This is a genomic window from Ruegeria sp. HKCCA5463, from assembly GCF_013034175.1.
Classification (GTDB): Bacteria; Pseudomonadota; Alphaproteobacteria; order Rhodobacterales; family Rhodobacteraceae; genus Ruegeria.
Window position 1 is genome coordinate 1 of record NZ_WQFL01000005.1, and the last position, 352,483, is coordinate 352,483.

Here is a 352,483-nt window from a genome sequence, read left to right on the forward strand (position 1 = left end):
ATCAGTGGACGACTTTTGCTCCGCCCCATGGCAGGTTTTTACGCCGCCGTTGACACATGAGGCGTTGTGAGCGCCTCCAATGGATCGCATGGGTTATTCAAAACGCAGACACCTGCGATGAAATAGATGTTTGGAAAAACAAACGAAAAGGCCAAAGAAGCGTTCTCCTCTGGTATCAGGAAGATTTCCTCGTCGTCTTGAGGGTGAGAAACGGATACTACCTGCTAAAGTCAGGATACTGCATCGAGTATGAGAGCGCCCGGCGAAAAAAGCGCAAAGAGAGAGATGCCTATTTCCAGCGCATCACTTAAAACGGCAAAGGCCGTCGCACAAAGTGCAACGGCCCTCGTTTCTCTTTCCACACTTGGTAGATGAGATGACTGATATATGTGCTATAAGCGTGTGAATGTCAAGTTAAGGCTCCGCTCCAACCAGAAGTCGGTAAAGGCAAACGGTCTCTTCTTCTGACTTCGCCAGAACGCAGTCATGCACGACCCAACCGGCGATTCACAAGTGCTGAATGTTAGTCCATAATGATTTGCAGTCCCGGTGCAGTCCCGGGCAATCAACCAATGAGGTGCAGAAAGGGCTAAACCGTCAACGCATTGCTTTTCTTGAAGAAAAGTGGTGCCCGGGGGCGGAATCGAACCACCGACACGAGGATTTTCAATTTTCCTAAGTCTCTATTCAGGCTCTCTCAAGGTGGTTCAGGCCGTGTCAAAAAGCCTTTTCTTTGAGTGCCTTGCGGCTTTCAGACCTCGGCGAAGTCATTCAATCCATTTCATCCCAGCCCACCGTTATTTGCACCCATTGTGCACCCAAGCGCGCAGCTCGAGCTACCATTCTGGTCGGGAGACGCTTGCCCGTAACCTCGCGCGATTGGCAAAAGCACATCTACTTCGCAGTGGGCATTCTTCGCATTTCGGGTTCTTCGAACGACAAATCGAGGCAGCGAAATCCAGCGTTGCCCAGTTGGTTTCAACCGGATGTTCTCGAACTAGCCATCTCGCGGCTGACTGAAGCCAAGGATCGTGACGGATATCTGCTAGTTTTCTTGGTCTTAAAACACGTTCAATGACCCTCGCCATGTTAACGTCGACCAGTGGTCGCGCCTGACCATGCTGAAAGAGCAGTATCGCGTTTCCCACGTACTGCCCAACAGCTGGTACTTCCTTCAATTCTTCAGCGGTAGACGGAAAACGGCCAGCTCTTTCATCAGCATAGCTCGCAAGCGCTTTGAGTGATGCGGCTCTTCGCCTCCAGAGACCTAGTGGTTTCAAGAATTGTCCGAGGTCGTCTTCGGGGCAATTGGCGATGCTCTCCCACGATGGGTAACGGTTGAAGAATTTCTTGTAGATCGCAGAGACGGTTTGGCGGCGTGTTCGTTGCAGAAGCACCTCTACGCAAATGCGTTCATAGTCAGGTGCATCTTCGAGCCGCCATGCAAACCTCTCGCCGTCGATGGCGTACCACTCCAATAAGGTTTGCCTTAGCAGGGTCAGTTTTCGCTTCTCGCCGCCAGAGACCACAGAGGGTGGTTTGCAAGCTTGACCCTTTTGGATGTTCTTTTTTTGTTTCATTTTTCCTGTTGCCACGGAGCTTAACCGTAAATTAGGTATAACACGTCAAGTTCAGGCAGGTTTAGTCGTTCACAATCTGTCTCGAACTAGATATGCTACATCAACGCCCGAAACAGCTACATTTCCTGGATATGCTTGAAGCCGTGAACACAGTTGTCGATATCGACCCTCTTACCGATGAAAAAGCCGGCTCCAACCGTCGTCCTATGTACATGGTGGACATGTTCGCGGGCTGTGGCGGCTTGTCCATGGGCATGGAGAACGCGGACTTCGTTCCTGTCTTCGTAAACGAACTGAACCCCGACGCGATGGCGACGTACCTGAAGAACCGTCACCATTCCTTGGGAGGGCTGCATTTCTCGGCGAACGAGGACCTTCGGTGTAATGATGCCAACGACTTGCGCGGCCCGAGGCTTGAGCAACTGGTGTCTGATCTCAGGAACATTCCCGAGCTGGGACTGCAATTTGATTTGGGAGCGGGCGCCGAGTCAGGTGCTGGTTCCAATCTTGATGTTCTCGCGGGCGGTCCACCTTGCCAAGGTTATTCCGGCATCGGGATCAGACGCTCCTACGATGTGGACAAGGCCGACTTGCCGTCCAACCACTTGTTCGTTCGAATGGCGCACGTCATTCGCAAGCTTCGGCCACGAATATTCCTGTTCGAGAACGTGCAGGGCCTACTGAACGCGAAATGGACGCGAGGTGGTACCGACAGGATTTTCCCGGACGTGCTATCCGAGTTTCGTTCGATCCCCGGCTACACGGTTCGCTATTCTCTTGTGAAAGCTAAAGATTACGGTGTGCCACAGAACCGCCCTCGCGTTCTGCTTGTCGGCATACGCGACGACATCTTGGATTCTTGCGAATGGCTGGAGCCTCAGGCCCACAAGGAAGATGCCGTGAAATGTGGCTTCCTTCCCCAACCTACGGGGGGCTTTCCGGACCTTATCGACTTATTGGGTGACCTGATCGATGATAGCGTTGCCGATACCTTGCGCAGTGGTGAATTCGCTAAGGGGCCGTTCATTACGGACAGGTATCCTTCGAAGCCTAAGAACGAATTGCAGAGACGGCTTCGTACGGCCCCCCACTGGTTCCACAGCAAGACCGTGCCGTTGACCGAACAAGAATACAGTAAGCACAAGCCCAACATCGTCGCCAAGTTCCAGCACATGCTAGACAATAACGGTGAGATCCCTGACCAGTTCAAAACCAAGAAATTTTCGCAGCGCGTTCTTCGTGCACGTTGGGGCAACACCGAACCCAACATCACGGCGACTTCACTTGCCGATGACTACGTGCATTTCAGTCAGCCGCGCGCCCTGACGGTTCGCGAATGGGCACGTCTTCAGTTATTCCCAGACTGGTATCAATTCGCAGGTAAGCGAACCACGGGTGGTCTACGACGTGCCGGCAATCCGCGTGAGGGCTTGTTTGACCGCGAAGTCCCGAAATACACGCAGATCGGCAACGCGGTACCAGTTGGACTGGCCGAGGCCGTGGGTGAGCATTTCCGTAAGATTATCGGATCATACGAAGCAAACCCGCAATAGTTATCAAGCGAAACGTTTCTTAACGTGCTCTGCGAATTCCGATATAGTCCAAGTGTAATCCTCGAAGTAATTTAGGCGATCTAGAAGCTCGGTGCGTTTGTTCGCATTTCGAACCTCTTCTGCCGCACTGCGCAACCTTTCCTTTTCGCGTTCGATTTCACTGCGAAAACAAATCAAGTTCACCTTGTTGGATTTTTGACTTTCAACAATTTGAGCACCGATATCCTTTAATTTCTTCTTGCTTGCAGTCAGACCGTTCCCCGTAAAAACAAAAGGTTTGCCGCCTATCTTCAGTTCGCTCGAGGTTAGTCTAGTTCGGTCATTGCTGCTCATTTGAACCGCCATGAAAAGCTCGACCTTCTGATCCTGTTGATCAGGCACGCAAGGGAATACAAAATCGGTATCCGAACCAGATTTTGACTTGTACTGCTCCCGATAGTGTTCGTCTTTCATAAGTCCGGCAGCAGACAAAATCGCTCGAGCTATGTTTTCACCAGCTTCCCCCGCGTTGCTTTTGTTTGCTTGAGAAAGTGATTCATTGACGACCCTTGCAACCAAGGACTTGAGGCGATCTTTCGCGACGGGGGAAGCCTCTGAGCTCAACAAATGCTCAGCCACGGCTGCGATAGTTGGTTTACCAGCGTTCAACAGGCCATCATCAAGCTTGGCCAAATGGTCGTAATAGACAACACTCGAGTACTTGTTGTTAATCCTTAGAAAAGCTCTAGCCAGTTCGTCGATCTGGTCGTCCAAATCGGATAAGTCGTTCAATGATATGAACTTGTCCATCTCGAGTTGGATTTCGGACTTGCGTGCAGGTTCGCTTGACGCCTTGACACGTCGGACAAAGCCATCTGTTCCTTGCATCTCCTTCTTTAGTGATGGGTACAGCGCGTCTATGCAATCAACCCATTTGTCAGAAATTAGGTGGGAAAAATCAATCAAGTTAGCACCTTAGAAGCAAACGTTTCTTGATAGCTTCTGCCCTTGGAGAACGGATTGCAAGCTCTGTGCTGGATTGTTCTCAGCCACAGTCGGCGTACCGCTCCTTCCATCACTTCATTTCCTCCCCGTTTGCCCAAACGGGAAACAGTTGGGCGTTGATCAGAAGCCTTAATGTCTTTCCTCTTGATCAAGCATGTATTCCATTTCGAAATCATAGTCTGGCTCAGCAAGAGAGTGATCAATGTATCCGACGTCAACGGAACTTGGAGCGTCTAAGAGCTCTACATTGTCGATTTTATACACTACAGAGGCTTCGCCGTCTTCATCGTCCATGAAGTGACTGATCTCAAGCAGCAGGAAGGCGTCAAACTCAATTTCCTGCTCAACCGAGGTCGACCCCATAGGAACATAGTCCTTGTCGATGGAATCTCTGATCGAGAAACTAATTTCGGCGTAAACGTTGGCAGTAATGCATACTGGAACCCGGAAGGCAAAACCCTGTGTGCCGACACGAACAATGTCGATTTCGGTGCTGTCGTCATCCAATCCGGGAATCTCGAAATCGACAAGCGTTAGACTCGCGCCCTCATCCTCTCCCGGCATCGGCCCATCAAATTCTAGATAAGGGCATTCTGCGTCCACCGCGTATTCCACAAAAGACCTAAGTTTTGGTGCCAAATCAGGATCGCCTGCACCGACCAAGCTCAAAACGCTCTTGGCAAGAGGAATGGTTTCCTCTGCCAAATCATTCAGTATCTCAAGGGCTTCCCCAAGATCCTCAACAACATCAATATGCTCACTCTGTTCAGCGAAAGATTTCCAGTCCCCGTCATTGCTGACCGCAAGAATCCGTTTCTTCTTCTCAATCGCCCAGCGTTCCAACGTTAGAAGTGCGATGGCATCCGGGAACTCGCTCTTTTTGCCTTTGCTGGCAAATGGCGCATCATTCCTGAAGTATCGCTCTAACAGCGGCTTAACGTCTACCGTGTCCGCAGAAACAATCTCGGCACCTGTGTTTTTGGAAAAATCTGAGAGCTGATTTTTTGCGTGTTCTGAAGGCTTTGCCATGCCATCTCGGATGGCTTCCAGCGCGGCGCACTGTGGATCAGAGAGTTGGCCATTTGACCGACCTGCCCTGATCGCCTTGTTCAGAGCATCATGTGTCGCCTTTGCTTTTTCAGTTAGTGGTTTGTGGATTTCTCGAACAACGATTTCTGACAAAAGGAACTGGACGAGGCCGTCTTTAAATTGATCGAGTTGACCGAGCAGCCCAGTGTCTAATTCCAAATCGTTGGAATAGACCACCTGAGTATCAATCGTTAATGCATCGTATTTCATGGCCTACACCCAACCCGCTCTGAAGTCTTCATTGGCGTAGCAAGAAATCTTTGCCACGCGACCCCACCAAAGAGACCCATATGTAGGCAGCAACTAGCACTACCTCTCGCTCCCTTTCAAGTTGTACCCTGACACGCGGATTCTGGGTGTCTTACGATGTCTGCATGAAACAGATGCTGACAACCAAATCACTCGACGCGATGCCTCCGGCGACTACCAAACGGTACGAGGTTCGCGACCAGAAAGTAAACGGCCTGCATGTGCGTGTGTCGACCACAGGTGCCAAGGTGTTCTATACGATGGTGCGCCCGAACGGTTCACGCAGACGCCTCAAAATCGGCCCATATCCTGTGGTCTCCCTTGCCGACGCTAGACGTCGTGCAATGGAAATCGCCCGTGATGTCGAGTTGGGTGAGTTCGAGAAACCATCTGCGGTTTCCGAGGCACCCACCCCGACGCTGGGCGAGACAATCCCCAAGTTCATTGAGCTTCACGCCAGACCCAACACCAAGGACTGGAAACGCACCGAAAGCGTGCTGCACAAGTTCGACGATTTGAAGGATCGGCCCATCGACCAGATCAAGCGGCAGGATGTCAGCAAGGTGCTGGACAGCATCATCGCCAACGGGACGCCGACACGCGCAAATCGGGCGCTCTCAGCGATCAAAAAGCTCATGAACTGGTGCGTCATGCGTGGTGACATCGAAACATCGCCTGTGGCTCTCCTCAGGCCACCTACGCGCGAAATCCCTCGTGATCGTGTGCTGAGCGATCATGAAATTCGCACGATATGGCAGCACAGCGATGCCGAGGGATATCCTTTCGGTCCCTTCCTCAAATTGCTGATGATGACAGGGCAGCGACGAGCAGAAGTGTCTGACATGCGCTGGTCTGAACTCAATCTTGACGAGGGTATTTGGGAGCTTCCAGCGAGCCGGGTGAAAAACGCGCGCCTGCATATCGTGCCTCTGCCTGCACAGGCCGTGGAAATATTGCGTTCCCTTCACAGATTTCTTGATAGCGACTTCGTGTTCACAACGACTGGGCGTTCAGCGATATCTGGGTTCGGACGTCTCAAGGAACGTATCGAGGCTACGCTGCCCGAGAGCACACCTGATTGGCGCTTCCACGATTTCAGGCGCACAGCCTCCACAGGTATGGCAAAGATCGGCGTGGCACCCCACGTGATAGATGCTGTGACCAACCACAAATCAGGAGTCGTGTCCGGCGTCGGCGCAACCTACAATCGATATACGTACTTCAACGAGAAGCGTGAGGCATTGGAATTGTGGGCGAACGAGTTGACGAAAATCACGACGGAACTTTCGGAGACGAGTGCCGTGAGGAAGTCCGGGTAATTCTTGCACTTGAAGACGACCAAGTCTTTGCGACCTTTTGGAACAAGCTGCGCGACGAATGCCTCAAAGTTCGTAGAGGGATTGAGGCCTCCCCCAATGGTTTCCGTCTGGCTCCGTTCGACAAATCGCTGACACAACGAAAGTCATGGCTGCAACGCCAAGTGGTCAATCCAATTGAAACACTGCAAGCTGCATTGAGTGATGAGAATGCTCCTCATTTCGCGCATTGGGAGCGCTTTGGCGAAGATGCGCCGCACTCGGATGCAGCGCTTCTCGAAGCGCTCGCCATCTTGAAGGAAAGGGCAATTTCGCTTCAACGCGAATTTGAGGACGAAATCACGGGCGAAACTGCCGGGAAGATCACACACACACATGAAATCAGGCACTACGTGGTCTTCGTCTGTCTGTCGGAACTGCGTGAAAACTATCCAAACCTAAGGCTGTCACGGGGAAACTGGGACAAGGAGCTGGGCCAAAGCGTGGGTCCTGTCCCTGATTTCGTCAGGCGTGTTTTCTTTGAAACAACCGGCAATCACGAACAGCTTGATGGGCCTATACAAGCGAACGTTTAGCCCATCTGAAAACCAGAGTTCGAATTGAGTTGAGGGCTTCAGGAGCTTCGCTCGCAATACGATCCAACCTGATCCATCTTTTGTCTTGTCGGAGCGCTCCTTCGCAAATCGAAACATGCAGAAGGAAAGACAAAATGGATATCTCGAACGGACAAAAGGTCCTTGCTACACGCGCTGACTTGAGGCGCTTAGGCATCACCGTAAGCAACAGCACGCTTTTGCGTTGGGAAGCCCGTGGGCGTTTCCCTCGCCGGGCACGCCTCGCTGGCACCAGTGTGACGTGGTTCCTCCACGAGATCGAACAGTGGCTCGCTGAGCGCGCTGAAGAACGGTCCCGTCACCAATATGCTGAGTTCTAAGCATGGGGATCAATTTTCGCTGGGGCTACACCTACGAAGACCTCGTTCGCATGGGAATTTACTACGAATACCGTGAACTCATTGATCTTGGTGAACGTGGATTATTCCCGAAGCAACCCGTCCCGTTCGTGTGGGACGCGGACGAAATCGTAGACTGGCTGGCTCTCTATAGTTGGCGGTTACCTCCAAAGCCCAAAGAACACTGACATCAAAGGCTGGGCGATTAGCGCCCCGTCCTTCCCGTACAATTCGAAAGGAAACAACATGCGAAATCGCGTGAACCATACCGCTCGTCCTCGCAAAGGGCATCCCCATGCATTCAAGGATTATGATGATGATTGCGTCATCCACCAAAGCATGGTGGGCTTCTTGACCGACATCTGGAGAGGAGCGCCCAGCGACAGCTGCTTCTTCATCGCAACTTCGAACCCAGATGGTAACAAGTGGCGAGAGCATGTTGTCCATGGCGACAATGTGATCCCCGGCCTGAACAGGTTCTTTCACCAGCACTCCCGGTGGGACTATAACCTGTATTTCTGTCCCAACCCGTTTTTCAAAGACCGCAGGAAAAAGGAATTCGCACGCCCATCACGGCTCGGCTGGTGTGACATCGATGAAGCCGACCCTTATGCCTTTCAGCCAGAAGCCAGCCTTGTCTGGGAAACATCGCCGGGTCGTTTTCAGGGGGCTTGGCTATGGGACGGTTGGCACAGCCCCGAAGAAGCAGAAGGCTACTCTCGTTCCCTTGCTGATCGGCACGGTGGCGACAGCGGCTGGACGATCACCAAAATGCTTCGCATTCCCGGCTCTGTGAACCACAAGCCCCAGTATGACGAGCCTTTTGTCCGGTTGGTTCATCGCAACTGGAACAGGATCAGAGACCGTCCTCCGTTGCCGGAAATTGCCCGTGCGATGGCCTCTGGCGATTTCGTCAATCCAGATGCACACGATCCGAAAGAGGTATTCGAGAAGTACCGGAAACGGCTTCACGCGAAAGCTCGGACGCTGATCCGTCATACCCGCGCGACAGAAAAGGATCGCTCGTCCTGCATCCATCTGATCATTGCTTGCCTTCACGAAGTGGGTGCAACACCTGACGAGATTGGATGCATCCTTTGGCACAGCCCGTATTTCATCGAAAAGCACGGGTATCACCTTGACCGACTGGACGCCGAAGTAACGCGCGTGGTCTCGAAGCTGGAGGCCTCCCAATGAGTCGTAGGCAAGCAACGAAGTCACGGGTCGCGCGGTTCCCCAAGAAGAGGACGGATCGGCCCAAAGCGTCCAACAAGTTGACAACGTTCACAGCGAGCGACCTACAGGCCATGGAATTCCCACCCCTCGAATTTGTAGTCGAGGGACTGATAACCGAAGGCCTGACGTTGTTGGCTGGCAAGCCCAAGATGGGCAAGTCATGGATGGCGTTGGATTTGGCGATGTCCGTCGCCATTGGCTGTGAGGCGCTTTGTGACAGAGCCTGCAAGAAGGGTGCTACGCTCTATTGCGCCCTTGAAGACAATCCAAGACGCCTACGAAGGCGAATGATCCAAAACTACGGCGATCAGACCTCTTGGCCGGAGAATTTCCATTTTTCGGTTCAACTCAAGAAGCTGGACGATGGGGGCCTCGATCAGCTTGAGGATTTCATCGAAGAGCATCGCCCGAGCTTGATCATCATCGATACGTTGGTCTGCGTTCGGCCAAAGGTGAAAGGCAAAAATGAGTACGAGGCCGATTATGCAGCCCTGTCACCTCTTCAGAAACTCGCGGGCGAGCACGGCATCGCGATCATCGTTATCCACCATTTACGCAAGATGAGTGGCGAAGACCCCTTGGACATGGTGTCGGGAACCACAGGATTGACCGGGGCCGTCGATAACGTTCTCGTCCTTGATAGGAAAAGCGATGGCGTCACCCTGTATGGGCGAGGTCGGGAGATGGAAAATATCGACGTCGCCGTGGAACTCGACGATGGCCTATGGCGAGTTCTGGGCGATACTGACTCCGTGAGGATTTCGAGCGAGCGTAGGTCAATTATTGACGTGTTGCAAAATGCCGGTAAGCCGATGGGGCCGAAAGACATCGCCGATGCGTTGAAGTGGCCACAGGAGAATGTGCGCCAGCTACTTTTGAGCATGGCGACCAACGGCGAAGTCAAAAAGCCAAGGCGCGGTAAGTACGAATTGCCGTGAACCGAGCGAGCGCGATCACTTTGATCACGAAATCACTTCGGCGACCCTGATGTGATGATGTGATCGAAGTGATCAACCTTCAGCAAAAGCGCTAAACGGCTAGGGGCCGAAAATCTCAGAAGTATGCATGACCCCTTGTTTGCCCAAAGAGCGAACGCCATCAAAAAAAACGCCTCCTCCCATCCTCCTGTGGACACCTTTCGCCAATGCCTCAACAGACGCGGTCAGATGCGCCCAAGACCGACACGCGGACTATTGATCAGGCTGTTAGAGGTAAGGCGGACCTAAATATCCGAGTCTTTTCAATTGGTCCGCAAACGGGCTGGTCCGCAAAGCTACATTCGGGTGCCGAATGGGTGGGTTTACTCATTGGCTGGAGTGTCCGTGGTGCGATTTGCACAGCCTTTGCCTCAATTGAAAGCTTAACCCTGCACTGGCGCTCATCTTCGGCATGCGACCACGGCATGTTGGGTGCTGCTGGGGTGGCCCGACAGTTTAGGTTGAGTACTGGTCGCGTCAGTTTTGAACCCAACCCTTACGATGGAAATGACGCAAAACGATGCTGCGGTTGAACAGAGGAAAGCCGATCCACAGGCCGTTCAGGGTGAAAAAGGATAAGATCGCCCACCACCACATCCCTTTGAAGGCATAGTAAAATGGGCCGAACAGCAGGCACCACAGGCGATGCAAATTGCCGAGGATGACTTTCTCCTGTCCGTTGAAGCTCCAAGTTGCACGAATGACCATCGCGATCTCCTTTCACTAATTGCAGTCGCAACAGCGCAATAAGATTGGGCGGCACCAGTCGTCAGGGTATTTCCCAGTGGGTAACCTGTCTGAGCAGCGTACAGGGGCCAGCGTTAGGCTCGATGTGGCACCGGGCTGGATATGTCGCGAATGCCGGTTAAGCATCCTGCTGGCTCAATACAACGCGGCCACGCGCGCCTATCGCTTCATATGCCGGGGCTTGGTAAGGGTTGTCCCTGACATACCTGCTGACCTCGTCTTATCGATCTGCATCAGAAACCTAGGAGATCGACATGCCCGACATCATCACGCTGAAAGCCCTTTGCGAAGAACTTAAGATCGACCCACGCGAGGCGCGTGAAAAGCTACGCGCTGCTGCTGGCGACGCAAAAGCAAACCCTGAACTGGCGAAGGCCCGCAAACCACGCACACCGTGGCAATGGGTAATGGGGTCGGCAGCTGAGAAGGCTGCGAGAAGCATTCTCTCATAACAACCAACGGAGTGCTTTGTTGCCGCTACTCTCCGGCAACCAAGTGCTCCACATCAAAACCAAGAAGCCGTATCCCCCGAATTGAGCGATTGTTAAATGGTGGCCGCGTTGGGTCACCCCAACCGAGCAGCTCCATCACACAGGCTTCGCCAAAGCCATTTAGCTTATAGTTGCCATACACACAGTCGTAGGCACGATCGATTGCGTCGCCGGGGCCAGACAACAAATACTTCACCGTTCTCACAACTGCCTCACGCGTGTTGTTTGCTTGAAAATCGAGGCGCAAACGTTCGAGGCCGGTTAGGTCTTCACCCAGATCTTTTGATGCGAAGCGCAACCGTTCAAGAAAGGCGTGACACCCTGTCAAATAGTGGAACAGGTCATCATAGATGAGTTGCTCAAGTTCGGAGGGGTCACAAAGATAGGTTCGAATGTTCTCGATGTTCTCAATTTCCGATGACGCGTGATAGGCGTCACCTTTCACGGTGTCGTCAGTCGACTGCCAAACATCCACGTAATGCGCTATACGATTTGCCCGTTCTTCGGGATCACTTAACAAAGTGGTCTCACGCCATCCTTTTCCGCCACCCTGTGTGAGCCTCAACCAACCCAGAAAACGCCCCATTTCGATTTGAGGGTCCTGACCTGAATATTCTGGGCGCCCAAACCCGTGTTCTTTCGCGACGGCAAGAATCTCATTGTGAGCTGGAACCAGAAGCTCGTCATACTTGCGACGAAAGGTTTGGATGAACGAGCGCTCCTTCGACTTTTTCTCGCTGCCTACGACCACACTTGTTGGGGCCGCAGGTTTGACAAATTTGTGAATGAATTTTTCAAACGCATCCTCCCCCTGTGGCTTTTCTTTCGATTTGAACGCCTTGGTATACTCGCGTAGCACTCCCTCATTGAGGACGTCTGCATCATTCCATAAGTCATCGAAAATTTGAGGTAGGTCGTAGAATGCTTCATCACGGTCCTGTCTCAACAGAATGGACAGTTCTCGGTTCGCCTGTAGGCCACTTGTCGTGAGATTGGCTGATCCAACAAGGGCCACGTCATCGACGATGTATAGTTTGGTGTGGAACTTCGCATCGGTGAAGTATCTCACTTTCACCATCGGGTTTTGGAACGCAGTGTGTAGTGCGTCCGGTGTGGTGACTGGGGAAAACCTCACGATCAACCGAACCTCGCATCCTCTATTGGTCAAGGCTTCTATGGGGTCGGTCGTTGTGAAGAAGGGGGCAGCCAGCAGGCCGACACGCGGATTAGTTCCAGCCTCCAAAAAGAAATTGATTGTGAAACCAGAGGCGGACGTATTCCCGTACAGATTTCTTAGCGACAAAACCGGATTTCCACATAAGTTTTCTTTGTGCAGCTAGGCATTGCGGAATCCTTCGGGCGCACGAGCACTCAGCAAAGTGATCTCCTCGAGACGGTTCTGGCAAGCTTTCGTAGCTACAGGATCCCGCACTATTGTCTGGTCACTCATCTTCAATTCCAGACAACGTTTTTCGACTTGCAGATCATAGTAATCCTTTCTCGAAATGTTCGACAAATACTCCTCAGCATCAGCCCATCTACCCTCGACCACTGCATAGCGAGCCTGCATCTGAAATGCATCTGATTGCCTGTTAACAGCGTTGGCCATTTCAACAGTGGCAGGCAGCAACGAAGCGTCGCCATCCTCCAATCGAATGGCGCACTCCAGCAACTGACAACTAAGTTGATTGACCCTAGGTGCTTGGCGAGCAAGGGAAATTTGTTCCTTTGCCTTCACCAAGTTCATTTCTCGCAGAAACTTCCCTGCCTTAAACAGCGGAACTTCGCCGTATAAGTCATTTTCAGGCTTCAAAGTCGCCTCGAGTTGCTCAGCTTCCTTAAACAAGCGAAGGCCTCTCAAAGCTCTAATCTTCATAACCACTAGGCCAGATTCCCGGTTTATCTGATATTCCGGAAGCCGATTTAGGACTTCTAATGCATCCGAAAACTGCTGATTTCGAATAAGGGCACGGGTCAATAATCTGCTGGTTCGCAATCGGAAGTGCTTTAGTCTCAGCGCCTGACGAAGTTGAGTGATACTTGTATCCCAATCTCTTTTGACATGGAACGCATAGCTGCCTCTCAGATAATAAACGGCTGGCAACGCATTCCTTTCCATAATTTCGATGATGTCTTGAGGAAAAACGCCGGCTCGTATGGCGCTGTCTCCACCTGAGAAAAGGATCTGTTCTACAGCATCATCTGAAACATTCATTCCGAATGCCAATCTCGACAATTTGTAAACTGCTTCGAACATCTCCTTACTGTTCCCCTTGTGTGATTGAGCTCGATCGAACTGGCTTCTCACGATTTCGAGCAGAGACGAGCTTGTGAGCAGCAGCGACAATTCTTCAGGTATGTTGCCTGAAGTTTCGACAGCAGCGATGAGAAGAGCGCTGATCAATTGCGAGTCGACTACACCGCCCTCAATGTCAGCCTCAATGCTCGCTTTTATCTCGCCAAGCAACGGGGTGCTCAACCCTGCAAGATTGCGTCTGGCATACGAGGCCACCATGTCAGGGCAGCTATAATACTCATTGTCGACAGATTGTAGCAGTGAATAGTCAACTAAGTCCCAAATCTCTTCAGTCAAAACTCGTCGTTCAATTTCTAGGGTTCTAGCAATCATCTTGAAGGACAGCTTCGGAAAAACTCCCAGTAGCGCAACAATCTTTTTTTGGTCTTCGCTGAGGAAATCCCCATCTATCAGTTCGGAGAGAGACCGCTGCTGAAATGACGTTATTGGTTCGGGGTTGACCTCTAAGGTTGCGATATTCCGGCCACCATTTATCAAGACTGAAGCATGATGTGCCGTAGCTGGGTGACCGCCGACCAATTTGGCTATTGTTTCTGATTTTGCAGCATCGAACAGGCGTGGTTCCACAAGCTCACTTAGCAATACCTGAATGTCTGTGCTCGACAATCCGTCCACTGAAAACTGACGCAAATTCGCTCTCGTTGCCACTTCTTCATCAGGCAATCGACGTTCCGAGATGTAAATCATCCTAAGATTTGGATGCTCTAGTGAAGCTTGGACGAACTCATCAAACCATTCTTTGAGGTTGCGTGTTCTGTCCCTTAGTCCCCAACGAGACCTAACCAAAATTGGTTGATTTAGCTCTGCCCAGTGTAAGACCTGACGCAAGATCGTCTGTGCTTGTTCTTTTGGCCCGAGTTCCGAAAACACAGCAATTTGCTCCTGCATTTGCTCCTTTGTCATCAACCCGTCTAAGTCTTCCTTGAACGCCAAATAGAAATCCACCGCTTCGGCCATATCCGGCAAGTCGAATACCGGGCCAGCCTTTCTCAACGTCGGGAAGGATTTATTCAGTGAGCGCTTCGCTAAGGTAGTCCTTCCCATGCCCACCATTCCGGTGATAACCAAGTGCTGAACCGGTTGCCCGCGTTTCGGTACCGCTTGAAGCACTTCAAGGTGAATTTTGTTCAATAATTCTTCGCGGCCAACAAACGCGGGTTCCTTGCCAAGGCTAGAACTGATGACCTGTCGCTGCTGATACAGAATCGCCCTAACAATGTCCGAAACAGTGTAATCCTCAGACGTTGTCATTCGGCCTTTCATCCAATCAGGCAATGAACGGTAGGTCTCTCCTCCGATTGGGCAAACCAAGATAGCACTTTGCCTCGAGGCAACGGCCACTTCAGCTAGTTGTATTTCGTACTCTACCCAAGTGCCCTTTGTGTTGGGTGAGTGGAACAGGACAAATACGACGCCGTCGGCAACCCCTCGTTTCATCTCTTCGATGAACTGGGCTCCCGGAGCTATTGTTTTGACATCGTAAAAAGTGGCAGCGGCATCGAGTTGTTTGTAAACCCCATCGACAAAACTCTTGTCCAAACTGGAATGGGATAAAAAAATTGTACCTTGTGGATGCTGCATTTTGTTCTTTCAAATTTTGTGGTGCCTAACACGCTCAGATTGTGCCAGCAAAACCAGGGAGTAAAGTCGGAAACACGAATGATGTCCCAACAAAGCACACAGTATCGCCGACTTAAGCGATTTCGCAGTTGGACTAATGAGTTCTTGACGAGTGGAGCGAAACCAGAGCGTCAACGTGGCAAACATATGTGAAACATCTTTGAAATGTTGTCACAGGTTGCAAGGCGAGCGGGTTTAGATTCTGCTTGTGGCACCCATAGTGCACCCGTGGCACCAATACAGTCTTGGCCTGTTCGCTTGTTGGCGCCTTAAGTATCTGTATTTTCTCGGTAAACGTGGTGCCCGGGGGCGGAATCGAACCACCGACACGAGGATTTTCAATCCACTGCTCTACCCCTGAGCTACCCGGGCACGGGAACGACGTTCGTCGTTGGGTGGGGGCCTTCTATGACTTGCTACCAGCGGTGTCCAGAGGCTTTTTCACATTTTTTCAATGTGGTCGCTTTGGTGTAAAGTCCTGCGTGTCATCCTCGGCTTCAAGGTCCTCTTCGCGCTGCGACGGAACCGAGTAGGACCCGTTCAGCCACTTGGCCAAATCAATGTCCGCACACCGCCTGGAACAAAACGGACGAAACTTTTGTTCGGTCTCCGCACCGCAAATCGGGCAGCTCATTTCAGGATCTCCATCACGGGAACACGACCACGTTTTCGCTGCAACTCAAAATGGCCCAGCGGGGTCCAGCCTGCAAGAATCGTCTCGTCCGGGTCTGATCTGAACGCGGCACGCAAAGCGGATTCAAACCCGCGGCGATCCTTCTTTGGCATTGGAGCCAGGTCCAGCGTAATCTGCCCGGCCAGCCCACGTACGCGCAAAGCACGGGGCAGCATCTTGGCGCAGGCGAAATTGGCCTTGGTGCCCGCCGCGAGCGAGGTGTCCGCTCCGGTGTTCACATCCACGGCGACCAATGCGCGTGTGGGTTCGATGTAAAGATACCCTCCGCCCGGTAAAGGCTCGGACGCTCCACGCATCGTATCCAGCGCATCCAGAACGCCGTGGGTTTCGAACCCGCCCGCCTGGGTCACGACTTCGGCCGGGTCGGTCCAGTCGCGCCAGGCAAGGATATGGGGGCTGTCACCCTCGCTGAGAAGTTCAGGCTCGGTCCCGTCGTCATTCATCACCTGCTCGGCCTGCGTCAACATGGCCGAGATGTCTTCCGAGATCTCTTCGGCATCCGCACCCGCGCAGCAGGAGCGCAGGATCAATCCATAGGCGCTGTCACCCATCTGCTCGTGCGCGATTTCAAGCAGTTGATCTCGTGTGTCCTCGTCCTTGATACTGCGCGAAATGTTCAGGCCCGGAGCGTCCGGCGTAACAATCGCATAGCGGCTTTTGAAAAGGATGCGATTGCTCACCGGGATGGCTTTGCCGGGCTCGGCAAACCCGCTGACCTGTACCAACAACAGGGCGCCGGGACCCAAGCCCTTGACTTGTCGCAAGAACGCAGGGCCATCTGGCGTGTTCAGGAACATTCCGCCCTGCCCCTTGACCGGGCGGTCAGCGCGGGCGCGGTAGATGGTGCCGGGCGCGGGGGCGTCCGCGGCGATCAGGAAGTCATCCAGCTTGCCGTCGACCATCAGCGCAGCCGCTTCGCGGCCTTGGATGTGGTCCAGAACAATGGTGCGACCTTTCATGATGCCTCACGATACAGTGGATAGCCGATGCCTTGCAGCAAGGCTGCGGTCTCGGACAGGGGCAGGCCGACGATGCCGGTAAACGACCCAGAAATCCATGGAATGAAAGCCCCTGCGGGACCCTGAATCGCATAGGCGCCTGCCTTGCCGCGCCAGTCTCCGGTCGCCAGATAGGCGTTGATCTCGACGTCCGACAGGCGTTTGACCTTGACCTGCGAGACAACATCACGTTGCAGCACACGATCTCCGCGCCGGACCGCAACCGAGGTGATCACGCGGTGACGGCGACCGGACAGAGCGTGCAGAAATTCCGCTGCCTGCCCCGCATCCTCGGGCTTTCCCAGAATCCGGCGCCCCAAGGCCACGGTGGTATCTGCGCAGAGGGTAACGTCGTCTCTATCCGATTGAACCGCCTGCACTTTTTGGCGCGTGATGCGGTGACAATACGGAACCGGAAGCTCGCCCTTCAAGGGCGTTTCATCAATGTCAGGAGGGCAAATGGCATCGGGCTGCACGCCAAGCTGGGCCAGCAGGTCCAGCCGTCTTGGGCTGCCCGATCCGAGAATGAACGCCATTGCGGCAGGCGTTACTTGAAGCGGTAGTTGATCCGACCCTTGGTCAGATCATATGGGGTCATCTCGACCTGAACCTTGTCGCCGGCCAGAACACGGATGCGGTTCTTGCGCATCTTGCCTGCCGTATGTGCGATGATCTCATGGCCGTTTTCCAGCTCGACCCGAAACGTCGCATTAGGCAGGAGTTCCTTCACGACACCGGGAAATTCGAGCGTATCTTCCTTGGCCATGTTGTCTCCATCATTACGTTGCACCCGCAGAATCTGCGGGGGTGTGCGCTTAAATGAGCCTATTTCGGCCTTATTTCAAGGGCGGAATCACCTAAAGAGCGGATATTGTGACCGATTCGACTCGGGCGGCCTGTTCCTCCCAATGGGTTCGGTTCAGCACGTGACCGTCTGCGCGGACCTCGGCGATGGCTGACAGGTCGACATCCGCATAGGTCCAGCCCGGCTGATTCAAAGTGCCTTCGGCCAGCACACCGGTGGCCGGAAACCCCTTGTCGGGCGGGCCAAAGACGCCTCCGGTCCCGGTGTTCATATCCACCGCCTCGGACCATTCGTTGTTCCCGACCAGCGAGGCCATGACTGTAACGCATTGATTTTCCAAAGCTCTTGACATTGCGCCAATCCGCACGCGCCAGTAACCCGAAAGCGCTTCGGTACAGGATGGCGCAAGAATCAGGTCTGCCTCGCTCAGCGCGCGGCCCAGCAACGGAAACTCGCTGTCATAACAGATCAACACACCGATCTTGCCCAGCGCGGTGTCGAAAAGCTTGAGCGGACCACCGGGGGCGATGTCCCAATCCTCGCGTTCGAACCGGGTCATAATCTGTTTGTCCTGATGGTCGAAACTGCCATCCGGCGCGTAGAAGGCGGCACGGTTCACCGGACGCCCGGTTCCATCAACAACCGGCGCGGACGCACCCAGAATGTAGGTTTTGTACGTCTTGGCGAGGCGGGTGTGCAGGTTTTGTACATCCACCATCCGGTCGGACACGGCCCGGATCGACCGCTCCAGATCGCCCGCCACGTCGGCCCCGTCCAGGGTCGACAGCTCCATCGCGCCGTATTCGGGAAAGACCAACAATTCGGCCCCCTGCCTTGCGGCCTGGGACACCCACCCCTCAAGCTTGTCTTCGTATTGTGCCCAGCTATCCAACCAGTCGAGATCATAGGCGGCAGTTGCGACTTTCATGGCAGCGTCCCCGTGCGGTCAAATTCGCATGACCTTAGTCGCGGACGCAGACCGGAGTACAGCCCAATTACCCTGCGGTCGTCGGATCGATGATCGTGGTCACTTCGGTGATCGTGTTGGCCGGGAACCCGCTGAGTTCCGCATGCTTGTGGATCGCGTCCTCGCTCTCGGCCAGATAGATGCAAAAGGTCTTGTCACCAGCAACATAGGAATGCTCCCACTGCACGCCGGGTATTTGCGCCAGCGCTTCGTTCGACTTCGCAGACGCGCCGCACAGTTCGTCACCGGACATGGAACCGACACCCGGAAGATCGCGTTCGATAACATAGCGTTTCATGGCAATTCCCCCACAGAAAACCCAACACTACCATGATTCGGGAGTTTTTTCTGCGTTTGGCGTTCAGAGATCCCGGATCCAGAACTGAAGGGGTTTTTTCGATTCGCCTTCTTCGCCAATATCTTTCCACGAAAACTGTGCGATCGCACCGGGCAAAGGCGTGTATCCCCGCGCGCGCCAGAAGGCATCCAGCGGGCGGTAATTGTCGGGCCGCATCGGATGATCTGCCGGGCGTTGCACGCCGCAGAACGCGCATTTGGTGAAACCCAGGCTGCGGGCGTGGGCTTCGCGGGCGTCGAAGAACCTGTGGCCGACACCCTGCCCGCGATAGTCGGGCAACAGCACCGATTCGGCGCAATAGAAGATGTCATGCAGGTCAAGCCCGGTGCCCTCGAAGGCCGCCGCGAAATCTTCGGCGTGGTCGATCAGAGGGGCGCCGGTTGACGCTCCGATCAGGCTGTCGTTGTCGAATGCGCCCACCACGATGGCCTTGTCGCTGTCGCGGTAGGATTGCAGGTATTTCCGTTCATATTCCAGGTCGCCATCGTAAAGATACGGCCAGGCGTGAAACACCTTGATGCGCAGCCGGGCGACGTCATCAAGGGCGGCTTCCAGTGCCGCTCCGGTCAGGGGGCGGACGGCGGTGACCTCAGCCATTCGAAACCTGCTTGGTCCAGTCCGCCAGGTTGTAGAAAGTGGTGACGCGGGTGATCTTGCCATCCTTCAGGTCGAAGAACGAGCCCGCAGGCAGGCGGTACGTCTGGCCATGCGCATCCGGCAGGCCGTCATCGGTTTCCAGATAGGTTCCGTTGACGATGAATTCGGCTGCTGCGCGGGTGCCGCCTTCGGCTTCGAACACGACGATGTCGGTCAGGTTTTCTTTGTAGCAGCGGTTCATATGCGCGCAGAACGCGGCGAATTTGTCCTTGCCAATGCGGATCTGGCCTTCGTTCACGTGATGGGCCACGTCATCGGACAGGCAAGCCAGCATGGCATCCACGTCACCGGCATTGAAGGCTTCGAAATAGGTTTTGACGGTCTGGTTCATGGTCACTCCGTAGGTTCGCCCCAGCGGTCTTTCAGATGTTTGATGATCTGATCGCGGGTCTGTCGGTAGTGATGTAGCTTTTCTTCGCGGGTCTCGCCCAACCCGGTAGGGTCCATTATTGGCCAATAATCGACATCGAGGTGAAAAACCCGGGTCAGTTCCAGCGCCCGGCGCTGACTGGCGGGCGAAAGCGCCACCACCAGATCGAACGAGCTGAGATCGTCGCCCCATTCCTGCATCTCGTCAAAGGACCGCGAGCGATGACGGGACAGTTCCACACCCACCTCGTGGCAGGCCGCGATGCAGAACCCGTCAATTTCCAGATCATTGTGCACGCCAGCGGACTGCACATAGGTGCCCGTGCCGTAAAACTTCTTCATCAGCCCCTCGGCCATCGGAGATCGAACCGAGTTGTGGTCGCAACAGAACAGGACCGACTGCGGCAGAGGCTTCACCCGTCAGCCCCCGAAATGCAGCACGCAGATCAGCGTGAACAGGCGCCGGGCCGTATCGGTATCCACTTCTGCCTTTCCCTCCAGCCGTTCCTGCAGCACGCGGCTGCCTTCGTTGTGGATGCCGCGGCGGGCCATGTCTATGGTCTCGATCTGGCTGGGAGGCAGCGATTTGACCGCGTCGAAATAGCTTTCGCAGATCTGGAAGTAATCCTTGACCACCTGCCGGAACGGGCCAAGCGACAGGTGAAATTCGGCGGCTTTTTCATTCTCTTCCGTCGCGATATCAAAGACCAGCCGTTTGTCGCGGATCGACAGTTGCACGTGGTAAGGCCCATCAGGAATGACGCGGTCATCCCGATTGGGCAGCGAAAAGCTGTTGTCTTCCAGCAGATCATAGATGGCAACCTTGCGTTCCTGCTCGATCTCGGGGGTCGGCGGCGGCAGGTTTCGGTCATCCAGTTCGATATGCGAAATGCGGGTCATCTTTACGGCTACAATCCTTTTGTCAGCACAGACCTATATCAACGGATTCCAGTCGGCAACGCAGAGAAGCGCCATATGTGTCCGGTCTTTGCGTCATTTCAGCCATTCAGGCGGTTCAGACGCGCCGTGACTGACAGGCCGTGCGCCTCGAGGCTTTCTGATTGCGCCAGCTGTTCAGCGGCGGGCCCGATGGCGCGCAGGGCCTCGGGGGTCATCTGGCTGAGCGTGGTGCGTTTGAGAAAATCCATCACGCTGAGCCCGGACGAGAACCGCGCGGACCGGGCCGTTGGAAGCACGTGGTTGGGGCCGCCGACATAATCGCCGATGGCTTCGGGCGTGTACTGGCCCAGAAAGATGGCCCCGGCGTGGATGGTTTTTTCGCTCAGCGCCACCGGGTCTGCGACGCAAAGCTCCAGATGTTCCGGGGCGATACGGTTCGACAGGATTGCAGCCTGGTTCAGATCACGGACGGTGATGATGGCGCCGAAGTCGCGCCAGCTGGCCCCGGCGATGGCGCGGCGCTGCAAGGTTTCGAGGCGTTTTTCGACCGCCTTCGCGACGCTTTGGCCAAAAGCGGCATCATCCGTGATCAGAATCGACTGCGCGCTTTCGTCGTGTTCGGCCTGGCTGAGCAGGTCCAGCGCGATCCAGTCGGGATCGTTGTCCTTGTCGGCGATGACCAGGATTTCCGATGGGCCCGCAATCATGTCGATGCCGACCTTGCCAAAGACACGGCGTTTGGCCGCCGCGACAAAGGCGTTGCCCGGGCCCGTGATCTTGTCGACCGGCGCGATGGTGTCGGTGCCGTAGGCCAGCGCCGCCACGGCCTGCGCGCCGCCGATGCGATAAACCTCGTCGACGCCCGACAGTTGCGCGGCCAGCAGAACCAGTGGATTCAACTGCCCGTCCGGCGTGGGCACAACGATGGCCAGCCGTTCAACCCCCGCCACCTTGGCCGGGATGGCATTCATCAGAACCGAAGACGGGTATGAAGCCAGCCCGCCCGGCACATAAAGCCCGGCGGCCGAGACCGCCGACCAGCGCCAGCCCAGTGTGGCCCCGGCCTCATCCGTCCAGCTTTGATCGCTGGGCATCTGACGTTCGTGATAGGCCCGGATGCGGGCGGCGGCCAGTTCCAGCGCCGCGCGGTCTTCGGCCACGACTTGCGCCACCGCGTCTGCGATCTCCTGCGCGCTGAAGGCCAGCGTTTCGGGTGTCAGCTCCAGCCGGTCGAATTTCGCGGTCAGTTCGATGACCGCCGCGTCGCCCCGGTTGCGGACATCGTCGATGATCTGCGCCACGACCGCGTCCACATCCGGACTGTCCTCGCGCTTGGCGGACAGCAGGGTTTGGAAGGCGGCTTCGAAATCGGGCGATGTGGCGTCGAGGAAAACGGGCATGGTCTGGCACTCCGGGCGTTGCGCCACGGGACATATCGCCCACGGGGCGCGGCCTCAACCCTCAGCCCTGGGGGTGCAGCGATTTGCGCATGGCAAAGCAGGACAGGTCCTGACGGTCACTGCATTGCCCGGTGACCTGCCAGCCGTGGCGCAGATAGAATTCCCGTGCGGTCTTCGTGCCGTCCAGATGCACCTCGGTACAGCCGCACGCGGCCAGCTGCCGTTCCAGCCGGTTGAGCAACGCGGCCCCCACCCCGCTGCCGACGTGATCCGGGTCAACATAGAGCAAGGTGATCTTGCCGGTTTCGAACAACCCACCGACCGCGGCCACCTGCCCTTCACGCTCGGCCAGCCAGATCTGTGATCCCGGCTTGAACCAGCCCCGGATGGTCGCCGGGTCTTTGTTCGCGGTCCATTGTTCCAGATGGTCGGGATCGTTGTTGTGATCGGCCACACAAAGCTGCGTGATCGACCGGATCAGCACGCGGCTGATGTCGAACACATCGAACACCGTCGCCGGACGCAGGGCAATACCCTCGGGCACATTTGAAAACGCCTGAGAAATGCCGCGCTTGTTCTGCATCTATTCGGGGTGCTGCGGCGCCCGGCCGGATGGGGCCCGATACGGGCGCGTGACGTCCTTGAGCGCGGCATCCAACGCCTCGACCTTCAGGCGGATCGCGCCGTCACCCGCCAGGGTCAGCAAGACCTGGCCCGCGCCATCCTCGCCGGGTTCGAACTCGACGGACAGCAGCGACATGACCATGTCCTTCTCGCTGCGATCAATGCCTTGGCTGGCCACGGACAGAACGGAATCGAAGACCAGCACCGACTGCACCCGTTCAAACGGGCGGTCACGGCGGGCGGCGGCATCCTTGTCTTCCCAGCGAAAGCGGTTCAGCAACAGGCCAAAGCGGCGGTGCGACGGTTGCCATTTCATCTCGGTCACGGGAAAAACCGCATCCTGCACGAGGGTCGAGATCACCTTCAGATCTTCTGCATCCTCAGCCCCCAAATTCAGCGGGGCTTCGCGCCCGTCTTCAAAACTTGCGTCCGTCATTCGCCTTTGATCCGTTCGATTTTTGCGCCCACGCCTTCCAGCTTGCGAACCACATGTTCATATCCGCGGTCCAAATGATAGACCCGGCTTACCGTTGTCTCACCTTCTGCCGCCAATCCGGCAAGGATCAGCGACACCGAAGCCCGCAGATCCGTCGCCATCACCGGGGCGCCTTTCAGGGTTTCGACACCCGTGACGGTGGCGGTGCCGCCGTGCACCTCGATATTTGCACCCATGCGCACAAGTTCCGGGGCATGCATAAAGCGGTTTTCGAAGATACGCTCTTCCAAAACCGAGGTGCCTTCGGCGGTGCACATCAGCGCCATCATCTGCGCCTGAAGGTCGGTCGGGAAGCCCGGGAAGGGTTCGGTCACCACATCCACAGCCTGCACACGGCCGTTCTTGCGCGCCACTTTCATGCCGTTTTGGGTTTCGGTGACACTGACCCCCGCCGCGTCAAGCTTGGCCGCGAAGGATTCAACCAGCGCCATGCGCCCGCCCAGCAGTTCGACCTCGCCGCCGCAAATCGCCGGGGCCAGCATATAGGTGCCCAGTTCGATCCGGTCGGTGACAACCTGATGGGTGGCACCGTGCAGCCGGTCGACACCCTGAATTTCTATGGTCGAGCTGCCCTCGCCCGAAATCTGCGCACCCATCTTGCGCAGGCATTCGACCAGATCGACGATCTCGGGCTCGCGCGCGGCGTTCTTGAGCACCGTGGTGCCCTTTGCCAGCGTCGCCGCCATGACGATGTTTTCGGTGGCTCCGACCGAGGCAAAGCGCATCTCGTGCACCGCCCCTTTCAGGCCGCCCGGAGCCTTGGCGTGCAGATAGCCGTCCTTCAGCTCGATCTCGGCGCCCAGCGCCTCGAGCCCTTCCACATGCAAGTCCATTGGACGGGCACCAATCGCGCAGCCACCGGGCAGAGAAACAACCGCCTGCCCGAACCGCGCCAGCAAGGGACCCAGCACCAGATTCGAGGCACGCATCTTGCGCACGATGTCATAATCCGCCGTTTGGCTGGTCAGACTGTGGCTCGACATCGCGATCACCTGACCATCTTGCAGCGACGACACCTCGGCCCCCAGCGATTGCAGCAAAGCGGTCATGGTCTTGATGTCGCTTAGGCGTGGTGCGTTGGTCAGCGTCAGCGGTTCTTCGCTCAGCAAGGTCGCAGGCATCAGCGTCAGACACGCGTTTTTGGCCCCCGCAATCGGTATCTGACCATTCAGCGGGCCGTTGCCCGTCACCAGAATCGAATCCATCTGCTCTTATCCCTTGTCCTTGTCGGCCTTGTCCCCAGAGGTCGCCCGCGCCTTGGCCTGCGCCTTGCGCCGGGCCATATTGGCCTTCAGCGCCGCTTTCAGCCGCTCTTCGCGCGCATCCCCGGATTTGCCTTGTTTTTTGGGTGAATTTTTATTCGTCATGATCTTTCTCTACAGGAGGTGAAAAAAACCGTCCAGACGCCCTTGCGCCGCGTTTCGTTTGAGTCTAATCACCCGCCCACAGCGCTGCTGTAGCTCAGAGGTAGAGCACTCCCTTGGTAAGGGAGAGGTCGAGAGTTCAATTCTCTCCAGCAGCACCATGATTTCCTCATATTCATCAAAAACTTACGCCAAACCAACGGCTTGCACTTGCAGACTCCTACACAGGAGCCCTACACAGTGACCCTTGCCATGCCTACACCAGTCAAAGACAAAAAAAGCGGAATCTACTACGTGAGGGTGCGCGTTCCGGCGGACCTGAAAGGAATCGTTGGCCGTGCCGAGGTGTCAAAGTCACTACGCACCAGAGACCCATCAGAGGCCAAAGAGAGATTTGCGGCTGAATACAGGAAAATTCAAAAGCGATGGGCGTCCTTTAGGGCAAAGCCTGAACCTCTCCCTTTGAAAAAGATCGTTGCTCTGTCTGGTCGCGTGTATTTCCACCTGATGGAAATGCTAGAAAATGAACCGGGTGAACCTGCGATATGGGAACAGGTTTTGCGCCTGAGCCAACAGGCGGAAGCTGTCGAAGGCGGTATGGAAAAATGGTACGGTGTGGTCGCTGACGAGATACTGGCGGAAGAAGGTATTGCTATAGACGAACCGACGCGTGCGCGATTGCTACGTGAAGTTCACCGGTCTTGGACGCAGGCGGCTAGCCAGCAGTTGAAGAGAGCGGAAGGCGATTTCACCCCAGACCCTCAGGCTACGCGCTTCCCTGAGTGGGAACCCACAGCCTCGCCAAAAGTGGCAATCGGATGCAATGGTTTTCGGGCATGGCACAGTCAGACCCGGAGCGCATCTTGTTGAATACATGCCGATCGGCAGTCACAACACTTGGTACGGGCTTTTATTCGTCAAAGGGCTGACGGGATTTACAGCGTTCCTTGTGCCTTTGTCAGTTCATTTCTGGGTCGTCACGCTGGACGCAATAAAGTGTGAACGTGGCAAGCTTCCGCTGGGACTACTACTTACCATTGTCCTCCTTACTTTTGGAGAAAACGTTGAGATTCAGACCTATTTGCTCTGGCCAAGCCTCCTAATGCTCGGATGCCATCTCAGAGAGGTCAAATCGGTAAATCGGGGAAACTGACATGTAGGCTGGTTTGTTGAAACGCAAGCGCGGTGTTTGCCGTTGCTTTTCAAGGGCGGATCCTTCGCCGCTTTTTTGGGGGCATTGTGACTCTGAACGGTGCGCGCTTCCGAACCCTGGAACCAGTGACCTGACCGTGCAACGCCCTTCACTCCGGCCTTGAGCGGCGCTAGTCTCTGCCCTGAACAACGCTGAAAGGAGCCACCCGATGTCCCTCTTCTCAAAACTCTTCGGCGGCGTTGAGAAGTCCAAGCCGGATCCGGTTTCTTACAAAGGGTTCGAGATATTCCCCGACCTGATGGCCGAGGGCAGCAAATTTCGCCTGATGGCCCGTATCGAAAAGACCATCGACGGAGATCGAAAGACTCATACGGTGATCAGGGCGGATGTCTTCGACAGTCGGGAACAGGCCGAAAGCTATAGTATAGCAAAGGCGAAACAGGTCATTGATGAGCAAGGCGACAGCATTTTCAGCTAGGGAGGTCCTAGCTTGAAGCCTGATCTACGAGCGGAACCGATGAGCATGCTTATGCGTATAATTCTGAATGCATTCCATAGGTTATCATTTGTCAAACTTTGTTCGGCGAAGAAGTCGTCGTGCAGCAGTTTATCTGCCCTGTTGTTGTGTTAGCTGCCGTCGCAAAGCGCATAAAGCGGGCAATCGCGTAAAACATTGGATTGCAGGTTTGTCCCCAGAGCGGGTGATTGGTCATATTTGTCAGGCTTTAGCTTCGAACCCATAGCCGATGCGTTGGGTGTCACTTTCCAGGAAAAATCGCTTTGCCGGAAATCCGCGCGGCACTTATTCGGGCAAGCCGGCCAGACGCAGAGACGCGCAGTCTTTCTCCAATCGTTCTGCATCAGAGAAAAGCTGAGTTTTTGCCCAGTCCGATATGGAAAACTGAGGACGGTATTTCATCACATTCCGCGCCTCATCGCGAGCGGCCTCAACGTTATCCGTTTCCATATGTACGATAACGAGGTCGAGATGCCCAAAGCCTTCAACTCTTTGACCATATTCGGTGAATGCCTTCTTGGCTTCCTCGTATTGACCGTCGAGCCGAAGTGCCAAACCCAATACGCCAGCATACCAGCCCGGATAGTGAGGGTTGAGAGTAATGGCTTGCCGCGCCACGCGGATCGCTTCTTTTGCCTGCCCATTGAATGCCAATGTAATCGACAGCCTTGCAGCCACATCAGCGTGGTTTGGATTTAGCTGCAGTGCCTTGTTGAACTTCCCGATAGCAGATTCCAGTTTACCGTCGATTGCATCCGCGAAACCCGCAATTGCGTGAGCCTCTGGGTTGTAGCTGTCTATCTCCAGAGCACGTCGAGTGCAGTCGCGGGCCTCTGCCAGCGCCGCATTTCGGTCTGCTACAAAACCGTGCCTTGCTTCGACAGTACAAATGAACCCCAAAGTACAATATGGCGCGGAGTAGCCTGGATCCAGGGAAATTGCCTGTTGAGCAAACCGACGAGCGTCAGCCTGTGCTTCCTTAGTTATTCTGCGCGAGGCTTCCACAGCTTGCAGCTGAGCAGTCCAGGCATCCAGATGTTTAGTACCCGAACCTCTGAAACGGGCCATCTCGCCCGCCAGTAATTCGACTTGAAGTTCAGTCGCAATTCTCAGGGCAATTTCATCCTGAACCTCGAATACGTCTTCTATCAGGCGATCAAACCGGTCTGCCCAAATGTGCATTCCGGACTTCGCATCGATGAGCTGCGCGGTAATTCGCACACGACTACCGCTTTGGCGGACACTTCCCTCGAGAACAAGATCGACGCCCTGCTCCAGTCCAACTTGTTTTACGTCTACCGAACGCCCCTTGTAGACGAACGTAGAGTTGCGCGCGACGACCAGTAAGTTCGGGAGTTTTGACAGAGTGGTAATTATCTCTTCGGTAATGCCATCTGCAAAGAATTCCTGATCGGGGTCAGAAGAAAGATTGTCAAAGGGTAGAACGCCGATCAGCAATGACTTCGAGTGACTGGCTGGCGTCACTCGCGGTGGGGCGGAGCCAGGTGGCGACCATTGGAATACTTCGACAGGTGACAGGGCATTCTTGAACTGCCGTTCGCCAGCGCGTTGAAATTGCTCGGCGAGCCTCTCATCAAGGCTGCGATGGACGACATCGGAAATCAACACAGCCTCTTCGTCGGAAGCCTCTTGTAGCCGCGAGGCTATATTGATCCCATCGCCGAAGATGTCATCTTCGTCAAATACGACATCTCCCAGATGAACGCCCACGCGCAGTTTAAGCGAGGACTGGGCTGACACTTGGCTTTGAAGATCGAGGGCGCACCGCACTGCATCCGAGACCGAACTAAACTCGACGATCCATCCATCGCCCATCCTCTTTACAATATTGCCGCGATGATCACTGACCAATGGATCGAATATCTTTCGACGCAGGACACGGAGTTCACTGAGAGTTCTGTTCTCATCCGCCTTTATTTGGCCCGAGTAGTTTACTACATCGGCCGAGAGTACTGCGGAAAGTCTGCGGTCTCCGTTCATGTCTATTCGTAACGCATAACGCGTTGCATGGAAAAGACATCTTGTTTTTAGAGACTCTGCACAAACGCCAACCGGCCACTTTGTGGGCAAACCTGTTCCAATCTATAATTTTCTGAACGGCCGCTGTTTGGAATAGTTTGTCGTAGTTGACTGAGCCTACCCAACTGATCTGGTCCATGGTTGCATTGAGGAATCTGGGGCATGGCATGTCCCGTCTTGATGCAATCAGGCAGATTGTCGGCGCTTAACAGCCCCACCACCGCTGAATCAACAAGAACAGTGGAATGGGTGTTGATCAATAGAAAGAACCGGAGCCGCTTAAGAATGAAATCGAACGGCTGAAACGCGCAGTTTCAAATCAGACCTTGGACAAACTGATCCTGACGGTGACGGCCATCCGTTGCTCGACGAGCGAAGAGAGAGGCTCCTGCAAAAACAATGGGAAGGTTTGCATCGACAAGATCGGGCGCGCCCTGCCAGGGGAACGAGGAAAAGAGTTGTCAAAGCCAACCTGCATCGATGGGTTCATCCGCGCCTGCAATCGAGAACGTCGCGAACTCAACGCATTTGGCAAGCCGGTCGGGAAGGAGTTTGAATTCGCAGCAGCAGAAGCCACCAAGCTGTTCAAGCGGCGTAGTGGAGGACTCATCAATCATTTTTTAGGTGTTTGAAGGACATTCAAATCTGGAGTTAAACGGATTTTCGTTTCTCTGGCTCGAAAAACCGCAAACAGTTTGAAACCGCAGCAAAAGCCTGCCTCTAATGCCTGCTCCTTGGATCCGGATCGTACAGAAAATACCCCTGTCACGCTCCACGCGTTGTGCCTGCTACAAAGGCCTGTCTTTCGGGAAGTTTTCGTTTTGGCTTATTTTTCATTGCGTTAAACTTGCCAAACAAACGAATTATACCTGCAAGTACATTTCTCGACCAACCAGATTCGTCTCTTTTTTGGTTTTCGTGCTAGAGTAATTTTCTGAACAAGTTCTACTCAACACTAACCTCCTCAGGTGGCCGCATGTCTGCGCATTGTCAAAGTATTCGGGATGAAATTGAGACGCTTGAGCAAAGTATTGAACTTCTCGATATTCAGATTCAAAACACTGTTGACCCAATACAAAAGTCTGCGCTTTTTCGATTTAGAAAGCAGTCGCTGTCACTGCTTCAGCGAAAAAGGGGGGCTCTTAAGGCGTGTGAAGAGAGCGGGCCCCCATTGCCGCAAGTTCCGGCGGATATGTCAGATTTCGGTTCTGAGGTGACTCAAGGTATCCCCGGTTACGAGCTTGTCGCGGGTAAAGATACTCTTGCAAGAATATTTGTTGGTCGCCGCCCACCCGTAGTTGTTATGGCATCAGAACTTTTGGATGACGCGGATTCTGACTATTCGTCTAAAGCCCTCGGATTTGATCTGAATTCCCTTCCAATCCATTCGTTGCCCTTCAATCCAGCCCGGATTGATTATGCCGAACTTGAGATTTCCGGCCCATCTGGGACAACAGTTATTCCAGGTGATATTGGTGATGGCGTATTCTCAAATGATACCAAGAGTTTCTCCGAAGACGACAATATCAACTTCTATATCCGCGGTCGGGAAATCTCAAAGCCTGGACGGTATCGTTTTACTGCACGGCTTTATCGCAACGGTACTCTTGTCGGCGAAAAGTCTCTTGGGCAACCACAGTTTCATCCGACGAAGGATCTGCGAATTCTTGTTGTCGTTGAGATCTTTCCCTTTCCTGCAGAGAAATGGGAAATTCTATTTCAGGCTCTGGAGGACTTGTCTCGAATTTTTCCTATTCGATCAGGTTTGGCGCCTCTGGATGGGGATCAGGAAGCCGGGCTGCGCTACCGAATTGAGCCGATACCAATTGATTTCGCGTGGCCTGATCGGACTCCCGTTGCGCAGCGCCTCGCCGCATTTAACCAGGAGCAGTCTGCTGCTGGCAGGCCGGATCGGGCCGAGCATGTCCTGACAATACGCACTCAACAACCCGGAGAAATGCCGCTTGGCGGAAGTGCCCAATCTGGACCAAACGGGAGCATCGCGGGTGTTACTCTGAATGTGGACCCTCCAATGGACAATTCGTTCGGCACCTTAGTTTCCCACGAAATTGCGCACAACTTCTTGACAGTGCCTCACGTTGGTGACGAGGGCGTAGCGCTCAATGAACCAGCTGCATTCGATTTAGTCGCTCGCAAATCAGTAGGGAATCCCAGGGCGTTAATGTACCGGATTTACAATTTAACTCCCAACGGAACTGCGTTTCTTGTTCCAGACTCTTGGCGCACCATCCGAGAACGCCTGCTTACTAGGTCCAGCACAGGCAATGACGAGTGATTTGACTTCGGGTATTTGGCGACCGTGAGTTTGATGTGATTTCCTTGTGTGCTGGTGGTTTGCCAAAGGATGAACTGCGTAGTTCTGCTATTCAAAACTGGGGTCTTTCGCTTTGAACCGAAAACCGGCCAAGAGATTTGGAGACTGCTTAACCGAAATCGAGAAAATCTGGGTCACGCCGGAGGCATACCGGACCCAGAGAGTTTGGGCGATAAAGACCTTGGTGATTAATGGAGAGGGCCTAAGCGACAGGCTGGCTGTCTAAACAATTCAATACTTCAAGTTCACATCACGCCTGAAATAGACCCGCGCTGCAAGCAAGCTAGAGGGGACAAGAGCAACGCGGGCCCCCCGAAGGGTGGTAGTAAAACGGATGTAGCGTTGTGGCCTGAACCGGCCCCGTGTCGTAGCGCCGCAGGCAAGAAAAAACCCGCGCTGCTGAGGGATAGGAGCAAGCGCGGGGCAAGTGTTCGGGGTGACAGGTTTACGCCGCTGCTGGCCGATCGGATCAATCTTGCAAACACTTTGCGCAGCACGACAGACCGGATCATTGGCATAGTACTTCCGTTTGCAAAGAATTGGAGCGACTTAGATGCAGGATTTTCTTGATGTTTTTTGGGTGGCCGCGTTTGTTTGTCTGCTCGCATTCGCCTTCATCGCGGTTTTTTTGTTCGGCTGTCCCTGAAACGCACAGGTTGCGAGCAATTGGTTGTGTTGGGTATTGTTGGCCTATGCTGCTGCACCGGTTCTTTCGAAAAGACTAACGGAGCGGAACGGCTTGAGATTCATGGTTGAAACAGGTCGCAGCTGTTAACGTTGTTTGGATTCACGGTAACGTTGATAGCGGCAGGTAGAGCGGCTTATTCGCTGTACATGCAGCGGCCCAAGCGACCGAAGACAACGCAGATAGATTAGTGTCGAACGATAAGGCGGACTGGAAAACCCTAGGAAGGCACAATACGACGTCCAGGAGTTTGCAACAGCGATGGATGGATTGCCTTGGTTGCAGTTGGCACCTTTCCTTAGGCTATCCCTACAGCGTTAGCGCTGCTTTAATAGGTTCATAATAAGGAGCAAAACATGATCGAGTTTAGCGTTATTGCGTTGTCGGGACTTTGCCTTCTTTTTGCGGCTCGTCAACTTGGTCTCGCAGAAGGCAAATGTGAAGCCGCACGCCGCCTTCGCTATACTTTAGTTGTCTTAATACTCTGGCCACCCGCGGCCACCCTGGCCCAATCACAGGAAGAAATCAGCGTAGCGAAAGCGACACTGTCTAGCCTACAGGGTATTTCTTTCAACAATAACACAGAGTATTGCGGCTACCTTGCATATGACCCAGCCGGGAAACTTGTTGCTACTCCTGCTCAACGTGGCGACAACAAAAGCTGCGTTTGGGATCAAGCAGAAAATGGTTTGGTGCTTGTTTTATCTTACCACACGCACGGGAGGTTCGACCCGGAATATAGTTCGGAAGTTCCAAGCGTTGCAGACATTGAGGCCGATGAAGACGAGGGCATCGACGGCTTTGTGTCAACTCCGGGTGGACGTTTGTGGTACGTCGATACGGAGCGAATGGAAGTGAGACAAATCTGCGATATCGGATGTCTGCCAAAAGACCCTGGTTTCGTTCCGGGTTTGGAAGGGGAAATCTCATCGGTTTACTCTTATGAAGATCTTCTCGAATACGAGAGTGACTAGTTTCGCGCAAAGACCCTGCCAGACCGTTACCTTGCTACGATACAGAAGACTACAAGTAAGAGGATCCGAGGAAGAGAGCGGTTGACACTCGCGTGAACGGTTCTTTTCCCCTCGGATTTTCCTGCGCTAATAACACTGGGTCTTCTTGCTCTTGCGAAGACTGAAGGCCAATCACCATCGTTGTGGAAACTGAAGCTATGTTGGCGTCCCACCCATCCGAAGTGCTGTGTGCAAGGCGGGATGAGCCACTAGCTGCCTTTACGACATTTTCTTCCATCCTCGCGCAGCAAGTCGCAGACGGCGCAGTTCGGACGTTCAGTTCCGCTGGATGAAAAGGGAAAACGCCGACAAAGTGAAATTTCGCAGCGGCTGGGTCAATCTCAGCAATGGTAATCTTCACAAAGTCTTGCCGCATGGATAATGGGCCGACAAAACTTGTGCTCATTCATAGATCGCCGCGAGTTATCCTTGGCTCTGTCCCGGCTCTTTCTTCTATCCGTTCTTCACCAGTTGTGGACGTTCACCAGTTGTCATTGTCCAATAGATTGCCAGATCGAGAGATCAGATCTGGTCGAGGAGCACGTCCGTGGATCTGTACAACGCTTTTTCTATACCGTCCGAGGCCTCTAAAGCTTGGAGGTGTACGTCTTGTAGCTTGCAGTTGTCGAGGAAAATCGCGTTGTCCAGCGCTACAGCCAAACCAGCAGCTTGATAATCCACACCGAGCACTACGCTACTGGATTCCTTAAGTGATCCATTTTGAATCATTTTTCCTTCCAATTGGTTTTGAAAACCCAAGTGGTGGTAATGATGGCAGGGCAACCTAAAGACAGAACATGAATTGCTTCTGAAATCAGATGTTGGACTTGAGAGATTTGGTAGCGGAGGAGGGACTTGAACCCCCGACACGCGGATTATGATTCCGCTGCTCTAACCAACTGAGCTACTCCGCCTTGAGTGAGAGGCGATTTAAGCGAGGGGCCCGGGAGGGTCAAGAGGGAAATCAACCAACCTCAAGATTTCTTTCACGCCTGCTCTGATGGCTTGTCCTGCAAGGAAGTCAGGGGGGATGTGGCCGCTTCGGTCATCCTGCGGATGAAGGCGGCGCAGATTTCGGGCTCTGTGATCGGAATCATGTGGCCGAACCCGTCCAGCTCTTCGTAACTCAGCCCGAATTCGGTCATTGTCGGCCCGTGCAGCGGCGGCGACAGTATCGCGTCCTGGCGGCCATACAAGATGCCCCCTGGGACGGTCAGATTCGGATAGCGCGCGACCTGCGCGTTGATACTGGCATCGACGCCGGCGACGTCCTGAGAGGCCGTGACAAAGGCGGAGGGCCGCAGGCCAAGCGCGCCACCTGCCCGGTCCAGAAAGTCATCAGGCGGGGTTTCCGGGTCAAACGCGGCACTTAACGTGTGCGGCGCGGTTTTGGACGCAAGGGGAACGGCGAGCGTGTTGCCGATCAGGCTGCGCATCCATTCGGAGCGGATCTCGAGCGGTTTGAAGATCGCCGGGGTTTCGGGCAGTTTATGCGTCAGCGGCGCCAGTAGCGCCAGACCGGCGACCCGGGCCGGGTGGTCCAGTGCCATCGCCAGTGAAACAGCGCCCCCCAGTGAATGGCCGACCAGAACGGCGCGGTCCACGCCTTTTTTGTCCAGAAACTCGGCAATCATGCCTGCCTGGTGGGGCAATTGCGCCAGCTCGGCCATATCGCGCGTTGAATACCCGCATCCCGGCCGGTCCAGCGCGATAACGTGGTAATCGTCGGCCAGAAGATCCACCAGCGCATAGGTAAAGTGCTGCAACTGCCCAGCCAGGCCGTGGATCATGACGATTGTCTGCGCCTCGGGGTTTCCCTTTTCCACATAGTGGATGCTGCCGCCATGAACGGGTGTGATCTGACCCAGCTGCGGCACGGTTTCAAGACCGCGGCGGGTAATCTTCCGTGTCCACAGGTTCATGACAAACAGGAAGGCGACAAAAACGGCGATTACGATCAGAACGGTTGTCATTCAGTTTTCTCCATTGCCAAGGGCGGCGGGTCTGTATTGCTCCAACCCTGATTGTGCCATGCGTTTCTGAAACTCGGCAACGGTGCCGGGCCACAAGGTCGTGTTTCGGCCTTCCGCATCCATATACCAGGATGTACAACCCCCGGCCTGCCAGACGCCGTCCGCGTGGCGGCTGTGCATTTCCCGCGTGAACGCCGCCTGTTTTGCGGCGTCAGGAGTGATTGCGGACAACCCTTCGCGCTGCATCTCGCTCAGGACCCGGCCGATATGGCCAACCTGGGCCTCGATCATCAGCACGACCGAGTTGTGCCCCAGCCCGGTATGCGGCCCCAGAAGCAGGAAGAAATTTGGAAAACCCGCAACTGCGGTACCCAGATGCGCGCACATGCCATCCGACCAGGCAGAGCGCAGCGTCAGCCCGTCCGTACCGGTAATGTCGAGACGCTCGACAACGTCGGTTACGTGAAACCCGGTGCCCCAGATCAAAACATCCGCCTTGGTCCGGGTGCCATCCGCCGCGATGACCGTGTCACCTTCGATTCGAGCGACGCCCTTCGGAACAACGCTGACATTGTCGCGGGCCAGGGTCGGGTACCAATCGTTCGAACTCAGGATACGTTTGCAGCCGATCCGATAGTCGGGGGTCAGAATCCGCCGTTCGGCCGGATCGGTGATGGCGCGCTCCAATGCCTTTCGCCACATGTTCAAGGCAAAATTCACCGCGCGTTCCTCACCACGAAACACGCGGTGGCGAAATTCGAAGATCATGAATATCAGCTTGCGCCGAATGCGGGGCAAAATGGGAAGCCAAGCGTAAAGGCTGCGCACCCAGGGCGCAATCGGACCGTCCGGGCGCGGCATCACGTAAGGCGCACTGCGCTGAAAGATCGTGACGTGGCCTGCAATCTTGGCGATCTCGGGTACAAACTGAACGGCGGATGCGCCGGTTCCAACGACCGCCACGCGCTTGCCGGTCAGATCGACATCGTGATTCCATTCGGCCGAGTGGAAACTGGGCCCCGAAAAACTGTCGGCGCCGGGGATATCCGGGATGCTGGGATAATGAAGTGCCCCAATGGCCGAAACCAGAAACCGCGCCGACCAGTACTGGCCATCCATCGTTTCAACTTGCCAGCGCGTTCCATCCCACCTGGCCGATTTCAGCTCCTGCCCGAAATGGCACAGGTCATACAACCCTTCCTGACGCGCGACATTTTGCAGATAAGCCTGAATTTCCGCGCCACCGGCATAGGCGCGGCTCCAATGCGGGTTGAGATGGGTCGCCATGGAATACAGATGCGACGGCACATCACAGGCGACACCGGGATAGGTATTTTCGCGCCATGTCCCCCCGATATCATCGGCCTTTTCCAAAATCGCGATATCCTTGATGCCGCGCTTGCGTGCCTCAAGCGCCATCGTCAGCCCGGCAAACCCGGCGCCGACGATCAGCATCTCTATTTTGTGGTGCATGAGTGAGTGCCTTCTGAAACAACCCTGCGTTTATCTGTTGCAGATGTATGCACTTGCCTGGCTGTGAAGTAGGTCACACAGGTAACAATGACCCGGCGTCTTTTCGTTACGCAGGGACAAAATTATTTGGAATGACCCGTGTCGCTTATTGCAAGCACATATCGCAATCAGAGAGGTGGTTGCGCCGCGAATCCGTCAGTTTGTTTCAAAATTGGAGGATTGCCCCTTGACCACTCGCACTGCCACGCGTTCCGGCGGACGTTCTGCCCGCCGAGCCCAACGCACCGCTCCAAATTTCGACATGCTGCCGGGCCTGACCCGAGGCATTCCCGTTTGCGAAGTCATGGACGCAACCCAGGTCGAACGCATCGACAATGCGGCGATGGACATTCTGGAAAACGTCGGCGTTCAGTTCCGCGACCCCATCGCGCTGGAAGACTGGAAAAAAGCCGGAGCCAAGGTTGACGGCGAACTGGTCTATCTGGACCGCAATATGGTGCGCGAGCTGATCTCGACCATTCCGGCGCAGTTCACCTATCATGCGCGCGATCCGAAAAAGAACCTTGCACTGGGCGGCAAGCACGCGATCTTCGTGCCGATGACCGGCGCGCCATTCCTGCGCGATCTGGACGATGTACGCCGAAACCCGACGCTGGATGATCTGGCGATGTTCCACAAGCTGTCGCACATGATGCCGGCGCTGCACAGCTCGGCCCATCACATTGTCGAGCCCTACGACCACCCGATCAGCCAGCGGCACCTGCGCATCACCTATTCGTCGATGAAATACTCGGACAAGACCTTCATGGGCATGACCACTTCGCCCAGGAATGCCGAGGATGTGATGGATATGTGCGATATCCTGTTCGGCGAAGGGTTCATTGACGATCATCCGGTCACCACCGGCAACTGCAACGGCAACAGCCCTCTGGTGTGGGACGAAACCATGCTGGGTGCGATGCGGGCCTTCTGCCGCCGCAATCAGCCGGTTCTGTGCTCGCCCTTTGTGCTGGGTGGCGCAAACACCCCGGCATCGGTGCCCGCGACCGTGGCGCAGCTGACCGCCGAGGCGCTTTCGGCGCTGGCCTATACGCAGGTGATCCGCAAGGGCTGTCCTGCGATCTGGGGGCATTACCTGTCGACCGTTTCGATGAAATCCGGCGCGCCGATGGCCGGCACGCCCGAGATCAGCCTTATGAACTTCATGATCGGCCAGATGGCGCGCTTTTACGACGTACCGTGGCGCACTTCGAACACTCTGGGTGGGGCCAAGACCTTTGATGCACAGGCCGGGTACGAATCCGCCACGACGCTCAGCGCGGTCATTCACGCCGGGGCCAATTACATCTGGCATTCGGCAGGCTGGAACGAGGCGGGCATGCATTGTTCGGTCGCCAAGTTCATCGTCGACGCCGAACAATGCGCGATGGCTTACCGGATGGCGGAAGGTCCAAAGTGGCACGATTTCGATCAGGCCCTGGCAGCGGTTCCGGATGTGGGGCCCGGCGGGCATTATCTGGGTCATCCGCACACGCAGGACAACTTTCAAACCGCGTTCTTTATGCCGGAGCTGTTCGACAACAACTCGATCGAACAATGGGTCGCCGAAGGCGAAGTTGAGATCACCGAACGCGCCCTGAAACATGCACAGAAACTATTGGCCGAATATGAAGAACCAAAGCTGGACGAGGCCAGGAACGAGGCCCTTCTTGACTATATCGCCCGCCGCGAAAGGGAAATCCCGGCGGCGGACGAGTTGAACCAAACATACTGATCCACACTCCCCGTACTTGCCCACCCGTCATCCGGGTGGGCCCTTTTTTCCGGTCAAGACACGTAAGCCAAGATGAAGATCGCCGAACTGCATATCTACAGCCACGACCTGCCGGTCAAAAACGGACCCTATACTATGGCCAACGCTCAGGTCTGGGCGCTGGATACCACGCTGGTCAAAATCGTGTCGGACAACGGTCTGATCGGCTGGGGCGAGACCTGCCCGGTTGGCCCGACCTATGCCGAGGCGCACGCCGCCGGGGCGCGCGCCGCTCTGGTCGAAATGGCCCCGGGCCTGATCGGAACAGAGGTCCTGCCTCTGGCCTTGCATCGCCGGATGGATGGGCTGTTGAACGGTCATGGCTATGCCAAGGCCGCCATCGACATTGCGGTGCACGACCTGCTTGGCAAACATTTGGGCGTTCCGGTTTCCGATTTGCTGGGCGGAGCGGTTTCGGGCAAGGTGCCGTCCTATTATGCCACGGGCGTCGGTGCACCCGACGACATCGCGAAACTGGCTGCCGAGAAAATGGCCGAAGGCTACCCGCGTCTGCAAATCAAGGTCGGAGGCCGCCCGGTCGAGATCGACATCGAAACCATTCGAAAGGTTTGGGACGTGGTCAAAGGATCGGGTATGCGTCTGGCCATCGACGGCAACCGGGGCTGGACAACACGAGACGCCCTGCGGGTCAGCCGCGAATGCCCCGAAATCCCCTTCATCATGGAACAGCCTTGCAACACAATCGAAGATCTCAGGAAGATCCGGCCTCAGGTCACGCATGGCATCTATATGGATGAAAACAGCACCAGCCTGAACACCGTGATCTCGGCTGCGGGCACCGGACTGGTCGACGGGTTCGGCATGAAGGTCACCCGCATCGGCGGCCTGCATCCGATGCGCGCCTTCCGCGACATCTGCGAGGCGAGCAACCTGCCCCATACCTGCGATGACAGCTGGGGCGGGGATATCATCGCCGCTGCATGTACCCATATCGGTGCAACCGTTCGGCCCGACCTGCTGGAAGGCGTCTGGCTGGCTGCGCCATATATCGAAGGCAACTACGATCCTGAAAACGGCATCCGGATCGAGGGCGGGCATATCGCGCTGCCAACCGGGCCGGGGCTGGGCGTGGTTCCTGATGAAAGCCTGCTCGGCACACCTGTCGCATCGTTCTGAAAAATGGATGACGTTATGGACCTGAAAGGAAAATCGGCTCTGGTCACTGGCGCGGCTGGCGGCATCGGGGCGTCAATCGTTCAACGCCTGCGCAACGCCGGGGCGCGGGTCGCCGTCGCCGACCGGGCTGTCGATGCCATCGAGGCCGAGGCACATCTGCCCGGTGATCTGCTTGTTCCCGAATATGCAGACCAGCTGCCCGGCGCAGCGGCGTCCGCATTGGGCGGGCTTGATATCGTGATCAACAATGCGGGCGTCATCACGCGCGGGTCGGTCACGGATACGACTGATGCGGATTGGTCTCTGTCATTGGGTGTCAATGTCGAAGCCCCGTTCCGCATTTGTCGTGCGGCAATTCCGATCATGGCGGACGCTGGCGGCGGGGCCATCGTCAACACCGCGTCCTGCTGGGGGCTGCGCCCCGGCCCCAATCATGCGGTCTATTGCATGACCAAGGCGGCCATCGCGTCCCTGACCCAGTGCATGGGCATGGATCACGCCCATCAGGGTATCCGCATCAACGCCGTTTGCCCGAACGAGGTGAATACCCCGATGCTGCGATCAGGCTTTGAAAAGCGCGGCTTTGACCCCGATACAGCCGTGGCCGAACTGGGCCGGACCGTGCCGCTGGGCCGGATCGCCGAGCCCGATGACATCGCCGATGTCATCATGTTCCTTGTCTCGGACGCGTCGCGTTATGTTTGCGGCACGCTCGTCGAGGTCAACGGAGGAAAACCGGTATCATGAAACGGTTCGACGGAAAGGTGGCACTGATCACTGGCGGGCGCAGCGGCATCGGCAAGGCCATTGCCCGGCGTTTGCACGACGAAGGCGCACGGGTCTTTACCGCCCAACGTGGTGAGGACACCGAATTTCACGGCATCGCTGCAGATTTCACCCTTCCCGACAGCCCGGCACAGGTGGTCGGCGAAGTGATCGCGAAAGCCGGGCGTCTGGACGTGCTGGTCAACAACGCGGGCATGATGCAGGAAGCCTCGGTCGAGGGAATGAGCCTTAAGGACTGGCATCTCAACCTGACGGTGAACCTGACCGCCCCGTTCCTGATGATCAAAGCCGCGCTGCCGCATCTGCGCGACACAAAGGGCGCAATCGTCAACACCGGATCCATCGAAGGCCTGGGCAGCAATCCCGGTCACGCCGCCTATTGCGCATCAAAGGCAGGGTTGCACGGCCTGACCCGCGCCGTAGCCGTGGATCACGGGGGCGAAGGTATCCGCTGCAACGCCGTAGCGCCCGGTTGGATCGATACCGAATTGAACGAGGATTTCATCGAGTCGATGCCCGACCCGTCCGCATTCCGTCGCGACATTGCCAAGATCCACCCGGTTGCCCGAACGGGACGGCCCGAAGAAGTTGCCGCGCTCGTCGCGTTTCTGGCGTCCGGGGATGCGGGTTTCATCACCGGGCAGGTCTATACGGTGGACGGTGGGCGCATGGCCAAGCTGAGCTTGCCCTGACGCCCACACGTCATTCCTTGCCGGACCGCCATTCTTTCCAGATCAGATAGCTGTTCGCCCCAAGCGAGGCGAAAGGCTCGGGCGGCAATCGCGGAAGGTCCGGCTGCGCCAGAAAGTGATCCGCGATCTCTGATCCGCCTTGCAGCGCCAGCTCTGCGATGCCCATGCCTTGCAGGGTGCCTCGGGCGATGCCCAGGCCGTTCTGACAGCAGGCCGAGAACACACCGTCTTCCAATTCGCCGAACGCTGCGGATCCGTTGCGGCTGAGGCATAGCATCCCGGCCCAGCGATGCTCCATCCGGACATCCGACAGATGCGGAAAGCGTTCCCGGAACTTCCGGTCATGCACCCAGCCGGCATTGCGCAATCGCATCCGGCTGGTTTCGATCGTCGGGTGAAAACTGGATCCGGTGCGGATCAAAATGCGATCCCCGTAGCTGCCCGAAATACGCCGGACCGAGGTGCCCATCGGATCCGCCGGGGTGACCGACCAGCGCGGTTGCCCGCCCAGTGTCTTGATCTGTGCCTCGGTCAGCGAGGTCGTGATCGAGGCGTAGAGGCAGATATGCATCAATTGCCGTTGGTAAAATCCGAAGCTTTCCAGATGGCCATTGTTGGCCAGAACGATCCGCCCGGTGCTGACTTTGGCCTTGGCGGTGTTGACCACCCAGCCCGCGCCCTGCTTTTCAAAGCTGACGACTGGTGAGTTCTCGAATACGTTAACTTGGCCAGCCAGTTGGCCCGACAACGCCCGTACATAGGCTGCGGGCTGGATCATCACCGTCCCCGGCGCAAACAGCCCCGAAACATAATGCGGGCTGCCCGTGATCTCTTGCATCTGCTTTTGGTCATACAGCGTGTGCGGCTCACCCAGTTTGGTCAGATGCTCAGCGAAGGCGCGGTTATGGGCGTCTCCTGCCCGTGTGGCGGCAGCATTGTATTTTCCGCAAGGGTCGAACATTTCCTGCGGCAGGTCGCAATCGGCGGCGACCTCGGTCGCGAAAGCGATGGCCTTGCGGTTCAGGGCAATGGCGGCGCGATCCGCTTCCAGCCCATCGCCTGCGTAATTGTCCGAGGCCAGATCATGCGGCAGGTCGATCATGAACCCCGAGTTCCGCCCCGCCGAGCCATCGGCAAATCGGCCCGCTTCCAGCACGGCGATCTTCAGCGAAGGGTCCAGTTGGTGCAATCGCCGCGCCACCGTCAGCCCGGCAAACCCTCCGCCGACAATGGTGATGTCGGCGGTCAGGTCCTGTTCGAGCACCGGCAGAGGCTCCTGGGGCGGCAGGATGGCATTCCACCCTGCCGGACCGGTCTGCCGCGGTAGTCTTTTGGCCTCGTATCGTGTCAATCCACGGCCTCGTCGGCATCGTCTGCAAGATCGATCCAGATAGTTTTCAGCTGGGTGTACTGATCATGCGCATGGATCGAGTTGTCGCGCCCGCCAAAGCCCGATTGCTTGAACCCGCCAAACGGCGTGGTGATGTCGCCTTCGCCAAAGCTGTTTACGGTCACGGTGCCCGCCCGGATGGCCCGCGCGCCGCGAATGGCCCGTTTGGCGTTGGCGGTGAAGATCGAGGCACACAAGCCATAGTCGGTGTCATTGGCTATCTTGATGGCCTCGTCAAAGCCCGACACTTCGATTACCGACAGGACCGGGCCGAAGATCTCCTCGCGCGCCAAAGTCGAGTCGTTGCCAGGCACTTCAACGACGGTGGCCTCGACAAAGCCTTTATCGGCCTTGCCACCGATCACCACCTTTTCAGCCTGATCGAGATATCCGCAGACCTTGTTATAATGCCCTTCGCTGACCAGCGCGCCCATGCGGGTTTCAGGATCCAGCGGGTCGCCGATGTTCCACTGTTTGGCGTGATGCGCGATGCGGTCCAGCAGTTCGGCTTTCACGTCTTTGTGCACGATCAGGCGCGACGAGGCCGAGCAGTTCTCGCCCATGTTCCAGAACGCACCGTTCACCACATGCGCCGCCACCCGGTCGAGGTTTTCGGCGTCGTCCATGACGATGGCAGGGTTCTTACCTCCCATCTCAAGCACCACTTCCTTGGCGTTGCTTTCCGCCGAATAGGTCAGGAACCGTTTGCCCGTCACCGTCGAGCCGGTGAAGGACACCATGTCGATATCCATGTGCCGCCCGATGGGTTCGCCCACATCGGCACCTCCACCCGGTACGATGTTCAGCACGCCACGGGGAAGACCAGCCTCCATCGCCAGTTCGGCCAGGCGCAGCGCGGTCAGCGAGGTTTCAGCCGCGGGCTTTACAACCACTGCACATCCCGCCGCCAAGGCAGGCCCGATCTTCCACGCCAGCATCAGCAGGGGGAAGTTCCACGGCAGAACCAGCCCCACTACGCCGATGGGCTCTCGCACGACCATGGCGATATGGTCGTCGCTGGCGGGTGAGACCTGATCGTAGATCTTGTCGATCGCTTCGGCATGCCATTTCAGACAATGGATGGTCTCGGGCACGTCCACGGTTTCGCAGTCATAGATGGTCTTGCCACTGTCGAGGCTTTCCATCACAGCCAGTTCGCGGGCATTGCGGGTCATCAGCTTGGCCAGCCGGATCAGCACGTCCTTGCGCTCGGACGGGTGCAGTTTCGACCAGCGGCCATCGTCGAAGGCCTCACGCGCCTTTTCGACCGCAAAATCCACATCCGCTGCGCCGCAGGATGCGATATCGGCAAGCTTGTCGCCGGTGGCCGGATTCACGCTTGCAAACGTCTCACCCGAGATCGCCGGGCGGAATGCCCCGTCGATGAACGCCCCGGTCGGCAGGGTCAGGCCTGCGGCGATGGATTTGTATTCGTCCTGTGTCAGCAGATCCATGTCTCTTACCCTTCCGCCACGATGTCGGCGATTGTCTTTTTCAGCACGCGCGTGACCTGTTCCAGCGCGCGTTTGTCGTCCTTGTTCAGGCCCTTCAGCGGAGGCCGCATAGCGCCGGCATCAATTCCGTTCATGGTGACGCCATGCTTGATGGTCTGGATGAACTTGCCACCCTGTTCCAGCACCCGCATCAGCGGCATCATCGCGGACATGATCCGGCGGCCTTTGGTGAAATTCCCTTCGACCACGCAGGCCTGATACAGAGCCACGTGTTCGGCAGGCAGGAAGTTCGACCCGCCGCACACCCAGAACGGCGCACCCCAGGCAAAGAATTCGAGCGCCTGATCGTCCATTCCGCAACCAAGCTGGATATGCGGATAGTCGCGGGCCAGCAAATGCACCCGGTTGATATCGCCCGAGCTTTCCTTGATGCCGCAGAAGTTGCGGCTGCGGCCCACACGGTCAAGGAACTCTTCGCCCATCATCGTACCGGTGCGGTGCGGGTAGTTGTACAGCATAACAGGCAGATCAGCGGCCTTGTCGATGGCCAGCGCATTCAGCGCGTTTTCCCGATCAGTCGGCACCGAATACGGCGGGCTGGCCAGCAGGATCGCATCGGCGCCGATTTCACGCGCGCCGGCGGCAAGGGCAATCGAATCCGGCGTCAGCATCGCGCCTGTGCCAACCACCAATGGCAACCGGCCCTTCAACTGCTCATGCGTGAACCGGGCCAGTTCCACACGTTCGTGGACGGTCTGGGCATAGTTCTCACCGGTCGAACCACCCGAGATCAGGCCATGCACGCCGTTTTCGATCAGGTATTCGATCACGTCGGACAAGGCGTCCCAATTCACGCTGCCATCGTCGTGATAAGGCGTGACCACAGGGGTATAGATCCCCTCAAACTTGAAAATCGGGTTCATTCCGTCCTCATGCAGGTTTCGAAAGGGGCGGGATTCCCATCGGGACATCCAGCGCGTCAGGCATCACGAACATCTCGATCTGATCGCGTGACAGGTTCCAGTGATCTTCGGCCAGCCTGGCCGCCGTCGCTTCATCGCGCGCCTCGATGGCTGCGATGATCGCATCATGCTGTTGGCTGGCCAGCGACAGGTTTTCCGACATTTCACCGGTCTGTGGCCGATAGAACGTCATGCCGATCCGAGCGTGATCGATCAGCAACCGGTTGAACGACGGCAGCAGGTAGACATTGCCGGACATTTCGCCGGTCACGTCATGAAAGCGGTTGTTGGCCAAGGCTCGGTCCTCGCCGGACCCAGACCGAAGGGCCGCCTTGAACGCCTGCTGGGCCTCTTTCAAATCATTGATCTGGGCGTTCGACGCATTCAAAGCCGCCAAACGCAGGATCGCTCCGTATACCATGGGCGCGGCAAGGAAGAAGTCGCGCAAGGTGGTGTAGGACATCTCGGAAACCCGGGCGCTGCGGTTTGTCCGCAGATCCAGATAGCCTTCGCCAGCCAACTGTCGAAACACTTCGCGCAGCGGCGTGCGCGACAAGCCGAATTCCTCTGACAAATGCGCCTCGTCCAGATCGGCGCCCGGGCGCAGGCGCAGCGTAAGGATGGACACTCTCAGGTGCTCTCTCAGCGCGCTTTTTCGAGACTTGGCTTCGTCTTTCATGCTTTGGCCTCATCCTTCTGTTCGGCGAACGCGGTCGAATCGCGTGCGGTCACGGTTTTGTATTCCATAAAAATACAACTTGTATACAATAAAAATTCGTGCAGCATAGAAGCCTGCGAAATAGACTCATGTTCTGGACTTTGTCCCAGCTTGCAAACGGTACTGCTCATGCCTCAAACGCGGCACATCACTTTCATCCTTGTCGAGGAGTTCTCGCACCTTGCGTTTTCATGCGCGGTCGAACCCTTGCGGATCGCCAATCTTGTGAGCGGCGAAGAACTGTACCGCTGGTCCTTTGTGTCCGAACATGGCGAGCAGGCCGTGTGCTCGAACGGATCCATCACGCTGGTGCATTCCGGCCTTCAGGGTCTGGCCAAATGTGATCAGCTGTTTGTCCTGTCGGGCATTCACATGCGTGACCACGTCACCCGCCCCCTGCTTGCAACCCTGCGCCGCGAACGCGCGCGCGGCACGAAAATCGGCGCCCTGTGCTCGGGGGCATGGGTGCTGGCCGAGGCTGGCTTTCTCGACGGAATGCAAGCGGCAATCCACTGGGAATATCACGACGCGTTCATGGAAGCCTTTCCCGAGGTCAACCTGGTACGCAGCGTGTTCGTCGCCGATGAAAAGCACATTACCGCATCTGGCGGAACGGCAACGGCGGATCTGATGCTGCACCTGATCGAACGCGATCACGGTGAAGAACTGGCCATCGATGTGGCGGATCAGATGGTCTACAATGCGGTACGCAATGCCACGGCCAAACAACGGGTTTCCCTGCAATCACGCAACGGAATGCGCAATGCGCACCTCGCCAAGGCGATCACCATCATGCAGGACAGTATCGAAACCCCGGTTTCCCCTTCGTTCATTGCAGACGAGCTTGGCATTTCCACCCGACAGCTTGAGCGGTTGTTTGGAAAATACCTCAACACGTCGCCCAAGAAATACTTCATGGAAATGCGGCTAGAACGCGCCCAGAAACTGTTGCTGCAGACCGAAGCATCCGTCACCGAGGTTGCCGTGGCCTGCGGCTTTGAAAACCCGGGCCATTTTTCGCGCGTCTACCGGTCAAGCTTTGGCGTCACCCCGCACGCGCAACGCAACAAGATCGACTGACAGTATCGGGTAGTGGACTTGTCGAAAACGATACGGCAGGGGATGCCGCGCTTTGTCGGCCCATGACGGGCCTGAACGGGCATCCCCCTAACCCTGCCGAGATACCCCCTCATTAAAACCGGACTAGTCAACAGATCGGCAGGATGATGTACCAATAGATTTGGATATTGGCATAAGTTTTGCGAGAACTTGTCATACATGCGATTCTTGTGCCCTTATTCGTTAATCTTTGCCTCAATTGGAGACTTTTGATTCAGCGAAGTCCGGCAACCTCAAAGGCCATAACCACTTGTAAAAATAAATAATTTGTGAGTTTCGCTCATTGCTGCATTCAAGGACCGCACTGAGGAGCAGTTTTCCGCCTTCAATCCAGCGTGTTCGTTTTCTGCGCAGCCCCAGGCATGGGCAAGGCAATCTTGGCTCAACTGCTTCGGTTGCGCGCTTCAATACGTCAAACGGGCGTTCAAGCACCATCTCTACGAAATTGCGTCATATCGAGACTGGGCGCGGCGCGCGTGATTTCATGGGTGCTGGTCGCCGCGCCTGACCCGACGCGAACGTTCAGCTTCTCTGTCCCGCTGAACCGCTGGAAATACGCAAATTCCATCGTGGTCAGCGCATCCATATCCTGACATTGAACAACGTAGTCAGCTTGGAATTCCGAATGTTCGCCCGTTGCAAATGACGTGCCCCCCTCGCCCGCGTTATCCTGCTGCCCCGGAATATCATGCGTCAGGATCACGTTTGCAGATGCGGTAAAGCACACGGCGTCGGGCGGGACGACAAACAGATCCAGTGGTTTGGACAGTTCGGAAATCGCGATGGCGACACGCGTACGATCGTCATCATTTGCCACCGGGGTCTCGAACCCGATTATGTCAATGCTTGGAACCCTGAGCGACAGCGCAAATTCCGTGTCCGTAAACACGATTTCCAATTGACCGGACCCATGTTGATGGGTGGGCGTGATCTGCGTCGCCTGAGCGGCAAGAGCTGCCGGAAAAAGAGACAACGCCAGAACAGAGCACTTCATTAACCAACAACCGCCTTAAACAGAATCACATTCGTGATTTTAGCGCGAATCACCCGCCACGCAATGTTAACCCTCGGATCGGAGCCCGCCAGATATGGGGAGCGCGTGGGCTTCAACAGCCTCTGCCTATATCCGACAATAAAACTCAGGTTGACATTGCTGACCAAATCACTCAGTTATTTCTTCGCGAAACCCGCGGGGCATCCCCGCGCGATCCGACAGTTCTGACAGGAAAGCACCGAAATCCTATGACCAAGTTATTCACCACTGCCAGCGCCCTGACATTTTGCATGGCAACCGCCGCAATCTCGGGTGATGCCCCCACCAAGGCAGATGTACTGAACACCTATGCCGATATTGCGGAAGCCAAATTTGAGGACAGCCTGATTTCAGCCAAGAAATTGCAGGATGCGGTCAACGCACTGATCGCCGATCCCTCGGACGCAACGTTGAACGCGGCGCGCGCGGCCTGGGTTGCTGCGCGTGTCCCCTATCAGCAGACGGAAGTCTATCGCTTCGGCAACGCCATCGTTGATGACTGGGAAGGCAAGGTGAACGCCTGGCCTTTGGACGAAGGTCTGATCGACTATGTCGACGCGGCCTATGGCGGCGCGACGGACGAAAACGAATTTGCCGTGCTGAACGTCATCGCCAACCCCAGCTTCCAACTGTCGGGCGAGACCATTGATGCCAGCGAAATCACCCCCGAACTGCTGAGCGACACCCTGCACGAAGCCGATGGTATCGAGGCGAATGTGGCAACCGGCTATCACGCCATCGAGTTCCTTCTGTGGGGTCAGGACATGAACGGCCATGGCGCCGGCGCCGGCAACCGCCCAGCGACCGATTATGCGCAGGGCGAGGACTGTACCGGCGGCCATTGCGACCGTCGCGCGCAATATCTGAGCGCTGCGACCGAACTGCTGGTCAGCGATCTGGCCTGGATGGCGGATCAGTGGAAAGACGGCGGAGCGGCGCGCGCAGCCCTTATGGAGAACGAAGCAGCAGGCATCAGCGCGATCCTGACCGGCATGGGCTCTCTCTCGTATGGTGAGCAAGCCGGCGAACGGATGCGCCTTGGCCTGATGCTGAACGATCCTGAAGAAGAACATGACTGCTTTTCTGACAACACCCACAACAGCCATTACTATGACGGGTTGGGCATCCAGAACGTCTATCTGGGCAGCTATACCCGCATTGATGGCACCCCGGTTTCGGGCGCATCTCTGGCCGATCTGGTCATCGCCACGGATCCGGCGCTGGATACCGAGATGAAAGCGAAACTGGCCGCCACCATGCAGGCCCTGGGCAAGATCAAGACAACGGCCGAGGCGGGATTTGCCTATGACCAGATGCTTGAGCGCGGCAACGAAGGCGGTGAGGCCCTGATCATGGGCGGCGTCAACGGCCTGATCGATCAGACCAAAACGATCGAACGCATCGTAACTGCGCTGGAACTGGACGGGGTTGCGTTTGAAGGGTCAGACAGCCTGGATAACCCGGACGCCGTCTTCCATTAATCTTCAAGCGGGCCGGAGAGGGTTTCTTTCCGGCCCCTGCAAACCTTACTGATCGTCTGACAAGGCGGCGAAACGAGCCAAGACCAATGATTGTCTGCCACTGCACCAACATATCCGATCACGACATCCGTGCCACCATCGACTGGATGCGCACGGCGGATCCGCGGACCATCATCACCCCCGGCAAAATCTACCATGCCCTTGGCAAATCGGCGGATTGTGGCGGGTGCATGCCGTTGTTCCTAGACACGATGCGGGCCAGCGGTAATCTGGAAGTCCCCATGCAACTCCGCACTTTGCGTGCCGGAGCAACACAGGAGAAGGCTGATGAAAGGCGATCCGAAGGTCATCGAATATCTGAACAGGTCTCTGCGGCATGAGCTGACTGCCGTCAGTCAATACTGGCTGCATTACCGCCTGCAAGAAGACTGGGGCCTTGGCCATATGGCCAAGAAAAGCCGCGAGGAAAGCATCGAAGAGATGGGCCACGCGGACAAGCTGATCGAACGGATCATCTTTTTGGAAGGTCACCCCAACCTTCAGAAACTGGACCCGTTGCGGATCGGTCAGACGCCGAAGGAAACGCTGGAATGCGACCTGGCGGCCGAGATCGACGCCAGGGCACTTTACAAGGAAGCGCGCGAATATTGTCGGGAGGCCGGCGACTTTGTCTCCATGTCGCTGTTCGAAGAGTTGATGTCCGATGAAGAGGGACATATCGACTTCCTCGAAACGCAGCTCGACCTGTATGAAAGGATCGGCGAAGCCAATTATGCGCAACTCAACGCATCGAAAATGGACGAAGGCGAATAGCCTTCTTGCCTTGTCGGGGGTCGCCCTGGCTGCCACCCCCTCCCTGTCAGCCGAGCTGCGGGACCTGCATCTGAAATTCACCCCCCGCACCGACGAGGAACGCGCCCGCATTGCGGCCGTGACCGCGCCCCCGCAGGATTATGGCGTGTCGCAGCCGTTCGAAGAGCTCTCTGCCGGGGCGGCGACTGTCCGGGTCCGCAACGACGCGGATGCGTTCTCGCAACCCTCGGGCAATCTGAGCTTCGAGCAGGAGCTGGATTTCAAGGTCGGCAACGGGTTGTTCAAGAAAATCTGGGTTTCATCACCATCATCCACCTTGGCCTCTGACGGGTTGGGGCCGCTGTACAACGCGCGATCCTGCCAGCGTTGCCATATCAAGGATGGGCGGGGGCACACACCCAACGGCCCTGATGACAACGCGGTCTCGATGTTCCTTCGGGTCTCGATCCCCGGTGCGCCGGAAGACGGGTATGCCGGGATCGAAGACTACATCGCCACCCGGCCCGAACCCAACTATGGCGGGCAGATGCAGGATTTCGCGCTTGCCGGACATCCGGCGGAATATCGGCTGGATATCTCTTACGAAGAAGTCCCCGTTGAACTTTCTGACGGCGAGACCGCGTCACTGCGCCGCCCGTCTTACAGGGCCGCTGACCTGGGCTATGGCCCGTTGCACCCGGATGCGATGCTGAGCCCGCGGGTCGCATCGCAGATGATCGGGCTTGGCCTGCTCGAGGCGATCCCGGTCGAAGACCTGCTGGCCCGGGCTGATCCCGACGACGTGGATGGGGATGGCATCTCGGGCCGTCCAAACATCGTCTGGTCTGTTGAATACGGCGCCCCGATGATGGGCCGGTTCGGGCACAAGGCAGGTATGCCGACGGTCATGGAGCAATCCGCCGCAGCCTTTGCCGGGGATATCGGTATTTCAAGCCCGCTTTACCCAGCACCTCAGGGGGACTGCACGGATTTGCAGGTGAACTGCGTCGAGGCCCCGCATGGCGACACCGATACCCGCGCGTTCGAGATCGATCAGCAGGGCATGGACCTGGTGGATTTCTACAGCCGCAATCTGGGCGTGCCCGGCCGCCGTGATGTCGACGACCCCGAGGTGTTGCGCGGCAAAGAGGTGTTTCACACGATCGGCTGCGCGTCCTGTCATACTCCGGCCCATGTCACCCACCGGCTGGAAGATCGGCCCGAGCACAGCTTTCAGCTGATCTGGCCCTATACCGACCTGCTGCTGCATGACATGGGCGAAGGTCTGGCGGATCACCGCCCCGAGGCCCGCGCGACGGGGCGCGAATGGCGGACGCCGCCTTTGTGGGGCATAGGTCTGACCGAACGCGTCTCGGGCCACACGCAGTTTCTGCATGACGGGCGGGCGCGCAATCTGCTCGAGGCGATCCTGTGGCACGGCGGCGAAGCCCAGGCCGCGCGCGATGCGGTTGTGTCGATGCCGAAAACTGACCGCGACGCCCTGATCCGTTTTCTGGAGAGCCTCTGACCCATGCGTATTCTTACCTTTGTTGCCGCGTTGATGATGCCGCTTGCCGCACAGGCGCAGGACCGCGCACCCATCCTGATGGACGTTGCCGAGACACATATCTTGCCCAGGTTCGACAAGCTGCCGGAAACGACCGGGGCTCTGGTCAGTGCTTCGCGGGTGGATTGCGATCCGACCTCACCTGCGTTGCGCGCGGCTTATGATGCGGCCTTCGACAGCTGGATTTCCGCCAATCACCTGCGGTTCGGTCCGACCGAGGTTGATGATCGTGCGTTTGCCATGGCGTTCTGGCCCGACACGAAAGGGTTCACCACCAAAGCCCTGTCCCAGCATATCGCAACCGAGGATGACGCCGTGCAAGACCCGGAAGCCTATGCCGAGACATCCATAGCCGGGCGCGGGTTCTTTGCGCTCGAACGGATGCTGTTCGATCCCGCCTTTGCAGAGCAGGGCAATGCAGATTACCGCTGCGCGCTGATTCAGGCGATCGCGGCGGATATTGATGCCAACGCGCGGGCGATGGCCGATGACTGGCAAAGCTATGCCCCCGGCCTGACCCGGCCCGGTGAAAACGGCCGCTACCGAACGCAGGACGAAGCGATGCAGGAACTGTTCAAGGCTTTGTCCACGGGTCTTGAATTCACGGCCGACACTCGGCTTGGTCGCCCGTTGGGCACGTTCGACCGCCCGCGCCCGAACCGCGCCGAAGCGTGGCGGTCGAAGCGATCCTTGCGCCATGTCGAACTTTCACTGGTGGCCCTTCGTGATCTTGCATCGCGGTTGGCCTTTGATCATCCCGATATCGCCGCGGATCTAGATGCTGCCTTTGCGCGCGCCATCGAGAATGCCCAGGCCATTGACGACCCGGCGCTGGCGGGCGTTTCGGATCCGCAGGCCCGGTTCCGTATCGAGGCCCTGCGACAGTCCATCCACGATATTCGCGCCATTGCGTCGATTGAACTTGGCCCGACCCTGGGCATCAGCGCAGGCTTCAATTCTCTGGACGGGGACTGACCCATGACATCGCGCCGCCGTTTTCTTGCAGGGCTGGCTGCAACCTCTCTGCCTCCGATCCATGGATGGGCCTCGGTGGGCAGGCCGGAGTTTCTGGCCGCAGCGCTGTTTCCGGATGGTTCGTATCGACTGGCCGGGCTGGATGCACAGGGAACCCTTCTGTTTTCCGTGCCCCTGCCCGCGCGCGGGCATGCGGCGGCGGCACATCCGGTCAAACCACAGGCCGTTGCCTTTGCGCGCCGTCCGGGCACCTTTGCCGTGGTGATTGATTGCGTGACGGGATCACCGATCGCGCGGCTGACGGCGCCGGAAGGTCGGCATTTCTATGGTCACGGTACTTTTTCAGCCGATGGCGCGATTTTCTTTGCCACCGAAAACGATTACGAGGCCGGAGAAGGTATCATAGGCGTCTGGGACGCCGAAACCTTTGCGCGCTCGGGTGAATTCCCGTCCGGCGGCGTCGGGCCGCATGACATGCGGTTGATGCCGGGTGGGAAAACGCTTGTGATTGCCAATGGCGGGATCGAAACCCATCCCGAAACCGGGCGCACGAAGCTGAACCTGCCGACGATGAAGCCCAACCTGACCTACCTTTCCATGTCGGGCCTGGTTCAGGAACAGGTGTCGCTGGCGCCTGCGCTCCATAAGAACTCGATCCGCCATCTGGCGGTCCGTCGCGACGGGCTGGTGGGCTTTGCGATGCAGTGGCAGGGCAGCAAGGCCGAACATCCGCCCTTGCTGGGCCTGCACCGTCAGGGGGAAACCCCGCACCTTCTGTCCGCCCCGGAGCAGGACCAAAGCACGCTACAGGGTTATGCGGGCAGCATCGCGTTCTCGGCGGATGGCGCAACCATTGCCATCACCTGTCCGCGCGGCAACGCGCTGCATCGGTTCGACGTGGCCAGTGGCACATTCAGGGATGCGTTCGAGCTTGAGGATGTCTGCGGGCTTGGATCCGGCCCGAACGGCTTGGTTTTCACCACCGGAACCGGTGTGTTCGGCGCGTTGACCACTGCGCACCCCAAGATCCGGACCCGCGCGAAGTGCCAGTGGGACAATCATCTGGTCCCGATCAACCCACCGGCATGAAATTCGGATTTTTCCGTCACATAGTTTACACTTGGAAGAATCAAACAGCTGCCGTATTGGCGGTCGCGAAACTGGCACCCCTACGTTAAGGACCGACTTGATTGAAACAGACGCCGGACGCACCGCATTCCATCTACGGGGTTGAGAAATGGGGCAAAGGCCTCATCGAGGTGACGGAGCAGGGCGAAATCGGTCTGCGCAATCCCTTGGCTCCCGAGGTTGGCGCGATCAGCCTGCCCGGTATTCTCAGCGATCTGGACGACCGCGGCATCAAGGCCCCGATGGTTCTGCGCGTGTCTTCCTATCTGGAACACGAGATCGCGCATCTGAACGAAAGCTTCCGCGAAGCTATCGCCCGCGTCGGTTACAGGGGCAGCTATCGCGGCGTGTTCCCGATCAAGGTGAACCAGCAAGCCCAGGTCGTCGACCGGATCGTCGAATTCGGCAAGAAGTACAACTATGGGCTCGAGGCCGGGTCCAAACCCGAACTGGTGATCGCGCTGGCACATCGGCTGGCCAGCGAAGCGCTGATCGTCTGCAACGGCGTCAAGGATGCCGAGTTCATCCAGCTGGCCATCCTGTCCCGCAAGATCGGGTTCAACACGGTGATCGTTCTGGAAAGCCCGAAAGAGGCTGACACGGTGATCGAGGTCTACAGGGAATTGGAGGTCGAACCGCTTATTGGCGTGCGGGTCAAACTCACCAACCAGATCAGCGGCAAATGGGAAGAAAGCTCGGGCGACCGTTCGGCTTTCGGTATGAACACCGATCAACTGGTGGCCACGGTGGACAAGCTGCGCGACGCGGGCCTTCTGCATTGCCTGAAGTTGCAGCACTCGCATCTGGGCTCTCAGGTGCAGGACGTCAACGACGTGCGCCGCGCGGTGGGCGAGGCCTGTCGCTATTACACCGAACTGACGCGCGAGGGCGTGCCGCTGACCCATCTGGACCTCGGTGGTGGCATGGGAGTGGACTATACCGGTGAAAAGAAGGCGGCTGAGAACTCGATCAACTACACGGTCGAGGAATACTGCGCCAACGTGGTGGAAACCGTGGCCTACGCGATGGACGAAGCCGAAATCGACCACCCGACGCTGGTCACCGAAAGCGGCCGTGCGGTGGTGGCGACGTCGTCGATGCTGGTGTTCAACGTGCTGGAAAGCACGCTCTATGATGCGCCCAACGGCCCCGAGGTTGAAGCCGACGATCACCACATGGTTTCAGACCTTGCCGCGGTGCACGGCTATCTCAGCAAAGACCGTCTTCAGGAATGCTGGAACGACGCCACCTTCTATCGCAACGAATTGCGCGCCCTGTTCCGCCGTGGATATGTAGACCTGCGCCAGATGGCCCGGGCCGAACGCATCTACCTGTCGCTGATGGCCCGCCTCAAGGCGCTGGCGGCCAGTGACGATCTGGAAACCGACGTGGACGACCAGCTTGAGAAAGTGGCCGATATCTACCACTGCAACTTTTCTCTGTTCCAGTCCTTGCCAGACGTCTGGGCCATTGACCAACTGCATCCGATCGTGCCCTTGCAGGGCCTGAACCAGACACCCGACCGCCGCGCAGTCCTGTCCGACATCACTTGCGACAGCGACGGCAAGATCGACCGGTTCATCCTGGCCGACGGTGTTTCACCCAGTCTGCCGGTGCATACCCTGCCCGAAGATGATGAATATTTCATGGGCGTCTTTTTCGTCGGCGCCTATCAGGAAACGCTGGGCGATCTGCATAACCTGTTCGGCGACACCAACGTCGTCACTATCGACCTGCGCGCTGACGGAGGGTTCGACCTGCTGCACGAACAAGAGGGCGACACGATCAGCCAGGTGCTGTCCTATGTCGAATTCGACCCCACCGACTGCGTCGCCGCCTTCCGCAAAATGGTGGACGAGGCGATCTCGACCGGTACTCTGAAAGCCAAGGACCGCAAAACCCTGATGAGCGCCTATCGCGACTCGATCAACGGCTACACCTATTACGAATAACCCCCTGTGAGAGGAGATTACCCCCATGGGTTCACTTAGTGGCAAAACACTGGTTGTCGGCGCGGGCGGCGTATCCCACGCCGCCGTGCACAAGATGGCGATGAATTCGGACATCTTTACTGAAATCACACTGGCCAGCCGGACCAAGTCAAAATGCGACACCATCGCCAAATCGGTGAAAGAGCGCGTAGGCGTTGACATCGCCACCGCCGAGCTTAACGCCTACAAGGTCGAAGACACGGTCAAGCTGATCAAGGAAACAGGCGCGGAAATCCTCGTGAACCTGGCCCTGCCCTATCAGGACCTGGTGCTGATGGACGCCTGCCTCGAGGCCGGGTGCCACTATCTCGACACTGCAAACTACGAGCCCGAGGACGAGGCCAAGTTCGAATACCACTGGCAATGGGCCTATCAGGGCAGGTTCAAACAGGCCGGCCTGACCGCGATCCTCGGCTCGGGCTTCGATCCGGGTGTTACATCCGTCTTCGCCAAGTGGCTCAAGAAACACAAGCTGGACACGATCCGCCAGATCGACGTTCTGGACGCCAATGGCGGCCAGAACGATCAGGAATTCGCCACCAATTTCAACCCGGAAATCAACCTGCGCGAAGTCCTGGCCGAAGTGCGCCACTGGGAGAACGGCGAATGGAAGCACTCTCCCGCCATGACCCACAAGGTCGAGTTCGACTTCCCCGCCATCGGCCCCAAGAACATGTACTTGATGTATCACGAGGAACTGGAATCGCTCAGCACCCATTTCCCCGAGATCGAGCGCGCCCGCTTCTGGATGACATTCGGCGATGCCTACATCACCCATGCCAAAGTGCTGGAAAACGTCGGCATGACCCGCATCGACCCGGTGATGCATGACGGCAAGGAAATCATCCCGATTCAGTTTTTGAAAACCCTGCTGCCCGATCCCGGCGATCTGGGCGCCGAAACCAAGGGCAAGGCCTGCATCGGCGACATCGCCACGGGTCAGGCCAAGGACGGCTCGGGCGAGAAGACCTACTACATCTACAACATCTGCGACCACGAGGAATGCTATGCCGAGGTCGGCAGCCAGGCCGTCAGCTACACCACCGGCGTCCCCGCCATGATCGGCGCGGCACAGGTGCTGAAAGGCAACTGGCGCGAACCGGGCGTGTGGAACATGGAACAGCTCGACCCGGATGATTTCATGGACATGCTGAACACCCACGGCCTGCCGTGGCAGGTCCACGAACTCGACGGGCCCGTCGAGTTCTGATCCCTCGGGGCGGTCCGCGCGACCGCCCTGCTTCATCTGGCTAAAAATATCCCGGGGGGTCCGGGGGCCAGGCCCCCCGGGGCTTTTCACAATCGGAGACGCCCGAAATGTCCGACATGATGACCACACAGGCCGGAGACGCCGGCGCCTTCCGCCACTTCGACCTGACACGCGTCCCCTCCCCCTGCTTCGTCGTCGACGAAAAGGCGGTGGAGCGAAATCTGGCGGTTCTGGCCGATATCGGTGAGCGCTCTGGCGCGCATGTCCTGTCGGCGCTCAAGGCCTTCTCGATGTTCGCTCTGGCCCCTCTAGTGCGACAGTATCTCGGCGGCACTTGCGCAAGCGGCATCTACGAGGCCCGGCTGGGCCGCGAGGAATATGGCGGCGAGGTCGCGACCTACTGCGCGGGCTACAAGGACGCCGACATCGACGAAATCCTTGCGCTGTCGGATCACATCATCTTCAACAGCCCCGGGCAGAAAGACCGCTTTCTTGCCAAGGCACAAGCCGCGGGGCGGCAGGTCGGGCTGCGCATCAACCCCGAGCATTCAGAAGGCGAGGTCGCGAAATACGACCCCTGCGCACCGTGTTCACGCCTCGGCACCCCGGTCAGCCAGCTGGACGCTAAGGCGCTGGAGGGCGTGGATGGCCTCCACATGCACACGCTCTGCGAACAGGGGTTCGAGCCTCTGGCGCGCACCTGGGCCGCTGTCGAACCGAAACTCGCCCCCTTCCTGAACGGCCTGAAATGGCTCAATTTCGGCGGCGGCCACCACATCACCCGCAGCGACTATGACCGCGACGGGCTGGTGGACTTCATCAAACACATCCGCGCCAAATACGGCGTCGAGGTCTATCTGGAACCCGGCGAGGCCGTGGCGTTGGATGCGGGCATCCTGGTGGGCGAAATCCTCGACCTGCCGCACAACGGCATGGATCTGGCGATCACCGATATCTCGGCCACCTGCCACATGCCCGACGTGATCGAGGCCCCCTATCGCCCCGCCCTGATGGACGAGGCCGAATCCGGCCACACCTATCGCCTGGGCGGCCCTTCTTGCCTGGCGGGCGACGTGATCGGCGACTACACTTGGGCCGAACCGCTGCGGATCGGGCAGCGCTTTGCCTTCCTCGATCAGGCGCATTACTCGATGGTCAAAACCAACACGTTCAACGGCGTGCCCCTGCCCACCATCGCCCTGTGGAACAGCAAAACCGATGAGCTGAAAATCATCAGGCAATTCGGCTACAGCGACTTCAAAGAGAGGCTTTCATGAGCATTTTCCTCGACAGCGAACTGACCGAGACCGAACGCAGCGAAGACGCCCGGTTTCGTGTGATCCCGGTGCCGCTGGAACGCACGGTCTCATACGGGTCTGGCACCGCCAAAGGCCCCGAAGCGATCATCGCGGCCAGCAATGAACTCGAACGCATCACGGGCCACGCCGAACCCTGCGTCGAAGGCATCTTTACCGAGCCCCCGCTGGATTGCGACGGCCCGCTGCCGGACGTTATGGAGCGCCTCGCCCAGCGCACCGAGGCCGCCATCCGCGCCGGCAAGGTGCCGGTCACGCTGGGTGGTGAACACTCGCTCAGCTATGGCGCGGTCATGGGTGTGACTCGCTCGCTAGGCCAGCCCCTCGGCGTCGTGCAGATCGACGCCCATGCCGATCTGCGCAACGCCTATCAGGGCGAAAAACACTCGCACGCCTCGGTGATGCATCTGCTGGCCGAGGAGGGTATCCCACTGGCCCAGTTCGGCGCGCGCGCCTTTTCCACCGAGGAAGCAAAAAGCCGCCTGAGGAACCGCGTCTTCCACGTGGATGCCGAAGAGTTGGTCACCGGCAACATCCATGCCGTCGACCTGCCCGAGGATTTCCCCGAACTGGTCTATGTCAGCTTTGACGTTGATGGGCTGGACCCGGCGCAGATGCCCGCGACCGGCACGCCCGTTCCGGGCGGGCTGGGATACTATCAGGCGCTTCGCCTCGTCGAACACGCCCTGAAGGGCCGCCGCTGCGTCGGCTTCGACGTGGTCGAACTGGCCCCCGACGGCAATGCCGCCTGGGATTTCACTGCGGCGCAGATCGTCTATCGCCTGATGGCGAGCTGCTAAACAGGCAGGCGGGCCGGGCTGGCCCGCCTGATCCGGTTCCTAGCCGGTTTTGCCGTCATCGGCGGTTTCGTTCAGCTCCATATGGCCTTCGCCCCTGTTCAGGACGCGGCGCAACATGGGTTCGAAGAACTCCAGCGGCTTGGTCGGATAATTCGGGTCGAACGCCTTCTGATCGTATTCATGGCAGAAATAGCGACAATCTTCCCAATAAGGACTGTCGCGATATTTGTCGCGCGCGTTGCGGTCGCCGCCCAGATGGTGGTTGTAGTAATATCCCTGAAACACGCAATGATGCTTGAGAATCCAATACGTCTTTTCGCTGACGTAAGGCTTCATCATCGCCGCTGACAGCTCTCCGTGATTGTAGGGTGACAGGATATCGCCGGTATCGTGGATCAGCGCCGCCACCACCAGTTCCTCATCCGCACCGTCCTCGTAAGCACGTGTCGCGGCTTGCAGGCTGTGCTGGTAGCGGTTCACCGGATAGGGCGTCCATTCTTCGTCCAACGAGCGGATGGCATCGAGGATGCGGTCTGGCAGGGCCGCATTATACGCCTCTTCGTACTCCATCACGGCGTCCCAGTCGGCCTTGGTGGCTGTCTCGAAACTGGTCCAGGTGGGTTTGTGGCTTTTGTCCAGCATGGCTGATCCTTTAGCATATGTCCTGAGCGAAAGCGTAGTTCGAAACCAAGCTCCAAAAAAATGAATTGATTTTATCACAATGATCAAAAAATACTTTCGACATGCAATTCAAAGCTTTGGAAACTTTTCTCTGCGTGGCCGAAGCCGGTGGCTTTCATGCCGCCGCTCGCAAGTTGAATGTGACGCAGACCGCTGTCAGCGCGCGTATTCGCCTGATCGAGGAGGAAACCGGCAGGGCGCTGTTCACGCGCGGTGCCGGCGGAACGGCGCTGACCGAGTTCGGCCAGCAGTTCAAACCCTATGCGGAACAGATGTTGTCCCTTTGGGGCTTTGCATCGCGCGACCTGCCGGTACAGGCACAGAACCGCCCGGCGCTGCGGTTGGGCGGCCAACTCAGCATCTGGGATCCGTTGCTGGTGGACCTGGCGGTTCGGTTTGAACAGCGCTTTGGCAAGTTGCTGTTGACGCTGAACTATGACCACGACCTGAACATGGTCGAAGCGGTGGCAACCCATGTGCTGGACGCGGCAATCACACATGAAAAGCCGGCGGACCGGCGTGTCACGTGGTACGCGCTTGAACCCGAGCTTTTGTCCCTGGTCCGGACGCCAAAGACTGACGGCACGGACGATGACATGATCTTCGTCAACCTTGAACTGGGCGAGGTCTATCAGGACCATGTCAGATCGGCTGCGCGACGGGCGTCGGGTCAGACAGTGTTTCTTGGCAATTGCATGATGGCGCTGCGATATGTTCTGCACCGAGGCGGAAACGGCTATTTCCCCGATTACGTCATTTCCGAACATCTGGCCTCGGGTGCTCTGGAGCGGGTCGAGGACAGTATCAGCTTGCCGCTGCCAATGTATCTGGTCACCCGCGGTGATCGCGAGGAATTTGACGACATTCACAGCTGTTTGGTGGATCTTCGCGGCTAGAACTCAGGCCGGCGTCGGCATGATCTGCGGCGCGCGCTGCCGTTTTCGCATCAGCGGCCGACCAGCAACAAGCAGGAAGAGGCCCGAGATCAGCACCCCTATGATTGCGGGAAGGTAAAGCAGAAACCATAGCTCCGGGTCATCGATCACCATCGGGGAAACAAACCCGCGCACACCTTCAAGCAGCACAAGGATGGTGAAGGCGCCCAATATCTGCGGCCACAATCCAAACCGGGAAAAACTGCCCAGCATCAGGGTGGAATACCCGGCCAGGGCCACGGCGATGCATATCGCGATCCACGAGAACCGCTGGTGCAGCTCTTCGATCAGCTTGCCTTGGCTGAACCCTTCCGTGGCTGAAACCTCATCCCGGTTGCGGATCAGGTCCGCCGTTGGAATAGCTTCGAGGCTGCGCCGGGCCATCGGATTTGTATTCGTCAGTTCCGAGATGTCGTAGGACGCGTCCTGGAACAGGGTCGATGACAACACTTTGCCTTCCTTGTTCAGGCGCAATGCAACCCCATCAACCATCACAAGGTGGATGCCGACATCATTGTTGACCAGATAGGCGGTTACGCTTGAATAGCTGACCGCGTTTTCAGGATCGCGGCGGTCAGACACGAACACTTCGTGGAGTGTGCCGTCCAGATCAATGCTGCCTATGTAAACCGTGACACCTTCGGCGGGGTGCAGAAACTCGCCTTCGTTCAGCAGTTGAGCCGTCACATCTCCGGCCACTTCGGCTTGCCGGATTTCCAGCTGTTCCACCGAGGCCGGGCGCAGGAACACGCTGATGATCGCCATCATCACCCCGGTAATCACACCGAACAGCAGCACCGCCCGGGCAAGCCGCCAAGGGCTGGATCCGGTGGCCAGCATAACCGTCAGCTCACTTTCGCGGCTCAGGCGATTTGTGGCATAGACGGCGGCGGCAAACACGGCCATGGGCATGACCGTGCGGATCAGGGTCGGCAAAGTCAGCGCGGTGAATTCCAGAAAGACCATTGCCGACTGCCCACCGCTGATGACCCTGTCAAACAGGCTGACAGACCGGGTGATCCAGAACACACCGACAAGCACCAAGGTGAAAAAGCCAAACAGAATCAGCAATTGCCGCAGGAAATATCCATCAAAACGCGACATGGGGCCTCGTGCGTGTGTTCGTTTGCAGCGGACACTAGGGCATTAAGCCGGCAGAGGAAACAGGCATTGGACGTCAGGATGCCCCTGTATGCAACCTTGGCGCATACCGGCTTCATCGCACATCCCCGTTTTGGCACCAGAAGGGCCGGGAGATTACGCTTTGTGAAAACGGCGGCTCATGGCACATTTTACGGATTGATTAGAATGGAGTTTGAATAATGGCACTGTTTTTTTCCCGCCGCACCTATAACGCGCAGAAGAAAAAGTTCACGTTTAAGCCGGCGGCAAAGACCAGATATGTTCACATCACCCAGCAAAGCCCCGGTGGAAAAATTCGTAAGGGAAGTATTGTCAAAAAAGCCAAATGGCTGGATCTCGTGCGACAGGAGGGCGGGGATTCGGCCGTCCTGATCTATGTTCACGGGTTCAACACCAGCCAGAAGGACATGCTGGACCGGCTGGGAAAAATAGAAACCAATCTCAGGGGCAACGGGTATCAGGGCGCGGTCGTTGCCTTTGACTGGCCCAGCGACGGATCGGTGCACACCTATGACTCGGACCGCTCCGATGCCAAGGCGGTGGCACCGCATCTGGTGGGGGACGGAATCTTGCCGCTGTTGGGAATGTCGCCGCGCCCCAAGGTGCATCTGATCGCTCATTCCATGGGAGCGTTGGTGGTACTGCGCGCATTCTCTGACTTCGGGGATTCGGCCGGGCCCGGCAACAAGATATGGTCGGCGGATCAGGTCATGTTCGCGTCAGCGGACATCGATTCAGAATGGCTGGAAAAGGGCGCATGGGGCGATCTGGTCCTGAAAAAACGGTGCAAGCGATTCACCAATTACTACAGCCGGAAAGACAAGGTGCTGGCCCTGGCCGGCGGGATTGTTCACGGCGGTCGGCGTCGCGCCGGTCGTGTCGGGATGCCGAAGCTGACCTCGAAAGGTCATTGGGATATTTTCTGTGACCACCAATATCAACGAGACGTCCCCAAAGGACAGCGCAAGATGATGAAGTCGCATCGCTGGTGGTTCGACAGCGGCGGGTTTTATGAGGACCTCGCCCTGACGATCGACGGCCATTCGGTAAAAACGATGCCGACCCGGCACAAGACAAATATCGGGGATCTGGCGCTGCTGGCCTGACCGTCCGGCCGCCACACGACTTTCTCTGGTGCAAAGCCCGATTTTGCGGGTTTTGCTCAAGCACCGGCTTTGGGCAGAATCTCTGCACGTTCTGATATCGTCAGTATGCGTTGCTGACCAGAAACGGAAAGGGCGCGCTCGACCTCAAGCGCGCCCCAGTCACAAGGGAGAAACTGAAAACCTGCGTTCTGTGCAGAACCTGAACGCCAACTCTTTGACATTCTCAGACAACCAGACTTTCCAACATCCGTCAGTGACGCTGTTCACACTCTGGGCCGGAATTTTTTGATGGCGTATAGGGTTTGGTTGCACTGCGGCTCACAAAGCCTGCGCGCGTTCTGATTTCCGGTTCGCCCCGGCCATAGCCGAAAGCCGCGGACGCTGTAAACGCGCCAAGCACGATTGCCGATTGGTGTTTTGATGCGGATGGCAGGGGCAGCAGGGTTCGAACCCGCGACCTACGGTTTTGGAGAACGCACGGAACACCATATTTCGTGCGTTCTGTACGTTCTGAACACTAAATCTGTTCGTTCTGTTCGTTGTGTCAGCACCGTTTGCGGACTAATTGCGGACTCGTTTGCAGACAAAACGCCCGTAGCGGGAGCGGATGACCGGTTGACACGATTCGGAACAAAAACAGAACATCTTGTCATGAAAAAGTGGCTTCACACGATTCCTCACGACCTAAAATGCAAGCTGGAAAGTTTGCGCGAGTATCGCAGCAAACCTTCGTTACAAGACGATTGGGCCGCCATCTTTGAATGGCTCAATGCGCACAATGTCCAGCCACCAGATCATGCGTTACCGACCGAACCAGAATTAAAAGGTCCGGTCGGCCACTGGTCACAGAAAACTCGTTACCCCCTCATCCCCAAAAATCCCGCATTGTTCGGAGGGAAACCAGTTGAACAACGCGGGTTGCAGTTTGGGGTACTTTAGTTACGACAGGGATCATGGGCTGGATCAAAGTTCCCCGCGTCACCTTAATCTGGGATGATAGGCAACGCGGGGATTTAGTCTGACCATGGGACTGCCCAGACTAAATGGGGCATGAGTGTTACGGGTCGTTTCGCTAGTTGGATCAATAGCCGGTACCCCGCCTCAGTTCAGCGGGTGTTTTTTTCTCTGGGCGCACCGAACATCAAAGCCAGTATCCATGACTTGGTTGATTACCTTGGGTGTTGATGAACCACGGTACGAACCTCAATTCGGATTAAAACCTCCGAGAGTAGCTAAGTAATTGATCTGTATATAATTAATTTGGCGGAAATTAAAAAACTATTGGCCGTGAATCGAAAGCAATTCGACCCCAAAACACCCTATTTGAACAACATACATCATCCGCTTCGTGGAAGGGTTTTGGGAACAATGGAACTAGTTGTCTTGGCCGTTGTTTTTGGCGGACTTTTGATTAAGGTCACTGGCTCAAGCCGCTCTATAGGTCGCTCCATAGGCCGTGCGGTAGGTCGCTCTCGTCGGAGAAGAACCTCCCTAAAGCCGGTAGTTCGACCTAACAATCGGCGATCAACGCTGAAGCCAGTTGTTCGACCCAACAATAGACGCCGCATCCACAAGCCAGAATACCCAATACCAGCAATGCCAAAGAGCATGATGCTGCAAGGGCGTGCTTATGTGATAGATGGAGACACTGTCCGAATAAATGGAACAAAAATTCGTTTGGCTGGAATCGATGCTCCGGAATTGGACATGCCTTACGGCCAAAAGTCCAAATGGGCGATGGTCGAAATTTGTAAGGGGCAGACCATTACCGCAGAACTTGATGGTGAAAGGTCTTACGACCGACTTGTGGGAACATGCTATCTACCAGACGGTCGAGACATTGGTGCAGAGTTAATTAAACAAGGGCTGGCTTTAGATTTGCCGGAGTTTTCTCGTGGTAAGTATCGCCATCTAGAGCCACCGGGAGTGCGGCGAAGGCTCGCTAACGGGCAGTTTGGGCATGCTTCTATCCGCATTCGACAGAGGACGACAATAAAGGTGAGCCGGAGCTGAGACTATTAGGCTCTGGACCTATTAACAGGTCGGAGCGTAAACGGCTGCTTTGATCCAAGAGCAGACATTGGTAGAAAACACGGCTATGACCGGGTTGCGGACGAAGCCGACATTCACTTTTCGAACTTCGCTGATGCAGCATCGGTTCGCACACGCGGTGCGTATTTCGCTGCATCGCAGCCGAAATCTTCATACCGGTCGTTCCGGAGTGCCCAATGAACCTGAACCGGGACCGTACATTTGCGGCAATCGGGATTTACGAACGCGGCGAAAGACTTTCCTAGCATTCAAGTCTCGGGCTTAGGTCATCGTTTTTGGAAACCTTGAAACAGGAACCCCACGCAGATCACGTATCCTTGACGGTCTGCAAAGCACCGACTTAACTGATGCTGTGTAGCTTCGTAGGTCTTCTGGAACTTTTGGTACTTGGGAATTAACAATGGACAATCAGGATTTTCCTGCGGTCTATCGGGCGGCGGATCAAGAAGCGGGTCGGACCCAATCGCTCTATTTTCTTATGCTCTGGGCCCAGTATCTGTGCTTGTTTTTGGCAAGCGCGCTGACATTGTTTGCAGGTTATCTTGATCAAACTCTGTTGTTGGTGGGGTACTTCTTTCTATTAGTCAGCGGGGCAGCAGCGGCTTTGGTCCTTGGTGCTGCAAAGCCAAATCAGAACTGGTATCGGTTTCGCGCTCTCGCCGAATCCTGCAAGACACTTTCTTGGCGCTATATGATGGGGGCGGCACCTTTTGCCCCTAACTTCCAAACCTCCGAAACGAGTGCGCTTTTTGCCAAGCGCCTGCATGAGCTGGTGACATTTCAGCCGCTCGACTCGGCGCGGTTGATCCGGATTGAGGATGCTGACGAACAGGCAACGCCCAGAATGCAGAAAATTCAAATCGAACCCTTTGAGAAGCGGAAAGCAATCTATCTAGAGCATAGAATCGAGAACCAGTTGAAATGGTACAAAGAGAAAGCAAAGGCGAACCAGCGGGCCTTTAAGAAGAGTCTGTTCGTGATTGTCTTCGTATACCTTACGGCGATGGGGGCAACAGCTCTCCAGTTCTATCAGCCGCTCGCAGAAGGTAAGGTGCTTTGGGTAGCCGAGCCCCTGCTTGTTCTTGTTGCATCTCTGCTTGGGTATGCACAGGCGAAACGATATTCTGAATTGTCAGCGTCCTATGCGTTGACGGCACTAGAAATCCAAAAACTGCGCACCGAGTTTTTGCCGATCAACGACGATGCAACTTTTAGATCTTACGTCAATATTGCCGAAGATGCTTTCTCACGCGAACATACCCAATGGATTGCAAGAGCTATCTAGCATTTGCCTTCTTCGGATATCTTCAAAACCGAATGAGCTGGCGGCATCTTCCCGACGGGTCCTTTGACACGGAAAGTGGCTATTGTAGCGTCATGACCTTGATCTGCTGATGCCCCTTCCCGAAAGCCGCGAAACTCCTTCCGTCCGGTGACCATGGGCTTCCATTCAACCGCTGCATATAACTCATTTCCAAATTACCTTCCGTCGAAAGAACCGGTTTTTCGGGCTTGAGAGAATTCCAGATAAAAAGACTATGATCGTGCGCCGTGGACAACAGGCGTTTCCCATCATGACTAAAATGGACGGAATCAATTACACCATGATGTCCCAACATCTGAACCGCGCTACCAGTTTCAAAATCCCAGAGAAAAATAGCCTGATCAGCGCCACCCATCGCAAGAAAACGGCCATCGGGGCTCCAATCTATGGCCGTTGCTGTGGTTTTTCGGGTCAATTCGGTTTTTTGTAGGCATTCTCGGGTCGCGGCATCAACGATCACAAAGCCATGCGGCTCCTCCGATCGCCAGCCATAGACGCAGGCATAGATGTCTCGCGTGGGATGCCAGGCCAACAACCTACCGTGGTCTTCGTCGCCAAGCTGAGGTCGCCAATCTTGCAGCGTGTATTGGTCTTGTTCATCCGAAGTTGGAATAGCCGACACAAAGGTGACATCTGAGAATGCTAGATATTTTCCAGAAGGTGAAAATTCCATCCGCGCTCTGTGATCCAATAGTTCTCCGGAAACCTTATAGCGCGAAACCGGAACACCCCCTTTCTTGCAAACAGTAACCTCATAGCGGTCGCTCGTTGTGTCCGGGATAGCCAAAAAGCGCTTGAGAAAATTCTTGCTCCGCGTCCCCGTGACCAACCCGGAATGGGCCCAATGATCGCCCGTCTTAGACACGGTTACACGCCCCCAATCTGGGTTGTGGTAAGTGTCTGTCTTGGTCGCCCAACTGTAGTTCTCTTTATTGCGGTCCAATCCTCTGCTCGTTCTCCGAAAGGTATTGCCCACAATCATCGTGTCACCGCCCGGATAGGATGCAAAATCAAATAGATAGCGCTCTCGCCATCGTGGAACGTTAAATCTCTCGGACACCCAACCATTGTCGAGATGAACGGAGAACAAACGCTGAGATCCACCTAAAAAGAGAGTGCGTTGATTGTGCCAGGTGAGGATTAGCGGAACCGACCATTCTCGACCGTTTTCGCCAATTTTCGCTTCTTCGATTTTCTTTGCATGCCCGGAACTAATCTGATCTTCCCAAGCTTCTCCCGCTATCGGGTCAGGCAGAATGGGCCCCGTCCACTTGACCTCCGTGGTGTAAGGATTCTCGACCTTTTTCAGCCTTGGGGCAGATGACCAGTTCTCGCCGTCGACCATGGCTTGTGCCAACAATTTGGCCTGCGCGGCAGCAAGACCGTCAACGGCATCGATCCAATGATGAACGGAGATGAAGTACTCAAGCCGCGTTGACGGCGCGACATCCTCTATCCGGACAGGATAGATTGCTTTGCCTTTGCTCGACGCCCGTTCCACCTCACGCAAAACGTTGTCCGAAAGGTTCGCCGCATCGCTCAACAAAAGGACAAAACAGCGGGACGCTTCGATACCGCGCATGATCTCTTCCGACCAGGCTGCACCGGGCTGCACGTCGCGCGGCGCTATCCAACAGGTCAGTCCAACCTGTTCAAGCTCAGCGACTAGGCTTTGTGCCCTAGCAGCGTCTTTGGAAGAATGGCTGACAAAACACGAAAACAATAGATGCCCCCCAATGAACCGCCTCAAATTACGCGTGTTATAAATCAAGACACCAAGACGATTATTCGACATCTATTGTCTTGCGACAAGTCGTTGTGGTTTTAAATTGAAAAATTGGCCGCCCAAAAGCGTTTGCCCTGTCTTGCGCCTTTTTGCTCGCTAAGACACTATTTTGCTGCGCATTGCATCTATGGCAGTTTCTCACGCCGTCACGCATCTAGGCATATTGCACAAGTGTAGCGGTTCTCTGTCAGCGTGCGCGTGCAGCGAAGTTTTTTGAATTCCGGTATGGGCTCGAAGTAGACATTCGCTGCACTCGGCCTGAACGACTGCTATGCGGACATAGCTGCCGTCCACTTGGCACAAGGCAATAACCGCTCGCAGTCCACAGAGGGCACCAAGATTTATTGCGCTAAGTAGGCTCGCGCACAAAACGCAAAGCTGGCCTCAGGCAATTTCTTTGAAATCACAATTGATTTTGCAGCGAATGGCTCGGCTAAAACACAAAAGATCCAGTGTCAAATTTTGATTCAGCTGCTTTTCTCAATAGTGTTGGAAAGCAGAAAATTATTGATCGCAAGTCGCCAATCATAAGGGTCAAGGTTGCAGAATGAAACTCTCGTATCTCCTTCACGGTCACGTAACCCATCAACTTTACTGGCGATCACATTGCGCTTCGCGGCAAGCGCTTCGTCCAGCACAAGTCCGTAGGCCTCCCAACGCGACGGAATCGCAACGATATCGACGGCTTGATAGGCCTCTGCAGGGTCCTCGGCGTGGCCCCGAAATTCTATGCGCGGGTCACCCTCTGCCAGTGTCTCAAGGTATAAACGCTGACTGCCTTCGCCAAAGATCAACAAACGCGCGCCCGGCGTTCGGGTTAACCGAAAGCCTTGGATCAGGATGTCGAAGCCTTTCTGCTGTTCGAGCCGCCCGATGGCACCAATTGTGGTCTTTGACTTGGGAGGCATCGTGTTGCGCGACAACTGCTCAAGATCAACGGTCGGAGGAATGACGGTCAGCTTTTCCGAGGCGGCCAGGCGTCTTTCCTTCATCCAGCCCGACTGCGAATGGCTGACCGCGACCACCTGATCGAAGAAGGAATAGATCACCCTCAGCATTGCAAAGAACCGACGTTTGTGTGGGACATTCAGAGTGGTGAATGCCCGGGTGTAACTGTGCTCGACATGGACCAGTCGAGCGTCCAGATGCATTGCGCGAAGCGCCGAGAACGCGGGTAAGCTTCTCCAACTTGGTACGACGTGGGACACGATGACATCCGCATTCAGTTTGCCCCAAGAAAATGCAGTCCGTTTGACCTTCAACACCTTTTGATCGACCGTTTCGGACAGATCTGATTGCGCCAAAAGATGGTCGAGCATCCGCATCACGCCGCCCGCTGTCGTGTCGTCCACCAGGTGGAGTATCTTTTTCTGTTCCATGATGACGCCTCTCTCAGATCGATTGCAGTTTGGATTTCATTTGTCCCAGCCGGGTGATCGGGCCGGGTCCAAACGTTTTCAACACAAGGGCTGCGGCGAAAGTGCTGAACGTTTTCATAGGTTCCTCAAACACCGGGCGGAGGCTTTCCTGGACGCAGCGTGCAAACAACTCCCAAGCTTTGTCCCGATCGAGGTTGGTGATAGCCCGCCGCGCCAGATAGCGCAGCTGATAAGCACGGGACGAGGGTTCGTGCTGGGCAAAGAATTCAGGGTTCAGCGGGCGCAGCTTCGCGACCATCCTCTCCCACGCCTCTAACTGGCGATCTAAAGCCGCCGAAAGCCCGCCTGCATTGATCCGGTAGTGGGTCAGCAGCGCCGGAACACCTTCGATCTGCCAATCGGTCTTCAACATCAGCCGCATCCAGCATTCGATATCTTCGGACTGCCGGAAGGTCTCATCGAAGACCCAATCCCGCTCGGTTTCAAAGCTCGGGCGGTAGGCCAAAGCCTCCAGCACTGTCTTTCGAATAACGGCCGCCGATCCGTTGCCGATCGGGTTGCGGTTCAGAACATGTGCTGCGGTCACATTCTTCAGGCGGGGTGCTTGTTTGATCCCCATCATGCACCCCGCTTCGTCGATCAAGGCACTGCCGGAGTAACTAACCCCCACGTCCGGTTCGGCCTTGAGATGGTGAACATGAGCCGCCAGCTTCTCGGGCATCCACAGATCGTCGGCGTCGCAAAAGCCGATTAATGTACCCCGCGCGGCAGCGATGCCAGTATTTCTTGCCCCCGCCAGCCCACGATTGGCTTGCCCGACAAGTCGTACGCGTGTGTCGCCTTGGTGCGCGCGAGCAATCTCGGAGGTCGCGTCCTGCGATCCATCGTCGACGATGATGATTTCGAAATCGTCATAGGTCTGCGCCTGCAGTGAGGCGAGCGTTTCGGCCAAGGTTGCTTCGGCATTGTAGGCGGGTACGACGATGGATGCCGTGGGCATGGTGATCTCCTTCGGAATTCTCATGAAAACAACGCGCGTTTGATTGCTTGCGGCAGGATTGGGGCCAGCGTGGCCCCTGCGGCGGTGGGCAGACCTCGGCGTAGGGGCAGCAGGAAACTGCGCGTATGCAGGCTCAAGCCTTTGCGTGTGTAAGACAGCGCCTGACCCTGATGCCCTAACCGCAGCGCCCGGCGTGCGAGATAGCGCAGGTAGACGGCCTCGGACGATCGGGACGGGAACACGCCATATGATGCGGCTGTTTTGACCGCGTAGGCCCGCCCAGCGCGCATTGCGTGCAAGTCCGACGACAAGCCCCTGACGCTGGTGCGATACCAGACCTGAAACTGATCGACCCCTTTGATGGTGAACCCTTCACCTGCGAGGCGGATCAGCAGTTCCAAGTCTTCGTTATGCACGGTTCTCGTGTCCAACCCGCCGACGGCGTTGAAGACCTCACGGCGGATCGAAAGATTGGACATGGTGCAGACCGGGTTCTCAGCCAACAGCTCCGGAATGGCCAGGGGTGCGTTAGGAACGGTCGAGCATGTCTGAGAATCTCCGGGTTGATGGGCGAAGAACCGGATCTGCCCAAAGACCGCATCCGTCGAGGCGGGTTGGAAGGCTTCGTCTAGCTGCGCCAGCTTATCCTTGTGCCACAGATCGTCCGCATCACAAAACGCCAGTATGTCCCCTTTGGCCAGCTCGGCCCCATAGTTGCGGGCGGCACTTGGGCCATCCAAGGGGCTGCTCGCGACCCGGATACGTTGGTCTTGCGCGATGTGATCCAGCACGACGGACAGGCACGCGTTTGAGGGACGGTCGCCGACGCAGATCGCCTCCCATTCTGTGAAGCTTTGTGCGCGAATGCTGCTCAGCGTGTCGGCAATTGTATCCACATCGGCGTGAAACGGCACAATGATGGTAAAGCGGGTCATTGGAAGCCGAACCTTTCTGTTGTTTTGTGATCCCGAGGCAGCAGCACCCAAGATGCCGTTAGCATCAGGACAGCACTGGTCAGCAGGTATCCGATCGCCACTGGCATAAGCCCGAATGGGGCCATGATCGCGGTGTTGAGGATCAGTGCGAAAGCCAAGACCGCGCTGACCCGCAACTCGGTAATCGCGCGGTTTTCGGACCGCAGCCAACCGGCCATGGCCGACCAGATGACGCTTGGCAATGCGGCAAGGCACAAGATCGAGACCACCGGCGAAATCTGCTGCCACTCGGCCCCCAGCAGCAGCGGCACATAGACCGGCGCAAGCGCAGCTTGCAGTAAAACCAGCGGGCTCAGCACCAGGAGGGACGTGCCGAGCCCTTGATGCAGCGCCTTGGTTTTGTTTGGGGCTGCGCAAAGATGTGGGAAAAGAACAACTGAAAAGGCCTGCGTGAACGATGTCGCCAAGCCGAGCCCAGCGTTGAACGCCATGAAGTAGATGCCAAGGCTCTCAGCCCCCAGCATCGCGCCGACGACAAGCTTGTCGGCCTGCAGGCGCAGAACTTTGACGATCTCGACCCCCAGAACGGCCCAACCGAAGCCAACAAAGGGGCGAAGGGCGGCAAACCCTTGTTTGGTGTCAGATGTCCAGGGACGCAGGCGGCGCATCAGGACCAACCAGATCGGAGCAGCCAGCAATCGGGGCAGCACCAAGGCCAGCGGAGAGGCCCAGAGCAGCGCCAGTAGCGCCGCCATGACATTCGCTCCAACCACCTGCCCTCCGGCAATGGCGGCGGTCTGTTGCAGCTTGCCCTCACGCATCGCAAGCGCGGCCTGTACCAGACCGGCAGGCATGAACAGGTACTCTCCGGCCAGAATGGCAAGAAGCAGCGCCAACGTCTCGTGCCCCATCGCGTAGAGAAACGCAGCGATAGCCAGTTGCAGCACAAACAGCGCCCCGCACCAGACCCAGAAAATACGATGCGCGGTGTTGCAGCGCTGTTGCAGCTCGGCCTGCGGGGCTAGGATAATCCTCTGCCCCACGCCGTTCTCGGTCAGCGCCTTTAAGATATCCCCGGCCGCTAGTGCAGCAGCAGCCAGACCGATCGCCTCGGGGCTGAGGTTGCGGGCCACGACGACAACGACCACAAGACGCGACGCCTTTGCAACCACTTCGGACGCAGCATAGGCCAGCAGATGCCGCAAGAAACTGGTATGTGCCAATCGCTGAGTCATGTCGCCAAATGTCCAAAACAGTGTCGGGATCAGTTCTAATTGGTGGCGGCATCCCTGTCCCAGACGCGGGAGGACAGCTGGGCGGACCATCGGGCGAGCGACCTATCCGAATGGGATAAACGGCAATCCCGATGCCGGTCTGACGCACATCAAGACACTGCTGTAGCTGTGGACGCAGTTCAGGAGAGTTCAAAATGACACGACATTTCAAAGTTTTGGTTTTAGGGGCCGTCAGCGCGATTGCTCTATCGGGTTGCAGCAGCATGAAGACCCCGCGCAACATCGAACCCGTCGCAAAAGGCGAAAGCTATCAGGCCCAGTACCGTGCCCCATCACGGCGCCGGGCAATTGCGCCCTTGCTGCAAGCGGAACACTTGAACGGGCGCGCCTGTATGCCTCCGACCGGGGATCAGGGCACAGACGCCTTTGCCAAATGGTCTAAACCCGCGCTTAGCCCTTTGCTGGGCGAGAAACTTTCGCGCAATGATATGGTGCAGATCACCATCGACGGGGATGAGCTTCTCAGCGACACCTATGTTGTGTCCCGCGATGGCGACCTGAAGCTGCCGTACCTGCCGCCGGTGCGCGCGCAGGGCAGAACGACCGAGCAGGTCGAGCGGGACGTGGCCCGGGTTCTGGTAGCCGCACAGTTCTACGACAGTACCCCGCGCGTCACGGCGCGCATCAGCGATTTCGCCTCGGTCACTGTCGGCGTGAAAGGCGCGGTGTTTGAACCCCATTCGGTCGAGATCGGAGGCATCCCCGGCGACGCACTGGATCGAGGGCGTCAGGGCGTGCTGGGTGCCTCGACCGAGGCGCGCAACCTCTCGGTCGCCATTCGCGCTTCCGGAGGTGTGCGCCCGGATGCGGATCTGTCAGCAGTTGAGCTGCACCGGCAGGGCACGATCTACCGGATGGACCTGCGCGGGGTGTTCGAAGGCTCGGATCCGACCGACATCATGCTGCTGACCGGGGATCAGATCGTGATCAACAGCCGAGGGTGTTTCCAGGATGATTTGATGCGTCCCAGCCCGATCAGCCCGCCCGGCGTAACGCTTTATATGTCCAACCTCACGCAACCTGCCACCGGCAACGCAGAGTCGGCCATTGGAAGAGACGTGCGTGAGGTACCCTATGGCACGCGCTACCTGCAGGCCGTAGTCGATACCAATTGCGTCGGTGGGGCCAAGACCACCAATGCCAATCGCAGCGCGGTCCTGTTCACCCGCAACCCGATGACCGGGAACTCGATCGTTATTGAACGCAATATCGAAAAGCTGCTGCGACGTGGGGATCGCGATGACTATGACCCCTATGTTCTGCCAGGAGATGCGATTGCGTGCTACGACAGTAAGGTTACCGGCCTGACCGAGGTCGCCCGCGCGGTTGGCATCGTCGGCGCAGCGGCGCTGCTGGCGCCCTAAGTCAATCCCAAGCGGGCGATGATTTCGCCCGCTCCCAAGCAGTGGAGACTGCAGCGAGTTTGTTCGTGATGTCTTTGTGTTCTTTGGCTGCAGTCTCTACCGCAACCAACGCCTCTCGAAACTCTTCCATGCCGAAGGTTGCTGCACTCCCAGCCAGTTTGTGACAGGCCTGAGCTATTTGATTTAAATCTGTCTGGTCAAATGCCCCGGTTTCTAGCTGTTCAACCAATTCATCCCCTTCGGCAATGAACTTGGCATGCAGGCGGGCAAAGACTTCAGGGCCGAGGCTGCCTTTCAACTCCGCTAACGGATCTGGCTGCGCATGCTCCGAAATCTGCCCGTCGGTGCGCGTGACCACCGAAAGCGCCCTGCGCAGGGCATTCAGCGAAATCGGTTTTCCAATGAAAGCCGTCATACCGGCGGCGCGAATGGTCTCAACCGCATCTGGCAGGACATTGGCCGACACAGCGATAATCGGCACATCGGTCGACTGCCCCTGACCTCCACGAATATGGCGTGCAGCGGTTGGTCCATCCATCACCGGCATGCTGATATCCATCAGGATCGCGTCGAACCGCTGACTGCTGGCCTTGTCGACGCCGACCTGCCCATTTTCCGCTGTCGTTACACAATGACCGTCCAGCGCCAGCATGTTGCAGATGACCTCGAGGTTGATCTCGTTGTCTTCGACCACCAACAAGTTCAGAGGGCGAACGGTCTCGGTATTGATCTGAGCAGCTTCTAGCAGTTGGTCGCGCGCCGACGGCTGCAACGGTATCCGCAGCCAGAAAACACTGCCTTCGCCCAATGTGCTTTCCGCCCCGACCTCACCGCCCATGGTCAGCGCGAACCTACGGGCAATTCCCAAGCCAAGCCCGGTTCCTCCGACCGTGCGACCGATAGAGGGATCGCTGGTGTAGAAGTCATCAAAAATGGCGTCGATCTCATCATCGGCGATGCCAGCCCCGGTATCGATCACACGCACTTCGTATACATGTGCCTTACCCTGATCTTCAGGTTCACATCTTTCGACCTCAATAGAAACACGGCCATTTTCGGTAAACTTGATCGCATTACCCACGAGGTTCAGCAGAATTTGCCGCAACCTTTGCGCATCAGTCGCGACATGCGGATAGGCTCCACCCACCCATTGCCAAGAGATTGAGTTGCCGCGCGAGGCCGCATTGCCGCTTTGACCATCCACTAGGTCCTGCAGCATCGCGTTCAGGTCGGTTGGCTCGTGCGCGACTGACAGCTTGCCGGCCTCGAACCGAGCAATATCCAGCACCGCATCCACATGGCTTTGCAGAACCTGGCCCGAGATCTCCATGTTGCGGACAAACTGAGACTGCTGTTTGGTCGTGCGCGTATTCTTGAGAAGGGTGAGGTTGCCCAGCAGCCCGTTCAACGGGGTTCTGATCTCATGGCTCATAACAGTCAGAAAATCCGACTTGGCCTTTTCCCCGGCAAGGGCACGGTCGCGGGCCGAGACAAGCTCTTTTTGATCCGCAACGCTTTGTGAGATATCGCGGACGAAACCGATGACGATTTCCTCATCCCCGGCCTGGGCGGATTGCAACGCGAGTTCAACGGGAAAGACATCCCCATTCTTGCGCATAGCCTCAAGTTGGACGCGACCCTTGCCAACGACGTGACGGTCGCCTCCGCTCTGCATCCGCTCCATGCCTTGGTTGTGGGCCTCGCGTAGATGCGAAGGCACAATCAATTCACCGATCGAATGCCCTTTGGCCTCTGCCTCGGAATACCCGAAAATCGATTGTGCAGCCGCGTTGAACTCCAGCACTGTGCCGGCGGCGTTCACCACGATCACGGCATCCAATGAGGTCGACAGGATTGTATTCATGCGTTGGTTTGCCTGCTGAATCGCCTGCCCCCGCCGATCAGCTTTGCGGTTGACCACCAAGAGGTAGGCGCTGACCGCAGTCAGCGTCAAAAACAACCCACCGGACAAAACGGCCAGTTGAAACAGGCTGAGCGCGGTTTCCTCACGGCGATGATCCGACTGGCTTGCAAAGTACGAGATCGCCGAGACCGAAAGCTCTCGCACCTTTGGAGCGATCCCCTGCGCGCCGTCATAGAGATCCGGCAGCCCCGCAATGAGCCCAGGATCCCTAGCGTCGATTGTAGGCACCGAGGCCTCCAGATAGGCGGAGACGTCACTCAGAGGTTCAGTGAATTTCGGGTCACTTCGCAGCGTTTCAAACAGACGCGAGGTGTCCAGAATATCGATACGGCTGTAAAAAAGATCGAAACGGCGGCGGATAAGGTCCAGGTTTTCGGTGCTTGCCTCTGCATCCGATACACCAGCCTCTAGCGCGTTGAGGTAGAACAGGAACTCGACCTCGACCTGCGTCAGCGTCCATTGCACGTTGTCTGTCCGGGCTGACTGCCGGTCGCGCAGATCGGATATCACCTTGACGGACAGCAACACGACCAAAGCTAGGGCACCCAGAACGGCGATGCCGATGAGCCCGAAAGCCCACCGGCGACGCGAGTGGTTTTGGAAATTTCTTGTCAATGTTTGGCCCGCATCGCCCACTTCATACTGTATAGTAACCCCACGCTATTTAACGATTTCCAACCTGTCGAGTTGCCAAATGCTGCGAGAGTAAATCACCTCGGTCTGGTACTTGGTGTCACTGTCGTATGGATATACGATCCATAGCGGACCTTTCTGCCGCCGTGACATCGCCGCACCGTCCATCTCATAGGCGACAATTGGGTCCTGTTCCGAGATCGAATCCACAGGGATCTCAACCGCGTAGTCGTTGATCGCCGTTGCCCGGATCGTCTCACCTTCTGCTCCGATCCGTTCCAGCAATACAGACAGGGGAACGCCGACAAAGCTGGTCTCGCCTTCAGTCCAGATCGTCGAGGTTTCAAAGCTGCGTTGCGGCAGCGCCTGCAACATTTCCATATCGAACTGCGCCGCCCCGTCGGGCCTGGTCTGCGCGATGTTGCCTGAAATGGTCAGAATTACCTCTCCTGACGGAGCCGCCAAGTCTTCGGCGTGCGCAGACGTCAGGCAAAAGGTGAACGCCGCTGTGAGGATCGCAAAAAACAGACGCATCTTAGTCTCCATTTCTTTGACCGTAAGAAACCAGAAAGAGGTCCACAGCGACAGATGGGCATGGGGATACGCACCTATCCGAACGGATAGGTGCCTCGGTCTCATGCAGCAGCAGACAGGAGGTTCATGCGCTGACGCAACATGGATTTGAACCCGTCCCGCAGCTCGGCACGTTCCAACGCAAAAACGGTGGTTGCCTCAAGGTATCCGGCGACCGATCCACAATCGAAACGCTCTCCCTGAAAGGCGAAGCCGTGGCATCCGGTCCTTTTGATATCGGCCGCGATCGCATCGGTCAGTTGGATTTCGTTGCCTGCGCCAGGTGCCAAACCTTCCAGCTGATCGAAGATCGACGGGTGAAGAAGATACCGCCCGACAATGCCAAACTCGGACGGTGCCTCATCGGCGGATGGCTTTTCAACCAACCCTTTGAGATGTTGCACCTGCCCTTTGCTATGCTCGATATCGACCACGCCGTAGGCACTGATCCGGTCGAATGGAACCTCTTCGGTCGCGATCATGTGGCTGCCTTCAAAGTTCTGGACCATTTGCACCAGGACCAGGCGCTGCGCGTGGATCACATCATCCGGCAGGATCACCGCGAAGGGTTCATCACCGACATAGTCTCGCGCCAGAGAGACTGCGTGGCCCAGACCACGCGGGCTCTCTTGTTGGATAAAGCTGTATGTCTCATCCTCAAGGTTCGTGCTGCGCAGACGGTTCAGCAGGGTGGTTTTGCCGCCATCCTTCAGTTTGCGCTCAAGCCCCGAGTTCCGCCCGAAATACGTCTCCAGCGCGGATTGGCCGGTTGAGGTGATGAAGATGAATTCATCAATCCCGGCGGCACGGGCCTCGTCCACTGCATATTGGATCAAAGGGCGGTCGATCAGCGGCAACATCTCCTTAGTCACCGATTTGGTGGCGGGCAGAAACCTTGTGCCCAGACCTGCGACCGGGAAAACAGCTTTGCGAATACGTGTCATATTAATGCTCCTAGGGTTGATTAGTAAGCGCCGCGCCCCGACACGACGGCACGTGCGGTCAATGCGATGAGGAAGAGGTTCAGAAGGGGCGAGCGGGAGCGAACATAGGCTGTATCCAGTTCGATCATGCGGTCGAAGCCGATGCCCGCGCGGCCCGAAACCTGCCACAGGCCAGTGATACCGGGACGAACCTGCAGGCGCTCCAGCGCTTGGTCAGGATATGCGGCAACCTCTTCGGGCAAAGCCGGGCGCGGTCCGACCAGCGACATATCCCCTTTCAGCACGTTGAAGATTTGCGGCAGTTCATCCAGAGAGAACCGACGCAGAACCTTCCCAACGCGAGTGATGCGTGGATCATTTTTGACTTTGAAGCACACGCCCTCACGATCCGAATGGTTGAGCAGATCCGCACGCCGCGCTTCTGCGTCTTGCGTCATCGAGCGGAACTTGTACATCGCGAAGGGCACCCCGTTTCGGCCGATACGTGTCTGCCGAAAAAAGGCGGGGCCGCGACTGTCCAATCGCACCAATGCGGCGATTGCGGCCATGGGCAGGGCCAGAAGAGACAGCGCGACCACCGCCAAAGTGAGGTCCAGCAGGCGACATGCTGAGACCTTAGGGACAGAATTCTGCGCGGCACGCCCGAGGAATTCGAAATTGCCCATTAGATATCTGCGGGCCATGCGGCGGGGCTCCATCGCCAACCGCCATGCCCACTCCATTCGGGCGTGCCGAACGATGCGCGGTGCCCGACGTACATTGCCGGCCAGGAAGTCGAACAAAGCCCCCACGCCCAGCACGATGCGAGGGTCAAGCCGGTGGCGGTTCCGCGTTATCCACAGCTCCTGCAGTGGGACGCCCATTGCGACCATCAGAATGTCTGCGCCAGATTGGTTGATATCGTCGATCGCCTCATCAACCCGCGCGGCCTCTTCAAATCCATCGCGCGTGCCAGCCACGGCCAAATCGGGGATCATGTGCTGCAACCGCGCCGCCGCTGCCTGAGCTGTTCCGGGACGTCCCCCCAACAGGTAGACCGACTGCCCAAGACGCGCGGCCCGTTTCAGCAGCTTGGGCACAAAATCAGTGCCGTTCAGATTCTCAGCCAGCTGGACACCTTGCAACTTTGCCGCGACCTCCACCCCAATTCCGTCAGGTAGGACCATATCTGCCCGGGCCAAAGCTGCTCGATATGTATGGTTGCGGGCCCTTATATTTGCGCAATGTGCATTCAGGAAAAACACAGTCCGGCGGGTCCCATCCAGCAGTTTTGAGATCACCTGTCCGGATCGGGCGTTCACAACTGGCAGACCCAAAATCTCAGGCTTTTCCAAAGTTGGTATGGGTGTTGGCTGCGCGCCTTTATGCATATCTTGGACTGACAGGAACTGCATGGAACTCTCCGATCAACGATGACAATCTGTGGCTTCAGACTGCCAATGAGACCCTGCAACCGATAGGCGAGCATCCGGAGAGGGATCGGAGAATAGGTCTATTCAAACGACCCCGCAGCACATAGCGTGGTGAAAACGGCCCGCTGAACTATCCGATTGGATATTCACCTGTCCGTCAGGAAGGCTTCATGCCATGGGTTCAATGTTTTACTAACGCATTTGGGTGTGTTTGGGGGCAGACGGAGATTTGAGATGAAAGTTCTTATTGCTGACGACCACGACCTTATTTTGGATACGCTCGTTGCCTTCATAGATGCAGCAGGCGGGATCGAGGTGGAGACCGCGCCGGATTTCCCAGCCGCGAAAACTTTGATTGAGAACGACGGAGCCTTTGATCTGGTTCTTCTGGACCTGAACATGCCCGGCATGAACGGGTTGGCCGGACTTGAAACCTGCATCGCTTTGGACGGTGCCCAGCATGTGGCCCTGTTTACCGGCGACACCTCGCGTGATCTGGCGCAACGCGCGCTAGAGCTTGGTGCAGCCGGTTTCGTCCCAAAAACTTTACCGGCTAAATCTCTGGTCAACGCGATCCGCTTTATGGCGATGGGGGAACAATACCTTCCTGCGGGTTTCATGAACGCAGAGCAGCCGGAAGACTCCCACCCCATGGCTCAAAAACTGACAGAGCGTGAGCGGCAAGTTCTGAAAGGGCTGACTGAGGGCAAATCCAACAAGGAAATCGCTCGTGATCTGGATCTGTCAGAGCCGACGATCAAACTGCATATGAAGACTTTGTACCGAAAAGTTGGTGTCAGCAATCGAACGCAGGCCGCACTGGCCGCGCGCGAGGCTGGGTTGTTCTAGGCCTAACTATCCGAAGGGATAGGGGACGCTCCCAATCCCCTCGGCCCCTAGCCTGCTGAGCGAATGATCAGCAATCAGATGCGGTGTATCACCCTTGTAAGAAAGGGTTTTTCCATGCCGCAACAGATTTCGAACTCCTCTGAGTCCACGCGCGACATGCAATTTCTGCATTGGGTGCGCATTTCCCGATCCAATTTCAGAACGCTCGGGTGGCGCCGCATCTTAAAGGGCGGGCACCTTAGCGACGTAGGCCGCCTGCCTCGTTACGTGGCATTATACCTTCTTGGGGCGAGTTGCATCTGGGCCCCGATCAGCGGCTATTTGGCGACCGCGCCTGTAAAATACACCTCTCACGCATCATTAATCCTGCCAGGATCTGGCGCTTCGGCATCGGTCAATCTGGCCAATATCGGTCAGGCATCATCATACGCGAATTCCGCCTTTGCCAACGGGTCAATCAGCCCGACCGAGACGTATAAACGTTTGTTGTCGGCCGACCGTATACTCGACGCGGCAGCCAAGACGGTAGAGGCTGACCGGGACGCGTTTGGAAAGCCGCGGGTGCAACTGGTCGATCAAACCAGCCTGATCCATATCGAGCTTCAAGCGGCCTCTCCGGCAGACGCTCAACAATATGGAGACGCCTTGGTGGCCGCCTTTTTCGCTGAGATTGACGCCCTGCGCGCCGATGAAATTGCCACCCGTGAGGCCAGCAATACCGGCGCGATCGAAGACTACACGAGCGCAATTCAGGCCACGCGGGCCGAGATCAAACAGCTGCAATCGCAAAGCGGTCTGATATCAGTCGCGCAATACCAAGAGCAGGTCGCCGCTAATGACCGTGCAAAGCAGGAGCTGCGAACGCAGGAGAGCGAGCTGGCACGCCAATCGGAACGTGTCGCCGCGCTTCAAGTCGCGTTGAATCTGCCCTCTGACGCAGCGGCGGCAACGCTGAAACTCTATGCTGATGCGCAGTACCTATCGTTGCTTGCGGATGTGTCGGTGGGGGCTGCAAAGCTGGCGCAAGCCGACGCGACCTACGGATCGCGCCACCCAATCTATGTGAATGCCCAAAACGAATATGAAGGGGCGCGTTCGGTTGCTTTAAAACGCGCGGCGCAGGTGACTGGTCTTGAGGTCGAGCAGCTCGGTGGACTGGATCGCGCGCCGGAAGGGCAACGGGCGCAGTTGCTCAGCGAGTTGGTGCGCGAAGATGCCTTGCGCGCCGGATTGGAAGAGCATGTCGCGACACAGCGCGCGCAAGTTCGTTTGGAAACCCTGCGCCTGTCAGACCTCGCCCCCATCGCCGCTGAATTGGAGGACCGGCAGAGAGATTTCGCCGTGGCAGAAGCCGTGTTCGCCTCTGCCATCGCGCGGTCCGAGTCGAAAAAGACCGATGTCTATGCCTCCTATCCCTTGATCCAAGTTCTGGAGAACCCGTCTCTGCCGACTCGCCCGTCTTCGCCGAACAAGAAGATCTCGATTGCCGCCGGGATCGTTGCAAGCCTTATGCTGCTGATGGGTTTGGTTCTGGCATGGATCCGAAACCCGCTGATCTCAAAGCTGCTGAAAGACCAGAAAGAGGCCGCAGTTTGACGCGTGTTGCCCCTCAAACGCCAGCCGAAAAGATCGTCTGGTGTACGCTGATCTGGACATGGCCGTTCTACGGGCTTGGCGCGCTGTATGTTGTCGGTCCAGTGCTAGGTTGGATGTTGGCTACGATAGCCGGGGTGTCACTTTATCTCGGCCCGGTGATCCGTTTGGATATGCGTGCAACGGGCCCTGTACCTGCTCTGGTCTGGATCTGGAGCGTTGGCATGCTGGTGATGCTGGCCTCACTTTGGGCAGGCCACGCGGACTGGAACCTTGGCACCACCAAAACGATCAAATCGAGTATCGGATGGGCAAAGGGTTGGGCGCTGATCCCGTTGTTTATCCTAGCAGGGGCGGTTTTGCCAATACGGCGCGAGGTTTTGGTTAGAGGGCAATGTGTAGTGGGCCTTTGGACCTTGTGCCTTCTGCCGTTGCTCATTGCCGCCCCCTATGCCGGTCTGCCGCATCTGCTGTTTACATCTCCCCTTAAAGCAGTGGGCGGCCCGGGACCTGAATATTTCTCGGTCTACCTGTATACAATCGACCCCGCCAGCGGCACGCCGCGGTGGCAGTTCTTTGCGCCCTGGTCGCCATTCGCAGCCTTGTTGGGTGTCTGCATGGTCCTATTTGCCCTGGAAGAAAAGCACGGCAGCTGGAAGGTCATCGGCTTGGCTGCCGGAGTTCTGATGATCCTTATGTCCAAGTCCCGAATGGGTATGGTCGGATTGGTGATCTGCTCGCTGTCACCCCGCCTCTTGCCAATTGTCGCCCGCAGCTTGGGGTGGATTCTATTGTCTGCAGTCACCACCACCGTAGCCGTTTGGGGCGCAGTCTTTGTCGAATTCGGCAACCGAGCCCTTTACAGGTTCAAATCCGCGCGCGCCGATAGTACCCGCGTACGCGAAACTCTGCAGCGTATAGCGTATGAGCGCTGGCAATCGGATGCGATGGTTTTCGGGCACGGCACAGTCAGACCCGGTGCGCATCTTGTTGAGTACATGCCGATCGGCAGCCATCACACCTGGTACGGATTGCTATTCGTGAAAGGGCTGACCGGATTTGCCGCGTTTCTCGTTCCCTTCCTCGGTCATTTAGCAATCGTCACCCTGGACGCCATAAAGTCGGAACGCGGGAGGCTGCCGCTCGGGCTGTTGCTCACAGTTCTCCTGCTGACCTTTGGAGAGAACGTTGAAATCCAAACCTATCTACTCTGGCCGACCTTACTGATGCTCGGATTGCATTTGCGAGAGGTCAAATCAGTGTGTCTGGGAAGCTGATACGCCGCTAGGATTGTTGCGACACCAGCGTAGTGTCAGACGTCGCTCTTTTGGGTTGGTTCTTCACTGCTGATAGGGACATTTTGACCTTATAAAGTGAGTACTTTCACATCGGGCAACCAACGAATTGACCGTGAAATGCTCTTCAGCCCGGCATTTAGTGGCACTAGTCGCCGACTAGAGCCGGCTGAAAGGAGCCGCCCGTTGTCTCTCTACTCAAAACTCTTCGGCGGCGTTGAGAAGTCCAAGCCGGACCCGCTCTCTTACAAAGGGTTCGAGATCTTCCCCGACCTGATGGCGGAAGGCAGCAAATACCGTCTGTTGGTCCGTTTGGAGAAGACCATCGACGGAGATCGAAAGACCCATACTTTGATCAGAGCGGATGTTTTTGAGACCCGGGATCAGGGCGAAAGCTTCAGCATCGCAAAGGCGAAACAGGTGATCGACGAGCAGGGCGAACGCATTTTCGATTAAGCAAACAGACAGCCTAATGTATGCGATGCAATCGACGGATGGTTCCGCAAAGTAGACATCCGCCCCGATCTGGCGAAAGAACGCTAAGCAGTCATTGGATGTCTTAGATACCCGATACATGCAGCTGCAATCTGGGTCCCAATTTCGTCTATTTTACAGCCTGTGCTACCCTGTTGCATTTATCGTATGCAATTGGGGGCTGAAGATATGTGGAACATGGAACAGTTTGTAGCGGACTGCCGGACCGCAGTAGATCAGGACGATTCTCACAAATCGGTGGCTGAGGTGGTGGACCGGGCGATGCGCGATCCCGCGGGCGTGACGCAAGCCTTGGGAGAGCCGACCGAAAGCGGTATTTTTCCCATTTACAAGTCAGGTGATCTGACAATCGTCAACGTCGTATGGAAGCCAGAAATGACCATAATGCCCCACAATCACGAAATGTGGGCCGTGATCGGTATTTATGGTGGTAGAGAAGATAACATTTTTTGGCGGCGCGTAGCAGATGACCCTAACGGGCGCATTGAAGCGGCGGGGGCTCGGGCATTGTCGACGGGTGAATATGCTCCGCTTGGTAAGGACCTCATTCACTCGGTTACAAACCCTATCCCTAAGTTGACCGGAGCAATCCATGTATACGGCGGGGATTTTTTTGAAGCTGAGCGAAGCGAATGGGATCCTGAAAACCTGACGGAACATGCCTATGACATATCGAAGGTTCGCGCGTTATTCGAGGACTAGTTTGCAGTTTGACAATCTACGCTGGCAATGCCTGAGGCATGTTCCGTCTATACGGCAGGCTTCGCCGATTGCCGATTTCTATCTCGTTGAATTGACACGGGGTGATGATCTCGGATTATGGACAGATGAGCAAATTACAACGCCCCCCGAAGCCTCGGCCACGCCCATTTCTTCCCAATCCGGACCGCTACGAGCAAATGGTCTATCGCCGTTGTGGGCAGTCTGGCATAAAGCTACCCGCGATAAGCCTTGGGCTATGGCACAACTTCGGTGGAGATACGCCACACCAGACAAAGCGCGATCTCTGCCGCACTGCTTTTGACTTGGGCATAACGCACTTTGATTTAGCAAATAACTATGGCCCACCGCCGGGATCGGCGGAAGAAGCATTCGGTGAAATTTTAAAAACTGATTTCGCAGGCTATCGGGACGAACTCATCATATCTACCAAGGCAGGGTACGATATGTGGCCGGGCCCCTATGGGGAGTGGGGATCACGAAAGTACCTTGTGGCCTCTTGTGATCAGTCGCTCAAGCGGATGGGGTTAGAATACGCAGATATCTTTTATTCCCACCGCTATGATCCAGATACCCCTCTGGAAGAAACTATGGGAGCTTTAGACTATATAGTGCGCTCTGGGCGCGCACTTTACGTCGGAATTTCAAGCTACAACTCGCAACGAACGCGCGAAGCGCTGGCCATCTTGAAAGACCTTGGCACGCCGTGCCTGATTCATCAGCCGTCGTATAACCTACTCAACCGTTGGGTTGAGCGGGACGGGCTGTTGGATACGCTTGACGAATTGAACGTGGGATCGATTGCGTTCACGCCACTTGCCCAGGGTATTTTGACATCGAAGTATCTGAACGGCATTCCCGAAGACAGTCGTGCGACCCAAGGCAAGTCTCTATTGGACGGCATGATCAATGAACGTTCATTGACGAGTGTCAGGGCTCTAAACGACATAGCGGCGTCACGCGGTCAATCATTAGCTCAGATGGCGCTTGCTTGGGTGCTGAGAGGGGACCGGATTACGACAGCCCTTATTGGCGCTTCGCGACCTGAGCAGATCGTGGATTGCGTAGGTGCGGTCCAGAATTTGGAATTTTCCGAAGCGGAACTCGCTAAGATTGATGAGGTCAGTTCGGAAGAGGAAATCAATCTCTGGGCGCGATCCTCGGAAATTGAGTAAGATTGTTGACCACTGATTTCTGGTGCTAGCAGGTCTTTCTGCTTAATCGCATGGCGTTTCTGCTTTGGGCTCACTGCCGTCATCTGAGGCTTTTCGTCGGATGACCGGTTCGCCGCTCTGAGCGGCCATCCGCGCTGATGTGGTTTAGGTGATGTCTTCGCATTGGCTTGTCTCTCACTTTTGCGCTTGGTCATCAGATCAACCCGTACTGTTTGGGCGTTGCGGGCCATTCATCTGGGTCCGTCTTGATCAGTTTGATGATGCCTTCCAGACCGGTCGGCCAGTTGTGGTATCGGTGATAGCCGTTGATCTTGGCCAGCGTGCGCAGTGCAGTGTGAACCTTATGGGCGGAATCGGGGTTGCCGTGACTGCCGATCATGAACGCTTGGTTCAGCCGGTCCTGATCAACGAAGGCTTTCAGGTTGTTCCTTAGCCAAAGTGTGTACGCGATCCGGTGAAGCGGGTCGTTCGGCCATTCGAGCGGCTTGCCCCCATTAGCGCGAACCATTTCTGTTTCGGTAATGTCCGATGGTAAATGAACCACATTACCCCCTGTTGATTGCGTCGTTCAGGAACGCTTCATAGCTGGTGACGTTTTCACCCCCTGGCTCTGGTTCTGCGGTCGATGGTGCTTTGGTCGCAGATGCCGCCAAGGCGATGCCATCCTTGGTGCGCAATCCCAGATCGCGGGCCAGTGCTTGCATCTGTCGGCTTAGTTCCTGCTGATGTGCATGGATCGGGCTTCGACCTGACGATCCGTTCACGTGCGTGACGATGGCGGGTGTCATCATGCACAAGATGCGGTTGTCGGCCATCTGCTGCGTCACGAACGCCAGTTCCATGATCATATTCAGATCGGCTGTCGTCCATTTGTCCGGTGCGGATCGGTACAGGTCGGCAAAGGTCTGTTTGCCCAGATCGTTCAACACTTCCAATCCGGCCACATCCGGCACGGCCACGCTGGCGGGTTCATCGGCCTGTGCGGCCTGTCGTAAGCCGGTCAGGCTGTCATTGCGTGTTTTGTGCTGTTTACGGGGCATTCGTGCAAATCCTGTCTGATTGCGCGCAAATCATCCTGAATCGCTGTATTTAGACGGTAGTATTGTGGCGTCAAATTGCCATTCGTTGCAAGATATTTGCGTGAACCCCGGTCAAATCTGAAATTAGCATGGAAAGTTTTGGACCCACGCCGGTGACGCACTCCCTAACTTTGTTTCCGACTACCCCGCCCCAGCTTGATCACGCGACCGACCATCAGCGATCCGTCATTGATCCGTTGACGATCAGTGATCAGTCATCATCGTTGCGTTGTGTGAAGATGGTGATGGGGATGGATGTTGGTGGTGGGGTGAGCACGGATGTGCTCAAGATCACAATCAATCAAAGAACGATCTTCACGTGTCGTTGTCTTCATCATCGTTGCCGTTGCAGACCGTTGACCATTCACTACCAACAGGAAATCCATCAGGTCCGATCTGTGGCGTATCCCGACGCCTACCCTTTTCCCGGTGCCGTGCGTTGTCACATGACCGGCACAGTGTCCGAAGGTTAGGTAGCCACAGGGCAAGGTCAGGGAACTGGTCGCGTGGTTTGACGTGATCCACTATTGCAGCACCAGAACGCCGAACGTCGGCACCGCAGTTCGTGCATCTGTAATTGTCACGACGTTTCGCCAACGTCCGTAGCTTCTTCCACTTTGGTGATGAATAGAACGGGTGCGTCTTCTTCTGTGCCATTGCTTATAGATTTCCAGCTAGATGATTTGGTGATTGATCGGCAGGACACCTAGGACACGTTTCGGAAACTTATTGGTCACCGGGGTATATAAGGGACTCTTTTTTCCTTACGCGTAGTAATTTCAGAAAGGTGTCCTAGGTGTCCTATTCAGGACGGTATCGGCAGTATTTTTAATTTTACGCCGCGAAAACCGCGCTGTGTTTGGGTTTTATTTTTACCAGAGGTAATTTTCAGCGGTTTGGTTTTCAGTGTTTTTAAAAAACCGTCCTGTGTCCAATCACCAACATCCCGCCCATCGATGTACGCTTTGAACACACCGAACAACATTTCACTGCTCATGAAGTCTTCCTGATCACCGGTCACGACCAATCGTTCTTCAACGAATTGACCAACTGGGTTCATCCTCATTTCCGCGTCGGCCTGCATCTGAGCGTTGATTTCTGTCACGGTGAAACGCTTCTGGCTACGAACACGCTACCAGCCTTCTACAGCCCAACGCAGGATCGCGGACCGTTCGGCCAGTAACGCGTCGAATAGTTCCGGGTCTTCCCGCCCATAGAACGAATTGGGGAAGGTCAGATAGATGAACCGGCTGGCCAGCACACCGTCAGGATCGCGCAGCAACGGAATGCTGTTGGACATAAGGATCAGGCGCACGGTCGTCTTGCCGGTCCACACGGGCTTGTTCTTGCGCTGCACGTCCACATCGTCTTCACCGGTCACGGTCAGGATCAATTCACCAATGGCACTGAAGTCCGAGTCCTTGCTCAAGCGCACGTCGGGTACCACCATCAGGCTTTTGCCCACCGCGCCTTCCATGACGAACTGATTGGCCAACAAGCTGGACCGGATCGAATAGACCAGATTGCCTTCCAGTGCCTTCAGCAACTTGATGTTGGTACCTTTGCCGGTTCGTTCGTTTCTCGCCAACGAACATGAACCCCTTCTGAAGCCACGTCGCACCGGACAGCAAGTATCCGTAAATCTCCTGCATCGACCCGATCTGATCGGGCGTGTCCAACGCTTCGTTAAAGAACGCTTCGGCCCGTGTCCCGGTCCAGACCGCATCGGCCTGCCAGTCAGCTTCGATCCATGTGTGATTGAAGAAGTCAGGCGTGTGCGCCACCAGCTTGCCGGTGTCCAGATCAAGGATGCCATTCTGAACGGATCGCCATGTTCCTGGCTCCGGTTTGTTCCATCCCGGTTCAATGGCTGCGGATCGCTTCGTGACCGCCCGCAGTGCCGCGACATAGTTCGACACCAGCACTTTGGTCGGGCTGACTTTGTGGCGTGTGATCCCGTCCTGCGTCTCTTTCTCGTAACAAACGATCTTGCTGAAGAAGTGGAATAGCACGTCTTTAATATCATCTTCGGCCATCACTTCCCAATGCGTGCCGATCCACCGATAGAAGTCGCCCCGCCAGTGGGTCAATGCGCGCCGGTCATTGTCCGTGAAGTACCCGGCAACGATCAGACGCGCTGTGTGTTCCAGATCATGGGGGTTGATGACAGTGCGGCAAGCCATGTCCACCTGACCGCCCGAAATCAGTTCGGCCACCTTGTCCACGACCGGGTCGATTTCGACCGGGACGACGCCCGGTGGCATCTGTCCAAATTCCGGCCCGCCTGCGGCCTGCATCATGGAACCGATCACGTCAGGCGGTGGTGTCATTTTGTAGACTGCACCACCATGGGCGTAAGAGTTGATCAAACCGGAATTGAAAACCATCGCCTTACCGCGACCGTCATCCGGGTCCATCGGATCGGCCAGTGACTTTTCGTGATAAAAAATCAGATCACGCATCACTTCACCGACCGTCTTTAGCCCAATCTCAGGATCATCGAACTTCAGAACGTGATCGACAGCCAAGACACCCTTGTCAGCCATGGCCAATTCGTTGCGGATCGTCTCAATCGACTTGCCGGTACGTTGCGCTTCATCTTGTGCAAAGGTGTTGCGAACGGCTTGCGCTTCATCGCTCACTTCCGCCTTCGATTGTCGGACCAGATTGTCGAATTGCGCTTGTTCTTCCGGTGTCAGGTCGGGCAACGCGATCCGTGTATCCAGCACCCCCACCCCCGGTGAAACGACAGCAGCACGGCTGGCTGCGTCCTGCACCAAGGGTTCAGCCACAAATGGCGCACCTTCAAAGATCGGGCGTTCCGGTGTTCCGACGGAACGGTCCACCAAAGACCGTTCCATCAACGCACCCCGACTGGCGACCCAATGCCAACCGAACCCAGCCAGGAACATGTGCTGGTGAAGGACTTTCAACGCTCTGTCTATGTCTGCGCTGTCCGCAACGGGCAGATACAAATGAAAGCCCCCATTGTGCGGGTAGGTTTCGCCGGTCTGGATGTTGCGCAATCCTGACGACGTGCTGTTGCGGAACACGTGACCGACTTGGGACGCGCCCGGAATATGGCCTAAAATTGCATCAACCGCCCGCACTGATTGCAGCTTTTGGCGCACTCGGTCCGGCATTCCTTTCTGGTCGAAGTCGATCAGCATCAAACCCGGCAAACCTTCGCGGTATCCTATGTGATCTTGTGACCGGGTGATGTGCGTGCCGGGTGGCATGGTCCGTGCAACCGCTTTGGTCACAAGTGGCCATAGCGTGTCGCCTGACGGGTCATTCGAGATAATCCCCAAGGTGATGCACTGGTTGGATGGCATCGTGTTTAATAGGTCTGCCAGATGGGTCAGTGTCGGCAATTGAATGGTCTGTGCTGTGCCGGTTTCCAAGGCGCATTGTTTGCTGTCGTTGTGCGGCTTCCCGCTGCCGTTCAAATAGATCGACTTCGACATGATGCCTTCGTCTTTGGTGACTAGGGTCAGGGCGAATCCTGTGGTATCGTTGGGCATCTTTAGTTGTCCTTCATCGAAGGGTTTCAGTTGGCCCGGTCCTGCCCCATGCGGTGACCGGGTCGTTTTATTTGAACGTTTGCCGCAGAACTTCAGCCGCCAGTTTACCGCCACCGAAATGGTCGCGGATCGTTGCGGCCAGCATCAGTAGCTTGGGGTCCATCGGGATTGATTGGGTCGATGGTGGCCGTGGTGGCACGGGCTCTGGTTCCGGCATCGGCTTGGCGTACTCATAGAAGCCGCCATAAGCCGGTCGATCCGTCTTGCGCACCACCGTGAAGCCAAGGTCTTTCAAAATGCGGGTCAGGCTCTGACTGACCGACATGTTCCATTCATCAGCCGGGCAGCCCATCTGGTCATACAGTTCCCGTGCGCAAACGACCGTCTTGCCGAGTGTGCGTTCGCGGACTTGGTACCGGTCAAACTCAATCATCAGCACATCCCCCGGTTCGTCATGGCCTGCGCGACCACATAGGGACACATCAACCAGCCCTGATGCACGGCAAATCCGCAGTGGAAATCATCCCACATGTGGCAGAACACAGACGCCTTCTTCATCATCTGGAACGACTGATAAGTGCGCATACCGGGCGCGACATTCTGGACAACGACCACCCAGACATTCCCCTCGGCCGGTTTCGGGGCGTCATCGTCCAACACGACGGCCATTTCGTCCTGGCTCATACGACGCAGGCGGAATTGTCGATCCGGGTGGCGTTGGAAGAACTTGCGATCCCCGGCTTGGAAATCTTGCTGGCGGCGGCGGGTTTGTGTATTACTCATTTCATACTCATGATGATGGTGGGTTGCCCGTCGGCAAAAACTGACAACCCGGTTTCAATCAGCACCCGGCCCATGTGGTCGGGTGTTCGCTTTAGTGGGTTTCGCCTTCGACCAGATCGGTAAGTGCGCTTTGGATCGGTCCAATGATTTCATCGATCATTTCCAGATGCAGGATCAATCGCGGGTAGCCGGTTTCGTCGGCAACCTTCTTCGCGCCTTCAATCGCGTCGTGAAGTTGTTGGCCGATGGCATCGATCTGTTCAGGGCTCATGCTGCCACCCGGTCAGCAAAGGTCCGAACCCACGGCCCATCACCCCATCCCATTCGGTAAGCCGTCGGCTCGTTCTCGGAACAGAAAGACCAGCGATACGGTCCGGCTTCCCAGATGACGCCCCATGCGGTCGGATCGTCCAACATGTCGTGCGTACCCGGCACGCAAAATGACAATTCAGTCGCCGGGTCTTGGCCGAACCAAGAGTCTTCCGGCTTGGCGTCATTGATGAATTTGAGCAAAGCGGCGTAAAAACCGATAGCGGCCTGCATAGCATCTGTGTACGCGTTCGGGTCAAAGTCGAACGGGCGTTCGATCAGAACGTCTTGCGGGCATCCGCCCTTCATAACGCAGTCGTAATAACGAATTTTCATGTGTCAGTTTCCTTCTGCTTCACGCGGCCAGTTCGCCGTTGGCCATCGCCGTAATGTCCCGGCCTTTCAGGCGGTACGTGCGCTGACCGGGCTGGCGAAAAGCGGGCAGGTATCCGTCACGGATCAGACGCCGGATCGAATGCGTAGCTTCGCCGGTCACTTCAGCCGCCACGCCGATGCTGTACGTCTTGTCAGGGTGAATATCGCTCAACTGCATTGCTTCAGTTCCTTTCCATCAGTGTCGATGGATCAACCGTCATTCAGCTATACTGTAACTGTCAATTACATTCTGTACGGTAACTAATTACGACCTACGGTCTTGCGACTCGTGTATCGTTACTGTACGTAGAATTAACTGATGGAACTGACATGACACACCCAGAAACATGGGCGGATCAGGCAATACCGGGGCTGTTTGCGCGAATCGCAACCGGTCAGATGGACCCTGATTCCGCGTTCGGCCCGCCCGGTCGGAACTTGGATGAACCGCTGAAAGACGCGCCGTTCATTCCCCAATTCAACGATTGGCCCGAAGTGACGAAGACCTGTCAGATGGTCGCCGCTTCGTTTCCAGAACTGGCCGCTGACGGTGGCGTGACCGATGCCGACCAGATTGTCCGGTACCGGGAATATGCAGACCGGATCACGCCAACCCTGATGAATGCCGTTATCCAAAGCCAGGAATTGCACCTGTCGGTCGATCCCAAAGACATGCTGTTTATCGCCACGCCTCTGACCGTGCGGGCGCATCTGGCCAATGAAATGCTGTCAGCCGTGCGTGACGGGTGGAAGTTCATGCAATGCGACCACTGTGGCGCGTGGCACCGCATCCGTCGCACCCGCCCCGTCAGCATGTGCAGCAACCGCTGCAAGACCGCTGCGCACCGCGCACGGCAAGCTGAGGAGGCAAACTGATGGCACTATTCAAAAAGAAGCCGACCCGACCTGATTACGTTTTTGTAGTAACGGGCCGCGAGTATGGTGAAGACGGGACGGTACATCATTGGGTTGCACAGGTCACAGATAATGAGAAGGCAGCAATTGAGTCCGGGAGACAGGTCGCGTGCATAATTGCCGACACAAAAGTGGTTGATATGCGACAGAACCCAGAATGGCCTGAAACTGTCGCCGTGTTTCTGCACAACGGTAAACACTATTCGTTTGTTGACAAAAAACCTTTGCAGGACTGGCCCATAAACGGTTGGGACTGGGTGTGGGAAAGGACCGACTAATGGCATCGATTAAGCAGAAGTCACCGGGCGTCTGGAAAGCCCGCTACCGTGCGCCCGACCCGGCCAAGGGTGGCGCAATGGTCGAACGGTCCTTCACCGTCAAGGCGGACAGCAAGCGCGAAGCGCAGGCCATCGCGGACGAAAGGGAACTGGACGAACGCCGGGTGCAAATCTCGGCAGATGCCACCAGCAGCGTGGCCGACTTTCTGGTGCATTGGGCAAACAACCGGCCCGACACCTACAAAGGCAAGCGGCCAGCACCCAAAACCATCGCGCGGGACAAACAGCATGTGGAAGTGATCAACCGCCATGTCGGGTCTGTGCGGATGCGTGAAGTATCGGCCAAGACCTTCGACAAGCTGGTGCAGGGTCTTCGGGCGGATGGTCTGGCACCGCGCACGATCAAAAACACAAGGGCTGTTCTGAAGAAGGCACTGCGGCAGGCATGGCGCGATGATGTGATCCGCGACGATCCATCTGCCAAGGCCATCGCGCCCCATGTGCCGCGCACTGAAGCGGCCTTCGCCACCTTCGAAGATGTGGATGCCATCACCGACCATCTGGAAGGCTGCATGGATCGTTTTGATCTGGCGGTCTATGTGCGCCTGCTGTTCTTCACCGGGTGCCGACCGGGTGAAGTGATCGCGATCACTTGGGATGACATTGACCTGAACGCCGGGACACTGAACATCAACAAAGTCGCGTCTGGAGCGGGTGACGATTACCTTGTCCGTCACGAAACCAAAACCGAAGGATCGACTGCGGTCCTGGCTCTGCCCGACCCGGCCATTGCCGATCTGGAAAGGCTGCGCAAAGCGTATCTGGCCGCGAAGGGTGACAAGGGTCTGGGGTGGAACCCGGAAGGCTATGTGTGGCCGGGTGCCGATGGTCTGTTGCCCATCAGGCCAACCAGCCTAGCCCGCAAGGTCCGAGTCGCAATTCGGGCCGTTGGCCTGTCTCTGACGCTCTATTCGTTCCGTCACGGTTCTGGCACTTACATGCTGGAACAGGGTGCTTCGATCAAAGAAGTTCAGGACCATCTTCGGCACTCAACTGCCCAGCTGACGACCGATACTTACCTGCATGTCACCGACCGACTCAAAGAACGTAAGGTGTCCATGTTCAACAAATTACGTTGATTTAATACTGTCGCTGTGGACCGATCTGCGGACTCGGCACCCACAGACAACGGCCCGAAAGTCGCTTAAACGTCTGTAATGTATGGAAGTTTAATGGCAGGGGCAGCAGGGTTCGAACCCGCGACCTACGGTTTTGGAGACCGTCGCTCTACCAACTGAGCTATACCCCTGTGGTGAGCCCCAGATATGACAGCCGCGCGGCGGACTCAAGAGGCTTTTTCGAATTCCACGCCACTATCTGGGCCGACAAACAAGTTGCGCAAAATGTGCAGTGCGCTAAGACAAGGTCCGGTCAGCAAAAGGAACCCCGTGTGAACCTCCGCAAGAAGATCGCAGACAGCGAAGCCGTGCTGAACTGGGTGGCCCGCCGGATTGCCACTTACATTCGATTGGTCAACCGAAACACACGCTGGCAGCGCATCGGATACGAAGAACTGGATCAGCTGGTCGAACAAGGTGAACCTGTCATCGTTGTGCTTTGGCACCAACGGTTGGCGCAGTCGCCCTATTTCTTCCCGCTGGACAAGGGGCGCATCTGTTCGATCACCTCCTCTGCCCGGGCGGGCAGCATGGTGGGCCGGGTACAAAAGCTGTTTGGCATGGACACGATCGCCATGGCCAGCAAGACACGCCACGTCGCCTTGTCACGTCAGGTTCTGGGCAAGATGAAGCAGGGTATCTCTATTGGTATCGCGGCAGACGGACCGCGCGGGCCGGAACGGGTTCTGTCGACGGTTCCGCTGGTATGGGCGCGCACCTCGGGCAAGCGCGTATTCGGTATCACCTTCTCCACGAAACATGGTCGCGAAGCGGGAACCTGGGATCACCTTCTGATGCCCCGCCCCTGGCGAAATGAAGGCGTGTTTCTGTGCCGGGAATGGACTGAAACGGTGCCCCGCAAGGCCAGCGAAGAGGAAATCGAGACCCTGCGCCTGAGCCTGGAGCAGCACATGAACGACATCACGGCAGAAGCTGACCGGATGGTCGGGCGCGAGCCCTGGTCACCTGACGCCTAACCGCCCCTGAGACGTTGCATCAGATAGACTTCGCTGCCTTCGGGAATCGGCTCGGTAAGCCCTGTGGCAATGACACGCCCGTCGATCGCGATGGAGACCCCCGCGTCAATGGGGGCCTGCAACTGCGGGTGGGCCCGGACCAGAGCCCGCAAAAGCTCTCCGGTGGTTTTGGCCTCGACCTCAACCACTTGCTGGCCCCCGGTCAGTGACCGGAGGCCGGACCAGAGGTGGACCTCAACCATTTTCCTTCAGGGCCGCCAGAATGCGCGGCGGAGACATCGGCAGTTGCTTCATCCGAACACCCGCCGCATTGGACACCGCATTGGCGATGGCGGCCAGGGGCGGCACGATGCCCGTCTCGCCCACGCCGCGCACCCCGAACGGGTGGCCCGGGTTGGGCACTTCGACGATCACCGTGTCAATCATCGGCAGGTCACTGGCAACGGGAATCCGGTAGTCAAGAAAGATCGAGTTCTGCAACCGGCCATCTTCGCCATAGATGTATTCCTCGTTCAGTGCCCAGCCGATGCCCTGCGCGGCGCCACCCTGATATTGCCCTTCCACATAGGTCGGGTGGATCGCCTTGCCGGCATCCTGAATGACCGTGTAGCGGGTGATCGATGTCTTGCCGGTTTCCGGATCGACCTCGGCATCGACGATATGGGTGCCAAAGGATACGCCCGCGCCTTCAGGGGTGGCTTCGAAATGGCCCGAAATCGGGCCTCCGGTCGATCCCATATCCGCCGTGATATCGGCCAGAGGCAGCGGGTCGAAATCCCCTGCATTGGGCCCCGAGGGCACCGCGCAGCCGTCTTCCCATTTCACCGCATCGACCGGGATGCCCCACTTGGCCGCCGCACGTTCGCACAGTTTCTCGACCGCGTGTCTTGCGGCCTTGATCGTCGCGAGGCCCGACGCGTAGGTCACGCGCGAACCATGGCTCACGTCGTTGTAACCCAGCGTCGCCGTGTCGGCGATGGTCACGCGGATGTTTTCATACGGAATGCCCAGAACCTCGGCCGCCATCAGAGCCATGGATGCGCGCGACCCGCCGATGTCGGGTGTTCCGACCATCAACTGCGCCGAACCATCCTCGGACAGTGCCAGTGAAACGCTGGTCTCGCCCCCGTGGTTGAACCAGAAACCGCAGGAAACCCCGCGCCCCTGCCCCGGCTTCAGCGGTGCCGAGTAATGGGGATGCGCTTTGGCAGCCTCAAGGGTTTCGACCAGACCGATGCGTTCGTAGGTCGGGCCATAGCTGGCCTTCGTGCCTTCATGCGCGGCATTTTTCAGACGCACATCAATAGGATCGAGGCCCAGCTTGTTGCAGAGCTCATCAATGACGGATTCAACGGCGAAGGCGCCCATGGGTGCACCCGGCGCGCGGTAGGCGGCCTGTTTCGGACGGTTCGACATCACGTCGTAACCGATCTGCTTGACGTTGGTCAGGTTGTAGGGCGCAAAGGCGCACATGGCCGTCATGTCGCCCGGGGCGCCGGGGAAGGCCCCGCCTTGCAGGCGGAAGACACCCTGCGCCGCCGTGATCGTGCCGTCTTTCTTCATGCCGATCTTCACGTCCATCGACGCAGAAGAGGTCGGCCCGGTGGCACGGAAAACCTCGGACCTGGTCATCACGATCTTGACCGGACGGTTGGCCTTGCGGCTGAGCGCCAGCGCGACGGGTTCGATGAAGACCGTGGTCTTTCCGCCAAAACCGCCGCCGATTTCAGACGCCGTGACGCGCAGCTGAGAGGTTTCGATTCCTAGCAGCGCCGCACAGGTCTTTTGCGCGATCCAGTGACCTTGGGTTGTACACCACAACTCGCCCTTGCCGTCATTGCCCAGCATGCCCAGGCAGGCATGCGGTTCGATATAGCCCTGATGGGTCGCCTCGGTGACAAAGCTGTCTTCGATAACCAGATCAGCCTCGGCAAAGCCCGCTTCGACGTCACCGTGACCGCTTTCGTGATAGCGCACGACGTTCGGGTGCATCCCTTCCGGCACCGAATAATCCGCAGCACCTTCCCGGATCACCGGCGCATCCGGGGCCATCGCTTTGTCCACATCGGTGACGTGCGGCAGCACCTCGTATTCGACCTCGATCAGTTTCAGCGCATCACGGGCCGCCAAGGCAGATGTAGCCGCCACCGCAGCAACCGCGTGCCCGTCATAGAGCACCTTTTCCCCCGCCATGACGTTTTCCAGCACATTCCAGAATTCGCCTTCGAGCCCGGACTTGAATGGGACATCGGCGAAATCGGCACGGGTCACGACGGCTTTGACATCTTTCGATGCCTCGGCTTTCGAGGTATCAATCCTGACGATCCGGGCATGGGCATGGGGTGAACGCAGAATCGCGCCGTGCAACATGCCCGGGGCCGAGATATCCGCACCGAACTTGGCCCGGCCCGTCACCTTGTCCAGACCGTCGGGGCGATCGGGGCGGGTGCCAACGAAGGTGAAATCAGTTTTGCGATCGTCCAGAGCCATTATGACGCCTCCCGCATCTCAGCGGCCGTGTCCATCACGGCGCGAATGATCTTGTCGTAGCCGGTGCAGCGGCACAGGTTGCCCGCCAGCCAATAGCGCGTTTCTTCCTCGGTCGGATTGGGGTTCTTCTCCAACAGCGACTTCGCCGCCACCAGAATGCCCGGGGTACAGATGCCGCATTGAAGCGCGGCATATTCGATCATCTTCTTCTGCAACGGGTGCAGGATGTCACCATCCGCAATCCCTTCGACGGTCTCGATCTGCTTGCCTTCGGCTTCGACACCCAGCATCAGGCACGAGCACACAAGGCGGCCATCGACGGTGACCGAACACGCGCCGCAATCACCAGTGCCGCAGCCCTCTTTGGCGCCGGTCAGGTTCAGCTTGTCGCGCAGACAGTCCAGCAGGGTTTCGCGCGGGTCGCACAGGTATTCGACTGCGTCCCCGTTCACGGTGGTGGATACGTGGAGCTTGCTCATGCGTTTTCTCCCTTCGCGCGGGCATAGGCGATCTTTGCGGCACGCTTGGCCAGAACGCCAGCGACTTCGGTACGGAACGCGATCGTACCTCGTTTGTCATCGATCGGATTGCAGGCGGCCGACGCGGCCGCGGCCAGTGCGTCAAGGGCGGCATCGTCCAAAGTGCTGCCGATGATCGCTTTGGCACAGTCTTCAACCAACAGAACGGTCGGTGCCACGGCACCCAGCGACACGCGCGCCTCGGTGATGACGTCACCATCCAGGCGGAGGTTCACACCAACGCCCACCACCGCAATGTCCATTTCGGTACGGGGGATGAAACGCAGATAGGCGTCGCCCCCATTATCGCCGCGTGCAGGGATGTTGATGGCCGAGATCAACTCGCCCTTCGCCAGCGAGGTCCTGCCGGGCCCGGTCGGGATGTCCTCAACCGCAACGTCACGCGTGCCATCGGGGCCGGTTACGGTGACGGTCACGCCTGCGGCCACCATGGCGGGCACGGAATCAGCCGCAGGTGAGCCATTGCACAGATTGCCCGTCAGCGTCGCGCGGCCCTGAACCTGAGTTGAACCGATCAGGTCCATCGCCTCGACCACACCGGGCCAGTCGCGGCCAAGCTCGGGGTGCTCGCTCATCTCGGCGCCGGTGACGGCCACGCCGATCGTCCAACTGCCGTCGGCATTGCGGGTGATGTCACGCACGCCGTCGATCTTCTTGATGTCGATCAGCGTATCGGGCGTCACCAGTTCCGAGCGCAGTTGTACCAATACATCCGTACCGCCCGCCAGAAAACGTGTGATGCCCGTCGCGTTCGCGGCCAGAGCCGAAGCTTCGGCAAAGCTGGCGGGGCTGTGATAATCCATGAAGCTACCTCGTACCTGTTGGTCAGGAATATCTGGGTTCGCGGCGACGTTAATTCACCCCTCGTCCGGCGTCCATGGGCCGAGCGACCAAAATTCAACTTCCAAATGTCGCTTTTGGACAGGGTTCAGAGATCGATCTCGATCACCCCATCAGGTTCCGCCGCGCGGCTTTGGCACAGGATCATGGCGCCTTCGCGCTGTTTGCGGGACAAAACGAAATCCCGATGCTCGACCTCGCCCGAAATGACACCGCATTTACAGACGCCGCAGATGCCGTCTGCGCATTTCACATCCACATGAAAACCGGCTTCGTTCAGAACTTGCGCCGCGTCCTTGTCTGCGGGCACGGGCAGTGTCCGGCCCGAACGCGCAAGCTTGAGTTCAAACGCGTGGTTTTCATATTCAGGCGTTTCAGGAACCGAGAAATATTCCAGATGACGTGCCACTTCGGGAAAGCCCTGCTGCTCGGCCGCCTGAATCACGCCGTTCATGTAACGATCCGGCCCGCAGGTATAGACATGCCATCCATCCCGGTAGCCGGACAGAATCACATTCAGGTCGGCGCGGGTGCCTTCATCCGAGAAATGGTAATGAACGCGATCCGCCCAGGGCATGGCGGCCAGATCATCCAGATACCCCGCCCCGCCCCGTGTGCTGGCCGAATAGTGCAATTCGAACTTGCGGCCCAGCGCATGCAGGCGATGGGCAAATGCGATCATCGGGGTGATTCCGATGCCGCCGCCCATGAGGAATGTTCTGGTTGCCGTTTCATCCAATTCAAAGTGGTTGATCGGTTTGGACACGAAAACCTTTCGGCCCTCGGTGAAGATGCGATGCAACAGCGCTGACCCGCCACGCCCGTCATCCTCGCGCAGCACGCCGATCTGATATTTCGTACGATCCGACGGGTCGCCCGACATGGAATATTGCCGCAGAAATTCCGGCGCGACCAGGACGTCCAGATGTGCGCCCGCTGTCCATCCCGGCAGGGGCGCACCGTCCAGCGATGCAAATTCGTATTTCGTGACATCCGTCGTCATCTTTTCAACCTTGGTCACGGCGACCCGCATCACAGGTGCATCACCGGCGATCTGATAGCGATGGATGATCGACATGTCCCCGCTTGCCTTGCGGGCCTTGTACTCGTCGGCCGTCACCATGGCCTCATAGGCTGCAATCCCGGCTTCTCGGTCCATTGCAAAGGGATAGGGCCAGGGGTGCGGAGCCAGATAAGCGGGATAGACGGCCAGGGTCTGATCCTCGTATTTCAGGTCCAGATCCTTTTGCAGATCGCGCCGGTTCAACGGGTGCGTCGTGGGGCGATAGGCGCCGTCGGGCTGCAACTCGATATCCCACCACCATTTCTTGATGTCGTTCAGCCCGCCATTGCCGACCGCATCGTCCAGCCTGGCCAGCGCGGGCGCGGCGGCGGGGATGTTCATCGCAGCCCACCGGAAGGGGCGCTCGGCGAAGATGCCTTCGAGGTTCCACGGGCAGGTCTTCATGCAGCGCCCGCACATCGCACCGCCCGGGGTCGTCACACGGTACGTGGCGCATTTCTGACTGTCGGATTTCCAGATTTCATAACCGTTGAACATCAGCTTCGGTCCCGCGGTGATTGCGCCCGAGGGACATTCGCGGGCGCATTTGTTGCAGGACTCGCAAAAGGTTTGCAGGCCGAAATCGATGGGTTTGTCATGCGTGATCGGCATGTCGGTCGTCACCACGCCTGATTTCAGGCGCGGGCCCAGATAGGGGTTCAGGATAACTTCTCCGATCCGGCTGACCTCGCCCAGACCGGACAGCAACAAAAGCGGCGGTTGCAGCACCTCGCCATCCATCACCGTATGCGCCTTGGCCTTGTAACCGAGGTTGCGGATCTGCTGGGCGATCACTCCGCCCAGCAGCGAAAAGCGCAGGTAGGCGCGCATGGATTGGGCGACACTGATCCAGTCGTCACCACTGGCACCTTCCATCGTTTCATAGCCCTGATCGATGATCATGCTGATGGCCTGATCATGAGGCGGCACGATTTCTTCGCCGGTGGCGTCATGAGAATACCACGCCCATTCTGGGCAGCGGCTGAGGCCCACTGCATCGACCCCAAGGAAATAGGTCGCCGCCTTGATGTTTGCCGCATTGCGTCGGGCATCGGTTGACTTGCGCAGGTCAGCGCTTTCACCGTCCTGCAACAGAACGAATGCACCCAGCGCGCGACGCTGGGCAAAACTGGGCGCGGCTTTGCGCACGTAGTACCCGCCTTTCGCGGCGTCCTGCAATGACTTGCCCATGTCGCCGAACTGGGCGCGGGCGAACATGTCGGCGCGCTTGGGAACGCGGGCAACATTCTCTTCGTCGATATAGGTTGTCGGGGTCTCGACCCGTTTGAGTTTTTCGAACGGATGGGCCCCGTCCACATAGCGTCGTTTGGCATATGGGTCACGGTTGAGGGCGTTCTTGGCAAATCCCGTGCCCAGCCACCATGCCGGGCCTTGGGTCCGAAACCACGGCTGTTGCGCCATGGGCCTGAGCGGCCGGTCATGCGCGACGGGCATCTCGGTCGTCACGGCTGCAAGGCCAAACCTGGTGCCCAGCCACGGCGCAACCAGCTTGCCGCCCTCGACCGAGGCCAGACCGGCGGCCACGGCCAGCTTGCCCAGATCGACTTCGGACGACATCACGCTGTGCGCGCGGGCGTCCAAACCCAGCAGTCGGATATAGTTGGCGATGACCACGGCATTTTCGGTTGCCAGCAGGCAGGCGCGATGATCCTGCGCGTCGATGATCCAGTCCGTACCGGGTTCGGAAGGGTCCGGATCGCGGTTATGTTCGTACAGAAAGACGATGGCGTGACGGTGGCCGCCAATCGGCTTGGGCGCGGCCTCCATACTGTCTTTCAGATCCGCCATGATGAGATCGATCCCAGAGGCCAGCGTCTTGGTCTGGCGCGTGCGCAGCGCATGGGCAAGCCGGTCGATATCGGGGTTGCGGCGTGGTTCGTCCAACAGCGCATCTGACGGCAACGGCCCGCAGCCCATCATCGACGCATCGTTGAAATACCCAAATGCCTTCAGATGGTTGGCGCGTTCCTGCGGATCTGATGGGATCTCAGATGCAATCGGGTTCACCAACCCGTCGCGAATTGCGTCCAGCATCGCCTGAAACTCGCCCATGGCGTTGACGATGCTGTCGGGCCGTTCCGGCCGGTGGAAACTCAGTTCGCCCATGGCGGGCACGGGCGACAAATCCGGCATGGTTTCTTGTCGGGTCAAACGCTCCAACGGGTATCGCCCCATGTGAACGGGCCGGTTCTTGTCCGAGAAAAAGCGGATTCCCATTATGCGCCTCCTGTTGCCACCCATCCCCTACCCCGTCATGGACAGCGAAACCATTCATGCATAATCATAAGCGATATGAAGAAAATCGATTTTACTGATCTAGACGGCAAGGTTCTGCGCACCTTTCTGACCATACTCGAGGAAAGCTCGGTCTCGAAAGCTGCGGATCGGCTGGGCGTTACGCAATCGGCCATCAGCCATACGCTGGCCAAGCTCCGGCTGGTGCTGGGCGATCCGTTGTTTGTCCGGTCCGGTCAGGGCCTGACCCCGACCGAGCGCGCCTTGTCCCTGAAGGAGCCCGCGCAAAAGGTGCTGGACGGAATGCGGACGCTGACCGAAGGGCGGCCGTTCGACCCACAGTCTGAACAGATCAGGATCCGCATCGCCACCAATGATATGCCGCGCGAGTTGATCTTTCCGCAGCTGCTTCGCGAAACACGTGCCGAAGGCGCAGGTCTGCGGCTGGAATTCATTCCTTCAGGCGTGCCCGACCCCGAGCTGCTGCGCAGTGACAGATGCCAGTTGATGCTGACCCCGTTGCCGCCGGACGGGCCGGACATCTTTCAAAAACGCCTGATGACCAGCCCGCTGATGCTGTTCTATGACGCCACGCAGCGCACGCCCCCGGACAGTTGGGACGCCTATTGCAACTGCGATCATGTCGAGGTGCGTTTTGCCGATGGTCGCAACGCCCGCGCCGTCATGCGTGGCGTTGATCAAAGCCAGATCAGGCCAGCGGTGGTGACCCTGCCGCATTTCAACGCCATCCCGGCCTTCATACAGGGCAGCGACCTGATCTCGACCGACACGGCGCTGATGAAACAGGGCCCGCTGGCCATGCTGGATTGCGCGCCACTGCCGTTCGAATGCGCGCCAGTGTCGATCTACATGGTCTGGCACCAGAGGTCGGCCAATGACCCGGCACATCGCTGGTTGCGGGCCCGGATCGAGGCAATCGCCGCATCCCTTCAAACCTGAGACAACAGCCAGTCTCGCATGATCTCGACCAGTTTCGGCTGGCGTGGCTTGCGGGGTGCAACCACATAGAAGCCCAGATCTTCAACCAGGACATCCGCAAGCGGCTGAACAAGACGGCCCGAGGTCACCTCGGGCGCGACGAGAGGCGCATTGGCCAGTGCTATACCCTGCCCCGAAACTGCCGCGTCGATCGCAAGACTGGTCTGGCTGAAGCTCATCATTCTGGGCTTTCCGCTTACCCCCACCCGTTCAAGAAACAAGGGCCACAATCCGTGGGTATCGTTCAGCAATACCTGCTTCATCAAGTCAGAAGGGGTGCTGACTTCCCTCGCCATGGCAGGGCTGCATACCGGGATGAATTCGGTCGAGAACAAGGGCACCGCTTCCAGTTCCGCCGCAAACGGCGCTCGACCCTGCCTGACAGCCAGATCGACGCCATCCGAACTGAAATCCGCCAGACGCTCGCGCGCATCCACCTGAACCGAGATGTCCGGATACAGGTCCGTGAAGCCCGACAAACGCGGCACCAACCATTTCGAGGCAAAGCTGGGCGTGACCGACAACGTGACCCGGCGGTCCGGAGACAGGTCTTCGACGGCCTCTTCGATCAACCTGAAGGCACGACGCAGCGGCGCGTGAAACCGCCGCCCGGATTCGGTCAGTCGCAACCCACGCGGCAGGCGATCGAACAGAACCTCGTCCAATCGTGCTTCAAGCCCGCGCACCTGCTGCGCGACGGCACCTTGTGTAACGCCGAGTTCCTCGGCGGCCAGTCGAAAGTTCAAGTGACGGCCAGAAGCCTCGAAAGCGCGCAAGGCGTTTAGGGGTGGAAGGGCGGTCATGCTGTTATCCTGTAGATTTTCTACAGAATAGAGGCAGCAGAACTGATTGGTCAAACCACTGTCCGACGGCCATCTTGGGATCAATTGAAAACGGAGATGTCAAATGGAAAAAGTAGCACTTATCACGGCGGGCGGCAGCGGCATGGGGGCGGATTCCGCCCGGAGGCTGGCGGCGGACGGGTTCAAGGTCGGCATTCTGTCCTCCTCGGGCAAAGGGGAAGCTTTGGCAAAGGAGCTGGGCGGCGTCGGCATTACCGGCTCGAACCAGTCCACCGAGGATTTGCAGAAACTTGTCGATGCCGCCATGGCCCATTGGGGGCGTATTGACGTTCTGGTCAATTCTGCCGGTCACGGTCCCCGCGCCCCGATCCTCGAGCTGACGGATGAGGATTGGCACACCGGCATGGATGTCTATTTCCTGAACGCGGTGCGCCCAACCCGGCTTGTGACCCCGATCATGCAGGCGCAGGGGGGAGGCTCGATCATCAACATCTCGACCTTTGCCGCGTTCGAGCCGGATCCGGTTTTCCCGACCTCGGGCGTGTTCCGCGCCGGGCTGGCCGCCTTCACCAAGCTGTACTCGGACAAATTTGCCGCCGCGAATATCCGCATGAACAACATTCTTCCGGGCTTCATTGACAGCCTGCCCGAGAAAGAAGAATTCCGCAGCCGCATTCCGATGGGTCGTTATGGGCGCAGCTACGACGAGATCGCCTCGGTCGTCGCTCTGCTCGCCTCGGAGGGCGGCGGTTACATCACCGGACAGAATATCCGGGTGGACGGCGGTATCACCCGGTCTGTCTGAGCTTAGAACCGCGCCTTTACAAGATGCGTCAGCGCCGCGCCGGATTCAAAAAAGGCGCGGCGCACGCGCGTCCAGTTTTCGCGGTGTTCCGACACGGCGGGAACCGGCAGAAGCGAGGGATCACCGGCCAGAAGGCTTTCGGCCATCATGCGGCCGAACACCGTGCCCGGGCCGATACCGCGACCGGAATACCCGTGTGCGGCCAAAGCGTTGGGGCCGATCTGCGTGATCTTTGGAATATGATCGGATGTCATTGCGATCCGCCCGTGCCACCCGTGTTCCAACGGCTGGTCGGCCAAGTGCGGATAGAGCTCGGCCAGCTTGCGCCGGACCCAACCGGAATGTGCAACCCGGCCGGCATGTCCCAGATCCCCCATGCCGCCAATGATCATCCGACCCGCCTGATCCAGCCGGAATGACGTCATGATCAGCCCGGTATCCCAGCACCCTTCTTTCCTTGGCAGGATACTGGCGCGCAAATTGTCGGTCAGCGGGGCCGTGGCGTACTGGAAATAGTAGACCGGCACATAGGCAGGCGCGGTATCCGGCAACGCAAGATGATAGGCATTCGTCGCCTGAATGACCGATCTTGCCCGAACCGTCCCGCCCGGTGTCACCAGAACCCAGTGCCCGCCCTCATATGTCATGGTCTGCACGGGGCTTTGCGTATGTATCCGCGCCCCGGCCTGTGACGCCGCGCGCGCCAAACCCACCGCATAGGCCAAAGGCTGAATGGTTCCTGCCCGTGGATCGAACAAGGCACCTTGAAAGGCCTGGCTGCCGGTGCGTTCACCGGCCTGATCCGCCGACAACAGCTCAACCGGCGCTCCGGTTTCGCTCAACTGCGCATGACGCGTTTTCAGGTCCTTCAAACCCGACGCGGAATGAGCGCAATGCAGGGTTCCGTTGCGCACGGGCTCACACGCAATGCCATATTCATCGATCCAGGCAAACACATCCGACGGCGCCTTGGCCAGCAAGTCGATCAAACGGTTCCCCGGTTCAGTACCGAGATGCGTGCGGATGTCGTCCGGCGGCAGCCACAGCCCCGCATTGACCAGACCGACATTGCGCCCCGAACCGCCAAACCCGATCTCCTGCGCCTCGAGCAGGCAGACCGACGCGCCGGCGCGGGCTGCGCTCAAAGCCGCTGAACAGCCGGTGTAGCCACCTCCGATGACAGCCAGATCAACCGCTGCGTCAGCAGTCAGGGGCGGTGCGGTGACTGTCTCGGTGCAAGTGGTCTGCCAAAGTGATAGTTCGGGATCGTTCACGTCGGGCCTCTGAGTCTTGTCGGCGGATCATCATACCGATACCCCCCCTTTGCAAGCCGCCTTTTGACCCGTGCTGCGACAACGAAACAGGCCCGGCAGGAACGGGCTTTGCCCGGGCCTGCCGGGCCCAACCGGAGGAGTCATTCCGTCAGGAATGATGACGACGGGCGGGAGAGCCCGCGTGGTGGGCTCAGACGTCGAGCGATCGCGCGATCAGTTCTTTCATGACCTCGTTGGTGCCGCCATAGATCATCTGTACCCTGGCATCCGCGTAAAGGCGCGCAATCGGGTATTCCATCATGAACCCGTAGCCGCCGAACAGTTGCAGGCATTCATGCATGATCTCATTCTGCACCTCAGAGCCCCAGTATTTGGCCATCGAGGCCGTGGCCGCGTCCAGTTCGCCTGCTTCCAGTTTCCCGATACAATCATTGATGAAACTGCGCAGAACCTCGGCCTTGGTCTTGCATTCCGCCAGTTTGAACCGGGTATTCTGAAAATCCATCACCCGCTGCCCAAAGGCTTTGCGTTCCTGCACGTATTTCACTGTTTCGGCGATGGCGAAATCGATCGCGCCCAGCGCCATGATCGCGATATTCAGCCGTTCCCACGGCAGCTGTTTCATCAGTTGATAGAAACCCTGCCCTTCCTCGGGTCCCAACAGGTTTGTCATCGGCACTTTGACATCTTCGAAAAACAACTCGGCAGTGTCATTGCCCTTCATGCCCAGTTTCTTGAGGTTCCGCCCCCGGCGAAAACCTTCACACCCGTCGGTTTCCACCACGATCAACGAAACGCCGCGTGCACCAGCGGTCTTGTCGGTCTTGGCGGCCACGATGATCAGATCCGCAGTCTGTCCGTTCGTGATGAAGATTTTAGACCCGTTCAACCGGTAGGAGTTGCCGTCCTTCTCGGCCGTCGTCCGCACCGCCTGCACGTCCGAACCGGTACTGGGTTCGGTCATTGCCAACGCGCCGACCAATTCACCCGACGCCAGTTTGGGCAACCACTTCTTCTTCTGATCTTCGCTGCCATAAGCGGTGAGATAGTGGGTCACGATCGACTGAATGCCATAGCCCCAACCCGCATCACCCCGCGCGCCCTGTTCGTAGGCCGTGATGGCGTCAAAGCCCATGCCGCCGCCGACGCCGCCATATTCTTCAGGGATCGCACCCGCCATCAGCCCGGTTTCGCCGGCCTTTCGCCAGAAATCGCGATCCACAACGCCGTTTTCAACCCAGGTTTCGATATTGGGCGACAGTTCGTCATCCATGAACCGACCCGCCATATCCGCGAACATGCGGTGTTCATCAGTGACCCATGCCGCAGTCGAAGTGAAAAGTGACATTGAACGCCCTCCAATCGGTCTTTCCGAGAAGGCTAGCGCCGTGTTCGGTTCACGCCAATCCTTGTGACGCCGCGTCCCTTTGAGGAACAACGCAACGTCTCGGCCTGCGATGTCAGAGAATACCTTTTGACTGGCGGGGTTAAGCCAGTGCTTTGGCCAAAAGGTGCTTGGCCGCATCCTTGGCGTCTTCCGCCGGATCGCAGTTCTTGAGCAGGACGGCGGAAACGATGGCTCCTTCCTGCAACAACACGATCTGACTCGCGAGCTTCCGAGGATCATGCGCGCCGGCCTGTTGGGCTATGGCCGCGAAGTGTTCCAGCAAAAGCTGTTTGTGTTCGGCGGCCTGTTCATGGATCGGGTGATCCTTGTCCTGATACTCGGCCCCGGCCTTGATGAACATGCAGCCCCGGAACCCGTCCTCTTCGAACCACTCTTTCAGGGCATCAAAACTGACGATGATCTGATCGGCCGGTGTCTCCGCCATCTCGTCGATGCGCTGAAAGAACCAGTTGCGAAAGTTCTCATCCCGCAAGCGCAGCGCGGCGATGATCAGGTCTTCCTTGGTGCGGAAATGTTTGTACATCGACGTCTTGGACACGCCCGTTTCCACAACCAGCTTGTCCATGCCGGTTGCGTGAAACCCGTCGCGGTAAAAGACCTTCAGGGCCTTGCTGACCAACTCATCCCGTTTGTTTGGGCGCATGATTCGGCTCCATGGTGTACCGTTCTGTACATATTATCATGGAACGTGAAGTACAATGACCTCAGTCCAAAGCATTGTTTTGAAATAGTTTTACCAGCCGCCTTGTCTCACCATGAAATTTCCACTTGCAAAAGTTTACAGATCGGTACACTTTGCCTGTAAGTTAACCGATCTGTACACCCGAGGATTTGACCGATGAAACGTCGCGCCAGCATTTTTCCACCTCAGTACGTCCCCTTCCTTCTGACCATGGCTCTTCTTGCCGCCTCCCTCACCTGAAAGCCTTTTGCGAAATGTCCAGACCCCCCTTGCCCCCCTTCACGTTGGAAACTGCCGCTCAAAAAGTGCGCGCGGCGGAAGATGCCTGGAACAGTCGCGATCCCGACCGCGTGACGCCCGCCTATACGGATGACAGTCAATGGCGGAATCGGGCTGAATTCCTGTCCGGCCACGCCGACATCCACGCCTTTCTGACCCGCAAATGGCGGAAGGAACTGGATTATCGTCTGATCAAGGAACTGTGGGCCTTTGCCGGAAATCGCATTGCCGTACGCTATGCCTATGAATGGCGCGACGACAGCGGTCAGTGGTTCCGATCCTATGGCAATGAAAACTGGGAATTCGCCGATGACGGGCGCATGTCACATCGCTATGCCTCGCTCAACGATCTTCCGATAGCCGAAGATGACAGGCTGTTCCATTGGCCCTTGGGCGAACGCCCTCATGACCTCCCCGGGTTGTCCGAACTGGGTCTTTGAAAGGATTTTCCAATGCCCCGCGCTTTTTCCGAACTGACCTTCACACCCGCTGTCCGCGCCCATCAAGAAAGGATGGGATCGGCCAGAACCTATGCCAAGTTCATTGCAGGTGGCCCGCGGCAAGGCCATCTGATCGGAGACCCCGAGAAAGAGTTCATTCAGGCGCGGGACGGGTTCTATCAATCCACCGTGTCCGAGACCGGCTGGCCCTATGTGCAGTATCGGGGCGGGCCGACAGGGTTTCTGAAGGTACTTGGCCCTCAGACCATCGGATATGCGGATTTTTCGGGCAATAAACAGTATATCTCGCGCGGGAATCTGGACGGCAATGATCGCATTGCAATGATCCTGATGGATTACGCCAACCGACGCCGTCTCAAGATCCTTGGGCGCGTAGAGTTCACGGAAGGCGAAACAGCGGCCGCCACCCTTTACCCGGAAGAGGCCGAGGGACCGGCCGAACGGGCCGTGATCATCCGCGTCGAGGCATTGGACTGGAACTGCCCAAGCCACATCACGCCGCGCTTCACCGAAGCAGAGTTGCGCCCTCATCTGAACAGGCTGGGGCAGCAGTTGGCAGAGTTGCAGGCGGAAAACCAAAGACTGAAACAACAATTGGCAAAGTCAGGTTGACGTTTCAGCCCTCACAGAATTTCCGGATATCAAGAATAGGGAGTGTCGCAATGGTTCGCTCGGTCTTTCACCTCTCGGCGGCTTGCCTTGCCGGTACTGCCCTGATCATTCTGATCATCATGTTCGGTTTTTTCGTCTCGCCCAGCGCCGTACGAACATCGCCGCCATCGGTATTCAGCAAGATTTTGTTCGAACATTTGCAGCAAGAGTGATGCCCGGGCGGCATTGCGACAGGTGCCCGGCAAGCGCAAATCTTTTCAAGCCAAAGCCATCAACTCGGCCCCACGGCGCGCATACGCTGAAAGACTGAACATCCTGGCCCAAACGCGACCCGGTTCCAGGTCTGCTCTCACCACACGAATGGTGAGAGCACGAAAAGTCAGGTCAGGCCGTGCTGCGCTTTTTCCGGCGGCCCATTACGAACAAGCCACTGATGCCGCCAAGAAGCAGCCAGCCAGCGGCGGGCAATGGCACAGGGGCAATCGTGTATTGGCCGTACAGGGTCGCGACGTTTTGCATGTTTTCCGTTGTGCTGAAGCCGTTTGAAATGGTGCCGCCACCGTTCTGAGAGAAACCGAGGACCGAGAACACGTAATTCTGCCCACCAAAGCTGAAGCTCTGTGAGCCCAGAGTATTGGTAATGGTCACGATGTCATCGCAAGGGGTGGAATCCGCCGGACAGTTGCTTGGACGATTCAATGTTTCGTTGTGCGTCAGCGCAAACGACGAAGACACCAGAGGGCCACCGCTGATCAGTATGTCGACAAGAAGGTCGACCGAGCTCAGCGTTGTTCCCGTGATCGGGAAATTCAGATGCGAGAACTGACCCAGAGCAAAAGCAGTTCCAGGCATCAGACCTGAAATTGGCGTGCCAGTTGGCGTGAAATCGTAACCACTCGAGCTGCTGCCACTTCCCCAGCGAAGAGAAATCGTAGAACCAGAGGTGCTTTCAGTAACGCCGGAACTTGGATTTACGTTTTGCCAAGAGGGCGAGATGCTGGAAATGGTCAGCGCCGACGCACCGCTTGCGGTCATCACACCTGCAACAGCGATCGCAGCTATGTTTCGTATGAATGTCATGTGCCCACCTTACGTATGAATACTCGTTACAAACCACTCTGGGAAAGAGTAGCACAACAGGATCATATTCCCAGCTCACGCGCCACATTGACGCCACGTTTTCACCTTAATCAAGGCGAATGACGCCCCAAAGAGCGTCAAAAAGGACACAATCATCTAGCCTGCGCCAATTGTCCAACTTTTGGAAACAGATACTTAGGATACAAGGCGCCAGCTCAACGATTGAACACACAAGTGGGCGCCGCGTGATGGTTCATCAACGGTCGGATCGTACCATTGCTTCGATACCGGCGGCGCAAAAGTCCACCAGACGGTCCATGCCTGATACGTCACCGCCCTGCGACAGGGCTTTGACCCGCCATCCACTGTTGAGATGGGCCAGCATCGCCGAGACCGAATAAACCTGGCCACTTGCCAAAACCGCAGGATCGACATCCGGGTAAAGCGTGGCGATCTCGGTGATGAACAGCTGGGCGGTAGGGTCGAAACATTCCGCTGCGATATCGCGCCACCTGGGGTCAACCGATACGTGGGCCACCAACCGCCCATATGCCATCCATCCGGGCCCACCCGTTTCTGCCAGGTCCACATAGGGTCGGATAAAGCTGTCCAGAATGCTGTGAAGCGTCAGCGGAGCGACGGCCTTGGCCCTGTTCAACGCGTCGATCCGAAGCTGCGCCAACGCGTCCGCGCGCCGCGCCACGGTTTTGTAAAACAACTCCTCCTTGCCACCACCATGATGGTGCACAAGACCAATCTGAACCCCCGCCAAGGCCGCGATATCCCGGATCGACGCACCCTCGAATCCCCGTTCGGCAAAGACGGTTTCAGCCGCATCCATGATCCGCGCCTTGGTTTCAAGCGATCGCTTGGACGGTGCTCTTTGCCTTGGTTTTTCTATGTTTTTTGGACTCATGAATATTATCTTGCCTTATTTTGGTCGTTCGTTCAAGTTAAGCATCACGAACTTCGGGAGGGTTCATGACACAGACGCGCAACGCATTCGCCTTGATCGGGGCGGGGCCGATGGGTTTGGCGGCAGCCAAGGTGCTCAAGGAACAGGGCATCGCCTTTCAGGGCTTCGAATTGCATTCGGATGTGGGCGGTCTGTGGGATATCGATGCCCCCAGATCAACCATGTATGAATCGGCGCATCTGATCTCTTCAAAGCGCATGACCGAATTCGAGGATTTCCCGATGGATGAGGCTGTGGCCGAGTACCCCTCGCATCGGGCGATGCGCGACTATTTCCGGTCCTTTGCCGATCGTTTCGGCCTGCGTGAAAGCTACTGGTTCAATGCAGAAGTCACCCGGATCACTCCGCTGGGCAAATCCGGTGACGGTTGGCGTGTTGGCTGGCGGGACGCCGAAGGTGAGCATCAGGCTGAATTCGCAGGGGTACTGATTGCAAACGGCACCTTGTCGGAACCGAATATGCCCAGCTTTCCTGGCACGTTTGACGGCGAGTTGATCCACGCCTCGCAATATCGGTACCCCAGTCAGTTCGACGGCAAGCGCGTGTTGGTCGTGGGCGCGGGCAATTCCGGCTGTGACATTGCGGTTGACGCAATCCATCACGCAGAACGCTGCGATCTGTCCATGCGGCGCGGCTATTACTTCGTGCCGAAATACGTTTTCGGCAAACCGGCCGACACGATGGGCGGCAAGATCCGCCTGCCGATGTGGTTGAAGCGCAAGCTGGACAGCCTCATCCTCAGTTGGTTTGTCGGTGATCCGCAGAAATACGGCTTTCCCAAGCCCGATTACCAGCTGTACGAAAGCCACCCGGTGGTCAATTCGCTGGTCCTGTATCACGCGGGCCATGGCGACCTGCGCATTCGCCCCGATATCGACCGCCTGGAAGGCAAAACCGTGCATTTCAAGGACGGCACGCGCGAAGAATATGACATGATTCTCGCCGCGACCGGATACAAGCTGCACTATCCGTTCATCGACCGGGCCCTGCTGAACTGGCAGGGCGATGCCCCACATCTGTACCTGAACGCGATGCACCCCGAACGGGACGATCTTTTTGTGCTGGGTATGGTCGAGGCCACGGGTCTGGGCTGGCAGGGCAGGCACGAGCAGGCCGAAATGGTGGCGCGCTATATCAAAGGCCTTCAAAAGGGCTGCCCGGTGGCGACCGATCTGAAGGCTGCAAAACAAAAAGACTATAAGCGCGCCACCGGAGGCATGAGCTATATCGATCTGCCGCGAATGGCTTACTACGTCGACAAGGCCACCTACAGAAAGGCTGTCACCGGGTGGATCGAACGGCTGCGGAAAGCCACGGTATGAGTGGTATCGACGAAATTACGCTGAATTTCAGCCCGGCCTCTCTGACGCTGTTGAATGCGATACTGGCGATCGTGATGTTCTCGATTGCGATCGATCTGACACCAAGGGATTTTGATCGCCTCAGACGCGCGCCGAAACCAGTGATCGTCGGGCTGGTATCCCAATTTCTGGTCCTGCCGGCGCTGACTTTTGCGCTTGTGTGGGTGACGGCCCCGCGACCGTCAATTGCGCTTGGGCTGATCCTTGTCGCAGCCTGTCCGGGGGGCAATATCTCGAACTTCATTACGCACCGCGCCGGTGGCAATGCGGCGCTGTCGGTGTCGATGACCGCCTTTGCCACCATTGGCGCGATTTTCATGACGCCCTTCAACATTGCGCTTTGGGGCGGGTTGTATCCGCCGACACGCGCGATCCTGCAACAGACCCAGATTGACCCGGTGCAAATCGCAATCCTTGTCGGGTTGATGCTGATCCTGCCTCTGGTCCTGGGCATCGCTCTGAACCAGCGCCGCCCGGCCCTGACCGCACGGATGCGTGCGCCGCTGCAATACCTGTCGATGGGTATTTTTGCGGCTTTCATCTTACTTGCCCTGGGCGCGAACTGGGGGTTCTTCCTCAGCTTTGCCGGGGCTGTTGCCGGGCTTGTGATCCTTCACAACGCCCTGGCGCTGGGGGGCGGTTGGGTTGTGGCCACTCTGACCCGGCTGTCCCCTTTCGATCGCCGTGCCATCACCATCGAAACCGGCATTCAGAATTCCGGCCTTGGGCTGGTGCTGATCTTTGCCTTTTTCCACGGGCTGGGCGGCATGGCCGTCGTGGCCGCATTCTGGGGCATCTGGCACGCGATCTCGGGGATTGCCCTGGCGTCGGTCATGGCCCGAACCGAGGCCGCGCGATGAGCCGTATCCTGATCACAGGCGCCGCCGGCATGGTCGGGCAGGCACTGTTGCCCGAACTTAAGGGGCACGATGTTTTTGCAACGGATATCAAACGCCCCGACAGCATGCCGGAAAACGTCCACTATCTGCCCTTGGATGTAACGACCGACGCGCCCGCGCGCGTGATCTCCAACGTGAAGCCTGAAGTCATAGTGCATCTGGCCTCCATCGTGACGCCTCCGCCAAAAATGGAACGGGCAGCGGCATATGCGGTTGATGTCGAGGGCACCCGCAAGGTGGTGAACGCGGCCCTTGCAAACGGAGTGCGAAGATTGGTGGTCACATCCTCGGGTGCGGCCTACGGCTATCACCCGGACAACCCCGTGCCCCTGCGCGAGGATGATCCGTTGCGCGGCAACCCAGAGTTCCCGTATTCCGATCACAAAAGGCAGGTCGAAGAGATGCTGGCCGAGGTTCGCAAAGCCGCCCCCGATCTGGAACAGGTCGTGCTGCGCGTGGGCACGGTTCTGGGGGCCGGGTCCGAAAACCAGATCACCGCCCTGTTTCACAAACCCCGCCTGCTGGCCGTGGTCGGCAGCGAAAGCCCGTTTGTGTTCATTTGGACGCATGATCTGGCACGCATCCTGAAGCGCGCGGCAACCGACGGGCCGGACGGCGTTTACAACGTCGCCGGGGACGGCGCGATGGGCGTGACCGATCTGGCGCGTGCGATGGGAAAACCGGTTCTGCGCCTGCCCGCTTGGGCGCTGAAATCGGCTTTGGCCGCTGCACGTCCGCTAGGTCTGTCCCGCTATGGGCCGGAACAGGTGCGATTTCTGCAATATCGACCGGTTCTGGACAACACCGCCCTGAAATCCGACTTCGGTTACACGCCGGAAAAAACCAGCGCCCAGGTATTCGCGCTCTGGCAAAAGCAGGCGGGGCTATGAAGACGGCTGTCATATCCGGCGGGGCGGGCGGTTTGGGGCGGGCCCTCAGCCATGCTCTGCAAAGTCGCGGGTGGCGGGTAGTGCTGCTGGATCTCGATGTTTCAGGTCTGGTCACCGGGCCGAACCAGTTGCCTGTTGGCTGCGATCTGACGGATCCCGACCAGCTTGCCATGGCAACTCAAAAGGTGATCGCGACCAGCGACAGTATCGATCTGGTCATCTACAACGCCGGCGTCACGCAAATCCGCGGCTTTGAAAAATCCGACGCGGCCAGCCACCGAACTCTGTTTGACATCAACTATTTTGCGGCCGTTGAAATGGCCCGCGCGTTCTTGCACCCGGTTCGGGCATCAAAGGGGACACATCTGGCCATCTCATCGGTGGCCGGGTTTGCACCGCTTTACCATCGGACGGCCTATGCTGCCTCGAAACACGCGCTGGAGGGGTTCTTCAAATCGCTGCGCTCGGAAGAAGCCCCTCATGGCGTTGAGGTTCTGATCGCTGCCCCGTCCTTTGTGGCCACCAACCCCGGCAACGCACAAGAGCAGGCGGATGGCACAGCGCGGCCCGGATCGGCGAAGGACGGGATGGACGAGATGAGCCCCGAGGCCGCCGCCGAAACGATCCTGCGCGGGTTGGACAAATCGCAGCCCATGATCCCGGTTGGCCGCGTGGCGCGCCTGTCCTGGTGGCTCGAGCGTCTGTCACCGCGCCTCTATCAGCGCATGATGGAACGAAACATGCGCGGCTCGGGGCATTAAAAAACTGCCCCAGGCCCTTGACCTTCCTGTCACTGGAACCCCCATCTGGTGAGTAAGGAAACTTCATGGGCGAGTCGCATGGCGCAAAAAGCACTGACAGAGCTGAAAATCACGGGCATGGGATGCGCATCCTGCGTGGGACGCGTTGAAGAGGCGCTGCGTGATGTGCCCGGGGTTGAAACGGCCTCGGTCAACTTTGCAACCAAGTCCGCACAGGTGGCTTTTGACGGGCCGGTTTCGGCGCTGACCAAGGCATTGGACGCGGCAGGGTATCCGGCCGAGACCAGCCGGGCGGATCTGATCATTGAAGGTATGAACTGCGCCTCGTGCGTGGCCAAGATCGAGCGCGCGCTGAAGGCCAGCCCCGGTGTGATCGAAGCGCAGGTCAATCTGGCGACACAAACTGCCGCGGTGACTTACGCTGCTGGGACAACGACGCCACAGGCGCTGGCACAGGTGGTCACCGACACCGGATACCCGGCGCGGCTTCAAGCCGCTTCGACACCCGAAGACCGCGCAGACACTGAAACAGCAGGGCTGACCCGGGCCACTCTGCTGGCGGCCGCTCTTGCCCTGCCCGTGTTCATACTTGAGATGGGCGGGCACATGATCCCCGCCTTCCACCATTGGGTACACGCCACCATCGGTACGCAGACCAGCCAGTTGATTCAGTTCGCCCTGACAACGGCCCTGCTGCTGGGACCCGGTCGTGTGTTCTATCGCAAGGGCATCCCGTCGTTGCTGAGGGGCACGCCGGATATGAACGCGCTGGTCGCGCTGGGAACCGGTGCGGCCTATCTGTATTCGGTCGTAGCCACATTTGCCCCCGGCGCGTTACCGGTCGGAACTGCCAACGTCTATTACGAGGCGGCGGCTGTGATTGTCGTTCTGATCCTTCTGGGCCGGCTGATGGAGGCGCGCGCCAAGGGCAAAACCGGGGCCGCGATTCGTAAACTGGCGGGCCTTCAGCCCAAAAGCGCGCGGGTCGAAATCGATGGCCGGATAGAAGACCGCCCTATCGCCGAGATTGCTGTGGGCGACATCCTGCACATCCGCCCGGGCGAACGTGTGCCGGTGGATGCCGAAGTGCTCGAGGGCACCTCTTACGTCGATGAAAGCATGATCACGGGCGAGCCGATACCCGTTGGAAAATCAGCTGGCGCGACTGTTGTCGGTGGCACCGTGAATGGCACCGGCGCCTTGCGGGTTCGGGCGACGCGCGTGGGGGGCGACACGGTGCTGGCTCAGGTCGTTCGCATGGTGCAGCAGGCGCAGGGGGCCAAGCTGCCGATCCAGGGTCTGGTCGATCGGATCACATATCGCTTTGTCCCGGCGGTCATCCTGGTCGCCGTGATCACCGTCGCGGCCTGGCTGATCTTCGGCCCAAGCCCCGCCCTGCCGCTGGCGCTTGTCGCCGGGGTTTCCGTGCTGATCATAGCCTGCCCCTGCGCCATGGGTCTGGCCACTCCTACCTCGATCATGGTCGGCACCGGGCGCGCGGCCGAACTGGGGGTGCTGTTCCGCAAGGGCGATGCCTTGCAGCAGCTTCAGCAGGCACGCGTCATCGCGCTGGACAAGACCGGGACCCTGACACTGGGCCGCCCGGAACTGGACAATGTTCTGACGGCGAACGGGTTTGACAGGGATGAGGTCGTGCGGCTGGCCGCCGCCCTCGAGGCGCGGTCGGAGCACCCGATAGCTTCGGCGATCACCCGGGCCGGGCCTGCGGCGCTGCCACAGGCGACGGACGTCCTGTCGCTTACCGGGCTTGGCATGCAGGGGCTGGTTGAAGGCCGCAACGTGTTGATCGGGTCGCACCGGCTTATGCAACAACGCGGGATCGACCTTGGCCCCCTGGCAAGCGAGGCAGAGGCCCGCGCCGCCGAAGGGGCTACACCATTGTTCGTCGCGTTGGATGGGCAGGCCGCAGCCACGTTGTCTGTGTCCGACCCGGTCAAACCCGGCACAGAAGAGGCGCTGGAGCGGCTCCACCAAATGGGTCTGACCGTGGCCATGGTCACCGGAGACAACGCGCGCACCGCGCAGGCCTTGGCTGATCGGCTGGGGATTGATCACGTCACCGCCGAAGTGCTGCCCGACGGCAAGGTGGATGCGATCACCGCCTTGCGGGACCAGTTCGGAACGCTGGCTTTCGTCGGCGACGGCATAAATGACGCCCCGGCGCTGGCAACGGCTGAAATCGGCATCGCCATCGGGACGGGCACCGATGTGGCCATCGAAACGGCTGATGTCGTTCTGATGTCCGGCGATCTGCGCGGGGTTGCAAATGCAACCGAGATCAGCCGCAGAACGATGCGGAACATACGCCAGAACCTGGGATGGGCATTCGGTTACAATGTCCTGCTGATCCCGGTCGCCGCTGGTGCGCTGTACCCGTTCGGAGGCCATCTGTTGTCTCCGGCACTGGCGGCGGGCGCAATGGCGCTTTCGAGCGTATTTGTCGTCTCGAACGCGCTGCGTCTGCGTCGCGTTCAAGCCAGCGTGCCGGAAACCCCGATCCCGCCCGCCAAGGAGGTGCACGCATGAATATCGGAGATGTGTCCGCCCGCACCGGCCTGCCTGCAAAGACGATCCGGTACTATGAAGACATCGACCTGATCAAACCGCTGCGCGACGACAACGGCTATCGCCGATTTCGCGATCAGGATGTGCACAAGCTGAACTTTCTGGGCCGGGCCCGGGCTCTGGGATTCACCATCGGGGATTGCCGGACATTGCTGGCGCTTTACGAGGATGAAACCCGCGCCAGTGCAGATGTGAAACAGGTCGCGCGGGATCATCTGGCGCAGATCGAAGCCAAGATCGCCGACCTGAACGCGATGCGCGAGACGCTGAGCCACCTGATCGACGCCTGCGCCGGGGATGACAGGCCGGATTGCCCGATCCTGCAGGATCTGGGCGGGAAGGGCTGACTTGGGGTTGCCCTTTGGGCGCAGCTTTGCTTTGTCTTCGCCAAACATTTCGGCCAGGCACGCACCGCTGAAGCCGACCGAACAGCGGAGAGGATCACAAAATGGCAAAAGTCGCGTTCCTTGGCTTGGGCGTCATGGGCTATCCCATGGCTGGGCATCTTCAGGCCTCAGGTCATGACGTCACCGTCTACAACCGCACGGCCGCCAAGGCCGAAGCCTGGGTAAAGCAGCATGGCGGATCGATGGCGGCCACCCCGAAAGACGCGGCTGAAGGCGCCGAATTTGTGATGGCCTGCGTCGGCAATGACGACGATCTGCGCATGGTTTGCACGGGCGAGGACGGCGCATTTCGCGGCATGTCCAACGGGGCTGTTTTCGTCGACCACACCACGGTTTCTGCAAAGGTCACACGGGAATTGTACGCTGCCGGCCAATCACAGGGTATCGCCTTCGTGGACGCGCCGATCTCGGGCGGCCAGGCAGGCGCCGAAAACGGTGTTCTGTCAATCATGTGCGGCGGAGATCAGGCGGCGTATGATGCGGCTGAACCGGTGATGCAGGTCTATGCTAAGATCTGCCGCCGGATCGGGGACAGCGGCGCGGGCCAGATGACCAAGATGTGCAACCAGATTGCCATCGCAGGGTTGGTTCAGGGCCTGAGCGAAGCATTGCACTTCGCCGAAAAGGCCGGGCTGGACGGAAGGGCCGTGGTCGAGGTGATCAGCCAGGGCGCGGCGGGCAGCTGGCAGATGGCAAACCGGTATGAGACCATGCTGGATGATCAGTTCGAACATGGCTTTGCCGTCGACTGGATGCGCAAGGATCTGGGTATCTGTCTGGATACCGCCAATGAAACCGGTGCGTCCCTGCCCGTCACCGCTCTGGTCGATCAGTTTTACAAGGATGTGCAGAAACTGGGCGGTGGCCGCTGGGACACCTCGTCTTTGATCAAGCGCCTGCGGGCCATGGGGTAACGCGGGGGGCTGTCTGCCCCCCCATCGCGCGAAGGCGCGATTCCCTCAGAGGATATTTTGGCCAGATGAAGAGGGCTCCGGCGCGTTCGGAGCGGAGACGGGAATGGACGATTTGAGTGCTTTTTGGACGGCCGCGCTGCGGCAGCTCTGGGGGCTGGACGCCCGTTTGACGCGGTTGGATGGTGAATATGATCTGAACTTTCGGGTGCACGCCACCAATGGTCAGGATTATGTGCTGAAGGCCATGCGGGCCGGATGCGATGCGGATCTGGTTGATCTGCAAATCAAGGCGCTGGCGCATATCGCTTCTGAGGCACCGGGATTGCCGTTTCCCAAGGTATTCCCTGATCTGACCGGCGAAATGTTGCCCGAGATTGCCGATTCTGAAGGACAGCGCAGGCTGGTTTGGCTGTTGGGGTGCCTGCCGGGCCAATGTTACGCGAAGGCCGCCCCAAAATCCGAAGAGCTGATCCTGAAACTGGGCCGCGTATTGGGGGCAACCGACCGGGCCCTGGAAGGGTTTGAGCATGAAGGGTTGCACCGGACCGGTTTCAAATGGGACCTGATGCAGGCGGGCTGGATTGCTGACAAGTTAAACGCGATCTCTGACCCCGCGCGGCGGGCGCTGCTGACGGAAATCTGTGAGGGGTTCGCAGCAATCGCGGATGTCCTTGCGGATCTTCCGAAACAGGCCATCCACAATGACGCCAATGACTACAACATTCTGGTCGAAGGGGAACTGAGCGAGCGGCGGCGGATCTCGGGCCTGATCGATCTGGGCGACATGTGCGCCGCGCCGCGCATCTGCGATCTGGCGATTGCCGGCGCGTATGTCGTGCTGGATCACCCCAAACCGGAACGGGCACTGGCTGCGTTGGTAAAGGGCTATCACGCGGCCAATCGGCTGCGGGCGGATGAGGTTGACCTGATCTGGCCGTTGCTGAGGATGCGGCTTGCCGTGTCGGTCGTCAACTCGACCCTGATGGCGGCCGAGAATCCGGATGATCCCTATGTGACGATCTCTCAGGCGCCCGCTTGGCGGTTCCTTGAGAACACGTCCATCAATGGCGGGCTGATGTCGGCGCGGTTGCGGACGGCTTGCGGCTTGCCCGTGGTTGATGGGGCTGAACGCATCCACGCCTATCTTCAGGAACACCGGGGACATTTTGCCGACATGTTCGGCCAGGACCTGGGCGATGTGCCCATGGGCTCGCTTTCGGTCGAAAACTGCGTCTGGCCGCAAGACCCATTCCACATGCCTTTGGCCGAGGCCGCGCGCGTTGGCGAGGAATACGGGCAGGACCTGTGGCTGGGTTACTATAACGAGCCCCGCCTGATCTATGCCGAGCCGGGGTTTCGCAAGGGCCCGTGGAAAGCCTCGGACCGGCGGACGGTTCATCTGGCCGTGGATGTGTTTGCGCCTGCCGGGACGGTTCTGCATGCACCGATAAGCGGCCGGGTCGAAGTGGTCGAAAACCGCGACCAGCACCTTGATTACGGCGGGGTGATCATCCTGCATCACGAAACGCCTGAAGGCGACCCGTTCTATACGCTCTATGGCCATCTGGATCCGGAATGCTGTGACCGGCTGAAACCCGGCGACCCGGTGGCACAGGGGGCCGCGTTTGCGCGGTTGGGCGATGCCGGCCAGAATGGCGGATGGGCCCCGCATGTGCATTTCCAGTTGGCCCTGACCACCGATGGCATGGAAGCGGACTGGCCCGGTGTGGGAGACCCGGACGAACTGGAGCTGTGGCACGCGGTCTGCCCGAACCCGGCGGCGTTGCTGAACCTACCGGATGACAAGGTGTTCTATCACCCCACTGACAAAGCGGAAATCCTGAACAAACGGCGGGCGCATTTCGGGGGCAACCTGTCCCTGACCTATGACGATCCGGTCATGCTGGTGCGCGGCTGGAAGCATCACCTGTTCGACGAATGGGGACGCCCCTATCTGGACGCCTACAACAACGTCCCGCATGTGGGACATGCCCATCCGCGCATTCAGGCCGTGGCTGCGGATCAGCTAAGGCGCATGAACTCGAACACCCGCTATCTGCATCCGGCACAGGTGGAATTTGCCGACAAGATCCTGTCGAAGATGCCGGATCACCTACAGGTCTGCTTTTTCGTCAACTCGGGAACCGAGGCCAACGAACTGGCCCTGCGACTGGCCCGCGCCCATACCGGCGCGAAGGGGATCGTGACGCCGGATCACGGCTATCACGGCAACACGAACGCTGCGGTGGCGATCTCGGCCTACAAGTTCAACAAACCGGGCGGCATCGGGAAAGCCGACTGGGTTGAACTGGTCGAGGTTGCCGATGACTATCGCGGGTCATTCAAGCGTGATGATGCGGACCGGGCGCAAAGATTTGCTGATCTTGTCGATCCGGCGATTGCCGCCCTCCGGGATCGGGGACAGGGCGTGGCCGGGTTCATCGCGGAAACCTTCCCGTCGGTCGGCGGCCAGATCATTCCACCCAAAGGCTATCTGCCTGCGGTTTACGAAAAAATACGTGCTGCGGGGGGTGTTTGCATCGCCGATGAGGTGCAGACAGGTCTGGGACGGCTGGGTGAGTATTACTTTGGCTTCGAACACCAGGGCGCGGTTCCGGATATCGTGGTGATGGGCAAGCCAATCGGAAACGGGCACCCGCTGGGCGTGTTGGTGACAACCACAGAGATCGCGGACAGCTTCAACAACGGGATCGAGTTCTTTTCGACCTTTGGCGGTTCAACCCTGTCCTGCCGGATCGGCAAAGAGGTGCTGGATATCGTCGATGACGAAGGGTTGCAGGACAATGCCCGCCGGATGGGGGATCGTCTGATGGCGGGGCTGCGCCAGATCGAAGCCGACTTTGGTTGCGTTGGCGACGTGCGGGGTATGGGGCTGTTTCTCGGCGTGGAACTGATCAACCCCGATGGAAGCGAAGGCACCGAGATTTGCAGCTATGTCAAAAACCGGATGCGCGATCACCGCATCCTGATCGGCAGCGAAGGGCCCAGGGACAACACCCTGAAAATCCGCCCGCCCCTGACCATCGAGGCCGAGGATGTTGACATGATCCTGTGGGCGCTGCGGGATGTGTTGTCCGAGGTGGGCGACTTTACCCCCGCCCCTGTTTGCGATCATGACCATCACCATGCCGGATGCGGGTGCTGCTGAACGAAAAAACCCCGGCGCATCGCCGGGGTTCAACCGTTTCACACACAGGGTCAGTGGAGCACGGCCGAGGGGGTCTGGTGGCCGGTGGTCGGCATTTTGAAACCTGCGGTCATACGTCTGAGAGTCAGCCCCAGTTCTTCCGACAGGGATGCCAGCGCGGGGGCAAAATCCGGACGTACGATCAAAGACGCCAGCATCATCGCATCTTCACGCGCCCCTTCGGACGCTGCCGCGATCATCTGTGCAAAGCAATTCTCATCCGCGCCAAGGCATGCACATCCAAGACCATGCCGGATCAGGGGGCGACGGCCATGGGCGGCGCATAGCGAGCACAAGCGATCCAAAGTCAGCATTGCCGCACGCCCGCAATCCGCGCCCAGCGCGACTTGGAAATCGCTGGCAGCGTCGGCACGACCGCCCTCGCCTTCGCTCCACATCCGCAGGTACATCACGGCACCCGCTTCGATGGGATCGAGATCGGCAAGGCGGCCAACCGCTGCGCCGCCGCGCTTTAAAGGCGCGCTCATTTCGTCAGGATCAGTTTGCCTGCACGGGTGATGCGCAGGGTATAGAGTTGATCGCCAAGTTCTATATGGGCCAGGTTGCCGCCCTTGGTCAGATCCTCGGCCTTGTGCGCGGGAAGCATCGAGACAGCGTAACCTTGGGTTGGGGTCGGGTTCTGTACGTTCATCGGGACATCTCCAGAGCGTTTCGGCATGGTGCCATATCTATCGCGTTTCAATTGATTTGGCTGACCCCGAAAGGGCTGGCTTTCTGTTCCTGTCGCTTAATCTGATTATTTTAGTAAGGATTGTCAAGCATCGTTTTGAAACAGGCGATTGCCCCCCGGTACAGGGCGGGTTAGGTCTTGGGTCGGGCGATGAAGGGCAAGCAAACATGACCGCAGCAGTTGTATTCGATCTTGACGGAACGCTGGTGGACAGCCTGGGCGATCTGGCGGCGGCGGCCAACCGCACGCTGAACGACGTTGGGCATGATCCATTGGCGACGGATATCATCAAAGGATTCGTTGGCAACGGTTTACCCAAGCTGGTCGAACGCATGATCCGGCATTGCGAGCTGCCGCTGGATCGCCACGCGGAACTGACCCAACTGACCCTCAAACACTACAATTCCGCGGCCAGCGAAACGACTGTTCCCTACCCCGGCATCCCAGAGGCATTGGCCAAATTGCAGCAAATGGGATGCGTTCTGGGCGTCTGCACCAACAAACCCGAAACACCGGCGCGGCATGTGCTGGAAGCACTGAACCTGTCCCGGTATTTCGACGCGGTTCTGGGTGGCGACAGCCTTTCGACGCGAAAACCGGACCCCAACCATCTGTTCGCAAGCTTCGATGCGCTTAGGGCGTCCGGCCCGCGTCTGTTCGTCGGCGACAGCGAAGTTGACGCGGAAACGGCTGCGCGTGCGAAGATCCCGTTTTTGCTGTTTACAGAAGGATACCGGAAAACACCGGTCGCCGAAATTCCACACACCGTGGCCTATGGCGCATCACAAGATTTGCCCGCCCTCGTCGCCGAATTGATCAAAAGCTGACGCCGGGCGCAAAGATCATCGCGCCCTTCGACGCCCGTAACGATCAGCATGGCCACTGACCCCGACTGCCATGCCCCCCAAAAGTTAAGAGGGGCCGGCCGAGGGGGTGTGGCCAGCCCCTCATCGGGGAAAGTTAATACCGTGTGTGTTTGTGTGGTAAGTACGGTAAGTTATGTTTACCCCTGTTTGTCGCGGCGCGAAATTGGGGGTTTCCCGTAGTTCCCCAAAAAACGCGATAAATAAGGGATAAATGGCGTTTTTCCGGCCCCGGTCATCTGCAAATTTTCGCATGCAAGACGGGCTTCTGGCCCGCAGCTTCGCAGGGATGATCTGCAAGCCGATTGCAAGCCAAGGGTAACCCTAGGAAAACCTGTCAGAAATCACGCGACCCTGAAATTACCTGAACAGAAAGGTGCTCTGTCAATTGACCGCATGAACCCGTCGGTTCAAATCCCGGACAGCCTGACAAATGCGTGTTTGTGATACTCAAAACCAAACGATCTGCGCCAAACGCGGCTGAATTCCGCGCCTCAACGCGAGATTCCTTGCCGACTCCGTCGACCCCGACTGCGCTTTCCGAATCTTCCCTACACCTGGCACGCGACGTTCAATCGGTTCTAGCAGCCTTCTGCGCGGCAGATGCGTGCGGGGTTGCGCTTAGGATATCAGGCTGTCGGGCACCAACACCCTGTTCATCACAACCCGACGAATCTGTCGGCCGTTTTCACAGCACCCTGCCGCGCCGGAAACCCGGTTATTGGTAATTCTTCGCCTTGGACATTTTGCCGATACCCGGATTGAACGCGTTGGTCGGGTCACAGCATTTGTAATGTGCCGCCAGGTCCGGCTTGGCCTTGTAAAGGTGCCCCACGTTATGTTCAGCAGGGTATTCCGCGCCGCGTTCGTCAAACAGTTTCAACATTGCGGCCTTCAGAGCTTTTGGGTCAGCCCCTTTTTTGACTATGTAGTCCTGATGCATCACGTGGCACATGAAGTGCCCGTAATAGAGTTTGTGAACCAACTGGTCTTCGATCTCAGGCGGCAGCTTCTCCAGCCAGTCCTGGTCGTTGCGGCGCAGTGCGACGTCAAGTGCGATGATATCTTCGACGTCGTCCGAATGGATCGCCATGTAACGTACCGCCGCGCCTGCCGCCGCAAAACGATGAAGGCCTGCGATCCTGGCCTCGCGCGCATCACATTCGAAAAATCCGCCATCCCGCCCACTCAGAAATCGCGGCAACCACTCAGCGGCCTCGGACACACCTTCATCCTTCATTTTCAGGATCAGGTGATGTTCGTACTTGTCGCGGAAGTCCGTCATCCGTTTGGGCAGGACACGGGGCCACAAAGCTATTGCTGCCTGCATGAAACGATCAGTGAAATTTCGCAAAAACGGAATGCGCCGCAGGCGTGCATCCACGGCGCCTTTCATCGCAAAGAACATCGGCAGACGGTCCGTGCCAAGCTTGTCGATCATCACGACCGTGTCCTTGCCATAGCGTGCTGCAATATCGAACGCTTCGCGATGCATGTATTCGGCCGAAACCGGCAGCGATTTGAACTCTGACAATATGTGGCGCCGCAGGTCCGCCAGATCGTCGGGATTGTTGGTGCCCACATAGAACACCTTCTCGACCTCGTTCTTGGGAAAGGTGTCAAGGCGCACGGCAAAAACGGCCAGCTTCCCGGCCGAGCCCGAAGATTCGAAAAGCTTGGCCTTGTCCGCATTGAACCGCGCAGGCGTTTCCGCATTCACGTCCCGCACGATCTGTGCGTAGTCGCTGGCCGACGCGCGTTTGTTGGTTGCCCCGGGATTGCGTTCGAACCTGCCTGCATCGAGGTTTGCAAGGATCTCTTCCGGCGTGCTGCCCAGATCGATGCCCAGATGGTTGACCAGTTCCAATTCACCCTGTTCGGTGATTTGGGCATAGACGGAAAGTTCCGTGTAAACCGGACCGCGCTCTACCAGAGAACCGCCGGAATTGTTGCATACCCCACCCACGATCGACGCGCCGATGCAGGACGAACCGATCACCGAATGCGGCTCGCGTCCGAACGGGGCCAACAGTTTTTCCAACGCAAAAAGCGTGGCGCCCGGAAAGCTGACGATCTGCTCTGCGTCGTTCAAGGGCACCAGAGTATCCATCCTACGCGTGTTGATCAGAACTACGTCACGGTCATAGGTGCCGGACGGCGTAGACCCTTCGGTCAGGCCAGTATTGGCCGCCTGCATGATGACGATCTTGTCGGCTGCAACGCAGGCTTGCAGGATCTTCCATTGCTCCAGCAGGGTCCCCGGCTGAACGACGCACAGCGCCTCACCCTCGCCCGAGCGGAAACCGCGCCGAAAGCGCTCTGTCGCGCGCTCTCCAATCAGCACGTGACGCGTACCGACGATAGAGCGGAAATGTTTGATCAACGCGTCATTGGTCATATCGGCCCCCGTTTCGGGTTAGGGATTGCGGAAACGAATATTTTCGCGGCTGAGCTGGCCAACACTGGTGACACCCATCAGCTTCATGTCGCGCTCGATCTCGGCACGCATCAGCCCAAGGGCCCGTTCGACCCCAGCCTGCCCCGCGGCAGCCAGAGGATACAGGTAGTGCCGCCCGATACCCACGGCTTTGGCCCCGATCGACAGCGCCTTAAGCACATGGGTGCCACGCTGAATGCCGCTGTCCATCATCACGTCCAGCTTGTCGCCGACGGCATCGACAATCTCGGCCAGTTGATCGAACGGCGTGCGCGATCCGTCCAGTTGGCGGCCACCGTGGTTCGACAGGATGATGCCGGTGCAACCGATCTCAGCCGCTCGTTTGGCATCCTCGACGGTCATGATCCCCTTCAGGCAGAACTGACCATCCCAGTCGCGCACCATCTGCGCCACGTCATCCCAGTTCATCGACGGATCGAGCATATCGGTGAAATACCCGCCGATCGAGCTGGCCCCACCGCCCATATCCACATGTTCTTCAAGCTGAGGCAGCCGGAACTTTTCATGGGTGACATAGTTGATGCCCCACATCGGCTTGATCGCAAACTGTATCATGCCGCCCAGCGTCAAGCGGAACGGGATCGAGAACCCCGTGCGCAGATCACGCTCGCGGTTGCCGCCGGTGATGCTGTCGACGGTCAGCATCATGACCTCGACACCGGCCTCTTTGGCACGCTGCATCATGGCGGCGTTCAACCCGCGATCCTTGTGAAAGTAGAATTGATAGACCTGCGGGTTCTTGTGTTTTTGGCGCAGCTCCTCCAGCGAGACGGTTCCCAGAGAGGAAACTCCGAACATGGTGCCGTATTTCTCGGCCGCCGCCGCGACGGCGCGCTCGCCCTGATGGTGGAACAGGCGTTGCAACGCGGTGGGTGAGCAATAGACCGGCATGTCCAGTTTCTGCCCCATCACAGTGACGGACATGTCCACGTCCGAAACCCCACGCAGGACCGAAGGCAACAGATCGCAGCGGTCGAACGCCTTGGTGTTTTCCCGGTACGTCACCTCATCATCCGCGCCACCGTCGATGTAATTGAAGATCGGCCCCGGCAGTCGTTGCTTGGCCAGCCGCCGGAAGTCGTGGAAGTTATGACATTGGCTCAGGCGCATCCGATAAGCTCCTTAGTAGGCGACCGACGGCAACCAGGTGGCAAGGGTCGGCCACAGAAACACTAGCGCCAATCCGGTCAATTGCAGCAGGACAAATGGGATGATGCCCTTGTAGATATGCGTCAGCTTGATCTCTGGTGGGCAAACACCTTTGAGATAGAACAAGGCAAAGCCAACGGGCGGCGTCAGGAAGCTGGTTTGCAGCGTCACCGCAACCAGGATCACGAACCACACCAGCGCCGGTTCATCCAGAACGCCAAAGCCGGGGATGTCGATGCCCAGACCGTTCACGATGGGGCGCATCAGGGGCAGCACGATCAGCGTGATCTCGATCCAGTCCAGTACGAAGCCCAGCAGGAAGACGATGAACAGGATGAACAGAATTGTCCCGTTGGCTCCAAAGCCGGTGGATTGCACCACGTGTTCGATCAGCTCATCCCCGCCCAACTCGCGCAGCACGTATGAGAACACGGTCGCACCGAGGAAGATCGCAAAAATGTAGGCGGTGGTGTTGAAGGTCGACACCAGCACGTTCCACAGCTTGGCAAAGGTCAGCTTGCGATAGCCCAGCGCCAGCAGGGTCGCACCCAAGGCACCGATGCCGGACGCTTCGGTTGGCGTGGTCAGACCGGCAAAGATCGACCCCAGCACGGCAAGGATCAGCATCAGCGTCGGGATGACGGCGATCAGCACGTCCTTCACGGCTGCCCAGTCGGGGGCTTTCGCGCCTTCGGGCACGGGGGCCGCGTCGCGTTTCACCAGAGCCAGAATAAAGATGTAGGTCAGATACAAGGCGCCGATGATCACGCCTGGGAAAACCGCGGCCATGAACAGGTCACCGACTGACAGGGCCATCTGGTCGGCCATGATCACCAACATGATTGAGGGTGGGATCAGAATGCCCAATGTCCCCGAGGCCGAAACCACGCCCGCCGCCAGTGTCGGCTGGTACTTCTGCTGCATCATCGACGGCAGCGACAGCACGCCCAGCAGTACAACCGAGGCACCAATGATGCCGGTCGAGGCCGCCAGAATGATCCCGATCAGGGTCACGGTGATGGCCAGTCCTCCGCGCACCGTCCCGAACAGGCGCTGCATCGAGGACATCAGACGCTCGGCCACTCCGGATTCGTCCAGCATCAGCCCCATGAAGATGAACATCGGCAGGGCAACCAGAACCGCGTTGGACATGGTCGCGTAGACCCGGTTCACCACCGCGCCCAAGGTCAGGTAATCAAGCCCGGTAAAGGTGCTTTCCAGCCCTGTCCACAGCATCAGATCGTTGTCGAACAGATAAGCCAGACCGCAATAGGCGACGCCGACACCGGCCAGCACCCACGCCACCGGGTAACCGGTGAACAAAAGCGCGATGAATGTCAGGAACATCGCGATGACCAGCTTTTCCTCGGTCGTTTCGACAAGGAAGGTCAAGCCCACGCAAACAGCGGCGAACACGGCCAGAACCAGCAGAATACGGCGCAGCGGCGCGCCTTCACGTTCCGAGGCCGGCCCGTAGAGCAGCGCGTGCCCGTCGTGGATCAGCCGCGCCAACGCCGCCAGAGCCAACAGCACAAAGCTGATCGGGATAACCGCCTTGAAAGCCCAGCGTGCAGGCAGGCCAGTTGGGCTGTCCGAGCGTTCGTTGACGCGGAAGCTTTCGTAGAAATAATCATAGCCCTGATCGACCATCAGATAGATGAACGGGGTCAGCAGGGTCAGGATGCCGATCACCTCGATGATCCGCTGCGCGCGGCGCGAAAGCTGCATATGCAGGACGTCCACACGCACATGGCTGTCGGTGATCAAGGCATACGAGATGCCGATCATCGTGACGATTCCATAGAAATGCCACTGGATCTCATCCAGTTTCGGGTAGTTCTGGCTGAACAGGTAGCGCAACGAGACCTGTGCGAAGATCGCGCCCATCAGCAGGACATTGGCCCACATGACGACATGACCCACAGCCTTGACCCCGGCGTCGATCGCGACGGCGATTTTCTGGCGGTCGGAATCGGGGTGTTCCAGGATGCCTTCATAGGCTTCGACCGGATCGTTGAGGTTCTTTTGGGTGGTCATGGTCATTCCTCGCTCAGCAACCCGGAATACGGGTAGTGAAAGGTTAGAAAGTCCGAAGATCGAAAAGCAGGAACCGGAGCGGCGGATCGGGCCGCCCCGGCAACGTCAGTGAGGGAGAGATTACTGACGTGGGAGGAAGGCGTTCGTCTTCCAGAGGTTATAGCCGTCACGGAATTCGTTCATGTCGGCCAGAACCTTAGCAAAGAAGGCATCATTGGCGGCTTCTTCTGCGGCAACCTCTTCCCAGGTCGCGCGGAAGGTATCCAGCATCTCGGGCGACCACTGCTTGATGGTGACGCCGTTGTTTTCAACGTTGTCGATCAGGGCCGCGTGCTGGATGGCTTCGCCTTCGGCAAAGCTGTCCGCCATCGAAGCCTTGCAGGCGCTTTCGATGATTGCCTTGTGCTGATCGCTGGTTTCGTTCCAGACGTCCTTGTTGATCAGCAGTTCAAACACGGTCGCCTGCTGATGCCAGCCAGGGAAATAGTTGAACTTGACCAGCTTGTGGAAGCCCAGGCGCGCGTCGATGGCAGGCATTGAAAACTCGGTCGCGTCAATCGCGCCTTTTTCCAATGCGGGGAATATCTCGCCACCTGGCAGCAGCGAGGTCGCCACACCCAGTTTCTGCATCACCTTGCCGCCCAGACCAAAGAAACGCATCTTCAGCCCGTTCAGGTCTTCGGGCGAATTGATCTCGGACGCGAACCAGCCCGAGGTTTCCGGCGCGATAATGGCGCAGGGCAGTACTTTGACGTTGTAACCGGCCTGATCATACATCTCCTGATACAGGGTCATGCCGTTGCCATAATACAGCCAAGCCATGTATTCGCCCGCCTCGGGGCCGAACGGAACGGCCGAGAACAGCGGCGCAGCCGGGATTTTACCGGCCCAGTAACCAGCCGTGGTGTAACCCGAGTTGATCTTGCCGGCGGACACAGCGTCCAGAATTTCAAAGGGCGGCACCAGTTTTCCCGGCTCGTACACCTTCATCTTCAACGTGCCACCGGACATCAGTTCCAGCTGATCAGCCACACGTGGAATAGGCGAACCCAGGCCCGGCAGTTCGGTCGAAAAGGCAATCGGTGTTTTCAGCAGCAGCTTGTCCGCCGCAACTGCGGGTGCCGCCAGCAGGCTGGCGGCCACGGCCAGGCTTGTCAGGGTCTTCTTCATGAAATCTCCTCCAGGGTTGGTCGGGTTTTCTCCGATCAGTGGCGCAGGCTCTTCCAGCGCCGCTCCGGTGGTAAACTAACTTTACCAGCTTAAACCAGTCAATAACTTTGTTTACCACTGGCGCTAACCGAAACTGGAATCTCGCCTTCTACAAGCCCTGCAAAATCCCGATATGACTGCATCAAAAACTAACAGATTCTCCAAAAATCATTCAGAAACAGACACGTAATTCACGTTCGGGAAGAACAGCCTCGCGCTTGAAATCTGAACGGATATGGTTATCTTTGTTTACCAGTTATTCTGGTTATTTCAGCGTCACACGGGGCAATATCTCATGAACACCACGGCGATTTTTGAACCGGTTGGACACGAATCGCTGGCTGATGCGGTGGTTTCACAGGTCGAGGACCTGATCGCTTCGGGCATCCTGAAGCAGGGCCGAAAACTGCCTTCCGAGCGCGATCTGGCCGAGATGTTGCGCGTGTCGCGCCCGAAGCTGCGCGAGGCCCTTCAGGTGCTGGAAGAACGCGGGCTGGTCACAACGCAACACGGTGAGGGAACATTCGTCGCGGCCCTGACCGGACAAGCCATGATGCCCGCGCTTCTTGCTTTGTACGAACGTCACGAGCCGGCTTTCTTCGACTATCTGGAGTATCGCCGCGAGCAGGAAGGTTTCGCGGCCCGGCTTGCCGCACGTCGCGCCACCAAGGCAGACAAGGAACGGATTTCCGAGATCCTTGATGAAAACGAGCGTGCCTGGCAGGAGCAGGACGCCAAGGCTTCGCAAGAGGCGGACTTTGCGCTGCATTCCGCGATTGTGGATGCCAGCCAGAACGCGACCCTGATCCACATGATGGCGTCGATCTACGAACTCACCCGCAAGGGCGTTTTCTACAATCGCGACTTCCTGCGCACGATTGACGGGACCGGCGAAAAGTTGCTGCAACAACATCTCGAACTTGGACGCGCGGTGATCGAAGGGGATGAGAAGCGGGCCGAAAAAGCGGCAAAGGACCACATCGACTTTGTTGAAGAATCTTTCAAACTCGGGATCGAGCAGCGGCGACGCGAAGCCATGGCCGAAAAGCGCCGGATACTGTCACGCTGACGGCTTTGCCTCCCATTTGCCCTTCTGATTACGGGGCCAAAGTCCCCGAGGTGGCCGCGAAAGGCACCTGTTTGGCGATTTGCGACCGGCGTCCAAACTTGCCCGATCCGGCTGTCAGATATCTTCTCCGGGCGGCTCCAGAAGGCCGCCTGGCTCCAACAAGGCCCGCTCGGACAGCCACGGGTTGAGCTCAAGCGCCTCGGACAGTGCTGCGCGCGCGTCTTCCAGGCGTCTCAACCCCAACAGGGACAAAGCCCGCCCACTCAGCGCACCGATATGGTTTGGCGACATTTCGATCGTGACATTCAGGTCGCGCAATGCCGCGTCAAAATCCTGCCTCAGATAGTTTACGAAAGCACGCTGATTGTAGCCTTCGGCGTAATCCGGGCAATATTCGACAAGTTGGTTGAAATCGTCCAATGCGCCCGACAAATCCCACGCCTCTCGTCGCGCCATTCCCCGATCCAGCAGGGTCTGCGATCGGGCATCCGGCGCGTCTGTCCAAAGTTCCCACATTTTATTCGAGATGACCCGGGCGTCGCTTTGCGATTGCGCCTTTTGGACCTGCTTGATCAGCGCATCCACCCCTTCGATATGATCCGGAGCCGTGGGGCATGTCTCGGCCATGGCCGAGCATGAACACGCGATCAAAAAAAACGTTGCGGCATAGGTTCGCATCACGAAACAAGGGTGGGCCATAATTCCACCGCGTCAAGGCTGATGTTCAAAACCGCCCAGCATACCGGTTTCCTTCACGGCCTCCATCGCAACAAAAGTTGAGGTATTGGCGACATGCGGCAGAGACGAGATCTTCTCGGCCAATACACGGCGGTATTCCGACATCGTGGCCGTGCGCACTTTCAGAAGATAGTCAAAATTGGACGCGATCATATGCGCCTGCTCGACCTCGGCGGTTTTGCGGACGGCTGCGTTGAACTCGGCCAGCGCCTTTTCGCGGGTATCGGTCAAACGCACCTCGACAAACGCGACGTGATCCAGGCCCAGCCGGATCGGATCCAGCATCGCCCGATAGCCCGTGATCACTCCGCTCGCCTCCAGCCGTTTGAGCCGCGCTTGCGTCGGAGATTTTGACAGCCCGATCTCGCGCGCAAGATCGGCCACCGAGATACGGCCGTCCTCGGCCAGAATCCTTAGAATCGACCGGTCAAACCGATCAAGATCAGGAAAACTCATTTGAACTGTCCGTTGCCAAAAATTCAGATCATTCTCCTTCAATAATATCAAACTCAGTCCGTTGTCCTGATTTTTTCGCATTATATTATCACAAAGACCGGAGGACATATGTCACACAGCCTGCGCACCCTCATCGATACTTCCACCTATGCCGATCAGTCGGCAGTTCTTGAGACACTGATCTCTCAGGCCAGCCTGACGGACACGGATCGCAGCGCCATCAGCGCCGCGGCTGCGCAGCTTGTGCGCGATATCCGGTCCAGCACTTCTCCGGGGCTGATGGAGGTGTTTCTGGCCGAATATGGCCTGTCCACCGACGAAGGCATCGCCCTGATGTGCCTGGCCGAGGCGTTGCTGCGTGTGCCGGATGCCGACACAATTGATGCGCTGATCGAAGACAAGATCGCGCCCTCCGATTGGGGCAAGCATCTGGGGCAATCCTCGTCCTCGCTGGTGAACGCCTCGACATGGGCGCTGATGTTGACCGGAAAGGTGCTGGACGAGGGCAAGGCGTCTCCGGTCGGGGCGCTGCGCGGTGCGATCAAGCGGTTGGGCGAGCCGGTGATCCGCACTGCCGTGGCACGCGCGATGAAAGAGATGGGCCGGCAGTTCGTTCTGGGGGAAACCATTCAGTCCGCCATGGACCGCGCACGCGGGATGGAGGAGAAAGGCTATACCTATTCCTACGACATGCTGGGCGAAGCGGCCCGAACCGAAGCGGACGCGGCGCGCTATCACCTGTCCTATTCCCGCGCCATCTCGGCCATTGCCGAGGCCTGCACCCATGACGACATCCGCGCCAACCCAGGCATTTCGGTAAAACTGTCCGCCCTGCACCCCCGTTATGAGCTGGCACAGGAACAGCGTGTGATGGACGAGCTGGTGCCGCGACTGCGGGCGCTGGCCCTGCTGGCCAAGGCGGCCGGAATGGGCCTGAACGTCGATGCAGAAGAGGCGGATCGCCTGTCGCTGTCGTTGCAGGTGATAGAGGCGGTGATGTCCGACCCGGCCCTTGCCGGCTGGCACGGGTTTGGCATCGTGGTTCAGGCCTATGGCCCGCGCGCAGGCCTGGTACTGGATACGCTGTATGGCATGGCCGAACGCCACGATCGCCAGATTATGGTGCGATTGGTCAAAGGCGCCTATTGGGATACCGAGATCAAACGCGCGCAGGTCGAGGGGGTGGATGGCTTTCCCGTCTTCACGCACAAGGCGGCAACCGACGTCTCCTATATCGCCAATGCACGCAAACTGCTGGGCATGACCGATCGGATCTATCCGCAATTTGCCACGCACAACGCGCACACGGTCAGCGCCATTCTTCACATGGCCAAGGATCAACCGTTCGAATTTCAGCGCCTGCACGGCATGGGCGAGACCTTGCATCAGATCGTGATGGACAAGCAGAACACCCGGTGCCGCATCTATGCACCGGTGGGGGCGCATCGCGACTTGCTGGCTTATCTGGTTCGGCGCTTGTTGGAGAACGGTGCGAATTCATCCTTCGTCAACCAGATTGTGGACGAGGATGTGCCACCGGAAGTGGTCGCCGCCGATCCGTTTGTTGCGATCCGGACCCCTCCGCCCGCACTGCCGACCGGGCCGGAATTGTTCCAGCCTGAAAGACCGAACTCCAAGGGTTTTGACCTGCATCACACACCAACCCTGGATCAGATTGATGCGGCACGGGATCAGTTCCGCGCCCATCACTGGTATGCGCAACCCTTGCTGGCCGATGCGGCCAAACCCGATGCGGATGAGCCGGTGATCAATCCGGCACGGCCGCAGGACAGGCCCGGCGCGGTGGCCCCAGCCAGCGCGGCGGATGTGGAAATGGCATTGGCCTCGGCCAACCCCTGGGATGCCCCCGCTGCCGAACGCGCCCGCATCCTCAATGCCGCAGCCGATCTTTACGAAGCCCATTATGGCGAGTTGTTTGCCCTGCTGGCGCGTGAGGCTGGGAAGTCGCTGCCCGATGCGGTGGCCGAACTGCGCGAGGCGGTGGATTTCCTGCGTTACTATGCAGCCAACATCCCCGATGCCGAACCCGCGGGGATTTTCACCTGCATCAGCCCGTGGAACTTCCCGCTGGCGATTTTCTCTGGGCAGATCTCTGCTGCGCTGGCAACCGGAAACGCGGTTCTGGCCAAGCCTGCGCCCCAGACGCCCCTGATCGCACATCGTGCCATTCAGCTTATGCACGAGGCGGGGGTGCCGCGCGACGTGCTGCAACTGTTGCCAGGCGGGCCTGCCGTGGGTGCGGCGCTGACGTCGGATCCACGCATCTCGGGCGTGGCCTTCACAGGGTCAACAGCCACCGCGCTGAAAATCCGCGCGGCGATGGCCGGATCCATGCGCCCCGGTACGCCGCTGATCGCGGAAACCGGCGGTCTGAATGCGATGATCGTCGACAGCACCGCCCTTCCCGAACAAGCCGTGCAATCGATCATCGAAAGCGCCTTTCAGTCGGCGGGCCAGCGCTGTTCCGCCCTGCGCTGCCTATATTTGCAGGAAGACATCGCCGATGACGTTCTGACCATGCTCAAAGGGGCGATGGATGCGCTGTCGGTCGGCGACCCCTGGCTTTTGTCGACGGATTGCGGACCGGTGATCGACGAACAGGCCCGTCAGGGCATCGCCGAGCATGTGACCAAGGCGCGCCACGAAGGGCGGGTGCTGAAAGAGCTTCCGTTGCCGCCCGAAGGTATCTTTGTTGCGCCGACACTGATCGAGATCCCTGGGATCGCCGCGCTGGAACGCGAGGTGTTCGGCCCGGTGCTGCACATCGCCCGGTTCAAGTCGCAAGAGATCGACAAGATCATCGCCGATATCAACGCCACCGGATACGGCCTGACCTTCGGCCTGCACACCCGCATCGACGACCGCGTGCAGCATGTGACCGAGGCGATCCATGCGGGCAACATCTATGTCAACCGCAACCAGATCGGCGCCATCGTCGGGTCTCAGCCCTTTGGTGGCGAAGGATTGTCAGGCACGGGCCCCAAGGCGGGCGGGCCGAACTACATGATCCGGTTCTGTGCACCCGACCGTCAAAGCACGGCGGATACATGGGGCGCCGTGGCTGATCTGCCTGCGGCGCAAGGTCAACCTGCGCCGGTCAAAACCCGGTCCCTGCCCGGCCCGACCGGTGAATCGAACCGCCTGAGCGAGTATCCCCGTCCGCCTCTTTTGTGCTTGGGACCCGGAGAGGCCGCAGCGCGTGCGCAGGCCGATGCTGTATATGCGCTGGGTGGCACCGCCATTCAGGCGACCGGGATGCTTGACCTGCACCGGTTGGAAAACCTGACCGGCATTTCGGGCGTGTTGTGGTGGGGAGATGACGAAACAGCGCGGCAGATCGAACACCATCTGGCGCGCCGCGACGGCCCGATTCTGCCGCTTTTACCCGGCAAGCCCGACCGCGCGCGTGTTCTGGGTGAACGCCATGTCTGCGTCGACACGACCGCGGCGGGCGGAAACGCCGCGTTGTTGGGAGGTGCGGCATAAGCTTGCCTTGACGCTGGGCGCACAAAAGCCCAGCGTCACGGCATGTTTCCGATCCGCGACCATAACCCCTCGGGGCGCACACCTTATGTTGTCTATGCCTTGCTGGCGGCCAATATCCTGATCTTCCTCAGCTATGTTGGGATCATGGATGATGGGCCGCGGATCGGCAGGCTGTTTTTCGACTACGCCATTATTCCGGCGCGGGTCAGCGACGGGTTCGGGCTGGAAACCCTCGTGACATCCATGTTCCTGCACGGGGGCTGGATGCACTTGGCGGGCAACATGCTGTTTCTGTGGATCTTCGGTGACAATCTGGAAGACGAGATGGGCCATCTGCCCTTCCTGCTGTTTTACATGGCGGCAGGAATCGGCGCGGGCCTGTTTCACGTCATCACCGGGCCCGAGTCCCAAGTTCCCACTGTTGGGGCCTCGGGCGCGATTGCGGGCGTGATGGGCGGGTATCTGTTGCTGTTCCCGAAAGCACGGGTGGATATCCTGCTGATCCTGATCGTCTATTTCAGGGTCTTTACCATTCCCGCCTTCATCATGCTGGGCGTCTGGCTGGCGATACAGTTCTTTGGCAGCGTCACCAGCAATCCGGACGAAGGCGGCATCGCCTATTGGGCCCATACCGGGGGGTTTGCCGTTGGCCTGATCCTGTGCATACCGCTGTGGCTGAGACGCGGCGGAATTCAGTTCTGGGATCGCACCCATGGACATCCGCCCCACCCGGAGGCGAAGTACAAGCTGTCACAATCCCGCATTCCGCGCGTTCCGCGCCGCTAAAGCTGGTTCAAAGGGCGCCTAGCCCCGGATCACCTTGGCGAACTGATCGAAGATCGGTTCGTTCGAACAGATCACTTCACCATCTTCCAGCACGTTGCCTTCAGGGTTCAGCGCCTGCACGAAACCGCCAGCCTCTTTGACGATGATCACACCGGCGGCCAGATCCCAAGCATTCAGGCGGCGTTCCCAAAAGCCTTCGTATCGGCCTGCGGCCACGTATGCCATATCCAGCGCGGCGGCGCCCCAACGACGCACACCGGCGCAGGCGGGCATCAGACGCGCCAGATCCTGCAAAGTCGCAGGCAGATCCGAGCGGCCACCAAAGGGCAAACCGGTCGCGAAGACCGATTCAATCATGCGATGACGGCCCGACACGCGAATACGGGTGTCGTTCATCCAGGCGCCCTCACCCTTTTCAGCAAAGAACATCTCGTCCTTGGCGGCGTCATAGATCACGCCGGCCACGATCTTGCCCTTGTGTTCCAGTGCTATGGAAATCGCCCAATGCGGCAGGCCGTGCAGGAAATTGGTGGTGCCGTCCAGCGGATCGACGATCCAGCGGCGGGTCGGATCCTCACCATCGATGGATCCGCCCTCTTCGGCCAGCCAGCCATAGGTCGGCCGTGCGCCCAGCAGCTCTTCTTTCAGGATGGCTTCGGCGGCGATGTCGGCCTTCGAGACGAAATCACCGGCACCTTTCATCGACACCTGCAGATTCTCGACTTCACGGAAATCCTTGACCAAAGAACGCCCCGCCTTGCGCGCGGCCTTGATCATGATGTTGAGATTTGCGCTGCCAACCATTGTCAAAAGGCTCCTGTCCGGTCAAACCGCGCGTATACTGCCGCAATGCGCCCTTGCCAAGAGGAATGATGCGCATAACAGACCCGCAGGAAACGCCGTTACTGGGATTGCAGCTTGCGCGCTTCTTCCCGGGCCAGTTTCACCAGTTCCTGCACAAAGGGTTTCTCCAGATCTTCCGACCGGACCGCGGCATAGAGACGCCGTGTAATGCCCTCTTTCGTCAAGGGTCGGGTGACGTAGTCCGAGTTGTATTTGACCTCGCGCACGACCCAATCCGGCAGCACTGAAATGCCCCGGTTCGATGCGACCAGCAGCAGAATGACGGCGGTCAGTTCCACCTGCCGGATCGTTGCAGGCTCAACCCGCGCCGGGATCAACAGCTGGCTGAACACATCCAGACGCGTGCGCTCCACCGGATAGGTGATCAGGGTCTGGCCGCGAAAATCCTCGGCCTCGACAAAGCCTTTCTTGGCCAGGGGATGGGTCGAAGCGGCCACAAACACCGCGTTATAATCGAAAAGTTCGACAAATTCGACGCCCGGCAGGTCTTCGGGATCGGACGAGACCACCAGATCGACCTCTTCTTTCTGCAAGGCCGGAAGCGCGTCGAAGGCCAGACCGGGGCGGATATCGACATCAACGTCGCCCCAGGACTTCCTGAAGGATTCGAGCACCGGGAACAGCCATTCGAAACAGGCGTGGCATTCGATGGCTATGTGCATCCGCCCTGTGCGCCCGTCCCGCAGCGAAGAAAATTCATTCTGGGCGGCTTCGACCTGCGGCAGGATCTGCTCGGCCAATCGCAACAGGCGCAAACCGGCAGCCGACAGTTTCATGGGTTTGGAGCGGCGCAGAAACAGCTCGACCCCGGCCTGATCCTCCAACCCTTTGATTTGATGGCTCAATGCGGACTGGGTGATGTTCAACTGATCCGCAGCGCGGGCCAGCCCGCCGCATTCATGGATCGCCTTGATGGTGCGCAGGTGCCGGAATTCAATATGCATTTCAAACAGCATTCATGTTGTTGTTGAGTAATATGAGTTTGTTTCACAATGCTCGCCATGGCACAAGAGGCACAGTTGATCCAGTGAGGCCACGATGTCCAAACCTGAAATTTCCTTCGAGTTCTTTCCGCCCAAAACTCTGGAAGCCTCATTCCGCCTTTGGGACACGGTCCAGACATTGGCCCCTTTGGATCCCCGCTTTGTTTCCGTCACCTACGGCGCTGGTGGCACGACGCGTGAACTGACACGCGACGCGGTTTCGACCCTGCACAAGTCATCGGGCCTGAACGTGGCCGCTCATCTGACCTGTGTCGATGCTTCGCGGCAGGAAACGCTGGAGATCGCAGACACCTTTGCCCGCGCCGGCGTGCAGGACATCGTCGCCCTGCGCGGCGACCCGCCGAAGGGTCAGGACAAGTTTGTGCCGCACCCCGACGGGTTTTCCAGTTCAGTCGAACTGATCGAGGCACTGGCCGAAACCGAAATGTTCAGCATTCGTGTCGGGGCCTATCCCGACACCCACCCCGAGGCCGCAAACATGGCTGCGGATGTGGACTGGCTGAAGGCCAAGCTGGACGCAGGCGCAGACGAAGCGCTGACGCAGTTCTTTTTCGAAGCCGAAACCTTTTTCCGGTTCCGCGATGCTTGCGTCAAGGCCGGCATCGACAAACCGATCGTGCCGGGCATCTTGCCGATCGAGAACTGGGCAGGTGCTCGCAACTTCGCCAAGCGCTGTGGCACGCATATTCCCCAGTGGGTCGAACAGGCGTTTGAAAAGGCGGTGCGCGATGGGCGTGAGGATCTGTTGGCCACGGCAATCTGCACAGAGCTGTGTTCAGACCTGATCGAAGGCGGCGTGGACAAGCTGCACTTCTATACCCTGAACCGTCCCGAACTGACGCGCGATGTCTGCTTTGCACTGGGCATTACACCGAGCGTTGAGTTGGAAAACGTCGCCTGACTTTCAAAAAACCCAATGATTCGCCCGGGTTACGTTTACACCCGGGCGTTTGTCGTTTCAGAACATGTGTACTGTTTCACAACCCCGCCCCTAAAACGGTGCCTTTGAGGGACAATTGAATCTCAGCATCGCGATTGTTGTCCCCAGCCCGGCAAATCATCCCTGAAATTTGACAAAACTATGACTGTGACCACACTGGTTCTGTGTAGTTTGTAAAGAGTGTTTTGAGTATGGAACCTGTCGATAAAGTGCGGGCGCGCGCGGATGCGTTGGCGGATCTGGGGTTGAGTCCCTGCGCCGGTTCCCAAGAGATCAGGGACGCCTGGAGGCAGATCGCATTCCATTCACATCCCGATCATACGGATGGGGACAGTTCCGGTTTTTCGCGCGCCAAAGCGGCTTATGATTTTCTGCGCAAGGAAGGGTTGGTTACAAAAGGTGGTGCCAGTTCCGGCCCTCCGCAACCGCGCCGCCCCCGTTTGAAAAAGCGCATCATCGAACTTCCGCTGGAAGATATCGCCGCCTGCAAGGCGATTCTGAATCCCGACCAGAGGTTGCCGCAAATGCACGATGAAGCCGATACTCAGGACACATCTGATGCATGTGTCTCGGATCACGTTCCCGACGCGGTCGGGTGTTACGGGCGGCATCTGACCTATTTTGTCACCACGCCCGTGCATCATGGGGCAAATCGCGTGGCCTTGCCAACGACCGTCCTGACCAACGCGCGTCACACCGAGGCTGAAATTCTGAGCTTCCAGTCAAAAGATACCGGCGCCGGAGAAGTCATCATCCCCGATACGATCCGCGAACGGAAGTTTCCGGGGGCCAAAAGTGTACGGATCAGGTTTGATGCCGATCAGGATATTCGGGATCAATTCTGGCTTGCGGGGTAACGGCCTCAGCCCGGCTTGACCAGCCGGGCTTGGTTCTTTTGATGCCGGATCAGTTTGAAACCGGGCCTTCCGACGTGAATTTCGGGATCACATTGGTCGAGGCGTCGCTTGGTTCGATACCGGGCCAGTTGCCTTCGGCAAGATTGATATTGCCTGGAATGTCTTCCTCGAAAAATCCGACAACCACGTCGGTGATGTTGAGATACAGCTTGTCATCCACGATCCGCCACAGGTTTGGATTTGCAGGAACCTTGCCACCACGCGACACGCCGTAAGCGCAGTGCCCATCATATTGCGGCGCGTAGTATGCTGGGTTTTCAAGGAATTTGTCGCGGTTTTCCTCGGTCGCAAATGCCCAGGTCGCACCGTTGTACTCGGCGGTGATGTTGGTATTTCCACGCACACCTTCGGGCTGCGACTGGCCAACTGGCATCTGATCCAGGCTGCGATAGGCAACGACATCATAACCCGAAACAGCAAAACCTGTGCCGTCGATATATTGAGGGCCGGCAAAAGCCGGAACCGCCAGAGCTATGGCCGTAGCGAGTGTCAATGCAAAGCGTTTCATGTCGTCTATCCTTTTCGGGTCAACTAAATCCGTGATGCCTTGCGGCAGGTCTGACAGGACAATATGCGATTCCCAAGCGGTGCGTAGTCCCCCTAACGCCGCTGTGACCCGACACGAGAAAACGTGAGAGTTTGGCGGCGGATTGTTACAGAATACGCCAGTTGAGTAGGGTTGGACTCGGCGGTTTGCAATATTAGCTGTATGGCAGCCCTGACATAGGCAAGAAAGGCAAGAGATGAGCGACCAACCCTCGTATACCCCTCCAACGGTCTGGACCTGGGACAGTAAAAGTGGCGGACAATTCGCCAACATCAACCGGCCGATCGCCGGCGCGACCCATGACAAGGACCTGCCGGTCGGACGGCATCCTCTTCAGCTGTACTCGCTCGCGACACCTAATGGCGTGAAAGTCACGGTGATGCTGGAAGAGCTGTTGGCACTTGGTCATGAAGGCGCTGAATACAACGCCTGGCTGATCAACATCGGAGAAGGCGACCAATTCAGCTCGGGCTTTGTCGAGGCCAACCCGAACTCGAAAATCCCCGCGCTTTGGGATCGGTCGGGCGACAAACCTGTTCGTGTTTTTGAAAGCGCCTCGATCCTGTTCCATCTGGCTGAAAAGTTCGGCGCGTTTCTGCCCGCATCCGGCCCGGAGCGGACCGAGGTGATGAACTGGGTGTTCTGGCAGATGGGCAGCGCGCCGTATCTGGGCGGTGGGTTCGGGCATTTCTACGCCTATGCACCCGAGAAATGGGAATACCCGATCAACCGTTTCGCCATGGAGACCAAGCGCCAACTGGATGTTTTGGATCGTGAACTGGCGGAAAAAACCTTCATCGCGGGCGAAAACTATTCCATCGCGGACATGGCGATTTGGCCCTGGTATGGCCAGTTGGTTCTGGGCCGCCTTTACAGCGCGGCAGAGTTCTTGGACGTGGAATCCTACAAGAACGTCATGCGATGGGCCAAGGCAATCGACGCGCGCCCTGCGGTTCAGCGTGGCCGCATGGTCAACCGCGCCTTTGGCGAGCCGCACACGCAGCTTCACGAACGCCACGACGCCAGCGATTTCGAAACCCGCACGCAGGACAAGCTGGAAGCGGCGGCGGAATAAACATATCCTAGGCGCAACGACACGCGGTGCAGCTTGTGCCGCGTGTTTGCGTTTGGATGGTTATTTCAGAATGGGTGGGTTGTCCGGATTGCTGCCGGGGGCTTCGCGGACCGCTCCGGCAATTTGCGGCTGGGGCAGATCAAACCGAAGGCCCACCTTGGCCAGAAGCGCGGCGGCGGCCTCGCTTGCGGTGAAAAACCCGACATCCATCGCGCCTGCCTCAATCCCGGAAAAGGTCAGCGCCTCGGACGCGGCCTTGGCCAAAGCGGGCTCGGCCCCTTCAATCGCATCGACAAATCCCAACAGATGGCCCTGCGCGCCCGATTTGGACTTGGTGGCAACCAAATAGGCTGCGCTGGCAAGTCCGCCCGCCGTCGCCAGTTTCGCATCCAGCGCGGTCAGCAGGTTCTGCGGCAGACCGGCAGGGGGCAAAAACTCGGCAAGCTCTTCCTCGACCTCTTGCGGGCTGTGTTGCAACGTTTCAGCCAACCATTCCAGGGCTTCCGCCGGGACCAGCATGGAAGATGGCGCAGTCTCCAGGTTCAGACCAAGCCCGATGCCCTGCCCCGACAGCATCCCCGAAAGCACCCGCCCCGACAGCGCCACATAAGGCACGGGCCGCTCGGCAAACTGCGCCAGCCGGTCCTCACGATCAAAGGCCAGAACAAAGCGCCCGTCAGCCACATCGAACAATTCGGGCGAGATATTCTCGTACCGCGCTTCTTCGGTCAGCATCAGAAACAGCTCGCTATCCGCAAGCCGTTCAAAGAAACGCAGACGGGCGGCATCACTTGTCGGGTCCGCCTGCATCGCGGCATGCGCAGTGTCCAACGCCGTGGATTCAGTCATTCAGCACCTCTTGGACCCGTGTACGCAAAACAGGCAGCAGTTCAGCCTCGAACCACGGGTTTTTCTTCAACCATGCCGTATTGCGCCAGGACGGGTGAGGCAAGGCAAAGACCCGCGGCGCATGGTCCCGCCAGTTGCGAACGGTGTCCGTCACCGACCCGCGCGCGCCAAGATGAAACTTGTGTGCATGACCTCCAACCAACACGGTCAGCGGCACACGCCCCAGGTCCTGCATCACCCGGTCGTGCCAGGTCTTGCGGCAAATCGCAGGTGGCGGAAGATCAGCATTGCGCGCATCATACCCAGGAAAGCAGAACGCCATCGGTACGATCGAAACACGGTCGCGATCGTAAAAAACCGACTCACCAATCCCCAGCCAGTGCCGCAGCCTGTCGCCGGACGGGTCGGTGAAGGGCCGCCCCGACTCGTGCACACGGGCGCCCGGTGCCTGCCCCGCGACAAGGATCGGTGTTCCGGGGCGGAACCAGACCACCGGGCGCGGCTCGTGTGCGGTTTCTGTTTGCGCGAACCTGTCGGCACACAAGCGGCAGGCGCGGATTTCCTGACGTAACGCGTTCATCTGATCCTGAAGGCCCCTGCCCATCCGGTCTGTTGTTGGCTGCCAAAACAGATAATAACGACCTGACGCGGCACCAAGTGACCGATAACCTTTTCTGCACCCAATCAGACATTCATGCGCGCAACCGGACCGCATTGATCATTTGTTTCATAATTCGACATAATGTAGCCAACATGGGACGGTAAAAAATACCCTTTCTGGCCGCCCGCAAGTGCGACAACACGAACGAAACGAGCAGCAGACCCCGAATGCTAGAATTCGACAACGTCAGCAAATCCTTCTGGACCGGAACGCGCCGCAAGGTGATTCTGGATCGGGTCTCGTTTCGGGTCGAACTGGGTACCTCACTGGGCGTTCTGGCCCCGAACGGAACCGGAAAAACCACGTTGATCAACATGATGGCCGGCCTGGAGAAACCCGACGAAGGCGTGGTCCGTCGCGAATGCCGGGTTTCTTTCCCCATGGGGTTCACCGGTGGCGTGTCGGGAAAACTGTCAGCGCTTGAGAACGCGCGCTACATCGCCAAGATCTACGGTATGGACCCCGACTATATCGAGGCCTACTGCAAATGGCTCTGCGGTCTGGGCGAATATTTCGACCAGCCCCTTGCCACTTACTCCTCTGGGATGAGGGCGCGTTTCACCTTTTCTTTGATGCTGGCGCTGGACTTTGACATGTATCTCATCGACGAAGGGATGCCGGCAACAACAGATGTCGAATTCAACGAAAAGGCAGGGGCGATCCTGAAGGAAAGGTTGCGCACGACGACTTTGGTGATCGTCTCGCACAGCCCGTCCGTGTTGGAGAAATTCGCCCAGAAAGCGGCCGTACTTCTGGACGGGCAATTGTATATGTTTGACTCCTTGGAAGAGGCAAAGCAGCTGTATGACTACGAAACCCAAGGTTAGAAAATACAACTGGCGCCGCAGACGCCAGGCGGAAAGCTCGGCCGAGGCGCGATCGGACGCCATCTCGCGTATTCGCAACGCGACGCAAGGCCCCGAGGCCGCCGGCGAAGCACAGCCCGGGACGCAGCTGGATGACATCAAGCGCGAAGGCCTGACGGGCCGTCAATTGCGTATCGCACGACGTCTGGCGCAGAAACATGGTCTGGCCGCGACGTCGGACTATGACGCGGTGCGATTGCTGCGCAAAAAGGGCATCGACCCCTTCCAGCGCACCAATCTTCTGGACCTTGCCGCCGCAAGGCCATCGGACGAGGGTGACAAACCCAAGGACAGGATCAACGTTCAACTGCCGCAGGCCATGGGTGCCGAGAAAACAAACCTGCCCGGGCCCGAGCTCAGCCCGGCTGAGCGGCGCAATTTTGAAATTGGCCAAATCCAAAAAGACATCGCCCGTCGTCGCAAGCGTAAATTGTTTGGACTGTTTGCGCGTCTGGCGGCCTTTGTGTTCCTGCCGACCTTCATTGTCGGCTTCTATTTCTACCGCATCGCCACGCCGATGTATGCCAGCGATTCCGAATTCCTGATCCTGCAAGCGGATGGCGGACCGGGCAATATCGGCGGTCTTCTTGCCGGTACGCAATTCGCCACCACGCAGGATTCGATCTCGGTTCAGTCCTTTCTGGAATCGAAAGAAGCTTTGCTGTTGCTGGACCGCGATGCCGGGTTTTCTGATGTCTTCAAGCAGGAATGGATCGACCCTATTCAAAGACTGGCACCGGACGCCTCGCTTGAAGACGCCTATAAGCTGTTCAAACGCATGATCACCATCGGCTATGACCCGACCGAAGGGGTCATTCGGATGGAGGTTGCCGCCCCCGACGCGCAGACATCGACCGAATTTTCCGAGCGCCTGATCTCTTATGCCGAAGACAGGGTGAATGCCTTGTCCGGAAAAAAACGTGAAGACCAGATGCGCGACGCGCTGCAAAGTTTCGAAGCGGCGCAGGAAGCGCGCAGGCAGGCTCAGGAAGAGTTGATCGAGCTTCAGCTTCAGGGCGCGGTTCTTGACCCCGAAAACGTCATTGCCAGCCTGCGAGCCCGCATCAACGAAATCGAAATACTGGTTCAGGACAAAGAGCTTGAGCTCGCCGCGCTTCAGGACAACCTGCGCCCGAACAAGGCAAAGGTTGATGGCGTCAAGGCAGATATCGCCCGCCTGGAAAAGGTTCTGAGAGAACTGAATGCCGAGATGCAGGATGCCTCGGACGGCGAAAACTCGCTGGCGCGGCTGAGCGTGCGTATCCAGATCGCGCAGGCGGACCTGGCGGCGCGTGACATGATGCTGCAAACGGCAATGCAGCAAATGGAAGCGACCCGGTCCGAAGCCAACCGGCAGGTGCGCTATCTGACCGTCTCGGTCAACCCCGTTCCCAGTCAGGAACCCAGTTATCCGCGCAAGTTCGAAAATACGATTTTGGCATTCCTGTTGTTTGCTGGTATCTACCTGATGATCTCGCTTACCGCGTCGGTCCTTCGTGAACAGGTATCCTCATAAAACTCATGAAACATGTTAAAATCTCCGACCTGACAGTCGGCAACGACCTTCCGCTGACCATCATAGCTGGGCCATGTCAGCTTGAAACGGCAGACCATGCGCAGATGATTGCGGGCAAGATGAAAGAAGCCTGCGACGCAGCCGGGGCGCAATACGTCTTCAAGGCGTCTTATGACAAGGCGAACCGAACATCCCTGTCGGGCAAGCGTGGCATGGGCATCGATGCGGGGCTGAACGTACTGGATGACATCCGCAAAACGATGGGTATCCCGGTTCTGACCGATGTTCATACCGAAGCGCAATGCGCCATCGCCGCCGAGGCGGTGGACGTTCTGCAAATTCCGGCATTCCTGTGCCGTCAGACCGACATGCTGCTGGCGGCCGGGAACACCGGCAAAGCGGTCAATGTGAAAAAGGGGCAATTCCTTGCACCTTGGGAAATGACCAACATCGTCGACAAAATCGAAAGCACCGGAAATCAGAATATCCTGCTGACCGAACGTGGCACCTCATTTGGCTACAACACGCTGGTTGCCGATATGCGTGCGCTGCCCCAAATGGCGAAGACCGGGTATCCGGTGGTGATGGACGCCACCCATTCCGTGCAGCAACCCGGAGGCAAGGGCGGGTCTTCGGGCGGACAACGCGAATTTGCACCCGTGATGGCCCGCGCCGCGGTTTCTCTGGGTGTTGGGGCCGTGTTCATTGAAACCCATCAGGATCCGGACTCGGCCCCATCGGACGGGCCAAATATGATCCCGCTCGACCAGATGCCCCTACTTGTTGACACATTGATGCGATTTGATGCGCTTGCTAAAGCGAATCCGATACAGATTTAAAGATTGAGATTTCTTATGATCAAACCCCTCACCGAGGTAACACCCAACAGCTGGAACTTTCTGCGCGACGCGATGATCACGCCCACCGGGTTCCGTGAATACGATGCCCGTTGGAAATATCCTGAAGAGATCAACCTGCCCGGCATGACCGCGCTTGGGCTGGGGCTTGGCACGCAGATGCACAGACGCGGGATCGAGCCTGTGATCGCAGTCGGCAACGACTATCGAGATTATTCATTGGCGATCAAGAATGCCCTGATGCTGGGCCTGATGCAGGCTGGTATCCGTGTCAAAGACATCGGCCCTGCGCTCAGCCCAATGGCCTATTTTGCGCAGTTCCATCTGGATGTGCCCGCAGTGGCCATGGTTACCGCCAGCCACAACCCGAACGGCTGGACCGGGGTCAAAATGGGTTTTGACCGCCCGCTGACCCATGGTCCGGATGAGATGTCGGAACTGCGTGACATCGTTCTGAACGGCGAGGGGGTCGCGCGCGAAGGCGGCTCGTACGAGTTCGTCGATGGCGTCAAAGAGGCCTATATCGACGACTTGGTCGGGGATTTCAAAATGTCCCGCCCGCTGAAAGTGGTCTGCGCAACAGGCAACGGCACGGCTTCGGCCTTTGCGCCCGAGATTTTCGAACGGATCGGGGTTGAAGTCGTGCCCAGCCATAACCAGCTGGACTTTACCTTCCCCAACTACAACCCGAACCCGGAAGCCATGGAGATGCTGCACGACATGGCCGCCACGGTGAAATCCAGCGGTGCCGACCTGGCGCTGGGGTTTGACGGTGACGGAGACCGCTGCGGCGTCGTCGATGATGAGGGTGAGGAGATCTTTGCCGACAAGGTTGGCGTGATCATGGCGCGTGATCTGGCCAAGCTTCACCCCGGATCGACCTTTGTTGCGGATGTGAAATCCACCGGTCTGTTTGCCAGCGACCCCGAGTTGCAGGCCCTGGGCGTCAAAGCCGATTACTGGAAGACCGGCCACAGCCACATGAAGCGCCGCGTCAAGGAAATCGGGGCACTGGCAGGGTTCGAAAAATCAGGCCACTACTTTTTGGCCGAACCGATCGGGCGTGGATACGACTGTGGAATGCGTGTCGCAGTCGAAATCTGCAAACTGATGGACCGCAACCCGGGCAAGAGCATGTCGGACCTGCGCAAGGCCCTGCCCAAGACCTGGTCTACCCCCACGATGTCACCACACGCCGCCGATACCGAGAAATATGATATCCTTCAGCGGCTGGTCGACAAGCTGGTCGCCAAGGGAGATGCGGGCGAAACACTCGCTGGCCGCGCAATCAAAGAAGTGGTCACGGTGAACGGCGCACGCGTGATTCTGGACAACGGAAGCTGGGGCCTGGTGCGGGCTTCGTCCAATACCCCCAATCTGGTCGTCGTCTGTGAAAGCAGCGAAAGCGAGGCTGAGATGCGCGCCATCTTCGCGGACATTGACGCCGTCATCCGAACCGAGCCCGGTGTCGGCGATTACGACCAAACCATCTGAACACAACTGCTTGGGGCATATCCCGATGCCCCAAGCACGATGGTTGCTCAGTCGCCGCCGAATAATTTGAGCAGACCTTTTTTTGCCTCTTCTTCAAGTTTATTCTTGATGGCGTCTTCGATCTGATCACTGTCGGTGATCGTCGTATCCAATTCGTTGCCGACCTTTTCAAAAACCTTCTGTTTGGCGTCGTCTTCCAGTTCCTTGACCTTCACATCCGCAGCAGCCTCGATCACCTTGGTCAGGTCCGGCTTGATCGCCGGATCGCTCCAGGGGCCTTTGATGTGAACGGGAACCGATATCCCCTGCCCGGAATTGGCGCGCAGCGCCACAGGCGTGAACAGATAGTCGATGTTGCGGGCCCCCAGATCCACGGTGCCAGTGCCATCTGCGCGGAAATTCTTCAGTGACATGAGCAGGTCGCTGTTCGTCAACACGCCCTGGTCGATGGTGAAACTGGCCGTCAGGCTGTTGAACACGGTGGTTCCGCCTGATCCGGTGCCCTGCCCCATCAATCGGTCCAGATCGAGCCCGGAAATCACTCCGGGACCGACATCCAGGTTTCCTTTGCCGCTGAGGGACCGCATGATCTGATCCTCGGACTGGCCGACGCCCAGAAACTCAAACGCTCCCGCAGCGGTTCCCGACAGGCGTTTGACCCCGGCCATCGTGGTCAGTGCCTGTTCCAGATCGATCCCGGTGGCGGTCACGTTGCCGCCGACAGACAGGCCGTTGCGGTTGTTGGCCACCACCTGACCGTGCAACTGACCCGCAAACAGCGTGGCCGGGTGCATTTCCAGAACGGCCCGCGACCGATCCAGCGACAGGGTCAGATCGCTTTTGCCGAACGTCATCCCGGGCACCGCGATCGAGTTCGCCGTCAGGCGGATCTTACCGTTCGCCAATGCCAGAGCAGACGCGTCGATAGGGTCCTTCGACCACCCCTCAGGTGCAGGAGCGTTTGCCTGAGACGTGCCGCCTGAGGCAGAAGCGGTTTCGGAAATCCGCGACAGCTCCAGATCACCGGCTTCCAGACGGGCCACGATACGCGGCGGGTCCGAAATGGTGATATCCGCCTCGCCCACGAACCGGTTGTCATCCAATTGCGCAACCATGTTCCGCATGGAAATCCGCCCGTCCTGCGTATACGTCATATGCGCTGAAATGTCGGCGGTCTTGCCCAATCCGGGCGGTACGGATGTGCCAGCCTGACCGAAGGCGGCAAGCATCCTTTCCGTGTCCCGCGTCACCACCTTGGTCGTTCCATCCATTTCGCCCGCAAGATTGACGCGCCCGTCAAATCCGATCTCTCCGCCCGGGGCCGTCAAAGCCAGTTCCAGATCAGTCACTGACCCGGCGGCAAATGCCGGTAAGTCCGGGATTTTCAGGTCAACCTGAACCGCCCCTCCGGGCACTGGCATGGCGGCCTCCATCACCAACGGGGCCGCCACCTCGGGCCAGCTTGCAGATAGTGTCACGCCCGAGAAATCCATCTGCGTCGAACCATTTTCCACGTAAATCAGCCGTGCATTTGTCAGCTCCAGCTGATCCAGCGTGACCTGCCCCGAGGGCTCAGCGGGTGTGGTGCCCCCGGTCGCGACCGCAGTTGTCGCGGTTGTCGGGGCGCTCAACTCCCAATTGCCGCGCCCATCTGATCGTTCCAACCGCAGCACGGGATTGTCTGCAAAAACTCGTTTGATCCGCAGATCCCCATTCAACAGCCCGGCAGCGTCCACTCCGACGGCCAGGCTATCCGCGCTGAGCATCGGCTCCGGTCCGGCCCAGCTTGCGTTGCCGAAACGCACCGGTCCGGTTTCCATCCCGACCACCGGCCAGAAGGAAATGCGCACATCACCGGTCAGCGTCAGATCACGCCCGGTCTGGGCCTTGACCTGCTCGGCCAGAATCGCGGCAAGCTTTTCCCCCGGCATCAGCAACAGTGCGCCAATGATCAACGCGATCACAGCGGCAACGATAAACAGGATGCGCATCAGCCATTTCATTTTCTGCTCTCCGCCTTTTGGCTTGTCATTGCCGTGATCATTCAAATCACGCATCACATTTGCAAGGGCAAGCTTTCCCGACTATATGCCGCGCATGACGACAAACCCGCCGAACCTCCGCCCCGACCTGGCACCTTCTGCCCGGATCACCGAGACACCCCAATCGAACCAGCCGACCATCGGCATGGTGTCGTTGGGCTGCCCGAAGGCGTTGGTCGACAGTGAACGCATTCTGACCCGGCTACGTGCCGAAGGATACGGCATTTCGCCAGATTATGCCGGGGCCGATGCTGTCATCGTGAACACCTGCGGGTTCCTCGACAGCGCCAAAGCGGAATCGCTGGACGCGATCGGAGAGGCGCTGGTGGAAAACGGCAAAGTCATCGTGACCGGCTGTCTGGGGGCCGAGCCGGATTACATTCGCGAACATCACCCCCGCATCATGGCTGTCACCGGCCCACACCAATACGAGCAGGTGCTGGATGCGGTGCATGCCGCCGTGCCCCCCGATCCTGATCCTTTCGTGGACCTGTTGCCCGCCAGCAGCGTGCAGTTGACGCCGCGCCATTACAGCTATCTGAAAATTTCCGAAGGCTGCAACCACAAGTGCAAGTTCTGCATCATCCCCGACATGCGCGGAAAATTGGCCAGCCGCCCGGCGCATGCGGTTCTGCGCGAGGCGGAAAAGCTGGTGCAAAACGGCGTGCGTGAGTTGCTGGTGATTTCGCAGGACACCTCGGCCTATGGCTTGGACCGGAAATACGACATCAACCCGTGGAAAGATGTTGAAGTGCGCAGCCATATCACCGATCTGGCGCGCGAGTTGGGGCAGCTCGATGCCTGGGTGCGGCTGCACTATGTGTATCCCTATCCGCATGTGCGAGACCTGATTCCGCTGATGGCGGATGCCGGGTGCAACGTGCTGCCTTATCTGGATATCCCGTTTCAACACGCCCACCCGGATGTGCTGAAACGCATGGCCCGCCCGGCCGCGTCGGCCAGAACGTTGGATGAAATCAAGGCCTGGCGCGCGATCTGCCCGGATATCACCCTGCGGTCGACCTTTATCGTCGGCTATCCGGGTGAGACGGAGTCGGAATTCCAGACCCTTCTGGACTGGATGGACGAGGCTCAACTGGATCGGGTCGGGTGTTTTCAGTATGAAAACGTCGATGGCGCGCGGTCAAATGACCTGCCCGATCACGTTCCGGCCGAAATCAAGCAGGAACGCTGGGATCGCTTCATGGAAAAGGCACAGGCGATCTCGGAGGCCAAGTTGCGAGCGAAGGTCGGGCAGACGCTTGAGGTGATCGTGGACGAGGTCGATGACGAGGCCGCCACCTGCCGCACCAAAGCAGACGCGCCCGAGATCGACGGCAATCTGTTCATCGATGAGGGGTTCGAAAACCTCAGGCCCGGTGACATCGTCACGGTCGAAGTGGACGAGGCCGGAGAATACGATTTGTGGGGCAAGCCTGTCTAAGGTCTGACACCGCGTCGAGCACACGGCATATGGGCAAAGCGTGAACCGAGTTTATTGGCCGAACACGCGGTCAGACCCGATCTTGGACTGAAAGCCAATCATGGAGGTTTTCATGTCCCGTATCTTCAAGCTTGGCCTGAATTGCGTGGTTTTCCTGATGGCCGCGCATTTCGTGGCCACTCCCGGGTACGCCCAGCCTACACAGGTCGGCTCTGCCGGATTCATTACGGTTGGCGGCAAACATCTAAGCTTTCACAAAAACGGCCGTCACAAGATAAACCGGTATTACGTGGCCCCGAAGGCCAAGTCATATGCCAAGCGGCCCAAGGCGCATATCAAAAAGCCGGCCCCGGGTTATCGATACACTGCCCCCAAACGGCGTGTCATCGGGCATATCCCCTACGGGTCGGTCAAACGACAGAAATTCAAGTCATTCAAGTTCAAGCATACCTACGGCTTCAAAAGGCACTAAACAGGGTTCACGCAACGCGAAGAACGCAACCTGTCCGATAGCCGCGAAATCGCAGGCAAGAAAAAAACCGCCACAACTGGTGACGGTTTTTCCTGAAAGCGTACAGGCGGTCCGGGTCAGGGCCGCCTGCGAATGGCTTACTGAGTGATAGGGTCACAAACCGTCTGGCCAGCCTCGGTTGTGGCCAATTGATAACCACCCGGACAGCTGGGTGTGCCGGCTTTGTCATAGCTGGGCTGAACGTAAACAGGTGTCGGTTCTTCCTGCTGCGCACAGGCAGTCAGGATCAGTGCAAATGCGCCAACGGCAGCGAGTTTCAGTTTCATGTCCGTCAATCCTTTATTACTTTTCTGATATTGCCCAGCTTTTCGGGGCCAAGTTAAGAATACGGGCTGAACGACAATCTGGCAACTGAATCGATCACGTCTTCGTGAGTCACAGCGAATCCATGCCAATCCAATGGCGCAATGATGTTCTTTGAGGCGTAAAACCTATCCTTCTGACTCCGGCGCCCTAAACTGTTGCAGCGAATTCAGCCAAAGACGGAGAAGCCATATGTCAAACGCGCCCATTGTTGCCCAGAAATCGCCATTTCCGGTCGAGGTCGTCGAAGGGAAAACCTATTTCTGGTGCGCCTGCGGCAAATCCAGCCGCCAGCCGTTTTGCGACGGATCGCACAAAGGCACCGGGTCAGAGCCCGTGAAATATACAGCGGAAAGCAGCAAAAAGGTCTTCTTTTGTGGCTGCAAACACAGTTCGAAACCGCCTTTGTGCGACGGAACGCACAACGGGCTTTGATCAGGTTTTCAACCCATTCAATATCTCGGCATTGGGGCAAAAATCCGGGGCAGTGGTCGCTGTGCCCTGTTGCCGGGCAAGCCAAAACTCGCATTGCACATCACATCCGGCAGCGCGGCACCGTGTGACAAGTTCAGCGTATTTTTCGGGTGAAAGACGTCCTTCGGCCATCGCTTCGGTCATTGAAATGCCCATGCAGCGCGACACCGAGCGTGTAAGCCAAAAGTGCTTTTCGATTTCCCCTAACGCGACCTGAGACATCAAGCGTTCTCCACCTGCTTGGTTTTGAGGGCGGCAAAGTATTTGCGATTCGGGCATGTCGACGGCGCCTGTTCAACCTGCTCGCGCCGTTCCAACCATTCCGGGCAGTCCTTGGCCCAGGAACAGCCGCGACACTGCTGCACGATTTCAGCCCATTCTTCCTGTTTCAGATGACCTTTCCGATAGGCCGCGGCCAAGTCGGTTCCGGTTGCTTGCCCCATACGCAACACCAAGCGCAGATGGGTCATGATTTCGCCCAGATGTGTCATGGCAGACCTTTGTGTCAAGGCAGGAGATTGTGAAGCAATTCCTGATTTCGGCAGTATTCGGGCGTACGCCGAGCAGATCCGGGATCGTTCAGCAAACTCTTGCAGTGATCCGGGTTCGGGCAGTCGGTACAGCGCAAAACAGCATCAGAGATCTGGTCCACGGAAACGGAACCATCAATGGCGGCTTCCTCAAGATCAATGTCCAGCATTCTGGCCATATCGTCCACCAATCCGGCATGCAGCCGCAGGGTCTCGTGGGTGGGCATGCTGTTTCCTTTCGCTTTCACGCTGTGTCCAAAGGGTAGCGCATCCGCGAAGGCAAACATTGACTCAGGTCAAGATTGGACGCCGATGTGATCCAGATAGGCCCGCGTGGCATCCTGAACACGGCGAAAGCGATCCCCGCCCAGTTTCTTGCCGCCATACCAGCGCGTCACGATAATTACGTGATTTTTCAGCCCGGCGCGTTCGATCATCCGAAGGATCACCATGCCCGCGCCGCTTTCCCCATCATCAGCTTTTAACGCGCCAGTCGGCAAGGCCGCGGCCCAGGTGTTGTGGGTGGCCTTGGCATAGCTCTTGTCGGATTTCAAATCGTTCAAAACGGCGTCGATTTCAGCCCGCGTCGTGACCTGCGCCCCAGACACCGCGTATTTCGAGCCGCGATCCGTCAGGACGACACCCAGGCATGTGAGCCGGCTCATTGGGACAAACCCAATTGCTCTGCTGTTTCCCGCACGATCTGCACACGTTGTGCATTTGGTGGGTGGGTTCCCAAAAACCTGTCACCGGGATCCGGGATGCGATCAAAGAACCTTGCCCCGACCAACGGATTGTATCCCGCATTATACGTGATGATGGTTCCCAACTGGTCTGCCTCCAGCTCAAAGTCTTTCACATAAGCCTGAACGCCGACCTGCGCGCCCAGCTTTTGCGCCTCTTCAATGGCGGCGGCGTCCCCGCCGCGCAACTCTGCCACCCGCCCGAACTCAGCCGCGCTGGCGCTGGCGATTTCACTCTGCCTGGCGATGTGCCCCAACACGTGGTGGGCTGCTTCATGCCCCATGACAAACGCCAGTTCATCCGCGTTCTGGGTGGATTCGATCATCGAGCGGGTGAAAATGATCACCGGCTGCTTGTTCTCATCCAGCGTCTGGAATGCATTGACCGAAGCCTGAGGGTTCAAGTCGACAAGAATCCGAAAGTCGCAATTCTGCCCGGTCGTCTGTTTCAGACACTGTCTGCGGGCTTCCGCCCCAACGGCCCGACTGACCTCTCGGAAGGTTTGCACCATCGGTTCGGCCTCTGGCTCATCCCCCCGCCATTCCTCGGCGGGTTGGACGCGCAAGGCCCCCTCTCCACATGCAGCAAGCAGCAGGGACAGCAAAAAAACAAACCATCTGTGCATGTCATATCCTTTGAGACCGAATGGCCGTGATTTCAACATAGTACGACCGTGCCGGCGAAACCACACCGCCGGTTCAACGAACGGCTTGCATTGCGCCCCGGCGGCTTGCACTCTGGCCTCATGTTTACGATTGAGCATGAATTCGACTCGACGGTCATTACGCTTGTGGACGAAGGCGAACAACCTTTGCAGGAAGATGTGGTGATCAACAATTTCGCGGAATGCGTCACGCTGGAACAACTTGATCCCCGCACCGATCAAATACAGAAGATCACGTTGTCGCCCGAGCAGGTGCGGGATCTGGCGGCCGCGCTGGATCTGCCCGAAGGTGTTTATCAAATTCGCGAAACCGGACCTCAGGCGTCATAGGAAAACAGCTTGATCCGTGCGGCTTGCCCCTGCTTCAGCATCAGGGTCGAGGGCGCGACGCCAAGACATTCTGCAAGCAGCAACTGCACGGCCCTGTTGGCCTTGCCGTTTTCCGGCGGGGCCGTAACGGATACCTTGATCTGACCGTCTTCGACGCTCACCCGATCGCGGGCCGCCTTGGGCGTCACCTTCAGTTTGAAAACGGCCCCGGCCTGCGCCATCGCGCTGAGATCCGGCAGATCGCGCAGTTTGGGTTTCGCCATTGTCTCCTCTTTTTTTCTCAAAGTCTTGCACGAAGCACGTCGTAATGAAATTGATCCACGCAATCCATTGGCGTGCCCTTGAAACGGACAGGATACCGACCAAGATACAGAGTCGTGATGTAAAGGAAGTTAACATATGTCCCTGAAAAACCCCGCCGCTCTGGAGTTTTTGCAGTCGCGCCGGTCCCGGCCGGCCAAGACACTGGTTGCTCCGGCCCCAACCCGGGAGGAGTTGCTGCCATTGCTGACGGCCGCCGCCCGCAGCCCCGATCACGGCAAACTGGAGCCCTGGCGATTCATCGTTCTGGAAAAGGGCGCGATGCCACGTCTGGCGACCCTGACCGAGGCCTGCGGGAAAAGGCTGAACAAAAGCCCGGAAGACATCGCCAAGGCGCGCAGCCAGTTCGATATGGGGCATCTGGCCGTCGCGGTCATCGAGGTTCGCAAGCAATCCGAAAAGATCCCGGCCATCGAACAATCCTACTCTGCCGGCGCGGTCTGTCTGGCGCTGCTGAATGCCGCCCTGGCTGCGGGCTGGGGCGCCAATTGGCTGTCGGGCTGGCAAACACATGATCGCGCGTTCTGTGTCGATGCTTTCGGGCTTGCCGAAAACGAACGCGTGGCCGGGTTGATTCATATCGCCACCGAGGGCGCGACCCCGCCGGAACGCCCCCGGCCCGATGTGGCCGCGTTGACAGAGTGGGTTTCGGAATGATCATCCTGAACGCCTTTTTCGGCGCACTTGGTCAGACCGGAGATCCCAAGTTCCGTGCCGTTTTGCTGCGCGGAGTGGGGTTGACCATTCTGCTGCTGGTTCTCGCCTGTGCAGGTGCGATCTGGTTGATCAACTGGTTGTCGGGCAGCGAAATCTCATTGCCGTTCGTGGGGGCTGTCCCGTGGCTGAACGACGTTCTGAACTATTCCGGTATCGTGCTCGTCCTGATCCTGCCCGTTTTTCTGATGGTGCCGGTCGCATCGGCCATCACCTCGATCTTTCTGGACGAGGTGGCACAGGCGGTTGAGGACAAACATTTTCCGGCGTTGCCGCCCGCCCGGCGTATCCCGGTCTCAGAGGCGGTAATGGACGGTCTCAGCTTTCTTGGTGTTCTGATTGTGGCAAACCTGCTGGCGCTGATCCTGTACGCAATTTTCACCCCGCTTGCGCCTTTCATCTTTTGGGCGATGAACGGGTTCTTGCTGGGGAGGGAATATTTCACCCTGGCTGCGATGCGAAGAATCGGGCGCGACGGGGCACGCAAGCTGCGGTCCAAACACTCGACAACGATCTGGGTGGCGGGCACCTTGATGGCCATTCCGCTTTCAGTGCCGCTGGTGAACCTGGTGATCCCGATCATCGGGGCCGCCACGTTCACCCATATCTATCACACCGTGTCGGGCCAAAAGGCCTGACGGGGATTATCTTGGCTCCAGTTGGTTCAGCCAGTCGAAATCCCGCACCGAGATCACGCCCGACAGGATGATCCCGGCGATGATCGCCCACAGAACCACAGAGATACCGGTGGTGATCCACATCTTTCTTTTCATGTGATGCACTTCCGGCGCGCCCGCATGCGTGCCGGGAACGATGTCACCCAGATCGCCCTGGGTTTTGATGCGAATGGGCAGCACCACCAACAACGTCATGAACCAGATGACGGCGAACAACACCAGCGCGGCAGTAATGGTCATTTCGGGCCCTCCGGGGCTGGGGGTTATACCTGCTCCAGCTCGACCAGGCAGCCGTTGAAATCCTTGGGGTGCAGAAACAGAACCGGTTTTCCATGCGCACCGATCTTGGGCTCACCTGATCCCAGAACGCGGGCTCCGGTCGCTTTCAGATGATCACGGGCCGCGATGATATCCTCGACCTCGTAACATACATGGTGGATACCGCCGGCCGGGTTCTTTTCCAAAAACCCGTTGATCGGGCTGTCATCACCCAGCGGATACAGAAGTTCGATCTTGGTGTTGGGCAGTTCGATGAACACGACCGTGACACCGTGATCCGGCTCGTCCTGCGGCGCGCCGACTTTGGCGCCCAGCGCGTTGCGGTATTGCTCGGACGCCGCCTCAAGATCCGGTACGGCGATGGCGACGTGGTTCAGACGTCCAATCATGTCTCACTCCTGCTGTCCTGCGTTGCATGGGTTATGGGGGCTGACCCGCCAAAGGACAAGTGCGCCAAATCGCGCGTTAACGTCGTGTTAGCCAGAAGTTCCTAGCGTGAAGCATCTGCTGCATAGGAGAGCTGCCATGGACGATTCGGGCCTACTTGCCACCACCACCGCCGCGCCCACCGCGACTCGACCCTTGCTGGGTCAGACCATACTGGTTGTCGAAGACAGCCGGTACGCTTGCGATGCCATCCGCCTGATGTGCCTGCACAGCGGCGCGCGCATTCGCCGTGCGGATTGCCTGAAATCGGCCCGAAGGCATCTACAGATCTATCGGCCTTCGGTCATCCTGGTCGATATGGGCCTGCCGGACGGATCCGGCGCCGACCTGATCGCCGAATTGGCCGAGGCCACGCCCCGTATCAGTGTCATCATGGGCCTGTCGGGCGATGACGGCAGCGAAGACATGGCTCTTGCGGCCGGAGCGGATGGGTTTTTGTCCAAGCCGCTAAAATCAATGTCTCATTTTCAGAAATCCATTCTGGAACGCCTGCCGGAGGATCGGCGGCCCAGCGGGCTTCATGCCGTGCGCGATGAAATCATCCGCCCGGACCCTTTGGCCTATCAGGACGACATGGCCCATATCGCCGATGTGCTCGCAGGTCCCAACGATCATCGTGCCTTGGACTACGCCGCTCAGTTCCTGCACGGCGTCGCGCGCGAGGCAAATGACAGGCCCTTGGCGGAAGCAGCGCGAAAGCTGGCATTGTCACGCGCGAACGGGACGCCGATCATGGCGCAGGCGGCGCAGGTTGCCGGGATGGTGCAGAACCGACTGGAACAGCGAGAGGCGATTTGAAATGGTGACAGCCTATTTCATCACTGCAACCCTTTTGTGCATCTGGCTGTACCGCCAAACACGGCAGGCCGCGCGTTCCATCCGCGTCAACCGAAACAATCTGAAAGACCCGCTGGACTGACACAGGCTGCCTGCGTGAAAAAAACCGCCCGCGATACGCGGGCGGATTTTTTTACTGGTCCTGAGGGATAATGCGAAGACCCAGCTCCATCAACTGATCCGAGGTCGGGTCCGAAGGTGCGTCCATCATCAGATCTTCGGCACGCTGGTTCATCGGGAACATCATGACTTCGCGGATATTGGCCTCATCTGCCAGCAACATCACGATCCGGTCGATACCAGCCGCGCATCCACCGTGTGGCGGGGCGCCGTAGTGGAAGGCATTGAACAGGGCACCAAAGCGGGATTTTACTTCATCCTCGCCATAGCCCGCCAGTTCAAAGGCCTTCAGCATGATTTCCGGCTTGTGGTTCCGGATCGCGCCTGAAACCAGCTCGTACCCGTTGCACGCCAGATCATACTGGTAGCCGCGCACATCCAGCGGGTTGCCCTGCAACGCCTCCATACCGCCCTGCGGCATCGAGAACGGGTTGTGCTCAAAGTCGATCGCGCCGGTTTCATCGTCTTGCTCATAGATCGGGAAATCGACGATCCAGGCAAAGGCAAAACGGTCTTTTTCGGTCAGGTTCAATTCCTCACCGATCACGTCACGCGCCTTACCGGCAACCTTTTCAAAGGCTTTTGGCTTACCGCCCAGGAAGAAGGCTGCATCGCCGACACCCAGACCCAGTTGCTGACGGATTGCCTCGGTGCGCTCGGGGCCGATGTTCTTGGCCAACGGACCCGCAGCATCCATCCCCTCACCTTGATCGCGCCAGAAGATATAGCCCATGCCCGGCAGACCCTCTTTCTGGGCAAAGGCGTTCATGCGGTCGCAGAACTTGCGGCTGCCGCCGCCCGGCGCGGGGATCGCGCGGATCTCGGTGCCTTCCTGTTCAAGCAGCTTGGCGAAGATCGCGAAACCGGAACCGCGGAAATGCTCGGACACCACCTGCATCTTGATGGGGTTCCGCAGGTCCGGCTTGTCGGTGCCGTACCACAGCGCCGCGTCCTTGTAGGAAATCTGCGGCCAGTCCTGATCAACCTTGCGACCGCCGCCAAATTCTTCGAACACGCCGGTCAGAACAGGTTGAATGACGTCGAACACGTCCTGCTGCTCGACAAAGGACATCTCGAGATCCAACTGGTAGAAGTCGGTGGGCGACCTGTCAGCCCGTGGATCTTCATCTCGGAAACAGGGCGCAATCTGGAAATACTTGTCGAAACCCGACACCATGATCAGCTGCTTGAACTGCTGCGGGGCTTGCGGCAACGCATAGAATTTGCCCGGATGCAGGCGCGAAGGCACCAGGAAGTCGCGCGCGCCTTCGGGCGACGAGGCGGTGATGATCGGCGTCTGATACTCGCGAAAACCCTGATCCCACATCCGTTTACGCATGGACGCAACCACGTCCGAGCGCAGGGTCATGTTCCGCTGCATCGCCTCGCGGCGCAGGTCCAGATAGCGATAGCGCAGGCGGGTTTCCTCGGGGTATTCCTGATCGCCGAAGACCATCAGCGGCAATTCGTCGGCGGCCCCCAGAACTTCCAGTTCGCGTACGTAAACCTCGATCTCGCCGGTGGGCAGTTTCGGGTTCACCAGGTCCGGGTCCCGGGCTTTGACGGTGCCGTCGATACGGATGCACCATTCGGACCGCACCTTTTCCAGCTCGGCAAAGGCGGCGCTGTCGCCGTCGCACAGGATCTGGGTTACGCCGAAATGGTCGCGAAGATCGATGAACAGCACGCCCCCATGATCTCGAACCCGATGCACCCAACCGGACAGGCGAACGGTTTCTCCAACATTGGCGGCGGTCAAGGCGGCGCAGGTGTGGCTGCGATAGGCGTGCATGGAATATCCCTTCGGGCGCAGAATTCGTCGCGCCGATACACCCTGTCAGCCCCGGAAAGTCAAGGCGGGTTGCCCCTTCAAAACGGCCTTTGCACATTGCCCGAGTAGAAATATACGCCCAGCCCCACCGCAAAAATGATATTGCCCGCAATCGCGTGCAGCAACACCGCATAGAAGAATGACCCACGCTGCCGGTAGGCCCATGTGAACAGCAGGCCGCCGGCGAATGTCATCAGCGCGACGATCCAGCTCCAGTACATAAGGTGTGCGAACGAGAATATGGCCGCGTTCAGCAGATAGGCCGCACGCCCATCCGGCAGGATCGCGTGATAGCGGCGAAAGAACAAAGGGCGAAACAGCAGTTCTTGTGGCAGCGCTGACAACAGTGGGTACCCGACCCAGATGAGCGCCAGCATTTCGGGGCGGTGCGTCAGCAGGAAGAACGCGGCTTCCGGGCGCGTGATCTGAATCAGCCCAACGCAAAAGGCAGAAACGATGGCAGAGAACAGAGCCAACTCGCGCAGGGTCCAGTTGGCCCAGCCGTAACGAAGCTCGGCCCATTGAAACCCGGGCGTCCGGTGCAGCAGCACGATACCAAGCCCGGTCAGTGCAAACAGGGCCGGAAACATCCAGTTCGGTGGAAAGAGAACAGCGATCAGCAACGGGAAGCCGATATAGAAAATGCAAAATTCCAGCCGCAGCCGTCGCAATGCAACCGGCGGTCCGACCATCGTGCTGTTTTTTGTCACCCGTCTTTCAGCTCCACCTCGATCAGTCCGCGCAGTGAATTTCCGATCCGCACAGTTTGCGCATTTTTCAGGTCGGTCAAGGTCAGCACGGCTTCGGCAACCGCTTTGTTTTCCAGCAGTTCTTCGCGCAGTATCCCCGGCAAGAGCCCACAGGACAAAGCGGGCGTCAGAACCCGACCATCAGGCATTTCCAGAAACAGGTTCGTGATGGTGCCTTCACAAAGCTCATCCAGTTCATTCAGAAACAACAGCTCGTCCACCCCCTCGGGCAGTGCGGCGCGCGAAGAGTCATAGAGCGCACGGCGCGTGGTCTTGTGACGCAACCAAAGGTCATTCGAAGCCAGACGCTGATCTGACAGAGCGACGCGCCAGATCCCGGGATTGTCCACCAGGTCGCCGGTTGTCAGATCGATCGAGCCCGACACATCCAGCGTAAGGCGGCAACGCAGCGGGGTGTCACACGCGGCGCTTTTCAGCCGGGCGGTCGCTTCATCGGGATTGAAAGGAATCTCGAACACCTTCGCAGTGCGGGCCATTCTTGCAAGATGGCGGTCAAGCCTGACAAAGCCCTGATCCGGCCGGAAGGCCAGTGTCTCGATCAGGCTGAAATCAGGTTCAGCTGGCGGGCGAAGCGGGCTTTCCATAACGCCTCCTCATACTCTGACGGGGCGGTGCTGTCCCAAACGACACCGCCGCCTACGTTCAGAGTGGCCTGATCATCCTCAAGCATCAAGGTGCGGATGGCCACGTTGAACTCGGACCGGCCATCCGGCGCGGCCCAACCAATCGTCCCGCAATAGATGTCGCGCGCCCATGGCTCCAGTTCCGTCAGAATTTCCATCGCGCGGATCTTGGGGGCTCCGGTGATCGACCCGCAGGGAAACAGTGCTGTCAGTATTTCACCCAACCCCACGCATTTGTGCAGCTGCGCCCGCACCAGCGAGACCATCTGATGTACGGTGGCATAGGTTTCCACCCGGAACAGGTCAGGCACATGAACGGATCCGGGCAGCGCGACGCGGCTGATATCGTTGCGCAGCAAATCAACAATCATCAGGTTCTCGGCCCGATTCTTTTCGTCCGCGCTCAGAAAAGCCCGGCGGCGCGCATCCTCATCCGGGTCTTCACTGCGCGGTTGCGTGCCCTTCATCGGCCGGGTTTCGATCCTCCCACCCTCATCGGTGCGGAAAAACAACTCCGGCGAGCGGCTGAGCAGATCGGGCAGCCCATCCTGCTGCACCAGTGCTCCGTGGCCCACCGGCTGCCCCGCCGCCAGCGCGGCATAGAGCGTTTCGCTGTTGCCCGAGACGGTCAGATCAATCGGAAAGGTCAGGTTGGCCTGATAGATGTCGCCGGCACCAATGGCGTCATGCACGGCGCTGAAGGCCTTGCCATATCGCGCTTCATCCCATCGCGGCCGGAATGCGCCCACTTCGCCCGCAGGCGACGGAAGGGCGACCCGATCCGGTGCATCATAGACCCCAAAGCACAACAAAGGCAGGCGTCGTTCTTCCGGCAAAAGACCATTGAGCCGGGGTTCAAGCGCATAGCCCAGCTCGTAACTGGCATACCCTGCCAGCCAGGCACCAGCTGCGCGCGCCTCGTCCAATGCCGCCAGAGCCTGGGGCACGTCCTCCGCCACATCCGCGCGGATCACCTGAGACGGACGCTGAAACTGGGTTCCTCGCCCGGCCGGTCCCTGATCGAAACGAATACGCACTTGCATCCTCATTTGCCGTGAGGGGCCATATAGAGAATACTCTGCCAAGTGAAAGAGGGGAAAGCGGCAATTTCGCCCCTGTTTCCGATACCTCTTGCACCTTTTTGCGCGGTCCCTATAACGCAGGACAATTTGGGCGCTGGGGCGGTGCCCTGACTCGCGGACAATCGAAGGAACAAGGCCATGCCGAGAAGAACCGACATCCAGTCGATCATGATCATTGGGGCGGGCCCCATTGTTATCGGTCAGGCCTGTGAATTCGACTATTCCGGTGCTCAGGCCTGCAAGGCCCTGCGAGAGGAAGGATACCGGGTCATTCTGGTGAACTCGAACCCGGCGACGATCATGACCGACCCCGGTCTGGCCGACGCCACCTATATCGAGCCGATCACACCCGAAGTGGTCGCCAAGATCATCGAGAAAGAACGCCCTGACGCCCTGTTGCCCACCATGGGCGGACAGACCGGCCTGAACACCTCGCTGGCACTGGAAGAAATGGGTGTGCTGGAAAAATTCGGCGTCGAGATGATCGGCGCCAAGCGCGATGCCATCGAAATGGCCGAAGACCGCGCCCTGTTCCGCGAGGCGATGGACCGGCTGGGCATCGAAAACCCCAAGGCCGAGATCGTTACGGCCCCCAAGGACGAGAGCGGCAAGAAAGACCTGGACGCCGGTGTGGCGCTGGCCCTTGAAACCCTTGAAACCGTGGGGCTTCCTGCAATCATCCGCCCGGCCTTTACACTGGGCGGCACCGGTGGCGGCGTGGCGTATAACCGTGAGGATTACATCCATATTTGCCGCTCGGGTATGGATGCCTCGCCCGTGGGTCAGATCCTGATCGACGAAAGCCTTCTGGGCTGGAAAGAATACGAAATGGAGGTGGTGCGCGACACTGCCGACAACGCCATCATCGTATGTTCCATCGAAAACGTCGATCCGATGGGCGTGCATACGGGTGACTCGATCACCGTGGCCCCTGCCCTTACGCTAACCGACAAAGAATACCAGATCATGCGCAATCACTCGATTGCCGTGCTGCGTGAAATCGGTGTCGAAACCGGCGGCTCAAACGTGCAATGGGCGATCAACCCGGTCGATGGCCGCATGGTCGTGATCGAGATGAACCCGCGCGTGTCGCGCTCGTCGGCGCTGGCATCCAAGGCCACCGGTTTCCCGATCGCAAAGATCGCTGCGAAACTGGCCGTGGGTTACACGCTGGATGAGCTGGACAACGACATCACCAAAGTCACCCCGGCCTCGTTCGAGCCGACCATCGACTATGTCGTGACAAAAATTCCGAAATTCGCCTTCGAGAAATTCCCCGGTTCCGAACCCTATCTGACCACCGCGATGAAGTCGGTGGGCGAGGCGATGTCGATTGGCCGTACGATCCACGAATCGATGCAAAAGGCACTGGCCTCGATGGAATCGGGCCTGACCGGCTTTGATGAGGTCGAAATCCCCGGCATGAACGTGGGCCTCTGGGACGAGGCCGACGACAAGGCCGCCGTGATCAAGGCGATCAGCCAGCAGACACCCGACCGCCTGCGCACCATTGCACAAGCGATGCGCCATGGCCTGAGCGATGACGAGATTTTCGGCGTCACCAAGTTCGACCCTTGGTTCCTGGCCCGTATCCGCGAGATCGTCGAGGCCGAACGTCAGCTCCGCAAGGACGGCCTGCCCGTCACCGAGGACGGCATCCGCAAGCTGAAAATGCTGGGATTCACCGATGCGCGTCTGGGCAAGCTGACGGGCCGTGATGAAGACAACGTCCGCCGAGCGCGCCGCAATCTGGGCGTTTCAGCGGTGTTCAAACGCATCGACACCTGCGCCGCCGAGTTCGAGGCGCAGACGCCTTACATGTATTCAACCTACGAAGCTCCGATGATGGGCGAGGTCGAATGCGAAGCGCGCCCGAGCGACAGGAAGAAGGTCGTCATTCTTGGCGGCGGCCCAAACCGCATCGGTCAGGGCATCGAGTTCGACTATTGCTGCTGCCACGCCTGCTTCGCGCTGACCGAAGCGGGTTATGAAACCATCATGATCAACTGCAACCCCGAGACGGTTTCGACCGATTATGACACTTCGGATCGCTTGTATTTCGAGCCGCTGACCTTTGAACACGTCATGGAAATCCTGACGAAGGAACGGGAAAACGGCACGCTGCACGGCGTCATTGTTCAGTTCGGTGGACAGACACCGCTGAAACTGGCCAACGCGCTCGAGGCCGAGGGCATCCCGATCCTGGGTACCACGCCCGACGCGATTGACCTGGCCGAAGACCGCGAGCGTTTTCAGGCGCTGGTCAATGAACTAGGGCTGAAACAGCCCAAGAACGGCATCGCCTCGACCGACACGCAGGCGTTGGAAATCGCCGAGGAAATCGGCTTTCCGCTGGTGATCCGCCCGTCCTACGTACTGGGTGGCCGCGCGATGGAGATCGTGCGCGACATGGACCAGCTGAAACGCTACATCAACGAGGCCGTGGTGGTCTCGGGCGACAGCCCCGTTCTGCTGGACAGCTATCTGGCTGGCGCGGTCGAGCTGGACGTGGACGCGCTGTGCGACGGCACCGATGTGCATGTGGCAGGCATCATGCAGCATATCGAAGAGGCCGGCGTGCACTCGGGCGATAGCGCCTGTTCGCTGCCGCCCTATTCGCTGTCGAAAGAGATCATCGCGCAGATCAAGGATCAGGCGTTCAAGCTGGCCAAGGCGCTGAACGTTGTCGGCCTGATGAATGTTCAGTTCGCGATCAAGGATGACGAGATCTACCTGATCGAGGTCAACCCGCGCGCTTCGCGCACCGTGCCGTTCGTGGCAAAGGCCACCGACAGTGCGATTGCGTCCATCGCCGCGCGTGTCATGGCAGGCGAAAAGCTGGCGAGCTTCCCGCAGCGTCCGCCCTACAAGACCGTGGACGACACCAAGATCGCAGATCAGATGACGCTGGCCGACCCGGACATGCCATGGTTCTCGGTGAAAGAGGCGGTCCTGCCCTTCGCCCGTTTTCCGGGCGTCGATACCATCCTGGGCCCGGAAATGCGCTCGACCGGCGAGGTCATGGGCTGGGACCGCGATTTCCCGCGCGCCTTCCTCAAGGCGCAGATGGGCGCGGGCATGGTGCTGCCGACTTCGGGCCGGGCCTTCATTTCGATCAAGGATGCCGACAAGGGCGCGGCGATGCTCGAGGCCGCACAAGTTCTGGTCGAACAAGGCTTCACGCTGGTCGCCACCCGCGGCACCCAAAGCTGGCTGGCGGAACAGGGTGTGCCATGCGACGTGGTCAACAAGGTCTATGAAGGCCGCCCAGACGTGGTCGACATGCTGAAAGACGGTCAGGTTCAACTGCTGATGAACACCACCGAAGGCGCGCAGGCGGTCGAGGACAGCAAGGCCATCCGGTCCATCGCGCTTTATGACAAGATCCCGTATTACACCACTGCCGCCGCAAGCCATGCTGCCGCTCTGGCGATCAAGGCGCAAGCCGAAGGGGATGTCGAGGTGAAGTCGTTACAGGGTTGATAAATTCAGAGAACTCGAGCTATCATTACTCCCTATTGAGTATCCAAGGCATCCATTTTTCGGATGCTTTGGTGAGGGGTTTTTGAGAGAGTTAACTTTGACCAATAGAATAAAGGGCTTAATGCATCCTAGAGCTGAGTTTCTCTCAGCAGTCGTCTTGCTGGTTTTTGTGCCTTTGATACCGCTAGGAATTGAATGGGTTTTCAAGCAGACGTTGGCGGCATCAACCGTGTTTTTGACTGCTGCGCTTTACACAATATCTCATGCTTTTAGTTCGCAGCGGTTCTGGGTGTTTCTGCTTGGAGTGCTGTTTGTTGCCGTACTGATGTTCTGTTTCGGACATGTCTCGGCAGCGGCGCAAAACTCCGCTCAATCAACTCTACTTGATCCGAGTACGTTTACATACGCAATGTATTATGTATCTTTTGCCGTTATGGCGTTTTTCGGGTATCTGCAAGCGCGCCAAAGGTGGGTAATGCATGTCTTAGAATTAGAACCATTTTGGGAATTTAGACATTATGATGATAATGGGGGAGGAGAGCAAAGATGAGCGTTTTAACAGCGTTACCGTTGCTTGAAGTAGCCAGTGCTGCATTTGGGCTCGGCGCGGCGGCTTTGTCATGGTCATTAGCCAACTCGTCGAAACGAAAACTGAGACGCAGCAGCGATCTTGCGGAGTATCTCAACTCTAAAGAAGCTTGGCGTAAATTCGAAAGAAATCGTCTAAGAGAGATATTATCTGACCATGAAGTTAGTGAGAACGAGTGGCAGGAGATATTAGATGAAATCGACTTGATAATCGACTCTGATACTAACAGTCGTGAAAGCGTAGAAAAACGCGCGAGATATAAGAACCGGTCAAACAAATCTAAACGAATGCTAGTATCGGACTTCTTGAAATCTGAAGCCGACAAATTGCTCGCATAGTTATTTGTTGGGCGTAACTTGTACCGAACGCCCAACTTTGAAATCTAACAGACAACTTACAAATGCTCACGCTTTGATTTCAAACGCGAGTTCATCCCGCGCAAAGAAGAGCAGGTAGAACACCGGCGCGGCGACCATTGTCAGGACGGTCGCAAAAGCCAGCCCGCCCATGATCGTCACCGCCATCGAGACGAAGAACGCATCGGTCAGCAGCGGCGCCATGCCCAGAATGGTCGTGATCGCAGCCAGCATCACCGGGCGCAAACGCGAGACCGAGGCTTCGACGATGGATTCGCGCAGGGGTTTGCCCGTGGCGCGAACCAGGTCGATCTCTTCCACCAGCACGATGCCGTTCTTGATCAGCATGCCCGACAGGCTGAGCAGGCCCAGAAGGGCTGTAAAGGTGAAGGGCAGCCCAGTTCCCAACAGGCCGATGACCACGCCGTTGACCGACATCGGAACCAGCAGCCAGATGATGATCGGCTGTCGGATCGCGTTGAACAGCAGGACCGAGATCAGCACCATGATCAGCAGGCTCAGCGGCAATTGTTTGCCCAGGCTTTCCTGCGCATCGCGCGAATTTTCGAACTCACCGCCCCACTCCATCTTGTAGCCCGGTGGCAGTTCGATGGCCTCGATGGCGTCCCGAACTTCGGCGTGTACCTGAGCCGCCGTCAGGTCGGGCGGGATGTCCGCGCCGACAGTGATGGTCAGTACACGATCGCGGCGATGAACCAGCGTATTGAGGGATTTGTACTCGAATCCATCGACCATCTGTTCGATTGGTACAAATTTCCCGGACTGGTCCGAATACACCACCTGATCGACGATGGAATAATCTCCGTCCGCCGGACGACGCAGGATGATAGGGATCAGGCGGTCACGTTCCCGCAGCACACCGCCCGTGATGCCATCGGTCGAAAATTGCAGCGTGGCCGCAATGTCTTCGCGCGTAACACCCGCGGTCTGGGCCCGTTCCGTGGCATAGATCGGCTGCACCGCCAGTTCCTGTTCGCGCCAGTCATGATGAACGAGCAGCGCGTTGGGCGACGCCGCCGCCATGCGCTGCACGGCCTCGTCCGCAAGTTGACGCAGAACCACCGGATCACTGCCCGAGAACCGGGCCTGAATCGGATCACCGCCACCGGGGCCAAACACCAGGCGCTTGGTTCCGAACTCGCCTTCGGGGAACTGGACCGACCCGAACGCTTCCAGATCCGCTTGCAAGGCCGGGATGTCATCCAGACTTTCCGTACGGATGATCATGTGACCATAGCTCGGGTTCGGTTTCTCTGCCGAATAGGTCAGCATGAACCGGGTTGCCCCCTGACCGACGAATGTCGTGACCGAAACCACGTCATCGCGTTGGGTCAGCCAATCTTCGAAAACCGCCATGTCCTGTGCCGTGCGGGCAATCGGCGTGCCCTGAGGCAACTTGTAATGCACAAAGAACAAAGGCGTGTTCGAGTTGGGGAAGAATTGTTGTTTCATCAACCCGAACCCGGCATAGCACGCAACGGTTACGCCGATGAGACCCGCAACAACCAGCCACCGGAAACGGAGCGCAAACCGCAGGATCGCGCCATATGTGCGGAACAGGATGCCCCCGTAGGCGTCGATCTCACCCTCCTTGCCCTGCTTGAAGAAATAGTGCCCAAGCAAAGGCGTGACCGTGATGGCAAGTATCCAGCTGAGCAGCAGCGAAATGCCGATCACCGCAAACAGGGAAAACAGAAACTCGCCCGTCGCATCCGGGCTGAGCCCGATCCCGGCAAAGGCCATGATGCCGATCACGGTGGCTCCAAGCAGGGGAATCTGGGTTTTTGACGCCACATCTTCAGCCGCATCGCGCGAAGGTTTTCCTCGCAACATCGCGATCTGCATCCCTTCGGCCACCACGATAGCATTGTCCACAAGCATACCCATGGCAATGATCAGCGCGCCTAGGGAAATCCGTTCCATCTCGATCGAGAACAGTGACATGAACAGAAGCGTGCCGACCACGGTCAGCAACAGGGTCGAACCGACGACGATGGCCGCGCGCCAGCCCATGAAGATTCCCAGTACGGCGACCACGATGGCCACTGACATGGCCAGATTCACCAGAAAGTCGTTCGAGGCCTGCTCGACCACCACATGTTGCTGATAGATCGGCAGAATATCGACACCGAAGGGGATATTCGCATCCAGCTCGGCGAATTTGGCGTCAGCCCGCTTGCCGACCTCGACGATGTTTTCCGTCGCCAGACCGGCGATGCCGAGGGTAAAGGCTTCGGTCCCGTTGTAGCGGATCATGATGTCCGGATCGTTCTGACGGGCGCGATAGACATCGGACATGTCGAACAGGTTGATCACCTGCCCTTGCGAGCCGACAGACAGGCCCGCAATGGCCGAGACACTGTCCGAACCCTCGGCCGTCAGAATGGTGGTACGGGCATCTTCAGACCGCAAAGACCCCGAGGAATTCACCGAATCCGCATTGGCTATGGCTTCGTTGATCGCTTGCAGCGGGACGTTCTGATTCACCGAGATCGCCAGATCGGGCTCTACAAAAATCGCCTCGTCCGGCAGGCCCTGAACCTCGACATCGGCGACGCCGTCCACGGTCAGCAGTTCGCGACGCAGAAACGTTGCCAGTTCATGCTTTTCGGCGTCCGAAAACCCTTCGGCAGTCACCGCATAGAACAGGCCGAACACATCACCGAACCCGTCATTCACATAGGGTTGGCTGACACCCGACGGAAGCCCGCGGGCGGCATCGCGCACCTTGGCCCGCAGGCGGGTCCAGATATCGGGCAGTTCGGTCCCGTCGTAGGTCGACTTGATTTCTACTTCGATCAGCGATTGTCCGGGTTGGTTGACCGAGGTGATGACGTCCACCTCGCCCATCTGCTGGATCGCGGATTCAAGGGGTTCGGACACTTCAAGCGCCACCTGTTCCGCCGTGGCACCGGGATATTGCGTGGCGATGACCGCGTTCTTGATGGTGAAAGCCGGGTCTTCCAAACGACCAAGCGACGTGAATCCCCAGATGCCACCGAAGAGGGCAATGAGGATGATCAGCCATGTGTAAAGCGGTCGATCAATCGAGGCGCGCGCGATGTTCATCTGTCTGCCCCTCAGTTCGCGAAGCCGGTGAACCGGCGCACGGGCTGACCGTCTGTCAGCACAGCACCGCCAGCCACAACAACTTCGTCACCGTCGGACAAGCCTTTCAGCACCCGAACATCGCCCGACTGCGTGGGTTCGATTGTCACCGGAACGCGGCGGACCGTGCCTTCATCCGCGCCAGCGGGAGAGAACACGATGACGCTCAGTTCACCTGTTGCATCCGCGATGACGGCCGTCGCCGGCACGACGATGCCTGTGCGCTCATCCTGGACCTTTACGTTGACGGTGACGGACGAGCCTGGAAGAATTTGCAGCCCCTCGGGCGGGGTCAGGCCGAACTGAATGCGGAAGGTCTGCCCGACGCTGGAAGTTTCAGCGTCGAATTCCCGGATTTCCAGCGGGAAGACTTCGTCACTTACGGGGAATTTGGCGGTGATGGTGATATCGTCGTTCTGGCCCGAGCGTTGAAACAGGATCTCGGGCACATCCACCTCGATGCGCAGTTCGGACATGTCGTGGATGCGGACGATCGGCGTGCCGGCCGATACGGTGGTGAAAGCCTCGACCGCGCGGCTGGAGACCAGCGCGTCAAATGGTGCGGTCAATGTCGCGTGTTCCAGTTCGTATTCGGCATCGCGCAGTGCGATCGCGGCCAGTTGCGCTTCGGTCTCTGCGTCATCGACCGCCACCTGGCTGGCCGTGGTGCCCCGCAAACGCGACAGGCGTGCGACGGTTCGGTCAGCCTGTTCCTTTTGCAGCTGCGCCCGTTCGAGCCGCAGTTCGAACGGCTCCTGATCCAGTCGCGCAATCAGGCCGCCTTTGGGGATGACAAACCCTTCGTTGACCGGCATTTCGACGATCTGACCGGCGACCTGAAAGGCAAGATCGACCGTCTGCCGCGCTGCAACACGACCGAAGAACTGGCGGGTGAAGCCGGGCGTTGTTTCGTGCACCTGCATCAGCTTGACCGGTTTCGGAGTATCTTGAGCGGCAATCGGAGTTGCCAAAACGGCCAGTGCAAGGCCCAGAGAGGTCAGGAGTTTCATTTCTTCAGTCCCTCGGGAATTCCCGTTTTCAAAACGTTGTCACGGATTTTGCGCGCCAGTCGCGCGAATTCGGCTGTTTCTTCGTCGTTCAGGCCCGAGGCCCTGTGAAACAGGTCTCCGGCCTCGGCCACAAGCATGTTGCGGGCTTCTTCGCCACGCTCGGTCAGCACCAGCAACCAGGCGCGGCGGTCTTCGGGGTCACGCTCGCGCGTGAGATAGCCAGCTTTTTCCAGCGAATCCGCCGTGGCGGTGATTGTGGACGGTACACTCAGCATATCCGCAGCCAGAACCCCCATGCGTTTCGGCTGATCCAGCTTGATCAGCATGTGGCATTCGGGGTGGCTCAGGTCGGTTTCGATGCTGTCGAATGTCTCTTCCAGTTTCCAGTACAGGGCATATACCCCCATGATCGCCTGAATCTCGGGGCTGAGGCGGCCAAGCCTGGTGCTGATATCGTCGGGCATCGGGGATCTCCGCGCGTTTGGAGGGGTCATATACTTCAGTTTCTGAACTATTCAAGATATGAAGCTATGGCTTTGCGCACATTCCCTTAGGTCAACATACCTTGATCAAATCACACCATGATTGCATTTTGGGCAAATCCGAAACATTCAGGGCTCGCCATGTATACCCCCGCCATCACCGGTACCGGTGTCTTTACGCCTCAGAACGTCATCACCAATGCCGAGCTTGTCGAAGCATTCAACGCTTATGCCGACAAACAGAACGCCAAGAATGCCGAAGCCATCGCCGCCGGACAGATGGAGCCGATGCAGCATTCATCGGAAGAGTTCATCGTCAAGGCATCGGGGATCGAAAACCGCTACGTGATGGACAAGAGCGGCGTGCTGGACCCGGACGTGATGCATCCACTGCTGCGGCAGCGCAGCGATGATGAACCCGGCATCATGACCGAAATGGCGGTGGATGCCTGCAACAAGGCGCTGGCACAGGCGGGGCGCACGGCGGCGGATGTTGATCTGGTAATCTGCGCGGCTTCGAACCACGAGCGCGCCTATCCGGCGATTGCGATCGAAATCCAGCAGGAACTGGGGATCAACGGGTTCGGCTTTGACATGAACGTCGCCTGTTCGTCAGCCACGTTCGGCATTCAGGCCGCGGCGGACATGGTGCGGTCGGGATCGGTGCGGGCGGCGTTGGTGGTGAACCCCGAAATCTGCTCGGGCCATCTGGAGTGGCGCGACCGCGATTGCCATTTCATCTTTGGCGATGTGGCGACGGCAACGCTGATCGAACGGATCGAAGATGCACAAGGGCCGCATTTCGAAATCCTATCGACACGCTGCGCCACTGCGTTTTCCAACAATATCCGCAACAACAACGGCTTTCTGCGCCGCTCGCGCCCTGATGGGCTGACTGACCGGCGCGACATGCAGTTCATGCAGAACGGTCGGAAAGTATTCAAGGAAGTACTGCCGATGGTCAGCAAGCATATCAGCGACCACATGGATGCCGAAGGGGTCGGAAACTCTGATCTGAAACGCCTGTGGCTGCATCAGGCCAACAAGACGATGAACGACTTCATCGGCAAGAAAGTTCTGGGCCGCGAACCCGAGCCGGGCGAGCAACCCAACATCCTTCAGGATTATGCCAACACGTCATCTGCGGGGTCGATCATCGCGTTTTCGAAGTATTCGGACGACTTGCAGGAGGGTAATCTGGGCCTGATCTGTTCTTTCGGCGCCGGGTATTCGGTCGGGTCGGTGATCGTGAAGCGCCACGCCTGACGGTTGATCTTGTCTGGCCTAGCCTGCCCCAGTCACTTGGAAGATCTGAAAGGCTGCACCTTCCGCAGCTTGTATCCGTCTGAGATAGGCCGGGATTTCACCCGCAATCAATCGCGGTTGCAAACCACGACCCTGTGACGCCCAGGACCAGAATTCGGCACGCGGCGCGGACATACAGAGCATGACGTAATCCACGTCCAGCTCGGTCAGACGTGATCCGACCTGGTCGGCGTCCGATCGGAACAGTTCGATCTGCGCCAGAATTCCAGCCTGATTCCGGTGATAATTGCCCGCCAGAACGGAATGGTCGGTATGGCGCAGCACGTTTGCGGCAAAGTCGAAATCAACAAGGACCCTGCCGGCTGGAAGATCACGCAGGGCCGCATAGGCTTCGGGCGTTTTGCAGGATGCCCCCGAACTCTGCTGTGACTGTCGGGCCGGCATCGCGGATGCGGCAAGGGACGGCCCGGCAAAACGCCCCAGCTGCTCATCGATGCTGGCGCCGGTTTTCGGCGAGATGCAGAGGATGAAAGCAACCATCGCAAACCCTGACAACGCGCGGCGACGGCTTGCATAAGAGCTGTACAGGACACGCAGGATCTGCGCCTGGACAGCCACCAGCGAAACACCCAGGAATGTCATCATTCTGGACTGATAGAGGAACACCACCAGGCCGGTCACGATCAGAGCCAGAAACAGGGCGTATTCCAGTCTGAAAGGCGATCTGACTGCAAAGATCAGGGCGGCTGCCATGCACAGGATCGACATCGCGATCAGGGCCAGCGCTTCGCCCCGGTGCAGTTGCAGAATGACGTTGATTTTCTGGGCTTCCGCCACCTGGCTCAACCAATAGTCGCGCATGTCCTGTGGCAGGGCTTCGATCGGGTTGCTGAGACAATGCGGGGCGAAGCCGTAAGCGCAGGCCAATGTCACCACTCCAATTGCAACACATGCGCCGATGCGGCCCCAAAGTGACCAGCCAGACCCGATCCATGCCGCAATGCAAAGCCCTGCCGCGGCAACGCTCGCCGGCAATGCCACGCTGAGAGTCAGGGCGTCACAGCTTGGGAACAGAAAGGCCTCGTGTCCCGTTGTTGCCAGGCTGGTCAGCACAAGCGTCAGGACCAGCCCGATACCAAACGCCATGGTCCGGCGACGGGTCGTTTCGCCGTTTACGATCCAGTCAATGGCAAAAAACACGGCGACAAGTGCGATCTGCAATATCGATTCGGTGCCTATCGACACCGAAAGCGCCAGGCAGGCACCCAGCAGCCATCCGGCATATGGTTTGTCCCTGCGCAAAGCAAACAGCATCAGCGCCGTGACGAACAAAAGAATCTGAGCATTGTGGTGATCAAACGAAAAATAGTCGAACTTCCTGGAGTGTTCGAGCGCAAGCACCCCCACAACCAGCGCCGAAACGGCGCCTTCCCGCGCGCCCAAAACACTGCCAGTCACCGCAAAGGCCCACAAGGTCAGACCCGCCAAAAGTGAGGGCCAGACAAATGCCGTCACCTGAAGGGCCATATCGGGCGGCAAAACCAACCCGAATGTTCCATAGAGCAAAGCAATCGGCGCGTCGATCAATCGGGACCAATGCATCAGCGTACCGCCCTCGGGGCCCAACCGATACTGATGGCTGTCGAACCAGCCCTGGCCCTGCAACAGATCCTGCACGACAACCCAGCGCATCACGTCATCAGAGCCTTCCTGATGACCACTTAAGGCCATTAACACCAGAAGTGCCGCATAGGCGCATACAAAAAATCGCAGAACCACCCGGTCTGCGAAAATACTGTATGTTCCCTGCGATTTCTGCATGGTCCTCTGCCCTTGACGTTCTTGCCCGCGCCGGACCTTACAGGACAGACGTGACTGAATTGAGGCAACAGGCACGGTCAGCGTTTTTGTCTTTTCGAGCATGAAAAGAGGTAGGCCGCACAGGCGAAAACTGGCCAGTCACGGGTGCAACGGTTCCCGACCCCGGCTAGCTGACGCTTTCTTCTTCCAGATGCAGCTTCATCTCGATCAGAACCTGTTGCAGCAAACTGGTTTCTTTCAGCAGCCGTTTGGCTTCGTTGACGGTGATGATTCCGTCTTCGATTGCGGCCTGATACTCGGTCATCAACATCGCAAACCGCTGGCTGAGCGCAATGACATCCGAATTGACACCACCGGTGCGGGGGGTGGAGGTGTTGCGGTCGCTATAGGACAAGGTGATGTTCTTCAGGTCCGCCAAAGCCGACGTCACATGCGGATACGTCGCCGCGTTCTCAAGGCGGGCCACCGCGTCCACAGGCATGAACCGGTCCTCGTGTTCAGCATTGTCGGAATAGTATCGTCCTAAAGTGGCCTTGGATTTCCCTGTAATTTCACACGCGGCTTCGATTCCAACATCCTTGACCAGCGCTTCTGTGTGTTTTTTCAGATAGGCCCCGATATCTGCCATTGTTTTACCTTTGTTACCTGCAAACGCCTGCCCGATGTCCAAACGGGGGAAAGCGTGGGTAAATTTCCCATAACTAAGTCATAATTGAAATGTCATACATTGGCTATCCCTCAGATATGGGGGGGATTTTGTGAGTGAGTGGCGGCAGTTCAAGCCGGTAACGAGTGATTGCAGGGTGATATTGTTAAACCTTGCTGCGTTTTGGCCACATGTTGGCCGACGGCGTCGCTGTTGCAGATGTGGGGGTTCCATCCCCTAGAGCGTAGCTCGGCCTCTGCGAACGCAACGGCGACGTCGCTCCATCAAAACGATTGATATCTTGTTCCTTTTCCCCAAGCGTTTTAGACCCGCGTCATGGCAAAGCTGTATTTCAACTATTCAACCATGAACGCGGGGAAATCGACCGTGTTGCTGCAAGCCTCGCACAACTATCGCGAGCGCGGGATGCAGACCTACCTGATGACCGCAGCCATTGACGGAAGGGCGGGTGCCGGACGGATCGAATCGCGCATCGGCATCTCGGAGGAGGCTGATACCTTCACGCCCGGCGACGACGTCTTTGCGATGATCCGAAATCGTTTGAACGAAGGTCCCGTAACCTGCGTGTTCATCGACGAGGCCCAGTTCCTGTCCGAAGCGCAGGTCTGGCAATTGGCGCGCGCCGTCGACGATCTGGACGTACCGGTGCTGGCCTACGGGCTGCGGGTGGATTTTCAGGGCAAGCTGTTTCCGGGATCAGCCGCGCTGCTGGCCCTGGCTGATGAGATGCGCGAGGTCCGCACCATCTGCAAATGCGGCCGCAAGGCCACGATGGTGATACGTCAGGACGAAAACGGCAACGCCATCACCGAAGGCGCCCAGGTGCAGATCGGTGGCAACGAGACCTATGTTTCGCTTTGCCGCAAACACTGGCGCGAGGCGGTGGGCGACTAGACCGGGTTGGGCAACGCCTCGCCCGCCACAAAGGCCGCCACGTTATCCAGTGCCATGTGCCCCATGCTGCTGCGTACCTCTTCGGTGGCCGTGCCCAGATGGGGCAGCAGGGTGACGTTTTCCATTTCACAAAGGGCCCGGGGCACTTCGGGTTCAAACTCGTAGACATCCAGCCCGGCCCCGGCAATCTGACCCGATTGCAGCGCCGCGATAAGGGCCGCTTCGTCCACGACCTCGCCTCGCGCGATATTGACCAGAATGGCCGAAGGATTCATCGCCTGAAGAACCTGCGCGTCGATCAGGTGTCGTGTTTCGGCACCGCCGGGAACGGCGAGCACAAGGAAATCGACCGGCGCGGCGAGTGATTCAAGGTCAGGTATGAACTCGGCCGGAAAGTCCAGTTGCTTGGCGCTGCGGGATTGATAGGCAACCTGCATTTCGAAACCGAAATGGCACCGGCGCGCGATGGCCTGCCCGATACGGCCCATCCCGACGATACCGACGCGTTTGCCCGTTACATGATGACCCAGCATCTGCGTGGGATGCCAGCCTTGCCATTGGCCCGCGCGGACCAGCCGTTCGCCTTCGCCCGCGCGTCGGGCCGTGCTCAACAACAGGGTCATGGCGATATCCGCCGTGGCGTCAGTGACTGCGCCGGGCGTGTTGGTCACCTCGACCGAGGCTGCGCGCGCGGCCTCGACATCGATGTGATTGTAGCCGACGCCGAAATTGGCCAGAAGCTTGCACCGAGGCGCGCCTGCATCCGCAAATATCCGAGCCGAAAACTGATCACCCAGCGTGGGCACGACCACGTCGAAATCCGTCAGCGCCGACAGCATTTCCTGCCGCGACATGGGCGCCGTATTGTCTCGAATCTTCACGTCAAACGCGTCGCGGGCGCGGGCCTCGACTGCCGGCGTCATCGGGCGTGTGATCAACAGTTTCATCAATGCATCCGCCCGCCTGTCGGAACTCGGCCGTCGGGACCGATCAGAACAATCTCGCCGTTTTCATCGGGCAGACCCAGCACCAGAACTTCGGACATGAATCTGCCGATCTGGCGAGGGGGGAAATTGACCACGGCCATGACCTGTTTGCCCACCAAGGTCGACGGATCATAGTGCGCGGTGATCTGGGCCGACGTCTTGCGCTCGCCGATCTCATCACCAAAGTCGATCCACATCTTGATCGCAGGTTTGCGGGCTTCGGGATAGGGTTCGGCGCGTATCACCTCGCCCACGCGGATATCGACCTTGAGAAAATCGTCGAAAGAAATCTCACTCACGTGACAGCTCCTTGGATCGGTCGGTTGCGGCCTTGACGGCGCGGTGCAGCAAGTCAGGGAAGCCGCGTTCTTCATGCATCAGCACCTCAAGCGCGGCCTGGGTCGTGCCGTTCGGCGATGTTACATTGATCCGCAGTTGAGACGGATCCTCGTCAGCGGCCATCGCCAGTGCGCCGGCCCCGGCCACCGTCGATTTGGCCAGTTTCATCGCAAGGTCATGCGGCAAGCCCTGCGCCTCGCCGGCTTTGGCAAGCGTTTCAATCAGATGGAACACATAGGCAGGACCGGATCCGCTGAGGCCAGTGACCGCATCCATCTGCGCCTCATCTTCAAGACGAACCGTCTCACCCACCGCCGACAGCAGATTTTCGGCCAGAGCCAGATCCTCGGCCGAGGCGTGGCTGTTGCCGATCAGCGCGGTGATGCCCTGACGGATGGCGGCGGGGGTGTTGGGCATGGCGCGAATGATCGGCGTATCGCTGCCCAGAACGGATTCGAACGTGGCAATCGAGGTGCCCGCCGCGACCGAAACAAACAGCGTGCTGCCACCGCCCAGCGCCTGAATGGCAGGCAAGGCCTCGCCCATCATCTGCGGCTTGACCGCGACCAACACCACGGCAGGGGCTTCGGGCAAGGGTGTGTTGATGTTGACGCCCTGCGCCTTCAGCCAGTCGGACGGGTGCGGATCGATCACCCAAACGGACGCTGGCGGGAGGCCGTGTTCCAGCCATCCCGCCAGCATTGCGGACCCCATCTTTCCGCACCCCAGAAGCACAAGCCCCTGTTCGGCCACACGCGTCATGTCCATTTGCCCCTCCCGCGTTACATGTCGGTTCGGGGCAAAGCTTTACGCCCGGCCGTAGGCCTCTGCAATGGCCACTTGCATGGCTTCTTCTGGCTCTCGATTGCCCCAGGTGACCAGTTGAATCGCCGGATAGTACCGTTCCGCGCTCATGACGGCAGCGGTGATCATCGTATCGATCTGTTCGGCGCTGGCTGTCTGCCCCCCGGCAAGGACCAACCCGTACCGGTACACCATCAGCTTCTGGTTCGCCCAATAGGTAAAGGCACCTGCCCAGCACTGATCATTCATCTTGTTGAGAAGCTCATAGAGCTGCATTTCCCGCTCGGCCGGTGGTTCCATTTCGAACGAACACACCATCCGCAGCGTTTCGTCATAGTTGGACCAGGCCAGAGTGATTGAATAGGTCCGCCACTGTCCTTCGACAGCCATGGCGATCTGATCGTCCCCAATGCGGTCAAAATCCCAGTCGTGATGTTCGGCCAGATGTTCAACAATGTCGATCGGATGAATGTCTTCTTCGAGATACTGCTCGGAAAGGGCCATAATGCCACCTCACTAATCTCTAGCATTTTGGGGCTGGCAGCGCCCCAGCGCTAGTTGCCTGCTCTACAAACCGGGCTTCCCCCATAGGCCTGTACTAAATATGGTGCGATGTGGCGTAGGTTCTGGCAACCCTATTTGTTGGGGATAACAGCAATAAGTTGTGGACAGAAGGCAACGGGGATCAAAATATTGGATGTCGGGTCAGCTTTGTCTTGATTTAATCCCGCGATGCTTCAAAATGCACGGCACCGCACAATCCCGGCTGGATTGCGCGGCGTAAGAGTTCGTCCAAAATTGTGAAAACAGGGAACGCCCGGGGCGTTACTTGTCCAGTTTCGCCTCGAGTGCGGCAATGCGGGCTTCGAGTGCGGCGTTTTCTTCGCGCGCTTTCTGTGCCATGGCGCGGACGGCGTCGAATTCTTCGCGGGTGACGAAATCGCGGTCGGCCAGCCAGCGGTCGATCATCGACTTCATCGCGTTCTCGGCCTCTTCCCGCGCGCCCTGCGCGACACCCATGGCGTTGGTCATCAGCTGGGACATGTCGTCCAGTATCTTGTTGCGGGTTTGCATATCACTACTCCGGTATCGCGGTTGATCTCTATATGGGGAAAGAATGCCGCAGGCTCAAGGTTGACTTGCCCTGCAAACCCCGGGCAATGAGACGCACATGCAGGCTGTTCTGAATTTTCCCGATCTGTCGCCCGAATTGTTCTCGATCTCGCTGTTCGGGATGGAGTTCGCGTTGAGGTGGTATGCGCTGGCCTATATCGCGGGCATCCTGATTGCGTGGCGGCTGGCAGTCATGGCGTTGCGCCGCCCTGCCCTGTGGCCTACGGACGGCCCGCCGATGAAACCGAACCAACTGGAGGATCTGGTCACCTGGATCATTCTGGGCGTGATCCTGGGCGGGCGGCTTGGCTTTGTGCTGTTTTACCAACCCGCCTATTACCTGTCGCATCCGCTTGAGATCGTAAAGGTCTGGCAAGGCGGCATGGCGTTTCACGGTGGTCTGCTGGGCGTGATCCTGGCCTCGTACCTGTTTGCTCGCCGCCATCGGATTCCGGCCCTGTCGCTGGGCGACCTGGTTGCCTACACCGTGCCACCCGGCCTGCTGTTGGGGCGGCTGGCCAATTTCGTCAATGCCGAGCTGTGGGGCCGCCCAAGCGAGCTGCCCTGGGCCGTCATCTTTCCCGGTTTTGCCGCGCAGGACTGCCCCGGCGTGGTTGCGGGAATGTGCGCCCGGCACCCCTCGCAGCTGTACGAAGCGGCGCTGGAAGGCGTGTTGCTGGGCGCGTTGTTGCTGTGGCTGGTCTATCGCCGGGGGGCCTTTCAGAAACCCGGCCTGATCATGGGCACGTTTCTGGCCGGTTACGGCGCATCGCGCTTTATTGTTGAATTTTTCCGCCAGCCGGATGCGCAGTTCGTGTCGCCCGGCAATCCGCTGGGGCTTGCATGGCATGTGGGCGGATATGGCCTGACCATGGGCCAGATCCTGTCATTGCCCATGATCGCGCTTGGCCTGTGGTTTGTCTTTCGCGCAGGGCGGGCAAAATGAGCCTGACCGATCGCCTGATCGCCCGCATCCGACAGGATGGACCGATGAGCGTGGCCGACTACATGGCCGAATGCCTTCTGCATCCCACGCTGGGCTATTACACGACGCGTGATCCGTTGGGGGCTGCCGGGGATTTCACCACGGCACCGGAAATCAGCCAGATGTTTGGCGAACTGATCGGGCTGTGCCTTGCGCAATGCTGGATGGATCAGGGCCGTCCTGCGCCATTCACCCTGTGCGAATTGGGGCCCGGGCGCGGCACTCTGATGAGTGACATATTGCGTGCCACCCGGGCCGTGCAAGGATTTCACGATGCTGCCCGGATCGTGCTGGTCGAGGCCTCGCCTGCCCTGAGGCAGGTGCAGGCGGACACCCTGAAGGATTACACACCGAACTGGGCCGACAGTGTCGCAGAGTTGCCGGACCAGCCCCTACTGCTGGTGGCGAACGAGTTCTTCGACGCGCTGCCTGTCCGGCAGTTCCTGCGCGACGGTGACGGCTGGAGCGAACGCCTGGTCGGCGAACGCGACGGCGAATTGCTGTTTGGGCGGGGGCCCAACGGGCCGCAGGTGGCGCTGGCGGACAGGCTTTCGGACACCAAGGATGGTGATCTGGTCGAGCTATGCGCCGCAGCGATCCCCATACTGACCGTGATTGCCGGTCGGATCGCCAGCCACGGAGGTGCCGCGCTGATCGTCGATTATGGCGACTGGCATTCGTTGGGCGATACACTGCAAGCCCTGCAAAACCACGAGCCCGCCGATCCGCTGGCGTCACCCGGTCAGGCCGACCTGACGGCACATGTGGATTTTGAGCCACTGGCCATTGCGACCCGCGCTTGTGGAGCCAGGCACACACGCCTGACACCGCAGGGCGTGTTTCTGGAACGGCTTGGCATAACCGCCCGGGCACAGGCTTTGTCCCGGTCGCTGAGCGGTTCCGAGCTGGATGCCCTGGCTGCCGCGCATCGCCGGTTGACGCATCCGGCCGAAATGGGAAATCTGTTCAAGGTGATGGGCCTCTATCCGGCCTATGCTGCACCACCGCCGGGATTAGAGCCATGACACTGGAAATTCTGACTTCGGACTTGCTTTCCCCATTTCGGCACGGGTTCTTCACCCGTCGCGGCGGGGCGTCCTCTGGTATCTTCGACGGGTTGAATTGCGGTTATGGATCGTCAGATCAAACCGAAATTGTCGCGCTGAACCGCCGGCGGGTTGCCGATGCGATGGGCGTTGCGCCCGAGGCGATGATCGGCGTGCATCAAGTTCATTCCCCAACAGTTCTGACGGTTGAACAGCCCCTGGAAGGTGAAAAACCGCGCGCGGACGCGGTCGTGACGGCGACACCCGGTCTGGCGCTGACGATTCTGACGGCAGATTGTCAGCCAGTTCTGTTTGCCGATCCCGCGGCCAATGTGATCGGAGCAGCCCATGCGGGCTGGCGCGGCGCGCTTGACGGTGTGCTGGAGGCGACGCTGGACGCCATGGAAGCGCTTGGCGCAACACGCCGGAATATCAACGCCGTCATCGGCCCCAGCATTTCGCAACGCGCCTACGAAGTGGGCCCCGAGTTTCTGGACGCATTTATCGCCGATTCTCCAGACAACACCCGGTTCTTTGCAAACGGACAGGATGACCGGCTGCAATTCGACCTGCCCGCCTTTGGCTTGCACCGATTGCGGCAGGCCGGTGTCGGGCAGGCGGAATGGACCCGGCACTGCACATTTTCCGACCCGGACCGGTTCTATTCCTACCGCCGCACAACACATGCAAACGAGGCCGATTACGGGCGGTTGATCTCGGTCATAAGATTGTGATTTTGGCCCAGATTTAGGCGTCGCGCCACTTTTCCGCCACATTTGTTGTGTTTACCGGACTCAGAATCGTAACGAGTTTTGCCAGCTATCAGATGGTCTTCTGACGTCCTTGTTTCGGACGCTGGCGTGTTGAGTGGAAGGATGGACCGACTATAAATTTCTTGTCTGCAAAACATCCCGGATAAGCCTTATCCATGCCGCAAACGTGCGTCACAAAAGGTTCATAACGGATGCGGGAAACAAACCCGTTCAGAGCAGGACCAGAAAATGAAAACCAAATCTCGCTTTCTCAAAGCCATGGTTGCCGCCACGCGGAGCCAGAAGCTGGAAATGCCGTGGAAGCGGGTATCAAGCCATTCTGTCAGGGTCGCCAGCCGCATCGCGGCACGACGCTGAGACAGAAACACCCTGAGGCCAAGCTGCCGGTCTCGATTGGGTGAACGCGCTTCGGGCTTGCTCCTGCCCGATGTGTGGTGCGTCGCGATCTGAGGGGGTCGAGACGGATTCAGGAGTTGTGTGTGTGCGGGCAATTTTCGCCCGTGAAGTACGAGTTTGTCTGGGGGGTCAATGTGTTGACCATTGGAAAGCGAGATTTTGTCGCAATGCGGGGTCCGACCGACCGCCGCCCAAGGGTCAACCATTTCTTTCAAGACAAAGAACCAGTTCGCCAGGTTGGCCTGTACGGGGATACGCCGCGCCTGACCGGACAATTTGAGGGGAAGGAATATTTATGACTATTCCTAGTTCACTGGCCCGCGCGGCCAGAAATGCGATCGAAACGACAGCCATGCTGCGGGAAGCACCGCGGCCGGTTGCGAAACCAAAGGCTCAGCTGCGCCGATATGAAGTCAGCAGCCTGTTGAAAAACGGAAACGTGGTTCAAACCAGACACATCGCGCCCGCTCTGCCAATGTTCGAAGACGCTTTTTGTGCCTTCACGCGCGGATCGCTGGTTGAAACGGAACATGGGCCCATGGCCATCGAAGACCTGATGCCGGGGGATACTGTCCTGACGCAGGATGGCGCGTCGGAAACCGTGCTTTGGAAGGGATCTGTCACTCTGATCCCGGGACGTCCGGATTCGCGGGGCCGCACGCGGCCGCTTACGCGCGTCACGGCAGATACATTCGGGATGCAAAAACCGATGTCGGGTGTAATCGCCGGGCCTGCGGCACGGATCGTGGGCACACCGACACATTTACGGCATTTGTACGGAAATGACCCGATTCTGACACCTGTATCCGAATTTCAGGATGGAACGGGCGTGATTGAAACAATGCCGCCGACGCCAGTTGAACTGTTTCACATTTGTCTGAAACGGCATTCCGTTATTCGGGTAGATGGTTTACAGTTCGAAACGTATCACCCAGGTGTGAACGCGGTCCGGATGATCAGCCACTCGTTGCGGTCGGTTTATCTGAACCTGTTTGCGCATATCGAGTCGCTCAACGATTTTGGTCCGCCGCTAATGCCGCGTGCCGGGGACGGAGAAATCGACGCGATGACAGCCTGAGTACGATAGCGATTACTGCATTATGGGGGGCATCATGCAGCTGTTACTAAGTTGGATTCTATCCTTGGCGGTGGCTGCCATGCTGCCACCGAACACCGCACCTGCAAAACGTCTGGGGGTTACGCCGTCCGGTTCATTCGTTCTTCCAGAACGTCGAACGGCACGCCTGGTTCGTCTTTTGCGCCGCGGATAACAAGCGAAGTCTTGACGCTGGCCACGTTTGGCGTGGTCAGCAGTTCACCGGTCAGAAACTGCTGAAAACTGCTTAGATCGGGTGCGACGCATTTCAGGATGAAGTCCACCTCGCCGTTCAGCATGTGGCATTCACGGACAAGCGGCCATTCGCGGCAGCGTTCTTCGAACGCGCGCAGTTCGGTCTCGGCCTGACTGTCAAGACCGACCATGGCGAACACCTGCACTTCGAATCCCAACTCACGAGAATTCACCTCGGCGTGGTAACCGGTGATATAGCCGGATTCTTCCAGTGTGCGCACCCGGCGCAGACAGGGCGGCGCCGAAATTCCGACCCGTTTGGCAAGTTCCACATTGGTCATACGACCGTCTGCCTGTAGTTCCGCCAGAATTTTGCGGTCGATGTCATCCAGCCGAGTCGTGACCATCAAATGCTCCTGATTATTGCGGTTCTTATATCAGCCCCCCACGCGCGCGCAATAATGTTTCGTACATGCGCAATTTTCTTTGTTTTCAAATCTCTCATTTCGCCCTGACCCTGCGCAAGGTGGCTTGAACGGCCTTGAACAGTAAGGGGCTTTAAGCCGGGTCTGTCGGTCGCTATATCGGGGCGACGGGCCAAAAGCCCAATTCAGGCAATTCGAGCGGAGTTACCATGGCCGACACACGACACACCAAGGTTCTGATCATCGGATCGGGGCCGGCAGGATACACTGCGGGCGTTTACGCAAGCCGCGCCATGCTGGAACCCATCCTGGTGCAGGGTATCGAGCCCGGCGGCCAGCTGACGACAACGACCGAGGTCGAGAACTGGCCCGGCGACACCGAGGTACAGGGCCCGGACCTGATGGTCCGGATGCAGGATCATGCCAAGGCCATGGGTTGCGAAGTGATCGGCGACATCATCAACGATCTGGACCTCAGCCAGCGCCCCTTCACCGCCAAGGGCGACAGCGGCACCACCTATACGGCGGACGCCGTCATTCTGGCGACCGGCGCGCGCGCCAAATGGCTGGGCCTGCCGTCGGAAGAAAAGTTCAAGGGCTTTGGCGTTTCAGCCTGCGCCACCTGCGACGGGTTCTTCTATCGCGGACAGGAAATCGTGGTGATCGGCGGCGGCAACACGGCCGTGGAAGAGGCCCTGTTCCTGACCAATTTCGCCAGCAAGGTGACTCTGATCCATCGCCGCGATGAGCTGCGCGCGGAAAAGATCCTGCAAGACCGGCTGATGAAGAACGACAAAATCGAGCCTCTGTGGTTCCACGAGTTGGAAGAAGTGATCGGCACCGACGCGCCGCTGGGCGTCGAGGGCGTTCGCGTCAAGCATGTCAAAACCGGAGAGATCACTGAAATCCCCTGTAAAGGCGTGTTTGTTGCCATCGGCCACGCGCCCGCGAACGAGCTGGTCAAGGACACGCTTGAAACGCATATGGGTGGCTATGTTGTCACCAAGCCGGGTAGCACGGAAACCTCGGTTCCGGGCGTGTTCGCAGCGGGCGATCTGACCGATCACGTCTATCGTCAGGCGGTCACAAGCGCCGGTATGGGCTGCATGGCGGCACTGGATGCCGAACGGTTCCTGGCGGAAAACGAATAACGCGAATTCTGAATTTTGCCGGCCTGCCCCGGTAATTCAGATCCGAAGGCCGTCAGCCCTTTCAGTACAGTGCCCCCGGGGTTTAAGGGGGCACTGCACAGCATACGCTGCTCTGCAATCACTGATCGGCAGCCGATGCCACCTGCCAATCCCTTGACCCCCAGCCGGCGGCGTATCAGGATTGCCGAGGGAAAAGCGAAAAACAGGTGAACATTTGAACAACGCTCTTTGGCGCGGCGGGTGGTCAACCCGACTCAGGATCGTCAGTGGTCTTGTGTTGTTTGTGTTCGCGTTCTTCCATTTCATAAATATTGGCTTGGGCCTGTTTCACACGGATTACCTGCACGGGATGCAGGATGGTCGAAAGGCCGTCACACGCCACGATGTCATGAGCGTGCTTTTTTATGCTGCCCTGCTCACGCATGCAGGTCTGGCCCTGACATCGATCGCGCAACGCAGAACCTTGCGCATGCCCTTCAGCACGGCATTGCAGGTCGTTCTGGGCTTGCTGATTCCGCTGCAACTGATCTCGCACATCGTGCAGACGCGGGTCGCGCACGAGATCTATGACGTCAATGACGAGATGGGATATATCATCATCCTGATGTGGCCCAGTATCGCCGTATGGATGCAAAGCGCCTTGTTGCTGATCGTTTGGATACACGGCTGCATCGGTTTGCATATGTGGTTGCGGCTGACCCGGTGGTGGTCGCGGGTCGTGCCCTATCTGATCGGCGTTGCGGTTTTTGTGCCATTATTCGCGTTGGCCGGATTGCTGACCGAAGGTCGACGCATATGGGCCGACTTTGCTGATGAATTCCTGCGCGAGCAATATATCGAGCACTACAATTGGCCATCGCCCGAGACCTTCCAGACCCTGTTCAGTGTAAAAGACTATGGCCTTTTGATCTTCTGGCTGGCTCTGGGGGCGACGGGTCTGGTTTACATCGGGCGCAAACTGTGGCGGCGCAGGCATTCGGTGCGCGTGAATTACGCCAAAGGGCCCGAGGTGGTCGCGGAAAAAGGCATGACGTTGCTTGAGATTTCGCAGGTGAATGGCGTGCCGCACGCCGCCCTGTGCGGTGGAAAGGGGCGCTGCACCACATGCCGGGTCATCGTAGAGGATGGCAGCGACGCCCTGCCGCCGCCCGGCGACGTCGAAGCACGCAGCCTTGCCGCTGTGGGCGCCTCGCCGCAGACGCGACTGGCCTGCCAGATACGCCCAACGGAACCCACCACCGTTTTTCGGGTTTTCAGGCCAGATGGCGGGCGCATACGCGGACATGCCAGCCAGGGTCAGGAACGTCAGTTGGCTGTTTTGTTTCTGGACATGCGCAGCTTTACCGCGCGCACGACCGGCCAATTGCCTTATGACATCGTGTTCCTGCTGAACCGGTTTTTCGATGCGGTCGTGCCAGCCATCACCAAGGAAGGCGGTGTCGTGGACAAATATATGGGAGACGGGCTGCTGGCCGTTTTTGAAAAGCCGAATGCAGCGGCGTCCGCCCGTGCCGGATTGCAAGCCGCCATCGACATCAGTCACGCCCTTGATGAATTCAACGCACAGCTCGAGGCCGAAGGAAGCCCCGGCATTCGCATCGGGATGGGTCTGCATCTTGGGGATCTGGTGGTGGGTGAGATCGGCGCCGCGGGCCACGCATCGAAAACCATAATCGGCGACGCCGTCAATGTCGCCAGTCGTCTGGAAAGCGAAACCAAGGCGCTGAAGGTCGAACTGCTGGTCTCGCAAGAGTTGCTGAAGGCCGCAGGTGTCGTCGTGCCCCAGAACGATATCAGATTGTTCCAGCTGCGCGGCGTGTCTGAACCGATTCCCGCCCTGCCCGTCACCCGTGCGTCCACACTTGAGCAGAACGCCACAGAACAGGAACAGAAATTCTCTGCATGAAGCAATAACCTCTGATCGCAAGGATCAGATCATCGATTTGACCCGTGAATTAGAAATTCCTTCCAATTCAAAAATATTCGGCGCATATCCTCCTTTGTTACATTCACGCCTGTGGACTTCGCCTGTCAGTCGGTGCAAACGCCTCGAAACCGCCTGATATCCACTGGCAAATCAACACTGCGACAAGAGAATTCCAATGACGATGTTAAGCAATCTGGCCCCGATCCCCGAACTGTATGTGTCATACGATTCGGCGCAGAAGCTGAAGGTGGAAGCGGCCGACCTGACCAGCTGGGATCTGAGCCCGCGTCAGATCTGCGACCTGGAACTTCTGATGAATGGCGGGTTCAACCCGCTCAAGGGATTTCTGAGCGAAGCGGATTACGACAATGTGGTCGAGAATATGCGCCTGGCCGATGGAACGCTTTGGCCAATGCCCATCACATTGGATGTCAGCGAAGACTTCGCGGATCAGATCGAACTTGGGCAGGATATCGCTCTGCGTGATCAGGAAGGCGTGATCTTGGGCACCATGACCGTGACCGACCGCTGGACTCCGGACAAGTCACGCGAGGCAGAGAAGGTCTTTGGTGCCGATGACGATGCCCACCCGGCAGTGAACTATCTGCACAACGTGGCCGGCAAGGTCTATCTGGGCGGACCGGTGGTCGGAATCCAACAACCCGTACATTACGATTTTCGTGGGCGCCGCGACACGCCGAATGAATTGCGCGCCTATTTCCGCAAGCTGGGCTGGCGCCGCATCGTGGCCTTCCAGACCCGCAACCCGCTGCACCGCGCGCATCAGGAGCTGACCTTCCGCGCCGCCAAAGAGGCACAGGCCAACCTGCTGATCCACCCGGTCGTGGGCATGACCAAACCGGGCGACGTCGATCATTTTACCCGCGTGCGCTGTTACGAGGCGGTGCTGGACAAGTACCCCGCCTCGACCACCTCTATGAGCTTGTTGAACCTGGCCATGCGCATGGCTGGCCCGCGCGAGGCCGTCTGGCACGGCCTGATCCGCGCCAACCACGGCTGCACCCACTTCATCGTCGGCCGCGACCACGCGGGCCCCGGCAAGAACAGCAAAGGTGAGGATTTCTACGGCCCCTACGATGCGCAGGATCTGTTCCGACAGTTCCAGGACGAAATCGGCGTTGAAATGGTGGACTTCAAGCACATGGTCTATGTGCAGGAACGCGCCCAGTACGAACCGAATGACGAGATTCTCGACAAGGACAACGTCACGATCCTGAACATCTCGGGCACCGAACTGCGCCGCCGCCTGCGTGAAGGGCTGGAAATCCCCGAGTGGTTCTCGTTCCCCGAAGTGGTCGAGGAACTGCGCCGCCGCTTCCCGCCGCGCTCCAAGCAGGGTTTCACCGTCTTCTTCACCGGCTTTTCGGGCTCGGGCAAGTCGACCATCGCAAACGCGCTGATGGTCAAGCTGATGGAGATGGGTGACCGCCCGGTGACGCTGCTGGATGGCGACATCGTGCGCAAGAATCTCAGCTCGGAACTGGGCTTCTCGAAGGAACACCGCGACCTGAACATCCGTCGCATCGGATATGTGGCGTCCGAGATCACCAAGAACGGCGGCATCGCCATCTGCGCCCCGATTGCGCCCTATGCCACCACACGCCGTGCCGTGCGGGAAGAGATCGAACAGTTCGGAGCCTTCTGCGAGGTGCATGTGGCCACCAGCATCGAGGAATGCGAACGCCGCGATCGCAAGGGTCTGTACAAGCTTGCGCGCGAGGGCAAGATCAAGGAGTTCACCGGCATCTCGGACCCTTACGATGTTCCGGAAAACCCCGAGCTGCGCGTCGAAACCGAAAATGTCGAGGTCGACAACTGCGCCCATCAGGTGCTGCTGAAACTGGAAAGCATGGGCCTGATCGCAGCAAACGGATAACGGTCTCATCAGACTTTGTTTGGCGGCCTCCGGTCATTCCGGGGGCCGTTCCTTTTTTTGGTCTTCGATTGACAATTGCCGCTGGTCCTGATGGTTTTCAGGACCTCAAGGCGGGTGTGAAACTGAGATGACGAACAGGTCTCCGACCATTGCCAGTTTCTGGTTTGGATCCGATCTGAGTTGGTTGGAGCAACTCTGCCTTCAGTCCTTTCTGGATCATGGCCACCGCTTCGTCCTGTATGTCGCGCACGAGGTAAAAGGCATTCCGGCAGGCGTCGAAACCCGCCCTGCCAGCGACGTTTTCTGGCCCCCGCCTTTTGTGGTCAAGGCCGAAGACAGACAGGGCGTTGCCGTCTTCTCGGATATTTTCCGGCTGCACCTGATGCGGCAAGGCGAGATGATCTGGGTCGATCTGGATGCCTATTGCGTACGGGCGTTTGAATTTTCGACGGATTTCGTGTTCGGTCGCTCCAGGCGGGGTGACTTCCCAACTGGTGTGCTGCGCCTGCCCACAAGATCGGCGACCCTGGAACAGATGCTGGAATTTGTCATGTCGTCTAACCCGTCCCAACCCTGGCGTGGACGCAGATTGCAGCGCCACAATCGGGAACGAACCGCCAGAGGGGAACGCTGGGGCATCGAAGCCCTGCCCTGGGCCAGTTCGGGGCCCAAAGCCTTTGGCCATTTCCTGCGCCGGACGGCAGAGGACCGCCATGCCATGGCTGCTGAAACCTTTTATCCGCTGGCCCAGGAGGAATTGTGGAAGCTCCATGATCCGCGCATCGCGACGAACGAAATCGAAACCGAAGCCGTGCATTCGGTACACATCTACGGCCATCAGAAGAAACTGATGGCCAACCGGATGGCCGGGCTGCCGGTTTCAGGGTCATATCTGGACAGGTTGTGTAAACGACACGGGATCGAACCAAGTACGGCCCCGATTCTGCGGTTGGCCTGGATGTAGCCTGTGGCATCCGGCCAGGGTTTCGCGGGTCAGCCCTTGGTCGGCTCCCGCCTAGTTTATTGGCATTTCCGGCAGGTCGACCTGCCCGCGCATCAGGATATGCCCTTGACCAGAAACCTTGATGCCCGTCATCGCATCAGACGGGCCGACACGCGTGACGATTGCCTTCCCGGGGCGGCCCATATCGTGACCCTGCTGGGCGATGAAGCTTTCCTTTTGCATCAAGCCATGTTTCCACAAATAGGCGGCCATCGCACCGGTGGCAGACCCGGTAAACGGATCTTCGGGCGGGCTGGGCGGTGCCATGAGAAGGCGCGAAAACGTATCCCCCTCATCGGTTGCCCCTTGCAGCGTGACAAGAAACGGCTCGGCCATGTCCGAGCCGGTATACCCTGCAGTTTCAGCCACTTTGCGCAACGGGCCTTCAACCAGTTGAGCGGCCCGCAAGGCCGCATGATCCCGCAGGACGGTGATGCAGAACGGCAAGCCGGTCGAAACCATTTGAGGCGGAGAAATGATGGCTTCCGGTGGCAGGCTGACCGCTTCCGCCACCAGTTCCGCTGGGACGCGCGTACCGAATTGCGGTGCGACCTGAGTCATTTCGATCTGATCCCCCTGCAAACGGATCGACACCAGGCCGGCACCGGTTTCCAGCGTCAGCCCGTCGCCCGAGATCATGCCGCGGGATCGCATCGCCGCGACGGTGGCGATAGTCGGATGCCCCGCAAAGGGAATTTCGCGGCTGGCCAGAAAGTAGCGGACGCGGATGTCGGCCACGTCGGACGGCCCGGTAAAGGTGCATTCGACCAGAGAGGTTTCGCGCACATAGGCCGTGCAGACCTCTTGCGTCAGGCGCGCACCTTCATGGACGACGGCACATCCGTTGCCACCGAAGGCGCGATCACTGAAGGCGTCCACCCAGTCAAAGTCAAACCAGCCCATGATGCCACTCCTGCTTTAGCATTTGTGGCACGATCACTGCATAGGCAGAAAATGTCACGTCTTTTCAGCAGAGTTTCAGGCCGCCTAGTGAACGGCCACCGGAGACAGGTCATGTTCGCGCGCCAGCAAGAAGGCCAGCTTGCGGTCAGCGACCAGCGCCAGTTGCTGCCCGTCGGAATCGTGAACGGCGTAAAGCTGATCCAGATCGCCGGCCTGTTCACGAACTTCCCGAGGCAATTCAGATACTTCAACCGTTTTGACATAGACAATACGGTTGCCCTGGGCGTTGATTTCAATCGGTGTATTCATTGCTCTTACCCCTTCCGTATGTTGATCGTCTGAACCACGGTTTCCGGCACGGCGCGGGTCAGATCCACATGCAGCAGACCGTTTTCCATGATCGCCTCGCCAACTTCGACGCCATCGGCCAGCACGAACATGCGCTGGAACTGACGCGCCGCAATGCCGCGATGCAGGAAGATGCGCCCTTCGCTGTCGTCGCGCTGACGGCCCCGGATCACCAACTGGCGATCCTCGATCGTGATTGACAGATCCTCTTCGGCAAACCCGGCCACCGCAAGAGTGATGCGATAGGAAAAATCCGAGGTCTGTTCGATGTTATAGGGCGGGTATCCCTCATTTCCGGCCTTTGCAGACCGTTCCAGAAGGCGTTCCAACTGCTCGAACCCCAAAAGATGCGGGTATGAGCCAAGAGTAAGTTTCGACACGTATTTTCGTCCTTCTTTGTAAAAGCGACGTGGTGTGCGGCCCCGTTCTGGCAACCGCCTGCAATAGAATATGGGAAGAAACCAGGATGTCCACAAGGTCTGGCGCGATAACGTCTGACACACTATCTTGTTGGCCAAGCACCACAACCAACTCGAGTCGCCAATGAACGCGCCTACGGATCTTTCGATGAAAACAGATGAAGTATTGCGTGTTGAGCTTGAGGTATTCCGCCGACAGCACCGCGATCTGGATGAGGCGATTCAGGCATTGCATGACAAGGGAACGGCCGATCAACTGACCTTGCGGCGCCTGAAAAAAGAGAAACTGCGTCTGAAAGACATCATCCGCCTGATCGAAGACCGCCTGACGCCCGATATCATCGCCTGAACGCCCTGTACCGCATTGCCAGTCAACCGGATTTGGCTATAGTGCGCGCTCTTTCTGAGCGCGGGGACGTATGCGGATGAGCGATGTGAAAGTAGGGATCATCATGGGCAGCCAGTCGGACTGGCCCACGATGAAGGAAGCCGCGGATATTCTGGACGAACTGGGCGTCGCCTACGAAGCGCGCATCGTATCGGCCCACCGCACGCCGGACCGGCTGTGGGACTATGGCAAGACCGCCGTTTCGCGTGGGTTGCAGGTGATCATTGCAGGTGCGGGCGGGGCAGCGCACCTTCCGGGCATGATGGCGTCGAAAACGCGGGTGCCTGTGATTGGCGTCCCGGTGCAGACCCGAGCCTTGTCGGGCGTGGATTCGCTGTATTCCATCGTGCAGATGCCCAAGGGGTTTCCGGTGGCGACCATGGCGATCGGGTCCGCCGGCGGGGCCAATGCCGGCCTGATGGCGGCGGGCATTCTTGCATTGCAGGATGATGCTTTGGCCGAAAGGCTGGACAGCTGGCGTGACGCGTTGTCAGCCTCGATCCCCCAGGAACCGCAGGGATGAGCCGGATCGGATTTATCGGCACCGGCCATATCGCCGCGCCGATTGCGCGGCTGATGGCCGCCAAGGGGCACCAGATCAGCGTGACCGAGCGCAACGCCAAGGTTTCAGCCGCATTGAAGGCGGAACTGGGCGTAACCGTAGCTGCGCCTCAGGCCGTGATTGACACCTCGGACATCGTGTTCCTGTGCCTGCGCCCGCATATCGCGGCCGACGTTCTGGACCCGCTGACATTCCGCGCCGATCAGCAGATCGTGTCGGTCATGGCGGCGGTTTCGGCCGAGCATCTGGCCGCGCTTTGCGCCCCGGCGTCGGATTTCGTGCAGACCATCCCGCTGGGCTTTCTGGAAACCGGCGGCTGCCCGATGGCGGCTTTTGGCAATGATCGCCTGCTGGCGGATCTGTTTGAACCGGAAAACCCCGTGGTCAAGGTTGCGGATGAAGCCGCGCTGAACGCGCATTTCGCCATTTGTGCCATGGTTCCCGGCATTCTGGACCTGATGGCCACCGGTGCCGAATGGCTGGGTGACGCAACCGGTGATGCGCACGGGGCCGAGTTCTATACAACGCAGTTGATGGCGGGTTTTCTGGCCTCGATGGAAAAAGGCGCCGCCGGACGGTTGGCGCAGGAGCGTGACGCCCTGGCGACCGAGGGCACGCTGAGCCTGCAAATGACGGACGCTCTGAAAGACGGGGGCGCGCACGAGGCGCTGCGGTCCGCGCTTGGGGCAATTGGCAAACGTTTGGAGAGTTGAAGATGGCGGAAATGCTCGCCCAAGGTGCAGTGATCGGGATTCTGGGGGGCGGTCAGCTGGGTCGGATGCTGTCCGTGGCAGCCGCCAGGCTGGGTTTTGTCAGCCATATCTACGAACCGGGTGCGAACCCACCGGCGGGGCAGGTTGCGGATCGCGTCACCACTGCGGCCTATGACGATGCAGATGCGCTGAAAGCCTTTGCTGACGCGGTGGATGTCATCACCTATGAGTTCGAAAACATCCCGACCGAAGCGCTGGACATTCTGGAAGCGCACCGCCCGATCCGCCCCGGGCGCGAAGCATTGCGGGTCAGCCAGGACAGGTTGACCGAGAAGACGTTTCTGCAAGAGCTGGGCCTGAAGACGGCCCCGTTTGCGGATATCGCCGACCTGAACAGCCTGAATACGGCGATCGAACAGATTGGGACACCCGCCATCCTGAAAACCCGTCGCTTCGGCTATGACGGCAAAGGGCAGGCCCGGCTGCGCAAGCCTGAGGATGCCGAGGCCGCTCTGGCCGATATGGCCGGGGCACCAGCCATTCTGGAAGGGTTTGTGGAATTCTCGCACGAGGTGTCGATCATCGCGGCCCGTGGTCTGGACGGTCAGGTCGCCTGTTTCGATCCGGGTGAGAATGTGCACCGCGATGGCATCCTGCGCACCACCACCATCCCTGCCCGCCTGTCCCCGGCCCAGCGCACAGACGCAATCCTGCTGGCGGCGAACATCCTGAACGCTCTCGAATATGTTGGTGTGATGGGCGTTGAGCTGTTCGTGACGCCCGGTGGCCTGATCGTGAATGAAATCGCTCCGCGGGTTCACAATTCGGGGCACTGGACGCAGAACGGCTGTGCTGTCGATCAGTTCGAACAGCATATCCGCGCCGTGGCGGGGTGGCCTTTGGGGGACGGGCAACGCCACTCCGACGTCGTGATGGAGAACCTGATCGGCGGCGACATGGACCGTGTACCTGAGCTGGCCCGCGAGCGGGATGTGGCGCTGCATCTCTATGGCAAGGCCGAGGTAAAGGCCGGGCGCAAGATGGGGCATTTCAACCGCATCAAACGTTGAGGGTGTCGCGGCGAGAGTATTTTGGAAAAGATGAAGGTTTTGCGGGGCCTATCCCAGAAACCGAGCGGCGATGTCGCCTGACATGTAACTGACGCGCCCACCGGCCAGGGTGGCCGCAACGCGATGGGTGCCCGCGTCCAGGATGACCAGATCCGCGCGTTTTCCCGGCACGAGCGTGCCCCTGTCCTGCATATCCAGCACCCGCGCGGGGCCGGACGAGACCAGTGCCCAGGCACCGGCCAGATCCAGCAGACCGGTTTTGGCCAGCATCAACGCCGCGCGGCGCGGGCTGGGATAGTGATAATCCGAGGCCAACGCATCACAGAGCCCCATGGCGATCAGTTCGACGGCGCTTGCGTTCCCCTTGTGTGATCCGCCCCGCACAACGTTGGGAGAGCCGAGGATAACGTGATCCCCGGCGGAACGCGCGGCTTCGGCGGCTTCAAGCGTTTCGGGGAATTCGGCAATGCGCACACCCCGGTCGCGCCACCATGCCCTTGTCTCGGCGGTCGCGTCATCATGGCTGCCCAAACGCACCCCCATTGAGACAAGTTCGGCGCTGAGTACTTCGACGGCAGCGGGAACCTCGTTCCTGCGGACATGCATATTGAGCAGCATCTCAAAATGCGCATCCGGATTGCGTCCGGCCTTCAACGCCTGCCCGGTCAGGCGCGGTGGCTTTTTGCCCTGCGCCAAACGATCATGCGGCAGGTGATCATTGAACACCACATAAGGCACCTGCCATTCGGCGATGCGATGGGCCAGACCCTCGTAATCCTCCAGCATGTTGGTCTCGAACCGCAATTGCGGGATCAGATCTGTGACGGCGCTGTTCTTGACCGCAGCGATGGCCCTAAACACCTGCGCGGCAAACTCGGGGCCACGCACGCCACCTTCCCAGCTGTAGAACTGGGCCAGAACGGCGGTGGTGATGCCATTGGCGGCCAGTTCGGCTTCGGCTGCCAGAATGCCTTCGCTCATTTGCTTCATTGCGCCCCGGCGCGGGGCGATGTGGCGTTCGAACCCGTCCCCGTGCAGGTCGACGATACCGGGCAGGACAAGATAACCGGTCAGGTCAACCCTGCGCCCGGTCCGATCTTGCTGAATGACGCCCTCCGCTATCGAGAGATCGCAGCGCGACAGACCATCCCCCGGCAAAAGAACCTCTGCGCCGGTCAAAGTCAGATCCAGAGAGGTCATCGTGTGGGCTCCGAGTCAGGTTCCGAGCAATCCTGCCCGATGCAGATCTCGTCGATTATCTCCATCACGCCGTCCAGCCAGGTGATCTGCCGATCGAATTGGCCGAATTCGATGAAATGCAGCGCCTGTGCCATAACGCGCGGGTTGTTCATCATGAAGGTGTGGGTCACCGGCAGAACAAGATGATCCTTCATCCCTTCGACCTTGGTGGTTTCAACCGAAACCTTACCGTCATCCGGCCCGTCGATCAGCGATGAAAACAGCGGGTTGAGCGAATTCTCACCCGCGATCACCCCCAGCTCAAAATCCACCGGCGGCAGGCGGCGCGGAATGCCTTCAGGACCTGTGCCCAATTGCAGGCCCGCCGGGCCGTTCAGATACCCGAACACTTCCCATGCGCTCAGCTCATCGACCAACTGGCTGCCCTGATTGGGCGGGCCGAGCATGACGACACGACCCAGGTTTTCGGGCCGATGGTCCTTGAGCCAATAGCGCAACAGGATACCGCCCATGGAATGCGCAACGACATTGGCTTTGTCATCGCCACATGCCGCAAGCGCGTCCGGTATGGTTTGCCATGCCAGTTCCGGAATACCGATTTCGGTCGATGGATACCCGTGGCGCACAACGGTATAGTCATGCGCCTTGAACAGCTGCTCCATCACGGTGAACGAGGCCTCGGTGCGCGCGAGACCGTGCAGAAGGATCACGCATTTCGCACTGGCTGCGGCAGGAACGAGGCAGAAGAGCAAGGCAATCAAAAGTTTCATAACCGCCAGATAAAGCCTATCAGCCTTTGATAAAAGCCCTAGCCCCGGTGACGTCGCAGCACGGCCAGCGCGATACCGCCCAAAACAAGCGTGGCGCCGATGATCAGCCGCACTCCGGCAATCTCGCCCAGAAAGGCGACACCGCCGAGAATTGCGATCACTGGCACGCTGAGTTGAACGACAGCCGCCACGGACGGGGCCAGTTGAGGCAAAACACGGTACCACAAAGCATAACCAAGCCCGGATGTTACCGCGCCGGACAGGACGGCCAGCAGATACCCCGCCCCGCTCATCTGCCAGGCGCTACCGCCGGCAAGCATCGCCAGGGCAGTCACCGGCAAAGCGACGATGAAATTGGCGGCCGTTCCCTCCAGCGGGTTTGTTTCTGATCGACCCGCTATCGAGTAAAGGGCCCAACCAATACCGGCGGCGGCCATCAAAGCCGCGCCAGCCAAGTCGACTTGAACGGCGCCAGTCGGCCACAGCACATAGGCAAGACCTGCAAGCGCAACCCCTGCCCCCGCCACCTGCCGGGCGGTCGGAGTCGCGCCCGTCAATGCGCCGACAGAAAACATCGTAATTTGCACCACGCCGAACAGAATCAATGCACCCAAGCCTGCATCCAGCGTCAGGTAGGCGATTGAAAATCCGATCATGTAGAGCGTCAACGACCCCGCGCCAATGATCCGCCTTCGATTGCGCAGCGGAAGGCGCCCTCCGCGTGCCAGCACAAGAGCGGCCAGGACCACGGCCCCCGCCAAAACCCGAACGATGGCAAATCCGGTTGGATCGCTGGCTCCGCTGTCGATGGCCAGCCGGTTCAGAATGGAGTTCGCCGCAAAGGCACACATGGTCAGGGCGGTGAGCAAAAACAATCTCATGTCATCCGCATAGCCGTTCGGGCGGGATTTGCACACTCACTTTCGCGAAGGTTGTGGGAACAGACATCCGGCGCCGGACAAAGCAGCGTCTAAACACGCCTTGAAAACAGAACTGTCAACACAAAACGGGGCCGCCCGAAGGCGACCCCGTTCTCAAGCTCCAATGCTCCCCCCTCGGCAGCTTGGCGATACCGCCAAGCGCCTGTCGGGTCGCCAGAATTCGCCAGAGGCGAATTCGGCGTGCTTACATCATGCCGCCCATGCCGCCCATGTCGGGCATGCCACCGGCAGGTGCCGCGCCTTCCTTGGCCGGCTTGTCGGCAACCATTGCTTCGGTGGTGACCAGCAGGCCAGCAACCGATGCAGCGTCTTCCAGAGCAGTCCGAACCACTTTGGCCGGGTCAATCACACCGAACGAGAACATGTCGCCATATTCTTCGGTCTGCGCGTTGAAGCCAAATGCTGCGTCCGACGATTCACGGACCTTGCCGGCCACAACCGCGCCGTCGACACCTGCGTTCTCAGCGATCTGGCGCAGCGGCGCCTCGATTGCCTTGCGAACGATGTTGATACCTGCGTCCTGATCGGCGTTTGCACCTTTCAGAGCTTCCAGTGCTTTACCGGCCTGGACCAGAGCAACACCACCGCCCACAACAACGCCTTCCTGAACGGCAGCGCGTGTTGCGTTCAGAGCATCGTCAACACGGTCCTTACGCTCTTTCACTTCGACTTCGGTCATGCCGCCGACGCGGATAACGGCAACACCGCCAGCCAGTTTGGCAACGCGCTCTTGCAGCTTCTCGCGGTCGTAGTCGCTGGTGGTTTCTTCGATCTGGGTGCGGATCTGAGCAACACGTGCTTCGATCTCGGCTTTCTCGCCAGCACCGTCGACGATGGTGGTTTCGTCTTTGGTGATTTCGATTTTCTTGGCGGTGCCCAGCATGTCCATGGTGACGGACTCGAGCTTCATGCCCAGATCTTCGCTGATAACCTGACCGCCGGTCAGGATTGCGATGTCCTGCAACATGGCCTTACGGCGATCGCCGAAGCCTGGTGCTTTGACAGCAGCAATTTTCAGGCCGCCGCGCAGTTTGTTGACAACCAGAGTTGCCAGCGCTTCGCCTTCAACGTCTTCCGCGATGATCAGCAGCGGCTTCTGCGACTGGATCACTTGTTCCAGCAGCGGAACCATCGGCTGCAGCGACGAGAGTTTCTTCTCGTGCAGCAGGATCATGCAGTCGTCGAGCTCTGCAATCATCTTGTCTGCGTTGGTGACGAAGTAAGGCGACAGGTAGCCGCGGTCGAACTGCATACCTTCGACAACGTCGGTCTCGGTTTCCAGACCTTTGTTTTCTTCGACGGTGATGACACCTTCGTTGCCAACCTTCTGCATCGCGTCTGCGATCTGCTGACCGATTTCGGCTTCGCCGTTGGCCGAGATGGTGCCAACCTGAGCAACTTCTGCCGAGTCTTTGACTTCGCGCGAGGCTTCTTTGATGCCTTCAACAACCTTGGCGGTTGCCAGGTCGATGCCGCGCTTCAGGTCCATTGGGTTCAGGCCAGCTGCAACCTGCTTCAGGCCTTCTTTTACGATCGCCTGTGCCAGAACGGTTGCGGTGGTGGTGCCGTCGCCGGCTTCGTCATTGGTGCGGCTGGCGACTTCTTTCACCATCTGCGCGCCCATGTTTTCGAACTTGTCTTCCAGTTCGATTTCCTTGGCAACCGAAACACCGTCCTTGGTGATGCGCGGTGCGCCGAAAGATTTGTCCAGAACCACGTTGCGGCCTTTGGGGCCCAGGGTCACTTTAACCGCGTCGGCCAGGATGTTCACACCCTTCAGCATACGGTTGCGGGCATCGGTGTCGAATTTGACGTCCTTTGCAGCCATGTCGTTTCTCCTTGAGAAATAAGTTTGAAATGAAGATCAGAGAAAGCGCGCGCTTACTCGATGATCCCCATGATGTCGCTTTCTTTCATCATCAGCAGCTCTTCGCCGTTGACGTTGACCTCGGTGCCCGACCATTTGCCGAACAGGATCTTGTCACCAGCTTTGACAGCCATTGCGATCAGTTCGCCGCTGTCCTTGCGCGCACCTTCGCCGGTTGCGACGACTTCGCCTTCGCTCGGCTTTTCTTTTGCGCTGTCAGGGATGATCAGGCCGCCTGCGGTTTTCTCTTCGCTCTCTACGCGGCGAACCAGCACACGGTCATGAAGCGGTTTCAATGCCATCTTTGTAGCTCCTTGGGCTCAAAGTTTATCTATCCTCCCCCCGCCTTCCGACGAGGCGTTAGCACTCGAGGTGTGTGAGTGATAACGACGCATAGCTAGGGAGTCTAAAAGTCCGAGTCAACAATTTGTGAGAGATTTTTTTGCAAAATGGATCAGTCAGCCTGTTCCCAGCTATAGGCCCAATGCTTCAACCCTTCTGCGCCCTCAGACGTAAGCCCATAGATGCCTTTTTCAACCTTCTCGAACCACCCGTAGTGGTTTTCCCGCATAAGCCGGGTGGCGACCGGGACCGCGACCGATCTGGCGACGTCCGCCCCCTTGGACGGGCCATTCTCGGCCAGATAGGCCGCACATTTCAGCGCATCCTGCCGATACGCCGTCACGATACCATGGCGCGTCGCGCCCCCGGCGTTCGGGTCGCCTTGCAGCCGGTCGAATTCGCGCAGCAACCGTGCGGCCCTGGCTTTGTTCTTACGGGGCGCGTAGGGGCCGGGATCGCACTGAACCTCGACCGTGCCATCAGCCCGCACGGTGATCAGGCCCAGGCCGAGCCTACGACACAGTGCCAGATTATCCTTGAGCGCCCGCCGGGCCGTTCGGCCCGTGGGTTTGCAGACGGCAACATAGACCAGATCGGTGAGTTTCAGCCGGGTGATCGCCTGATGAAACAGGGACAGCGTGAACCGCAGTTTCAGTTCGACAATCACCGGCGCATCCCCATCGCGCACCGCAACGATGTCGGCTGCGCCGACTTCACCCTTGACGGTGTATCCCTGACGCTCCAGCAGCGCCTTGACCGGGGGATAGAGATCCTGCTCGCGGTTCATGCCGCCATGCTACGCAGATTGCCGGAGAATACCAGACGGGCGGCTTGAACATCGGCAGGTGGCGTGGCTAAGTCTGGGTTCAACTTCTTGACACCATTTAGGCTGGCCCCATGCGTTTGCTCACTTTTCTTGCGTTCCTTCTGTTTCCGATCTCGGCTCAGGCCGCGTGCGAGGGGGTGGACCTGCGGCCACAACTGCCTGAGGAAACCCGGTCCAAATTGCAAAGTGCAGTGGCCCAGATCGCTTATCCTGAAGGCAATCACTGGATTGCACGCAAGGGCGACACGGTTTTGCACATCATCGGCACTTTGCACAGTTACGATCCGCGCATGGAAGACGTGATTGACCGCCTGTCGCCCGAACTCAGCAAAGCGGACGCCTTTTATTTCGAAGTCACTCAGCACGACATGGACGCCTTCGAAAAGACCATGGCCAACGACCTGAGTGCGGTAATGATTACCTCGGGCCCTACGTTGATCGATCTGATGGCAGAAGACGACTGGGATGCGCTGTCCGCAGCCCTGGCCCAGCGCGGCATCCCCGGCTGGATGGCTGCGAAGATGCGTCCGTGGTTCCTGACCATGATGCTGAGCATTCCGCCCTGCATGATCGAGGACCCGAATTCAACTTACGGAATGGACGCCCGCCTGAACGATCTGGCCGTTGAAAAAGGTATCCCGCAGCACTCGCTGGAACGAATCGAAGACCTGATGGCCATGTTCGACAGTTATCCGCTCGAGAAACAGGTCGAGTCGCTTGTGCGCCTGTCCGGGGCGATGCAGGGCAATGCGGACCAGTTGGCCACCATGGCCAACGCGTATCTGGAAGAAAAGCACGCCGAGATCATACAGCTTGCCCGCCTACAGGGGCTTGAGCAGTCGGGCTTGAGCCCCGAAGCCTTTGATGCGGAATGGCAAAATTTCGAGCAGCAGTTGCTGGTGCAGCGAAATGCCAACTGGATGGCGCAGATTCTGGACATCAGGGATCAGACAGTTGTAATTGCGGTCGGCGCGGGGCACCTGAGCGATGACTACGGCCTGCTGAACCAGCTGGAACAGGCTGGATACGTTCTGACACGCGCCAAATTCTGAACGGACCCAGCGGTTTTCAGACCAAGCGTCGCAGACAGTGCTCAGCGGCGTGACAACGGCTTTTAGCCGCCCTATAAGGCGCGCAAATTTCCATTCCGCAGGACACTGACATGAAGACGCTAGTATTTGGCCACAAATCCCCCGACACAGATTCCACAGGTTCGCCGATCCTGTGGTCGTGGTACCTGAACGAGGTCAAGGGTGAGCAGACCGAACCCGTGCTGCTGGGTGAACCCAACACCGAAGCAACATTCATGCTGGAAAACTGGGACCTGCCCAAGCCGCGGATCCTTGAGGACCTGCCCGCGGAAACTCCGGTGGTTATCGTCGACACCAACAACCCCGCCGAACTGCCGGCCAACATCAACGACGCGGACATCCGCGCCATCATCGACCATCACAAGCTGGTCGGTGGCCTGGAAACCAAAGGCCCGATCGACATCACCGTGCGCCCCCTGGCCTGCACCGCCACCATCATGGTTGATCTGATGGGTGAAGATGCGGCCAAGATGCCCGACGCCATCAAGGGCGCCGCGCTTACCTGCATTCTGTCGGATACTCTGGAATTCCGCTCTCCGACCACCACAGCGCATGACCGCGAGGTTGCAGAACGTCTGGCGGCCGAGCTCGAGCTGGACATTTCGGCATATGCGGCAGACATGTTCGCGGCGAAATCGGATGTCTCGTCCTTTTCGGACGCCGAGTTGATCCGCATGGACAGTAAAGAATACGAGGTCGACGGCACCAAATTCCGGGTCTCGGTTCTGGAAACCACCGCCCCCGGCGTCGTTCTGGACCGCAAGGCCAGCCTGGTGGACTCGATGGTGGACGTTGCCAAGGAAGACGGCGTCGATCAGGTGCTACTGTTCGTGGTTGATATCCTGAACGAAGAGGCCACGCTGCTGGTCCCCAATGATCTGGTCAAAACCGTGGCCGAGAAGAGCTTTGGCGCAACCGTGGACGGGGACGCCGTCGTTCTGCCCGGTATCATGAGCCGCAAAAAGCAGATCATTCCGAACCTGAAGGTCTGATCCTCAAGCGACCCAAATCTGAAGGCGTCCAATTCGGGCGCCTTTTTTCTTTGCTGACAGCCATTTGCGGACGCGTTGTCGGTTGTTAGTCTGACCGGGGGTCCAGAGCCTATCCCAGGTCAGGTAAATGCAATGGTCGTACGAAAACTAAGCACCACCCGCAGCATCCTTCTTTTTGAAGGTGCCGACAAGGCGGCGTATTGGCGACGCTTTGCAATGTTGCTGACACTGTCTGTCGTGATTGCCACCATGGGTTTGCTGCGCAACTCCGGCGCTGTCGTGATCGCGGCCATGCTTGTGGCGCCGCTGATGACCCCGATCCTCGGGGTGGCCGCCGCGATGGTCATGGGATGGCTGAAACGCGCGGTGACGCTGGCGCTTACGGTCTGCCTGGCTGCCATTGTCTGCGTGATGATGGCGTGGTTTCTGGTCTATGTCGCCGATGTTCCCCGTGGCATTTTGATCCCCGATCAGGTCCTGGCGCGCACCGATCCCGGCACCGAAGACCTGATCGTCGCGCTCGCTGCCGGTGTGGCCGGGGCCTATGTCCAGATCAACAAATCCGAATTGAGCCTTCTACCCGGCGCGGCCATCGGTGTTTCGCTTGTTCCCCCGCTGTCGGCCTCGGGCATTCTTTTATATTTTGACGAACCCGCCGAGGCCTATGAGGCAGGGCTGCTTTTCGCAACGAACCTTGGCGCGATCATTCTGTCAGCCTGCGCGGTTTATCTTGTCTATGCCGCGCGGTCCGTGGTTTTCAGCAAGGGAAAGCGCAAGCTGAACTTCACCGCCAGCGTCTTTGTCGCGATCGCGTTTCTGGTCGTCGTCGTCCTGCAACTTGGGAAGTCCACCTACAACCGTTATCTGGAGACGCGCACCGAGGCGCAACTGGCCGATGCCATTCGCGAATGGGCCGATCCGGTTTCCGTGGAAATCATCCGCATCGACGTCAACGCTCAGCGCAAGCGGGCCGAGGTTTGGCTGATCGTCGATCTGCCAGCCGAAGCGCAGTTCAAGGTTTCTTCCATTGCCGGTTTGCTGCCACCCAAGCTGCGTGAGACCCCTCTGGTCGGGGTGCTGGAGGAGGAGCTTGGACCCGGATACCTGGCCATTATCCGGTATCAGCCGCGTATCGGGGCCCAGATCATCCTGGGAACCGAAAACGTTCAGCAGGCCCCGGACGTCACTGAAATTACCGAAGACGAGTAGCAGTTTCACCCATTCCTTCGCGCAAACGGGAATGCGGGATGGTGTTCGGGCCCAAGCTTTGCCATAGCTGTCGGCAGCGCGATATCAGACCCAGAGGCCCCCATGACCCAGATCGTTTCCTCGCTTTCCGAGATCTCGGACCGTTACAAAGCATTGTTCGTCGACCTTTGGGGCTGTGTTCACAACGGCATCACGGCCTACCCCGAGGCCGTCGAAGCGCTGAAGGCCTATCGCGCCAAGGGTGGACTGGTGGTCTTGGTCACGAACTCTCCCAAACCCCGCGCCGGGGTGGCAGAGCAACTCGTGCAATTCAACGTCCCCACCGACGCGTATGACACCATCGCCACCAGCGGGGATTCCGCGCGATCTGCGATGTTCCGGGGTGCTGTGGGGCACAAGGTTTATTTCATGGGCGAGTGGCAGCGCGATGCGGGCTTTTTCGAACCGCTGAAACTGCTGGATCACCCCATCCATATCGAGCGTGTGCCGCTGAAGGAAGCCGAGGGTATTGTCTGCTGCGGCCCGTTCGACCCGATGGCCGACCCGGATGTGAACCGGCCGGATTTCCTGTACGCCAAGCAGATGGGGATGAAACTGCTTTGTGCGAACCCTGACATTGTGGTGGACCGCGGCGAGGTGCGCGAATGGTGTGCCGGTGCTTTGGCCAGGCTGTACACCGAAATGGGCGGCGAGAGCCTGTATTTCGGCAAACCGCATCCCCCGATCTATGATCTGGCCCGTCGCAGGTTGCAGGAACTGGGGTACGATATCCCCGACAGTGACATTCTGGTGATCGGCGACGGCCCCCACACGGACATTCTAGGCGGCATGGGAGAGGGCATTGATTCTCTGTTCATCTCGGGCGGATTGGCCGCGGCAGAAACTAAAACGTCGCATCATCCGCACCACGAATCCCTAACCGCCTATATTGAAAGGGAAAAGATCAATCCAACCTACACAATCGGGCGCTTGAGGTAGCAAGAAAAGACTTGATTTTCTGCAACTGCGAAGTAATAAAGTTGCCAACCTTGGCTAAATGATGGTTTTTTCTTTCACGGCCGACTTCGAGTGAGGGCAACATGTTGGACAATCTTCCGCGCGGAACGATCTGTATCGAAGACATCGAAATGGGAATGTCCCGCCACCTGCGCAAAGTGGTGACGGATGAAGATATCGAAATGTTCGCGCAGGTCTCGACCGACCGGAATCCGGTGCATCTGGACGACGACTATGCCCGCGATACGATCTTCGAAGGCCGTATTGCCCACGGAATGCTGACGGCGGGTCTGATCTCGGCCGTGATTGGTGAACAACTGCCGGGTCATGGTACTGTTTACATGGGTCAGTCACTGAAGTTCCTGGCGCCTGTGCGTCCGGGTGACATGGTCTATGCCGAGGTGAAGGTGATCGACATCGATTTTGCCAAGCGCCGCGTCAAGCTGGACTGCCATTGTTCGGTCGAGGGCAAGAAGGTCCTGATCGGCGAAGCCATGGTGCTTGCCCCGTCGCGCAAGTTCGACTGACTGGCAAACACAGTTTTGCAAAAGGCGCCGGAGCGGCGCCTTTTTTGTTTGGGCACTCAACTGCACACAAGGCCGTCAGGAAGAACGGGCTCGTTTTCGCCCTTTCAGCGAACCTGATTCCAGAATGATTTCCGACACCACGTGTTCACGCCTGTAGGCCATCACATGAACCCCGGAAACACCGGCGATGTCCCGGATCTGCTGGATCAGTTCGATACAGATCTTCTTGCCCTCTTCCGCGGGCTTTTCGGCCTTTTCCATCCGCTCGATGACATGATCCGGGATGTGAATTCCGGGCACATTGCTGCGCATCCAGCGTGCCGCGCGTGCCGAAGCGATGGGCCCCACACCGGCGATGATGAATACTTTTTTGTCCAGACCGGCATCCCGAACACGATCCATGAACCTTTCAAAGAGCGGAATGTCGTAGATATAGTTGGTCTGAATAAACTCGGCGCCCGCCTCAACCTTCTTTGCAAGACGTTCCGGGCGCCAGTCGTAGGGCGGTATACAGGGGTTTTCCGCCGCACCCAAAAACAGTTGAGGGGGGCGCGTGATCTTGCGGCCGGAAAGAAACTTTCCCTGATCGCGCATCGTTCGGATCGTCCGCAGCAAGGTCAGGGAATCAAAGTCGAACACCGGTTTTGCCCCCGGTTGATCCCCAACCCCGACACCGTCGCCCGTCAGGCACAGCACGTTGCTGACGCCCAGCGCCGCAGCCCCCAAAACATCCCCCTGAATGGCGATCCGGTTCCGGTCTCGACACGAAATCTGATAGACCGGAGAATACCCCGCGCGGGTCAACAACGCACAGATCCCTATCGAAGACATGTGGCAGTTGGCACCAGACGCATCGGTTGCATTGATCGCATCCGCCACTTCACCCAGCGGCTGCGCCGCCTGAAAAACATCCTCGGGGTCAGCGCTGTCTGGCGGGTTCAGTTCAGCGGTCACTGCAAAGCGGCCCGAACGCAGAACTCTTTCCAATCGACTGTGCGAAACATAGCCTTCGGGAACAGGCACATAGCCGATCGGCTCGACCTCGCTGCGATGGGCATCATTCATTTCTTCAGCTCCCGGTTCACCGCGTTGGGGGGTTCAGCAGCCAGAGGTGCCGCAGAGGGTTCGTTTTCGCGCGCCTCCGGGAACGCCTGCGCAAGCGTTTCGCGGGCAGCGTCCCGGGCCTCGCGTTCCTGTGCAGCGATCTCGCGGCTGACCCGCAGCCAGGACGATGACCCCTTCAACGTATGTTCCACGGGCGGAAGAACCTCTTTTATCTTGTCGCCCCCGTGTTGCATGCGGCTGGCCCCGTCCCAGGCCAAAGCCCAGACGCATTTCATATCGGGCTTCACCTCGCAGAACTCACCGGGACGTACGCCGCCGCATGGGCCGTTGCGCAGTTGCTTGGGGCAGTTCATCGGGCAAGACATACCCGTCGAAGACAAAACGCATTGTCCGCACATCTTGCAATCAAACAAAAGACTTTTGACGCCTTTTTCGACCAGCGCGATGGGGCGTTCAACGCGGTTGTAGCCGATCCTTGCAAAGACCGGATCCATCGCGACCATGCCCCGTTCGACACATTTATAAATCCACTCGAACGCACGGGCGTTGCGAATCGCGAACAGTCGCAATCGATACATGGTCTGCCTCCTGTGCTGGGTCTATTTGAACCTGGCCGGGCCATCGTCCGCCCCCCCAGCGTGGTCCGAGGGCCGGAAACCCAGTCTACACCCAGTATTTTTTTTGGATCAAGCAGTTGGCCGAATGTCGCGCAGCATTCCGGGGATGCCCTGTGTGCAATCAGGTCTGACAAATGGTTTTGGTGTGTTTCGCCAGGACCCGTGCCTTGAATTCAAACTGCCGCTTGAACAAATCGCAACGCAACGCTACGCAATCGCCTATGCACATCATCCGGGATTTCCAGTTTGTCGAGCCAGAAGATCGCGGCGCCAGCGTTGCGATCGGGAATTTTGATGGCGTCCATTTGGGGCACCAGTCGGTCATCGAACTGGCCCGCGACGCGGCCCCGGATGCGCCACTGGGGGTCATGACATTCGAGCCGCATCCACGTGAATACTTTGCGCCGGACTCTCCTCCGTTCCGCCTGATGCGCGGCAATGCGCGGGCGCATCGGCTTGAGAAGCTGGGTGTGGAGAAACTGTACGAGCTGCCGTTCAACGCGGCGCTGGCCGGGCTTTCCCCTGATGAATTCGCGCGCAACGTGATTTGTGACGGTCTGGGTCTGTCCCATGTCGTGGTCGGGGCCGATTTCTGTTTTGGCAAGGGCCGCAGTGGGACGGCTGACGATCTGGTTCGCTTCGGGCAAGAGATGGGATTTGGCGTGACGATTGCCCCTTTGATGCAGCGGTCGGAAAACGTGGTCTCGTCAACCGCCATCCGCACCGCATTGAGCGAGGGTCGCCCAAGGGATGCAGCCGCGATGCTGGGCCATTGGCACAGGATCGAAGGCGAGGTGATCGGCGGCGAGCAACGCGGGCGGGAACTGGGTTTCCCAACTGCGAACATGTCCATCGAAGGGCTCCACCCGCCGAAATTCGGTGTCTACGCGGTATTGGTCGACGTGCTGGATGGCCCGCATCAGGGTAGTTATCACGGCGCGGCCTCGGTTGGGGTGCGCCCGATGTTCCATGGCGAAGTGCCAAATATCGAAACCTTCCTGTTCGACTTTTCCGGCGACCTGTACGGGGCGACCTTGTCGGTGGGGCTGATCGAATTCCTGCGCCCTGAAATGACATTTGACGGGCTGGATGGTCTGATCGCGCAGATGAATGCCGATTGTGAACAGGCCCGGGACATTCTGGCCGCCCTATGAGCGCTGATCCGATTCAACGCACCGGCCTGCCCGCCCGGTTCTGGGAACGCAAACCCCTGCGCAAGATGAACCAGCGCGAATGGGAAGCTTTGTGCGACGGTTGCGGCAAATGTTGCCTGAACAAGTTGGAGGATGAGGACAGCGGCGAGGTTGCCCTGACCTGCGTCGCCTGCCGCCTGCTGGACGATGAAAGCTGCCGCTGCACGCAATATGACATCCGGCATCAATTCGTGCCTGAATGCATCGTCATGACACCCGACAATATTGACGAAAACGCCTATTGGTTGCCGCAAACCTGCGCGTATCGGCTGCTGTGGGAAGGCAAAACGCTTTACGACTGGCACCCTTTGATATCTGGTACGCCGGAAACCGTGCACGCCGCAGGCGTGTCGGTCCGAGGGCGCACGGTGTCCGAGTTCGAAACCCCCATGGAAGAGTGGGAAGACTACATTATCGAGGAGCCTAGCTGATGTATTTCGCATCTGACAATTCCGGGCCGGTTCACCCGCAGGTCATGGCCAAACTGGCCGAGGCCAATCAGGGCTACCAGATGGCCTATGGCGCCGACACGATGATGAACGAGGTGCGTGACCGCATTCGCAGCATCTTTGAAGCTCCGGGGGCGGCCGTCTATCTGGTGGCGACGGGGACAGCGGCAAATTCGCTGGCTCTTGCCACATTGTCCAACCCCTGGGAAACGATTTTCTGCTCTCCGGTTGCCCATATTCACGAAGACGAGTGCAACGCGCCCGAGTTTTACACCGGCGCCAAGCTGACCCTTGTTCCCGGCGGCGACAAGATGGCGCCGGACGCGCTGCGCGGGTCCATCCTGGGCGAAGAAACCCGTGGTGTTCACGGGCCGCAGCGCGGGCCGGTGTCGATCACCCAGGTCACCGAGCGCGGATCGGTCTATTCGCTGGAGGAGTTGCAGGCGCTGTGCGGGGTCGCAAGGGAATATGGCTTGCCGGTCCATCTGGATGGGGCCCGGTTCAGCAATGCCCTGGTGGCCCTGAATTGCTCTCCGGCTGACATGACATGGAAAGCCGGGGTGGACGCGGTCAGCTTCGGCGGCACCAAAAACGGCCTGATGGGCGTTGAAGCGGTGGTGTTCTTTGACGAGAGCAAGGCCTGGGAATTCGAGCTGCGGCGCAAACGCGGGGCGCATCTGTTTTCCAAGCATCGCTACCTGTCCGCTCAGATGGCGGCTTATCTTGAGGATGATCTGTGGCTGAAGCTGGCGCGTCAGGCCAACGCAAACTGTGCCCGGCTGGCCGACGGCCTGCGTGCAAAAGGGGCCGAGTTCCTGCACGAACCACAGGCCAATATGATCTTTGCCGCTTTTTCACGCGCGAAGCACAAACAGCTGCATGAGGCCGGGGCGGTCTACCACCTCTGGGGGGACGAGCTGGAAGGTGATGATGACGATGAAAGCCTGGCATGCCGACTGGTCTGCGACTGGTCGATCGGAACGGCCGAGATCGATCAGTTTCTCAGCCTGTTGTAACACCCGTTCCGCGGCCAGCTTTCCAGAGCTTTCGAAGCAGCGCGCTGGTTTCACGGGGGTGCGAAATGGGCAGCATATGCCCTGCGCCTTGCACCACGTCATGGCGTGCGGTCGGCAGACGGCGCTGCAATCCATCACAGATTGCGGGGATCGTCGGGTGGGTCTTTGATCCGCTCAGCAACAGGGTTGGCATCGATACGCGCTTGCATCTGTCGGGGTCAAGCAACCCGGCGCGGTCATCGTACAGAACGGGGTAAGACGCAGGAACAACATGAATTCCACGCATCATTCCGGCGCGCGTCCGCTCTGGCAGGTCCGGCCATTTTGGGCCGATACCGGTGCTCCACATCCGGTTGAACAACCGCGCGGCCAGCGCTTCGTCGCCTGCTTGGAACGCTGCTTCAATCGGTTGTGACTCTTGCCGGTGTTGATCGTACAAATGGGGGGCGTCCTGTTTTGCCACGGCAAAGAACACGGGCTCGATCAGGGTCAAGCTTCGAATACGGTCCGGGTGCTCCATGGCCAGTCTGAGCGCAACGATCGCCCCAAAGGAATGGCCGACCAGATCCGTGGGCTCGGTCAATTCGACCGCCGCCAGCCCTGTCACAGCGTCAAAGAAATCGCTTTGACCGTCCCAATCCGGACTGCGCCCATGAGACAGCATGTCCGGTGCAACAAGACACACGCTGCCATCCAATGCCTTGGCCAGGCCGGACCACGCGCCGGAATGTGCAATGGTGCAATGAAGGGCAAGCAATTTGCGCCCTCCGTCGCCCAATCGTCTCACGAAGCCGGACTGCATCGCCGTCGGGGCTGTCATCCATTCATCTCGGACAGATGCCGATCCAGATCGTCCAGGCGATCCTGCCCCCAGAACCTTTGACCATCCGGCGTGATGTAGAACGGCGCGCCGAACACGCCGCGATCCACGGCTTCTTCCAGATTGGCGGCATAGGTTTCGGCCCCGACCAGCAGACCGCTGTTGGCCAGTTCCGGGTCAAACCCGGCATTTGCCAGGCAGTCCCTGATCACATCATCCTGAGCGACGTCCTTTTCTTCGGCCCAGCAGGCGCGCAGGATCAACTGGCACAACTTGCCCACGTCGCCCGAACCATCCTTGATCGCGGCGATGATCGCATAGGAAGACGGCGCCATGTTGGTCGGCCAGTGCGCCGGTTGCAGGTTGAACTCCATCCCCAGTTTCTTCGATTGGCGCAGCAATTCCTGAGCGCGGTATTCGATGCGCGAGATATGACGGTCTTTTGGCGGCGTACCCCCGGTGCGTGCGAACAGCGCCATGACGTCCAGCGGTTTGTAGCTGATCGATGCACCATGTTTCGCCGTAATCTCTTCCAGCCGGTTCCCCGCAAGATAGCTGTAGGGCGAAATTGTCGCAAAAAAGTAGTCAATCTGGGTCATGTTCACTTTCTCCGCTGCGTTACCTTTGCGGGACGGTAAGGCCATGCTAAGCGGTGTCAACATCACGAATCTGTCACATTGCCATTGCTGCCCGGGGACCTCAGCCGATGCCGACACTTCACGAACCCAAGCTTATCGCTGGGAACGCCAACCTTCCACTTGCCGAAACCATCGCCCGCCGAATGAGCCTGTATCGCGGTGTCGACCAGGGATTGGTCGATGCACGCGTCGAACGGTTCAACGACGGCGAGATCTTCGTTGAAGTGTTCGAGAACGTACGCGGCGAGGATATGTTCATCATCCAGCCGACCTCGAACCCGGCCAACGACAACCTGATGGAGCTGCTGATCATCGCCGACGCACTGCGCCGTTCGTCTGCACAGCGGATCACGGCCGTGATCCCGTATTTCGGCTATGCCCGCCAGGATCGCCGCACCAAGGCCCGCACGCCCATCAGCGCCAAGCTGGTGGCCAATATGCTGACCGGCGCAGGGATCGAGCGGATTCTGACGATGGATCTTCATGCCGCGCAGATTCAGGGATTTTTCGATATGCCCGTCGACAATCTGTACGCCTCGCCGATCTTTGCGTTGGATGTCAAAAACCAGTTCAAGGACAATCTGGATGAGATCATGGTGGTTTCACCCGACGTGGGCGGCGTGGCGCGCGCGCGTGAATTGGCCAAGCGCATCAATGCCCCCTTGTCGATCGTTGACAAGCGGCGCGAGAAAGCAGGCGAAGTCGCGGAAATGACCGTTATCGGGGATGTGAAGGACAAGATCTGCCTGATCGTCGACGACATGTGTGACACCGCCGGAACGCTTTGCAAGGCCGCGCAGGTCCTGTTGGACAATGGCGCCAAGGAAGTTCATTCGTACATCACGCATGGCGTCATGAGCGGCCCTGCGGTCGAGCGAGTGACGAACTCGGTCATGAAGTCGCTGGTGCTGACCGACACGATCCAGCCGACCAAAGAGATTTTGAAGGCAAAGAATATCCGCATCGTTCCGACTGCGCCGATCTTCACCCAGGCGATCCTGAACATCTGGAACGGAACCAGTGTGTCTTCGCTGTTCGAAGACAAGACACTGACCCCGATCTACGAATCCATGTACCAGATGGATTGAGCTACAGGGGCGGCCGAACATGTCGCCCCCTGATATCTGAAATACCGATTGCGCGGATATCTGACCATGGGGCGCGATCGGCGATACAAGTGGAATCACCTCCATGACTGCCAACAAACGTATTGTTCTTTCCAGCGATCACGCGGCGATCGAGCTGCGCCAGTCCGTGGCCAACCACATCGCACAGCAAGGTTGGGACGTGGTTGATATCGGCCCGACAAGCCCGGAAAGCACCCATTACCCCAAGCACGGCAAGGCCGCGGCGCAGGCCGTTGCCTCGGGCGATTGCAGCTTGGGTATCATCCTCTGCGGCACTGGGCAGGGTATCATGATGGCTGCAAACAAAGTGCCCGGCATTCGCTGTGGCGTTTGTTCCGACGCATTCTCGGCCCGCATGATCCGCCAGCACAACAACGCCAACATGTTGTCGATTGGCGCGCGGGTTGTCGGTGAGGGTCTGGCGCTGGACATCGTTGACGCGTTTCTGGGTGCCGAATTCGAAGGCGGCCGCCACGCCACGCGCGTGGACATGATCGAAGCACAGGACGACTGAGCCCAATCAATCGTTCAAACGCCTGAAAACATGGCGAACCCGGATCAGGAAATATTCCAGTCGTCCGGGTGTGCCACCTCTCCTATCGCGGTCCAGCTGGCCCGGATGCGGGCAATCCGAGTGTCGGACCAGGTCCGGAATACTGCGTCGAATCCTTCGGTTGTGATATGTTCGGCCTGAACCTCTGCGCGCAGCGCCGAGGACGTGTCCACATCCCACAGAGAGATCCCGATCTGCACCACGGGCGGGGTTCGAAATGCTTCTGTGAACCGAATGGGGGTTCGGCGTTCGCGCGGCCCCTGCCCGGTCCACATTTCGCCGCCTTCGGCAAATTCCGAAAACAGGACATTCTCGCCCTGCGCAATTCCAATCGGATGGGTTAGGAACTTTTTCATCATATCATCATTATTCTTGAATTCCCGTAACTTACCCCGGCATTTCGGCAAAATCACGACAAAAAAACGGCCCCGCAATTGCGAGGCCGCTCTATTTTTTCACTGGCGGGCCCGTTACAGGCTCATATGTGTTCCAAGCGCTTCCATGTCGGCCAGCAGCTTGGCCGCGTCGTCGACGATGGTCTGATCATCGCCACCCTTGGCTGCCTCATGCGAGGCGCGGGCGTCTTCGATCAGCTCGTCCAGATGCGCGCGGGTCACTTCATCCACCGGGATGGCCTTTTCGGCCAGGACCGACAGGCTGTCGCCGTTGATCTGGGCAAACCCGCCGGTGACCAGGTATTCGCTGGACCCTTCGGGTGCCTCGACCTTGAGCAGACCGGGGCGCAGCGTGGTGATGGTGGGGGCATGATCGGGCATTGCCGTCATGTCCCCGTCCGCGCCGGGAATCTGGACCGCGCTCGCCTGAAGCGAAGCAAGGCTCCGCTCGGGGCTGACGAGGTCGAATTGCATCGTGTTTGCCATCAGGGATACTCCTTAGGCGGCTTCTGCGGCCATCTTCTCCGCTTTGGCGATCACTTCGTCGATGCCGCCAACCATCAGGAAGGCCGCTTCGGGCAGGTGATCGTATTCGCCGGCCACAACGGCCTTGAACGACGCGATGGTCACATCCAGAGGAACCTGAACGCCGGGCGAACCGGTGAATACCTCGGCCACGTCGAACGGCTGCGACAGGAAACGTTCGATCTTACGGGCACGGGCCACGGTCAGTTTGTCCTCTTCCGACAGTTCGTCCATGCCGAGGATGGCGATGATGTCCTGCAACGACTTGTAGCGCTGAAGGATCTGCTGAACGTCGGTCGCAACCTTGTAGTGCTCTTCTCCAACGATGGCCGGATCAAGCAGACGCGAGGTCGAGTCGAGCGGGTCAACGGCCGGATAGATACCCTTTTCCGAGATCGCACGGTTGAGGACGGTGGTCGCGTCCAGGTGCGCGAACGAGGTTGCCGGCGCAGGGTCGGTCAGGTCGTCCGCAGGCACGTAGATCGCCTGAACCGAAGTAATCGAGCCCGACTTGGTCGAGGTGATCCGTTCCTGCAAGGCGCCCATGTCGGTGGCCAGCGTCGGCTGGTAGCCCACTGCCGAAGGAATACGACCCAGCAGAGCCGACACCTCGGAACCCGCCTGCGTAAAGCGGAAGATGTTGTCGACGAAGAACAGAACGTCGGTACCGGACTGGTCGCGGAACTGTTCGGCCAAGGTCAGACCGGTCAGAGCAACACGTGCACGCGCACCCGGAGGCTCGTTCATCTGACCATAAACCAGCGCCACTTGGCTTTCCGACAGGTTATCGGGCTTGATCACGTTCGATTCGATCATCTCGTGGTACAGGTCGTTCCCTTCACGGGTCCGTTCACCAACACCCGCGAACACCGAGAAACCCGAGTGCACTTTTGCGATGTTGTTGATCAGTTCCATGATCAGAACGGTCTTGCCCACACCGGCGCCGCCGAACAGGCCGATCTTACCGCCCTTGGCGTAAGGGGCCAGCAGGTCAACAACCTTGATGCCGGTGACCAGGATTTCCGACTCGGTCGACTGTTCGTCGAACTCGGGCGCGGGCTGGTGGATGGCGCGGGTTTCGGATGCTTCGACCGGGCCTTTTTCGTCGATCGGTTCGCCGACCACGTTCAGGATGCGGCCCAGGGTGGCGTTGCCGACCGGAACCGAGATCGGTGCGCCGGTGTCGGTCACGGCCTCGCCGCGGACCAGACCTTCGGTCGCGTCCATCGCGATGGTGCGGACAGTATTTTCACCCAGGTGCTGAGCAACTTCCAACACCAGGCGCTTGCCGTTGTTGGTGGTTTCCAGCGCGTTCAGAATTTCAGGCAGCTGATCTTCGAAGTGCACGTCGACGACGGCCCCGATGATCTGTGTGACTTTGCCTTTTGCATTCGCCATGTTTCGTCTCCGGTTTTCTTACAGCGCTTCGGCGCCGGAAATAATTTCAATCAGCTCGTTGGTGATCACGGCCTGACGCGAGCGGTTGAACTGGATCGTCAGCTTGTCGATCATCTCACCCGCGTTGCGTGTCGCGTTGTCCATCGCGGACATCCGTGCACCCTGTTCAGACGCCCCGTTTTCGAGCAGAGCCGAGAAGATCGCAGTCGCAACCCCCTTGGGCAGCAGGTCGGCCAGAATGGCTTCTTCGCTGGGCTCGTAGTCGAAGATGGCACCGCTGTCGTCACCCGCCGCTTCGTCCTCGAACGAGGCAGGGATGATTTGCTGTGCCGTCGGGATCTGGGTCACGACGTTGACGAACTTCGAGTAGAAGATCGTGGCCACGTCGAACTCTCCCCCGTCGAAACGAGACAGGATGTCCTTCGCGATGTCCTGCGCGTTGGCATAGCCAAGACGCTTGACCTCGCTCAGGTCGATATGTCCAACGAACAGATCGCCAAAATCACGCTTGAGCGCGTCGCGGCCCTTCTTGCCGACAGTCAAAACCTTGACTGTCTTGCCTTTCAGGCGCAGCTCTTCCGCCTTTTGGCGGGCCAGCTTGGCGATGTTCGAGTTGAAGCCGCCGCAGAGGCCGCGTTCAGCTGTCATGACAACCAGCAGATGGACATCATCGCTGCCCGTACCACGGAGCAGCTTGGGGGCACTGTCGCTGCCCCCGACCGAAGCCGCCAGCCCTGCCATCACGGCATTGAACCGTTCGGCATACGGACGCGAGGCTTCGGCAGATTCCTGGGCGCGGCGCAGTTTTGCAGCCGCGACCATCTGCATGGCCTTGGTGATCTTGCGGGTCGATTTGACCGACTCGATCCTGTTTTTAAGGTCCTTAAGATTTGGCATATGCCCGCCTCTCCCTTAAGCGAAGGTTGCGGCGTATTCGTCCAGCGCAGCCTTGATCTTGTCGGAAGCGTCACCCTTGATCTTGGGGTCTTCGTCCGTGATCCACTGAAGCAGATCCGCGTGCTTGCCACGCAGGTGTGCCAGCAGGCCAGCTTCGTAACGGCCAACGTCGGACACATCGATCTTGTCGAGGTAACCGTTGGTACCTGCGAAGATGACGCAGACGATTTCAGCGTTGGTCAGCGGCGAGTACTGCGGCTGTTTCATCAGCTCGGTCAGACGCGCACCACGGTTCAGCAGCTGCTGGGTTGCGGCGTCGAGGTCGGAACCGAACTGCGCAAAAGCAGCCATTTCGCGGTACTGAGCCAGTTCCAGCTTAACCGGACCGGCAACCGACTTCATCGAGTTGGTCTGAGCCGAGGAGCCCACACGCGAAACCGACAGACCGGTGTTCACGGCGGGACGGATGCCCTGGTAGAACAGTTCGGTTTCAAGGAAGATCTGACCGTCAGTGATCGAGATCACGTTGGTCGGGATAAACGCCGAAACGTCACCACCTTGGGTTTCGATAACCGGCAGAGCGGTCAGCGAGCCGGCACCGAAGTCCTCGTTCAGCTTGGCCGAACGCTCCAGCAGGCGCGAGTGAAGGTAGAAAACGTCGCCAGGATAGGCTTCACGTCCGGGCGGGCGGCGCAGCAGCAGCGACATCTGACGATAGGACACAGCCTGCTTCGACAGGTCATCATAGATGATCAGTGCGTGGCGACCGTTGTCACGGAAGTATTCGGCCATCGCGGTCGCGGCGTAGGGTGCCAGGAACTGCATCGGTGCCGGGTCGGACGCGGTTGCAGCCACAACGATCGAGTATTCAATCGCACCGGATTCTTCCAGTTTCTTCACCAACTGCGCAACGGTCGAACGCTTTTGACCGATGGCTACGTAAACGCAGTACAGTTTCTTCGACTCGTCGTCGCCTGCTGCGTCGTTGTAGGTTTTCTGGTTCAGGATCGCGTCCAGAGCAACGGCGGTTTTACCGGTCTGACGGTCACCAATGATCAGCTCACGCTGACCACGGCCAATCGGGATCATCGCGTCAACCGATTTCAGGCCGGTTGCCATCGGCTCGTGAACCGACTTACGAGGAATGATGCCCGGCGCCTTAACGTCCGCGACGCCACGCTTGGTTGCGTTGATCGGGCCTTTGCCGTCCAGCGGGTTGCCCAGACCGTCCACAACGCGGCCCAGCAGCTCGTCACCGATCGGAACGTCCACGATCGAGTTGGTGCGCTTGACGGTGTCACCTTCTTTGATGTCACGGTCGGAACCGAAGATAACGACACCGACGTTGTCGCTTTCCAGGTTCAGCGCCATGCCCATGATGCCGCCGGGGAATTCGACCATCTCACCGGCTTGCACATTGTCCAGACCGTATACACGGGCAATCCCGTCACCGACGCTCAGCACGCGACCGATCTCGGCCACTTCGGCTTCCTGACCAAAATTCTTGATCTGGTCCTTCAGGATTGCAGAAATCTCTGCAGCTTGGATTCCCATTTATCCGACCTCTTTCATTGCATTCTGTAGGGAGTTCAGCTTCGAACGGATCGAACTGTCGATCATTTTCGAGCCCACTTTAACGACAAGACCGCCGATGAGGCTTTCATCCACGGTCGCATTGATTGTCACCGTCTTGCCCACACGCTCGGACAGCGTCTTGGACAGTTTTTCCATCTGGGTCTTGGTCAGTGCCTTGGCCGAGGCAACCTCGGCGGTCACTTCGCCGCGCTCTTCGGCCAGCATGTCGCGCAGAACCTTCAGCAGTTGCGGCACGACGAACAGGCGGCGCTTCTGCGCCATCAGACCCAGCGTGTTGCGCAGGATGGGGTTCAGACCCATCTTGTCTGCGATCGCAGTGATCGCGCCTTCCTGTTCAGCGCGGGAAACCAGCGGCGATGCGATCAGGTCGCGCAGCTCTGCACTGTCGTCCAGCGCGGCTGCCAGATCATTGATGCCGGATTCCAGACCTGCAAGGTCGTTGTTCTCTTTTGCGATCTCGAAGATCGCGGTGGCATAGCGCTCGGCGATGCCAGTGGAAATCGAAGCTGGTTCGGACACGTCCACCCTTCCGATATTTTGGGCCCCGAATTCGCGTGCGGCAGCTACCCCGGGGGCGTGAAGAAACCCCGGCCAGACGGTCGGGGATCAAAATCACCGGGGATGTAGCAGAGCCGAACCAACCAAGCAATACGCTATAGCGGTAACAGATTTATCCACAAATTGTTATTTTTCATTAACTTACGGCAAGTGCGACGGTTTGAACACATTGGCCCAGTTGAAAAATGTTACGAATATGCAGGTTTTTGCGATTCCTGTGACTTTTTTTCCTCAATTTTTCGCATGGAATTGCCCGGGGTCTCAGGCGGGCTTCAGCAAGCCGTCCAGCGCCTTGATCGGTTTTTTGACCGCGTCCTTGGTCACGCTGCCGCTTGGCGGGCGGATATGTTTGCTGACTTCGACCATCAGCACCCCACCCGCCATCACCGTCGGAATCCGCTGGCCGGTCTTTTCGATCAGGTTGCCGGATTTCAACCAGAATCGCCGGAACGACGGAGGCATATACAAGGCCGAGCAATGCACCTCGGGCAGAAAGTGATGCGCCTTGAGCTGGTTCTCCAGCTGAGTTGCCGAGTACGGGCGCCCGAACCCGAACGGGGTCTTGTCCGACCGTGACCACAGACCCGCCCGGTTGGGTACTATGAAGACGGCCCGGCCACCGGGGCCCAGCACGCGCCAGCATTCGTCAAGCAACTGGTTTGGCCGTTCCGACGTTTCCAGCCCATGCATCACCACAAGCTTGTCCACGTGGCCGGTCTCGATCGGCCAGAGGGTTTCTTCGGTCAGGACCGAAACGTTGGGCATGCCTGCCGGCCATGGCATCACGCCCTGTGGTCCCGGCATCAACCCGATGACCCGGCGCGCATCCGACAGGTAAGGGCGCAGCAAAGGCACCGCAAAACCGAATCCCGCCACTGTCTGGCCTTTTGCTTCGGGCCAAAGCTCGATCAGACGCCCGCGAATAGCCGCCTGCGCCGCACGCCCCAATGTGCTACGGTAATAGAAGTTCCTCAGATCCTGTACGTCAAGATGCATTGCGGACATCCGGTCAATCGGCTTAGCTGGGCGTAGTCTAGCAATGAAAGGGCAAAAGGCCATGCCTCTTGAAATCGTTACAATCCCATGCCTCAGCGACAATTACGCCTTTCTGGCGCATGACGCCGTCACTGGCCAGACCGCCCTGATCGACGCGCCCGAGGCCGCACCGGTCCTGAAGGCGCTGGATGACCGGGGGTGGACACTGTCACATGTGCTGTTGACCCATCATCACTGGGATCACGTGGACGGGCTTGCGGGTATATTGGCCAAACAGCGGGCAAAGGTCATCGGGGCCGCCGCTGACGCAAATCGCCTGCCGCCGCTGGATCAGCAAGTTACCGAGGGGGACAGTTTCGAGATCGGTGGCGAACCGGTTCAGGTTCTGGACGTTTCCGGGCATACGGATGGCCATATTGCGTTTTACATGCCGCAGAGTTCCGCCGTGTTCACCGCCGACAGCCTGATGGCGCTGGGTTGTGGGCGCCTGTTCGAGGGCACACCCGCGCAAATGTGGGTCTCTTTGAACAAGCTGGCCGCCCTGCCGGACGACACTTTGGTTTGTTCAGGGCACGAATATACACAATCCAACGCCAAATTCGCGATTACAGTCGATCCCGAAAACCAGGCCCTGGAAGATCGCATTGCAGATATCGACCGCGCGCGTGCGGCCGGAAAAGCCACTGTTCCTTCGACTCTGGCCCTTGAAAAGGCCACAAATCCGTTCCTGAGGGCCGCCGATCCGGCGATTCAGGCGAAATTGGGTATGGTGGGTGCTGACCCCGAGGCCGTTTTTGCCGAAATTCGGGCTAGAAAAGACCGGTTCTGATGCCTATTTGCTCCTCTTCAGGGCCACGGTCACAACAAATGTGACTGTCAAGTGAAAGAAAACCCTTGAAGCCGGGCCACGATCAACCAAACTCTAGTATTATGAGGACATGGTTGGGATGGGGTTCCGGCCAAGAAACCGCCCCCTTCTGACCCAAGACAGAGGAGCACCCGCGTGCCTTCATTCTCGAGCACATTGGAACAAGCCATCCACGCGGCCCTGGCGGCTGCGAATGAACGGCGCCATGAATTCGCAACGCTGGAGCATTTGCTGCTGGCCCTTCTGGAAGAACCCGATGCCGTTCGCGTCATGAAAGCGTGCAGTGTCGATCTGGACGAGTTGCGCAGCACTTTGGTGGAGTTCATCGACGAGGATCTTTCGAATCTGGTCACAGATATCGACGGATCCGAAGCCGTACCCACCGCAGCGTTCCAGCGCGTCATTCAGCGCGCCGCGATCCACGTGCAAAGCTCGGGCCGGACCGAAGTGACCGGCGCCAACGTTCTGGTCGCCATATTCGCCGAACGCGAAAGCAATGCCGCCTATTTCCTGCAAGAGCAGGACATGACCCGTTACGACGCGGTCAATTTCATCGCGCATGGCGTCGCCAAGGATCCTGCCTATGGCGAAAGCCGCTCGGTATCCGGTGCGGATCAGGTGGAAGAAGACGCCCAGACCGCATCCGGCGAAGCCGAACAGAAAGAAAGCGCGCTGGGAAAATACTGCGTGGATCTGAACGCCAAGGCTCGAGCTGGCGATGTCGATCCGCTGATCGGACGCTCGGATGAGGTGGAACGCTGCATCCAGGTGCTGTGCCGCCGCCGCAAGAACAACCCGCTGCTGGTGGGGGATCCGGGTGTGGGCAAGACCGCCATCGCAGAAGGCCTTGCGCACAAGATCGTCGGTGGCGAGGCCCCCGATGTGCTGGCCAATACCACGATCTATTCGTTGGACATGGGCGCGCTGTTGGCCGGAACCCGCTATCGCGGTGATTTCGAAGAACGTCTGAAAGCGGTTGTGACCGAACTGGAGGATCACCCGGACGCGGTGTTGTTCATCGACGAAATCCATACCGTGATCGGTGCCGGAGCGACCTCAGGCGGTGCGATGGATGCCTCGAACCTGCTGAAGCCTGCGCTTCAGGGCGGCAAACTGCGCACCATGGGCTCGACCACCTACAAAGAGTTCCGTCAGCACTTCGAAAAGGACCGAGCGCTGAGCCGCCGGTTCCAAAAGATCGACGTGAACGAGCCTTCGGTAGAAGACAGCGTAAAGATTTTGCGCGGGCTGAAGCCCTATTTCGAAGAGCATCATGACATCAAATACACCGCCGATGCGATCAAGACGGCGGTCGAGCTGTCGGCGCGTTACATCAACGACCGCAAGCTGCCCGACAAGGCCATCGATGTGATCGACGAGGCCGGCGCGGCGCAGCATCTGGTCGCGGAAAGCAAGCGGCGCAAGACCATTGGCGTCAAAGAGATCGAGGCGGTTGTCGCCAAGATCGCGCGTATTCCGCCCAAGAACGTCACCAAGGATGATGCGTTGGTGCTGAAAGACCTCGAAGCATCGCTGAAACGGGTGGTGTTTGGTCAGGATCTGGCAATCGAGGCGCTGTCCAGTGCGATCAAACTGGCCCGCGCCGGTCTGCGCGAACCTGAAAAACCCATCGGCAACTATCTGTTTGCCGGTCCGACGGGGGTTGGCAAGACCGAGGTGGCGAAACAGCTTGCAGATACCCTGGGTGTGGAACTGCTGCGTTTCGACATGTCGGAATACATGGAGAAACATGCGGTCAGCCGCCTGATCGGTGCCCCTCCGGGCTATGTCGGGTTTGATCAGGGTGGTCTGCTGACCGACGGTGTCGACCAGCATCCGCATTGCGTGTTGCTGCTGGACGAAATCGAAAAGGCCCACCCGGACGTGTTCAACATCCTGTTGCAGGTGATGGACCATGGCGAGCTGACCGATCATAATGGTCGCACGGTGAATTTCCGCAACGTGGTGCTGATCATGACCTCGAACGCGGGCGCGCAGGAACAGGCCAAGGCCGCCATCGGCTTCGGTCGCGATCGGCGCGAAGGCGAAGACACGGCCGCGATCGAGCGCATGTTCACACCGGAATTCCGCAACCGTCTGGATGCCGTGATCTCCTTCGCACCGCTGCCGAAAGAGGTCATTTTGCAGGTGGTCGAGAAATTCGTCCTACAGCTTGAGGCACAACTGCTGGATCGTGGCGTGACCATCGACCTGACCCCAAAAGCTGCTGAGTGGCTGGCCGACAAGGGATATGACGACAAGATGGGTGCACGCCCGCTGGGTCGCGTGATCCAGGAGCACATCAAGAAACCCCTGGCCGAAGAGCTGTTGTTCGGCAAGCTGGCCAAAGGCGGCGTGGTTCGTGTCTCGGTCAAGAAGGGCGAACTGGATCTTGAAATTCTTGGCCCGGACCAACGGCGCATTTCAGGAGACAAACCACCTCTGTTGACGGCAGACTGACCAAAATACAGACAACTCCTTCAAAGCCCGGCGATCCCCATCGCCGGGCTTTTTCTCTGCTGGCAGCATAAAGTGCGACGGAAAAAGACTTCTGCTGCGTGTCATCTTCAATGATGAACGCAAGACAGGGATCGACACGTGAGCAAAATTTCAATCCTCTGGGGCGCCGCCTTTGCCCTATCCGCCGTTGCCGCTGTGGCAACTGCACAGCACCGGTTTCGCTATCACGACGAAACGACCGCAGAACCGCTGAGGTTGGTGCCCGCAACCGAAAACCCCGGGAAAAGCAGCGCCTCGGTGAAAGAAAAAGGCGGAAAAATCAAAGTGACGGGCAATGGTATTCCTGATCATCTGGTTGGCCGGTTTCCAAACCAAGGCAATCCGCACCAGATCGAACAGCAGAAGGTCAGGTTGAAATTGCCTGCAAATCCAACGGCCAAAGGTGCAATCACACCGCTGCAAATGGGGTGGAACTTTGGCGTGTCACTCAACGGGGTTGTGTTCGACCCGCTGGCGGCCGAGTTCTGGCATGGCGACCCCGGATCCGGGTGGTCCTACAATGCTCTGGGTGGCGCTGTTTCCTTGGGATTGGACGCCAATTTTGCCCATGTACAGCCGAATGGAAAATATCACTATCACGGTGTACCGACAGGGTTGGTCAAGCTGCTTGGATGGTCACCGTCCGAGCATTCACCCTTGATCGGCTATGCCGCAGATGGTTTCCCGATATATGCCGTCACTGGCGTCGTAGGGGGCAAAGTGACCGAAATGACGTCGTCCTATCGTCTGAAACCCGGCAACCGGCCGGGTGGCGTTGCGCCGGGCGGGCGGCATGACGGCACCTTCAACGAGGACTACGTTTTTGTTCAGGGTCACGGCAATTTGGACCAATGCAACGGCGCCTTCACCGTTTCAGCAGAATACCCTTCAGGAACCTATGCGTATTTTCTGACCGAGGATTACCCCGTGGTACCCCGGTGTTTCATGGGCACTCCGGATCAAAGCTTTCGCTTTGGCAGACGGTAATCGGTTTGACCTCATCACGCAGATTACCCAGGCAAGAGGCAAGGGTTTTGCTATCTTTCCGTGAGTTTCAGCTCGATCCGGCGATTCTGCGCCCGCGCCTCGGGCGTGTCAGCCGGATTGACCGGCTGGAACTCACCAAACCCGTTTGCCGCCAGACGATTGGGCGGGATGCCCAGCGCGTCGACCATATAGCGCACAACAGACAACGCGCGACCCTGGCTGAGTTCCCAGTTGTCCCGGTATCGGCCCGAACCAGCCAGCGGAACGTTGTCGGTATGGCCGTCGACCCGGATCACCCAGTTCAGACCGGGCGGAATTTCAGCGGCGACACTGCGCAGGATGTTGGCAACTTTCGCAACCTCCTGCTGCCCTTCCGCGGACAGCACGGCTGATCCTGTCGGAAACAAAACCTCGGACGAAAAGACAAAACGGTCGCCTTCAATCCGCACACCTTCCTGATCGCCAAGGACATCCCGAAGACGTCCGAAAAATTCCGAACGATAGCGTTGCAGATCTTCCGCCTGCGCTGCCAGTTCCTCATTCTGACCGGCCAGTGCTTCGGCCTCGGCTTCGAGACGCAGGCGTTCGGCTTCTTCCAGCAGGCGGCGGCGGCGTTCTTCCGAAGCGGCACGGGCCAGCGCGGCATTCAGGTCCTGACCCAAAGTCTGGATTTGGATTTCGGCGGCCTCGTTGCGCTCTTCGAAATCATCCAACAGGGCCTGCAATGACCCCAACTGCCCGCGCAGGGCGGCAATCTGCTGGTTGAGAAGTGCCGCCTCACGCTGGGCCTCGGCTGAGATTTCTTTCTCTTCCGACAATGTCGATTCGGCCAGAGCCAGCAAGGCCTGCCTTTGTTCGGCCAAGGTGCGTTGTTCATCAGCATCCGCCTGCGCTTGCGTTTGCGCCTCCAGGGCGGTTTCAAGCTGGGCGCGCAATTCATCAGGATTCACGTCGCCGAATTGTCGCTCAAGCTCAGCCCGCGCGGCTTGCGCGGCGGCCAGAAGAGTCAGCGTGTCTTCGGCCTCTTTGCGTTGTGCCTCCAACGCGAGCGTCATGGCCGTCAGTTCGGCATCCGCATCCTGAAGACGGTTTCGCAATGCCTCGGCAGCAGCGGCTTCGACCAGGCGGGCGGCTTCTTCATCGCTCAGTTGCTGTTCAAGGGTGGCAATTTCCGCCGCGCGTTCCTTGCCGCTTTGCTCCAGATCCGCAACCATTGCTTCCAGCGCCTCGCGGCGGGCGGCTGCCAATCGGGCCGCTTCCGTCTGCGCATCGATTTCCTCGCGACTTTGTGCAAGGGCAAGGTTCAGCGCCTCTTGTTCCGTCAGCAATTGCTCGCGCTCAGTCTCAAGCGCTGCGATGTCGCCCAAAGCCTGCTCCTGCTCGGCAAGCAGCGCCGCAACCTGTGCTTCGAAATTCGTGATACGGGTCTGCGCCTGATCCAGCGCGGCGGCCTGACGGTCGCGTTCGGTGGTCAGTGAGGCGATCAGCGACTGCGCTTGCGCCAGATCGTCTTCGGCCTGCGACAGCGTCGTGTTCAACGCACCCAGCCTTGCCTGCAAGCGGCTGTTTTCACGCTCTTCCAAACCCAGTGCGCCCGCAAGCGCAGCAACTTCGTCTGCCAGTGTCGTCAGTTCGTCTTCCTGCCCCGAAATGGTCTCGCGCAGAACAAACTGAATCACCATGAAAATGGTCAGAACGAATGTCAGCACCATCAGCAGCCCGGTCATAGCGTCCACGAATCCGGGCCAGACCGAGCCCTGGAAGCGTTGACCGGTGCGGCGGGACAGCGCCATGGACTACTCTCCTTCCGGCGTGGAGCGTACCGCGCCTCGCGGCAGGGTCAGGGCCTTGACCAGCAGTTCGATATCCTTGCGGAATTCGTTCATGCTTTCCTGACGACCCGCCGAAATCTCTTCGAGAATGCGTAGCAACTGCACGTCCATCGAGCGCAGGCGCATCCGGCTTTCGGCATCGATGCCATCGCCTGCACCGTGTTCGCGCATGTGGTCAAGCAACGCATCCTGCCCCAGCGCGACACGCTCCAGAGCCGAAGTGACGCTTTCGGTATTGGCCTGGCGATTGTTCATCTCGGCAATCACATCGACCAGTTGCCCCAGCTTGGCCGAAACCTCAGCCCGCTCGCTTTCCTGAGCGGCAAACAGATCCTGCAACGCATCCATCTGTTCGGACATGGCATCCAGCACAGGTGTCAGTACGGCGATCTCTGCTCCACCCTCTTCACCACCGGCAAATCCGACGCGGGTGATCGAGGACAACCATTCTTCGAGCTCGCGATAAAAGCGGTTCTGCCCGTGCCCGGCAAACACTTCGAGCAAACCAACAATCAGCGATCCCGCCAAGCCCAGCAGAGAGGACCCGAACGCAACACCCATCCCCTGCAACTGCGCCTCGAGCCCCGTCATCAGGCGATTGAAGACGGCCAGCCCCTCTTCGCCTTCCTGCGGGTTCAGGCTGCGGATGGTGTCGACAATGGCTGGAACGGTTGTCGCCAGGCCAAAAAATGTACCCAGCAGACCCAGATAGATCAGAACGTTGGTTATATAACGCGTGATTTCCCGTTCTTCTTCGACACGCTCGGCCACGGAATCCAGAATGGACCGGGTAGAGGTGGAACTGATCTGTGAGCGCGCGCCTCGCTCGCGCAGCAGCGATGCCAAAGGCGCCAGCAACTGTGGTGTGCGCGCATCTTCGCGAACAACACCACCGACAAAGGCCTCGATCCAGCGCACGGACCCGATCAGCTGCGTAACCTGATAAAAACAGGCGAAGACGCCGATAAAGAACACAATCAGGATGAAGCCATTCAGATACGGATTGGCATAAAAAACCGGCAAAACGTATGGAAGCGCCAGAAACACCCCCAGCCCGGACAGGCCGATCGCCATCAACATCAACAGAATTTGTCGAATTGGATGCGAGAAATGGGGTCTCGCGCCCTGATGTGCCTGCGCCATGCGCGTGGTTCCCGGTATTTGCCTGCTTTGCGTCGAATCTAGCGGGATTCCGCGCGTGACGCCAAGAGTTTATGCGGTGATGTCGCGCACCCGTTGCGCCAACCACTCAAGATCATGGTCACGCAGCCCGATCTCGGCCAGATGTTCTACGGTGTTGTAAAGATATTCGTCATTCGGACCGCGCCCGCCAACCGCATGGGCGATGATCCGGGCCTGTTCCTCCAACGGCATCCCGCCGCAATACTGGACGTGGTCGGCATCGATCACATAGGTAACGGCATTGACGATTTCGCCGTTTTCCAGGTGCACATCCAGCATACGTTCAACATAGGCCGAGGAAATCAGCTCGCGCTCGCGCAGCTCGTGCAGCGTACGGTCTTCGTGACCCGCCTCGACCGCAAGGGCCAAACCGGTGCAACTTGCGTTCTCCTGTTCGTCCAGTGCCAGCACCAGGCCGGGTTTTTCTTCGGTCCCGCGATGGTGGATCGAGCTCATGCAGAAGGACCGGGAATAACCATGAAGTGTCGCGCGTTCACTGCGTGCCACCGGAAAGCCCGGATTCCACAGCAGCGATCCATATCCGAATACCCACATCGTCATTGCACTGGTCCTTGCCTGTTTCGGCCTATAAACATCAATTCCAAGGCGGGAAAAAGGGCCTTTCGAATGCGTCTGATACGAGTGTTGATTTTTGTTTCCCTGGCATGGAGCGCCTATTGGTTCGTGGCCGGATATGGCCTGCGCTCTGCGATCACTGGCTGGTTCGAACAGCAGGAGGCGCGCGGCTGGCAAGCGGATTTCTCGAATGTCGCGACAGCGGGCTATCCGACCCACCACATGACCCGTCTGAACAATCCGGCGCTGGCGGATCCGGTGAACGGCACGGCATGGAGCGCGGATTGGATCGAATTCAAAAGCCCCGCCATCTGGCCCGGTCGTCAGATATTGCGGTTCGCGGACACACCGCAACGCCTGTCATATTTCGACCAGACATCAACAATTGTGGCCGACGAATTGCTTGCCGAGCTGCAATTGCAGCCCGGCGTCTCGCTCGTGCTGGAGAAAATGGCTTTGACGGCCGGAGCCTGGTCGGTGACGGAAAACTCCACCAAGCTGGCCTCGGGCGACACGCTGAGCCTGATCATGGAACAAACGCCAATTTCAGAAGCCTATTCCATCACGGCCCGCGCGGATGGGTTTACACCGGGGGAAAAACTGCGGGCCCTGATGCATTCCGCAAGTTCGTTACCGCAGAGCTTTGAGACGCTGGAACTGGATATGGTCACCACTTTCGACAAGGTTTGGAGCCGGTCCGCCCTCGAAGACAGCCGTCCGCAGCCCGTGGCCATCGATTTGCGTCTGGCCGAGATCAAATGGGGTGAGCTGCGCCTGTTCGCGACAGGCGATCTGGATGTGGACGCCCAAGGTATCCCGACTGGAGAGATTGCCGTCAAAGCCGAAAACTGGCGGGATATGATCGCAATGGCAAACGCGGCGGGTGCCCTGCCCGATCAGGCCGTAGATCCCGTCACCCGAGGGCTGAACTTTCTGGCAGGGCTGGGCGGAAACCCCAACGCGCTGGATCTGCAACTGAATTTCCGCGATGGTTTCGTGGCGCTCGGGCCGCTGCCTTTGGGCCCTGCCCCGCGCCTGATCCTGCGTTAACGGCAGTAGGGTCCGCTGCGATAGCGGGCCGTATCAAGGTGGAAATGATCCTTGTGATAGCGATCGGAATTCGGCCCCAGCACGGTGCCAAACGGGCCGCACGCCCCGCGCCAGATCTTCTTGAGCTGTTTCTGAGACGGGTTCTTGCGCCACCCGTTCAGGACGGTCACCACCTCACCGTCAGCCATTTTGAAACCTGAGATATCGATCGCACGACCCTTGCCATGTTCGGATATCCGCGCGCCTTTACGGTTGTTGCGGGTTCGGCAGGCATAATGGGCGGCGATTTGCAGCTCGACCACGGGCCCGCGGCGTTTGAAGGTGGGTTTGACGGTCTTATCGACCCACTTGTTCAACGCAATGGCGGTGCCGCAATCCATCGTCGAGGGGCGGCTGAGCATCACACCCGAAACCGAGGTGATCTGCACCGCATCCTTGACACCGCAGGCTGAATTCTTGCTGCCCACACGGCCAACAGGTTTGCCTTGAATGGCAATATCCCCGCAAACAGACCCTTTGCGCAGCTTGCGCCTTTTGAACAACACCTGCTGTTCGACAGACTCGGGCCGCAAATAAGGCATCAAAGACGTGTCCGGCCCCAGAAGTGGCAGCTCCGACGGGCGCGCCGCCGCAGCCGTGACTTGCGGCGAAACCGGACGCGAAACCGGACGCAGGTTGGCAATGTCAGAAGGGGCAGGCGCGCTGACAGCCTGCTGAACAGTCAAAGGGCGCATGAGGGGCACCAAAGACTGGTCAAGGGGCGCGGCCTGAACCGGCGCGGCGCTCAAAGCCACGACCCCGATCAGAATATGCCCCCAGCGCAGTTTCATGAACTTGCCTTTCCCCGCCCAAAGTCCGGCGCATCCGTATCCTGCCCGGCATCGATGATGCCGCGACGAATAGCACGGGTGCGGGTGAAGTAGTCAAACAAATGATCGCCGTCGCCGGTGCGTATGGCGCGTTGCAGGGCAAAAAGCTCTTCGGTGAACCGGCCCAGGATTTCCAGCGTCGCATCCTTGTTGGACAGGAACACATCCCGCCACATGGTCGGGTCGGACGCGGCAATCCGGGTGAAGTCGCGGAAGCCGGCGGCCGAATATTTGATGACTTCGCTGTCGGTTACCCGTCGCAGATCGTCGGCCACGCCAACCATCGTGTAGGCAATCAGGTGCGGCGCATGGGACGTTACGGCGAGGACCAGATCGTGATGATCCGCATCCATCTCATCGACATTCGACCCCATACCCTCCCAAAGCGCGCGCAGGCGGGCAATGGCATCCGGGTCCGAACCCTCGACCGGGACCAACAGGCACCAGCGATTGTCAAAGAGTTCGGCAAACCCGGATTCAGGGCCGGAATGCTCGGTCCCTGCCAAAGGATGCGCGGGGACGAAATGCACACCGTCGGGGATATGCGGTTGCACCGCCCGAATGACGCCCCGCTTGACCGAACCCACATCCGAAACGGTGGCACCGGGTTTCAGCACGGATGCAATTTCTTCTGCAACTGCGCCCATAGCCCCCACAGGCACGCAGAGCACGACAAGATCGGCGCCTTCGGCCGCCTCGCGTGCCGTGTCGCAAACACGGTCACACAATCCGATCCTGCGCGCGGTTTCACGGGACTTTTCAGACCGGGCATAACCCGTCACTTCCCCGGCCAGCCCTGCACGTTTCATCGCCCAGAACATGGACGAAGCAATCAGGCCCAGCCCGATCAGCGCAACGCGGTCGTAAATCTGGCTCATGCTGCGCCCTCTTTGAATGCAGTGATCGCCGCAACCACACGGCGGCAGGCTTCTTCGTCGCCCACGGTGATCCGCAAGGCGTTCGGCAGGTTGTAGCCTGCAACCCGGCGGACAATCAAACCCTGCGTTTTCAGGTAGTCATCGCAAGCCTCGGCCTCGGCCTGATCGGCGAAACGCGCTAGGATGAAGTTGGTGCAGGACGGGTCCGACGGCACGCCTGTCTTGGCCAATTGATCGGCCAGCCACACACGAAGGCGCGCGTTTTCGGCCTGACAGAAGGTCAGGAATTCCACATCGTTTACCGCAGCTTCAGCCGCCGCCAATGCGGTCATTGACAGGTTGAAGGGCTGGCGCACCCGGTTCAGCACGTCGATGATCGGGCGGTGCGCATAGCCCCATCCGACACGCATTCCGCCCAGCCCGTACACCTTTGAGAAGGTGCGCGTCATGATTACATTCTCATGGGCGTCAACCAGCGACGCCCCGCCATCGAACCCATCGACAAACTCCGCATAAGCGCCATCAAGAACCATCAGGCAGGCGTCGGGCAGACCCAACGCCAGACGTTCCAGTTCGTCGTTCGGGATCATGGTCGAAGTTGGATTCCCGGGGTTGGTGACAAACACGATCCGCGTCTGCCCCGTCACCGCAGCGAGAATGGCATCCACATCCACCTTGCGGTCACGTTCGGCCACCATGACCGGCGTCGCGCCGGCCATGCGGGCGATGATCGGGTACATGGAAAACCCGTGCTCGGTATAGATCACCTCGTCCCCCGGCCCCGCGTAGGCCTGGGCGACGAGTTGCAATACCTCGTCGCTGCCGACACCGCAGATGATCCGCGCTGGGTCCAGCCCATGGCGTGCGCCGATGGCCGCGCGCAGGCTCGCGTGGTCGGTGCTGGGATAACGATGCAGAGTGGCCGCGCTATCGCGCACCGCCTCTATGGCCTTGGGACTGGGTCCAAACGGGTTCTCGTTCGAGCTCAGCTTGATCACATGCTCCACTCCCGCCACATGCGACTGGCCGCCCTGATACAGCGCGATGTCCATAATGCCGGGTTGTGGGGTGATCTTGGTCATGAGAGGCTCCGTTGAATGGGCCTCTCATACCTGTCTCAAAGGGTTGAGAAAAGCGGCAATTCCCTCATGCGGCCTTGAAGCGCGCTGTTGCCGGGTCAGCGTTGTAGTAAGGCGTGAATTCTTCGGTCCGGTGCGACAGGTCATTGACGCTGTCGATGATGAACTGAACCGTCTCTTCGCTCATCAGATATGAGAAATTCAGACGCACCCAGCCGGGTTTTTTCATTTCTTCCCCTGCGGACAAGGCAGCGTGCAGCGCCTCTGACGTTGCCTGATCGATCCCCAGCAAGCGGTGGGCGTAGGGTCCGGCACAGGCACAGCCGCCCCGCGCCTGAATGCCGTATATATCGCTGAGCATCCGCGTGAATAGCTGCTGATGCACGGGCTGGCCCGCAGTGTCGCGCACCAGGAAGGAAAAGATCGGCAGACGGTGCGCTTTCTCGACCCCAAGCAGGGTCAGGTTCGGGTTGTTTTTCCAGCCGTCCAGAGCCATTTGATTGTACTGCGCCTCACGCCGGGCGATTTCGTCCGTTCCGACGACATCCTTGACGATGAAGGCCAGCGCCGCACGAATGTCTCCGATCACGTTGGGCGTCCCGGCCTCTTCCCGGGTGGACAGATCGGTGCTGTAGTCATGCCGCCACGGTGAAACGAAACTTACGGTTCCGCCGCCGGGCCAGCTGGGGCAGGTCCGTTTCACGGCTGATTGGTTCACAACCAAAACGCCCGACGCGCCCGGGCCACCGGGAAACTTGTGCGGCGAAACCACGATCGCATCCTTTCGGGCCCCTTCGGGCCCCATGTCCATCGGCAGGTAGGGCCCACCACCGGCATAGTCCCAAACGGCCAAGGCACCATACGCCTTGAGCATCCGCGTGACCGGATCAGGATCGGTGACAATGCCCGTTACATTGGACGCGGCAGAAAACGATCCGACCACCAAATCGGCATCCAGATGGGCCTCCAGCGCGGCTTTCAGCGCATGCAGGTCCACACCACCGCCCTCGGCTTCGGGGATTTCGATGACACGTGCCTTGCTTTCGCGCCACGGCAGAATGTTTGAGTGATGCTCGTACGGGCCGATCAAGACAATCGGCTGGTCAGCCTCTGCCACCCCTAGCAGGCTGACCAACCGATTGAGCCCCGCAGTGGCGCCGGACCCGGTAAAGATCACCGCGTCCTCTTCCCGAGCACCAACAATGCGGGCTATTTCCGCCCGCGCTTCGCGGCGCAGACGTGTCATGTAGGACCCACAGTAGGAGGCCTCGGTGTGACTGTTTGCGTAAAACGGCAATACGTCCTGCGCCACAAAATCCTCGACCTGCCGCAACGCGCGGCCCGAAGCGACGTAATCCGCATAGACAAGCGGCACGTCTCCAAGCAGACCCGGGATCAGAACGTTCTCGCCGATCAGCCCATCGCGCAGATTTGAATTGTGAGCGGTGGAACAGAGTTCCGCACGAAATTTGGACAGGGTCATGACATTGGCTCCTTACTGCCATACCAATGTGATATTTCTGGCCCGAGGAAACTTCACATATCTTTGCGTGGATTTTAAAAAATTTGTGTCATATGATCAGTTATGACATCAAAAATAGATCAAATTGATACACGCATTCTGAAAGAGCTGCAAAAGGACGCCACCCTGTCACAGCGGGAATTGGCGGATCGGGTTGGCCTGTCCCAGAATGCCTGCTGGCGGCGCTTGAAGGCCCTGAACGAAAACGGTGTGCTGATCGGATCCACGGCCCGCATCGCACGAGAGGAACTGGGGTTGAGCCTTGTGGTCTTCGTCATGCTCCGCACCCGACACCACTCTGCCCAGTGGCTTCAGGCGTTTCGGAGCCATGTTCTGACAATCCCGGAAGTCGTGGATTTTCATCGGATCGGAGGGGACTACGACTATCAGCTGAAAGTCGTAACGCAGGACATGTCGTCATATGACAAGGTCTATCAACGATTGATCGAAAAGGTCGAGCTGGACAGCGTGACCTCGTATTTCGCGATGGAAGCGATCGCCGAAGGCAGGCCACTGCCGATCTGACACGCACTTCATTTGCCCAAAAACACCCTAAGGAGTCGCGGGCAATGTCGCGATGACGGCTTCGCCATGGACAAACCATAAAAAAAGACCGCGCCAAAAGCGCGGCCTTTCAGAATTCGATTGCGGCGAAGATCAGTTCTTCGCGTAGAATTCGACGACCAGGTTCGGTTCCATGACGACCGGGTAAGGCACATCGCTGAGGCCCGGCGCGCGCACGAACGTCGCGGTCATTTTCGAGTGGTCGGCGTCGATGTAGTCAGGAACGTCACGCTCGGCCAGCGCAACGGCTTCCAAGACTACTGCCAGTTGTTTGGATTTGTCACGCACCTCGATCACGTCACCCTCTTTGACGCGGTAGGACGGGATGTTGACACGCTTGCCGTTCACTTTGACGTGGCCGTGGTTCACGAACTGGCGTGCGGCAAAAACAGTTGCGACAAACTTGGCGCGGTAGACCACAGCGTCCAGGCGGCGCTCCAGCAGGCCGATCAGGTTCTCACCGGTGTCGCCCTTCACACGCTCGGCTTCGGCGTAGATGCGGCGGAACTGCTTCTCGGTCAGGTCGCCGTAATAGCCTTTCAGCTTCTGCTTGGCACGCAGTTGCAGACCGAAGTCCGACAGTTTGCCCTTGCGGCGCTGGCCGTGCTGGCCGGGGCCATATTCACGACGGTTGACCGGGGATTTCGGACGACCCCAGATGTTTTCGCCCATCCGGCGGTCGATTTTGTACTTGGCAGACGTGCGTTTGGTCACGGCTGATCTCCTTCGTTAGGTCGAAGCCCTGACGGGCCACTATGAAGGGCGTTGTCCTCTTGAGGTCTCCCCCATGACAGGCATCCCCTTGCGGGGGCCACCAACACCAATGAAGCCGCGCTTATATCCGCAATGCTGGCGGAGTCAACACAGCATTCCGCAAAGTTCAGAAAAACGATCAGGGCAGACAGCCAGCGGACCCGGCAGCGCGCCGAAACCGTCTGGCGGCGCCTTGAAATCCTAGTTTGAGGCCGGGAAAGAAACTACCGTCGCGCCGCTTTTCGCGGCGGGGTTTGGGATCATCGCAAGCTCGGTCACTTCGACAATCCAGAACTCTTCATCCCGTGGCGGGCAAGCGCCTTCGAACACGAGAGCCCGCGACGTATCGTTGCCATCGGCAACAAGCTTGGCAGAGAACTTCTGCGCACCATTGGTAAGGGTAAGGGTTCCGGCCACGTGGCCTGGAATGTCACGGACAATTGGAAAGTGGCTGTTCACCTGGCTGGCAGCGCCCCCGACATTTCCTATTTTTCCGATGCTTTGCTCGGCAGCCTCGCTCATGACGATTGCTTGACCACGCCATGACCATGCCGATCCGATCGCCAAACAGGAAAGAGGAGCATCTTCAAGCCCGTCAATTTCCGTCTGACACCAGGAAATAGCTATTTGACCGTTTGTTCCGGCTCTCATCTGCCCACTCGCACTTACAACACCCCAACACTTAATTTTATCCTTATCAGCACAAATTCCGGCGGAAAAGAGACAGAACTGCAGCAATCACAAGATTGTTGTTAATGTGACTCAATATTTGGCGCCATCCGTCAGGGGTGACGGCCCGTCGATGACGGTTGTGGTCAGCGATGGCCGAAACCGATGCCAGATATCAATTCCAGTTCATCGGAGAACGTGTGGAACGCTGTCCCGACAACTGCGGGTACAACGCTCAGAGCAACGGGGGCAGTGTTCCGGATTTCCGTCAGCCGCGCGCCCAAGAACGGTTTACTGAGCAAAGGCTCTCATCAAATCAGGCCGCAAAAACACGCGGGTCCTGAGCGTCAACGGGCTGAAGGGCCTTTTTTGAGGCAAATTTCAAATGGCGCAAGAAATTCATCCACGTCACCCTCGGGGTGCCGGGATCACCGGTGCGCTACTGCCAACGGAAGCCTGACTCCGACAGTTGTCTTTGAACCCGCCCGGGATAGTCGGATACGATTGCGTCCACGCCCAGATCGATCATCCTGCCGATATCTTCGTGTTCGTTGACTGTCCACACGACGACGCACAGGCCCAGTTCTTTTGCGCGCGTGACGTTTTCGGGCGTTACATCCGCAAAGTACGGGCACCAAAGCGAACCGCCGGCCTGCTTTACCAAGTTTGGAATTTCGTCGCGACGGCCACGAAAGTCCGGGCAAACGGATTTTGAGGAATCCTCGCCAACATCGTCGGCATTGTCCGGAAGTTGCGTCAGGTAGGATGAAGGCATATCCGGGGCTTGCCTCTGACACTCCGACAACAGGTTCCAATCAAAACTGTGAAGCACCGCACGCGAAGATAAACCCTTGCCGCGAACATCCCGAAGTACTCTGCGGACAAAGTTCTCTCGGTAAAGCGCATCATGGGCCAGGTCGGGGTCCGACTTCAGCTCGAGCATCAGATGGGCATCACCGTTTTTCGGGTCATCGACCAGATCGAGCAGATCCAACAGGCTTGGAACACGAACATCGTCTATTTGCGCCTGATCCGGGAAACGTTGGCCATAGGCGGAATGGCCGTCCAGACGCCCGATATCAAATTGTCGGATCTGTTCGTAAGTCAGCGAGGATACTTTCGGCTCTTCCCCGGTCAGAAACAGGCCATTGCCATCGCGGAAACTGGCCGAATGCAGGCGATGATTGTGCGTAATGACCGGCACATCATCGGCTGTCAGGACAACGTCAAATTCAAGAAGCGGGACGCCAATGGAAAGTGAAAAGTCGAAGCCGATCAAGCTGTTTTCAGGCAACACGCCCCGTGCCCCACGATGCCCCACGACCCGGATCAGGTTCTCCCCGCCGCGAAAGGCCTCAACCTGTTGAAACGCCATCAGCCTTCCAGCCTTTGGCCTGTCGCGTGGTCGAACAAATGCATGTTCTCCGGTGCCACCGAGAACCGCATAATCGGATGGCGTCCTTCGATCGGGTGGACACCGGGAAGGCTTGCCGTGATCGCGCTTTCAGAGCCCGACAGGTGACCGTGCAGCAACGTGTTGGCCCCAAGCGGTTCAGCCATCTGAATCGCGGCTCCAAGCGGGCCATTGTCATCCGACAACAGATGCTCTGGTCTTATGCCAAGCTTCACGGCGCAGTCCGGACCCCCTGAGGGGCCGACTTCGATTTCTCCGATCTTGACCGCCCCGTTTTCGCGCCGCGCTTCGAATATGTTCATTGCCGGGCTGCCGATGAATTGCGCGGCAAACAGCGTTTGTGGAGTTTCATAGACCTCGAGCGGCGTGCCGATCTGTTCGGCGATGCCGCCGTTCATCACGATCATCCTGTCCGCCATCGTCATTGCTTCGACCTGGTCATGCGTGACGTAAAGTGACGTGATCCCAAGTTTTTCCTGAAGTTCGCGTATTTCCAGACGCATCTGAACACGAAGCTTGGCATCGAGGTTCGAGAGCGGCTCGTCAAACAGGAAAACGGCGGGCTCGCGGACAATGGCCCGGCCCATCGCCACCCTCTGGCGCTGACCGCCGGACAACTGCCTGGGTTTGCGATCCAGCAAAGGTTCAAGCTGCAACAGCTTAGCCGCCTGGGTCACCTTTTGATCGATCTGAGCCTTGGGCAGCCCCGCGATCTTGAGGCCATACCCCATGTTCTGACGCACTGACATATGTGGGTAGAGCGCGTAGTTCTGGAACACCATGGCGATGTCGCGATCCATGGGCTCTTTGTCATTGGCGCGTTCACCGCCGATCCGGATCTCCCCGGACGTGACCGTTTCCAACCCCGCCACCATCCGCAACAATGTGGACTTGCCGCAGCCTGACGGGCCGACGATCACGATGAACTCTCCATCGGCGATATCGACATCAACGCCGTGGATCACATCCGTCGGGCCAAAGCTCTTTTTGACATTCTCTAGAGTAACTGTTGCCATTTCTTACTTCTCGCTATCGACAAGGCCACGGACAAAGAGCTTTTGCATCGACACCACCACGATGACCGGCGGGATCATGGCCAGAATGGACGTCGCCATGATCGTCGGCCAATGCGCAAAGTCGTCACCGGACGGGAACATCTGCTTGATACCCATCACGATGGTATTCATTTCGGGATCGGTCGTGATCAGCAGCGGCCAAAGATATTGGTTCCACCCATAGATGAACAGGATCACGAACAGTGCGGCGATGTTGGTCCGGCTCATGGGGACGACGATATCGATGAAAAACCGCATCGGTCGCGCGCCGTCGACCCGGGCTGCCTCGGCAAGCTCATCGGGGATGGTCAGAAAGAACTGACGGAACAGGAAGGTTGCCGTGGCCGAGGCGATCAGGGGAAAGATCAGCCCGTAATAGCTGTTGAGCATACCGAACCCAGCGACAACTTCGAACGTCGGAACGATGCGGACTTCGACCGGCAGCATCAGCGTCAGGAAGATCAGCCAGAAGAACGTCGTTCGTCCGGGAAAGCGGAAATAGACGATCGCGAAAGCCGACAGCAGTGAGATGATGATTTTGCCGACTGCAATTCCGATTGCCATCACCAGACTGTTGAACAGCATCGTGGCAACGGGCACATTTACCCCCGAGAAAAGCGCCGCCTTGTAGTTCACCCAGAACTGATCGCCGGGCACGACAGGCATCGGTGGCGAGACGATCTCGGCCTGGGTCACGGTCGAAGCCACGAAGGCAAGCCATATCGGGAAAAATATGATCAGGACACCGAGGATCATGAGGGCATGGGACAACCAGATGCCCGCGCCGCGTTTTTCGACCATTCCGTGTTGTTGGGCCGCCATCAGTAATGCACCCTCTTTTCCACGTATTTGAACTGGATGACCGTCAACAGGCCCACGACGATCAGCAAGATGACCGATTGCGCCGAAGACGAGCCGAGGTCCTGCCCCACAAATCCGTCCGAGAATACCTTGTAGACAAGGATTGTCGTCGACTGTTGCGGCCCGCCGCCGGTGATCGTGTGGATCACGCCAAAGGTTTCGAAGAAGGCGTAAACGACGTTCACCACCAGCAAGAAGAACGCCGTCGGCGACAGCAGCGGCAGCACGATCGTGAAGAATCGGCGCCAGAAATGCGCGCCGTCAATCGCCGCCGCCTCGATCACGGATCTTGGAACGGATTGCAGGGCAGCGAAAAAGAACAGGAAGTTATAGCTTATGCGCCCCCAGGCCGAAGCAACGACCACCAGCCCCATGGCTTCGGTGCCGTTCAGAACGTGGTTCCAGTCATATCCGAGCTGACCAAGATACCATGACACGACGCCGACGCGCGTGTTGAACATGAACAGCCACAGAACGCCCGCAACCGCAGGGGCAACAGCGTAGGGCCAGATCAGCAACGTCCGATAGACCCCGGACCCTTTGATCAATCGATCCGCAATGACCGCAAGAAACAAGGCAGGGATCATCGAGCACAACGTGACCAGCGTGGAAAACACCGCCGTCGTCACGAAAGAGGCGCGATAAAACTTGTCACTCAGCAGGAATTCAAAATTGCCGAGCCCCACGAACTGGGACGACAGCCCGAACGGGTCAGGTATGAACAGCGACTGCCATATGGCCTGACCGGCGGGGTAGAAAAAGAAAACAGCGGAAATGATGACCTGAGGGGCGATCAACGCCAATGGCAACAGCCAGCCGCGAAAGGTGACGCGTTTTTCCATCCTGAAAACCCACCGAAGAAAGAAAATGCGGGCCCTGAAAAGGCCCGCATGACGTTACGACTTATTGATTGGCGGATTCGAACCGGCGCAGCAACGCATCACCGCGTTCCTTCGCGCTGTCCATCGCTTCCTGAGCCGTTTTCTCAGCGGACCAGATCGCCTCAAGCTCTTCGTCGATGATGCCCCGGATCTGGTCGAACGATCCCAAGCGCAATCCTTTCGAATTTGCGGTCGGCTCTTTCGCGGTCATCTGGATCACTGCGACGTCGGTACCCGGGTTTTCGTCATAAAAACCAGCGGCACGCGTAACCTCACCCGCTTCTGTCGTGATCGGAAGGTAACCGGTGTTCTGGTGCCAGGCCGCTTGTACGTCAGGTGATGACAGGAAGCTCAGGAACTCTCCGACGCCCTTGTACTCTTCGGGCTCATGACCCTCCATTACCCAAAGAGACGCGCCACCGATGATGGTGTTTTGCGGCTCACTGGTGACGGATTCCCAATAGGGCAGCGGACGCACGTCGAAATCGAACTCGGCCTCTGCCTTGATGCCGGCGTATCCGGCCGAACTTTCGGTGAACAATGCGCACTCGCCTGACCGGAAGTTCGCACCACCTTCGTTTCTGCGGCCGGTATAGATGAACTTGCCGTCCTTGGCCCAGTCACCCATCGCGGTCAGATGTGCTACCTGCACCGGACCGTTCAGCAGCAGCTCGGTATCCAGACCGGCAAATCCGTTGTCCCGTGAGGCAAAGGGAACGTCGTGATAGGCTGAAAGGTTTTCAAGGTGAATCCAGCTTTGCCATGCTGTCACCAGCGGGCAATCCTCGCCACCTGCCTTCAGCTGCTCGAGCACTTCGCCGACTTTTTCCCAAGTGGACAGATCCGTGTCCGGATCAACGCCTGCTGCTTGCATGGCATCGCGGTTAACCCACAGGACCGGCGTCGAGGAGTTGAAGGGAAGCGACAGCATCTCTCCGTCAGTGGTTGTGTAGTAGCCTTTGACGGCGCCAATATACGCGTCGGGATCAAAAGACGCGCCGCTTTCGGCCATCACTTCATAGACCGGTTTGATCGCCCCTTTGGCTGACATCATTGTCGCCGTGCCGACTTCGAACACCATCAGGATATGTGGCTGTTCACCGGCCCGGAATGCTGCAATCCCGGCATTCAGGGTTTCCGAGTAGTTGCCCTTGTGGCTTTCGACCACGACGAACTCATCCTGACTGGCGTTGAATTCTTCAACCTGTCCTTTGACGAGTTCACCTAGGCGACCGGTGAAGGCATGCCAGAACTGGACTTCGGTTTGCGCCATTGCCGCCAAGGGGGACAAGGCCGTGGTGATGGCAAGAGCGCCAAGCAGATTCTTTTTCATGATTCCTCCCATGCATCAGGGTTGATGCTTCGTTGAATACCGACCGCAACGCGTAAACGGCACACATGACGATTTCACGACGTTAACGTCACAAAAATATAATTCAAGGCCTATCTACTTGGTGAAAAAATAACATAGTGTTATGAAATGGCGCAGCAGATCGGGATCAGCAATGAGTCAAATTCTGAGAGTTCGGCAGTTGGAGGCCCTGATGGCCGTGACCACCAATGGGTCTGTCACGGCCGCTGCGTCTGATCTGGGCGTGACCCAACCGGCTGTCAGCAGATTGCTGTCCGATCTTGAAAAGTCGCTCGGGTTTCAGCTTTTTGACCGTCGGGAAGGCCGATTAGTACCAACGCAGGAGGTTCGCTATCTCTTGCCCAGCGTCGAGCGCGTTCTCGAATTGATGAGACAAATTTCGGATGTCAGTCAGGATATCACACAACGCAAAGCAGGGCACATCCGTGTCGCTTGCCTGCCGGGATTTGCCACCAGCCATTTGCCCAAAGTCGTCGCCGGTTTCCTGAAGGATCGGCCCGGTGTCACCCTGACGATCGAACCAGACAGACCTGAACGCATTCTGGAATGGATGATCGGCGAGCAGTATGATTTCGGAATCACTGACAGCTTTCACGGTCATCCGGCGGTAGAAAGCAGGGACATCGACGTTCGCACGGTGTGCGTGTTCCCCACCGGGCACGAGCTGGAAGGCCTGTCTGAAATTACTCCGGCGGATCTCGCACATAGAAAAATCATCCACACCCGACGCGACAGCGATTTTTTCGGGCGGCTTTCGAAAGTTTTTCAACATGCCAATGTCGAATTGAACTCGCATATCGAGGTCAGGCAGTTCACGGCAGCATGTGAATTGGCGCTGGAAGGTGTCGGAGTCTCGGTCGTAAGCGAACTGGATGCCGTCCAATACACGTCGAGGGGATTGAGTTATCGGCCGTTCAAGCCGTCCTTGACGCATACCCTTTCGTTGGTGCGTCCAATTCTGAAGCAACCGTCATTGGTAACGCTGGAATTCATCGAACAGTTTCAGGAAAGCCTGAGCCCTTTCAAGGTCGGGTAGCCCCGCATTCGACCATGTTCTTGTGACACCGCAGGAACTGATCCGACAACAAGACCGGTGTCCCGGTGGAAAGTCGCATGTGATCTGCTCGTGCTCAGCGGGGTCTACAGCGAAACTCCCTGCACTGCCACCGGGACCCGGCTGATGTTGGCACGGCGCCGCAACAATTTACTGCGACGCCGTTCAACTTGGTGGTTCTTCAGATCGCGGCCTTTCGGCTTTCATCCAGGTAAATTTCACGAAGGCGTTTGGCAATCGGACCGGGTGTACCATCACCCAGCGTGACTCCGTCAATTTCCACCACCGGCATCACGAAAGCACTGGCCGAGGTCGTGAACGCCTCATCAGCCTCTTTGGCTTCGTCGATGGTAAACAGCCGCTCTTCAACTTCCATCTGTGCTTCGGCTGCCATGCGCAGCACGGCCTTGCGAGTGATCCCGTGCAGGATGTCGTTGGACAGCGGACGGGTCACGATCTTGCCGTTCTTGACGAAATAGGCGTTGTTGCTGGTGCCCTCGGTCACAAAGCCGTCCTCGACCAGCCATGCATCGTCGCAGCCCGCTTTCTTGGCCATCATCTTGCCCATCGAAGGGTAAAGCAGTTGCACGGTTTTGATGTCGCGGCGGCCCCAACGGATGTCCTCGATCGAGATGATCTTGGCACCTTTCCGTGCCGCCGGGCTGTCAGCCAACCCGGGCTTGTTCTGGGTGAACAGAACGAGGCTTGGCTTGGTATCGGCCGAAGGGAAGACAAAATCCCGGTCACCGTCGCTGCCGCGCGAAACCTGAAGGTAGACCAGGCCCTCTTCTATGCCGTTCAGATCAACCAGCTTGCGGTGGATTTCCAGCAGCTCTTCCTTGGTGCAGGGCTCGGCCATCTCCAGCTCGTCCAGAGACCGCTTCAGGCGCACCGCGTGGCCCTCGAAATCGATCAGCTTGCCATCCAGTACACTGGTCACTTCGTAAACCGCGTCTGCAAACAGGAAGCCACGGTCAAAGATGGATACCTTGGCCTCGGTCTCGGGCAGGTATTCGCCATTTACATAAACGGTTCGGGTCATGTTTGTCTCCTCAGCCCCAGAGCGCCGCTTCGGGCGGGTGAACTCCGGCGTCGTCAAAAATCAGCGGGGTGTCGCGGTCTTCGGCCAACAGAAGCGGTCCGTCAAGGTCCGTCACCATCGCACCCTGCGCCAACAGTGTCGCGGGCGCCATGGCAAGCGAACTGCCGACCATGCAGCCGACCATGATGCCATACCCTTCCGCGATTGCGGCTTTGCGCAGTTCAAGCGCCTCGGTCAGGCCACCGGTCTTGTCGAGTTTGATGTTGATGACATCGTATTTCCCCTTCAGCCCGGGCAGGCTGGCACGATCATGGCAGGACTCGTCGGCGCAAACGGGCACCGGGCGGTCCATTCCGATCAAAGCGTCGTCGTCACCAGCCGGCAATGGCTGCTCGACCAGTGTTACGCCCAAACGCACCAGATGCGGGGCGAGGTCGGCGTAAACCTCGGCCGACCAGCCTTCGTTCGCATCCACGATGATCCTGGCGTTCGGCGCACCGGCGCGGACGGCCTCGAGCCGGGGCATGTCATCTGGCGTGCCCAGCTTGATCTTCAGAAGCGGGCGGTGCGCGTTCTCGGCCGCCTGAGACTGCATTGCCTCCGGAGTATCCAGCGACAGAGTATAGGCCGTGATCTCGGGTCCGGGCACCGGCAGGCCCGCCAAATCCCAGGCGCGCTTACCCGCGCGCTTGCTTTCCAGATCCCACAAAGCACAATCCACGGCGTTCCGAGCGGCACCGGCAGGCAGCAGATCCATCAGCGACCGGCGGCTGAACTCAGCAGGCAGACCGGCGATCTCGGCCTCGACCGACTCGAGCGTTTCGTCATAACGCGCATAAGGAACGCATTCGCCCCAGCCCTGATGCTTTCCGTCCGACACCCGCACCGTCAGCACCTTTGCTTCGGTCCGTGACCCGCGCGAAATGGTAAACACCTGCGCCAACTGAAACACATCGCGAGAGACCTCTATCTGCACGCACCTGCTCCTTCATCTTTTCCCAAATACTCCCGCCAGAGGCGGAACCGGCCCGCCACCGGCGGGCCGGTTGGATCACATCGCGGCCAGCGCGTCCACCAACTTGCCCGAGCCGAACCGGAACGGATCGGTCGCCGGCAGCCCCATATCTGCTTCGATCTTGGCCAGATATGCTGTCGCGTCCTCTTCGGACATGTGCTGCGTGTTGACCGAAACGCCGACGACCTGACAATCGGGGTTCGCCACTTTGGCCAGCGCCAGCGCAGTGTCGCGCAGGGTTTCGAGCGTCGGCAGCTGATAGGTCGGCAAACCGCGCATGTGCGCGCGGGTCGGTTCATGACTCAGGATCAGCGCGTCAGGCTGGCCGCCGTGGATCAGCGCCATGGTCACGCCGGAATAGGACACATGGAACAGCGATCCCTGACCTTCGATCAGATCCCAGTGGTCGTCATCGTTGTCAGGTGTCAGCCATTCGATCGAGCCGGCCATGAAATCCGCAACAACGGCGTCCAGCGGCACGCCATCGCCGGTGATCAGAATGCCCGTTTGGCCGGTCGCGCGGAAGGTCGACTTCATACCACGCTTGCGCATTTCGGCATCCATCGCCATTGCAGTGTACATCTTGCCCACAGAGCAGTCGGTGCCGACGGCCAGACAACGTTTGCCCCTGCGCTTGATCCCGTTGGCGATCGGGTAATCGACCTCGGGTACACGCACGTCGTGCAGCTTTCGCCCCGTTGCTTCGGCCACCGCCACCAGATCGGGCTCGTCGCGCAACAGGTTGTGCAGGCCAGAGGCCAGGTCAAACCCTTCCTCAAGCGCCATGACCAGAACCTTTTTCCATTCCTGGCTGATGACGCCGCCACGGTTGGCCACGCCGATGACCAGCGTTTTGGCACCGGCCTCTTTCGCCTCTGTCAGGGTCATATCGGTCAGGCCCAGATCGGCCTTGCAGCCGTCCATACGGTATTGGCCGACGGCGTTTTCCGGGCGCCAATCCTTGATGCCCACAGCCACTTTGGCCGCCAATTGGTCGGGCGCATCGCCCAAAAACAGCAGGTACGGTGTCTCGATCATTGCGGTCACTCCTTTGATTCCGGCCTAAGCTAGTGAAGCGGCAAAACGAGCGTTTCGCGTTCTGCTCCGTCAAACACAGCTAACGCGCGATGTTCTTGCGCTCTTGCGCGGGATGACGCAAAATTCTTCGAATTTTTCAAATTGATTAATCTTTAATCACCACTCATCTTCTGCTGGAAATTTGCATTCTGCAACCGCATTGCCGCAGATGCACAATCTCCCTTGCGCCAAGTTGCGCAATTTAATACCTCATTGGGCGAGAAAATCGCAACTTCATTACCCACACGAGGTCCAGATGAGCTTTCGCATCCAACCCGCCGCGCCTGCACGACCCAATCGCTGTCAACTGTTTGGTCCGGGGTCGAATACCAAACTGTTCCCGAAAATGGCAGCTTCTGCTGCGGATGTGATCAACCTTGACCTTGAGGATTCGGTTGCGCCTTCGGACAAGGATGTAGCCCGCGCCAACGTCATCGAAGCGCTGAATACTGTTGATTGGGGCAATAAATACATGTCCGTTCGCATCAACGGATTGGATACCCCCTATTGGTATCGTGACGTTGTCGACGTGTTGGAGCAGGCAGGCGACCGTCTGGACCAGATCATGATTCCCAAAGTCGGTTGTGCATCAGATGTCTATGCCGTGGATGCCCTTGTCACCGCCATTGAACGCGCCAAGGGCCGGACCAAACCGATCAGCTTCGAGGTCATTATCGAATCCGCTGCCGGTATCGCGCATGTGGAAGAGATCGCAGCCTCCTCGCCCCGTTTGCAGGCCATGAGCCTTGGGGCTGCAGATTTTGCGGCCTCGATGGGGATGCAGACCACGGGCATCGGCGGCACACAGGAAAACTACTATATGCTGCGTGACGGCGAAAAACATTGGTCCGACCCGTGGCACTGGGCCCAAGCCGCCATCGTTGCAGCGTGCCGCACCCATGGGGTGCTGCCAGTGGATGGGCCATTCGGGGATTTCAGCGATGATGAAGGGTACATCGCTCAGGCGAAACGCTCGGCCACGCTGGGTATGGTCGGCAAATGGGCGATCCATCCCAAGCAGATTGCACTGGCCAATCAGGTCTTTACCCCGTCGGATGAGGCCGTTTCCGAGGCCCGCGAAATCCTGGCCGCAATGGAACAGGCCAAAGCAAACGGTGAGGGCGCAACCGTCTATAAAGGCCGCCTTGTCGACATCGCCTCAATCAAGCAGGCCGAAGTCATCGTGGCGCAGGCCGAACTGATTGTGGCGGGCAGCTAAGCCCCCAAAAAAAGGGCGCTCGATCGAGCGCCCTTTCATGAATTCTTCAACGGCCAAAAACGTCATTGGGCGTCCATGTGAAGCGTTCCCCCTTCTTTCCTGACTTCATCATCAGGCAAGAGGTTCCCAGTTTCTGGAAATAGACGATCTTCAGTGGATACCAACCCGCCTTGGGCACTTCCACTTCGGTGCGTTGATTGGCTTCACAGCCCTGAATGCCATTTACCCGGCCAATCTGCTGACCGCCAACCCAAGCCTCTATACCGTCATTCGACCACGTTTCCAGCTCGTAAACGCCAGGTGAGTCAAAGCGCATATAGCCTGTGACCTCGGCGGCAACGTTGTAGGCCTGGTCGAAGGTCAAGACATCCTCACCCTTGCTGGTGTCCCTGTAATCCAACCCGCGCAACGGTTTTCCGGGCTTCGCCTTAGACAGCATGCTTTTTGCCTGGCTCAGATCCCGGATCTTCTTGTGTTGATTGCCTGTACCTAAGTATTTGACATTCAAACCCGCCTTCGGAGACGGCTGTGGATTGGCAGGTTGCAGTTTCAGCGGGGCAGACAAAGCGGCCCCGGCAATGACCGACATGGCAACTGCGGTCGCCACTGTTCGAACGAGTTTCATCGTAATCTCCCTGTTTGCGTGCCGTTTTAGCTGGGCGTATCCCCTGGCAGCGTCATTACAAAGACACTAGGCCCTGAAAATTTGCGCTGCAAGAGAGTGTGGCTTCACATTTCCAGTGGCTACGCACGCAGATCCTTGGGTGACCCCATGACCACATAGGATGTGATCGACGTGACATGAGGCAACGTTCCCAGCACCTCGGTATGGAAGGTCTTGTAGGACGGCAGATCGGCGCATTCGACGCGCAGCAGGTATTCGATCGTACCGGTGATGTTGTGGCATTCGACCACTTCGGGGGCTTGTTGCAGGGCACGCTCAAACCCCTCCTGCGCCGCTTTCGTGTGTTCACCAAGACCGACCCCGATATAGGCGACAAAGCCGACACCCATCGCGGCCGGGTTCAGAACCGCACGATAACCGGTGATCACGCCGGCCTTTTCCAACTCTTGAACGCGACGCAGGCAGGCGGACGGAGACAGCCCGACCCGTTCGGCCAATTCCAGATTGCTGATGCGCCCATCGCGGGTCAGTTCCTGCAATATCTGGCGATTTATCTGATCATTCTTCATCATAAGTTGCAGAAATAGCGGAAACGCGCACGAAAAAGCAATTTCATTTGCTGCCGGTCAGACGATACTTCGCAGCATGACTTACGACATCCTTCTGGCGCTCATCGCTTTTGCCTTCGTGACATCCATTACGCCCGGGCCGAACAATCTGATGCTGATGGCATCGGGTGCGAATTTCGGCTTTCGGCGTTCGATCCCGCATATGCTGGGCATTGGCCTTGGCTTCACGCTCATGGTGCTGCTGGTCGGTGCAGGGCTGGTTCAGGTCTTTGACCGGTACCCGGTCAGCTATTCAGTGCTGAAGGTCGTGTCGGTGATCTATCTGCTCTATCTGGCATGGAAGATCGCGCATGCCGCGCCAGCCGCAGGCGATTTGGCAGCGGGGACACCCATGACGTTTCTGCAAGCCGCCGCCTTTCAGTGGGTGAACCCCAAAGCCTGGGCCATGGCCCTGACCGCCACAACCGCTTACACGCCCAGTCAGACCCTGCATGCGATTGCGCTTGTGGCGTTGGTTTTCGGGGCGGTCAACCTGCCCTCGGTGAGCACATGGACCTTTCTGGGGCAGCAGATGTCGCGGGTGCTGACGAACCCGCGCAGGCTGGTGGCGTTCAACTGGACAATGGCGGTGCTGCTTGTGGCCTCGCTCTATCCCGTTCTCTGGCCCAGTTGACCCAGACAGGTTTCGGCCAACACATTCTCGGGCGCGGTTTCGGGTGGGTACAGGGTCAGACGCCGCGTTAGATTGTCGTGGGTGCAGGTCAGAACGCGCAGCGCGGGGTCTTTCTTGGCGGCGGCCATCAGTATCCGTTTTTCCATTCGCCCATCTGAAATCGAACATCTTCACCACTCGGATCTTGCCGAGTTGCATCCGGAGCACCGTCAGGCCATATAGCAGGGAACTTTCGCGTTGAGAGGCGTCATGACCCAGTATCTGGATTTCGAAAAACCGCTGGCTGAAATTGAAGGCAAGGCTGAAGAGTTGCGTGCGTTGGCCCGAACCAACGAAGAGATGGACGTAACCGAAGAAGCCGCCGCGTTGGACGCCAAGGCCGCCAAGCTTCTGGATGAGCTTTACGCCGATCTGACCCCATGGCGGAAATGCCAGGTCGCCCGACACCCGGAACGCCCGCATTGCAGCGATTACGTCGATGCCCTGTTCACCGAATTCACCCCTTTGGCCGGAGATCGCAATTTTGCCGATGATCTGGCAGTGATCGGCGGGCTTGCACGTTTCAACGATCAACCCGTCATGGTGATCGGCCATGAAAAAGGCAGCGACACCAAATCGCGGATCGAACGCAATTTCGGCATGGCCCGCCCCGAAGGCTATCGCAAGGCAGTCCGCCTGATGGAGATGGCCGGTCGGTTTGGCCTACCGGTGATCACTCTGATCGATACCGCCGGCGCCTATCCCGGCAAAGGCGCCGAGGAACGCGGTCAATCCGAAGCGATTGCCCGCTCGACCCAAATGTGTCTGAAGATCGGCGTGCCCCTGGTGTCGGTCATCATCGGCGAAGGCGGCTCGGGCGGGGCCGTGGCCTTTGCCACCGCCAACCGCGTGGCAATGCTGGAACACTCGGTCTATTCGGTGATCTCGCCGGAAGGTTGCGCATCGATCCTTTGGAAAGATGCAGAAAAGATGCGTGAAGCGGCCGAGGCGCTGCGTCTGACCGCTCAGGATCTTCACAAGCTTGGCGTTTGCGACCGGATCATCCCTGAACCCAAGGGCGGCGCGCATCGCGATCGTCCGGCCGCTGTCGAGGCTGTACGCGCGGCTCTCACCGATATGCTGGCGGAACTGGACGGCAAAGACGCGGCGACCCTGATACAGGACCGCCGTCAAAAATTCCTCGACATCGGCTCGAAAGGGTTGGCGGCGTAACCGTCAGCCGCCCAACCTGCGCAACAACGCAACCGAGGGTTCTCCGGTGACCGCCAGGCCATTGGCGCTTTGATACGCGCTGATGGCAGACGTCGTGTTTTTGCCGATCACCCCGTCCGCGCCTTTCGTATCATACCCTTGGGATGTCAGCCGCCGTTGCAATTCCTTGCGGTCGTCCAATGTCAGACCGTTTGCATCTGGCCCGAACGAGGCCTGAAACGGCGCGCCACCGGCGATTCTGTCCGCCAGATGACCGACCCCGATCGCGTAACTGTCCGAATTGTTATAGCGCTTGATGACCTGAAAATTGCGGAAGACGGCAATGCGCGGCCCGGGTTTCTGTGGTTGCAGCACGGCGACCGGTGTACCGGAAACGGTTCCGACCTCGCCCCCCCAAGGCTGCCCCCGCACCCAGCCTGCGCGCGACAGGTAAGCAGCGGTCGAAGCCAGCGAATCCGTCGGATCGTCCGACCAGATATCGCGCCGCCCGTCGCCGGTGAAATCCACGGCATAGGCCAGGTAAGAGGTTGGAATGAACTGCGTGTGCCCCATCGCACCGGCCCAGCTGCCGGTCATCTTGTCAGGCGTGGTGTCGCCATTCTGAATGATCTTGAGCGCCGCGATCAACTGGCTTTCAAAGAACTGACCACGCCGCCCGTCATAGGCCAGCGTCGACAGGGCTGACACAACGGGCACATCGCCGCGACGCGCGCCATAGCGGCTTTCCAGCCCCCACACTGCAACGACGATTTCCTTGTCTACCCCGTACTGCGCCTCGATCTGCGACAGCGTCCCGTTGTATTGCCGCAGCATCTTCTGGCCGGTGCTGATCCGCTCGTCCGAGGCGGCAATGGCAAGGTAGTCTTCGAGCGAACGCTTGAACTCTACCTGATTGCGGTCACGCTCGATCACATCGGGCAGGTACCCTGCCCCCTGAAAAGCGCGATCAATCGTGGATTGTGAAATACCTTGCGATGCCGCCCTGCCCTTGAATCCGGCAACCCAGGCATCCCAACCCGCGTTGGGAACAGCCCGCATACGCGATGCAGGCGCGCTGGATGGCGCACCGCCACCCGTGCAGGCGGCCAACAATGTTGATCCAAGGCAAATGGAAAAAGTCCGTCGAGTGATCATGGCTGTGGTCTGCTCTTGTTTGTGATTTGCATCAAGAGTAACCCAGTCGGGTTGAACAGGCCAGAACGGTGAAACCTTGCGCAGTGGGCGCCGGAATGTCGGCGGGATGCCGCTCAGCTCACCAGCAAGCGCAATCCCTGCGTCACGTCCGAACGGACCGCCAGGCGCAAACCCGGTTCGTCCCCGGCCTTGAGGGCAGCAATGATCAGCTTGTGATAATGCGGTGGCTCAGTGCGCCTGAGACGCCCGTAAAGCGCCCTCATCGTCGGCCCGAGTTGCAGCCAGACCGTTTCGGCAATGGCCAGCATCGCGGGCGCCTGAGCCCGCAGGTAAAGGGTGCGGTGAAATTCCAGATTTGAACGGATGTACCCAACCGCGTCCCGCTTGGTCACCATCTCGGCAACGGTCATGTTGATGGTCTGCAACCGGTCGATAAGCGCAATATGCGCCCGGGGCAAAGCCCGGCTGGCCAGCTCGACTTCCAGCAACGCGCGCAACGCCGCCAATTCCTCAATCCGGTCGTTGGTCAATTCAGGTGTCGAGACCCGGCCGGAATTGGAAAGGAACAATGCCCCCTCGGCGGCCAGACGGCGCACGGCCTCTCGCGCCGGGGTCATCGAGACGCCGAATTCCTTGCCGATGCCACGCAAGGTCAGCGCCTGTCCCGGCGCCATCTCACCATGCATGATTCGAGACCTCAGGGCCCGATAAACCCGGTCATGAGTGGCAGTTTGGGTGTCAGACGGGCGTGTGCTCAACATCCGCTTATGTGATCACAAAACAGCGCAAGGTCAACTCGGCTTTGCGTCAAACCTGTAACGATGCAACTCTGCCCCATTGTCTCGCAACCAGCGGCGGGGTTGCTGACAGGGGCCGAAAATGCGTTCCACCTGTTCCCAGAACGCGGGCGAGTGGTTCATCTCGACAAGATGCGCCACTTCATGCGCGGCCACATAGTGCAGCACCTCGGACGGCGCGAGAATGAGCCGCCACGAGAACATCAATCCACCCTGCGAACTGCATGATCCCCAGCGTGACCGCGTGTCGCGCAGGCTGAGCGTGCTGTACGACCGCCCCAGCATTGCCGCGTAATCATCACACGCGCCAATCAATCGGTCCCGCGCCAATTCCTTCAGAAACCGGGCCAATCTGCGCGCCTCGGCCCCTTCGGGCACTGCGACCTCGTCCGCCATCAACTGAACACGCCGACCCTTGGCGGGCACGATTCGCCGAACAACGCCTTCAATCGGTATCTTCTGTCCGAACTGCACCACGGCCGTTTCCGGCCTGTCCTGCAAATGCTGGCGAATCCACTCTTCCTTGGTACGTGCGAAACTCAGCGCCTCGGATTCAGGCACACCGACCGGATAGGTCAGCGTAACCCGGCCGTCCAGCTGAGAAATTCGCAAACTTATGCGCCGCGCCCGGGCGGATTTGCGCAGCCTCAGCGGCACCGGCGGTGTCCCTGGCAATGCGTGCTCTCCCATATCGCGACCTCTCTTGCGCAAAGACTTTGACAGTGCCCTCTGCCTGTGGCAGGTGAGCTGAATCATTTAGACGACTCACCTGATATCAAGGGGATTTGACATGCCCAAGGAAGAATGGGGCGTAAAGCGCGTTTGCCCGACCACCGGTAAGCGATTCTACGACCTGAACAAGGACCCGATCATCAGCCCCTACACTGGCGAGATCGTGGAGCTTGAAACATCCAAAAGCCGCATGATCGCGGCGGATGCAGAAGATGCCGCCTCGGTCAAAGCGCGTGAAAACGCGTCGGATGGGGAGCTGGTACTGGATGACGACGACTCTGTCGACGTCGAACTGGATGATGATCTGCTGGATGACGATGATGACACCAGTGATGACGTTTCGCTGGATGATATCACCGACATGTCTTCGGAAGACGAAAACTGATCATGTCAAAGGCGACCACAGGGTCGCCTTTTTCGTTCCACGGACAGCTTAGTGCGGAAATTCGCGTTCGATTCCATTTTTGGACTTGCACTCGTCGTCACTGTCTCCTAAACGTCCGTCCACCGCATCAGCGGTACCTAGATGGGGCCTTAGCTCAGTTGGGAGAGCGCTTGCATGGCATGCAAGAGGTCAGGGGTTCGACTCCCCTAGGCTCCACCAAAACCCAACAGAACAACTAGATAGCAAGCATTAGAGCGGTGTGACACACAGGTGTGACACAAAATGAAGCTGCATGCGTATCTTTCACTGTCCCGACATGGCATCTACTACCTTCGTTGGCCACTGCCCGAGACAACTCCAAAACCCCGCACTAGACCAAGCACCACGCGTGGGACCCTTCGTATGACTTTGCGTACCCGACGCCCTAAAGGGGCTGGTACTCTGGCAGGGCGTCTTGCAGCGTGCGGCGACGCAATAAAAAAGCACAAATAACAGTCGGGCATGAACTATGCACAATGATGCCCGGGGTCTCAAGAGTGCTTTGGCAAGGACAAGGGCGCGCGGGATAAACTCGGCCCTTTCAGTGAGTCTCATAGGGAGCGCATGATTGATACCATCCGCTACTGCGAATTGGGCCATGAAGACTATGGTGAGAATGCAGCGCACAAAACCGCATCGCAGTCACGGTTTGCTTTTTTTGCATCGCAGACCACAATTGAGCGACCCTGTTTCGGGGCGATGAATTGTGTGGCGTTGTATCGTGCGCTTGCGTGCAGTAACGTCCGGCACCATGGTCATCCGGCGATATTCACTTGTTCTATTGGTTGGCGTTCTGGTCATCCTGACCGGCATTGGCGGTGTTGCGCACGCGCTGTCGAAGGGCTGCGCGGGCTTTCACTGTGAGCACCATACGCAACCTTCCGAACACTCAGCACCGGCAACGAGCGGAGACGTCTCGGCTTCAGGTCATCATCATGACCCGGAGAGTTCCGAAACCGGAAAGTGCAATCCCTTTATCTGCCAAGCCGTTGCATTGCCGTTCCAAGTCAGTGAAGTTGCCAAGGGTCGGCGTGATACTGACCCGGAGCTCCATGTTGGAACCCAAGTCAAGCTGAGTGAACCAGACGTCCTTTACAGGCCTCCTGACCTTTGAAGCAGCAAAAATCCCTGCGGATGTTAGCGACCAGCACGTGCGGCTGTTCGCGATGTGCCGCAGCGTTGCCAGCTTCCAAAATGTCAGGACCAATCCATGAAAAAAAGTCACTTGCTAATCGGCGCATGCGCTGTCGCTGCCGTCGCCGCCTTCGTAACTCTTCGCCCCGGCGCAATTGAAGAGACCACATCGCATGAAACACGCAAAGGCGACGCCATGGTCGCAATTCAGATGCCGGCCATCGAAGGCAATGCCGCAATCGGCCAGCGTGTTTTTGAGGTCTCGTGCGCGTCATGCCACGGCGCCAATGCGGTCGGCGTAGAGGGTGCGGGGCCGCCTCTGATCCACAAAATTTACGAACCCAGTCACCACGCTGATGAAGCCTTTCACAGGGCGGTTTCACAAGGTGTAAGAAGCCACCATTGGCAGTTTGGCGACATGCCCCCCGTGGAGGGCCTGACACGAGGTGACGTTGCCATGGTGATCGCCTACATTCGCGAAATCCAGCGCGCCAACGGAATAAACTGAGGGTAACCCAATGAAGAAGATCATGACATTCGCGCTTATGGTTGCGCTTGCCAACGGCGCACTGGCGCATTCCAAAATTGAAGAAACAACCCCTGCCAACGGCGCCACGATAACCACTGTGCCCGCTGAAATTGGTCTCAACTTCTCAAAAAACATCCGGCTGACACGGATAGAGATGGCCCATGAAGAACACTCGGCGGTAAGCTTGGATTTGGGCGACCAGACAAGTTTTGGTCAGGCATTCACGATCCCACTGCCGAGCAATGGAACGGGCACCTATGTCATCGAATGGCGGGGTTTGGGTGAAGACGGCCATGCGATGCAGGGCGAGTTTTCCTTTACCGTGGAATGAGCATGCCAGACATCTGGGCGATTGCTGCGATCCTCGCAAAGCTGGTGCTCTACATCGGCTTTGCGGGCTCTGCCGGGCTTGTGATTGTTGGATGCCTCTATTCCGGTCTTGTCGCGCCGGTGAACCTTGCGATGACGCGCCAGGCCAGGGCCTTGGCATGGCTTGCTCTTGTCGCGACAGCAGTTGGCTTCTTGCTTCGTGGAGCCGCCTTGACAGGCGGGGTTGACGGCATGGTCGATCCGAAGATGCTTGGCCTACTGTGGCAGACATCCGTGGGCGACACACTTGTTTACCGCCTTGCAGGCGTAGCGTTGATCCTTGTGGGGCTTTCCGTTCCTCGCTTTGGTCAGTGGATCGCGCTGTTGGGTGGCACGATCGCTTTATGGTCGTTTGCGCAGATCGGGCACGTGCCGGAACTGGAGAGCTTTTGTATCCAGCTCCTGCTCCTGCTGCACCTGTTGTGTGTAGCTTTCTGGGTGGGCATCTTCAGCCCGCTGCGGAATATGGCCCTTGCTCCTGAACACCTGAAGGATGCTGCTGAACTCGGTCATGTCTTTGGGCAAGCTGCCACTTGGCTTGTGCCGGCGTTGATCGTGGCGGGTCTTTGGATGGCCTGGTTGCTTGTCGGCAATCTCCAAGGGCTTCTGTTCACAAGCTACGGGCAGGCGTTGTTGCTCAAAGTGTTTTTTGTGGCGCTGCTGTTGTTTCTTGCCGCTGCAAACAAGCTCCGATTTGTTCCGGCCATGCAAGGTGGAGAGGTCAAGGCAGCGCAACGCCTCGCCCGCTCTATCGAGGTTGAGGCATTGATGGTGTTGGTGGTGCTGGCAACAACGGCAACACTCACGAGTGTTCTGACGCTTCCGAATTCGGGCCATTAGAGCGGGCCAGACACCGGTGCGCGCGCAGTGTGCAGCAATGGCAACAGCGGTGCACGATCCGATGCGAACAAGAAAGACAATCCCACTCAGGGCCCGCCGACCCTTGCCGCGGGGCCTAGCCATTGGGCTTTGGCAAACAGGGTTCAAACAGTGCCACCTGCGCGCCGGTCAACCGTAAGAAATCAAGCTTGTTCACCGCCTGTCTTTCGAACCATCAACACGCGACCTGCCGAATTCACTGGGGCCTGAACCCTGCAGCTGCCCCTCAAAACCTTAATGAAAGACAGGACATGCCACCATCAAGCTTTGCACAATCGGTATTGTCAATTTCAACGACCTCATAGCCTTCGCGGTCCAGCATCTCTGCGGTGCGTGGGAAACCAGCGGCCATCAGCACCAGATTGTTGAACCGGATCGCGTTTGCCGCCGCCTCCTCTCCGTCAGCAACATGCAGCACCCGGTAGCCTTCAAAGCAGCCCGAAGCGTCCAATCGCCGGGTCGCAAGAATTGTCTCGGCATCCATCAGAGAACAATCCGTTTTGAAGTGCAAAACGCCCTCGGGCGTGAACACTTCCCGCAGTTTGTGACCCCATTCCGAGGTGATTTTCGCCAGTTCCTCAACACCTTCCGCGTCAGTGCGGTCTGACCGGCCCACAAGAATTTCGCGGCCGGTTACAAGGATGTCTCCGCCCTCGATATGGCCGGGACCATTGATCTGTGTGACCGTTTCATAGCAGGCGCGCAGTGCCGGGGCGATCTCGGCCACTTCCCCCATTCGCGAAGGCGCGCCCGGCCGCATCAGCACAGCACCCTGCGGCAGACACAGGGCCGTATCTTCCACAAACTGCGCGTCAGGGAACGCATCCAGGGGATCAAGCTCGATCACCTCGGCCCCGGTGCTTTTCAGTGCTGCCACGTATGCCCCATGCGCGGCCGTCATCCCATCGAAATCCGGGTTTCCGATATCTTCTGCGCGCAATCCGTCAGCAATGGTCGGTGCCGGGCGGCGAGTGATGGCGCGGGAAAACTCAAAAGTTGGGTCTGACATGTTTCAATCTCTCTGAGGTTCGAATTTTCGGGCGGTGACTTCGATCATCGCGGGCCCGCCCAGGGCGGCAGTTTCGCCTAACGCTTGCGCAATGGCCTGCGGCTTATCGGGAACCCTGGTGTGCGGAATGCCAAAGGATCTGGCCGTTGCTGCAAAATCGGGGGGTGTGGGGTCACATCCAATGACCGTCACGCCTGCATCCTGCATCGATGTGGCGATTTCCCGGTACCCGTGATTGTTCCAGATCACGAACGTGACCGGCAGGTTTTCGTCTACCGCGGCCATTGCTTCCGGCATTGAAAACTGCGCCCCGCCATCGCCGGTGATGCATATTACCCGCGCCGTTGGATCGGCAATCGACGCACCGATGGCTGCGGGTATGCCATAGCCAAGCGCACCATACCCCGTTGCCGCATTGAACCAGCCACCAGCCCGGTCGTGGTCATAGTAAAGATTGCCGGCATAAATGGGCTGGGTGGAATCCCCGACCATCAGAGCATTCGGAGACGCCGAGCGCATTGCATTCAGTATCTCCACCTGTTGGCGATAATCCGGACCAATCTCCTGCCAGGCCGCATTGCGCGTTTTTCTGGCACAGTCCGCACCGTTGCTTTGCCGTGACCTCTGCGGCAGGACCTTACACAGCGCTGGCAAAACCAAGCCGACGTCACCTTGAATGGCAATCGCTGCCTCATGCCGTGAAAGCTGATCGCTGCACCGATCAACCCGTATCAGGTTTGGCAGTTTCGCAAACTGACCGGTGGCATACATGTCATAATCGGTTGGCCCCAGCTCGGTTCCCAAGGCCAGAACGCAATCGGCGCTTTCCAACAATGCGCGCACCGCGTTCAGGCTGGGGCTGGCCGGTACGGTCAGAGCATGTCCGTGCATCAGGCCGCGCGCGTTGACGGTTTGCACAACCGGAGCATCCAGAGCTTCGGCCAGTGCCTGCAATCCCGCCTCGGCACGTTTCGCGCCGCCGCCCGCCAAAATGACGACTTTCTTTGCCTCAGCCAGTTGCCCTGAAGCCTGCCTGATCAATGCCGGGCTGACCGGAGGATCAGGGTCAGGCGTCTCGACTGCTGTTTCCTGGTATTCCGCCGCTGCGACATCCAACGGAACCTCGATATGCGCCGGCCCGCGGCGACCATTGCTGAGGCCTTGAAAAACGCGGTCCAAAACCTGGGCCAGAGCACTGGGGCCGGTGACCTGTTCGGATACCAACGCAACCGTTTTCGCCAGCCCGATTTGGTCTGGCAATTCGTGCAGATGCCCCAAACCCTTGCCAAGCGATCCGGTTTTGTTGACGCCGGACACCACCAGCATCGGTATTGAATCGGCCCGCGCCTGCGCCATCGGCGTCAGCGTATTGGTCAATCCGGGGCCGGTGATCACAAAGGCAACACCCGGTTTACCCGACACACGGGCATAGCCATCGGCCATGAAACCCGCCCCCTGTTCGTGTCTGGGCGTCACATGTCGTATGCCCGAAGCGGCAAGCCCTCGATACAGTTCCACCGTGTGAACGCCCGGAATTCCGAAGACGCAGGTCACATCCCGCTGGCGCAGCCCGGCAACCAGAGCTTCGCCAATTGTCATACCGCTCATGCGACCTCGCGTGATTTGCTGTTGGCGTGTTCGATGATACGGGAAACTGCGGTACCAAAATCCGTGTCATTGATCGTCAAAGCAACCCGCACCCAGTCCTTCAGGCTGTCACCAAAGGCAGATCCCGGCATGGCGGCCACCCCGGCCTGAAGCAGATCCCAGGCATAGGCTTCGCCATCCAGCCCGGTGGCAGAGACATTGATGAGTGCGAACATTCCCGCCTCGGGCCGGTGAACTTTCAGATCCGTTTCGGCTTCAAGACGATCGGCCAACAGGGTCGCGCGACCAGAGAATCGGGCGGCCATACCGGGGGCAACCTCGGATCCGTCACGGATCGCCTTTTCGGTCATGTCCGCGATGAACGGTTGATTGCCAAAAAGCATGGTCTCGGAATAGGGCAGCAGCGCTTCGCAGAACGCGGCGGGCCCGACGCACCAGCCACTGCGGAATCCCGGAGCGGCATGAGACTTCGAGATGGATGATACGCCAATGACACGATCCGCCAGTTCCGGATCTGCCAATGGTGAAACAAATCGGGCACCGTCAAAGATCAGTTCTTCATAGACCTCGTCCGAGATGATCCACAAATCACGCGCAATCGCCAGCTGCCCGATCTCGGCAATGTCCGCGGCGGTCAGAATCGCGCCCGTCGGGTTATGCGGCGTTGTCAGAAGAATGGCGCGGCTGCGCGGAGTGATGCGGGCCGCGATATCTGCGGCCTGCATGCGAAACCCTTTCTCGGGCCGCAGCGGTACGGGCACCATCTCGGCCCCGGATGCACGAACAACACCTTCATAGGTCGCGTACATCGGATCGCCGACAAGAGCTTCGTCGCCCGCCTCGGCGACCCCGGCCATGGCTGCGAACAAGGCGGTTTGTGTGCCAGGAAAGCACAGAAAATTCCCGGGCTCGAAAGCCCGCCCGCGAGAGGCAGAATAGCGCGCAGCCAGCGCGTCAAGCAGCCCTGCTTCACCGCGCCCGTTGGAGTACCCTGTCCGCTGCGCCCGCAATGAGGCAACGGTGGCTTCGACCAGCGCATCCGGCACCGGCACGTCCGGTTCTCCTATCGTCATTTCGACGATGTCCGCTCCGGCCTTGATCAGGTCGCGGGCTTTCAGATGTACGCCCCATTTGGCACCACCCAAGCCCGCCAACCGTTCTGTCACCGATGTGGTCTTCATGACTGCTCCACCTCTTTGGTCAATGGAATCCCGACGATGGCGCTGACGGAATCCAAACCGATCCGCGCCAGTTGGCCTTCGCAAAACGCATCCGGAAGCGCGCCCCCTTCAAGCCACAGGCCATCGATCACCGCGTTGCATGCGATGGCCAGTTGCATTGCCTCTGACGCATCAACCGAACGCCCGGTTTCCTGCAATGCCGCGACGATCAGCTTCTCGAGGTGATCCCGGAAATAGTCATAGGTTCGCTGGTGAATGCGCTGCATTTTCGGGTCATGCTGCACTTTGTTCAGGAAACCCGCCCACAACGCCACGGCGCTTGGATCGACGATCGGCGGTCGCAGTGACGCGTCGACGAAGTTGGTCAACTTAGAAACCGCGCTTCCGGTTCCTGATGACGCCGCGGTCTGGTCCGTCAGCGTATTCATGTGGTGCTCATACGCCGCCTGAACCAGTTCGTCCTTGGATGAGAAATAGTGCCGGATCAAACCTTGGGTCACATTCGCGCGGGCTGCGATCTCGCGCACCGTGGCACCCCGAACGCCCATCTCGGCGATCAGGTCCAAAGTCGCCAGAATCAGCGCCTCGCGGCGAAACTCGGCAGACTCACGTTTGAATTTGCGGCTGTCGTCCTGCACGTCAGTGTCATCCATGGCACGGGATTATTATACACTTGCATAATTGCGAGATTCGGGGCTTACTGCAAGCTGAAATCAGAAGATTCTTGGATATGGACACAGCCAAAGCAGTTGCACCCGCACCCGAAACAACCACGCCTGACGAGGCGATCAAGGTTGAGGATCTGCACAAATCCTTTGGCACGCTGGAGGTTTTGAAAGGCGTATCCCTGACCGCAAACAAGGGGGATGTTGTTGCCATTATCGGGGGGTCAGGCTCTGGAAAATCCACCATGCTGCGCTGCATCAACTTTCTGGAAACGCCGAGTTCCGGAAAGATAACCATCGGCGGTGAACTGGTTGAAATGCACACCGATGGCAGCCCTTCCAACCGCCGCCAGATCGAACGTATCCGCACGCGTCTGGCCATGGTTTTCCAGCAGTTCAATCTGTGGACACACCGCGCGCTTCTGGAGAACGTGATCGAAGTGCCGGTGCATGTGCTCAAGGTGCCGAAGGCCCAGGCGATCGCACGGGCGCATGAATTGCTGACACGGGTGGGCCTTGGCGACAAGGCTGACACCTATCCAGCCTATCTTTCGGGTGGTCAGCAACAGCGCGCCGCCATTGCCCGGGCGCTTGCAGTCGATCCTTCGGTGATGCTTTTCGATGAACCCACATCAGCGCTTGATCCCGAGCTTGTTGGCGAAGTTCTGACCGTGATCCGCGATCTTGCCGCCGAAGGGCGCACAATGCTGCTTGTCACCCATGAAATGAAATTCGCACGCGAAGTCGCAGACCACGTTGTCTATCTCTTCGAGGGCCGCATCGAAGAGCAGGGCCCACCTGCCGAGGTCTTCGGAAACCCAAAATCAGAGCGCCTGAAGCAGTTCCTCAGCTCGGTCGCCTGAACCTAAAAAACAAAACAAAATGAACCAAAAGGGAGTATCAAAATGAACGTCAAGAAACTGCTCGTGTCCGGCCTTGCCGCCGCTGTCCTTTCGGCTGGTATCGCCAGTGCAGAAGAGGTCAAGATCGGCATCGCAGCCGAACCTTACCCGCCATTCGCGTCGCTGGACAGTTCAGGTAATTGGGTCGGCTGGGAAATCGATGTCATCAATGCGGTCTGCGCCGCTGCGGAACTTGACTGTGTCATCACGCCGGTCGCCTGGGATGGTATCATCCCGTCGCTGACCGGACAGCAGATCGACGCCATAATGGCGTCTATGTCGATCACCGAAGAGCGGCTGAAAACCATTGATTTCAGCGATCCTTACTACAACACACCTGCCGTCATTGTCGCGGACAAATCGATGGATATCGAAGCGACCCCCGATTCGCTGGCCGGTAAGGTTGTCGGCGTTCAGGCGTCGACCATCCACCAGGCTTATGCGCAGGAATATTTCAAGGATTCCGAACTGAAGGTTTATCAAACTCAGGATGAGGCCAACCAGGACCTGTTCGCAGGTCGTATTGACGCCACTCAGGCCGACAGTATCGCCATGGCGGACTTCGTGAACTCGGATGCCGGGGCATGCTGTGAAATCAAAGGCGCCGTCGCAGATGATCCGGCCATCCTGGGCCGGGGCGTTGGTGCCGGTGTTCGCAAGGGCGATGATGACCTGCTTGCAGCGCTGAACAAGGGCATCGCGGCAATTCTTGCCGATGGAACGCACGAGAAGATCACTTCGAACTATTTCTCGGCCAGCATCTACTAAGCGGCTGCCGTGACCGGACTGTTGGAATCGCTTGGACTGGCGCAGAGCGCAGAGCTTCTGTCGCTGTCGCCACCGGGTTGGGGGGGCAATCTGCTGCGCGGATTGTCCCACTCATTGCAGATCGCTTTTGGTGCATATGCGCTCGGCCTCGTGATCGGGTTGTTCGGAGCCTATGGCAAGCTTTACGGCGGGAAGGTCACGCGCGATCTTCTTGCCATCTACACGACCGTGATCCGGGCCGTGCCGGAACTGGTCCTGATCCTGATCCTGTATTACGTGGGATCTGACATCATCAACAAAATCTCCGCTGCAATGGGCGGAGGACGGGTCGAGGTCAATGGCGTCGCTGCGGGCATCTGGGTTCTGGGCGTCGTTCAGGGCGCATATGCAACCGAGATTCTGCGCGGAGCCATACAGGCGGTTCCACCCGGACAGATCGAGGCCGCCAAATCCTACGGGATGCCCGCCTTCATGACCATGCGCCGCGTGACGATCCCTGCCATGATGAGCTTTGCCGTACCCGGTCTGGCCAACTTGTGGCTGATCGCCACCAAGGACACCGCCCTGCTCGCGGTCGTGGGATTCAACGAACTGACACTGGAAACCCGGCAGGCCGCCAGCAGCACACGCGCCTATTTCACCTTCTTTTTGGCGGCGGGTTTTCTCTATCTCATGGTCACCCTGTTTTCGGGCGCCATCTTCGCGCGGATCGAAAAATGGGCGCGTCGCGGTCAACCTTCTCTGAAAGGAGGTGGCAGATGATCGATCTCAGGTCCTTGATGCAACCCCATCGCATCGTGATGATGCTGATCTTTGCCGGGATCGTGATCTGGTGTGCCATGTCTTTGCGATGGGACTGGTTGCCAAAATACGCACCGCTTGCGTTGCAGGGAATCTGGACCACGCTCTGGCTGCTTGTTGTCAGCGTCGTTCTCGGGTTTCTGCTGGCCGTACCACTCGGGTTGGCCCAGGCCGTTGGGCCCTGGTACCTTGCGGCTCCCGCCAAGGCGTTTTGCACAATCATTCGGGGCACACCCCTGCTTTTGCAGCTTTGGTTGCTGTATTATGGCCTCGGCTCATTGTTCCCTCAATTCCCCTGGATACGATCATCCGAGCTTTGGCCGTATCTGCGTCAGGCCTGGCCTTATGCGGTGCTGGCCTTGACGCTTTCTTATGCCGGCTATGAAGGTGAGGTCATGCGCGGAGCCTTCAAAGGCGTTGCCAAGGGCCAGCTGGAGGCCGCCAAATCGTTCGGCATGCCCAGGCTGACGATGTTCCGCCGCATCTGGCTGCCGCAGGCAATCCGCAACGTTCTGCCCACCCTGGGCGGTGAAACCATCCTCCAGTTGAAGGCGACGCCTTTGGTTGCCACGATTACGGTGGTTGATATCTATGCCGTTTCATCCCGAGTGCGGTCTGACACGTTCATCATCTACGAGCCGCTCATCCTGCTGGCCGTATTCTACATTCTCGTTGCCGGTATTATTGCCCTGATGTTCCACTGGCTGGAAGTGAAGGTGCTGGGAACCGGAAGCCGAAATGGGCCAGCCGGATAGTACAAGCCGGAAGTAAAGCGAGATCCACGGCCCCACTCCGGGCACAGATTTCGTCGGCGCGTTTTCAGGCCGATTGAAACCACGGGCCCACGATCAAGACGGTTGCCCGAAATGATTTAGGGAAGGTTCGGCTTGCAGGCCCCTGCGGCGAGGCACTGGCAGCCCAGGGCCAGAGCCTGACTTTCTTATCCATTGCACAACGACCTGGAACACCGCGGCGCAATCGTCTGGTCGGCGCAGTGGCGGATGTCACGAAGCATTGCAAACTTGCCCCCCTCGTCCTTTGGGGCCCGTTGCACAAGACGTGCATTCGGCACAGCCCCGACAGAACCTAATGTCGCAAACCCGTATTCAGATTTGAGCCGACGACCATCATTCTTTGGGGTGAAACACCTTTGATCGCGCGAATGGGCTGTATCTGCACTGAACGCAGGTCGTGGTGAGCCACGAACTGGTTATGCCCATCGGGTCTGTTTGCCAATCAGAATAACGCTCAGATCGCCAGATACTCCTCACGAAGACCGGTGTCCTCAAGCACTTCTTTTGCCGTTCCGTCGAACACGATGGTACCGGTGTCAAGAATGATCGCGCGGTCCGCCAGTTCCAAAGCGCGTACAGCGTTCTGTTCAACGATGATCGTGGTCATACCCTGCTGTTTGACATGTATGAGGGTTTTTTCGATTTCGTCGACGATGACAGGCGCCAAACCTTCATACGGCTCATCCAAAAGCAGCACCTTGATGTCCCTGGCAAGCGCTCTGGCGATTGACAGCATCTGCTGTTCGCCTCCCGACAATGTAATCCCCTCCTGCTTCCTGCGCTCACCGAGACGCGGGAACAACTCGTACAGCCGTTCGAGGGACCATCCGATCGGAGGCGCAATCTGTGCAAGCTGCAGGTTTTCTTCAACTGTCAGGCCGGGAATGATGCGCCTGTCTTCTGGTACAAGACCAAGGCCCACTGCCGCCGCTTCATAGCTTGTCATGTTGTGCAGCGGCTTGTGGTCCAACCAGATTTCGCCATGTCTAACTTCTGGATCTCCAACTCTCGCAATCGAACGCAGCGTCGAGGTTTTGCCCGCGCCGTTGCGTCCAAGAAGGGCAAGAATCTCGCCTTCATGTACGTTGAAGCTGACGCCCTGCACGATGTAGCTTTCTCCATAGTAGGAGTGCATATCCCAAACGGAAAGAAACGCAGGGGCGGTGCTGGCCAGATTGGCGTTTTTCGAAAAGTCAGGTTTCTCGTTCATAGCTTTTCCTTACGCAGCCTCGCCCAGATAGGCTTCGCGAACCTTGGGGTTTCCGCGGATGTTTTCAGGAGTATCTTCAACTAGGGGTGTCCCCTGGGCCAGAACAGTGATGCGTTCGGCAAGGCTGAAGACAACATGCATGTCATGCTCGATGATCGCGATGGTGATGTCGCGTTCATCCTTGATCTGTTTCAGCAGGTCGATCGTGTTGTTGGTATCCGCCCTCGCCATCCCCGCCGTCGGTTCGTCCAACAGCAACAACCGCGGGTTCTGACTGAGGCACATACCAATCTCAAGCCGCCGCTTGTCGCCGCGCGACAGCGAGGCCGCGTGCATCTCACGTTTGTCGGCCATGTTCATCTCTTCCAGCATCGCTTCGGCCTGTTCAACAACAGCCTTTTCGTTGGCGATGGTCTCGTAAGCGTGCATCCGGAACGCCCCATCCCGCATGGCGAAGATCGGAATCAACATGTTCTCCATCACCGTCAATTCACCAAAAATCTCGGGTGTCTGAAACACGCGGCTTATGCCCATCTGGTTGATCTGGAAGGGTTCAAGCCCCAAGACCGATGCGTTGTCGAACAATACGGACCCGGTATCTGGCATGAGCTTGCCAACCAGACAATTCAGCAAGGTCGACTTGCCCGCACCGTTGGGCCCGATGATTGCGTGAACCGAATTCTCCTCGACGCTGAGATTCACATCCGTGAGCGCCTTGAGACCGCCGAAGCGCTTGCTGACGTCTTTGACTCTTAGAATTGCCATGGCTCGCCCCTTATTCCGCCGGTTCCGTTTTGCCCGACGTCGCGTCGTCGGATTTTGATTTCTTGCGCTTGAGCCGGTTCAGCAAACGCTGACCACCTTCGACAAGACCACCCGGCAAGTAGATAACGACAAGCATGAAAAGAATGCCCAGCGTCAGATGCCAGCCCTTGCCGATGAACGGATGGATCAAGAAAACCACCGCGTCCTCCAGCCCGTCAGGCAGGAATGCAAACCAGCTGTGCAACACGTTGTCGTTGATCTTCGAGAAGATGTTTTCGAAGTACTTGATGAAGCCCGCACCCAGCACCGGCCCGATCAGTGTGCCGGTGCCGCCCAGGATCGTCATCAGAACGACCTCGCCCGATGCGGTCCACTGCATACGTTCGGCACCTGCCAGCGGGTCCATTGCGGCCATCAGCCCACCAGCTAGGCCGGCATACATGCCAGAGATGACAAAAGCTGCCAGCGTGTAGGGTTTCGAGTTCAGGCCGGTATAGTTCATCCGCTGCTGGTTTGATTTGACGGCCCGCAGCATCATCCCGAAAGGTGAACGGAAAATTCGGATGGACAGATAGAATACCACCATCATGATCACCGCACACAGATAGTATCCCGCGTTGAAATCAAAGCTCCATGCGCCCACGTCCAGCGTGTAGGTTGCGCGCATCGGCAACCCGAACAGATGCGGCAGGTCCGGCGAGTTCGCCCCTTGCAGAATCTGCGGATCATCCGCGTAAACCTGCAATCCCGTTTCCCCGTTCGTCAGGTTGAATTTGGGGTTGGACAACACCGAATAAGCCAACGCAAAGCTCATCTGGGCGAAAGCCAGCGTGAGGATCGAAAAATAGATGCCCGACCGGCGCAGGCTGACGAACCCGATCAGCAATGAGAATACCCCGGCGACCACAACGCTGAGTGCGATGGCCGGGATGATGTTGTAACTCAGCAGCTTGAACATCCATACGGCGGAATAGGATCCAACGCCCAGAAAGGCCGCGTGTCCGAATGAAAGGTATCCGGTAAGGCCGAACAGGATGTTGAAGCCGATGGCAAAGATGCCAAAGATGACAAAGCGCTGCATCAGATCCGGATAGCCCGCGTTGAACTGCGCCATGGCGCTGCCTTCCGGGAACGGATTCAGGATGAAGGGTGCCAGCATCGTAAGGATGCCGACGATGATCAGCAGGCTGGTATCTTTTTTGTTCAGTCCCAACATCGATTATTCCTCCATCACGCCTTTGCGTCCCATCAAACCGCGCGGGCGTGTGAGCAGCACAATAATGGCAACAAGGTAGATGATGATTTGGTTGATGCCCGGGATCGTCGTTGTGGCCCAGGTCGTAGAGGCGAAGCTTTCGAGAATGCCCAGCAGAAAGCCAGCCAGCACCGCGCCGGGAAGAGACCCCATGCCACCAACAACAACCACAACGAAGCTGAGGACCAGAAAATCCATCCCCATGTGATAGTTTGGTGGGTTGAGCGGCCCGTACATGACGCCCGCCAAACCGGCCACCGCGGCAGCGATACCGAACATGATCGTAAAGCGCCGGTCGATGTTGATCCCCAGCAAGCCCACAGTTTCGCGATCCGCCATGCCGGCGCGCACAACCATGCCGAAGGTGGTGAATTGCAGGAATGAGAAGACAGCACCGATAATGGCAACTGCAAAGCCAAAATAGACGAGGCGCCAGATCGGGTAGATGATCGCGTTGGGATCAAACCCGATCATGGTGCCAAGATCGATAGAGCCACTCAGCGCGTCGGGCGGCGGGGTCTGGATGGGGTTGGCACCAAAGAAATACTTTACGATTTCCTGCAACACGATCGCCAGGCCGAACGTGACAAGGATCTGGTCCGCGTGGGGGCGTTTGTAGAAATGCTTGATAAGCCCGCGTTCCATCACATAGCCAACCGCCAGCATGATCGGGATCGCAAACAGGATTGCCAATGGAACGGACCAGTCGATGATCGTCGCCCCGAACTCCGGGCCGAACCATGCCTCGACATAAGGTGTTTCCACCTTCAGCGGGTTGCCAAGAAAGTCGGTTTGGCTCTCGTCGATGGTTACAAAGCTCAGGTTCATGAGCTTTTGCAAAGTGACGGCACAGAACGCACCGATCATGAACAGGGCCCCATGGGCAAAGTTCACAACGCCGAGCGTCCCAAAAATAAGCGTCAGCCCCAGCGCAATCAGCGCATAAGCCGACCCTTTGTCCAGACCGTTCAGAATTTGCAATAGGATGGCGTCCATTGGCCCACCTCAGGGTTGGTCAGTGTGAATTGAGTGGCACAACAGGATCAACCCTGCTGTAGATGTCTGGCCACCGTTTTGGCGGCCAGACTTTGATACGCGGTCTTATGCGCCCGGGTTGCACTCACCCAATGCGCCACCGGCGAACATCGGATGCTCCGGATCGTACTCGACCTGCGCGCGTGGCGTGATCTCGACGATCTCCAGCGTGTCATAGGCGTTGGTCGGGTTCATGTTGCCACGCACGACCAGCACGTCCTTGAAGCACTGGTGATCCGCGCCGCGATACCAGGTCGGGCCGTTGCCCAGGCCGTCGAACTCGAAGTCTTCCAGCGCTTCAACAACACCGCATGGGTTGAACGTACCGGCACGCTCGCAAGCATCAGCATATAGCAGAACCTGTGCATAGCAGGTTTGCGCCGAGTTGGACGGCGGCTTGCCGTATTTCTCGCCGAAGGACTTCACGAAGGCCTTGGTGCCTTCATCCTGCAACTGCCAGTTCCAGTTCATCGAACCCAGCACGCCCTTGATGTTCTCGCCAGCACCGGCGGCCATCAGTTCCGAATACAGCGGCACGACGATCTTGAAGTCCTTGCCGTTGGCGACTTTGTCGAGCAGGCCGAACTGAATCGCGTTGGTCAGCGAGTTCACCATGTTGCCGCCATAGTGGTTCAGAACCAGAACGTCCGCGCCCGAGTTCAGAACCGGAGTGATGTAGGACGAGAAGTCTGTTGACGCGAGTGGCGTTTTGACGGTGTTGACCGTTTCCCATCCCAGGGCTTCGGTCGAGGCGACGATGGACTCTTCCTGAGTCCAGCCCCAGTTGTAGTCCGCCGTCAGGTGATAGGCGCGGCGGTCATTGCCCATCTCGGCAGCCAGCACCGGCGCAAGCGCAGCGCCCGACATGTAGGCGTTGAAGAAATGGCGGAATCCATTGGCCTTCTTGTCCTTGCCGGTCGTGTCGTTGGCATGGGTCAGACCCGCCATAAAGATCACACCCGCTTCCTGACATAGGCCCTGAACCGCAACGGCCACGCCCGAGGACGACCCGCCGTTGATCATGATCGCACCGTCTTTTTCGATCATCGACTTTGCGGACGCACGTGCGGCGTCTGACTTGGTCTGGGTGTCACCTGTGACGAACTCGACCTTCTTGCCGAGGATGCCATTGCCCTTCAGCGCCTTGGACGTGAAGGTGTTCAGGCAACCGCCGTCACCCTCTCCGTTCAGGTGTTCCACCGCCAGCTGTTGCGCCAGCAGCTCGTCATTGCCCTCTTCCGCATACGGACCGGTCTGGGGAACATTGAAGCCCAGGGTCACGGACCCTCCGGTTGGTTCGTTGGTGTAAGCGGCCGCCGACGAAGCCGTGAAGATCGTAGGCAGGGCCAGACCGGTACCTGCAACGGCACCAGACTTCAACACGCCGCGGCGTGTGACAGATTTGTTGGTCATTAATTCCTCCCATTTCCCTTTCTCTCGTCGTCTGGCTCCTCTTCCAGCAGACGAAAGCGCACTTATGTGCATTTCAATAATGGAAAGGCGGTGGAAAATTTCACAACAAATTACTGGATTTGAAACAAAATTTTGTAAACGTCTTGACGAAAATCAAGATCGGTTGAAAAGCTTTTTCGTTTGCTTACATTTAAACATATATTTTTCATATATTTAAATGTAAATATCGGTGACACATTTTGTCAGGCATGACACCAATATTCGTTGTCTGCGGCACCAAAAGCCGATTTGCAATACAAAGCCAGCATTTTCAGCACGCTGAATGGAAACAAGCTCTTCGCTCATCTGACGGTCCAGTTTGATTGTTGGCGCATGATCGTCCACGGGTTTGCCGGTATGATCGTGCCCGGTACGGGTGGGCGGCATCCCAGTGCGCCGAGCGGTCTTTCGTGCTCCGGTGTTCCGTCCGTTCCTCGATCAGGATCCGTTTGCCTAAGCCACCACCCTAATTTCGGATGCTGACGTCCGCTGTGACTTGTCAAGCCGGTGCGGGGCGCGACAGACCATTGGTCAGGGAACCAAAACCGCTGCCCCTTGCAATCGTCCGGCGCCCAGATCCGCGAGGGCTGTGTTGCCGTCCTTCAGTGAATATCTTTGGGTCCGTGTCTGGATGCCTGCGGCTTGAGCCATTGCAAAAAACTCCTCACCATCCTGACGCGTCAGGTTTGCGACAGACAGGATTTGACGTTCCCCCCAAAGATCGCTGTAGGGAAAGGAAGGAATATCGCTCATGTGAATTCCGCCGCAAACCACGCGGCCGCCCTTGCGGACAGATTGCAGCGCTTTGGGCACAAGGGCTCCGACAGGTGCGAATATGATTGCAGCATCCAGTTCCGCCGGTGGTCGTTCGTCGGACCCACCAGACCATACCGCGCCAAGGTCACGCGCAAAATCCTGCGCCTCGATATCGCCGGGCCGGGTCAGCGCATATACATTCCGGTCCTGCCAGACGGCCAGTTGTGCAAGGATATGCGCGGCAGCTCCGAAGCCATAAAAGCCGATATTCTTGGCATCCTGGGCCATTCGCAGACAGCGAAACCCGATAAGCCCGGCACATAACAACGGCGCCATTGCAACCGGATCGGCAATCTCTGGCAGGGCAAAGACATACCGTGCATCCGCAAGGCAAGCTTCGGCAAATCCTCCGTTTCGCGTGTATCCCGTGAACACCGGCGCGTCACACAGGTTTTCCTGTGCTCGATGGCAATACGGACATTTACCACAAGTGGACCCAAGCCAAGGCACGCCCACGCGCTGACCGGTTTCTAGCCCTGTTACGGCATCCCCCTTTCGAACGATCCGCCCAACGATTTCGTGGCCCGGAACCAGTGGAAGTTCAGGATGTTCGAGGTCACCATCGACGATGTGAAGATCCGTGCGGCAGACACCACAAGCCTCGATCTGGATCTCGATATCATGAGCGCCCGGCGCCGGAAGTTCGATGTCTTCCAGTTTCAGCGCGCGGCCGGCCTCGTTCAAAACCATTGCGCGGGTCATGGTCCAACTCTCCAGATACATCCGCCCGAAATCATCTGTTTATTGCCTCTTTTCGTTGCAAATTTCGGGCTCGGCCTTCGACAAAACCGTAAGTGTGGCACTAGGTTCCGACGACCTGAACGATAGCACACCTGCGCCGCAGCAAGGCTTGATCCATCGCAAAGTCCCAGATCCAACCCAGCGACCAAAATCTCAACTGCACCTGAAGGGATTGCGCAGGATGTCCAAGAGTGATTGACCGGGCACTGACGGGTCTGACCCTCGCCACCGGTTTCAGGTCTGATGAATGTAGCTGCCCGGCGCTTTGAGCAGGTTTTCAGCCCCCCTTCGCCGCCCGCCCATCGGCGGCGGCGCAGTTTCGCCCGATGAACGGTCTTTGATCCAATCCACCATCGCAGGCCACCAGGAACCTTGCTTTTCTTCGGCCGACTCAAACCACTCATCCGGCGAGGTATACAGCGCGTCCGCCGGCCTGTGGCCCAACCGATAGTGGCGGTGCTTGTGCCCCGGCTCGCTGAGGATACCGCCATTGTGACCACCGTTGGTCAGCACGAAGGTGAGGTCTCCGTCGGTAAACAGCCGAATTTTATACACTGATCGCCACGGGGCAATGTGGTCGGATTCCGTTCCGACCACAAACATGGGTACGCGTATGTCCTTGAGCGCAACAACCCGACCTTCGACAGAAAAGCGCCCAGCGCTCAGCCGGTTTTCCAAGAACAGACCCCGCAAATATTCGGAATGCATTCGCGCCGGCATCCGGGTCGTGTCATTGTTCCAGACGGTCAGATCCGTAGGCAGGTCGTCTTCACCCAGAAAATAGCGGCGCACAGCCCGGGCATAGATCAGATCTTCGGCGCGGATTGTCGTGAATGTTCGCGTCATCTGAGGGCGGTCAAGATAGCCCTGCAACCACATCAGATCTTCGACAAAAGCGACCTGGCTGTCATCGATAAACAGCAAAAGCTCACCGGCTTCGGCAAAATCAACCTGCGCCGCCATCAGCGTAACGCTTGCAAGCCGGTCATCGCCATCGCGTTGCATCACCGCAGCTGCAATCGCCAGAAGTGTGCCGCCGAGGCAATACCCATTGGCGTGAATCTTTTGACCCGGAACGATTTTCTCGATGGCCTCGATCGCGGCCATGACACCGTTCAGGCGATAATCCTCGAGGCTGAGATCCGCCTGATCAGCGGTGGGATTGACCCAGGAGATCATGAAAACGGTAAAGCCCTGCTCGACCAGATAACGCACCATGGAGTTTTCCGGAGAAAGGTCGAGCACATAGTATTTCATGATCCAGGCGGGCACGAAAAGGATCGGTTCCGCCTGTACGCGCTTGGTGCGTGGAGTGTATTGAATCAGCTCGAACAGCGCGTTGCGATAAACGACCCTGCCGGGGGTCGCGGCAATGTCTTTACCGATTTCATACCCCTGAGGGGCAGGTTCGTGCTGTTGCGTTATGGTATGGGCAACATCCTCAAGAAAGTGTGCGGCGCCCTCTATCAAATTGCGACCGCCGGTCTGGAACGTGCGATTGATGATTTCCGGGTTTGACCACGGGAAGTTCGAAGGAGAGACAAGATCAAGTGCCTGGCGAATCTGAAATTGCGCGCGTTCGGCGTCACGGGGGGCGATGCCCGGCATTTCGTCCGTTGCGGCCTGCCACCAATCCTGTGCGCTCAGAAAAGCCTGCTGCCAAAGGGAAAACGGCGCCTTCTGCCAGCCGGGCGCATTGAAACGGTGATCCTGCTTACGTGGCTGAAAAGGCGGAGTGGCCTTCGCGCCGGTCGCCATCTCGCTGGCATAGACCCAGAGTTTGGCCGCATCGCGTGCCGCGCGTTCTGTCAGTTCAAGCTGGCGTCCGGGTGAACGACCCAGGTGCAGGGCCCAATCCATCCAGGTGGCCATTATCGAATGCGGGGAAACACCGGCGGTGGCACGGGCAAGGGCCGCGCGCGTTGCGCGGTCAAGTTTCTCATAGGGGTGAGGCGGGGCATTCTCGTCGGTATCTGCCGCACAAACCCCGGCCTCGGCAGACAGCTTGTCAGGTGAGAGTTCGGTCATCTAGGTTCTCCGATCCGGGCAGAGTGCTAAAATGCTGCAAGCCTTAATCCATCTGTCCACCAAGCCCCGGACCGACCAGTCAACCGCCCATTTTGATTCGACGTACTTGATTGCAGCGCCGGACCTGGCGAGGCGTCCTGAAATGGCCGCAAGCGCTTGGGAACCCGTGTTGCCAGGCACCGTTCGCTATTTTGGCAACATAAAGAACTCTTCCAGCACAATCTTGCCATCCTCAACGGAATAAATGGCAATCTCGCTAAGGTTCATTCGTTGTCCGGTGTCTTTCTGCACGACCTCGGCATTGAAACGCACGCCAAAGCGATTGGGCGGATGAACAAAAGGACCATCTGCCGTAAGCGTTTGGATTTCATGCGTTTTCAGCCAATCTTCCCGCTTTGCTTTGATGGCGTCGCGACCCTTTGTAATCCGAAATTGCCGCACCGGAGGCACAACCGCCTCTATGGACTGAGCGTTTTCCGCGTACATCTCGTCAACACTTGCCAAGCCGTTGCGATCACGCATCGCCTGAACAAATGTCCGCCCAATTTCGACCAGTCTTTCCATGCAAGACCTCCTGATACATTGGTGACTGTATCCCGGCGGGCCGCATCCAACCTTGACAAAGATCAAAATGAGACGGTTCTGCAAAGATTGGCCCCTGCCCTGATACTTCCGGGTGCTGAAGAGCGGAATTGGTACGGGAAACCTATTTCTGCACGCCCCTTGTTTCAGACGGCAGCTCTCGGAAAAACAGCCTGTAGTCGCGCGCGAACTGGCCCATATGCCAAAATCCGAGCCGGTTTGCAGCATCGGTTATTCTTCCGCTGAAAGACCCTGAAAGAAGGTCCTCGCGAACACGGTTCAACCTGAGACGCATATAATACGACTTGGGGCTTTGTCCGAACTGTTCCTTGAACGCGCGATCCAGAGTTCGCCAAGACGCCCCGCTTTCTTTACAAATCTCTTCAATTGAAATCGGGTCTTCCAGATTGGCAACCATAAGATCGGTTGCGCGATCTAGGGCACGCCGCCTGGTGCCCGCCTGACTTCTGTCAAAATGCGCTTCGTCGTCGGTCAGGATAACCAAGACTTCAAGCATCAGGGCTTGCTCAGCCGCCTCAGACCACTGCGCATCAACACTGTTAAGAAGCCCGGCTACGCGACCCTCCAGGTTCGCCATGCTGGCCAAACCTGCTTTGGACCTCAGTCTGTGGGCGTCCGGGTTGTCGCGCGCCAAGTGAAATCCGCAGGACTCTGCAAAATTCTCCAATCTGTGCGTCTGGAAGGAAATGACATTTCCCGTGAAACCGGCCGTCGAAATACCGTCAAACCCATCACTGTCACCGAAGGACAGGAATGCGTTATCGGTTACGTCCTTTGCCTGCCATTTGTCGACCGCACCATTTGACGGAATCCCGAACGTCATCCAGCCCTTGGGCGAAACACCACGTTGATGAACGCGTTGGTTCATCGCGATGCTGAGAGCGGAGACCGATCGCCCTGAGCGCACCCTTATGGACGTCGACAACCGACCGGGATCGAGCTGTCGGAAGTCTATCTCCCACGGCGTAATTTCCCCGATTTTGTTGGGGTGTTCGAAATTCAGCACGGCTGTGGGCGTAACCCCGTCTGATACGGAAGGGACACCCTTTTGCGAATTTGGCGAATTCTTGATGTGGTCCATTCCCAGAGCCTGACACTTTACCGGTAATGTAGCGAATTCGAACCGCGGGGAGTCAAGTGTCGGCAAAAACTCCAAACCTCGCCACCATGGGCCGACCACGGCTTCCTGAGGCCGATGCCCGATCAGAGCGCGTGGTGACGTTTCTAACGCCACCAGAACACCAGCGGTTATCTGAGCTGGCGCATCAGTCAAACCAATCTCTTTCAGCAAAATGTCGCGACCTGATTGTTCAGGCGATGAACTTCAGGAGCACCAAAGGGGGAACGAAGAATGACTAATGTTGTCCAAAGGACTGGCATCGCAGCCTGTTTGCTAGCAGCGCTGAGCACCACACAATCGGCCGCACAACAAGACGCGATTGTGCATGACGGTGAATTTGCGTTCCTGCGCGCCCAATTTGGCGAGCAATGGGATGCGCAGGACGTCGAGATTGATGCGAGGCTGGCTGAACTTCGGGAAGCCAACGGCGGCAAACCCCCGAATTTCCTGTACATCCTCATCGATGACATCAGCTTTGGCCAGATGGGCGAACGCAAACTCAACTATGTGATGGGCATTGAAACCCCGAATATCAATGACTTTGCCAGCGAAGGCATGTCGTTGATGCGGATGTACACCGAGCCCTCATGTACACCCACTCGTACGGCCATGCTGACCGGGCGCCACCCGATCCGGGCCGGCGTGGAAGAGGTGAAAGTGGCTTTGGTGGGGGAAGGGCTTCCTGCCAGCGAAGTGACTCTGCCGGAAATCCTGAAACAGGCGGGCTACAACACCTCGCACGTCGGCAAATGGCATCAAGGCGATATCGAAGAGGCCTACCCACACAATCAGGGCTTTGACTGGGCGGCCTTCCCGCTGCATCAGCAGGTGCAGCTGAGCCTGATGACCCGCGAGGCGATGCAGGCGAACAACATGTTGGGGTACCACGCGTCGGGACAGAACAATGCCCTTCTGCTGGATGAGCGTTTCAAGCCCTATGGTTTGGTGACAGGTGTCGAAGCCGAGGCCGGAGGGCAAGCCCGCGAAGTCGAAATGGCCGCAGGTGAAGAATGGACCCAAGCCAAATACGAAGAGATGAACGAGCGCTACCAGACGCAGGCAATTGAACAGCTCGAGCGTGTCGCAGCCTTGGATGAGCCGTTTTTTCTGCAATACTGGCCGCTTTATCCGCTGAACTTTGTCTATCCCGATCAGGCGCTGTCACGTAACGGCGGCTTCCACGCGGACAAGTTGCAGCTTCTGGACGGTTGGATCGGCGAAGTTCTCGACGCGCTGGAGAAGACCGGCGAGGCGGACAATACCATCGTCATGATCATGGCCGACAACGGGTTGATGTACCATTACGAAGGAACATCCGGGCTGAACCAACTGATCTATCGCGGCGGCAAGACCCAACATCTCGAAGGGGGTGTGCGCACTGATGCATTCATTCGCTGGCCCGGTGTGATCGAGGCTGACAGCGCCGCCGGTGACATTTTTCATGTGTCGGATATCTACACGACGATGGCGCGTATCGCTGGCGCCACCGACTATATCCCGCGTGATCGGGTGATCGATGGGATCGATCAGACGGCCCTGCTGCTGGAAGGCGAAGGCAATGGGCGACGCGACTACGTGTATGTGTACGAGGGCCCGGTTCTTCGCTCGGTCGTGAAACAGGAGTTCAAGATGCACCTGCCTGCGCCGGGCGCGCCCGGAGCCGCCGCGCCAACGTACAACATCTATCGCGACCCGCGCGAACTGCATCCGCTGGTCGGGTACTCCCTCTGGGCCGGCGCATCGTTCCAGGACATGATCAAGCGACATCAGAAGATGATCGCCAAGTATCCGAACTCGGAAATCGGTAAAGACGTCCCCTATGGCGGCATCGAGAACCTGCGCCCCGAAAGCGAAAAAGCGCGGCAGGTCTTCATGAGCTGGCAAGAGTGAAGCCTGGATGGCACGCGGAACCTGCCCGCGCGCCAACGACAACCTATGCAGTCAAGACAACACTGGGCCACTCCCCAATGCTTGGACAAGATTCCGCGAGGCACAAGCCAATGGAATGCCGAGGAAGGTAATGTTCTAAGGCAATCTTTGAACGCATCGGCGCCAGTGTTTGCCCCGATATTGTTCAACCCGGTAGCAACTGGCTTTTTAGGCATTGACCGGATGTGGTTTTTTGCGGATCGTTTGACCGATGTGCCAACCGCATTCCAACCCAACTAATCACCGTGCACAAAAAACCTCTGCTTTGATTACTGACTACCTTAGCCGCCGCGGCTTTTTGAAAGCCTCCATGAGCGTGGCCGCATCGCCTGCTATGCTGGGCGCTGCCTGGAACAACGTCACAACCAAGGTTGAGGCCCGACAGTCCGAACCGGGGCTTGAATGACCTTTGATCGGGTACTCCTCACGGTTCTGCTGCCGTCGAGGAGACGGGATCGAAATCAAGGTCAGCGCTTTCAACAAAGATATTGATCCGAACGCGGCCCGTATCACGTCGCCCAGCATCGGTGCCACGGTGGCCGAGCAATACATCGTATCACGCTAGGACACGGTTTCGAAAACTGGTTGGGCGCAGCTGATCGAAGGCACAGATGACGAGTATACGGTCAAGGAATACCGCTACAGCTCGTCCCACATCGTTGTTGCCCCGAAAGGCCAGGGCGAGGCCTTCTGCGCGGGCACCATCTATTGGTTCCTATGTCTCAAGTGGAAGGACCGAACCACTCAGCAAATCACGCATAACGTTCTCAGGCGTAATACAGCCTGAACCTAAGCAATTGCAGATAGGCTGGCTTGGCTGATCCTTCCCTACCGGAAAGATCCCGCCGACGCTGTCTTGGCAAAGCTACAGCCTGTACGACATTCCATTCAACACTCTGACCTGCGCAGAGACACTGCCATTGTTTCGAAACCTGCTTTTCCCGCGATACAGGTCTCTGACAGTTTTGCCGCAAAGCAATCGCACAGGGTATTTGCCACAAAGAGCTGCCCTGCCGCATGCCGGAGGGTGGTTCAACGGCGGTCACTAGAAGACCAACACCTGATTGCAACACCTGTTCCACGCAACTTGCAGTTTGAAAATCTGATCATCCTCTCTGCAATCGGACCGTGATTTCGGACAGCCGGGACCAGGATTGGAACGTGATCGGCAAAGCAAGCGCGGCTTCAGCAAATTCCCATGAGTAGCTGACAATCGAAAAGATCATTCCAGGTGTCGCATCCAGGTTTTGCGTCGCGAACCACAGGTTGAACAGGATCAGACCAATCAGCAGAACGAAGATCACACCGTAAAGGTAGGCTTCGGTATCCGAGAGCTTGACTTCGAAACGACGCAGTTTCGTCAGGTGGACAAGCACCGGGCGGACGCGGCGCTGTTCCAGAATGCTGACCTGATGTTCCATCTGCTCATTCAGGGCACGGTTCCATTGCCAGAACGTCGAATGAAACAGGGCGTAGATGCATATCATTCCCACAAGCACCCCGCAGGCTGACAGAGCCAGCACCGGCGAGAAGTACAACAGCAATATTGCTGAGACGACGAACTGCATGATCCCTGAAATTGCCGAAGGCAGTATCTCTTCCAGAAAGTCGGCCAGTTCGCGCCCCATTCCGATCCGGGCGTTCAACGAAGAAATCGGCAGGTTTGAAAAACGCGCAGCAAGCGCCTTGCCCAGCTCGACGCGGATCGTTCCGTAGACGCGCGTATCGTATATCCGCCGGATCACGCCGATCAGCGTGAGGGCGACCATAAGAGCGCCCAGATGCACAAAGGGCTGAAACTGTCCGCGCAGCAATCCATCGATGGCAAAGCCGATGAACAGCGGGATCAACACGGTTAATGCAGTTTCCGACAGTATCAGAAACCAGGTGATCCCGACACGCCACCGAAACACGCTCAGCAACGTGCCTATAGTCAGTTTTCTATTCCTCAGCATGCGGCATCACGGATCATAGTGGACACGAACGCGGACATCGCCCGGCCAGACCGAGGCGGCCCTGAAATCAGGCAAGTCCTGAGGGTTCGGGGCGCCGGTTGAACCCAGCCCCTCCAAAAGTTTCGTCTCGGTCATGTTCAGGTCTTCGTCCTTGTTTTCGTCGTGAAACAGCAGCACAGCATAAGGGCCGGCCGTCAGGTCAGGAAACTCATGGCTGACACTGCCTTTGCGGGACGGAACCTGGGCGTAGTCAATCGCGCTCTGGACATCCAAACCGTCAAAGGCGCGCGCGTCGTCGAAAACAAGGATCACAATGTTTCCCTTGGCGTTGCGGATACCCTCCACAATCACGTTCAGACCATCAGAGGCGGCAGGCGTTGCAAGCGCCATCAGGGCGAATGCGGGGGCCAGAATGCTACGTGTCATAACTGTGTCCTTTCTCTGGAAGGGTGCGGCGGGACTGGCTTGAAGACGACAAGGACATCTTCGGCAATGGCGATCAGCACGGGCACCAGCAGCAGCATGAGGGCGGTGCCGAACAGTTCGCCAAAAGCCAGAGAGATGGCGGCAGGGATCAGATACTGCGCCTGTTCCGAGGTTTCCGTCAGCAAGGGCAGCAGGCCGATCACCGTCGTTGCGGTGGTCAGAAAGATCGCCTTGAAACGTCCGATGCCAGCGCTTGTCAGCGCCAGGTTCACGGGCTGGCCTTCCTCGCGCGCCTGATTGTATCGGGTGATCATGACCAGACTGTCGTTCACGATCACGCCGGTCAGCGCCAGCATGCCGAAGAACGAAAACAGCGACAGCGACACATCCATGATCAGGTGCCCGACCGCAGCCGCGATAAAACCGAAGGGCACGATGGCCAGAATGACGAAAGGTTGCCAATAGCTTTTCAACGGCACGGCCATCAACACATAGATCAAAACGGCGGCCAGCAGCAGCGCACGTTTCAAGCCACCGCTGATATCGGCCATCTCTTCTAGTTCACCGGCGGGCAGAACTTTGACGCTCGGGTACTTTTCGCGGAGTTTCGGGACCAACTGTTCGAACACCGCCTGACCAACCTCTTCGGGGGCAACACGGTCGCGGTCGATGGACGCGGCCACGATGTTCATGCGCTTGCCGTCGCGGCGATCGACGGTGTCAGAGGCGTAGGTGCCTTCGATTTCGGCAACCGTCTCAAGCGGCACCCAGGCACCGGATGCGCTGCGCAACTGGGTCTGCATCAGATCGGCGAGCGTATCGCGGTTTTCCCGCGCGTTCTGCACGACCACGCGGATTTCGGACCCGTCGCGCCGAACCTTGGTCACCTCGGCCCCGCCGAACCCATAACCAATCTGTCTGGCCAAAGCCTCGGCATTGAAGCCAAGGTGCCGCGCGTCCGGACGCAGGCGGAGTTTCAGTTCGGGCTGGCCGCCCGCCAGCCCATCCCGAACATTCGCCACGCCCTCAATGTTCGACAGGAAGTCTTTCATCTCGGCGCTGGCCTGTTGCAGCAGGTCTTCGTCTTTGGACGCCAACCGGGTGCGGAATCCTCCGGCGAGTGTTTCCGAGCCGGTGAACTCCAACTCGGTTGCACCTTCGACCGCACCAACCCGGTCGCGCCATTCGCGAACCACGGAAAGGATCGGAACATCCGGTCGTTCGGCCACCGGGATCATTTCAGCGTATATTTGCGCGTTTCCTGCGCCGTTGATGATGCTGAACACCGTCTGAACGGGCGGCGTGGCCATGCCCGCGCCCTCGGCAAGCTCGGCGTTCAGATCGCTCAACACAGTTTCAATCCGGTCCACGTTCGCGCGGGTCAGCGCAAAGGGCGCGCGGGCGTCCATTTCCAGGTTCATCGTGATGATCTGACCGGGCACTTCGGGAAAGAACACCGTTCTGACCTTGCCCTTGTACATCAAGCCAAGCCCCAGCGTCGCGGCGGCGACGAACAGGATCAGCACTGCATAGCGCTGCCGCACCGCGGCGACAAGCAAGGGCTGATAGATGCGATCCCGTACCCAGTCCAGGCCGCCCTGCGCAGTATCCTGTACGCGGCCCCAGAGGCGGGACAGCAGGTACCTGCGCTCTTGCCCCATCGAAACCTGCGCCAGATGGGCGGGCAGGATGAACTTGCTTTCGATGAGCGAAAAGACCAGCGTCAGGATCACGATCCCCGCGAACCCGGCCAGTACCTTGCCCAACGGGTTGTCGATCAACAACATCGGGAAGAACGCCGCGATTGTCGTCAGCACGCCGAAGACTGTTGCGACTGCCACGCGGTGCACGCCGCGTTCAGTGTCCTGAATCGGATCCTTGCCCTTTCGACGTTCCTCGAAAACGCTTTCTCCGACCACAACGGCATCATCGACCAGAATGCCCAGGGCGATGATCAGACCGAAGGTAGTGACATCATTGAGCGAATAGTCCACCCATTTTGAACCCGAAACGGCTATGGCCCCCATGACCGAAACCGGAATGCCCATGGCGACCCAGAAGGCCAGGCGCACGTTCAGAAACACCGACAGCATCAAGGTCACAAGGATCAGCCCCTGCACCCCGTTGGACCGCAACAGCGCCAGCCGGTCCGAGATATAGCCGGCGCTGTCGCCCCAGACATCGACCTGAACCTGCGACGGCAACTGGCGGCTGAACTCATCCACCGTGCGGCGCACAACGTCACTGATCGTCAGCAGGTTCTCTTTCTGCCCGACCAGAACCTCCATCCCGACGGTTGGTTTGCCGTTCAGCCGAAACAGGTACTCGCCGTCCTGAAACCCGTCTTCGATCTTGGCGATATCACCCAAGGGCACAAAAGACCCGTCGTCACGTTCAATGATCGGCAGGGCCGCGTATTCAGGAGCGTATTTTGCGCGATCATCGGCCCGCAGATAGATCGTGCCACCCTCGGTCCGCAAACGGCCTGCCTGAAATGTCACCGAGTTTTCCTCGATGGCGCGGGTCACATCCGCCACGGTCAGGCCATAGTGGCGCAGCAGCGCAGGGTCGATTTCGATGCGCAGTTCCCGCGGGATCAGACCCCAGATTTGCAGCCGCGACAATTCCGGTTGCGCCAGCAGCTCTTCTTTCAGGCGCTGCGCCAGGCTCTGCAATGTGGCCGGGTCTGTTTCGCCGTAAAGGTTCAGATAGAGCGCCGGAAAATCGAAACCCGACGCTTCGATCACAGGGCGGCGCGCGGTATCGGGCAGATCGGTCAACCCATCGATGCGAATGCGGACACGATCCAGAACGGCTTGCAGTTTCTGGCCACCCGCGCGGCGGACGGTCACGACACTCAGATCGTTTTGGGATCGCGAAGTCACACTGCGCACGCCCTCCAACCCTTCCAGCGCCTGCTCAACTTTGCGGGTCACCAATTCATCGACCTGTTCGGCAGTGGCGTCCGGGAACTCGATCGAAATCGTAACGCTTTCCGCAGGTATGCGAGGGAAGCCCTCGATCCGAATATTCAGCAGCGTCTGCACCCCAAGAAAGAGGATCAGCGCCATCATCAGATTGGCGGCGACAGGGTTGCGGATAAACCAGGATGTCAGGGCGTGCATGGCTCAACTCCCATCCGACAGCGGCGTGACGCGCTGACCCGGCAGAAACGAGGCCAAAGGTGTCTTGGCCACGCGCCATGGGCCGTTCCCGTCGGGGGCCTTTATTGTGAAAGCACCTTCGCTGCGGAACAGGATGTTCGGGCTGAACCTCTGAAGGTGGTCGTTTTCATCCACAAGCCAAATGTACCCCGCACGCGTCAGGGCGCTTTCCGGCATGGTCACGGTGTCAGCAATTCGCCGTCCTGGAATGTGCACCTTCAGAAAGTCTCCGGCGAGTATGCCGTCACCGGGGTTTGCGACATCCAAAAAGACGCGCACCTGTCGTGTGTCCTGATCCAGAAACCCGCCTCCACGCCGGACCCGAGCCTGCCCAAGGCTTTCGCCCGAACGGTGCGTCAGGTCAGCAGCAACGCCAGAGATCGGATGATCGAACAGCGCCCAATCCGCTTGGCTGAACCCGGCAACCAGTTCGAATTGCCGGTTGTCCGACAGGTGTATCAGGGGATCGCCCGGGTTGACCGCCTGGCCAAGGCTGGCAAAGCGACGGGTGACAAAGCCTGAAAACGGGGCAACAACTTCTGCGTCCTTCAGGTCATTTCTCGCCGCATTCAGGCGGGCCTGCGCCGCTGCAACGGTTTTTTCGGCGACGCGCAATTGCGGCAGGTTCACGGCCAGTTCGTTTGGCGGTTCCACCCCGTCTCGTTCGAACTGCCGTTTCGCGACGGTTACGTTGTTCTGCGCGCGCAACAGTGCAAGCTCTGCTCGCTCAAGCTCCATCTCAGCGGCTGCAACGGCGCTTTGATAAGGGGCATTTTCGATTGAAAACAAAGGGGCGCCCCGTTCCACCTGTGTCCCGGCCAAAGCACCGGCATGGACTGCGGTGATGCGCCCGGACACAGCAGATCGCAGCTCGGCATCCCAACGAGGCCGAACTTCGGCAAATGCAGAAACTCGCGCCTGCACGGTTTCCGGAACAACAGTTACGACAGAGACGGTCGGTGGCGGAGGTGAGATGTTTGTTGCCTGAACATCAACCGTATCTTCCGTGTCAAACAACAGGATGACGATCGCCACAAACAGCATCAGCGACAATCCAATCCAGAGCCAACGCTTGGCTGGTCTTCGCTGAGCTTTTGAGGTTTTGTCTGTCATTGTCCTGTTTTTCCTGAGCCGCCTGAACCATTGCGCCTTGTGGTGCACGATTGGATGTCATATACTATGAACGATCGTTCGTTCAATATGAAAAAGCAAAAATGTCTGAAGACACCAAAAAACCAGGGTCAGCCCGGGAAAAGGCTACAGCCAAGCGCCGCAACCAGATTTTGGAAGCCGCCGTCATGTGTTTTCTCGAGCGCGGCTATCATCAGACCGGCGTCCGCGATATCGCAGCGCGGGCGGGCGTCAGCCTTGGAAACCTCTACAACCATTTTCGCGGCAAGCATGATGTGCTTGTGGAAATCGCAATGCTCGAACGCCGCGAACTGGAGCCGTTTCTGAAAGTCCTGAATTCAAATGCACCCGCACCCAAAGTGTTGAAAAAGTTCATCCGGGCCTACGCCAACTATCTGGCTGCGCCGGAAAACGTCATCCTAACCTTGGAGATTTCGAGCGAAGCCGTTCGTCAACAGGATATCGCGCGACTGTTCGTCGAAAACCGAGCCAGACTGACGGAGGCGCTTGAAGAAGTAGTGAGACGCGGCGTGGAGGCAGGAGATCTGCGCGCTGTTCCGGATCCTCTACAGGCGTCGCAATTGGTGATAGAGGTTCTGGAAGGAAGCGCGTATCGCAGCGTTCTGTCGGAAACGCCCATGAGCAAAATCGCTGGAAGCATGGAGGATTTCATTCTGAGCTCTCTGCTGGCGCGTCGATGAAGCCTGTGTCACTTGTCTATTCGAGGCTGATGAAAGCCTGCGAACGGGAAGACGCACTGTGGCAATCGTGCGGATAGCTGAGTTCAGCTTTCCGCCCATCCTTCAGGAAAACGAAGCCTCCCCAAGTTACCTTTAACCCAATTTGGGAAATCGGCGAGATGCGCATATTTTTTCATCCAAGCCAATGGTTGCTGTCTAAAATTTAATCACATGTTGTGAAATTAAGCAGATTCCGACGCTGCAAGTTAGTGTTCCGATACTTCAACAGAGAAACAGGTAGCAGCAAAACGAAGCGCTGTAGGTGCCCTATTACACAAGTTGCAACCATATTACCCGCGCACAGCGCAGTACCACCGCGCGCAGCAGGCACCGTCAGCTTAAGCACCAAGCAATTGGGCAACAGGACCGTACTGAACAAGTTTCGCCAATCTGGGTCTTTCAAATGCCTATTCCCCAGAACCACGACACCTGAACTTGATGCGGTTCTGCTAAACTCGGCTGGCGGAGTGACAGGAGGAGATTGCTTTCGGTTTTCTTGCAAGGCAGCAAAAGGCACGGCGCTGACCTTGACTACGCAAGCTTGCGAGCGCGCTTACAAGGCCCAGCCCAAAGAATGGGGCCAGGTTACAAATCAATTGACGGTAGAGGCTGGAGCCCGGCTGAACTGGTTGCCGCAAGAGACCATTCTGTACAATGGCAGTGCGTTGGACCGGCGCCTCAGGATCGACCTGTCACCGGATGCCCAAATGCTGATGGTGGAACCGCTTGTTTTTGGACGCGTCGCCATGGGTGAAACGTTGACTGAAATCCGCTTGCGCGATCAGATCGAGATTTGGCGCGAAGGAACGCCGTTGTTTCTCGATGCGATTAGGTTCGCTGGAGATTGGCACACTCACTTGGCTAAGCGGCATATTGCAAACGGCGCAGGGGCGATGGCCCTGATCGTCTTAATGTCGAGTTCCGCCGAAGGTCATCTGGAACCTGTCAGGGAATTGCTACCGGACGCCGCCGGGGCAACTCTGATCCGGAAAGACCTACTGGTCATTCGCATTCTGGCCGGCGACAGCTTTGCACTGCGCCGCACATTGATGCCGGTTCTGCGCCGGCTGAACAACGACACATTGCCCCGATGCTGGATGCTCTGACATGAACCTAACCCCTCGTGAAAAAGACAAACTACTGGTGGCCATGGCCGCCGAGGTCGCTCGCAAACGGCTGGCGCGTGGCGTCAAGCTGAATCACCCCGAGGCCATTGCGTTGATTACCGATGCCGTGGTCGAAGGCGCGCGCGATGGCCGTTCGGTCGCCGACATGATGCAAGCTGGGGCTGAAGTGATCTCTCGGGAACACTGCATGGAAGGCGTGCCCGAGATGATCCACGAGGTGCAGGTCGAAGCCACTTTCCCGGATGGCACAAAACTTGTGACTGTCCACAACCCCATTCGCTAATTTCCAAAGGAGTCACCCATGATCCGCATGCTGTTTCCCGCTCTCATTCTGGCTGGTCCGGCCACGGCCCATTCGGATACCCATATTCACGCCCATGGCAGCGATTACACCGCGCTTGCAGCTGGGTTGGCTTTGATTGGGGTCATCGCCATAACCGTGATTTTGAAGCTGCAAAAATGATTCCGGGTGAGGTTATTCCTGCCGAAGGCTCACTGACGCTGAACGCGGGACGCAGTAGCCGTCTTGTTATTGTCGCCAATACCGGCGATCGACCAATACAGGTCGGCAGCCACTACCATTTTTCCGAAGCAAACTCGGCCCTGGATTTTGATCGGTATGCAGCTTTGGGTATGCGGCTGGACATCCCGGCGGGTACCGCGGTGCGATTTGAGCCAGGCCAAACTCGCGAAGTTATACTGGTGCCATTTGAAGGGCGCCGGCACATTTACGGTTTCAATATGCATATCATGGGGGCTCTGAAAGATGCCGGGCAAGATCAGTCGGAGTGACTATGCCTCCATGTTCGGCCCCACGGTCGGCGACAAAGTACGATTGGCAGATACCGATCTGATCATCGAGGTAGAAAAAGACCTTATCGTGGAGCGCGCAACAACTGCGCGTTTTAGTGAAACCGGCCACCGCGAAGATGTGTATGGTGAAGAGGTCAAGTTCGGTGGCGGCAAAGTCATTCGAGATGGGATGGGGCAGTCTCAGGCCACACGTGCCGAAGGTGCCGTGGACACTGTGATCACCAATGCTCTGATCGTGGATCACTCGGGTATCTACAAGGCGGATGTCGGTCTGAAGAACGGGCGCATCGCCAAGATCGGCAAAGCCGGAAATCCAGATACGCAACCCGGAGTAGGCATCATCATCGGTCCCGGCACAGAAGCCATCGCGGGCGAAGGTCGCATCCTGACGGCTGGCGGGTTCGACAGCCATATTCACTTCATCTGCCCGCAACAGATCGAGGACGCGCTGCATTCTGGCCTGACGACCATGCTTGGCGGTGGCACCGGCCCGGCACATGGCACTCTGGCTACCACATGTACCCCGGGCCCGTGGCATATCGGCCGGATGTTGCAGGCGGCGGATGCTTTTCCCATGAATCTTGCTATTGCAGGCAAGGGAAATGCTTCGCTTCCAGCTGCTTTGGAGGAGCAGGTCAAAGCCGGGGCTTGTGCCCTGAAACTGCACGAGGACTGGGGTACGACCCCGGCGGCCATCGATTGCTGCCTTTCGGTCGCTGACGCGATGGACGTTCAGGTGATGATCCACACTGACACGCTCAACGAATCCGGGTTTGTTGAAAATACGGTTGCAGCGATAAAGGGTCGGACTATCCACGCTTTCCACACTGAAGGCGCGGGCGGCGGCCACGCACCAGATATCATCAAAATCTGCGGAGAGGACCATGTCCTGCCCTCCTCTACCAACCCCACGCGGCCTTTTACGGTAAACACGGTCGAGGAACATCTGGACATGCTGATGGTCTGCCATCACCTCGACAAATCCATCCCCGAGGACGTGGCTTTTGCTGAAAGCCGCATCCGGCGTGAGACCATCGCGGCTGAAGATATCCTGCACGACATGGGCGCGTTCAGCATCATTGCGTCCGACAGTCAGGCTATGGGCCGCGTGGGCGAAGTGTTGATCCGGACGTGGCAAACCGCCGACAAAATGAAGAAACAGCGCGGGCGCCTTCCCGAGGAAACAGGCGAAAACGACAACCTGCGCGTCAGACGCTATATCGCCAAATACACGATCAACCCGGCCATTGCTCATGGCCTGAGCCGCGAGATTGGCAGTATCGAAGAAGGCAAACGTGCTGATCTTGTTCTATGGAACCCTGCCTTTTTTGGTGTGAAACCCGAGATGGTTTTGCTGGGCGGTACGATTGCTTGTGCCCAAATGGGTGACCCAAACGCGTCGATCCCCACACCGCAACCAGTCTATAGCCGCCCGATGTTCGGGGCCTATGGCCGCTCGGTCGAGCATTCGGCAATCACATTTGTCTCTGAGGCCGCACAGGCCGACAGGATTGGCGATACACTGGGCTTGGCGAAGCAGACCGTCGCTGTCCAAAACACACGAGAGATTGGCAAACAGGATCTTTTGCTCAACAACGCGACGCCGCATGTTGAAGTTGATCCGGAAACCTATGAGGTCCGGGCAGACGGTGAATTGCTGACCTGCCAACCGGCCGAAGTGCTGCCGATGGCACAGCGATATTTTATGTTCTGACTAAAAATTATGCTGCATTGCACCGTGCGCAAGGCAGAAATGACCAAACACCCACTTCAACGTGAGGCCGATATGACAGATATTAATGCTCAAGGGAGGACCAACGTTTACGAGGGTCCAAATGGCACACTCAGCAACACAATCACACGCAGGCTTTTCGCTGCCCGGTCTGATCGCGTCCATCGGATCATCAATCTACGGGGCTCTGATCAGTGTGGCCGAAGCTCAATCGCGCGTGCGGCAAGTCGAATTCCTGCAATCGCTCAGCGACGAAGAGTTGAAAAAACGGGGCCTATCACGCGAACGGATCGTGCATCGGGTGTTTTCGGATTCGATCTGGCTCTGACCATTTCTGCTCCAGAGGAGGCGACGGTATGACCGCCCTGCTCTGCACCGCACGCCGTTACTCGGATCACATGTACGACGACACTGCCGATTGCCTGTCGTTGACCTATGACGATCGGTTTTTGCGCCGAAAGGTTTTAACATGCGAAAGCGGCGAACAGATTCTGGTCGACCTGGCTCAGACAACCTCACTGGATCACGGTGGCGCGCTGATCCTGGACGATGGGCGCGCGGTTGAAATCCAAGCCGCGCCCGAAGCCTTGCTGGAAGTCTCGGCTCCGGATCTGACACGTATCGCATGGCATATCGGCAATCGCCACACGCCCTGCCAGATCGAAAAGGATCGTCTGTTGATCCAGGTCGATCATGTGATCCGAGACATGCTGTTGAAAATCGGGGCCACAGTACGTGAGGTGCACGAACCGTTCACCCCTGAAGGCGGGGCCTACGGCCACGGCAGGACACATGGCCACGCCCACTGAAGCTGATATCCTTACGCTGACCCAGTGGTTGTCTCCGGCATATCCTGTGGGAGGCTTTGCATATTCTCATGGGCTGGAAACCGCAATTGACGAGGGGGCTGTCGCCAGTTCACAAGACGCCGAAGCCTGGATTTCTGATGTGCAGGAACATGGGTCGGGATGGAATGACGCTCTGTTCGTAGTGTCCGCTTACAACGCGCAGGATAATGATGAGCTTATCAGCGTTGATACCAAGGCACGGGCGATCTGCGCGTCATCGGAAAGAAAAATGGAAACCGAATTGCTGGGGCAGGCATTCGGGACCGTCACAGGAGATGTCTGGGATTTAGACATCCAACAGCTTTCCTATCCAGTGTCGGTGGGCTATGCCGCGCATCTGCAGGGCCTTCCCATACTGTTAACGACAAAGCTGTATCTACAAGCATTTGCAAGCAACTTGGTCGCGTGCGCAACGCGCCTTGTGCCGCTGGGGCAAACCGACGCTCAAAAACTGATCCGTAATTTGACACCGCTATGTGCTCGTATCGCTGAACAAGCGCAAATGGCAGGCTTGGACGAATTGAGTTCGACTGCGTTCCTGACGGACATCGCGTCGATGAGACACGAAATACAATATTCAAGGATATTCCGAACATGAGCAGTATGAACGGCCCTCTTCGCGTTGGCATCGGTGGTCCGGTTGGAGCCGGAAAGACCACTTTGACCGCTGCCTTGTCTGAAGCCCTGCGCGATGCTTGTTCAGTGGGCGTCATCACCAATGATATTTACACTCAGGAAGACGCCGAAGCGCTGGTGCGCATGCAGGTCCTTCCCCAAGATCGGATTATCGGCGTCGAAACGGGCGGATGCCCACATACAGCAATCCGCGAGGATGCATCGATAAACCTTGCCGCTGTCGCTGAAATGCAGGAACGCCATCCAGATCTTGATATCGTTCTGATCGAAAGCGGTGGCGACAATCTGTCGGCTACTTTCAGCCCGGAACTCGCAGACCTTACAATCTATGTGATCGACGTCGCAGCAGGAGAGGAAATCCCGCGAAAAGGCGGACCGGCAATAACGAAATCCGACATCCTGGTCATAAACAAGACCGATCTGGCGCCGCATGTTGGCGCTTCACTGGAGGTCATGGATAGAGATGCAGCCAGAATGCGCAATGGACGGCCCTTTTTGTTCACGTCCCTTCGTCACAAAAAAGGGGTCGGCGCAATTGTCGACCTTTTAGTGAAGAAGGGGGGGTTAATGATTCCAGAAAGGAATTAACGCTCAGAACAAAGATGCCAATCTGTCGACACCTGCCATCGGCTCTGCCGTTCAGAGGCACCTAATTCATAGATTTTTCGTCATTCTGTTTTCGATTGGCGCACAGATTTTACCACGCGCGACTCCAAGCTTTTCCATCAATTCCGCACCTTTCGTGGCGGTATCTTTCAGTGCCGCTGAGAAATATTCACGCGAACCCTTCGGGGCGTTGGCTGCCACCCGCGACACCGCGTCCTTCGATAATAAATGCGTTTTCCTTCGCCTCACTCAGGACATGCGGGCTGCTAGCGGACCACCGACACATCTCTTTTTCGTTGCGCATCCCTGACAAGGGCAGCAAGCCGATAGAAACCGTGCGCCATTTTTGTGTAAGGCGTAAGAAGGAAGAACGCGAGGACCGACCCCAGATGGACGGCAAGCAGCGCAGGCATTACTGCGGATGAACCGAAAGCGTAAAGAACAAGCCCGCTCAACGCTACAAACCCAAGCAGTAATATAAATCCGATTTCTCCGCCCCAAGCTGAAACATCGCCGAGATTGCGGTCTGACTTCTGTTTCAGCCGGACCATCATGTAGCAGCCAACAGTGAGCAAAACGCCCCCTGTGACTCCAAACAGCTTCGGCAATGACCAGAACCCGTAAGGTGCGTGCAGATCGAACCCGTAATGCATGATCGTCGCCACCGAAGTCGAAGCAAAACACAGCAGAAACCCGTACATGATCGCATGATGCACGTGGCGGCGGGCCTGGCTAAAACGGTCTTCGTCCTCGAAATTGCAACCCTCCCCGTGGCCAGCAGCCAGGTCCTGCATTTTGGCCGTTCGGCTTAGCGCAGCTTTCAAGTCGCCCGGTTGGATCGGCTTGCCTCCAACTGCGTGCCAATAACGCCGCAAGCTGAGGCCAATGCTGAACAACGGCAGCAGGAATGCCGGAGCAAAAATCACTACCATCGCGTTGTGAGAGAGGACAGAGTAGAAGCCTTCGCCTCCGGTCGAGCCGATCGCGCGAATGGCCCAAAAAATAAGCGCGAAGCCGACGACCAGAGCCAGAGCGATCGCCCCACCGTGGCTATGGAAGCAGCGCGCCAGAGGTTGCGGCCAGGCGAAGCTTTCCCAACTGTCGCGCCGGACCTCGGCCAGAGCCTTCGGCAGGTTGAGGTCGAACTCATGCGGCGCCGTGTATTGGCAGGCATAGTAACATCCTCTGCAGTTATGGCAGAGATTGGCCAATTGCGTGATATCGCCGTCCGAGAATGCGCGTTCAGCGTGAAGCGACGGAAAGACCGAGCAATAGCCTTCGCAATACCGGCAGGCATTGCAGATCTCAGCCTGACGGCGGGCTTCCTGTATCAGTTCAGTTCGCATAAGAAGCGGCCTCTCGTCCTGCAATGCGTCCGAAGACGGTTCCGATGGTCATGCCGAACCCGGCCAGATAACCCTGCCCCAAAATCGACCCAGCCATGGTTTCGCCTGCCGCCCAGAGGTTCTGGATTTTGCCGTTTGCCATTGAACATTGCGCAGATTCATCCACCTTGAGCCCCAGATAGGTGAAGGTCACACCGGTGCGCAGTGAGTAGCCATAGTAAGGAGGTTCGGTGATCGGGCGCGCCCAATTGGTTTTGGGTGGGGTCAGGCCGGTAGTTGAAACTCCGTCCAATTCTGTTGGATGAAAGCCACTTGTGTCACCGCAGGCGGCATTGAATTCTGCGACGGTCGTGGTCAGCTTATCGGCGGGCAGGCCCATCGCTTTGGCCAGTTCCTCGAGCGTGTCCGCCTTTAACGGCGGAAAAACCGACGGCATGAACAGATTCAGCGATTTGGCATCAATGATCACATAGCCCACCTGATCCGGCTGGGCTGCGACTAGGCGACCCCAGATCGCGTAACGCTTTGGCCAGACGTCCTCGCCCTCGTCATAGAACCGCTCGGCATCTTTGTTGACAACAATTGAGAATGGAACGCAGTCCAGACGGGTGACGATGCCGCCATCGAATTTCGGAGCACGCCCGTCGACGGCAACGGCGTGGCATTGGGTCGGGTCTCCAACGCTCTCAACGCCTTGATCCAGAAGATCGGCCAGCACGACACCCCGGTTATAGGGCGTGCCCCGGATCAGGAAGTTGCGTGCCGCAGGTCCCCACGCACGCGTCAGCCAATCGGTGTCAGCCTGAAAGCCGCCCGAAGCGACGATGACCGCTTTGGGCGTTATGCGATGGGATTGGCCTTCGCAGGTGAAGTCTACCCACTCAATCCGGTCTCCGTTCAATTCGAGATGCGTGACGGCGGCTTCGTACAGGACTTCGACGCCCAGCTTCGCTGCTGTCCGGTAATAGGCATTTACCAGCGATTTACCGCCGCCCATAAAGAACGCATTCGTCCGCGCCAGCGATAGCGTCCCCGACAAAGAGGGCTGGAACCGAACCCCGTGCTCCTCCATCCAGGGAAGACATTCCTCGGACGTACGAATTGCGAGGCGCGCCAGATCTTTGTCGGTTTTGCCCCCGGTAACCTTGAGCAGATCTGACAGGTATTCGTCTTCGCTGTATTCCTCGACCAGCGGGCCCAACGGGCTGGAATGCATACAGCGAAAGTTTCGGGTGTGGCGAGAGTTTCCGCCACGATAGGGTTTTGGCGCCGCTTCGAGGATAAGAACGCGCGCGCCTGCTTCGGCGGCGGTCATCGCAGCGCACAGGGCGGCGTTACCTCCGCCAATCACAGCGATATCGTAGGCTTCCTTTTGGGTGGCCATGTGGTTTCCGCCTATTGAGTTTGGTCCGTTGTTCGGTCGCGCTCCTGCAAGGCGCGAATGCGCATGCGTTGTGCTGCGTGGATATGAGCGCGCATCTCTTTCTCAGCCGCCGCGCCATCCCGGGCTTTCAAGGCGGCCATGATAAGGCGATGTTCGGCTACTGCGACCTCGGCTCGGTCGCCGTCCAGCAATTGCGACGGACCCAGGATCAGCAACGCCTTTTGTAAAGACAACATGGATTTAGCCAGAAACCGGTTCTTGGCCGCATCCAGAAGCGTCGCATGGAAAATCCGATTGATCCGCGCGGCCTCCGGACCGGTGCCTGCCTCGGCCAGCCGGTCATTCAGCACATCCAGCTCATCCAGTTCGACATCGGACGCCGCCCTTGCCGCCAGACGGGCCGCAGTTCCCTCGAGCACAGCGCGCATCTCATAGAGCTCCATCACTTCGGCGTAATCCAGGCTGCGTACCGTCGCGCCTTGACGGGGGATATGTGTTACCAAGCCATCCGCTTCCAGCTGTCGGATCGCTTCGCGCACAGGCGTGCGGCTAACTCCCAACCTCTCGGACAACTCTATCTCGCGCAGGCGTTCGCCGGGCGGCAGGCTACCTTCGCGAATCTCATCCAGCAGGCGCTGATAGGCGGAATTGCCTTGTGGGCCAGGCTGTAACGGGTCGTCCTGCAGGGTCATCACGCGCTCACTTGTGTTATTGCGTCCACTTGTATACATTTGGATACACACTAAGTCAACCGCACCGGAATCTACATTTTGTCCACCCAGATCAACGCACCCTCCTCAGCGAAAAAACGTGCAGTGACCTTCGCGCTTGCAGTGTTGGGCACCGGAGCATTCTGGTTAATGAATTTGCCCCTGCCCTTCCTGTTCGGCCCAATGAGCGCCTGTCTGATTGCAGCCCTGGCGCATGCGCCGATGGAGGGATTCGGGCAGGTCTCGGTGGCGGCGCGCACTATCCTGGGCGTTGCCGTGGGAGCATCGATCACTCCGGCCCTGTTTGCCGAATTGCCGAAAATGGCCGCGTCGATTGCGCTGGTTCCGTTCTTTATCCTGCTGATCGCACTGGTCGGAGTGCCATTCTTCCGCAAGGTTTGGGGCTTCGATACTACAACCGCTTTTTATGCTGCCATGCCCGGCGGGTTGCAGGACATGATCATCTTCGGATCCGAGGCGGGTGCCAATCCGCGCACCTTGTCGCTGATCCACGGCACACGCGTGCTGATCATAGTGACGTTGGCCCCGCTATTCCTGACTGTTTTCTATGGCGCTGAACTGACCAACCCAATCGGTGAACCCGCACACGCCCTGCCGGTTCACGAACTGGCCCTGATGGTGTTGGCCGCCTTTATCGGCTGGAAGGGCGGCGAGCGCATCGGTCTCTTCGGCGCGTCGATCCTGGGACCGATGATCCTGACAGCTGCTTTGTCACTTGGGGACTTCATCCATACCCGCCCCCCGCGCGAGGCCATCCTGGCCGCGCAATTCTTCATCGGTTGCGGAATCGGAGTGAAGTTTGTCGGTGTCACCTGGGTGGAATTGCGCAAGGTCGTGGCAGCGGGTTGCGCCTATGTGGTTGTCCTGGCCGTGTTGGCGGCGGCCTTCACTGCTGTTGTCACCACGTTAGGGCTTGGCAAGCCGGTCGAGGCGTTTCTGGCCTTCGCGCCCGGCGGGCAGGCCGAGATGACAGTTCTGGCCATCGTTTCAGGCGCGGACCTGGGCTTTGTGATCACTCACCATCTGACAAGGATTGTGCTGGTGATCATCGGCGCGCCTATCGCCGCCAATCTTATTCTACGGTGGTCCAAACCTCGGGGTTGATCATGTGGATCGGCGCGCCGTCGGCGTAAGCATTTACTTGATCGAAGATATCGGCAAATTGCAGGTCGAACTCATCCTCGGTCACAAAACCAATATGCGGCGTCGCGAGCAGGTTGGGATGTGCCAGCAATGGATCGGTCGCGTCAGTCAGTGGCTCGGAATCGAATACATCAATCGCGGCTTTGCCGGGGCGACCGGCGTTGAGCGCTTCAAGCAAAGCGCCCGGAGCAATCAGCCCGGCCCGTGAAGTGTTCACGAAGATCGCCCCGGGCTGCATCTGCGCAAAATCCGATGCGGTAATGATCGCACGCGTGTCCGGTTTCAGGCGCACATGGATCGAAACAACGTCACTATCGGCAAAAAACGCCTCGCGGCTCGGCGCGACCCTAGCGCCATCCGCTTGCGCACGCGACCGACCTTCATCGGACGACCACCAAACGACATTCATTCCGAACGCCTCGGCATAACCCGCAACCGCACGCGCGATACGGCCGTAACCATAGAGCCCCAATTGACGACCGCGTAGCGTCTTGCCTACCCCTGCCTGCCAGTGCCCTGCCTTGACCGAGGCCATCTGAGCGGGCAAATCCCGCATCCCAGCCATGATCAGCGCCCATGTGAGTTCCGCCGCAGCATAAGACGGCGTGCCGCTATGCATATTCGAACACAGTAAAACACCCTGATCTGTACAGGCCGGCACATCAACATGGGGATAGACGCTGCGCTGGCTGATCAGCTGCAAATTCGGCAACTTTTCCAGCAAGGCACGCGTGACTTTGGTCCGCTCTCGGAACAGCACCAGCACTTGAGCCTCCTGCAAACGCTTGGCCAAGATGTCAAGATCCTCGACATGATCCGTCCACACCGTCACTTCATGATCGTTGAGCCTCTCAAAACATGGCAGCCCACGCAGCGTGTCGAACCAATCGTCCAGAATGTGTACTTTCATCGGTTTTCTATACTCTGCTCGGTGGTCAGTTTTCTGGGTGTCGGCACAAAATGCTGCACGTCAAGTGCTGCCAGCGCGTTTCGGACGCGTTCGCTTTGGTCCAACAGATGATTGAATTGCTCGTCGCATCCCGCGATTGGCGTGGGGTATTCGGCCATATCCCGCCGCAAGGCAGCTTGCGCCAACCGGAGCTCCTGACGCGCGATATCGAGGCATTCCGAGTAGTCGTCCATCGTAACCTTTCCTATTTGTATACAAAGGTATACCAATTTGAAAGTGCCTAATCAACTCCCTTTCCACACGGATTGTGGAACGTACACATGGCCGTCTGCCAACTTGCGCGCGGTACGAACCAAGCCTGCTGCGTTTACAGTGAACCCATTCTCAGTGGTGAAATCCACCAATACGTCGATCGTGCCCGAGGCATGTTCCAATATGACTTCAGCCGGGCTTGTCGTCGGGCGATCCAGCAAACCGTCCGCGACCGTGCCGGGCGTCAAAGCGCAGGACGCCATGCACTGCGCACCGGTAACCGCCATGGTCGGGTGGGTCTTCCACGGCATGAAATACCGCACCGCAAGCGTTCCGCCCACTTTCGCAGGAGCTACAAGGCCGAATTTGGGGGTCACGGATTTGGACACATCCCCCATCCCCATCCGTTCCCCGGCTTCGATCCGAACGGCTTCCATCCTGTCAAAAAAGGCGCGGTTGGCGTCCAGATCCTCGGCGCTTTCATAACCCGTCAGTCCGAAATCGGCGGCGCAGGCAATGGCCATTGGCATGGCGACGTCCATGCAAGTCAGTTCGATCCCCTGAACTGTGTCACGCAGGTTGCCGGTGGGCAGGAAAGCACCGGTTGCTGACCCAACCACCCCCATGAAACTCAGCTGCACCGGTGCAGACTGGCCGGGCACCCCGGCAATGCCTGTATCACCCTCATAGGTCAGCCTTCCCCCGGGTGTCTGAATCCGGGCCACTACACGGGCCCCGGTGTTGACCGCCCGGATGCGGATTTCGGTTTCATCGCCTTGGGGCTCAAACAACCCCATTTCGATTGCAGCGGGGGCGACACCGGACAGGATGTTGCCGCAAGTTGGTTTGAAGTCGACCAACTTATCCTCGACCGCAACCTGCGCGAAGAAATAGTCGATATCGGCCCAGTTATCCTTGCTGACCGACAGCATCGCGACCTTGGTCGTGACCGCCGCGCCACCGCCGATGCCATCAATGTTCAGCGATTGCCCGGCCCCGAGGGCAGCGATCAGCACTTTGGCCAAAGTGTCCAGATCCTCGGGCAAATCCGAGCGGCGGAAATACGGGCCCCGAGAGGTTCCGCCCCGCATGAATACATATGGGATTGCTGTTTGGGTCATCGGGTCCCCCCTGGCCAAGACTGAGTGGTGTTTCTTCTGCCCGGCCCGGTACACAGGCCGAGCGATGTCATCGGGCTGCTCATTTCAATGGCCAGGGCAAGCTGACCATGTCCTGCAACAGTCCAGGTGGGAAATCGCGGTTCAGAGCGCCCGCCATCAGGCACATAAAGCCAATACCGCAGGCGGTCAGGATCAGCGCCATCTGCCAGCTGGCCCCCGCCCGAATGCGGAAAAACGCGATCAGGAAACCCAGCAATGCAAGGATGAACCCCACCACCCATGTCGCCGCGATGAGACCGGCGAACCACGCCAGCGTGGACCACAAACCATGGGGGGCACTGGCGTCCTCACCCGCAATTTCCTTGTCTGCAAAGATCGCGTCGCCCTCGGGCCGCCGCATCATCTGGATCAGCAGGATCACGCAGCAGAACAAAGAGATGCAGCCGATCACCAGGGGGATGATTTTATCGGTCATGTTGTAGTCAGGGATCATGTTAGCATTGACCAAAGCCACGATCAGATAGGCCATGATCACCAGTAGAAAGACCAATGGCGCACGCTTTGTACCTGCCTGGACCTCACCCTCGGCCATGATCATCTTGGCTTGCCGGATTCCCAGAATAACCGAGGTAACCGTGACCACGATCAAGACAATGACGATGGGGCTGAAGACATATTCCATCCCTTCGCCAAAGCTCTTCCGGAAACGGAACGATGCAATCTGGAAGGCCTGATTGGTGAACTTTTCAACCGGGTTCGACAGAACAAAGCCGATCAGGAAAGCCGGGCGCGACCAGTCGAACCGACGCAGGAAGATGCCGATCAAACCAATCACAAACAAGGCCAGCAGGTCTTCGAAGTTCTGACCGGATTGGAAGGCTGCAAAGCTGATCAACATGAACAGGAACGGCGCCAGATAGGTAAAGCGGATCGTGGTCAGCTTGGCGATCCCGCCCGAGGCCGCGATGCACAGGATGGTGCCCACCACGTTGGCCAGCGCCAACAGCCAGACGATCGAATAGGTGATGTCGAGATTGTCCTGAAGCATGCTCGGACCGACTTCGATATCCCCCGACCCCAGCAACGCAACCGCACCAATGAAGATTGCCATCGAGCCCGAGCCTGGAATTCCGAACAGAAGCGTCGGCACCAGACCGCCGCCTTCCTTAGCGTTGTTCGAGCTTTCCGGGCCGATGACCCCGCGCACTTCGCCTTTGCCGAAATTACTTTTGTCCTTGGTGGTTTGAACCGAATGACCATAAGCGATCCAGTCAACGACCGAACCGCCGAGGCCCGGAATGACGCCGACGACGACCCCGATGATCGAACAGCGGACCGACAGCCAGATATTCGCAAACCAGTCTTTGACGCCGTCCAGCCATCCAGCACCTATCGAGGCGCCTTTCGCAATCGACCGATCCTGCCGCAGCAGCGAGACGATTTCGGGCACCGCAAAAATACCCAAACCGACAATGACAAGTTTCAAGCCATCAGTAAGATAGGGAATGTCATAGGTCGCCATCCGAAGCGATCCACCGGCATCGGCCTCGCCAATTGTGCCGACCATCAGGCCTAATCCAGCGGCAGCGACGCCCTTCAGTGGGATGCGTCCTGCCAAAATGGCGACCATCGACAGGCCAAGAATGGTGATCATCAGCATCTCGGGCAGTCCAAAGGCCAGAACGATTGGGCGCGCGATCAGAATGAACATTGTCAGAAAGGTCGCGCCGACCAGCCCTCCGAACAGGGACGAGGAAAAGGCCGCCGACAGCGCCCGCGCGGCCTCGCCCTTTTTGGCCATGGGGAAGCCATCCAGCACTGTGGCCTGCGATGCCGAACTGCCGGGGATGCCCATCAGGACCGATGCGAAAGTGTCAGAGGTCGGAACCACCGCCACCATCCCGATCATCAGGGCCAGACCCAGGATCGGGTCCATGCCGAACATGAAAGGGAGCAAGAGCGACAGGCCAGCAATTCCTCCAAGCCCCGGGAAAACACCCACGGCCAGCCCCATAACGACGCCGAGCACGAGATAGCCCAGAACGATGGGTTGCAGGATCAGACCCCACGCATCACCAAGCGCAGGTAGAGCGGTGGCGAAAACCTCCATAGCGGCCGCCTTTCATAAATTGTCTTGTATGTAGAAAAACGCGCGCCCTTCGTTGGGCGCGCGACGACGTGTCGGCTTAGTTCAACTCGACACCATAGGCTTCCTTCAGCCAGTTCAGGACATATTGCTTGGCATTGTCATCCACATTGGTCGCGGTTTGCAGCGCAGCTTTTGAGCCGTCGCCGACGAACACCGGATACTTGCCTACGCGTTTGGACGAAATGTCTGCAAAGTCACCACGCTCGGTTACAGCTTGGAACGCCGCGGTGTAGGCATCGACGACCTCTTGTGGCGTGTCACCGGGCAAGAAGGCCAGTTTCTGAACCGGGAAGCCCGCCACGAAGAAGGCTTTCCATGCGTCCCATGCTTCACCGCTGGTTTCACAGCCATCGGTCGCCTCGCAGACCTCTTTGAAAGTCGGGATATCCGGGAAAGTCGGATCGCGCACGATGTTGCCGTCTGCATCCAAGGCACCCCATGTCATCATCGGCACGGCCTGACCAGCCTCGACCAGCGGCGCCGAACCGCCCAGATAGCCCGAGGAGGTTTGATAATCGATGTTGGCCTCTCCACGTTCGAACATCAGGCGTCCGTCTCCACGGCCTTTGATGCCAAAGACAGGCTCAACATTCATACCCAACATCTGCCACGCCAGCAGCGGGACCAGATCCAGCCGGGTCGCGCCCTGCGAGCCGTAGATGAAGTTGGTGTCTTTCAGCGCGTTTGCGGAGCCATCAAACTTTGCGCCATCCTCAGCGTTCAGATAGGCGACGCCACCGGTTCCCGATGCCATAACCGGAATCCAGTCGTTATATTCATAACGCACGCGCGGATCGTTCAGCAGATACGGGAATTGAGTTGAACCCGAGGTGCCGAACAGCAGCGTACCGTCATCATGGCTTTGCTCCTGAAACCAGTTCGCACCCTTGGTCGAACCCGCGCCCGGCATAAATTTCACCACCACGGTCGGTTGACCCGGCAGCGCCTCGGACAGAAGCGGCGCAAAGAAGTTGGCCCATTTGGCAGACCCGCCGGTTTCCGAGAACGGGATGACCCATTCAATGGTCTTGCCCGAGAAATCGACCTCGGCTGCGGCGGGTGCTGCGATACCGGCGGCGGCGATCAGCCCCACGACGGCGCGACGGGTGAAGTTGGAAATGGCCATTGGTTCCTCCCTGTTGACCAGACAACCACGTCGGCGCCCTCCGCGCCACCGTGATCGCAAATAGAACTGTGGGGTTGATTCCCCCTCCCATCTGGCAATCATGGAGCGCCAACCTTGCGCGAAACTTGCAGGAGCCCGAATGCGGATCGTCATCGTCGAGGATAATGAGACCCTCGCCAACGCCATTGCCTATCGCCTGCGGGATCGGGGCCATGCTGCTGATGTACTGACAGACGGCGATGCAGCCGATCTGTATCTAGAGCAGGAAGGCGCGGACCTGATCGTTCTGGACATCAACCTTCCGGGTCGGTCAGGGCTTGAAATCTTGCGGTCGCTGCGCAACCGGGGTGACAGCGCCCCGGTTATTCTGCTGACCGCGCGCACCGAGACCAGTGACCGAGTGTCTGGTCTGGATATGGGCGCTGACGACTACCTGGTCAAACCTTTCGAGATGGACGAGCTCGAGGCGCGCATCCGCGCCCTGTCTCGTCGCAAGCAACTGGATTACGGCTCGCAAGAGACCATCGGAGAACTGGAATTTGACCGCACCGCGCGGCAGGTCAGCGTAAAGGGACAGGTGCTTGACGTGCCACGCCGAGAAATGGCTGTGCTTGAATGCCTGCTGGAACGGCGCGGCAGAATTGTCCCCAAGGGCCAGCTGACTGACTATGTCTACGGCGTTGGTGCGGATGTCGAAGACTCTGCCGTTGAACCTCATGTATCGCGATTGCGCAAACGCCTTCAGAACCTTGGCATTAGGATCAAGACAGCCCGCGGTCTTGGGTATCTGCTTGAGGTGCAGAAGTGATCAGGCATGGTTCGCTCCGGCTTAGGCTGTTCATTCTGATCCTGACACCCTTGGTGTTGCTCGCGATCCTGCTTGGATATTGGCGCTACACGGTTGCCCGGGAAACGGCGCAAGAGCTTTTTGACGACAGCCTGTTATCTGCTGGTCTGGCGATCTCGCGCGATGTGGCGGTGTCAGACGGCGATGCTTTATCGCCCACCACCCGCAGCTTAATCCGCGATGCATCGGGGGGAGAGATTTTTTACCACGTGACCGGACCCGGCGGTATCTACGTAACCGGTTACGCATATCCACCTGCCTCGGCAAACCCGACAAAGCAGGACGTTTACCAACCCCAGTTTTTCGAAGCGGTCTATCGTGACGAGCCGGTGCGCGTATTGAAAATGACCGAACGGGTCACTCTGGATAACCTTGTAGGAGATGCGACGGTCACCGCATGGCAACGCATCGCGGATCGCAACGCGTTTGCCAATGAATTGTCGATCCGAGCAGCTATACTGATGGGCATTCTAATGGCCACCCTTGGCTTTGTCGTCTGGTTCGGCGTTGCGCGCGGCCTGCGACCGTTGCTGGACTTGCAGGACGCCATTGACCTGCGTTCGCCCGACGACCTCAGCAAGATAAAACGCCCGGTCCCGACCGAAGTCCATGGCATTGTTCAGACCCTGAACCGGCTGTTTGGGCAGGTCGAAGACAGTATAAACGCCCATCAAGTGTTTATCTCAGAAGCCGCGCATCAACTGCGGAATCCAGCAGCCGCAGTCCAGTCCATGGCCGAGGCGCTGCGAGATGCAAAAACGGATGAAGACAGGGACAAACGCATTGTCGAGCTTGTGGCAGCAGCAAAGAACTCGGCCACTGTGGCGGAACAGCTGTTATCACTGGAACGGCTGCGGCAACCTACGCATCAGGATCAGATGGAAAAGATTGATTTCCGCTTGGTCGTGGAAGAAGCTTGTGCAGAGATGGGCGTACACATTCTGGCAAATGGGCTCGATTTTGAGGTCACGATGCCGGAGTCTGCAATCATGGTAACAGGGGATCGGGTATTTTTGACTGAGGCCATCAAAAACCTGCTGGACAATGCAGTTAAACATGGTGGCGCTAAGTTGAGCCGAATATCAATTGTGCTGCTCTGTGACGGAGGCAATGTCAAATTAACTGTGGCCGATGACGGAACTGGTCTTTCACCCGCCCAAAGCGAAGCAGCATTCAGTCGGTTTTCGCAGCTAGAGTACTCGGAGGGCAGCGGCCTTGGATTGTCAATTGTCTCAGCGGTGGCAAAACGCCATGGAGGAGTGGTTGAAATCAACCAAGTGGAAAAAGGAGCGAGCGTTACATTGGAGCTTCCCATAGCCCTTTAAGTCGTTTCCAGCTTTTGGGAGGCCGAAACCCTTTAAAATCAAAGGGTATTCTTTGCAGCTGCAGCGAACTGGTGCTTCGTTGCGCATTCCGGTTGTTGCCGGACTATGTTCTGAACGGCTGGCCTCGCAACCGTCGGCTAATTTTCTGCGTCATAACAAACCGCCAACGTCGATAAAACCGATGTTGGGTCAAGCGATCTATGGTTGAGTTGTGGCCGTTCGGTGGAGCGCGTACGAGAGACTGCCTGGCGGAACAAAGCAAGCGCTCTTCTGAGACGCCTGTGTTCTGCTTTCCGACATAAAGCCGTTCCTGACGACCACTTGAGTCTCACACCCGTTTTTTTCATGTATGTCCCCCGTCAGTGCAGATCAATGATGTCGCGTAGGCTGTTCAACGACCACATATAACGCCAGCAAGGTGTTTGATCCTGTACCAGTTGGCCCAACTTATCGAGTGTTGTCCGCGATGCGGATACCTGCAAATCTATCTATGTTGCCAGCCGGAGCCATTCATTGCCTTTGAGATACGCTGATATCTATCCGTCAGAACCGCTGTTGAACAGCGATGCGATGCAGCGCCCTTCGGCGGCTGATTTGATGTCAGTGCGGTATTTTCGGGCCGAACCTGATCGGATGCCCGAGGAAGTTTTTGCAGAACATCATGTCCTTCTGAACCTTCAGGAAAATGGGCATCGTGTTCAAAACTGGCGAGATGGGACACTGCGTGATTTCACCTTTCGCAAGGACGAAGTCATCGTGACCCCGGCAGGCATGCGGTCAGGTTGGCGGTGGTACGGACAGTCTGACGTGATCGTGATCACCTTGCATCCGGACAAAGTCCAGCGCTTTGCACAGTCGGAACTCGGTATGCTGTTGGCGCCGGAGCAGTTTCACGACCAGCCGCAGTTTTACGATCCTGACCTATGTGCTGCAGGCGTCATTTTGCGCGATGCGCTGGCAACGGACGATATGTCATCTGCGGTAATGTTCGAAGCCATGAGCCGGGTATTTCTGGTCAAGCTGCTGCAGAAATACGGCAAACGCCGCGCTGAAGAGGTCGAGCTGTCCGCGCGCTTTACCTCTCAGCACTATCAACGGGTGCTGGCCTACGTTCAGGACCGTTTGGATCAGACGATCACCGTCGATCAGATGGCGTCCGAGGCGGGCATGAGCCCCTCGCATTTCACGCGCAGTTTCAAACAGGTAGTAGGGCAGACCCCCCGCGCATTCCGCGCGGCGAATGCCGTCTGAAGCAGAATCTTTCAAAAACGCGGCAGTCCGGTGCAAGTATCCCTGCCGTCGACAGCGTATCTCAGGTGTCATCGGGCTTGTGCCCATCCAGACAGATTTTGGGAGATACGCCATGAACACCCTCGCTTTGAACACCGCCGCAGCGCTTATGGCGTCGACGGCCGCCGTCGCGCAGGTTGAAACCCGCCCCGTTACCTTCCAGAACGAAGGCGCCACCCTGTCCGGCACACTGTACCTGCCGGAAGAGCGCGGATCTGAACCGCTGCCGACGGTCGTCGTGACCGGGGCCTGGACCTCGGTTCAGGAACAGATGCCCGCCAACTATGCCCGCGAGATGGCCGAGCGCGGCTTTGCTGCCTTCACCTTTGATTTCCGCGGTTGGGGCAAATCGGGCGATCTGCCGAACAACGTGCGCTTCATCGAAAGCCCCGAGGCCAAGACATCGGACATCAAAGCTGCCCTCGCATTCGTCGCGACCCTGCCCGAAGTGGACGCCGATCACATCAACGGTCTGGGGATCTGCGCCTCGGCTGGCTACATGGTCGATGCGGTTTCCGGCAACCCGCTGGTTCAGCGGCTGGGCTTGGTTGCACCATGATTGCAGAATGAAGAGATCGTCGAGGCGGTTTGTGGCGGCGCAGACGGTGTTGCTGTGCTGATCGAGGTGTCCCACGCTGCCGAGGCCGCAGGGGGTCAGATCATTCCTGCCGCAGGCCCCGAAGGTGCCGAGGGCGTGCTGACCTATCACCCCGCCGACAATCCGCAGCGTTTGGACAAGCCACTGGCCATTGTGCACTCGGAAAGCGCGGCGATCCCACAAGGCGTACAGACCTTTCTTGCCGGTTTCGCAGGCGATGCGACCGCGCAATGGCTGGAGGATGTCACGCAGTTCGATTTCTACGACAACCCCGAGGATGTCACCCGCGCGGCCGATACCGTCGCTGACCACTTCCGCGCCGGTTCGAGCAACTAAGCCCTGTCTGGACACCGAGCAGTCGTTCGGCGTCCACCCTCATCTATTCGGAGCATCCCCATGCATAGAAAACTCACATCGACTCTTGCTGCCGTCTCCATGATCGGAACCGCAGCTTTCGCCGAACCACAGGCAGGCATCTCGACCGCAATCACCGATATCGCGGCAGGCGCAGACCGCCACGACTGGGCCCGCGTGCGCGACGCGTTTGCCGATACCGTCACGACGGATTACACCAGCCTCTGGGGCGGAGACCCGGTTACACAACCCGCTGATGAGCTTGTGGCGGGATGGTCCGCCTTTCTGCCCGGTTTCGACGCGACGCATCATATGGTGACCAATCACACGATCACCTCACTGTCCGATACATCCGCCACGGCACAGGCTGATTTCACAGCAACCCATCGCCTTGGTAAAGACTTGTGGGTGCTGGGTGGCCGCTATGACTATATCTTGGAGAAATCAGACGACCGTTGGGTCGTTACTTCGATGACAATGACGGCACTTTGGGAAACCGGAGATCGTGGTCTGGTGACCCTTGCCGGCCAGCGCGCTGCCGAGGCGAATTGAGGGAAGCAACATGACCAGTCAGCGCATCGCACTCGTGACCGGCGCCAATCGCGGTATTGGTAAAGAAGTGTCCCGTCAATTGGCCCGAGACCACGGGATGAAGGTTTTGATGGGTGCGCGCGATCTGTCAAAAGGGCAGGCTGCTGCGGATGAAATCGGATATGGGGCGGAAGCCTTGGAATTGGATGTCTCAAGTCCGGACTCTGTCGCTGCCGCCTTCTTTTTGATGGTTGAACCTAGCTACGGTCGTCTTGATGTTCTGGTGAACAATGCGGGTGTGGACTATGACACCGACCAACAGGTCCACCTCGCCGATCTGGATCGGGTTCGCCGCGCGTTTGATACGAACCTTTTCGGCCCTTGGGATACCACGATTGCGGCGGTGCCACTGTTGCAACGCGGCACGGATGCCCGGATCGTCAACGTCTCATCTGGCGCGGGGTCGCTGAACAGCATGTCCGCCGGCACACCCGGTTACGGCGTTTCTAAAGCGGCTTTGAATGCGCTAACCCTCAAGACCGCTGCCGCGTTGAAACCTCAGGGCATTCTCGTTAACGCCGTGTGCCCCGGTTGGGTTGCAACAGATTTGGGCGGCGGAGGACGTCCGATTTCTGAGGGTGCCAAGGGCGTTGTCTGGGCCGCGACCTTGCCGAAAGGCGGCCCGACCGGAGGGTTCTTTCGCGACGGCGTTGCAATTGATTGGTAGGTTTATCCGGGCGCCATAAAATCAATCAGCTTCCTCACCCGCGCGGGCAAAAGGCGACGACTGGGATAGACTGCGAACAAATCCCGCGTCAAAGGGATAGTGTCCGTGACCTCAAGCCGTTGCAGGTCTCCGTCCACCATATCCAAAGGCAGCATCGCGACACCCAGGTTGCGGCGGGCCGCCTGAGCAATGACATCAAGGTCCGTTAAACTGTGCGCGGTGTGCTTCGGTTGCAGAGTTTCCCCGCTCTCAAGCACCCAGGGCTGACCAGCTGTCAGGGCGGTCAAAGCAAGAAAGTCCGGTCTGGATATCGGCCCGTCCAACGCACGCTCCCGAATGAAGCCCTGTCCCGCACAAAAGCAATAGGGAACCGACCAGAGCCGTTTCGCGACAAGGCTGGAATCTGTCAACGGGCCGACCCTAAAAGCCAGGTCGATATTGTCGCGAAAGAAATCCAACATGATGTTGGTCGTGGTCACCTCAAGTGCCACATCCGGATTCTGCTCCGCAAAATCCAACAGCCGAGGGCCAATGGTCGTGCGCGCGGCCAACGGAGGCGCCGTGATGCGGATGCTCTGGCGTCTGGTATCGTCGGTAAAACCCGCGATACCCTGCAACGACTCAATCGGGTCCTGGCATCGATCCAGAAGGCGGCGGCCCTCTTCCGTCAGGCGAACCTGGCGGGTTGTCCGCTCGAACAGTTTGGTGCCCAGATGGCCTTCCAACTCTGCAATCCTTCGGCTGACCCGGCTGAGGGGTATACCCAGGCGGTCCGCAGCCCTGGAAAAGCTGAGATGGTTGGCGACGACAGTAAACAGGGCAAGGTCGTTGTAGATCATTATTCTAATTTTGGGATTATACCTTCCGATATCAACTATTATCTTCCGATGACGTGACCTCTACCTTCTGCGCAACAGAAGGAGACAGCTCATGCCTTTCGCCATTGATATCACCCAGACCGGCAAACCGGACGTTTTGCGCGAAACTGACAAGGCGACCCCGACCCCCGATGCCGGAGAAATCCTGATCCGCAACAAGGCCGGGGCGGTCAACTTTATCGACACGATCATCCGTCGCGGTGAGATGCCCGAGGGAATGATGCCCGATCTGCCTCATACACCCGGAGTTGAAGGGGCCGGATTGGTCGAGGTGCTGGGTGAGAGGGTCGAAGGCTTCTCTGTCGGAGACCGAGTGGCGTGGATGGGGCCGATTGGTGCCGGTGGGTACGGGACCCATTCGGTGATCGCAGCGCCCTATGTCACCCGGCTGGCCGAAACCGTGGACTTCGAAACCGCGGCCGCTATCCCTGTCAACGGGATGACCGCCTATCACATGCTGGTCAATTTGGGTGGCGCAATGGCAGGCAAATCCGTGCTGGTTCACGCGGCAGCCGGGGGCGTAGGGACTATGGCCCTACAGATCGCGAAGCATCTGGGCATGACGGTGATCGCCTCGACCAGCACCGACAAGGTTGGGTATGCCAAAGATCAAGGTGCCGATCACGTCATTGATTATCGCACTGAGAACGTCACCGAGCGGGTGATGGAAATCACCGGCGGGTGCGGCGTGGACCTGACACTGAACCCGATTTCCGGAGAGTCTCTGAAATCAGATCTCGATGTGCTGGCGCCTCTGGGTACCGCCGTTCTGTTCGGGTTTCTTGCCGGTCCGCCCGCAGGCAGTTTTGCCAAGGACTTGGCGAAGCACTTCCAGAAATCCGTCTCGGTCCGTGTCAGCGATATATACACCTTTTTCGTCAATCGCCCCGATCAGTTTAGCGCGGATATGGCCACAGTGTTTGATGTGCTTGAGACGGGAATTCTGCGCCCGCAGGTCACCGCCCTGCCCATCGCCCAAGCCGCCGAGGCGCACCGCCGACTGGAAGCCGGTGAAACCACCGGCAAGCTGGTGCTGAGTATCGACTGATCACTCCAACAAAAAAGGAGCCATAGAAATGAGCGCGGTTTTCGAAACCGCCCTGAAAGGCAAGCACATTGTCATTGTCGGCGGTAGCAGCGGTATGGGGAAGGCAACTGCAAAGATGGCCACCGCCCTCGGGGCAAAGATCACAATCGCAAGCCGCAGTGCTGCCAAGCTGCATGCGGCGGCAGACGAGATCGGCGGCGGGGTGCAGATCGCACAGGTCGATACAACCGATGAGACCGGCGTGAGATCATGGGCTGGTGTACTGGGCCCGGTGGATCACCTGGTGATCTCAGCCTCAAGTGCTGCGCATGGTGCGTTCGCCGATCTGCCCACAGACGATCTGCGCGCCATGTTCGAGGCCAAGTTTATCGGCCCCTATTTGGCTGCGCGCGAAGTGTTGCCCGTGTTGGTCAAAGGCGGCTCCATCACATTCTTTTCCGGTGTGCTCAGCCGTCGCCCATCCGCCGGGGCCACGGGCCTCGGCGCCGAAAATGCCGCGGTTGAGGCGTTGGCGAAGGGGTTGGCGCTGGAGCTGTCCGGACGGGCGCGGGTGAATTGCATCAGCCCCGGCATGGTCGCAACCGAAGCCTATGCCGCAATGTCGGAAGAGGCACGTGAAGGCATGTATGCGCAGGTTGGTGGCAGCCTGCCTGTGGGACGCGTCGGAGAGGCCGAGGACATCGCGCAAGCCGTGATTACGGCGATGACGAACAGGTTTTTAACCGGCTCCGTTCTGGATGTGGATGGTGGCCATCTTGTACGCGATTGACGCCTGACCCAAGTCTGGCGAAAAGAACACAGCCTGCCCAAAACAGCCTTTGGTCTGGCTTTGGTCAAAGCTGGCAAATCGTTTGAAGGCGGTGCGCAAGTTGGGCCGAACGCAAGCGCAGGCGCAATTTCTTAGGCTCCCGGCTCATTGAGTTACAGCTAAGACAGAACGGTTGCCGCGAGAGCGCTTGCTGAGAGGGAGATCTTCGGGCGTCTGTCATACCGAGTGGCGACACGGCACCAGTCCTTAAGGCGTCCGAACATGATTTCAATCCTATTTCGTCGTTTGTAGCGGCGCTTGTCCTACCGGGCAGGCTTGCCGCGTGATTTGCGGCCTGGCATGCAAGGCTTTAATCCCTTGTCTATCTGGGCTTCTCTGAACCCGTCGGCATCGTATCCGCGATCTCCCAACAGCCAGTCAGCCGATGGCAGACTGTTCACCAGAACCCTGGCGCCCGTGTAATCGCTCACTTGGCCAGCGGAGATTTGGCCAGCGGAGATAAAGAACCGAAGAAGGCGACCGACGCTGTCAGTGATGGCATGCAGTTTGGTGTTCATACCGCCCTTGGTGCGACCGATCAGTCTTCCAAGCCCCCCCTTTTCAGCCGCAGGCTGGAGGCCATGCGGTGTGCTTTGAGGTAGGTTGCGTCCACTGCCCGTCAGGGCAATGCGCAGCAATGTCCCGGGAGGGGATCATGAGGGTCTTGTGATCGGTTCCCTCCGCAGCGAGCCCCATCATGATCCGAGCGAACACACCCATATCGCTCCACCGCTTCCAACGGTTGTACAGCGTCTTTGGCGGCTCATATTCGCGAAATGCATCAGACCACCGCAACCCATTGCGATTGATAATAATAATCCCGCTCAGCAAACGCCGGTCATCCACTCGCGGCTTGCCATGGCTTTTCGGAAAGTAGGGCCGTAAACGCGCCATCTGTTCGTCAGTCAGCCAGAATAGGTTGCTCATGATACACCCCTGAAACTCAGGGGATTGAAGCACGCAGCCAAGGCGGCGACAACGAAATCAATGGGTCCTGACCTTAGAATGCACCCGTAAAGCATCGTCATTAACAATCCGAAGGGAGTTCGAATCTCTCATCACCCACCATCATTCCCCCAAAATTCCTGCTCGTTTCCGCGTCCGGGGCCAATCATCATTGATGCCGGTCCTGAACGTCTATCGCGAATAAAACCCTTCTCGCAGTTCCTGTCTGAGACGCAGACGCTCGGGGTATTCTTTCAGAAATTGTTCGGGGGGCTTGCCCTCCCAGACTTGCGCGTAAACCCGCATCTTGTTGCCGCCATAGATCTTTTCGAGGTCTTCATCGGAATACCCCCTTGCCCAGAGATCATCGGTGATTGCGGCAAGGATTTTGGCCAGCTCACCGTTGCCGGTCGCCCCTTTGTTGAACGCGTCGATCATATAGCCGCCATCATCATACATGCTTGCGTTTGCAGTCGCCCATTGCACGACGAGTTCGAGCGAGAACATGTCATCCGTTGCGATCCCAACGTGGTCGACCCCAACAAGTTGAACATAGTAGTCGATCATGTCGGCGGCTTGCTTGGGTGAGATATCTTCAGGCCAAACGCCGTCCATCATCCATTCAGTGAATGTCGGAGAAACATAGCCACCCGATTTGGCCGCACGCAGGGCCTCATCATCGGGAATGGCCCGATAACACCCGCGTGGCGTCGCACCGGGTTCGTTTGCGTAAAGCCCGGCAGGAACCGAATGCGTGTAAACATAAGGCACGCCGGGATAGTTTTCGTCCATGTAGTCCATGGCGTCGTTGGCCGTTTTGGAGCCCGTGTGGCTCAGGTCCAGAAGGATGCCGAAACGCACCATTTCATCGATCACCGACTTGCCCCAAGGGGTCAGACCGATATCGCGCCCGTTATAGGCCGCCAACTGCCCCGACCCGGTGCGGAAGATATCGTTGTAGGCTAGGATCATACTCTTGATCCCCATATCCTTAAGCAACGCCATCTTCCTCAGGTCGCCATCCAGAATCGTCGCCGTCTGGCTGTTCCAGATGACCGCCGTCTTGCCTTGAATATGGGCGGCTTCGATATCGCGGGTTTCATTCACGATCAGGTAATTCTCTGGCTGTTGCGCCATCGCCGACCGGAAGCGGTAGTGCTGATCAAGAAAAGTCTCAAAGGACATATCCGCTGCGGCCAGCGTCATCTCATGACCTGTTATTCCGTTGTCCCGAGCGCGCGCGAAGTAAGTGTGCAGCTGTTCGTCTTCAGTCCAGCCGGTGCCGTAGGGGCTGGCCAACATGCCAAGAACGATTGTGTCCTTCACAAACTGCTTCGCCTCATCTGACGCATCCCATGTCTTGCTTTCCTCGCTCGCGTGCAGCGCGGCACCGAATACGATTGCAATGGTGCTTGCGGCCAACAAAGTTTTCATGACTGAGCCTCCCAAATTGGCTTCGGGTGAATTGCTGCTTTCGAGCCGCATCAAAAAACGATCCGGGTTCGCAGGCTGAACAACGTGATACTATCCTGATTTGGGTTCAGCAGCGGATTGGAAATGAACTGTAGTGACGGCGTGATTTGCAGACCGGGTGAGATCGAAAAGCGATAGAATGCTTCCAGCGTGAACTGATCGCCGTCGATGTTTCTTGCTTCGGCCCAGTTCAGACCCAAACCGGCCAGATCGGTGTTTCGACCGTAATAGCCCAGCCCCGCAGAAACCGAACGATCATACAGCGCTGCCGTGCCTTTCGACGCCCCTGCCCGAAAGAACGGCATCCATTTGTTGTCGACAAACCAAGCCGCGGAAAACACGGCACCATAATCTTCTGCACGACTGCCATCGTCGGCCGCTTCTGCATGCCAGAGGGTCAAATGGACATTGTCGAAATAGATGCGATCAAAGCCCGAAGTGTAGCCAATCTCAAACGATTTGAAGAGATTGCCGTCGCTGAACACGTCAAGACTTGGATCAGACGGATCGGCGTTTGCGTCTGCAACGCTGGCAACGGCGTAGAAGTTTTCGCTCAGCTTTATCCCACCGGCAATGCCAATTCCCTGGTTGGGTGTGTTGATTGTCGGGTTGGTGTTGAACGACAGGTTTTGGAACCCGCTGTAGGGGCTGACCAATCCATAGATATCCACAAAGTCCGTCACATCAATCTGGCCGACTTGCAGCGTCCACGCGCCGTTCTCGGCCCTTTGGGTCCAAAACAGGTTGGTCAGCAACAAACCATTGTCGTTGAAGGCAGTCCCGGTGATCGACAATGCGCCTCCGTCCAGCCCAAGGAATTGCGGGGCAACATCGGTGTATCCGTGCCGATCTTCGATTTTGAATGTCAATGAACCCCGCTCGGTTGCCTGCCAACTGCCGTAGACGCGAGCGATTCCACTAGCGGCTTCACCAGTTCCCGAATCGGCGTTCGTGGATTGACCCAACGCCAGTTAATCCACGTTGAACCGAAATCCGCTCTCGGCCAGCCGGTCTTTCCACCGAAACCAACCCGGCGCGATGTTGCGCGGAAATCCGGAACGGTATTGCGGATCGGTCAGGCCATCGCCAGGTTTCAGCTCGGCCTCGACCGAAGAAGGCCCGGACAACCCCTGCGCAGACGCCGTACCCGCGCAGGCAATACTCAATGCGGCAACAAGGCGCCTTATCATTCCGACGCCTTTGCGCCGCCAGCTTTACGATTGCCAGCAGCTCGGACGCGATCGGCTGCACGCTGTCTCCATTCCAGACCGTCGGCCTTGGTTTCCAGCGTTTCAACGCTGTCCGTCTCCAATTTGAAGGTTGCATTCATCGGCACAAGCCCATCCACGACCATCATGTTCTGAACCGAGGGTTCAATCGTCAGCCTACCTGTGAGCCGAACGGGTTCATGGAAGTAACTGGGGGCCCAGTCGCCGTTCAACCGCACCCGGATCATCTGATTGGGCGGAGGCGGGGGCATGTGGCTGCACATCCCGCGTTCTGGCACCAAATATGCAACCGCTCGCCCGTCCGGATCTTTCGGCGCGGGAATGGCAAAGCCTGTCAGCGTAACACTCTGGCCATCAAGTTGCGGATTTCCGTTTGTTCCTGCCTTTCTTCGCCGCTCTTTCACATCCTCTCGCTGATCGAGCAGCCAGTCGACATCAACGCCACCCTCGGCCAAGGCGTCTTCAGTCTCGGTCAGAAGCTCTTGCCATTTCTGTCTTTCCTCAACGCTGCCGACATCCTGCTGCAACCTGCCGCGCAAGCGCACGACGAAGAGGACATCGTCAAACTGTTCAGGGCTCAGATCACGATAAGGGTCATCGAACACCTGCACCGACGGGTCCGGAAGGTCAGACCAGTCAAGCGTCGCATGGGGCGTTGCCATTGCGGAATGACCGCTCAGGACAAAGCCAGCGAAAACTGCGGCGCGAAACCAAGAGAACATCAAATCTCTCCAACCGTTATTTGGGTCAGTCCAGTGTGTTCTTGTATATCACACCGTCCTTCATAATCAGTCGGATCGTTTCCGGGCTTTCCGGCCTCGGGTCGGCGCCAAACCATTGATCCCCGGTTCCAACGACGGAAAAGTCTTCAAGTGGGTTTCCGTCGATCAGCAGGATATCAGCATAGGCCCCTTCCTCGATAACGCCCAGATTGCCCTCGGGATAGGGGTTCATGAACGGTCCGGACAAAGCGGCGATTTCACCGCCAGTAGATGTCATTGCGACCAACGATGCGTGAGAGCCAAAGAACTCATTATTGAGATGTTTTTCATAGGCAATTTGAATATTGCAGGCAGCTACAGAACCTACGCAATCCGTGTGAAACCCTCTTTTAGCTGGGCACTCATTCATGTTTTTTATGTAGTCGCCGAAAGCCTGCGTGGCGGACTGTGCCTTTCGTAAGCTGGCTGGGACATCTCGAATGGCAGGAATATCGAAGAGATTTGGATCAAATGCCGTGAGATTGGTTGTGATGTAGGCTCCTTTCTCTTCCATCAGCGCTGATATTTCACAATCAAACATGAACCCGTGTTCAATTGATCGCACACCAGCATTCAGTGCCGCCATGATCGTTTCCTTGCGGTAGGAATGGGCCATGACGTAGCTTTCGTATTCGTTGGCAACCTGCACGGCCGCTTCTAACTCTGCCGTCGATCCAGCCAATAACTGCCACGGGTCAAACACTGAAACTACACCGCCTGATTGCATGTACTTCAGTTGTGTTGCTCCCATCCGAAAGTTGTTACGAGCAAACTTGTACATTTCGGAGACACTGTCGACTTCTTGGGCCATATTCAGACGGCTGAAATTTGAAGACTGGCCAACAGGTGCTGTAAAGTTGGCGAAATCAGCATGGCCACCACGCGTACTTAGAAAAGCAGCCGCAGGGTAGAAACGCGGCCCGACAATAGTACCGGTGTCGATTGCGCGGCGAAGCCCTCCATTAGCGCCACCTGCATCTCTTACGGTGGTAAAGCCTTGCATTAAGTACATCTCAGCCATTTGAGTGCCGTGAATCGCGAGGTCTTCCCAAGTGCTGTTGGCTTCCATTGCGGGCAACGTGGGTCCTGGCAGCATCAGGTGTGCATGATTTTCGATGAAGCCGGGAGTCAGTGTCCGCCCTTCTCCGTCAATAACCGTAGCATTGGGGGCATCAATCACTTCAGTTGATACGGCCTTAATCAGGTTGCCCTCGACCAATACGCTGGCATTCTCGATACGTTGCTCATTCACGCCATCAAAGACGTGCACATTGGTGAACAGCGTTTGAGGATCTTCTTGATCCTGAGCCTGCGCAGCCACCGAAAAACCAAAAACTGCCGCGACCATTACCGCCGGGCAAAGGGATATTCGCATGTTGGTCATAGGTCTTCCCTTCACATTCACGTTTTACCGAACGTAGCCCGAAAACTCTTGGGCGGGTTGCCACTTTTGGATTAACATGTGCGAGTGTGACCGCAAAAAAGGCCACTGAACGAAACCATTGGTTTAAACAAGGGTGACGGGCGTGCCACTCAGCTCCACTTCTGAAGCGCATAGCGAAGGCTTTATCCGCCTCGCGCTGGCCGCCCCGTTTCTGCAATATCTCACCGACTGCAGGATCAATCCGCAACCGGCCTTGGATCAGGTCGGCTTGAAGGCCGACCTGCTGTCCGACCCATCTGTCTATGTCCACTCAGAACTGGTCTATGGTCTGTTGAATGCCTTCTCAGAGTTGTCAGGGGATCGATACCTTGGCCTGAATGTAGGAGAGACATTTGACCTGCAAGGATGGCCGCCATTCGCCCGGTCACTGCAATCCTCGAACACTCTGTTCGAGTTTTTTGCCCGGTTCGTAAGGCTTGTTCCACAAGAGTCCAACGCCGTCCGGCACAGTCTTGTCGTGGAAGCAGACAAAGCGATCTATCGGATCGCGCGGCAACAAGAACCAACCGTTCCGCCCGTTCAGGTTACCGGGTTTGGAGCTGCCATCTATGTGCGCCTGTTGCAAAGCGTGGTCGGAAATGCGTGGGATCCGTCCCGGGTGCGATGGGAAAGCAGATACATCCTTGGCTTGCCACGCGGTTACAAAGGTATCGAAGTCGGTCTTGGACCCAACCCCGGAATGCAGATCAGTTTTCCCGTGGAATGGTTATTTCTGCACCATGCGGCAGAGGAGTCCGAAGCGCCGCCAGCCACGATTCGACACAATGAAGACGTCACCGTAGTGGCCGCTTTGCGGTCTGTCTTGCGTGGAAAACTGGATGAGTCAGAGCTGGGGCCGGAGGTTGTGGCCGGATTGCTGGGTATCCAGCCCGAGCGGTTCCTGAAAGCACTTCAGAAACATCAGACAACACTTCCCCGAGAGGTAAGGCGTCTGCGGGTCGATGTCGCCAAGGAGCACCTCAGAGAAAGCAAAATGACAGTTGCCGAGATCGGCCTCATGCTTGGCTATTCCGACAAGTCCCACTTCACTCGGTTTTTTCGAAGCCAGACCGGTGTGACGCCAACAAAATTCCGCCTTGGATAGCAACCGCGCTGCGAATGGGCGGGTTGGCGTTCCACTGCCTCTCTCATGTATGTCCACCAAGGGATGGCCATGATTTGCGCCACGTTCATGGATCAATACCAAGGGTTGAAAAAGCAATTGCCCGATGGCCCTTTTGGCAACGCATGCGCCGTCACGCATGCCTGTTGCGGCTCGATCGGATGTGATCTTGAAAGCGGCAGGAAAGGATATGCCCTTGAACCGTTCCGCAGTTTGTGCAACTTCAAATCGCTGACAACACCAGGCATCTCTGGGAACCTGTGCGCTTGGCGGCAGCGCAAGACGGCGCTTGGGTGCATCTGCGGATTGGAAAATGCGCTTCTGTTTTGCTGAAGATGCCAGGAGTTCGAGTGTCTCTTCACCCACCTTTTTACCTTCTAAATCTCGACGCTCAAATACGGTTGAATCGTCGTGGCGGCGTTGCAACCGGTTGCAAGTTCAGGTCGATGATGCATAATGCTGGGGCAATGCCAAACTTACCTGTTTTCCTGCCTCGCTGTTATCGGAGTCCCGCAGCGTGAGTGTGACCCTGAAAGACGTGGCCGCCTTGGCTGGCGTTTCACGGTCCGCCGTTTCGCGCACCTTTACCGAAGGTGCCTCGGTTTCCGCAAAAACGCGCAGCAAGGTTGAAAAGGCCGCCCGTGAGCTGGGCTACAGCCCCAATGCTCTGGCTTCGTCGCTGACGACCGGGCGCACCAAGCTGATCGGGTTGATTTCGAACAACTTTCACAACCCGATCTTTCTGGAAGTCTTCGACCAGTTTACACGCGCCTTGCAGGAACGCGGCCTGCGCCCGCTGATCGTGAACCTGACGGACGAGACCGAGCCCGCCAATTCCGTACGCATGCTGCGGCAATACTCGGTGGATGCGGTGATCGTCGCCTCGTCGACCTTGCCGCCCAGCTTTGCCAAAGCGTTCCACGATGCGGGCGTACCGGTGGTGCACACGTTCGGCCGGTCTGCCACCTCGCCCGAGGTGCATGTGGTCGGGATCGACAATGTGGAATGTGGGCGCATGGCCGCGCGCGAGCTGGTCGGGCGGGGTTATGCCAGCGTGGGCTATCTGGGCGGGCCGCAGGATGCGACCTCGTCCCTGGACCGGCAACGGGGCTTTATCGAAGAAATGGCCAACCATCCGCAGATTCCCGTCAACCACTCCTTCGCCGGGGCTTATTCCTTCGAGGCCGGCCGGGCCGAGATGCTGCGCCTGCTGGCCGGTGACCCGGCGCAGGCCTATTTCTGCGGCGACGACATCCTGTCGATCGGGGCGCTGTCGGCGCTGGCTGATCACGGGCTGAAACCGGGCACCGATATCGGTATCATCGGCCTGAACGACATGGAAATGTCGCGCTGGGAATACATCAAACTGACCACCATCCATCAGCCGATCAAGCAGATCATCACCTCGTCCGTCGATCTGGTCGAAGAGATGCTGAAAACGCCCGACCGCTACCCCGAAGCGCGGATCTTCCCCTGCCGGGTGGTCGAGCGGGGCACGTTGCGGCCCCGCCCCTGATCAGCGGAACATCGGCGGGCGGGCCTCCTGCCAGGCACCATCTGCTTTGCCCGACGCAACAGCCGCGTGCACCGCTGCGATCGATCGCACGCCATCCGCTGCGTTGGGCAGGCCATCCCGGCTTTCACCGCGGATCGCATCCGCCAGATCGCAATAGATATTGGCAACGGCCAGCGGGAAGCCTTCGGGGTGCGCGATGGCGACCCGAGACAGGCGTTGCACTTCATCATGCAGCCCCCCCTCGCCCTTTTCGATGATCTGGGTGCGCCCTCCTACCGGGGTGTAGATCAACTGGTTGGGTTGCTCTGACGCCCAGCGCAACCCACCGGTTTCGCCAAAGACCTGTATGTCAAAGCCATGCTGGCGCCCGATCGCCACAGAAGATGTCCAAAGACGCCCGACCGTGCCGCCTTCCATACGGAAGTTGATCATTGCATCGTCTTCCAGTTCCCGGCTTGCGATCGTTGAGGCCAAATCAGCCGAAAGCGTCTTCACCTCGTCATCACAGATAAAACTGGCCATATGCAGGGCGTGGATACCGCAATCGGCGAACTGCCCGGAAACCCCTGCCATCGCAGGGTCATAGCGCCAGCGCACGCGCGGATTGTCCGCATCGGTGGCATCCCCATGATGGCCGTGGCTGAAATTGGTCACCACAAGACGCACCCGTCCGATCTCGCCCGAGCGCACCATAGCGCGGGCCTGCCGCACCATCGGATAGGCGGAATAGCAGTAGTTCACCGCGCAGATCTTTCCCGATGCTTCGGCGACGCGGACAATTTCCTCACCCTCTTCCACAGTCATGGTCATTGGTTTTTCACACAAGACATTGAAGCCCGCCTCAAGATAGGCCTTGGCGATCTCGAAATGTGTCGAATTCGGCGTGGCGATTGTCACCAGATCGATCCGGTCTTTACGGTCCTTCTCACCCGCCAGCATTTCTTGCCAGTCGCCATAGGCACGATCGGCGGCAACGCCCAATCGCTGCGCGTATTCCCGGCCCGCTTCGGGCCGGTGATCCAGCGCGCCAGCAGCAAATTCAAACAGCCCGTCAGCCTGTGCCCCCAAGCGGTGCGCGGGGCCAATCTGGCTGCCTTCACCACCACCGATCATGCCCCATCTCAACTTAGCCATGGTCATTGTCTCTCATTAGAACTTTTTTGTTTGAGCGATCAGAAATCGCGGATGTCTTTCCACTGCCGCTGCTCTGACGATGCCAAGGCGGCGGCAAGCACCCGGTTGACCTCATGCCCGTCGCGAAAGGTGGGCCAAGCGGCTCTTCCGGTGTGGATGGCCTGAAGAAAATCCTTGGCCTCGATAATGATCTGGTCTTGATAGCCTGTTCCGTGGCCCGGACCTTGGCAGAAGGGCTCGTAATCCGGATGCGCCGGGCTTGTCAGGATTTTTGTGAACCCACGGGACGCTTCGGGCCCTTCCCGCTTATACAGCCACAGCGCGTTCTGGTCCTCCTGGTCGAACCGGATGGCGCCCTTTGTTCCCGATATTTCATAAGCATAGCCCATTTTTCGCCCCGTCGCGACGCGGCTGAAATACAGGTTGCCCATAACGCCATTTTCAAAACGGCACATCATCTGGGCATGGTCGTCATTTGTCACCTCACCACCCGGTCGGGTTTTGTGAACCGTTTCAACATCCGCCATCACCTGTGCGATCGGACCAACCAGCGCCAATGCACCGTTGACCATATGCGGTGCCAGATCTCCGATGGTGCCATTGGCCATGCCCGTCGTACGCCAGGAGGCAGGAGCGTGCGGGTCGGCATAGAAATCCTCGGTGTGCTCCCCCCGGAACCAGGTGATATCCCCGATTTCACCATTGGCAATAAGCTGGCGGGTGTATTGCGTCGCAGGTGTGCGAACATAGTTGAACCCCACCATGTTGACCGCGCCAGACGCTTCGGCAGCAGCAACCATGGCCAGACTGTCGTCAAGGGATACGCCCAGTGGTTTTTCACACAAGACCGGTTTACCCAATTCAAACGCCGCTTCGGCAATCTGGCGATGTGTCGATTGAGGAGAGGCGATGACAATTGCCTGAACCCTGGGATCCTCAACCAATACCAGCCAATCATCAGTCGCTTTGTCAAATCCGTAGGCTGTCCTGTAACGTTCGGCGCTTTCAGGGCTGGACGCACAAATGACCTCGAGCCGGGGTCGCAATGCCGTGTTGAACACCGCACCGACCGCTGACATAGCCACGGAATGGGCCTTGCCCATATAGCCGCCGCCGACGATTCCAATTCCGATTTCAGGCATCTGCAACGGCTCCGAACATATCATTTGCAACCGGTTGCAAAATCAGTATCGTGTGAATCGATTCAACGCAAGGTCCAAACTTTGCCGACCCATTCTGCCGGAGGACAAAACTTGAGCGCTTTGATGGATGGTATCAAAGGAAACCGCTTCGCCGTTCTGGGTCGCGCAGGCATGGACCTGTTCGCTGACCCAATTGGCGTCAAAAGCGAGGAGGCCAGCACGTTTCATGCCGACCTTGGTGGTTCTTCTGCCAATATTTGTGCCGGGCTGGTCAAGTTGGGCAGCGAGGCGTCGCTGATCACGTCCGTCTCGGACGATGCGATTGGGCGGTTCTGTCTGAACCGGTTGCGGCATTACGGTGTGGACACATCCTATATCCGCGTTCTGGGCGGCGAATACCGCATGTCTCTGGCCGTGTACGAAAGCCGGATCGAGGACTTTCAGAATGTGATCTATCGCAACGGAGCCGTTGATTTCCAGGTCACCAAAGAGGATATGGACAGGGTCGATTATTCATCTTTCTCGGCAATCATCTCGGCTGGAACGGTCTTTGCGTCCGAACCGTCGCGCAGCGCCACATTCCGGGCCTTCGAGAACGCCCAAAGCGCAGGGCTGCCGATCATCTTCGACATCGATTACCGCCCATACAGCTGGCCCTCGGCCGAGGTGGCTGCCGAAGTTCTGTCGCGGGCTGGCGAAGCCAGCAACCTGATCGTCGGCAACGACGAAGAGTTCGGATTCATGGCCGGCGGCATCGAAAAGGGTTTTGCCAAAGCGCAGGAACTTGCCCAAAAACCGGGTCGGATCGTCATCTACAAGATGGGCGAAAAAGGTGCTATCACCTTTGTGGACGGGCAAGAGCTGCGAACCGGTATTTACCCGGTTACGGCCGTCAAACCCAACGGGGCTGGCGACAGTTTCATGGCCGGGCTGCTGGCCTCGATCGCCGCGGGGCACGATCTGAAAGACGCGGTCATGCGCGGTTCGGCCTGCGCGTCGATCGTGGTGTCGCATCCCGGTTGCGCACCCGCCATGCCAACGACACCAGAACTGGACGCGTTCCTCGCTTCGCATCCCGGCCCGACCACATAGGAGAGTACCATGCATATCGCGCCCTATGACAATCAGAACAAACCCATCGTAGACGCCGATGATCCGACGGTTCCGCTGAACTATTTCAACATCGTCAAACTGAAAAAGGGCGAGGCCTTCGAATACAAGGTCCCGGGTTACGAAACCTGCATCGTGCCCGCCACCGGCAGCGTCGACGTGGACGTCGAGGGCGTGCGCTTTGCCCATCTGGGCAACCGGGGCGAGGATGTCTGGGATGGCGAGCCCGAGGGCGCCTATGTCCCGTCGGGGGCACGGGCGCAGATGGTTTGCGTGTCAGAGACGGCCGAGGTGTTCGTGGCAGGCGCAAAGTATGACAAGGTGCTGGATCCGTTCGACGTGCGCGAGCATGACCTGGTGCAATATGGCAGCGACGACACCAAGACCCATCGCAAGATCAAGCATATCCTGGGCCAGAAGCAGCATGACAAGGTCGGCCGCCTGCTGGTCAGCGAGTTGTTCACCGTGGGTCAGGGCGGCTGGTCGGGCTTTCCCAGCCACAAGCACGACACCAACCGCCTGCCGGACGAGACCCGGCATGACGAAACCTACAATTTCCGCTTCAAACCCAACTGGGGCTCGGGCCTGCAGATGCTGCAGCGCGAGGACAACGAACCGGGCGATGCCTATCACATCGTCGATGGCTCCACGATCTGCATCGACAAGGGCTATCACCCTTGCTGCGTGCTGCCGGGATACGAGATGTATTACTTCACCATCCTCGGCGGGCTGACCCAGCGGTCGCTGGTGCAGTATTTCCAACCCACCCATGCCTATCAGATCGAAACGATCCCGGGTATCAAAGACATGATCGCCAAATTCAAATGACCCTCGCTACGCTCAAAGACGTCCTGCAACCCGCCTACGAACAGGGCTATGCCGTCGGCGGCCTGGTGACGCTGGGCTGGGAGGACATGCGCGCCTATGTCGCCGCCGCCGAGGCCGAGAACGCCCCGGTGATCCTGCAAGCCGGCCCCAGCTGCCGCGAGCACACCCCGCTGCCGATCCTGGGCAAGATGTTCCGGTATCTGGCCGAAAACGCCTCGGTGCCCGTGGTGGCGCATCTGGATCACGGCTATACCTTCGAGGATTGCAAGATCGCGCTGGACAGCGGGTTCACCTCGCTGATGTTCGACGGGTCGCGCAAGCCCTTGCAGCAGAACATCGATGAAACCGCCGCGATTGCCGAAATGGCCCATGCCGCCGGGATCTCGTGCGAGGGCGAGATCGGCTTCGTCGGGTATTCCGGCGGTGAAGGCTCAAACGGCACGGATCCCGAGGAAGCCGCGAAGTTTGCCCGCGACAGCGGCGTGGACGCGATGGCAATCTCGGTCGGAAACGTCCACCTTCAGCAGAACAAGGAAGGTGGTCTGGACGAAAACCGCATACGCCAGATCGACTCCATGACCGAGGTTCCACTGGTCATCCATGGCGGATCGGGTGTGCCGGTCGAACAGCGCGCGCGGCTGGCGCGTGAAACCGCGATCTGCAAATTCAACATCGGGACTGAGCTGCGCATGGCCTTCGGCGCCGCGCTGCGCGAGGCCGTGAACCGTGAGCCCGACCGGTTCGACCGGGTGACGATCCTGAAGGAAACCCACGATCCGGTCATGGCTGCCGCCCGCACCGTGATCCGCGCCTTTGGTGCGCCACCGCAGCGGTGACGCTCAGAGCGTGAATGCCGAACGGAAGGCGTTTAGCGCGTCTTCCGGGTCGCCTGCGGCGAAGGCTTCCATCCCGACCGGGACATGATAGCCCAGATCGTTCAGCGCACGCGCCACGGCGGCATAGTTGATCTCGCCAGTTCCGGGCTCGCACCGACCGGGATTGTCGGCCACCTGCACCTCTCCGATCCAGGGCAGGCATTTTTCACACCAGCGGATCAGATCCCCCTCGCCGATCTGGGTATGGTAGAGGTCGAGATTGATCCGCAACTGCGGACGATCAACCGACGAAACCAAGGCGAGCACGTCCGCCGTTGACCCGAACGGACAGCCAGGATGGTCCAGCAGGTTCAGGTTTTCAAGCGTGAACACCACATCTTCGGCCTGGGCCAGATCACAGATCCGGTTCAGGGTGTCCCTGGCCTTGAGCCACATCGGCCCTGTGACCTCGTCATGCTGCCAGATCGGTATGCCACCATCACCCAACCCGGTGCCGTGCAGATTCAGACGCGCAACGCCCAGACGCTTGCCGACCTGAATTGTTTCGGCGGCCGAGGCCAGCAGCATCTTGGCCCCGTCATCGTCGGCCAGCCGCCCCTGAAGATAGCCGTTCATGATGGTGAAACTGGCGCCGGTTGCGACCAGTCTGGGAATATCGAGCTCCGGCCAGTTCCACAGCCCGACGCCGAACCCCATCTCGGCCAGCCGGGCGGCACGCCAATCCATCGGCCTGTCCAGCCACAGCATCTCGGCACAGGCCGCAAGTTGAAACGGTTGAGGCATTGATTTCTCTTTCGGTATGGAAAGACTTAGATCGACCCGCCTTCGACCATGAAGTTCCCGGCACTGCACATGGCCGCGTCGTCCGAGGCCAGAAACAGCACCATCCGCGCCACATAGACCGGGTCGATCGGGTCGGGCAGGCACTGACGATCCACTTGCTTTGCCAGAGCCTCGGGGGTGACCCACAGATCTTTCTGGCGCTGGGTCATGATCCAGCCGGGCACGACCGTGTTGACGCGGATGCGGTGATCGCCCAGCTCGCGCGCCATGGTGCGGGTCAGTCCATGCACAGCGGATTTGGCGGTGGCATAGGCAGGGAAACCCGCCCCGGCCTGCCACCACGAATTCGACCCGATATTGATGATCGAACCTGCACCCTTGGCGATCATTCCAGGTGCCACCGACTGAAGGGCAAAGAACATGTGGCGGATATTGGTCGCCATACGCTCATCCCAATAGTCAGGCGTGACGTCGCGCCAGTCGTGCCGGTCATCCCGGGCCGCGTTGTTCACCAGCACATCCGCGTCGCCCAGCTCTTCCACCAATTGCCCTATTGCGGCGTTCATCTCGTCAATGTTGCGCAGATCGCATTGGGCGAATGCATGCTCTCCGTCCAGCTCGGAAAGCAAAGCAAGCCCGGCATCGGCGTTGAGGTCCAAAAACCCAACCTTTGCCCCCTGTTCGGCAAAGGCCCGAACGGTTTCCGCGCCAATTCCGCCGGCGCCTCCGGTGATGAAAACCGTCTTACCTGCAAGGCTTGGGTAATTGGCGAAAGTATGGCTCATCCGTCACGCTCCATGATCCATTCGACCTCGGGGGCCGGAACGAACCGCCATTTCCGCAGCGGTCCGGCCATGACGTTCAGATAGTACATCTCAAACCCATAGGGCGCACCGCAAGGGTGGTGGCCGCGCGGGACGATCACAACGTCGCCATCTGATACCGCCATCGTCTCATCCAACTGGCCGTCATCGGTGTAAACCCGCTGGATCCCAAACCCGTTCGACGGGTTCAGGCGGTGGTAGTAGGTCTCTTCCAGATAGGTGATGCGGGGATAGTCATCCTCGTCGTGGCGGTGGCTGGGATAGGACGACCAGTGGCCATTCGGCGTGAACACCTCGGTCACCAGCAGGCTGTCTGCGTAGTCCTCATTCTCCATGGCGATATTGTTGATGTATCGCGTATTTACCCCTTTGCCGCGTTCGGTCAGGGTTATGCCATCAGGTCCAATCCGACGCGCCGTATGACCGCCCTTACCCGGCGCCGAACAGATGGCCACAACGCAGTCGGTTTCCGCCACGGCCTCCCACTCGGTTCCATTGGGCAGATACAGGCAATGCGGCGGTGTTTTTTCGAATACACTCATCCGGTCACCCAGAACGCCCCAATCCTGCCTGGCCCCGGTGATCCGCGCCTTGCCTTCGACCATCACCAGAATGACTTCGCGATCTGCGGTCACTTCGTTTGCGCGATCCCCGGCCTTTAAATGATAAAGCCCGAAGCCCACATAATTCCATCCAGCGCTTGACGGAGTGATGTCATGTACCTTGCCGTGGGTTCCGATCGGTTTCTTCAGCAGGTCTGCCATTCTTGTTCTCCTTCTTGGGCGGCCCCCGAGTGCCCGCCTGTGTTGAATTCAGGCAGCTTGCCTTTGGTTCCGGGCCGATAGGGACTGGGCCAGCCGCGCCTGGGTCCATCCTTCCGCAACCGCGCGACGCAGAATATCCGCCTGGCTTTCCGGCGCATTGCCCCCGACCGGGGGGTCCGTGTCCAGATTGGTCGGGAAGGGATAGCCCTCTGCCGTGGCCGCTATGACCGCGTCCAGTTCTGCTACCGTCAGATCGCCCCGTTGTTTCAGAGCAATCAAAGATGGGAATACCGCCTCGGACATCGCCCGCCGATCCACCGACTCCATCGCGCGCCCGAAGGCGGATGAGATTTGCAGCAGGTTTGCCATGCGATTGATGTCGGCGCTGCTGTTCGCGCCCGCCGCATGGAACAGCGCCGGATTGAAGAACACCGCGTCCCCCTTTTCCAATGGCAACTGGATACAGCTGTCTTCGAAATGCGCCCGGTATGCTTCATCGTGGAACGCCAGATAGCCCGGCGGGTAGAGCTGCGAGAACGGCAACAACTTGGTCGGCCCGCTTTCCACCGGCATGTCACAATGCGCAACCGCCCCTTGCAGGGTCAGCGAGGCCGTCACCAGATGAGCCTGTGCGGGATACCTGGCCGCGCTTTCGGCGCTTTGAAACCCAAGGTGATAATCCCGATGCGCCTGTTGCGCCTTGCCACCGGGACGCACCTGATTGATCTGAGCGGTCACCTGATAGTTCGGGCCAAGCCATGCTTCACATGCCGCCGCAATCGCCGTGTTCCCGAAATAGAGCACAAAGCCCTCGGGGTCGCGCAGGCATTGCTTTTGCAGCGCGTTCCACACCCGGTCATTCGCGCCCGAGGCGGCAAAATGATCGCCCTCACCGGCGCCACCCTGGCGTTCTTCTTCGATGATTTCACGAAACACATCCGTCGCCCGATCAATGATCGACGTGTCGGGATACGCCCCTTTCAGGGCGATCACACCGGCGGATTTGCCCAGCACCCGGCCCCATTCTGCCAGCAAGGTCCTGCGCGTATCAGGCCGTTCCAAACCGGGGCTCAGTGCCTGCATATCATAGACGGGCACGTTCTTTTCGACCGAGGCGGCAAAAGGCACCGTCTCGGCGGAAAGAGTCTGAGAGGTCAACACCTTGAATTCATCCAGATCACAGGATTCCCGGTCGAAATAGCCGACATATCCAAGGTCCTGTTCTACCATGACGTGCTCCTCTCTGATGGCTTCGGTGTTGCCCCGTTGTGGTGGTGATCTATGAGGTGATCTTCAGCCCGGCCTTGCCGCAGACCTCGACGATGTGGTCATAGCCCATTTTCGAGTACTCATAGGGCGGCGCCTTAACCGGGTCCTGCTCTGCCTCGACCACGATCCAGCCGTTGTAATCCATTGCTTTCAGTGCATCGGCCACGGCCTGAAAGTCGATGCAACCGTCACCCGGCACGGTGAACGCGCCCGCGATCACCGCATCCAGAAAACTGCGATTGTTCTCACGCGTGTCCTGTACGATTTCAGGGCGGATATCCTTGAAATGCACGTGATGCACCCGATCGCCCCAACGGTTCAGCGTGGCCATCACATCGCCGCCACCAAACAGCAGATGGCCCGTATCGAAACACAGGCTCAATTCGGGGCCTGACCCCTCCATCAGCCAGTTCACCTCATCTTCGCTTTCGATGATCGTGCCCATGTGATGGTGATAGGCCATGGGCATGCCCTGATCCGCCATCCACTTGGCAAGTTCGGTCAGTTTGCCCGCATAGGCCAGAACCTCGTCCCTCGAAAGTTTGGGGCGATCATTGACAGGCGTTCCGATCTGTCCCTGAACGGTATTGGAACATTCGGCATAAACGATGCACGGGCTGTTCAGCGCAACGAATTGTTCGACCTGTTCGCGCACGACGGCGATCTCGGCGTGCAGGTCGTTGACCAGCGTACTGCCCGAGCACCACCCCCCGCACAGCGCGATGTCATTTGCGTCCAGATAGGCGCGCAACCCTTCGGTGTCGGCGGGCATCCTCTGGCCCCGTTCGACACCTGTATAGCCGATCTCGCGCGCTTCTTTCAGCGCCTGCTCCATCGTGTAAGCTGCGGTCAGGTCCGGCAGGTCGTCATTCTGCCAGGCAATCGGAGAGATGCCGATCTTCACGCTCATTTCGTGTTTCTTTCCTTGATAGCGGCTTCATAGGCCGCGCGTTTTTCATTCACTTCGGGGCGGGTGCTGACCTCGGGCACCGCCACTTCCCACCAGGTTCCGCCAAATTCGGTCGATGGATAGGGATCGGTGTCGATCACCACGACATAGGGGCCTTTGACCTCATCGCGTTTGGCCAGCGCGTCTTCGAGCTCGGCAATCGAACTGACCTTGACCGAAGTCGCCCCCATCGCTGCCGCATGGGCGGCAAAATCGATGGCTGATTTTGTCTCGTGCACAGTGTGGTCGAGAAGGTTGTTGAACTCGGCCCCGCCTGTCCCCATTTGCAGACGGTTGATGCACCCAAACCCGCGGTTGTCCGTGACAACAACGGTGAACGAAATCCCCATCATCGCCGCCGTCGCCATTTCCGAGTTGGCCATCATATAAGTGCCGTCACCGGTAAAGCAGATCACGTCGCGGTCGGGCTGGGCCATTTTGATGCCCATGGCGCCGGCGATCTCGTACCCCATGCAGCTGAAACCATATTCCATGTGATAGGCTCCGGGGCGTGGTGCCTTCCAAAGTTTGTGCAGCTCACCCGGCATCGTTCCAGCCGCGCACATCGCAACAGTGTTTTCCTTGGCGGCCCGCTGCACGGCGCCGATCACCTGCATATCCGTGGGCAGTGCATTGCTGTCCGCAGGGGCATCCGTCAGCGCATCAACTTTGCCGAACCAATCAGATTTCAATGCCGCAGGCAGATCCGGCGCGCGATGGCCGCCCAGCGCTTCGCTGAGCTCATCCAGACCAACCCGAGCGTCGGCCTGCAACGGCATCGCTCCGTGCTTTTCGGCGTCGTAGGCGGCGGTGTTCAAGCTGATCAACTCACGCTCGGGGTTCGCGAACAAACCCCATGACCCGGTGGTGAAGTCCTGAAACCGGGTGCCGACGCCCAGCACAAGATCCGCCTTTGCGCAAATGTCGTTGGCAGGTTCGCCCCCGGTCACACCAACAGGACCAAGGTTGAGCGGATGATCCCAGGCCAATGCGGACTTGCCGGCCTGTGTCTCGGCCACGGGGACGTTGTGTGCCTCGGCAAAACGCTGCAACGTGGCGGTTGCGTCCGAATAATGCACACCTCCGCCGGCAACGATAACGGGACGCTTGGCGGCCTTGATCGCGGCAACGGCGCGCGCCAGTTCCCCCTCATCCGGGCGAATGCGGCGCTGATACCAGACGCGCGCCTCAAAGAAGCTTTCGGGATAGTCATATGCTTCGGCCTGCACATCCTGACAAAAGGCCAGCGTCGCCGGGCCGCAATCCGCCGGGTCCGTCATCGTGCGGAAGGCGCGCGGCAGAGCCGTCAGCAGATGTTCCGGGCGGGTGATGCGGTCGAAATACCGGCTGACCGGTCTGAAACAATCATTCGCACTGATGGTTCCATCCGAGAACACTTCGGGTTGCTGCAAAACCGGATCAGGGCCGCGCGTCGCAAATACATCGCCAGGCAGCAACAAAACAGGCAGACGGTTCACGTGGGCCAGAGCAGCGGCCGTGACCATGTTGGTGGCCCCCGGTCCGATCGACGATGTCACCGCCATGGCGCGCCGCCGACCCAACTGCTTGGCATAAGCAATCGCGCTGTGTGCCATGGTCTGTTCGTTGTGACCGCGATAAGTGGGAAGACTGTCTTTCACCCCATGCAGCGCCTCGCCCAGACCTGCCACGTTGCCATGGCCGAAGATCGCCCAAACACCTGCGATGAACGGCTCTCCGGCCTCGTTCATCTGCGCCCCGAGATAGCGCACCAGAGCCTGCGCCGCGGTCAATCGGACTGTTTTGCTCATCATGATCCCTTTCAACTCGGATCCGCCATCGGCGGTCCGCGGGTTTTCTCATTTGCGAAGGTGTCAGGCCTTTTGCCAGAGCCTGAAATCAGAGTGGCGTCAGGTGCCACCGCCCGATGGATGCCCCCTTGGGGGCATCCGAGTGTTTTGCTTTAGACAGTACCGCCCAGCGATCCCTCAAGCTCGGCCATTTCCTGACCGCCGGCCATCAGGTCCTGCAACTCTTCGGGTGTGATTTCACCGCGTTTAGCAGTGCCCAGAGTTTTGCCGCGGTTCAATACGGTAAAACGATCACCCACCGCCAGCGCATGGCGCACGTTGTGGCTGATGAAAACCACGCCGACACCCTGGCTGCGCACCCGGTCGATCGTGGCAAGAACATTCGACGTCTGACGCACACCAAGCGCCGAGGTCGGTTCGTCGAGGATCAGGATCTTGGCGCCGAAATACACCGCCCGCGCGATGGCCACCGTCTGACGTTCGCCGCCGGACAATGTCCCAACCGCCTGATCCGGTGCGCGCAGATTGATGCCCATCTTGCGCATCTCTTCCATGCAGACTTCATTTGCATGATCCACATCGAACCGCTTGAGCAACCCTTTGCCCTTGGTGGGTTCGCGCCCCATGAAGAAATTGCGCGTCACGCTCATCAGTGGGATCATCGCAAGATCCTGAAACACGGTCGCGATGCCCGCTTCCATTGCATCGCGCGGCGTGTCGAAATGCAACGGCTGACCTTCGAACAAAATCTCGCCCTTGGTGGGTTTGTGCACCCCGGACATGGTCTTGATGAAGGTGGACTTACCCGCGCCGTTGTCGCCCAGCAGGCAATGGCATTCCCCGGGCTTAACGTCAAAGCTGACGCCAGCAAGTGCGATGATATTGCCAAAGTGCTTTTCGATGTCTTTCATCTGAACGATGGGCGCCTGGTCATCGACGGCATCGCCATGGTGGAACTTGGTGTCTTCGGTCATATCAGCGCTCCCCGGTTACGCGCTTGCGGATCGCGTTGTTGAACAGAACGGCAATCAACAGCATGGCACCCAGGAAGACCTGGAACCAATCCTGATCAAAGTCGGTATAGGTCAGTCCGATGACGACCATTCCAAAGATGATCGAGCCGAAGAAAGCCCCGATGGCCGAGCCGTATCCGCCGGTCAGCAGGCAGCCGCCGATCACCGCGGCAATGATCGCCTCGAATTCCTTCTGGAACCCCCGCCGCGCATCGGTCGAGCCCGCGTCCATGACGGTAATGATCGCCACAAGGGCGGCACAGCACGCCGTCAGCATGAACAGTGAAACCTTGACGCGGTTCACCGGAACACCCGAATTGGATGCAGCCGTGCTGTCTCCACCCGAGGCGAAAATCCAGTTCCCCACCGGGGTACGCAGCAGCACGTAGGTTGCCGCCAGTGTAATGACAATGAACCACAGGATTTCGACGGGAATTCCCGGGACCTTGGGCGCGCCGCTTTTGAATGTATCGATCATGCCGTTGGCGGCCAGCCATGCGAACAGGCTGCCGAATGCTTCGCCCGAAAAGAAGGGGGCCAGCCAGTCGTTTTCGACCGCGTCGCGCACACCGCGCAACTGGGTCGAACCGCCTGTCGCCATTTTCAGGCCCACCAGTGACAGGCCACGAAGGATGAACAGAAACGCCAGCGTTACAATGAACGAAGGCAGGCCCGAACGGATCACGATATTGCCGTTGACCGCACCGACACAGGCCGCAAATACGAATGTCATTGGGATGGCAAAGATCAGCGGCAGTTGCCAGGTCACGACGCAGACGCCGAAAAACAGCCCCGAAAACGCGACCATCGATCCGATCGACAGGTCGAACTCTCCACCGATCATCAGCAGTGCCGCACCGATCGCCAGGATACCCAACTGTGCCGCAGGAGTCATGAAGTTCATGACACCGGCCAGAGTGAACATCGATTCATCTGCGGTGATCGCAAAGAACACGAATACCAGAACCGCACCTGCAATGGCGCCCAGCTCGGGTCTTTTCATCAGTTTGGTCAGGAATGGTTCTTTCTTGACCCTTTCGTCCGACAGGACGGGCGCTGATTCACTCATGGTTTCCTCCCAATTCGGTGAGACCGGCGCGTTGGCGCCGATCCTGTTGTTTGTCGAGCCACGCCGAAATCAGCGGATACCTTGCGCGGACAGTTCGATGACCTGTGCGGCCTTGTCCTGAGTGATCAGGTTCGGACCCGAAGGCACGTCGCCGCCCGGCATCAGGCCGTATTTGGCGTGCAGACCCATGAAGTTCACCGACAGGTAGCCCTGAAGATACTGCTGCTGGTCAATGGCAAAGGCCGCGTCACCATCCACGATTGACTGGAGGAAGTTGGCCGACAGGTCGAACGAGGCAACATTCAAATCCCGCCCCGAGGCTTTGGCCGCGGCGACCGAAGGCTCGCCAGCCGAGCTTGCGCCCAGCGCCATAACGGTATCGACGCTTTCGTCAGAGGCCAGAGCGGCAGCAACCTTGGACTCGATCTCGGACGGATCGTTCGAGGTCGGCAGAACGGTTACTTTACCGCCAAACCCTTCGGTGAAGCCTTCACAGCGCAGGTCAAGTGACACGTTGCCGACCTCGTGGTTGACACAGATCGCACTGGTTCCACCCATCGAGGCCAGCTTTTCACCAGCCGCCTTGCCCGCATCATATTCGTCCTGACCCACATGCAGCAGAGCGCCCAGTTCCTTGGCCACTTCCGCGCCCGAGTTGATCGAGATCACCGGGATACCGGCGGCAACCGCACGTTCGATCGAGGGGCCAAGCGCATCGGCATCCGGGATCGAGACGATCAGCCCGTCAGGCTCCTGGTTCACGGCTGCGTCGATCAGCTGCGACATGGCAACCATGTCAAAGGTTTCAGGTGCACGATATTCCACGTTCACACCGACATCTTTTCCGGCCTGCTCAACGCCGTTTTTCACGACGTTCCAGAATGCGTCATTGGCCTGGCCATGCGACACGACCACGATTTCCTGCGCAAATGCAGGTGTGGCCAAGGCCAGTGCCCCCGCAGCAAGCGCGCCTTTAACGAATTTCTTCATTTCAGTTTCCTCCCAATGGTTCAGTCTGATCTTCTGTCGGGGTACCAGCCCCGATCATCCGGCTGTGCCGAATCTCAGTGGCTGCGGCGCTGGGCCGAGCTGCCGTTAGTTTGAAGAATTTCGATCATTTTGCAACCGGTTTCAAAATTTCTTCCATCCGAACCGGTGTTCCTGCCCGCGCCGACAGAGTTGCGGCCTCGGCCATCGCCAGCGCTGCAACACCGTCCTTCAGCGTGACCGGAACTTCGGACCCACTTTCAACAGCGTCGACAAATGCGGCCCATTCCACGCGGTATGCAGGCATGTAGCGTTCCAGGAAGAAATAGGTCGGCTTGGCACCCACGACACCGTCCGCGGTTGACTTTACAACAGTGTTTTCCAGCATGTTCTGAGCCTGTAGCATCCCCTCGGACCCCAGCAGTTCGACCCGCTGGTCATAGCCATAGGCCGCGCGCCGCGAATTCTTGATGACCGCGATGCGGCCATCCGCGTAAGTCATTGTAACTGCCGCTGTATCCACATCCCCCGCGGCGCCGATTTCAGCATCCACAAGCGAAGACCCAACCGCCGAGATTGTTTCGGGAACGTCCCCCATCAGGAAGTTCGCCATGTCAAAATCATGGATCATCATGTCCCGAAACAAGCCGCCAGACACCTTTACGTAGCTGACCGGTGGTGGCGCCGGGTCAAAAGATGTGATCGACAGGAGCTCTGCCTTACCGATCTCACCCGCATCCAGCCCCGCCTTCAAGGTCGCAAAATTGGGATCAAATCGCCGATTGAACCCTATCATGACCGGCTTGCCGCGTTCCGAGACCGTATTCAGACATTCCGTGGCGCGCTTCAGGTCCAAATCAACGGGCTTTTCACACAGAACGGCTTTTCCTGCACCTGTGGCTGCTTCAATCAGGTCAGAATGCGTATCTGTTGGAGTTGCAATCAGAACCGCGCCGATTTCCGGATCCGCAATGATCTCTTCGGAACTGCGCGCCGCGGCCCCATGATCGCTGGCAAGGCTGGCCGCGGCCTCGGGCAAGGCATCGGAAACAGCAATGAGTTTGCTGCCCGGATGCGATGCAATCGCCTGCGCATGAACACGCCCGATGCGCCCGGCACCCAACAATCCGACGTTCAACATACAGATCTCCCGAATCTTGTTGTTGCGCGCAACAATGATTCTATTTGCAACCGGTTGCAATATTTTTTTCACAACCTTGGCGCTTTTACGGCTCAGGCCCCAAATCATCCTGAAGAATTCGCGTTACGACCCCGGATCCCGATCTGCCAGCTGCAACTCACACGCTGAAATCCGCGCATTGGCCGTCCTACGGGAATCCCCCAATTTCGGAACATGGTGAATCAGGTTAATGTTTGGTTAAGGAACACACACTACCACTCTGTGACCCCTTAGAAGGGCTGGCATGACCCCCTCGTCCAGCCCTTCATACCTAACCCAACAACCGCGAAGAAACAGCCCGCATTGCGGCCTGACGTGTTCATCGAAATCGAAATTCGAGAATGGCGATCCCTGAAGGACTCGAACCCTCAACCTGCTGATTAGAAGTCAGCTGCTCTATCCAGTTGAGCTAAGGGACCGCTGCACCCTTCTTGCGGTTTTTACGAGCGGGGTTCAAGAGCCAAGCGCATGAATGCGCTGTTCGGATCGTCACTGTACCCAAAGATCGGTCCGCAATAGGAATAACCCAACGCTTCGTAAAGCTTGCGGGCGGCATCATACTCTGGAAGATGCTCTGCCCCGGTTTCCAAAACCAAAGCTTTTACGCCTTCTGCGCGCGCCAGATCGGCCAGATGAGTCATCATGACACGCGCAAGTCCGCGCCCCCGTGCCTGTGCGAGGATATGCACCGACTTCACCTCGGCCGTGCCATCGGGCAACAGCTTCAAGGCGCCGCAGCCCAACGCCTGCTGATCGTCGTAAATCGCACAGAATCGAATGCCCGGTCCGGCCAGTGATTCTGCGCTCATCGTATGGTTGCTTTCCGCAGGACCGGCCGATTCGCTGTGGGCGAAATGAGCTTCCACAATCGGACGCAACACGTCCGAGGTGGGGTCGGCCTCGCGAATTTCGATCATTCAGTGTGTCCAGGGGCCACGGCGGTCAGTGGCGAAGTTTTCTCCGTAACCGCGCGCGCGCAGGTTGGGTTTGCGCTTGTGCGGCTCGCTGACCTGCGCATCGATGCCATTGTCCCTGGCATAATCCATCGCCTCTTTCTTGGTGTCGAATTTCAGGCGTATCTGGGTTTGCGTGTCATTGGATGATGTCCAGCCCATCAGCGGATCAACCTCACGTGCCGAAGCGGGGGCATATTCCAGAACCCATTTGCGGGTCTTGGCCATCCCTGAAGTCATCGCATTCCTTGCAGGCTGGTAAATCCGTGCGCGCATGTCGCCTCTCCGTACTCACTTGGCTGGACCTGTTTATGCGTCAGAGTGCAGCCCGGGACAAGACAACAATTGTCGCGGATTGTCGAAGCAAGCCAATGACAGAAACTGTCATCAGGGCCAACTATGATCTTCGACAAATCAGCCGAAGGATAAGCAGATGATCCATAGTGAATGCATTCTGGGCGTCGACGCGAACCCCGGGAACAACCGGGCGATGCCCTCGACCGAAGCCCATACCGTAATCGCCGTCAAACCGATGGTGACGAAAGCTCTCGACGGCGAACTTGCCGCGTTGGCCGGCAAGGTTGGTTCGGATCACGATCCGGATGCGTATCTGCCCAGTGTTGAAACTTGGGGATTTGTACCGGATCAGCCCTTGCAGTTGGACAAAATAAGAACAAATGTAAGGGCCTGATCCGGAGCCTGCCCATGCCATACGCCCATTCCGACAAGACCCAAATGACAACCGAAGATGTTCGGGCCCGCCTGAAACTGGAAGGCGGCAAACGGTTTGTCATGCATACGGAGTTCGCCCCCGCAGGAGACCAGCCAACCGCGATCAAGGAACTTGCGGGCGGCATTCTGGATGGCGAGCGCGATCAGGTTCTGTTGGGGGCGACCGGTACGGGCAAAACCTTCACCATGGCCAAGGTGATCGAGGAAACCCAACGCCCCGCCATCATCCTGGCCCCCAACAAGACATTGGCGGCGCAGCTATATGGCGAGTTCAAAGGCTTCTTCCCGGAAAACGCGGTCGAATACTTCGTCTCCTACTACGACTACTACCAGCCAGAAGCCTATGTCGCGCGATCAGACACGTATATCGAGAAGGAATCGCAGATCAACGAACAGATCGACCGGATGCGCCACTCGGCCACGCGGGCGCTGCTGGAACGAGACGACGTGATAATCGTGGCCTCGGTCTCGTGCATCTATGGCATCGGCTCGGTCGAGACCTACGGGGCGATGACGCAGGATCTGAAGGTCGGACACGAATACGACCAGCGGCAGGTGATGGCCGATCTGGTGGCCCAGCAATACCGCCGCAACGATCAGGCATTTCAGCGCGGGTCATTCCGGGTGCGGGGCGACAGCCTTGAAATCTGGCCCGCCCACCTTGAGGATCGCGCCTGGAAATTCTCGTTCTTCGGTGAGGAACTGGAAAGCATCACCGAATTCGACCCGCTGACCGGCGAGCGCGCCGCGACAATGGAACAGGTGCGCGTCTATGCGAACTCGCACTATGTCACGCCGAAACCGACGATGCAGCAGGCCATCATCGGCATCAAAAAGGAACTGCGCCAGCGGCTGGATCAACTGGTGGGCGAGGGCAAGCTGCTCGAGGCGCAGCGGCTGGAACAGCGCACCAATTTCGATTTGGAGATGCTCGAGGCCACCGGCGTCTGCAACGGGATCGAGAACTACTCGCGCTATCTGACCGGCCGCGCGCCGGGCGAGCCGCCCCCGACCCTGTTCGAATTCATCCCCGACAATGCCATCGTTTTCGCCGATGAATCCCACGTCTCGGTGCCGCAGATCGGCGGCATGTATCGGGGCGACTATCGGCGGAAATTCACGCTGGCTGAACACGGCTTCCGCCTGCCGTCCTGCATGGACAACCGCCCCCTCAAGTTCGAGGAATGGGACGCCATGCGCCCGCAATCCATTTTCGTCAGCGCCACCCCGGCAAAGTGGGAGATCGAACAGACCGGCGGCGTCTTCACCGAACAGGTGATCCGCCCAACGGGCCTTTTGGACCCCGAGGTCGAAATCCGCCCCGTCGAGATGCAGGTCGACGACCTGCTGGACGAGGTGCGCAAGGTCGCGGCCAATGGCTTCCGCACGCTGGTCACCACGCTGACCAAACGCATGGCCGAGGACCTGACCGAATACCTGCACGAACAGGGCATCAAGGTCCGCTACATGCATTCCGACATCGACACGCTGGAACGGATCGAGATCCTGCGCGACCTGCGGCTGGGCGCATTCGACGTGCTGGTCGGCATCAACCTGCTGCGCGAAGGGTTGGACATCCCCGAATGCGGGCTGGTCGCCATTCTGGATGCGGATAAAGAGGGCTTCCTGCGCTCGGAAACCTCGCTGATCCAGACCATCGGCCGCGCCGCGCGGAACGCCGAAGGCCGCGTGATCATGTATGCCGACAAGATCACCGGCAGCATGGAGCGCGCGCTGGAGGAAACCAACCGCCGCCGCGCCAAGCAGATTGCCTATAACGAGGAACACGGCATCACCCCTGCAACGGTGAAGAAGAATGTCGAGGACGTTCTGGCCGGTCTCTACCAAGGCGACGTCGACATGAACCGCGTCACCGCCACCATCGACAAACCGATGCACGGCGCCAATCTCGAGGCTCATCTGGACGGGTTGCGCGACAAGATGCGCAAAGCCGCCGAGAACCTGGAATTCGAAGAAGCCGCCAACATCCGGGATGAGATCAAACGTCTGGAAGCGGTCGATCTCGCCGTCGCCGACGACCCCATGGCGCGCCAATGGGCCGTCGAGAAAGCCTCGGAAGACGCGGTGAAATCGCGCGGGCGGTCAACGGCTGGCAGGCCGGGGCAGCGGGGTGGGAATGTGAAGCGGAGGAAGCGGTAGATGGACAGTTTTGAAAGTTTGGTCCGTTTATTGTTGGATCGAGAGGGATACTGGACCCGCATTTCGCAAAAGGTGAATCTAACTAAAGACGAAAAAAAAAGGATTGGAAAACACTCTATCCCAAGGCCAGAGATTGACGTTATCGCCTTCAAACCCAGCGCGAACGAAGTCATCGCAATGGAAGTAAAGTCATTCCTAGACTCCCTGGGAGTACAGTTTGATGACTTGAAAGAAGTGCACGCTGTGCCTCAAGGCAGATACAAGCTATTCACTTGTGAGAATTACCGAGACATAGTGTTCTCCCGACTTAAGAACGATTTGATTGAGTCCGGTCTCGCCGATCACGAAACGAAAATAAAAATTGGACTGGCGGCAGGAAAAATTTACGCTAAAGACGTTGCCGATATTGCTGCCCTATTTGATGAACGCGATTGGCTACTTTGGGACCCCAGTCTTATTGCTCGAAAGTTGAAGGATCTTTCCACCATCGGGTACGAGAATGATCCCTACGTCCTAGCTTCAAAGCTCATTCACAGAAATCCTCTCACCGAGTAGCTCAAGGCAGCATAGATGTTTTCACTTTTCTTTTCTGAACCCGTCACAATGGTGGGTGAAGTACATCACCCCACATTGGCGTTGCCCAATTAAATATCCCACACTCCACCCTTGCACCCCTCCTCCCCCTCCTTCACGTTTGAAATCACAAATTGTGATTCCAAACGGTTGCCATGACGAACCCGAACACCCTGCCCTCCACGCATGAGGTCCAAAGCGCCATTCACAGGGTGCGCGGCATCCGCGTGGTGCTGGCCGAGGATCTGGCGCAGTTCTATGGAAAATCCGTCAGCGCCTTCAATCAGGCCGTATCGCGCAACACCGACCTGTTCGAAGGCTACCGCTTTCAGCTGACCGATGCCGAGGTCGGTGATTTGCAATCACAGAATGTGATCTCAAAACCCAAAGGCCGCGGCGGGCGGCGGGTCAATCCGTGGGTCTATACCGATTACGGCGTGGCCATCGCCTCGACCCTTTTCAAGGACCCGCGCGCGATCAAGATCACCCGCATGATCACCGAGGCGTTCGTTGACGGCGCCAACGCCGTGACCGAAACCCCGCGCAGCGCGCCCGAGATCCTGCCGCCCGAGGGCACCCCTGCTCCGCTGCTGCCCAATGGCGATCAGTTGAGGGCGCTGGCCGAAAACATCCTCGATTCCGGGCAGCAGAGCCTTGTCGATTATATCGCCAACCCCACCACCAAGCGCCAGCAGGCGGTGGCCGTGATCATGAAGACGCTGGCGGAAACCGCCGGCGAAGAGGTGCGCACCCAACAGGAACGTCTGCGCCTGAGCATCGCTGAACGGTTGGCCGCGGGCGATTATGCCGATGATGATGACCGCAAGGGGTTGCTGGAACTGCTGAATGCAATGAAAGGCTGAGGCAGCCCTTGCCCCGGACCTTTCGGCCGCTAGACTCCGCCCCATGCGCGTTGTCTTGTTATCACTGATCCTCGGCACACCCGCCGCCGCGTGGGAAGCAACGGTGGGCCAGATCTGCACCCTGTCACACATGACGGACACGGCAGAGATATTCCTGACCTATGACCCGGCAAAACCGCTCTATACCCTGTCCGTTACCCGCAAGACCGAAGATTGGACCAACACCCCATGGTTCGCGATGCGGTTCGAGGGGCCGAACCCCATCGAAATCGCCACTCCGCACCATGTCCTGTCTGACGGTGCATCATCGCTGACAGTCACCGATACCGGATTTGGAAACGTGCTGGACGGACTGGAATACAACCTGACCGCCTATGCGTTTACGCAGGACAGGGTGACCGAATTTCCCTTGGACGGTGCCGCGCCCCAGGTTCGCATTTTCCGCGAATGTGCCGGGGCCCAGCTGTCCTGACCGGGTCAGAAATCGAACAGATCTTCCAGAAAGCCGCCACGTTTCTTTTTCTTGCGATAGCCGTGATCTGCCCGGTCATCATAGCCGGATTGTGGCGGAGGCGGTGGAGCATAAGCTGTCGACCGCTCAATGATCTTGTCCAGTTCGCCCCGATCCAACCAGACACCTCGGCATTGCGGACAGTAGTCGATTTCAACCCCGTTTCGGTCCGTGATGACCAGTTGAGTTCCGTCAATCGGGCATTGCATCATACGATCTCCCATTTTGCTATCAGTATGAGATGGGGTTGATCCGCTGCATTGCCATCCCTCTGTGACATGACGCCCGTTCGCTTGGGTCAAGCGGGATGACACAGGCAACTGGCCCCGGCCCAAGCAGATTTTCTGGACTTCGCGATTACAACCGTCAGGGGCGCACGAACTTGGCCGTTCCAAGAGACCGCTGTTGCGGTTCGGGACTGTTGTGAACTTGCGGCGCAGTTGCCCGCGACGGGCTGGCAGCGCCACAGGCGACCCCGTCGCCATCCGGGTCATTGCGCTTGTGATAACCCGCCTGCCCCTCGTAAAACGGCCCCACCCCCAACGACTGCGTTGCATCACAACCTGCCAATGCGATCAGGTGGATCACCGCCTCTTTCCGCTCAAATTCGGACAGGCGCAGAAAAACACCCGTGGCGATCAGCACGGTGGTCAGCGGCAACAACAGAACCATGACCAGTATGCGTAGCGGAGACAGCGCATGCCTGCGCGTCGCCTCTGCGCGCCGGTGTCGTCTGGACGGCCGCGGCTTCGGATCAGGCGTATCCTGCGAGGGTTTCTTGAACAGCATCGTCTGATCTGTAACGTCGATTTGTGGCAAAGCCGAGGCAATCCGATATCGCTGAGGTAAAACAAATGGCACAATCCACTTCAGACACTTAAGGTGGCAGGGAACCTGTCATCTGCCCGATTTTTTGCTGCCGAACCGATATCGTGACCCAATCCGATCCTTATCACACGCCTGACGCAGCGGCGCGCTTGCAAGCACAGGACCTTCTCTTTCAGGCCAAATTTGCCGCACTGGCCTTTCTGCGCCCTGAAACCTGGTTGCCGTCTGTCTCGCGGATCGCGCTGGCCACGGATGAAGCAGGTTGCCCTGTCTCGCTGATTTCAACCCTTGCGGAATATACGCGCGCACTGAGCACTTGCCCCAACTGCGCCCTTCTGATCGGAGAGCCCGCAGACAAGGGCGACCCGCTGACCCATCCGCGCCTGACATTGCACGTGATCGCTCAGCTAGTTCACCGGGACATGGCAGGCTATGGTGACTTGCGCGACCGGTACTTGGCGCGACGGCCCAAAGCGAAACTCTATATCGATTTCAACGATTTCGGACTGGTCCGGTTCGCCATTCAGGACGGCCTTTTGAACGCCGGATTTGGCAAGGCCTATCGCCTTACCGCACAGGATTTCTAGCCATCAGCGGACCACATGCACGGCACATCCCGCATGACGAACGACATGAGACGCGGTAGAGCCCAGAAGCAGGTCCTGCATCCCCGGCCGGTGGGACGCAATTATGATCAGATCGGGCTTGTTCGCCTCGGCCCAATCCAGAATGGTCCGGCCGGAATGTCCCTCGATCACCAAACCCTTGGCATTCGGCAGCTGCGATGCCAGTTCATCCAGTTCTGTCTGAATCGCCTTACGCGCCTCTGTCAGATATTGGGACGGCATATACGAGATTGCATAGTTTGGAATATGCTCGACCACATGCAACAATGTCACCTGCGCGTCTGGCGTGGCCAGAATCTGGGCCAGCTTCAAAGGCCCAGATGTATCTCTTTCAGCATCGAACGAGATGGGGACCAGAATGTTGTGATACATGATGTGAGCCTCCATTTTTGCAGGCTAACTTTGAAACAGATATGAATTGCAGGCTTTGATTCAGGTCAGGAACTGCCGAATGTCTCAGCGACGTCATACATGACCGGCTCAAAGCTTTTGCAGAGTTCGTTGATCTTGCGGTTGCGATCGCGCATCTCCGGCGTGCGCAGCATGGCAAGGAAATCTTCGCGGCGTTCCCATTGCGAATAGTTTGCTATTCGGGTTTGTGCGTCATTGACGTGCAGCCCGGCGGAAACGAAACCTGGCTGCTTCGAAATGAACTCGGCATAGGCATCCGTCAGAGCTTCCAGAAGGTCCTGGCAGGTGCCAGGCGTCATTTCAAAGGTCGTGATAACTGTTTGAACACTGGCGTTTTTGGCGATTTTCAGCATCGGGATTCTCCACTTTCTGTCCCAAGCCTAACACATGAAAATGAAACGTAGCCTATTTCCTGCCGACCGTGCAAACCGGGTCAGTCATTTACGGTCAGATCAGAGTGAAATGGCCACCCTTTTCGGGGTGGCCAGACAGCCTTTTAACGTTCCATGCGCATCAGAACCGAGGCCGTACCTTTCACATGCTCTGGCCAACGCAACAGAAAAATGTCGCCTGTCGCCCCCTGTTCGACCTCAACATGAGGCGCACTGAAGACATGGTTGTTGAACACCCCTGAAAGCACACCGATCGTCGCAACCCCATCGCAGCCTCGTGCCTTGCCGTCGAAAGGCAACTGCCCGTTTGCCGAAACAGGCCAAAGATTGGACACCGAGTGCTGCGTATAGCGAACCCTCAACGGGTTTGCGGATTTCCTGGTTACGCCATGATACGTATTGTTCTGGAAAGTCACGTTCGTGTGCCTGTCTTTGTTCAAGTCGGCGAAGGTTGTATCTACACGTTCCGCTCGAAAGATCCCACCGCTCGTGGCACGAAACTTGTTGCCGGTCACGACCAGGCCATTGAGAAAATGCCCGGGCCCATAGGGGCGAATGACGATGAAACTAAACCAGGACGGGGCCTGACTAGAATAAAAGATGTTGTCCGTGATGCTCATCGCACTGAACGAAAAACCACTCGTGTATGTCGGCGACGGGTCGCGTTCATTCGTCCATTCGATGAAACAGTTGTCGACATAATTCTCGGCGATAGTGGAACTGTTGTAGGTGCCAATCATGATCAAACCGGCCGTACGCACACCTTGCGGGATGCTATCGCCCTGAAAGACATGGTTGCCCAGAATCATGTTGTTGTCACCGCCCAGAACAGCGAAATGTCTGAAACGCACGGCTCGGTTGTGACGCAGCTTCACATCGTTTGAATTGGTATTCAACGCAATGGAATACCGGTCCGTAACGACAAGGGCTTCTTCTGCTGACAGGAACTGGCAATTGTCGATCAGCATGCCCTTGCACCCCGTTCCGGTCGACGTGATCCCCCGGTCTTTCGGGCGGCTGACAAAACAGTCGTTCAACGAAAATGTACTGCCGGCGGCCGCCAAACGAATTCCGCTGCATCGGCTGTTGCATTGAAATTCGATCTGCTCCATGCCGAATTTTCGAAGCGTGCTGAAGCCGCTGAAATCCAGCAGGTACTTGAATGAATAGAACGAAAAGGACTGGGTCCCCGACGCCCCCACAAGGGGCGCGCTCAGTGTGATCTCACCCGCACCAACGTTCTTTGACCGTACATAGATTTCACGCCCGACGCCGCTGCCGGCAACGTAGGACCCGACGGGAATGTTGGCGACATTCGCGACATTGGTCAGACGCGTTTTGTCGGACGGGTCATAGGTCGCAGTCGAGGTGAACGTTTCCGTATCCCACGCCGAACTGCTTTTGACGTCAAACTGACCATTCCGGATCACGCGACGGGTTGAAAAACCACTCTGCTTGTTGGGAACCGCTGCTGCCATATCGATCGGCGCGGTGACGGAAATCTTGCGACCACCCAAATCCAGCGAGTCATGATCCGAATTGTTCAGAAGGGCCTGAAACGCTTTTTTGAATGCCAGTTCTTCGTCTCCGAAAGCCGAAATGTAAGCCGGCAGATGGAAATCCTTTGTCAGCAACAGCATCTTGTCATCCGGCATGGTAACTGTGCCTTCCAAGTCCATTTCGGAGGTCATACTGGTGTTTTCGGCCAGATGATAAGTCCCTTGCGGAACGTAAACTCGACGGCCACCCGCCGCCTGATCGGCCGCTTCAAACGCAGCTGAATCGTCCGTCACACCGTCGCCGATGGCCCCAAAGTCGCGCACATCCACAACACTGATCATCTCACGCAGGAAAACACCGGTGACATCCGTGATCTCCAGGTCGTCGACACGCACCAGCGCCCCATTCGCGCCCTCAATATCCAGACCGAAATGGCCATACAGAGCGGCCAGCCCCCAAGGCATGTCCACGCCGGGGCGTTTGCCGGTTCCGACAATCGCCGTTACTTCGTGCACGCTTCCATAGCCCGACAACTGTGTTGCGGGCCCCTGCTCCACGACACCTGCCACATGCGTGTCCCCTGCGCCCCCGGCCCAGGCCGCTATGCGCACCGACGGCAAAGGGCCGCTGATCGCCTTGACCCGCGCTTTGATCTGCAAATAGCAACCGGGCAAAATCGGCGTCTGGCCCATATACCGAAGCTGTTGGGTGGTTTGGACTTTCAGGATCTCCAGACAGCCACCAAAATCGGCATCCGCAGGCACGAAAACCCCCGTACCGGATCCGCCATATGTGGGCGAGCCAGGCGTTCCGTCCCCCGCAGACCAAACGGTCAGGCCATTCGCGAATTGAGGCGGCATGAAGACGATGCCGTCAGTGATTGCCTTGTTCATTGAAAACCCTTTCTAAATCGCGCCGCACCAATCTGGCGACGCGTCCAAACCCCGTGTCCAGGTCCGCCCCGAACGCGTCAGTCTGAATACCGAAAGAGAGTTAACCACGGCTCATATCACCGTAACGGTGGTGTTGCCTCAGGCCGCAGGGTCAGCGTTGCCCAACAATTGGACGCCGTTGATTTTCCAACCGTCCTCCAGAGGGATCATCTGATAGTCCAGTATGTGCACACGCCCGTTTGCGTCGGCGATCATCACCTTCTGCCACAGGGCTCCTGCAATTTCACGCAACTCCAGAAAACGTATGTCGGAAGGACGCCAGACCATCGGATACCCATTGCGTACCATTGCTCCGAAATTGTCGGGGTTCTGAAAAAGGCGCTGGATACTGGGGCTGGCAAAGGTGAAGGCCGTGGCAAAATCATCCGCCTTGAAGGCCTGTATCTGCGCGGAAATGTTTGCTTCGATCTCTGCGTTTTGCGCAAATGCGCCCGACCCCAGCCCAACACTCAGGGATACAGCAAGTAAAAATCGACGCATGGGGCCACCTCCTGCAAAAAAGAGTAGCCCCACACGGGATCAGGTCAAATCAGACCAACTCTCCGGCCAGCGCCTTGTCGATCAGGGCAATTGTTTCAGGCACACCGTACAGCGCGATAAAGCCGCCAAAACGCGGGCCCTGCGATGCACCCAGAAGCACTTCGTACAACGCCGTGAACCAACCGCGCATGGGGTCGAACCGCTCCCGCCCGATGGAATAGACCACTGATTGCAGCGCCTCGTCCTCGGTCGGGCCATCATAAGCCTCAAGCGCGGCTTTCAGCGCTTCCAGCGCCTCACGCTCCTGATCCGTGGGTGCGCGATGTTTGCGCGTTGGTTTGACGAAATCGTTGAAGTAGCGAACCGCAAAGCCCGCAGCCTGATCCAGATCGGGATGGCTTTCAGCTGTTGCTTCCGGCGCATAGCGGCGAATAAAGCCCCACAGCGTCTCCTTGTCTTCCGCGCCCGAGACCGACGCCAGGTTCAGCAACATCGCAAACGGTACGATCAGGGTCGATTCGGGAACGTCGCCACCGTGAATGTGCCAGACCGGATTGTTCAGCTGAGCTTTCAGGTCCTGCCCCGGATAGGCGCGCAACTGTTGATGATACTCGTCATAAGCCTTCGGGATCACGTCGAAGTGCATCCGCTTGGCTGTTTTGGGCTTTTGATACATGAAATACGCCAGGCTTTCGGTCGGCGCGTAGGTCAGCCATTCGTCGATCGACACGCCATTGCCGGACGATTTCGAGATCTTCTGGCCATTCTCATCCAGGAACAGCTCATAGGAAAAATGCTCGGGCGCACGGCCGCCCAATGCACGGCAGATCGCGTCATAGATCTTTTCGTTGGTAGCATGTTCCTTGCCGTACATCTCGAAATCGACGCCCAGCGCCGCCCAGCGCGCCCCGAAATCAGGCTTCCATTGCAATTTCACGTTGCCGCCAGTGACGGGCAAGGTCCATTCCTTGCCGTCCTCGTCATCGAATGTGACGGTATAGGTCTCCGCACACACTTTCTTCATCGGCACATACAGAACCCGCCCGGTTTCCGGAAGGATCGGCAGGAAAATCGAATAGGTCTGTTGGCGCTCTTCCCGAAGGCTTTTGAGCATGATGGCCATGATGTCGTCATAGCGCTCGACCGCGCGCTTCAGGATCTCGTCGAACTGGCCTGAACGATAGAAATCGCGTGCCGAATAGAACTCATAATCGAATCCGAAGGTATCGAGGAACCGGCGCAACATCGCGTTGTTGTGCTCGCCGAAGCTGGGGTATTCGCCAAATGGATCGGGAACCGAAGTCAACGGGCGCTGCAAATGTTCTTCAAGCGCCTCCGGGTTGGGCACGTTGCTGGGCACTTTGCGCATCCCGTCCAGATCGTCCGAAAAACAGATCAGCTTGGTCGGTATGTCCGAAAGCGCCTCGAACGCGCGCTTGACCATCGTGGTCCGCGCGACCTCGCCGAATGTTCCGATATGCGGCAAGCCAGACGGGCCGTAACCGGTTTCGAATAGCACATACCCCTTTTCCGGAGCGCCCTTCTGATAGCGTTTGAGCAACCGGCGCGCCTCTTCAAAAGGCCAGGCCTTGGACGACATCGCGGTTTCACGCAGTTCAGACATTTCAATGTGCTCCATCGGGGAAAGTGTCGCGGTCACCCCATGCAACCGGACCGGCCCCTCCTATTGTGCCAGTGCAGCATGAGTCAATAAAGCAGTGGCGCAATTCGCGACACACTGCGCCAAAAAACAGTCGCCCTCGGGCAGGTAGGGAAACGTTCCTTGGCCCGCAAACACTCTGCCCGGGATATCTGCGCTGCATTTTCACCGGCCAGCCTTGCTCAGGCCACATTGGTGGGCCGATTGTTCACCCGAAACAAAAAAGACACGGGCGCGGGCGCAAACTTGACCCGGTTGTTTCGCACGCTCACCGGGCAGTGTTAGACAAAGGCGACACGGGGGAGGTCCCCGGACCAGAGGAAACGGGATGCGACGCGAAACCACCAACCGTATACGCTTTGTACTCGAAGATATCGTGCCGCCTATCCTGCGTGACAGCGCCGCGTTTCATTGGCTGGCATGCAGGGTTTGGGGCGACCATATCACGCGCCTTGCCGAATTCCGTGAACGCGCAACCTATCTGACGGATGACGAATACGAAAAGCTCTACCGCGATCATCCGCGCGTGCATCAGGGCACCGACAATTCCGAAGCCTGCATCAAGCGGATTGCCACGGATATCGTCGGGCAGAGCATCTGCGATATCGGCTGCGGCACCGGAGTTCTTTTGCAACGCATAAAGGCCGCCCGGCCCGACATCACGCAACTGACAGGGGTGGATTTCGTCGTCGATGATGCGGCTGCCATCGACAATATCGACTATGTCGCAGCTCGGATCGAAGAACTGCCGTTTGAAGACAACAGCTTTGACACCGTAATCTGCACCCATGTGATCGAGCATCTTCTGGACTACCGGCAAGCGATCGCTGAACTGCGTCGTGTCGCGCGAAAACGCGTCATTATCGTCGTTCCGCGTGAACGCGAATGCAGGTTCACCTTCAATCCACATTTCAACTTTTTCCCATACACACACAGCTTTCTGCGTGCCGTGCATCCCAGCCCGGACATCCATGTCTGCGAAGATCTGGGGCGCGACATCTATTACTGTGAAGACCGCCCCGAGGAAAAACCGGAACCGGAACAACGAGGATGACCCCGCCCGCCCCCACGACACTGGTCTGGGCTGGTTTGCTGTGCACACCAGTTATGATCTCGGCCGGGCAAATCCTGTTCAAACTGGCAGGAAACCGGATTGATGGGCGCGAAGCCACCGGATTGGCGGGCCTCATCCAGACGCTTTTCGATCCTTTCCTTCTGACAGCCTTTGCCATCTATGGCTCGGCAACGGTGCTGTGGGTGTATGTCCTGCGGTATCTGACTCTGTCCCAGGCCTACCCTTTTATGGCCCTCAGTTTCGTTCTTGTGCCACTGGCCTCGCACGTCTTCTTCGGCGAAACACTTGGGCTGCGCTACTGGCTGGGGGCCGCGCTTTTGATTTCGGGAATGATGGTCATGAATACCTGATCGCGCGGGATGGATGAAACAAGGTGTTGAACCTGACCCGCTGCGCTCATATCGTGCGTCCTCGAACGACCCCAATCAGGACCATCCCATGACCGAGCAAGTGCCCCACCCGATGTCCCCGCAGGATTGCCTTGTGGCGATCATGGTTGCAGTCTCGGCCTCTGACGAAAACATCCGAACCGCCGAGCTGGTCAAGATCGAGGTTGCCGTGAACATGCTGCCGGTCTTTGCCGGGTATGACATCGATCGGACCCGTCGTGTATCACAGATTGTTTTTGACCTGTTCGAACAGGAAGACGGTTTGGATGCGCTGTTTGGCCTGATCCGCGAAAACCTGCCCGAGCGTCTGAACGAAACGGCCTATGCTCTGGCGTGCGATGTTGCGGCTGCCGACGGTGCGCTGGCCGAAACGGAACTGCGCCTGCTGGAAGAAATCCGGTACGAGCTGAATATCGACCGTCTGCATGCCGCCGCAATCGAACGCGGGGCGCGCGCGCGCCACACGGTCTGATCCGGGCAATCTACGGGTTTCAGCTTCCGTAGAGTGCGCCCCAACGTTCCAGCAAGGCCCGTTGCAGTTTCCGCGACCTGCGGTTCCAGCTTCGCGCGCCTTCAGGCCGTTCGCGTTGTGCGCGAGGAATCTTGGCGCGATGGGCCACGTCCGCCGTAAAAATGGCAAAGGCCAGATCGACCCCGTCCGCCGTTGTCAGGAAACCGCCCAACCCGGATACGAAGTTCAATGTGCCTGTCTTGGCATCGACCTTGATCGGGTGGTTCTTTACCGGCCGCCCATTTCGATCCGTCAAGGCAAAAGGCTTCATCAATGGGCGCAATACGCCCATTTTCCGGGCCGCGACAAGGGCCGCAACCAGATCCGCCGGCACCATACGCGAGGCATCGCCAAGACCGGAATGATCGACCATCGCGATCCCGTTCACGCCAAAGCTCTGAGACGCCCAACGGTTCATCTCGGCCGCCGACTCCGCCAGGTTGCGCGGGTCAACGCCCCGCGCTTTGGTTGCGGCCAGTCCGACCATCTCGGCCGTCAGGTTGGTTGAGTATTTCAGCATCCCGCGCAAAATACTGTCCAATGGATCGCTGCGATGCACGACGAGGTCGACACCTTTTGGCGCCTCTCGTGTCACCTGCACCCGATTCAGAACGATTCCATTGGATCGGGCCAAAGTACGAAACACATCACCCGCGTACAATGCGGGTTTGCGCACAGGCAGCCAGCGCGCCCCGCCATTGCCCAGCGCGCCCTTGGCCACGGTCCAGCGGTCCTGCCGCGCACTTGGCTGATAGGTATAGATAGGCAAGCTGCGGTTCTCGACCCGCATGGCTGCCACATCCACTGCCGGCACATATCGTGCGCTGCGTGCATCCATGGTCACATCGTAACCCTTACCGGCACGCTTCCACTCGAAATGGACCCGATTGAAATTCAACGATATCCCGCTTACCGCCGGGCTGTACCCCACATGATCCGGCTGACCGGGATCAATGCTGAACACGAAGGGCAGCGCCCCGTCATAGACCTTGAAGGCTCCTCGAACTTCGGTGATTCCGGCCTCGCGCAGGTTGGCCGCCATCGTGGCCAGCGCATCCGTATCCAACAGCGGGTCACCCCCGCCTGCCAGTATCAGATCGCCACGCAGAATCCCGTTTTCAATTGGCCCATCTGCGATCAAACGGGTTTCGAACCGGTGGTCGGGCCCCAGAACGTCCAGCGCGTAAAGCGCGGTCATCGCCTTGCCGACACTGGCCGGGGGCAAGCCCGCACCTTCACCAAAAACCTCCAGCGGCTTTCCGGTCGCCACATCCGCGACGGCGAAAACAACTTCGCCCGTCAACCCTGCGGCCGCAACCAAACGCTCGGCGCCACTCAACAGCGCCGCACGCGCGCGCGGCCTGAGCGAGACCAGCGGCGCCTGCGCCAGACCAGCTGCCGGGATCAGAGACGCCCCCAATCCTCCCAGAAACACACGACGTGAAAAACGACCAGCCATAGTTGGAATAAAATCCCACAGATCAAATGCGCGCAACCACTCGCTGCGATTATGCGTCGGGCAAGGCTATTCCGGCAACACTTCCGCGCGCCATTCGCCGCGCGTCCGAATTTCCGTGGAACTGACATCAACCATCGGCACATTCACGAAACACCAAGCCGGAGCTTGCGCCCGCCCCAAAAGATGCCGCGCCTGCCCGTCGATCCTGTACTTGGCATAGACCCGTGCCGCCCTGGACATCCGGGCGGATATCCGGTCGCCGGGCCGTGCGACTACACCAACAGGGACACTGTCCATGATCACCCGCCAGTCTTTCCAGCGGTGAAACTGCGCCAGATTGTCCGCCCCCATCAGCCAGACAAATCGGACCTGTGGATACAATCGCTGCAACGCTGTCAGAGTATCCGCAGTCGCGCGTGTACCTGTCAGCGCCTCGATGTCCGTCACCTCGACACGCGGATGCTGCATCACATTCCGCGCTGCCGCCATTCGCCTGTCCATGGGCGCGGGCCCGCGTTCCTTCAACGGATTGCCCGGCGATACCAGCCACCAAACCCGATCCAGCCCGAATGCCTTCATCGCCTCAAGCGTGACGTGCACATGGCCCTGATGCGGTGGATCAAACGACCCGCCGAACAGACCGACGACCTGTCCAGGTCGCGCATAGGGTATGCCGTACCGCTCCATACCCTGCTGATGTTCAGAACTGCGAGGCGTTGTCAATCAACAGGTTGCACCACATCACCCAGCTGAACCCGCCCGGGTCGCACGACGTCGGCGCACCATCCTCCGTGCCCACGCACGGAGGAATAGCCACCCTTGCCCAGCGCTTCTTCCATCCGGCTGCACGGCGCACAAATCACGGTGAGGCGCAAAATTGCCTCGCCCACCTGCACCTCGCGCCCTTTGAGCGCCGTTAGATTGATCCCCGAAACCACAAGGTTGCGCCGCGGGATTTCAGGCGCAACCGGCCCCTGCCCCAGATATGACCCAATCGCCGCCAGATGCTCCTGCTGGATCAAAGTCACCGCCCGCTTGCCAACGCAGGCGCGGTCACTGATCAGACCGGCCTCGGTAATCACGGATTCCTCGAGTGACACCATCTCGGCCCGGCGCTCTGGTCGCGCTCCGATCCAAGTCACGCAACCGGGCTGCGCCCAACCCGCAATCAATTCGGCCAGTTCCGACATAACTCCCCCATTTACAACGCACCCACACTATGCCGCCCGACCCAAAGACGAAATTCACAATACCACCAGCTTGCCCCGCCCGTCCCGCTCGGATATCCAGCGTTTCAACCCAATTTCCCGACCCAGAGGACGCGACATGGCCGCCTATCAATATGTCTACCACATGCAGGGTGTCTCCAAGACCTATCCCGGTGGCAAGAAGTGCTTTGAAAACATCCACCTCAGCTTTCTGCCCGGCGTGAAAATCGGTGTCGTCGGCGTCAACGGCGCCGGTAAATCGTCGCTGATGAAGATCATGGCCGGACTCGACACCGACTTCACCGGCGAGGCATGGGCCGCCGAGGGCGCCAAGGTCGGCTATCTGCCGCAGGAACCGCAACTGGATGAATCCCTGACCGTTCGCGAAAACGTCATGCTGGGCGTGGCCGGGAAAAAGGCCAAGGTCGACCGGTTCAACGAGATCGCGATGGAGATCGCCGAGAACTATTCGGACGAGCTGATGGAGGAAATGACCACCCTTCAGGACGCGATCGACGCGGAAAACCTGTGGGATCTGGACAGCCAGATCGATGTCTCGATGGAGGCGCTGCGCTGCCCGCCGGACGACGCCGACATCGCCAATCTTTCGGGCGGTGAAAAACGCCGCGTGGCGCTGTGCAAGCTGCTGCTGGAAGCGCCCGACATGCTGCTCCTGGACGAACCGACCAACCACCTGGACGCGGAAACCATCGCCTGGCTGCAACAGCACCTGATCGACTACAAAGGCACCATCCTGATCGTCACCCACGACCGTTATTTCCTGGATGACATCACCGGCTGGATTCTCGAATTGGACCGCGGTCGTGGCATTCCTTATGAAGGCAACTATTCCTCGTGGTTGGAGCAGAAAGCCAAGCGGCTTGAGCAAGAGGCCCGCGAAGACAAATCCAAGCAGAAGACGCTTCAGCGCGAACTGGAATGGATGCGTCAGGGTCAAAAGGCGCGTCAGGCCAAATCCAAAGCCCGGATCAACGCCTATAACGAGTTGGCGGAACAGTCCGAGCGCGAAAAGCTGACCCGCGCCCAGATCGTCATCCCCAACGGCCCGCGCCTTGGCAGCAAGGTGATCGAGGTCAGCGGGCTGGCCAAGCACATGGGCGACAAGCAACTGATCGAAAATCTCTCGTTCAGCCTGCCGCCCGGTGGCATCGTCGGCGTGATCGGCCCCAACGGCGCCGGTAAATCGACCCTGTTCAAAATGCTCACCGGCCATGAAAAGCCCGACGCCGGCACCATCGAATACGGCGACACGGTGCAGCTGTCCTATGTCGATCAGTCGCGCGACGACCTCAACGACAACGACACCGTGTGGGAGGCGATCACCGGCGGCGCCGAGATCATTCAACTGGGCGACGCGCAGGTCAATTCCCGCGCTTATTGCTCGTCCTTCAACTTCAAGGGCGGCGACCAGCAGAAAAAGGTCTCTCTGCTGTCAGGGGGTGAGCGTAACCGCGTCCACATGGCCCGCCTGCTGAAAGAGGGCGGCAACGTCCTGCTGCTCGACGAACCGACCAACGATCTGGACGTCGAAACCCTGCGCGCGCTGGAAGATGCCCTTGTCGATTTCGCCGGCTGCGCCGTGGTGATCTCGCACGACCGTTTCTTCCTCGACCGGATCTGTACGCATATTCTGGCCTTTGAAGGTGATGCCCATGTGGAATGGTTCGAGGGCAACTTCGAGGACTACGAAGAGGACAAAAAGCGCCGTTTGGGACCGGATGCGCTGGAGCCCAAGCGGTTGAAGCACAAAAAGTTTGCGCGGTAGACGCCCCAGAGCAATAAATTGATGACCAGAACAGGCCGCTCTTGGAATACCAAGCGGCCTGTTTTCTTACCGTTATTCTCAAAGCCAGGCAAATTTGATATTCTAATTGCAATTCCTTTGTTTGAGTATTGTTATGGCAGAACCCATCACCGCACTTGCTGCACCCCTGATGCCATTTCTGGACTATCTGCGGCCAAACAAATCACCCTATGTGCTGGTATCTGTCGCAATTCTGACGTGCTTGCTGTTACCTCAGAACACCCTGTTTGAGAGCCCATTTGGATGGATGTACCATATTCCAATTTACTGCGTGATTGCCTGTACGGTCGTGCTGTCCTTTTTGTACCGCCCACCCGAGGTTGTACGGCACAACGCCAAAGCATCCGGGCACTTGGTCACGACGACAAACCTGACCGAGGTGTCCGATGACAGCATGGTCGACATGGATCATCAGCTAAAGTTCTCTCGGTCGTTCTGTCTAATATGCGGGCTCGTTTCTCTCTACATTTTGTTCAAGTCCGAAAGCAGACCATTTTTTGAAATATTCACCGTGCTTTATTTTGTTATCGTTTTTCATATTGCGGTGTTCATGGGTTATCTTCTGTTTCGATCCCTGCGAGAAGAAAGCATAAACAAATTTGCGGTTTTTCAGATTGGTTTCATTACAGGAATAAGCCTACTCGGAACCGCACTGTCTTACGACCAAATCAACAAAAATGATTATTCCATTCTGTCGAATTGCACTCAAAACTCGCTGCTCATTCTGGACAACAACGAAAATATCGCAAGGTTCGAGGAAGAAAGGGGAATATTTCTGGACGGAATGCCTATTCCACCGGAAGACCAAGGCTTTCCCCCAGCCGAGACGGCATATACCAAATGCGATACACCGGAAACGGTCGTTTTTTCCGGTTACTTGTATGAGATTGACCCCAAGGACATCACCAAAAGAATCGATTGGAAAGCAACAAACACCATTATCTTCGCGATAGCCTGGCTTGCATTTATGTTGTTTTGGGTTCTTCGTTTGAAGAAATTCATTCGCGTGGTGTTCGTAGATTAAAAGGCGAAGAGGAATAACCTTCCAACCGATCTCTCGCAACGCTCAGGGCTGAAAACCTTTGGATGAACGCAACGGGGCGGCCTTCTTCGCCGACTGAAACCATCGCAAGATACCTGACAAAATCGACAAACGCAGATACGAACGTCAAAACAGCGTCAAGATTACGTGTCGTTTCCACGGTCACAGAAGAAGTTTGACACTCTCTCTTGTCACCCGGCCCCAACACTGCTAAACGCACCCAATCTTGCGGCCTCGGATTCGTTCCGGGGCCTTAGATATTTTGAACCGGGGACCTTCGGGGC

General features: G+C 58.2%; 358 protein-coding genes, 6 tRNA genes and 1 pseudogene. 161 read left to right on the forward strand and 204 right to left on the reverse strand.

Annotated elements, in window-relative coordinates:
* Nucleotides 1-836: 836 nt before the first annotated feature.
* A complete protein-coding gene (locus GOW09_RS11585; protein ID WP_171118490.1) occupies nucleotides 837-1,580 on the reverse strand; it encodes a hypothetical protein in 744 nt (247 codons plus the stop codon).
* 92 nt (nucleotides 1,581-1,672) lie between these two features.
* Here GOW09_RS11585 and GOW09_RS11590 point away from each other — a divergent pair, with 92 nt between their 5' ends.
* Nucleotides 1,673-3,133, forward strand: a complete 1,461-nt coding sequence (locus tag GOW09_RS11590; protein ID WP_217360271.1) for a DNA cytosine methyltransferase — start codon at nucleotides 1,673-1,675, stop codon at nucleotides 3,131-3,133.
* Between the two features lie 3 nt (nucleotides 3,134-3,136).
* Here GOW09_RS11590 and GOW09_RS11595 read toward each other — a convergent pair whose 3' ends face one another.
* Together GOW09_RS11595 and GOW09_RS11600 are read right to left on the reverse strand one after the other, a co-directional pair.
* Nucleotides 3,137-4,078, reverse strand: a complete 942-nt coding sequence (locus GOW09_RS11595) for a hypothetical protein (RefSeq protein ID WP_171118492.1) — start codon at nucleotides 4,076-4,078, stop codon at nucleotides 3,137-3,139.
* Between the two features lie 168 nt (nucleotides 4,079-4,246).
* On the reverse strand, nucleotides 4,247-5,416 hold the full coding sequence (locus GOW09_RS11600) for a PIN domain-containing protein (protein ID WP_171118494.1): 1,170 nt from the start codon (nucleotides 5,414-5,416) through the stop codon (nucleotides 4,247-4,249).
* Nucleotides 5,417-5,580: 164 nt separating this feature from the next.
* Here GOW09_RS11600 and GOW09_RS11605 point away from each other — a divergent pair, with 164 nt between their 5' ends.
* The 5 genes from GOW09_RS11605 to GOW09_RS11625 all read left to right on the forward strand — a co-directional run bounded on the left by GOW09_RS11605 (nucleotide 5,581) and on the right by GOW09_RS11625 (nucleotide 9,897).
* Nucleotides 5,581-6,774: a site-specific integrase gene (locus GOW09_RS11605; protein ID WP_171118495.1), complete on the forward strand. Its 1,194-nt coding sequence runs from the start codon at nucleotides 5,581-5,583 to the stop codon at nucleotides 6,772-6,774.
* Nucleotides 6,705-7,346 carry a hypothetical protein gene (locus GOW09_RS11610; RefSeq protein ID WP_171118497.1) on the forward strand — a complete coding sequence of 214 codons (642 nt, stop codon included), beginning with the start codon at nucleotides 6,705-6,707 and terminating at the stop codon, nucleotides 7,344-7,346. The genes GOW09_RS11605 and GOW09_RS11610 overlap by 70 nt, the downstream gene beginning before the upstream one ends.
* A gap of 134 nt (nucleotides 7,347-7,480) precedes the next feature.
* Nucleotides 7,481-7,705, forward strand: coding sequence for an AlpA family transcriptional regulator (locus GOW09_RS11615; protein WP_171118499.1), 225 nt, complete (start codon nucleotides 7,481-7,483; stop codon nucleotides 7,703-7,705).
* 264 nt (nucleotides 7,706-7,969) lie between these two features.
* A complete protein-coding gene (locus GOW09_RS11620) occupies nucleotides 7,970-8,920 on the forward strand; it encodes a DNA-primase RepB domain-containing protein (RefSeq protein WP_171118501.1) in 951 nt (316 codons plus the stop codon).
* On the forward strand, nucleotides 8,917-9,897 hold the full coding sequence (locus GOW09_RS11625) for an AAA family ATPase (protein ID WP_256368173.1): 981 nt from the start codon (nucleotides 8,917-8,919) through the stop codon (nucleotides 9,895-9,897). Before GOW09_RS11620 ends, GOW09_RS11625 begins: the two co-directional genes overlap by 4 nt.
* Before the next feature lie 516 nt (nucleotides 9,898-10,413).
* Here the strand turns inward: GOW09_RS11625 and GOW09_RS11630 are convergent.
* Nucleotides 10,414-10,644, reverse strand: coding sequence for a hypothetical protein (locus GOW09_RS11630; protein ID WP_171118505.1), 231 nt, complete (start codon nucleotides 10,642-10,644; stop codon nucleotides 10,414-10,416).
* A gap of 293 nt (nucleotides 10,645-10,937) precedes the next feature.
* Here GOW09_RS11630 and GOW09_RS11635 point away from each other — a divergent pair, with 293 nt between their 5' ends.
* Nucleotides 10,938-11,135 (forward strand): hypothetical protein, encoded by a 198-nt coding sequence (locus GOW09_RS11635; RefSeq protein ID WP_171118507.1) that lies wholly within the window; start codon nucleotides 10,938-10,940, stop codon nucleotides 11,133-11,135.
* A gap of 25 nt (nucleotides 11,136-11,160) precedes the next feature.
* On the opposite strand, the gene GOW09_RS11640 is transcribed toward GOW09_RS11635, so the two are convergent.
* The 18 genes from GOW09_RS11640 to GOW09_RS11725 all read right to left on the reverse strand — a co-directional run bounded on the left by GOW09_RS11640 (nucleotide 11,161) and on the right by GOW09_RS11725 (nucleotide 24,746).
* Nucleotides 11,161-12,477, reverse strand: coding sequence for a phospholipase D-like domain-containing protein (locus GOW09_RS11640; RefSeq protein ID WP_171118509.1), 1,317 nt, complete (start codon nucleotides 12,475-12,477; stop codon nucleotides 11,161-11,163).
* Nucleotides 12,478-12,510: 33 nt separating this feature from the next.
* Nucleotides 12,511-15,072 (reverse strand): toll/interleukin-1 receptor domain-containing protein, encoded by a 2,562-nt coding sequence (locus GOW09_RS11645; RefSeq protein ID WP_171118511.1) that lies wholly within the window; start codon nucleotides 15,070-15,072, stop codon nucleotides 12,511-12,513.
* Nucleotides 15,073-15,408: 336 nt separating this feature from the next.
* Nucleotides 15,409-15,483 (reverse strand) — tRNA-Phe (locus tag GOW09_RS11650).
* 79 nt (nucleotides 15,484-15,562) lie between these two features.
* Nucleotides 15,563-15,745 (reverse strand): DNA gyrase inhibitor YacG, encoded by a 183-nt coding sequence (locus GOW09_RS11655; protein ID WP_170346183.1) that lies wholly within the window; start codon nucleotides 15,743-15,745, stop codon nucleotides 15,563-15,565.
* Nucleotides 15,742-16,764, reverse strand: coding sequence for a ribonuclease E/G (locus GOW09_RS11660; RefSeq protein WP_171118513.1), 1,023 nt, complete (start codon nucleotides 16,762-16,764; stop codon nucleotides 15,742-15,744). Before GOW09_RS11660 ends, GOW09_RS11655 begins: the two co-directional genes overlap by 4 nt.
* A complete protein-coding gene (locus GOW09_RS11665; protein ID WP_171118515.1) occupies nucleotides 16,761-17,339 on the reverse strand; it encodes a nucleoside triphosphate pyrophosphatase in 579 nt (192 codons plus the stop codon). Before GOW09_RS11665 ends, GOW09_RS11660 begins: the two co-directional genes overlap by 4 nt.
* A gap of 11 nt (nucleotides 17,340-17,350) precedes the next feature.
* Nucleotides 17,351-17,569 (reverse strand): translation initiation factor IF-1, encoded by a 219-nt coding sequence (infA, locus tag GOW09_RS11670; protein ID WP_005978431.1) that lies wholly within the window; start codon nucleotides 17,567-17,569, stop codon nucleotides 17,351-17,353.
* A 91-nt stretch (nucleotides 17,570-17,660) separates the two neighbouring features.
* Nucleotides 17,661-18,536 carry a carbon-nitrogen hydrolase family protein gene (locus GOW09_RS11675; protein WP_171118516.1) on the reverse strand — a complete coding sequence of 292 codons (876 nt, stop codon included), beginning with the start codon at nucleotides 18,534-18,536 and terminating at the stop codon, nucleotides 17,661-17,663.
* 67 nt (nucleotides 18,537-18,603) lie between these two features.
* Entirely contained in the window at nucleotides 18,604-18,873 is a 270-nt protein-coding gene (locus tag GOW09_RS11680; protein ID WP_152458857.1) for a DUF4242 domain-containing protein, read from the reverse strand.
* 63 nt (nucleotides 18,874-18,936) lie between these two features.
* A complete protein-coding gene (locus GOW09_RS11685; RefSeq protein ID WP_171118519.1) occupies nucleotides 18,937-19,530 on the reverse strand; it encodes a GNAT family N-acetyltransferase in 594 nt (197 codons plus the stop codon).
* On the reverse strand, nucleotides 19,523-19,921 hold the full coding sequence (locus tag GOW09_RS11690; RefSeq protein ID WP_152458860.1) for a ketosteroid isomerase-related protein: 399 nt from the start codon (nucleotides 19,919-19,921) through the stop codon (nucleotides 19,523-19,525). The genes GOW09_RS11685 and GOW09_RS11690 overlap by 8 nt, the downstream gene beginning before the upstream one ends.
* 2 nt (nucleotides 19,922-19,923) lie before the next feature.
* The gene (locus tag GOW09_RS11695) at nucleotides 19,924-20,376 is read right to left on the reverse strand and encodes a low molecular weight phosphatase family protein (RefSeq protein WP_171118521.1); all 453 of its coding nucleotides are present in this window, start codon (nucleotides 20,374-20,376) and stop codon (nucleotides 19,924-19,926) included.
* A 3-nt stretch (nucleotides 20,377-20,379) separates the two neighbouring features.
* Nucleotides 20,380-20,859, reverse strand: coding sequence for a UPF0262 family protein (locus GOW09_RS11700; protein ID WP_152458863.1), 480 nt, complete (start codon nucleotides 20,857-20,859; stop codon nucleotides 20,380-20,382).
* 98 nt (nucleotides 20,860-20,957) lie between these two features.
* Entirely contained in the window at nucleotides 20,958-22,259 is a 1,302-nt protein-coding gene (gene hisD, locus GOW09_RS11705; protein ID WP_171118523.1) for a histidinol dehydrogenase, read from the reverse strand.
* Between the two features lie 61 nt (nucleotides 22,260-22,320).
* Complete coding sequence (locus GOW09_RS11710) at nucleotides 22,321-22,842, reverse strand: GNAT family N-acetyltransferase (protein ID WP_171118525.1); 522 nt, start codon at nucleotides 22,840-22,842, stop codon at nucleotides 22,321-22,323.
* On the reverse strand, nucleotides 22,843-23,319 hold the full coding sequence (locus GOW09_RS11715) for a DUF2948 family protein (RefSeq protein ID WP_171118527.1): 477 nt from the start codon (nucleotides 23,317-23,319) through the stop codon (nucleotides 22,843-22,845).
* On the reverse strand, nucleotides 23,316-24,584 hold the full coding sequence (gene murA / locus GOW09_RS11720) for a UDP-N-acetylglucosamine 1-carboxyvinyltransferase (protein WP_171118529.1): 1,269 nt from the start codon (nucleotides 24,582-24,584) through the stop codon (nucleotides 23,316-23,318). The genes GOW09_RS11715 and murA overlap by 4 nt, the downstream gene beginning before the upstream one ends.
* A gap of 6 nt (nucleotides 24,585-24,590) precedes the next feature.
* Complete coding sequence (locus GOW09_RS11725; protein WP_171118532.1) at nucleotides 24,591-24,746, reverse strand: hypothetical protein; 156 nt, start codon at nucleotides 24,744-24,746, stop codon at nucleotides 24,591-24,593.
* 83 nt (nucleotides 24,747-24,829) lie between these two features.
* Between GOW09_RS11725 and GOW09_RS11730 the strand changes: the two genes are divergently transcribed.
* The 3 genes from GOW09_RS11730 to GOW09_RS11740 all read left to right on the forward strand — a co-directional run bounded on the left by GOW09_RS11730 (nucleotide 24,830) and on the right by GOW09_RS11740 (nucleotide 26,374).
* A tRNA-Thr gene (locus GOW09_RS11730) sits at nucleotides 24,830-24,904 on the forward strand.
* A 79-nt stretch (nucleotides 24,905-24,983) separates the two neighbouring features.
* Nucleotides 24,984-25,613, forward strand: coding sequence for a DUF6538 domain-containing protein (locus tag GOW09_RS11735; RefSeq protein ID WP_171118534.1), 630 nt, complete (start codon nucleotides 24,984-24,986; stop codon nucleotides 25,611-25,613).
* 491 nt (nucleotides 25,614-26,104) lie between these two features.
* Nucleotides 26,105-26,374, forward strand: a complete 270-nt coding sequence (locus GOW09_RS11740) for an HlyU family transcriptional regulator (RefSeq protein WP_171118536.1) — start codon at nucleotides 26,105-26,107, stop codon at nucleotides 26,372-26,374.
* Nucleotides 26,375-26,698: 324 nt separating this feature from the next.
* On the opposite strand, the gene GOW09_RS11745 is transcribed toward GOW09_RS11740, so the two are convergent.
* The gene (locus GOW09_RS11745; protein WP_254442732.1) at nucleotides 26,699-28,414 is read right to left on the reverse strand and encodes an adenylate/guanylate cyclase domain-containing protein; all 1,716 of its coding nucleotides are present in this window, start codon (nucleotides 28,412-28,414) and stop codon (nucleotides 26,699-26,701) included.
* Between the two features lie 365 nt (nucleotides 28,415-28,779).
* On the opposite strand from GOW09_RS11745, the gene GOW09_RS11750 reads away from it, so the two are divergent.
* The 3 genes from GOW09_RS11750 to GOW09_RS11760 all read left to right on the forward strand — a co-directional run bounded on the left by GOW09_RS11750 (nucleotide 28,780) and on the right by GOW09_RS11760 (nucleotide 32,447).
* Nucleotides 28,780-29,085 carry a hypothetical protein gene (locus tag GOW09_RS11750; RefSeq protein ID WP_171118539.1) on the forward strand — a complete coding sequence of 102 codons (306 nt, stop codon included), beginning with the start codon at nucleotides 28,780-28,782 and terminating at the stop codon, nucleotides 29,083-29,085.
* Between the two features lie 344 nt (nucleotides 29,086-29,429).
* A complete protein-coding gene (locus tag GOW09_RS11755; protein WP_171118541.1) occupies nucleotides 29,430-30,749 on the forward strand; it encodes a hypothetical protein in 1,320 nt (439 codons plus the stop codon).
* Between the two features lie 1,080 nt (nucleotides 30,750-31,829).
* Nucleotides 31,830-32,447 (forward strand): DUF4329 domain-containing protein, encoded by a 618-nt coding sequence (locus tag GOW09_RS11760; protein ID WP_171118543.1) that lies wholly within the window; start codon nucleotides 31,830-31,832, stop codon nucleotides 32,445-32,447.
* A gap of 561 nt (nucleotides 32,448-33,008) precedes the next feature.
* On the opposite strand, the gene GOW09_RS11765 is transcribed toward GOW09_RS11760, so the two are convergent.
* The 4 genes from GOW09_RS11765 to GOW09_RS11780 form a co-directional block, all read right to left on the reverse strand.
* The gene (locus tag GOW09_RS11765; RefSeq protein ID WP_171228908.1) at nucleotides 33,009-33,227 is read right to left on the reverse strand and encodes a hypothetical protein; all 219 of its coding nucleotides are present in this window, start codon (nucleotides 33,225-33,227) and stop codon (nucleotides 33,009-33,011) included.
* Between the two features lie 96 nt (nucleotides 33,228-33,323).
* Nucleotides 33,324-33,400, reverse strand: a tRNA-Met gene (locus GOW09_RS11770).
* A gap of 72 nt (nucleotides 33,401-33,472) precedes the next feature.
* Entirely contained in the window at nucleotides 33,473-34,459 is a 987-nt protein-coding gene (locus GOW09_RS11775; protein ID WP_171118547.1) for an alpha/beta fold hydrolase, read from the reverse strand.
* On the reverse strand, nucleotides 34,460-35,932 hold the full coding sequence (locus tag GOW09_RS11780; RefSeq protein ID WP_171118549.1) for an NAD(P)/FAD-dependent oxidoreductase: 1,473 nt from the start codon (nucleotides 35,930-35,932) through the stop codon (nucleotides 34,460-34,462).
* Nucleotides 35,933-36,158: 226 nt separating this feature from the next.
* Between GOW09_RS11780 and GOW09_RS11785 the strand changes: the two genes are divergently transcribed.
* The 4 genes from GOW09_RS11785 (at nucleotide 36,159) to GOW09_RS11800 (ending at nucleotide 40,360) form a co-directional block, all read left to right on the forward strand.
* Nucleotides 36,159-37,706, forward strand: a complete 1,548-nt coding sequence (locus tag GOW09_RS11785; RefSeq protein ID WP_171118551.1) for a trimethylamine methyltransferase family protein — start codon at nucleotides 36,159-36,161, stop codon at nucleotides 37,704-37,706.
* 72 nt (nucleotides 37,707-37,778) lie between these two features.
* The gene (locus tag GOW09_RS11790) at nucleotides 37,779-38,882 is read left to right on the forward strand and encodes a mandelate racemase/muconate lactonizing enzyme family protein (RefSeq protein ID WP_171118553.1); all 1,104 of its coding nucleotides are present in this window, start codon (nucleotides 37,779-37,781) and stop codon (nucleotides 38,880-38,882) included.
* A gap of 15 nt (nucleotides 38,883-38,897) precedes the next feature.
* On the forward strand, nucleotides 38,898-39,629 hold the full coding sequence (locus GOW09_RS11795; protein ID WP_171118555.1) for an SDR family NAD(P)-dependent oxidoreductase: 732 nt from the start codon (nucleotides 38,898-38,900) through the stop codon (nucleotides 39,627-39,629).
* Complete coding sequence (locus GOW09_RS11800) at nucleotides 39,626-40,360, forward strand: SDR family NAD(P)-dependent oxidoreductase (RefSeq protein ID WP_171118557.1); 735 nt, start codon at nucleotides 39,626-39,628, stop codon at nucleotides 40,358-40,360. Before GOW09_RS11795 ends, GOW09_RS11800 begins: the two co-directional genes overlap by 4 nt.
* Before the next feature lie 10 nt (nucleotides 40,361-40,370).
* Here the strand turns inward: GOW09_RS11800 and GOW09_RS11805 are convergent, their stop codons facing one another.
* From GOW09_RS11805 to GOW09_RS22335, 5 genes are read right to left on the reverse strand one after another with little or no spacing between them, the layout of a single operon-like run.
* A complete protein-coding gene (locus GOW09_RS11805) occupies nucleotides 40,371-41,711 on the reverse strand; it encodes an FAD-binding oxidoreductase (protein WP_171118559.1) in 1,341 nt (446 codons plus the stop codon).
* On the reverse strand, nucleotides 41,708-43,204 hold the full coding sequence (locus tag GOW09_RS11810) for an aldehyde dehydrogenase (RefSeq protein ID WP_171118561.1): 1,497 nt from the start codon (nucleotides 43,202-43,204) through the stop codon (nucleotides 41,708-41,710). Before GOW09_RS11810 ends, GOW09_RS11805 begins: the two co-directional genes overlap by 4 nt.
* 5 nt (nucleotides 43,205-43,209) lie before the next feature.
* Nucleotides 43,210-44,127 carry a dihydrodipicolinate synthase family protein gene (locus GOW09_RS11815; protein WP_152458886.1) on the reverse strand — a complete coding sequence of 306 codons (918 nt, stop codon included), beginning with the start codon at nucleotides 44,125-44,127 and terminating at the stop codon, nucleotides 43,210-43,212.
* A gap of 7 nt (nucleotides 44,128-44,134) precedes the next feature.
* A complete protein-coding gene (locus GOW09_RS11820; RefSeq protein ID WP_171118563.1) occupies nucleotides 44,135-44,845 on the reverse strand; it encodes a GntR family transcriptional regulator in 711 nt (236 codons plus the stop codon).
* Nucleotides 44,842-45,015, reverse strand: a complete 174-nt coding sequence (locus tag GOW09_RS22335) for a hypothetical protein (RefSeq protein WP_171363854.1) — start codon at nucleotides 45,013-45,015, stop codon at nucleotides 44,842-44,844. Before GOW09_RS22335 ends, GOW09_RS11820 begins: the two co-directional genes overlap by 4 nt.
* On the opposite strand from GOW09_RS22335, the gene GOW09_RS11825 reads away from it, so the two are divergent.
* Nucleotides 45,014-45,964 carry a GlxA family transcriptional regulator gene (locus tag GOW09_RS11825; protein WP_171118565.1) on the forward strand — a complete coding sequence of 317 codons (951 nt, stop codon included), beginning with the start codon at nucleotides 45,014-45,016 and terminating at the stop codon, nucleotides 45,962-45,964. The genes GOW09_RS22335 and GOW09_RS11825 overlap by 2 nt on opposite strands.
* Nucleotides 45,965-46,427: 463 nt before the next feature.
* On the opposite strand, the gene GOW09_RS11830 is transcribed toward GOW09_RS11825, so the two are convergent.
* A complete protein-coding gene (locus GOW09_RS11830) occupies nucleotides 46,428-46,997 on the reverse strand; it encodes a DUF2796 domain-containing protein (RefSeq protein WP_171118567.1) in 570 nt (189 codons plus the stop codon).
* A 248-nt stretch (nucleotides 46,998-47,245) separates the two neighbouring features.
* Between GOW09_RS11830 and GOW09_RS11835 the strand changes: the two genes are divergently transcribed.
* From GOW09_RS11835 to speB, 10 genes are all read left to right on the forward strand, one after another.
* Nucleotides 47,246-48,517 carry an imelysin family protein gene (locus tag GOW09_RS11835; RefSeq protein WP_171118569.1) on the forward strand — a complete coding sequence of 424 codons (1,272 nt, stop codon included), beginning with the start codon at nucleotides 47,246-47,248 and terminating at the stop codon, nucleotides 48,515-48,517.
* Between the two features lie 86 nt (nucleotides 48,518-48,603).
* Nucleotides 48,604-48,897 (forward strand): bacterioferritin-associated ferredoxin, encoded by a 294-nt coding sequence (locus GOW09_RS11840; protein WP_152458891.1) that lies wholly within the window; start codon nucleotides 48,604-48,606, stop codon nucleotides 48,895-48,897.
* The gene (gene bfr / locus GOW09_RS11845; RefSeq protein WP_152458892.1) at nucleotides 48,845-49,330 is read left to right on the forward strand and encodes a bacterioferritin; all 486 of its coding nucleotides are present in this window, start codon (nucleotides 48,845-48,847) and stop codon (nucleotides 49,328-49,330) included. Before GOW09_RS11840 ends, bfr begins: the two co-directional genes overlap by 53 nt.
* The gene (locus tag GOW09_RS11850) at nucleotides 49,290-50,837 is read left to right on the forward strand and encodes a di-heme oxidoredictase family protein (RefSeq protein ID WP_171118571.1); all 1,548 of its coding nucleotides are present in this window, start codon (nucleotides 49,290-49,292) and stop codon (nucleotides 50,835-50,837) included. Before bfr ends, GOW09_RS11850 begins: the two co-directional genes overlap by 41 nt.
* Before the next feature lie 3 nt (nucleotides 50,838-50,840).
* A complete protein-coding gene (locus tag GOW09_RS11855; RefSeq protein WP_171118573.1) occupies nucleotides 50,841-51,851 on the forward strand; it encodes an imelysin family protein in 1,011 nt (336 codons plus the stop codon).
* A 3-nt stretch (nucleotides 51,852-51,854) separates the two neighbouring features.
* Nucleotides 51,855-52,940 carry a DUF1513 domain-containing protein gene (locus GOW09_RS11860; protein ID WP_171118575.1) on the forward strand — a complete coding sequence of 362 codons (1,086 nt, stop codon included), beginning with the start codon at nucleotides 51,855-51,857 and terminating at the stop codon, nucleotides 52,938-52,940.
* A gap of 101 nt (nucleotides 52,941-53,041) precedes the next feature.
* The gene (speA, locus tag GOW09_RS11865; protein WP_171118577.1) at nucleotides 53,042-54,931 is read left to right on the forward strand and encodes a biosynthetic arginine decarboxylase; all 1,890 of its coding nucleotides are present in this window, start codon (nucleotides 53,042-53,044) and stop codon (nucleotides 54,929-54,931) included.
* Nucleotides 54,932-54,956: 25 nt separating this feature from the next.
* Nucleotides 54,957-56,180: a saccharopine dehydrogenase family protein gene (locus GOW09_RS11870; protein WP_171118579.1), complete on the forward strand. Its 1,224-nt coding sequence runs from the start codon at nucleotides 54,957-54,959 to the stop codon at nucleotides 56,178-56,180.
* A gap of 107 nt (nucleotides 56,181-56,287) precedes the next feature.
* The gene (nspC, locus tag GOW09_RS11875) at nucleotides 56,288-57,457 is read left to right on the forward strand and encodes a carboxynorspermidine decarboxylase (protein WP_171118581.1); all 1,170 of its coding nucleotides are present in this window, start codon (nucleotides 56,288-56,290) and stop codon (nucleotides 57,455-57,457) included.
* The gene (speB, locus tag GOW09_RS11880) at nucleotides 57,454-58,296 is read left to right on the forward strand and encodes an agmatinase (protein WP_171118583.1); all 843 of its coding nucleotides are present in this window, start codon (nucleotides 57,454-57,456) and stop codon (nucleotides 58,294-58,296) included. The genes nspC and speB overlap by 4 nt, the downstream gene beginning before the upstream one ends.
* Before the next feature lie 39 nt (nucleotides 58,297-58,335).
* Here the strand turns inward: speB and GOW09_RS11885 are convergent, their stop codons facing one another.
* Nucleotides 58,336-58,938 (reverse strand): HD domain-containing protein, encoded by a 603-nt coding sequence (locus GOW09_RS11885; protein ID WP_152458899.1) that lies wholly within the window; start codon nucleotides 58,936-58,938, stop codon nucleotides 58,336-58,338.
* A 101-nt stretch (nucleotides 58,939-59,039) separates the two neighbouring features.
* Here GOW09_RS11885 and GOW09_RS11890 point away from each other — a divergent pair, with 101 nt between their 5' ends.
* Nucleotides 59,040-59,873 (forward strand): LysR family transcriptional regulator, encoded by an 834-nt coding sequence (locus GOW09_RS11890; RefSeq protein ID WP_171118584.1) that lies wholly within the window; start codon nucleotides 59,040-59,042, stop codon nucleotides 59,871-59,873.
* Between the two features lie 3 nt (nucleotides 59,874-59,876).
* Here GOW09_RS11890 and lptF read toward each other — a convergent pair whose 3' ends face one another.
* Complete coding sequence (lptF, locus tag GOW09_RS11895; protein WP_171118586.1) at nucleotides 59,877-61,016, reverse strand: LPS export ABC transporter permease LptF; 1,140 nt, start codon at nucleotides 61,014-61,016, stop codon at nucleotides 59,877-59,879.
* Between the two features lie 218 nt (nucleotides 61,017-61,234).
* Here lptF and GOW09_RS11900 point away from each other — a divergent pair, with 218 nt between their 5' ends.
* The 4 genes from GOW09_RS11900 (at nucleotide 61,235) to GOW09_RS11915 (ending at nucleotide 65,498) form a co-directional block, all read left to right on the forward strand.
* Nucleotides 61,235-62,161 carry an alpha/beta fold hydrolase gene (locus tag GOW09_RS11900; protein ID WP_152458902.1) on the forward strand — a complete coding sequence of 309 codons (927 nt, stop codon included), beginning with the start codon at nucleotides 61,235-61,237 and terminating at the stop codon, nucleotides 62,159-62,161.
* A gap of 651 nt (nucleotides 62,162-62,812) precedes the next feature.
* Nucleotides 62,813-63,100, forward strand: a complete 288-nt coding sequence (locus tag GOW09_RS11905) for a hypothetical protein (protein ID WP_217360272.1) — start codon at nucleotides 62,813-62,815, stop codon at nucleotides 63,098-63,100.
* Nucleotides 63,101-63,757: 657 nt separating this feature from the next.
* Nucleotides 63,758-64,174, forward strand: a complete 417-nt coding sequence (locus GOW09_RS11910; protein ID WP_171118590.1) for a thermonuclease family protein — start codon at nucleotides 63,758-63,760, stop codon at nucleotides 64,172-64,174.
* Nucleotides 64,175-64,613: 439 nt separating this feature from the next.
* Nucleotides 64,614-65,498, forward strand: coding sequence for a DUF4231 domain-containing protein (locus GOW09_RS11915; RefSeq protein WP_171118592.1), 885 nt, complete (start codon nucleotides 64,614-64,616; stop codon nucleotides 65,496-65,498).
* Nucleotides 65,499-65,577: 79 nt separating this feature from the next.
* Here the strand turns inward: GOW09_RS11915 and GOW09_RS11920 are convergent, their stop codons facing one another.
* The 5 genes from GOW09_RS11920 to GOW09_RS11940 form a co-directional block, all read right to left on the reverse strand.
* The gene (locus GOW09_RS11920; protein WP_171118595.1) at nucleotides 65,578-67,332 is read right to left on the reverse strand and encodes a toll/interleukin-1 receptor domain-containing protein; all 1,755 of its coding nucleotides are present in this window, start codon (nucleotides 67,330-67,332) and stop codon (nucleotides 65,578-65,580) included.
* Between the two features lie 458 nt (nucleotides 67,333-67,790).
* Nucleotides 67,791-68,702: a glycosyltransferase family 4 protein gene (locus GOW09_RS11925; RefSeq protein ID WP_171118597.1), complete on the reverse strand. Its 912-nt coding sequence runs from the start codon at nucleotides 68,700-68,702 to the stop codon at nucleotides 67,791-67,793.
* A gap of 13 nt (nucleotides 68,703-68,715) precedes the next feature.
* Nucleotides 68,716-69,702: a glycosyltransferase family 2 protein gene (locus tag GOW09_RS11930; RefSeq protein ID WP_171118599.1), complete on the reverse strand. Its 987-nt coding sequence runs from the start codon at nucleotides 69,700-69,702 to the stop codon at nucleotides 68,716-68,718.
* 20 nt (nucleotides 69,703-69,722) lie between these two features.
* Entirely contained in the window at nucleotides 69,723-70,637 is a 915-nt protein-coding gene (locus GOW09_RS11935; RefSeq protein WP_171118601.1) for a glycosyltransferase family A protein, read from the reverse strand.
* The gene (locus tag GOW09_RS11940; protein ID WP_171091466.1) at nucleotides 70,634-71,872 is read right to left on the reverse strand and encodes an oligosaccharide flippase family protein; all 1,239 of its coding nucleotides are present in this window, start codon (nucleotides 71,870-71,872) and stop codon (nucleotides 70,634-70,636) included. Before GOW09_RS11940 ends, GOW09_RS11935 begins: the two co-directional genes overlap by 4 nt.
* Nucleotides 71,873-72,066: 194 nt before the next feature.
* Here GOW09_RS11940 and GOW09_RS11945 point away from each other — a divergent pair, with 194 nt between their 5' ends.
* Nucleotides 72,067-73,296 carry a polysaccharide biosynthesis/export family protein gene (locus tag GOW09_RS11945; RefSeq protein WP_171091468.1) on the forward strand — a complete coding sequence of 410 codons (1,230 nt, stop codon included), beginning with the start codon at nucleotides 72,067-72,069 and terminating at the stop codon, nucleotides 73,294-73,296.
* 1 nt (nucleotide 73,297) lies between these two features.
* Here the strand turns inward: GOW09_RS11945 and GOW09_RS11950 are convergent, their stop codons facing one another.
* The 4 genes from GOW09_RS11950 to GOW09_RS11965 all read right to left on the reverse strand — a co-directional run bounded on the left by GOW09_RS11950 (nucleotide 73,298) and on the right by GOW09_RS11965 (nucleotide 78,536).
* On the reverse strand, nucleotides 73,298-75,835 hold the full coding sequence (locus tag GOW09_RS11950) for an ATP-binding protein (RefSeq protein ID WP_171118603.1): 2,538 nt from the start codon (nucleotides 75,833-75,835) through the stop codon (nucleotides 73,298-73,300).
* A gap of 45 nt (nucleotides 75,836-75,880) precedes the next feature.
* Nucleotides 75,881-76,387, reverse strand: a complete 507-nt coding sequence (locus GOW09_RS11955; RefSeq protein ID WP_171118605.1) for a molybdopterin-dependent oxidoreductase — start codon at nucleotides 76,385-76,387, stop codon at nucleotides 75,881-75,883.
* A gap of 101 nt (nucleotides 76,388-76,488) precedes the next feature.
* Nucleotides 76,489-77,370, reverse strand: a complete 882-nt coding sequence (locus GOW09_RS11960) for a UTP--glucose-1-phosphate uridylyltransferase (RefSeq protein ID WP_170636891.1) — start codon at nucleotides 77,368-77,370, stop codon at nucleotides 76,489-76,491.
* Between the two features lie 20 nt (nucleotides 77,371-77,390).
* Nucleotides 77,391-78,536, reverse strand: a complete 1,146-nt coding sequence (locus GOW09_RS11965; protein WP_371808047.1) for a sugar transferase — start codon at nucleotides 78,534-78,536, stop codon at nucleotides 77,391-77,393.
* A 480-nt stretch (nucleotides 78,537-79,016) separates the two neighbouring features.
* Between GOW09_RS11965 and GOW09_RS11970 the strand changes: the two genes are divergently transcribed.
* The 6 genes from GOW09_RS11970 to mgrA all read left to right on the forward strand — a co-directional run bounded on the left by GOW09_RS11970 (nucleotide 79,017) and on the right by mgrA (nucleotide 84,909).
* Nucleotides 79,017-79,631, forward strand: coding sequence for a response regulator transcription factor (locus tag GOW09_RS11970; protein WP_170752082.1), 615 nt, complete (start codon nucleotides 79,017-79,019; stop codon nucleotides 79,629-79,631).
* 321 nt (nucleotides 79,632-79,952) lie between these two features.
* Nucleotides 79,953-81,227 (forward strand): hypothetical protein, encoded by a 1,275-nt coding sequence (locus GOW09_RS11975; protein WP_254442733.1) that lies wholly within the window; start codon nucleotides 79,953-79,955, stop codon nucleotides 81,225-81,227.
* 221 nt (nucleotides 81,228-81,448) lie between these two features.
* A complete protein-coding gene (locus GOW09_RS11980) occupies nucleotides 81,449-82,501 on the forward strand; it encodes an O-antigen ligase domain-containing protein (protein WP_254442734.1) in 1,053 nt (350 codons plus the stop codon).
* Between the two features lie 204 nt (nucleotides 82,502-82,705).
* The gene (locus tag GOW09_RS11985) at nucleotides 82,706-82,975 is read left to right on the forward strand and encodes an HlyU family transcriptional regulator (protein ID WP_170636887.1); all 270 of its coding nucleotides are present in this window, start codon (nucleotides 82,706-82,708) and stop codon (nucleotides 82,973-82,975) included.
* Between the two features lie 216 nt (nucleotides 82,976-83,191).
* Nucleotides 83,192-83,716: a hypothetical protein gene (locus GOW09_RS11990; RefSeq protein WP_253284199.1), complete on the forward strand. Its 525-nt coding sequence runs from the start codon at nucleotides 83,192-83,194 to the stop codon at nucleotides 83,714-83,716.
* A gap of 125 nt (nucleotides 83,717-83,841) precedes the next feature.
* A complete protein-coding gene (gene mgrA / locus GOW09_RS11995; protein ID WP_170636885.1) occupies nucleotides 83,842-84,909 on the forward strand; it encodes an L-glyceraldehyde 3-phosphate reductase in 1,068 nt (355 codons plus the stop codon).
* A gap of 193 nt (nucleotides 84,910-85,102) precedes the next feature.
* On the opposite strand, the gene GOW09_RS12000 is transcribed toward mgrA, so the two are convergent.
* The 10 genes from GOW09_RS12000 to GOW09_RS12050 all read right to left on the reverse strand — a co-directional run bounded on the left by GOW09_RS12000 (nucleotide 85,103) and on the right by GOW09_RS12050 (nucleotide 91,157).
* Nucleotides 85,103-85,417, reverse strand: a complete 315-nt coding sequence (locus tag GOW09_RS12000) for a hypothetical protein (protein WP_171118614.1) — start codon at nucleotides 85,415-85,417, stop codon at nucleotides 85,103-85,105.
* A gap of 37 nt (nucleotides 85,418-85,454) precedes the next feature.
* On the reverse strand, nucleotides 85,455-85,949 hold the full coding sequence (locus tag GOW09_RS12005) for a hypothetical protein (RefSeq protein ID WP_171118616.1): 495 nt from the start codon (nucleotides 85,947-85,949) through the stop codon (nucleotides 85,455-85,457).
* Between the two features lie 354 nt (nucleotides 85,950-86,303).
* Complete coding sequence (locus tag GOW09_RS22860; protein WP_171091487.1) at nucleotides 86,304-86,645, reverse strand: HNH endonuclease; 342 nt, start codon at nucleotides 86,643-86,645, stop codon at nucleotides 86,304-86,306.
* Nucleotides 86,646-86,793: 148 nt separating this feature from the next.
* Entirely contained in the window at nucleotides 86,794-87,093 is a 300-nt protein-coding gene (locus tag GOW09_RS12015) for a hypothetical protein (RefSeq protein ID WP_171118619.1), read from the reverse strand.
* A gap of 27 nt (nucleotides 87,094-87,120) precedes the next feature.
* On the reverse strand, nucleotides 87,121-88,014 hold the full coding sequence (locus GOW09_RS22605) for a DUF5906 domain-containing protein (RefSeq protein ID WP_371808052.1): 894 nt from the start codon (nucleotides 88,012-88,014) through the stop codon (nucleotides 87,121-87,123).
* A 1,565-nt stretch (nucleotides 88,015-89,579) separates the two neighbouring features.
* Nucleotides 89,580-89,945 carry a hypothetical protein gene (locus GOW09_RS12030; RefSeq protein ID WP_171091491.1) on the reverse strand — a complete coding sequence of 122 codons (366 nt, stop codon included), beginning with the start codon at nucleotides 89,943-89,945 and terminating at the stop codon, nucleotides 89,580-89,582.
* Nucleotides 89,945-90,295 (reverse strand): hypothetical protein, encoded by a 351-nt coding sequence (locus GOW09_RS12035; protein WP_171091492.1) that lies wholly within the window; start codon nucleotides 90,293-90,295, stop codon nucleotides 89,945-89,947. The genes GOW09_RS12030 and GOW09_RS12035 overlap by 1 nt, the downstream gene beginning before the upstream one ends.
* Nucleotides 90,296-90,386: 91 nt before the next feature.
* Complete coding sequence (locus GOW09_RS12040; RefSeq protein WP_171091495.1) at nucleotides 90,387-90,566, reverse strand: hypothetical protein; 180 nt, start codon at nucleotides 90,564-90,566, stop codon at nucleotides 90,387-90,389.
* The gene (locus tag GOW09_RS12045) at nucleotides 90,563-90,940 is read right to left on the reverse strand and encodes a hypothetical protein (protein ID WP_171118625.1); all 378 of its coding nucleotides are present in this window, start codon (nucleotides 90,938-90,940) and stop codon (nucleotides 90,563-90,565) included. The genes GOW09_RS12040 and GOW09_RS12045 overlap by 4 nt, the downstream gene beginning before the upstream one ends.
* 19 nt (nucleotides 90,941-90,959) lie before the next feature.
* Complete coding sequence (locus GOW09_RS12050; RefSeq protein WP_171091499.1) at nucleotides 90,960-91,157, reverse strand: hypothetical protein; 198 nt, start codon at nucleotides 91,155-91,157, stop codon at nucleotides 90,960-90,962.
* Nucleotides 91,158-91,309: 152 nt separating this feature from the next.
* Between GOW09_RS12050 and GOW09_RS12055 the strand changes: the two genes are divergently transcribed.
* Genes GOW09_RS12055 through GOW09_RS12065 form a run of 3 tightly spaced genes read left to right on the forward strand, consistent with a single transcriptional unit; the run spans nucleotide 91,310 to nucleotide 93,311 of the window.
* The gene (locus tag GOW09_RS12055; RefSeq protein ID WP_171118627.1) at nucleotides 91,310-91,855 is read left to right on the forward strand and encodes a hypothetical protein; all 546 of its coding nucleotides are present in this window, start codon (nucleotides 91,310-91,312) and stop codon (nucleotides 91,853-91,855) included.
* Nucleotides 91,855-92,172 (forward strand): hypothetical protein, encoded by a 318-nt coding sequence (locus GOW09_RS12060; protein WP_171091503.1) that lies wholly within the window; start codon nucleotides 91,855-91,857, stop codon nucleotides 92,170-92,172. The genes GOW09_RS12055 and GOW09_RS12060 overlap by 1 nt, the downstream gene beginning before the upstream one ends.
* Nucleotides 92,172-93,311, forward strand: coding sequence for a site-specific integrase (locus tag GOW09_RS12065; protein ID WP_171118630.1), 1,140 nt, complete (start codon nucleotides 92,172-92,174; stop codon nucleotides 93,309-93,311). The genes GOW09_RS12060 and GOW09_RS12065 overlap by 1 nt, the downstream gene beginning before the upstream one ends.
* A 94-nt stretch (nucleotides 93,312-93,405) precedes the next feature.
* Here the strand turns inward: GOW09_RS12065 and GOW09_RS12070 are convergent.
* Nucleotides 93,406-93,481, reverse strand: a tRNA-Trp gene (locus GOW09_RS12070).
* 141 nt (nucleotides 93,482-93,622) lie between these two features.
* On the opposite strand from GOW09_RS12070, the gene GOW09_RS22610 reads away from it, so the two are divergent.
* Nucleotides 93,623-94,327, forward strand: a complete 705-nt coding sequence (locus GOW09_RS22610) for a lysophospholipid acyltransferase family protein (RefSeq protein ID WP_152458903.1) — start codon at nucleotides 93,623-93,625, stop codon at nucleotides 94,325-94,327.
* Here GOW09_RS22610 and GOW09_RS12080 read toward each other — a convergent pair.
* From GOW09_RS12080 to GOW09_RS12100, 5 genes are all read right to left on the reverse strand, one after another.
* Nucleotides 94,324-94,569 (reverse strand): MoaD/ThiS family protein, encoded by a 246-nt coding sequence (locus GOW09_RS12080; protein WP_152458904.1) that lies wholly within the window; start codon nucleotides 94,567-94,569, stop codon nucleotides 94,324-94,326. The two genes, GOW09_RS22610 and GOW09_RS12080, sit on opposite strands and share 4 nt — an antisense overlap.
* The gene (locus GOW09_RS12085) at nucleotides 94,562-96,817 is read right to left on the reverse strand and encodes a xanthine dehydrogenase family protein molybdopterin-binding subunit (protein ID WP_171118632.1); all 2,256 of its coding nucleotides are present in this window, start codon (nucleotides 96,815-96,817) and stop codon (nucleotides 94,562-94,564) included. The genes GOW09_RS12080 and GOW09_RS12085 overlap by 8 nt, the downstream gene beginning before the upstream one ends.
* Nucleotides 96,817-97,296: a (2Fe-2S)-binding protein gene (locus tag GOW09_RS12090; protein WP_152458906.1), complete on the reverse strand. Its 480-nt coding sequence runs from the start codon at nucleotides 97,294-97,296 to the stop codon at nucleotides 96,817-96,819. Before GOW09_RS12090 ends, GOW09_RS12085 begins: the two co-directional genes overlap by 1 nt.
* The gene (locus GOW09_RS12095) at nucleotides 97,293-98,159 is read right to left on the reverse strand and encodes a xanthine dehydrogenase family protein subunit M (protein ID WP_171118634.1); all 867 of its coding nucleotides are present in this window, start codon (nucleotides 98,157-98,159) and stop codon (nucleotides 97,293-97,295) included. Before GOW09_RS12095 ends, GOW09_RS12090 begins: the two co-directional genes overlap by 4 nt.
* Nucleotides 98,160-98,284: 125 nt before the next feature.
* Nucleotides 98,285-101,497, reverse strand: a complete 3,213-nt coding sequence (locus GOW09_RS12100; RefSeq protein WP_171118636.1) for a reductive dehalogenase — start codon at nucleotides 101,495-101,497, stop codon at nucleotides 98,285-98,287.
* A gap of 75 nt (nucleotides 101,498-101,572) precedes the next feature.
* On the opposite strand from GOW09_RS12100, the gene GOW09_RS12105 reads away from it, so the two are divergent.
* The gene (locus tag GOW09_RS12105) at nucleotides 101,573-102,475 is read left to right on the forward strand and encodes a LysR family transcriptional regulator (protein ID WP_171118638.1); all 903 of its coding nucleotides are present in this window, start codon (nucleotides 101,573-101,575) and stop codon (nucleotides 102,473-102,475) included.
* On the opposite strand, the gene GOW09_RS12110 is transcribed toward GOW09_RS12105, so the two are convergent.
* Nucleotides 102,466-103,317: a LysR substrate-binding domain-containing protein gene (locus tag GOW09_RS12110; protein ID WP_171118640.1), complete on the reverse strand. Its 852-nt coding sequence runs from the start codon at nucleotides 103,315-103,317 to the stop codon at nucleotides 102,466-102,468. The two genes, GOW09_RS12105 and GOW09_RS12110, sit on opposite strands and share 10 nt — an antisense overlap.
* A gap of 103 nt (nucleotides 103,318-103,420) precedes the next feature.
* Here GOW09_RS12110 and GOW09_RS12115 point away from each other — a divergent pair, with 103 nt between their 5' ends.
* Complete coding sequence (locus GOW09_RS12115; RefSeq protein WP_171118641.1) at nucleotides 103,421-104,122, forward strand: SDR family oxidoreductase; 702 nt, start codon at nucleotides 103,421-103,423, stop codon at nucleotides 104,120-104,122.
* A 2-nt stretch (nucleotides 104,123-104,124) separates the two neighbouring features.
* Here the strand turns inward: GOW09_RS12115 and GOW09_RS12120 are convergent, their stop codons facing one another.
* From GOW09_RS12120 to GOW09_RS12130, 3 genes are all read right to left on the reverse strand, one after another.
* Nucleotides 104,125-105,396 (reverse strand): FAD-binding oxidoreductase, encoded by a 1,272-nt coding sequence (locus GOW09_RS12120; RefSeq protein WP_171118643.1) that lies wholly within the window; start codon nucleotides 105,394-105,396, stop codon nucleotides 104,125-104,127.
* 190 nt (nucleotides 105,397-105,586) lie between these two features.
* Nucleotides 105,587-106,744, reverse strand: coding sequence for an acyl-CoA dehydrogenase family protein (locus GOW09_RS12125; RefSeq protein ID WP_171118646.1), 1,158 nt, complete (start codon nucleotides 106,742-106,744; stop codon nucleotides 105,587-105,589).
* Nucleotides 106,745-106,883: 139 nt separating this feature from the next.
* Entirely contained in the window at nucleotides 106,884-107,447 is a 564-nt protein-coding gene (locus GOW09_RS12130) for a TetR/AcrR family transcriptional regulator (protein ID WP_152458914.1), read from the reverse strand.
* A 293-nt stretch (nucleotides 107,448-107,740) separates the two neighbouring features.
* Here GOW09_RS12130 and GOW09_RS12135 point away from each other — a divergent pair, with 293 nt between their 5' ends.
* Genes GOW09_RS12135 through GOW09_RS12145 form a run of 3 tightly spaced genes read left to right on the forward strand, consistent with a single transcriptional unit; the run spans nucleotide 107,741 to nucleotide 109,050 of the window.
* On the forward strand, nucleotides 107,741-108,205 hold the full coding sequence (locus tag GOW09_RS12135; protein ID WP_171118648.1) for a nuclear transport factor 2 family protein: 465 nt from the start codon (nucleotides 107,741-107,743) through the stop codon (nucleotides 108,203-108,205).
* Nucleotides 108,206-108,217: 12 nt separating this feature from the next.
* The gene (locus tag GOW09_RS12140) at nucleotides 108,218-108,838 is read left to right on the forward strand and encodes a pyridoxamine 5'-phosphate oxidase family protein (protein ID WP_171118650.1); all 621 of its coding nucleotides are present in this window, start codon (nucleotides 108,218-108,220) and stop codon (nucleotides 108,836-108,838) included.
* A 50-nt stretch (nucleotides 108,839-108,888) separates the two neighbouring features.
* Nucleotides 108,889-109,050: a hypothetical protein gene (locus GOW09_RS12145; RefSeq protein WP_162896721.1), complete on the forward strand. Its 162-nt coding sequence runs from the start codon at nucleotides 108,889-108,891 to the stop codon at nucleotides 109,048-109,050.
* A gap of 172 nt (nucleotides 109,051-109,222) precedes the next feature.
* Here the strand turns inward: GOW09_RS12145 and GOW09_RS12150 are convergent, their stop codons facing one another.
* The gene (locus GOW09_RS12150; RefSeq protein WP_171118651.1) at nucleotides 109,223-109,918 is read right to left on the reverse strand and encodes a THxN family PEP-CTERM protein; all 696 of its coding nucleotides are present in this window, start codon (nucleotides 109,916-109,918) and stop codon (nucleotides 109,223-109,225) included.
* Nucleotides 109,919-110,174: 256 nt separating this feature from the next.
* Complete coding sequence (locus GOW09_RS12155) at nucleotides 110,175-110,834, reverse strand: TetR/AcrR family transcriptional regulator (RefSeq protein ID WP_171118653.1); 660 nt, start codon at nucleotides 110,832-110,834, stop codon at nucleotides 110,175-110,177.
* 65 nt (nucleotides 110,835-110,899) lie between these two features.
* On the opposite strand from GOW09_RS12155, the gene GOW09_RS12160 reads away from it, so the two are divergent.
* The 8 genes from GOW09_RS12160 to GOW09_RS12195 all read left to right on the forward strand — a co-directional run bounded on the left by GOW09_RS12160 (nucleotide 110,900) and on the right by GOW09_RS12195 (nucleotide 121,881).
* Nucleotides 110,900-112,216 carry an NAD(P)/FAD-dependent oxidoreductase gene (locus GOW09_RS12160; protein ID WP_171118655.1) on the forward strand — a complete coding sequence of 439 codons (1,317 nt, stop codon included), beginning with the start codon at nucleotides 110,900-110,902 and terminating at the stop codon, nucleotides 112,214-112,216.
* Nucleotides 112,213-113,115, forward strand: coding sequence for a bile acid:sodium symporter family protein (locus GOW09_RS12165; RefSeq protein ID WP_152458920.1), 903 nt, complete (start codon nucleotides 112,213-112,215; stop codon nucleotides 113,113-113,115). The genes GOW09_RS12160 and GOW09_RS12165 overlap by 4 nt, the downstream gene beginning before the upstream one ends.
* A complete protein-coding gene (locus GOW09_RS12170; RefSeq protein WP_171118657.1) occupies nucleotides 113,112-114,044 on the forward strand; it encodes an SDR family oxidoreductase in 933 nt (310 codons plus the stop codon). Before GOW09_RS12165 ends, GOW09_RS12170 begins: the two co-directional genes overlap by 4 nt.
* On the forward strand, nucleotides 114,041-114,805 hold the full coding sequence (locus tag GOW09_RS12175; RefSeq protein WP_171118659.1) for an SDR family oxidoreductase: 765 nt from the start codon (nucleotides 114,041-114,043) through the stop codon (nucleotides 114,803-114,805). The genes GOW09_RS12170 and GOW09_RS12175 overlap by 4 nt, the downstream gene beginning before the upstream one ends.
* A 78-nt stretch (nucleotides 114,806-114,883) precedes the next feature.
* On the forward strand, nucleotides 114,884-117,352 hold the full coding sequence (locus GOW09_RS12180) for a heavy metal translocating P-type ATPase (protein ID WP_171118661.1): 2,469 nt from the start codon (nucleotides 114,884-114,886) through the stop codon (nucleotides 117,350-117,352).
* Nucleotides 117,349-117,738 carry a Cu(I)-responsive transcriptional regulator gene (gene cueR, locus GOW09_RS12185; RefSeq protein ID WP_171118663.1) on the forward strand — a complete coding sequence of 130 codons (390 nt, stop codon included), beginning with the start codon at nucleotides 117,349-117,351 and terminating at the stop codon, nucleotides 117,736-117,738. Before GOW09_RS12180 ends, cueR begins: the two co-directional genes overlap by 4 nt.
* 101 nt (nucleotides 117,739-117,839) lie before the next feature.
* Complete coding sequence (locus GOW09_RS12190) at nucleotides 117,840-118,712, forward strand: NAD(P)-dependent oxidoreductase (RefSeq protein WP_171118665.1); 873 nt, start codon at nucleotides 117,840-117,842, stop codon at nucleotides 118,710-118,712.
* Nucleotides 118,713-118,815: 103 nt separating this feature from the next.
* Complete coding sequence (locus GOW09_RS12195) at nucleotides 118,816-121,881, forward strand: aminotransferase class III-fold pyridoxal phosphate-dependent enzyme (protein WP_171118668.1); 3,066 nt, start codon at nucleotides 118,816-118,818, stop codon at nucleotides 121,879-121,881.
* Between the two features lie 50 nt (nucleotides 121,882-121,931).
* Here GOW09_RS12195 and GOW09_RS12200 read toward each other — a convergent pair whose 3' ends face one another.
* Both GOW09_RS12200 and hemP read right to left on the reverse strand, forming a co-directional pair.
* Nucleotides 121,932-122,408, reverse strand: a complete 477-nt coding sequence (locus GOW09_RS12200; RefSeq protein ID WP_171118670.1) for a hypothetical protein — start codon at nucleotides 122,406-122,408, stop codon at nucleotides 121,932-121,934.
* Nucleotides 122,405-122,572 (reverse strand): hemin uptake protein HemP, encoded by a 168-nt coding sequence (hemP, locus tag GOW09_RS12205; protein ID WP_083445319.1) that lies wholly within the window; start codon nucleotides 122,570-122,572, stop codon nucleotides 122,405-122,407. Before hemP ends, GOW09_RS12200 begins: the two co-directional genes overlap by 4 nt.
* 206 nt (nucleotides 122,573-122,778) lie before the next feature.
* Between hemP and gph the strand changes: the two genes are divergently transcribed.
* The gene (gph, locus tag GOW09_RS12210; protein ID WP_171118672.1) at nucleotides 122,779-123,438 is read left to right on the forward strand and encodes a phosphoglycolate phosphatase; all 660 of its coding nucleotides are present in this window, start codon (nucleotides 122,779-122,781) and stop codon (nucleotides 123,436-123,438) included.
* Between the two features lie 754 nt (nucleotides 123,439-124,192).
* Here gph and dld read toward each other — a convergent pair.
* The 4 genes from dld to GOW09_RS12230 form a co-directional block, all read right to left on the reverse strand.
* The gene (dld, locus tag GOW09_RS12215) at nucleotides 124,193-125,872 is read right to left on the reverse strand and encodes a D-lactate dehydrogenase (protein ID WP_171118674.1); all 1,680 of its coding nucleotides are present in this window, start codon (nucleotides 125,870-125,872) and stop codon (nucleotides 124,193-124,195) included.
* 18 nt (nucleotides 125,873-125,890) lie between these two features.
* Nucleotides 125,891-127,042, reverse strand: coding sequence for an alpha-hydroxy acid oxidase (locus tag GOW09_RS12220; protein ID WP_171118676.1), 1,152 nt, complete (start codon nucleotides 127,040-127,042; stop codon nucleotides 125,891-125,893).
* Between the two features lie 12 nt (nucleotides 127,043-127,054).
* The gene (locus tag GOW09_RS12225) at nucleotides 127,055-129,118 is read right to left on the reverse strand and encodes a TRAP transporter large permease subunit (RefSeq protein ID WP_171118679.1); all 2,064 of its coding nucleotides are present in this window, start codon (nucleotides 129,116-129,118) and stop codon (nucleotides 127,055-127,057) included.
* Between the two features lie 120 nt (nucleotides 129,119-129,238).
* Complete coding sequence (locus GOW09_RS12230) at nucleotides 129,239-130,288, reverse strand: TRAP transporter substrate-binding protein (RefSeq protein ID WP_171118681.1); 1,050 nt, start codon at nucleotides 130,286-130,288, stop codon at nucleotides 129,239-129,241.
* A gap of 334 nt (nucleotides 130,289-130,622) precedes the next feature.
* On the opposite strand from GOW09_RS12230, the gene GOW09_RS12235 reads away from it, so the two are divergent.
* Nucleotides 130,623-131,396 (forward strand): FadR/GntR family transcriptional regulator, encoded by a 774-nt coding sequence (locus tag GOW09_RS12235; RefSeq protein WP_152458933.1) that lies wholly within the window; start codon nucleotides 130,623-130,625, stop codon nucleotides 131,394-131,396.
* A gap of 114 nt (nucleotides 131,397-131,510) precedes the next feature.
* On the opposite strand, the gene GOW09_RS12240 is transcribed toward GOW09_RS12235, so the two are convergent.
* Together GOW09_RS12240 and GOW09_RS12245 are read right to left on the reverse strand one after the other, a co-directional pair.
* A complete protein-coding gene (locus GOW09_RS12240; protein ID WP_224854600.1) occupies nucleotides 131,511-132,023 on the reverse strand; it encodes a hypothetical protein in 513 nt (170 codons plus the stop codon).
* An 84-nt stretch (nucleotides 132,024-132,107) separates the two neighbouring features.
* On the reverse strand, nucleotides 132,108-132,590 hold the full coding sequence (locus GOW09_RS12245) for an Lrp/AsnC family transcriptional regulator (protein ID WP_152458934.1): 483 nt from the start codon (nucleotides 132,588-132,590) through the stop codon (nucleotides 132,108-132,110).
* Between the two features lie 108 nt (nucleotides 132,591-132,698).
* Between GOW09_RS12245 and putA the strand changes: the two genes are divergently transcribed.
* Both putA and GOW09_RS12255 read left to right on the forward strand, forming a co-directional pair.
* On the forward strand, nucleotides 132,699-136,097 hold the full coding sequence (gene putA, locus GOW09_RS12250) for a bifunctional proline dehydrogenase/L-glutamate gamma-semialdehyde dehydrogenase PutA (RefSeq protein WP_171118683.1): 3,399 nt from the start codon (nucleotides 132,699-132,701) through the stop codon (nucleotides 136,095-136,097).
* 42 nt (nucleotides 136,098-136,139) lie between these two features.
* Nucleotides 136,140-136,883, forward strand: a complete 744-nt coding sequence (locus tag GOW09_RS12255; protein WP_171118685.1) for a rhomboid family intramembrane serine protease — start codon at nucleotides 136,140-136,142, stop codon at nucleotides 136,881-136,883.
* A gap of 18 nt (nucleotides 136,884-136,901) precedes the next feature.
* On the opposite strand, the gene GOW09_RS12260 is transcribed toward GOW09_RS12255, so the two are convergent.
* Both GOW09_RS12260 and GOW09_RS12265 read right to left on the reverse strand, forming a co-directional pair.
* The gene (locus GOW09_RS12260) at nucleotides 136,902-137,687 is read right to left on the reverse strand and encodes an inositol monophosphatase family protein (protein WP_171118687.1); all 786 of its coding nucleotides are present in this window, start codon (nucleotides 137,685-137,687) and stop codon (nucleotides 136,902-136,904) included.
* 98 nt (nucleotides 137,688-137,785) lie between these two features.
* The gene (locus tag GOW09_RS12265) at nucleotides 137,786-138,691 is read right to left on the reverse strand and encodes a LysR family transcriptional regulator (protein WP_171119037.1); all 906 of its coding nucleotides are present in this window, start codon (nucleotides 138,689-138,691) and stop codon (nucleotides 137,786-137,788) included.
* Between the two features lie 94 nt (nucleotides 138,692-138,785).
* Between GOW09_RS12265 and metF the strand changes: the two genes are divergently transcribed.
* The gene (gene metF, locus GOW09_RS12270; RefSeq protein ID WP_171118690.1) at nucleotides 138,786-139,652 is read left to right on the forward strand and encodes a methylenetetrahydrofolate reductase [NAD(P)H]; all 867 of its coding nucleotides are present in this window, start codon (nucleotides 138,786-138,788) and stop codon (nucleotides 139,650-139,652) included.
* Nucleotides 139,653-139,882: 230 nt separating this feature from the next.
* The gene (locus GOW09_RS12275; protein ID WP_152458939.1) at nucleotides 139,883-140,548 is read left to right on the forward strand and encodes a J domain-containing protein; all 666 of its coding nucleotides are present in this window, start codon (nucleotides 139,883-139,885) and stop codon (nucleotides 140,546-140,548) included.
* A gap of 49 nt (nucleotides 140,549-140,597) precedes the next feature.
* On the opposite strand, the gene GOW09_RS12280 is transcribed toward GOW09_RS12275, so the two are convergent.
* Nucleotides 140,598-141,116 carry a YHS domain-containing (seleno)protein gene (locus tag GOW09_RS12280; protein WP_171118692.1) on the reverse strand — a complete coding sequence of 173 codons (519 nt, stop codon included), beginning with the start codon at nucleotides 141,114-141,116 and terminating at the stop codon, nucleotides 140,598-140,600.
* A gap of 235 nt (nucleotides 141,117-141,351) precedes the next feature.
* Between GOW09_RS12280 and yghU the strand changes: the two genes are divergently transcribed.
* Nucleotides 141,352-142,230, forward strand: coding sequence for a glutathione-dependent disulfide-bond oxidoreductase (yghU, locus tag GOW09_RS12285; RefSeq protein ID WP_171118694.1), 879 nt, complete (start codon nucleotides 141,352-141,354; stop codon nucleotides 142,228-142,230).
* Nucleotides 142,231-142,290: 60 nt separating this feature from the next.
* Here the strand turns inward: yghU and GOW09_RS12290 are convergent, their stop codons facing one another.
* Nucleotides 142,291-143,079 (reverse strand): SseB family protein, encoded by a 789-nt coding sequence (locus tag GOW09_RS12290; RefSeq protein WP_171118696.1) that lies wholly within the window; start codon nucleotides 143,077-143,079, stop codon nucleotides 142,291-142,293.
* Complete coding sequence (locus tag GOW09_RS12295) at nucleotides 143,072-143,683, reverse strand: uracil-DNA glycosylase family protein (RefSeq protein ID WP_253283471.1); 612 nt, start codon at nucleotides 143,681-143,683, stop codon at nucleotides 143,072-143,074. The genes GOW09_RS12290 and GOW09_RS12295 overlap by 8 nt, the downstream gene beginning before the upstream one ends.
* 224 nt (nucleotides 143,684-143,907) lie before the next feature.
* Between GOW09_RS12295 and GOW09_RS12300 the strand changes: the two genes are divergently transcribed.
* From GOW09_RS12300 to GOW09_RS12315, 4 genes are read left to right on the forward strand one after another with little or no spacing between them, the layout of a single operon-like run.
* Nucleotides 143,908-144,567, forward strand: a complete 660-nt coding sequence (locus tag GOW09_RS12300; RefSeq protein WP_152458943.1) for an ABC transporter ATP-binding protein — start codon at nucleotides 143,908-143,910, stop codon at nucleotides 144,565-144,567.
* Entirely contained in the window at nucleotides 144,545-146,122 is a 1,578-nt protein-coding gene (locus GOW09_RS12305) for a capsule biosynthesis protein (protein ID WP_171118698.1), read from the forward strand. Before GOW09_RS12300 ends, GOW09_RS12305 begins: the two co-directional genes overlap by 23 nt.
* A 5-nt stretch (nucleotides 146,123-146,127) precedes the next feature.
* Nucleotides 146,128-146,961 (forward strand): 3-deoxy-8-phosphooctulonate synthase, encoded by an 834-nt coding sequence (gene kdsA, locus GOW09_RS12310; RefSeq protein ID WP_171118700.1) that lies wholly within the window; start codon nucleotides 146,128-146,130, stop codon nucleotides 146,959-146,961.
* Between the two features lie 15 nt (nucleotides 146,962-146,976).
* Nucleotides 146,977-148,473, forward strand: a complete 1,497-nt coding sequence (locus tag GOW09_RS12315; RefSeq protein ID WP_171118702.1) for a phosphomannomutase/phosphoglucomutase — start codon at nucleotides 146,977-146,979, stop codon at nucleotides 148,471-148,473.
* Nucleotides 148,474-148,520: 47 nt separating this feature from the next.
* Here GOW09_RS12315 and GOW09_RS12320 read toward each other — a convergent pair whose 3' ends face one another.
* On the reverse strand, nucleotides 148,521-150,530 hold the full coding sequence (locus GOW09_RS12320) for an AsmA family protein (protein ID WP_253284201.1): 2,010 nt from the start codon (nucleotides 150,528-150,530) through the stop codon (nucleotides 148,521-148,523).
* 40 nt (nucleotides 150,531-150,570) lie between these two features.
* Between GOW09_RS12320 and rimO the strand changes: the two genes are divergently transcribed.
* Nucleotides 150,571-151,959 carry a 30S ribosomal protein S12 methylthiotransferase RimO gene (gene rimO, locus GOW09_RS12325; protein WP_171118704.1) on the forward strand — a complete coding sequence of 463 codons (1,389 nt, stop codon included), beginning with the start codon at nucleotides 150,571-150,573 and terminating at the stop codon, nucleotides 151,957-151,959.
* A 112-nt stretch (nucleotides 151,960-152,071) separates the two neighbouring features.
* Nucleotides 152,072-152,431: a hypothetical protein gene (locus GOW09_RS12330; protein ID WP_171118706.1), complete on the forward strand. Its 360-nt coding sequence runs from the start codon at nucleotides 152,072-152,074 to the stop codon at nucleotides 152,429-152,431.
* Between the two features lie 137 nt (nucleotides 152,432-152,568).
* Here the strand turns inward: GOW09_RS12330 and GOW09_RS12335 are convergent, their stop codons facing one another.
* Nucleotides 152,569-152,757, reverse strand: coding sequence for a hypothetical protein (locus GOW09_RS12335; protein WP_050604769.1), 189 nt, complete (start codon nucleotides 152,755-152,757; stop codon nucleotides 152,569-152,571).
* 229 nt (nucleotides 152,758-152,986) lie between these two features.
* Here GOW09_RS12335 and GOW09_RS12340 point away from each other — a divergent pair, with 229 nt between their 5' ends.
* Complete coding sequence (locus GOW09_RS12340; RefSeq protein ID WP_171118708.1) at nucleotides 152,987-153,229, forward strand: CDGSH iron-sulfur domain-containing protein; 243 nt, start codon at nucleotides 152,987-152,989, stop codon at nucleotides 153,227-153,229.
* On the opposite strand, the gene GOW09_RS12345 is transcribed toward GOW09_RS12340, so the two are convergent.
* The 5 genes from GOW09_RS12345 to GOW09_RS12365 form a co-directional block, all read right to left on the reverse strand.
* Nucleotides 153,230-153,490, reverse strand: coding sequence for a DUF6455 family protein (locus tag GOW09_RS12345; protein ID WP_152458950.1), 261 nt, complete (start codon nucleotides 153,488-153,490; stop codon nucleotides 153,230-153,232).
* A complete protein-coding gene (locus GOW09_RS12350; protein ID WP_152458951.1) occupies nucleotides 153,490-153,759 on the reverse strand; it encodes a DUF6455 family protein in 270 nt (89 codons plus the stop codon). The genes GOW09_RS12345 and GOW09_RS12350 overlap by 1 nt, the downstream gene beginning before the upstream one ends.
* Before the next feature lie 14 nt (nucleotides 153,760-153,773).
* Nucleotides 153,774-154,025 (reverse strand): DUF6455 family protein, encoded by a 252-nt coding sequence (locus tag GOW09_RS12355; RefSeq protein ID WP_152458952.1) that lies wholly within the window; start codon nucleotides 154,023-154,025, stop codon nucleotides 153,774-153,776.
* Nucleotides 154,026-154,094: 69 nt separating this feature from the next.
* Nucleotides 154,095-154,463, reverse strand: a complete 369-nt coding sequence (locus GOW09_RS12360) for a YigZ family protein (RefSeq protein ID WP_171118710.1) — start codon at nucleotides 154,461-154,463, stop codon at nucleotides 154,095-154,097.
* The gene (locus GOW09_RS12365) at nucleotides 154,460-155,167 is read right to left on the reverse strand and encodes a M48 family metallopeptidase (RefSeq protein WP_171118712.1); all 708 of its coding nucleotides are present in this window, start codon (nucleotides 155,165-155,167) and stop codon (nucleotides 154,460-154,462) included. Before GOW09_RS12365 ends, GOW09_RS12360 begins: the two co-directional genes overlap by 4 nt.
* A gap of 120 nt (nucleotides 155,168-155,287) precedes the next feature.
* Here GOW09_RS12365 and GOW09_RS12370 point away from each other — a divergent pair, with 120 nt between their 5' ends.
* Nucleotides 155,288-155,536, forward strand: coding sequence for a hypothetical protein (locus tag GOW09_RS12370; RefSeq protein WP_171118715.1), 249 nt, complete (start codon nucleotides 155,288-155,290; stop codon nucleotides 155,534-155,536).
* Here GOW09_RS12370 and GOW09_RS12375 read toward each other — a convergent pair.
* Entirely contained in the window at nucleotides 155,524-155,799 is a 276-nt protein-coding gene (locus GOW09_RS12375; RefSeq protein WP_171118716.1) for a DUF167 domain-containing protein, read from the reverse strand. The genes GOW09_RS12370 and GOW09_RS12375 overlap by 13 nt on opposite strands.
* A gap of 136 nt (nucleotides 155,800-155,935) precedes the next feature.
* Here GOW09_RS12375 and GOW09_RS12380 point away from each other — a divergent pair, with 136 nt between their 5' ends.
* Together GOW09_RS12380 and GOW09_RS12385 are read left to right on the forward strand one after the other, a co-directional pair.
* Entirely contained in the window at nucleotides 155,936-156,514 is a 579-nt protein-coding gene (locus GOW09_RS12380) for a nitroreductase family protein (protein WP_170346088.1), read from the forward strand.
* Complete coding sequence (locus GOW09_RS12385; protein WP_171118718.1) at nucleotides 156,511-157,209, forward strand: EI24 domain-containing protein; 699 nt, start codon at nucleotides 156,511-156,513, stop codon at nucleotides 157,207-157,209. The genes GOW09_RS12380 and GOW09_RS12385 overlap by 4 nt, the downstream gene beginning before the upstream one ends.
* Nucleotides 157,210-157,215: 6 nt before the next feature.
* Here GOW09_RS12385 and GOW09_RS12390 read toward each other — a convergent pair whose 3' ends face one another.
* Nucleotides 157,216-157,488 carry a DUF1467 family protein gene (locus GOW09_RS12390; protein WP_117867937.1) on the reverse strand — a complete coding sequence of 91 codons (273 nt, stop codon included), beginning with the start codon at nucleotides 157,486-157,488 and terminating at the stop codon, nucleotides 157,216-157,218.
* 23 nt (nucleotides 157,489-157,511) lie between these two features.
* Complete coding sequence (gene mce, locus GOW09_RS12395; RefSeq protein WP_170346086.1) at nucleotides 157,512-157,916, reverse strand: methylmalonyl-CoA epimerase; 405 nt, start codon at nucleotides 157,914-157,916, stop codon at nucleotides 157,512-157,514.
* A gap of 136 nt (nucleotides 157,917-158,052) precedes the next feature.
* Between mce and GOW09_RS12400 the strand changes: the two genes are divergently transcribed.
* Nucleotides 158,053-158,772, forward strand: a complete 720-nt coding sequence (locus tag GOW09_RS12400; protein ID WP_171118721.1) for a response regulator — start codon at nucleotides 158,053-158,055, stop codon at nucleotides 158,770-158,772.
* Between the two features lie 172 nt (nucleotides 158,773-158,944).
* Here the strand turns inward: GOW09_RS12400 and aspS are convergent, their stop codons facing one another.
* The 4 genes from aspS to GOW09_RS12420 form a co-directional block, all read right to left on the reverse strand.
* Nucleotides 158,945-160,723 carry an aspartate--tRNA ligase gene (gene aspS, locus GOW09_RS12405; protein ID WP_171118723.1) on the reverse strand — a complete coding sequence of 593 codons (1,779 nt, stop codon included), beginning with the start codon at nucleotides 160,721-160,723 and terminating at the stop codon, nucleotides 158,945-158,947.
* A 77-nt stretch (nucleotides 160,724-160,800) separates the two neighbouring features.
* Nucleotides 160,801-161,472 (reverse strand): CPBP family intramembrane glutamic endopeptidase, encoded by a 672-nt coding sequence (locus GOW09_RS12410; RefSeq protein WP_371808048.1) that lies wholly within the window; start codon nucleotides 161,470-161,472, stop codon nucleotides 160,801-160,803.
* Complete coding sequence (locus GOW09_RS12415; protein WP_171118725.1) at nucleotides 161,469-162,116, reverse strand: aminotransferase class IV family protein; 648 nt, start codon at nucleotides 162,114-162,116, stop codon at nucleotides 161,469-161,471. The genes GOW09_RS12410 and GOW09_RS12415 overlap by 4 nt, the downstream gene beginning before the upstream one ends.
* Nucleotides 162,071-163,198: an aminodeoxychorismate synthase component I gene (locus GOW09_RS12420; RefSeq protein WP_171118726.1), complete on the reverse strand. Its 1,128-nt coding sequence runs from the start codon at nucleotides 163,196-163,198 to the stop codon at nucleotides 162,071-162,073. The genes GOW09_RS12415 and GOW09_RS12420 overlap by 46 nt, the downstream gene beginning before the upstream one ends.
* A 177-nt stretch (nucleotides 163,199-163,375) precedes the next feature.
* Between GOW09_RS12420 and carB the strand changes: the two genes are divergently transcribed.
* The 3 genes from carB to GOW09_RS12435 all read left to right on the forward strand — a co-directional run bounded on the left by carB (nucleotide 163,376) and on the right by GOW09_RS12435 (nucleotide 167,647).
* The gene (gene carB / locus GOW09_RS12425; RefSeq protein ID WP_171118736.1) at nucleotides 163,376-166,720 is read left to right on the forward strand and encodes a carbamoyl-phosphate synthase large subunit; all 3,345 of its coding nucleotides are present in this window, start codon (nucleotides 163,376-163,378) and stop codon (nucleotides 166,718-166,720) included.
* Nucleotides 166,721-166,802: 82 nt separating this feature from the next.
* Nucleotides 166,803-167,270 carry a hypothetical protein gene (locus tag GOW09_RS12430; protein ID WP_171118737.1) on the forward strand — a complete coding sequence of 156 codons (468 nt, stop codon included), beginning with the start codon at nucleotides 166,803-166,805 and terminating at the stop codon, nucleotides 167,268-167,270.
* On the forward strand, nucleotides 167,267-167,647 hold the full coding sequence (locus GOW09_RS12435; protein WP_171118739.1) for a hypothetical protein: 381 nt from the start codon (nucleotides 167,267-167,269) through the stop codon (nucleotides 167,645-167,647). The genes GOW09_RS12430 and GOW09_RS12435 overlap by 4 nt, the downstream gene beginning before the upstream one ends.
* Before the next feature lie 66 nt (nucleotides 167,648-167,713).
* Here GOW09_RS12435 and GOW09_RS12440 read toward each other — a convergent pair whose 3' ends face one another.
* The 3 genes from GOW09_RS12440 to GOW09_RS12450 are packed head-to-tail and all read right to left on the reverse strand — an operon-like array spanning nucleotide 167,714 to nucleotide 172,268.
* Entirely contained in the window at nucleotides 167,714-170,755 is a 3,042-nt protein-coding gene (locus GOW09_RS12440) for an efflux RND transporter permease subunit (protein WP_171118741.1), read from the reverse strand.
* Between the two features lie 11 nt (nucleotides 170,756-170,766).
* A complete protein-coding gene (locus GOW09_RS12445) occupies nucleotides 170,767-171,804 on the reverse strand; it encodes an efflux RND transporter periplasmic adaptor subunit (protein WP_171118743.1) in 1,038 nt (345 codons plus the stop codon).
* Nucleotides 171,801-172,268, reverse strand: a complete 468-nt coding sequence (locus GOW09_RS12450; protein ID WP_152458966.1) for a MarR family winged helix-turn-helix transcriptional regulator — start codon at nucleotides 172,266-172,268, stop codon at nucleotides 171,801-171,803. Before GOW09_RS12450 ends, GOW09_RS12445 begins: the two co-directional genes overlap by 4 nt.
* A gap of 159 nt (nucleotides 172,269-172,427) precedes the next feature.
* Between GOW09_RS12450 and GOW09_RS12455 the strand changes: the two genes are divergently transcribed.
* Nucleotides 172,428-173,552 (forward strand): beta-ketoacyl-ACP synthase III, encoded by a 1,125-nt coding sequence (locus GOW09_RS12455; RefSeq protein WP_171118746.1) that lies wholly within the window; start codon nucleotides 172,428-172,430, stop codon nucleotides 173,550-173,552.
* Nucleotides 173,553-173,570: 18 nt separating this feature from the next.
* Here the strand turns inward: GOW09_RS12455 and GOW09_RS12460 are convergent, their stop codons facing one another.
* Together GOW09_RS12460 and GOW09_RS12465 are read right to left on the reverse strand one after the other, a co-directional pair.
* The gene (locus tag GOW09_RS12460; protein ID WP_171118748.1) at nucleotides 173,571-175,373 is read right to left on the reverse strand and encodes a hypothetical protein; all 1,803 of its coding nucleotides are present in this window, start codon (nucleotides 175,371-175,373) and stop codon (nucleotides 173,571-173,573) included.
* A gap of 166 nt (nucleotides 175,374-175,539) precedes the next feature.
* The gene (locus GOW09_RS12465) at nucleotides 175,540-176,001 is read right to left on the reverse strand and encodes a hypothetical protein (RefSeq protein ID WP_152458969.1); all 462 of its coding nucleotides are present in this window, start codon (nucleotides 175,999-176,001) and stop codon (nucleotides 175,540-175,542) included.
* Between the two features lie 354 nt (nucleotides 176,002-176,355).
* On the opposite strand from GOW09_RS12465, the gene GOW09_RS12470 reads away from it, so the two are divergent.
* On the forward strand, nucleotides 176,356-176,934 hold the full coding sequence (locus GOW09_RS12470; protein ID WP_171118750.1) for a thymidine kinase: 579 nt from the start codon (nucleotides 176,356-176,358) through the stop codon (nucleotides 176,932-176,934).
* On the opposite strand, the gene GOW09_RS12475 is transcribed toward GOW09_RS12470, so the two are convergent.
* The 5 genes from GOW09_RS12475 to GOW09_RS12495 form a co-directional block, all read right to left on the reverse strand.
* Nucleotides 176,931-177,881 (reverse strand): D-glycerate dehydrogenase, encoded by a 951-nt coding sequence (locus tag GOW09_RS12475; RefSeq protein WP_171118752.1) that lies wholly within the window; start codon nucleotides 177,879-177,881, stop codon nucleotides 176,931-176,933. The two genes, GOW09_RS12470 and GOW09_RS12475, sit on opposite strands and share 4 nt — an antisense overlap.
* A complete protein-coding gene (locus GOW09_RS12480) occupies nucleotides 177,881-178,219 on the reverse strand; it encodes a tRNA-binding protein (protein ID WP_117867910.1) in 339 nt (112 codons plus the stop codon). Before GOW09_RS12480 ends, GOW09_RS12475 begins: the two co-directional genes overlap by 1 nt.
* On the reverse strand, nucleotides 178,212-179,027 hold the full coding sequence (proC, locus tag GOW09_RS12485; RefSeq protein ID WP_171118754.1) for a pyrroline-5-carboxylate reductase: 816 nt from the start codon (nucleotides 179,025-179,027) through the stop codon (nucleotides 178,212-178,214). Before proC ends, GOW09_RS12480 begins: the two co-directional genes overlap by 8 nt.
* A 39-nt stretch (nucleotides 179,028-179,066) precedes the next feature.
* On the reverse strand, nucleotides 179,067-179,567 hold the full coding sequence (locus tag GOW09_RS12490) for a YbjN domain-containing protein (protein ID WP_152458973.1): 501 nt from the start codon (nucleotides 179,565-179,567) through the stop codon (nucleotides 179,067-179,069).
* Between the two features lie 321 nt (nucleotides 179,568-179,888).
* The gene (locus GOW09_RS12495; protein ID WP_152458974.1) at nucleotides 179,889-180,137 is read right to left on the reverse strand and encodes an accessory factor UbiK family protein; all 249 of its coding nucleotides are present in this window, start codon (nucleotides 180,135-180,137) and stop codon (nucleotides 179,889-179,891) included.
* Nucleotides 180,138-180,234: 97 nt separating this feature from the next.
* Between GOW09_RS12495 and lgt the strand changes: the two genes are divergently transcribed.
* The 5 genes from lgt to GOW09_RS12515 all read left to right on the forward strand — a co-directional run bounded on the left by lgt (nucleotide 180,235) and on the right by GOW09_RS12515 (nucleotide 184,454).
* Nucleotides 180,235-181,122 carry a prolipoprotein diacylglyceryl transferase gene (gene lgt, locus GOW09_RS12500; protein ID WP_171118756.1) on the forward strand — a complete coding sequence of 296 codons (888 nt, stop codon included), beginning with the start codon at nucleotides 180,235-180,237 and terminating at the stop codon, nucleotides 181,120-181,122.
* Nucleotides 181,119-182,186: a class I SAM-dependent methyltransferase gene (locus GOW09_RS12505; RefSeq protein ID WP_171118759.1), complete on the forward strand. Its 1,068-nt coding sequence runs from the start codon at nucleotides 181,119-181,121 to the stop codon at nucleotides 182,184-182,186. Before lgt ends, GOW09_RS12505 begins: the two co-directional genes overlap by 4 nt.
* Nucleotides 182,183-182,941: a peptidoglycan editing factor PgeF gene (gene pgeF / locus GOW09_RS12510; protein WP_171118761.1), complete on the forward strand. Its 759-nt coding sequence runs from the start codon at nucleotides 182,183-182,185 to the stop codon at nucleotides 182,939-182,941. The genes GOW09_RS12505 and pgeF overlap by 4 nt, the downstream gene beginning before the upstream one ends.
* Before the next feature lie 267 nt (nucleotides 182,942-183,208).
* Nucleotides 183,209-183,337 carry a hypothetical protein gene (locus GOW09_RS22800; protein WP_256367481.1) on the forward strand — a complete coding sequence of 43 codons (129 nt, stop codon included), beginning with the start codon at nucleotides 183,209-183,211 and terminating at the stop codon, nucleotides 183,335-183,337.
* Between the two features lie 334 nt (nucleotides 183,338-183,671).
* Nucleotides 183,672-184,454: a Hint domain-containing protein gene (locus GOW09_RS12515; protein ID WP_171118763.1), complete on the forward strand. Its 783-nt coding sequence runs from the start codon at nucleotides 183,672-183,674 to the stop codon at nucleotides 184,452-184,454.
* Nucleotides 184,455-184,573: 119 nt separating this feature from the next.
* Here the strand turns inward: GOW09_RS12515 and GOW09_RS12520 are convergent, their stop codons facing one another.
* Entirely contained in the window at nucleotides 184,574-185,074 is a 501-nt protein-coding gene (locus tag GOW09_RS12520; protein WP_152458979.1) for an Lrp/AsnC family transcriptional regulator, read from the reverse strand.
* Nucleotides 185,075-185,301: 227 nt separating this feature from the next.
* Between GOW09_RS12520 and trxB the strand changes: the two genes are divergently transcribed.
* From trxB to GOW09_RS12540, 4 genes are all read left to right on the forward strand, one after another.
* Nucleotides 185,302-186,243: a thioredoxin-disulfide reductase gene (trxB, locus tag GOW09_RS12525; protein ID WP_171118765.1), complete on the forward strand. Its 942-nt coding sequence runs from the start codon at nucleotides 185,302-185,304 to the stop codon at nucleotides 186,241-186,243.
* A 214-nt stretch (nucleotides 186,244-186,457) separates the two neighbouring features.
* The gene (locus tag GOW09_RS12530; protein WP_171118766.1) at nucleotides 186,458-188,149 is read left to right on the forward strand and encodes an adenylate/guanylate cyclase domain-containing protein; all 1,692 of its coding nucleotides are present in this window, start codon (nucleotides 186,458-186,460) and stop codon (nucleotides 188,147-188,149) included.
* Between the two features lie 196 nt (nucleotides 188,150-188,345).
* Nucleotides 188,346-190,067 (forward strand): bifunctional sulfate adenylyltransferase/adenylylsulfate kinase, encoded by a 1,722-nt coding sequence (locus tag GOW09_RS12535; RefSeq protein WP_152458982.1) that lies wholly within the window; start codon nucleotides 188,346-188,348, stop codon nucleotides 190,065-190,067.
* A 127-nt stretch (nucleotides 190,068-190,194) separates the two neighbouring features.
* Nucleotides 190,195-191,031: a hypothetical protein gene (locus GOW09_RS12540; protein WP_171118768.1), complete on the forward strand. Its 837-nt coding sequence runs from the start codon at nucleotides 190,195-190,197 to the stop codon at nucleotides 191,029-191,031.
* 51 nt (nucleotides 191,032-191,082) lie between these two features.
* On the opposite strand, the gene GOW09_RS12545 is transcribed toward GOW09_RS12540, so the two are convergent.
* From GOW09_RS12545 to GOW09_RS12555, 3 genes are all read right to left on the reverse strand, one after another.
* Entirely contained in the window at nucleotides 191,083-191,973 is an 891-nt protein-coding gene (locus GOW09_RS12545) for a PhzF family phenazine biosynthesis protein (RefSeq protein WP_171118770.1), read from the reverse strand.
* Nucleotides 191,974-192,057: 84 nt separating this feature from the next.
* The gene (locus GOW09_RS12550; protein WP_171118771.1) at nucleotides 192,058-192,282 is read right to left on the reverse strand and encodes a DUF1150 family protein; all 225 of its coding nucleotides are present in this window, start codon (nucleotides 192,280-192,282) and stop codon (nucleotides 192,058-192,060) included.
* Nucleotides 192,283-192,287: 5 nt separating this feature from the next.
* Nucleotides 192,288-192,701, reverse strand: coding sequence for an Hsp20 family protein (locus tag GOW09_RS12555; RefSeq protein ID WP_058275530.1), 414 nt, complete (start codon nucleotides 192,699-192,701; stop codon nucleotides 192,288-192,290).
* Nucleotides 192,702-192,864: 163 nt separating this feature from the next.
* On the opposite strand from GOW09_RS12555, the gene GOW09_RS12560 reads away from it, so the two are divergent.
* From GOW09_RS12560 to GOW09_RS12575, 4 genes are all read left to right on the forward strand, one after another.
* The gene (locus GOW09_RS12560; RefSeq protein WP_152458986.1) at nucleotides 192,865-193,089 is read left to right on the forward strand and encodes a YdcH family protein; all 225 of its coding nucleotides are present in this window, start codon (nucleotides 192,865-192,867) and stop codon (nucleotides 193,087-193,089) included.
* 76 nt (nucleotides 193,090-193,165) lie between these two features.
* Nucleotides 193,166-193,651, forward strand: coding sequence for a 5-(carboxyamino)imidazole ribonucleotide mutase (gene purE / locus GOW09_RS12565; RefSeq protein ID WP_152458987.1), 486 nt, complete (start codon nucleotides 193,166-193,168; stop codon nucleotides 193,649-193,651).
* Complete coding sequence (locus GOW09_RS12570; protein ID WP_171118773.1) at nucleotides 193,648-194,403, forward strand: NAD(P)-binding domain-containing protein; 756 nt, start codon at nucleotides 193,648-193,650, stop codon at nucleotides 194,401-194,403. Before purE ends, GOW09_RS12570 begins: the two co-directional genes overlap by 4 nt.
* 2 nt (nucleotides 194,404-194,405) lie before the next feature.
* Nucleotides 194,406-195,473, forward strand: coding sequence for a 5-(carboxyamino)imidazole ribonucleotide synthase (locus GOW09_RS12575; protein ID WP_171118775.1), 1,068 nt, complete (start codon nucleotides 194,406-194,408; stop codon nucleotides 195,471-195,473).
* Between the two features lie 48 nt (nucleotides 195,474-195,521).
* On the opposite strand, the gene GOW09_RS12580 is transcribed toward GOW09_RS12575, so the two are convergent.
* The 6 genes from GOW09_RS12580 to GOW09_RS12605 all read right to left on the reverse strand — a co-directional run bounded on the left by GOW09_RS12580 (nucleotide 195,522) and on the right by GOW09_RS12605 (nucleotide 201,380).
* Nucleotides 195,522-196,673 (reverse strand): alpha-D-ribose 1-methylphosphonate 5-triphosphate diphosphatase, encoded by a 1,152-nt coding sequence (locus GOW09_RS12580; RefSeq protein ID WP_171118777.1) that lies wholly within the window; start codon nucleotides 196,671-196,673, stop codon nucleotides 195,522-195,524.
* The gene (locus GOW09_RS12585) at nucleotides 196,670-197,443 is read right to left on the reverse strand and encodes an alpha/beta fold hydrolase (RefSeq protein WP_171118780.1); all 774 of its coding nucleotides are present in this window, start codon (nucleotides 197,441-197,443) and stop codon (nucleotides 196,670-196,672) included. The genes GOW09_RS12580 and GOW09_RS12585 overlap by 4 nt, the downstream gene beginning before the upstream one ends.
* Nucleotides 197,444-197,481: 38 nt before the next feature.
* Nucleotides 197,482-198,324: a DMT family transporter gene (locus tag GOW09_RS12590; protein ID WP_171118782.1), complete on the reverse strand. Its 843-nt coding sequence runs from the start codon at nucleotides 198,322-198,324 to the stop codon at nucleotides 197,482-197,484.
* 244 nt (nucleotides 198,325-198,568) lie between these two features.
* Nucleotides 198,569-200,212: a chaperonin GroEL gene (gene groL, locus GOW09_RS12595; protein WP_152458993.1), complete on the reverse strand. Its 1,644-nt coding sequence runs from the start codon at nucleotides 200,210-200,212 to the stop codon at nucleotides 198,569-198,571.
* 53 nt (nucleotides 200,213-200,265) lie between these two features.
* Nucleotides 200,266-200,553 carry a co-chaperone GroES gene (gene groES, locus GOW09_RS12600; protein WP_152458994.1) on the reverse strand — a complete coding sequence of 96 codons (288 nt, stop codon included), beginning with the start codon at nucleotides 200,551-200,553 and terminating at the stop codon, nucleotides 200,266-200,268.
* Nucleotides 200,554-200,705: 152 nt separating this feature from the next.
* Nucleotides 200,706-201,380 carry a DUF2161 domain-containing phosphodiesterase gene (locus tag GOW09_RS12605; RefSeq protein WP_171118784.1) on the reverse strand — a complete coding sequence of 225 codons (675 nt, stop codon included), beginning with the start codon at nucleotides 201,378-201,380 and terminating at the stop codon, nucleotides 200,706-200,708.
* Between the two features lie 110 nt (nucleotides 201,381-201,490).
* Here GOW09_RS12605 and GOW09_RS12610 point away from each other — a divergent pair, with 110 nt between their 5' ends.
* The 5 genes from GOW09_RS12610 to GOW09_RS12630 all read left to right on the forward strand — a co-directional run bounded on the left by GOW09_RS12610 (nucleotide 201,491) and on the right by GOW09_RS12630 (nucleotide 206,234).
* Nucleotides 201,491-202,471: a TraB/GumN family protein gene (locus GOW09_RS12610; protein WP_171118786.1), complete on the forward strand. Its 981-nt coding sequence runs from the start codon at nucleotides 201,491-201,493 to the stop codon at nucleotides 202,469-202,471.
* 110 nt (nucleotides 202,472-202,581) lie between these two features.
* Nucleotides 202,582-203,502: a manganese-dependent inorganic pyrophosphatase gene (locus GOW09_RS12615; protein WP_171118788.1), complete on the forward strand. Its 921-nt coding sequence runs from the start codon at nucleotides 202,582-202,584 to the stop codon at nucleotides 203,500-203,502.
* 132 nt (nucleotides 203,503-203,634) lie between these two features.
* A complete protein-coding gene (locus GOW09_RS12620) occupies nucleotides 203,635-204,711 on the forward strand; it encodes a DUF389 domain-containing protein (RefSeq protein ID WP_152458998.1) in 1,077 nt (358 codons plus the stop codon).
* 102 nt (nucleotides 204,712-204,813) lie between these two features.
* Nucleotides 204,814-205,689 (forward strand): TIGR01459 family HAD-type hydrolase, encoded by an 876-nt coding sequence (locus GOW09_RS12625; protein ID WP_171118790.1) that lies wholly within the window; start codon nucleotides 204,814-204,816, stop codon nucleotides 205,687-205,689.
* A 101-nt stretch (nucleotides 205,690-205,790) separates the two neighbouring features.
* On the forward strand, nucleotides 205,791-206,234 hold the full coding sequence (locus GOW09_RS12630) for a MaoC family dehydratase (protein WP_117872517.1): 444 nt from the start codon (nucleotides 205,791-205,793) through the stop codon (nucleotides 206,232-206,234).
* 75 nt (nucleotides 206,235-206,309) lie between these two features.
* Here the strand turns inward: GOW09_RS12630 and GOW09_RS12635 are convergent, their stop codons facing one another.
* Nucleotides 206,310-207,299 carry a methylenetetrahydrofolate reductase gene (locus GOW09_RS12635; RefSeq protein ID WP_171118792.1) on the reverse strand — a complete coding sequence of 330 codons (990 nt, stop codon included), beginning with the start codon at nucleotides 207,297-207,299 and terminating at the stop codon, nucleotides 206,310-206,312.
* Nucleotides 207,296-207,877, reverse strand: a complete 582-nt coding sequence (locus GOW09_RS12640) for a methylenetetrahydrofolate reductase C-terminal domain-containing protein (protein ID WP_171118794.1) — start codon at nucleotides 207,875-207,877, stop codon at nucleotides 207,296-207,298. The genes GOW09_RS12635 and GOW09_RS12640 overlap by 4 nt, the downstream gene beginning before the upstream one ends.
* Nucleotides 207,878-208,137: 260 nt before the next feature.
* Between GOW09_RS12640 and GOW09_RS12645 the strand changes: the two genes are divergently transcribed.
* From GOW09_RS12645 to GOW09_RS12655, 3 genes are read left to right on the forward strand one after another with little or no spacing between them, the layout of a single operon-like run.
* Nucleotides 208,138-209,070: a bifunctional riboflavin kinase/FAD synthetase gene (locus GOW09_RS12645; protein WP_152459002.1), complete on the forward strand. Its 933-nt coding sequence runs from the start codon at nucleotides 208,138-208,140 to the stop codon at nucleotides 209,068-209,070.
* Nucleotides 209,067-209,540, forward strand: a complete 474-nt coding sequence (locus GOW09_RS12650; RefSeq protein ID WP_171118796.1) for a YcgN family cysteine cluster protein — start codon at nucleotides 209,067-209,069, stop codon at nucleotides 209,538-209,540. The genes GOW09_RS12645 and GOW09_RS12650 overlap by 4 nt, the downstream gene beginning before the upstream one ends.
* Nucleotides 209,540-210,574, forward strand: coding sequence for a low specificity L-threonine aldolase (locus GOW09_RS12655; protein ID WP_171118799.1), 1,035 nt, complete (start codon nucleotides 209,540-209,542; stop codon nucleotides 210,572-210,574). Before GOW09_RS12650 ends, GOW09_RS12655 begins: the two co-directional genes overlap by 1 nt.
* On the opposite strand, the gene GOW09_RS12660 is transcribed toward GOW09_RS12655, so the two are convergent.
* Complete coding sequence (locus tag GOW09_RS12660) at nucleotides 210,561-211,394, reverse strand: alpha/beta fold hydrolase (protein ID WP_171118802.1); 834 nt, start codon at nucleotides 211,392-211,394, stop codon at nucleotides 210,561-210,563. The genes GOW09_RS12655 and GOW09_RS12660 overlap by 14 nt on opposite strands.
* Nucleotides 211,391-211,993, reverse strand: a complete 603-nt coding sequence (locus tag GOW09_RS12665) for a 2-hydroxychromene-2-carboxylate isomerase (protein WP_171118804.1) — start codon at nucleotides 211,991-211,993, stop codon at nucleotides 211,391-211,393. Before GOW09_RS12665 ends, GOW09_RS12660 begins: the two co-directional genes overlap by 4 nt.
* Before the next feature lie 107 nt (nucleotides 211,994-212,100).
* Here GOW09_RS12665 and GOW09_RS12670 point away from each other — a divergent pair, with 107 nt between their 5' ends.
* A complete protein-coding gene (locus tag GOW09_RS12670) occupies nucleotides 212,101-213,120 on the forward strand; it encodes a ribose-phosphate pyrophosphokinase (RefSeq protein ID WP_152459007.1) in 1,020 nt (339 codons plus the stop codon).
* A 103-nt stretch (nucleotides 213,121-213,223) separates the two neighbouring features.
* Nucleotides 213,224-213,673: a ribose 5-phosphate isomerase B gene (rpiB, locus tag GOW09_RS12675; RefSeq protein ID WP_171118806.1), complete on the forward strand. Its 450-nt coding sequence runs from the start codon at nucleotides 213,224-213,226 to the stop codon at nucleotides 213,671-213,673.
* A gap of 44 nt (nucleotides 213,674-213,717) precedes the next feature.
* Here rpiB and GOW09_RS12680 read toward each other — a convergent pair whose 3' ends face one another.
* The 7 genes from GOW09_RS12680 to GOW09_RS12710 all read right to left on the reverse strand — a co-directional run bounded on the left by GOW09_RS12680 (nucleotide 213,718) and on the right by GOW09_RS12710 (nucleotide 220,077).
* A complete protein-coding gene (locus tag GOW09_RS12680; RefSeq protein ID WP_171118809.1) occupies nucleotides 213,718-214,068 on the reverse strand; it encodes an H-type lectin domain-containing protein in 351 nt (116 codons plus the stop codon).
* A gap of 114 nt (nucleotides 214,069-214,182) precedes the next feature.
* Nucleotides 214,183-214,593: a F0F1 ATP synthase subunit epsilon gene (locus GOW09_RS12685; protein WP_171118811.1), complete on the reverse strand. Its 411-nt coding sequence runs from the start codon at nucleotides 214,591-214,593 to the stop codon at nucleotides 214,183-214,185.
* Between the two features lie 12 nt (nucleotides 214,594-214,605).
* Nucleotides 214,606-216,030, reverse strand: coding sequence for a F0F1 ATP synthase subunit beta (atpD, locus tag GOW09_RS12690; RefSeq protein WP_171118813.1), 1,425 nt, complete (start codon nucleotides 216,028-216,030; stop codon nucleotides 214,606-214,608).
* A gap of 18 nt (nucleotides 216,031-216,048) precedes the next feature.
* Nucleotides 216,049-216,927 carry a F0F1 ATP synthase subunit gamma gene (locus tag GOW09_RS12695; protein WP_171118815.1) on the reverse strand — a complete coding sequence of 293 codons (879 nt, stop codon included), beginning with the start codon at nucleotides 216,925-216,927 and terminating at the stop codon, nucleotides 216,049-216,051.
* A gap of 15 nt (nucleotides 216,928-216,942) precedes the next feature.
* Nucleotides 216,943-218,481, reverse strand: coding sequence for a F0F1 ATP synthase subunit alpha (gene atpA, locus GOW09_RS12700; protein WP_152459013.1), 1,539 nt, complete (start codon nucleotides 218,479-218,481; stop codon nucleotides 216,943-216,945).
* Entirely contained in the window at nucleotides 218,482-219,042 is a 561-nt protein-coding gene (locus GOW09_RS12705; RefSeq protein ID WP_171118817.1) for a F0F1 ATP synthase subunit delta, read from the reverse strand.
* 300 nt (nucleotides 219,043-219,342) lie between these two features.
* On the reverse strand, nucleotides 219,343-220,077 hold the full coding sequence (locus tag GOW09_RS12710; protein WP_152459015.1) for a class I SAM-dependent methyltransferase: 735 nt from the start codon (nucleotides 220,075-220,077) through the stop codon (nucleotides 219,343-219,345).
* A gap of 61 nt (nucleotides 220,078-220,138) precedes the next feature.
* On the opposite strand from GOW09_RS12710, the gene gloB reads away from it, so the two are divergent.
* From gloB to GOW09_RS22620, 3 genes are all read left to right on the forward strand, one after another.
* Nucleotides 220,139-220,906 carry a hydroxyacylglutathione hydrolase gene (gene gloB / locus GOW09_RS12715; RefSeq protein ID WP_171118819.1) on the forward strand — a complete coding sequence of 256 codons (768 nt, stop codon included), beginning with the start codon at nucleotides 220,139-220,141 and terminating at the stop codon, nucleotides 220,904-220,906.
* 174 nt (nucleotides 220,907-221,080) lie between these two features.
* Nucleotides 221,081-223,405, forward strand: a complete 2,325-nt coding sequence (clpA, locus tag GOW09_RS12720) for an ATP-dependent Clp protease ATP-binding subunit ClpA (RefSeq protein WP_171118822.1) — start codon at nucleotides 221,081-221,083, stop codon at nucleotides 223,403-223,405.
* A gap of 138 nt (nucleotides 223,406-223,543) precedes the next feature.
* The gene (locus GOW09_RS22620; RefSeq protein ID WP_171118824.1) at nucleotides 223,544-224,431 is read left to right on the forward strand and encodes a YHYH protein; all 888 of its coding nucleotides are present in this window, start codon (nucleotides 223,544-223,546) and stop codon (nucleotides 224,429-224,431) included.
* A 50-nt stretch (nucleotides 224,432-224,481) separates the two neighbouring features.
* Here GOW09_RS22620 and GOW09_RS12730 read toward each other — a convergent pair whose 3' ends face one another.
* The 3 genes from GOW09_RS12730 to GOW09_RS12740 all read right to left on the reverse strand — a co-directional run bounded on the left by GOW09_RS12730 (nucleotide 224,482) and on the right by GOW09_RS12740 (nucleotide 228,006).
* A complete protein-coding gene (locus GOW09_RS12730) occupies nucleotides 224,482-226,224 on the reverse strand; it encodes a peptidoglycan -binding protein (RefSeq protein ID WP_171118826.1) in 1,743 nt (580 codons plus the stop codon).
* A gap of 3 nt (nucleotides 226,225-226,227) precedes the next feature.
* Nucleotides 226,228-227,406: a biopolymer transporter ExbB gene (locus tag GOW09_RS12735; protein ID WP_171118828.1), complete on the reverse strand. Its 1,179-nt coding sequence runs from the start codon at nucleotides 227,404-227,406 to the stop codon at nucleotides 226,228-226,230.
* A 69-nt stretch (nucleotides 227,407-227,475) separates the two neighbouring features.
* Complete coding sequence (locus GOW09_RS12740) at nucleotides 227,476-228,006, reverse strand: gamma-glutamylcyclotransferase (protein ID WP_152459021.1); 531 nt, start codon at nucleotides 228,004-228,006, stop codon at nucleotides 227,476-227,478.
* A 66-nt stretch (nucleotides 228,007-228,072) separates the two neighbouring features.
* Between GOW09_RS12740 and GOW09_RS12745 the strand changes: the two genes are divergently transcribed.
* Nucleotides 228,073-229,071: a DUF2125 domain-containing protein gene (locus tag GOW09_RS12745; RefSeq protein WP_171118830.1), complete on the forward strand. Its 999-nt coding sequence runs from the start codon at nucleotides 228,073-228,075 to the stop codon at nucleotides 229,069-229,071.
* Here the strand turns inward: GOW09_RS12745 and GOW09_RS12750 are convergent.
* From GOW09_RS12750 to GOW09_RS12765, 4 genes are all read right to left on the reverse strand, one after another.
* Nucleotides 229,068-229,901 (reverse strand): extensin family protein, encoded by an 834-nt coding sequence (locus GOW09_RS12750; protein WP_171118833.1) that lies wholly within the window; start codon nucleotides 229,899-229,901, stop codon nucleotides 229,068-229,070. The two genes, GOW09_RS12745 and GOW09_RS12750, sit on opposite strands and share 4 nt — an antisense overlap.
* Nucleotides 229,898-230,818 (reverse strand): prephenate/arogenate dehydrogenase family protein, encoded by a 921-nt coding sequence (locus GOW09_RS12755; protein ID WP_171118835.1) that lies wholly within the window; start codon nucleotides 230,816-230,818, stop codon nucleotides 229,898-229,900. Before GOW09_RS12755 ends, GOW09_RS12750 begins: the two co-directional genes overlap by 4 nt.
* Entirely contained in the window at nucleotides 230,815-231,900 is a 1,086-nt protein-coding gene (hisC, locus tag GOW09_RS12760) for a histidinol-phosphate transaminase (RefSeq protein ID WP_171118837.1), read from the reverse strand. The genes GOW09_RS12755 and hisC overlap by 4 nt, the downstream gene beginning before the upstream one ends.
* Nucleotides 231,901-231,964: 64 nt before the next feature.
* Nucleotides 231,965-233,380 (reverse strand): aminotransferase class V-fold PLP-dependent enzyme, encoded by a 1,416-nt coding sequence (locus GOW09_RS12765; protein ID WP_171118839.1) that lies wholly within the window; start codon nucleotides 233,378-233,380, stop codon nucleotides 231,965-231,967.
* A gap of 102 nt (nucleotides 233,381-233,482) precedes the next feature.
* On the opposite strand from GOW09_RS12765, the gene GOW09_RS12770 reads away from it, so the two are divergent.
* Nucleotides 233,483-233,944 carry an Lrp/AsnC family transcriptional regulator gene (locus GOW09_RS12770; protein WP_152459027.1) on the forward strand — a complete coding sequence of 154 codons (462 nt, stop codon included), beginning with the start codon at nucleotides 233,483-233,485 and terminating at the stop codon, nucleotides 233,942-233,944.
* A gap of 132 nt (nucleotides 233,945-234,076) precedes the next feature.
* Here GOW09_RS12770 and rpsD read toward each other — a convergent pair whose 3' ends face one another.
* The 7 genes from rpsD to ugpB form a co-directional block, all read right to left on the reverse strand.
* Nucleotides 234,077-234,697 carry a 30S ribosomal protein S4 gene (rpsD, locus tag GOW09_RS12775; protein WP_152459028.1) on the reverse strand — a complete coding sequence of 207 codons (621 nt, stop codon included), beginning with the start codon at nucleotides 234,695-234,697 and terminating at the stop codon, nucleotides 234,077-234,079.
* Nucleotides 234,698-234,937: 240 nt separating this feature from the next.
* The gene (locus GOW09_RS22340) at nucleotides 234,938-235,474 is read right to left on the reverse strand and encodes a hypothetical protein (protein ID WP_217360274.1); all 537 of its coding nucleotides are present in this window, start codon (nucleotides 235,472-235,474) and stop codon (nucleotides 234,938-234,940) included.
* 370 nt (nucleotides 235,475-235,844) lie between these two features.
* Nucleotides 235,845-236,780: a glycerophosphodiester phosphodiesterase family protein gene (locus GOW09_RS12785; RefSeq protein WP_253284202.1), complete on the reverse strand. Its 936-nt coding sequence runs from the start codon at nucleotides 236,778-236,780 to the stop codon at nucleotides 235,845-235,847.
* A complete protein-coding gene (gene ugpC, locus GOW09_RS12790; protein WP_171118844.1) occupies nucleotides 236,780-237,835 on the reverse strand; it encodes a sn-glycerol-3-phosphate ABC transporter ATP-binding protein UgpC in 1,056 nt (351 codons plus the stop codon). Before ugpC ends, GOW09_RS12785 begins: the two co-directional genes overlap by 1 nt.
* Nucleotides 237,836-237,838: 3 nt before the next feature.
* A complete protein-coding gene (gene ugpE, locus GOW09_RS12795; RefSeq protein ID WP_152459916.1) occupies nucleotides 237,839-238,675 on the reverse strand; it encodes a sn-glycerol-3-phosphate ABC transporter permease UgpE in 837 nt (278 codons plus the stop codon).
* Nucleotides 238,676-238,695: 20 nt separating this feature from the next.
* Nucleotides 238,696-239,577 carry a sn-glycerol-3-phosphate ABC transporter permease UgpA gene (ugpA, locus tag GOW09_RS12800; RefSeq protein ID WP_152459032.1) on the reverse strand — a complete coding sequence of 294 codons (882 nt, stop codon included), beginning with the start codon at nucleotides 239,575-239,577 and terminating at the stop codon, nucleotides 238,696-238,698.
* A gap of 61 nt (nucleotides 239,578-239,638) precedes the next feature.
* The gene (ugpB, locus tag GOW09_RS12805; protein ID WP_171118846.1) at nucleotides 239,639-240,949 is read right to left on the reverse strand and encodes a sn-glycerol-3-phosphate ABC transporter substrate-binding protein UgpB; all 1,311 of its coding nucleotides are present in this window, start codon (nucleotides 240,947-240,949) and stop codon (nucleotides 239,639-239,641) included.
* 172 nt (nucleotides 240,950-241,121) lie between these two features.
* On the opposite strand from ugpB, the gene GOW09_RS12810 reads away from it, so the two are divergent.
* Nucleotides 241,122-242,024 (forward strand): LysR substrate-binding domain-containing protein, encoded by a 903-nt coding sequence (locus GOW09_RS12810; RefSeq protein WP_171118848.1) that lies wholly within the window; start codon nucleotides 241,122-241,124, stop codon nucleotides 242,022-242,024.
* A gap of 199 nt (nucleotides 242,025-242,223) precedes the next feature.
* Here GOW09_RS12810 and GOW09_RS12815 read toward each other — a convergent pair whose 3' ends face one another.
* The 3 genes from GOW09_RS12815 to dgcN form a co-directional block, all read right to left on the reverse strand.
* On the reverse strand, nucleotides 242,224-243,084 hold the full coding sequence (locus tag GOW09_RS12815) for a D-amino-acid transaminase (RefSeq protein ID WP_152459035.1): 861 nt from the start codon (nucleotides 243,082-243,084) through the stop codon (nucleotides 242,224-242,226).
* Between the two features lie 10 nt (nucleotides 243,085-243,094).
* Nucleotides 243,095-244,060, reverse strand: coding sequence for an N-acetyl-D-Glu racemase DgcA (gene dgcA, locus GOW09_RS12820; protein ID WP_171118850.1), 966 nt, complete (start codon nucleotides 244,058-244,060; stop codon nucleotides 243,095-243,097).
* A gap of 75 nt (nucleotides 244,061-244,135) precedes the next feature.
* Nucleotides 244,136-245,137 carry an N-acetyltransferase DgcN gene (dgcN, locus tag GOW09_RS12825; protein WP_171118852.1) on the reverse strand — a complete coding sequence of 334 codons (1,002 nt, stop codon included), beginning with the start codon at nucleotides 245,135-245,137 and terminating at the stop codon, nucleotides 244,136-244,138.
* 295 nt (nucleotides 245,138-245,432) lie between these two features.
* Between dgcN and GOW09_RS12830 the strand changes: the two genes are divergently transcribed.
* Nucleotides 245,433-246,395, forward strand: a complete 963-nt coding sequence (locus GOW09_RS12830) for an L-malyl-CoA/beta-methylmalyl-CoA lyase (RefSeq protein WP_171118854.1) — start codon at nucleotides 245,433-245,435, stop codon at nucleotides 246,393-246,395.
* A 46-nt stretch (nucleotides 246,396-246,441) separates the two neighbouring features.
* Here GOW09_RS12830 and GOW09_RS12835 read toward each other — a convergent pair whose 3' ends face one another.
* Together GOW09_RS12835 and GOW09_RS12840 are read right to left on the reverse strand one after the other, a co-directional pair.
* Nucleotides 246,442-247,020, reverse strand: coding sequence for a PA14 domain-containing protein (locus GOW09_RS12835; RefSeq protein ID WP_152459039.1), 579 nt, complete (start codon nucleotides 247,018-247,020; stop codon nucleotides 246,442-246,444).
* Nucleotides 247,021-247,139: 119 nt separating this feature from the next.
* Nucleotides 247,140-247,592, reverse strand: a complete 453-nt coding sequence (locus tag GOW09_RS12840; protein WP_171118856.1) for an Lrp/AsnC family transcriptional regulator — start codon at nucleotides 247,590-247,592, stop codon at nucleotides 247,140-247,142.
* A 73-nt stretch (nucleotides 247,593-247,665) separates the two neighbouring features.
* On the opposite strand from GOW09_RS12840, the gene GOW09_RS12845 reads away from it, so the two are divergent.
* A complete protein-coding gene (locus GOW09_RS12845; RefSeq protein ID WP_171118858.1) occupies nucleotides 247,666-248,262 on the forward strand; it encodes a LysE family translocator in 597 nt (198 codons plus the stop codon).
* Here the strand turns inward: GOW09_RS12845 and GOW09_RS12850 are convergent.
* Nucleotides 248,238-248,390, reverse strand: coding sequence for a hypothetical protein (locus GOW09_RS12850; RefSeq protein WP_217360275.1), 153 nt, complete (start codon nucleotides 248,388-248,390; stop codon nucleotides 248,238-248,240). The two genes, GOW09_RS12845 and GOW09_RS12850, sit on opposite strands and share 25 nt — an antisense overlap.
* Before the next feature lie 121 nt (nucleotides 248,391-248,511).
* Here GOW09_RS12850 and GOW09_RS12855 point away from each other — a divergent pair, with 121 nt between their 5' ends.
* Nucleotides 248,512-249,474 carry an acetyl-CoA carboxylase carboxyltransferase subunit alpha gene (locus GOW09_RS12855; protein WP_152459042.1) on the forward strand — a complete coding sequence of 321 codons (963 nt, stop codon included), beginning with the start codon at nucleotides 248,512-248,514 and terminating at the stop codon, nucleotides 249,472-249,474.
* 3 nt (nucleotides 249,475-249,477) lie between these two features.
* Here the strand turns inward: GOW09_RS12855 and GOW09_RS12860 are convergent, their stop codons facing one another.
* The 3 genes from GOW09_RS12860 to GOW09_RS12870 all read right to left on the reverse strand — a co-directional run bounded on the left by GOW09_RS12860 (nucleotide 249,478) and on the right by GOW09_RS12870 (nucleotide 252,095).
* Nucleotides 249,478-250,608, reverse strand: coding sequence for a lytic murein transglycosylase (locus GOW09_RS12860; RefSeq protein WP_171118862.1), 1,131 nt, complete (start codon nucleotides 250,606-250,608; stop codon nucleotides 249,478-249,480).
* A gap of 113 nt (nucleotides 250,609-250,721) precedes the next feature.
* A complete protein-coding gene (locus GOW09_RS12865) occupies nucleotides 250,722-251,369 on the reverse strand; it encodes a GntR family transcriptional regulator (protein ID WP_170346010.1) in 648 nt (215 codons plus the stop codon).
* A 30-nt stretch (nucleotides 251,370-251,399) separates the two neighbouring features.
* Nucleotides 251,400-252,095, reverse strand: coding sequence for a M48 family metallopeptidase (locus GOW09_RS12870; RefSeq protein WP_253282570.1), 696 nt, complete (start codon nucleotides 252,093-252,095; stop codon nucleotides 251,400-251,402).
* A gap of 100 nt (nucleotides 252,096-252,195) precedes the next feature.
* Between GOW09_RS12870 and GOW09_RS12875 the strand changes: the two genes are divergently transcribed.
* The 5 genes from GOW09_RS12875 (at nucleotide 252,196) to GOW09_RS12895 (ending at nucleotide 255,433) form a co-directional block, all read left to right on the forward strand.
* On the forward strand, nucleotides 252,196-252,522 hold the full coding sequence (locus tag GOW09_RS12875; protein ID WP_171118864.1) for a TIGR02300 family protein: 327 nt from the start codon (nucleotides 252,196-252,198) through the stop codon (nucleotides 252,520-252,522).
* 143 nt (nucleotides 252,523-252,665) lie between these two features.
* A tRNA-Ala gene (locus GOW09_RS12880) sits at nucleotides 252,666-252,741 on the forward strand.
* A 1,030-nt stretch (nucleotides 252,742-253,771) separates the two neighbouring features.
* Nucleotides 253,772-254,203: a cytochrome c gene (locus GOW09_RS12885; RefSeq protein ID WP_171118866.1), complete on the forward strand. Its 432-nt coding sequence runs from the start codon at nucleotides 253,772-253,774 to the stop codon at nucleotides 254,201-254,203.
* A gap of 22 nt (nucleotides 254,204-254,225) precedes the next feature.
* Nucleotides 254,226-254,555, forward strand: a complete 330-nt coding sequence (locus tag GOW09_RS12890; protein ID WP_254442736.1) for a copper resistance CopC family protein — start codon at nucleotides 254,226-254,228, stop codon at nucleotides 254,553-254,555.
* Nucleotides 254,552-255,433, forward strand: a complete 882-nt coding sequence (locus GOW09_RS12895) for a copper resistance D family protein (RefSeq protein WP_254442737.1) — start codon at nucleotides 254,552-254,554, stop codon at nucleotides 255,431-255,433. The genes GOW09_RS12890 and GOW09_RS12895 overlap by 4 nt, the downstream gene beginning before the upstream one ends.
* Nucleotides 255,434-255,698: 265 nt before the next feature.
* Here GOW09_RS12895 and GOW09_RS12900 read toward each other — a convergent pair whose 3' ends face one another.
* The 4 genes from GOW09_RS12900 to GOW09_RS12915 are packed head-to-tail and all read right to left on the reverse strand — an operon-like array spanning nucleotide 255,699 to nucleotide 259,923.
* Nucleotides 255,699-256,481 (reverse strand): dimethylarginine dimethylaminohydrolase family protein, encoded by a 783-nt coding sequence (locus GOW09_RS12900; RefSeq protein WP_171118872.1) that lies wholly within the window; start codon nucleotides 256,479-256,481, stop codon nucleotides 255,699-255,701.
* Nucleotides 256,482-256,484: 3 nt separating this feature from the next.
* On the reverse strand, nucleotides 256,485-258,089 hold the full coding sequence (locus tag GOW09_RS12905) for a 5-guanidino-2-oxopentanoate decarboxylase (protein ID WP_171118874.1): 1,605 nt from the start codon (nucleotides 258,087-258,089) through the stop codon (nucleotides 256,485-256,487).
* A complete protein-coding gene (locus tag GOW09_RS12910; protein WP_171118876.1) occupies nucleotides 258,086-259,270 on the reverse strand; it encodes a pyridoxal phosphate-dependent aminotransferase in 1,185 nt (394 codons plus the stop codon). Before GOW09_RS12910 ends, GOW09_RS12905 begins: the two co-directional genes overlap by 4 nt.
* Nucleotides 259,267-259,923 (reverse strand): TetR/AcrR family transcriptional regulator, encoded by a 657-nt coding sequence (locus GOW09_RS12915; RefSeq protein WP_171118878.1) that lies wholly within the window; start codon nucleotides 259,921-259,923, stop codon nucleotides 259,267-259,269. Before GOW09_RS12915 ends, GOW09_RS12910 begins: the two co-directional genes overlap by 4 nt.
* A 77-nt stretch (nucleotides 259,924-260,000) precedes the next feature.
* Between GOW09_RS12915 and GOW09_RS12920 the strand changes: the two genes are divergently transcribed.
* From GOW09_RS12920 to GOW09_RS12935, 4 genes are read left to right on the forward strand one after another with little or no spacing between them, the layout of a single operon-like run.
* Nucleotides 260,001-260,798, forward strand: a complete 798-nt coding sequence (locus tag GOW09_RS12920) for an ABC transporter ATP-binding protein (RefSeq protein WP_171118880.1) — start codon at nucleotides 260,001-260,003, stop codon at nucleotides 260,796-260,798.
* 42 nt (nucleotides 260,799-260,840) lie between these two features.
* Entirely contained in the window at nucleotides 260,841-261,605 is a 765-nt protein-coding gene (locus tag GOW09_RS12925; RefSeq protein WP_171118883.1) for a transporter substrate-binding domain-containing protein, read from the forward strand.
* Nucleotides 261,606-261,614: 9 nt separating this feature from the next.
* Complete coding sequence (locus GOW09_RS12930; protein ID WP_152459071.1) at nucleotides 261,615-262,367, forward strand: ABC transporter permease; 753 nt, start codon at nucleotides 261,615-261,617, stop codon at nucleotides 262,365-262,367.
* Nucleotides 262,364-263,161 carry an ABC transporter permease gene (locus GOW09_RS12935; protein WP_171118885.1) on the forward strand — a complete coding sequence of 266 codons (798 nt, stop codon included), beginning with the start codon at nucleotides 262,364-262,366 and terminating at the stop codon, nucleotides 263,159-263,161. Before GOW09_RS12930 ends, GOW09_RS12935 begins: the two co-directional genes overlap by 4 nt.
* 493 nt (nucleotides 263,162-263,654) lie before the next feature.
* Here the strand turns inward: GOW09_RS12935 and GOW09_RS12940 are convergent, their stop codons facing one another.
* From GOW09_RS12940 to GOW09_RS12980, 9 genes are all read right to left on the reverse strand, one after another.
* Nucleotides 263,655-264,410 (reverse strand): ABC transporter ATP-binding protein, encoded by a 756-nt coding sequence (locus GOW09_RS12940; RefSeq protein ID WP_171118887.1) that lies wholly within the window; start codon nucleotides 264,408-264,410, stop codon nucleotides 263,655-263,657.
* Nucleotides 264,411-264,419: 9 nt separating this feature from the next.
* The gene (locus tag GOW09_RS12945; protein ID WP_170346000.1) at nucleotides 264,420-265,175 is read right to left on the reverse strand and encodes an ABC transporter ATP-binding protein; all 756 of its coding nucleotides are present in this window, start codon (nucleotides 265,173-265,175) and stop codon (nucleotides 264,420-264,422) included.
* 10 nt (nucleotides 265,176-265,185) lie between these two features.
* Nucleotides 265,186-266,391 (reverse strand): branched-chain amino acid ABC transporter permease, encoded by a 1,206-nt coding sequence (locus GOW09_RS12950; RefSeq protein ID WP_171118889.1) that lies wholly within the window; start codon nucleotides 266,389-266,391, stop codon nucleotides 265,186-265,188.
* 3 nt (nucleotides 266,392-266,394) lie between these two features.
* Nucleotides 266,395-267,426 carry a branched-chain amino acid ABC transporter permease gene (locus GOW09_RS12955; RefSeq protein ID WP_171118891.1) on the reverse strand — a complete coding sequence of 344 codons (1,032 nt, stop codon included), beginning with the start codon at nucleotides 267,424-267,426 and terminating at the stop codon, nucleotides 266,395-266,397.
* 105 nt (nucleotides 267,427-267,531) lie between these two features.
* The gene (locus GOW09_RS12960) at nucleotides 267,532-268,878 is read right to left on the reverse strand and encodes a substrate-binding protein (protein ID WP_152459077.1); all 1,347 of its coding nucleotides are present in this window, start codon (nucleotides 268,876-268,878) and stop codon (nucleotides 267,532-267,534) included.
* A gap of 570 nt (nucleotides 268,879-269,448) precedes the next feature.
* Nucleotides 269,449-270,435 carry a zinc-dependent alcohol dehydrogenase family protein gene (locus GOW09_RS12965; RefSeq protein ID WP_171118893.1) on the reverse strand — a complete coding sequence of 329 codons (987 nt, stop codon included), beginning with the start codon at nucleotides 270,433-270,435 and terminating at the stop codon, nucleotides 269,449-269,451.
* 273 nt (nucleotides 270,436-270,708) lie between these two features.
* On the reverse strand, nucleotides 270,709-272,502 hold the full coding sequence (locus tag GOW09_RS12970; RefSeq protein ID WP_171118895.1) for an alpha/beta hydrolase: 1,794 nt from the start codon (nucleotides 272,500-272,502) through the stop codon (nucleotides 270,709-270,711).
* Between the two features lie 186 nt (nucleotides 272,503-272,688).
* A complete protein-coding gene (locus GOW09_RS12975) occupies nucleotides 272,689-273,066 on the reverse strand; it encodes a nuclear transport factor 2 family protein (RefSeq protein ID WP_171118898.1) in 378 nt (125 codons plus the stop codon).
* 142 nt (nucleotides 273,067-273,208) lie between these two features.
* Complete coding sequence (locus GOW09_RS12980; protein ID WP_171118900.1) at nucleotides 273,209-273,739, reverse strand: helix-turn-helix domain-containing protein; 531 nt, start codon at nucleotides 273,737-273,739, stop codon at nucleotides 273,209-273,211.
* Between the two features lie 52 nt (nucleotides 273,740-273,791).
* On the opposite strand from GOW09_RS12980, the gene GOW09_RS22345 reads away from it, so the two are divergent.
* From GOW09_RS22345 to GOW09_RS22350, 4 genes are all read left to right on the forward strand, one after another.
* Entirely contained in the window at nucleotides 273,792-273,956 is a 165-nt protein-coding gene (locus GOW09_RS22345; protein ID WP_217360276.1) for a hypothetical protein, read from the forward strand.
* A gap of 500 nt (nucleotides 273,957-274,456) precedes the next feature.
* The gene (locus tag GOW09_RS12985; protein ID WP_171118902.1) at nucleotides 274,457-276,115 is read left to right on the forward strand and encodes a sulfatase-like hydrolase/transferase; all 1,659 of its coding nucleotides are present in this window, start codon (nucleotides 274,457-274,459) and stop codon (nucleotides 276,113-276,115) included.
* Between the two features lie 250 nt (nucleotides 276,116-276,365).
* Nucleotides 276,366-276,560 (forward strand): twin-arginine translocation signal domain-containing protein, encoded by a 195-nt coding sequence (locus GOW09_RS22625; RefSeq protein ID WP_253284203.1) that lies wholly within the window; start codon nucleotides 276,366-276,368, stop codon nucleotides 276,558-276,560.
* Nucleotides 276,561-276,563: 3 nt separating this feature from the next.
* A complete protein-coding gene (locus tag GOW09_RS22350; protein ID WP_217360277.1) occupies nucleotides 276,564-276,719 on the forward strand; it encodes a hypothetical protein in 156 nt (51 codons plus the stop codon).
* Nucleotides 276,720-277,260: 541 nt separating this feature from the next.
* On the opposite strand, the gene GOW09_RS12995 is transcribed toward GOW09_RS22350, so the two are convergent.
* Genes GOW09_RS12995 through GOW09_RS13010 form a run of 4 tightly spaced genes read right to left on the reverse strand, consistent with a single transcriptional unit; the run spans nucleotide 277,261 to nucleotide 282,812 of the window.
* Nucleotides 277,261-278,109, reverse strand: coding sequence for an ABC transporter six-transmembrane domain-containing protein (locus tag GOW09_RS12995; protein WP_171118906.1), 849 nt, complete (start codon nucleotides 278,107-278,109; stop codon nucleotides 277,261-277,263).
* A 6-nt stretch (nucleotides 278,110-278,115) separates the two neighbouring features.
* Entirely contained in the window at nucleotides 278,116-278,535 is a 420-nt protein-coding gene (locus GOW09_RS13000; protein ID WP_171118908.1) for a DUF2141 domain-containing protein, read from the reverse strand.
* The gene (locus tag GOW09_RS13005) at nucleotides 278,532-281,660 is read right to left on the reverse strand and encodes an efflux RND transporter permease subunit (protein ID WP_171118910.1); all 3,129 of its coding nucleotides are present in this window, start codon (nucleotides 281,658-281,660) and stop codon (nucleotides 278,532-278,534) included. Before GOW09_RS13005 ends, GOW09_RS13000 begins: the two co-directional genes overlap by 4 nt.
* Nucleotides 281,661-281,663: 3 nt before the next feature.
* Nucleotides 281,664-282,812: an efflux RND transporter periplasmic adaptor subunit gene (locus GOW09_RS13010; protein ID WP_171118912.1), complete on the reverse strand. Its 1,149-nt coding sequence runs from the start codon at nucleotides 282,810-282,812 to the stop codon at nucleotides 281,664-281,666.
* Nucleotides 282,813-282,913: 101 nt separating this feature from the next.
* Between GOW09_RS13010 and GOW09_RS13015 the strand changes: the two genes are divergently transcribed.
* The 10 genes from GOW09_RS13015 to ureG all read left to right on the forward strand — a co-directional run bounded on the left by GOW09_RS13015 (nucleotide 282,914) and on the right by ureG (nucleotide 289,314).
* Nucleotides 282,914-283,531, forward strand: coding sequence for a TetR/AcrR family transcriptional regulator (locus tag GOW09_RS13015; protein ID WP_171118914.1), 618 nt, complete (start codon nucleotides 282,914-282,916; stop codon nucleotides 283,529-283,531).
* Between the two features lie 248 nt (nucleotides 283,532-283,779).
* Nucleotides 283,780-284,676: an urease accessory protein UreD gene (locus GOW09_RS13020; protein ID WP_371808049.1), complete on the forward strand. Its 897-nt coding sequence runs from the start codon at nucleotides 283,780-283,782 to the stop codon at nucleotides 284,674-284,676.
* Between the two features lies 1 nt (nucleotide 284,677).
* On the forward strand, nucleotides 284,678-284,980 hold the full coding sequence (locus GOW09_RS13025) for an urease subunit gamma (RefSeq protein ID WP_152459090.1): 303 nt from the start codon (nucleotides 284,678-284,680) through the stop codon (nucleotides 284,978-284,980).
* 18 nt (nucleotides 284,981-284,998) lie between these two features.
* Entirely contained in the window at nucleotides 284,999-285,160 is a 162-nt protein-coding gene (locus GOW09_RS13030) for a hypothetical protein (RefSeq protein ID WP_171118916.1), read from the forward strand.
* Nucleotides 285,157-285,489, forward strand: a complete 333-nt coding sequence (locus tag GOW09_RS13035) for an urease subunit beta (protein WP_171118918.1) — start codon at nucleotides 285,157-285,159, stop codon at nucleotides 285,487-285,489. The genes GOW09_RS13030 and GOW09_RS13035 overlap by 4 nt, the downstream gene beginning before the upstream one ends.
* On the forward strand, nucleotides 285,464-287,224 hold the full coding sequence (gene ureC / locus GOW09_RS13040; protein WP_171118920.1) for an urease subunit alpha: 1,761 nt from the start codon (nucleotides 285,464-285,466) through the stop codon (nucleotides 287,222-287,224). Before GOW09_RS13035 ends, ureC begins: the two co-directional genes overlap by 26 nt.
* A gap of 121 nt (nucleotides 287,225-287,345) precedes the next feature.
* Nucleotides 287,346-287,570 (forward strand): DUF1127 domain-containing protein, encoded by a 225-nt coding sequence (locus GOW09_RS13045; RefSeq protein WP_171118922.1) that lies wholly within the window; start codon nucleotides 287,346-287,348, stop codon nucleotides 287,568-287,570.
* A gap of 28 nt (nucleotides 287,571-287,598) precedes the next feature.
* Entirely contained in the window at nucleotides 287,599-288,051 is a 453-nt protein-coding gene (gene ureE / locus GOW09_RS13050; RefSeq protein ID WP_171118924.1) for an urease accessory protein UreE, read from the forward strand.
* The gene (locus GOW09_RS13055) at nucleotides 288,035-288,688 is read left to right on the forward strand and encodes an urease accessory protein UreF (protein WP_171118926.1); all 654 of its coding nucleotides are present in this window, start codon (nucleotides 288,035-288,037) and stop codon (nucleotides 288,686-288,688) included. The genes ureE and GOW09_RS13055 overlap by 17 nt, the downstream gene beginning before the upstream one ends.
* Nucleotides 288,685-289,314 carry an urease accessory protein UreG gene (ureG, locus tag GOW09_RS13060; protein ID WP_171118928.1) on the forward strand — a complete coding sequence of 210 codons (630 nt, stop codon included), beginning with the start codon at nucleotides 288,685-288,687 and terminating at the stop codon, nucleotides 289,312-289,314. The genes GOW09_RS13055 and ureG overlap by 4 nt, the downstream gene beginning before the upstream one ends.
* Before the next feature lie 284 nt (nucleotides 289,315-289,598).
* Here ureG and tcuB read toward each other — a convergent pair whose 3' ends face one another.
* Genes tcuB through GOW09_RS13075 form a run of 3 tightly spaced genes read right to left on the reverse strand, consistent with a single transcriptional unit; the run spans nucleotide 289,599 to nucleotide 292,754 of the window.
* Nucleotides 289,599-290,678, reverse strand: a complete 1,080-nt coding sequence (tcuB, locus tag GOW09_RS13065; protein ID WP_171118930.1) for a tricarballylate utilization 4Fe-4S protein TcuB — start codon at nucleotides 290,676-290,678, stop codon at nucleotides 289,599-289,601.
* Entirely contained in the window at nucleotides 290,668-292,062 is a 1,395-nt protein-coding gene (gene tcuA / locus GOW09_RS13070) for an FAD-dependent tricarballylate dehydrogenase TcuA (RefSeq protein WP_171118932.1), read from the reverse strand. Before tcuA ends, tcuB begins: the two co-directional genes overlap by 11 nt.
* A gap of 11 nt (nucleotides 292,063-292,073) precedes the next feature.
* Nucleotides 292,074-292,754: a GntR family transcriptional regulator gene (locus GOW09_RS13075; RefSeq protein WP_171118934.1), complete on the reverse strand. Its 681-nt coding sequence runs from the start codon at nucleotides 292,752-292,754 to the stop codon at nucleotides 292,074-292,076.
* A gap of 168 nt (nucleotides 292,755-292,922) precedes the next feature.
* Between GOW09_RS13075 and GOW09_RS13080 the strand changes: the two genes are divergently transcribed.
* On the forward strand, nucleotides 292,923-293,897 hold the full coding sequence (locus GOW09_RS13080) for an AbrB family transcriptional regulator (RefSeq protein WP_253284204.1): 975 nt from the start codon (nucleotides 292,923-292,925) through the stop codon (nucleotides 293,895-293,897).
* Here GOW09_RS13080 and GOW09_RS13085 read toward each other — a convergent pair.
* From GOW09_RS13085 to GOW09_RS13105, 5 genes are all read right to left on the reverse strand, one after another.
* Nucleotides 293,866-294,846: a D-2-hydroxyacid dehydrogenase family protein gene (locus GOW09_RS13085; RefSeq protein WP_171118936.1), complete on the reverse strand. Its 981-nt coding sequence runs from the start codon at nucleotides 294,844-294,846 to the stop codon at nucleotides 293,866-293,868. The two genes, GOW09_RS13080 and GOW09_RS13085, sit on opposite strands and share 32 nt — an antisense overlap.
* A complete protein-coding gene (locus GOW09_RS13090) occupies nucleotides 294,843-295,079 on the reverse strand; it encodes a hypothetical protein (RefSeq protein WP_171118938.1) in 237 nt (78 codons plus the stop codon). Before GOW09_RS13090 ends, GOW09_RS13085 begins: the two co-directional genes overlap by 4 nt.
* A 51-nt stretch (nucleotides 295,080-295,130) precedes the next feature.
* Nucleotides 295,131-296,219: a 4-oxalomesaconate tautomerase gene (locus GOW09_RS13095; RefSeq protein ID WP_171118940.1), complete on the reverse strand. Its 1,089-nt coding sequence runs from the start codon at nucleotides 296,217-296,219 to the stop codon at nucleotides 295,131-295,133.
* A gap of 79 nt (nucleotides 296,220-296,298) precedes the next feature.
* Nucleotides 296,299-298,329: a tripartite tricarboxylate transporter permease gene (locus tag GOW09_RS13100; protein WP_171118943.1), complete on the reverse strand. Its 2,031-nt coding sequence runs from the start codon at nucleotides 298,327-298,329 to the stop codon at nucleotides 296,299-296,301.
* 76 nt (nucleotides 298,330-298,405) lie between these two features.
* Nucleotides 298,406-299,494: a tricarboxylate transporter gene (locus tag GOW09_RS13105; protein WP_171118945.1), complete on the reverse strand. Its 1,089-nt coding sequence runs from the start codon at nucleotides 299,492-299,494 to the stop codon at nucleotides 298,406-298,408.
* A gap of 139 nt (nucleotides 299,495-299,633) precedes the next feature.
* On the opposite strand from GOW09_RS13105, the gene GOW09_RS13110 reads away from it, so the two are divergent.
* The 7 genes from GOW09_RS13110 to GOW09_RS13135 all read left to right on the forward strand — a co-directional run bounded on the left by GOW09_RS13110 (nucleotide 299,634) and on the right by GOW09_RS13135 (nucleotide 305,166).
* Nucleotides 299,634-300,302, forward strand: a complete 669-nt coding sequence (locus GOW09_RS13110) for a response regulator transcription factor (protein WP_171118947.1) — start codon at nucleotides 299,634-299,636, stop codon at nucleotides 300,300-300,302.
* The gene (locus tag GOW09_RS13115) at nucleotides 300,299-301,666 is read left to right on the forward strand and encodes a sensor histidine kinase (protein WP_371808050.1); all 1,368 of its coding nucleotides are present in this window, start codon (nucleotides 300,299-300,301) and stop codon (nucleotides 301,664-301,666) included. The genes GOW09_RS13110 and GOW09_RS13115 overlap by 4 nt, the downstream gene beginning before the upstream one ends.
* A 519-nt stretch (nucleotides 301,667-302,185) precedes the next feature.
* A complete protein-coding gene (locus GOW09_RS13120) occupies nucleotides 302,186-302,917 on the forward strand; it encodes an AraC family transcriptional regulator (protein ID WP_254442738.1) in 732 nt (243 codons plus the stop codon).
* Nucleotides 302,918-303,029: 112 nt separating this feature from the next.
* Nucleotides 303,030-303,515, forward strand: coding sequence for an alpha/beta hydrolase (locus GOW09_RS22630; protein WP_254442739.1), 486 nt, complete (start codon nucleotides 303,030-303,032; stop codon nucleotides 303,513-303,515).
* Nucleotides 303,516-303,890 (forward strand): hypothetical protein, encoded by a 375-nt coding sequence (locus GOW09_RS22635; RefSeq protein WP_254442740.1) that lies wholly within the window; start codon nucleotides 303,516-303,518, stop codon nucleotides 303,888-303,890. It abuts the gene before it with no gap.
* Between the two features lie 60 nt (nucleotides 303,891-303,950).
* Nucleotides 303,951-304,460, forward strand: a complete 510-nt coding sequence (locus GOW09_RS13130) for a nuclear transport factor 2 family protein (protein WP_171118949.1) — start codon at nucleotides 303,951-303,953, stop codon at nucleotides 304,458-304,460.
* Between the two features lie 10 nt (nucleotides 304,461-304,470).
* Nucleotides 304,471-305,166 (forward strand): SDR family NAD(P)-dependent oxidoreductase, encoded by a 696-nt coding sequence (locus GOW09_RS13135; RefSeq protein ID WP_171118951.1) that lies wholly within the window; start codon nucleotides 304,471-304,473, stop codon nucleotides 305,164-305,166.
* A 2-nt stretch (nucleotides 305,167-305,168) separates the two neighbouring features.
* On the opposite strand, the gene GOW09_RS13140 is transcribed toward GOW09_RS13135, so the two are convergent.
* Complete coding sequence (locus GOW09_RS13140) at nucleotides 305,169-306,005, reverse strand: LysR family transcriptional regulator (RefSeq protein ID WP_171118953.1); 837 nt, start codon at nucleotides 306,003-306,005, stop codon at nucleotides 305,169-305,171.
* Nucleotides 306,006-306,096: 91 nt separating this feature from the next.
* On the opposite strand from GOW09_RS13140, the gene GOW09_RS13145 reads away from it, so the two are divergent.
* Complete coding sequence (locus GOW09_RS13145; RefSeq protein ID WP_171118955.1) at nucleotides 306,097-307,092, forward strand: zinc-binding dehydrogenase; 996 nt, start codon at nucleotides 306,097-306,099, stop codon at nucleotides 307,090-307,092.
* A gap of 28 nt (nucleotides 307,093-307,120) precedes the next feature.
* Complete coding sequence (locus GOW09_RS13150; RefSeq protein WP_171118958.1) at nucleotides 307,121-307,861, forward strand: SDR family oxidoreductase; 741 nt, start codon at nucleotides 307,121-307,123, stop codon at nucleotides 307,859-307,861.
* Between the two features lie 158 nt (nucleotides 307,862-308,019).
* Here the strand turns inward: GOW09_RS13150 and GOW09_RS13155 are convergent.
* The 6 genes and pseudogenes from GOW09_RS13155 to GOW09_RS13175 all read right to left on the reverse strand — a co-directional run bounded on the left by GOW09_RS13155 (nucleotide 308,020) and on the right by GOW09_RS13175 (nucleotide 313,692).
* Nucleotides 308,020-308,827: pseudogene (locus GOW09_RS13155) on the reverse strand (IS5 family transposase).
* Between the two features lie 210 nt (nucleotides 308,828-309,037).
* The gene (locus GOW09_RS13160) at nucleotides 309,038-310,279 is read right to left on the reverse strand and encodes a membrane dipeptidase (protein WP_171118960.1); all 1,242 of its coding nucleotides are present in this window, start codon (nucleotides 310,277-310,279) and stop codon (nucleotides 309,038-309,040) included.
* Nucleotides 310,280-310,329: 50 nt separating this feature from the next.
* Nucleotides 310,330-311,187, reverse strand: a complete 858-nt coding sequence (locus tag GOW09_RS13165) for a carbohydrate porin (protein ID WP_371808051.1) — start codon at nucleotides 311,185-311,187, stop codon at nucleotides 310,330-310,332.
* A 102-nt stretch (nucleotides 311,188-311,289) separates the two neighbouring features.
* A complete protein-coding gene (locus tag GOW09_RS22640) occupies nucleotides 311,290-311,508 on the reverse strand; it encodes a hypothetical protein (RefSeq protein WP_254442742.1) in 219 nt (72 codons plus the stop codon).
* Nucleotides 311,505-312,269, reverse strand: a complete 765-nt coding sequence (locus GOW09_RS13170) for a DUF3299 domain-containing protein (protein WP_171118962.1) — start codon at nucleotides 312,267-312,269, stop codon at nucleotides 311,505-311,507. The genes GOW09_RS22640 and GOW09_RS13170 overlap by 4 nt, the downstream gene beginning before the upstream one ends.
* A 25-nt stretch (nucleotides 312,270-312,294) precedes the next feature.
* Nucleotides 312,295-313,692 (reverse strand): amidohydrolase family protein, encoded by a 1,398-nt coding sequence (locus GOW09_RS13175; RefSeq protein ID WP_171118964.1) that lies wholly within the window; start codon nucleotides 313,690-313,692, stop codon nucleotides 312,295-312,297.
* A gap of 142 nt (nucleotides 313,693-313,834) precedes the next feature.
* Here GOW09_RS13175 and GOW09_RS13180 point away from each other — a divergent pair, with 142 nt between their 5' ends.
* Together GOW09_RS13180 and GOW09_RS13185 are read left to right on the forward strand one after the other, a co-directional pair.
* A complete protein-coding gene (locus GOW09_RS13180) occupies nucleotides 313,835-314,836 on the forward strand; it encodes an AraC family transcriptional regulator (RefSeq protein WP_171118966.1) in 1,002 nt (333 codons plus the stop codon).
* 535 nt (nucleotides 314,837-315,371) lie between these two features.
* A complete protein-coding gene (locus GOW09_RS13185; RefSeq protein ID WP_171118968.1) occupies nucleotides 315,372-316,370 on the forward strand; it encodes a LacI family DNA-binding transcriptional regulator in 999 nt (332 codons plus the stop codon).
* Here GOW09_RS13185 and GOW09_RS13190 read toward each other — a convergent pair whose 3' ends face one another.
* Nucleotides 316,371-317,504, reverse strand: a complete 1,134-nt coding sequence (locus GOW09_RS13190) for a Gfo/Idh/MocA family protein (protein WP_171118970.1) — start codon at nucleotides 317,502-317,504, stop codon at nucleotides 316,371-316,373.
* 38 nt (nucleotides 317,505-317,542) lie between these two features.
* Nucleotides 317,543-318,646, reverse strand: coding sequence for a Gfo/Idh/MocA family protein (locus GOW09_RS13195; RefSeq protein WP_171118972.1), 1,104 nt, complete (start codon nucleotides 318,644-318,646; stop codon nucleotides 317,543-317,545).
* Nucleotides 318,647-318,769: 123 nt separating this feature from the next.
* Between GOW09_RS13195 and GOW09_RS13200 the strand changes: the two genes are divergently transcribed.
* From GOW09_RS13200 to GOW09_RS13210, 3 genes are read left to right on the forward strand one after another with little or no spacing between them, the layout of a single operon-like run.
* A complete protein-coding gene (locus GOW09_RS13200; protein ID WP_171118974.1) occupies nucleotides 318,770-319,738 on the forward strand; it encodes a PfkB family carbohydrate kinase in 969 nt (322 codons plus the stop codon).
* Nucleotides 319,739-319,747: 9 nt separating this feature from the next.
* On the forward strand, nucleotides 319,748-320,584 hold the full coding sequence (locus GOW09_RS13205) for a 5-deoxy-glucuronate isomerase (RefSeq protein ID WP_171118976.1): 837 nt from the start codon (nucleotides 319,748-319,750) through the stop codon (nucleotides 320,582-320,584).
* Nucleotides 320,581-321,420 (forward strand): class II fructose-bisphosphate aldolase, encoded by an 840-nt coding sequence (locus GOW09_RS13210; RefSeq protein WP_171118978.1) that lies wholly within the window; start codon nucleotides 320,581-320,583, stop codon nucleotides 321,418-321,420. The genes GOW09_RS13205 and GOW09_RS13210 overlap by 4 nt, the downstream gene beginning before the upstream one ends.
* Before the next feature lie 3 nt (nucleotides 321,421-321,423).
* Here GOW09_RS13210 and GOW09_RS13215 read toward each other — a convergent pair whose 3' ends face one another.
* The 13 genes from GOW09_RS13215 to GOW09_RS13275 form a co-directional block, all read right to left on the reverse strand.
* Complete coding sequence (locus GOW09_RS13215) at nucleotides 321,424-322,203, reverse strand: TIM barrel protein (protein ID WP_171118980.1); 780 nt, start codon at nucleotides 322,201-322,203, stop codon at nucleotides 321,424-321,426.
* A 26-nt stretch (nucleotides 322,204-322,229) separates the two neighbouring features.
* Nucleotides 322,230-322,988, reverse strand: coding sequence for an SDR family NAD(P)-dependent oxidoreductase (locus tag GOW09_RS13220; protein ID WP_171118982.1), 759 nt, complete (start codon nucleotides 322,986-322,988; stop codon nucleotides 322,230-322,232).
* The gene (iolB, locus tag GOW09_RS13225) at nucleotides 322,985-323,791 is read right to left on the reverse strand and encodes a 5-deoxy-glucuronate isomerase (protein WP_171118984.1); all 807 of its coding nucleotides are present in this window, start codon (nucleotides 323,789-323,791) and stop codon (nucleotides 322,985-322,987) included. The genes GOW09_RS13220 and iolB overlap by 4 nt, the downstream gene beginning before the upstream one ends.
* Before the next feature lie 48 nt (nucleotides 323,792-323,839).
* Nucleotides 323,840-325,021, reverse strand: a complete 1,182-nt coding sequence (locus GOW09_RS13230; protein ID WP_171118986.1) for a phytanoyl-CoA dioxygenase family protein — start codon at nucleotides 325,019-325,021, stop codon at nucleotides 323,840-323,842.
* A 49-nt stretch (nucleotides 325,022-325,070) separates the two neighbouring features.
* Nucleotides 325,071-325,970, reverse strand: a complete 900-nt coding sequence (gene iolE / locus GOW09_RS13235) for a myo-inosose-2 dehydratase (protein ID WP_171118988.1) — start codon at nucleotides 325,968-325,970, stop codon at nucleotides 325,071-325,073.
* On the reverse strand, nucleotides 325,967-327,799 hold the full coding sequence (gene iolD / locus GOW09_RS13240; RefSeq protein WP_171118990.1) for a 3D-(3,5/4)-trihydroxycyclohexane-1,2-dione acylhydrolase (decyclizing): 1,833 nt from the start codon (nucleotides 327,797-327,799) through the stop codon (nucleotides 325,967-325,969). The genes iolE and iolD overlap by 4 nt, the downstream gene beginning before the upstream one ends.
* A gap of 152 nt (nucleotides 327,800-327,951) precedes the next feature.
* On the reverse strand, nucleotides 327,952-328,773 hold the full coding sequence (locus GOW09_RS13245) for an ATP-binding cassette domain-containing protein (RefSeq protein ID WP_152459131.1): 822 nt from the start codon (nucleotides 328,771-328,773) through the stop codon (nucleotides 327,952-327,954).
* A 1-nt stretch (nucleotide 328,774) separates the two neighbouring features.
* Nucleotides 328,775-329,881: an ABC transporter permease gene (locus tag GOW09_RS13250; RefSeq protein WP_171118992.1), complete on the reverse strand. Its 1,107-nt coding sequence runs from the start codon at nucleotides 329,879-329,881 to the stop codon at nucleotides 328,775-328,777.
* Nucleotides 329,882-329,950: 69 nt separating this feature from the next.
* Nucleotides 329,951-330,871, reverse strand: a complete 921-nt coding sequence (locus GOW09_RS13255) for a sugar ABC transporter substrate-binding protein (protein ID WP_171118994.1) — start codon at nucleotides 330,869-330,871, stop codon at nucleotides 329,951-329,953.
* A gap of 124 nt (nucleotides 330,872-330,995) precedes the next feature.
* A complete protein-coding gene (iolG, locus tag GOW09_RS13260; protein ID WP_171118997.1) occupies nucleotides 330,996-332,009 on the reverse strand; it encodes an inositol 2-dehydrogenase in 1,014 nt (337 codons plus the stop codon).
* A gap of 381 nt (nucleotides 332,010-332,390) precedes the next feature.
* Nucleotides 332,391-332,467, reverse strand: a tRNA-Arg gene (locus GOW09_RS13265).
* Nucleotides 332,468-332,488: 21 nt separating this feature from the next.
* On the reverse strand, nucleotides 332,489-332,965 hold the full coding sequence (locus tag GOW09_RS13270; RefSeq protein ID WP_171118999.1) for a GNAT family N-acetyltransferase: 477 nt from the start codon (nucleotides 332,963-332,965) through the stop codon (nucleotides 332,489-332,491).
* Nucleotides 332,966-333,277 carry an ETC complex I subunit gene (locus tag GOW09_RS13275; protein ID WP_152459136.1) on the reverse strand — a complete coding sequence of 104 codons (312 nt, stop codon included), beginning with the start codon at nucleotides 333,275-333,277 and terminating at the stop codon, nucleotides 332,966-332,968.
* 157 nt (nucleotides 333,278-333,434) lie between these two features.
* Between GOW09_RS13275 and GOW09_RS13280 the strand changes: the two genes are divergently transcribed.
* The 5 genes from GOW09_RS13280 (at nucleotide 333,435) to GOW09_RS13300 (ending at nucleotide 337,801) form a co-directional block, all read left to right on the forward strand.
* Entirely contained in the window at nucleotides 333,435-333,692 is a 258-nt protein-coding gene (locus tag GOW09_RS13280; protein ID WP_171119001.1) for a hypothetical protein, read from the forward strand.
* A gap of 14 nt (nucleotides 333,693-333,706) precedes the next feature.
* A complete protein-coding gene (uvrB, locus tag GOW09_RS13285; protein WP_305849005.1) occupies nucleotides 333,707-335,893 on the forward strand; it encodes an excinuclease ABC subunit UvrB in 2,187 nt (728 codons plus the stop codon).
* A complete protein-coding gene (locus GOW09_RS13290; RefSeq protein ID WP_171119003.1) occupies nucleotides 335,894-336,448 on the forward strand; it encodes a hypothetical protein in 555 nt (184 codons plus the stop codon). It begins immediately after the preceding gene.
* 173 nt (nucleotides 336,449-336,621) lie between these two features.
* Nucleotides 336,622-337,329 carry an ORF6N domain-containing protein gene (locus tag GOW09_RS13295; RefSeq protein ID WP_171119005.1) on the forward strand — a complete coding sequence of 236 codons (708 nt, stop codon included), beginning with the start codon at nucleotides 336,622-336,624 and terminating at the stop codon, nucleotides 337,327-337,329.
* 43 nt (nucleotides 337,330-337,372) lie between these two features.
* Nucleotides 337,373-337,801: an excinuclease ABC subunit B gene (locus GOW09_RS13300; protein ID WP_171119008.1), complete on the forward strand. Its 429-nt coding sequence runs from the start codon at nucleotides 337,373-337,375 to the stop codon at nucleotides 337,799-337,801.
* Nucleotides 337,802-337,806: 5 nt separating this feature from the next.
* On the opposite strand, the gene GOW09_RS13305 is transcribed toward GOW09_RS13300, so the two are convergent.
* Both GOW09_RS13305 and GOW09_RS13310 read right to left on the reverse strand, forming a co-directional pair.
* Nucleotides 337,807-338,049, reverse strand: coding sequence for a zf-TFIIB domain-containing protein (locus GOW09_RS13305; RefSeq protein ID WP_170347365.1), 243 nt, complete (start codon nucleotides 338,047-338,049; stop codon nucleotides 337,807-337,809).
* A 157-nt stretch (nucleotides 338,050-338,206) separates the two neighbouring features.
* Nucleotides 338,207-338,629 (reverse strand): excalibur calcium-binding domain-containing protein, encoded by a 423-nt coding sequence (locus GOW09_RS13310; RefSeq protein ID WP_171119055.1) that lies wholly within the window; start codon nucleotides 338,627-338,629, stop codon nucleotides 338,207-338,209.
* A gap of 143 nt (nucleotides 338,630-338,772) precedes the next feature.
* Here GOW09_RS13310 and GOW09_RS13315 point away from each other — a divergent pair, with 143 nt between their 5' ends.
* Nucleotides 338,773-339,255: a pyridoxamine 5-phosphate oxidase gene (locus GOW09_RS13315; RefSeq protein WP_171119010.1), complete on the forward strand. Its 483-nt coding sequence runs from the start codon at nucleotides 338,773-338,775 to the stop codon at nucleotides 339,253-339,255.
* 3 nt (nucleotides 339,256-339,258) lie between these two features.
* On the opposite strand, the gene GOW09_RS13320 is transcribed toward GOW09_RS13315, so the two are convergent.
* From GOW09_RS13320 to GOW09_RS13340, 5 genes are all read right to left on the reverse strand, one after another.
* Nucleotides 339,259-339,666 (reverse strand): universal stress protein, encoded by a 408-nt coding sequence (locus tag GOW09_RS13320; RefSeq protein ID WP_171119012.1) that lies wholly within the window; start codon nucleotides 339,664-339,666, stop codon nucleotides 339,259-339,261.
* 65 nt (nucleotides 339,667-339,731) lie between these two features.
* Entirely contained in the window at nucleotides 339,732-340,058 is a 327-nt protein-coding gene (locus GOW09_RS13325; RefSeq protein WP_152459145.1) for an antibiotic biosynthesis monooxygenase, read from the reverse strand.
* 143 nt (nucleotides 340,059-340,201) lie between these two features.
* Nucleotides 340,202-342,490, reverse strand: a complete 2,289-nt coding sequence (locus GOW09_RS13330; RefSeq protein ID WP_171119014.1) for a glycosyl hydrolase family 28-related protein — start codon at nucleotides 342,488-342,490, stop codon at nucleotides 340,202-340,204.
* Nucleotides 342,491-342,628: 138 nt separating this feature from the next.
* A complete protein-coding gene (locus tag GOW09_RS13335) occupies nucleotides 342,629-343,030 on the reverse strand; it encodes a DUF4864 domain-containing protein (RefSeq protein WP_171119016.1) in 402 nt (133 codons plus the stop codon).
* Between the two features lie 49 nt (nucleotides 343,031-343,079).
* A complete protein-coding gene (locus GOW09_RS13340) occupies nucleotides 343,080-344,654 on the reverse strand; it encodes a lysine--tRNA ligase (RefSeq protein ID WP_171119018.1) in 1,575 nt (524 codons plus the stop codon).
* A gap of 364 nt (nucleotides 344,655-345,018) precedes the next feature.
* On the opposite strand from GOW09_RS13340, the gene GOW09_RS13345 reads away from it, so the two are divergent.
* The 3 genes from GOW09_RS13345 (at nucleotide 345,019) to GOW09_RS13355 (ending at nucleotide 346,626) form a co-directional block, all read left to right on the forward strand.
* A complete protein-coding gene (locus GOW09_RS13345) occupies nucleotides 345,019-345,744 on the forward strand; it encodes a bifunctional 2-polyprenyl-6-hydroxyphenol methylase/3-demethylubiquinol 3-O-methyltransferase UbiG (protein ID WP_171119020.1) in 726 nt (241 codons plus the stop codon).
* Nucleotides 345,741-346,115, forward strand: coding sequence for an EamA family transporter (locus GOW09_RS13350; protein ID WP_216603830.1), 375 nt, complete (start codon nucleotides 345,741-345,743; stop codon nucleotides 346,113-346,115). The genes GOW09_RS13345 and GOW09_RS13350 overlap by 4 nt, the downstream gene beginning before the upstream one ends.
* 88 nt (nucleotides 346,116-346,203) lie before the next feature.
* Complete coding sequence (locus GOW09_RS13355) at nucleotides 346,204-346,626, forward strand: tellurite resistance TerB family protein (RefSeq protein ID WP_117872968.1); 423 nt, start codon at nucleotides 346,204-346,206, stop codon at nucleotides 346,624-346,626.
* A gap of 19 nt (nucleotides 346,627-346,645) precedes the next feature.
* On the opposite strand, the gene dacB is transcribed toward GOW09_RS13355, so the two are convergent.
* The 3 genes from dacB to GOW09_RS13370 all read right to left on the reverse strand — a co-directional run bounded on the left by dacB (nucleotide 346,646) and on the right by GOW09_RS13370 (nucleotide 349,314).
* Entirely contained in the window at nucleotides 346,646-348,124 is a 1,479-nt protein-coding gene (gene dacB / locus GOW09_RS13360) for a D-alanyl-D-alanine carboxypeptidase/D-alanyl-D-alanine-endopeptidase (protein WP_171119022.1), read from the reverse strand.
* 66 nt (nucleotides 348,125-348,190) lie between these two features.
* Nucleotides 348,191-348,811: a nicotinate-nucleotide adenylyltransferase gene (locus GOW09_RS13365; protein ID WP_171119057.1), complete on the reverse strand. Its 621-nt coding sequence runs from the start codon at nucleotides 348,809-348,811 to the stop codon at nucleotides 348,191-348,193.
* A gap of 32 nt (nucleotides 348,812-348,843) precedes the next feature.
* Nucleotides 348,844-349,314 carry an MOSC domain-containing protein gene (locus GOW09_RS13370; protein ID WP_171119024.1) on the reverse strand — a complete coding sequence of 157 codons (471 nt, stop codon included), beginning with the start codon at nucleotides 349,312-349,314 and terminating at the stop codon, nucleotides 348,844-348,846.
* 136 nt (nucleotides 349,315-349,450) lie between these two features.
* Between GOW09_RS13370 and ettA the strand changes: the two genes are divergently transcribed.
* Together ettA and GOW09_RS13380 are read left to right on the forward strand one after the other, a co-directional pair.
* Entirely contained in the window at nucleotides 349,451-351,118 is a 1,668-nt protein-coding gene (gene ettA, locus GOW09_RS13375) for an energy-dependent translational throttle protein EttA (protein WP_171119026.1), read from the forward strand.
* Between the two features lie 133 nt (nucleotides 351,119-351,251).
* The gene (locus GOW09_RS13380; protein ID WP_171119028.1) at nucleotides 351,252-352,181 is read left to right on the forward strand and encodes a hypothetical protein; all 930 of its coding nucleotides are present in this window, start codon (nucleotides 351,252-351,254) and stop codon (nucleotides 352,179-352,181) included.
* Nucleotides 352,182-352,483: the final 302 nt, after the last annotated feature.

Bases quoted from the DNA above. Each gene is read 5' to 3' on its own strand.
- GOW09_RS11660 (WP_171118513.1), bottom strand. From the start codon at position 16,764: ATGAAAGGTCGCACCATTGTTCTGGACCACATCCAAGGCCGCGAAGCG.
- GOW09_RS11585 (WP_171118490.1), bottom strand. From the start codon at position 1,580: ATGAAACAAAAAAAGAACATCCAAAAGGGTCAAGCTTGCAAACCACCC.
- GOW09_RS13035 (WP_171118918.1), top strand. From the start codon at position 285,157: ATGATTCCGGGTGAGGTTATTCCTGCCGAAGGCTCACTGACGCTGAAC.
- GOW09_RS12730 (WP_171118826.1), bottom strand. From the start codon at position 226,224: ATGGCGCTGTCCCGCCGCACCGGTCAACGCTTCCAGGGCTCGGTCTGG.
- GOW09_RS13320 (WP_171119012.1), bottom strand. From the start codon at position 339,666: ATGTATCACAACATTCTGGTCCCCATCTCGTTCGATGCTGAAAGAGAT.
- GOW09_RS12765 (WP_171118839.1), bottom strand. From the start codon at position 233,380: ATGACCCTGTCCAAATTTCGTGCGGAACTCTGTTCCACCGCTCACAAT.
- GOW09_RS11970 (WP_170752082.1), top strand. From the start codon at position 79,017: ATGAAAGTTCTTATTGCTGACGACCACGACCTTATTTTGGATACGCTC.
- GOW09_RS13305 (WP_170347365.1), bottom strand. From the start codon at position 338,049: ATGCAATGCCCGATTGACGGAACTCAACTGGTCATCACGGACCGAAAC.
- GOW09_RS13085 (WP_171118936.1), bottom strand. From the start codon at position 294,846: ATGAAAGTACACATTCTGGACGATTGGTTCGACACGCTGCGTGGGCTG.
- GOW09_RS13145 (WP_171118955.1), top strand. From the start codon at position 306,097: ATGCCTTTCGCCATTGATATCACCCAGACCGGCAAACCGGACGTTTTG.
- atpA (WP_152459013.1), bottom strand. From the start codon at position 218,481: ATGGGAATCCAAGCTGCAGAGATTTCTGCAATCCTGAAGGACCAGATC.
- GOW09_RS12895 (WP_254442737.1), top strand. From the start codon at position 254,552: ATGAGCATGCCAGACATCTGGGCGATTGCTGCGATCCTCGCAAAGCTG.
- GOW09_RS11850 (WP_171118571.1), top strand. From the start codon at position 49,290: ATGCGCAACTCAACGCATCGAAAATGGACGAAGGCGAATAGCCTTCTT.
- GOW09_RS12515 (WP_171118763.1), top strand. From the start codon at position 183,672: ATGACTATTCCTAGTTCACTGGCCCGCGCGGCCAGAAATGCGATCGAA.
- GOW09_RS13090 (WP_171118938.1), bottom strand. From the start codon at position 295,079: ATGGACGACTACTCGGAATGCCTCGATATCGCGCGTCAGGAGCTCCGG.
- GOW09_RS11835 (WP_171118569.1), top strand. From the start codon at position 47,246: ATGACCAAGTTATTCACCACTGCCAGCGCCCTGACATTTTGCATGGCA.
- tcuB (WP_171118930.1), bottom strand. From the start codon at position 290,678: ATGCGAACTGAACTGATACAGGAAGCCCGCCGTCAGGCTGAGATCTGC.
- GOW09_RS13160 (WP_171118960.1), bottom strand. From the start codon at position 310,279: ATGAAAACTTTGTTGGCCGCAAGCACCATTGCAATCGTATTCGGTGCC.
- GOW09_RS12910 (WP_171118876.1), bottom strand. From the start codon at position 259,270: ATGAAGACCACATCGGTGACAGAACGGTTGGCGGGCTTGGGTGGTGCC.
- GOW09_RS12130 (WP_152458914.1), bottom strand. From the start codon at position 107,447: ATGCGCCCAAACAAACGGGATGAGTTGGTCAGCAAGGCCCTGAAGGTC.
- GOW09_RS12320 (WP_253284201.1), bottom strand. From the start codon at position 150,530: ATGCGTGATTTGAATGATCACGGCAATGACAAGCCAAAAGGCGGAGAG.
- GOW09_RS11830 (WP_171118567.1), bottom strand. From the start codon at position 46,997: ATGAAGTGCTCTGTTCTGGCGTTGTCTCTTTTTCCGGCAGCTCTTGCC.
- GOW09_RS13205 (WP_171118976.1), top strand. From the start codon at position 319,748: ATGCATATCGCGCCCTATGACAATCAGAACAAACCCATCGTAGACGCC.
- iolB (WP_171118984.1), bottom strand. From the start codon at position 323,791: ATGGCAGACCTGCTGAAGAAACCGATCGGAACCCACGGCAAGGTACAT.
- GOW09_RS12330 (WP_171118706.1), top strand. From the start codon at position 152,072: ATGTCCCGTATCTTCAAGCTTGGCCTGAATTGCGTGGTTTTCCTGATG.
- GOW09_RS13310 (WP_171119055.1), bottom strand. From the start codon at position 338,629: ATGCTGTTCAAGAAACCCTCGCAGGATACGCCTGATCCGAAGCCGCGG.
- ettA (WP_171119026.1), top strand. From the start codon at position 349,451: ATGGCCGCCTATCAATATGTCTACCACATGCAGGGTGTCTCCAAGACC.
- GOW09_RS12440 (WP_171118741.1), bottom strand. From the start codon at position 170,755: ATGAACATCGCGCGCGCCTCGATTGATCGACCGCTTTACACATGGCTG.
- GOW09_RS13345 (WP_171119020.1), top strand. From the start codon at position 345,019: ATGCGACGCGAAACCACCAACCGTATACGCTTTGTACTCGAAGATATC.
- GOW09_RS11980 (WP_254442734.1), top strand. From the start codon at position 81,449: ATGCTGGTGATGCTGGCCTCACTTTGGGCAGGCCACGCGGACTGGAAC.
- GOW09_RS12970 (WP_171118895.1), bottom strand. From the start codon at position 272,502: ATGACCGAACTCTCACCTGACAAGCTGTCTGCCGAGGCCGGGGTTTGT.
- GOW09_RS12305 (WP_171118698.1), top strand. From the start codon at position 144,545: ATGACTACGAAACCCAAGGTTAGAAAATACAACTGGCGCCGCAGACGC.
- GOW09_RS12905 (WP_171118874.1), bottom strand. From the start codon at position 258,089: ATGAGCGGTATGACAATTGGCGAAGCTCTGGTTGCCGGGCTGCGCCAG.
- GOW09_RS12355 (WP_152458952.1), bottom strand. From the start codon at position 154,025: ATGCCCACCCACGAGACCCTGCGGCTGCATGCCGGATTGGTGGACGAT.
- GOW09_RS12615 (WP_171118788.1), top strand. From the start codon at position 202,582: ATGAAGACGCTAGTATTTGGCCACAAATCCCCCGACACAGATTCCACA.
- GOW09_RS13380 (WP_171119028.1), top strand. From the start codon at position 351,252: ATGGCAGAACCCATCACCGCACTTGCTGCACCCCTGATGCCATTTCTG.
- GOW09_RS13170 (WP_171118962.1), bottom strand. From the start codon at position 312,269: ATGTTCTCTTGGTTTCGCGCCGCAGTTTTCGCTGGCTTTGTCCTGAGC.
- GOW09_RS12520 (WP_152458979.1), bottom strand. From the start codon at position 185,074: ATGGTCACGACTCGGCTGGATGACATCGACCGCAAAATTCTGGCGGAA.
- GOW09_RS12835 (WP_152459039.1), bottom strand. From the start codon at position 247,020: ATGAAACTCGTTCGAACAGTGGCGACCGCAGTTGCCATGTCGGTCATT.
- iolE (WP_171118988.1), bottom strand. From the start codon at position 325,970: ATGAGCGTGAAGATCGGCATCTCTCCGATTGCCTGGCAGAATGACGAC.
- GOW09_RS12890 (WP_254442736.1), top strand. From the start codon at position 254,226: ATGACATTCGCGCTTATGGTTGCGCTTGCCAACGGCGCACTGGCGCAT.
- GOW09_RS12265 (WP_171119037.1), bottom strand. From the start codon at position 138,691: ATGCATATTGAATTCCGGCACCTGCGCACCATCAAGGCGATCCATGAA.
- GOW09_RS12855 (WP_152459042.1), top strand. From the start codon at position 248,512: ATGACCCAGTATCTGGATTTCGAAAAACCGCTGGCTGAAATTGAAGGC.
- hisC (WP_171118837.1), bottom strand. From the start codon at position 231,900: ATGACCAAGATCACCCCACAACCCGGCATTATGGACATCGCGCTGTAT.
- GOW09_RS13045 (WP_171118922.1), top strand. From the start codon at position 287,346: ATGGCACACTCAGCAACACAATCACACGCAGGCTTTTCGCTGCCCGGT.
- GOW09_RS12495 (WP_152458974.1), bottom strand. From the start codon at position 180,137: ATGCAAACCCGCAACAAGATACTGGACGACATGTCCCAGCTGATGACC.
- GOW09_RS22605 (WP_371808052.1), bottom strand. From the start codon at position 88,014: ATGATATTAAAGACGTGCTATTCCACTTCTTCAGCAAGATCGTTTGTT.
- GOW09_RS12960 (WP_152459077.1), bottom strand. From the start codon at position 268,878: ATGACCAACAAATCTGTCACACGCCGCGGCGTGTTGAAGTCTGGTGCC.
- GOW09_RS12240 (WP_224854600.1), bottom strand. From the start codon at position 132,023: ATGGCCGAGACATGCCCCACGGCTCCGGATCATATCGAAGGGGTGGAT.
- GOW09_RS12340 (WP_171118708.1), top strand. From the start codon at position 152,987: ATGTCAAACGCGCCCATTGTTGCCCAGAAATCGCCATTTCCGGTCGAG.
- GOW09_RS12770 (WP_152459027.1), top strand. From the start codon at position 233,483: ATGACATCAAAAATAGATCAAATTGATACACGCATTCTGAAAGAGCTG.
- GOW09_RS12345 (WP_152458950.1), bottom strand. From the start codon at position 153,490: ATGTCTCAGGTCGCGTTAGGGGAAATCGAAAAGCACTTTTGGCTTACA.
- GOW09_RS11745 (WP_254442732.1), bottom strand. From the start codon at position 28,414: ATGAACGGAGACCGCAGACTTTCCGCAGTACTCTCGGCCGATGTAGTA.
- GOW09_RS11740 (WP_171118536.1), top strand. From the start codon at position 26,105: ATGTCCCTCTTCTCAAAACTCTTCGGCGGCGTTGAGAAGTCCAAGCCG.
- pgeF (WP_171118761.1), top strand. From the start codon at position 182,183: ATGACACTGGAAATTCTGACTTCGGACTTGCTTTCCCCATTTCGGCAC.
- GOW09_RS12060 (WP_171091503.1), top strand. From the start codon at position 91,855: ATGGCACTATTCAAAAAGAAGCCGACCCGACCTGATTACGTTTTTGTA.
- GOW09_RS12360 (WP_171118710.1), bottom strand. From the start codon at position 154,463: ATGAGCCGGCTCACATGCCTGGGTGTCGTCCTGACGGATCGCGGCTCG.
- GOW09_RS12655 (WP_171118799.1), top strand. From the start codon at position 209,540: ATGTATTTCGCATCTGACAATTCCGGGCCGGTTCACCCGCAGGTCATG.
- GOW09_RS13025 (WP_152459090.1), top strand. From the start codon at position 284,678: ATGAACCTAACCCCTCGTGAAAAAGACAAACTACTGGTGGCCATGGCC.
- GOW09_RS12450 (WP_152458966.1), bottom strand. From the start codon at position 172,268: ATGCCCGACGATATCAGCACCAGGCTTGGCCGCCTCAGCCCCGAGATT.
- GOW09_RS12885 (WP_171118866.1), top strand. From the start codon at position 253,772: ATGAAAAAAAGTCACTTGCTAATCGGCGCATGCGCTGTCGCTGCCGTC.
- GOW09_RS12755 (WP_171118835.1), bottom strand. From the start codon at position 230,818: ATGAGCCAGATTTACGACCGCGTTGCGCTGATCGGGCTGGGCCTGATT.
- GOW09_RS13030 (WP_171118916.1), top strand. From the start codon at position 284,999: ATGATCCGCATGCTGTTTCCCGCTCTCATTCTGGCTGGTCCGGCCACG.
- GOW09_RS12680 (WP_171118809.1), bottom strand. From the start codon at position 214,068: ATGAAAAAGTTCCTAACCCATCCGATTGGAATTGCGCAGGGCGAGAAT.
- GOW09_RS12125 (WP_171118646.1), bottom strand. From the start codon at position 106,744: ATGTCACTTTTCACTTCGACTGCGGCATGGGTCACTGATGAACACCGC.
- GOW09_RS12505 (WP_171118759.1), top strand. From the start codon at position 181,119: ATGAGCCTGACCGATCGCCTGATCGCCCGCATCCGACAGGATGGACCG.
- GOW09_RS13325 (WP_152459145.1), bottom strand. From the start codon at position 340,058: ATGCTGAAAATCGCCAAAAACGCCAGTGTTCAAACAGTTATCACGACC.
- GOW09_RS13200 (WP_171118974.1), top strand. From the start codon at position 318,770: ATGGATGGTATCAAAGGAAACCGCTTCGCCGTTCTGGGTCGCGCAGGC.
- GOW09_RS13130 (WP_171118949.1), top strand. From the start codon at position 303,951: ATGCATAGAAAACTCACATCGACTCTTGCTGCCGTCTCCATGATCGGA.
- GOW09_RS13110 (WP_171118947.1), top strand. From the start codon at position 299,634: ATGCGGATCGTCATCGTCGAGGATAATGAGACCCTCGCCAACGCCATT.
- GOW09_RS12335 (WP_050604769.1), bottom strand. From the start codon at position 152,757: ATGAAACTGAAACTCGCTGCCGTTGGCGCATTTGCACTGATCCTGACT.
- GOW09_RS11955 (WP_171118605.1), bottom strand. From the start codon at position 76,387: ATGCGTCTGTTTTTTGCGATCCTCACAGCGGCGTTCACCTTTTGCCTG.
- GOW09_RS11630 (WP_171118505.1), bottom strand. From the start codon at position 10,644: ATGGTCATTCGTGCAACTTGGAGCTTCAACGGACAGGAGAAAGTCATC.
- GOW09_RS12575 (WP_171118775.1), top strand. From the start codon at position 194,406: ATGGCGGAAATGCTCGCCCAAGGTGCAGTGATCGGGATTCTGGGGGGC.
- GOW09_RS13230 (WP_171118986.1), bottom strand. From the start codon at position 325,021: ATGGTAGAACAGGACCTTGGATATGTCGGCTATTTCGACCGGGAATCC.
- GOW09_RS12710 (WP_152459015.1), bottom strand. From the start codon at position 220,077: ATGCATCTTGACGTACAGGATCTGAGGAACTTCTATTACCGTAGCACA.
- GOW09_RS12260 (WP_171118687.1), bottom strand. From the start codon at position 137,687: ATGGTTGGCAGCGCAAATCTCAACATCATGATCAAGGCCGCGCGCAAG.
- GOW09_RS11625 (WP_256368173.1), top strand. From the start codon at position 8,917: ATGAGTCGTAGGCAAGCAACGAAGTCACGGGTCGCGCGGTTCCCCAAG.
- GOW09_RS22630 (WP_254442739.1), top strand. From the start codon at position 303,030: ATGAACACCCTCGCTTTGAACACCGCCGCAGCGCTTATGGCGTCGACG.
- GOW09_RS13195 (WP_171118972.1), bottom strand. From the start codon at position 318,646: ATGCCTGAAATCGGAATTGGAATCGTCGGCGGCGGCTATATGGGCAAG.
- dacB (WP_171119022.1), bottom strand. From the start codon at position 348,124: ATGGCTGGTCGTTTTTCACGTCGTGTGTTTCTGGGAGGATTGGGGGCG.
- GOW09_RS13220 (WP_171118982.1), bottom strand. From the start codon at position 322,988: ATGAGCCATACTTTCGCCAATTACCCAAGCCTTGCAGGTAAGACGGTT.
- GOW09_RS13365 (WP_171119057.1), bottom strand. From the start codon at position 348,811: ATGGAGCGGTACGGCATACCCTATGCGCGACCTGGACAGGTCGTCGGT.
- GOW09_RS11965 (WP_371808047.1), bottom strand. From the start codon at position 78,536: ATGGTCCTACCTGACGGAATTGGGGTGGAGGTCGCGGCAAAGTTGCAA.
- GOW09_RS12845 (WP_171118858.1), top strand. From the start codon at position 247,666: ATGACTTACGACATCCTTCTGGCGCTCATCGCTTTTGCCTTCGTGACA.
- GOW09_RS11815 (WP_152458886.1), bottom strand. From the start codon at position 44,127: ATGAACCCGATTTTCAAGTTTGAGGGGATCTATACCCCTGTGGTCACG.
- GOW09_RS11690 (WP_152458860.1), bottom strand. From the start codon at position 19,921: ATGAACCAGACCGTCAAAACCTATTTCGAAGCCTTCAATGCCGGTGAC.
- dgcN (WP_171118852.1), bottom strand. From the start codon at position 245,137: ATGATCGAGACACCGTACCTGCTGTTTTTGGGCGATGCGCCCGACCAA.
- GOW09_RS12455 (WP_171118746.1), top strand. From the start codon at position 172,428: ATGTATACCCCCGCCATCACCGGTACCGGTGTCTTTACGCCTCAGAAC.
- bfr (WP_152458892.1), top strand. From the start codon at position 48,845: ATGAAAGGCGATCCGAAGGTCATCGAATATCTGAACAGGTCTCTGCGG.
- GOW09_RS12190 (WP_171118665.1), top strand. From the start codon at position 117,840: ATGGCAAAAGTCGCGTTCCTTGGCTTGGGCGTCATGGGCTATCCCATG.
- uvrB (WP_305849005.1), top strand. From the start codon at position 333,707: ATGCCATACGCCCATTCCGACAAGACCCAAATGACAACCGAAGATGTT.
- GOW09_RS11715 (WP_171118527.1), bottom strand. From the start codon at position 23,319: ATGACGGACGCAAGTTTTGAAGACGGGCGCGAAGCCCCGCTGAATTTG.
- GOW09_RS12170 (WP_171118657.1), top strand. From the start codon at position 113,112: ATGAGCCGTATCCTGATCACAGGCGCCGCCGGCATGGTCGGGCAGGCA.
- GOW09_RS12400 (WP_171118721.1), top strand. From the start codon at position 158,053: ATGGACGATTCGGGCCTACTTGCCACCACCACCGCCGCGCCCACCGCG.
- GOW09_RS12995 (WP_171118906.1), bottom strand. From the start codon at position 278,109: ATGCTGAGGAATAGAAAACTGACTATAGGCACGTTGCTGAGCGTGTTT.
- GOW09_RS13005 (WP_171118910.1), bottom strand. From the start codon at position 281,660: ATGCACGCCCTGACATCCTGGTTTATCCGCAACCCTGTCGCCGCCAAT.
- GOW09_RS12830 (WP_171118854.1), top strand. From the start codon at position 245,433: ATGAGCTTTCGCATCCAACCCGCCGCGCCTGCACGACCCAATCGCTGT.
- GOW09_RS12935 (WP_171118885.1), top strand. From the start codon at position 262,364: ATGATCGATCTCAGGTCCTTGATGCAACCCCATCGCATCGTGATGATG.
- iolG (WP_171118997.1), bottom strand. From the start codon at position 332,009: ATGTTGAACGTCGGATTGTTGGGTGCCGGGCGCATCGGGCGTGTTCAT.
- GOW09_RS12045 (WP_171118625.1), bottom strand. From the start codon at position 90,940: ATGAAAATTCGTTATTACGACTGCGTTATGAAGGGCGGATGCCCGCAA.
- GOW09_RS12135 (WP_171118648.1), top strand. From the start codon at position 107,741: ATGTCCAGACCCCCCTTGCCCCCCTTCACGTTGGAAACTGCCGCTCAA.
- GOW09_RS11920 (WP_171118595.1), bottom strand. From the start codon at position 67,332: ATGTCGAATAATCGTCTTGGTGTCTTGATTTATAACACGCGTAATTTG.
- GOW09_RS12050 (WP_171091499.1), bottom strand. From the start codon at position 91,157: ATGCAGTTGAGCGATATTCACCCTGACAAGACGTACAGCATCGGCGTG.
- GOW09_RS12610 (WP_171118786.1), top strand. From the start codon at position 201,491: ATGCGTTTGCTCACTTTTCTTGCGTTCCTTCTGTTTCCGATCTCGGCT.
- GOW09_RS13340 (WP_171119018.1), bottom strand. From the start codon at position 344,654: ATGTCTGAACTGCGTGAAACCGCGATGTCGTCCAAGGCCTGGCCTTTT.
- murA (WP_171118529.1), bottom strand. From the start codon at position 24,584: ATGGATTCGATTCTGGTGACGGGCAACGGCCCGCTGAATGGTCAGATA.
- GOW09_RS11855 (WP_171118573.1), top strand. From the start codon at position 50,841: ATGCGTATTCTTACCTTTGTTGCCGCGTTGATGATGCCGCTTGCCGCA.
- dld (WP_171118674.1), bottom strand. From the start codon at position 125,872: ATGACCAATGACGCGTTGATCAAACATTTCCGCTCTATCGTCGGTACG.
- GOW09_RS12545 (WP_171118770.1), bottom strand. From the start codon at position 191,973: ATGGGCTGGTTTGACTTTGACTGGGTGGACGCCTTCAGTGATCGCGCC.
- GOW09_RS12460 (WP_171118748.1), bottom strand. From the start codon at position 175,373: ATGCAGAAATCGCAGGGAACATACAGTATTTTCGCAGACCGGGTGGTT.
- GOW09_RS12040 (WP_171091495.1), bottom strand. From the start codon at position 90,566: ATGAGCCCTGAACAGATCGATGCCATCGGCCAACAACTTCACGACGCG.
- GOW09_RS11700 (WP_152458863.1), bottom strand. From the start codon at position 20,859: ATGACCCGCATTTCGCATATCGAACTGGATGACCGAAACCTGCCGCCG.
- GOW09_RS13095 (WP_171118940.1), bottom strand. From the start codon at position 296,219: ATGACCCAAACAGCAATCCCATATGTATTCATGCGGGGCGGAACCTCT.
- GOW09_RS12275 (WP_152458939.1), top strand. From the start codon at position 139,883: ATGGAACCTGTCGATAAAGTGCGGGCGCGCGCGGATGCGTTGGCGGAT.
- GOW09_RS12650 (WP_171118796.1), top strand. From the start codon at position 209,067: ATGAGCGCTGATCCGATTCAACGCACCGGCCTGCCCGCCCGGTTCTGG.
- GOW09_RS11860 (WP_171118575.1), top strand. From the start codon at position 51,855: ATGACATCGCGCCGCCGTTTTCTTGCAGGGCTGGCTGCAACCTCTCTG.
- GOW09_RS13100 (WP_171118943.1), bottom strand. From the start codon at position 298,329: ATGGAGGTTTTCGCCACCGCTCTACCTGCGCTTGGTGATGCGTGGGGT.
- GOW09_RS13015 (WP_171118914.1), top strand. From the start codon at position 282,914: ATGTCTGAAGACACCAAAAAACCAGGGTCAGCCCGGGAAAAGGCTACA.
- GOW09_RS13215 (WP_171118980.1), bottom strand. From the start codon at position 322,203: ATGCCTCAACCGTTTCAACTTGCGGCCTGTGCCGAGATGCTGTGGCTG.
- GOW09_RS11615 (WP_171118499.1), top strand. From the start codon at position 7,481: ATGGATATCTCGAACGGACAAAAGGTCCTTGCTACACGCGCTGACTTG.
- aspS (WP_171118723.1), bottom strand. From the start codon at position 160,723: ATGCACGCCTATCGCAGCCACACCTGCGCCGCCTTGACCGCCGCCAAT.
- GOW09_RS12420 (WP_171118726.1), bottom strand. From the start codon at position 163,198: ATGCAAGTGCGTATTCGTTTCGATCAGGGACCGGCCGGGCGAGGAACC.
- infA (WP_005978431.1), bottom strand. From the start codon at position 17,569: ATGGCCAAGGAAGATACGCTCGAATTTCCCGGTGTCGTGAAGGAACTC.
- GOW09_RS13175 (WP_171118964.1), bottom strand. From the start codon at position 313,692: ATGACCAACATGCGAATATCCCTTTGCCCGGCGGTAATGGTCGCGGCA.
- GOW09_RS12540 (WP_171118768.1), top strand. From the start codon at position 190,195: ATGACGAACAGGTCTCCGACCATTGCCAGTTTCTGGTTTGGATCCGAT.
- GOW09_RS13190 (WP_171118970.1), bottom strand. From the start codon at position 317,504: ATGGCTAAGTTGAGATGGGGCATGATCGGTGGTGGTGAAGGCAGCCAG.
- GOW09_RS12985 (WP_171118902.1), top strand. From the start codon at position 274,457: ATGACTAATGTTGTCCAAAGGACTGGCATCGCAGCCTGTTTGCTAGCA.
- GOW09_RS12300 (WP_152458943.1), top strand. From the start codon at position 143,908: ATGCTAGAATTCGACAACGTCAGCAAATCCTTCTGGACCGGAACGCGC.
- GOW09_RS11635 (WP_171118507.1), top strand. From the start codon at position 10,938: ATGCCCGACATCATCACGCTGAAAGCCCTTTGCGAAGAACTTAAGATC.
- GOW09_RS12415 (WP_171118725.1), bottom strand. From the start codon at position 162,116: ATGGAAAGCCCGCTTCGCCCGCCAGCTGAACCTGATTTCAGCCTGATC.
- GOW09_RS12580 (WP_171118777.1), bottom strand. From the start codon at position 196,673: ATGACCTCTCTGGATCTGACTTTGACCGGCGCAGAGGTTCTTTTGCCG.
- GOW09_RS13370 (WP_171119024.1), bottom strand. From the start codon at position 349,314: ATGTCGGAACTGGCCGAATTGATTGCGGGTTGGGCGCAGCCCGGTTGC.
- GOW09_RS12665 (WP_171118804.1), bottom strand. From the start codon at position 211,993: ATGACCCAGATTGACTACTTTTTTGCGACAATTTCGCCCTACAGCTAT.
- GOW09_RS13055 (WP_171118926.1), top strand. From the start codon at position 288,035: ATGGCCACGCCCACTGAAGCTGATATCCTTACGCTGACCCAGTGGTTG.
- proC (WP_171118754.1), bottom strand. From the start codon at position 179,027: ATGGACATGACGCGTGTGGCCGAACAGGGGCTTGTGCTTCTGGGGTGC.
- GOW09_RS12030 (WP_171091491.1), bottom strand. From the start codon at position 89,945: ATGATTGAGTTTGACCGGTACCAAGTCCGCGAACGCACACTCGGCAAG.
- GOW09_RS11675 (WP_171118516.1), bottom strand. From the start codon at position 18,536: ATGAAAGTCGCAACTGCCGCCTATGATCTCGACTGGTTGGATAGCTGG.
- GOW09_RS12695 (WP_171118815.1), bottom strand. From the start codon at position 216,927: ATGCCAAATCTTAAGGACCTTAAAAACAGGATCGAGTCGGTCAAATCG.
- GOW09_RS22625 (WP_253284203.1), top strand. From the start codon at position 276,366: ATGTGCCAACCGCATTCCAACCCAACTAATCACCGTGCACAAAAAACC.
- mgrA (WP_170636885.1), top strand. From the start codon at position 83,842: ATGAGCAAATTACAACGCCCCCCGAAGCCTCGGCCACGCCCATTTCTT.
- GOW09_RS12640 (WP_171118794.1), bottom strand. From the start codon at position 207,877: ATGTATCGATTGCGACTGTTCGCGATTCGCAACGCCCGTGCGTTCGAG.
- GOW09_RS12380 (WP_170346088.1), top strand. From the start codon at position 155,936: ATGTCCCTGAAAAACCCCGCCGCTCTGGAGTTTTTGCAGTCGCGCCGG.
- GOW09_RS12945 (WP_170346000.1), bottom strand. From the start codon at position 265,175: ATGGCAATTCTAAGAGTCAAAGACGTCAGCAAGCGCTTCGGCGGTCTC.
- GOW09_RS11655 (WP_170346183.1), bottom strand. From the start codon at position 15,745: ATGAGCTGCCCGATTTGCGGTGCGGAGACCGAACAAAAGTTTCGTCCG.
- GOW09_RS12290 (WP_171118696.1), bottom strand. From the start codon at position 143,079: ATGACTGAATCCACGGCGTTGGACACTGCGCATGCCGCGATGCAGGCG.
- ureE (WP_171118924.1), top strand. From the start codon at position 287,599: ATGACCGCCCTGCTCTGCACCGCACGCCGTTACTCGGATCACATGTAC.
- GOW09_RS11885 (WP_152458899.1), bottom strand. From the start codon at position 58,938: ATGCTGGACAAAAGCCACAAACCCACCTGGACCAGTTTCGAGACAGCC.
- GOW09_RS11930 (WP_171118599.1), bottom strand. From the start codon at position 69,702: ATGCCCACGGCATCCATCGTCGTACCCGCCTACAATGCCGAAGCAACC.
- GOW09_RS13075 (WP_171118934.1), bottom strand. From the start codon at position 292,754: ATGACCCTGCAGGACGACCCGTTACAGCCTGGCCCACAAGGCAATTCC.
- GOW09_RS12230 (WP_171118681.1), bottom strand. From the start codon at position 130,288: ATGAAGAAGACCCTGACAAGCCTGGCCGTGGCCGCCAGCCTGCTGGCG.
- GOW09_RS12570 (WP_171118773.1), top strand. From the start codon at position 193,648: ATGAGCCGGATCGGATTTATCGGCACCGGCCATATCGCCGCGCCGATT.
- yghU (WP_171118694.1), top strand. From the start codon at position 141,352: ATGAGCGACCAACCCTCGTATACCCCTCCAACGGTCTGGACCTGGGAC.
- GOW09_RS13000 (WP_171118908.1), bottom strand. From the start codon at position 278,535: ATGACACGTAGCATTCTGGCCCCCGCATTCGCCCTGATGGCGCTTGCA.
- GOW09_RS12900 (WP_171118872.1), bottom strand. From the start codon at position 256,481: ATGTCAGACCCAACTTTTGAGTTTTCCCGCGCCATCACTCGCCGCCCG.
- GOW09_RS11940 (WP_171091466.1), bottom strand. From the start codon at position 71,872: ATGACTCAGCGATTGGCACATACCAGTTTCTTGCGGCATCTGCTGGCC.
- GOW09_RS12085 (WP_171118632.1), bottom strand. From the start codon at position 96,817: ATGGCTCTGGACGATCGCAAAACTGATTTCACCTTCGTTGGCACCCGC.
- GOW09_RS12660 (WP_171118802.1), bottom strand. From the start codon at position 211,394: ATGACAGCCCCGACGGCGATGCAGTCCGGCTTCGTGAGACGATTGGGC.
- ugpE (WP_152459916.1), bottom strand. From the start codon at position 238,675: ATGGTCGAAAAACGCGGCGCGGGCATCTGGTTGTCCCATGCCCTCATG.
- rpiB (WP_171118806.1), top strand. From the start codon at position 213,224: ATGACTGCCAACAAACGTATTGTTCTTTCCAGCGATCACGCGGCGATC.
- GOW09_RS11780 (WP_171118549.1), bottom strand. From the start codon at position 35,932: ATGCACCACAAAATAGAGATGCTGATCGTCGGCGCCGGGTTTGCCGGG.
- GOW09_RS12490 (WP_152458973.1), bottom strand. From the start codon at position 179,567: ATGGCCCTTTCCGAGCAGTATCTCGAAGAAGACATTCATCCGATCGAC.
- GOW09_RS13300 (WP_171119008.1), top strand. From the start codon at position 337,373: ATGCGCGTTGTCTTGTTATCACTGATCCTCGGCACACCCGCCGCCGCG.
- GOW09_RS12815 (WP_152459035.1), bottom strand. From the start codon at position 243,084: ATGACCCGAACCGTTTATGTAAATGGCGAATACCTGCCCGAGACCGAG.
- GOW09_RS11910 (WP_171118590.1), top strand. From the start codon at position 63,758: ATGCCAAAGAGCATGATGCTGCAAGGGCGTGCTTATGTGATAGATGGA.
- GOW09_RS13250 (WP_171118992.1), bottom strand. From the start codon at position 329,881: ATGAGTGAATCAGCGCCCGTCCTGTCGGACGAAAGGGTCAAGAAAGAA.
- rimO (WP_171118704.1), top strand. From the start codon at position 150,571: ATGACGACAAACCCGCCGAACCTCCGCCCCGACCTGGCACCTTCTGCC.
- GOW09_RS12630 (WP_117872517.1), top strand. From the start codon at position 205,791: ATGTTGGACAATCTTCCGCGCGGAACGATCTGTATCGAAGACATCGAA.
- GOW09_RS11760 (WP_171118543.1), top strand. From the start codon at position 31,830: ATGATCGAGTTTAGCGTTATTGCGTTGTCGGGACTTTGCCTTCTTTTT.
- GOW09_RS12590 (WP_171118782.1), bottom strand. From the start codon at position 198,324: ATGAGATTGTTTTTGCTCACCGCCCTGACCATGTGTGCCTTTGCGGCG.
- GOW09_RS12745 (WP_171118830.1), top strand. From the start codon at position 228,073: ATGCGTCTGATACGAGTGTTGATTTTTGTTTCCCTGGCATGGAGCGCC.
- cueR (WP_171118663.1), top strand. From the start codon at position 117,349: ATGAATATCGGAGATGTGTCCGCCCGCACCGGCCTGCCTGCAAAGACG.
- GOW09_RS12785 (WP_253284202.1), bottom strand. From the start codon at position 236,780: ATGGCGTTTCAACAGGTTGAGGCCTTTCGCGGCGGGGAGAACCTGATC.
- GOW09_RS22800 (WP_256367481.1), top strand. From the start codon at position 183,209: ATGAAAACCAAATCTCGCTTTCTCAAAGCCATGGTTGCCGCCACGCGG.
- nspC (WP_171118581.1), top strand. From the start codon at position 56,288: ATGTCCGACATGATGACCACACAGGCCGGAGACGCCGGCGCCTTCCGC.
- GOW09_RS12095 (WP_171118634.1), bottom strand. From the start codon at position 98,159: ATGGATTATCACAGCCCCGCCAGCTTTGCCGAAGCTTCGGCTCTGGCC.
- GOW09_RS12625 (WP_171118790.1), top strand. From the start codon at position 204,814: ATGACCCAGATCGTTTCCTCGCTTTCCGAGATCTCGGACCGTTACAAA.
- GOW09_RS11755 (WP_171118541.1), top strand. From the start codon at position 29,430: ATGTCTGCGCATTGTCAAAGTATTCGGGATGAAATTGAGACGCTTGAG.
- hisD (WP_171118523.1), bottom strand. From the start codon at position 22,259: ATGCCCGTTTTCCTCGACGCCACATCGCCCGATTTCGAAGCCGCCTTC.
- GOW09_RS12635 (WP_171118792.1), bottom strand. From the start codon at position 207,299: ATGAATGATGCCCATCGCAGCGAGGTCGAGCCGATCGGCTATGTGCCT.
- GOW09_RS12150 (WP_171118651.1), bottom strand. From the start codon at position 109,918: ATGACATTCATACGAAACATAGCTGCGATCGCTGTTGCAGGTGTGATG.
- GOW09_RS12620 (WP_152458998.1), top strand. From the start codon at position 203,635: ATGGTCGTACGAAAACTAAGCACCACCCGCAGCATCCTTCTTTTTGAA.
- GOW09_RS12350 (WP_152458951.1), bottom strand. From the start codon at position 153,759: ATGACACATCTGGGCGAAATCATGACCCATCTGCGCTTGGTGTTGCGT.
- GOW09_RS11645 (WP_171118511.1), bottom strand. From the start codon at position 15,072: ATGCAGCATCCACAAGGTACAATTTTTTTATCCCATTCCAGTTTGGAC.
- GOW09_RS11810 (WP_171118561.1), bottom strand. From the start codon at position 43,204: ATGGATCTGCTGACACAGGACGAATACAAATCCATCGCCGCAGGCCTG.
- GOW09_RS12445 (WP_171118743.1), bottom strand. From the start codon at position 171,804: ATGAAACTCCTGACCTCTCTGGGCCTTGCACTGGCCGTTTTGGCAACT.
- GOW09_RS12915 (WP_171118878.1), bottom strand. From the start codon at position 259,923: ATGGATGACACTGACGTGCAGGACGACAGCCGCAAATTCAAACGTGAG.
- GOW09_RS11680 (WP_152458857.1), bottom strand. From the start codon at position 18,873: ATGAAACGCTATGTTATCGAACGCGATCTTCCGGGTGTCGGTTCCATG.
- GOW09_RS11945 (WP_171091468.1), top strand. From the start codon at position 72,067: ATGACACGACATTTCAAAGTTTTGGTTTTAGGGGCCGTCAGCGCGATT.
- GOW09_RS12115 (WP_171118641.1), top strand. From the start codon at position 103,421: ATGGAAAAAGTAGCACTTATCACGGCGGGCGGCAGCGGCATGGGGGCG.
- GOW09_RS12750 (WP_171118833.1), bottom strand. From the start codon at position 229,901: ATGAAACTGCGCTGGGGGCATATTCTGATCGGGGTCGTGGCTTTGAGC.
- GOW09_RS11665 (WP_171118515.1), bottom strand. From the start codon at position 17,339: ATGGCGTTCATTCTCGGATCGGGCAGCCCAAGACGGCTGGACCTGCTG.
- GOW09_RS12860 (WP_171118862.1), bottom strand. From the start codon at position 250,608: ATGATCACTCGACGGACTTTTTCCATTTGCCTTGGATCAACATTGTTG.
- GOW09_RS12435 (WP_171118739.1), top strand. From the start codon at position 167,267: ATGAGCGTTTTAACAGCGTTACCGTTGCTTGAAGTAGCCAGTGCTGCA.
- GOW09_RS11685 (WP_171118519.1), bottom strand. From the start codon at position 19,530: ATGGCTGAGGTCACCGCCGTCCGCCCCCTGACCGGAGCGGCACTGGAA.
- GOW09_RS11870 (WP_171118579.1), top strand. From the start codon at position 54,957: ATGGGTTCACTTAGTGGCAAAACACTGGTTGTCGGCGCGGGCGGCGTA.
- GOW09_RS12005 (WP_171118616.1), bottom strand. From the start codon at position 85,949: ATGCCCCGTAAACAGCACAAAACACGCAATGACAGCCTGACCGGCTTA.
- GOW09_RS12975 (WP_171118898.1), bottom strand. From the start codon at position 273,066: ATGGAAAGACTGGTCGAAATTGGGCGGACATTTGTTCAGGCGATGCGT.
- GOW09_RS13255 (WP_171118994.1), bottom strand. From the start codon at position 330,871: ATGAAGAAATTCGTTAAAGGCGCGCTTGCTGCGGGGGCACTGGCCTTG.
- GOW09_RS12110 (WP_171118640.1), bottom strand. From the start codon at position 103,317: ATGACCGCCCTTCCACCCCTAAACGCCTTGCGCGCTTTCGAGGCTTCT.
- GOW09_RS12180 (WP_171118661.1), top strand. From the start codon at position 114,884: ATGGCGCAAAAAGCACTGACAGAGCTGAAAATCACGGGCATGGGATGC.
- kdsA (WP_171118700.1), top strand. From the start codon at position 146,128: ATGAAACATGTTAAAATCTCCGACCTGACAGTCGGCAACGACCTTCCG.
- GOW09_RS11800 (WP_171118557.1), top strand. From the start codon at position 39,626: ATGAAACGGTTCGACGGAAAGGTGGCACTGATCACTGGCGGGCGCAGC.
- GOW09_RS12645 (WP_152459002.1), top strand. From the start codon at position 208,138: ATGCACATCATCCGGGATTTCCAGTTTGTCGAGCCAGAAGATCGCGGC.
- GOW09_RS12145 (WP_162896721.1), top strand. From the start codon at position 108,889: ATGGTTCGCTCGGTCTTTCACCTCTCGGCGGCTTGCCTTGCCGGTACT.
- tcuA (WP_171118932.1), bottom strand. From the start codon at position 292,062: ATGGCCACCCAAAAGGAAGCCTACGATATCGCTGTGATTGGCGGAGGT.
- GOW09_RS13150 (WP_171118958.1), top strand. From the start codon at position 307,121: ATGAGCGCGGTTTTCGAAACCGCCCTGAAAGGCAAGCACATTGTCATT.
- GOW09_RS11840 (WP_152458891.1), top strand. From the start codon at position 48,604: ATGATTGTCTGCCACTGCACCAACATATCCGATCACGACATCCGTGCC.
- GOW09_RS13080 (WP_253284204.1), top strand. From the start codon at position 292,923: ATGAATTTGCCCCTGCCCTTCCTGTTCGGCCCAATGAGCGCCTGTCTG.
- GOW09_RS13105 (WP_171118945.1), bottom strand. From the start codon at position 299,494: ATGGCCATTTCCAACTTCACCCGTCGCGCCGTCGTGGGGCTGATCGCC.
- GOW09_RS13290 (WP_171119003.1), top strand. From the start codon at position 335,894: ATGGACAGTTTTGAAAGTTTGGTCCGTTTATTGTTGGATCGAGAGGGA.
- GOW09_RS12370 (WP_171118715.1), top strand. From the start codon at position 155,288: ATGTTTACGATTGAGCATGAATTCGACTCGACGGTCATTACGCTTGTG.
- GOW09_RS12850 (WP_217360275.1), bottom strand. From the start codon at position 248,390: ATGGCCGCCGCCAAGAAAGACCCCGCGCTGCGCGTTCTGACCTGCACC.
- GOW09_RS12280 (WP_171118692.1), bottom strand. From the start codon at position 141,116: ATGAAACGCTTTGCATTGACACTCGCTACGGCCATAGCTCTGGCGGTT.
- GOW09_RS13355 (WP_117872968.1), top strand. From the start codon at position 346,204: ATGACCGAGCAAGTGCCCCACCCGATGTCCCCGCAGGATTGCCTTGTG.
- GOW09_RS11990 (WP_253284199.1), top strand. From the start codon at position 83,192: ATGGAACAGTTTGTAGCGGACTGCCGGACCGCAGTAGATCAGGACGAT.
- GOW09_RS12940 (WP_171118887.1), bottom strand. From the start codon at position 264,410: ATGAACGAGAAACCTGACTTTTCGAAAAACGCCAATCTGGCCAGCACC.
- GOW09_RS11605 (WP_171118495.1), top strand. From the start codon at position 5,581: ATGAAACAGATGCTGACAACCAAATCACTCGACGCGATGCCTCCGGCG.
- GOW09_RS12195 (WP_171118668.1), top strand. From the start codon at position 118,816: ATGGACGATTTGAGTGCTTTTTGGACGGCCGCGCTGCGGCAGCTCTGG.
- GOW09_RS12535 (WP_152458982.1), top strand. From the start codon at position 188,346: ATGACGATGTTAAGCAATCTGGCCCCGATCCCCGAACTGTATGTGTCA.
- GOW09_RS12055 (WP_171118627.1), top strand. From the start codon at position 91,310: ATGACACACCCAGAAACATGGGCGGATCAGGCAATACCGGGGCTGTTT.
- GOW09_RS11900 (WP_152458902.1), top strand. From the start codon at position 61,235: ATGGCACTGTTTTTTTCCCGCCGCACCTATAACGCGCAGAAGAAAAAG.
- atpD (WP_171118813.1), bottom strand. From the start codon at position 216,030: ATGGCGAATGCAAAAGGCAAAGTCACACAGATCATCGGGGCCGTCGTC.
- GOW09_RS12220 (WP_171118676.1), bottom strand. From the start codon at position 127,042: ATGCGCCTGAGCCAATGTCATAACTTCCACGACTTCCGGCGGCTGGCC.
- GOW09_RS12740 (WP_152459021.1), bottom strand. From the start codon at position 228,006: ATGACGATGTGGGTATTCGGATATGGATCGCTGCTGTGGAATCCGGGC.
- GOW09_RS13210 (WP_171118978.1), top strand. From the start codon at position 320,581: ATGACCCTCGCTACGCTCAAAGACGTCCTGCAACCCGCCTACGAACAG.
- GOW09_RS12465 (WP_152458969.1), bottom strand. From the start codon at position 176,001: ATGGCAGATATCGGGGCCTATCTGAAAAAACACACAGAAGCGCTGGTC.
- GOW09_RS11710 (WP_171118525.1), bottom strand. From the start codon at position 22,842: ATGCAGAACAAGCGCGGCATTTCTCAGGCGTTTTCAAATGTGCCCGAG.
- putA (WP_171118683.1), top strand. From the start codon at position 132,699: ATGTCACACAGCCTGCGCACCCTCATCGATACTTCCACCTATGCCGAT.
- GOW09_RS12065 (WP_171118630.1), top strand. From the start codon at position 92,172: ATGGCATCGATTAAGCAGAAGTCACCGGGCGTCTGGAAAGCCCGCTAC.
- gph (WP_171118672.1), top strand. From the start codon at position 122,779: ATGACCGCAGCAGTTGTATTCGATCTTGACGGAACGCTGGTGGACAGC.
- GOW09_RS12475 (WP_171118752.1), bottom strand. From the start codon at position 177,881: ATGAAACTGTTGATCACACGCCCGATGACGCCGGCAGTCGAGGCCCGC.
- GOW09_RS13245 (WP_152459131.1), bottom strand. From the start codon at position 328,773: ATGACCGAAGACACCAAGTTCCACCATGGCGATGCCGTCGATGACCAG.
- GOW09_RS12950 (WP_171118889.1), bottom strand. From the start codon at position 266,391: ATGTTGGGACTGAACAAAAAAGATACCAGCCTGCTGATCATCGTCGGC.
- GOW09_RS13135 (WP_171118951.1), top strand. From the start codon at position 304,471: ATGACCAGTCAGCGCATCGCACTCGTGACCGGCGCCAATCGCGGTATT.
- gloB (WP_171118819.1), top strand. From the start codon at position 220,139: ATGCCTCTTGAAATCGTTACAATCCCATGCCTCAGCGACAATTACGCC.
- GOW09_RS12175 (WP_171118659.1), top strand. From the start codon at position 114,041: ATGAAGACGGCTGTCATATCCGGCGGGGCGGGCGGTTTGGGGCGGGCC.
- purE (WP_152458987.1), top strand. From the start codon at position 193,166: ATGAGCGATGTGAAAGTAGGGATCATCATGGGCAGCCAGTCGGACTGG.
- GOW09_RS22345 (WP_217360276.1), top strand. From the start codon at position 273,792: ATGACATTTCCCGTGAAACCGGCCGTCGAAATACCGTCAAACCCATCA.
- ureC (WP_171118920.1), top strand. From the start codon at position 285,464: ATGCCGGGCAAGATCAGTCGGAGTGACTATGCCTCCATGTTCGGCCCC.
- GOW09_RS12870 (WP_253282570.1), bottom strand. From the start codon at position 252,095: ATGGGAGAGCACGCATTGCCAGGGACACCGCCGGTGCCGCTGAGGCTG.
- GOW09_RS13010 (WP_171118912.1), bottom strand. From the start codon at position 282,812: ATGACAGACAAAACCTCAAAAGCTCAGCGAAGACCAGCCAAGCGTTGG.
- ugpB (WP_171118846.1), bottom strand. From the start codon at position 240,949: ATGAAAAAGAATCTGCTTGGCGCTCTTGCCATCACCACGGCCTTGTCC.
- GOW09_RS12105 (WP_171118638.1), top strand. From the start codon at position 101,573: ATGAAGAAAATCGATTTTACTGATCTAGACGGCAAGGTTCTGCGCACC.
- carB (WP_171118736.1), top strand. From the start codon at position 163,376: ATGCCGAGAAGAACCGACATCCAGTCGATCATGATCATTGGGGCGGGC.
- GOW09_RS11935 (WP_171118601.1), bottom strand. From the start codon at position 70,637: ATGACCCGCTTTACCATCATTGTGCCGTTTCACGCCGATGTGGATACA.
- GOW09_RS13295 (WP_171119005.1), top strand. From the start codon at position 336,622: ATGACGAACCCGAACACCCTGCCCTCCACGCATGAGGTCCAAAGCGCC.
- GOW09_RS12245 (WP_152458934.1), bottom strand. From the start codon at position 132,590: ATGAGTTTTCCTGATCTTGATCGGTTTGACCGGTCGATTCTAAGGATT.
- GOW09_RS11600 (WP_171118494.1), bottom strand. From the start codon at position 5,416: ATGAAATACGATGCATTAACGATTGATACTCAGGTGGTCTATTCCAAC.
- GOW09_RS12810 (WP_171118848.1), top strand. From the start codon at position 241,122: ATGAGTCAAATTCTGAGAGTTCGGCAGTTGGAGGCCCTGATGGCCGTG.
- GOW09_RS11915 (WP_171118592.1), top strand. From the start codon at position 64,614: ATGGACAATCAGGATTTTCCTGCGGTCTATCGGGCGGCGGATCAAGAA.
- GOW09_RS11890 (WP_171118584.1), top strand. From the start codon at position 59,040: ATGCAATTCAAAGCTTTGGAAACTTTTCTCTGCGTGGCCGAAGCCGGT.
- lgt (WP_171118756.1), top strand. From the start codon at position 180,235: ATGCAGGCTGTTCTGAATTTTCCCGATCTGTCGCCCGAATTGTTCTCG.
- GOW09_RS12955 (WP_171118891.1), bottom strand. From the start codon at position 267,426: ATGGACGCCATCCTATTGCAAATTCTGAACGGTCTGGACAAAGGGTCG.
- ureG (WP_171118928.1), top strand. From the start codon at position 288,685: ATGAGCAGTATGAACGGCCCTCTTCGCGTTGGCATCGGTGGTCCGGTT.
- GOW09_RS11905 (WP_217360272.1), top strand. From the start codon at position 62,813: ATGAAAAAGTGGCTTCACACGATTCCTCACGACCTAAAATGCAAGCTG.
- GOW09_RS12390 (WP_117867937.1), bottom strand. From the start codon at position 157,488: ATGACCATTACTGCCGCGCTGGTGTTGTTCGCCGTCATCTGGTTCATG.
- ugpA (WP_152459032.1), bottom strand. From the start codon at position 239,577: ATGGAAAAACGCGTCACCTTTCGCGGCTGGCTGTTGCCATTGGCGTTG.
- GOW09_RS11925 (WP_171118597.1), bottom strand. From the start codon at position 68,702: ATGGAACAGAAAAAGATACTCCACCTGGTGGACGACACGACAGCGGGC.
- GOW09_RS12165 (WP_152458920.1), top strand. From the start codon at position 112,213: ATGAGTGGTATCGACGAAATTACGCTGAATTTCAGCCCGGCCTCTCTG.
- GOW09_RS13350 (WP_216603830.1), top strand. From the start codon at position 345,741: ATGACCCCGCCCGCCCCCACGACACTGGTCTGGGCTGGTTTGCTGTGC.
- GOW09_RS22335 (WP_171363854.1), bottom strand. From the start codon at position 45,015: ATGAGCAGTACCGTTTGCAAGCTGGGACAAAGTCCAGAACATGAGTCT.
- GOW09_RS12255 (WP_171118685.1), top strand. From the start codon at position 136,140: ATGTTTCCGATCCGCGACCATAACCCCTCGGGGCGCACACCTTATGTT.
- GOW09_RS13280 (WP_171119001.1), top strand. From the start codon at position 333,435: ATGATCCATAGTGAATGCATTCTGGGCGTCGACGCGAACCCCGGGAAC.
- GOW09_RS12385 (WP_171118718.1), top strand. From the start codon at position 156,511: ATGATCATCCTGAACGCCTTTTTCGGCGCACTTGGTCAGACCGGAGAT.
- GOW09_RS12160 (WP_171118655.1), top strand. From the start codon at position 110,900: ATGACACAGACGCGCAACGCATTCGCCTTGATCGGGGCGGGGCCGATG.
- GOW09_RS11620 (WP_171118501.1), top strand. From the start codon at position 7,970: ATGCGAAATCGCGTGAACCATACCGCTCGTCCTCGCAAAGGGCATCCC.
- GOW09_RS12965 (WP_171118893.1), bottom strand. From the start codon at position 270,435: ATGACCCGCGCAATGGTTTTGAACGAGGCCGGCCGCGCGCTGAAACTG.
- GOW09_RS12080 (WP_152458904.1), bottom strand. From the start codon at position 94,569: ATGGTTGAGGTCCACCTCTGGTCCGGCCTCCGGTCACTGACCGGGGGC.
- GOW09_RS11960 (WP_170636891.1), bottom strand. From the start codon at position 77,370: ATGACACGTATTCGCAAAGCTGTTTTCCCGGTCGCAGGTCTGGGCACA.
- GOW09_RS11825 (WP_171118565.1), top strand. From the start codon at position 45,014: ATGCCTCAAACGCGGCACATCACTTTCATCCTTGTCGAGGAGTTCTCG.
- groL (WP_152458993.1), bottom strand. From the start codon at position 200,212: ATGGCTGCAAAGGACGTCAAATTCGACACCGATGCCCGCAACCGTATG.
- GOW09_RS12375 (WP_171118716.1), bottom strand. From the start codon at position 155,799: ATGGCGAAACCCAAACTGCGCGATCTGCCGGATCTCAGCGCGATGGCG.
- GOW09_RS12140 (WP_171118650.1), top strand. From the start codon at position 108,218: ATGCCCCGCGCTTTTTCCGAACTGACCTTCACACCCGCTGTCCGCGCC.
- GOW09_RS12235 (WP_152458933.1), top strand. From the start codon at position 130,623: ATGAACACCACGGCGATTTTTGAACCGGTTGGACACGAATCGCTGGCT.
- GOW09_RS13275 (WP_152459136.1), bottom strand. From the start codon at position 333,277: ATGCGCGCACGGATTTACCAGCCTGCAAGGAATGCGATGACTTCAGGG.
- lptF (WP_171118586.1), bottom strand. From the start codon at position 61,016: ATGTCGCGTTTTGATGGATATTTCCTGCGGCAATTGCTGATTCTGTTT.
- GOW09_RS12100 (WP_171118636.1), bottom strand. From the start codon at position 101,497: ATGGGAATCCGCTTTTTCTCGGACAAGAACCGGCCCGTTCACATGGGG.
- GOW09_RS12925 (WP_171118883.1), top strand. From the start codon at position 260,841: ATGAACGTCAAGAAACTGCTCGTGTCCGGCCTTGCCGCCGCTGTCCTT.
- GOW09_RS12295 (WP_253283471.1), bottom strand. From the start codon at position 143,683: ATGGGCAGGGGCCTTCAGGATCAGATGAACGCGTTACGTCAGGAAATC.
- metF (WP_171118690.1), top strand. From the start codon at position 138,786: ATGTCCAAACCTGAAATTTCCTTCGAGTTCTTTCCGCCCAAAACTCTG.
- GOW09_RS12225 (WP_171118679.1), bottom strand. From the start codon at position 129,118: ATGACCACCCAAAAGAACCTCAACGATCCGGTCGAAGCCTATGAAGGC.
- GOW09_RS12035 (WP_171091492.1), bottom strand. From the start codon at position 90,295: ATGAGTAATACACAAACCCGCCGCCGCCAGCAAGATTTCCAAGCCGGG.
- GOW09_RS12470 (WP_171118750.1), top strand. From the start codon at position 176,356: ATGGCAAAGCTGTATTTCAACTATTCAACCATGAACGCGGGGAAATCG.
- GOW09_RS11820 (WP_171118563.1), bottom strand. From the start codon at position 44,845: ATGAAAGACGAAGCCAAGTCTCGAAAAAGCGCGCTGAGAGAGCACCTG.
- GOW09_RS11590 (WP_217360271.1), top strand. From the start codon at position 1,673: ATGCTACATCAACGCCCGAAACAGCTACATTTCCTGGATATGCTTGAA.
- GOW09_RS12155 (WP_171118653.1), bottom strand. From the start codon at position 110,834: ATGAGTCCAAAAAACATAGAAAAACCAAGGCAAAGAGCACCGTCCAAG.
- GOW09_RS13335 (WP_171119016.1), bottom strand. From the start codon at position 343,030: ATGCGTCGATTTTTACTTGCTGTATCCCTGAGTGTTGGGCTGGGGTCG.
- GOW09_RS22640 (WP_254442742.1), bottom strand. From the start codon at position 311,508: ATGATAAGGCGCCTTGTTGCCGCATTGAGTATTGCCTGCGCGGGTACG.
- iolD (WP_171118990.1), bottom strand. From the start codon at position 327,799: ATGAGCAAAACAGTCCGATTGACCGCGGCGCAGGCTCTGGTGCGCTAT.
- GOW09_RS12365 (WP_171118712.1), bottom strand. From the start codon at position 155,167: ATGCACAGATGGTTTGTTTTTTTGCTGTCCCTGCTGCTTGCTGCATGT.
- GOW09_RS11790 (WP_171118553.1), top strand. From the start codon at position 37,779: ATGAAGATCGCCGAACTGCATATCTACAGCCACGACCTGCCGGTCAAA.
- GOW09_RS11725 (WP_171118532.1), bottom strand. From the start codon at position 24,746: ATGACGAATAAAAATTCACCCAAAAAACAAGGCAAATCCGGGGATGCG.
- GOW09_RS12865 (WP_170346010.1), bottom strand. From the start codon at position 251,369: ATGTTGAGCACACGCCCGTCTGACACCCAAACTGCCACTCATGACCGG.
- GOW09_RS12090 (WP_152458906.1), bottom strand. From the start codon at position 97,296: ATGAGCAAGCTCCACGTATCCACCACCGTGAACGGGGACGCAGTCGAA.
- GOW09_RS13330 (WP_171119014.1), bottom strand. From the start codon at position 342,490: ATGAACAAGGCAATCACTGACGGCATCGTCTTCATGCCGCCTCAATTC.
- GOW09_RS13270 (WP_171118999.1), bottom strand. From the start codon at position 332,965: ATGATCGAAATTCGCGAGGCCGACCCCACCTCGGACGTGTTGCGTCCG.
- GOW09_RS12605 (WP_171118784.1), bottom strand. From the start codon at position 201,380: ATGAACCGCGAGCAGGATCTCTATCCCCCGGTCAAGGCGCTGCTGGAG.
- speB (WP_171118583.1), top strand. From the start codon at position 57,454: ATGAGCATTTTCCTCGACAGCGAACTGACCGAGACCGAACGCAGCGAA.
- GOW09_RS12735 (WP_171118828.1), bottom strand. From the start codon at position 227,406: ATGGCGCAGGCACATCAGGGCGCGAGACCCCATTTCTCGCATCCAATT.
- GOW09_RS12685 (WP_171118811.1), bottom strand. From the start codon at position 214,593: ATGGCAAACACGATGCAATTCGACCTCGTCAGCCCCGAGCGGAGCCTT.
- GOW09_RS12200 (WP_171118670.1), bottom strand. From the start codon at position 122,408: ATGAGCGCGCCTTTAAAGCGCGGCGGCGCAGCGGTTGGCCGCCTTGCC.
- groES (WP_152458994.1), bottom strand. From the start codon at position 200,553: ATGGCATTGAAACCGCTTCATGACCGTGTGCTGGTTCGCCGCGTAGAG.
- GOW09_RS12840 (WP_171118856.1), bottom strand. From the start codon at position 247,592: ATGATGAAGAATGATCAGATAAATCGCCAGATATTGCAGGAACTGACC.
- hemP (WP_083445319.1), bottom strand. From the start codon at position 122,572: ATGAACGTACAGAACCCGACCCCAACCCAAGGTTACGCTGTCTCGATG.
- GOW09_RS12315 (WP_171118702.1), top strand. From the start codon at position 146,977: ATGATCAAACCCCTCACCGAGGTAACACCCAACAGCTGGAACTTTCTG.
- GOW09_RS13140 (WP_171118953.1), bottom strand. From the start codon at position 306,005: ATGATCTACAACGACCTTGCCCTGTTTACTGTCGTCGCCAACCATCTC.
- mce (WP_170346086.1), bottom strand. From the start codon at position 157,916: ATGATTGGACGTCTGAACCACGTCGCCATCGCCGTACCGGATCTTGAG.
- GOW09_RS22860 (WP_171091487.1), bottom strand. From the start codon at position 86,645: ATGGCACAGAAGAAGACGCACCCGTTCTATTCATCACCAAAGTGGAAG.
- GOW09_RS11795 (WP_171118555.1), top strand. From the start codon at position 38,898: ATGGACCTGAAAGGAAAATCGGCTCTGGTCACTGGCGCGGCTGGCGGC.
- ugpC (WP_171118844.1), bottom strand. From the start codon at position 237,835: ATGGCAACAGTTACTCTAGAGAATGTCAAAAAGAGCTTTGGCCCGACG.
- GOW09_RS12875 (WP_171118864.1), top strand. From the start codon at position 252,196: ATGCCCAAGGAAGAATGGGGCGTAAAGCGCGTTTGCCCGACCACCGGT.
- GOW09_RS11775 (WP_171118547.1), bottom strand. From the start codon at position 34,459: ATGACAACCGTTCTGATCGTAATCGCCGTTTTTGTCGCCTTCCTGTTT.
- GOW09_RS12670 (WP_152459007.1), top strand. From the start codon at position 212,101: ATGCCGACACTTCACGAACCCAAGCTTATCGCTGGGAACGCCAACCTT.
- GOW09_RS12585 (WP_171118780.1), bottom strand. From the start codon at position 197,443: ATGAAACTTTTGATTGCCTTGCTCTTCTGCCTCGTTCCTGCCGCAGCC.
- GOW09_RS12920 (WP_171118880.1), top strand. From the start codon at position 260,001: ATGGACACAGCCAAAGCAGTTGCACCCGCACCCGAAACAACCACGCCT.
- GOW09_RS12550 (WP_171118771.1), bottom strand. From the start codon at position 192,282: ATGAATACACCGATTGAAATCAACGCCCAGGGCAACCGTATTGTCTAT.
- GOW09_RS12560 (WP_152458986.1), top strand. From the start codon at position 192,865: ATGAACGCGCCTACGGATCTTTCGATGAAAACAGATGAAGTATTGCGT.
- trxB (WP_171118765.1), top strand. From the start codon at position 185,302: ATGGCCGACACACGACACACCAAGGTTCTGATCATCGGATCGGGGCCG.
- GOW09_RS12000 (WP_171118614.1), bottom strand. From the start codon at position 85,417: ATGGTTCGCGCTAATGGGGGCAAGCCGCTCGAATGGCCGAACGACCCG.